This is a genomic window from Streptomyces sp. F001 (genome assembly GCF_004187715.1).
Lineage (GTDB): Bacteria > Actinomycetota > Actinomycetes > Streptomycetales > Streptomycetaceae > Streptomyces > Streptomyces flavusporus.
In genome coordinates this window covers 506,853-832,028 of record NZ_QZWF01000003.1, presented here as the reverse complement: position 1 = coordinate 832,028, position 325,176 = coordinate 506,853, and the positions used below count along the sequence as shown (strand labels likewise).

General features: G+C 70.0%; 277 protein-coding genes, 3 tRNA genes and 24 pseudogenes (1 of these 304 cut by a window edge). 155 read left to right on the top strand and 149 right to left on the bottom strand.

The genetic code is table 11. From position 1 onward, the window contains the following. Positions 1–552 (top strand): annotated as a pseudogene (locus tag StrepF001_RS17130) (diacylglycerol kinase); the annotation flags it as partial. 24 nt (positions 553–576) lie between these two features. Here the strand turns inward: StrepF001_RS17130 and StrepF001_RS17125 are convergent. Next, on the bottom strand, positions 577–1,077 hold the full coding sequence (locus StrepF001_RS17125) for a MarR family transcriptional regulator (protein ID WP_129799079.1): 501 nt from the start codon (positions 1,075–1,077) through the stop codon (positions 577–579). Positions 1,078–1,150: 73 nt separating this feature from the next. On the opposite strand from StrepF001_RS17125, the gene StrepF001_RS17120 reads away from it, so the two are divergent. The 3 genes from StrepF001_RS17120 to StrepF001_RS17110 are packed head-to-tail and all read left to right on the top strand — an operon-like array spanning position 1,151 to position 3,948. Next, entirely contained in the window at positions 1,151–2,059 is a 909-nt protein-coding gene (locus StrepF001_RS17120; RefSeq protein WP_129799078.1) for an ABC transporter ATP-binding protein, read from the top strand. Then, positions 2,056–3,663 (top strand): ABC transporter permease, encoded by a 1,608-nt coding sequence (locus StrepF001_RS17115; RefSeq protein WP_129799077.1) that lies wholly within the window; start codon positions 2,056–2,058, stop codon positions 3,661–3,663. Before StrepF001_RS17120 ends, StrepF001_RS17115 begins: the two co-directional genes overlap by 4 nt. A 42-nt stretch (positions 3,664–3,705) precedes the next feature. Beyond that, entirely contained in the window at positions 3,706–3,948 is a 243-nt protein-coding gene (locus StrepF001_RS17110) for a hypothetical protein (RefSeq protein ID WP_129799076.1), read from the top strand. On the opposite strand, the gene StrepF001_RS17105 is transcribed toward StrepF001_RS17110, so the two are convergent. From StrepF001_RS17105 to StrepF001_RS17035, 15 genes and pseudogenes are all read right to left on the bottom strand, one after another. Then, positions 3,914–5,131, bottom strand: coding sequence for a cytochrome P450 (locus StrepF001_RS17105; RefSeq protein ID WP_129799075.1), 1,218 nt, complete (start codon positions 5,129–5,131; stop codon positions 3,914–3,916). The genes StrepF001_RS17110 and StrepF001_RS17105 overlap by 35 nt on opposite strands. 62 nt (positions 5,132–5,193) lie before the next feature. Further along, positions 5,194–5,859 (bottom strand): response regulator transcription factor, encoded by a 666-nt coding sequence (locus StrepF001_RS17100; RefSeq protein WP_129799074.1) that lies wholly within the window; start codon positions 5,857–5,859, stop codon positions 5,194–5,196. Continuing rightward, on the bottom strand, positions 5,856–7,196 hold the full coding sequence (locus tag StrepF001_RS17095) for a histidine kinase (protein WP_129799073.1): 1,341 nt from the start codon (positions 7,194–7,196) through the stop codon (positions 5,856–5,858). The genes StrepF001_RS17100 and StrepF001_RS17095 overlap by 4 nt, the downstream gene beginning before the upstream one ends. Before the next feature lie 74 nt (positions 7,197–7,270). Beyond that, positions 7,271–8,163: pseudogene (locus StrepF001_RS17090) on the bottom strand (alpha/beta hydrolase). Positions 8,164–8,422: 259 nt separating this feature from the next. Beyond that, the gene (gene kynU, locus StrepF001_RS17085; RefSeq protein ID WP_129799072.1) at positions 8,423–9,643 is read right to left on the bottom strand and encodes a kynureninase; all 1,221 of its coding nucleotides are present in this window, start codon (positions 9,641–9,643) and stop codon (positions 8,423–8,425) included. Continuing rightward, positions 9,636–10,466 (bottom strand): tryptophan 2,3-dioxygenase family protein, encoded by an 831-nt coding sequence (locus tag StrepF001_RS17080; protein ID WP_129799071.1) that lies wholly within the window; start codon positions 10,464–10,466, stop codon positions 9,636–9,638. The genes kynU and StrepF001_RS17080 overlap by 8 nt, the downstream gene beginning before the upstream one ends. A gap of 149 nt (positions 10,467–10,615) precedes the next feature. Further along, positions 10,616–11,029 carry a DUF3151 domain-containing protein gene (locus StrepF001_RS17075; RefSeq protein WP_129799070.1) on the bottom strand — a complete coding sequence of 138 codons (414 nt, stop codon included), beginning with the start codon at positions 11,027–11,029 and terminating at the stop codon, positions 10,616–10,618. A gap of 58 nt (positions 11,030–11,087) precedes the next feature. After that, a pseudogene (locus StrepF001_RS17070) lies at positions 11,088–12,493 on the bottom strand (MFS transporter). A gap of 225 nt (positions 12,494–12,718) precedes the next feature. Further along, positions 12,719–13,750 carry a class II fructose-bisphosphate aldolase gene (fbaA, locus tag StrepF001_RS17065; protein ID WP_129799069.1) on the bottom strand — a complete coding sequence of 344 codons (1,032 nt, stop codon included), beginning with the start codon at positions 13,748–13,750 and terminating at the stop codon, positions 12,719–12,721. Positions 13,751–13,872: 122 nt separating this feature from the next. Beyond that, positions 13,873–14,424: an orotate phosphoribosyltransferase gene (pyrE, locus tag StrepF001_RS17060; RefSeq protein WP_129799068.1), complete on the bottom strand. Its 552-nt coding sequence runs from the start codon at positions 14,422–14,424 to the stop codon at positions 13,873–13,875. Positions 14,425–14,434: 10 nt separating this feature from the next. Continuing rightward, positions 14,435–15,223 carry an aldose 1-epimerase gene (locus StrepF001_RS17055; RefSeq protein WP_129799067.1) on the bottom strand — a complete coding sequence of 263 codons (789 nt, stop codon included), beginning with the start codon at positions 15,221–15,223 and terminating at the stop codon, positions 14,435–14,437. A gap of 41 nt (positions 15,224–15,264) precedes the next feature. After that, positions 15,265–16,098 (bottom strand): SRPBCC family protein, encoded by an 834-nt coding sequence (locus StrepF001_RS17050; RefSeq protein WP_129799066.1) that lies wholly within the window; start codon positions 16,096–16,098, stop codon positions 15,265–15,267. A gap of 87 nt (positions 16,099–16,185) precedes the next feature. Continuing rightward, positions 16,186–17,726 (bottom strand): annotated as a pseudogene (locus StrepF001_RS17045) (polyamine aminopropyltransferase). Between the two features lie 112 nt (positions 17,727–17,838). After that, positions 17,839–18,375: a DUF2617 family protein gene (locus tag StrepF001_RS17040; RefSeq protein ID WP_129799065.1), complete on the bottom strand. Its 537-nt coding sequence runs from the start codon at positions 18,373–18,375 to the stop codon at positions 17,839–17,841. A 362-nt stretch (positions 18,376–18,737) separates the two neighbouring features. Next, a complete protein-coding gene (locus tag StrepF001_RS17035) occupies positions 18,738–18,989 on the bottom strand; it encodes a hypothetical protein (protein ID WP_129799064.1) in 252 nt (83 codons plus the stop codon). A 129-nt stretch (positions 18,990–19,118) separates the two neighbouring features. Between StrepF001_RS17035 and StrepF001_RS17030 the strand changes: the two genes are divergently transcribed. After that, entirely contained in the window at positions 19,119–20,312 is a 1,194-nt protein-coding gene (locus StrepF001_RS17030) for a pyridoxal phosphate-dependent aminotransferase (protein WP_129799063.1), read from the top strand. A gap of 275 nt (positions 20,313–20,587) precedes the next feature. Here the strand turns inward: StrepF001_RS17030 and StrepF001_RS17025 are convergent, their stop codons facing one another. The 3 genes from StrepF001_RS17025 to StrepF001_RS17015 form a co-directional block, all read right to left on the bottom strand. Continuing rightward, the gene (locus StrepF001_RS17025; RefSeq protein ID WP_129799062.1) at positions 20,588–21,115 is read right to left on the bottom strand and encodes a YbjN domain-containing protein; all 528 of its coding nucleotides are present in this window, start codon (positions 21,113–21,115) and stop codon (positions 20,588–20,590) included. 118 nt (positions 21,116–21,233) lie between these two features. Continuing rightward, positions 21,234–23,834, bottom strand: a complete 2,601-nt coding sequence (gene clpB, locus StrepF001_RS17020) for an ATP-dependent chaperone ClpB (protein WP_129799061.1) — start codon at positions 23,832–23,834, stop codon at positions 21,234–21,236. Between the two features lie 243 nt (positions 23,835–24,077). Next, positions 24,078–24,413 (bottom strand): hypothetical protein, encoded by a 336-nt coding sequence (locus tag StrepF001_RS17015; protein WP_129799060.1) that lies wholly within the window; start codon positions 24,411–24,413, stop codon positions 24,078–24,080. Positions 24,414–24,780: 367 nt separating this feature from the next. Here StrepF001_RS17015 and StrepF001_RS17005 point away from each other — a divergent pair, with 367 nt between their 5' ends. Both StrepF001_RS17005 and StrepF001_RS17000 read left to right on the top strand, forming a co-directional pair. Next, positions 24,781–25,716 carry a helix-turn-helix transcriptional regulator gene (locus tag StrepF001_RS17005; RefSeq protein WP_240797536.1) on the top strand — a complete coding sequence of 312 codons (936 nt, stop codon included), beginning with the start codon at positions 24,781–24,783 and terminating at the stop codon, positions 25,714–25,716. A 20-nt stretch (positions 25,717–25,736) separates the two neighbouring features. Then, positions 25,737–26,718 (top strand): annotated as a pseudogene (locus StrepF001_RS17000) (helix-turn-helix transcriptional regulator). Here the strand turns inward: StrepF001_RS17000 and StrepF001_RS16995 are convergent. Together StrepF001_RS16995 and StrepF001_RS16990 are read right to left on the bottom strand one after the other, a co-directional pair. Continuing rightward, on the bottom strand, positions 26,681–27,721 hold the full coding sequence (locus StrepF001_RS16995) for a helix-turn-helix transcriptional regulator (protein WP_129799058.1): 1,041 nt from the start codon (positions 27,719–27,721) through the stop codon (positions 26,681–26,683). The pseudogene StrepF001_RS17000 and the gene StrepF001_RS16995 sit on opposite strands and share 38 nt — an antisense overlap. 216 nt (positions 27,722–27,937) lie before the next feature. Beyond that, the gene (locus StrepF001_RS16990; RefSeq protein WP_240797535.1) at positions 27,938–29,029 is read right to left on the bottom strand and encodes a substrate-binding domain-containing protein; all 1,092 of its coding nucleotides are present in this window, start codon (positions 29,027–29,029) and stop codon (positions 27,938–27,940) included. Between the two features lie 314 nt (positions 29,030–29,343). Here StrepF001_RS16990 and StrepF001_RS16985 point away from each other — a divergent pair, with 314 nt between their 5' ends. Continuing rightward, the gene (locus StrepF001_RS16985; RefSeq protein ID WP_346656945.1) at positions 29,344–29,817 is read left to right on the top strand and encodes a PA14 domain-containing protein; all 474 of its coding nucleotides are present in this window, start codon (positions 29,344–29,346) and stop codon (positions 29,815–29,817) included. Here StrepF001_RS16985 and StrepF001_RS16980 read toward each other — a convergent pair. Then, positions 29,814–30,443, bottom strand: coding sequence for a TIGR03086 family metal-binding protein (locus StrepF001_RS16980; RefSeq protein WP_129799056.1), 630 nt, complete (start codon positions 30,441–30,443; stop codon positions 29,814–29,816). The two genes, StrepF001_RS16985 and StrepF001_RS16980, sit on opposite strands and share 4 nt — an antisense overlap. Before the next feature lie 62 nt (positions 30,444–30,505). On the opposite strand from StrepF001_RS16980, the gene StrepF001_RS16975 reads away from it, so the two are divergent. Then, positions 30,506–31,339: a helix-turn-helix domain-containing protein gene (locus StrepF001_RS16975; RefSeq protein WP_129799055.1), complete on the top strand. Its 834-nt coding sequence runs from the start codon at positions 30,506–30,508 to the stop codon at positions 31,337–31,339. Between the two features lie 122 nt (positions 31,340–31,461). Here the strand turns inward: StrepF001_RS16975 and StrepF001_RS16970 are convergent, their stop codons facing one another. Genes StrepF001_RS16970 through dnaK form a run of 4 tightly spaced genes read right to left on the bottom strand, consistent with a single transcriptional unit; the run spans position 31,462 to position 35,632 of the window. Further along, a complete protein-coding gene (locus tag StrepF001_RS16970) occupies positions 31,462–31,914 on the bottom strand; it encodes a helix-turn-helix domain-containing protein (protein WP_129799145.1) in 453 nt (150 codons plus the stop codon). Between the two features lie 5 nt (positions 31,915–31,919). Next, on the bottom strand, positions 31,920–33,098 hold the full coding sequence (dnaJ, locus tag StrepF001_RS16965; protein WP_129799054.1) for a molecular chaperone DnaJ: 1,179 nt from the start codon (positions 33,096–33,098) through the stop codon (positions 31,920–31,922). Between the two features lie 42 nt (positions 33,099–33,140). Continuing rightward, positions 33,141–33,785 (bottom strand): nucleotide exchange factor GrpE, encoded by a 645-nt coding sequence (grpE, locus tag StrepF001_RS16960; RefSeq protein ID WP_129799053.1) that lies wholly within the window; start codon positions 33,783–33,785, stop codon positions 33,141–33,143. Continuing rightward, positions 33,782–35,632 carry a molecular chaperone DnaK gene (gene dnaK / locus StrepF001_RS16955; RefSeq protein ID WP_129799052.1) on the bottom strand — a complete coding sequence of 617 codons (1,851 nt, stop codon included), beginning with the start codon at positions 35,630–35,632 and terminating at the stop codon, positions 33,782–33,784. The genes grpE and dnaK overlap by 4 nt, the downstream gene beginning before the upstream one ends. Positions 35,633–36,047: 415 nt before the next feature. Here dnaK and StrepF001_RS16950 point away from each other — a divergent pair, with 415 nt between their 5' ends. From StrepF001_RS16950 to StrepF001_RS16925, 6 genes are all read left to right on the top strand, one after another. Then, a complete protein-coding gene (locus StrepF001_RS16950; RefSeq protein WP_129799051.1) occupies positions 36,048–38,315 on the top strand; it encodes a (Fe-S)-binding protein in 2,268 nt (755 codons plus the stop codon). Between the two features lie 240 nt (positions 38,316–38,555). Further along, entirely contained in the window at positions 38,556–40,064 is a 1,509-nt protein-coding gene (locus StrepF001_RS16945) for a VCBS repeat-containing protein (RefSeq protein WP_129799050.1), read from the top strand. A 34-nt stretch (positions 40,065–40,098) separates the two neighbouring features. Then, positions 40,099–41,547, top strand: a complete 1,449-nt coding sequence (locus StrepF001_RS16940) for an FG-GAP-like repeat-containing protein (protein WP_240797534.1) — start codon at positions 40,099–40,101, stop codon at positions 41,545–41,547. Positions 41,548–41,575: 28 nt separating this feature from the next. Beyond that, positions 41,576–42,907, top strand: a complete 1,332-nt coding sequence (locus StrepF001_RS16935) for an FG-GAP and VCBS repeat-containing protein (RefSeq protein ID WP_129799049.1) — start codon at positions 41,576–41,578, stop codon at positions 42,905–42,907. Positions 42,908–43,010: 103 nt separating this feature from the next. Beyond that, positions 43,011–44,447 (top strand): FG-GAP-like repeat-containing protein, encoded by a 1,437-nt coding sequence (locus tag StrepF001_RS16930; protein ID WP_129799048.1) that lies wholly within the window; start codon positions 43,011–43,013, stop codon positions 44,445–44,447. 70 nt (positions 44,448–44,517) lie between these two features. After that, complete coding sequence (locus StrepF001_RS16925) at positions 44,518–45,507, top strand: Yip1 family protein (protein ID WP_129799047.1); 990 nt, start codon at positions 44,518–44,520, stop codon at positions 45,505–45,507. Between the two features lie 65 nt (positions 45,508–45,572). On the opposite strand, the gene StrepF001_RS16920 is transcribed toward StrepF001_RS16925, so the two are convergent. Together StrepF001_RS16920 and dcd are read right to left on the bottom strand one after the other, a co-directional pair. Further along, positions 45,573–46,076 carry a phosphoribosyltransferase gene (locus tag StrepF001_RS16920; protein ID WP_129799046.1) on the bottom strand — a complete coding sequence of 168 codons (504 nt, stop codon included), beginning with the start codon at positions 46,074–46,076 and terminating at the stop codon, positions 45,573–45,575. Between the two features lie 7 nt (positions 46,077–46,083). Further along, a complete protein-coding gene (dcd, locus tag StrepF001_RS16915; RefSeq protein ID WP_129799045.1) occupies positions 46,084–46,659 on the bottom strand; it encodes a dCTP deaminase in 576 nt (191 codons plus the stop codon). Between the two features lie 507 nt (positions 46,660–47,166). Between dcd and StrepF001_RS16905 the strand changes: the two genes are divergently transcribed. Both StrepF001_RS16905 and StrepF001_RS16900 read left to right on the top strand, forming a co-directional pair. After that, positions 47,167–47,237 (top strand) — tRNA-Gly (locus tag StrepF001_RS16905). Between the two features lie 678 nt (positions 47,238–47,915). Beyond that, complete coding sequence (locus StrepF001_RS16900; RefSeq protein WP_129799043.1) at positions 47,916–48,401, top strand: CBS domain-containing protein; 486 nt, start codon at positions 47,916–47,918, stop codon at positions 48,399–48,401. Positions 48,402–48,410: 9 nt separating this feature from the next. Here StrepF001_RS16900 and StrepF001_RS16895 read toward each other — a convergent pair whose 3' ends face one another. The 8 genes from StrepF001_RS16895 to StrepF001_RS45655 all read right to left on the bottom strand — a co-directional run bounded on the left by StrepF001_RS16895 (position 48,411) and on the right by StrepF001_RS45655 (position 57,558). Then, positions 48,411–49,160 carry a DUF4118 domain-containing protein gene (locus tag StrepF001_RS16895; protein WP_129799042.1) on the bottom strand — a complete coding sequence of 250 codons (750 nt, stop codon included), beginning with the start codon at positions 49,158–49,160 and terminating at the stop codon, positions 48,411–48,413. 283 nt (positions 49,161–49,443) lie between these two features. Further along, a complete protein-coding gene (locus StrepF001_RS16890) occupies positions 49,444–51,999 on the bottom strand; it encodes a sensor histidine kinase KdpD (RefSeq protein ID WP_129799041.1) in 2,556 nt (851 codons plus the stop codon). Between the two features lie 71 nt (positions 52,000–52,070). Then, entirely contained in the window at positions 52,071–52,754 is a 684-nt protein-coding gene (locus StrepF001_RS16885; RefSeq protein ID WP_129799040.1) for a response regulator, read from the bottom strand. 121 nt (positions 52,755–52,875) lie between these two features. Continuing rightward, positions 52,876–53,487 carry a potassium-transporting ATPase subunit KdpC gene (gene kdpC, locus StrepF001_RS16880; protein WP_165396286.1) on the bottom strand — a complete coding sequence of 204 codons (612 nt, stop codon included), beginning with the start codon at positions 53,485–53,487 and terminating at the stop codon, positions 52,876–52,878. A 5-nt stretch (positions 53,488–53,492) separates the two neighbouring features. After that, positions 53,493–55,634, bottom strand: coding sequence for a potassium-transporting ATPase subunit KdpB (gene kdpB, locus StrepF001_RS16875; RefSeq protein WP_129799038.1), 2,142 nt, complete (start codon positions 55,632–55,634; stop codon positions 53,493–53,495). Next, positions 55,631–57,295 (bottom strand): potassium-transporting ATPase subunit KdpA, encoded by a 1,665-nt coding sequence (kdpA, locus tag StrepF001_RS16870; protein WP_206306874.1) that lies wholly within the window; start codon positions 57,293–57,295, stop codon positions 55,631–55,633. The genes kdpB (StrepF001_RS16875) and kdpA overlap by 4 nt, the downstream gene beginning before the upstream one ends. Positions 57,296–57,298: 3 nt before the next feature. After that, positions 57,299–57,388 carry a K(+)-transporting ATPase subunit F gene (kdpF, locus tag StrepF001_RS16865; protein ID WP_037770757.1) on the bottom strand — a complete coding sequence of 30 codons (90 nt, stop codon included), beginning with the start codon at positions 57,386–57,388 and terminating at the stop codon, positions 57,299–57,301. Beyond that, positions 57,385–57,558, bottom strand: coding sequence for a hypothetical protein (locus tag StrepF001_RS45655; RefSeq protein WP_165396257.1), 174 nt, complete (start codon positions 57,556–57,558; stop codon positions 57,385–57,387). The genes kdpF and StrepF001_RS45655 overlap by 4 nt, the downstream gene beginning before the upstream one ends. Positions 57,559–57,757: 199 nt before the next feature. Between StrepF001_RS45655 and StrepF001_RS16860 the strand changes: the two genes are divergently transcribed. The 5 genes from StrepF001_RS16860 (at position 57,758) to StrepF001_RS16835 (ending at position 65,571) form a co-directional block, all read left to right on the top strand. Beyond that, a complete protein-coding gene (locus StrepF001_RS16860) occupies positions 57,758–58,342 on the top strand; it encodes a hypothetical protein (RefSeq protein WP_346656944.1) in 585 nt (194 codons plus the stop codon). Between the two features lie 129 nt (positions 58,343–58,471). Then, the gene (locus tag StrepF001_RS16855) at positions 58,472–60,499 is read left to right on the top strand and encodes an APC family permease (RefSeq protein WP_129799037.1); all 2,028 of its coding nucleotides are present in this window, start codon (positions 58,472–58,474) and stop codon (positions 60,497–60,499) included. A 711-nt stretch (positions 60,500–61,210) separates the two neighbouring features. Next, on the top strand, positions 61,211–63,265 hold the full coding sequence (kdpB, locus tag StrepF001_RS16850; RefSeq protein WP_240797542.1) for a potassium-transporting ATPase subunit KdpB: 2,055 nt from the start codon (positions 61,211–61,213) through the stop codon (positions 63,263–63,265). Positions 63,266–63,601: 336 nt separating this feature from the next. Next, positions 63,602–64,414: an SDR family NAD(P)-dependent oxidoreductase gene (locus StrepF001_RS16845; protein ID WP_129799036.1), complete on the top strand. Its 813-nt coding sequence runs from the start codon at positions 63,602–63,604 to the stop codon at positions 64,412–64,414. 380 nt (positions 64,415–64,794) lie between these two features. Next, positions 64,795–65,571, top strand: coding sequence for a GNAT family N-acetyltransferase (locus tag StrepF001_RS16835; protein ID WP_129799141.1), 777 nt, complete (start codon positions 64,795–64,797; stop codon positions 65,569–65,571). 4 nt (positions 65,572–65,575) lie between these two features. Here the strand turns inward: StrepF001_RS16835 and StrepF001_RS16830 are convergent, their stop codons facing one another. The 7 genes from StrepF001_RS16830 to StrepF001_RS16805 all read right to left on the bottom strand — a co-directional run bounded on the left by StrepF001_RS16830 (position 65,576) and on the right by StrepF001_RS16805 (position 71,508). Further along, entirely contained in the window at positions 65,576–66,946 is a 1,371-nt protein-coding gene (locus StrepF001_RS16830) for a potassium transporter TrkG (RefSeq protein WP_129799140.1), read from the bottom strand. A 185-nt stretch (positions 66,947–67,131) separates the two neighbouring features. Then, complete coding sequence (locus StrepF001_RS16825; protein ID WP_129799035.1) at positions 67,132–68,241, bottom strand: universal stress protein; 1,110 nt, start codon at positions 68,239–68,241, stop codon at positions 67,132–67,134. A 171-nt stretch (positions 68,242–68,412) separates the two neighbouring features. After that, positions 68,413–69,135 (bottom strand): TrkA family potassium uptake protein, encoded by a 723-nt coding sequence (locus StrepF001_RS16820; protein WP_129799034.1) that lies wholly within the window; start codon positions 69,133–69,135, stop codon positions 68,413–68,415. 13 nt (positions 69,136–69,148) lie between these two features. Beyond that, positions 69,149–69,289 (bottom strand): hypothetical protein, encoded by a 141-nt coding sequence (locus StrepF001_RS45650; RefSeq protein ID WP_165396285.1) that lies wholly within the window; start codon positions 69,287–69,289, stop codon positions 69,149–69,151. A gap of 457 nt (positions 69,290–69,746) precedes the next feature. Continuing rightward, positions 69,747–70,898: a site-specific integrase gene (locus StrepF001_RS16815; protein WP_129799033.1), complete on the bottom strand. Its 1,152-nt coding sequence runs from the start codon at positions 70,896–70,898 to the stop codon at positions 69,747–69,749. After that, positions 70,898–71,110 carry a helix-turn-helix domain-containing protein gene (locus StrepF001_RS16810; protein ID WP_129799032.1) on the bottom strand — a complete coding sequence of 71 codons (213 nt, stop codon included), beginning with the start codon at positions 71,108–71,110 and terminating at the stop codon, positions 70,898–70,900. Before StrepF001_RS16810 ends, StrepF001_RS16815 begins: the two co-directional genes overlap by 1 nt. Positions 71,111–71,250: 140 nt before the next feature. Continuing rightward, positions 71,251–71,508 (bottom strand): helix-turn-helix transcriptional regulator, encoded by a 258-nt coding sequence (locus StrepF001_RS16805; RefSeq protein ID WP_129799031.1) that lies wholly within the window; start codon positions 71,506–71,508, stop codon positions 71,251–71,253. Positions 71,509–71,986: 478 nt separating this feature from the next. On the opposite strand from StrepF001_RS16805, the gene StrepF001_RS16800 reads away from it, so the two are divergent. The 5 genes and pseudogenes from StrepF001_RS16800 (at position 71,987) to StrepF001_RS16780 (ending at position 77,193) form a co-directional block, all read left to right on the top strand. Beyond that, positions 71,987–72,805, top strand: a complete 819-nt coding sequence (locus StrepF001_RS16800; RefSeq protein WP_129799030.1) for a helix-turn-helix domain-containing protein — start codon at positions 71,987–71,989, stop codon at positions 72,803–72,805. Positions 72,806–72,815: 10 nt separating this feature from the next. Continuing rightward, positions 72,816–73,505, top strand: a complete 690-nt coding sequence (locus tag StrepF001_RS16795) for a hypothetical protein (RefSeq protein ID WP_129799029.1) — start codon at positions 72,816–72,818, stop codon at positions 73,503–73,505. A gap of 345 nt (positions 73,506–73,850) precedes the next feature. Then, positions 73,851–74,791, top strand: a pseudogene (locus tag StrepF001_RS16790) (DUF2637 domain-containing protein). A gap of 123 nt (positions 74,792–74,914) precedes the next feature. Then, on the top strand, positions 74,915–75,523 hold the full coding sequence (gene mobC / locus StrepF001_RS16785; RefSeq protein WP_346656943.1) for a plasmid mobilization relaxosome protein MobC: 609 nt from the start codon (positions 74,915–74,917) through the stop codon (positions 75,521–75,523). Next, a complete protein-coding gene (locus StrepF001_RS16780) occupies positions 75,520–77,193 on the top strand; it encodes a mobilization protein (protein ID WP_129799028.1) in 1,674 nt (557 codons plus the stop codon). The genes mobC and StrepF001_RS16780 overlap by 4 nt, the downstream gene beginning before the upstream one ends. On the opposite strand, the pseudogene StrepF001_RS47960 reads toward StrepF001_RS16780, so the two are convergent. The 4 genes and pseudogenes from StrepF001_RS47960 to StrepF001_RS16760 all read right to left on the bottom strand — a co-directional run. Beyond that, a pseudogene (locus tag StrepF001_RS47960) lies at positions 77,194–77,444 on the bottom strand (flavoprotein); the annotation flags it as partial. It lies immediately after the preceding gene. Between the two features lie 2 nt (positions 77,445–77,446). Beyond that, on the bottom strand, positions 77,447–78,154 hold the full coding sequence (locus tag StrepF001_RS16770; protein WP_129799138.1) for a WbqC family protein: 708 nt from the start codon (positions 78,152–78,154) through the stop codon (positions 77,447–77,449). A 28-nt stretch (positions 78,155–78,182) separates the two neighbouring features. Next, the gene (locus tag StrepF001_RS16765; protein WP_129799027.1) at positions 78,183–78,872 is read right to left on the bottom strand and encodes a YdcF family protein; all 690 of its coding nucleotides are present in this window, start codon (positions 78,870–78,872) and stop codon (positions 78,183–78,185) included. Then, positions 78,869–79,912, bottom strand: a complete 1,044-nt coding sequence (locus StrepF001_RS16760) for a hypothetical protein (RefSeq protein ID WP_129799026.1) — start codon at positions 79,910–79,912, stop codon at positions 78,869–78,871. The genes StrepF001_RS16765 and StrepF001_RS16760 overlap by 4 nt, the downstream gene beginning before the upstream one ends. Positions 79,913–80,031: 119 nt before the next feature. On the opposite strand from StrepF001_RS16760, the gene StrepF001_RS16755 reads away from it, so the two are divergent. The 9 genes and pseudogenes from StrepF001_RS16755 to StrepF001_RS47955 all read left to right on the top strand — a co-directional run. Next, on the top strand, positions 80,032–80,451 hold the full coding sequence (locus tag StrepF001_RS16755; protein ID WP_240797533.1) for a hypothetical protein: 420 nt from the start codon (positions 80,032–80,034) through the stop codon (positions 80,449–80,451). Beyond that, positions 80,451–80,867 carry a hypothetical protein gene (locus tag StrepF001_RS16750; protein ID WP_129799024.1) on the top strand — a complete coding sequence of 139 codons (417 nt, stop codon included), beginning with the start codon at positions 80,451–80,453 and terminating at the stop codon, positions 80,865–80,867. The genes StrepF001_RS16755 and StrepF001_RS16750 overlap by 1 nt, the downstream gene beginning before the upstream one ends. A gap of 356 nt (positions 80,868–81,223) precedes the next feature. Continuing rightward, positions 81,224–81,370 carry a hypothetical protein gene (locus tag StrepF001_RS45645; RefSeq protein ID WP_165396283.1) on the top strand — a complete coding sequence of 49 codons (147 nt, stop codon included), beginning with the start codon at positions 81,224–81,226 and terminating at the stop codon, positions 81,368–81,370. 16 nt (positions 81,371–81,386) lie between these two features. Further along, positions 81,387–82,579 (top strand): annotated as a pseudogene (locus StrepF001_RS16745) (cupin domain-containing protein). Further along, positions 82,576–83,325 (top strand): aldo/keto reductase, encoded by a 750-nt coding sequence (locus StrepF001_RS16740; protein WP_129799023.1) that lies wholly within the window; start codon positions 82,576–82,578, stop codon positions 83,323–83,325. Before StrepF001_RS16745 ends, StrepF001_RS16740 begins: the two are co-directional and overlap by 4 nt. A 139-nt stretch (positions 83,326–83,464) precedes the next feature. Beyond that, positions 83,465–84,289 carry a phosphotransferase gene (locus tag StrepF001_RS16735; RefSeq protein ID WP_129799022.1) on the top strand — a complete coding sequence of 275 codons (825 nt, stop codon included), beginning with the start codon at positions 83,465–83,467 and terminating at the stop codon, positions 84,287–84,289. A 136-nt stretch (positions 84,290–84,425) separates the two neighbouring features. Then, a complete protein-coding gene (locus StrepF001_RS16730; RefSeq protein ID WP_129799021.1) occupies positions 84,426–84,929 on the top strand; it encodes a DUF4365 domain-containing protein in 504 nt (167 codons plus the stop codon). A gap of 1 nt (position 84,930) precedes the next feature. Beyond that, positions 84,931–86,073: a hypothetical protein gene (locus StrepF001_RS16725; protein WP_129799020.1), complete on the top strand. Its 1,143-nt coding sequence runs from the start codon at positions 84,931–84,933 to the stop codon at positions 86,071–86,073. Between the two features lie 27 nt (positions 86,074–86,100). Beyond that, a pseudogene (locus StrepF001_RS47955) lies at positions 86,101–86,310 on the top strand (serine hydrolase); the annotation flags it as partial. 36 nt (positions 86,311–86,346) lie between these two features. Here the strand turns inward: StrepF001_RS47955 and StrepF001_RS16715 are convergent. The 3 genes from StrepF001_RS16715 to StrepF001_RS16705 are packed head-to-tail and all read right to left on the bottom strand — an operon-like array spanning position 86,347 to position 88,244. Continuing rightward, positions 86,347–87,177 (bottom strand): hypothetical protein, encoded by an 831-nt coding sequence (locus StrepF001_RS16715; protein ID WP_129799019.1) that lies wholly within the window; start codon positions 87,175–87,177, stop codon positions 86,347–86,349. Between the two features lie 33 nt (positions 87,178–87,210). Further along, positions 87,211–87,906, bottom strand: a complete 696-nt coding sequence (locus StrepF001_RS16710) for a cation transporter (RefSeq protein ID WP_129799018.1) — start codon at positions 87,904–87,906, stop codon at positions 87,211–87,213. Between the two features lie 2 nt (positions 87,907–87,908). Then, positions 87,909–88,244 (bottom strand): metalloregulator ArsR/SmtB family transcription factor, encoded by a 336-nt coding sequence (locus tag StrepF001_RS16705; RefSeq protein ID WP_129799017.1) that lies wholly within the window; start codon positions 88,242–88,244, stop codon positions 87,909–87,911. Positions 88,245–88,304: 60 nt separating this feature from the next. Between StrepF001_RS16705 and StrepF001_RS16700 the strand changes: the two are divergent. Continuing rightward, positions 88,305–88,535, top strand: a pseudogene (locus StrepF001_RS16700) (DUF305 domain-containing protein); the annotation flags it as partial. Between the two features lie 711 nt (positions 88,536–89,246). Here the strand turns inward: StrepF001_RS16700 and StrepF001_RS16695 are convergent. Together StrepF001_RS16695 and StrepF001_RS16690 are read right to left on the bottom strand one after the other, a co-directional pair. Then, positions 89,247–89,690, bottom strand: a complete 444-nt coding sequence (locus StrepF001_RS16695; RefSeq protein ID WP_129799015.1) for a PIN domain-containing protein — start codon at positions 89,688–89,690, stop codon at positions 89,247–89,249. Then, positions 89,687–89,953 carry a CopG family transcriptional regulator gene (locus StrepF001_RS16690; RefSeq protein WP_129799014.1) on the bottom strand — a complete coding sequence of 89 codons (267 nt, stop codon included), beginning with the start codon at positions 89,951–89,953 and terminating at the stop codon, positions 89,687–89,689. Before StrepF001_RS16690 ends, StrepF001_RS16695 begins: the two co-directional genes overlap by 4 nt. 635 nt (positions 89,954–90,588) lie before the next feature. Here StrepF001_RS16690 and StrepF001_RS16685 point away from each other — a divergent pair. The 4 genes from StrepF001_RS16685 (at position 90,589) to StrepF001_RS47945 (ending at position 92,430) form a co-directional block, all read left to right on the top strand. Further along, on the top strand, positions 90,589–91,080 hold the full coding sequence (locus tag StrepF001_RS16685; RefSeq protein WP_129799013.1) for a DUF2975 domain-containing protein: 492 nt from the start codon (positions 90,589–90,591) through the stop codon (positions 91,078–91,080). Continuing rightward, positions 91,080–91,301: a helix-turn-helix transcriptional regulator gene (locus StrepF001_RS16680; protein WP_129799012.1), complete on the top strand. Its 222-nt coding sequence runs from the start codon at positions 91,080–91,082 to the stop codon at positions 91,299–91,301. Before StrepF001_RS16685 ends, StrepF001_RS16680 begins: the two co-directional genes overlap by 1 nt. A gap of 428 nt (positions 91,302–91,729) precedes the next feature. Then, the gene (locus tag StrepF001_RS47950; RefSeq protein ID WP_240797532.1) at positions 91,730–92,056 is read left to right on the top strand and encodes a transposase family protein; all 327 of its coding nucleotides are present in this window, start codon (positions 91,730–91,732) and stop codon (positions 92,054–92,056) included. Next, positions 92,053–92,430, top strand: coding sequence for a transposase (locus StrepF001_RS47945; RefSeq protein WP_240797531.1), 378 nt, complete (start codon positions 92,053–92,055; stop codon positions 92,428–92,430). The genes StrepF001_RS47950 and StrepF001_RS47945 overlap by 4 nt, the downstream gene beginning before the upstream one ends. A 189-nt stretch (positions 92,431–92,619) precedes the next feature. Here StrepF001_RS47945 and StrepF001_RS16670 read toward each other — a convergent pair whose 3' ends face one another. The 6 genes from StrepF001_RS16670 to StrepF001_RS16645 form a co-directional block, all read right to left on the bottom strand. Beyond that, positions 92,620–93,906 carry a hypothetical protein gene (locus StrepF001_RS16670; RefSeq protein ID WP_129799011.1) on the bottom strand — a complete coding sequence of 429 codons (1,287 nt, stop codon included), beginning with the start codon at positions 93,904–93,906 and terminating at the stop codon, positions 92,620–92,622. Positions 93,907–94,286: 380 nt separating this feature from the next. Further along, a complete protein-coding gene (locus tag StrepF001_RS16665) occupies positions 94,287–95,597 on the bottom strand; it encodes a hypothetical protein (protein ID WP_129799010.1) in 1,311 nt (436 codons plus the stop codon). A gap of 174 nt (positions 95,598–95,771) precedes the next feature. Further along, the gene (locus StrepF001_RS16660; protein WP_129799009.1) at positions 95,772–96,794 is read right to left on the bottom strand and encodes an ADP-ribosylglycohydrolase family protein; all 1,023 of its coding nucleotides are present in this window, start codon (positions 96,792–96,794) and stop codon (positions 95,772–95,774) included. A gap of 119 nt (positions 96,795–96,913) precedes the next feature. Continuing rightward, on the bottom strand, positions 96,914–97,348 hold the full coding sequence (locus tag StrepF001_RS16655; protein WP_129799008.1) for a hypothetical protein: 435 nt from the start codon (positions 97,346–97,348) through the stop codon (positions 96,914–96,916). Between the two features lie 598 nt (positions 97,349–97,946). Beyond that, complete coding sequence (locus StrepF001_RS16650) at positions 97,947–98,438, bottom strand: hypothetical protein (RefSeq protein ID WP_129799007.1); 492 nt, start codon at positions 98,436–98,438, stop codon at positions 97,947–97,949. A gap of 18 nt (positions 98,439–98,456) precedes the next feature. Then, the gene (locus tag StrepF001_RS16645) at positions 98,457–99,908 is read right to left on the bottom strand and encodes a helix-turn-helix domain-containing protein (protein WP_129799006.1); all 1,452 of its coding nucleotides are present in this window, start codon (positions 99,906–99,908) and stop codon (positions 98,457–98,459) included. A gap of 198 nt (positions 99,909–100,106) precedes the next feature. Between StrepF001_RS16645 and StrepF001_RS16640 the strand changes: the two genes are divergently transcribed. The 7 genes from StrepF001_RS16640 (at position 100,107) to StrepF001_RS16610 (ending at position 105,874) form a co-directional block, all read left to right on the top strand. Next, positions 100,107–100,520: a hypothetical protein gene (locus StrepF001_RS16640; RefSeq protein WP_129799005.1), complete on the top strand. Its 414-nt coding sequence runs from the start codon at positions 100,107–100,109 to the stop codon at positions 100,518–100,520. Positions 100,521–100,804: 284 nt separating this feature from the next. Next, positions 100,805–101,692 (top strand): glycosyltransferase, encoded by an 888-nt coding sequence (locus tag StrepF001_RS16635; protein ID WP_129799004.1) that lies wholly within the window; start codon positions 100,805–100,807, stop codon positions 101,690–101,692. Beyond that, the gene (locus StrepF001_RS16630; RefSeq protein WP_276322826.1) at positions 101,689–102,570 is read left to right on the top strand and encodes an aminoglycoside phosphotransferase family protein; all 882 of its coding nucleotides are present in this window, start codon (positions 101,689–101,691) and stop codon (positions 102,568–102,570) included. The genes StrepF001_RS16635 and StrepF001_RS16630 overlap by 4 nt, the downstream gene beginning before the upstream one ends. After that, positions 102,567–103,298, top strand: coding sequence for a glycosyltransferase (locus tag StrepF001_RS16625; RefSeq protein WP_129799003.1), 732 nt, complete (start codon positions 102,567–102,569; stop codon positions 103,296–103,298). The genes StrepF001_RS16630 and StrepF001_RS16625 overlap by 4 nt, the downstream gene beginning before the upstream one ends. Positions 103,299–103,312: 14 nt before the next feature. After that, positions 103,313–104,191, top strand: coding sequence for a PIG-L family deacetylase (locus StrepF001_RS16620; RefSeq protein ID WP_206306873.1), 879 nt, complete (start codon positions 103,313–103,315; stop codon positions 104,189–104,191). Beyond that, on the top strand, positions 104,188–104,808 hold the full coding sequence (locus StrepF001_RS16615) for a hypothetical protein (protein ID WP_129799002.1): 621 nt from the start codon (positions 104,188–104,190) through the stop codon (positions 104,806–104,808). The genes StrepF001_RS16620 and StrepF001_RS16615 overlap by 4 nt, the downstream gene beginning before the upstream one ends. 7 nt (positions 104,809–104,815) lie before the next feature. Continuing rightward, positions 104,816–105,874 carry a glycosyltransferase gene (locus tag StrepF001_RS16610; protein WP_129799001.1) on the top strand — a complete coding sequence of 353 codons (1,059 nt, stop codon included), beginning with the start codon at positions 104,816–104,818 and terminating at the stop codon, positions 105,872–105,874. Here StrepF001_RS16610 and StrepF001_RS16605 read toward each other — a convergent pair. Further along, a complete protein-coding gene (locus StrepF001_RS16605; RefSeq protein WP_240797529.1) occupies positions 105,844–106,887 on the bottom strand; it encodes a phosphotransferase in 1,044 nt (347 codons plus the stop codon). The genes StrepF001_RS16610 and StrepF001_RS16605 overlap by 31 nt on opposite strands. 394 nt (positions 106,888–107,281) lie before the next feature. On the opposite strand from StrepF001_RS16605, the gene StrepF001_RS16600 reads away from it, so the two are divergent. Then, a complete protein-coding gene (locus StrepF001_RS16600) occupies positions 107,282–107,653 on the top strand; it encodes a hypothetical protein (RefSeq protein ID WP_129799000.1) in 372 nt (123 codons plus the stop codon). A gap of 372 nt (positions 107,654–108,025) precedes the next feature. Here the strand turns inward: StrepF001_RS16600 and StrepF001_RS16595 are convergent, their stop codons facing one another. Next, the gene (locus StrepF001_RS16595) at positions 108,026–108,562 is read right to left on the bottom strand and encodes a hypothetical protein (protein WP_129798999.1); all 537 of its coding nucleotides are present in this window, start codon (positions 108,560–108,562) and stop codon (positions 108,026–108,028) included. A gap of 107 nt (positions 108,563–108,669) precedes the next feature. Here StrepF001_RS16595 and StrepF001_RS16590 point away from each other — a divergent pair, with 107 nt between their 5' ends. From StrepF001_RS16590 to StrepF001_RS16545, 10 genes are all read left to right on the top strand, one after another. After that, a complete protein-coding gene (locus StrepF001_RS16590) occupies positions 108,670–109,026 on the top strand; it encodes a hypothetical protein (RefSeq protein ID WP_129798998.1) in 357 nt (118 codons plus the stop codon). An 831-nt stretch (positions 109,027–109,857) separates the two neighbouring features. Beyond that, positions 109,858–110,307: a hypothetical protein gene (locus StrepF001_RS16585; protein WP_129798997.1), complete on the top strand. Its 450-nt coding sequence runs from the start codon at positions 109,858–109,860 to the stop codon at positions 110,305–110,307. A 74-nt stretch (positions 110,308–110,381) separates the two neighbouring features. Continuing rightward, positions 110,382–111,287: a hypothetical protein gene (locus StrepF001_RS47940; protein WP_240797528.1), complete on the top strand. Its 906-nt coding sequence runs from the start codon at positions 110,382–110,384 to the stop codon at positions 111,285–111,287. A gap of 95 nt (positions 111,288–111,382) precedes the next feature. Beyond that, the gene (locus tag StrepF001_RS16575) at positions 111,383–112,600 is read left to right on the top strand and encodes a peptidoglycan-binding protein (RefSeq protein WP_240797527.1); all 1,218 of its coding nucleotides are present in this window, start codon (positions 111,383–111,385) and stop codon (positions 112,598–112,600) included. A gap of 2 nt (positions 112,601–112,602) precedes the next feature. Continuing rightward, entirely contained in the window at positions 112,603–113,316 is a 714-nt protein-coding gene (locus StrepF001_RS16570; protein WP_129798995.1) for an ABC transporter ATP-binding protein, read from the top strand. Next, positions 113,310–114,581 carry an ABC transporter permease gene (locus StrepF001_RS16565; RefSeq protein WP_129798994.1) on the top strand — a complete coding sequence of 424 codons (1,272 nt, stop codon included), beginning with the start codon at positions 113,310–113,312 and terminating at the stop codon, positions 114,579–114,581. The genes StrepF001_RS16570 and StrepF001_RS16565 overlap by 7 nt, the downstream gene beginning before the upstream one ends. Positions 114,582–114,656: 75 nt before the next feature. Then, positions 114,657–117,047, top strand: a complete 2,391-nt coding sequence (locus StrepF001_RS16560) for a glycoside hydrolase domain-containing protein (RefSeq protein ID WP_129798993.1) — start codon at positions 114,657–114,659, stop codon at positions 117,045–117,047. A gap of 371 nt (positions 117,048–117,418) precedes the next feature. Next, complete coding sequence (locus StrepF001_RS16555) at positions 117,419–118,093, top strand: hypothetical protein (RefSeq protein ID WP_129798992.1); 675 nt, start codon at positions 117,419–117,421, stop codon at positions 118,091–118,093. A 354-nt stretch (positions 118,094–118,447) separates the two neighbouring features. Beyond that, the gene (locus StrepF001_RS16550) at positions 118,448–118,699 is read left to right on the top strand and encodes a hypothetical protein (protein ID WP_129798991.1); all 252 of its coding nucleotides are present in this window, start codon (positions 118,448–118,450) and stop codon (positions 118,697–118,699) included. A gap of 346 nt (positions 118,700–119,045) precedes the next feature. Then, positions 119,046–119,594 (top strand): DUF1062 domain-containing protein, encoded by a 549-nt coding sequence (locus tag StrepF001_RS16545; RefSeq protein ID WP_129798990.1) that lies wholly within the window; start codon positions 119,046–119,048, stop codon positions 119,592–119,594. Between the two features lie 772 nt (positions 119,595–120,366). On the opposite strand, the gene StrepF001_RS16540 is transcribed toward StrepF001_RS16545, so the two are convergent. Then, positions 120,367–121,110, bottom strand: a complete 744-nt coding sequence (locus tag StrepF001_RS16540; protein ID WP_129798989.1) for a DUF4232 domain-containing protein — start codon at positions 121,108–121,110, stop codon at positions 120,367–120,369. Positions 121,111–121,337: 227 nt separating this feature from the next. Here StrepF001_RS16540 and StrepF001_RS16535 point away from each other — a divergent pair, with 227 nt between their 5' ends. Next, positions 121,338–122,678, top strand: coding sequence for a helix-turn-helix transcriptional regulator (locus StrepF001_RS16535; RefSeq protein ID WP_240797526.1), 1,341 nt, complete (start codon positions 121,338–121,340; stop codon positions 122,676–122,678). A gap of 395 nt (positions 122,679–123,073) precedes the next feature. Here the strand turns inward: StrepF001_RS16535 and StrepF001_RS16530 are convergent, their stop codons facing one another. From StrepF001_RS16530 to StrepF001_RS16520, 3 genes are all read right to left on the bottom strand, one after another. Further along, positions 123,074–124,381, bottom strand: coding sequence for a phosphatase PAP2 family protein (locus tag StrepF001_RS16530; protein ID WP_240797525.1), 1,308 nt, complete (start codon positions 124,379–124,381; stop codon positions 123,074–123,076). Positions 124,382–125,494: 1,113 nt separating this feature from the next. Continuing rightward, positions 125,495–126,142 carry a response regulator transcription factor gene (locus StrepF001_RS16525; RefSeq protein ID WP_129798987.1) on the bottom strand — a complete coding sequence of 216 codons (648 nt, stop codon included), beginning with the start codon at positions 126,140–126,142 and terminating at the stop codon, positions 125,495–125,497. Continuing rightward, positions 126,133–127,353: a sensor histidine kinase gene (locus tag StrepF001_RS16520; protein ID WP_129798986.1), complete on the bottom strand. Its 1,221-nt coding sequence runs from the start codon at positions 127,351–127,353 to the stop codon at positions 126,133–126,135. The genes StrepF001_RS16525 and StrepF001_RS16520 overlap by 10 nt, the downstream gene beginning before the upstream one ends. 109 nt (positions 127,354–127,462) lie before the next feature. Here StrepF001_RS16520 and StrepF001_RS16515 point away from each other — a divergent pair, with 109 nt between their 5' ends. Continuing rightward, complete coding sequence (locus StrepF001_RS16515; protein ID WP_129798985.1) at positions 127,463–129,037, top strand: serine hydrolase domain-containing protein; 1,575 nt, start codon at positions 127,463–127,465, stop codon at positions 129,035–129,037. A 301-nt stretch (positions 129,038–129,338) separates the two neighbouring features. Here StrepF001_RS16515 and StrepF001_RS47935 read toward each other — a convergent pair whose 3' ends face one another. Then, positions 129,339–129,905, bottom strand: a complete 567-nt coding sequence (locus StrepF001_RS47935; RefSeq protein ID WP_240797524.1) for a DUF6415 family natural product biosynthesis protein — start codon at positions 129,903–129,905, stop codon at positions 129,339–129,341. Next, on the bottom strand, positions 129,902–130,393 hold the full coding sequence (locus StrepF001_RS16505; protein WP_240797523.1) for a hypothetical protein: 492 nt from the start codon (positions 130,391–130,393) through the stop codon (positions 129,902–129,904). The genes StrepF001_RS47935 and StrepF001_RS16505 overlap by 4 nt, the downstream gene beginning before the upstream one ends. 210 nt (positions 130,394–130,603) lie before the next feature. On the opposite strand from StrepF001_RS16505, the gene StrepF001_RS16500 reads away from it, so the two are divergent. Both StrepF001_RS16500 and cyaB read left to right on the top strand, forming a co-directional pair. Further along, positions 130,604–131,455 carry a helix-turn-helix transcriptional regulator gene (locus StrepF001_RS16500; protein ID WP_129798984.1) on the top strand — a complete coding sequence of 284 codons (852 nt, stop codon included), beginning with the start codon at positions 130,604–130,606 and terminating at the stop codon, positions 131,453–131,455. A gap of 18 nt (positions 131,456–131,473) precedes the next feature. After that, positions 131,474–132,028, top strand: a complete 555-nt coding sequence (gene cyaB, locus StrepF001_RS16495) for a class IV adenylate cyclase (RefSeq protein WP_129798983.1) — start codon at positions 131,474–131,476, stop codon at positions 132,026–132,028. 168 nt (positions 132,029–132,196) lie between these two features. Here cyaB and StrepF001_RS16490 read toward each other — a convergent pair whose 3' ends face one another. Further along, positions 132,197–133,003 carry a DUF1963 domain-containing protein gene (locus tag StrepF001_RS16490; RefSeq protein ID WP_129798982.1) on the bottom strand — a complete coding sequence of 269 codons (807 nt, stop codon included), beginning with the start codon at positions 133,001–133,003 and terminating at the stop codon, positions 132,197–132,199. Positions 133,004–133,299: 296 nt separating this feature from the next. On the opposite strand from StrepF001_RS16490, the gene StrepF001_RS16485 reads away from it, so the two are divergent. From StrepF001_RS16485 to StrepF001_RS16465, 5 genes are all read left to right on the top strand, one after another. Continuing rightward, entirely contained in the window at positions 133,300–136,389 is a 3,090-nt protein-coding gene (locus StrepF001_RS16485) for a VCBS repeat-containing protein (protein WP_129798981.1), read from the top strand. 297 nt (positions 136,390–136,686) lie between these two features. Then, positions 136,687–137,658: an iron ABC transporter permease gene (locus StrepF001_RS16480; RefSeq protein ID WP_129798980.1), complete on the top strand. Its 972-nt coding sequence runs from the start codon at positions 136,687–136,689 to the stop codon at positions 137,656–137,658. Beyond that, complete coding sequence (locus StrepF001_RS16475; protein ID WP_129798979.1) at positions 137,655–138,716, top strand: iron chelate uptake ABC transporter family permease subunit; 1,062 nt, start codon at positions 137,655–137,657, stop codon at positions 138,714–138,716. The genes StrepF001_RS16480 and StrepF001_RS16475 overlap by 4 nt, the downstream gene beginning before the upstream one ends. Then, the gene (locus StrepF001_RS16470; RefSeq protein ID WP_129798978.1) at positions 138,713–139,543 is read left to right on the top strand and encodes an ABC transporter ATP-binding protein; all 831 of its coding nucleotides are present in this window, start codon (positions 138,713–138,715) and stop codon (positions 139,541–139,543) included. Before StrepF001_RS16475 ends, StrepF001_RS16470 begins: the two co-directional genes overlap by 4 nt. Positions 139,544–139,634: 91 nt before the next feature. Further along, on the top strand, positions 139,635–140,684 hold the full coding sequence (locus StrepF001_RS16465; RefSeq protein WP_129798977.1) for an iron-siderophore ABC transporter substrate-binding protein: 1,050 nt from the start codon (positions 139,635–139,637) through the stop codon (positions 140,682–140,684). An 88-nt stretch (positions 140,685–140,772) separates the two neighbouring features. On the opposite strand, the gene StrepF001_RS16460 is transcribed toward StrepF001_RS16465, so the two are convergent. Both StrepF001_RS16460 and StrepF001_RS16455 read right to left on the bottom strand, forming a co-directional pair. Further along, entirely contained in the window at positions 140,773–141,042 is a 270-nt protein-coding gene (locus StrepF001_RS16460; RefSeq protein ID WP_129798976.1) for a hypothetical protein, read from the bottom strand. Between the two features lie 565 nt (positions 141,043–141,607). Then, complete coding sequence (locus StrepF001_RS16455) at positions 141,608–143,566, bottom strand: nitrate- and nitrite sensing domain-containing protein (RefSeq protein ID WP_129798975.1); 1,959 nt, start codon at positions 143,564–143,566, stop codon at positions 141,608–141,610. 859 nt (positions 143,567–144,425) lie between these two features. Here StrepF001_RS16455 and StrepF001_RS16450 point away from each other — a divergent pair. From StrepF001_RS16450 to StrepF001_RS16430, 5 genes and pseudogenes are all read left to right on the top strand, one after another. Continuing rightward, positions 144,426–145,391 (top strand): CPBP family intramembrane glutamic endopeptidase, encoded by a 966-nt coding sequence (locus tag StrepF001_RS16450; protein ID WP_129798974.1) that lies wholly within the window; start codon positions 144,426–144,428, stop codon positions 145,389–145,391. A gap of 33 nt (positions 145,392–145,424) precedes the next feature. Further along, positions 145,425–145,688: a hypothetical protein gene (locus StrepF001_RS16445; RefSeq protein WP_129798973.1), complete on the top strand. Its 264-nt coding sequence runs from the start codon at positions 145,425–145,427 to the stop codon at positions 145,686–145,688. An 89-nt stretch (positions 145,689–145,777) separates the two neighbouring features. Further along, entirely contained in the window at positions 145,778–147,346 is a 1,569-nt protein-coding gene (locus StrepF001_RS16440; protein WP_129798972.1) for a hypothetical protein, read from the top strand. 208 nt (positions 147,347–147,554) lie between these two features. Beyond that, positions 147,555–148,747 (top strand): annotated as a pseudogene (locus tag StrepF001_RS16435) (MoxR family ATPase). 131 nt (positions 148,748–148,878) lie between these two features. Then, a complete protein-coding gene (locus StrepF001_RS16430; protein ID WP_129799131.1) occupies positions 148,879–150,123 on the top strand; it encodes a VWA-like domain-containing protein in 1,245 nt (414 codons plus the stop codon). Between the two features lie 297 nt (positions 150,124–150,420). Here StrepF001_RS16430 and StrepF001_RS16425 read toward each other — a convergent pair whose 3' ends face one another. From StrepF001_RS16425 to StrepF001_RS16405, 5 genes are all read right to left on the bottom strand, one after another. Beyond that, positions 150,421–151,983, bottom strand: a complete 1,563-nt coding sequence (locus StrepF001_RS16425) for a glycosyltransferase family 39 protein (RefSeq protein WP_129798971.1) — start codon at positions 151,981–151,983, stop codon at positions 150,421–150,423. A 17-nt stretch (positions 151,984–152,000) separates the two neighbouring features. Beyond that, on the bottom strand, positions 152,001–152,804 hold the full coding sequence (locus StrepF001_RS16420) for a class I SAM-dependent methyltransferase (protein ID WP_129798970.1): 804 nt from the start codon (positions 152,802–152,804) through the stop codon (positions 152,001–152,003). A 71-nt stretch (positions 152,805–152,875) separates the two neighbouring features. Then, positions 152,876–153,847, bottom strand: coding sequence for a transporter (locus StrepF001_RS16415; RefSeq protein ID WP_129798969.1), 972 nt, complete (start codon positions 153,845–153,847; stop codon positions 152,876–152,878). Then, positions 153,844–154,764 carry an ABC transporter ATP-binding protein gene (locus StrepF001_RS16410; RefSeq protein WP_129798968.1) on the bottom strand — a complete coding sequence of 307 codons (921 nt, stop codon included), beginning with the start codon at positions 154,762–154,764 and terminating at the stop codon, positions 153,844–153,846. The genes StrepF001_RS16415 and StrepF001_RS16410 overlap by 4 nt, the downstream gene beginning before the upstream one ends. Next, positions 154,761–155,213 (bottom strand): GntR family transcriptional regulator, encoded by a 453-nt coding sequence (locus StrepF001_RS16405; RefSeq protein WP_129798967.1) that lies wholly within the window; start codon positions 155,211–155,213, stop codon positions 154,761–154,763. The genes StrepF001_RS16410 and StrepF001_RS16405 overlap by 4 nt, the downstream gene beginning before the upstream one ends. A 198-nt stretch (positions 155,214–155,411) precedes the next feature. Here StrepF001_RS16405 and StrepF001_RS49535 point away from each other — a divergent pair, with 198 nt between their 5' ends. Together StrepF001_RS49535 and StrepF001_RS16395 are read left to right on the top strand one after the other, a co-directional pair. Then, positions 155,412–155,888, top strand: a complete 477-nt coding sequence (locus StrepF001_RS49535; RefSeq protein ID WP_276322825.1) for a sigma factor — start codon at positions 155,412–155,414, stop codon at positions 155,886–155,888. Then, positions 155,876–157,096: an RNA-guided endonuclease TnpB family protein gene (locus tag StrepF001_RS16395; protein ID WP_129798966.1), complete on the top strand. Its 1,221-nt coding sequence runs from the start codon at positions 155,876–155,878 to the stop codon at positions 157,094–157,096. Before StrepF001_RS49535 ends, StrepF001_RS16395 begins: the two co-directional genes overlap by 13 nt. 68 nt (positions 157,097–157,164) lie before the next feature. On the opposite strand, the gene StrepF001_RS16390 is transcribed toward StrepF001_RS16395, so the two are convergent. The 5 genes from StrepF001_RS16390 to StrepF001_RS16365 all read right to left on the bottom strand — a co-directional run bounded on the left by StrepF001_RS16390 (position 157,165) and on the right by StrepF001_RS16365 (position 159,346). Further along, entirely contained in the window at positions 157,165–157,566 is a 402-nt protein-coding gene (locus StrepF001_RS16390; protein ID WP_240797521.1) for a PIN domain-containing protein, read from the bottom strand. Between the two features lie 183 nt (positions 157,567–157,749). Beyond that, positions 157,750–157,962, bottom strand: coding sequence for a DUF4287 domain-containing protein (locus tag StrepF001_RS16380; RefSeq protein ID WP_129798965.1), 213 nt, complete (start codon positions 157,960–157,962; stop codon positions 157,750–157,752). A 114-nt stretch (positions 157,963–158,076) separates the two neighbouring features. Further along, positions 158,077–158,370 (bottom strand): SCO5918 family protein, encoded by a 294-nt coding sequence (locus tag StrepF001_RS16375; RefSeq protein ID WP_129798964.1) that lies wholly within the window; start codon positions 158,368–158,370, stop codon positions 158,077–158,079. A 168-nt stretch (positions 158,371–158,538) separates the two neighbouring features. Then, on the bottom strand, positions 158,539–158,742 hold the full coding sequence (locus StrepF001_RS16370) for a cold-shock protein (protein WP_010986199.1): 204 nt from the start codon (positions 158,740–158,742) through the stop codon (positions 158,539–158,541). 250 nt (positions 158,743–158,992) lie between these two features. Continuing rightward, positions 158,993–159,346, bottom strand: a complete 354-nt coding sequence (locus tag StrepF001_RS16365; RefSeq protein WP_129798963.1) for a MerR family transcriptional regulator — start codon at positions 159,344–159,346, stop codon at positions 158,993–158,995. 571 nt (positions 159,347–159,917) lie between these two features. Between StrepF001_RS16365 and StrepF001_RS16360 the strand changes: the two genes are divergently transcribed. Both StrepF001_RS16360 and StrepF001_RS16355 read left to right on the top strand, forming a co-directional pair. Beyond that, on the top strand, positions 159,918–160,121 hold the full coding sequence (locus StrepF001_RS16360; protein ID WP_129798962.1) for a cold-shock protein: 204 nt from the start codon (positions 159,918–159,920) through the stop codon (positions 160,119–160,121). A gap of 203 nt (positions 160,122–160,324) precedes the next feature. Further along, the gene (locus StrepF001_RS16355) at positions 160,325–161,836 is read left to right on the top strand and encodes a DEAD/DEAH box helicase (RefSeq protein WP_129798961.1); all 1,512 of its coding nucleotides are present in this window, start codon (positions 160,325–160,327) and stop codon (positions 161,834–161,836) included. Between the two features lie 78 nt (positions 161,837–161,914). On the opposite strand, the gene StrepF001_RS16350 is transcribed toward StrepF001_RS16355, so the two are convergent. Together StrepF001_RS16350 and StrepF001_RS16345 are read right to left on the bottom strand one after the other, a co-directional pair. Then, a complete protein-coding gene (locus StrepF001_RS16350) occupies positions 161,915–162,277 on the bottom strand; it encodes a DUF952 domain-containing protein (RefSeq protein ID WP_129798960.1) in 363 nt (120 codons plus the stop codon). A gap of 92 nt (positions 162,278–162,369) precedes the next feature. After that, positions 162,370–166,866 (bottom strand): CHAT domain-containing protein, encoded by a 4,497-nt coding sequence (locus StrepF001_RS16345; protein WP_129798959.1) that lies wholly within the window; start codon positions 166,864–166,866, stop codon positions 162,370–162,372. A 67-nt stretch (positions 166,867–166,933) separates the two neighbouring features. On the opposite strand from StrepF001_RS16345, the gene StrepF001_RS16340 reads away from it, so the two are divergent. The 4 genes from StrepF001_RS16340 (at position 166,934) to StrepF001_RS16330 (ending at position 169,158) form a co-directional block, all read left to right on the top strand. Then, a complete protein-coding gene (locus tag StrepF001_RS16340) occupies positions 166,934–167,344 on the top strand; it encodes a hypothetical protein (protein ID WP_129798958.1) in 411 nt (136 codons plus the stop codon). 5 nt (positions 167,345–167,349) lie between these two features. After that, entirely contained in the window at positions 167,350–168,195 is an 846-nt protein-coding gene (locus tag StrepF001_RS16335; protein ID WP_129798957.1) for a hypothetical protein, read from the top strand. 146 nt (positions 168,196–168,341) lie between these two features. Further along, complete coding sequence (locus tag StrepF001_RS45640) at positions 168,342–168,509, top strand: hypothetical protein (protein ID WP_165396282.1); 168 nt, start codon at positions 168,342–168,344, stop codon at positions 168,507–168,509. Continuing rightward, on the top strand, positions 168,490–169,158 hold the full coding sequence (locus StrepF001_RS16330; RefSeq protein ID WP_240797520.1) for a DUF2637 domain-containing protein: 669 nt from the start codon (positions 168,490–168,492) through the stop codon (positions 169,156–169,158). The genes StrepF001_RS45640 and StrepF001_RS16330 overlap by 20 nt, the downstream gene beginning before the upstream one ends. 14 nt (positions 169,159–169,172) lie before the next feature. On the opposite strand, the gene StrepF001_RS16325 is transcribed toward StrepF001_RS16330, so the two are convergent. The 5 genes and pseudogenes from StrepF001_RS16325 to StrepF001_RS16305 all read right to left on the bottom strand — a co-directional run. Beyond that, the gene (locus StrepF001_RS16325; protein WP_240797519.1) at positions 169,173–170,573 is read right to left on the bottom strand and encodes a serine/threonine-protein kinase; all 1,401 of its coding nucleotides are present in this window, start codon (positions 170,571–170,573) and stop codon (positions 169,173–169,175) included. 223 nt (positions 170,574–170,796) lie between these two features. Continuing rightward, positions 170,797–171,810, bottom strand: a complete 1,014-nt coding sequence (locus tag StrepF001_RS16320) for an ABC transporter (protein ID WP_129798956.1) — start codon at positions 171,808–171,810, stop codon at positions 170,797–170,799. Then, positions 171,807–172,754 (bottom strand): ABC transporter ATP-binding protein, encoded by a 948-nt coding sequence (locus StrepF001_RS16315; RefSeq protein ID WP_129798955.1) that lies wholly within the window; start codon positions 172,752–172,754, stop codon positions 171,807–171,809. Before StrepF001_RS16315 ends, StrepF001_RS16320 begins: the two co-directional genes overlap by 4 nt. Next, complete coding sequence (locus StrepF001_RS16310) at positions 172,747–173,169, bottom strand: GntR family transcriptional regulator (protein WP_129798954.1); 423 nt, start codon at positions 173,167–173,169, stop codon at positions 172,747–172,749. The genes StrepF001_RS16315 and StrepF001_RS16310 overlap by 8 nt, the downstream gene beginning before the upstream one ends. A gap of 79 nt (positions 173,170–173,248) precedes the next feature. Further along, positions 173,249–173,872 (bottom strand): annotated as a pseudogene (locus tag StrepF001_RS16305) (FtsX-like permease family protein); the annotation flags it as partial. Position 173,873: 1 nt separating this feature from the next. On the opposite strand from StrepF001_RS16305, the pseudogene StrepF001_RS47930 reads away from it, so the two are divergent. From StrepF001_RS47930 to StrepF001_RS16275, 7 genes and pseudogenes are all read left to right on the top strand, one after another. After that, a pseudogene (locus StrepF001_RS47930) lies at positions 173,874–174,166 on the top strand (serine hydrolase domain-containing protein); the annotation flags it as partial. Positions 174,167–174,169: 3 nt separating this feature from the next. Then, positions 174,170–174,934, top strand: a complete 765-nt coding sequence (locus StrepF001_RS16300; RefSeq protein WP_240797541.1) for an LLM class flavin-dependent oxidoreductase — start codon at positions 174,170–174,172, stop codon at positions 174,932–174,934. A 130-nt stretch (positions 174,935–175,064) separates the two neighbouring features. After that, on the top strand, positions 175,065–176,765 hold the full coding sequence (locus tag StrepF001_RS16295; protein WP_206306871.1) for a hypothetical protein: 1,701 nt from the start codon (positions 175,065–175,067) through the stop codon (positions 176,763–176,765). Positions 176,766–176,775: 10 nt separating this feature from the next. Further along, positions 176,776–176,964 (top strand): annotated as a pseudogene (locus StrepF001_RS16290) (5,10-methylene tetrahydromethanopterin reductase); the annotation flags it as partial. Between the two features lie 142 nt (positions 176,965–177,106). Next, a complete protein-coding gene (locus tag StrepF001_RS16285) occupies positions 177,107–177,658 on the top strand; it encodes a tellurite resistance TerB family protein (protein WP_206306870.1) in 552 nt (183 codons plus the stop codon). A 153-nt stretch (positions 177,659–177,811) separates the two neighbouring features. After that, positions 177,812–179,803, top strand: coding sequence for an NAD(P)/FAD-dependent oxidoreductase (locus tag StrepF001_RS16280; protein ID WP_129798952.1), 1,992 nt, complete (start codon positions 177,812–177,814; stop codon positions 179,801–179,803). Positions 179,804–179,997: 194 nt separating this feature from the next. Next, positions 179,998–180,783, top strand: coding sequence for a hypothetical protein (locus StrepF001_RS16275; protein ID WP_129798951.1), 786 nt, complete (start codon positions 179,998–180,000; stop codon positions 180,781–180,783). Positions 180,784–180,817: 34 nt separating this feature from the next. Here StrepF001_RS16275 and StrepF001_RS16270 read toward each other — a convergent pair whose 3' ends face one another. After that, on the bottom strand, positions 180,818–181,285 hold the full coding sequence (locus StrepF001_RS16270; RefSeq protein ID WP_129798950.1) for a hypothetical protein: 468 nt from the start codon (positions 181,283–181,285) through the stop codon (positions 180,818–180,820). 171 nt (positions 181,286–181,456) lie between these two features. Between StrepF001_RS16270 and StrepF001_RS16265 the strand changes: the two genes are divergently transcribed. Beyond that, positions 181,457–181,939 carry a hypothetical protein gene (locus StrepF001_RS16265; RefSeq protein ID WP_129798949.1) on the top strand — a complete coding sequence of 161 codons (483 nt, stop codon included), beginning with the start codon at positions 181,457–181,459 and terminating at the stop codon, positions 181,937–181,939. A 2-nt stretch (positions 181,940–181,941) separates the two neighbouring features. Next, entirely contained in the window at positions 181,942–183,093 is a 1,152-nt protein-coding gene (locus StrepF001_RS16260; RefSeq protein ID WP_129798948.1) for an aminopeptidase P family protein, read from the top strand. A gap of 18 nt (positions 183,094–183,111) precedes the next feature. On the opposite strand, the gene StrepF001_RS16255 is transcribed toward StrepF001_RS16260, so the two are convergent. Beyond that, on the bottom strand, positions 183,112–184,767 hold the full coding sequence (locus StrepF001_RS16255; RefSeq protein ID WP_129798947.1) for a glycoside hydrolase family 13 protein: 1,656 nt from the start codon (positions 184,765–184,767) through the stop codon (positions 183,112–183,114). Between the two features lie 294 nt (positions 184,768–185,061). On the opposite strand from StrepF001_RS16255, the gene StrepF001_RS16250 reads away from it, so the two are divergent. Next, a complete protein-coding gene (locus StrepF001_RS16250; RefSeq protein ID WP_129798946.1) occupies positions 185,062–185,994 on the top strand; it encodes an LAETG motif-containing sortase-dependent surface protein in 933 nt (310 codons plus the stop codon). Positions 185,995–186,065: 71 nt separating this feature from the next. Here StrepF001_RS16250 and StrepF001_RS16245 read toward each other — a convergent pair whose 3' ends face one another. Next, positions 186,066–187,019 (bottom strand): nucleoside hydrolase, encoded by a 954-nt coding sequence (locus tag StrepF001_RS16245; RefSeq protein ID WP_129798945.1) that lies wholly within the window; start codon positions 187,017–187,019, stop codon positions 186,066–186,068. A 46-nt stretch (positions 187,020–187,065) separates the two neighbouring features. Next, positions 187,066–188,286, bottom strand: coding sequence for a threonine--tRNA ligase (thrS, locus tag StrepF001_RS16240; protein WP_129798944.1), 1,221 nt, complete (start codon positions 188,284–188,286; stop codon positions 187,066–187,068). 333 nt (positions 188,287–188,619) lie between these two features. Between thrS and StrepF001_RS16235 the strand changes: the two genes are divergently transcribed. Beyond that, positions 188,620–189,168, top strand: a complete 549-nt coding sequence (locus StrepF001_RS16235; RefSeq protein WP_129798943.1) for a DUF2269 domain-containing protein — start codon at positions 188,620–188,622, stop codon at positions 189,166–189,168. A 47-nt stretch (positions 189,169–189,215) separates the two neighbouring features. On the opposite strand, the gene StrepF001_RS16230 is transcribed toward StrepF001_RS16235, so the two are convergent. Beyond that, positions 189,216–189,902 (bottom strand): DUF899 domain-containing protein, encoded by a 687-nt coding sequence (locus StrepF001_RS16230; protein WP_165396281.1) that lies wholly within the window; start codon positions 189,900–189,902, stop codon positions 189,216–189,218. A 212-nt stretch (positions 189,903–190,114) separates the two neighbouring features. Between StrepF001_RS16230 and StrepF001_RS16225 the strand changes: the two genes are divergently transcribed. Continuing rightward, positions 190,115–190,891: a hypothetical protein gene (locus StrepF001_RS16225; protein WP_129798941.1), complete on the top strand. Its 777-nt coding sequence runs from the start codon at positions 190,115–190,117 to the stop codon at positions 190,889–190,891. Between the two features lie 13 nt (positions 190,892–190,904). Here the strand turns inward: StrepF001_RS16225 and StrepF001_RS16220 are convergent, their stop codons facing one another. Further along, positions 190,905–191,558, bottom strand: a complete 654-nt coding sequence (locus StrepF001_RS16220) for a dihydrofolate reductase family protein (protein ID WP_129798940.1) — start codon at positions 191,556–191,558, stop codon at positions 190,905–190,907. 70 nt (positions 191,559–191,628) lie between these two features. Here StrepF001_RS16220 and StrepF001_RS16215 point away from each other — a divergent pair, with 70 nt between their 5' ends. Beyond that, a complete protein-coding gene (locus StrepF001_RS16215; protein ID WP_129798939.1) occupies positions 191,629–192,207 on the top strand; it encodes a TetR/AcrR family transcriptional regulator in 579 nt (192 codons plus the stop codon). A gap of 110 nt (positions 192,208–192,317) precedes the next feature. Here the strand turns inward: StrepF001_RS16215 and StrepF001_RS16210 are convergent, their stop codons facing one another. Then, entirely contained in the window at positions 192,318–193,046 is a 729-nt protein-coding gene (locus StrepF001_RS16210; RefSeq protein WP_240797518.1) for a GAF and ANTAR domain-containing protein, read from the bottom strand. Between the two features lie 494 nt (positions 193,047–193,540). Here StrepF001_RS16210 and StrepF001_RS16205 point away from each other — a divergent pair, with 494 nt between their 5' ends. From StrepF001_RS16205 to StrepF001_RS16175, 7 genes and pseudogenes are all read left to right on the top strand, one after another. Beyond that, positions 193,541–194,890 carry a tetratricopeptide repeat protein gene (locus StrepF001_RS16205; protein WP_129798937.1) on the top strand — a complete coding sequence of 450 codons (1,350 nt, stop codon included), beginning with the start codon at positions 193,541–193,543 and terminating at the stop codon, positions 194,888–194,890. 68 nt (positions 194,891–194,958) lie between these two features. After that, complete coding sequence (locus tag StrepF001_RS16200; protein WP_129798936.1) at positions 194,959–195,960, top strand: permease; 1,002 nt, start codon at positions 194,959–194,961, stop codon at positions 195,958–195,960. Further along, a pseudogene (locus StrepF001_RS16195) lies at positions 195,957–196,675 on the top strand (TIGR03943 family protein). The gene StrepF001_RS16200 and the pseudogene StrepF001_RS16195 overlap by 4 nt, the downstream one beginning before the upstream one ends. A gap of 121 nt (positions 196,676–196,796) precedes the next feature. Continuing rightward, complete coding sequence (locus tag StrepF001_RS16190) at positions 196,797–197,858, top strand: hypothetical protein (RefSeq protein WP_129798935.1); 1,062 nt, start codon at positions 196,797–196,799, stop codon at positions 197,856–197,858. A gap of 96 nt (positions 197,859–197,954) precedes the next feature. Further along, positions 197,955–198,296 (top strand): hypothetical protein, encoded by a 342-nt coding sequence (locus StrepF001_RS16185; protein ID WP_240797517.1) that lies wholly within the window; start codon positions 197,955–197,957, stop codon positions 198,294–198,296. A gap of 4 nt (positions 198,297–198,300) precedes the next feature. Further along, complete coding sequence (locus StrepF001_RS16180) at positions 198,301–200,922, top strand: caspase family protein (protein WP_129798933.1); 2,622 nt, start codon at positions 198,301–198,303, stop codon at positions 200,920–200,922. Further along, positions 200,922–202,277 carry an extracellular solute-binding protein gene (locus tag StrepF001_RS16175; protein WP_129798932.1) on the top strand — a complete coding sequence of 452 codons (1,356 nt, stop codon included), beginning with the start codon at positions 200,922–200,924 and terminating at the stop codon, positions 202,275–202,277. The genes StrepF001_RS16180 and StrepF001_RS16175 overlap by 1 nt, the downstream gene beginning before the upstream one ends. A 93-nt stretch (positions 202,278–202,370) precedes the next feature. On the opposite strand, the gene StrepF001_RS16170 is transcribed toward StrepF001_RS16175, so the two are convergent. Further along, complete coding sequence (locus tag StrepF001_RS16170) at positions 202,371–203,027, bottom strand: maleylpyruvate isomerase N-terminal domain-containing protein (protein ID WP_129799127.1); 657 nt, start codon at positions 203,025–203,027, stop codon at positions 202,371–202,373. Between the two features lie 45 nt (positions 203,028–203,072). Next, a complete protein-coding gene (locus StrepF001_RS16165; RefSeq protein ID WP_240797516.1) occupies positions 203,073–204,296 on the bottom strand; it encodes a PP2C family protein-serine/threonine phosphatase in 1,224 nt (407 codons plus the stop codon). 125 nt (positions 204,297–204,421) lie between these two features. Between StrepF001_RS16165 and StrepF001_RS16160 the strand changes: the two genes are divergently transcribed. After that, positions 204,422–204,862, top strand: coding sequence for a hypothetical protein (locus StrepF001_RS16160; RefSeq protein WP_129798930.1), 441 nt, complete (start codon positions 204,422–204,424; stop codon positions 204,860–204,862). Between the two features lie 226 nt (positions 204,863–205,088). Further along, entirely contained in the window at positions 205,089–206,078 is a 990-nt protein-coding gene (locus StrepF001_RS16155; RefSeq protein ID WP_240797515.1) for a hypothetical protein, read from the top strand. On the opposite strand, the gene StrepF001_RS16150 is transcribed toward StrepF001_RS16155, so the two are convergent. After that, entirely contained in the window at positions 205,984–207,303 is a 1,320-nt protein-coding gene (locus tag StrepF001_RS16150) for a PLP-dependent aminotransferase family protein (protein ID WP_129798929.1), read from the bottom strand. The genes StrepF001_RS16155 and StrepF001_RS16150 overlap by 95 nt on opposite strands. 76 nt (positions 207,304–207,379) lie before the next feature. Between StrepF001_RS16150 and StrepF001_RS16145 the strand changes: the two genes are divergently transcribed. Together StrepF001_RS16145 and StrepF001_RS16140 are read left to right on the top strand one after the other, a co-directional pair. Continuing rightward, the gene (locus StrepF001_RS16145; RefSeq protein ID WP_129798928.1) at positions 207,380–208,180 is read left to right on the top strand and encodes an alpha/beta hydrolase; all 801 of its coding nucleotides are present in this window, start codon (positions 207,380–207,382) and stop codon (positions 208,178–208,180) included. Between the two features lie 21 nt (positions 208,181–208,201). Then, positions 208,202–210,145: an FUSC family protein gene (locus tag StrepF001_RS16140; RefSeq protein WP_129798927.1), complete on the top strand. Its 1,944-nt coding sequence runs from the start codon at positions 208,202–208,204 to the stop codon at positions 210,143–210,145. Between the two features lie 206 nt (positions 210,146–210,351). On the opposite strand, the gene StrepF001_RS16135 is transcribed toward StrepF001_RS16140, so the two are convergent. Beyond that, the gene (locus StrepF001_RS16135) at positions 210,352–212,418 is read right to left on the bottom strand and encodes a PhoX family protein (protein ID WP_129798926.1); all 2,067 of its coding nucleotides are present in this window, start codon (positions 212,416–212,418) and stop codon (positions 210,352–210,354) included. A gap of 281 nt (positions 212,419–212,699) precedes the next feature. Here StrepF001_RS16135 and StrepF001_RS47925 point away from each other — a divergent pair. The 5 genes and pseudogenes from StrepF001_RS47925 (at position 212,700) to StrepF001_RS16105 (ending at position 220,427) form a co-directional block, all read left to right on the top strand. Then, positions 212,700–214,483, top strand: a pseudogene (locus StrepF001_RS47925) (VWA domain-containing protein). Between the two features lie 155 nt (positions 214,484–214,638). After that, positions 214,639–216,354 (top strand): methionine--tRNA ligase, encoded by a 1,716-nt coding sequence (gene metG, locus StrepF001_RS16120; RefSeq protein ID WP_129798924.1) that lies wholly within the window; start codon positions 214,639–214,641, stop codon positions 216,352–216,354. A gap of 406 nt (positions 216,355–216,760) precedes the next feature. Further along, the gene (locus StrepF001_RS16115; RefSeq protein ID WP_206306869.1) at positions 216,761–217,717 is read left to right on the top strand and encodes a hypothetical protein; all 957 of its coding nucleotides are present in this window, start codon (positions 216,761–216,763) and stop codon (positions 217,715–217,717) included. A 216-nt stretch (positions 217,718–217,933) separates the two neighbouring features. Beyond that, positions 217,934–218,299 (top strand): PH domain-containing protein, encoded by a 366-nt coding sequence (locus tag StrepF001_RS16110; protein WP_129798923.1) that lies wholly within the window; start codon positions 217,934–217,936, stop codon positions 218,297–218,299. A gap of 112 nt (positions 218,300–218,411) precedes the next feature. Beyond that, a complete protein-coding gene (locus StrepF001_RS16105; RefSeq protein ID WP_129798922.1) occupies positions 218,412–220,427 on the top strand; it encodes a pentapeptide repeat-containing protein in 2,016 nt (671 codons plus the stop codon). Between the two features lie 99 nt (positions 220,428–220,526). Here StrepF001_RS16105 and StrepF001_RS16100 read toward each other — a convergent pair whose 3' ends face one another. Both StrepF001_RS16100 and aspS read right to left on the bottom strand, forming a co-directional pair. Then, positions 220,527–221,486 carry an intradiol ring-cleavage dioxygenase gene (locus tag StrepF001_RS16100; protein WP_129798921.1) on the bottom strand — a complete coding sequence of 320 codons (960 nt, stop codon included), beginning with the start codon at positions 221,484–221,486 and terminating at the stop codon, positions 220,527–220,529. A 117-nt stretch (positions 221,487–221,603) separates the two neighbouring features. Beyond that, positions 221,604–223,367, bottom strand: coding sequence for an aspartate--tRNA ligase (aspS, locus tag StrepF001_RS16095; protein ID WP_129798920.1), 1,764 nt, complete (start codon positions 223,365–223,367; stop codon positions 221,604–221,606). Positions 223,368–223,513: 146 nt separating this feature from the next. On the opposite strand from aspS, the gene StrepF001_RS16090 reads away from it, so the two are divergent. Continuing rightward, on the top strand, positions 223,514–225,640 hold the full coding sequence (locus StrepF001_RS16090) for a SpoIIE family protein phosphatase (protein WP_129798919.1): 2,127 nt from the start codon (positions 223,514–223,516) through the stop codon (positions 225,638–225,640). Position 225,641: 1 nt separating this feature from the next. On the opposite strand, the gene StrepF001_RS16085 is transcribed toward StrepF001_RS16090, so the two are convergent. The 5 genes from StrepF001_RS16085 to StrepF001_RS16065 all read right to left on the bottom strand — a co-directional run bounded on the left by StrepF001_RS16085 (position 225,642) and on the right by StrepF001_RS16065 (position 229,152). Continuing rightward, complete coding sequence (locus tag StrepF001_RS16085; protein WP_129798918.1) at positions 225,642–225,992, bottom strand: nuclear transport factor 2 family protein; 351 nt, start codon at positions 225,990–225,992, stop codon at positions 225,642–225,644. A 1-nt stretch (position 225,993) separates the two neighbouring features. After that, positions 225,994–227,049, bottom strand: coding sequence for an AI-2E family transporter (locus StrepF001_RS16080; protein WP_129798917.1), 1,056 nt, complete (start codon positions 227,047–227,049; stop codon positions 225,994–225,996). Positions 227,050–227,132: 83 nt separating this feature from the next. Next, a complete protein-coding gene (locus StrepF001_RS16075; RefSeq protein ID WP_129798916.1) occupies positions 227,133–228,110 on the bottom strand; it encodes a pirin family protein in 978 nt (325 codons plus the stop codon). Between the two features lie 146 nt (positions 228,111–228,256). After that, the gene (locus StrepF001_RS16070) at positions 228,257–228,646 is read right to left on the bottom strand and encodes a VOC family protein (RefSeq protein ID WP_129798915.1); all 390 of its coding nucleotides are present in this window, start codon (positions 228,644–228,646) and stop codon (positions 228,257–228,259) included. A 32-nt stretch (positions 228,647–228,678) separates the two neighbouring features. Next, positions 228,679–229,152, bottom strand: a complete 474-nt coding sequence (locus StrepF001_RS16065; RefSeq protein WP_129798914.1) for an SseB family protein — start codon at positions 229,150–229,152, stop codon at positions 228,679–228,681. A gap of 120 nt (positions 229,153–229,272) precedes the next feature. Between StrepF001_RS16065 and StrepF001_RS16060 the strand changes: the two genes are divergently transcribed. The 4 genes from StrepF001_RS16060 to StrepF001_RS16045 all read left to right on the top strand — a co-directional run bounded on the left by StrepF001_RS16060 (position 229,273) and on the right by StrepF001_RS16045 (position 233,761). Next, positions 229,273–230,091, top strand: a complete 819-nt coding sequence (locus StrepF001_RS16060) for an intradiol ring-cleavage dioxygenase (protein ID WP_129798913.1) — start codon at positions 229,273–229,275, stop codon at positions 230,089–230,091. A 128-nt stretch (positions 230,092–230,219) separates the two neighbouring features. Continuing rightward, positions 230,220–232,046 carry an acyl-CoA dehydrogenase gene (locus StrepF001_RS16055; protein ID WP_129798912.1) on the top strand — a complete coding sequence of 609 codons (1,827 nt, stop codon included), beginning with the start codon at positions 230,220–230,222 and terminating at the stop codon, positions 232,044–232,046. Between the two features lie 78 nt (positions 232,047–232,124). Further along, positions 232,125–233,447 carry a M18 family aminopeptidase gene (locus StrepF001_RS16050; RefSeq protein ID WP_129798911.1) on the top strand — a complete coding sequence of 441 codons (1,323 nt, stop codon included), beginning with the start codon at positions 232,125–232,127 and terminating at the stop codon, positions 233,445–233,447. A gap of 65 nt (positions 233,448–233,512) precedes the next feature. Continuing rightward, positions 233,513–233,761: a DUF6458 family protein gene (locus StrepF001_RS16045; RefSeq protein WP_129798910.1), complete on the top strand. Its 249-nt coding sequence runs from the start codon at positions 233,513–233,515 to the stop codon at positions 233,759–233,761. A gap of 21 nt (positions 233,762–233,782) precedes the next feature. Here the strand turns inward: StrepF001_RS16045 and StrepF001_RS16040 are convergent, their stop codons facing one another. Next, positions 233,783–235,612, bottom strand: coding sequence for an NHL domain-containing thioredoxin family protein (locus StrepF001_RS16040; RefSeq protein ID WP_129798909.1), 1,830 nt, complete (start codon positions 235,610–235,612; stop codon positions 233,783–233,785). 115 nt (positions 235,613–235,727) lie between these two features. Between StrepF001_RS16040 and StrepF001_RS16035 the strand changes: the two genes are divergently transcribed. Beyond that, positions 235,728–236,225, top strand: coding sequence for an LURP-one-related family protein (locus StrepF001_RS16035; protein WP_129798908.1), 498 nt, complete (start codon positions 235,728–235,730; stop codon positions 236,223–236,225). Here the strand turns inward: StrepF001_RS16035 and StrepF001_RS16030 are convergent. Further along, positions 236,222–237,049 carry a carbon-nitrogen family hydrolase gene (locus tag StrepF001_RS16030; protein ID WP_129798907.1) on the bottom strand — a complete coding sequence of 276 codons (828 nt, stop codon included), beginning with the start codon at positions 237,047–237,049 and terminating at the stop codon, positions 236,222–236,224. The genes StrepF001_RS16035 and StrepF001_RS16030 overlap by 4 nt on opposite strands. Before the next feature lie 219 nt (positions 237,050–237,268). Between StrepF001_RS16030 and StrepF001_RS16025 the strand changes: the two genes are divergently transcribed. Then, positions 237,269–238,093 (top strand): maleylpyruvate isomerase family mycothiol-dependent enzyme, encoded by an 825-nt coding sequence (locus StrepF001_RS16025; protein ID WP_129798906.1) that lies wholly within the window; start codon positions 237,269–237,271, stop codon positions 238,091–238,093. A gap of 67 nt (positions 238,094–238,160) precedes the next feature. On the opposite strand, the gene StrepF001_RS16020 is transcribed toward StrepF001_RS16025, so the two are convergent. Together StrepF001_RS16020 and StrepF001_RS16015 are read right to left on the bottom strand one after the other, a co-directional pair. After that, positions 238,161–239,456: an MFS transporter gene (locus tag StrepF001_RS16020; protein WP_129798905.1), complete on the bottom strand. Its 1,296-nt coding sequence runs from the start codon at positions 239,454–239,456 to the stop codon at positions 238,161–238,163. Continuing rightward, positions 239,453–240,103 (bottom strand): GntR family transcriptional regulator, encoded by a 651-nt coding sequence (locus tag StrepF001_RS16015; protein WP_129798904.1) that lies wholly within the window; start codon positions 240,101–240,103, stop codon positions 239,453–239,455. Before StrepF001_RS16015 ends, StrepF001_RS16020 begins: the two co-directional genes overlap by 4 nt. A 194-nt stretch (positions 240,104–240,297) precedes the next feature. Here StrepF001_RS16015 and StrepF001_RS16010 point away from each other — a divergent pair, with 194 nt between their 5' ends. Both StrepF001_RS16010 and StrepF001_RS16005 read left to right on the top strand, forming a co-directional pair. Further along, a complete protein-coding gene (locus StrepF001_RS16010) occupies positions 240,298–241,203 on the top strand; it encodes a D-alanyl-D-alanine carboxypeptidase (protein WP_129798903.1) in 906 nt (301 codons plus the stop codon). A 245-nt stretch (positions 241,204–241,448) separates the two neighbouring features. After that, entirely contained in the window at positions 241,449–242,387 is a 939-nt protein-coding gene (locus StrepF001_RS16005) for a serine hydrolase (RefSeq protein ID WP_206306868.1), read from the top strand. A 79-nt stretch (positions 242,388–242,466) separates the two neighbouring features. Here the strand turns inward: StrepF001_RS16005 and StrepF001_RS16000 are convergent, their stop codons facing one another. Genes StrepF001_RS16000 through pdhA (StrepF001_RS15990) form a run of 3 tightly spaced genes read right to left on the bottom strand, consistent with a single transcriptional unit; the run spans position 242,467 to position 246,171 of the window. Beyond that, positions 242,467–243,882, bottom strand: a complete 1,416-nt coding sequence (locus tag StrepF001_RS16000; protein WP_129798902.1) for a dihydrolipoamide acetyltransferase family protein — start codon at positions 243,880–243,882, stop codon at positions 242,467–242,469. A 10-nt stretch (positions 243,883–243,892) separates the two neighbouring features. Then, entirely contained in the window at positions 243,893–244,888 is a 996-nt protein-coding gene (locus StrepF001_RS15995; protein ID WP_129798901.1) for an alpha-ketoacid dehydrogenase subunit beta, read from the bottom strand. Positions 244,889–244,890: 2 nt separating this feature from the next. Then, on the bottom strand, positions 244,891–246,171 hold the full coding sequence (gene pdhA / locus StrepF001_RS15990) for a pyruvate dehydrogenase (acetyl-transferring) E1 component subunit alpha (protein ID WP_129798900.1): 1,281 nt from the start codon (positions 246,169–246,171) through the stop codon (positions 244,891–244,893). Between the two features lie 474 nt (positions 246,172–246,645). Between pdhA (StrepF001_RS15990) and StrepF001_RS15985 the strand changes: the two genes are divergently transcribed. After that, positions 246,646–247,689 (top strand): phosphotransferase, encoded by a 1,044-nt coding sequence (locus StrepF001_RS15985; protein WP_206306867.1) that lies wholly within the window; start codon positions 246,646–246,648, stop codon positions 247,687–247,689. Positions 247,690–247,716: 27 nt separating this feature from the next. Here the strand turns inward: StrepF001_RS15985 and StrepF001_RS15980 are convergent, their stop codons facing one another. Further along, the gene (locus tag StrepF001_RS15980; RefSeq protein ID WP_129798899.1) at positions 247,717–249,294 is read right to left on the bottom strand and encodes a protein kinase; all 1,578 of its coding nucleotides are present in this window, start codon (positions 249,292–249,294) and stop codon (positions 247,717–247,719) included. 370 nt (positions 249,295–249,664) lie between these two features. Here StrepF001_RS15980 and StrepF001_RS15975 point away from each other — a divergent pair, with 370 nt between their 5' ends. Next, positions 249,665–251,299, top strand: coding sequence for a protein kinase (locus StrepF001_RS15975; RefSeq protein WP_129798898.1), 1,635 nt, complete (start codon positions 249,665–249,667; stop codon positions 251,297–251,299). 98 nt (positions 251,300–251,397) lie between these two features. Here the strand turns inward: StrepF001_RS15975 and StrepF001_RS15970 are convergent, their stop codons facing one another. Beyond that, positions 251,398–251,937, bottom strand: a complete 540-nt coding sequence (locus tag StrepF001_RS15970) for a bacterial proteasome activator family protein (RefSeq protein WP_129798897.1) — start codon at positions 251,935–251,937, stop codon at positions 251,398–251,400. A 565-nt stretch (positions 251,938–252,502) separates the two neighbouring features. Here StrepF001_RS15970 and StrepF001_RS45630 point away from each other — a divergent pair. Beyond that, on the top strand, positions 252,503–252,643 hold the full coding sequence (locus StrepF001_RS45630; protein WP_165396256.1) for a hypothetical protein: 141 nt from the start codon (positions 252,503–252,505) through the stop codon (positions 252,641–252,643). 3 nt (positions 252,644–252,646) lie between these two features. Here the strand turns inward: StrepF001_RS45630 and StrepF001_RS15965 are convergent, their stop codons facing one another. Next, positions 252,647–253,627 carry an NAD(P)H-quinone oxidoreductase gene (locus StrepF001_RS15965; RefSeq protein WP_129798896.1) on the bottom strand — a complete coding sequence of 327 codons (981 nt, stop codon included), beginning with the start codon at positions 253,625–253,627 and terminating at the stop codon, positions 252,647–252,649. 203 nt (positions 253,628–253,830) lie between these two features. On the opposite strand from StrepF001_RS15965, the gene StrepF001_RS15960 reads away from it, so the two are divergent. Together StrepF001_RS15960 and StrepF001_RS15955 are read left to right on the top strand one after the other, a co-directional pair. Beyond that, entirely contained in the window at positions 253,831–254,853 is a 1,023-nt protein-coding gene (locus StrepF001_RS15960) for an ATP-binding cassette domain-containing protein (RefSeq protein WP_129798895.1), read from the top strand. Then, positions 254,850–255,695 (top strand): ABC transporter permease, encoded by an 846-nt coding sequence (locus StrepF001_RS15955; protein WP_129798894.1) that lies wholly within the window; start codon positions 254,850–254,852, stop codon positions 255,693–255,695. The genes StrepF001_RS15960 and StrepF001_RS15955 overlap by 4 nt, the downstream gene beginning before the upstream one ends. Positions 255,696–255,702: 7 nt before the next feature. Here the strand turns inward: StrepF001_RS15955 and StrepF001_RS15950 are convergent. Next, positions 255,703–256,395, bottom strand: a pseudogene (locus StrepF001_RS15950) (NAD(P)-binding protein); the annotation flags it as partial. A 150-nt stretch (positions 256,396–256,545) separates the two neighbouring features. On the opposite strand from StrepF001_RS15950, the gene StrepF001_RS15945 reads away from it, so the two are divergent. Continuing rightward, a complete protein-coding gene (locus tag StrepF001_RS15945) occupies positions 256,546–257,661 on the top strand; it encodes a potassium channel family protein (protein WP_206306866.1) in 1,116 nt (371 codons plus the stop codon). A gap of 16 nt (positions 257,662–257,677) precedes the next feature. Here the strand turns inward: StrepF001_RS15945 and StrepF001_RS15940 are convergent, their stop codons facing one another. From StrepF001_RS15940 to pdhA (StrepF001_RS15920), 5 genes and pseudogenes are all read right to left on the bottom strand, one after another. After that, a complete protein-coding gene (locus StrepF001_RS15940) occupies positions 257,678–259,063 on the bottom strand; it encodes a molybdopterin molybdotransferase MoeA (RefSeq protein ID WP_129798892.1) in 1,386 nt (461 codons plus the stop codon). Between the two features lie 55 nt (positions 259,064–259,118). Next, a pseudogene (locus StrepF001_RS47920) lies at positions 259,119–260,003 on the bottom strand (NTP transferase domain-containing protein); the annotation flags it as partial. A gap of 53 nt (positions 260,004–260,056) precedes the next feature. Further along, positions 260,057–261,517, bottom strand: a complete 1,461-nt coding sequence (locus tag StrepF001_RS15930) for a dihydrolipoamide acetyltransferase family protein (RefSeq protein WP_129798891.1) — start codon at positions 261,515–261,517, stop codon at positions 260,057–260,059. Then, entirely contained in the window at positions 261,517–262,521 is a 1,005-nt protein-coding gene (locus StrepF001_RS15925) for an alpha-ketoacid dehydrogenase subunit beta (protein WP_129798890.1), read from the bottom strand. Before StrepF001_RS15925 ends, StrepF001_RS15930 begins: the two co-directional genes overlap by 1 nt. After that, on the bottom strand, positions 262,518–263,654 hold the full coding sequence (gene pdhA / locus StrepF001_RS15920; RefSeq protein ID WP_129798889.1) for a pyruvate dehydrogenase (acetyl-transferring) E1 component subunit alpha: 1,137 nt from the start codon (positions 263,652–263,654) through the stop codon (positions 262,518–262,520). The genes StrepF001_RS15925 and pdhA (StrepF001_RS15920) overlap by 4 nt, the downstream gene beginning before the upstream one ends. Before the next feature lie 190 nt (positions 263,655–263,844). Between pdhA (StrepF001_RS15920) and StrepF001_RS15915 the strand changes: the two genes are divergently transcribed. Beyond that, positions 263,845–264,330, top strand: a complete 486-nt coding sequence (locus StrepF001_RS15915) for an Lrp/AsnC family transcriptional regulator (protein WP_129799121.1) — start codon at positions 263,845–263,847, stop codon at positions 264,328–264,330. A 3-nt stretch (positions 264,331–264,333) separates the two neighbouring features. Here StrepF001_RS15915 and StrepF001_RS15910 read toward each other — a convergent pair whose 3' ends face one another. Together StrepF001_RS15910 and StrepF001_RS15905 are read right to left on the bottom strand one after the other, a co-directional pair. Next, on the bottom strand, positions 264,334–264,924 hold the full coding sequence (locus StrepF001_RS15910) for a TetR/AcrR family transcriptional regulator (RefSeq protein WP_129798888.1): 591 nt from the start codon (positions 264,922–264,924) through the stop codon (positions 264,334–264,336). Beyond that, a complete protein-coding gene (locus StrepF001_RS15905; RefSeq protein ID WP_129798887.1) occupies positions 264,921–266,438 on the bottom strand; it encodes a 3-hydroxyacyl-CoA dehydrogenase in 1,518 nt (505 codons plus the stop codon). The genes StrepF001_RS15910 and StrepF001_RS15905 overlap by 4 nt, the downstream gene beginning before the upstream one ends. A 159-nt stretch (positions 266,439–266,597) precedes the next feature. On the opposite strand from StrepF001_RS15905, the gene paaN reads away from it, so the two are divergent. Continuing rightward, complete coding sequence (gene paaN / locus StrepF001_RS15900; protein ID WP_129798886.1) at positions 266,598–268,289, top strand: phenylacetic acid degradation protein PaaN; 1,692 nt, start codon at positions 266,598–266,600, stop codon at positions 268,287–268,289. Here paaN and StrepF001_RS15895 read toward each other — a convergent pair. The 3 genes from StrepF001_RS15895 to StrepF001_RS15885 are packed head-to-tail and all read right to left on the bottom strand — an operon-like array spanning position 268,286 to position 271,184. Then, entirely contained in the window at positions 268,286–269,209 is a 924-nt protein-coding gene (locus StrepF001_RS15895; RefSeq protein ID WP_129798885.1) for a TrmH family RNA methyltransferase, read from the bottom strand. The genes paaN and StrepF001_RS15895 overlap by 4 nt on opposite strands. Continuing rightward, on the bottom strand, positions 269,206–270,435 hold the full coding sequence (locus StrepF001_RS15890) for an HTTM domain-containing protein (RefSeq protein ID WP_129798884.1): 1,230 nt from the start codon (positions 270,433–270,435) through the stop codon (positions 269,206–269,208). The genes StrepF001_RS15895 and StrepF001_RS15890 overlap by 4 nt, the downstream gene beginning before the upstream one ends. Beyond that, positions 270,432–271,184, bottom strand: a complete 753-nt coding sequence (locus tag StrepF001_RS15885; protein WP_240797514.1) for a DUF5819 family protein — start codon at positions 271,182–271,184, stop codon at positions 270,432–270,434. Before StrepF001_RS15885 ends, StrepF001_RS15890 begins: the two co-directional genes overlap by 4 nt. Before the next feature lie 215 nt (positions 271,185–271,399). Between StrepF001_RS15885 and paaA the strand changes: the two genes are divergently transcribed. The 6 genes from paaA to StrepF001_RS15855 all read left to right on the top strand — a co-directional run bounded on the left by paaA (position 271,400) and on the right by StrepF001_RS15855 (position 276,270). Next, a complete protein-coding gene (gene paaA, locus StrepF001_RS15880) occupies positions 271,400–272,425 on the top strand; it encodes a 1,2-phenylacetyl-CoA epoxidase subunit PaaA (RefSeq protein WP_129798883.1) in 1,026 nt (341 codons plus the stop codon). Next, positions 272,422–272,709 carry a 1,2-phenylacetyl-CoA epoxidase subunit PaaB gene (paaB, locus tag StrepF001_RS15875; RefSeq protein WP_054242083.1) on the top strand — a complete coding sequence of 96 codons (288 nt, stop codon included), beginning with the start codon at positions 272,422–272,424 and terminating at the stop codon, positions 272,707–272,709. Before paaA ends, paaB begins: the two co-directional genes overlap by 4 nt. After that, positions 272,706–273,425, top strand: a complete 720-nt coding sequence (gene paaC, locus StrepF001_RS15870) for a 1,2-phenylacetyl-CoA epoxidase subunit PaaC (protein ID WP_129798882.1) — start codon at positions 272,706–272,708, stop codon at positions 273,423–273,425. The genes paaB and paaC overlap by 4 nt, the downstream gene beginning before the upstream one ends. Next, on the top strand, positions 273,419–273,949 hold the full coding sequence (gene paaD, locus StrepF001_RS15865; RefSeq protein ID WP_129798881.1) for a 1,2-phenylacetyl-CoA epoxidase subunit PaaD: 531 nt from the start codon (positions 273,419–273,421) through the stop codon (positions 273,947–273,949). Before paaC ends, paaD begins: the two co-directional genes overlap by 7 nt. Next, a complete protein-coding gene (locus StrepF001_RS15860) occupies positions 273,949–275,010 on the top strand; it encodes a 2Fe-2S iron-sulfur cluster-binding protein (RefSeq protein WP_129798880.1) in 1,062 nt (353 codons plus the stop codon). The genes paaD and StrepF001_RS15860 overlap by 1 nt, the downstream gene beginning before the upstream one ends. A 114-nt stretch (positions 275,011–275,124) precedes the next feature. After that, complete coding sequence (locus StrepF001_RS15855; protein WP_129798879.1) at positions 275,125–276,270, top strand: acyl-CoA dehydrogenase family protein; 1,146 nt, start codon at positions 275,125–275,127, stop codon at positions 276,268–276,270. Between the two features lie 22 nt (positions 276,271–276,292). On the opposite strand, the gene StrepF001_RS15850 is transcribed toward StrepF001_RS15855, so the two are convergent. The 4 genes from StrepF001_RS15850 to StrepF001_RS15835 all read right to left on the bottom strand — a co-directional run bounded on the left by StrepF001_RS15850 (position 276,293) and on the right by StrepF001_RS15835 (position 279,441). Next, positions 276,293–276,640, bottom strand: coding sequence for a rhodanese-like domain-containing protein (locus StrepF001_RS15850; RefSeq protein ID WP_129798878.1), 348 nt, complete (start codon positions 276,638–276,640; stop codon positions 276,293–276,295). A gap of 128 nt (positions 276,641–276,768) precedes the next feature. Next, complete coding sequence (locus StrepF001_RS15845; protein WP_129798877.1) at positions 276,769–277,617, bottom strand: hypothetical protein; 849 nt, start codon at positions 277,615–277,617, stop codon at positions 276,769–276,771. 45 nt (positions 277,618–277,662) lie between these two features. Then, positions 277,663–279,144, bottom strand: a complete 1,482-nt coding sequence (locus tag StrepF001_RS15840; protein WP_165396280.1) for a DUF2252 domain-containing protein — start codon at positions 279,142–279,144, stop codon at positions 277,663–277,665. 210 nt (positions 279,145–279,354) lie between these two features. Next, positions 279,355–279,441: transfer RNA gene (locus tag StrepF001_RS15835), tRNA-Leu, on the bottom strand. 466 nt (positions 279,442–279,907) lie between these two features. Between StrepF001_RS15835 and StrepF001_RS15830 the strand changes: the two are divergent. The 7 genes and pseudogenes from StrepF001_RS15830 (at position 279,908) to StrepF001_RS15795 (ending at position 289,294) form a co-directional block, all read left to right on the top strand. Next, positions 279,908–280,770, top strand: a pseudogene (locus StrepF001_RS15830) (DUF3662 and FHA domain-containing protein). Positions 280,771–280,780: 10 nt separating this feature from the next. After that, positions 280,781–281,290 carry an FHA domain-containing protein gene (locus tag StrepF001_RS15825; protein WP_129798875.1) on the top strand — a complete coding sequence of 170 codons (510 nt, stop codon included), beginning with the start codon at positions 280,781–280,783 and terminating at the stop codon, positions 281,288–281,290. Positions 281,291–281,422: 132 nt separating this feature from the next. Continuing rightward, on the top strand, positions 281,423–282,961 hold the full coding sequence (locus tag StrepF001_RS15820; protein ID WP_129798874.1) for a Stp1/IreP family PP2C-type Ser/Thr phosphatase: 1,539 nt from the start codon (positions 281,423–281,425) through the stop codon (positions 282,959–282,961). Between the two features lie 27 nt (positions 282,962–282,988). Continuing rightward, the gene (locus tag StrepF001_RS15815) at positions 282,989–284,425 is read left to right on the top strand and encodes an FtsW/RodA/SpoVE family cell cycle protein (protein WP_129798873.1); all 1,437 of its coding nucleotides are present in this window, start codon (positions 282,989–282,991) and stop codon (positions 284,423–284,425) included. After that, entirely contained in the window at positions 284,422–285,897 is a 1,476-nt protein-coding gene (locus tag StrepF001_RS15810) for a penicillin-binding protein 2 (protein WP_129798872.1), read from the top strand. Before StrepF001_RS15815 ends, StrepF001_RS15810 begins: the two co-directional genes overlap by 4 nt. A gap of 171 nt (positions 285,898–286,068) precedes the next feature. After that, a complete protein-coding gene (gene pknB / locus StrepF001_RS15800; RefSeq protein WP_129798871.1) occupies positions 286,069–288,069 on the top strand; it encodes a Stk1 family PASTA domain-containing Ser/Thr kinase in 2,001 nt (666 codons plus the stop codon). A gap of 184 nt (positions 288,070–288,253) precedes the next feature. Further along, entirely contained in the window at positions 288,254–289,294 is a 1,041-nt protein-coding gene (locus StrepF001_RS15795; protein ID WP_129798870.1) for a restriction endonuclease, read from the top strand. Positions 289,295–289,390: 96 nt separating this feature from the next. Here the strand turns inward: StrepF001_RS15795 and StrepF001_RS15790 are convergent, their stop codons facing one another. From StrepF001_RS15790 to StrepF001_RS15765, 6 genes and pseudogenes are all read right to left on the bottom strand, one after another. Next, a complete protein-coding gene (locus StrepF001_RS15790; protein ID WP_129798869.1) occupies positions 289,391–290,143 on the bottom strand; it encodes a class E sortase in 753 nt (250 codons plus the stop codon). A gap of 19 nt (positions 290,144–290,162) precedes the next feature. Continuing rightward, positions 290,163–291,188 (bottom strand): class E sortase, encoded by a 1,026-nt coding sequence (locus StrepF001_RS15785; RefSeq protein WP_129798868.1) that lies wholly within the window; start codon positions 291,186–291,188, stop codon positions 290,163–290,165. After that, positions 291,185–291,814 carry an aminodeoxychorismate/anthranilate synthase component II gene (locus StrepF001_RS15780; RefSeq protein WP_129798867.1) on the bottom strand — a complete coding sequence of 210 codons (630 nt, stop codon included), beginning with the start codon at positions 291,812–291,814 and terminating at the stop codon, positions 291,185–291,187. The genes StrepF001_RS15785 and StrepF001_RS15780 overlap by 4 nt, the downstream gene beginning before the upstream one ends. Beyond that, positions 291,811–292,008 carry a hypothetical protein gene (locus tag StrepF001_RS15775; protein ID WP_206306887.1) on the bottom strand — a complete coding sequence of 66 codons (198 nt, stop codon included), beginning with the start codon at positions 292,006–292,008 and terminating at the stop codon, positions 291,811–291,813. Before StrepF001_RS15775 ends, StrepF001_RS15780 begins: the two co-directional genes overlap by 4 nt. A gap of 16 nt (positions 292,009–292,024) precedes the next feature. Further along, positions 292,025–292,711 (bottom strand): class E sortase, encoded by a 687-nt coding sequence (locus StrepF001_RS15770; RefSeq protein WP_129798865.1) that lies wholly within the window; start codon positions 292,709–292,711, stop codon positions 292,025–292,027. Between the two features lie 20 nt (positions 292,712–292,731). Next, positions 292,732–293,501 (bottom strand): annotated as a pseudogene (locus StrepF001_RS15765) (DUF881 domain-containing protein). Positions 293,502–293,653: 152 nt separating this feature from the next. Between StrepF001_RS15765 and crgA the strand changes: the two are divergent. Beyond that, positions 293,654–293,908, top strand: a complete 255-nt coding sequence (gene crgA, locus StrepF001_RS15760; protein WP_129798863.1) for a cell division protein CrgA — start codon at positions 293,654–293,656, stop codon at positions 293,906–293,908. Between the two features lie 303 nt (positions 293,909–294,211). Here crgA and StrepF001_RS15755 read toward each other — a convergent pair whose 3' ends face one another. After that, positions 294,212–295,138 carry a rhomboid family intramembrane serine protease gene (locus StrepF001_RS15755; RefSeq protein ID WP_129798862.1) on the bottom strand — a complete coding sequence of 309 codons (927 nt, stop codon included), beginning with the start codon at positions 295,136–295,138 and terminating at the stop codon, positions 294,212–294,214. A 135-nt stretch (positions 295,139–295,273) separates the two neighbouring features. Continuing rightward, on the bottom strand, positions 295,274–295,807 hold the full coding sequence (locus StrepF001_RS15750) for a peptidylprolyl isomerase (protein WP_129798860.1): 534 nt from the start codon (positions 295,805–295,807) through the stop codon (positions 295,274–295,276). Positions 295,808–296,122: 315 nt separating this feature from the next. On the opposite strand from StrepF001_RS15750, the pseudogene StrepF001_RS15745 reads away from it, so the two are divergent. The 3 pseudogenes from StrepF001_RS15745 to StrepF001_RS47915 form a co-directional block, all read left to right on the top strand. Beyond that, positions 296,123–296,823: pseudogene (locus tag StrepF001_RS15745) on the top strand (DUF5324 family protein). Between the two features lie 882 nt (positions 296,824–297,705). After that, a pseudogene (locus StrepF001_RS15735) lies at positions 297,706–298,250 on the top strand (DNA-binding protein). Positions 298,251–298,411: 161 nt separating this feature from the next. Further along, a pseudogene (locus StrepF001_RS47915) lies at positions 298,412–299,095 on the top strand (serine/threonine-protein kinase); the annotation flags it as partial. Positions 299,096–300,069: 974 nt separating this feature from the next. Here StrepF001_RS47915 and StrepF001_RS15725 read toward each other — a convergent pair. Beyond that, positions 300,070–301,389 carry a hypothetical protein gene (locus StrepF001_RS15725; RefSeq protein ID WP_240797513.1) on the bottom strand — a complete coding sequence of 440 codons (1,320 nt, stop codon included), beginning with the start codon at positions 301,387–301,389 and terminating at the stop codon, positions 300,070–300,072. Positions 301,390–301,612: 223 nt separating this feature from the next. Beyond that, positions 301,613–301,741: a DLW-39 family protein gene (locus StrepF001_RS47910; RefSeq protein ID WP_003999697.1), complete on the bottom strand. Its 129-nt coding sequence runs from the start codon at positions 301,739–301,741 to the stop codon at positions 301,613–301,615. A 300-nt stretch (positions 301,742–302,041) separates the two neighbouring features. On the opposite strand from StrepF001_RS47910, the gene StrepF001_RS15715 reads away from it, so the two are divergent. Next, the gene (locus StrepF001_RS15715; RefSeq protein ID WP_129798856.1) at positions 302,042–302,425 is read left to right on the top strand and encodes a DUF6344 domain-containing protein; all 384 of its coding nucleotides are present in this window, start codon (positions 302,042–302,044) and stop codon (positions 302,423–302,425) included. Positions 302,426–302,555: 130 nt separating this feature from the next. Here StrepF001_RS15715 and StrepF001_RS15710 read toward each other — a convergent pair whose 3' ends face one another. Then, positions 302,556–303,305, bottom strand: coding sequence for a TetR/AcrR family transcriptional regulator C-terminal domain-containing protein (locus StrepF001_RS15710; protein WP_129798855.1), 750 nt, complete (start codon positions 303,303–303,305; stop codon positions 302,556–302,558). 155 nt (positions 303,306–303,460) lie between these two features. Between StrepF001_RS15710 and StrepF001_RS15705 the strand changes: the two genes are divergently transcribed. Then, positions 303,461–304,960: an MFS transporter gene (locus StrepF001_RS15705; protein ID WP_129798854.1), complete on the top strand. Its 1,500-nt coding sequence runs from the start codon at positions 303,461–303,463 to the stop codon at positions 304,958–304,960. Positions 304,961–305,116: 156 nt separating this feature from the next. Here StrepF001_RS15705 and StrepF001_RS15700 read toward each other — a convergent pair. The 9 genes and pseudogenes from StrepF001_RS15700 to dnaA form a co-directional block, all read right to left on the bottom strand. Continuing rightward, positions 305,117–305,190 (bottom strand) — tRNA-Ile (locus tag StrepF001_RS15700). 125 nt (positions 305,191–305,315) lie between these two features. Continuing rightward, complete coding sequence (locus StrepF001_RS15695; RefSeq protein WP_129798853.1) at positions 305,316–306,110, bottom strand: DUF3566 domain-containing protein; 795 nt, start codon at positions 306,108–306,110, stop codon at positions 305,316–305,318. A gap of 18 nt (positions 306,111–306,128) precedes the next feature. Beyond that, positions 306,129–308,720: a DNA gyrase subunit A gene (gyrA, locus tag StrepF001_RS15690; RefSeq protein WP_129798852.1), complete on the bottom strand. Its 2,592-nt coding sequence runs from the start codon at positions 308,718–308,720 to the stop codon at positions 306,129–306,131. 42 nt (positions 308,721–308,762) lie between these two features. Next, complete coding sequence (gyrB, locus tag StrepF001_RS15685; protein ID WP_129798850.1) at positions 308,763–310,847, bottom strand: DNA topoisomerase (ATP-hydrolyzing) subunit B; 2,085 nt, start codon at positions 310,845–310,847, stop codon at positions 308,763–308,765. Between the two features lie 401 nt (positions 310,848–311,248). Then, positions 311,249–311,776 carry a DciA family protein gene (locus StrepF001_RS15680; protein ID WP_129798849.1) on the bottom strand — a complete coding sequence of 176 codons (528 nt, stop codon included), beginning with the start codon at positions 311,774–311,776 and terminating at the stop codon, positions 311,249–311,251. Next, on the bottom strand, positions 311,773–312,894 hold the full coding sequence (recF, locus tag StrepF001_RS15675) for a DNA replication/repair protein RecF (protein WP_129798848.1): 1,122 nt from the start codon (positions 312,892–312,894) through the stop codon (positions 311,773–311,775). The genes StrepF001_RS15680 and recF overlap by 4 nt, the downstream gene beginning before the upstream one ends. Before the next feature lie 39 nt (positions 312,895–312,933). Then, complete coding sequence (gene gnd / locus StrepF001_RS15670; RefSeq protein ID WP_129798846.1) at positions 312,934–313,809, bottom strand: phosphogluconate dehydrogenase (NAD(+)-dependent, decarboxylating); 876 nt, start codon at positions 313,807–313,809, stop codon at positions 312,934–312,936. 189 nt (positions 313,810–313,998) lie between these two features. After that, positions 313,999–315,129, bottom strand: a complete 1,131-nt coding sequence (gene dnaN, locus StrepF001_RS15665) for a DNA polymerase III subunit beta (protein ID WP_129798845.1) — start codon at positions 315,127–315,129, stop codon at positions 313,999–314,001. Positions 315,130–315,985: 856 nt separating this feature from the next. Then, positions 315,986–317,925: pseudogene (gene dnaA, locus StrepF001_RS15655) on the bottom strand (chromosomal replication initiator protein DnaA). A gap of 375 nt (positions 317,926–318,300) precedes the next feature. Here dnaA and rpmH point away from each other — a divergent pair. From rpmH to StrepF001_RS15610, 9 genes are all read left to right on the top strand, one after another. Then, complete coding sequence (gene rpmH, locus StrepF001_RS15650; protein ID WP_003956500.1) at positions 318,301–318,438, top strand: 50S ribosomal protein L34; 138 nt, start codon at positions 318,301–318,303, stop codon at positions 318,436–318,438. Positions 318,439–318,459: 21 nt separating this feature from the next. After that, positions 318,460–318,831 carry a ribonuclease P protein component gene (rnpA, locus tag StrepF001_RS15645; protein ID WP_129798843.1) on the top strand — a complete coding sequence of 124 codons (372 nt, stop codon included), beginning with the start codon at positions 318,460–318,462 and terminating at the stop codon, positions 318,829–318,831. Continuing rightward, positions 318,828–319,181: a membrane protein insertion efficiency factor YidD gene (yidD, locus tag StrepF001_RS15640; protein ID WP_129798842.1), complete on the top strand. Its 354-nt coding sequence runs from the start codon at positions 318,828–318,830 to the stop codon at positions 319,179–319,181. The genes rnpA and yidD overlap by 4 nt, the downstream gene beginning before the upstream one ends. Positions 319,182–319,184: 3 nt before the next feature. Further along, positions 319,185–320,471 carry a membrane protein insertase YidC gene (gene yidC / locus StrepF001_RS15635; RefSeq protein ID WP_129798841.1) on the top strand — a complete coding sequence of 429 codons (1,287 nt, stop codon included), beginning with the start codon at positions 319,185–319,187 and terminating at the stop codon, positions 320,469–320,471. 15 nt (positions 320,472–320,486) lie between these two features. Beyond that, entirely contained in the window at positions 320,487–320,999 is a 513-nt protein-coding gene (locus StrepF001_RS15630) for a R3H domain-containing nucleic acid-binding protein (protein ID WP_129798840.1), read from the top strand. Positions 321,000–321,107: 108 nt separating this feature from the next. Then, a complete protein-coding gene (gene rsmG, locus StrepF001_RS15625; protein WP_129798839.1) occupies positions 321,108–321,824 on the top strand; it encodes a 16S rRNA (guanine(527)-N(7))-methyltransferase RsmG in 717 nt (238 codons plus the stop codon). A 356-nt stretch (positions 321,825–322,180) separates the two neighbouring features. Then, positions 322,181–323,254 carry a ParA family protein gene (locus tag StrepF001_RS15620; protein ID WP_129799119.1) on the top strand — a complete coding sequence of 358 codons (1,074 nt, stop codon included), beginning with the start codon at positions 322,181–322,183 and terminating at the stop codon, positions 323,252–323,254. Continuing rightward, positions 323,251–324,351: a ParB/RepB/Spo0J family partition protein gene (locus tag StrepF001_RS15615; protein WP_129798838.1), complete on the top strand. Its 1,101-nt coding sequence runs from the start codon at positions 323,251–323,253 to the stop codon at positions 324,349–324,351. Before StrepF001_RS15620 ends, StrepF001_RS15615 begins: the two co-directional genes overlap by 4 nt. A gap of 324 nt (positions 324,352–324,675) precedes the next feature. Further along, positions 324,676–325,176, top strand: partial view of a GNAT family N-acetyltransferase gene (locus StrepF001_RS15610; protein ID WP_129798837.1) — the 5' portion only. It continues 117 nt past the right edge of the window; only the first 501 of its 618 coding nucleotides appear in the window; it begins with the start codon at positions 324,676–324,678; the stop codon falls past the right edge of the window.

The following is a 325,176-nucleotide window of genomic DNA, read 5'->3' as shown; positions in this document are numbered from 1 at the left end:
GGGGCACTGGGCGTACCGACGGGGGCGGTGGCGGCGGCACGGGCCGTGCTGGAGGGGGTCGAGCGGCGGCTGGATCTGCTCGTCGACGACAGTGACGGGGTGGTGCTGGGCACGCTGCGGATTCCGCCGGTTCCCATGCGTGAGGCGGACGATCGGCCGGGTGCGGCGGCTGCGCGGCCGTGGCTGCGGACGTGTCAGTCGCTGGTACGGACGCTGGTGCCGGCGCGGTCCTCCCGAGGGGCGGCGCCGGAGGCGGGAACCGTTGCCCGGCCCTCCCGGCTGCGGGTCGAGGTCGACGGCGTGACGCTGGTGGACGTCGGCCAGCCACTGGAAGCGGTGTCCGTGGCGCCGGACGGCTCGGGCGCTGCGGACGTGGAGGTGCGGCCGGCGTCGGTCGGTGCGGAGGCAGCACCTCTGAGGGCGGCCGGGCGGAGCGTGACGGTGTCCGGGGCCGACTTCCGGTACCGCGCGGACGCGGCGGTGGCAGGACCGGTGCGGAGGCGGACGTGGACGGTGTGGGAGGGAGCGCTGGGCCTGACGGTGCCGGGGTGAGGGCCTTGTTCCTGCGCCTGTCGTCTATGAACTGCTGCCGAACTCCTTGTCCCGATGCTCCCGCCAGCGTTCCATCAGCTTGCCGAGCTCGCCCTCCAGGTACTCGAAGAAGGCGAGCGTCTCGGCGATCCGCTGCCCACCGGGGGTCGCGGCGCCGAGGCTGTCGACGCCCTCGCGCAGGGTCTGCTCCCAGCGTTTGAGCACGGCGTCGCGGTTGGTCAGTGCCTCGTACCACTGATCGCTGTGCACCCGGTACCGCTCGCGCCGCGAGCCGGGTTCCCGTTCACGGGAGACCATGTGCACCTGGGCGAGATAGCGCACCGCGCCGGAAACGGCGGCAGGGCTGACCTGGAGCTGTGCGCCGAGTTCGGCGGAGGTCATGGCGCCGGAGTCGGACGCGAGCAGCGCGGCGAACACGCGAGCGGCCATGCGCTGCATCCCGGCCTCGACGAGCTGGGCCGCGAAGCCCTCCACGAACTTCGACACGGCCTCCGCGTCCCGTCCGACCTCCGCTGATTCCGTCATGCGCTCATCCTATCGGGGATTTATACGCTTCCTTAACTTCACAAGTTTCTGAAAGAAGCGTACGTTCTGAAGAATGACGAAGGCAATCACCGTCTCCGGACTGCACAAGTCGTTCGGCAAGACCCATGCGCTCGACGGCCTGGACCTGGACGTCGAGACCGGCGAGGTCCACGGCTTCCTCGGCCCCAACGGCGCCGGCAAGTCCACCACCATCCGTGTCCTGCTCGGTCTGCTGCACGCCGACTCCGGCGCCGCCCAGGTGCTCGGCCGCGATCCCTGGACGGACGCGGTGGAGGTGCACCGCCGCATCGCCTACGTCCCCGGCGACGTCACCCTGTGGCGCAACCTCTCCGGCGGCGAGGTCATCGACCTGTACGGCCGTCTGCGCGGAGGCCTGGACAAGCGGCGCCGCACGGAACTCATCGAGCGGTTCGAGCTGGACCCGACGAAGAAGGGCCGGACGTACTCCAAGGGCAACCGGCAGAAGGTCGCCCTCGTCGCCGCGTTCGCCTCGGACGTGGACCTGCTGATCCTCGACGAGCCGACCTCGGGCCTGGACCCGCTGATGGAGGAGGTCTTCCAGCGCTGCGTCGAGGAGGAGCGCGAGCGCGGCCGTACGGTCCTGCTCTCCTCGCACATCCTCAGCGAGGTCGAGGAGCTCTGCGACCGGGTCAGCATCATCCGCAAGGGCCGTACGGTCGAGAGCGGCTCGCTTGCCGACCTGCGCCATCTGACGCGGACCAGCGTGACCGCCGAGCTGGCCGGTCCGCCCAACGGGCTCTCCCGCCTGCCCGGCGTGTACGACCTCGACATCCAGGACCGGCGGGTCCGCCTCCAGGTCGACACCGACAAGCTGAACGACGTACTGAAGTCGCTCAGCGAGTCCGGCGTGCGGTCCCTGACGTCGACGCCGCCCACTCTGGAGGAGCTGTTCCTGCGGCACTACCAGGACGAGATCGGTGACGAGGTGGCTGCGCGATGACCGCCGCGGCCTTCGCCGTACGGGCCGGTGGCTCGCGCCAACTGGCCGGTACCGGCACGCTGTTGCGCTTCGCGCTGCGCCGCGACCGGGCCATGATCCCGATCTGGGTCGGCGTCAACGCGCTCATGGTGCTGTCCATGCCGAACACGCTCAAGAGCCTGTACGGCACCGCCGCCGAACGCGCCGACCTGCTGCAGCAGATGGAGACCAACGCCTCGCTGCGCGCCATGCTCGGCCCGGTCTTCGACGACTCGTTCGGCGCGCTGACCGCCTGGCGGATCGGCGTGTACGCAGGGCTGCTCGCCGCCGTGATGAGCCTGCTCATCGTCGTACGGCACACCCGCGACGAGGAGGAGAGCGGCCGGCAGGAGATGATCTCCTCGGCCATGGTGGGCCGACGCGCCCCGCTGACCGCGGCCCTGCTCGCGGCGGCGGTCGCCAATGCGGTGCTCGCGCTGCTGATCGCCGGGGGTCTGGCCGGTCAGGGAGCCTCGGGGGCGCTGGCTCTCGGGCTCGGCATCGCCGGCGTCGGGATGGTGTTCGCGACGATGGCCGCGATCGTCGCCCAGTTCACGGAGAGCGCGCGACTGGCACGCGGGCTGACGGCCGCGGTGCTCGGCGCCGCGTTCGTGCTGCGCGCGGCGGGCGACTCGGCGACGGACGACGGTTCGTCCCTCCTGACCTGGGTCTCGCCGCTCGGCTGGCTGGAGAACCTGCGGCCCTTCGCGAACGAACGGTGGTGGGTGCTGCTGCTGTTCGCGGCCGCCGCGGTCGTCCAGGGGGCGGCGGCCTACGAGCTCGCCGGGCGCCGCGACGTCGGCATGAGCTTCCTGCCGAGCCGCCCGGGGCCGGCGGACGGTCGGCTGGGTACCGCGGGGGCACTGGCCTGGCGGTTGCAGCGGGGCAGCGTGCTCGGCTGGAGCATCGGCTTCCTGCTCGCCGGGATCGTCTACGGCGCGATGACCGAGGGCGCGGCCGACCTGGTCGGCGACAACGAGCAGGCCCGCGAGATCTTCCAGCGTATGGGCGGTGAGTCGGCCTTCACGGACACCTTCCTGGCGTCGATGCTCGGCATACTCGGACTGGTCGCCGCCCTGTACATCGTCGCGTCCGTCCTGCGGCTGCACGGCGAGGAGACGTCCGGACGGGCGGAACCGGTGCTGGCCGGTGCGGTCGGACGGCTGCGCTGGGCCTGCGGCCACCTGCTGATCGCCTTCGGCGGCACCGTCCTGATCATGCTGCTCGCCGGGCTCGGCCTCGCCGCCGGGTACGGCAAGGAGTTCTGGCCGATCCTGGGCGCCTGCCTGATCCAGCTGCCGGCGATCTGGGTGATCGGCGGGCTCGCGGTACTGCTCTACGGGGTGTCGCCGCAGCTGGCTGTGGCCGCCTGGGGCGTTGCCGGGGCGGTGCTGCTCATCGGGTGGATCGGGCCCGCGCTGGATGTTCCGCAGGCGGTGCTGGACGTGTCGCCGTTCGGGCATCTGCCCAAGCTGCCGGGCGGGGAGATGGAGTGGGGCGCGGTGTCCGTCCTGACCGGGATCGCGGTGGTGCTGGTGGCCGGTGGACTGGCGGGACTGCGGCGGCGGGACGTGACCAGCAGCTGACCGTGGGAACCTTCGGGCGGCCTGTGCGCGTCCCTCCCGGGCATGGGGGAACGTACGCAGGCCGCTCTGGGGTGTCTGACCGTGGCCGCCGGGGCCGGTGCGGGGCTCGCCGTGTGGACGGTCGGTGTGCGGGGGCGGCTGTGGCGGTTCGAGCAGAGCCCGGACTGGAAGGTCCTCTACGCCGAACTGCCGCTCGCGATCCTCGGCGGGATCGCGGTCGGCCTCGCCGTCTGGGCCCTGGCCCAGCGCGTCAGGTCGCGACGCTCAGCCCGTCGAGGCCCCTGATCACGAAGTTCGGCTTGCGCTCCGGCTCCGCCGCCAGGGTGAGCGTCGGGGCCTTCTCCAGCAGGGCCCGCATCGAGGCCGCCAGCTCGATACGGGCCAGCGGGGCGCCGATGCAGTAGTGGATACCGGCGCTGAAGGAGATGTGCGGGTTGTCGTTGCGGGTGAGGTCGAGGCGCTCCGGGTTCCGGAAGACCTCGGGGTCGTGGTTGGCGGAACCGAAGAGCATGGCGATCTCCGCGCCGCGCGGGATCACCGTGCCGTCGATCTCGATCTCGTCCAGTACCCAGCGTTCGAAGAGCTGGAGCGGGGTGTCGTAGCGCATCAGCTCCTCGACCGCCGACGGGATCAGGGAGTGGTCCGCGCGCAGGGCGGCCAGCTGGTCCGGGTTGCGGAACAACGCCCACCAGCCGTTGACCGTGGCGTTCACGGTGGCCTCGTGGCCCGCGTTCAGCAGCAGGACGCAGGTCGAGATCATCTCCTGCTCGGTGAGGCGGTCACCCTCGTCGTGCGCCGCGATCAGGCCGGAGACGAGGTCCTCGCCGGGTTCCTTGCGGCGCTGGGCGATCAGCTCCCTCAGGTACTGCGAGAACTCGACCGACGCCCGCACCGCCTTCGTCGCCGCCGCCTCGGACGGGTTCAGCTCGTACATCCCGCAGATGTCCGCCGACCAGGGGCGCAGCGGGGCACGGTCGGACTCCGGGATGCCGAGCATCTCGGCGATCACCGCCACCGGCAGCGGCTCCGCCACCTCCGTCAGCAGGTCCCCGCCGCCCGCCTCGACCAGGCGGGAGACCAGGTCGCCGGCCAGGCCGTCCACATACGGCTTCAGCCGCTCGACCGTCCGCGGTGTGAACGCCTTCGACACCAGGCGCCGGATCCGCGTGTGGTCCGGCGGCTCCAGGTCCAGCATTCCGTGGTCGTTGAGCGTGTGGAACGGTTCGTGCTCCGGCGGGGGCGGCGTGCGCCCGAAGTCCTCGTGACTGAACCGGTGCTGGTACGTCCGGCCCAGGCGCCGGTCGCGCAGCAGCGCCGAGACGTCCGCGTGGTGCGGGACCAGCCACTGGTCGGTGGGCTCGAAGTAGAGCACGCGGCCTCGAGCCCGCAGCTCCGCGTAGGCGGGGTAGGGATCGGCGACGAACGCCGGGTCCCACGGGTCGAAGGCGAGGTCAAAAGCAGCTGCCATGAACGGACGCTAGCCCGGGACCCCGCCGTCTGACCAGGGGTGTCCGACGGCCGGGCGTTCGCTCAGCCCGGCGTCACCAGCCGCGCCTCGTACGCGAACACCGCCGCCTGTGTACGGTCCCTGAGGCCCAGCTTCACCAGGATCCGGCTGACGTGGGTCTTGATCGTCGACTCGGCGACCACCAGCCGCTCGGCCATCTCCGCGTTCGACAGGCCCTGCGCGATCAGCACCAGCACCTCCGTCTCCCGCTCGGTGAGGTCCCCGTACGCCGTGTGCGCGGAGGACATCAGGCGCGGGGCGTCGGACAGCTTCGAGAACTCCGTGATCAGCCGCCTGGTGACGGAGGGCGCAAGGAGGGCCTCCCCGGCCGCCACCACTCTTACCCCGTCGGCGAGTTGGCGTGCCGAGGCGTCCTTCAGCAGGAAGCCGGAGGCTCCCGCGCGCAGCGCCTGGTACACGTACTCGTCGAGGTCGAAGGTGGTCAGTACCAGCACCTTCGCCGAACCGTCCGCGGCGACGATCTCCCGGGTCGCCTCGATGCCGTTCAGCTCCGGCATGCGGATGTCCATCAGCACGACGTCGGGGGCCAGCTCCCGCACCCGCTCCACCGCCTCGCGCCCGTTGACGGCCTCGCCGACGACCTCGATGTCCGGCATCGCGTTCAACAGGACCGAGAAGCCCTCGCGGACCATCATCTGGTCGTCCGCGACCAGTACACGGATGGTCATGCGTCACCTTCACCCAGGCTGGTCACCGGCAGGAACACCGCCACCTCATAGCCTCCGTCGTCCGTCCGGCCCGCCGTCATCTCGCCGTTCAGCATGGAGACGCGCTCCCGCATACCCGTGATGCCGTGTCCGGCACCCGGCGAGGGCTTGATCAGGGCCGGCGCGGGCGGCGGGCCGTTGACTATGCGCAGGCCGAGGCCGCCGAGGACGTACCCGATCTCGACACGGGCGTCCGCACCGGGCGCGTGCCGCAAGGTGTTGCTCAGGGCCTCCTGGACTATTCGGTACGCCGACAGCTCCACGCCCTGCGGGAGTTCGCGCACCGCTCCGGTCACCGCCTTGTCCACGGTCAGGCCCGCATCCCGCACATTGGCGAGCAGTGCGTCCAGGTCGGCGAGCGTGGGCTGCGGTGCGTCGGGGGCCTCGTAGTCCTCGGCGCGGACGACGCCCAGGACGCGGCGCAGTTCGGTGAGGGCCGCCACCGCGTTCTCCCGGATGGTGGCGAAGGCCCGCTCCAGCTCCGGCGGCGGGTTCTCCACCCGGTAGGGCGCGGCCTCCGCCTGGATGGCGACCACCGACATGTGGTGGGCGACGACGTCGTGCAGCTCGCGGGCGATCGTCGTGCGCTCCTCCAGGAGGGCGCGCCGGGAGCGCTCGTGGGCGGTCTCGGTCTGTTGGGCGGTGACCTCCTGCTTGGCCTCGCGGCGGATGTGCCAGACGGCGACGCAGAGCAGGACCATCGCGGAGACGACCAGCATGGGGCCGACGTTCGTGCCGTAGTAGTAGCTCGGGCCGAAACCGGCCTCGGCCACGAGGCCGTAGGCCGCTGTCAGCGCCCACATCCACGCGGCCGTGCGCGGCCTGGTGCGCATGGCCACGACCGTCAGCACCGTCAGATGGCAGGCGAAGGCGCCGGCCATCCACGGCCACTCGCCCCAGCTGCCGCCCAGGACCCCGGCGACCGGAGTGGCGGCCATCGACAGCCAGAACGCTCCGACGGGCCGCACCATGGTCAGCAGAATGGGGAGCACGCAGAGCGGACCGAGCAGCAGTGCCGGGCCGCCGGTGTCGATGGTGGAAACGGGCAGCGTGAACAGGGCCGCCGCGATGATCACGGCGTGCGGGGTCCAGGCCGCGTACTCCCGCAGGCGGCCGGGCAGCCGCCGGGTCAGCGGGCCGTCGACGCTCATCCGGGGCAGCGGACGGTAGGCGAAGGCGTTGTGAAACAGGTCCTGGCGCAGCCCGCTCAGGGCGCCCATGGCCAGCCGGTACTCGGGGCTGCGCGACGCGCCTGCGCCTCCGGGTGGCGGCGTCTGCGTCTGGGTCGTCTCGGTCACGTTGAGAACGGTAGGCGGAGGCGGGGCTCACGTCGTCCCCAGTGAGAAGGGTCCTTCAGGATCCGTCTCAGGTACTACCAGGCCAACTGCGCGATCTCCTCCGCCACCACCGCACACGCGTCCGCCGCCGGATCGATCAGCGGAAAGTGACCGACGTCCTCCAGCAGCGTCAGACCGACCACCTCCCCCGCCTTCGCCGCCGCGTCCGCGTACGACTCGCCGACCGCCTGCGGGACGACGATGTCCGTGCGGCCCTGGACGAGCGTCGTGGCGATGCCGGTCGGGAGCAGGAGCGTGGGGTCGGCGTAGGGCCGGCGCTCCGCGAACTCCACTCCTCCGCCCAGGAGTTGTCGCGCAGCACCCCCGCAGACGTCCAGCTTGTCGGCGACCGCGAAGTCGGCGATCGGGGCGAGGGCGACCACACCCCGCAGGGCAGCGGGGCGGTCGGTGCGCCAGGGGGCGTCCGCCGGGAGGACATGGCGCGCTGCCGCCCAGAGGGCCAGGTGGCCGCCGGCCGAGTGGCCGGTGAGCACGGTCCGGCGCGGATCGGCCTGCGGGAGCGCCTCCCGTACGAGCGCCGGCAGTGCGTCCAGCGCGGCGGCGACGTCGTCGAAGGTCTCCGGCCAGCGTCCGGCGACCGGGCCGCCCCCACCAGAACCGCCGAGCTGTCCGCCCCTCCGCCCCGCGCCGGTACTCCACATTGGCCACGGCGTACCCCCGCCGCGCCAGAAAATCCGCGAACGGCGTCACATGCCGCCGGTCGTACGGAGCCCGCCACGCCCCGCCGTGCAGGACGACGACCAGCGGCGCCGGCCCGCCCGGGCCGGCCTCGCCACGCGGCGCGTAGAAGTCGATCACCTGGTCGGGGTGGTCGCCGTACGCGGCGACGGGTCGGGTCGACGGGCGGGTGCGAGAAGGCCGACTCCTCCTCGGCGGCGGCCCGGGCTGCTGGGACGTTGTCCGGCATGCTCCAACCTCTCAGCGGTGAAACGGGTTTGGACGAAAGCGGGGGTGGCGGACCAGGTGGATGACGGCCGTTGGCGGGGACGGTATCAGGCGGGTGACGTGGGCTGACACGGGCCGGGGGCGCAGCGGTAGCCCGGCGTGGCGGGGTGCCTCCCCACTCTCGGCTTCGCTCGAGCGGGGGGACCCCCATCGCCCACCCGTGCCGCCCTGGGGGTCCCCCCAGGCCCTCAAGGCGCTGGGGGAGGCACGACTGCCCGCAGCTACGCCGGCTTCCCCACCACCTCCCCCAAAACGCGCGCCGCCCGTTCCACGTCCGCGAACCCGACGTACAGCGGCGTGAAGCCGAAGCGCAGTACGTCCGGGTGGCGGAAGTCGCCGACCACGCCCCGTTCGATGAGCGCCTTCATCACATCCCCGGCGTCCTCACACCGCAGCGCCACCTGGCTGCCGCGCTCCTCGTGCGCCACCGGTGTCAGTGATGCGACGCGGCCCTCGGGGACGTACTCCCCGACGCATTCCAGGAAGAAGTCCGTCAGCGCGAGGGACTTCGCCCGCACGGCATCGACAGAAACGTCGTCCCACACCTCCAGCGCCGCCTCCAGGGCGAGCATGGAGAGGATGTCCGGCGTGCCCACCCGGCCCCGTACGGCGCCCGCGCCGGGCTCGTAGGCGGTGCGCATGCCGAAGGGGTCCGCGTGCGAGTTCCAGCCCGGCAGGGGGGAGTCGAAGCGGTCCTGAAGATCGGCACGGACATAGAGGTACGCCGGTGAGCCCGGGCCCCCGTTGAGGTACTTGTACGTGCACCCGACCGCCAGATCCACCCCGTGCTCGTCCAGCCCCACCGGCAGCGCGCCCGCGCTGTGGCACAGGTCCCAGACCACCACCGCGCCCGCCTCGTGCACGGCGGCCGTCAGGCCGGGGAGGTCGTGCAGGCGGCCCGTCCGGTAGTCCACGTGGTTCAGCAGCACCGCGGCCGTACGGCCGGACAGCACACCGGGCACCTCGCCCGGCAGCACCGGTCGCAGCGTGCAGCCCGTCATCCGGGCCGCCGACTCGGCGATGTACCCGTCCGTCGGGAAGGTCGTCGCGTCGACGACGATCTCGTCCCGCCCGGCCCCCGCCATCCGCACCGCCGCCACCAGGGCCTTGAACACGTTCACGCTCGTGGAGTCACCCACCACGATCTGCCCCGGCGCCGCCCCCACCAGCGGAGCGATCCGGTCGCCGATCCGTTCGGGCGCCGTCCACCAGCCGCTCTCCTCCCAGGACCGGATGCGCAGCTCACCCCACTGGCGGCGGACCACGTCGTCGACCCGGCCCGGCACGGACACCGGAAGCGCGCCCAGCGAGTTGCCGTCCAGGTAGACACCCGCGGCGTCAGTCGCATGATCGGACACGGTGTCGAGCACGAACCGCTCACGCAGAACGGCCAGTTCGTCCGCCGCGTCCAGTTTCTCCGCCTTGACGGCCAGTTCAGACATGGGACCTCGCCGTCCACAGCTCGGGGAAAACGTTCTTCTGCGCGCGCTTCTCCAGCCAGGCCACCCCGGCGGAACCGCCCGTCCCGGGCTTCGCGCCCATCGCCCTGCGCGTGGCGACCAGGTGGTCGTTCCGCCAGCGCCACACCAGCTCGGCGACATCGGTCAACGCCTCGCCCAGCCGGGCGACTTCGTCACCGGGATCCCCCGAGTAGACGGCCGTCCAGGCCGCCTCGACCTCGGGCGACGCCTCGTACCGCTGCGCCACGTCACGCATCACGACGGCATCCGGGATCGCGTGGCCGCGCCGCGCGAGCAGGCGCAGCACCTCGTCGTACAGGCTGGGCTCGTGCAGCGCCTTCTCCAGTTCGGCGTGCACGCGCGGGGCACCCCGGTGCGGGACCAGCATGGACGCGGACTTCTCACCGAGCAGGAACTCCATGCGGCGGTACATCGCCGACTGGAAGCCGGAGCCCTCGCCGAGCGCGGAGCGGTACGAGTTGAACTGGGCCGGCGTGAGGTGCGCGAGCGGCTGCCATGAGGCGTTCAGCGCCTGAAGCTCCCGTACGGAACGCTTCAGCGCGTCCACCGCCACCGGCACCCGGTCCTCGCGCAGCGCCTTCGCGGCGGTCTCCCACTCATGGACGATGACGGTGAACCACAGCTCCATCACCTGGGTCGTGACCAGGAAGACCATCTCTCCGGGATCGTCGGAGAGGGTGTGCTGGAGGTGGGTGAGCACGTCCGCCTTGACGTAGTCCTCGTACGGCGTCGTGCCGGCGAAATCGAGATGCGGGGTCTCGGGCTCGTGAGCCTCGTGGGACATCGCTGTCTCCTGTTGTAACTCCGGGTAGCGGTCCGCCCCTGCCGTTATCGACACGGGGGCCCCGGTCCCCACCCGCATCCTCAGGGATCGCCCGGGGGCCTCGCAAGGCCCGCCTGGTCACACCGGGCGGGCCTCACGTACTCGAAAAATCAGCCCAGCGTCTGCGCCGCCGTCGGTGAGGAGTCCTTCAGGAACTGCGTGCAGCGCTCGTACTCCTCCTGCTCACCGATCGCCCCCGCCGCCCGGGCGAGCGCGTGCAGGGCGCGCAGGAAGCCGCGGTTCGGCTCGTGCTCCCAGGGCACGGGGCCGTGGCCCTTCCAGCCGCTGCGGCGCAGCGCGTCCAGGCCCCGGTGGTAGCCCGTACGGGCATAGGCGTACGACTCCACGACGCTGCCCCGCTCGAACGCCTCGTCGGCCAGCTGGGCCCAGGCCAGCGAGGACGTCGGGTACTGCGCCGCGACGTCGGCGGGCGCGGCACCGTTCGCGAGCAGCTCGCGCGGCTCCGGGTCGTCGGGGAGGTGGGTCGGGGGCGGTCCCCCGAGGAGGTTCTCGTGAATCGTCATGGGTCCAGTCTGGTGCATCCCGGTCGACCGGGAACCGTGACGGTGGGCCCTAGGGGTTCTACGGGGCGATCGACCCGGGTTCCGGCTGCGGCGGCCGTTCCAGCGGGGGGCTCACCACATGGCCGTGCGTACGGCACTCGGGGCGCTTGCAGTCCGGGGCGGGCCGACGTACGAACGCGAAGGCCAGCACCGCACCCACCACCAGTACCACCGCGCACAGCGGCATCGCGCGCCGGAACGCGGCGTTGAAGGCGTCCGCCGAGCGGTACGCCTCCGGTCCCATCCCTGCGAGCAGCGGCAGCGCGGCGACCGCGAGCAGGCCCGCCGCCCGTGCGGCGGCGTTGTTGATGCCGCTGGCCAGGCCCGCGCGTGCGGCGTCGACGGAGCCCATGACGGTGGCGGTCAGCGGGGCGACCAGGGTGACCATGCCGAGGCCCAGCACCAGCAGCGCGGGCAGGACGTCCGTCACGTACGAGGCGTCGGGGCCCACCCTCAGCATCAGCAGCACCCCGGCCGCGCACAGCAGCGGGCCGACGGTGAGCGGGATGCGCGGGCCGATGAGCTCGCCCAGCTGGCCGGAGCGGGCGGAGAACAGCAGCATCAGGACGGTCGTCGGCAGCAGGGCCGTACCGGCGGCGAGGGCCGAGTAGCCGGACACGACCTGGAGCTGGAGCGCGGCGAGGAAGAAGAAGCCGCCGAAGGCCGCGTACACACACAGGGTGACCAGGTTGACCGCCGTGAACTGGCGGGACCGGAAGATGTCCAGCGGCATCATCGGGTCCGGGCGGCGCTTCTCGACGTAGCCGAAGGCGATGCCGGCCGCGACGCCTCCGACAGCCGTCACAGCGACGGCCACGGAGCCCTCCTGGGCCTCGATCAGCGCGTACGTCACCAGGGCGAGCGCCAGAGCTCCCAGCACCGCGCCGAGCACGTCGAAGCGGCCGTGGCTCTTGCCGTCGGCCGACTCGGGGACGTGCCGCAGGGCGATGGGGACACAGACCAGCGCGAGCGGGACGTTGAGCAGGAAGACCCACCGCCAGCCCGGCCCGTCCACCAGCCAGCCGCCGACGAACGGCCCGACGGCCGCCCCGATGCCCCGAACCCCGACCACAGCCCGACGGCCCGGCCCCGGTCGTCGGGATGGAAGGAGGCCTGGATGAGGGCGAGCGACCCCGGTGTGAGCAGCGCGCCGCCCATGCCCTGGAGGGCGCGGGCGGCGATGAGGACCTCGGCGCTCGGCGCGAGGCCGCACAACAGGGAGGCCGCCGCGAACCACACCACACCGACGACGAAGACCTTGCGGCGGCCGTAGTGGTCGCCGAGCGAACCGCCCAGCAGGATCAGCCCGGCCAGCGTCAGCATGTACGCGTTGACCGTCCACTGGAGCGCGGCGAGGTCGGCGTCCAGGTCACGGCCGATGCGGGGCAGGGCGACGTTGACGACGGTCGAGTCCAGCATGGCCATGCTGGAGCCGAGCACCGTGGTGAGCAGAATCCACTTCCCCTGCGGGGAAGCGAGCCGCACAGTCACTGGGGATACCCCCGTTCCGCCCAACCGCGGGCAGTCGTGCCTCCCCCAGAGGGGGGACCCCCAGGGGCGGCACGGGTGGGCGCGGGCGGCACCTCGTCAGCGCCGAGTCCTGCGGCCCACCCGTGCACTACAGCGCCGGGTTCAGTGGGAAACCGGCGGTTACTTCAGCCTGTTGCCGGCCGACCGCAGGTTCTGGCAGGCCTCGACGACCCGCTTGGCCATCGACGCCTCGGCCACCTTGCCCCAGGTCCGCGGGTCGTAGGTCTTCTTGGAGCCGACCTCGCCGTCGACCTTCAGGACGCCGTCGTAGTTCTTGAACATGTGGTCGGCGACGGGACGCGTGAAGGCGTACTGCGTGTCCGTGTCGATGTTCATCTTCACGACGCCGTTCTCCAGCGCGGTGAGGATCTCCTGCTCGGTGGAGCCGGAACCGCCGTGGAAGACGAAGTCGAACGGCTTGCTGTCGGCCGGGCGGCCGTACTTGGCGGCGACGCCCTCGTTGAGCTCCTTCAGCAGCTCGGGACGCAGGACGACGTTGCCCGGCTTGTACACGCCGTGCACATTGCCGAAGGACGCGGCGAGCAGGTAGCGGCCCTTCTCGCCCAGGCCCAGCGCCTCGGCCGTACGGATGGCGTCGTCGACGGTCGTGTACAGCTCGTCGTTGATCTCGTGGGTGACGCCGTCCTCCTCACCGCCGGTGGGGGTGATCTCCACCTCGAGGATGATCTTCGCGGCGGCGGCGCGGGCCAGCAGCTCCTGGCCGATGGCCAGGTTGTCGGCGAGGGTCTCCGCGGAGCCGTCCCACATGTGGGACTGGAAGAGGGGGTTCTCGCCGCGCGCGACCCGCTCCTCCGAGACGGCGAGCAGCGGACGGACGTATCCGTCGAGCTTGTCCTTCGGGCAGTGGTCCGTGTGCAGGGCGACCGTCACGTCGTACTTCTTGGCGACGATGTGCGCGAACTCGGCCAGGGCGACCGCGCCGGTGACCATGTCCTTGTTGTGCTGGCCGCCCAGGAACTCGGCGCCGCCGGTCGAGATCTGGATGATGCCGTCGCTCTCGGCTTCGGCGAAGCCGCGCAGTGCCGCGTGCAGGGTCTGGGACGAGGTGACGTTGATGGCCGGGTAGGCGAACTTGCCTGCCTTCGCCCGGTCGAGCATCTCGTTGTAGACCTCGGGGGTTGCGATGGGCATCTGTCCGCTCCTTGTATGTGCGGGTTGGCGTTCTGCGTGCTTACGGCCCTGACCTAGACCTTGGGTGCGACGTCATCGTCGGCCCCATCTTTCCAGACCTGGCCGAATGGTCGACCCCGCGGTCAGTCGAGTCCCAGCTCGTCCTTCGAGTACGCGAAGAGGTACGGCACCCCCGCGCCCTCCTGGATCTTCTCCGCGGCGCCGGTGGCCCGGTCGACGATCGTCGCGACGGCCACGACCTCGGCGCCGGCCTCGCGCACCGCCTCCACGGCGGTGAGCGGCGAACCGCCGGTGGTGGAGGTGTCCTCGACGACGAGCACCCGGCGGCCCTTGATCTCGGGGCCCTCGACACGCCGCTGCAGCCCGTGCGCCTTGGCGGCCTTGCGCACGACGAACGCGTCGAGCCGCTTCCCGCGCGCCGCGGCGGCGTGCAGCATGGCGGCGGCCACCGGGTCGGCGCCCATGGTCAGACCGCCCACCGCGTCGAACTCCAGGTCGGCGGTCAGATCCAGCAGCACCTGCCCGACCAGCGGCGCGGCCTCCCCGTCGAGGGTGATGCGACGCAGGTCGACGTAGTAGTCGGCCTCCAGACCCGAGGAGAGGGTCACCTTGCCGTGCACCACGGCCTTGTCCTTGATCTGCTGCAGCAGCGCGCCACGTACGTCCGTCGTCATACCGGCCAGCTTAAAGGCGGCGCCAGCTCCAGGTGGTCGTCGCCTCCAGTGGCTCCAGGGGCGTGACCAGGCGCGGGAGGGTGTTGAGGCCGTCGGGGGGACCGGTCTGCGGCTCGACGCAGACGGCGGCCTCCTGCTCGTCGTAGACGACGACCCACTCCTCGGGGCTGGTGACCTTCAGTTCCAGCAGCCCCGGCCAGGTGAGCGTGACGTCGACCCCGCCGGGCATGCCGAAGCAGTCGTCCCAGGGGCCGGGCCGGCGGTCGGTCCGCTTGCCGGTGGGCAGGTGGTCGTCGCCGCGCTCCTCCTGCCAGGCGGGGGCGAAGTCCAGCTGTACGTCGCTGCCCCGGAGGGTGCGGTTGAACCACGGGTGCCAGCCGATCTGGGCCGGGAAGGAGGACTCGTACGTCTCGACGGACATGGTGAGCGTCAGGGAGTCCGGAGTGAGGGCGACCACCTGGGTGACGCGGCCGGAGTACGGCCACGGCTCGACCAGGTCGTACGTCAGCACCGCCTCGTCGGCGGTGAGGCGGGCGGTGCGCCAGGCGCCGTCGCGGGCGGTGCCGTGGATGGCGTGCGGCGGGGCGTTGAGGGGCATCTGCTGCAGGGTGGCCCCGTCCCGGAAGCGGCCGTCCCGGATCCGGCCGCACCAGGGGACCATCGGGAAGCACCCGAACCTCTCGCCCTGCCGCAGCAGCTCGACCCCACCGACACGCAGCCCTGAGACCCGGCCGCCGTTCCCCGGCTGCAGCGCCACCTCCGCGTCGCCCGCGGTCAGCGTGATGTCTTCGTTACTCACGGGACGACCCTACTGGGCCGATCAAGGGCGGGTGGTCGGGATCAGTGACGGCGGCGGAGGGCTCGGCCCAGGATGATCGCCGAGGCCAGGGCCAGGGCCGCTGCCGGGGCCGCCCAGCGCAGGGTGCTGTTCGAGGCGACGGTCTGCGGGGCCGGTACGGGGGCGTAACGGCCGCGCGGCGGGGCGTGGTCCACTTCCTCGGCGCTGCGGCCGATCATCGTCCGGCGTGCGTGGGCCGCTTCGGCGGGCGGTTCGGAGGCATCCTCGAAGTCACGGGTGGGGTCCGATTCCTCCTCGGCGCCGGTGTCGTCGGCGTCCGGCTCGTCGGCGACGTCCGGCTCGTCATCGGCGTCCGGGGCGAGGGAGGGGGGCGGGACCTCGGCGTCGAAGACGGAGGTGTGCTCCTGAGGAGGTGCGGAAGCGGCGGTCTCCGGGGCCTGAGCTTCCGGCGTCTGCGCCTCCGTGCCCAGCCGCTCCGCCGTGCGGTTCAGGAGCCGGGTCACGGCGGAGGCGACCGCCTGAGCCGACAGTTCGGTGACGCGGCCGTCCGCCGACGCGGTGCCGTCGAAGGTGAGGGTGGAGCCGCCGTCGGTGTCGCGGACGCGGAGCGTGAGCGCGAGTTTGACCGAGCCGGTGCCGCGGGTCTCGGTGGCGTCGCCCTCGACGGCGTACGTACCGTCCTCCTGTGCGCAGACGCGCACGGTGCCCCGGTAGGTGATGGTGGTGTTCCCGACCCGGACCTTGAGCCGCCCGGCGACGGGTTCCGCGCCCGCCTCCTGCTGGAGCCCGGGGACCGCCCGGGCGACCCGCGCGGGGTCGGCCAGCACCGCGCTCAGTCGGTCTGCGGGAACCGGAACGAACACCTCATGCTCCATGTCTGCGGAGCCTACTCGTGGTGGGCGGGTCTTATCCCCCCTCGTCGGTAACTCGTCCGGTGTCGGTGTGGACGTGATGACGGCGCTTCAGTACCTCGGGTGCACCAGCGTCGACGGTGGCAGTCCCGTGAGCCGAGGGGTGGGGGCGCGTCGGCCGGGGCCCAGGGCGGGGTGGATCCGGGGGCGGCCAGGACGAAGCCCCAGTCCGATGCGGAGTCGCGGCCCGCGACGCGGTACGGGGCGGTGTGCAGGCCGGCGGCGCGGACGGTCGTGTCGACCGTCCAGAAGACGCGGGGCCGGGAGGTGACCGGGCCGGCGTGGACGGTGAGCCGGCCGCCGTCGGCCAGGGTGCGTCGCGCCAGGCCGTAGAACTCCTGCGAGTACAGCTTCGTGCCAGCCGTGATGCCCGGGTCGGGCAGATCCGAGATCACCACGTCGTACGCCGCCGTCGGCGCCCCGCGCAGCCAGCGGAAGGCGTCGGCCGTGGTCACGTGCACGCGCGGGTCGTCGTACGCATGCCCGTTGAGGGCGGAGAGCGCCGGATCCCGGCCGGCCAACCGCACCATCTCGGCGTCGAGTTCGACGACGTCGACCCGCCGCACGTCCGGATGCCGCAGCACCTCCCGGGCGGCCAGGCCGTCGCCACCGCCGAGGATCAGCACGCGCGCGTGGGGGCCGTTCATCGCGGGGTGGACCAGCGCTTCGTGGTAGCGCCGCTCGTCGTCGCCGCTGACCCGGAGCCGGCCGTCGAGGAAGAGGTCGAGGGGCCGGCCGTCCGTGTCGCCGGTGAGGACCACTTCCTGGACGTCGGTCTGCAGCGCCACCCGCACGTCCCTGCCGTACACCGCCTGCCGGGCCGCCCGTTCGAAGTCGTCGACGAGGACGGCGGCCCCGGCCAGGATCCCGAGGACGGCGAGGTTGGCAACCAGCATCAGCCGACGGGCGCGCCGGGTCAGATCGCGGTGGAACAGGCCGAGGACGAGGGCACCGCCGGCGACGACGTTGACCGCGCCGGTGAGCAGGACGCCGGTCAACTGGCCCAGGAAGGGCAGGAGAAGGAAGGGGAAGGCCAGGCCGCCGACCAGGGCGCCCACGTAGTCCGCGGCGAACAGGTCGGCCACCGCTCCGCCCGCGTCCTGGCGGCGGATGCGCTGGATCAGCTCCATCAGCAGGGGAATCTCCGCGCCGATCAGCAGGCCGATGGCGAGCGAGAAGGCGACCAGCAGCCAGCGCGGGCCGCCCGCGCACAGGCCGCCGCCCCAGTCGCCGGTCCAGGCGAAGACGGCGTACAGGGCCATCGCGCTGCAGCCGCCGACGAGGGCGAGCGTGGCCTCGACGGCGCCGAAGGCGGCGGCCGCGTGCCGGCGCAGCCGCTTCGCGGCGAGGGAGCCGATGCCCATCGCGAACACCATGACGGACAGGACTACGGAGGCCTGGGTGACGGAGTCACCGGTCAAGTACGAGGCGAGGGCGACGAGTTCGAGTTCGTACACGAGCCCGCAGGCCGCGCAGACGAAGACGCCCGCGAGGACCAGCAACCGTCCGGTCGCCTGCCGCACGGGGATCCGCGCGGGCGCGCGCCAGGAGGGCGGCGTGCCGGGCGGGGCCGGTGCGTGCGGGTCAATCACGGCTGCGACGTTACGTCACAGGAATGGCACGCTTCGTCACCCACACGTGTGGAACCAACGTTCGTACAGGCACTCCGGGTTTGCCCGGGCGCCCCACCGGACGGGCCGGGCATCACACACCGGTCGGGTCGGCGCCCCGCGCCCCCGCCCTGACGCCCACTCTCGTCCGGGTCGCCACCAGCTGTCCGTCCTGTGGGTAGGCGTGCCAGGTGCGCCAGTGGACCTGGCCCTCGTGGCGCTGGGCGAGCAGGGCCGTGAACGCGTGCGGGCTGCCAGGGAAGACGCCGGCGAGACCGTGCGGGTGGTCGGAGACGAGGGCCAGCAGTTCCTGGGCGCGGCCGGCGAAGGAGCCGGGCGAGAGGACCTCGACGCGGGCCGCGAACTCGTACTCCCAGTCACCGACCCGCTTGGCGACGCCCAGCGGCAGGGGCGTGCTGCTGCCGGGAATGCACGCCACCGTCTCCGAGCAACTGACCTGCTCCTCCTGCAGGAGCACCTGGTGGGATGCGCCGAGCAGTCTCAACTGGAGCTTTGCCCCGGCCAGTTCGAGGTCAAGGGTGGCAAGGGCGGGCAGCGGTTCACGGCCCAGCGCCCAGGCGAGGTCGGCCGCGCGCGTATCGGTGTAGGAAGTGTTCAGGGTCGTGAGCATGGGTCGGCTCCGCTAGCACGCAAAAGAAAGGCGGGGTGGTCCGGCGCGCCCCGGTCGACACCGGGCGATCGGCCCGTCAGCCCGGTCAGGAAGGGTGTCCGCAGGACGTCCGAGGGCTGCGTCGGGATTTAGAGGGAATCATGAACTGTGGCGCCGCCACAGTGTTTTTACCCAACTTCGTAGGGTTTCCATCCCTCAGAGGGCTCCACAGCTCAACTGTTCAACCGCGACGTACGCCTGAGCGATACGGCGTACGCCGGATTGGGGGCGCGAAGTGGCGACAAGGGCGCCCGCCGGGAGCGAAGTCCCGGCGGGCGCCGGCGTGGATGCGCTTCCCCGTTCAGGAGCTCAGCTGCCCCGTGTCAGCTGCCTCCACCGCATCCACCCCCGCCGCCTCCGCAGGACGAGCCGCCCCCGCAGGAGTGCCCGCCCCGGAGTCGCCCGACGAGCCGGCGTCTCCCGCCGCCGACCCACCAGCTGCCGCCGGAGTCCGAACCACTCCGGCTGCGCCCCCGCGCCGCCGGGCGCCGTGAACGGGTCGCGCTGCCCCGTACGCCTGCCACCACCAGTGCCAGCACGACCGCGATCACGGCCAGGATGATGCCGATGACCATGGCGTCACCCTCCTTCCAGTTCCCCCGAAGCGGCCCCCCGTGGGCGCCTCGTGTGGTGCGTGACCGGGAAATGCCCACCCCTCACGCGCCCCAAAGCAGAGTTGAGGAAGTCCAGAGCTTGGGCGCAGGATGACCGCCATGACCGACACCTCGCGCCCCTTCCTGAACCGCCGCCTCACCGAGTTCGGGACGACGATCTTCGCGGAGATGTCCGCGCTGGCCCTGCGCACCGGTTCGATCAACCTGGGCCAGGGCTTCCCGGACACCGACGGCCCTCAGGAGGTCCGCGAGGCGGCCGTACGGGCACTGCGCGACGGCCGCGGCAACCAGTACCCGCCGGGCCCGGGCATCCCCGAACTGCGCACCGCCGTCGCCGCGCACCAGCAGCGGCGCTACGGGCTCACCTACGACCCCGACACCGAGGTCCTGGTCACGGCCGGCGCCACGGAGGCGATCGCCGCGGCACTGCTGGCGCTGGTCGAGCCCGGCGACGAGGTCATCGCCCTCGAGCCGTACTACGACTCCTACGCGGCCTGCATCGCCCTGGCGGGCGGCACGCGGGTGCCGGTCACCCTGCGGCCGCACATCGGGGAAAGCGCCTCGTTCCGGCTGGACCTCGACGAGCTGCGCGACGCGGTCACCGACCGCACCCGGCTGCTGCTGATCAACACCCCGCACAACCCGACCGGCACCGTACTGACCCGTGCGGAGCTGGCCGCGGTCGCCGAACTGGCCGTGGAGCGGGACCTGCTGGTCGTGACCGACGAGGTGTACGAGCATCTGGTCTTCGACGACGCCGGGCATGTCCCACTGGCCACCTTCCCGGGCATGCGGGAGCGGACGGTGACGATCGGCTCCGCCGGCAAGACGTTCTCCTTCACCGGCTGGAAGGTCGGCTGGATCACCTCCGCGCCCGGTCTCGTCACGGCCGTCCGTTCGGCCAAGCAGTTCCTGACGTACGTGGCGTCGGGGCCCTTCCAGTACGCGGTGGCCGAGGCCCTCGCCCTTCCCGACAGCTACTTCACGGCATTCCGGGACGACCTGGAGGCGAAGCGGGATCTGCTGGTGGCGGGGCTGACGGAGGCCGGCTTCGGGGTCTTCAGGCCCACGGGCACGTACTTCGTCACCACCGACATCCGGCCCCTCGGCGAGAGGGACGGCTTCGCCTTCTGCCGGGGCCTGCCGGAACGCGCCGGCGTCGTCGCCATCCCGAACGCCGTGTTCTACGACCACCGCGAGGCGGGCGCACCGTTCGTGCGGTTCGCGTTCTGCAAGCGGACGGAGGTGCTTCAGGAGGCGGTGAAGCGGCTCGGGGCGCTGTAGGGGCGGCAGGGGGGAAGAAGCCCGGGGCGGAATGAAATCCGCGGCGCTCTTTTCGCGCGGGCCGGCGTACTCGGAATCGTGAATGCCCTCGAGTTTATTTACCGGGCCTTTATTTACCGGGCCGTACAGGGATGGGCAATGCGCTTGTCTGCAATCGGGGCAACCGAAGCAATCGGAGCAATCGGTCAGCGCGCAAAATGGCAAGAGCCCGACCGGGGCACGTGACCTGGTGGTCCGTGCCCTGGCCGGGCTCCGGCCGGGTTCCGGCCGTTCGCCTACTCGCCGTCCTCGGGCTTCTCCGCGTCGTTGATCTCCTTCTCCAGGCCGAGCTGCTCGACCAGCCAGCGGTCGAACTCGATGGCCGCGCGCACCCAGCTCACCGTCGACGAGACGAAGAACTCCAGGTTCACGCCGGTGCCGATCAGCATCTGGGCCTCGCCGATGAGGCGGACGGTGCCGTCATCGTGGGTGTGGCTGTAGACCTTGGGCCACAGGGTCCGCCGGTTCCAGTCGTCGATGGACTCCAGAAGCTGCGACTTCTCGTCGATGGGGTGGGGGCGGTCGTAGAACGTCCGCACCGAGAAGACCTGCTGGTCACCCTCGCCACGGAACATGAAGTACGTACGGAACTGCTCCCACGGCGCCGCGAGGTCACCCTCTTCGTCGACGACGTACTTCAGCTCCATCTGGTCGAGGAGCTGCTTCACAAGGTCCTGATCCGGGACGACGGGGCCCGCCGGTCCTTGGGGCTGCGGCTGGGGCTGGCCCCCGAAGTTCGGAATCGAGGACGGGTCGATGGTCACCGTGAATTTCCCTTCGTACGGATTCCGCCATCCTCCCTCATGCGGGGAGGGGGGTGGCAACCCCCGACGGAACCTGTCAGCCGTTGGCTGAGATCATCCGGCCGGTCGGCGGAGAGATTCACTTCAGCGACTTGCCCGTCGCCGGTCCCACGATCAGCCCCTCCCCGAAGGTGTCCACCCGGACCGTGTCGCCGTCCTTGATCTCGCCGGAGAGGATCTCCTTGGCGAGCCGGTCGCCGATGGCGGTCTGGACGAGGCGACGCAGCGGGCGGGCACCGTACGCCGGGTCCATGCCCTCGTCGGCGAGCCAGGCCAGCGCCTCGTCCGTGACCTCCAGGGTGAGCCGGCGTTCGGCCAGCCGCCTGGCGAGGCGGTCGATCTGGAGGCGGGCGATCCGGCTCAGCTCGTCCTTGGACAGGGCCGAGAAGACGACCAGGTCGTCGAGCCGGTTGAGGAACTCCGGCTTGAAGGACGTCCTCACCACCTCCAGGACCTGCTCCTTCTTCTCCTCCTCACTCGTCAGCGGATCGATCAGGAACTGACTGCCCAGGTTCGAGGTCAGCACCAGGATGGTGTTGCGGAAGTCGACGGTCCGCCCCTGCCCGTCGGTGAGCCGCCCGTCGTCCAGCACCTGGAGCAGGATGTCGAAGACCTCCGGGTGGGCCTTCTCCACCTCGTCGAGGAGTACGACGCTGTACGGCCTGCGCCGCACCGCTTCGGTCAGCTGGCCGCCCTCCTCGTAGCCGACGTAGCCGGGCGGGGCGCCGACCAGGCGGGCGACGCTGTGCTTCTCGCTGTACTCCGACATGTCGATCCGGACCATCGCCCGCTCGTCGTCGAAGAGGAAGTCCGCCAGGGCCTTGGCCAGCTCCGTCTTGCCGACGCCCGTCGGGCCCAGGAAGAGGAAGGAGCCGGTGGGCCGGTCCGGGTCGGCGATCCCGGCGCGGGACCGCCGTACGGCGTCGGAGACCGCCCGCACGGCCTCGGTCTGGCCGATCAGCCGCCTGCCGATCTCGTCCTCCATGCGCAGCAGCTTCTGCGTCTCGCCCTCCAGGAGCCGGCCTGCCGGGATCCCGGTCCAGGAGGCGACGACGTCGGCGATGTCGTCGGAGCCGACCTCCTCCTTGACCATGGTGTCCCGGGAGACCTCCTCCTCGGCCTCCGAGGCGGCCTCCAGATCGCGCTCCAGGGCCGGGATCTCCCCGTACAGCAGCTTGGACGCGGTGTCGAAGTCGCCGTCGCGCTGGGCGCGTTCGGCCTGTCCGCGCAGTTCGTCGAGCTTCTCCTTCAGCTCACCGACCCGGTTGAGGGACTGCTTCTCCTTCTCCCAGCGGGCGGTCAGGCCGCGCAGCTCCTCCTCCTTGTCGGCGAGGTCGCGGCGCAGCTTCTCCAGGCGCTCCCGGGAGGCGGGGTCGGTCTCCTTGGCGAGCGCCAGCTCCTCCATCTTCAACCGGTCGACGGCACGCTGGAGTTCATCGATCTCGACGGGCGAGGAGTCGATCTCCATACGCAGCCGGGAGGCCGCCTCGTCGACCAGGTCGATGGCCTTGTCGGGCAGGAAGCGGGAGGTGATGTACCGGTCGGACAGGGTCGCGGCGGCGACCAGCGCGCTGTCCGCGATCTGGACCTTGTGGTGGGCCTCGTAGCGCCCCTTGAGTCCGCGCAGGATGGCGATGGTGTCCTCGACGGTCGGCTCGGCGACCAGCACCTGCTGGAAGCGCCGCTCCAGGGCCGCGTCCTTCTCGATCCGCTCACGGTACTCGTCGAGGGTGGTGGCGCCGACCATGCGCAGCTCACCGCGGGCGAGCATGGGCTTGAGCATGTTGCCCGCGTCCATGGCGGAGTCGCCGCCGGCGCCCGCGCCGACCACGGTGTGCAGCTCGTCGATGAAGGTGATGATCTGCCCGTCGGAGTCCTTGATCTCGGCGAGCACGGTCTTCAGCCGTTCCTCGAACTCACCGCGGTACTTGGCCCCGGCGACCATGGCGCCGAGGTCGAGCGCGACGAGCCGCTTGTCACGGAGGGACTCGGGGACGTCGCCCTTGACGATCCGCTGGGCGAGTCCTTCGACGACGGCGGTCTTGCCGACGCCGGGCTCACCGATGAGGACGGGGTTGTTCTTGGTGCGGCGGCTGAGCACCTGCACGACCCGCCGGATCTCCTGGTCCCGCCCGATGACGGGGTCGAGCTTGCCGTCGCGGGCGGCGGCGGTGAAGTCGGTCCCGAACTTCTCCAGGGCCTTGTACGACCCCTCGGGATCGGCCGTGGTCACCCGGCGCCCGCCGCGGGCCTTGCGGAAGGCCTCCAGCAGCTTCTTCACGTCGGCGCCCTGCCGGGTCAGCACCTCACCGGCCGCGCCACCCTTCGCGGCGATGCCGATGAGGAGGTGTTCGGTGGAGACGTACTCGTCGCCGAGGTCCTGCGCCCTGGCCTGGGCGTCGGCGATCACGGCGAGCAGTTCCCGGTTCGGCTGCGGTGGCGCGACCGTGGACCCGGTCACGCTGGGCAGCTGGGCGAGGGCCTTCTCCGCACCGGCGCGTACGGCGGCCTGATCGGCGTCGACGGCGGCCAGCAGGTCGGTGATGTTCTCGTTGTCCTGCCCCTGGAGCAGAGCAAGAAGCAGGTGAGCGGGGGTGAGGTCAGGGTGCCCCTCGGTCACGGCCCGGTTGCCGGCGGCGTTGATCGCGTCCCGGCTCCGGTTGGTCAGCTCGGCGTCCACGGTATCCGTTCTCCTCCTTGCGTGAGCCTGCGTGACTCAGGCAACGTACACAAAGTTGAGTCTATTCCACTCAAGGAGAGGACGCGGCGGGATCGCGGGAACGGTCACTTCCAGCCACCGTCGAAAATGCTTCGATACCGGAAATATCCGGGAAAAACTGCAGCGGCGTCACCGTGTTCAGGTCACGGTGACGCCGCTGCGGGGGGAAGCACCTGAGCGATCTGTTACGACGGGGGAATCGCGTCAGGCACTGCGGGGGGTGGCCGAGATGGTCATCGAATCGGAGGGCTCCGGCTCCGCCAGCCGATGGTCACGCTGGTCCAGGTTCACAAAGATCATTCCGTACCGAATGGCACATCGCACGGGCTGCGGCGCCCCGCGGGGCCGTCGCAGACACCGGTACGCCCGCACGTCGCCGTCATCATCCCTGGTCACCACCACGGGCTCACCGAAGACGGTCACCATCAGCGAGTCACCGTTGTGGGGGATGGCGGTGGCCAGGTCGATGAAGTGCCAGCCGGAGCGGTAGGCGGTGGCCATTTCCCGGCGGAAGGAGCGGTCGTCAGGAGGAGTCGTCACTTCGGCTCCTCGGGACCGACCACCGGCCAACTGGTGTCGTTCGCAGCGTCGGGGGACGCCACGACAGCCGGCCAACTGGTGTCCGCTCGAGCATCCACCTGTCCACCGGAGAAGCCTTCCAGCGCGCCCAAGGCCACAACGGCGGAGAAGGTGGCTACAAGCACCGAGCGAAGCATTCTCTTGCTCATAGTCGGCTTCGTCCTCACTTGAAGGTCCCCTCTTCCCCCGTCCGGTACGACGATGGCTCATTCGGGCACGTCATGGCCACATAATCGATGCATCATGTTCCTGCACGTTCAGGACCCTGGGGGGTGGAGATTTGGCAACGAATCAGAGTAAACCTGCACATCCCCATGCGGTGACTGAGATGTGCGAGCAAGGTGGCCGCCTCTACGCGGCTGCTCTGCGCGCGGGACGTATCGCCCGGGCGGAGGCAGAACCCGCACCGTGCCTCATGGAGTTCGCGCTCCTGCACCCTGATCCGGATGACCCGAACTGGCTGCGCCCCGTGCCGGCGCCGGTGGCTCTGGCCCAGCGACTCAACCCCATAGAGCGCGAGATATCCGAGCGCAGGAGGATGTCGGTGGAGCTGGCCGACGCCTTCGAACCGTTCATGGCCCTCAGTGCGCACGCGACGAACGCGAGCGACGCCATCACGGTGCTGGAGGGGGGCGAACGCATAAACGCCGCCCTCAACCTTGCCACGTCCCAATGTCAGGCCGAAGTGCTCACGGTCCAGCCGAGCGATCGCTACTCCGAGCGCAGCCTCCTGCGCGGACTGGAGCGCGACCGGCCCTTGATCGAACGTGGTGTGCGGATTCGGACCCTGTACCAGCACACAGCCAGGTACAACCCGGAGAAGCTGGCCTACGTGGCCCAGCTGTCCAACGGCAAGGTGGAGTACCGCACCATCGACGAACTGGTCGAGCGCCTCATCATCTGCGACGAGACCGTCGCATTCATCCCCACGCGGGACGACCAGCAAGTCGCGCTGGAGCTCCGGCAACCGGGTCTGGTGCGCTATCTGATCAAGGTGTTCGAGTTCATGTGGGACCGGGCGGTGCCGCTCAGCGCCGGCGCCCCCTACGAAACCGCCCCCGGGGGCATCACCAACATCCAGCACTCCATCGCCAAGCTCCTCGTGGAGGGCCACGTCGACGAGGCGATAGCCCGCCGTCTGGGCATGAACGTCCGCACCTGCCGGGCCCACATAGCCAAGCTGGCGTCGTCCCTGGGCAGCGGAAGCCGCGCGCAGCTCGGCTACCTGATCGCGCAGTCGGGAATCCTGAACAATGATCACTGAACTCCGAGGGGGAGCGGCGCGTGCCGGCAGAGGCTCACGACCACAGGGCGAACGAGCCGTGTGATGCGGGCCTCGAGCTGTATGCGCGTGCCCTGCGGCAGGGATCCGTACCTGAGGCCGAGGCGGCGCCGGTGGCGTGCGTCGTACGTACGGGGCTGCTCGAGCCGGACCTGGAGGACTCCGGTCGGCTACGTCCCGTCACACCGGCCTTCGCACTCTCCCGCCTGTTGCGCGCCACGGCGGAACGCATCGCCGGCGAGAGGCGCCGCGAGGAGCGGCTGACCAAGGCGTTCGAGCCGCTGCTGCGGATCAACGGCCACCGTACGCCACTGGAGAGCCCCGAGGTCGGCGTCCTCGGCGGCACACAGGACATCAACCGGGCCATCACAGAGGCGATGACCGAAGCATGCCGGGAAGTCCTCTGCGTCCAGCCCAACACCGACTACGCCAACCAGCGCGGTGCGGCGGCTCAGGTCATGCCCTGGACCGCGATCAGGCCCTGCTCGACCGCGGCGGCCGTATCCGCGCCCTTTATCAGCACACGCAACGCCACCTGCCCCTCGTGTTCGCCCGTTACGAGCAGCTCAGAGGCGACGCCGAGGCACGCTCGCTCGACGAGCTCACCGACCGCCTGATCATCGTCGACCGGACCGTCGCCTTCATCCCCGCCGACAAGGACGGAACCCCCGCGCTGGAGGTCCGCCACCCGGCCCTGATCGCCTACTTGGCCACGGTCTTCGACCGCCTCTGGCGCTTGGCGACCCCCATGTACCCCCAAGCCGTCGAACCCCCGCCCTGAACGGCATCACGCCCCGCCAACGCGCCATCGCCGCCCTCCTCGTCGAAGGCCACACCGACGCCGTCACAGCCGAACGCCTCGGCATGAACATCCGCACCGCCCGCGTCCACATCGCCAAACTCGCCGCCACCCTCGGGAGCGAGAGCAGAGCCCAGCTCGGCTACCTCATCGGACAGTCGGGGATCCTTGATCAGGGAGGGTGAGTTCGGCGGGGGACAAAGGGCGGGCAGGGCCGTCGAGGCCCACCTGGGCGATGCGGACGCCGAGTTGGGTGCGGCTGGCGGCGCCCAGAGTCTCCGAGAGCCTCGCAATGTGCGCCCGGCACGTACGGACGCTGATCCCGAGCCGTTCCGCGATCACCGCGTCCTGGTGGCCCTCCGCCAGGAGTGCCGCGATGGACTGCTCGCGGTGGGAGATGCCCTCGATGCCGGTGTCGGGGAGGGGGGCCGTCAGGGGGATCGCGAGGCGCCACAGGCGGTCGAAGACCGTCACCAGGTACTCGACCAGCGCGGGGTGACGCAGCTCCAGCGCCATCGTGCGGTCGGCGTTCGCGGGGATGAAGGCGACCGTGCGGTCGAAGAGGATCAGCCGGTCGATGACCTCGTCCAGGGTGCGCGCCTGAACCGCGTCGCCCATCAGGTCGAGGTAGTTCAGCAGGCCCTGTCCGTGCCGGGCCACGTGGTTGTACAGGTCGCGCATGCGCACGCCCCGCCCGCGCAGGGCGAGGGCCCGGTGCAGCCCCTCGGAGAGCTCGTGCTCGCGCCGAATGCCGCCGGGCTGGACGGTGAGGACCTCCGTCGTGCACTCCTCGGTCGCCTTGTCCAGGGCCGCCTGGATGCGGGAGGAGCCGTCCAGGACCCGGATGGCGGTGCCCTCGCCGGCTCCCGCCGTGGACGTGCGCCCGCCGAGACCGGCGTACCACTCGAAGGCCGTGACCGCCGAGCCCATCCGCCGCTGGCTGGCGCTGATCTCGTCGTACACCCCGCGCAGCAGCCGGGTCATGACCTCCTGCGGCGAGGTCGGCACCAGCCAGTCCATGTCGTCGGGGTCGGGGTGCAGGAGGGCGAGTTCCAGCAAGCAGGGCACCGCGTCGGCATCGTGGCGCGACACGCGTCCCCGCCGCACGGCCCGGGAATACACACGATCCCCGGCCTCGCACAGTCGGTCAGCACCATGTGGATGCTCGTCCGTCCCGTGCCCGGCCATGGCCCATCCCACCCCCGGTTCCAGCGTCTCCCGCAGCGCAACTATGCGCGGACGGGACCTGCTCCGCAACACGGCTCATTCCCCGATGACCGAGGGAAACCACCGGTATGGCCGGATTCGCTCCCACCCCAGGCTGTTCCGTTGCAACAACCTGCAACCGCCGAAGGGGGCTCGCGCCGACGACGCGAGCCCCCTCCTGTGCAGGACTGTGCAGGGCTACTTGAGCCCGATGGCCGTGCACGCCGCCTTGTACTCGGCGGTGCAGATCTCCGAGACCTTGTAGATGCCGTCCGCGACGACCGTGTCCTTGATGTTCTTCTGGGTCAGGGCGGTGACGGTGACGAGCTGGGCGGGGATGTCCTTGTCCGTGGGGCTGTCGACCCTGTCGCGGGCGAGGGCGTCGAACTGGATGTCCTTGCCCTGGACCTTGGCCACGGCCATCTCGGCGGCGGCCTCGGCCTCCTGCGGGTAGGACTTGTACACGCTCATGTACTGCTCGCCGGTGACGATCCGCTGCACGGCGATGAGTTCGGCGTCCTGCCCGGTGATCGGCGGCAGCTCGGTCACGCCGACGGCCTCCAGGGCATCGATGACGCCGCCGGCCATGCCGTCGTTGGCGGCGTAGACGGCGGCGATGTTGTCCTTGCCGATCGCCTCGATGGCCTCCGCCATGTTGGCCTGGGCGTTCTCCGGCTTCCAGTCCTTGGTGTCGAAGGACTGGGCGATGGTCACATTGCCGTTCAGCTCGGACAGCGCGCCCTGCTTGAACTGCTTGGCGTTGGGGTCGGTGGGCGAGCCGTTCATCATGACGATCTTGTCGGAGGTGTCGATGTCGCTGCCGAGCGCCTCGAGGAGAGAGCGGCCCTGGACCTCGCCGACGAGTTCGTTGTCGAAGGAGATGTACGCGTCGATGGGACCCTCGGCGAGCCGGTCGTAGGCGATGACCGGAATACCCGCTTCCTTGGCCTTTTCGACGCTGCCCGCAATGGCGTGCGCATCGACGGCGTCCAGCAGGATGACGTCGACCTGGTCGTCGATCATCTGCTGGAGCTGTTCCGCCTGCCTGGTCGCGCTCGCGTCGGCGTTGGCGTACTCGACCTTGCCCTGCTTCTTGGTGAGGGAAGCGACCCGCTCCTTGATGATCGGGTAGTCGAACTTGTCGTACCGCGTGTTGGCCTTCTCCGGCAGCAGCAGGCCCACCGTGACGTCGTTGCCCTTGGTCGGGCTCGCGTCGGCACTGTCGCCCGTCGCGCCCAGCACGCCACAGCCTGCCAGCGACAGAGTCAACGACGATGCGACCACGGACATGGCGATACGACGACGCATACGGGAGCTCACTTCTACTGCCTTCCGGACATGGCCGCGACACTGCGACCCGGATGACTGGAAAGCCAACGCGTCGGCGGCCCCCAGCGTCAAGGGAAACTACTTAACGAGATGACAACATCACGTTCCGCTTAGCCCGTGAACACGCCGCGAAACCTCGTCCCGACGTCCTTCACACGCCCTCCATCCACGGGGAGTTGGAGCGTGGACGAAGATCCGTACAACCAACAGCTTTCCGCGCGAGTCGTGATCGCGAGGGCTGTTTTCCGCCATCCCTGATCCGACCAGAGGACCGAATGACCCCAGCCAGACACACGACCGCCGCGGCAGCAACCGCGGTCGTGCTCGCCACCGCGGGCGGCCTGCTCACCGCCGTCGCCGTACCCGCATCCGCCGCGACCACCTGCACCTCGCCCGTGTTCAAGCGGCAGTTCTTCGCGAACATCAGCTTCTCGGGCACACCGAAGAAAACGGACTGCGACTCCGCGATCGACCAGAACTGGGGCACGGGCGCCCCCGCTTCGGGCCTGCCGACCAACAACTTCGGTGTCCGCTGGACCGTCACCCGCGACTTCGGCTCGGGCGGCCCGTTCACCTTCACCGGCTCCGCGCAGGACGGCATCCGCGTTTACCTCGACGGCGAGCTCAAGGTCGACCTCTGGAAGAACGTGTCGACGACCTCGGCGGCGCACCCTCCCCGGCGGGCAGCTCAGGCTGCTGCTCTTGACCGTTCGTGGGACTGGCGCCGGGACAACCCGGACCAGGACTAGTCCCCCTTCCGCTCCGGCCCGGAGGGCGTCCAGTGTGGATCCCGCCCGGTCTGCGCAAGCAGCCGCTCGAATGCCGAAGCGGTCTCCGTCACCGCCACCGGGTCCGCGAACACCCCCGTCGCCCGGGCGGTCGGCGCCAGTTCGGCGACCGTGCCGGTGAGCTGCTCCACCACCGCCTCCGCCGCTTCGTCCACCGGGTACTCCCGGCCGATGGCTTGCGCCAGGTCCCACACATGCACGGTCAGATCGAGCAGCGCCATCGAGCCGACGAGCCGCGCGGGCATCTGCCATGCCCCAGCCGTGCCGTCCTCCGCGCCGGGCGCGGCCCAGGCCGCCACCAGCTCGTCCGTCTCGTCCGCGAATCGCTCACGCCAGTCCGGACCCGCGCCGACCCGGTCGGGCGTCGAGGAGAAATCCGACTCACCCTTGGCGGCCAGTTTCTGGAACTCGACGACCACGTGGAACAGGTGGTTGACCAGGGACTTCACGTCGTAGTCGGCACATGGCGTGGGAGCGGCGAGCAGCTCGTCGGGAACCGCCCGGACCACCGGAACGGCCCGCTCCCGCGCCCTCGCCAGCAGATCACCCAGGGTGTGGCTCTTCGCTTCACCGTGTTTCGTGTCCATCCCCAGACCGTAGGGACGCCCGGGACTGCCCTTCTTGAAGAAACGCGACGTACGATCCGGCCATGGCCGCACCCCGCCACGACACCCGCGGGATCGTCGACCCGTCCGGGCTGCTGAACCGCGTGCGGTTCCGCCGCCACGAGCCCGCCGAGCCGCTGCGCCGGTACGTCGAGTGGTACTGGCTCATCGAGTGGGACCTGCCCGAGCCCTATGCCTCCCACGTCGTCCCGCACCCGGCCGTCAACCTCACCTTCCAGTGGGACGAGGACGAGGGTCCGCCGTACGGTGAGCTGACCGGCGTTGCGCTCAGCCTGTACACCAGGAAGCTGACCGGGCGGGGACGGGTGTGCGGGGCCAAGTTCCGGCCCGGTGGCTTCCGGCCGTACGCACCCGGCGAACCGGTGTCGCACTGGACCGGCCGCGCGTTGCCCACCCAGGAGGTGTTCCAGCAGGCCACAGAGGACATCGCCCGGTCGGTCGTCACGCCCGCCGACGACCGCGCCCGGGTGGCCGCCCTCGACGCCTTCCTGCTCTCCCTCCCTCACGCGCCCGATCCGCAGGCCGACCTCGCCATGGACCTCGTCCAGCGCATCCGCGCCGACCGCGCCGTGCGCCGCGTAGGCGACTTCGCCCGCGGCCAGGGACTGTCGGTGCGGGCGCTGCAACGGCTCTTCTCGGCGTACGTCGGGGTCAGCCCCAAGTGGGTGATCCTCCGCTACCGCATCCACGAGGCCCTGGAACTCGCCGGCACCCGGCGCGACGTCGACTGGGCCACGCTCGCCGCCGACCTCGGCTACGCCGACCAGGCCCATCTCGTACGGGACTTCACCACGACGGTGGGCGTGCCGCCGACGGCGTACGCGGCGGCCGCCTCGCCCCGTCGCGCTTCGGCCTGAACGTCTGCCCCTCCCTTCCGGTCGGCCTCACCCCGGTCGATCCGAAGGAGGCCGAGCAGGGCTCGGAGGACAGCGAAGGGGCCCGGAGGATCCTCCGGGCCCCTTTCACGTACGCACACGCCTCAGTCGGACGACTGCTGCCGCTTCGGCCGCCACACCACCAACGCGCTGGTCTGCTGCACCTCCTGGTACGGCACCAGGTCGCGCCGGTACGAGGCGTGCACCGCGGCCTCGCGCTGCTGCATCGCCGCGGCGGCACCGTCGAGGGCGGCCTCCAGCTCGGCCACCCGGGACTGGAGGGCCGCGACCTGGTTCTCCAGTTCGATGATGCGCTTGATGCCGGCCAGATTGATGCCCTCGTCCTGCGACAACTGCTGGACGGTGCGCAGCAGTTCGATGTCGCGGGCCGAGTAGCGGCGGCCCCGGCCGGCCGTGCGGTCCGGAGACACCAGGCCCAGGCGGTCGTACTGGCGCAGTGTCTGCGGGTGCAGGCCGGACAGCTGGGCCGCCACCGAGATGACGTAGACCGGGGTCTCCTCGGTCAGTTCATACGGGTTGCGTCGACGGCCGTCCATCTGACTCATGCTCCCTTCGCGGCCTGGAACAGCTCCGCCCGCGGATCCTCGCCCGCGGTCGCCTCGCGATACGCCTCGAGTGCGTCACGAGCCTTCCCCGTCAGGTCCTTCGGGACACTTACCTCGACGGTGACCAGGAGGTCGCCGCGGGTGCCGTCCGTGCGGACCGCGCCCTTGCCCCGGGCCCGCATGGTGCGGCCGTTGGGCGTGCCCGGAGGCAGCTTCAGGGTGACCGGCGGGCCGCCCAGGGTGGGGACCCTGACCTCACCGCCGAGGGCCGCCTCGGCGAACGTCACCGGGACGGTCACCGTCAGGTTGTCGCCCTTGCGGCCGAACACCGGGTGGGCGTCGACGTGCACGACGACATACAGGTCGCCCGCCGGACCGCCCCGCTCGCCCGGTGCGCCCTTGCCCCGCAGGCGGATGCGCTGGCCGTCCGACACCCCGGCGGGGATGCGGACCTGCATGGTGCGGGACGACTTCGCGCGGCCGCTGCCCTTGCAGACCTCGCAGGGGTTCTCCGCGATCAGGCCGCGGCCCTTGCAGTCCGGGCACGGGTCGGTCAGGGAGAAGCCGCCGCCCGAGCCGCGCGCCACCTGGCCGGTGCCGACGCAGGTCGGGCACACGCGCGGTGTGCCGTTCGCGTCGCCGGTGCCCGAGCAGGCCTTGCACGGTGACTGGGAGGACATCCTGAGCGGCACCGTCGCGCCCTCGATCGCCTCGGTGAAGCTGAGGGTGACCTCGGACTCGATGTCCTGGCCGCGGCGCGGCTGCGTCCGCGTACCCGTAGTGCCGCCCCGGTTGAACAGGCCCCCGAAGACGTCACCGAGTCCGCCGCCGAAGCCGCCGGCCGCGCCCCCGCCCTGGGTACCGCCCCCGAAGAGGTCGCCCAGGTCGAAGTTGAACGAGCCGCCGCCCGCGCCGGGGCCCGGGCGGAAGCCGCCGTTGCCGAACAGGGCGCGGGCCTCGTCGTACTCCTTGCGCTTCTTGGGGTCGCCGAGGATGTCGTTCGCCTCGGAGATCTCCTTGAAGCGCTCCTCGGCCTTGGCGTTGCCCTTGTTGGCGTCCGGGTGGTACTCGCGGGCGAGCTTGCGGTACGCCTTCTTGATCTCGGCCTCGGTGGCGTCCTTGGGGACGCCGAGGACCTTGTAGTAGTCCTTCTCGATGAAGTCCTTGGTGCTCATCCCCGACGTACCCCCTTCCCGTGGTTCCTCGTCAGTTCAACGTCAGCCCTCGTCCGGGCCACCGTTCTCCTTGTCGTCGCCCTCGGCCGATTCCTCGGCCTTTACCGTCTGCGCGCCCGGCTGCGGCTCGGCGACGGCCACCCGCGCGGGGCGGATGGTGCGCTCGCCGATGCGATACCCCGGCTGGAGGATCGCGACGCAGGTCGTCTCCGTGACGTCCGGCGCGTACGAGTGCATCAGGGCCTCGTGGATCGTCGGGTCGAAGGGCTCGCCCTCCTTGCCGAACTGCTGCAGGCCCATCTTGGCCGCCACGGTCTCCAGCGACTCGGCGACGGACTTGAAGCCGCCGACCAGCTCGCCGTGTTCCCGCGCACGTCCGATGTCGTCGAGCACGGGCAGGAGCTCGGTCAGGAGGTTCGCGACGGCGATCTCCTTGACCGTGATCCGGTCGCGCTCGACCCGGCGGCGGTAGTTCTGGTACTCGGCCTGAAGCCGCTGGAGGTCCACGGTGCGCTCGTTGAGCGCGGTGCGCACCTGGTCCAGCTGGGCCAGCAGACCGGCATCTGCGCTTGCGTCCCCGGCCGGGGCCGCCCCCTCTGCGGGAGCGGCCTGCGGCTCGGCGTCGTCAGGAGTGGCGCCGGAGGGGACGTCGGGCTTCTCTTCAAAGCCCGGGGTCTCCTCCGTCACGCGGCACCGTCCTTACGCTCGTCGTCCACGATCTCGGCGTCCACGACGTCGTCGTCGGCCGGCTTGGCCCCACCGGCGGTGGCACCCTCGGGGCCACCCGCGGCCTGTGCGGCATTGGCGTCGGCGTACATGGCCTGGCCCACCTTCTGGGAGACCGCGGCGACCTTCTCGGTGGCCGTGCGGATCTCGGCGGTGTCCTCGCCCTTCAGCGCGGTCTTCAGCTCCTCGACGGCGGCCTCGACCTCGGTCTTGACGTCGCCCGGGACCTTGTCCTCGTTGTCCTTGAGGAACTTCTCGGTCTGGTAGACGAGCTGCTCGCCCTGGTTGCGGGACTCGGCGGCCTCGCGGCGGCGGTGGTCCTCCTCCGCGTACTGCTCGGCCTCCTGGCGCATCCGGTCGACCTCGTCCTTCGGGAGCGAGGAGCCGCCGGTGACGGTCATCTTCTGCTCCTTGCCGGTGCCGAGGTCCTTCGCCGTGACGTGCATGATGCCGTTGGCGTCGATGTCGAAGGAGACCTCGATCTGCGGGACGCCGCGCGGCGCCGGGGGCAGACCGGTCAGCTCGAACATGCCGAGCTTCTTGTTGTACGCCGCGATCTCGCGCTCGCCCTGGTAGACCTGGATCTGCACCGACGGCTGGTTGTCCTCGGCCGTGGTGAAGATCTCCGAACGCTTCGTCGGGATCGTGGTGTTGCGCTCGATCAGCTTGGTCATGATGCCGCCCTTGGTCTCGATACCGAGGGACAGCGGGGTCACGTCGAGGAGCAGGACGTCCTTGACCTCGCCCTTGAGCACACCGGCCTGGAGCGAGGCGCCGATGGCGACGACCTCGTCCGGGTTCACACCCTTGTTGGCCTCCTTGCCGCCGGTCAGCTCCTTGACGAGCTCGGCGACGGCGGGCATACGGGTGGAGCCACCGACGAGGACGACGTGGTCGATCTCGCTCAGCTGGATGCCGGCGTCCTTGATGACATTGTGGAACGGCGTCTTGCAGCGCTCCAGCAGGTCCGCGGTCAGCTGCTGGAACTGGGCGCGGGTCAGCTTCTCGTCGAGGTGCAGCGGGCCCTCGGCGGAGGCGGTGATGTAGGGCAGGTTGATCGAGGTCTCGGTGGACGAGGACAGCTCGATCTTGGCCTTCTCCGCAGCCTCACGCAGGCGCTGCAGCGCCATCTTGTCCTTGGACAGGTCGACGCCGTGGCCAGACTGGAACTGCTTGACCAGGTAGTCGACGACGCGCTGGTCCCAGTCGTCACCACCGAGGTGGTTGTCACCGTTGGTGGCCTTCACCTCGACGACGCCGTCGCCGATCTCCAGGAGGGACACGTCGAAGGTGCCGCCACCGAGGTCGAAGACGAGGATGGTCTGGTCGTCCTTGTCGAGGCCGTACGCCAGGGCTGCGGCCGTCGGCTCGTTGACGATGCGCAGCACGTTCAGACCGGCGATCTCGCCGGCCTCCTTGGTGGCCTGGCGCTCGGCGTCGTTGAAGTAGGCCGGGACGGTGATGACCGCGTCGGTCACCTTCTCGCCCAGGTAGGCCTCGGCGTCCCGCTTCAGCTTCTGCAGCACGAAGGCGCTGATCTGCTGCGGGTTGAAGTCCTTGCCGTCGAGGTTGATCTTCCAGTCGGTGCCCATGTGGCGCTTGACCGACCGGATGGTCCTGTCGACGTTGGTGACCGCCTGGCGCTTGGCGACCTCGCCGACGAGCACCTCACCGTTCTTGGCGAAGGCGACGACGGACGGCGTGGTCCTGGCGCCCTCGGCGTTGGTGATGACGGTGGGCTCGCCGCCCTCCAGAACGCTGACGACGGAGTTAGTCGTGCCCAGGTCGATGCCGACCGCACGTGCCATGGTTGATTCCTCCAGCTGACTTGAGTGGAACGGACTCAAGTGTGCATGACGCCTGCCGCTGGGTCAACAGACCTGAGTCAGGCAGACTCAACTCTTATCCGTTCCTTACGCGCAACTGCCCGGTGACCTGCAGAGACGCAGCGGGGCGGACCGAGGTTGCGTTCACCCGTCCGGCGACTCTGACCCGCAGCCGCACAGAGCACAGCCCCAAGCTAAGCGGAATGTCACGATGTGTGAGAAATACTGGGATCAGCCCGGCACGCCATGCCCCCTACGGTCAGGTACGCCTCAGCGACGCAGATCACCGAGCCCCTGGCTACAGTGCGACCGAGGAAATGGGTAGTCTCAGACGGACTGCATAAGTTACCGCTTAGTAATCAACAGATCTCCCCCTCGCAGGCCCGAGGAGCCCCCAATGCAACTCGCCGCGATCATCGTGTCGCTGGTCCTGATCGTGGTCGGCGTGGCGCTGTTCGGCCGCGCCCTCCTCCAGATCTTCAACTTCATGCGGCTCGGCCAGCCCGTGCCCGCCGGGTCCCGGACCAACGACCCCTACCAGCGCACCGTCACCCTGGTGAAGGAGTTCCTGGGGCACACCCGGATGAACCGCTGGGGCATCGTCGGTATCGCGCACTGGTTCGTCGCGATCGGCTTCTACACGCTGCTGCTGACGATCGTCAACGCCTTCGGCCAGCTCTTCAAGGCCGACTGGATCCTGCCGATCATCGGCGACTGGGCGCCGTACAACGTCTATGTCGAGTTCATCGGCACCATGACAGTGGTCGGCATCGCGACGCTGGTCGTCATCCGGCAGCTGTCCCGGCCGGGCAAGGCGGGCCGCAAGTCCCGCTTCGCGGGCTCCAACACCGGCCAGGCCTACTTCGTCGAGACGATCATCCTCATCGTCGGTGTCTGCATCTTCATGCTGCACGCGCTGGAGGGCGCGCAGCACCACGTGGACAGCTACGAGGCCTCGTTCTTCATCTCGTACCCGGTGGTGCACTGGCTGGAGGGCATGGACGTCTCCACGCTCCAGAATCTCACCTACTTCTTCGCCGGCCTGAAGATCGCGGCCTCCTTCACCTGGATGATCGTGGTCTCACTGAAGACCGACATGGGTGTGGCCTGGCACCGCTTCCTGGGCTTCCCGAACATCTGGTTCAAGCGCAACGCCACCGGTGAGACCTCACTCGGCGCGCTGCTGCCGATGACCTCCGGCGGCAAGCCGATCGACTTCACCGACCCCGGCGAGGACGACGTCTTCGGTGTCAGCCAGGTCGAGCAGTTCTCCTGGAAGGGCCTGCTGGACTTCTCCACCTGCACCGAGTGCGGCCGCTGCCAGTCGCAGTGCCCGGCCTGGAACACCGGCAAGCCGCTCTCCCCGAAGCTGCTGATCATGTCGCTGCGGGACCACGCGCACGCCAAGGCGCCGTACCTGCTGGCCGGCGGCGGCAAGACGATGGAGGGCGAGGAGAAGGCGTCCGAGGAGCAGCTGAAGGACGTCCCGGCCGCCGCTCTCGCCGAGGCCGAGCGTCCGCTGATCGGCACCGTCGAGGAGAACGGCGTCATCGACCCGGACGTGCTGTGGTCCTGCACCACCTGCGGCGCCTGCGTCGAGCAGTGCCCGGTCGACATCGAGCACATCGACCACATCGTCGACATGCGCCGCTACCAGGTGATGATCGAGAGCGCGTTCCCGTCCGAGGCGGGCACGATGCTCAAGAACCTGGAGAAGAAGGGCAACCCCTGGGGCCTGGCCAAGAAGCAGCGCCTGGAGTGGACGAAGGAAGTCGACTTCGAGGTGCCGGTCGTCGGCAAGGACATCGAGGACCTGTCCGAGGTCGAGTACCTGTACTGGGTCGGCTGCGCGGGCGCCCTCGAGGACCGCGCCAAGAAGACCACGAAGGCCTTCGCGGAACTCCTCCACATGGCGGGCGTGAAGTTCGCGATCATGGGCGGGGACGAGAAGTGCACGGGTGACTCGGCACGGCGCCTCGGCAACGAGCCGCTGTTCCAGGAGCTCGGCATGGAGAACGTGGCGGCGCTGAACATGGCGTTCGGCGAGGACGACGAGGACGAGTCGACCCGGAAGCCGAAGTCGGCGAAGAAGATCGTCGCGACGTGCCCCCACTGCCTCAACACCCTCGGCAACGAGTACCCGCAGCTCGGCGGCGACTACGAGGTGATCCACCACACCCAGCTGCTCCAGCACCTCATCGACGAGGGCAAGCTGATCCCGGTCACCCCGGTCGAGGGCCTCATCACGTACCACGACCCCTGCTACCTGGGCCGCCACAACAAGATCTACACGCCCCCGCGCGAGATCATGACCGCCGTTCCCGGCCTGCGCCAGCAGGAGATGCACCGCCACAAGGAGCGCGGCTTCTGCTGCGGCGCCGGTGGTGCACGGATGTGGATGGAGGAGCGGATCGGCAAGCGCATCAACAACGAGCGTGTCGACGAGGCCCTGTCGCTCAGCCCCGACATCGTGTCGACGGCGTGCCCGTTCTGCCTGGTGATGCTGACCGACTCGGTCAACGGCAAGAAGAACGACGGCCAGGCGAAGGAGTCCATCCAGGTCGTCGACGTCGCCCAGCTGCTGCTGGACTCCGTGAAGACGCCGGCCGCCCCGGAGGGTTCGTCGGACGCGGAGACGGAATCGGAACCGGAGCCGGTGAAGTAACCGACCCGATCCCCACGGCCGACGCTCCCACGCCGCTCCCGGCGTGGGAGCGTCGCCGTTCACGGGCCCCGTTCCCCAAGAGTTACCGAACTCACGTACAACCCTTGCCCGCCCACACCGGTCTCTTGATCGCCGACCGTCATGTGAACCCGACGAGAACTCCCGGCAAACACGGACGGTCCGCACCCCATTGACTGCGGATGCCCGCCAGGCATCCCCGCATGCAGCAGGAGACCCCGCATGCAGCACACCCTGCGACTCGCCCTCGCGACGGCCACCGCCGCTGCTCTGACGGGCGGACTGCTCACCTTCACGGCCGCCACCGCGACGGCCGCGGACTCCACCGCCGTCGCCAAGGCCGACTTCAACGGCGACGGGGTCGGCGACGTCGCCTTCTCCGCCGACGGCGCCTATGTGAACGCCAAGAAGAACGCCGGCCAGATCGTCGCCCTCTACGGCACCCCCGCCGGCGTGTCGGACGGCACCCACTCCGGCGACCTGGAGCCCGCCACTCCGAACTCCACCATCAGCCAGAACTCCAACGGCATCCCCGGCGGCGCCGAGGCCGGCGACTCCTTCGGCCGGGACTCCGCCTACGCCGACTTCAACGGCGACGGCTACGACGACCTCGCCGTCAGCGCCCCGGGCGAGGACATCGACGGCGACACCGACGGCGGCATGGTCACCATCCTGTGGGGCTCGGCCTCCGGCCTCCAAGGCGGCTCCGTCGTCGCCGACCCGGCCCGGTCCGCGCACGACTTCTGGGGCAAGACCCTCGCCGCCGGCGACTTCGACGGCGACGGCAAGGCCGACCTGGCCGTCGGCAGCAACACCGGCACCATCCACGTCCTCAAGGGCGGCTTCGACTCCTCCGGCGCGCCGGGCGGCCGGTACACGATCAAGCCCCCGATCATGGACGGCAGCGAGGTGGGCGGCCCCATGAACCTGACCGCCGGCAACATCAACGGCGGCCCGGAGACCGACCTGGTGGTCGACGGCTACGAAACCGAGACCGACTACGGCTGGAACCGCAACTACTTCATCCCCGGCGGCTCGGGCGGCCTGAACGTCTCCGGTGCCGAGCCCCTCAAGCCCGGCGTGATCACCGCGATCGGCGACATCGACCACGACGGCTACGGCGATGTCGTCAGCGGCGCCTACTGGAACACCAAGGCCAGCGACGGCACCTCGTTCCCGGACTCCGGCCACGGCGGCAAGGTCTGGGTCACCTACGGCTCGGACGGCGGCCCCCTCACCACCGCCGCCACCGGCATCACCCAGGACACCAACAACGTCCCCGGCACCGCCGAGGGCAACGACTACTTCGGCTACGAGCTCGACCTCGGCGACGTCAACGGCGACGGCTTCCTCGACCTCGCGATCGGCGTCGCCGGAGAGAACATCGGCGACGACGTCGACACCGGTGCGGTCACGATCCTCTACGGCACGGCGAACGGCCTGAACACCGCCTCGGGCGCCCAGTCCTTCTCCCAGGACACCGCGGACGTGCCCGGCACCAACGAGGACAACGACATGTTCGGCATCGACGTCAAGCTCGACGACGTCACCGGCGACGGCAAGGCCGACCTCCTCGCGGGCTCCGCCGAGAACGACGGCAACGGGCTGGTCACCTTCCTGCCGTCCAACGGCTCGAAGATCACCACGACCGGCGCCGACTCCGTCGCCCCGCACTGGACGGGCGTCGTGACGACCGGCAAGCCGTACTTCGGCGCGAACTTCGCCGACTGATCAGCCGTAACACCGCACCGGGCCCGCACACACCGTGCGGGCCCCCCTACTGGAGTCACGTCTTGCGCACTCTCGTGATCGCCGCCGCCCTCACCACCGGCGTGCTCACCGCCCTGCCCACCACCCCCGCCGTCGCAGCCCCTCCGGGCTGGCGAGCGACTTCAACGGCGACGGCTACCGGGACATCGCCATCGGCGCGATGGGCGCCGACGTCGGCTCCGCGAGCGGCGCCGGTGCCGTGGTCGTGTTGTACGGCTCGGCCTCGGGTGTGCCGTCCGCCAAGAAGACCGTGATCACCCAGAACTCCACCGGCGTCCCCGGCACCGCCGAGTCCGACGACCGTTTCGGCGCGAGCCTCGCCGCCGGTGACCTGAACGCCGACGGCTACGCCGACCTGGTCGTGGGCGCCGAGTTCGAGAGCATCGGCGACCGCCAGGGCGTCGGCAGCGCCACCGTCCTCTGGGGCGGCGCGTCCGGCCTGACCGGCGGCTCGGCCCTGCCACAGCCCTCGGCGGAGGAGCTCGCCGAGTGGGGCGGCTACTCCCGTGGCATCGCCACCGGCGACTTCGACGGCGACGGCAGGACGGACGTGACCGTCACCGGCCAGACCCACACCCACCTCTACCGCGGCCCCTTCACCCGCACCGGCACCCCGCTCAGCCACACCGGCGTCTACGAGCTGGGCACGACGTACGAGGTCATCGCGGGCGATCTGACCGGTGACCGGGCGGCCGAGCGCGTGTACCCGTTCGCGCACGACAACGACCCGGGCGGGGACATCCGTTACTTCCGGCACGACCCCGGCGGCTGGGACGACCACCCCGAGTCCGACTACGCCATGGTCGGCCTCCCGAACGCCGACGGCGCCCTCGGCGCCACCGGCGACATCAACGGCGACGGCTACGGCGACCTCGTCCTCGGCGACTACGCCGGCCCGCACAGCCTCAAGGGCGGCCGCATCACCGTCTGGTACGGCGGCCCCGACGGCCCCGACCCCCAGCAGACGCCGACCGTCGTCCACCAGGACACCCCGGGCGTGCCCGGCGCGGACGAGGAGGCCGACCTGTTCGGCTCCGCCGTCGACGTCGGCGACATCAACGGCGACAAGTACGCCGATGTCGTGGTGGGCGCCTGGGGCGAGGACCTCGGCTCGGCCCGTGACGCCGGCTCGGTGACCGTCCTGTTCGGCTCGGCCACCGGTCTGACCACGACCGGCGCCAAGTCGTACACCCAGGACACCGCGGGCGTGCCCGGCACCGCCGAGAGCGGCGACGCCTTCGGCATGTCCGTCCGGCTGCTCGACCTCGACAAGACCGGCAAGGCCGACCTGGTCACCGGCGCGGGCTACGAGAACCAGAACGGTTCCGTCACCTACCTGCGCGGCACCGCCTCCGGCCTGACCACCACCGGCGCCAAGTCCCTCACCGCCGCCGGCGCCGGCCTCAAGGGCGGCGCCACTTTCGGCTGGGACCTCGCCAAGTGACGTACCGACACCGTCAGGAGACTCCGTCATGACCCGACGCACCGCCGCCGCACTCGCCGCGACCCTCCTCGCGACCGGGGTCACCCCGCTGTTCCTCACCGCCCCCGCCTCAGCGGCCGTGGCCAAGCACTACGACGACTTCAACGGCGACGGCCACCGCGACCTGGCGTACGGCGGCCACAACGACGTCGACCGCACCGGCGGTACCGTCACCGTCGTCTACGGCACCGCGAGCGGCCCCGGCACGCGCACCCAGTTCATCCACCAGGACAGCGCCGGCATCCCCGGCACCGGCGAGGAGGACGACCAGTTCGGCGAGTCCCTGGCCAGCGCCGACCTCAACAAGGACGGCTACGCGGACCTGGTCGTCGGCAACCCGACCGAGCACGTCGGCAGCCAGCAGTACCGCGGCTCGGTGACCATCGTCTGGGGCTCGGCGTCCGGCCTGTCCGGCGGCACCAACGTGGCCCCGAAGTCGGGCGCGCAGAGCCACTTCGGCGGCGACCTCGCCACCGGCGACTTCACCGGGGACGGCTCGCCCGACCTCGCGGTGGTCGGCGGCGACGAGACCTGGCTGTACCGCGGCTCGTTCAGCAAGTCCGGTACGACCGGCAGCGTCAGCGAGATCGACAAGGAGGGCGCGGGCTGGTACTCGTACGGCCTCGCGGCCGGCAAGGTCAACGGCGACGGGAAGACCGACCTCGTCATCCTCGGCGAGCAGTTCATCGACAACCAGCCGGTCGAGCGGGTCTGGTTCCTCAAGGGCGCCTCGGGCGGCCTGACGTCGGGCGCTTCCAAGACGGTCGCCGCCGGGAGCGCGGCGATCGGCGACTTCGACAAGGACGGCTACGGCGACATCGCCCTCGGCAGGCCCGACGCCAACGACGGCATCGGTTCGCTCACCGTCTGGCGCGGCACGTCCGCGGGCCCGAGCGGCTCGCACACCTACAACCAGGCCAGCTCCGGTGTCTCCGGCAGCCGCGAGAAGGGCGACAACTTCGGCTACGCCGTCTCGGCCGGTGACGCCAACGGCGACGGCTACGCGGACCTCGCGGTCGGCGTCCCGCACGAGGACGTCAGCGGCAACGAGGACCAGGGCGGGGTGCACCTCTTCCGCGGCGGCTCCGGCGGCCTGTCCGGCCTGCGCTCCTCCTGGATCCCGCAGACCGTGACCGGCCCCGCCGACGCTTACATGTCCTTCGGCTACACCCTGCGCCTGCGCGATGTGACCAAGGACGGCAAGGCCGACCTCGGCATCGGCGCGGCCGGCACCTCCCTGGTACTGCGCGGCGCTTCGGGCGGCACGACGACGACCGGCGCCTTCGTCCTCCCGGAGTTCGGCGGCTCCTTCGCCGACTGAGCGCCTCTCCCCGACTTCTCGGAACGGACCCCGACGGCGGCAGCCTTCGTCCTGCTGGAGTCCGGTCCGACTTCTCTGTTCCGACCTTCCCGAACGGACCCCGATGCGCAAGCGCACCCTCCTCCTGGCCGCCACCCTCACCACCGGCCTGCTCACCGCCCTGCCCACCACCCCGCCTCCGCCGCACCCGCCCGGCACGCACGACTTCAACGGCGACGGCTACCGCGACCTGGTGACCGCCGCGCCGTACGCCACCGTCGGCGGCGTGACCCGCGCCGGCGCCGTCGTCGTCCAGTACGGCTCGTCCTCCGGCCTCAGCACCACCCGCCGCACGGTGATCTCGCAGAACACCGCGGGCATCCCCGGCTCCGCCGAGACGGAGGACAACTTCGGCAAGCGGCTCACCTCCGGCGACCTCAACAACGACGGCTACGCCGACCTGGTGATCGGCACCGAGGACGAGGACGTCGACGGCGACAAGGACGGCGGCGCGGTCGTGGTCGTCTGGGGCGGCCGCAGCGGTCTGTCGGGCGGCCAGTCGATCGCCGACCCGGCCCGCTCCGCGCACGACTCCTACGGCATGTCCCTGGCCGTCGGCGACTTCGACGGGGACGGCCGGCCCGAGCTCGCCGTCGGCAGCGACGGCAAGGACATCTGGATCCACCGGGGCATCGGCAAGAACGTCGCCCCCGCCTCCCGCGACAAGCTCACCGCCGACCTCTACCCGGGCATCGTGCACGGCGCCGAGGCACTCACCTCCGGTGACGTCAACGGCGACGGCACCGACGACCTCGTCCTCACCGGCACGTACCTGCGCGAGGAGCCGTACACCTACTACGACGCCACCCACATCTACCTCGGCGCCGCGTCCGGCCTCACCCGCCAGACCGTGCTGGCCAGCGACAGCTGGCAGACGGCCGCCGCCGTGGGCGACCTCAACGGCGACGGCTACGACGACGTCGTCACCGGCGCGCCCCCCGGCTCCGTCCAGGAGGGCGACGGCGGCTCCGTCAACGTGTACCTCGGCAGCAGCAGCGGCACCCGCACCCAGCCCGCCCAGACCATCACCCAGGACACGCCGGGAGTGCCGGGCGCCGACGAGCCGGACGACTGGTTCGGGCACTGGCTCTCCGTCGACGACATCAACGGCGACGGCTACGCCGACCTGGCGGTCTCCGCCAACTTCGAGACCATCGGCACCGCGAAGCTCGCCGGCAGCGTCACCGTGCTGCGGGGCGCGCCGGGCGGCCTGACCACGACCGGCGCCCAGTCCATCACCCAGAACACCGCCGGTGTCCCCGGCACCGCAGAGGCCTCCGACCGCTTCGGCTGGACGGTCCGCCTCACCGACGTCAACGGCGACGGCCGCGCGGACCTGTTCGCCGGCGCCGACGGCGAGAACGACGCGGACGGCGGCATATGGAGCCTGCGCGGGTCGTCGTCGGGCGTGACGACGAAGGGCGCCACGAGCTGGGGACCGGCGTCGGTGGGCGTGCCGGCGACCGGCTACCCGCGACTGGGCCAGGGCATTCTGCAGTGACCGGCCAACTGCCCCTGAGGGACGCCCCTTAGGGGCCGGCCCCGGTATCCCGCGGTGCTCCCCGTAAGGGATGTCACAGCTCGGCCGCAAAGCCGGGCCCGCAACCCCGGGCCCGGCACGCGGACCTCCGAGACCAGGTACGTTCGATGACGTGGCTGGATTCAGGATCGGACGCGGCGGCCGGGACAACCGCGCCCCGCACACGCGACCGCAACACCCCCCGTACGGACAGCAGGCGCCGCAGGGACCGTCGTACGGCTATCCCCCGGCGCCGCAGCGGCACCCCCACCCGGGGCAGCAGAGCTACGGCGGCGGCCAGTGGCCGCAGTCGAACGGCGGCTACGGCCCTCAGGGCGGCGGCGAACCGGAGTACTTCGGCGACGACGGCCACCGGCACGGCGCCCCGGACCCGTACGCCGCCAACAACCCCGGCCACACCCAGGCGTTCTCCATCGGCGAGGACCCCTACAACCAGGGCGACACCTACCGCGCCGGCTCGGCCCCGGCCGCCCCCATCGGCCCGCGTCTGCACTGGAAGGACCTGCTGAGGGGCATCGTCCTCGCCCCCAACCAGACCTTCCTCCGGATGCGCGACTACACGATGTGGGTTCCCGCCCTCGTCGTGACCTTCCTCTACGGCCTGCTCGCGGTCTTCGGCTTCGACGGCGCCCGCGAGGAAGTGATCAACGCCACACTCTCCACTGCGATACCGATCGTCCTGACGACGGCCGTGGCGATGGTGCTCAGCGCCTTCGTCCTGGGCGTGGTCACGCACACCCTGGCCCGCCAGCTCGGCGGCGACGGCGCCTGGCAGCCGACGGTCGGCCTCTCCATGCTCATCATGTCCCTCTCGGACGCCCCCCGCCTGGTCGTCGCGATGTTCCTGGGCGGCGACGCCCCCTTCGTCCAGATCCTGGGCTGGGCCACCTGGGTCGCCGGCGGCGCCCTTCTCACCCTCATGGTCAGCCGCTCCCACGACCTGCCGTGGCCGAAGGCCCTGGGCGCGTCCGCGATCCAGCTGATCGCACTGCTGTCGATCGTGAAGCTGGGCACTTTCTGAGGGTCGGCACGACATGACAGGGCCCCCGGCGCGCAGCCGGGGGCCCTGTCATGTGAGGTCCCTGATCAGGAGTCCAGCACCTGCCCCATCCGCTTCACCACGGGCTGCTGAACGGACCACGGGAAGTTGATCCACTCGTCGGTCCGCTTCCACACGTACTCGCACTGCACCAGCGAGTGGGACTTCTCATAGATGACGGCGGACCGCACCTCGGCGACCGCGTCGAGACAGAAGTCCCGCACCAGCTTGAGCGTCTTGCCGGTGTCGGCGACATCGTCGGCGATGAGGACCTTCTTGTCGGAGAAGTCGACGACGTTGGGAACGGGCGCGAGCATGACGGGCATCTCGAGCGTGGTCCCCACCCCCGTGTAGAACTCGACGTTCACGAGGTGAATGTTCTTGCAGTCGAGGGCGTAGGCGAGCCCGCCGGCGACGAACACGCCACCCCGCGCGATCGACAGCACCACGTCGGGCTCGTACCCGTCATCGGCGATGGCCTGCGCAAGCTCGCGCACGGCAACCCCGAACTGCTCGTAGCTGAGGTTCTCTCGTACGTCCACGCCGCTCATGCCGGGCTCACACCTGCGTCCGATGGAAATTGACGAAGGACCGCGAGGCAGTGGGCCCCCGCTGCCCCTGATACCGCGACCCGTACCGCTCACTCCCGTACGGGAACTCGGCCGGCGAGCTGAGCCGGAACAGGCACAGCTGCCCGATCTTCATGCCCGGCCACAGCTTGATGGGCAGCGTCGCGAGATTGGACAGTTCCAGCGTCACATGCCCGGAGAACCCCGGATCGATGAAACCGGCGGTGGAGTGCGTCACGAGCCCGAGCCGCCCGAGCGAGCTCTTCCCCTCCAGCCGGGAGGCAAGATCATCAGGCAGCGTGATCACCTCGAACGTCGAGGCGAGTACGAACTCCCCGGGATGGAGAATGAACGGCTCGTCCCCCTCCGGCTCCACGAGCCGCGTCAGATCGGCCTGCTCGACGGAGGGGTCGATGTGGGGGTACCGGTGATTCTCGAACACCCGGAAGTACCGGTCCAGCCGCACATCGACGCTCGACGGCTGCACCATGGATTCGTCATAGGGATCGATCCGCACCCGCCCGGCGTCGATCTCGGCCCGGATGTCCTTGTCTGAGAGAAGCACGTCCCGAGGATACGCAAGGCGCGCGGAGCCACGACAATCGTGACGACTCCGCGCGCCCACTGCTGATCGGATACCGCTACTGCTTCTCGAAGCTCACCGGCACGACACTGCGCAACCGCGCACATCGCGGACAGCGGACGAGCCGCCGCGGGCCGAGGCGCTCGGCCTGCTGCATCGGGAGTGAAGCGGTGGTGAACACGTGCCCATCGGCACAACGGACGACGGTGCGCTCCATCAAGTCCTGAAGTCCCTTCCCCAAAGAGCCGCGTCTGGCTTGATGCCCTGACGAGAAAGGCCACATTACGGGACGAAAGGGATGCCCCTCCAGGCGGCACTCCGGACCCGCCCAACCCCTCTCCCACTCCCCCACCGTACGCCCCAACTCCGTTCCCCCGCAGCCACATCCCTCCCCCGGAACAAGCCACAGGCCCCACGGTTTGAGCACCGGGGGCCAGCGATGAGGTACAGTGGGCGAGCATTCCGACGCCGACACGGTCGTCGTCTTACGCGGGTGTAGTTTAATGGTAGAACATCAGCTTCCCAAGCTGAGAGCGCGAGTTCGATTCTCGTCACCCGCTTCATGATGAAACCCCAGGTCAGCGGCCTGGGGTTTGTTTGTTGTCTAGGCCAATTTGGGGGTGGCGTGCCCTCCGCGTGCCCTAAGTCGCGCGAATGTGCCCACCGGAGGGGTGCCGGAGGGCGCTTCCTGATGGCGCGTCAGTCAATCGTCTCGCATTGCGAGACGCATTTTCTGTGACCTGCGCCACTTGCGGGCGTCGGGGTGGTGAAGTCGCATACGCAAAGCGGCAGTTCGCGTGGCTGTCGGCAGGGCTCCTGCCGACCTGCGGATCAGGCGGGGCCGACCTTGGAGGCGAGGGCACGGATCGGGTCCGCGTTGGCAGGTCGTCGATGCGACAGGACAGCCGGGCAAGGCTCTGGTCGTCGGGGCACTCGCTCGGCGCTGCCGGCCGAGCGACGGACTGGGCCGTGCCTGGTGGCCACCGGGCGGCATGACGTCTTCCTGCCGCCGCGGCGCAGCGGCTCCTGGGCACCCGGCTGCACGTTCTCGACGGTTCCGGTCACCTGCTGTTGGACGAGGCGCCCGATGAGATCGTCGCGCTCGTGGGGCGGGCTCTGGCCGCGTCGCCCGGGGATGCCGCATAGGTTGCGTATGTTTCCGTTCGATGACCTGGCGCGCGGGGCAGGAGCCGTACGACGCTGAGCCCAGGGACGTATCAGCAGATGAGGAGCCGACCGTGCGCGCACGTGATCTGGCGGTGGAATACGAGTCGGTGAGCGTCGACAGCGCTGCCCTGGACGCGGCCCGGCTGATGGCCGAGCACAAGCTGCCCGGGCTGCTCGTCCTCGATGAGCGCGGTGAGCCGAAGGCCATCCTGCCCGCCTCACAGATGATCAAGGTGCTGGTCCCCGCCTATGTCGTCGAGGACCCCACGCTCGCCGCCGTGGTCGACGAGCAGCACGCCGACCGGCTGTGCCAGGCGCTGGCAGGCCGCACCGTCGGCGAGTGCCTGCCCGGCACCGTGGCTGCGCCACCGATCGCCGACCCGGACGACACCGCACTGGAGGTCGCCGCCCTGATGGCGCAGGTGCGCAGTCCCCTGGTCGCGGTCGCCAAGAAGGACAAGGCCGGCACACATCTGCTCGGGGTCATCACGGCCTCCCACCTGCTGCATGAACTCCTGGGGAAGACCGGCGCGTTGAGCGGCAAGCCGGGTGCCTGACCCACTCGGTCAGCGGTCGAGAACCGGCCCCGCGGTGTCCAGCGCCGCCCCGACGTGGTCGGCCAGGCTCACGGCGACCAGCCGCGTCTGCAAGGGCGGCACCACGGCGCCGGGCTCCGGTTGCAGCATGAAGCGGCCGAGGTAACGGCCGCCCACCGAGGCGCGCAGCTCGATCTCCTCGCCGGGCCAGCCGTCCTTGTCCAGGTCCCAGTGGGCCCGGCCGACGATCAGGGAGCCGTCCTGTTCCAGGCGGGGGTGCCGGCCGAGCAGGGTGCCGTGCTCGAAGCGGCAGCCGCGTAGGCCCAGGATCTCGACGAGCTGTTGGCGTACCTGGTCCACCACGTCGTAGGGAGAGGCTCCGGCCTGGACCAGACAGGCGGTTTCGTGGATGCGTGCCAGGTGTGCCGCGTCGGTGACGGTGACCAGCTTCAGTGTGCGGGCGTGTGCGGCGAGTTGGGAGACCGCCACGCCCACCGCGAGCAGCAGGATCGTGGTGACGATGTCGTCTCCGTCGGAGATGGTGAAGCGCTGGTACGGGCGGGTGAGAAAGAAGTCGAACCACGCCGCCGCCGACAGCGCGGCCAGCACGCCGGCGAGGCGGCTGCCCAGGGCGGCGACCGCCACGACGACCACGACCAGGATGAGCGCCAGGTTCGCCGACGACACGTGCGGGCGGATGGGCACCAGGGCGAGTGCCACCAGCAGCGGGGCGAGCAGGGCCGACGTCAGGGCGATCCGGTCACGTGGCGCGTTCGGCATGGTCCACACCTCACAGGAGCGGTGAGCGAGCGGCCCCTTGCCCAGGAGACCACTCGTACTGGGTCGACCGGCACTGTGACCGATGGTCGACAGCGCCAGAATCCCGCTGCCGCCCTCGCTCGGCCACATCCGTTGCGCCGTCTTGATGTATTCCTGATGCCGGATGGCGTCGGAGAACTCCGCCTCAGGCGAGGACGAAGTAGCGCAGCCACAGGTACAGCGCGCTGACGGCGACCGTGGCGAGCATGACGACGAGACCGTACTTGGCAGACCGACCGCAGTGCTATGTCGTGGTCGTCGTCGACAGGTCGGCCGTCGGCGCGGGCGCGTGGCTGGGGGCCACCGGGAGGGTGAGAACCATGGTGAGGCCGCCGCCGGGAGTGTCCTCGGCGGTGAGGGTGCCGCCCATCGCCTCGGCGAAGCCGCGCGCGACCGCCAGTCCGAGACCGACTCCGTCGCCGCGGGGTGCGTCACCGTAGCGCTGGAAGGGTTCGAAGATGCGGGTCTTGCCGTCGTCCGGGACGCCGGGTCCGCGGTCGACGATGCGCACTTCGACCCGGCCGGCGTGGGCGCTGGCCTTCACCACGACCGGCTCGCCGTCGGGGCTGTACTTCACCGCGTTCTCGACGACGTTGGCGACGGAGCGCTCCAGCAGGCCCTTGTCGACGGCGACCATCGGCAGGGTTTCCGGGATGTCCAGGACGACGGCCGCCTCGGGGTCGGGGATGCCGACGAGTGCCATGGGGACCACCTCGTCGACGTCGACCTCACGGATGAGCGGGGCGACCGTGCCGGTCTGCAGGCGGGACATGTCGAGGAGGTTGCCCACGAGGTGGTCGAGGCGGTCGGCGCCCTCCTCGATCGCGGCGAGCAGCTCGGCCTGGTCCTCCTCCGACCATTCGACGTCGTCCGAACGCAGGGACGACACGGACGCCTTGATGCCGGCCAGGGGCGTGCGCAGGTCGTGGCTGACCGCGGCGAGCAGGGCGGTTCGGATGCGGTTGCCCTCGGCCAGTTCCTTGGCCTGGTCGGCTTCGGACTGCAGGCGCTGGCGGTCCAGGACGACGGCTGCCTGGGCGGCGAAGGCTGCCAGAACCCTGCGGTCCTCGGCGGGCAGGACGCGGCCGGTCATGGCGAGCGCCATGTGGTCGCCGACCGGCATGTCCACATCCCCGTCCTCCGGTCGCTCCACCGGCCGCCCGGTACCGGCCCGGCCGGCGCAGGTCCAGGGGTCGACGTCGCTCTCCCGCTCCAGCAGCGCCACGGATTCCATCCCGAAGGTCTCGCGGACCCGTTCCAGCAGTTCCTCCAGGCCGGTCTCGCCGCGCAGCACGTTGCCCGCGAGGAAGGACAGGATCTCCGACTCGGCGCGCAGCCGGGCCGCCTGGTGGGTGCGGCGGGCGGCGAGGTCCACGACGGAGGCGACCGATACGGCCACGGCGAAGAAGACCGCGATGGCGACGATGTTCTTCGGGTCGGCGATCGTCCAGGTGTGAACGGGCGGGGTGAAGTACCAATTGAGGAGCGCGGATCCGAAGGCCGCCGAGGCGAGTGCCGGGTAGAGCCCGCCGAGCAGGGCTGCCGCCACAGTGAGGGTCAGGAACAGCAGCATGTCGTTGGCGAGGCCGAGGTCCGTGCTGATGTTGGTGAGCAGCAGCGTCAGCAGTACCGGGCCGGCCACGCCCATCAGCCAGCCCGAGATGATGCGGGAGCGGCCGAGGCGTGCTCCCCGGGCCACGGGCAGTCCGCGTCCCTTGCCCGCCTCGTCATGGGTGATCAGGTGGACGTCGAGGTCGGGGCCCGACTCCCTGGCGACCGTGGCGCCGACGCCGGGCCCGAAGACGTACTGCCAGCTCTTGCGCCGCGAGACGCCGAGGACGATCTGGGTGGCGTTCACGCCGCGCGCGAAGTCCAGCAGTGCCACCGGTATGTCGTCGCCGACCACGTGGTGGAAGGTGCCGCCGAGATCCTCGACCAGCGTCCGCTGGACGGCCAGTTCCTTCGGGGAGGCGGAGGTCAGGCCGTCGCTGCGGGCTATGTAGACGGCCAGGACCTCGCCGCCGGCGCCCTTCTCCGCCAGCCGGGCCGCCCGGCGGATCAAGGTCCGCCCCTCCGGGCCGCCGGTCAGGCCGACCACGATCCGCTCGCGCGAGCCCCAGATCTTCGACACCTGGTGCTCGCCCCGGTACTGGTTCAGGTACTCGTCGACCCGGTCGGCCACCCAGAGCAGAGCCAGTTCGCGCAGGGCGGTGAGGTTGCCGGGACGGAAGTAGTTCGACAGCGCCGCGTCGACCTTGTCCGGCTTGTAGATGTTGCCGTGCGCCATGCGGCGCCGCAGCGCCTGCGGTGACATGTCGACCAGCTCGACCTGGTCGGCGCGGCGCACCACCTCGTCGGGGACGGTCTCCTGCTGGCGTATGCCGGTGATCGACTCCACGACGTCGCCCAGCGACTCCAGGTGCTGGATGTTCACGGTCGAGATCACGTCGATCCCGGCCTCCAGCAGCTCCTGCACGTCCTGCCAGCGCTTGGTGTTACGGGAGCCGGGGATGTTGGTGTGGGCGAGTTCGTCGACCAGTGCGACCTGGGGGCGGCGGGCGAGGACGGCGTCGACGTCCATTTCCGTGAAGACGCTGCCGCGGTACTCCAGATCCTTGCGCGGGATCTGTTCGAGGCCGTGCAGCATCACCTCGGTGCGCGGCCGGTGGTGGTGCTCCACGAACGCGACCACGCAGTCGGTGCCGCGCTCGATGCGGCGGTGTGCCTCGGACAGCATCGCGTAGGTCTTGCCGACGCCCGGTGCCGCGCCGAGGTAGATCCGAAGTTTGCCGCGTCCCATGGTCTCGTCTCTGCGTTCGTTGCCGGCGGTCGGCGTGGGCGATGGGCGATGGGTGGAGGCCCGGGGAACCGTCAGGGCTCGAAGCGGTATCCCATGCCGGGCTCGGTGATCAGGTAGCGCGGGTGTGCCGGGTCGGTTTCGAGTTTGCGCCTGAGCTGGGCCATGTACACCCGAAGGTAATTGGTCTTGTTGCCGTACGAGGCCCCCCAGACCTCCTGCAGCAGTTGCTTCTGTGTGATCAGGCGGCCCGGGTTGCAGACAAGGATCTCCAGCAGGTGCCACTCGGTGGGGGTGAGCCGGATGTCGCGGCCGTCCCGGGCGGCCTTCTTGGCCAGCAGGTCGATGGTGAAGTCGTCCGTCTTCACCAGGGTCGTCTCGGGGGCGAGCGGGGCCTCCTCGGTACGGCGGACCGCGGCCCGCAGCCGCGCCATCAGCTCGTCCATGCTGAAGGGTTTGGTGATGTAGTCGTCGGCGCCGGCGTCGAGGGCGGCGACCTTCTCCTCGGAGGCGCGGCGGGCGGACAGGACGAGGATGGGCGTGCGGGTCCAGCCGCGCAGCGCCTTGATCACGTCGACGCCGTCCATGTCGGGCAGACCGAGGTCGAGTACGACCACGTCGGGCTGGCGCGCGGCGGCGAGCCGGAGGGCCGTGGTGCCGTCGGGCGCCGCGTCGACGCCGTACTTCCGGGCCTGCATGTTGATCACAAGGGCTCGTACGAGTTGTGGATCGTCCTCCACCACCAGCACCCGGGTCATCGGTGTGCGGCCTTCCTGTCGTCGGTGGACGGGGATGGGTGTGCGGGACGGCGGCGGGAGCCGACGGGTCCGGGGCTCCCGGTCCGTCGGCTCCCGGCCGCTGTCCTTGCGCGTAAGGCCATCAGCTCTTGGCCAGTTCCTTCAGCGCGATGTTGAGTTCGAGGACGTTGACGCGCGGCTGGTCGAGGAAGCCGAGCGTGCGGCCCTGGGTGTTGTCCTTCACGAGCTTCTCGACCTGGGCGGCGGTCAGGCCGTTGGCCTCGGCGACCCGCTTGACCTGGATGTCCGCGTACTCGGGGGAGATGTCCGGGTCGATCGCGGAGGCCGAGCCGGTGACCGCGTCCTTGGGCACCTCGGACTCGGGTACGCCGTTGAACTCGGCGACCTGCTTCTTGGCCGCCTCGATGTTCTTGACCAGGGTCGGGTCGTCGGCGCCGAGCTGGCTGGAGCCGGTGGTCAACGGGTCGTAGCCGCTGTTGGACGGCCGCCCCTGGAACCACTTCGGGTCCGGCTTGTCGGTGCCCTCGATGTTCCAGCTCTGCCCGATCAGGCTCGAGCCGACCTCCTTGCCGTCGACCTTCACCATCGACCCGTTCGCCTTGTCGTTGAAGGCGAGCTGGCCGATGCCGGTGACGACGAGCGGGTAGACGACGCCGGTCACCACGGTGAGGACGAGCAGCATGCGCAGCGCCGCCCACAGCATCCGCGCGTTGTTCACTACAGAAGTGTTCATGTCCTTCACCCGATCCCGGGGATCAACGAGATGAGCAGGTCGATGAGCTTGATACCGATGAACGGCGCGATCAGGCCGCCCAGGCCGTAGATGCCGAGGTTGCGGCGCAGCATCCTGTCGGCGCTCATGGGCCGGTACTGCACGCCGCGCAGGGCGAGCGGCACCAGCGCGATGATGATCAGCGCGTTGAAGATGACCGCGGACAGGATCGCCGACTCCGCCGAGGCCAGGCCCATGATGTTGAGCTTGTCCAGCGACGGGTAGGCGACGGCGAACATCGCCGGGATGATCGCGAAGTACTTCGCGACGTCGTTGGCGATGGAGAACGTCGTCAACGCACCCCGGGTGATGAGCAGCTGCTTGCCGATCTCGACGATCTCGATCAGCTTGGTCGGGTTCGAGTCGAGGTCGACCATGTTGCCGGCCTCCTTGGCGGCCGACGTACCGGTGTTCATCGCCACGCCGACGTCCGCCTGAGCCAGCGCGGGCGCGTCGTTCGTACCGTCACCGGTCATCGCGACCAGCTTGCCGCCGGCCTGCTCCCGCTTGATCAGCGCCATCTTGTCCTCGGGAGTCGCCTCCGCGAGGAAGTCGTCGACACCGGCCTCGTCCGCGATCGCCTTGGCGGTCAGCGGGTTGTCACCCGTGATCATGACGGTCTTGATGCCCATGCGGCGCAGCTCCTCGAACCGCTCCCGCATGCCCTCCTTGACGACGTCCTTGAGGTGGATGACACCGAGGACGCGAGCGCCCTGGGCGTCCTGGACGGCGACGAGGAGGGGGGTGCCGCCCGCCTCGGAGATCTTGTTGGCGATCTCGTCGGCGTCGTCGGCGACCGTGCCGCCCTGCTCCTGCACCCAGGCGATGACCGAACCGGCCGCGCCCTTGCGGACCTTGCGGCCGTCGACGTCCACACCCGACATGCGGGTCTGGGCGGTGAAGGCGATCCACTCTGCGTGGTCCAGCTCGCCCTGGTGGCGTTCACGCAGGCCGTACTTCTCCTTGGCGAGTACGACGATGGAGCGGCCTTCCGGAGTCTCGTCGGCCAGCGACGACAGCTGGGCGGCATCCGCCACCTCGGCCTCCGTCGTCCCGCGCACCGGCACGAACTCCGACGCCTGACGGTTGCCGAGCGTGATGGTGCCGGTCTTGTCGAGCAGCAGCGTCGAGACGTCACCGGCGGCCTCGACCGCACGGCCCGACATGGCGAGCACGTTGCGCTGCACGAGCCGGTCCATGCCCGCGATACCGATCGCGGAGAGCAGCGCGCCGATCGTCGTCGGGATGAGGCAGACCAGCAGCGCGGTGAGCACGATCAGCGAGGTCTGGTCGTCGGCGCCCGCGTAGATCGCGAACGGCTTCAGGGTGACGGTCGCGAGCAGGAAGACGATCGTGAGCGAGGCGAGCAGGATGTTGAGCGCGATCTCGTTCGGCGTCTTCTGCCGGGCCGCGCCCTCGACCAGGTTGATCATCCGGTCGATGAAGGTCTCGCCCGGCTTCGTCGTGATCTTGATGACGATGCGGTCGGAGAGGACCTTCGTGCCACCGGTGACCGCGGACCGGTCGCCGCCGGACTCGCGGATGACCGGGGCCGACTCACCGGTGATCGCCGACTCGTCGACGGACGCGACACCCTCGACGACATCGCCGTCGCCGGGAATGATGTCGCCCGCCTCGCAGACGACCAGGTCGCCGACCTTCAGCTCGGTGCCCGGGATCTGCTCCTCGGAGCCGTCCTTGAGCAGGCGACGAGCCACGGTGTCGGTCTTGGCCTTGCGCAGCGTGTCGGCCTGCGCCTTGCCGCGGCCCTCGGCGACGGCCTCCGCCAGGTTGGCGAAGACCACGGTCAGCCACAGCCAGGCGGCGATCACCCAGCCGAACCAGCCGCCCGGGTCCTTGACGGCCAGCACGGTGGTGACGACCGAGCCGATGAGCACGACGAACATCACGGGCGACTTGACCATCACCCGCGGATCGAGCTTGCGCACGGCGTCCGGCATGGACTTGAGGAGCTGCTTGGGGTCGAACAGGCCCGCGCCGACGCGGCCCTCGGGAGCCTTGTGTCCGGTCGGTACGTCCTGGTGCGGTGCCCGCGTCGGGGTAACCGTGGACATCGGGTCCTCTTGCTTGTCGATACGAGTGGTCATGCCGCCAGCCCCTCGGCCAGCGGACCCAGCGCCAGGGCCGGGAAGAACGTCAGACCGGTGATGATCAGGATTGCGCCGACCAGCAGGCCGGTGAACAGCGGCTTCTCGGTGCGCAGGGTGCCTGCCGTCTCCGGGATGGGCTTCTGCTCGGCGAGCGAGCCCGCGAGAGCCAGCACGAACACCATGGGCAGGAAGCGGCCCAGCGCCATGCACAGGCCCAGCATCGTGTTGTGGTACTCGGTGTTCGCTGCGAACCCGGCGAAGGCGGAGCCGTTGTTGTTCGACGCCGAGGTGTAGGCGTACAGGACCTCGGAGAAGCCGTGCGCGCCGACGTTCGTCATCGACGACTCGCCCTTGCCCAGCGCCATCGCCAGCGCGGTGCCGATCAGCACCAGTGCCGGGGTGATGAGGATGTAGCAGGCGGCCAGCTTGATCTCGCGGGTGCCGATCTTCTTGCCCAGGTACTCGGGCGTACGGCCGACCATCAGACCGGCGATGAACACCGCGATGATCGCCATGATCAGCATGCCGTAGAGGCCGGAGCCGGTGCCGCCGGGGGCGATCTCGCCGAGCATCATGCCCAGCAGCAGGACACCTCCGGACAGACCGCTGAAGGAGTCGTGGAAGGAGTTGACCGACCCGGTCGAGGTCATCGTCGTGGAGACCGCGAACAGGGAGGACGGGCCCTCGCCGAAGCGCTGCTCCTTGCCCTCCATCGCGCCGCCGGCGAGCTGCGAGGCGGTGCCCGGGTGGGCGTACTCGATCCAGGTCACCGTGACCACGCCGAGGAACCAGATGACGCCCATGGCGGCGAGAATGGCGTAGCCCTGACGGACGTTGCCGACCATCTTGCCGAAGGTGCGCGGCAGCGCGAACGGGATCACCAGGAGCAGGAAGATCTCCAGCAGGTTGGTGAAGCCGCCCGGGTTCTCGAACGGGTGCGAGCTGTTGGCGTTGAAGAAGCCGCCGCCGTTGGTGCCCAGGTCCTTGATGGCCTCCTGGGACGCGACCGCACCGGGGCTGATGGCCTGCTTGTCGCCGGTCAGCGTGGTGATGGTGTGGATGTCGCCGAAGTTCTGGATGGCACCGGCCGCGATCAGCAGCACCGCCGCGACCACGGAGATCGGCAGCAGGATGCGGACGATGCCGCGCACAAGGTCTGCCCAGAAGTTGCCCAGGTCCCCGGTGCGGGAGCGGGCGAAGCCGCGTACGAGCGCCACGGCCACGGCGATGCCTACGGCCGCGGAGACGAAGTTCTGCACCGCGAGGCCGGCGGTCTGGGTGACGTGGCTCATGGCCGCCTCACCCGAGTACGACTGCCAGTTGGTGTTCGACACGAACGACACAGCCGTGTTGAACGCCTGGTCCGGGGTGATCGGCTTGAAGCCGAGGGACAGCGGCAGCTTGTCCTGCACCCGCTGGAGCAGGTACAGGAACAGCACGCCGACCGCCGAGAAGACCAGTACACCGCGCAGGTAGGCGGGCCAGCGCATCTCGGCGTCCGGGTTGGCGCCCACCGCGCGGTAGATCCACTTCTCGACGCGCAGGTGCTTCTTGGAGGAGTAGACGGCGGCCATGTAGTCGCCGAGGGGACGGTGCACCAGAGCGAGCGCGCCGATCAGCGCGGTCACCAGGAGCACGTCAGCAAGTACGGGGCCCACGTCTCAGAACCTCTCCGGGAAGATCAGGGCGAGGACGAGGTAACCGAGCAGGGCAACGGCCACGACCAGGCCGACTACGTTCTCGACGGTCACAGCTTCGCCACCCCCTTGGCGATGAGAGCCACGAGCGCGAACACCGCGATCGTGCCGATGACGAAGGCCACGTCGGCCATCGCAAGCTCCTGGGTGAGGTTCGGGTAAGAACGGACCCGTACAGAGAACCGGCTCGGTGGCCGGATTCGGCCGTCCTTAACGGAACCCATACGGCTGCCTGTCCGTCTTTGACGCACCTCATACGACCATCACCGACGGCCGGCCGCAGCACCGCAGCGCCGCCCGGATGACGCCCGCGACAGGAGGAACCCCGCCCTGCGATCCAGGGGCGTCAAGGACGGATCGCCGGCGCGTCAGCGTCGCATCAAGAACCGCGATCGGCCGTCCTCACAGGCTTACGGTCGGCCTATGGGACGCCGTACCGACGGTACCGACGAGCAGGGATCCGGCGGCATCAAGGGCCTGCCCGGACCACCCTCGCTGTCGGCCCGAGGCTCGCTGCACGACCGACACTGGGCGGGCGAGCTGCGCAGTGCGGTCAGGTGTGCCGGAGCGCTCCTCGCCCTGCTTCTGCTGGTGGACGCGGCGGCCGGGACACTCACTCCCGCCCGAGCCGCACTGTGGAGCGGGCTCGCGCTGCTGCTCTTCCTTGTCCTGTTCCCGCCACGGGTCACGGCGGGAGAGGGCTGGCTGACGGTACGGGGACCATGGCGCAGCCACCGGGTGCGCACGGACCGCCTGGTCTCGGTGCGCACGACGGGAAGTGTGGGCCAAAGCCTGGTCCTGCGAGACGCCTGGGGCGGCCGGGTCCAGCTCGATCCACGCATTCTGATCGCCAACCCGTCGCTCTGGCTCCGCCTCGACACCGATGCCCGTGTCGCGCAGACCAACGGCTCCATGCACGAGGGCCGGGCAGCACTGGACCACTTGTCCGCACGTGTCGACCGCGAGACCGCCCTGGCGGTCTTCAAGGTCTCCGGCATGGAGGACTAGACCGGCGCCCGCTCTCCGATCCTTTTTGCTCCGTTTGTACGCAGCTCGCGAAATCCTAACGGCTCCTTAACGCCCGATCGGCGGACCGGCCACCCCTCACCGCGCCCCTCCCGGCCTACCCTCGCGCACGTGTTCAACGTGACGGGGATTCTGAAGCGGCTGGTGATCGGCCGGGCGATGCGCAGCGAGGAATTGCACGAGACGCTGCTGCCCAAGCGCCTCGCTTTGCCGATCTTCGCCTCCGACCCGCTGTCGTCGGTGGCGTACGCGACCCAGGAGATCCTGCTCGTCCTCACGGTCGGCGGGCTGGCCTACCTCCACTTCACCCCGTGGATCGCGGCGGCGGTGGTGGTGCTGCTGGCGGTCGTCGTCCTCTCCTACCGGCAGGTGGTGCAGGCGTATCCGAGCGGCGGCGGCTCCTACGAGGTTGTCTCCACCAACCTCGGCCCGTCGTCCGGACTGGTGGTGGCCGCCTCCCTCCTCGTCGACTACGTCATGACGGTCGCCGTCTCGGTCGCCTCCGGCGTCGACAACATCATCTCCGCCGTCCCCGAACTGGCCGACTACCGCGTGCCCATGGCACTCGGCTTCGTCGCCCTGCTGACCGCCATGAACCTGCGCGGCGTACGCGAGTCGGGGCGGGCCTTCGCCACACCGACGTACCTGTTCATCGGCGGCGTCCTGATCATGATCGCCACCGGTCTCTTCCGCTACCTGGTCGGGGACGCGCCGGTCGCCGAGTCGGCGAAGTACGGCATCGCCGCCGAGCCCCACGAGGCGCACTTGACCGGCCTGGCCCTGGTAATGCTCACCCTGCGCGCCTTCTCCCAGGGCTGCACGGCGCTTACGGGTGTCGAGGCCATCTCCAACGGCGTGCCCGCCTTCCGCAAGCCCAAGCCGAAGAACGCCGCCACCACCATGGCCGTCATGGGCGCCATCTCGATCACCATGTTCGCCGGCGTCACCACGCTCGCCATCGTCTCCAAGGTCCACATCGCCGAGGACGCCTGCCGACTGACCGGCCTGGACGGCAGCTGCGACACCTACACCCAGCGCACGGTGATCGCCCAGATCGCGGCCGCGGTCTTCGGCGGCGAGCACTCGATCGGCTTCTACTACATCCAGGCCGCCACCGCGCTCATCCTCATCCTGGCCGCGAACACCGCCTTCAACGGATTCCCGCTGCTCGGCTCGATCCTCGCCCGCGACCGCTACCTACCCCGCCAGCTGCACAACCGCGGCGACCGGCTCGCCTTCTCCAACGGCATCCTGGCCCTGGCGATCGTCGCCGGACTGCTGCTGTGGGGCTACCAGGCCAACGTCACCAACCTCATCCACCTCTACATCCTGGGCGTGTTCACCTCCTTCACGCTCTCCCAGCTCGGCATGGTCCGGCACTGGAACCGCGAACTGCGCACCGAGACCGACCCGCAGACCCGCCGCCACCACAAGCTCACCCGGATCATCAACGGCACCGGCGCCGTGGTCACCGGTCTGGTCCTGCTGATCGTGCTGGCCACCAAGTTCACCCAGGGCGCCTGGCTGGCGGTGCTCGCCGCGCTCGTGCTGTGGCTGATGATGCGCGGTATCCGCCGGCACTACGACGCCACCGCGGCCGAACTGGCGGTGACCGATCCCCGAAGTGAACTCGCCCTGTCCAGCCGGGTGTTCGCGATCGTCCTGGTCTCCACCATCCACAAGCCGACGCTGCGCGCCCTGTCCTACGCCCGCGCCTTCCGCCCCACCCACCTGGAAGCGCTGACAGTCTCGGTCGACCGCGAGGAGGCGGCGGCACTGCGCGAGCGCTGGGAGGACTACGGCATCGAGGTCCCGCTGAAGATCGTCGACTCGCCGTACCGCGAGGTGACCCGTCCGGTCGTGGAGTACGTACGCTCCATCCGCCGCGAGAGCCCCCGCGACATCGTGGCCGTCTTCATCCCCGAGTACGTCGTCGGCCACTGGTGGGAGAACCTGCTGCACAACCAGTCCGCCCTCTGGCTCAAGAGCCGCCTGCTCTTCACCCCCGGGGTGATGGTCACCAGCGTCCCCTGGCAGCTCACCTCCTCCGCCCGCGCCGACCATCCGGCCGCCCGCGCCCCTGGATCCGTTCGCCGCGGGGAGCCCCCGACCGTGGCCAAGCAGCCTGGCCGCGGTTGATGGCGATCAGTTTGTCGAGGGCGTCCATGTACGCGCCGAAGTGCGCGTTGGACATGCCCGCGCGGATCGTCCGGTCGTCGCGCTGGTAGACGGCGTACGCCTCGATCGTCTTCTCCGCCGCGGCTGCTCGCTGTCGTACGAGGAGAGGGTCGCCGCTGCGGGTCGAGACGGCCCGGTACCTCGATCGGCCGGGTTTCGCGTCAGGATTCCGTATGCGTTCTGCCGGCGCCTACCACCTGGGCGCTGACGGCCTGTTGACGCTCCCTCAGGTCTCTTTGACACGACCTTGACCGCTGCGCAGGCCGGCCCGTTAGAGGGGCGCAAATTCCGTGCCGAGCAGGGCTGTCGGCGCAGAGGGCGGGGATACATTCGGTGCGGGCCGCCGGAGGCCGCGGACGTCAGTCGCGTGACGGCTCTCCTGAGAGAAGCACCTTCCAACACGCCTCAGGGCGGCCGAGCGCGCGGCGTTCCCGTCGTCCCATGCCAGGCGTCCGCGCGCCCGTGCGGTGCCGGGGCCCCGGCACCGCACGGCCCCGCCGCTCCCCCGTCAGTCCGACCGGTCGTCGGCGTGCCCCGGTGCGCGGCGCCGGTCCCCGTCGAGCCCGAAGGACCCATGTCTTACGCCGCCCCCCAGCAGGCTCCGCCGTCCCCTCCCCAGCGCCCTCCCGGCCGGGACCGAAGGGAGGAGCGAAGCGCCGGGCGTCGAGCGGGCTGTTCGAACCGGCCCAGCTCGCCCGGTCCTTCCCCGACGCGCTGCGCAAGCTGCACCCGCGCGCCTTGGTCAGGAACCCGGTGCTGTTCGTGGTGTCGGTCGGAGCCGTCCTGACCACGCTCTCGGCGCTGTTGCACCCCGCCGTGTTCACCTGGGTCATCAGCGTCTGGCTGTGGCTGACGGTGATCTTCGCCAATCTCGCCGAGGCCGTCGCCGAGGGCCGGGGCAAGGCGCAGGCCGAGTCGCTGCGCAGGGCGCGTACGGACACGGTGGCGCTGCGCCTGCTCGACTGGCGCTGGGGTACCGACCTGCGCACCGCCCGCAGCGAGGCCGTCGCCGCGACCGACCTCAAGCCGCTCGACGTCGTATTGGTCGAGGCGGGCGAGATGATCCCGGCGGACGGGGACGTCATCGACGGCGTCGCGGCCGTCGACGAGTCGGCCGTCACGGGCGAGTCGGCGCCGGTCATCCGGGAGGCGGGCGGCGACCGCAGCGGGGTCACCGGCGGTACGACGGTGCTGTCCGACCGGATCGTGGTGCGCGTGAGCGCCCGCCCCGGGCACAGCTTCCTGGACCGGATGATCGCCCTGGTCGAGGGCGCCACGCGGCAGAAGACCCCGAATGAGATCGCCCTGAACATCCTGCTGGCCGCGCTCACGATCGTCTTCGTCCTGGTCGTGATCACGCTCCAGCCGATGGCCGACTACGCGGACGCGGCCCAGTCGACGACCGTGCTCGTCGCGCTCCTCGTCACGCTGATCCCCACCACGATCGGGGCGCTGCTGTCGGCGATCGGCATCGCGGGCATGGACCGGCTGGTGCAGCGCAACGTGCTGGCCATGTCCGGCCGGGCCGTCGAGGCGGCGGGCGACGTGAACACCCTGCTGCTGGACAAGACCGGCACCATCACGCTCGGCAACCGCGAGGCCACCGCCTTCGTGCCGCTGCCCGGCATCGACGAACGGCAGCTCGCGGATGTCGCGCAGCTGTCCTCGCTGGCCGACGAGACGCCGGAGGGCCGCTCGGTCGTCGTACTGGCCAAGGAGCGGTACGGGCTGCGGGCCCCTGCTGAGGGCGAGCTGGCCAACGCGCGCTGGGTCTCCTTCAGCGCCCAGACCCGGATGAGCGGCGTCGACCTGCGCTGGGCGGGCGGCGCCGTGTGCGCCATCCGCAAGGGCGCCGCCCAGCAGGTGATCGAGTGGGTGGCGATGTACGGCGGCCAAGTCCCGTCCGAGGCACGGTACTTCGCCGACGCGGTGGCCGCCTCGGGCGGCACCCCGCTGCTGGTGGCCGTACACGACTGGAACGGCCCCCGGGTGCTGGGCCTGATCCACCTCAAGGACGTGGTCAAGGACGGCATCCGCGAACGCTTCGCGGAACTGCGCCGCATGGGCATCCGCACGGTGATGATCACCGGCGACAACCCGCTGACCGCCAAGGCCATCGCCCAAGAGGCAGGCGTGGACGACTACTTGGCCGAGGCGACACCGGAGGACAAGCTCGCGCTGATCCAGCGTGAGCAGGCGGGCGGCAAGCTGGTCGCGATGACCGGGGACGGTACGAACGACGCCCCGGCGCTCGCGCAGGCGGACGTCGGCGTGGCGATGAACACGGGGACGTCGGCCGCCAAGGAGGCCGGCAACATGGTGGATCTGGACTCCAATCCGACGAAGCTCATCGAGATCGTCGAGATCGGGAAGCAGCTGCTGATCACACGCGGCGCGTTGACGACCTTCTCCATCACCAACGACGTGGCCAAGTACTTCGCCATCATCCCAGCGATGTTCGCGGGCGCCTACCCGGGCCTGGAGGCGCTCAACATCATGGGTCTGCACAGCCCGACCTCCGCGATCACCTCGGCGATCATCTTCAACGCGCTGATCATCGTGGCGCTGATCCCGCTCGCGTTGCGCGGCGTGCGCTACACGCCCGCGTCGGCGCACGACCTGCTGCGCCGCAACCTGCTGCTGTACGGCCTGGGCGGCCTGGTCCTGCCCTTCGTCGGCATCAAACTGATCGACCTGCTCGTCTCGATGGTGCCCGGCCTCGGCTGAACCCCGCGCGCCGTACCCGGTAGGTCCGTCAAGGACACGTATACGCACGTCAGAGCGGCGTCAGAGAACGGGCACCGCGCTTGCCCCGGGTCTGCGCAACGGCTTCCATGGATGACGTGAACAGCGCCTGGCTCCTCTTCGACCGGCCGCCGAGTCCCCCTCGGCGACCCCGTCGTGCGCCGCGCTGCCCGGAAACGCACGCGTCCCGCTGACGCGCTTTCCCTGATCCGAGGGGCGCCGTAGTCACGTCCGGCGCCCCTCCCCTCCTTTCTGTTCCCGCACGTCCGCCGCCCCGACCGGGGGCCGCTTCACGTGCCCGCAACCCCGGATTGGACCATGCCCGACTCCACCCTTTCCTCCCGTACCGTCCTCGTCACCGGCGCCACCTCCGGCATCGGCTACGAGACCGCCCGCCAACTCGCCGAGCGCGGCGTCACCGTGCTGCTGCACGGACGTACGGCCGATGAGGCCCACGCCGCCGCCGACCGCCTCGTCGCCACCGCGGGCATCGACGCCGCCCGACTGTGCGCCTTCGCCGCCGACTTCGCGCACCTGCACGAGGTCGAGGCCATGGCGGACCGCGTCATCGCCGAGCACCCGCTTCTGGACGTGCTCGTCAACAACGCGGCGATGGCCGCCCCCGAACGCCACACGGTGACCGCCGACGGCAACGAGATCGCCTTCCAGGTCAACTTCCTCGCCCACTACCTGCTGACCTGCCTGCTGGAACCGGCGCTGACCAGCGACCCCGGCGGCCGCGTCGTCAACGTCTCGTCGACCCTGCACCGCACCGCCTCCATCCAGTGGTCCGACCCCAACCGCGCCCGCCGCTACTCCCGGCTCGCCGCCTACGCCCAGTCCCAGCTGGCGCTCACCGTCTTCGCCGCCGACCCGCGTGTCACCGCCGTCTCCGTCCACCCCGGCGTCTGCGACACGACGCTCCTCCCGCTGTACGCCCACGAGGGCGTCACCCCCGCCGAGGGCGCCGCGCACGTGATCCGGCTGTGCGACCCGGCCGTCGAGATCGTCAACGGCGCCTACTACGACCGCTCCGAGCGCGTCGACCCGGCCCCGGCCGCCACCGAGGAGCGCACGGTCAAGCGTCTGAACAAGCTCGCCGACCTCCTCGTCGGCCGCAGCGCCGCCTGAACTCCCGCCAGCTGAAAGGAAGTCGACGTACATGTCGAAGCGAGCCCGCAAGAAGAAGGCCCGCCGCAAGAAGAAGGCCAACCACGGCAGCAAGGCCGGCCAGCGCTAAGCGCTCCGCGGGAAGTGCCGAGGCGGGTCGTCATTCGCCTGCGGCGCCAGCGTGGCTGGTCGCTCCCCCACTCTCGGGTGCGCTCGAGCGGGGGGACCCCCATCGCGGCGGAGCCGCACATCGATACAGCCCCGCGCCCCTTGGCGGCGCTGCCGAGCCGCGCGGACTTCGCCCGACCTACTCAGACCGGCCGCCATCCCCACGGGCGGGCGATGACGAGCCGCACTGCGCTCGCACGCCCGCCCACCCATGTCACCACCACGAGGCGTCGATGATCGAACTCGTTCCTCCCCACGTACCCTCTCTCACCCGCTGGCTCCCGGCCGGCGCCCCCGGCCCCGCCCCGATCGGCGAGCACATCATGGCCACCGGCATCGGCAGCTGGTGGGCCGACCGCACGGTAGAACCGCGCGTGCTCGCGGCGTCCTGTGCCGGATACGTCGTCCTGCGCGGCGCCCCCGAAGACCTCACACCCGACGTCCTCGCACCGCTGGCAGGAACCCGCATCGATGCCCCCGCGCGTTTCCTGCCGTCCCTGGGCGCGGCCTTCGAGCGGCTCACCCCGTGGGACCGCATGGTGTGGACCCTGCAGGCCGAACCCCAGCACGCCACCGTCCCGTTCGGGGTGACCGTACGCCGTCTGGAACCGGCCGACACCGACGCGCTTGAGGCCCTCGGCCCGGACGTCTCCTGGATCTCCGCCAGTTGGGGTGGCCCGCTCGGCCTGGCCTCCTCCGGACACGCCTGGGCGGCCGTCGGCCGCAGCGGCCGCATCCTGGCCCTCGCCTGCACCTTCTTCCTCGGCACCCGCTACGAGGACGTGGCCGTCTACACGGTCCCCGACCGCCGCCGGGACCGCCTCGGCCTCACCTGTGTCACCGCCCTGTGCAAGGACATCACCGCCCGCGGCCGCGTCCCCAGCTGGAACTGCTCCCTCCACAACCGCCCCAGCCGTCTGCTCGCCTGGACCGCAGGCTTCCGGCTGGTGCGCGAGTACGTCCACTACGCCGTCGGCAGCCCCGTTTCGCAGGACCGGCTCAGCGCATGAGTTGTCAGCCGATGACAGGCCGCTCCTCGGGCAGGGTGTAGCGGCGGTCACGCCGACGCAGCGCAAGCGCGCTCGCCAGGGTGATCGGACCCACGCGTCCGGCGAACATCAGGGCGATGATGGTGAGCTGACCCACCGCGGGGAGATCGCCGGTGATGCCGGTGCTCAGGCCGACCGTACCGAACGCGGAGACGACCTCGAACAGAGCCGCCTCGGCCCTCACCTCGGCGACCACGAGCAGCACCAGCGTGCCGGACATGACGAGCCCCACCCCCAGCAGCGCCACGGCCAGTGCCTGGCGCAGGGTGGCTGAGGAGATCCGGCGGCCCATGACGTCCACGTCGGCGCGGCCACGGATCTCCGCCCAGATCGCCGCTCCCAGGACCGCGAACGTGGTGACCTTGATGCCACCGGTCGTGCCCGCGCTGCCGCCGCCGATGAACATGAGCACACAGATGCCCAGCAGCGTGGCCGGCTCCATGGCACCGGTGTCGACGGTGTTGAAGCCCGCGGTGCGCGCACTGGCAGCGGTGAAGAACCCGTTGAGCAGTTTGTCGCCCCACTCCAGCGAGCCGAGAGTCCCCGGGTTGCTCCACTCCAGCGCGCAGGTCAGCAGGGTGCCGACGGCGAGCAGGACCGCGGAGGTGACCAGAGTGAGCCGGGTGTGCAGGGACCAGAGGTGCCGGGCCCTGCCCCGAACGGCCGCCCGGCGGCTGCGCAGCAGTTCCAGCAGCACGGGGAAGCCGAGCGCGCCGAGCACGCACGCGGCAGCGATCGGCACGACGATCCAGGGGTCTGTGGCATATCCGACGAGGTTGTCGTCCCGCAGCCCGAATCCGGCGTTGTTGAAGGCAGAGATCCCGTAGAAGATCCCGTGGTAGGCGGCGTCGCCGGCCCCCAGGCCGTAGCCGAATCGGAAGCGGAGCGCGAGCGCCGCCGCGGTGGCGAGCTCGATGGCGGCAGTGGTACCGGCGACACCCAGGACCACCCGGCGAATGTCACCGACGCCCAGGCTTCCCCGCTCCGCCTGCGTGGTGAGCTGCGTCCGCATCCGCAGCCGCCCGGAGACGAGCAGAGCCAGCAGCGAGGCGAGCGTCATGATGCCGAACCCGCCGATCTGGATCAGGGCCAGGACGACGCCCTCACCGAACGGGCTCCAGTGGCTGCCGGTGCCCACGATGGACAGGCCGCCGCTGACGGCTCCCGTCGAGGTGAACAGGGCGGTCAGCACGCCGGTGTTCCTGCCGGGCTCCGTGGCGGCGGGCAGCATCAGCAGCGCCGTACCCAGAACGACGACGAACGCGAAGGCCAGGGCGACGCCGCGGGTGGGGTGGACGGCCAGTCGGGCCCATCGGGTCCACGTCGTCGTACGCACCGCCAACAGTCGCCTCCCATTTCCGTGACACCGCGTGTCAACTACGGCCTTCGCACAGCATCGCGGTCCGGACGGGCCCCGGGGAACGCGGCACGGCGTCAAGGCGGCGTAGAGATCGTGACCGGCGACCGCGACCGGCAGAGCGGCTCTCGGGCGCTGGCCGGGGCCCGGAGCTGCGGCAGCACTCAGCGGCGGTGCAGGAGCCGGCCGTGGGCGGCCTCGGAGTGAGTGACGACGTAGACGTCGATGTCGTCGCCGGATCCTTCGATGATGGTCTCGCCCACGCCCCGGGAGAACAGCTCCTTCAGGCGGCTGCGCCGGGTGGCGCCGATGACGATCTGGGTGGCGTTGACTTCCCGGGCCAGGTCCAGAACGGCCCCGGCGGTGTCGTCGCCGGTCATGGTGTGGAAGGTGCCGCCGAGCTCCTCCACGAGGGCCTGCTGGCGGGCAAGGAGCTTCGGGGATGCGGTGGCGAGGCCGTCGCCCCGCTCGACGTGGACGGCGAGGAACTCGCCGCCCGCCCCGCGCGAAGCGGTCCGCTTGGCGCGCCGGATGAGTGTCTCGCCCTCGGGGCCGCCCGACAGCGCGACCAGCACCCGCTCCCGGGTGCTCCACGGCTGCTGGATACCGTGATCGTTGCGGTAGCGCAGTAGAGCTTCCTCGACGCGGTCGGCCGCCCAGAGCATGGCCAGCTCGCGCAGGGCGGTGAGATTGCCCAGGCGGAAGTAGTGGGCCAGCGCCGTGTCGATCTTGTCCGAGGGATAGATGTTGCCGTGCGCCATCCGGCGGCGCAGCGCCTCACCGGACATGTCGACCAGTTCGATCTGGTCGGCCCGGCGGACCACGTCGTCGGGGACGGTCTCCCGCTGCCGCACGCCGGTGATCTGCTCGACGACGTCGACCAGCGACTCCAGGTGCTGGATGTTGACGGTGGAGATCACATCGATGCCCGCGTCCAGCAGCTCTTCGACGTCCTGCCAGCGCTTCTCGTGGCGGCACCCGGGGATGTTGGTGTGGGCGAGCTCGTCGACCAGGGCGACCTGGGGGCGGCGGGCCAGGACGGCGTCGAGATCCATCTCGGCGAAGGACGCACCCCGGTACGGCATGGTCCTGCGAGGCACGGTCTCCAGCCCTTCGGCCATCTGCCGGGTCAGCGGCCGGCCGTAGTCCTCCATGAACCCGATGACCACGTCGGTGCCCCGCCCGGCGCGCCGCCGCCCCTCACCGAGCATGTCGTAGGTCTTGCCCACCCCGGGAGCCGCCCCGAGGTAGACCCGCAGCTTGCCCCGTGGCATGCGCCCTCCTTCCGGGCGAGCCCGTCATGCACCCGGGCGGCACCTCGGCACCGTGGCTCACCGGGCCGCCGAGCGCCCTCCCACCATGGTCGCTCATCAGGCACCCGACATCGCCGTCTGCCCCGGCAACCTCGCTCGCCCTGACCGGACGGGGAAGGCACGCAGCGCGGCTCAGCTGAGTTCGGCGAAGCCCTCCACGGCGTGGGTCTTGCCGGTGACCACGAGAACGTCGCTCTTCTCAACGACCGTGTCGGCGGTGGCGTACGTGAAGTCCTCGCCCGGGCGTTTGATGCCGACGACCGTGATGCCGTACTTGCTGCGGACCTGGCTCCGGCCGAGCGGCAGTCCGGTGATGACGTCCGGGGCGACGGTCTTGACCAGGGCGTAGTCGTCGTCGAACTCGATGAAGTCCAGCATCCGCCCGGTGACCAGGTGAGCGACGCGTTCGCCCATCTCGTGCTCGGGCAGTACGACGTGGTGGACGCCGAGGCGCTCAAGGATCTGGCCGTGCTGGCGGCTGACGGCCTTGGCCCAGATGTTCGGCACCTCGGCCGCCAGCAGGTTGGAGCTGACCAGGATGCTCGCCTCCAGGGAGTCGCCGATGGCGACGACGACGCTGGTGAACTCATGGACTCCGAGCTGGCGCAGCACCTCGGCGTCGGTGCAGTCACCGACCGCCGCATGAGTGAGGGCGTCGCTGTACTTCTGCACGAGCCGGGCGTCGGTGTCGATACCGAGGACGTCCCAGCCGCGGTGCATCAGCTCATTGGCCAGCGAGATGCCGAAGCGGCCGAGGCCGATGACCGCGACCCGCTGGTCACGGGGGCGCAGGGGGTGCTGGTCGGCCAGACGCTTGCGGCGGCGCCGGTGCAGGGAGTGCAGGTAGTTGACCAATTGCGGGTCGCTCCTAGGGCAGTTCGTGGCGGCGGGCGCCGTCGCGCAGGGGCGGGCCGAACCGACCGATGAACATCAGCAGGACGAGGACCATCTGCCGTGCGTCGCGAACATCGTCGCTCACGGTGGTGGACAGATCGACGTTACCGAACACGTAGATGCCCTCGAAGGGCGCCGAGGTCTCAAACGCCGATACGGCGAATGGTCTCCGTCACCAGACGGTTGCCTTGGGCGCGTACCGCGAGGTGTACGACGACAGCTCGGCAACCACCGCACCCAGCCACTCGGGATCACCGAGCAGGTCCACCGCCTTCGCCTCGGTGCAGGGAGCAGCCGGCAGACGAGTCGGGTACCCGCGCCTGCCCAATCGTCGACACCGCCGCCGACGACGTCATCCGCCTACGCAAGTCCGGCGGCCTTCCCTCCGCCGCCACGCCCCCGACTCCCCGGCGCCCCTGGACGCGTACGAGCTGATCAAGGAGAGCGAGGCAGCGCGTGTCCCGGACATCAACCCCGGCGAGGTGCACGCCGGATTCACCGGCCAGACCGGCCGACGTGAAGCACGGGACCCCGGCCGGAAGTCGGCCGGGGTCACGTGGACTGTCGTCGGTTTACGCCTCACGGGCCTGCTGACGCCCACCGTCGGCTTCACGCAGTTGCTGCCGCACCTCGGCGTCGATGCTCTGGGCGAGCTTGCGCTGGTGCTTCGCCGTCGAGTGCTGGTAGATCAGCTGGGCCCGCTCCGAGGACTGGCCGGCGCGGACCATGAGATCCTTCAGCTTGGCGCCGGTGTCGGCGGCGAGGGTGTTGCCGGTGTGCCGCAGGTCGTAGAAACGGAAGTTGTCCGGCATCCCGACCTTGGTGCGCGCCTTGCGCCACTTGCGGCCGAAGGTGGAGCGGCGGAAGGGCGCTCCCTTCTCTCCCACGAAGAGAAGGCCGTCCGGCTCTTTCTCGGCGAACCACTGCAGATGCCGACGCAGCTCGGGCTGCAGGAAGTCGGGGAGATAGACGGTGCGTCTGCCGGCGCGGGACTTGGGGTCGCCAGTGACCCGCCTGCCGTTGGTCAGCTCCGGCGAAGCCTGAATGATGCGCAGGGAACACTCGTCCAGGTCCACGCTGCGGCGCCGGAGTTCGGCCAGCTCCTCGGGGCGGAGGGAGGCGAAGGCGCCGAGCAGGACCATCAGACGCCAGCGCGGGCCCATGGCCTCGGCAAGTTCGAAGACCTGCTCAACGGTGGCGGTGGGACGTTCGTCGGCCTCCTCCTTGCCCGCGCCCTTGATGCGACACGGGTTGTTGGGCAGCAGGTCGTCGTCGACCGCGGTCTGCAGGATGGCCTTCAGCAGCCGGTACGACTTGGCGACCGTGGTGGCGCCGGTCGCCTTGAGGCGCTCGGCCCGCCAAGTGCGGACGGTGGGCGGGGTGATCTCATCCAGGTCCTTGCCGCCGAAGGCGGGCAGGATGTGCAGGCGCAGCAGGCCGTCGTAGCGATCGACCGTGGTCGGGGCCAGGCCGCGCTCCTCCATCCAACGGAGTGCGTACTTCTCGAAGTTGACCGCGCCGGCGTCCGGGTCGCGCCAGTGGTTGCGCTCGATGTCGGCCCGGGTGAGGTTGAGCCAGTCCTGGGCGTCGGACTTGGTCTCGAACGTCTCCGGTGCGGTGTACCGCTGCCCGTCCGGTCCGATATAGCGGGCCTGCCATCGGCCGGATGGGAGCTTGCGTGTCGTGCCGAACTCGCGCCGCCGCTGGGGTTTGCGTCCTGCCATCAGGCCGCCTTCCCGTAGCGGGCACGGATGCGGCGGACCGGCTCGACGGTACGCGCGTCGATGTACTCGGCGACCGCGCTCTCGGGGATGCGGACCGGGCGGCCGAGCTTGACGTGGCGGATACGGCGCTCGGCGACCAAGCGGCGGACGAAGCGCTCGCCGGTCCCCAGCATCTCGCCTGCCTCGGCCACGGTCAGGAGGCGGTCAGCCATTGGTGATCACCTCCTTCGGGGCCGAGCGCTGGATGCGAGCACGGGCAGAGGCAGGGGGGTATTGCGGGACGGTGCAAGGGCGGTGGGTCCTCACTCTGGGGTGACAGGGAAAGCCGAGCCTCGGTGTGGCGAGCGGTGCTTCAGGCAGCAGGCGAACCGCGCAGGAGCACGGGGGCGGAGACGTGCAGTGCCTCGGCGATCGCGATGAGGTCGTCGATGTCGCATCGGCGCTGGGCGCGTTCGATGCGGGACAGCATGGTGTTGGACATCGGGTGGCCGAGGGCGGTCACGCGGCCGGCGAGCTGGCGTTGCGACAAGCCGCGTTCGGTACGGAGGATTTCGATGGTGCGGGCGGCCCGTATCCCTGCGGGCCCTATTTCCAATGAGCGTGCTGCCATGACTCCATTTGTAGCGTCCATTCGCCGGTTTGGTTAACCAGCGATCGTCGTCTATGTTGCGCTCCGCAGTTCCGCGCGGAGGGGCTTCATGAGGGGCGGGAGGTATCGAAAACCGGCACATCGATCGACACTCTGAGTGCGCTCTGAAGTGGGGTGTTGTGTTGTAACTTGCGTCCGTAGCAAGGGTCAACGGGTTTCCGATGTGATGCTTCTGGCTTTATCTGACGGTGCATCATTTCGGCAACCGGCGATCCGGGTTTATGGTTTTGAGGATGCCTTGCAGAACGCGTTCGCCGTCAGCTGTCTGATTTCCCGGTGGAATGCTGGACTTGTGCGGCATCGATGTGGCTGTCTTGGCTATACGACGCCACCAGCCCTCCCTCATGCCCCGGACCGGGGCTGGAGCAGATTCCTCCCCGTGCACCGCCCTACAAGGGGCGACCGCACTTCCCCGCCCTGACCTAGGAGCCGCCGCCCGATGAGCTACGACGCCCGCGAATGGGTGTGGGACCACAGCCTCAGCAAGGGCACCGCCCGCATGGTCCTCGCCCTGATCGCCGACCGGTGCCTCGACCGACACTGCGTCGCGTACGCGTCCGTGCCCACCCTCATGAAACGCGCCAACGCCTCCCGCACCGCCGTGCGCGACGCCTTGAGGACTCTGATCGCCAGCGGCGAGCTGGTGCAGCTCGCCGACCGCAAAGGTCCACGGGGAGAGACCTACTACCAGCTCCCGGTCGCCGCCCGATCCCTCGCCGAACAGGACACGGAGGGGGATCAGATTCTGACCCTCGGGGGGTCGGAATCTGGCCCTGCCGAGGGCTTCGAGGGGGGATCGGAATCGAACCCTGGGGGTCGGAATCCGACCCTCAGGGGGTACGGATTCCGACCTGAGGGGGGCGCAGATTCCGACCCCCAGAACAGAAGAGAACCGAAGGTGAACGGTAAGAGCAGCAGCAGCTCTGCCCCGCTCATCTCCGCCACCGAGTGGCAGATCGACCATGACGCCCGTGACTGGCTGCGGCATCACGGCCACCTTGACCGACTCGGCGAGCATGCCCTGCACGCTGCCGACGAGAAGTGGCGCTCGTACCGGGCGATGTCGGCACCGCGCTCCGCCACCGCCTGGGCTGCCGACTGGCGCGCGTGGATCGCCCGGGAGCGCACCCCCGCCGCTGACCGCCCGAACCTCTACGCCTTGCCCGGCGGCACCCCCGCACCGCAGGCCGGCATGACCCGCGCCGAGGCGCACATGGCCGCCCTGCGCGCCGCCCTCGACGAACCGACCGGAACGTAAGGAGTCACCCCTGGAACGAAACGAAGTCGCCGCCGTCCTGGCCTACATCGGCCGCCTCGACCCCCGCACCATCCGCCCCGGCACGGGCGAGGCCCGTGACCAGATCGCCCAGTGGCACGAGCTGCTCGGCGAGGTGCCCTTCGCCACCGCCCATGGCTGGGACGTTCGCGAGGCGATACGAGCTCACGTCCTCGCGTCCCCGTACGCGATCCTGCCCGTGGACGTCGCCCGCAAGTGGCACGCCTACCGGCGCGACCGCCTCAACCGCCACACCGACCCCACGCCGACCGCCGACCCGGACGACTGGGCAGCCTGGCGGGCTGAACTGGTCGCCAGCCGACAGGCGGTCGCCACCGGCACCGCTGAGCCTTCGACGCATCGGCAGATCGTCGGCGGCAGCCCGCACCCCGACGTCGAAGCCCGCCTCGCCGCCGTCGGATCGTGCATCCCGCCGACCGTCCGAGCCGAACTCGCCCGCTACCGGCCAGCTCGTGCTGCCCGCGAGGCCGCCGTCGCTGCTGGACATGCCGACGCTCTCGGCGTCCCGTGCCGGTGGTGTCATGCCGACGCGGGTGAGCCCTGCCGCAGCCGGCGCCTGGGGCTCGACGGCAGCGCCCGAGGCAACGCACCCCGCACGAGGCCGCACCCCACCCGCGTGGACCTCGCTGTGGCGGAGCTAGCCCGGCAGGAAGCCGTGTGACCCGCAGCTGCCGTATCGCGCTGACGCCTGACCAGCGGCCACCTCCGCCACCCCCGCTTCCCACCGCCGCCCGTCGCAGCGCCCACGTCCCACCACGCCGTGCACGCGACACCGCGATCACACACCCGCCCCTCGCTGCGCTGGAGACTGGCTGCCGCCCACCCAATCGCGGCCAGTCCCAGCTCTCTGCTCTCCCCCCCACCCCTGGAGATATCTGACTTGCCCTCCCCCATCGCCCTGCTCCGCGCTCGCCTCGGCCGCCGAGCACCCGCACCCGCCAGGGGCCGTCACGTGAAGCGCAATGCACGCATCACCCTCGTCGTCGGCCTGGTGGCCGTCGTCCTCATGGCCTTCCGAGTCTCATGGAACGCGCTGTCCGACGTGGCCCGCGAATCGGCGCCGACCCCACCGCCGCCCTGCTCTACCCGATCGTTGTCGACGGGCTGATGGCCCTCGCGCTGACCGCCACACTCGTGCTGACCGGCAACGACCGGAAGTTCGCACTGCGCGTCCTGGCGACCTACACGATCGCCAGCCTCCTGCTGAACTACGTGCACGGCCTCGTGCCGGCCCTGCACACTGGGTCGATCCGGTGGGACCGACTGGTCGACTGGGACCCCGCGAACTGGGCCCTCGTACTGCTGGCGACCTCGCTCCCGGTCGGGTCGATCTACTTCGGGTCGGACCTGGTGGCGAAGGTGCTGCACCACAACCCCGAGTCGGCTGACCCTGCCGAGGCGGCCTCGGCCCAGTCGGTTGGTCAGCAAACTGACGGGTCGGCAAGCGAGCAGGCCGCACGGTCGGCTCCTGACCGGGTCGAATCGGCCCCCGAGCAGCCGACCGAGTCGCCCCGTGCGAAGGTCGCCGAGGCACCCGTAACGAGCCCGACCGAGGCCGACAAGTCGGCCCCCGCTACCCGACCGCCCCGGCCGGCCACCGAGGTCGAGTCGGCCGGAGCCACCCCGCGTCGGGCGACCGGCCGGCTCCACACCATCGCCAAGCCGACCCCCGACCGCACCCGCACCGACACCGAAGTCCTCGATGAGGCCCGACTCCTGACCGCCGGCTGGAGCGACGACCGGCTGACCGCAGAGCGACTGCGCAGCGAACTACGCATCGGCCAGAAGCGGGCCCGCACTCTGCGCGACCAGCTGCAGGCCGAGCGCACCAGCCCGGCCGAGCCCATCGTGTCCGACGGCTTCGAGACCGAGCCTCTCGACGGACTCGACGAAGCCTCCTCCCCGCCGCAGAGGCAACTCGACACGGCCCCCGCCAGCGCAGCCTGACGCCTGCGTTCACCCTGATCGCCCCAACCTTCCGGCTCACCTCGCGTCCCGTGCAGCCAAGCGCGCAGCCACGAGGGCTGCGTACAGCGAAGCCCCCCACCAACACCCCACGGAGAACTACCCATGCACGACCCGCACCACGAACTCCCCACCTCCCAGCAGGAGATGGCCACTCCCGCCTCAGACGGCACAGCAAGTTGTCGGGTAAGGAGTCCTTACCCGACCTCCGCCCCTGGGGTGGCGGAGGCATCCGGCGCCGAGGGTGCACCGGGATCGGCTGGCCCAGGGGAGCCGACCGAGACGGGAGCCACCAGACCTTCGCCGTCCGCCGCGCAGACGCCGCACCGCCGTCTGCGTCAGCCACGCCTGCGCGAGCGCCGCGTCCACCCCCGTTACAGCGACAGCGAGTTCACCGACCTCGCCCACGTCGCCGCGCTCAGCCGCATGCAGATCGGCGGCTACGTCGCCGAGGCGTCCCTCGCCGCGGCCCGCGCCGAGGACCCCACCGCCGCGATCGCCGACTACCGCGCCATGGTCAAGGCGCTGATGGCCGCCAACCGTCAGCTCGGCGGCCTCGGCAACAACCTCAACCAGCTCACCTGGCACCTCAACAAGGACGGCGCCTGGCCCGAGCCCGACGTCGTCCACCGGCTCCTGGCCCGCGTCGAAGCGTCGATCGCCGACGTGGACTCCGCCGTCGCCCAGGTCACCGAGGGAAGGCAGGGCCGGTGATACCGAAGATCATCACCGGCAAGGGCAGCACCCGCCGTCTGATCGCCTACCTCTTCGGCAAGGGCGACGCCAACGAGCACGTCGACCCGCACCTGGTCGCGTCCTGGAACGACTTCGCCCCCGACCCCGGCCGCAGCCCGCACCGCGACCCGAAGCAGGTGCAGAAACAGCTCTACACGCAGCTCGACCAACCGGTGTCCATGCTCGGCCGCCAGGCCCCCCAGACCACGGTCTGGCACTGCCCGGTCCGCGCCGCCCCCGAGGACCCCATCCTCTCCGACGCCCAGTGGGCGGAGATCGCCCGCCGGATCGTGGCCGCCGCCCGCATCGCCCCCACCGGGGACAACGAAGCCTGCCGCTGGGTGGCCGTACGGCATGCCGACGACCACATCCACATCGCCGCCACCCTCGTCCGCCAGGACGGCCGCCGCCCCAAGCGCGACTACGACATCCGGGCTGTCCAGCGCGAGGCCCGCCAGATCGAAGTCGACTACGGGCTGAGGCGGTTGAAGCCTGGCGACGGTACCGCCGCCAAGCGCCCCACCAGCAAGGAGCACTTCAAGGCCAAGCGCCTGGGCCAGGACGCCACCTCTCGCGAGATCCTGCGCCGCCGTGTCCGCCGCGCGATCGCCGCCGCCTCCACGGAGACCGAGTTCTTCGCCCTCCTGGAGGCATCGGGTGTGGCGGTGCGGCCCAAGACCGAACCGTCCGGGGACGTGACCGGCTACAGCGTCAGCCTCCCCGGCGACGTCAACAAGCAGGGCGAACCCATCTGGTACGCCGGTTCGACACTCTCCGGCGACCTGTCCCTCCCCCAGGTCCGCAAACGGCTCACGACGACCGCTCCCGAACCGGTCACCATCCCGCCGGGCAACCCATGGCACCAAGCCACCGCCGCCGCCGAACGGATCCTCCACCACCTCACTCGCAGCGAGGACGGCGTGGCCCAGGGCCAGCTGGCCGCACTCGGCGGAGTGCTCGACCTGCTGCCCGTCACGACCCAGACCGCAGCTCGGGCGGAGCTGGAACGGGCCGCCATGGCGTTCGAGCGGGCAACTCGGTCCCGCATCACCGCCGACCACTCCAGCGCCCGCGCCCTGCGGCGAAGTGTCCAGATGATCTGGAACGACCCCTCGCGACACGGCGACGGTGCCGGACTGGCGATGCTGATCGACGTGGCGCTCACCGCGGTCGCCTACGCCGTGCACTGGCACCGCACCCGCCGGCACGCCCAGCAGGAGGCCGCAGCCGAACAGGCCCTGGTCCACCTGATGGCGGCTCACGCGCAGATCACCGAGCCGGTCCTGGCCCGCCTCGCCGCCCGAACGCCGGGGTCGCAGACCAAGCGCCGCTACGCCTACCACCTCCAGCAGGCGGTCCCCGAACAAGCCGAACGCATCCTCAACGACCGAGCCTGGGATGCTCTGGCCACCGTGCTCGCCGAGGCAGAGGCCGCGGGTCACAACGTGTCCGCGCTTCTCGACCAGGCCGTCGGTCAACGCACGTTGGACGACGCCCGCAGTCCCGCTCGCGCCTTGACCTGGCGGATCCGACGCCTCGGCGAGCGCCACGTGCCGGGTCCCCAGGCCCAGGCAGTCAGAGCTCGCCACTCCGCGCAACACCCGACCACGCCCCCACTCGCTCCGGAGGCCAAGGGGCGACACCGCTGATCACGTCGCTGCGGACACCATAGGAGCGAGAAGCTCCAGTGCCTCCCAGCGGTATCGATCAGCACCACCGCCGGCCTTGGGCCGGTGAGGCTCGTACGAGCCGATCAGCACGCCCATTTCGCGCAGCTCGCCCAGGTTCCGGCGGTACGCGGGGTGGGCGACCTGGCAGGTACGGCAGGACGGCGGTGGGAATGCCCATGCCCGTACGCCTCGTACAGGATGCCCCGGGCGAGGGTGTCGGAGATGCCGGCGGTCACGCGTGGGCTTCAGGATGGTGAGCTTCTCGTTGGGCAGCCAGGTGGTCCGCAAGCGCATCGGGCCCGATCTTGCTCAGGGCGTACAGGCTGCTGGATCGGCGGGCCCACCGCCAGAGCGGGTCATCCACAGGGGTGTGGAAAGGCAGCACAGGAATGCCGTGAGCGTCGAAAGGGCTGGCGTCGAGGTAACGCAGACCACCGGTGCCGCACAGATAGTGGGTGCTGCCGGTGGCTGCCGCGAGGTCAGCGAGGCGCTCGGAGCGGCCTTGCCGGGTCGGGATCTCGCTGCTGTCCCGCACCTTCCCCGACCAGCCGACAACCCTGAGCAGAGCAATCGTCGATGCTCTCGCAAGGTCGGCCACACGGTCTGAGTCATCGAGCGCGTCCAGGACCTCGGACACAGCGCTCCAGTAGGGGCTGCGGCCGTAGTACTGGCGGACGAGCAGCTGAACCGTCCGGCGCGATCGACGCGGATCAACGAGCCGCGCCTGGCTGATCAGCGTCGGGCGCCCGTGGGGAAGGTGCGTCGGGAGCGTGAGCCACTGCTGCCGGGCGGGATCGTCCAAGGCGGCGAGACGGGCACGGTGCTGGTAGTCGCGCCGGGCGAACTGCACGTCGTCCAGGACGATCCACTGGTCGGCTGAGAACAGCTTGGCCAGCGTGGACAGCCGGGGGAGCAGGTTCGGTTGGTGGATCGCGCACAGCCCGCCCGACGCATCGGCGCTGGGTGGTTCAGGTGCTGATGAGGCGGCTGTCGAAGCCGGCGCCCAAGAGGCGCTCGTAAGCGTCATGCACATCCCCCGGTACGTCCTGCTCGACGGCGAAACCGAGCTTCGGGTACTCGATCACCCGCTGCAGGTCGCCGACGAGCATGTCGACGACGAGCTTCTCGTCGCCGATCGACTTGATGTAGTCGTCCAACTGCAGCGGCTCGGAAGCGCACACGACCTCAGCCTCGGGCCACAGCTTGCGGCAGGTCGCATACGAGCGGCGTTCCATGTACGGCTTGGAGATGAGCAGCAGCGACTCGACCGCGATGCCGGCCTCGGCCAGCAGCTCGCGGGAGAAGGTGATGTTCTGGCCGGTGTTCGCGGCCTTCGGCTCCACGAGGATCGCCTCGTCCGGCACCCCCAGGCTCAGCGCGTGCTCGCGGTAGTGCACGGCCTCGCCGCGCGGGAAGCGGGCGCGGGTAGTGGGGCTGTTGCCGCCGCTGAAGACCACGACCGGGAAGAGGCCGGCGCGGTAGAGGTCGACCGCCGTGGTCGCGACCCCGAGGTCGTGGCTGCCCAGGCCGATCGCCGCCGAGCAGGGCCGGTGCTCGTGGCCCATCTGGTGGTAGTTCCAGATCAGCGTCGCGTCGTGGAACTGCTCGTCGGTGATCTGGCGCTGCTCGTGCTCCGGCACTGGCACTCCCTGGCTCATCCCTGCTGGTCCTTTCGGATGCCCTCAATGCTGCGCAGCTGGTGGCTCAGCCCGTACTGGCGGGCCACCTGTGCCGCCTGATCGAGGACGGACAGCCCATCATTCCGGGTCGCCGCATCCGACAGAAGGATGTGCCCGTACGCGGTGTCCAACCGCACCCGCTGCATCGGGGAGTCGACCGTGCCGGTGGTACGCGCGATGTCGATGTAGTGCAGGGCCTGTTTCAGGTCGCCGGCACCGCGATGGGCCAGAGCCAGCTTCTGGTGGGCGACCGACCAGTCCTCCGGCTCGCCCAGGTCCTCGAAGGCACGAGTGGCGGCCGTCATCGCGTTGGTGGCGTACTCGTTGTTGCCCTCCTTGCTCAGGGCCGTTCCCACCCAGAGTCGAGCCCTGGCTCGGTCGCGCGGGCTCAAGCGCTCGTCCGCGGCGAGGAGTTCGTACTGACGGGCCGAGACCTCCAGCTGGCCGGACATCTCCAGGACCACGGCGAGTGAGAGCTCGATCTGGGCCACCCGTCGTGGGATGTCGAGCTCGGAGAACATGCCGCGGGCGGTCAGGTACGAGTGCCGGGCGGAGAGCGGGCCAAGGATCGCGCCCTGGTCACGCTGAAGGTCGCCGAGAAGGACGAGGGAACGGCCGTAGAGGTAGAGGCCCTTGTCGTCCAGGCGATGCGGGTCGTGGCTCCCCAGCCAGCGGTTCAACAGCGTGGCGGCGAAGGGGAAGTTCTGGCGGCTGACGCAGACGACAGCGCGCTCGATGTCCTCGGTCCAGGTCTCGTAGTCCGCCGGCCGCGCGCTCCTCCGCTCGGGGAACAACAGCGCCTCGAACCTGGAATGGGCGGCAGAGTCCGCACGGGCGAGGGCGGTATCGAGGATGGCCTGCGTGTCCGGCCGGGGCTGGGTCTCGGCCCCGAGGCTCTCCCACTTGGCCACCGTGCGCAGCGCGACACCGAGGTGCTCGGCGAAAGCGCGCGTGCTCATGCGCAGCGCGGAGCGCAAGGCGCTCGCCTCCCGGCCCGTCCATTGCTGCACGCTGACCACGGATGACCTCCCTCCGTCACGTATGGAAGCACTCTCGGTGACGACATGGGGCGGGAAGTGCAACGGAAGTACAACAGCAGGTCATTTCAAGGCCGTTCGCAGCAATCGAAGCTGTGGGCATGGACGACGAACTCATCACCGAACGCCGCTCCGTCACCTTCCCCCACGTCTTCGGCTACGTGCGTCACGTGACCGGCGGTCCGGCCCGCCATGCGGCGCTCGTCGGCTGCCTCACCGAGTACTGCCGACAGCATGAGCTGACCTTGTGCGGCGTGTTCACCGACCGCGACGCGGCGGTGGCCGTCCGTTCCCCCGCCTTCGTCGGCCTCCTGGACGCGCTCGAACTGCCCGAGACCTATGGCGCCGTGGTTCCCGCCCTCAGCCACCTCGGCCCGAAGCGCGTTGCCGGCGAGCGGAAGCGGCAGATAACGGTGTCGAGCGCCCGTCTGATCGTGGTCCGCTCCACCACCAGGCCGACGACGGCATCCGCGCCCTCCCTCGAAGCGAGTGCCGGCCCCCAGCGCCTGGGAGATACCTGATGTCCGTTCGCGAGGCGTTGCGCAGCGCCCCCATGGTCAACGACGTGCCCGGACTGCGCCTGCTCCGAGTCGGCGACGACTGGGACCTCGTACGAACCCCCGCAGAACTGGGTTTCCTGGCCCTGGCCCACCTGCGGGCCACTGGAGCGGCAATCGGCCCCGTGCTGTACGACGGGCCCAACGAACGCCTCTACTACGCCATCCAGACCGGCGCCTCCGACAGCTGGGGCGACCTGCCGGTACGGCACCTCTCCATCAACTCATGGCTCGTCGCGCCCAGCCTGGAGTTGATCGACGACTGGTTCGGCGGCTGGTGCGAACTCCCCGACGACGAGACCCTCACCGACGCCGACGCCCTCCACGCCGCACTCCAGCACCCGTATATCGGCGCCTCTCTGGAAGAGGCGAGCCGGTGAACACCCACGCAGTCGTGTCGGAGGCCATCACCCGGACACGGCAGGCGTGGTGGAAGCCGTGATGGGCCGCGCAGTGAACCGGCTGGCCCGCTACACAGGCCCGCTGCTGATCGTGCTGATCTCCGCCTCGTGCGGCTTCGTGATCGGCGTCGCGGTCTCCACCGCCCAGACCGGCCCCTGAGTTCCCGTCCCTGCCGGACGTAGCCGATCGGAAGGCTCCCCACCCCGAGAAGCCCCGGCAGGGTCGGGCCGCAAACCCCCGCCCCGGGCTGATCAACCGCCCGCGCCCTTGGACAGGTCGAGCGCCGTCCGGGGCGGGCCCGCAAGGCCACTTCAACCCAACCACAGGAGGAGCAATGCAGAACAACACCGCCAACGCCCCGACGACCGGGCCGACCCAGGCCGGGCTGGTCAAGGCACGCCGCCGGATCCAGGCCGCCCGCGAGCGCGGCGTCACTCCGTCCGACGGCGGCAGCACCGGCCGCACCGACGGCAACGACTGATCCGGGAGGACACGCGTTGTCGCCGCTGAATCTGGCGGCTCACCTGGGCCAGGACGAGTTCCTGGCCCAGGTGCTCCACCGCCGCTACCGCCACATCCCCGCAGCCATCCAGGACCCGGACAAGCTGATCACCTGGGACGACGTCAACACCATCCTGGCCACCCACCGCCTGGAGCCACCTCGTTTCCGCCTGTCCGCGGACGGCGAGATGCTGCCGGCCCACCGCTACACCGCACCGGTCACCACCCGCCGGCACACCATCTGGCAGCGCCTGCACCCCGCGGAGCTGCACGCCCGGCTCGCCGAGGGCGCCTCCCTGGTCATCGATGCCGTCGACGAACTGCACCCCCCCCCGTCGCCCGCGCGGCCATGGAGCTCGAACGGTGGCTGCGCACGGGGGTGCAGGCCAACCTGTACGCCTCGTGGACCGCACGCGAGGGCTTCGGCGTGCACTGGGACGACCACGACGTCGTCGTCACCCAGATCGACGGCGCCAAACGCTGGAAGCTGTACGGCCCTACGCGCACCGCCCCTATGTACAAGGACACCGACGAGCCCGAACCTCCGCCGGAGAAGCCGGTCGCTGAACTCGTGCTTCGGCCTGGGGACATGCTGTATCTTCCGCGCGGCTGGTGGCACTCGGTGGCCGCTTCCGAGGGCGAGCACTCGCTCCACCTCACTTTCGGCGTCCAGACCACCACCGGTGCCCAACTCCTGTCCTGGCTCGCTGACGACCTGCGCCGACACGACTTCCTCCGCGAAGACCTGCCCCTACACGCGACCGCCGCCGCGCAGGTGATCTATCTGGAGCGGCTGCGCAAGGAAGTCACCACCGCCCTGGAAGACGCAGACCTCATCGGCCGGTATGCGGCGATGCGCGACGGAACCGACCTCACCCGCCTCAGGCCGAGTCTCCCCCACCTCACCAGCGTCCCCGCAGTCCCGAACGTCCGCGTCAGGCTCACGACCGCCCGAGCACTCTTGGAGCCCAACGGAGGCGGGGTGGTCTTCCGGGCCTGCGACAAGGAGTGGGAGATGGCGAAGGAGGCCATGCCGCTGCTCCAACGGCTGATGTCAGCAGCGCCTGCCGCCGTCTCCCTCGGCGAGCTGGCCGAGTCAGCCGGAATCTCGGTCGCGGATGCGGCAGCCGTCGTCTCCGAACTCATGGTCGGCCAAGCGATCACGGTGGAGAGGAAGAACGAGCCATGACGAAGGCAGCCCTGGGCCTGGGTACCTACCGCATCCGGCCCTCCGCGCTGAGCGACGCCGTGACCCGCGTAGCCACGGAACCAGCGACAGCATGGATCGACACCGCGCCCAACTACCTCAACGGGCAAGCCCAGCCACTGCTCGCGCCGGCCCTCGCTCGGCACCCGATCCCGGTATCCACGAAGATCGGATTCCTCACCACTCAGACCGCTGAGGACGCCGTTGACGACGGAGCCATCACATCCGGTGAAGCGGAACGAGGACATTGCCTGAGCCCGCCGTACATCCACTGGCAGTGCGCCCGCAACCGAACCCAACTCGGCCGCGACCGCCTCGATCTCGTCTTCGCACACAACCCCGAACGCACCGACGGCGACCCGCACGCAGCCCTGCTCCACGCCTTCACCGCCCTCGAAGCGGAAGCGGCAGCCGGCGCCCTGACCGCATACGGCGTCGCCACCTGGGATGGTTTCGACACCGATGCTCTGAGCATCCCCGCCCTGCACCAACTGGCCGCCGAGGCGGCCGGCACGGAGCAACACCACCTACGAGCGGTCCAACTACCCGTATCGCTTGTCACCGCCACCGCCTTCGTCCAAGCACTGGACGGTGAAGGCCCCATTGCGCAGGCCGCCGAACTCGGATGGCAGGTGTACGCCTCAGCACCCCTGTTCGGCGGCGAACTGCCGAACCTGGCCACGCGCGAACTCGCCGCGCTGCTGAACCCCGAACTCACCACCGCCTAGGCATGCATCCTCGCGACAGCCTCCTGCCCGGGGGTGACACGAGTTCTGCTCTCCGCCTCCACCCCGGCACACTGGGCCGAGGCACAAGAAGCTCTGCGGACACCTGCCATCCCGGCCCCCACGCTGCGAAAGGTGCTGGATGTACTCGCCACCGCCTGACCCCGCGGACCAGCAGCGCATGCGCCGGGCTTTCGCTCGGTCAGCGGAGACGCTGGGCGCCACGGTCACGGGCCCCGAAGTCTGGGGCTGGCACGGACGAACCCTCAGCGCCCGCGCCCAATACCCCGACCTGAGAGCCTGCTGGCTCCGGCTGCTCTCGGCCCCGGAGGACAAGGCTGCTGGAAAGATCTGGGAGGGCAACCGCGAGGCCGCCGCGCTCTTCGACGGGCGTATCCGCAAACCGCTGCTGTACGACACCACGCAGTCGAGCAGCGACGGCTATGCGTACCGGGCTGAGCTACACCAGTACATCGCCGAGCCCGTCTTCTCCGCCGGCCCAGTCCTGCGCACGGATCCGAATCCCCCGGCCAAGTGGTGGGAGTCGCTGTGCACAGACCTGGAGTACGTCAGCGGCATCCCCACCGACCGCGTGGCCGTACGGCAGGAGTGGGTAGATCGCACCGTCCCCCGCTTCCTCCATATGCCCGGCCCACGGATCACGGACTGGAAGACAGCCCACGGCGACCTGCACACCGCCAACCTCACCAGCCTCACCCCCTACCTCCTCGACTGGGAGGGCTTCGGGCTGGCACCAGCCGCCTACGACGCCGCCATGCTGCTGGCGTACTCCCTTCTCGTCCCGGCATTCGCCCACCGCGTCCGCGACGCATTTCCTGTACTCAAGACGGAGTCCGGCCGCGTCGCACAGGTCATCGTCATCACCGAGCTGCTGCAGTCGGCATCGCGGGGTGATCACCTCGAACTCGTTCCGGGCCTGCGTACCTTGGCGTCTGAACTGTCTTGATCCGGCCGTTTGGGCCGTATGGGGAACCAACTCGGCTGTAGGGCAAGGTGGTTGCGCATCGGTTCTCATCGAGAGGCCCTGTTCCGTAGCCCCCTTCGTCGTCCTATCCTCGCGATCAGCCGAGGGAGGGGGACCAGTGGCGACAGAGGCGACGAGTTGGCAGAAGGAACAAGTCAGTCGTGCCTACGTGCACGTCCTCGCCACACAGGGCGGCTACACGATCTGCGACTGGAACGTCGACAAAGACGGCGTTGACGTGACTCTGCGCTCACGAGGCTTAATGGTCGACATTCAGCTCAAGTGCACGCAGAGCCCTCGCATCATCCGAGGTGGATACAGCTTCGACCTTGATGTGGAGACGTACGACAAGCTACGCGACCCGGAACGCTCGGCACCCGGTCACCTGGCTTTACTGATAGTCCCTCCGGACATCGGTCGGTGGGTCACACATGAACCGGAGTCGATCGTCCTAGCCTGTCACGGGTACTGGGCCTCGTTGCACGGCATGGGAGAAGCCAACGGGAACGTAACGACCGCGATCAAACTGCCTGAGCACCAATCGCTCACCGTGAAGGCCATGGGCGCCATGTTCGACACGGCGCGTCGGCTGATCAGCACCGCAGGTCAGGGGGTGAACTGAGGTGGTGCACGCTGAGCCCGAATTCGGCCCCGACGAAATGCGTAGCTACCTGAAGGTCACCGGATGGACCCCGGTCTCGGGTGGTGATGTCGCGGAACTGTGGAGCCTGCCCGGACCGGCAGATGAGGTTGTGCTCGTCCCCATGAAGGCCGGGGCTCCGGACTTCACCAAGCGCACCCAGATACTTCTCGCGGACCTGGCACGCGTGGAGGCCAGGGACTTGAGGGCAGTCCATGACGCTGTCACCACGGTCTTCAATGACGTGACCGACCTTCGGGCCTCCCACCCGTCCCTGAGCGACGGATCGATTCCGTTGGAGGCCGGCTACGAGCTGTTCATTTCGGCCAAGCGCCTCCGGGTGGCATCCGCGGCAGCCACCATCCGAAGGCAAGGGCACTTCCGTAATTTCCCTACCCGGGCCCGCGAACAGGCCCGCGAGGTGCGGCTGGGCCAAACCCGCCGAGGCTCGTACATCGTCCCCATCATCAGCCAGGCGCGCTCCCCGGAAGACGTGTACTCGCCTGGGCAGGAATACATCGACATCGGTGTGGAGGAGACGCTCTTCGACCGCCGCGTCACCGCCACCATGTCCCGAGCCCTGGGCGTCCTGGAAGACATGGCGGGCGCGGAGCGGGAGCCCACGCCCAGCGAGATCAGCGACTCGATCGGTGAAGGCGTCTCATACGAACTGTGCACCGCGCTCAGCAAGGTCGTGAACGCCGACTCCGTAGGTTCTCTGGACGTCTCCTTCAACTGGTCGCGCGTGGCAGCGCCACCACCGGGCACCCCGCCTCACGTGGAGTTCAACCGTGCCGCGATCGACATCGTGGACCGCGTATCGGCCCAACTGAAGACGCGCGTCTACACCAGCCGGCACCTGATCTACGGCATCGTCACCGACCTCAGCCGTCACCCCGAGGACGAGACCGGCCGCGTAGGTGTGCAAACGTTGATCAAGCGACGCAGCAGGACTGTCTGGATGGACCTCCACGACAGCGACTACCACACGGCCGTCCAGTGCCACGACGCGGGCATTCCCGTCCGCGTCCAGGGCTCACTGACCAGCCCGCCCGGTGGGCACGCCACGATGGAGGTCGACGACTTCGGCCCCGACCCCTCTCTCCCGGCCGCCCAGGCCCAGTAGGGGGCGCCGGCATCAAGACTCGCGACTCCACCCCGTGGGCTGTTCTGGCACCCGTCCCCCGGCACCGCGCCCGAAACCGACGACGTCTGGTTCCACTACGGCTTCACCGGCACAGGCGTCTGGGTCTCACCCGGCAAGGACCGATGGGCGGCCCTGCTCACCAACAAGCTCTACTACACCCGTGACCGCGAGCCGCTGACCCACCGCAACGCATTCCGCTCACTCGCCTCCGCGTGAGCCGAGCCCGTTCCTGAGGCCACAGACACGTCAGCCCTACGCCCCGAAGACCCGGTCGAATGCGCGGGTGAACTCCTCTTCCTCACGCAGGAACGCGTCGATGTCCGCCTTGTACTTCAGCCCGATCCGATCGAACAACCACTTGTCGAACTCCCCGGCCATGCGGGCGTAGGCGTCGACGACGTCCACGACCTCGACAGCCTCTCCCCACTCGGCAATCCACGTTCTCATGGGGCCGTTCCAGCGGTCCCATGCGAGCAGCGGCTCGCAGGGAAGGAGGAACGTGAGGGCGCAGGACTCGCGTCCGAGGGTCTGCCTGCTCTGCGCCACGGGGAGCTGGGCGTGCGTTATGTAGTTGCGCAGGCCCTTCAAAAAGTTCGCCTGGGGGTCGGATCGGAACGTGGCAGCAGCCTTCTCGCGGTACTCCTGCGTGAGCACAGGGTCATCCTGAAATTGCTTCTCGACGAAGCGGCGTTGCTGGTCCACGCGTGTGCTCATCGCGGTCAGGACGTTGTGCAGGAGACGCTCAGCCTCCGAAAGCAGGTCATCGTGCACGTCCGGATTCCGCACGTCCATGATCGGAGTCGATACTGTCGGGTCCTGCAGGCCGGCCACGAAGGACTTGTACTGCGCGACGTTGCCCTGGAACACGTACCCGATGCGCTTGACCCGGTTCTTGAGTGCGATGGCGCGAAAGCCCGGCGAGGCTTGGAGCCGCCTCTGCCACTCCACGAGTGAAGACCGGTCGGCTCCCTCGGCGGTCGGCTGCTCGTCAGCCGCCTCGGACTGGATACCAGGGTTGTTCACGCCTGATGACAGTACCGGGCACGCCGATACGGCGCGGAGGTATTTCAGCCTGAACGGCATCCCCCGCTGCCGCATACCCCGCGCGTGCGCCTCTCAGCAGGCGCATCCCGCCTTGCACCCGCATTCGTCCTGAGCTTCGGCGGCATCCGGGACAGGCACCGCGCAGCACCCGTCACCGCGCCAGGCTTCCCGGCCCTCCTTGACCGCCACCGCCGCGATGGCCAGGGCCGCGATCGGGTCGGCCCACGACCAACCGAGAACGGCGTTGGCGGCCAGCCCGACGAGCAGAACGGCGGACAGGTACGTGCACAGCAGGGTCTGCTTGGAGTCAGCCACGGCGGAAGCGGAGCCCAATTCGCGTCCCGCACGCCGCTGGGCCGCGGAGAGGAAGGGCATGACGGCCAGCGACAGGGCTGCGAGGACGATCCCCGGGACGGAGCGCTCCGCCTCTCCCGCCCCAGTGAGGGCGCGGACGGCATCCACGGTGACGTACACCGCGAGGGCGAAGAAGGAGATCGCGATGATGCGGAGGGTCCTCCGCTCGCGCGCCTCGCGCACGGCGTGGTCGCGGGCGGAGAACTGCCAGGCGACCGCGGCGGCCGAGGAGACCTCGATGACCGAGTCGAGGCCGAAGCCGATCAGGGCGGTGGAGGAGGCGAGCGTGCCGGCGGTGATGGCGACGATCGCCTCGATGACGTTGTAGGTGATGGTGGCGGCCACGAGTAGGCGTATCCGGCGGGCGAGCGCCTCGCGCCGGGCGGGTGAGGGGCCGAGGGATATCGCGGTCATGGTCAGCAGCAGCCCTGCTCATCCGCGTCGGGGCAGGTGCGGTCTGCTTCCACGGCTACGACGGCGGTGCGCAGGTCGTCCAGGGCGTGTCCGAGGCGGGGGTCTGCGAGCTCGTAGCGGGTGCGGCGGCCGACGGGTACGGCTACGACCAGGCCGCAGTCGCGTAGGCAGGCGAGGTGGTTGGAAAGGCGGGTGCGGGAGATGCCCAGCCGGTCGGCCAGGTCGGAGGGGTGTGCCGGGGCCCCGCGCAGGGCGAGCAGCAATCGGCAGCGGATGGGGTCGGCGAGCGCGCGGCCGAAGCGGGAGAGCACCTCGACCTCGGAAGCGAGTGTCAGCACACAGACAACGATACAGAGATTCCTGAATTCAGGAAGTCATGTACTCGCCCGCAGGCAGGTGCCGGGCTCGCCAAGCTCGGTTAGCTCAACGGCGGACAGGCGGAGATCCTCTACCTCCAGCTCATGTACGACCATCACGTGGGCGGCGTCGACATGGCCCGCGCCTGCGCCCAGCAGTGCGAGGTCGAGCCGGAAAAGCAGCTCGCTCAGGGCATGGTCGAAGCCCAGCAGTCGGAGATGCAGCTGATGACCGATCTGCTGAAGGAACGCGGCGCCGCGCGCCGGAAGTGACCACTCCCTGGTCGGGCACCGCCCAGTGGCGGTGCCCGATCGTCTGCATGATCACTCCGCACGGTGCCCACTGCCCACCGCCGGCCCGCTTCCGCCGACCCTCTGCACGAAGCAGGTGACTTCGAAGAGCCGACGGGGACTCGGCATGTGCAGCCGCAACAGCGCGCCCAGGCCAACCTTCGAGTCGAGGTAGGCCGAGCGAGACAAGGGCCACGTGCACGCCACATTCCCGCTCGCTGCGGCGCCGTGCCCTCCGCGTGCCCGTAAGAGCGGAAAACCACGGTCAGCAGCGGTGCAATCCGACCCCTACGACCACCCCGAGGAGAAGGTATCTGTGCAGGTCAGAGCCACAGAGCCCCTGGAAGCGCCGTCGCTTCCCAAGCTGAGAGCGCGAGTTCGATTCTCGTCACCCGCTCTTCTTGAAGCCCCAGGTCAGCGACCTGGGGCTTGTTTCATTGGGGAGCCATTGCTGCGTTTACGAGTACTCCTGTACCTCGAGATTGGGCACGCAGAGGGCACGCGCGCCTTGAGAGGGCACCCCCAATCACGTCACAGCATGGCGCTGACCTGCACTTTCACGTAGATGAGCCGGAGGCGAGTCCTCAGCCCGCTGTTCCCGGGCGAGGGCGATGACCGTCCTGCACGTGCTTCGTCGCGGGCGGTGCACAAGCCCCTTGTGGGAGCGGGCACTTGACCCTCGAGGGTCCTGCGTCACAGCGGGAGGTCGTCGGGGAGTACCCGGAACGCCTTGTAGCGGCCCAACGGGCGTACGGCCCGGAAGTCTCGTCGGTCGAGGGTGAGAATCGCGTCCGTGTCGTAGTCGGCGGCAAGCGCCACGTTCACCGCGTCGGCGAGGTCGAGGTCCAGCGCGCGGTAGCGGACACGGACGGACTGGGCGGCGCCCAGGTGGCCCTCCGTGATCTCCGGCATGACGACACGACCCCGGCTCATCCAGCGCCGCAGATCGTCGACCGCGCTGAGGGCAGCCTCCCTGCAGAGCTCACGCGTCGCCACGTGATCCAGTTCGGCCAGCAGGAGCGGGGACATGACCAGCAGGCCCGCCGCCATGATCGCCTCGTTCGCCGCCCGGTGTTCCGGATGAGCCGAGTCCAGAGCTGCCAGAAGGCCGGACGTATCGGCGATGACAATGATCACGCGGCGGATCCGGAACCCGAGCCGGTCTCACGCCGGACGGCATCGGCGACCGTGTCGCGGACCTCCGACTTGGACAGCGTGCGCCCCGGCCCCTCGAAGGTGCGTGAGAACAGCGGCTCGTCCCAGACCCGGTTCGCCATGGCTGCAAGGTGGATGCCCTGGCGGATGATCTCGGCCTCGCTTATACCTCGGCGCTTGGCGGCCTCCTTGATGATGGCCAGGTCCTCGGGGTCGGCGTAGACGTTGGTGCGCTTCATGGACATGTACCAAGAGTAGTCCATGTACCGGATTGATGTATCCGGCACTTCCACATGTCCCATTGCCGAGGATCAGCCGAGCCGACCTCACAGGCCCCATCCGGGTGCCGGACTGTTCCTGGGAGAGGGGTATGTCGTGGGGTTCGGTTTCCGTGTCGGGGTGCCCGGGATGAGTGTGCGTGTCTCCACTCGTGGAGTGCGCACCTCGAATCGGGCCACGTGCGGCGAGGCTCAGCGTGGGCAGTGGCGGCGCCAGGATGTCGACCGGACTCGGCCCACGGGCCCTCGGCCAGGGATGGGCGGACGGCCTCGCCCGCGCCTACGGAGTCGATGTCGAATGACAGCCGGAAGCCGACCCCCCTACGCATCCGCAACCACACATGTCCTGGGCACGAGACACCTGGACGCGGAATCCTCCCAAGGCCCCGTCGCCCCATCCCCCAGGGCTTCGGCGTAGTCGGGTGGCATCCGATTTGTGCCCAAGCGAGGTCGACCTCCACAAGATCAAGACGGTGCGCGCAACCGCCCTGCCAGGGGAGGGGTCGGCGGCGTCCCGACACGGTGCGAACCCGCCGCTCCACCCTTGCTTCACCTATCGAAAATCGATAGATTCTCATCGTAACTCGATGGAAGGATGGGTTGTGGGGAAGCTGACAGTGCGTGCGCTGCGCGCCGTGCTCGCGGTGGTGCTCGCCGGCACCGTGTTCGTGCAGGCATTGATGGTGTGGGTGTTGGTCAGCGGGAGCGACCCGGAGGACGGGTCGCTCCCGCTGACCCCGCTGCGCGTGATCACGATCCTGGGCATGGTGTCGGCCCAGGCAGCCCTGGTCAGCGTATGGCGGCTGGTGACGATGGTGCGACGCGGGACCGTGTTCTCCCACGCGGCCTTCCGGTACGTGGACGCCGTGATCGGCGCGATCGTGGCGGCTGCCCTGTTGTGGTTCGCGGTCACGGCCCTCAATGCGCCGGGCCAGCGGGCCGACCCGGGCGTCACCGTCATCATGGGCGGGGTTGGCGTGGCCATCCTGGGGGTCGCGCTCATCGTGCTCGTGCTGCGGATGCTGCTCGCCCAGGCCGTCGCGCGCGACATCGAGGCGGCACAGATGCAGGCCGAGCTGGCTGAGGTGATCTGATGCCGATCACCGTCGACATCGACGTGATGCTGGCCAAGCGGAAGATGTCCGTGGGCGAGCTCGCGGGCCGGGTAGGGATCACGCCCGCCAACCTGGCGGTACTCAAGAACGGCCGCGCCAAGGCGGTACGCTTCGCGACGCTCGCTGCGCTCTGCGAGGTGCTCAAATGCCAGCCGGGCGACCTGCTGCGCTGGGAGGCCGAGGACGCCGCCGGCGGCTGACGTGCCCCAGGGCTGGCGTGAAAACGCCTGGGACCAACGGCCCGTGACACGGCACGTGGACCGCATGGACGTGGATCGCCAGTCACCCGCAAACCCGTCCTACCCCGTTGGGTAGGTACAGGTTGACCTGCACCGCGCCGTCCTGGTCGACGAGCGCGACCTGCGAACGTGCCCCCACCGCAAACCCCGTCCTTCCAGCGCGGAAGGGCGGGGGTCGTCGTTGTGTGGGCAGCAAGGGCTTCGCCGTAGTCGCTTGACGCCCGCGTGACGATCTGTCAGTTCTGCGTGGTTCTGGGAGCGTGACAGGCACGGGCTTCCAAGATCATGGAGTTCTCGACGCCCCGTGATCCGAGTGGAAGACCGTGCCTGCCGACGCATCATCGCCGATCCCGCCTGCCTTTGACCAACTCCGCGAGCATCCTGGGCCCGTGCCCGAGGAGATCCCGGGCCTGCTGGAGCGACTGGCCGAGGTGCCCGACCCTCGCGATCCGCGCGGCGTACGGCACGCTCTGGTCGTCGTGCTCGCGCTGACCGCGTGCGCGGTTCCGGCCGGAGCGACCTCCCTGCTGGCTGTGGGTGAGTGGATCGACGACGCCCCGCCGTCCGTCGCGGAGCGCCTTGGCGTACGGCCCGATCCGCTGCCCCCGAAGCGGTGCCTGCCGGCGGAGGCGACGGTGCGGCGGCTGCTGGGCCGCATCGACGGCGACGCGCTGGACCGGGCGGCGAGATCCGCCGCATCAAGGTGTGCACGGTGAACAGCCTGCTCTTTCCCGGCGCCCGCCAGGCCGTCCAGCTCAAGCGCCGCCGAGTGGACCGCAAGACCGGCAAGGCCAGCATCAAGACTGTCTACGCGGTCACCAGCCTCACCGCCGAACAGGCCACACCCGCCGAACTCGCCCGGCTGATCCGCAGCCACTGGAAGATCGAAGCCCTGCACCACGTCCGAGACGTGACATTCACCGAGGACGCCTCCCAACTGCGAACCGGCTCCGCACCCCGCGCCATGGCGACCTGGCGCAACCTTGCCATCGGCGCCCTTCGCCTCGCCGGGAAGAGCAGCATCGCCGCCGGCCTCCGGCACAACGCCCGCGACGCCAGCCGACCGCTCGCCCTCCTCGGACTCACATGATCAGGAAACGGACGTCACGCGACTACGCCGAAGCCCTGCCCCATCCCCCAGACCAATTACTCCGGAGCCGTGCCCACAGCATGCCCGTAAGGACGGAAAACCACGGTCAACAGCGGTGCAATCCGGCCCACACGGGCATGCAATGAGATGAGAGTGCCTCGGCTGGCCCACACGTGGCCCACAGTGGCTCTAAGCGGCCGACGGCGCCGATGCTCCGTCGACGTCCTGGAGGAAGGAGTTCCAGCCGCCCGTGGGTGCCTGTCCGACCCCAAGCGTACGGAGCTTCTCGAGGATCTTCGGATCCTGGACGTCCAGCCAGTCGCAGAACTGACGGAACGACACCAGCCGTACGTCCTTCTTGCCCGCCATGACTTTCAGCGCCTCTTCCACGGCGTCCATGTAGATGCCGCCGTTCCACTGCTCGAAGTGGTTACCGACGAAGAAGGGTGCGCGATTGGACTCGTACGCGCGCTGGAATCCGCTGAGATAGGCCTCGGTGGCCTGCTCGCGCCAGCCCGGATAGCGGGACGGCATTCCCTTCGTCGAATTTCCCGATTGGTTTGCCAGTATGTTGTAGTCCATCGAGAGCACCTCAAAGGAGTGCCCGGGGAAGGGGACAGCCTGCAGCGGAAGGTCCCACACCCCTCCCCGCTTCACGGGCCAGATCTGACGGCCGCCGGGCGAACTCGCGTCATAGCGCCAGCCGAGTTTCCTCGCGGTCGGCAGCAGATTGTCCTGGCCGAGCAGGCAGGGGGTGCGTGCACCGACGAGTTCCTTGCGGTAGTCGAAAGGCAGCGGGTCCATGTCGGTCCAGCCGCTGTTCGTTTTCCATTCGGTGACGAAGGAGACGGCCTGGTCGATCTCGTTCTCCCACTGCGCGGGAGTCCAGTTCCCGACGGAGCCCGACCCTCCGCAGAAATGCCCGTTGAAATGGGTTCCTATCTCGTGGCCTTCGAGCCACGCCCGGCGCAGGTACGTCAGCGTATCTTTGATGTGGTCATCGCTGAGATATTCGATGTCGGACGCACCGACGGGGTTGTTCGGCGGCCGGTACAGCGTCTTCTTCGACTCGGGGAGCACATAGACGCCGGAGAGGAAGAAGGTCATCGCCGCGCCATGGTTCTCGGCGAGTTCCAGAAAACGCGGGAAGAGCCCGTTGCCGACCTCGCCCGCGCCGTCCCAGGAGAAAACCACGAACTGCGGCGGGATGTCCCCCGGCTCCAGCGGCTCGGGATCCTCCGGCTGGTGCGGCTGCTTCCCGGTGTCGGCGGTCGAGCCGTCGCCTATCAGCCGGACGGGGGGCTCGGTGGGCCGGGGCGTCCTACCGCCCCCGGTGCCGCCGGCACCGCCCCGGCCGGGCTCCTGCCCCGGCGGGTCGGAACCGATAGCGAGACCCGTACCGCACCCGGCGACAGCCATCGTCGCCGCGGCCCCGAGTCCCGCCCCCAGCAGGCTCCTTCGGCTGATTTCCCGCATGCCTGCCGCCTTTCTTCATCGCCGCGTCTCTGTGCTGCCAAGGGAGAGACCGCATTCGGGGCGGGAATGTGACAGGCATCTCCGGCGCGACGACCTTCGGGGCGTTCTGCGAGCGCACCTGGCACAGTCCGCGAACGGCCTTCCTACGGCGGGAGTATCAAGTGCAGGTGAGAACAGCCTCCCGAGGGGGCTCTGAGCTCGATCCGCACGGTGTGCAGCATGTTCAGCGGGTTGAGTTCCAGCGGCGGGTGTCCGGCCTGGGCGCGGATCCGGTTCCGTCGGCCCTACGACATCCGGTACGCCAGCGCGGTGTGGGCCGGTGTCTCCGGGACACCGGCCCCACACCGTTGTGACGGGCTCGGGCAAACTGCCCGGCCTGGTCAGCCGACGAACTCGACCATGACGGTCGCCGTGCCGGGCACATGCCGGGCGTCGCCCGCGTAGGTGACCGTGTACTGGGGATACGTGTTCCAGTCGGGCGGGGTGTCACTGAAGCTGAAGGTGCCGTCCCGTCCGACCTTCACATCCGGCAGCTCCACGCCGTCGCGCGTCACCGTGACCGCTCTGCGCTTAGGGAAGGGAACCAGCGAGGTCAGTTTCCCCGTCACGGTGACCGGCGTGCCGACGGGGTTCGTCGGCGGGGCGGACAGAGTGATCGTGCTGGATGCCTTGGCGACGTCGGTGACGATGTCGAGAACGACCTCGCCCGAGTAGGGGAAGCGGGTGGTGAACAGCCTGTTGCCGTCGGGCGCCCAGGCCACGCCTCGGTCGAGCAGATTCGCGTACCCCGGCGACAACGCGACCGTGCGGTACGCGGCGGTCTCTCCCGGGCGGTAGACATGGACGTCCCACTCCCCTCCCGCCACGATCCCCGCGGCGACCGTGCCGTGGGAGTCGACAGCAACGGAGTTGGGGTAGGGGCCGGTGTCGTACTGGGCCTCCTCCGTCAGGTCCGACAGGCGCCACCGCTGGTGGTAGTAGTTGGAGCCGTTCGCGGTGATCACACTGCTGCCGTCCGGCGTCACCGCCACGTCCTCGACATCGCCGACGGCGTCGCTGTAGGCGGTCTCCTGAAGCGTGCCGGAGCCCACGTCGTACACGCGCATGCCCAGCGCGCCCTGGCTCTCCGCGGCGACGAGCCGGTCGGGCGCGCCCGGCGACGAGGCGAGTCGCGGCTTGCCGTACCAGACGGGGTTGTCGTCCAGGCTGACGGTCGGGGTCGCCTCGGCGATGGCGACCGACCCGATGCCGGCGTCGAAGACGGTGGCCTGGTAGCCGAAGAACAGTCGGCCGCCGGCGAGGGCGAGGCTCTCCGGTTCGGTGTCGGCCCCGGTTGAGATGCGTCGCGTTTCAGTCAAGGTCGCGGTGTCGATGACGGAGATCGCGTCAGCGTCCGGGAGCGCCACGTACAGGGTGGACTCGTCGGCCGACTCGGCCATACCCCGCGCCCCGTCGAGACCCTCCACCTTCTTCACGACCTGCCCGTCGTGGTCGGTGGCCAGCACCGCGTCGTCGCCGGGCGCGCTGACGTACACATGGCGGCTGTCGGCGAGGGTCTGCCAGTGCGACCGCACGGGCAGGACGATGCCGCCCTGGGGCTGTGCCGCTGCCGTGCCGGGGGCACCGAGCAGATTGAACGACGCGACCGCCAGGACCAGTGCGACACCCGCCGCACGTCTTCGTATACGCACCTTAGGAGCTCCTTCGAGAACGGATCCGGCCGCACGGGCGCGGCCGGCGGAGCAACTGTATTGATCCGCACTGACATTGGGCCCGCAGGATGATCGCGTGCGGAGCGCATATCAGGCCACGGACTCACTGCAGCCCTCGTCATCTGGCTCCGCACATGATCGACCGGACAAGTCTCAGGCGTCCCAGAGCGCTCCCAGGGCAAGCAGCTCGCCCCGGTACTCGATTCGGTCCGCCCACTGAGCGGGCCAGGCTTCCGCGCCCAGCCAGGCGCCCGCGAAGGCACCGGTGAGGCAGGCGATCGAGTCGGAGTCGCCGGAGGAGCAGGCGGCTCGGCGCAGGGCGGTGACGGGCTCGTCGGGGAAGAGCAGGAAGCACAGCAGGCCGGTGGCGAAGGCCTCTTCGGCGACCCAGCCCGCACCGGTGGCCAGGCACGGGTCGGTCTCCGGCGAGACGGTGCGCACGGCCTCCTGGAGCCGGCCGAGGATCTCCAGGCACTCGTCCCAGCCGCGCGCGATGAAGCGTTCGGGGGTGGGGTCCTGGGAGCGGGTCCAGAGGTCACCGAGCCAGGTGTGGTGGTAGCGGGTGCGGTTGTCGCAGGCGTACGACCGCAGTTGGCCGACGAGTCCGGCGGGGTCGGCGCCCTGGGCAAGCAGGTGCACGGCGCGGGCGGTGAGGTCCGAGGCTGCCAGGGCCGTCGGGTGGCCGTGGGTGAGCGCGGACTGCAACTGGGCGGCACCGGCGCGCTGTGCGTCGCTGAGCCCGGGGGCGAGCCCGACGGGGGCCACGCGCATGTTGGCGCCGCAGCCCTTGGAGCCGAGCTGGCTGGCCTCCTGCCAGACCCGTCCGTCCGCCTTCAGCAGATTGCAGGCGGTCAGGCAGGTGTTGCCCGGGGCCCGGTTGTTCTCCGGCGACTGGTACCAGTCGACGAACTCCTCGCGCAGCGGCCGCTCCAGCCGCTTCGGGACGAGCACGCCCCGGCCCAGGGCGGTCCTGAGTGCGCGTCCGAGGGCCAGGGTCATCTGCGTGTCGTCGGAGACGAACGCGCGCTTCGGCAGCTCCATCTCCCGCCAGGGACCGCACTTGGCGAGGATCGAGGGCACGTCATTGAACTCGGTCGGGAAGCCGAGGGCGTCCCCGAGGGCGAGCCCGATCAGTGCTCCGGTCGCGGCGCGCTTGCTCACCGTCGTCGTGGTCATGCAGGAAGCCCCTTCCCCCACTTATCGTCAAGGCGACCATAATCGGGGGAAGGGGCTCCTCACAACCTCCGGAGCCCGCCCTGATCCAGCCTGATCCAGCCTGATCCAGACCAAAGACCTCAGGCCCGCTCCGCGCCGTCTTCGTCGGTGTCGTGCCCTGCTGTCGTCCGGACTGTCGGATCGAGGGGCTGGCCAGCCGAAACTGTCTGATGGGAAGTCATGTCCGTGTGAGCTCCGGCCAGTTCGACGAGTGGGTCGGAGAGTCTGTGCACAGGCGCCACCACGATCGGCAGGTCGCCGCCGCCCGCCAGACCCTCATCCACCTGCAGGCCGCCTACGACCAAACCGCCCCCACCGCCCTGGCTGCCCTCGCCCGACACGAACCGCAGCCACACACGGTCAACCGCTACGCCCACACAGTCCGCGAGATCGCGCCCGCCCACGCCGAGCAGATTCTCACCGAGCCCGCCTGGGACGCCCTGACCGCAGTCCTGGCTGCCGCCGAAGCCGCGGGCCACGACCACGCCACCGTCCTCCAACGTGCCCTCACGCAACGCTCCTTGGACGACGCACAGTCCCCGGCGGAGGTCTTGACCTGGCGCATCAAACGCCTCGGCGAACGCCACGCCCCCAGCCATCAAGCCCGCGCCCACGCCGCACAAGCCGCCAGCACACGCCTCCCTCACAGCCGGCCCACCCGCAGGCCACAGCAGATACCCCTCCCGCCCACACACCACAGCCGCCTCGACCACACCGGTCACGGTAGACACCCGGCCCCATCGAGCAGAGGGACACATGAACTGAACGTCCCCGGTGTTCCGTTTCGGAACGCGCCCTCTGTTCCGCCTCGGAACAACCTCCTTGTTCCGAGGCGGAACACCTCGCCTTCCCGGAACGGGATACGCCTCAATAGCGATCACCACGTGCAGCCCCTCAGCCAGGCTGCTCAGCCCGCCTGGCGGGCCTTGTCGACAGCCCCCGCCAGGTGGGCGTCGACCAGGGAGGGGCTGCCGGAAACCACGACGACCACCGTCCCAATGCGCACGGCCGACTGCTTGACGACAAGCGTCCCCCACGGCCTGGTCGCGGCGTTTGAGAAAAGCCCGATCTCCTACGGTGAGAGGGCTGGTGCAGGTGCAGTGTGGACACTGCTCAGCCCTTGCGAGCTGCCCCATCCGGCCAGACCACGTCTACTGGGATACCGGCCGCCTGCGCTTCGAGGACGGTGTCGGCGGTGCCGCCGCCCTTGCCGGTGGGCGGTTCGCCGTTCCATACGGCGACGAGGCGGTCGGCGCGTTCGATGAGGACGGCATTGGCGGCTTCGTAGGCTTGCCGGTTGGCCGTTTCGTGGGAGAGGACGAGGACTTCCTCTGCGGCCTCGACGAGGTGGTCGAAGAGTGGGGCGTGGTCGGGCTTAACCTTGTTCTCTCGGTAGTCCTCGGAGGGGATGACGACGGTCAGGCGTCCGCCGGCGGCGAGGACGGCTTCGGCGAAGAGTGAGTCGGATCCCTTGGCGATGCAGGAGACGCCGACGAGATCGCCGTCCTCGGCGTACTGCTTGAGCAGGTCGTCCAGGGCGGTGCGGACCAGAGGGATGGTGTCCTCGGTCAGGTCCATGTGCCCGGTCACCGCGATGGTCGTCACGGTCCTCGTTCTCCTCTTTCAGGCCGACAGCAGGTCGCGGATCCTATCGCGGGCCTCGCGCACGGGTCGGGCCGTGCTGTTGCCCACGGTGTACGGGTAGAGCTCGCCGAGCTGGGCGCGCACGCGGCTGGAGCGTGTGGCGCGCGCTGCGTCCACGGCGCGGTGGGTTTCCTTCACCGCCGCGTTCACGTCGCCGAGCAGGAAGTGGCACTGGGCCAGGCCGATGCGGTCCAGGGCATGGCTGCGGCTGGCTTCGGGGCCGCGTCGGTCGAGGGCCTGGCGGATTTCCGTGGCTGCGGCTTCGGCGTGTTGTTTGGGGTCCTGGCGGGCCAGGTCCAGGAGTCGGCCGCCAGTGGTGCCGGCGAGCTCGGCCTCGTTGAAGTAGGCGATCCAGTACGGCTCTTCGCCCCGCTTGGCAGCCACCAACGCCTCGGCTGCCTGGGCGGTGGCTCGTTGGAAGGCTGCGGTGCGGCCCATCGCCGCGTACGCCCACGCCTCGCGGGTGTGGAGCATGGACCGCACTCGGGGCCCGGCAACGTGCCGAGCACCGTCCTGGGCGAGGCGGATGAGTTCCAGGGCGTCCTGGGGTTGGTCGCAGTAGAGCATCTGGCGGGCCATGCCCGCCAGGACATTGGCTCCGAAGACCAGGTCACCGCCGGCGTGGGCGGCGCGCAGGGCGAGAAGGTAGTACTTCTGGGCGCGGCGCTGGAGACCCGTATCCCAGGCCATGGTGGCTGCCGTACCGGCGAGCCGGGCCATGACCTGGTAGAGGCGCTGTTCGACCCGGGGTGCCTGGTGTTCGTCGAGGTGGGCGGCCACTTCGCTGAGCTGGCCGAGCACGGCCTTGCGGCGCAGCCCTCCGCCGCACTTGTGGTCCCAGGCGCGGAACGCGCGGGCAGTGGACTCCAGCTCCTCGATCTCCCGTGCGCCGAGTCGGCCGCGCCGTCGTGGTCGTGCGGCGGAGGCCGCTGGCTGGAGCCACCCCTCCAGCGGGTCGAGCAGGGCGGCGCCGGTGATGGCGGCCCCGGCCAGTGCGCGGGTCGCCGCGCGTCGGTCCATCACGAGATCGCTCCTCGTCAGGTTCGCGGCCAGGTCCACGGTGGCATCGGGCCGCCAGGGGACCTCATCGGTGCTGGGCCGCTCGCCCTCAGGCTCCGGCGACGGGTCTTCCTGGACCGGCCGGGTTTCCCAAGCACGCGGAGCGAGTCCAAGGAGATGGCCCGGGATCCGGAGCCCGTCGGCGATACGGCAAATGACCTCGAAGCTCGTGACCTGCTGCTGACCGCTGATGATCGTCGAGACCTTGCCGGGGGTGAGGTGGCAGGCGGAGGCGATGCGGTTCTGCGACAGGCCGCCGTACTTCTTGATCAGGGCGAAAGCGGCTGCGAAGTCGTGCTCTGCCAGGGCTCGGCGGACATCCTCGCGTTCGAGGAGGTCGGGAGCGAGCGGGCCGGGGGTGGTGGCGTCCATGGGCCAACTTCCGGGTTCGATCGTAGGCGCGATCAAGCTTCGTACGAAGCCGGAAACGAGTGTATTCCCGCCTCGGTAACACCCACTGGTCATACCGCAGTTGCCGATGGCCGATGACGCTTGGTGAGCGCCTGAACCTCGTCGGTGACGGACTCCGGGGGTTTGGGCGCACCAGACCCCAGCGGACGGAGGAGAGCCATGGCCCTGCACTCACATCAGTCCCGCCTGCCGCGGGCAACCTGGGCGAGGCGTCTGAGCCAGCCGACACTCGTCGCGGCCGGTCAAGAGTGGGACGCCATCCGCGTCGAGGCCGATATCGGCGTACGGGCGGTGCGCTTCCTCGAAGCCTCCGGCACCCCGGTGGGACCGGTGCTGCACGACCAGGGCAGCGGCCAGGCGTACTTCCTCACCCCGCCCGGCACCGCACAGAGATGGCAGCAGGACCAGACCCACGCGCTCGGCGAGGGTTCGTGGGTCGTGCTGGCTCCGTCGGGCTGGGAGGGAGGGCTGCTGCGCTGGGTGAGCGACCCGGCTGACGGCCCCGCATACACGGCAGCAGGTGACCTCACCATCGCGTTGACCGTCGCCGCGGGTGGGGAGATCAGCCGATGATCCCGTGGATCGGGGATGCCGAGAGGCGGCTGTGATGCGGCGCGCCGTGGACTGGCTAGCCCGCTTCACAGGACCGCTCGTGATCGTGCTGATCTCCGCGTCCTGCGGCTTCGTGATCGGCGTCGCAGTCGCCACCGCCCCGTCGCCCCCCTGAACTCCCGCTCTCTGCCAGTGACCGCAATCCCCTCAAACGGCACCCCAGCCGCATGGCCAGGCAGAGACCGGGCCACCGGCCCGGCTATGTGCAACACGTATCCACTCCACGAGCGGAAGGTGGACCCGCCGTGTACGCGTTCGGTCTCTGTATAGACCGGCACTACCTCACCCCCGGCCTCGCTGTGATCGCTGGCCTGGCGGACAGCCTCACCGTCAGCGCCCGCGGAGACGCGGCGCTGCGCGTCCTCACCCTTGACCTCACTCCGGCCAACGCGCTGCTCCTCTCCGATCTCGCCAAGCGGGCTGGCTTCGGCTCCTTCGACCTTGCGCATCGTTCTCCGCTGCGCGTCTCGCGGATGGCTGACGTCTCGTACATCACCGTCACCACCTACCTGCGATTCGAGTTCACGGCGGCGTTCGTCCGCCGCCCGTACCTGATCTACGTGGACGCAGACACCCTCGTTCGCGGCGACCTGACCATCCCGCTCAACACCCTCGAACCAGGTGAACTCGGTGCAGTACCCGACGAGTTCAACCCGGCCGTCGGCGAATGCCCAGCCCTCCCCGGCGTCGCGGAACGCTGGCCGCACCTCAAGGGCCGCCCCTACTACAACGCCGGTCTGCTGTGGGCCCACACCACCGACCTCCCCGACATACGGCGCGGCGTCGGTCGTGCCCTGGTCCGGCAGCGTCGGCACATTTTCTACAACGACCAGGACGCCCTGAACCTGTGGCTCCTTCACACCGGCCGCGTCCGCCCGGTCGGCGCCGGCTACAACCGATTCGAAATCGGCCGGTACCTCGAACGCGGCAACTGGGTGCGTCGCGTGGTTACTCGCCCCCTGCGCCCCGACACGGCCGCAGCACTCGTTCACTTCGTAGGCCCCGAGAAGCCGTGGCAGACGGAATGCCCGCGTACGGACGAGGTCCGTGAGTACCGCATGCTCCTGCGGCGCACCCTGCGGCACGTCCGTGCGCTGGGCGCTGCCCACCCCGAGCCCGTGGGGCTTCGATGAGCACGCCCCCTCCGATGATCTCCCGCGCCTGCGCGACGCTTCTCGGCACGCCTGCCCGGACTGCGGAGCGTCTGAAGACGGGTTCCCGCACGGCCGTGTACCGGGCCCGCCTTCGCGACGGTCGGAGCGTGATCGTGAAGCTGTACGCGCATACCGCCCGCCGCAATGCGCTCACCGAAGCGACGGCGATCCGTGCGGCGGCGGCCTCCGTGCCTGTCCCGGAGATTCTCGGCTGCGGCACCGCCTCCGATGAAGGCGCCACGGCGCTCATCATGTCCGACCTCGGCACCTGCACCCTGGGCACCTCCGTACGCGCCGACCGCATCCCGCGCTCCGAGGCACTCAAGGACCTTGGCGGCCTCCTCGGCCGTCTGCACCGGGCGCCGGTCGCGCGGTCGGTTCCGCGACGCCCGTTCTTCGACGTCGTCTCCTCACTGACCGGCCGCTGCCCGTCCGAACTGCTCGACCAGATCGCCCCCGCGCTCTCCCTCATCGCCGACACCCCCGACACGGCACCGACCGTGTGGCGCCACGGCGACCTCCACTTCGACAACGTCGTCCTCTCCGGTGCCCAGGACACGCGCTATCTGGTCGACTTCACCGACGCCACCCCCGGCCAGCGGGAGTCGGACGTCGCCCACGCCCTCGTTATGACCGCCGCTCATACGCCGTGGGATCGCGAAGCGCTCACCAGCAGATACCCGCTCGCCCTGGACAACGCCCGTCTGTCGGCCTGGGTGGTCTTGATCACCGTCCGCTGCTGGGCTCATTCCGCCCCTGGCGAGGACCAGGCGCTGTGGTCGCGCCGACTGACCGGCCTCACCCACCAGACACCCCACCTGTTCCGCACTCGGCGCACGGAAAGGACTTCCCGATGACCGGCCCCGGCCTGGCAGTCGTCATCCCCGCCCACAACGAAGTCGCATATCTGCCGCGCTACCTCCCCACTGTCCTCGCCTCCCTTTCCCGATGGGAGGAGACCAGCGGCGAGCAGGGGGAGGTGATCGTGGTCGACAACGCCTCCACTGACGCCACCGCCGACATGGCCGCTTCCTTCGGCGTTCGCGTGATCAGCGAGAGCGTCCGCAGCATCGGCCGGGTCCGCAACAGCGGCGCGGCCGCTACCAACAGCCGGCGGCTGTTCTTCACGGACGCCGACGTCGCCCTGCCAATGGAAGCCATCAGCGCCGCAGCTGCCGCGATGGACGCGGGGGCTGTCGGCGGCGCCATCCCGCCCCTCTACACCCCCAAGCGGCTCGGGGCGCGGCTGCTGTGCGCGTACTGGGACCACTACCGCGCCGCCCACGGCGGCGCGCAGGGCGTCGCCCAGTTCGTCACCGCCGCGGCCTTCAAGGAGGTGGGCGGATACCGCGACGACCTGTTCATGAGCGAGGACATCGACTTCTTCACGCGCCTGACCACCCATGGCCGCGCCACCACCGCCCCGGTCGCGATCCTGGACGACCTGCGCGTACGCCCCTCCACTCGCCGTTACGACCAGTGGTCCAGCCTCCGGATGCTGTGGTGGCAGAACCCCGTGACCGCCCGTCTGCGGCTGGGCTCCGCGCGCATGTGGCGCCACTGGTACGAGACGACCGTCCGATGAACCAGGAGCCTCCCATGACCTTGTCCCTGCCGGTGCCGGACGCGGAAGGGATCTACACATTCCCCGACGACCTCGTCCGCGCCCATGAGGAGTGGACCGACCACCTCGTCAAACGGCACCGCTCCCACGACCATCACGTCATCGAGCTGATGGCCCCGCACAACGGCCGCCCCCACTTCATCGAGCTGCGCCACCCGGCCGGCCGCCCCGTCCTCGCCATCGAACCGCACCATGACGACTTCGCGCTGTCGGCCTCCGGAACCTTCCTCGCCCACCCCCGCCCGCTCACCGTGGCCACGGTGTTCACCCGTTCCACCAGCGTCCACCCGGCCCTGGAGGACGCCTACACCACCGAGGACGTCGTATCCGACCTACGCAACAGGGAAGGCGCCGCCGCGCTCGCTCCGCTCGGCGCCACCCGGGTCCTCCTCGGCCACAAGGACGCCAACCCGCCGTACCGGCCCTACAGCCAGGCCAGCCTGGAACAGATCACCGACGAACTCCGAGAGGTCGTCGACGCCCACCCCGACGCCGAACTCCTCGCCCCGGCCGCCGTCACCCGGCACCCCGATCACCTCCTCGTGCACGAGGCCGCGGTCCGTCTCGGATGCCGATGGTTCTGGGAAGACCTCGCGTTCTGGTCCACCTATGCGCTCGCCGGATGCGACCAACACCTCTTCCGCGCCCGCACCGGCCCGACCATGACCACCGAACTGGTCGACATCACCGAGGTGATCCTCGACAAGGCCACCGTCTTGCGGATGCACGGCTCCCAGATGCATCCGGCCCGAAAGATGTACCGGCCGATCCGGCACGCCTGGACCATCACCGCCGACCTCCCAACCGGCACCGGAACCTACGCGGAACGCTTCTACCGGACGGAGTCCCCGTGAAGATCATCGCCCTCGAAGGGCCCTCGTACGCGGGGAAATCCACCGCGATACAGCACCTGCGCAACCGCGGCATCGAGGAACGGGCATACGTGTCCGACTGCTACGTCCAGCACATCGCCCACCGCGACGATATCCCCCCGGCCCGCACCGACTCCGCAGCCGCACAGCTCGCCGCCTTCGAGACGTTCATGGACATCGAGAACGCCCGTGTCCGCGCAGCACTCGCCAGCGCCGGCCCCGTAGCGATCCTCGACCGTTCCGTCGACACCCTCCTTGCCCACGCCCACGCCCACGCCCTCGACGCCCTGTTCGGCTACGACGTCCACCACCAGCTCCGCGACCGACTCCAGCAGCTCCCGTTCCTCCGCCCCCATCACACCCTCTACCTCGACGTACCCGCCGAAGTACTGAGCCTGCGCCGCAAAACGGCCGGGCACACGGCTGCGGAGTCCGACTACTTCCTCCACGATCCGGCGTTCCTCGCCCATGCGCGGGACTACTTCGTCTCCGGAGCGCGACCACCGGTCTCGCGGAGGGTAACAGTCATCCCCGTCGACACCGGCCCGGCCGACATCGCGCACGCGGTGGAGTCCCTCGTCACGTTCTGGACGAGGTGACCGGCCGATGCCCACAGCCCTCTTCGCGTGGCGGCGCACCCCACCCCCGCTCCTCATCGGCGGGGCCGAGGTCACCCAGCAACTCCTCGCCGAGGAACTCGCCGCAGCCGGCTGGCAGACCGTCTATCTGGGCTCCCACCAAGCCCCGTGGGACCAAGCCGAACAGCTCCCCCAGCTACGCGCTTTCCTCGCCGCCCACCACAGCCACTACGAGGAGACACAGGGCGAACTGCGCTACCGGTGGAATGGCGTGGACTGCATCGCCGTACCGCAGCACCGGACCATGTCAGTCCTCAGCGGCCTGCTGTCTGGGCTGCGGCCCGACGTCTTGTTCACCTCACAGGAAGGTGCGGCCGACCTCGCCGCACAAGCCCGGTCGGCCACACTTGTCGCGGGCATCCTGCACTCCGTATCGAAGACCGGACTCGGCGTCCTCGCCGGCCACCCGCACTACGGCCTGGCCGTCTCCGAATTCGTCCTCCGACGGGCACCACGGACCGACGGCACCCGACTCGCCGTCTTCCGTCCGCCGTTCGCACCGCCTCAGCCGAGCAGCCACGTGTCGCGCACCGGGTCAGTGCTCATGGTCAACCCGATCCCCGCAAAGGGCGCCGACCTCCTGCACCAGCTCATCCGCGTCATGCCGGAACAGCACTTCACCCTGGTCGAAGGCTGGTGGAACACCGCCGCCCAATTCGCCGCCTACCCCAACGTGGCCTTCGTCCCGCGGGTCTACGACATGGCCCCCCTCTACCGCAGCCACCGACTGCTGCTGGTGCCGTCCATGGTGGAGGACGCGTTCCCCCGGGTGATCATCGAAGCCGCGCTGCACGGGACGCCGAGCATCGGCACGGACCGGGGCGGTATTCCCGAAGCCATCGGCACCACGGGGATCGTCCTGCCTCACACGGCTGGATCACAGGTGTGGGCGGACGCCATCCGCGCCGCCGACTACGAGACTCTGGGGGAGCAAGCCCGTCAGCAGGCGGCGCATCTGGCCCGGCCGCGACTGCCGGACCTCGAAACTCTCGGGATCTACCCGGCGGCGAACGCGTCCTCGACCTGATCGAGCCGGTCGGTCCACCAGTGCAGCAGCGCCTCGTCCGCGGTGAACAGCTCATCGCAGGAGAAGTCACCGCGGTCGTAGTGGAACTCCAGCTGCCAGAAGTCCGTCATCCGCTTCCACCACAGCCTGCGGACACCGTCCACGAGCGCGGTAGCTTCCAACGGCACCACGGTCCGGTAGCCGCCGACGAACGCCGAGACACGGTCGAGGTCGAACACCCCGTCCACCCCGAACTGCACCTGCGCCGTCCGGGCGACCTCTTCGGCGTAGGGGCGCACGCCAACGCGATCCCAGTCCAGGACGGCGGCAAGCTCCTCGCCCTCCCACAGCAGGTTCCGGTACTGGAAGTCACCGTGCGTCCACCCATGGGTGCCTTCAGCGGTCGCGTGCCGCGGACGGAGATCAGCGTGCTTGGTGATCAGTGCCCGACGGTGATCGAGAGCGACGGAGGTCGCCGCGTCGAAGGCACTGCCGATCCCTTTGGCGGCTACTGCCTCGGACAGCCGATGGGACTTCTCGACGGCCCTCTCCGGCAGCGTGACGTCCGCCGAAACCGCATCGGGCACGACAGGCAGCAGCCCCCGACCGCAGACCCGGCCCAGGCTCACATGCAGGCGCCCCAGGTGGGTGCCCAGCGAGGCCGCCTGACTCAGGCTGAGGTCGATACCCCGGACGTGGGCACCTGCCGCCCACGGGAACAGGCACCACACGCCGCCGGCAACCTCAGCGACCAGGGAGCCGGCCGTGGTCATGACCGGAGCACTGACAGGAATGCCGTCTTCGGCAAGCGGGGCAAGGATGCCAAGGTTGCGGCTCAGCCGGTCCCGGGGCACGTCGGTGACCCGCTTGAGGGCGAACGCCCCGGCCGGAGTGTCCACCTTCCAGTTCACGTTCATCAGCCCGTCCGCGAGGTAGCGGGGCCCCCGTACCTCTCCAACACCGAAGGCGTCGGCCAGCCGGGCGAGAACTCTGCCCGGAATGTCAGTCCGGTCAGCCACGGTCGCGTCAGTCACCCGAGGGACGATACGCGAGCACAGCACACCCAGGCATGGGGATCACGCACGTCACCCCCGTGGTCTCCCACTGGGGCGTTGAACAGGCAGAACACGCTGCTCCGTGGTTGCAGTTCTGGTTGCATTCACCGGCGTTCACCCCCGTTCAGAAACCCCGCCCGTCCATGCCGCACCGCAGGTCAGGACGCTCCCGCACATCCTCGTACCCCCAGACGAACATTTGGGAAGCGTGTTTGGGGCAACCAGTCACGAACCCTTCGCCCACAAACCGGGCGTGCCTGACGCCTTGAGCCGGTCTCCCCCGCGACCTGCGCGGATTTGGACAAACGTGGCTGTCCAGGTTTCCACGCTGTGTCTGCGCGGACATGGCAAGCACGTTGGGGTGCTATCGGGGGTGAGCGTGTTCCATCACTTAGGGCCGGAACAGTCGCGGTGGACGTGGGACCACGACGGCGACGAGAAGCTGTATGGCATCGCGGTGCGCGCCTGCATGGCAGCGCCGGAGATCAGCAAGCACTACGGGGCACGGGAGCCGGTAACGCGAGACGCCGTGCGAGCAGCCGCATACCAGCCGGAGTTCATAGCGGAAGCATTCGACTTCACCCGCACGCTGTACGTCGCCTATCGCCGTGCAGCACGCATAGCCGAGCAGGTAGAGGCGGAATACGAGGCGGCCCGAGCTCAGCTGGTAATCGACTGGCCGTTAGAGCCGCACTACCGCGGCTCCGCTTCCTTCCCCGACTCCGTGCCCTCCACGTGCCCTTAAGAGCGGAGAACCACGGTCAACAGCAGTATCTCCCGGCACACACGGCCTCCGCTGGGAGAAGGCATCCCCACAGGTCAGAGCTGCAGGGCTCGCCCAAGCGCCGTCGCTTCCCAAGAGGAACCATGGCCTGCGGTGCCCGGTCGCGTCCGGCGTGTCCTGGGACAGCATGACGATGCCCACAGCGAATCCGACCGCCCAGGGGAACTTCACGACCAGGAAATACTGAGGCGCGCCGGTGTCCCAGAACCCCGCGTATACCTTCGAGTTCAGGCTCGCGAACAGCGCGGTCAGCACGATCCACGCGCCGAGAACAGAGACCAGGGCTGGAATGAGCACCCGTACGGCCCGGAGGGCTGCGGCTTCCAGGCGCCACTAGGCAATGACGCCGTCGCCCTCGTCCCAGGTGTGCCGGGCCAGGCGGCTCAGCCACTTCTGCGCTTGCCCAGCGGTCCAGCCGGAGCCGGAGGCGGGGCCGTAGACGGCTGGAATGTAGGCGTCGAGCAGATGCTGTTCGATCTGCCCCTGTGTACGGAACCGCTCGTCGAACAGGTGGTTCGGGTGTCGCCGCGGGTCGTCGCGCGAGCCGTCGCACACCGCACGCGCCATGGCCACCATCAGAGGCGAGCTGAGCACGGAGCGCAATGCGGCGGCCGGTGTGCCTTCGGGATCGCAGCGCAGTCGGTCCAGCACCGGCGCCCACACGGTGGCCAGTTCACCCTCGGCAGTGCGCAACGGCGGTGCCGCGGTGGCCAGATAAGCGCAGGCGGTGTCGAGTGCGACGGGCAGCAGCTCCACGACGGTGGATCCGGTTAGCGCGTCGGTCGAATCGACGACGTCGGCGTACTCCTCGGTCCGGCTGGTGAGCAGCAGCGGGGTGCTCTGGTCGAGCTCCGCGTTGAGACGGCGCATCGCCAGGGGGCGAACGGACTCAGGGAGTTCATCGAACCCATCCAGCACGGGCAGGATGCGCTCGCGGGTGAGCAGCTCTTGCGCGAGAGCGCGGCTGGTGGCACTCAGTGGCCGCCTCCGAAGGCGGACACTCGCTCCACCTCACCTTCGGCGTCCAGACCGCCACCGGTGCCCAGCTCCTGTCCTGGCTCGCTGACGACCTGCGTCGACACGAAGTCCTGCGCGAAGACCTGCCCGTAAACGCGACCGGCGCCGCGCAGGTGATCTATCTGGAGCGGCTGCGCAACGAGGTCACCACCGCCCTGGAAGACCCAGAGCTCATCGGCCGGTATGCGGCGATGCGCGACGAACCGACCTCACCCGCCTGCGGCCGAGTCTCCGGGCATGTTCACAAGCCTCTCTGCAGTTGCAATCGCCGCCAAGCACCATCGCAACGGCACCACCCACCCAGAATCCCAAGATGACGGACCCCGGGTGGCCCAGCCGGCGGACCACCGACCGCCATGTCGACGACGTGGCGACGATGTTCGAGATCCGGCGACGCCACGCCGCTTCCTTGGCGGGCTCCAAGCCCCACTGAGACTCAGGGCCCGAATCTGCTGAACCGTGCCGGAGTTGCGCGATGCACCTCCCTGTCGTCACTGTTCAGCCCGCCAACGGCACCTGTCCTGTGCCCCGAATCGGGCCACTTCCCGTTGACAGCGTTGCGCCCGCACCTCCCGGCACGGGGACGATCAGGAATCCGGCCCTCCCGTCGGGCCGCGTGTCAACGCGTGGCGCCTTGGTGTGCCGTGACTGGCCATCGGCCCCGCACGGTGCGCCGGCGAAGCGGCCTTCGCAGCCGCGGGAGCGATGCCGGCGCCCATTCTCAGGCGGATTCACCCAGCCAAGGCCACGTCACTCATCGTTTCCTAATCGTAACCTCCGAGCCGCACGGGGCGCTCGCCTCGTGCAACGCCCGTGAATCGCTCCACCCGTTGACCTGCCTTGCCCCCAGAAGCGGCAAGATCCACCTGATGCCCGATTCAAAATCCTTGAGGTCTCTTTCTTGGGCTTTGCATTCACCGTCCACGTGACGTCGCGTCAGCAACTCACCAAAGGTTGTACGACACTGCGTAACGATCTCGAAACGTTCGTCAACGGTGGGTGATTTATTACCTCTTGAAAAACATCGAACCTGTGTGTGTACTACGGTCTGTATCAGTAATCACAGGCGCATTCTGGGTCTGCGGTTTCTAGATCCAGGGTGGGGACCCGCACATCCCTGTATGCGCAAAAACCAAGGGGAGGGCAAAGTGCGTCACCTCAAGAAGTCGGTAATGGCCATTGCGATGGCAGCAGCTATGGGGGCTGGCATGACAACGCCGGCGTCGGCAGCGAGCGGGGACTACAACAACTATTGGTTCGGCTGCAACTACGAATCGTCGAACACGTTCAAGTTCCGCATCTTCTACAACTCGAACCTTGCTGGCGACTACCGGAATATCGGCTACGCCGTTTACGACTTCGACTCCGTCCAGGACGGCACGGGCTACAGCCCGCTCACGTACTGCGGATTCAGAAGCAGCGGCAGTGGCCAGCGCGTGAAGAACAATGCCGCGTCCGCGCGTAACAGCCACGCCACTTACACCGGGGTTCTCTACTACAACAGCGGTTACAAGGGTGCGGCCGACTACATCTGGGGCACGGTGAACCAGCTGGAAGCCACGTACAACGAAAACGCTTCGTTCAACTGGCAGAGCTGACCGACAGGGGCGCTCGCGATTGACGAGCGGGCGCCCCGGCTGGCTCTTTTTCTACCGACCACGGAAAGCCCCCCATGCCGTCTCTTCGCAAGTTTCGCTCATCAGGCTCGACTGCTGTTGCCATGGCGGCAGCCGCAGCGACCTTCATGCTCGCCGGGTGTTCCTCGACACCGGATAATGAGGGTCAATCCGAGTCGTTCGACTCGAAGGACCCGCAGAGCTGGGTTCTGCCTATCCAGACGTACCTGCCGACGGATCAGGAACAGGGTCAGCTGTCGCAGGCAAAGAAGATTTTGATCAGCGACTGCATGAAAGGTTTTGGGTTCGAATGGACTCCCGCGCCTGATCTACCCAGGGTCGGGCCGAAGACTCTGACCGATTGGCGTTATGGCATTCATGACATGGCGCTGGCCGAGCAGCGGGGGTACAAGGCTGACGCCAAGGAGCAGGAAGCCTATGACGCTGCGGTCGACAAGGGCGCTGTCGATGGCACGACGGCCGATGGACCGGACGCACAGGCCCTGAACGGCGGAATTCAAGAGGTCGACGGCAAGAAGGTTCCCGAGGACGGCTGCGTGGGCGCGGCGAACAGGGAGATCGACGCTGACGCGATACAGGCACGCGCGGCCCTTGAGCTGGCGAATGCGGCATTTGTGAAGTCCAAGGAAGATCCCAAGGTCGTCAAGGCGTTCGCGGACTGGTCGGCGTGCATGAAGCGCAGCGGATACAACTACAAGCAGCCGTTGGATGCGAGCGACGACTCCAAGTTCAGTGGCACCGAGGTGAGTTCAGAGGAGATCTCGACTGCCACAGCGGACATCACGTGCCGTCAGAAGACCAATGTGGCGTGGATCTGGTTCCAGGCCGAGTCGGCGTTGCAGAAGAGTGCCATCGAGGATCACGCCGAGGAGCTCTCGGCGGAGCGGAAGAAGATCGACGCCGCGGTGCGGAGCGCCTCGAAGATCGTCAAGGGCGAGTAGGGCGTCTCATGACTGAAGAGAACCTCTCGGTCGAGGGGGCCAGGACGCGTCGGCGGCAGGGCGGGCTGAAGCGTCGGCGGCAGGCCCTGATCCTCGTGGTCGTCGGCTCGGTGGTCCTGACGGGGGCGGGCGTGGCTGCTGCGTCCTTCATCAAGTCCCCGGCTCAGGCGGCCGCCGACACGCGCCCCCCGCCGACCAGCGTTCTGACTGCTGCGGTCCAGAAGAAGGTCCTCTCCGAGACGGTCATCACCCGTGGCAAGGTCGCTGCCTCGCAGCAGATCGACGTGTCGGGAGAGGGCATGGGGGAGAAGGACGCCGGCCGTTCGATCGTGACCAAGGTGGCCGTCAAAACAGGTAGTCCCCTGCGCATGGGGCAGCTGTTGCTGGAGGTCTCCGGCCGCCCGGTGTTTGTCCTCAAGGGGGAGGTTCCGGCCTATCGGGATCTCAAGCCCGGCAGCACCGGAGAGGACGTAGCCCAGCTGCAGAAGGCCCTGGGCGAACTCGGCTATACCTCGGGCAGCGACCCCGCCGGAGCCTTCGGCTCAGGAACCGAGCGTGCGGTCGAACTCTTCTACCAGGCCCATGAGTTCACTCCCGCAACGGAACAGGGTGACCCTGTAGCGACGCCGAAGGAGAGCGCCCCGACAGGTGAGACGGAAACGGGCGATGTCCCGGATGAGACGTCAACAGCCCAGTCTCACACGATAGTTCCGATGTCGGAGATCACCTACGTCCGTGCCGAGCCGGCGTACGTGGAACAGGTATCGGCTCACGTGGGGGACGAGGCGTCGGGTGACCTCGTCTCCATCTTGGCTGGGGACCTCATCGTCAACGGCTCGGTGAGCGCGGACGCCAAGGGGCTGGTGAAGCCGGGGCAGAAGGTGTCCATAGCCTCCGAGGTGACCGGCGACCGTGCCACCGGCACGGTCGAATCGGTAGCGGCCAAGCCCTCCGAGCCGCAGAAGGATGCCGAGTCTGCCGCCCAGTCCGGCAGCGACACCTACGCGGTGAAGATCAAGCCTTCCGGCGGGCTGCCTGCCGCCCTGGCAGGCGAGGATGTCCGGCTCACCATCACCGCCGCGTCCTCCGGGAAGGCGGTCCTGGCGGTCCCGGCCTCAGCGGTCTCCGCCGGAGAGGACGGGCAGACCACCGTCACGGTGCGTCGGGGAGAGCAAGAGCGCCGGGTAGTGGTCGACACCGGGATGACGGCGGATGGCTACGTGCAGGTCACTCCGGCAGAACGCGATGGCCTGGCTGTGGGTGACCGCGTCATAGTCGGGGTGGACGCGTCAGGTTCGACGGGGGGCAGTTGACCATGGCGCACCCCGCTCGCCCCGCGGTCATCACTCTGGAGGATCTCGGGCTCACCTACCCCGGCCCGCCGCCGCTCACCGCGCTGCATCCCTGCGATATGCGGATCGAGCACGGCGAGTTCGTCACCATCGTGGGCCCCTCGGGCTCGGGCAAGTCCAGTCTGCTCAATGTCCTAGGCCTGCTCGACAACCCGACGCGGGGCCGCTATCTGCTCAACGGCATCGACACGTCCACGGTGAACGACAGTCGGCGGGCGGCTCTGCGGGGACAGCAGATCGGCTTCGTGTTCCAGTCCTTCCACCTTCTGCCTCACCGCACCGCCCAGGAGAACGTCGAACTCGCGATGGTCTACCAGCGGACGCCACGCCGCGTCCGGCGGCAGAAGGCCGCCCAGGTCCTGACACGTGTGGGGCTGGCCCATCGCGCCCACGCTCTTCCGACCCATCTGTCCGGTGGCGAGCGCCAGCGCGTGGCGATCGCCCGAGCCTTGGTCGCCGAACCCGCGCTGCTGCTGTGCGACGAGCCCACGGGCAACCTTGACAGCGACACCGCGGCCGCCATTCTCGACCTTCTCGACCAGCTGCACAGGGACGGCATGACCATCCTGGTCATCACGCACGACGGCAACGTTGCCCAGCGGGGCCAGCGCATCATCACCATCCGCGACGGAGTGCTCTCCGAGGCGCTCAACACCGAGGCGGCAGTGCCATGTTGAGCCGCCATCGCCGCAAGGACGTGCCTGGTGCGGTGGCCCGTCACCACGCCTCCGTCCGCTCACGGTTCTCGCTGAGTGACCTTGCGTCCGAGGCCGTGGCAGGCATCCTGCAACGCCCTGCGCGCTCAGCCCTGACGTCCCTGGGGACCATCCTGGGGGTCGGCGCGTTCATCGCAGTACTCGGCCTCACGGGCACCGCCGCAGCCCAGATCGACACCCGCTTCAACCGGCTCACCGCGACCGAGGTGACCGTGGAGGACACGGGCGGACGCGACGCGGATCGCGTACCGCTGGCCTTCCCCAAGGACGCCGACCGCAAGATGGCCCATGTGAACGGGGTCGAGGCCGCCGGCGTGTACTGGAAGGTCCGCCTCGCCCCCGGCGAGTCGGTCCACTCCTCCCCGGTCGGCGACGGCAACGGTGCCGTGTCCCAGACTCCTGTCATCGCAGCCTCCTCCGGTGTGCTCTCCGCAGCCAAGCCGCACTTCGTCCAAGGCCGCGGCTACGACACATTTCACGACGCACACAACCAGTCCGTAGCCGTGATCGGGTCCTCAACGGCTGCCCGTCTGGGCATCAGCACGCTCCGGACACAACCCGCCCTCTTCATCGGCGACACCGCTTTCACGGTGATCGGCATCTTCGACGACACCAAACGCATGCCGGACTTGCTCCTGTCCATCATCGTCCCCAGAACCACCGCGGAACAGGTCTGGGGGCCGCCGCAGGACGAGCGCGCCAAGATGCTCATCTCCACGAAACTGGGCGCCGCATCCCAGGTCGCGCACGAGGCCGCCCTGGCCCTGCGACCCGACCACCCCGAGTACCTGCGCGCCATTCCGCCGCCGAACCCCAAAGCTCTCCGCAACGCCGTTAGTAGCGACCTGGGACAGCTGTTTCTCCTGTTGTCGATCGTCTGTCTCGTCATCGGGGCAGTCGGCATCGCCAACACCACCCTGGTCGCGGTCATGGAACGCATCAGCGAGATCGGACTCCGTCGCGCGCTCGGGGCCCGCGCCTGCCACATCACCTGGCAGTTCCTGACCGAATCCGCCGCCCTCGGCCTCGTCGGAGGGATCGCCGGAACGTCACTCGGCACAGCAGCCGTCGTCGGCGTCTCGCTCCACAACGAATGGACCCCCGTCCTCGACCCCGCAACCCTCGCCTCAGCCCCCGCCATCGGACTCGCCACCGGCCTGCTCGCCGGCCTGTACCCGTCCTGGCGCGCAAGCCGCATCCAGCCCGTCGAAGCGCTGCGGCGCTGACGCCGCCCCTCACCACCCGCAGGTGCCCCAGTCCGCAGGGACATTCCTGCCCACTCAAACGAGAGGAATCCAGATATGGCAGACGAGAAGGTTCTTGAGGCTCAAAAGTGGGTCAACGCTACATACGGCGGCGTAACCGGCTACACCAAATGCCCTGAAGACGGCCAAACGGGTTGGGCCACGATGTACAGCCTGACAATGGGCCTACAGCATGAATTGGGCATCAGCCCCGTCGTCGCCAACTTCGGCGACGGAACCCTCTCCAAGGTCGCCGCCCTCGGCACCATCGGGATCGGATGGAACAAGAACGATAACATCGTCAAGATCCTTCGCCATGGGCTCTTCTGCAAAGGTTACTGGGGCGGCGACACGGGCGTTTCCAGCTTCGATCCGGTCGCGGCATCATCCGTAGACCAGATGAAGGAAAACATGGGACTTGCCAAAGATGGCGGCGTCGTCCAGCCCAAGGTTTTCAAGGCCATCTTGAACATGGACGCCTACGTAGTCCTCGCCGGCGGCACGGAAAAGGTGCACGAGATCCAGCAGTGGCTAAATGGACGCTACTGGGGAAAGAGCACCTTCTACATCGGCCCCACCGACGGTCACTACTCACGGGATGTCCAGCAGGCCCTGATGAAGGCTATCCAGATTGAAATCGGAATACCGGAGAACCAAGCAACCGGAAACTTCGGAGCAGGCACCCAAGCCGGCCTGAAGGCAAACACTGTCGGGCCTGGATCGTCGGGGATCTTCATGCAACTGTTCTCCGCCGCCTGCGTTTTCAATGAACCGGTACCCGGCGCGGCTGAAGACGACCAGAGGACGCACTTCACCGACTCCTGGGATTCCGACATCGACGGCTGGGTGCGCGAATTCCAGTACTTCTCCGCACTCGAAGTCACCGGCAGGGGCGACTACAGGACGTGGGCGCAGCTCTTGGTCTCCATGGGAGACCCGGACCGGCCTGCAACCGGGTCGGACACCGCGTACACCATCACCCCGTCACGCGCCCAGAAGATGGTTGCGGACGGGTACATGTACGTGGGCCGGTACCTGAACGAGGCATCTGCCGGCGGCGGCTCGAAGATGCTCGAAGAAGGCGAGCTGGATGACATATTCGCTGCCGGTCTGCGGGTATTCCCCATCTTCCAGGACAATGGAAGATCACTCGACGAGTACAATTGGCCCAATGGCTACGCTCACGGCCGATGGGCTCACGACCAAGCTGTGCACTTCGGATTCAACCGGGGCACCGTCATCTACTTCGCCGTCGACTACGACGCCACAGTCGCAGACATGCCGAAGATCATCGACTATTTCCGCGGGGTGAGCTCCGGCCTGTCCTCCAAGGGTAAGCGTTACCTGTTCGGCGTCTATGGCTCACGAAATGTGTGTACGCAGGTGACCCAAGAGACCTATGCCACCTATTCGTTCGTCTCTGGCATGTCATGGGGATTCTCCGGAAATCTCGGCTTCCCGTTGCCCGCGAACTGGTCCTTCAACCAGATCAAGGAATACCAGGTCACCAACGGCAGTGACACCTTCTGGCTGGACCGCGACGTACGCCGCCCCAAGTCCGACAACGGCCAAAACAGCGTCAACCGCCCGGTTTCCCCTGCGGCAGAGTTCATCGCGAACATCGACAAGCTGTACGGCCTGGCTCAGAGTTACGGCAAGGGCGACCCGAACCGCCTGGCCACGGACTACTACCGACAACTGCGGTATTCCGGTACACAGTGGCAAGCACTCATCGCCGGCGTCGACTGGTCGTTCATCGACTATGCGAACGATAATGGCGCCGAGTTGCTGTCCGACCTCAATGACCCGTTCACCGGCTTGACTGTCGGACCCCAGCACCTCCTTGCCACCGCGGCCGGACAGCTCATCAAGCCTGCCTCGTCCGATCGGCATACGGCCAATGAAGGGGACGTAGCCGGATGGGCCGGCGACTTGATGACGTTCTATGGGGAATGGCGCCGTGACAGCGACTCCTACGCCTCCGGCTACACCTACTGCACGGAACGCATGGCGAAGATCGGTGTGGAATCCTCCTTCGCGATCGGCGATCTGATCGAGGATGCCGACGGATTCTTGCTGGCAGAGAAGATGAGAGCCGGCACGCCCATCAACAAGGCTGTCCGGGACCACTACGAAGGCACGGGCGGAGCCACGCGGTTCCAGGACTATGTGGCTCAGCGGTTCGGCAGCTCCGCAAGCACTGCGTCCGACGCGGCCTACGCCATCCTCACCAACACCACGAACCTCATCATCTCCGGAGGCCGTGCCTACCTCGTCCTGAGCACTGCCGGCGAGGGCGTGATCCTCCCGCACCTGCTTCCCTCGGACAAGCTGCGGGAGTACTGCAACGGCTTCGCGGACTCGCTCATGGCCCGCGCTGGTCTGGAGGCGCGCAGCCAGGCAAAGTACCTCGCAAACCATGCGGAGTCGTTCAGCAAGGAATCGTAAATGGGTAGTTGGGTCATCGCGGTAGCCATCGTTGCGATTGGTTCGTCGTGCCTCCGCTTCCGCGAGGGGAAGCGTCTACGTGGAGCTGCGACCGCCAGCCTCATCATTGCCTTCTTCTGCTACCTCATGGGAGCAGGCCAGGTCCTGTTCGCTGACCCCGCTCGCATGTGCGAACCAACCGTATCCATACCTGACTGGGACCGATACGAAGAAGCGTTCTTTCCCCCACATGCAGCCTGCCAATGGGACGACGGCCGCACTTACGACCTCGTCTCGTCCTGGGTGAACCCCCTCCTGTTCACCGCCCTGGGGACAGCCACCATGTGCATCGTCGCACTCGTGGCCTCCCGCTACCGGAAAGGATCACTACGTTGAACGACACCGCCCCCGTACTCAGCCGTCGCCAAGCTCTGGGAATCGGCGCCGGCGTTGCCGCCGGAGCCGTGTTCGCCGCTCTTCCCTCCACTGCAGTTGCTGCCCCGGCAGGCCGGGAGTGGAAGGGCAGACGGTCACAGAACGGCTGGACTGTCATTGCCAGCGACCAAGCCAAGAAGTTCCGGATCGAGGGCACCAACGTCAACGTGACGCTGCGGGACGGTGATGTTGCCACGGTGCTGCTCTACGTGGCTCGACGGTTCTCCTACGAGATCGACATGCTCCGCTCCGGTGACGTGGAGGGCCACACCACGGATCGGCACGTCGGCGCCGAGTTCGAGTCCAACTACCTCTCGGGGACGGCGTTCGCGATCCGTCCGCTCCTGTACCCCCTCGGGGCTTCGAAGAGCACGGGCATGTCGTCCGCGGAGCGTACGGTGATCGCCGACATCCTTGCCGACTGCTCGGGGGTTGTCGCGTGGGGTGGCGAGATGGACCCGCTGAAGGAGTCCCACTTCCAGATCGACGTACCGCCCAGCGACGCACGACTGAGCCAGCTCGCCCGGCGCATCCAGGAATGGAACGACACTCCGGGCCGGGGTGCGGGAGCCATCGACGCGTTCGCCCCGGCACGGATCCGGCGGGCCAAGAAGGCTGCGCAGGCGCGGTAAACCAGTCCCCGACGTCGACGGTACTCATATTCCTTCCGCGCTACAGTCCGTCAGGGCCTGTAACGCGCCCCCTCGATGTCGATCGAAGCGGTCAGGGGAGCAGGTCGATCCGCTCCCCGTACTCGCCTTCAAGCGAGTAACACGACCCACATAGCGGCTGTACAGCCGAAGCCTCTCCGGCCAGATCCTCCCTCGCCTGAGAGGCTTCGTCGTACATGCTGCGTCGGCGAAGACATCATTAAGAAGGCATTCCCAAACCGGATGCAGCGTCAAGTCTTCCCAGTTAAAGGGTATGTTGCTCGCTGTTTAGGCATGCTCGGGCCGTCGGTTCTGGTTCGGGTGTGGAGGTGGCGGATGCCGTCGGTGATCGCGGTGCTGGAGAAGCGTGAACGGCTGGCGCTTGTCCGGGCCGAGGAGTTGCGGGCGGAGCTGGAGCGGGTCCAGGTGGCGGTGGCTGCTGCGGAGGAGGCCGCTCGGCGTGCGGTGATCGCTCGTGAGGAGCTCGTTGACGCGTTGACGGAGACGGCCGTTGCGGCGGTGACGCGGCCGACTACCGGTGGCCTCTGCTTGTGGTGCGCGCTCGTGTGGAAGGTATCGCGGCGGTAGAAGTTCGTTCCGTAAGAGGGCGGGGGAGCGGGCGGGCGGAATCGGCGAGACCTGGGGCGAGGACGGAGACGAGGAACTGCCGCGCTGCTGCGCCAGGGCCCCGCGATGCCGGCGTCGAGCGGACGATCAACAGGCTCAAGAACTTCCGGGCCGTGGGTGAGGCGCTCGAAAACCAGTGGAGCAGCGCCGCTGTGCGCCATTACCGTGCTGCCGAACCAAGTCGTCTGGTCAAGGACGTGCCGTTGTACACCGTGTGAGACCCCCCGAGCGCTGAATCGTCGCGCGTCGCGCATGTGCGCCGCGCTCCTTTTTGCTGCGGACTTCTCACTGAAACCGGTGTACTTCTGTGCTCAAAAACTGGGTGGTCGTGCCCACCTGCCTGCCGCTCGTTCGCCGCTGTTGCCACGCGTGCGCGTCCGAGCACTTCCGGGCAAGCGGTAAATTTCGCGTCAACGCAAACCACAAGCTCATCGACGCCTGGCTCCTCGCGCTCTGTACCGCTTGCGGGGAAACTGCAAAGCTCACGGTCCTGGAGCGGATGAATGTGCGCTCCGTACGACCTGAGCTGCTGGACCGGCTGCATGACAACGACCCTGGTCTGACAGCTGAGCTGCTCCAGGATCCGGTCGTGCAGCGCCGTAATCGCATCGCCCTCGACTGGGCGGGCGCCTGGCGCCTCGACACCGGCGGATCGGATCACCTGGACCGCGAGGTGATCGACGTCTCGGTCCGCTTTGCGGCGCGGATCCCTGTCCGGCCGGTGCGACTGATCGCTGAAGGTTGCCGTCTTTCGCGGGCCGAGGTCGAGAGACTGATCACGGAGGGCAAACTCGTTTCGGCAGTCCGGCTGAGCGGCAAGCTCTCCGGCGACTTCACCTTCACGCTCAAGCGCTGAGCCCTCCTCGGGACCACGGGCCTGTCCGGCGAGATCCGCCGGACAGGCCCTGGCCCAGCGACGCCGCTGCCAAGGAGCATCGCGTTGGAGATGACCTGCTCCTCGGCTCTCATCCCTGCGGCCGGAAGAGCCCTACGCGCCTGTGGAACTTCACCAGCAGCAAAGCTCAGCTTGGAGAAGGGAACTCCGGCCAGCGACGCGAAGTGGGCAAGGACGGTCGGCCAGTTCCGCGACCACCTCGTCGAGATCGCGGGTGGACAGGTCGATCACCGCCAGGCGGCGGCCTGCTCGGCCGGGTCGCGACGGTCCGTCCCGGTCGGTCAGGGGGCGGTAGCGGCGTCTGCGGTGGTACGGGCCCGGTGCCGGCGAATCTCGTCGTGGTGTTCGCCTATGAGGACCACTACCTGCGGGTCACCGTCCGCCCCCACGTGATGAACCCTCTCCCCCCGATCTGCGAGCCTCCGACGACGATGCCGCGCGCTCTGGTTGGTCTTGGCACCGCCGCACCTGGCTCGCCTCAGCTGTGGACGCAGTGCTGGTGTTCGTCCGGCTGTTCAACCCCGGCAAAGGCCGTCACTTCCCAAGCTGAGAGCGCGAGTTCGGTTCTCGTCACCCGCTCCACGACCAAGGCCCAGGTCATCCGACCCGGGCCTTCTTGCTGTCCGCTGTGATCAGTAGTCGCGTGCCGGATTCGCGCCAGGAGCTTTGTCGGGTGCCTTCGTCGCGGCTGTGGCCCTGCTCTTCCGAACCGTGGCGGCAGTGAGCCGGTGTATCACCAGGCCAGGGCGTCAGCCATGGTCGACTGCCAGTACGACACTCGGATCGAGTCGTCGACGTGCACACCCTTCGCGGGGAGTGACGGGTGGGCGGCGGCGCTCGCGCTCTTGTCGAAGTAGACCGCGAGGGACTTGGCCGTGTAGCCGCCCGAGCCACTGCCGTCGGCGGCCGAGAGAAGGACGCTCGCATAGCCCGACTCGCCAGGGGCCAGCGTGACCACCGCCTGCGGCTTGGAGTCCTCGAAGGCCGGCGGGACGGACTGGGCCTCGCCGAATCGGACCGCCGGATAGCCGGTGAGGTTGCAGTTCTTCGAGCCGGTGTTGGTGACGGTGAGGAGAAGGTGGTTCAGGGGGCGGGAGACCTCCGTGGCGGTCGTCCGGGTGGAGGTGGGAGAGCAGGGGGTCCTGGTGGGCTCCGAGTCCTTGGAGCCCGTCGAGCCTGTGGAACCAGACGAGCCCGTGGAACCCGACGAGCCCGTGGAACCCGTTGTGCCGTTCGAACCGGCCGCGCCGCCGGTCGAGCCTTCGGAGGTCAAGCCCGCCGAGTCCGTCTGCCCCGTCCCGGTGGAGGTTCCCCCGCTCGCCTTGGGCGAGGGCGTGGTGGAGGCCGTGGGCATCGATCCTGCCGATGCCCCCTCGTCCTGGACGCCCTCTCCGCTGTTGCATGCCGTCAGCATCAGCGTGGCGGCCGTGAGCGCGGCGGCGACGAGCATGCGGGTGCGGTGGGTGCGTGTGGACATGTGATCCCCCTTGTGCGGTACGGGTGTTGGCATGGCCGCTCGACCGGGTGCCGGAAACGGCGTGCCGGGAGCGGCGTGCTTGGATGGCCCAAGCTTGTGCGGTGATCCGTCCCGGCTGCCACGGCTGCCGGGGTATCCGGGACGCTGGAACGCTTGCGATGGCTCTGACCTGGGGGAATGACCTCCCCCTGGAATGGGGGTCCGGGACGTGGGGAGAGGGAGGAACGGTGGCGGGGGACGAGTTCTCGGAGCTGTTGGGCCGGTTGAAGGAGCGGTCCGGGCTCAGTTACGGGGTGCTCGGGAAGCGGCTGCACACGAGTGCGTCCACGCTTCACCGGTACGTCAACGGGGATGCCGTACCGACGGACTACGCGCCCGTGGAACGGTTCGCGCGGGTGTGCAAGGCGACGCCCGAGGAACTGGTGGAGCTGCATCGGCGGTGGGTGCTCGCAGATGCCCGGCGAAGGCAGAAGTCCGGCGGAGCCGCCGCGGAGGAGGAACGGCAGGCGCGTACGGCGGAGGAGGCGGCGGGGTCCGAAGCGGAGGCCGGGGCCGGGGCCGCCGGGTCCGAAACAGCCGGGTCCGAAACGGTGGCCGAGGCTGTTCCCGAGGTCGAGCGGCGGCCCCTGACGGAGGCTCCCGTGGCGCGGCGGCGGCGTACCGTCGTCCTCGCCGGGGCCACCGTGGCCGCCGCCCTCGTGTCGGTCGCGCTCGTGGTGAATCTTGTGCCCGGCGGGCGCGAAGGCCATGACGACCAGGGTGGGAAGGGGCCCGTCGGGGTCGCCTCCCCGTCCGTCGACGAACATCCCCGCGGCTCCAAGCCGTCCGATGCGAAGGCCAGTTCGGCCTCGCCGTCCACCTCGCGCAGCAGCAGTCCTACGGTTTCCCCGTCGGCCTCCGCTTCCCGGAGCGGTGGGTCCGGGGCAGCCCAGGGCAACGGTGTCGAGGACGGGGCCACCGCGCCCGACGTCGCCGTCGATCCGTACAAGTGGGAAGACCCGTGCAGCCAGCACTACCTGGTCGACCGGCAGCCCGAGCAGGTGCCTCCGCCGCCGAGCGAGCCGGACGCGCGGGGGTGGGTCACCGCGCTCGGCGGGGTCGCCGGCGGGCAGCAGATGCTCGCGCTGACCGTGCAGGGCACCGGGAAGGCCACCGTCGTCCTGGACGACCTGCATGTGCGGGTGGTCGAGAAGAGCGCGCCGCTCCCCTGGAACGACTTCGAGATGGGCGTCGGGTGCGGTGGCGGCGTGGAGACGACGTCATTCGGGGTGGACCTCGATGCCGGGCGGCCTGCCCTCTCCCCCAAGGCCGGTCAGCGCGACTTCCCGTACAAGGTGAGTGAGTCCGATCCCGAGGTCTTCTACATCTTCGCGGACGCGCGGGCGCACAACGTGAGCTGGTACCTGGAGCTGGACTGGTCCAGCGGGGACCAGCGGGGCACCGTACGCGTCGACGACAACGGCAAGCCCTTCCGGACGAGCGGGAACGTGGGACGGCCCGCGTACAACTATCCGCTCGGTTCCTCCGAGTGGGGGCGGAACGAATACACCCCCGACATTCCCGGCTGAGCGCCCGGCAGGCACGGGGGACTTCACACCACGGTCAACAGGGTGCGACCAGGCCCGCGCAACGGCGTCGGACCACCACGTCCACGCAGGTCAGCGGCCATCCGGCCGTACAAGCACCGTCGCTTCCCAAGCTGAGAGCGCGAGTTCGGTTCCCGTCATCCGCTCCATGTGAAACCCCCGGGTCAACGGCCCGGGGGTTTTGTCTTTGTCGGCGGGTTCCGGGCGCGCTGGTGCGTGGGGGCGTCCATGTGGTGCCTCGCGCGCGACCGCTTCCGGCCGAAGGAGATGCGCGCCGGGGGCCGCACCCTTCTCACCGACGCAGAGCAGTCCATCGCCCCCCTTCGCCCCGGTCTCGCTCGGGCAGTGCCCAGCCGACAACCTGATGCAGCAGCGATTCAGATCAGTTCGGGTTGGGGTTCCGGTTGCCGGGCTGGGGCGGGGCTCGGCTCCCACAGGGCGGTGGTCCGTACGTAGCCGTAGATCACTGAGGTCATCGCCAGTATGAGAAGCGGTCCGGACACCCAGGGATGCTCGGCCATCTCCAACGGCAGATGGCGGTAGGACACCAAGAGCGCAGCGAAGACCGTTGCGCCGTAAGCGACCAGTCGGATGCCGGAGCGATCCCAGCCGCGGTCGTGTGAGCGCAGAGCTGCCTCGATCGTGAGCGTGAAGACCACGCCGGCTATGAGATCCGCGCCGTAGTGGTAGCCGAATCCCAGCGTTGCGGTGAGCGTGGCGATCAGCCAGAACGTGCCTGCGTAGCGCAGGATCCGTGGGCCCTTGCGGGAATGGATGAAGATCGCGGTTGCCCACGCCGTGTGCAGACTGGGCATGCAGTTCCTCGGGGTGATCTCGTCGAACGGCATGTGGTGCGGCGCATTGATCGGCGGCGGCGTTTGCGGCCACAGGTTGGCCACCGCCCAGCGCGCGCTGGAAGGCATTTCCTCCGCCCACAGGCTGACCGGCGCCCAGTGATCGGTGCCGGTGCCGTAGGCGAAGACCGGTCCGACCACCGGGTAGATCATGTAGAAGGCCGGCCCGAGAAGGCCTATCACCAGAAAGGTGCGCACCAGGTGGTGGCGCGGGAAGCGGCGCTCGACCGCCACGTTACGCAGTTGGTAGAGCGCGGCTATGACCGCGGCCACCGCGAGCTGGCCGTAGACGGTGTCGAGAAAATTGAAGCCGATGGGGCCGGTGGCCGTGACGATCCGGCCCACCAGCCACGACGGGTTGCCCAGCGCATGATCGGCGGTTGCCACGTACTGGTCGAGCACCGCCGGGCGGGTCTTCGAGGTGATGAGCAGCCAGGTGTCGCCCGTCTTGCGGCCGGCCACCAGCAGCAGGCCCAGCCCGACGCCCTTCAGCAGCAGGACACGTTCCCGGCCGGTGCGGCGAGTGACAGCGATGACCGCACAGCCGAGCATCACCCACAACGCGCCATTGCCGAAGGAGTGGCCGTCGGTCACCTTGTAGTCGATCGCCCACCGGACCGCCAGGAACGCGACATCGACGCCGATCGCCGCAGCCGCCGCGATGAATCGTTGCCGCCAGGTGAGTACCACCATCATCAACGCCATAGCGGCGTACAACAGACCGCCCGACTTGGGGGCGAATATCACCTCTCGTACCTGGTTGGTGATCGGCCCTGGCAGGCCGTAGCGACGCGCGGCGAATTCCAGCGCAATGAGGAATCCGAGAGCCACGACACCCGCTACGGCCCAGAGTCTCGCCCGTGGTCGGCGCCACACGGAGAACGCGATTCTTCGGTTTATTCGTGGAAAGTTCTGCGGTGGTATGTATCTCAATTTTTGACTGCTTTGCTCGATGTTGGTCTTTGTAGGGCTGGTTCGTTCGTCATCGCTAGACGGAAAGGTCACGGTCCGGGTTCCGTCGGCGTATCCGCACAGCCCGCTCCGCCGGGTGACAGCCCGGCTGATGCTGTTCTTCGCCCTGTTGGTCGCCCACGGGCCACTGAGGCAGCCGTCACGTCAGTTCATCGCGCACCCGCCATGCCGTGATGCCATGTCCGGCAGGCCGCCGGAGACGACGCCGGCAACGTCACCGGCGAGCGGCAGTACGGGCATCGTCGCGGGCTACGTCCGTGGAAACCCGCCTCGCAACAGCGGTGACGTCAGGGGGTTCGTTCGGCGAGCGTACGAAGATCGCTACAGGCCGGCAGAGGCAGGGAGTGCAGGCCTTGTCCCTAGGGAGTACAAGGCCGTCCTATAAGGAGCATCGGCCTCGTGGCGCCCCCTGCCGGGGCAGGACCGGTCGAGGTGTGCGCATGTGCGATGCGGTCGCTTCGCCCGCGAATCCGATGAGTCTCCCCACGCCCCGAGACACTTCATGCCCCCTTGATCCGCCCCTGCACGCCACCCGTGCCCTTGGTGTGCCCTTCAGGGCGGACAACCACAGTCAACAGCGGTGCCACCAGGCCTCTCGCCGAGCGAAGCACAGCGAATCTACGCGGGTCAATAGCCATGTGGGCGCGCAAGCGCCGCCGCTTCCCGAGCTGAGAGCGCGAGTTCGGTTCTCGTCACCCGCTCCACGACCAAGGCCCAGGTCATCCGACCCGGGCCTTCTTGTTGTCCGCTGTGATCAGTAGTCCAGTGCGTCGGGCATGGTCGACTGCCAGTACGAGACGCGGATCGAGTCGTCGACGTACACGCCCTTCGCGGGGAGTGACGGGTGGGCGGCGGCGCTCGCGCTCTTGTCCGCTCGGTTCCTCCGAGTGGGGGCGGAACGAGTACACCCCCGACATTCCCGGCTGAACGCCCGGCAGGCACAGGGGACTTCACGCGCCGGCTGTCCTCCGGTCATCCGCGGAGGTAGGTGAGGACGGCGAGGACGCGGCGGTGTCCGTGGCCGTCGAGGTGGAGCTCGAGTTTCTGCAGGATGTTGCTGACGTGCTTGTTGACCGCTGCCTCGGTGACGTACAGCTCGCGGGCGATGGCGGCGTTGGTGCGCCCCTCGGCCATCAGGGCGAGGACCTCGCGCTCTCGGGGGGTGAGGCGTTGCAGGGGATCGCGGCGGCGGTTGAGGAGTTGGCGGACCACCTCGGGATCCACGACCGTCGCGCCCGCGGCGACCTGGGCGACCGCGTCGACGAACTCGCTGACGGCGCTGACGCGGTCCTTGAGGAGGTAGCCGACGCCGGTGTCGCTGCCCAGGTCGAGCAGATGGGCGGCGTAGGACTGCTCGATGTACTGGCTGAGCACCAGGACCGGGAGGCTGGGGCGCTCCTGGCGCAGGGCGACGGCGGCGCGCAGGCCGTCGTCGGTGTTGTCCGGTGGCATGCGGACGTCGGTGACGACGATGTCGGGAGCGTGTTCCCGGACCGCCGCGATCAGGGCGTCCGCGTCGCCGACGGCGGCGAGCACCTGGTGGCCGAAGCGGGTGAGCACGCCGACGAGGCCGTCCCGCATCAGCGGGGAGTCCTCGGCGAGTACGACGGTCAGTGGCATGGCAGCTCCACGTGCATCAAGGTGGGCCCGCCCTGAGGGCTGGAGATGCGGAGTCTGCCGTCCGCCACGGCGACGCGGTCGGCCAGGCCGACGAGGCCGGTGCCCGCCTCCGGTGCGGCGCCGCCGATGCCGTCGTCGCTGACCGAGAGAGCCAGCACGTCGGTGTACAGGCGGGCGTGCACCTCGACCCGGGTTGCCTTGCTGTGCTTGACGGCGTTGGTCAGAGCCTCGGCGATCACGAAGTACGCCGCGGTCTCCACGGAGAGCGGCAGACGACGAGGCAGGCGGATGTCGACCGTGACGGGCAGTGCGGAGCGCCCGGCCAGGTTCTCGACCGCGGCGGCCAGACCGTGGTCGGTGAGGGCCTTCGGGTGGACGCCGCGGCTGAGCTCACGCAGTTCGTCGACGGCGAGCGCGACCTGTTCCTGTGCCTTGGCGAGCCGGCCGGCCAGCGGTGAGTCCGGCTCGGTGTCGAGGGCGGCCAGGCCGAGCATCACATTGAGGGAGACCAGCCGCTGCTGCGCCCCGTCGTGGAGATCCCGCTCGATCCGGCGTCGCTCCGCGTCGAAGGCATCGACCAGCCGCGCCCTGGAGGCCCGTACGTCGGTGAGCTCACGGCCCAGTTCGCTGTCGCGCGGCGCCAGCATGAGACGGGTGACGGCCGCCCTGGCGCCGGCCCAGGCAGTGATGGTGTACGGCGCGGCGGCGAGCAGGCAGAGACCGACGATCACCAGCGGCCAGGCCCCGGGGTCGTCGAGGGGCGACATGATCACCAGCACGGGGACGACCAGGGCGAAGCCCAGGACGAGGAAGTCCATCCACCACAGAGCGGTCGCCGACACCGCGGTGAAGCCCAGCTCACGCCAGGTCGCAGGCTCTCGCAGCCGGGTTCGTACCCATCCGAGGAGTCCCGCGCGTTCGGGGGCCCGGTGCGGGTCCGGCACCGGGTCGAGGTCCACCAGACGCAGGCGCCACCGCTCGAAGCGGGTGACGGCGACACCGGACAGTGCCACACCGAGCAGGATCGGCACCCCCACCAACACCACCAGCGAGACGGCCCCTGCGACCAGCGCGACCACGAGGACCGCGCCGGCGACGGCGCCGAAGACCACACCGGACAGCAGATAGGCGAAGGACCGCCAGGGCCAGCCGGAGCCGAGCACCTTCAGCGGGTTCTGACCGAGCGCCTGCCAGGCGGTCCGATGTCGCATCCCTCGAACCTACCGAGCCGGGGATCTTGGGGCAGTAGTGCGTGCACTACCTCTGAACTCGCGTGTGCGCCAGTGCGCCGGGCGGGGAGGGACCGGTGCACTGGGCTCCATGAAGCTGATCACCGCCCCAACCGGCATGCGTCGCAGACTCGGCACCGTGCTGGCCGCGCTCGGTATCGCGGTCGCGGCCACCGCCGTACCGGCCTCCTCGGCGCCGCGGTCCACCGCCGCCCTGGATCCGGCCTCGGTCGACCGATTCGTACGCGACTACCTGGAGCGGACCCGTCTGCCGGGCGCGGTGGTCGCCGTGACCAAGGGCGACCGGGTCGTCCACACCGCGGGGTACGGGCACACCGCGTCCGGGCAGGCCATGACGGAGCGGACGCGCCTGCCCGTGGCGTCGCTGTCGAAGTCCATGACCGCACTCGCCGTCATGCAACTGGTCGAGGCGGGCAGAGTCGACCTGGACCAGCCCGTGCACCGGTACCTGCCCGAGTTCACCCTGGCCGACCGGCGTTCCCGGGAGATCACCGTCCGGCAGGTCCTGACCCAGACCTCCGGTATGGCCGACTCCGCCTACCCCGATCTGACCCGCGCCCAACCGCACACCCTCGAAGAGGCCGTCGCCGCGATGCGCGAGGCGTCCCTCGCCACCGCGCCGGGAACCCGGTACCGCTACCACAACCCCAACTACTTCGTCGCGGCACGCCTGGTCGAGGTGGTCAGCGGACAGCCCTTCGCCGACTACCTGTCCGCCGAGCTCTTCGGTCCGCTGCGCATGACGCACACCGCATCCGTCGACTCGACCACCGAGATGCCCGACCGGGCCCGCGGCTACGTCCGCGCCTACGGCACGGTGTTCTCCCGTCCGCACCCCCGCTGGTTCGCCGCGGGCGGCCACGGTGTCGTCACCACGGCCGACGACCTCTCCCAGTGGCTCATCGCCCAGAACAACCAGGGCGTGTCCGCCGACGGCCGCCGTATCGCCACCGCACGCACCATCGAGCTCACGCACACCCCGCCGGAAACGCCGAAGGACACGGACTACGCGATGGGCTGGTGGCGGAACCGGCAGGGTGACGGGCCCGAGCAGATCCAGCACAACGGCCAGCTCCTCACGCACAACTCCACGGCCACGCTGCTGCCCGACAGCGGGATCGGCATCGCGGTCGTCACCAACACCGGCCTGATCGCCGGAGACGACGCCGCCCAGATCTCGATGGGCCTCGTCGATCTCGCGCGGGGCAAGAACCCCGAGGTGGCGAAGCCCTTCTCGATGACGGCCGACTGGGTCCTGGCGGCACTGACCCTCCTCGCGACGGGCCTCGGCATCCGCGGTGTCCTGCGTGCGCGCCGATGGGCGCGGCACACCGCACGGCAAGCATGGTGGCGAACGGCCCTGCGGTTGCTGCCCCAGACGCTCCCGATCCTCCTCCTCACCCAACTCGCCTCGCTGCTCGGCCTGCTGATGAACCGCTCCGGAACCCTGGCACAGACCACCTACGCCTGGCCGGCCCTCGTCGTATGCGCGGCAGCCGGGGGCCTCGCCTCCACCGCGGTCATCATCGCCCGGGCCCTTGCTCTGGCCCGTTACCGCCGACGCGCCCGGCATGGAGCCGGGGGCAACGGGGGTGACGAGCCACTCGGCACACGAGACGGGCATCGAGCCCTCCGCCCCGCCTGACGGAGCCGAGGGCCGTGCCCCAGCCGTGCCCATAAGACCAGGCAACCACGGTCAACAGCGGCGTGATCAGGCCCACGCAACCATGCCAGTACGACGAATCCGCGCAGGTCATCGGCCATCCGGCCGTGCAAGCGCCGTCGCTTCTCAAGCTGAGAGCGCGAGTTCGATTCTCGTCACCCGCTCCAGTGTGAAGGCCCAGGTCCGAGACCTGGGCCCTTTTGTTGTGTGCAGATGATCAGTTGCCGCATGCCAGAAGCGCCAGATCCGCACCACCGGCCCGTCGGTGGTCGCCTATGGATCTTCAAGGCAGAGTCCGGGCCTCTGCACGGGGTGCCGTTTCGGGCGCTTTCACGGGGAAGGGACCGCGGCGCGCCTGCCGATATTCCTCGTAGAGCCGGTCGACGGTCGTGCAGATCCCGGTGGCCTCGCCGTTGTCGTCCACGGTCCGGCAGGCCGAGCATGCGGGACAGTGCTGCAGCATACGCAGGTACGCGGCTCGCTCGGGGCCGTTCGGGCACCAATGGTTCCCATTCTCGTAGTGGTCGCACAGAGCATGAACGGACCGGGCGAGGCGTCGCGCGTGCGCGACGCGGGCGGGAAGGCTGCAGCCGGGCTCAACGCTCAGCCGCAGGCGGGCCTCGCCGATGCAGAAGAGCGCACAGGCCCGCGGCACTCCGTCCTCGGGCAAGGCCAGCGCAGCCGTCTCCACCTCGGGAACGGCCACCATGATGTGACCGCGCAGCTGGAGCGTGAGCGTCTCCAAGTCCTCGGGGTATGGCGCCTCGACGTCTTCCGCGAGCAGGCGGTCCGCGCAGGCGCGCATCGTTTGGAGGTCCACCGGCGCAGCCTTGGTCCTGAACGCGCTCATGACTCGTCCTCATCGGTCGGACTGCCGCCCGACATCACGAACGCCAGCACGTCGGCCGCTGCGCACAGGCGGCCTGGACGGGTCATGGGCACAACCCAATACGAGCCTTGCGTCCACTCGTCCAGCTCGGTGCAGTCGGCACGCGGCACGCCCAGGTAGGTGCCCTCGCCCAGGCAATCGGCGAGCGGCGTGAGCCACGTCTGTGAAGTGCCGACCGGTACAAGGGCGTAGTACCGCCGGAATCCGGGGTCGTGGATGACCGGACCACCCCCCAGGCACTGCGCGAGCCGATCACTCGCCACGGCCGGGTCCTCGCTGCCGACGGCACCGTGCACGATGCGGTCGGGAAGACGGACCGCTTCGAACGCCCGCCCCAGCGGGATCAGCACGAGCTTCGCGGCACTGCTCCACTCGCGGCGGACTGTGTCCGGTGACGGGTGGGCGGATGCCAGCCACCCCTCAACCGTCCCGCTAGGAGATGGGCTCACCAGGGATGTCCGGCCCGCTGCACGGACCGTAGCCTCTGCCATGTCGACCTGCTCTCTCAGGTTGGCCATGCCCCGGGACCGTTCGCGCGGCCGCCGGGGCTTTCCAGGACTCGACCAGGATCTTGTGACACTCCGTGTCGGATCGATCCCTCACCGGTAATCTCACGGTGGGATGACTTTCCATCCCGCCGTGCAGACCGGGGGCCGTGCATGAGGACCGCGCTGGAGACGATCGAACTGCCTGACTGGTCATGGGAGCGCGCCGAGGTGCGTCAGGCCCTACGTGCGCGCGACATGGGCGCGGTGTTCCGGTACGTACAGCAGTACGCCGGAGCAAGCCAGGCCCGCATTGCCACTGCGGCGGGGATGACGCAGGCGCGCGTCAACGAGATCATCAACAGGCGCCGAGAAGTCTCAAAGCTGGACGTGTACGAACGGATCGCCGACGGCCTTCACATGCCTGACGACGCCCGTCACCTGCTCGGATTGGCAGCCAGCCGTGAAAGGCGATCAGGCGGTGCGGCATTTGACCTGACGGCCTTCCCCGAAGTCGTTCGCGTCTACGCGACGCAGCACTCCGCGGCCCAGGAAATCCAGCAGCTGGCACGTGAGGCGCAGGAGTTGGACGTCCTCGCAGTGCGGGGACTGGGCCTGATCGGGCTGAACGACAGCCTTCTGCGTGCCTGCTTGCCACGTGAGCAGGGTGGCAAGGGACTCCGCGTGCGGGTGGCTCTCCTCGACCCGGACAGCCATGCCCTGGCTCAGCGTGCGGCCGAGATCGGCGAGTCCGCCGAGTCCCTCGCCGGCGGCGTGCAACTTGCGGAGGCACGGCTGCGGGAACTGGTGGGCACGTGTGACATCGCCGTATGGCGTTACCGCATGCTGCCCACCTGGCGGCTCATCCGCACAGACTCGGCCCTGTTCGTCGGCGCGTTCGACGCAGGGTGGGAAGGCCACGAGTCGGCAACGTACAAGGTGATGGAAACCCCGCACGGCCCCCTGTTCCGGGGCTTCCGCAGGATGTTCGAGGCTGTCATCGACGGCGCGCAGCGCACGGTGTAAAGAAAAGGGGAACCGCTCGTGATCGAGGCAGAGTTGAAGGCCCGTGTGCACTCGCCGGAGGCGGTCGTGCGGCAGCTCGACAAGCTGGCGACGGCCCGCGTGGAGGTGTACCAAGACACCTACTACGACCGGCCTGACGGCTGTTTGGACAAGGCCGGCGAAGAGCTACGGGTACGCACGGTGCATGGCGCGGACGGAACCCGCACAGTCCTCACGTACAAGGGCGTCGCAGTCGACGAGGACTCCGGGTCCAAACCCGAGTACGAGACCCGCGTCGATGACACGGAGGCGACGCACGCCATTCTGCGCGGCCTCGGGCACGTGCCGTTCATCGCCTTCGAAAAGCAGTGCCGGAACTACGACTTCGAGGCACACGGCCGGAAGATGCTGGCGACCCTCGTTCGCGTTCCCGAGATCGACGGTACTTTCCTTGAAGTTGAGACGCTCGTCGATGAGACCGAGCTGAGCGAAGCCCTGGACGACATCCGCGCCGTCCTCACTGACCTCGGCATCGGTCCTGAGGACCTGACACGCGAGACGTACACCGGCGCCATAGCCGCACAACGCCACTGACGGCGCACCGCCTCCGTCGGCACAGCTCGCGCCGCACCCATGCACTGCCTGCTGCCGCTCCATACCCACTGCTATTTGGGCACGGCCCTGGCCCCTTACCACTTGGCCGAGGAGAAGAAAGGCCGGCGGGGGTGCCGGACGGCTCCGCTGCTTCACCCACCTCGGCTGTCAGTGGCAGTCGAAGCGCCAGTCCCATGGAAGGCCGGGGCACTGGCGGCAATGGAAGAAGTAGACGCCGCCGCAGTCGCCCAGCTGTATGTCGCCGGTGATGGTCAGAAGGTGCTCCATGCGGTGTCCGCTCTCGCAGTTCGGCCAGTCGGCAGGCTGCGTCCAGGCGGGCCAGCCGCCGACCTTCGTCCCGATGACGTTGGAGTCGGGTGGCCACATGGAGCCACCTGTCGGCACCCGGAGACGAGGTTCCCAGGTCTCCCACATGTCCTTGGGCAGATCAAGCCACCTCGGGAAGTCCTCCGCGGTCATCGGGGACAACGTGGACGGTTCCGGCATGTTGTCCTCGTCGTACTCCCCCTCGCTCACCCCGGGGATCTCGGACAGCAGCCCTCCAGCCACGACCTCCGCCTCGTTGCGCCAGTACAGCTGCGGCATCACCGGCCCGGGATCCTGCTCATGCATCAGCGCGCACCACACCAGCTGCAGCAGATCCTTCCCCTCCGGGAACTCCAGCCCCGGCACATCCCGGGCGAACAGCTGGAGGATCGGCACCATCGGCACCGCGCCCGGGACAATCTCGGTGCGGTTGCGCCAGTCGGACCCGAACGTCCAGTGGTCTTCCTGCGCGCAGTACGGCCACGGCTCGTCCGCGGGCCACAGCAGCTCGCCTCCCAGCGAGCTCTCCCGCACGCCGGGGTCGCCGGGCTCCGGGTTGAGGAGGGTGGTTTCCCGGGCAAGGCCCGCGTACTCCGGTATCAGGGTGCGCAGATCCTTCGCGGGCAGCTCGGGTGTGTCTCCGGGCATCGTGGCTCCTCAAGGCGTACGAAGATCGACGGGACGCTGCCGGCACGCTAGTACGTGCCACCGACAACCCCATGCAGCAACGGCGGCCTCATCACACTCCTGGATCTTGAGCGGTCCTGGTGACGAGGCAACTGTGGCCGATGCCGAGACGGTGGCTCCGTCGCTCCCCAGGCCGGGGCCAAAGCCCTGCCCACCCCCTTTCACCTGCGCGAGCACCCCCTTGCCACCACCACCCCGCTGATAAGATCCGGCCACTTGTGCGAGGGCACGGGCCCTCGTAGGGGAGGGAACCTCACGTGGGCAGACACGCCCTGAGACGGGGCGGGCTGGCCGCCGCCGTCTTCTCGCTCGCGGTCGCCGTCGCGGCCGCGTCCGTCGTCGTCCTGTCGGAGGGCGGCGGCTCCGCGGAAGCGGCCGAAGCCGACACCACCGCGATCACGCTGGCCGACCCCAGCTCCACCACACCACGTACCGACCGTCCGTACGTCGACGGCGACAGCGGCTTCCTGCACTGGCAGACCGGCCGCACCGGGCTGCTGTGGACCGACCACGCCACCGGCAGGACGGTGACGGTCGAGAACGCCGACGGCGTCTACACCCCGGTCTCGAACTGCAAGTACATCGGCTGGGACTGCTACACCGCCTGGTACGGCACGGACAGCGACCTGGTCGCTCTGCCGACCTCCACGTCCGACGAGTTCGCCACCTTGTGGGACCCGGCGACGGCCACCTCCAAGAAGGTGAGCTGGAGCAGCACCCACGGCGACTACGCGGCACTGGTCGGGAACACGATCGTCACCACCTACTCCCTGATCGACAAGGTCGACGGCGCGTGGCGCGTCCGCAGGGTGACCGGGGACACGGCGAACGCGCAGGCCGGCAACGTCCTCGCGGCGGACTCCTCCGGTGTGTTCGTGAAGAACAGCACCTTCGGCTCGCTCCACTACATCGACATCGCGTCGGCCGTGAGCACCGAGGTCTTCACGGGCGCCGACAACAGCCCGAGGTACGTGATGAGCGCGGACCGCATCGGCTGGTACGACGACGGCCTCGCCGAGCTGCACCTGAAGTCCCGCACCGACCTCACCGCCGCCGAGCAGGTCGTCACCCTGCCCGCGCACCCGGGTGCACTCGACGGCCCCCCGGTCCTGGTCGGCGACTGGCTGCTGCTGCCGCTGTCCTCCAGCTCGCCGGGCTCGAAGCTGCTCGCGGTCGGCGTCGACGACCCGTCCGTGCAGCAGACCCTGCTGACGAGCGCCGGTGAGTACACCCTGGCGGCCGGTGACGGCACCGCGCTGGTCACCGGCGGCACCGGCGCCACCGACTGGTGGGTGCAGCGGGTGAGTCAGGCCGAGGACGGCACGCTGAAGCTGGAGAAGGTGTACCAGTCCCCGGCGGTGGAGAACGCCAAGACGGGCCTCGCGCTCAGCCGTGGCCGACTGCGCGTCGCCGAAGCCGGCACCACCGCGACCTCCCTGCGCACCCTCACCACGAACGGTTCAACCGAGCTGAGCGCGTCCGACGCCACCGACAGCGGCTCGGTGTACTCCCCCGTCTGCCCGTACGAGGGCACCACCTGCTCGACGATGTGGGGGAACCTCGACGGCCAGGACGCCTACCTCACCAAGTCCAACGACGGCACCGAGCGGTACTGGGACCGGATCGTCGCCGTCGGCGGCCACGAGCTGGAGTTCGGCACCCAGGACGGCACGATCGTCGACGCCGGCGACGACTACGCCGTCTACAACTCGGGCGGTACGACACCGGCGCAGTACGTCGGCGAGTTCGGCCAGGGCCAGAAGCTGAAGCGGTCCGTCCGCGCCGCCGCCCTGAACGGCCCCACCCTCTGGAGCGCCACCACCACCGCCGGCAATCTCACCTCGTACAGCATCCCGCTGGCGAAGACGCTCGCCACGGTGACCGTCCCGGGCCTGGCCTGCGTGCCGAGCGAACTCCAGGCGGCGGGCCGCTGGGTGTACTGGGCGTGCGGTACCGACTCGGCCGGCGTGTACGACACCAAGGCCGGTACGTCGACGGCGGTCACCCCCGGTGATGTGCTGCTCGGCGACGGCTTCACCGTCCGCCACGACCACACCGCAGGAACGCTGGTCCTCACCGAGGCGGCCACCGGCACCACCCGGGTGATTGCCTCCGGCCTGCCCGACAAGGGCCTGACCGCGGACCGCCGTTACCGCTGGACGGTCGACGAGTACACCGGCCTGGTCGCCTGGTTCGACGACTACGAGCGCACCCGGGTCACCACCACCGGCATCACGCCGTCCGCGGTGACGGCCTTCAAGTCGTCGGCTACGAGCTATGTGGACCCGGCGACCCTCTTCCAGGGCAACTGGGTGCTGTCCCGCCCGGTCACCTCCTGGTCGCTCACCTTCACCTCCGTCCAGAGCGGCGCGACCGGCAAGGCCACCCGCACCTTCACCGGCGGCGCTACCCCGGAACGGGTGGGCGTGAGCTGGAACGGCAAGACGGCGAGCGGGACCTACTTCCCCAACGGCGCGTTCAAGTGGGCCCTCAGAGCCACGGGCCTGGGCACCACCACCCCGGTCACGGTGACGTCCGGCGACGGCTTCCTGACCCGTGGCTCCGCGGTCCGCCACGACCACGTCAGCCCCGACGGCGTCGACGGCCGCGGCGACCTCCTCACCCTCAACTCCTCCGGCGGCCTGACCTTCCACAGCGGCACCGGCACGGGCAAGTTCGGCGACAAGAACACGGGCAGCGGCTGGGCGGCGACGATCAAGGCCGTCCCCTTCGGCGACCTGAGCGGCGACCGCTGCAACGACGTGCTGGTCCGCTACAGCTCCGGCGCACTGCGGCTGTACAAGCCGGGCTGCGGAGCGGCGGTCAAGCCGTCGACGTCGTACACGACTCTCGCGACCAGCGGCTGGACGCAGTACGACGCCCTGACGTCGCCCGGCGACGTGAGCGGCGACGGCCGCCCGGACCTGATCGCGAGGAACTCGTCCACCGGCACGGTCTACCTCTACAAGGGCACGAGCGACGGCAAGCTCTCCTCCCGCGTCAAGCTCTACGACAACTGGAAGGGCTACAAGAAGATCGTCGGCACCGGCGACTTCACCGGCGACGGCAAGGCGGACCTCCTGGCCCAGGACACGTCCAACAACCTCTACCGCTACAACGGCAAGGGCGACGGCACGTTCGCGGCCCGCGTCAAGGTGCTGTCCGACTGGGGCGGCTCGTACAACGTGGTCGTCGGGGTCGGCGACATCACGGACGACGGCAGGCCGGACCTGGTCTCCCGCGACACCAGCGGCAACGTGTGGCGCAACAGCGGGGACGGAAAGGGCTCGTTCGGTCCGCGGGCGCGGATCGCGAGCGGCTGGAGCGGCTACAAGTTCCTCTCGTAGGCAGTGAGTCGACCCTCCGAAGGCGCCCGGTGACTTGATGTCACCGGGCGTCTTTACGCTTCCCGCGTGATGTCGGCGCGCTGCGCGAGGCGCTTTATCCGTTCGGCGCGTGCGCAGGCATCGCCGCTGTCGCCGCGCACCATCCGCAGGAGCGGTGCGCCCCGGTGTGGTGGGCCCCACCAGCAGTCGGCCGAGGACGCGCTCTCCTCACCACGTACGCTTAGGCAATCCTTAGCTGAGTGGTAGTGGATCCGGGAAGGGCGCGTGTCAGGAGTCGGGAGCCGACGTGTCGGCTGGATGGCCGTCGCCCTTCTTCTCTTGCTGCTGGCCGTGGTGCTGAGCCTCGCGGTCGGCAGCCGCGCGATCGCCCCCACGGCGGTCTGGGACGCGCTGCTGTACGGCGGCACGAGCGACGACGCCCAGGTCGTACGGGCACTGCGGGTGCCGCGGACGGTCGTCGGTGTGCTGGTCGGGGTCGCCCTCGGCGTTGCCGGAACGGTTCTGCAGGGCATCACCCGCAACCCCATCGCCGAGCCCGGCATCCTCGGCATCAGCCAGGGCGCCTCGCTCGGCGTCGTCTGTGCCATCACCTTCTTCGGGGTCCACACGCTGAACGGATACGTCTGGTACGCCTTCGCGGGCGCGGCCGTCGCCGCGGTGTGCATCTACGTCGTCGCCAGCAGCGGACGCGGGGGCGCCTCGCCGGTCAAGCTCGCGCTCGCGGGCGCCGCGATGAACGCCTTCCTCGCCTCCGTCGTCACCGGCATCCTCACCACCGACGCCCGTGCCCTGGACGAGTTCCGGTTCTGGGACGTCGGCTCGATCGCCGGCCGGGACGCCTCGATCGTCGGGCAGACCTGGCCCTTCCTGGTCGCGGGGCTGCTGCTGGTGCTGGCCATGGCCCGCGGGCTGGACGCGCTCGCGCTCGGCGAGGACATCGCGCGGGGGCTGGGCCGCAACGTGGCGCTGCTGCGCGCGACCGGCGCCCTCGGCGCGACCGTGCTCACCGGCGTGGCGGTGGCCGCCGCGGGCCCGATCGCCTTCACCGGCCTCGCCGTGCCGCACATCGCCCGGGCGCTCGTCGGCCCCGGGCACCGCTGGCTGCTGCCCATGGCCGCCGTGCTGGGGCCGGTGATGCTGCTCCTCGCGGACGTCCTCGGGCGGGTCGTCGTACGGCCCTCGGAGGTGCCGGTGGCCGTGATGACCGCGTTGGCCGGGGTGCCGTTCCTGGTGGTGCTGGTACGGCGGAGGAAGCTGGTGACGGCATGACCCAGGACACTCTCCGGCCGCCGGGGCATACCGTCCTGCGCGCCAGGAAGAGCAGCTTCCTGCTCCACCGCAGGAGCTTCCTCGTCGCCGCCGTCCTCACCGCGCTGCTCGCGGCCACCGTCGTCGCGTCCCTGTGCGTCGGAGAGTCGTTCGTCGCGCCGGGCGAGGTCGTCCGTGTGCTGCTGGGTCTGCCCAGCCCCGACCAGCTGGTCGTCGGCACGCTGAGGTTGCCGCGGCTGGTGACCGGACTGCTGGTGGGCGCTGCGTTCGGGGTCTCCGGCGCACTGATCCAGAGCGTCGCCCGCAATCCGCTGGCCAGCCCCGACGTCATCGGCGTGACGCACGGGGCGGGCGCGGCGACGGTCGCGGCGATGACGTTCGGCGTCACCTCGTACGCCGTACTCCCCTACGTCTCCGTCGCCGGCGGTCTCACGGCGGCACTGCTCGTCTATCTGCTCGCCTGGCGGCGCGGACTGCACGCCGCCCGGTTCGTGCTCGTCGGCATCGGCATCTCGGTGGCCCTCGGCTCCCTGACCCGGCTGTTCGTGACCAAGGGCGACTACCTGGTCGCCCAGCAGGCCAAGGTCTGGCTCACCGGCTCCCTCAACGGCCGTGGCTACGACCAGGCCGCACCGCTGGCGACCGTACTGCTGCTGCTCGTACCGTTCCTGCTGTGGGCGGCTCGCGTCCAGCGTGGCACGGGCCTCGACGACGACACCGCCACCGCCCTCGGCACCCGGCTCGACCGGGACCGGCTCGGACTCGGTGCGCTCGGTGTGGTGCTGGCGTCCGTGGCCACCGCCGCCGCCGGACCGGTGGACTTCGTGGCGCTGCTCGCCCCGCAGATCGCCCGCCGGCTCACCCGCACCCCGCACATCCCGCTGCTGTGCTCGGCGCTCATGGGTGCGCTGATCGTGACCGTCGCCGACCTGCTGGCCCGCAGCCTCTTCTCCCCGACCGAGCTGCCGGTCGGCGTGTTCACCGCCCTGGTGGGCGCCCCGTATCTGATGTGGCTGATCGTCAGCTCCCGTAGCAGCCGTTCCGGAGGAACCGCGTGACCGGCAACCGTCTCACCGCCCAAGGGCTCACCCTCGCCTACGAGGACCGTACGGTCGTGGACGGCCTGGACCTTCAGGTCCCGGACGGGAAGGTCACCGTCATCGTCGGGCCCAACGCCTGCGGAAAGTCCACCCTGCTGCGCGCCCTGGGACGGCTGCTCAAGCCGCAGCGCGGCGCGGTGCTGCTCGACGGTACCGAGCTGTCCCGCATCCCGACCCGGCGGATCGCCCGGGCCGTCGGCCTGCTGCCGCAGACGCCCGTGCCGCCGGAGGGCATCACCGTCGCCGACCTGGTCTCGCGCGGCCGGCAGCCGCACCAGAAGTGGTGGCAGCAGTGGTCGGAGGCGGACGAGACGGCCGTCGCCGAGGCGATGAAGCGCACCGGGACCGCCGAGCTCGCCGAACGGCCGGTCGACGAGCTGTCGGGCGGTCAGCGTCAGCGCGTGTGGATCGCGATGGCCCTCGCCCAGGACACCGACGTCCTGCTGCTCGACGAGCCGACCACCTATCTCGACATCGCCCACCAGGTGGAAGTCCTGGACCTGGTACGACAGTTGAACCGGGAGCGGAGCCGGACCGTGGTCGCCGTGCTGCACGACCTGAACCAGGCGGCCCGCTACGCCGACCACATCGTCGCCATGAAGGCGGGCCGGATCGTGGCGCAGGGCGCACCGGCCGACGTCGTCACCGCCGAGCTGGTCGAGGAGGTCTTCGGACTCGCGTCGGTCGTCGTACCGGATCCGGTGACGGGCGATCCGCTGGTGGTGCCGGGGCCGCCGCGTTCGACGCATCCGGCCGTGCCCGAGCAGGCCGTACCGGGAACGTGACCGGAGCCACATGCTCCGGATGTTCCGGATGCACAGACCTCTCATAAAGTAAGGCTCGCCTAAGTTTCATTCGTACGACGGGAGCCTTCCCATGTCTGCCAGCCGCCGCGGTACCGCCGCCGCAGCCCTCGTCCTCGCCGCCGCACTCTCGCTGACGGCCTGCGGCGGTTCCTCCGGAAGCGGGGAGGAGACGTCCGCGGGCGCCTCCGCCGGATCCGGCGACAAGAAGGCGGTCGCCCAGGGCGGCGAGGACTTCTCGAAGGCGGCGGAGCAGACCGCGGCGATGGGCACCGACGCCAAGGCGGGCGAGTGGCCGCGGACCGTCGAGCACGCCCTGGGCGAGACCGAGATCAAGGCCCAGCCCAAGCGCGTCGTCGTCCTGGACGTCGGCGAGCTCGACAACGTGGTGTCGCTCGGCATCAAGCCGGTCGGCCTCGCCCCCACCGAGGGCTCCCCCGAGCTGCCGTCGTACCTGAAGAAGGACGCGGGCAGCCCGGAGAACGTCGGCACGATCAACAACCTCAACCTCGAGGCCATCGCCGCGCTCAAGCCCGACCTGATCCTCGGCAGCCAGCTGCGCGCCGCCGACAAGTACGACGAGCTGTCGCAGATCGCGCCGACCGTCTTCTCCCTGCGCCCGGGCTTCACATGGAAGGAGAACTACCTCCTCAACGCGGCCGCCCTGGACAAGACCGCCGAGGCCAAGGCGCAGCTCGCCGAATACGACGAGAAGGTGGCGGCGCTGAAGGCGAAGCTGGGCGCCGACAAGCCGGCCGTCTCGATGGTCCGTTACCTGCCCGACGGCGTGATCCGCCTCTACGCGAACGCCTCGTTCATCGGCACGATCCTCAAGGACCTCGAGATCCCCCGCCCGAAGAACCAGGACATCGAGGACCTCGCCGCCGAGATCAGCGCCGAGAACATCGACCAGGCCGACGCCGACTACATCTTCACCGGCGTCTACGGCGACCCGAAGGCCACGGACAAGTCCACGGCGCAGGGCAACCCGCTGTGGAAGAACCTCGACGCCGTCAAGGCCGGGCACGCGTACGACGTCCCGGACGAGACCTGGTACCTCGGCCTCGGCGTGATGGCCGCCGACGAGGTCCTCGCCGACCTGGAGGAGCACCTCACCCGGTAGGCACGCGGGCGTACGGCAGCCGGCATCCGGCTGCCGTACGCCGCACAACACGGCAGCCGTAGTTCTTGACCTGGTGTGTCAAGAACACCTACAGCTCCGCTTCGCGACTGGGCTCTCCGAGGCTTGCCGTGTAACGGTTGGCGTCGATGCAACGCTGAGCCTGCTTCCTGAGCAGGGCGCACCAGGGACAAACGAGCAGTCCTCCCAGCGCGCCCCCGACCAGCGCGCCGCCCAATCGGTAGGTGAACCAGCCGGCTGCTCCGCCGATCAGAGCCAGACACAACCCCAGCAGAGAAAGCACGGCGAATCCGAGCCCGAACCATCGCGTGGTGCTGCCGGGGCGGATCGAGCTGTCCATCCATGCGTGGTAACGCTCTGCGCGCTCCACGGCCGGCGCCGCCAGCCGTGGATCCGAGACCGCACGCAGGTGGCACGTACAGCTCCGGTAGCCTTCGCGGTCCGGCACCACTCGGTCCACCCGCTCTCGATTTTCTTCTGCTGGTCGATGAGCACCCAGAGAACGAAAAATGCGGCCAGAAGGGCGAGTGTGACATAAAGGAGAGCTGTCGCCGACGAATCAGACATGGGATTTTCTCACCTCGCGAAATCGGAAATCATCAGCGAGGCAAGAACACCACGCCCCTCCACCGCATAGCGCTTCACCGGCCTCGCCTCGACATTCAGGGTGCCTGGCACCGGGAAAAGGGGCTCGTCCCGAATATTCGTTTCTTGACGGCAAAGTCCCCACGCGGTATAAGGCTCTTCTCCTGGGAAGATCGATGGCCGGTGAGCCGCTCGGGAAGCGAAGTCAGATGTTGTGAACTACGGGCCGATGGGGAACGTCCAGAACCAGCGGCCGCCAACTCCCACCAGAGCGGACGACGGCCGGCTTGGCCTCGCCGTCCCGGGCCCCCGGTGTGCACTCACGTGGCTGCTGCGGTGGTCGAGGCGTCGGGCTGTTGGACGAGTGTGGTGGGCAGGGCGACGTACGCCGTGACGCCCGAGCCCTCCGTGGGGCGCAGCTCGACATGGGCGCCGAGGCGGTTCGCGAGCGCGCCGACAACGTGGTGGCCGAGGAACCGGGTGGGCGCAGCGAGCAGGGAGCCTCCCTTGCCGGACAGCAGGGCGTTGGCCTGCGCCATCCGCTGCGCGGTCATCCCGATTCCCCGGTCGACCACGGCGAGGCAGTACTCGCCGCCGTCCCGCCAGCCGTACACCGCGACGGGTTGCTGGGGCGAGCTGAACATGAGCGCGTTCTCGATCAACTCGGCGAGCAGGTGGGAGAGTTCGGCGACACAGTGGCCACGGACGCGGCACTGCTCGATGTCGGTGACTGCGACGCGCTGGTAATGCTCGACCTCGGAGACGGCCGACTGCACCACCTCGGTGACGGTGACCGCGCTGGGCCAGCGGCGAGCCGGGGGCTCCTCGCCGGCGAGGACGAGCAGGGACTCGGCGTTGCGGCGCATGCGTGTCGCCAGATGGTCGAGCTCGAAGAGCTCGGCGAGGGCGTCCGGGTCGAGTTCCTGGCTCTCCAGGGTGGTGATCAGCCCGAGCTGGCGGCGGAGGAGCGTCTGGTTGCGGCGGCCGAGACTGGCCAGGGACTCGGTGCTGTTGCGGCGCAGGACGGCCTGTTCGACGGCGAGGCCCACGGCTGTGCGCTCGACATTGCGCAGAGCGGCGGCCAGCCGGTTGATCTCCCGTGCGGTGCCGGGGACTTCGGCCGCCTCGCGCTCCGCGGGCAACGGGGTGTCGGGGTCGGTCTCCTGGATGTACCTGACCACGTCCGGCAGCCTGGTGCCCGCGACTGCGTCGGCCTCGTCGGCCAGGGCGCCCAGGGGGCGGGTGATGGAGCGGGCCGAGAACACCGCGAGCGCGCAGGCCACGGCGAGGATCAGCGCGCCCAGCGCCAGGAAGCCGATGAGTTCCCGGGTGGCCGCGCCGCCGACCTGGTCCGCTCGTGCCCGTACGTCGTCACCGACCTGTTTCTGCACACCGTGCAGATCATCGACGAGCGTCGTCATGTCGGCCCACCAGCGGGCGGGGTCGACGTCGAGTGACGAGCCGTCGGCGCCCGCCTCGGCCTTGGCTTCGTACCCGGTGACGCGGCGGGCGGCAGCCGTCCCGAAGGCCTGGTCGAGGGATGACTTCTGGGCGCTGTCGGCAAGTTGGCGGAACTGGCCGAGAGCGGCGACCCGCGTGGCGCGGACATCGGTGAAGTCGAGGTACTCGCCGGAGCGGAACCGCTGTGCCGCGAACACGCCGTTCAGGGAGCCGCGTTCGAGGGCCACGGCCTCCGTGGCACGCGCCAGGGCCTGCAGCGCCTGCACGCCTTGCGCGATACGGCGGTCGCCGTCGGGCACGCCGGCCCCTTCGGCATCGATCAGGGCGGTGACGGCCCGGGTGTAGAAGCGGAGTGTGACAGCGCGGTCGGCTGTGCCGGTGTCGACGGCGGTACGGGTTGCGGTGAGGTCGACGAGCGGGAGCTGGGCCCGGCGTAAGGCGGAGGCCGCGGCCTCGGGCAGATCACCGCTCTCCTCCGAGAGCGCCGCCCTCAAGGACGCACGCGCGTCGTCGGTGCGCGCCCGTTGCCTGCGGACATCGTCCCGGTACTGCTCCGCGCCGCTCAACAGGCCGTTGGTGAGGCCGCGTTCACGCTGGAGCTCACGGACGAGGTCCTGCTCCCGCAGCAGGATGCCGACCTGGGACTCCGTGGCCCGCGCGGCGGACCAGTCGTGGGCGCGGTCGGCAACGCCCAGGCCGGTCAGGGCGAGGAGCAGACAGGTGGGCACGGCAAGGACGATCGCCATACGGCCGCGGATGGAGCCCCAGCCGGGAATGCGGACGGACTGGTCAGGTCGGCGGATTCGGTTCCCCCTCATGCTCCGCGAGGCTAGGGGCGGCCCGGCAGGTGCCTCGTTTCCCGCTCGTAAGACATCGATTCACAGGTGCTCACCCGGCGCGCGCAACAGCTGTGAGAGGGGTCACGGCGATGGATCAGTGGGACTTCGGGCAGGGCCGGTACCGCCGCCCGGCGCCTCACCGGGCCGGCGGCGGGGCTTGTGGCTGCATGGGCACCGCCCCCGGCTGTACGGTCACCGGCCGGGCAACTGGCTGCCTGGTCAGCGCATCCGGTCGCACATTGCCCGAGAGGGTACCGCTGGGGCGGTGGCGCCCGACTGTGCAGCCAGGAACGCTGCGGTCGCACTCGACTCGGCCGAGTGGAGTTACTCCGACGGGACTGCACGGTACGGCTGGTGCTACCGCCGGAGCGTTCGCGGGGGTCTGGGTGACTCCGTGCTGCGGGCCGCCGATGCGGCCGTCGCGGTCGTCGGCAGCGCCAGGCCGCCACCGGCCAGCACCATACGACGATTCAAGGAAAGCTTGGTCATCGGAATCCTCTATTCGGTATTGCAGGGATTTTCCATCCAGCCCGCGCAGTACGCCGGGATATTTTTGAGCCTCCTGTTGTCCGGGGATTTCCTCGGCGAAGACCTGCCTCCGATGAACCCGGCCGGAGGGACTCCGCCATGTCACTGCAATGCGTGGCTTGACACCCGAAACCGATCGCGACAGGCAATCGCCACCACTCGCCTAGCAAAGGCACACCGTCGCGTCAAGTCACGTGCTTCGGGGGCATGACGGACATCTTCACGGTCGTGTCTGCTGACCTCGGGTCCGCGTCAAAGGACGAAGACCTCAGTCAAGTCTCAGCGAGCCTGTGAGATCAAGGTGGAATCCATGAGTACCCACACTCATGCACCGGCGGCCGGAACGCCCTATCACCGGTTGGCGCGGACCATGCCGCACCGCTGGTGGCTTCCGCCGGCGGCCACGCTGGTCGCCGTGGTCGGCTGGTTGCTGCTTACGCTCAACGCGGGATTCGGGCTGGGTGTGGCGGCCTCGCTGGCCGGAGTCGAGCTGGGCACGGGCGACCTGCTGTTCGCCGATCCCCTGTGGGACAACGCCGCCTGGTTGCTCATGCTCGCGCTCCTGCTCCCGGCGGTGCTGCTTGCCGCGCGCCTGGTGCAACGCCGACCGGTCGGCACCCTGTCCTCGGTGACCGGACGGCTGCGCTGGCGTTGGCTGCTGGTCTGCCTGGGGGTGGCCGTGGCCGCGACACTGCTCCTGTTCGGCCTGACGACCGTCTTCACCGCTGGGTCCGGGTCCGGAGCCTTCGAGTCGACGTCCGCTGCCTGGGTGGGCTGGCCGACGTTCCTGGCCGCCGCCGCGATGCTCGTCCTGCTGGTGCCGCTCCAGGCCGCCGCCGAGGAGTACGTCTTCCGCGGCTGGATCCCCCAGGTCTTCGGCTGCTACCTGCGCACCCCTTGGGTCGGCATCACCGCGGGAGGTCTGCTGTTCGCCCTGTCCCACGGGCTGGGCACGCCGTGGGGCTTCGCCGACCTGGTCCTGGTCGGCCTCGTCCTGGGCGTGCTGGTGATCCGTACCGGTGGCCTGGAGGCGGCCATCGCCCTCCATGTGGTCAACAACCTCTTCTTCTTCCTCCTCTCCGCCACCGTCGTGGACGGGCTCAGCGATACCACCACCAACGCCGGGGACGCCCCCTGGGCACTGCTGGCGGCCGAGGCGATCGTGCTGCCGCTGTACGCGTGGGTGGTCCTGCGCCTGAGCCACCGGTTCCGCATCGCACGCACCGCCCCCGACCCCACTCGCCGCCTGGCGGAGCCTGCGGCCACCACAGCTTGAAAGATCCACACCTCACCTGAGAACGGAGCAGGCATGAACCATGAAGTCACGGACGTCACAGCGTCCGAGGAGCAGAAGTTGTCCAAGGGTGTGGCGATCGTCGCCACGATCACGGCAGCGGTGTGCGGGGCGGCAATTGTGCTGGCGGTGTTCTCCTGGCTGGGCTGGGTCCCCTATCCATGGTTGGGGTGGCTCGTCGCCAAGGGGGCGTGGAAGCTCGCGGTGATCGGGTCGGTCGGTTTCGTGGGTCTGCCCGCCTTGCTGCGGCAGGGCCGTACGAAGAAGAAAGGGCACTGACAGATCGTTATCGGGGTGGTTACGATGCTGCAGATGAAGAACCTCTCCTCGTACGGATTGGGGGAATCGTTCGCGCAAGGTGAGTGCTGATGGCACATCACTTCGCGAACGTGATTCCGTCCCGCTTGTTGATGTGGCAGCGCGTGCGTGAGTACGCCGTGCCACCGTCCATGATCGAGACTGCGACCGCCCGGCGTGCGGTCGGCGACTGGGCGGGGGCCTGCGCCGCCGCCCGGATCGACGTCGATCTCGATCTGCGCGCCGTGCGCGACCGCCACGGCACCGATCTCGTCACCCGCCTCCGTGCAGATCTGCGTCTGCTGGCGCCGGATCTGCTCCGCTGGCACATGCCCAGGATCGCCCCCGACGGGCGGCTCCGGCCCGGCCTGACCATCTCCCTGGCCCGTTACCGGAGTTCCGGCGCCACGCCGCTGCACTTGGTGGTGCGGACACCGCCGGCCTGGGCGGACGCCGGACAGCGGATGTCCCTGGCCCTGTGGGAGGGGCCCGGGAGCGGTGCCCCCGGGCATCATCCGCACCCGCACCCGCATCCCGACCGGCGTTTCCGGCTCGACCTGCACCGGCATCTCTGGGACTCCGGGCGGAGCGGCGAACTGGCGCGGCGGTGCGGTGCGGGCGGGGTACCGCCCGTGCCGCCCGACCGGATCCACCTATCCGGTCGACCAGGCCCGCCAGATCGTCCCGATCGGCCTGCCCTCCACGATTCCGCGTGGGCGGTGGCACGTTGGGCCGCCGAGGCAGAGTTGCTGTTGCGGGCCGAGGGGCGCCCTCGCGGGGCCTTCACCGTGCGGCTCGGTGCGCGGAGCCGCGCCGTGCTCGAACTCGTCGCCCCCGACGACAGCCATGCCCCGACGTTCCGGCCGCTGCGGGAGGCGCTGCCGCCGCAGGAGGTCGCGGCGCTTCCGGTGCTGCCGGAGGCGGCGGCCCGGGTCCTTCCGGATCTGGAACTGTTGCAGGCCGGGCTGATCGCGGCCGAGCGGCTGCATCCGCTCGTCGGCGCAGCACTGGCGGCGTCCGGCACGGGGGCGGCGTCCGACACGGGGGCGACGTCCAGCACGGGGGCGACGTCCAGCACGGGGGCGACGTCCGGCACGGCACCGGTGGCCGGCCCCGCGCCCGGGCCCGGCGATCCGCACCGGGTGGAGTGCCGGGGCGAGGTCCACCGGATCGCGCTGCGGGACGGGGTGCTGACGGCGATCGACCACGACCCGGCCCAACTGCACCGGGAGGAGCTGCTGGTGGCGCTCGGCGGGCCGGCGCTGCCGTGCCTGCGGGCGATCGACGCGGTGCACCGCAACCCGGAGGCACTGCCTGCGGTCCGGGAGCGGCTCGCCCACGGTGACGTCGCCGGGGCGCTGGACGTGGTCGAGGGGCTGCTCGGTCCCGGTGCGGTCCTGCGCGACGGGCCGCTCCGGGAGGCACTGGAGTCGGCTGCGGCCCGCCGTATCGACCACGGGCTCTTCCGCTCCGGGCTGGTCGCCGTGCACCCCGGTGCCGGTGCGGTCGGGGGCGGGGACGCCTCGGGCGTGGGGCAGGCGAAGGCGGGCCGCCGTCCCCGGATCGACCGCCGTACGCCGCTCGTACTGCGCCGCAAGCGGACCAGCCGGGCCCGGCCCCGCACCGGCCTGTTCAGCTGATCCGCCCAACTCCCCTGCTCTCTCGCGCATTCCGCGCCGCACTCCACACGACATCCGGGACGGGCCGCCCCGTCCCCTTATCCCACCCCCAGGTGATGACCATGACTTCCAGCACCCTTCTGCAGCCCCGTTCCCGGCCGCCGACAAACCCGCACCCACCCCCGCCGCCTCCGGAACCGGCACCCAACTCGCCCTCGCCGGCGACCTCCTGTCCCTCCTGCGGACGACCACCACCGAGCCGCGCCCCGACGAGCAGCTCGAAGCGCTCACCCTGGCCGTCGCGGCCGACCTGCCCGTGCTGCTCTGGGGCGAGCCGGGCATCGGCAAGACCGCGGCCCTGACACAGCTCGCCACCTCCCTCGATCTGCCGCTGACGACCGTGATCGCCAGCGTCCACGAACCGTCCGACTTCTCCGGACTGCCCATCGTGGGCGAAGACCCGGCGGTGCAGGGGGTGCCGATGGCGCCGCCGCAGTGGGCGGTGGAGCTCGTGCGGGCCGGGCGGGGGCTGCTCTTCCTGGACGAACTCTCCACCGCCACCCCGGCCGTCCAGGCCGCACTGCTCCGGGTCGTCCTGGAGCGGAAGGTAGGTGCGCTTCAACTGCCGCCGGGCGTACGGATCGTGGCCGCCGCCAATCCGCGCGCGTCGGCGGCGGACGGGTGGGAGCTGAGCCCGCCGCTGGCCAACCGGTTCGTGCATCTGTACTGGGTGCACGACCGGGAGGTGGTGGTCCGCGGGCTGGGCGGGGTCTGGCCCCGGGCGGAGCTGCCCCGGCTGGTGCCGGAGCGGCTGCCGGAGGCGGTGGCTTTCGCCCGGCGCGCGGTCTGCGGCTTCCTTCAGGCCCGGCCGACGCTGATCCACCGGCTGCCGAACACCGAGACACGGCGCGGCGGTGCCTGGCCCTCGCCCCGGAGCTGGGAGGCCGCGTTGACCCTGCTGGCCTTCGGCACGGCGGCCTCCGTCTCCCGGGAGGTGCTGGCGCTGCTGGTGCGGGGCGCGGTGGGGGACGGGCCGGGGCTCGAACTCCTCGCCCATGTGGACCGGATGGACCTGCCGGATCCGGAGTCGCTGCTGGCCGATCCGGCCTCCGCCGAGCTGCCGGTGCGAGGCGATCTGCGTCAGGCGACGCTGGAGGCGGTGGTGGCCGCCGTCGGGCGCGGCCGGAGCGGGAGCGGTGGGAGGCGGGCTGGGCGGTGCTGGTCCGGGCGCTGGAGACCGGCGCCCCGGACCTGCTGGTCGCCCCGGCGACGGCGCTGGCCGCGCTGCGGCGCGACGACTGGGAGGTGCCGGAGGCGGTGGAGCGGCTGGCCGGGGTCGGTCTCGCCCGGCGGGCGGACCGGTCGGTGGGGCGGGCCGCGGCGGCGGCCGACGCCGGGCGGGCTACGGGGGCACGCCGATGACGGGGGCCGCGAAGCGCCCGCTGCCGCGCCCGATGTCCCGGCCCGCGCCGCCGCGCCCGGTGCGGGCCACCGTGCCGAGGCCGCCGGCCGGCTCCGGCGGGCCGTACGACCGGCCCGGACTCCCGCTGGACATGGAGAAGTTGCTGGCCGCCCGGTTGCACGCGGTGAAGGTCCGCCCCTACCTTGCCGCCGCGCTCTTCGCACTGCACGTGGTGGAGGACCGGTCGGTACCGACGATGGCGGTGGACGCGCACTGGCGCGCTTACGTCTCCCCCGGCTTCGTGGCGCGCACCCCGGTGGAGGAACTGGCGGGCGTCTGGGTGCACGAGGTCTCCCATCTGCTCCGGGACCACCACGGGCGGGGCGAGCGGTATGCGCGGGAGCACGAGCAGCACGGGCCGGGCGGGCGAAGCGAGAGGGGGGTCCGCTCGGCCGAAGGCTGGGAGAGGCTGCGGCGGAACATCGCCGCCGACTTCGAGATCAACGACGACATCTACGGTGACGGTCTGCCCCTGCCTACGGGGGCCGTGCTGCCGTCCCTGCTGCGGCTGCCCGACGGGCTGCTGATGGAGGAGTACCTGCGGACGGCGTCGATGTCCGGGCTCGCCGCGGACCTGGCCTGGCTGGACTGCGGCAGTGGTGCCGACGGGCAGGAACGGCCGTGGGAGCTGGGGCCCGACGGGGCCCACGGGCTGAGCAGGCAGCAGCGGGACGCGGTTCGCTTCCGGGTCGCCGAGGGGATCAAGGGCCGGCCGGGCGACGCGCCGGAGGGATGGCGCCGGTGGGCGGACGAGGCGTTCCATCCGCCGCAGCCGTGGCGGCAGTTGCTGGGGGCGGCGGTTCGCTCGGCGGCGGGCGCGCCGGGCGTGGGCGAGGACCACAGCTACCGGCGTCCGTCCCGGCGCTCGGCGAGCGTCCCCGGGGTGGTGCTGCCGAGCCTGCGCCGTACGCCACCCCGGGTCTGCGTCGTGATCGACACCTCCGGGTCGGTGAGCGACGCCGAGCTGGGCAGCGCCCTGCTGGAGGTGGCGGCGATCTCGCGAGCGGTGGGCGGGCGGCGCGACCTGGTCTCGGTGATCTCCTGCGACGCGGCGGCCGGGGTCGCCGTCCCGCTCTGCCGCGCCGAGAACATCGCACTGGTCGGCGGCGGGGGAACGGATCTGCGCTCCGGCTTCGCCCGGGCGCTCCGCTCCCGGCCCCGCCCGGACGTGATCGTCGCCCTGACGGACGGTCAGACGCCGTGGCCCTCCGCGCAGCCACCCTGCCGCACCGTCGTCGGTCTCTTCCCCCGTCCCACCCGTGCCGTGGACGAGGAGAACCCCGACTACGTCCCGGATGCCCCGCCGCCTTGGGCGCGGTTCGTCACCATCGGCTGAGAAAGCGCGGTGGCGCGGCATCGCCGTTCGTCTACGAGCGCTGACGCTCTTCGACCTGCACAACAGACTGCCGTCCAGCGGCAGTTACACGGACCTGCCGGTCGGCTGACGAGTCGAAGGGCCGGCCCCGTCCGACCCCGGACGATCGTCGTGCCTGACACCGCCGCGTCGTGAGCCCGGCATCGAAGCGGGCGCCCTCGCATCGAGGGCGCCCGTTTTGATGTGCGAGTCAGGCCGGCGTCCTGACCGCCGAGCCCGCGCGGGCCGGCTCCCGCAGTAAGCGCAGGTGGCGCCGATTCACGGCCTGTTGGCAGCAGGCTGGTTGTGATCCGGGCGGTCGATTCGTTCGTAGAGGGTGATGCTGCGGCCGCGTTGGATCGTGGTGGAGCGTTTGGTGAAGTGCTCGCGGAGGATGCGTTGTTTGGCACGGTCGCGGGCGTTGCGGGCGGGGCGGGACTCTGCGTCGCTGATGAGGATGATGTGCCGTTCGCGCAGCATTGCTCGGGCTGTGGTGCCGGGGTCTGTTTCGATGCCGTGCAGGGTGGCGGACTCGACGGGGTGCTGGGCGAGCGCGATGTCGCGCAGGCCGTGGAACGCGGCTGGGGTGACCAGGGCGGTGTCGCGTCGGGCCGAGGGAAGGAAGACGACCGCGGCGCCCTGTCCACGCGCTGCGTCCACCAGGGTGGCCGCAGCCAGTACGTCGTCGACGCGGCTGTGTGGACTGCGTATGTGCTGTTCCACGGGGAGCAGGGCGAGGAACGCGAGTGCCGTGACGGCGGCGAGCGGAACTCCGGGGTGGGTGGGCAGGCGCGTGGCGAGTGTGGCGATCGCTGCCCCGAGGAGGAGGGCGAGGCCGATGTGGGCGAACAGGACGTAGCGGCCGACGTAGAGGGGCTGCCAGGTGAGCGAGACGGCGAGGAGCAGCAGCTGCGGGACGGCGCACAGGGGGACGGCCACGGCGGCCAGGCTCACTTGCCCGCCGGCAGATCGGTGTGCGCGGCGCAGGAGTGCGCAGCCGCCGGCCGCAAGGATGGTGGCTGCGACGGTGTACAGAGTGCCGGGGCTGGTGGGCTGTATCCAGGAGACCTGCCTGGACTGGCCCCGGCTGGCCAGGACGAGGGGCAGGGCGCCGAGTACGGCGGTGCTTGCGGCGAGCAGCCAGCGCACCCGGACGATGCGGTGGGGCCGGGCGAGGGCGAGCGTGGCGGCGTGGGCGGGCAGCACGAGCAGGGAGAACCAGTTGAGCAGCGCGCCGAGCAGGACGACGACGGCGTACGCGCTCCAGGTGCGGGCGCGCGGGCGGTGCATGGCCGCCACCAGCAGCCAGGAGGCGAGCGCGACGGTGGCGGTCACCATCGCGTACGGGCGGCCTTCCTGTGCGTACGTCTGGAGGGTGGGCAGCAGCGCGAAGGCGAGCCCCGCGCCGAGCCCGCTCCACCGGCCCGCGAGCCGGGCGCCGAGGTCGGCGGCGAGGGAGGCCGCCACGGCCATGGCGAGGACGGAGGGCAGCCGCAGCGTCAGGAGACTGTCGCCGAAGGCCCCGAACACGACGTGCATGAGGGCGTAGTACAGGCCGTGGACGACGTCTGCGTGCCCGAGCAGTTGCCAGATCTCGGGCAGGCTGCGGTGGGCGACCTGCCAGGTGGCGGCCTCGTCGCGCCACATGCTGTCCTGGCGGGTGATCCCCCACAGGCCCAGGGAGATCACGAGGCCCGCGGGCACGGCTGCCGTGAGTGCGCGGCTCGGGCCGGGCCGTGGGGTGGCCGGCGGCACGGGCGGGCGCGGGACGACGGGTGGCCGGGACGTGGCGACGGTGGGCGGGTCGAGCAGGGTGCCCGGGTGCCCTGTGGGGGACGGCATGTCGGATTCCGGCCGTCTCAGGTGGTGGGCAGGGCCGAGCGGCTGACCCGTATCTTCGACTGGCCGTGCGGGCGCTGCTCCCAGTCCTCCATGAAGCGCGCGTGCAGGCCGTGCTTGCGGGCCAGGGCCAGGAGGGTCTCGGTGCGGTAGTAGAAGTCCTCGCGCAGCACCTGGTGTTCGGTGCCCTCGGTGCGGTCGAAGGTGAAGTCGAAGAACCCGGTGTCGGTCAGCACACGGCCGACGTGGGCGAGGCATTCCTCGATGACGTGCAGCGGCGAGTGGGAGAAGACGCTGTGCGCGTGGATGACGTCGAAGTGGTTGCTGGGCAGGAAGTCCAGGGTGAGGTCGCCGGTGATGGTCAGGTGCGGCAGCTTGTCCTGGAGACTGCGCTCGACGAGCGTCTTCTTGGCGGCGATCAGGATGTCGGGCGAGATGTCGATGCCGTAGTAGTTGCCGGTGTCGAGGTGGTCGATGAAGCGCCAGCCGCCGCGCAGGTTGCCGCAGCCGATGTCGAGCATGCGGTGCTCGGGGCGCAGCTCGTGCTCGATGAGGTAGTCGAACTGCATCTGCCCGAGCGCCAGCCAGCGTTCGTGGGTCTGGCTGCCGACCGCGGCCTCCGGGTTGCGGCGGGTGTCCGAGGCCATCACGGCCCGGTAGTAGCCGACGTGGTCGGGGTGCTTCAGGCGCAGCCAGGCGTCCCGGCCGGCCCGGCGCAGGTACGGGGTGACGCGGCCGGGGTGGCGCAGGGCATAGCCGATCTTGTGGGTGAGGGCGGCGCGGTTGTTGCGGAGCTTCTTCGGTGACTTGGCGTCTGCGGGCATGGTGAAGCGACCTCCGTACAAAGGGGACCCCGGGTGAGGGGCTGAAGGGCAGATGCGTTGGTTCGGCGCGGTCAGATGCGGCGGCGCAGAAGCAGCACGGTGACGGCCGTGAGCAGGAGGGCGAGGCCGCCGAGGACGGCGGTGTCGGTCCACTGGAAGGCCCAGTAGTCGCCGGCCGGGTTGGCCTCGTAGAAGCGGGCGACGTACCCGTTCCGGTCCATGCAGTCCTTGAGCTGGGCACCTGACGGGAAGGGGCAGTTCATCACGTCGTCGCGGCGGCCGGAGGCGGTGATCAGGCCGTAGTGGCCGGCCGACCACTTCTCGCCCATGGGCAGTTTGGGGACGCTGCCGGCGCTGGTGTAGATGTGCGGCGGGACCAGCAGGCGCGTCTTGTGCGTCCACTCCAGTACGAGTGTCATCGCCCCGGTGACCAGGAGGGTCAGGCCCATCGCGGCCAGGACCCGGCGGGCCAGCAGACCCAGCAGTGTGCCGGCCGCCAGGCCGAACAGGGCGGCTGCGACGACCCGCGGGCCCGAGCCGCTCAGGGCCGTGGTCTCGTACCAGAACAGGCCGTAGCTCCGGTCGGCGGCCGGTCGCCACCACCACGCGAACACTCCCGCGAGCAGGCCGGAGAGGGTCACCGCGGTCGCCGCGGCGAGGGCGAACCGGGAGGCGAACCACTGGCCGCGGCTCACGCCCTGGGTCAGAACCATGCGGTGCGTGCCCAGTTCCCGGTCGCGGCCCAGCAGCGGGGCGCCCCAGAAGACGCCGATGATGACGGGCAGGGCGATGTTGAGCGCCCCGAGGTACTGCAGCGGCTGGATGTCCAGCAGCAGGGGCACACCGGTGTCGGAACGCGTGCAGGAGACGGGCCCGGGGTCGCAGTGGTCGAACAGCCCGCTGCGCAGGGCGTCCAGCATGCCCGAGCGGTAGTACGCGGCGATCGCCGCGGCGGCGGCCAGAACGGCCGCGCCGACGCCGGCCAGCACCCGCTGCTGGCGCCAGGCGAGCCAGAGGGAGCCGTGCCAGAGGGAGCTGTTCATGCCGCCGCCTCCGTCCGCTCGGCGGGGGCGGGGCGCACCATGTCATCGGCGCCATCGGCCTGGAGGTGGCCGACCAGGATGTCCTCCAGCCTGGGCCGCTCGACGTGCCAGTCGCCGTGCAGCGGTCCGTGCTGCCGTACGAGGGCGGTCAGTTGTCTGCCGGCGGTCCGGCGGTGGACGACGGTGTGGCATCCGGCCAGGGTGTCGGCCTGGTCGGCCTGTCCGGTGAGGATGACGTGGCTCTCGCGCAGTGCGTCGGCGTCCTCGCTCAGCTCGATGCGGCCGTTGCGCAGCAGCAGCACCCAGTCGCAGGTCTGCTCCAGTTCGGGCAGGACGTGCGAGGACAGCACGATGCTCATGCCGCGGTCGGCGGCCTGGGCCATCAGCGCCGCCATGATCTCGCCTCGCGCCACGGGGTCGAGGTCGGCCATCGGCTCGTCGAGCAGCAGCAGTTCGGGCCGCTTGCCGAGCGCCAGGGCGAGTGCGACACGGGTGCGCTGTCCGGGGGACAGCTCGCCGACGCGGGCGGTGAGCGGGATGCTGCCCTCACGGACGGTCTGCTCGGCGGCTGCCCGGTCCCACGAGGAGTTCAGCTTCTCGCCCATCCGCAGGGTGTCCGCCACGGTGAAGCGGAGGTAGAGCGGCTTGTCCTGGGTGAGCAGAGCGACCCGGGCGCGGGCTTCGGGTGCGCCCGGTACGGCGTCCAGTACGCGTATCTCCCCGGCGTCGGCGTGCAGCAGGCCGCCGGCCAGGTGCAGCAGGGTGCTCTTGCCGGCGCCGTTGCGTCCGACGAGGGCGGTGATACGTCCGCTGGGCACGGTGAACTCGCAGTCCCGCAGGGCCCAGCCGCTCCGCGCCCGGTACCGGAACCCGAGTCCCGTGGCGCGCAGTGCGGCCGGTGCGTCAGGCCCGGTCATGCGTCCTCCTCCTTGCGCTCCCGGTCGCCCGGGGTGTGCTGGTGTTGCTCGTGTTGCTCTTTGTCGTGTGCGTCCAGGGCGGCGGTGACCATGGCGAGGATGTCGGCCCGTTCCAGTCCCGCCGCACGCGCGCGTGCCGTCCAGTCGGTGAGGTCCGTGCGCAGGGGCGAGTCGTTCTCCGCGCCGGGCCGCGCGAGCGACCGCGTCACGAAGGTCCCCAGCCCACGGCGCAGCTCGACCAGGCCGGCCTGCTCCATGTCGCGGTAGGCCCGCAGCACGGTGTTGGGGTTGATGGCGGTCGCCGCCACCACCTCCCTCGCCGTGGGCAGCTTGTCCCCGACCTTCAACGTGCCCATCCGGAGCGCCCGTTCGGTCTGCTCGACGATCTGCACGTAGGCGGGTACGCCGCTGCCACGGTCGATCCGGTACTCGACCACGTCACCTTCCATGGTTTCAGTGGGCTTCCATTAATGAATTAACACAAGCATGGTGGAAGGGTTGCAGGGATGTCAACGTGAGGGTGTCGGCGGTGGTGTCGATCGCCGTTGCGGCGCCGGCCCGAACGTCGCGGTGTGGCGCAGGCCATAGGAACCCGGGTGGGACGGCGGAGCGTACAGAGTGTGAGGCAGACAGAACCAGCGGAGTCGATGCGTGCACGCATACGGGCAGGGGACCGTGCGGCGTTCGCCGACCTGTACGACGAGCATGCGAGGGCGGTCTACAACCATGCCCTGCGCCTGACCGGCAACTGGTCGGAGGCGGAGGAGGCCATGTCCGAGACCTTCCTCGCCGCCTGGCGTACCCGGGAGACGGTGGAGCGGAGGGCGGTTCACCTGTTTCTTGCGAGGACGCCCCGGCGTTCACGCCGGGAGGATCGCATCCGGGCGTTGCGACGCGGAGCGTCGCCGCATCCGGTTCAGGGCGCGGAGCGCCCGTACTTGCCGGCAGACCGGGGTGATGCGAACGGTGATGCAAACGCGTGTGCCTGTGATCGCTGGTTGGGGTGGTGGCTGCGCGATCGGGGTACGGGTGTGCGGCGGTCGTACATACGGTCCTCTCGTAGGGCTCGGGATGCCACGGCATCCCGTCCGGGGACCGTGAGGGGGAAGACATGGCGCAGGTGAGGGCGGCTGCGGAAGCCGGGCATGCCCGCTACACCTACCGGCTGCGCGTGTCGTCCACCGCCCGCTCCGCCCTGATGGACGAGTGGGACCGGTGCCGCTGGGTGTGGAACGAGTGCGTGGCCAAGTCCAAGGCCGTGCACCTGCACAACAAGGCGACCGGGGCGAAACAGACGTGCGGCCCGGCTCAACTCGACAGGATGCTGACCCAAGCCCGCACCCGTACGCCGTGGCTGCGCGAGGGCTCGTCGGTTCCCCAGCAGCAGATCATCCGTGACTTCGGCCGCTCCCGGGCCAAGGCGCACAAGGACATCAAAGAGCGCCTGCCGATGCGGCAGCGGGCCGGGATGCCGAAGTGGAAGACCAAGCGTGAGGCGCTGCCGACGCTGAACTACACCCGGCGCGGCTTCCGCATCAAGGACGGCCGCCTGCACCTGGCCGGGGGCATCGTCGTGACGGTGGTGTGGTCGCGCGAACTGCTGACTGAGCCGTCCTCGGTGCGCGTGTACCAGGACAGCCGGGGGCACTGGTACTGCTCGTTCGTCGTGCCCGCCCAGGTGCAGCCGCTGCCGGAGACCGGCCGCGTGATCGGTATCGACTGGGGCGTGAAGGAGACCGCCACCACCACATCCGACGCCCACGACCTCCCCCACGCCGAGCACGGCAGGAAGGCGAAGCAGAAGCTGACCCGGTACGACCGGATGATGGCCCGCCGCAAACCGGCGAAGGGCCAGGCCGGATCGAACGGCTACCGCGCGGCGAAGAAACTGCGGGCGAAGGCGCACCAGAAGGTCGCCCGGCAGCGCGCGGACACCGGCCGCAAGTGGGCCAAGCAGGTCGTCCGCGACCACGACGCCCTCGCGGTGGAGGACTTCCGCCCGAAATTCCTCGCCAGGACATCGATGGCCCGCAAGGCCGCCGACGCCGCCATCGGCGCCACCAAGGCCGCTCTGATCGAGATGGGCCGCAAGCACGGGCGGGACGTCCGCCTCGTCCACCCCGCGCACACCACGATGGACTGCGCGCACTGCGATGCGAGAGCCAAGCACGCACTGCCGCTGGGTGAGCGCACCTTCACCTGCACCGCGTGCGGAGTCTCCTCCCCGAGGGACAAGAACTCCGCCCGCGTGATGCTCGTCCGGGCTGGTCTCAACCCGGCTGGTGCTGATGGCGGAAGACCTCCTGGAGCGCTGCTCCAGGAGGCGGCCTGAGCCAGGAATCCCCTCCCCTTCAGGGAGGGGAGAATTCAATTCCGACACACTGTTCGGAACCAGCGCGATCATGAAGCGCACGGTCGTCGACCAGTACGGCAAGGCACCCGCCAAGACCAACAGCTGACCTGCATCACGTCGGGCGTCAGGCCGTGGTGGGCCGCCGTGGCGGCGATGATGAGGTCCACGGCCGAGGCACTGCGATGCTCTCCGGCTTGGGCCGTACGGTGGTGCACCGCGCTGATCCAGCGGCCTGCGTTCTTCGGCACCGAGGCGTCGGGGTAGAGGTCGGTGAACATCTCCGCGATCTCGTCGTACTCGCGACTGTTTCGCGCGCTGTACAGGAACTCGGCGCGCTGCGCGTAGCAGGATGCGATGGCCCCGGCATCGATCGCGTCGGACCAGGCCGACTGCAGTTTTGGATCGCGGAGCAGCCGGACCAGGCCGGAAGGGTCGAGCAGGTAGATCACTGGCTGCGCTTCTCCACCCGGTGCAGGCGTTCCGCGTCCTCGACGGCACCCCACTCGCGCGCGCTCGAACAATCGCGCCCGCCCAAGTCGCTCCCCGAGCTGAGAGCGTGAGTTCGGTTCTCGTCACTTGCTCCAGTTGAAGGCCCAGTTCAGAGACCTGGGCCTTGTCCGTTGTCGGCAGGTTCAGTTGCCGACACGCTCGGCAAGCGTGTGCGCCACGAGCGCGTTGGCGTGGCCGTGCCCCAGGCCGTGCTCGCTCTTGAGCCAGGAGACGAGTTCCATGTGCCTGGTCAGCGGTGAAGTGCGGATCAGGGCTTTCCACTCCGCTATCGGACGGCCGTACTTCTTCTCGATCGAAGGGAAGTAGCTGGCCGGGCCCTTCACAGGTGCGGTCATGTCAGTCGCGTCCTTTCCTTCAGTCGGTCGAACGACTTCGTGTCGCGGTCATGACCGGCGGGGACAGGAGAAGTAGTCGACCTACGGAAGTGATCTGAGTCACTCGACCCTCCGTCAGTCGTCCCACTGGGCCGGCGCTCCGTACGCCGGGGCGACGGCGGACGGGAGGTGCGGGGGCGCGGCGTGGCAGGTGAAGCCGAGACGGGTCAGGGCCCTGGTCATCTCCCCGACGGTGAAGTCACGGCGGTCCTGGCCCGTGATCACCTCGCCCACCTGCTTGACCGGATACATGCGGCCGCCGATGTCGACGCAGACCGCGGTGACGGGCTCGGGTCGGACGCTCTCCATCGATGTCTCCACCTCGCTCTTGAAGAGGTCGAAGGGATAACGGGCGATCACACAGCGCATAGTGCCTCACCAGGAGTCGGGATGGCGGGATGGCGTGATGGGGTGGAACAGCGGCGGGTGTCTTCGGAGGGTCCGGATCCGGGAAACGGAAAAGGGGCCCGCACCCAAGGCGCGGGCCCCTTTCCGTCGTATCTGCGTACGAAATTCAGACGCGTTCGAACGCGAGTGTCAGGCGGGAACGATGTTCTCCGCCTGCGGGCCCTTCTGGCCCTGCGTCACGTCGAAGGTCACCTTCTGGCCTTCCTGCAGCTCGCGGAAGCCCTGGGTGGCGATGTTCGAGTAGTGGGCGAAGACGTCGGCACCGCCGCCGTCCTGCTCGATGAAGCCGAAGCCCTTTTCCGCGTTGAACCACTTAACGGTACCGGTGGCCATGTCAATTCTCCTGAGGCAGTGCTGGAGGCCCGCACCTCGCGGGCTCCCTCATCGCTGCGATGATCACCTGCCCGGGAATCCCGAAAAACGGCAACCATAACTGCAATTCGCGTCGAGTCTAGCACGGAGGGAATCGGCGGCAAGGAAGCTACGAGAGGCAGGAGGAGAAAATTCCGGAATACGGCGGCTGGACGCAGGGAAAAGCCTCTTCCAGTACCGGTCGAATTTCTTCTCCGGCGCCGTCAGGTTTTCACTCGCCGCCGTCGGGCCCCTCGCCCGGACGGCCTTCCGGACGGCGCAGTTCCTCGTTGGCGCGCAGGGCCTCCTCCAGTCGGTCCTCGAGACCGATGATCCGGCAGGCGGCCTCGATCGGGGTCCCCTGGTCGACCATCTCGCGGGCGCGGGCAGCGAGGCGCAACTGGTGGCGGGAGTAGCGGCGGTGGCCGCCCTCCGACCTCGTCGGCGTGATCAGTCCCGCCTCGCCGACGGCCCGCAGGAAACCGGGCGTGGCACCGATCACCTCGGCGGCACGACCCATGGTGTACGCCGGGTGGTGGTCGTCTTCCAGCCGGTGGGCGGTGTGCGGCTGGTCTTGCGAGGGCATGGGCGCCTTCCTGCGGACCACCGAAGTCGCGGCCCGCATCAGGGGAGCGGTTCCCCGTAGGGGAACTCTAGTCGCCCGGGCGGAATTCCTGCCGTCGCGGGCGCAGATGTCCTCGGCCGGGCACGCACAGCCACTGTGCCGGCACAGCGCTCGTGACCCGCGGCAACCAGGCCCCCGCTTCTTCCTGCCCGCAGCCGTGGATGTGACCTTCATCACAGCGCGGGTCTCGGCGCGTTCCCCGGCGTCTCATCCGCCGGCGCCGACGGCAGCCGAACGCGGGCCCATCGAAGGAGGTCAGGGCGCTGTGGCCGGAGGGGCCTGGCCGCAACGGCGTGGGCCGGGCAGGGCGATATCTGCGGCCGTGAAGTGAGAAATCGCCGCGGCGTGCGAGGAATATTCCCCAGCCGACAGCCGGAGCCGAATTATTTTCCACGCATGAACGATGACGCCATGATATTGTCCATATCAGTTGCAGTTGTGGTTGCCAGAAGGTTTTTCCGACGGGCCGATCATTAACGGCGACCGGAGTCCGCACAGGGCGAACTCCGAACACCGTCCCGAAGGAGAAAAAATGGCTACCGGTACCGTGAAGTGGTTCAACGCGGAAAAGGGATTCGGCTTCATCGCGCAGGACGGCGGCGGCGCCGACGTCTTCGCCCACTACTCGAACATCGCCACCCAGGGCTTCCGTGAGCTGCAGGAAGGCCAGAAGGTGACCTTCGATGTCGCGCAGGGCCAGAAGGGCCCGACGGCCGAGAACATCGTTCCCGCCTGACACCAGAACTGACGCTTACTTCGCAGCTGGGGCCCGCACCTTGGGGTGCGGGCCCCAGCTCGCTGTGTTTCAGGGCGCCGCAGAAGAGGATTCTCGGTTCGCCCCCCATCATTTTCGGCTCGTTCTCGCGATTCTCGGCGCTGTTCCATGGCTGCGCCATTTCCTTGATACGTGCCGCATCAAGGAAAGTGTGAAGGTTCCGCATGAGCCGTGCCCGCACAAAGCGCACATACGACCGCTTCGGTGGCTCCGCCACCAACCGCTCCTCCGCCTCCAACCGCTCCTCCGGCGCCCCGCGCCGTGCCAAGGGCTCCAAGGGCTCCGGAGGCCGACAGTCCGCGCCACAGGGCGACTTCGCGCTGCCGGTGACGACGACGCCCGCGTTGCCCGCCGTCGAGTCGTTCACCGATCTCGCCCTGCCGGCGCCGTTGCTGGCCGCGCTGGGCCGTGAGGGTGTGACCGTACCGTTCCCGATCCAGGCGGCGACCCTGCCGAACTCCCTGGCCGGTCGTGACGTACTCGGCCGTGGCCGCACCGGTTCGGGCAAGACCCTCGCCTTCGGTCTCGCGGCGCTGGCCCGTACGGCGGGTCGGCGCGCCGAGCCACGGCAGCCGCTCGCCCTCGTCCTCGTACCCACCCGCGAGCTGGCACAGCAGGTCACCGACGCGCTCACCCCGTACGCCCGCGCTGTGAAGCTGCGGGCGGCCACCGTGGTCGGCGGGATGTCGATCGGCAAGCAGGCCGCTGCGCTGCGGACCGGGGCGGAGGTCGTCGTCGCGACGCCGGGACGGCTCAAGGACCTCATCGAGCGGGGCGACTGCCGGTTGGACGACGTCCGCATCACCGTCCTCGACGAGGCCGACCAGATGGCCGACATGGGGTTCATGCCCCAAGTCACCGCGCTGCTCGACCAGGTGCGCACGGACGGACAGCGGATGCTCTTCTCGGCCACCCTGGACCGCAACGTCGACCTGCTGGTCCGCCGCTATCTGACCGACCCGGTGGTCCACTCCGTCGATCCGTCCGCAGGAGCGGTCACCACGATGGAACACCACGTGCTCCACGTACACGACACGGACAAGCAGCGGACGACCACCGAGATCGCGGCGCGAGACGGCCGGGTGATCATGTTCCTGGACACCAAGCACGCGGTGGACCGGCTGACCAAGCACCTGCTGAAGAGCGGCGTCCGCGCCGCGGCCCTGCACGGCGGCAGGTCTCAGCCGCAGCGCACGCGGACCCTCGCCCAGTTCAAGAGCGGGGAGGTGACGGTACTGGTGGCGACCAATGTCGCCGCGCGTGGAATTCACGTCGACAACCTCGACCTGGTCGTCAATGTGGATCCGCCCATCGACCACAAGGACTACCTGCACCGGGGCGGTCGTACGGCCCGCGCGGGCGAGTCCGGCAGTGTCGTCACGCTCGTGACCCCCGGCCAGCGCCGCGGCATGACCCGGCTGATGGCCTCGGCCGGCATCACCCCGCGGATCGCGTCGGTACGTTCGGGTGAGGCGGAACTGAGCCGTATCACCGGGGCTCAGGCGCCTTCCGGTGTCCCCGTCGTGATCACCGCGCCCGTGGCGGAACGTCCCCGCCGCGCTGCGTCTTCCAGGTCTTCCAGGTCTTCCAGGTCTTCCAGGTCTTCTTCGTCTGCTTCGTCTGCTTCGGCTTCTTCGTCCCGTGGCCGCCGCGGCAGTCCTCGCTCGACTCGGTGACAACCGGCAGCGGCGCAGCCTGCCGAACGCAGAAAGGGCCCCGTACCGGTGGGGTGCCGGTACGGGGCCCTTGGGGTGTCAGCCGGCGTCCACCAGCCCCGTGGCTCGGCCTTCGTCGTCCCAGCGAACCTCCAGGACGCGCTCGACGGCATCGCGGTTGACGGGGCCGTACACATGCGGGAACAAGGTGCTCTCGGCGACGCCGGGAGGCGGTGCGGGAGCGGCCGCCTCCCACGCGCAGTTCGCGGTGAGCCGGTCCTCGTCGAGGACCAGCGCCAGCAGAGGCCGGGGGCTGGTGCGGTAGAACGCGTTGACGATGGTGAGCGTGGTCTCCTCGTCGGGAGAGCAGTGGACGAAACCCTCCTCGGCGAGGGAAGCGGGTGTGTACGGCCGGTCGGGATCGGCGTTCCACTCGTCACGCGACACGACGTGATACATCATGATCCGGTTATACAGCAGCGGTTGCACGGACTCCCCCTGGACCACATTCTCCCCGTAGACCACATCGCCGCGATCCCCGGCCGCGGCCGGGACTACGTCCCCGCGTGGACGTACGCCGCCCAGATGTGCGGACGGTCGGGTATGCGGCGTCGTAGCTGTCGGACGGTGTCGTGCAGGGCATGGGCTGCGGTGGCGGCGCCGTCGCCTGTCATACGGCGGTAGAAATCGCGGGTGACGTGGTCGGCGTGCGCGCTGTCGATCTCCCAGAGGGTGCCGACCGCCGTGGGGAAACCGGCGAGGAGGAACGAGCTGGTGATGTGGATGGCCTCGTCCGTCAGCCGCTCCGCCGTGCGTGCGGTGCCGCAGGCCGCGAGGAAGGCGAGCTGCGCCGAGTGCGGCCGGGCCCGGCAGATCTCGAGGACGGACACGGTCTCGCCGCTCGGCAGGTGGAGCAGCGCGCCGGAGGGTTCCGCCGGGTCGGTGGCCGCGTGGCAGCCGAAGTGCGCCCACGAGGTGCTGCCGAGCGCGGCCAGCACGGCCTCACGGGTCGCCGCGGTACCCACCAACGGCTCGCGCGCACCGAGGAGTTCCGCCGCGTAGCCGGCCGCCGCGGCGACGCCGGGCAGCTCGTCCTCCGGCGCGGCGACCAGCAGGGCGCCGCCGTGGTCGGCAGTGCCGCGGTCCCTGGCCCTGGTGCGGGCGTACGCCAGGGTCTGCAGACCGGGAACGTACGACGACACCACGGCGTCGAGCGCGGCGCCGCAGCCGTCGAGTTCGCAGTCGCGCGAGGTGCACTGGGCCGCGTGCAGCGGCAGGGCGCTGAAGGCACCGGTCGGGACCCACCACACCCGCGGCCACACGCCCTGGCGGGGAACCGGGTCCGCCGCCCCGACCAGCTCCAGCACCGGCCGCACGATCTTGTGCCACGTCCACGCCAGCGTCTCGCGGACCGTCGCCCCGGCGGCGACGAGCTGCGCCAGGGACGGCCTCGACATGCCGTGCGCATTGATGGCGCCGACGGCGTCCCGAAGCCGTCGGGCCGCGTCGGCGATCTCGTCGGCCCCGGGTTCGAGATGCAGGGCGGTGATCGACCGGTGGGTGACGACGAGGGCAAGGCAGAAGCTTTTGCCGTGGTTGAGGACGACGACAGGGCCGTCGGCCGCGAGCGTGCGCAGCTCCTCGGCGGTCAGCGGGCGCAGGAAGCCGTCGAAGCCCGGCCGGCTACGGATCCGCTTGACCAGTTCGTCGAGCTCGCGGGAGGCGCGGAGCCGAGCCAGCCGGGCCCACTCGGCGTGCCCGGGGGGTGCGGGGTCGGGCACCTCGGGCTCGTCGGCGAGCTGGTCGGTCAGCCGCTCGAACTCGGCCGCCAGCGCGGGGTGCGCCGACCGCAGGTCGCCGATGTCCGCGCGGGCCTCGATCCGCCGGGCCAGCAGCAGGCCGCGGCCGCGTTCGAGCAGTTCGGCGGCGCGGTCCACGTCGGGGCCTTCGACGGTGCGGAAGAGCGCACGCAGATCGGGCAGGCCGTCGGGCGCGCGCTGCTCCGCCGCGGCCGCCTCGATGCTCTGCATCATCCGCTCCAGCTGGGCGGGCAGCCGGGCGGCGCCCTCGCGGCCGAGGATCTGCATGAGGACCAGCTCGACGACCGCCCGGATGTCCCCTTCGAACGTCACCAGACCGTGCTCGGCGGACTGCTGGTCGCTGCCCCGGTCGGTGACGTCCGCCATGGCCTCGACGGCCGCTTCGAGATGGGACAGGGCCAGGTCGATACGGGGCTGCGGCCTGCCCAGCGCGCCGGCCGCGGCGCCGATCTCACCGCTGGCCCGCATCCACACCGGGATCGCGGGGTCGCGCCACATGCCGGGGTCCGCGACGCCGGACAGGCGGGCCAGCATGGGCGCCATCAAGGACGCGAGGGGGTTCTCCTGTGAAAGTGCCGGATGTGCCGGGGTCTGCGGTGTCCGGGGAGACGGAGTGTTCGAGGGGGACACCTCAGGGAGGCGGCCACGGCCGATGAGGTCGACGAAGGTTCGCGTCATCGCGGCGAGGTCGATCGGGGACCCCTGTGGCGTCTCCGCCTCGAGGATGTCGCTCAGATCGTCGGCCTCGGCCATGAGGCGTGCCGCACGCTCCGGTTCGGTGCCGCGAAGCGCGACGGCACGCTGCATCAGCGCCCGCGCGAGCGTCATCGTGATCATGGGCCGCATCGGGTGTCCGGCAGGGCATGCGGCGAACGTCCTGCGGCACTGGTCGACCACCTCGTCGGTGAGGTCGGGCCGCGGCCCGCCGGCCGGTCCCACGGTCTCGACCAGGTCGACGTACGCGTCGCCCATGAGGTCGTACCAGTGCGGCCCGGCACCCGCCGCCCCGGCAGGCGCGTCACCTGCGAGCTCCTTCATCCGCCGGGCGACCTCCCGGGCCCGTTCGAGCTGGGCCGGTTCGTGGCCGAACAGGTAGTTCTGCAGGGCGTTGTGGAGCTCGGTGTGGGACGCCATCAGCGCCCGGTCGGTGTCGGTGAGCACCAGATGGCCGTCCGCCCGTTCCTCCTCGTCCGCCGGCAGGCCGGGGGCGGCCGCCGACGAGGCGAGGAGTGCCGCGGCCTCGCGCGCCCCTTCCGCGTCGAAACGGCCGATGGACAGGGTCGTGAGCGCCTCGGCGAGAATCCGGTCCACCTGTCCGGACATGTCCGGCGCGTGCGCGCGCGCAAAGCGCAGCAGTTCCACGACCTCCTCGAGGGCGGAGGGGTCGCCGCGGCCGGCCGCCCGGGCGAACAGCGCGCTGCCGAGCGCGGCGGACAGCTGTGCCCGTCCGGAGAGGTCTTCCCCGTCCGTGTCCGCGAGCATCTCCCGGATGACCTCGATGTCGGCGTCGAGGTTCTCGGGGTCGTCCAGGCGGAGATCGTTCATGCGGGACAGGTACGAGGTCATCCTGGCCAGGTCCTTGGCCAGGTCTTCGTCCGCTCCGTCGACCGGTTCGCCGTTCGAGCCGATCGAGCCGATGAGACCCTCGGGATACGCGGTGCCCATGGGGACCGACATGACCGCGACGGACAGTGCGGCGTCGAAAACGCCCCGCTGCAGCAGTCCCGACGCCAGGAAGTCGGCCGGCGCCCCGGACAGCGCCTCCTCGGTCAGCTGCCGGGCCTGAGCGGCGAGCAGTTCCGCCCGGTCCGGCGCCGTCCGCCGCAGGGCCTGCCCCCGCAGCCCGGTGAGCGCGGCCAGTACGGCGACGTAGGCGTGGCGCTGCGGCTGGTCGGCGGGAAGTGCGGCAAGGGCGGTGCCGTACCGGGTGATCCGCTCGTCGGAGACGGCGTCGGGGTCGATCTCGCCCGTCCGGTCGTCGACCCGGGTGAGCAGGTCGAGGATTTCGAGGTGAATGTCCGGGGTGTCGCCCTGGCGCGCGGCGCGCTGTCGAAGCTGCTCGACGAGGCGGGCGAGCGCCGGCCCGGCACGGCGCGGATCGTCACCGCCGCTCAGTTCCTCCAACTCCAGGTAGGCGGCGGCAAGTTCCTGATCCTCCTCGCTCACCACGCCGAGCCCGTCGAGCAGTTCGGCCGCCTCGCGGGTCGCCTCCTCGTCACCGCGCTCCCTGCCCAGGGCCGCGAGCGCCTGACCGAGGACGGCAGTGACCTCGGAGTGCGCCGGATGGCCGGCGGGGGTCTCGGCCAGGGCCGCGCGCAGCCGTCGTACGGCGCAGGCGATCCGGCCCGCGTCGTGCTCGCGGATGCCCGCGTCGGCGATGGCCGCGCCGATGTGCAGGTCCCGTTCGCCGGGCCAGGTGACGGGGTGGGCGTACAGCTCTCGCAGGAAGCGCAGCCCTTCGGCCGCCTCCGGGGCGAGTGCGCCGTCCGGGGCCGCCGCCACCAGCCGCTCGACCAGGGCGAGCGGGGGCGCGCCGAGCAGCCGCGCGGCGTCCATCAGCGTACTCAGGGCGACAGCGGCGACCTCCTGGGCCCGGGCGGGGTCGAGGAAACCGGGCGGGACGGAGGCCAGCCGCCGGCACACCGCCCGGGCGTACCGCGCCGCCGCGGCCAGCCCGTCCGGGTCGGCGGTGACATGAAAGCGGGTCACGTTGAGCTGGAGGGCATGGAACGCCAACTCCACGAATCCCGCATGGTCATTCGCCAGTACGTACTCGATCGCCGAGTCCGACCAGGCGAGCGCCCGTTCCAGCGCGGCCCGCGGCTCGGGCGCTGCCGGATCCGGCGCCTTGACCGCGGCATCGGCGTGCGCCGAACTCACGAGGTGGGCGAACCGGGCCTCGTGCGACGGATCGGCGGGGCCGAAGCCCTCCCGCAGGTCCTCGGGAAGCCGGCTCTCGGGCAGACGCGTGCACAGAAAGCCGTAGGTGCCCAACGTGACGAACAGGTTCTGCTGTGCCTCCGGGTCGCCGGTGCCCTGATGGCGAGACCAGAAGGTCCAGAAGACGTCGGCGACAGAGTCGAGGTCGACCGCTTCCTCCGGCGACGGCGCGGCCTCCCGCAGCAGAGCCAGCGCATCGTCCACCGCGTCCTGGCCGCGCAGCGGCGCCGGATCGCGGGCGTTCTGAGCTGTGACGAGGCGTGCGGCCACTCGGTCCCGAAGCTCAGTCATCACCTCTTACATTAGTCTGACCGCCTGTCAGAGAGCAGTGGTTCTCGGGACTTTCAGGGAGGCCTCCGTGGGGGACGGGGCGAAAGCGCGCCGGGTGTACGAGGATGCCGTCGAATACCTGTGCCGCAACGTGGACGCGGTACGCGAACTGATCGGCCCCGCCCTCTGGGACGCGCACTTCGCGGTCGTACGGGACGCCGAACCGGCCACCACCGAGTGGCGGGACTCCGTACGCGCGCTGCACGACGCCGTCGAGGCGGCCGGCATCCCCGGCGGGCTCGGGCTGCGCCCCACGATGGGTGTGGGCAACTGGCCTGGCGTCCCCATGCCGCAGTGGCCGGGCGCCCCCACACCGCAGTCGACCGGCTGGGTCTGTCCCACGCGCCGCTGCGCCCGGGTCGACCTGCGGGACGGCGCCTTGCCGGACACGCCGACCTGCGCCCTGGCCGACCGGCCGATGCGCCTGGTGGACGGCTGACGGCGGTGGGACTGGGCCTGCTCATAGAGCTGCAGAAACGCATCCCGGACAGGTGGTTCCTGCGGCGGCTGCTGCCCGCCGCGCTGTTCGTCGTGGTCGCGCTCGTGGGCGGCGGGCAGCTGGGCCAGCGCCACTGGAACGACATCGCGCTCGCCCGCGAGCGGATCGCCGACGCGCTCAGGCTGGGCGGCGGCCCGACCGCCGACGGCATCGCGTCGCTCGTGCTCGTCGCGGTGCCGGTGGTGGGGGCCGCGTTCGCGGTGCCGTACGCCGCGGCCGCGATCGGGGCGCTTGCGTCGGGAGCCTGGCCGTGGTGGCTGATGCCGCTGGGCCGGCGGCTGACCGCATGGCGGGTACGACGCTGGGTGCCGCCGGCGGAACTCGGACGGCAGGCCGTACGGGCGCGCGACGACGGCAAAGAGCTGCGCGCCGACCGGCTCGACGCGCGCCGGGCCCGCACCGAGGAGGCCGAGCCCGGCTCCCCCACCTGGTCGAGCGACCGGTTCCGCACCACCGAGACACGCGTCAGAGCGGAGAGCGGCGACGACATCGCGAACGGGTGGACCACGCTCCTGCTCGCGGCACCCGACACGTCCCGCGCCGCGCTGGCCGATGCCCGCGACGCCTATGACGCGGCCTGCGAGGGTCTCGCCTGGAGCACGGCGTTCACGCTGCTCGGCATCTGGTGGTGGCCCGCGGCTCCGGTCGGCATCGTGCTCGGCCTGGCCTCCTGGCGGGGACTGCGCCACGCGGTCGAGGCGCTGTGCCGGACCACGGAAGCGGCGCTGATCCTGCAGCACACGGAACAGCGCACGAACCCGCACACCGACGACGGTAATCCCGGAATATAATTTCCTTCGGCGCTTAAAGTACCGCCGATTGCGTGCTGTTATTCACACTCCGCGCACCCCTTTCGAGTGACCTGCATCCCCCGAATGCCCGACATCTCACCCGCTGTTGGGCTCGTTAGGTGATCGTGACTTGGAAGGAAGGGCCCGTGGCCAAGACGCTTTTCGGGCACGACACCGGCGACCTCGAGACAGATATCGATGCGCGCCTCATGTACTGCTCGGATCTGCTTGATGATTTCCATAAAAAGATCAGACAGATGGAAAGCGAATACCTCCGGGCGATGATGGGGCTGTATGACCACGATGCGCGATGAGTCCGGGCTCTACGATTTTCAGACCTCGGTCGATACCCAGCAGCTGTGGAGCGTGGCCCCGGAACCGGACATCCCGCCGAACGACTGGGACCCGGTCGAGGAACTGGCCCAGATGCTGTCCACCGCGTCCGCCGAGCCCGCTCCGGACCGGCTGGCCGGACGACCGCACCGCAGGAGCAACCGGCGGCGGCCCCACCCGGAATCCCATTTCCTTGACGGCGGTCAGCGTGTCACTCACGTCACGCTCCTGATCGCGGCGATCACGTTGAGCGCGGTGTGCATGCTGGGATGGTCGCTCTCCTATTCCTATGACCAACTGCGCGCCATCGCCTCGTCCGTGCTGCCCATGAGATTTGCGCAGTGGTGGCCGATGACGGTGTTCGGGCCGTGGCTGGTGGCGGCGCTGTCCATCGTGCGGGCCACCGTTCAGCAGCGGAGCGCACGGCGGTCCTGGTGCGTCATCCTCGCCGCGTCCGCCCTGGCTGTGGCGCTGTCGGTCGGCCACTCGTCGCGCTCGATCCTGTCGTTAGTGATCTTCGGAATTCCGCCGGTCACCGCTCTGGTGTGTTTCTGGGAGCTCGTCGGCCAGGTCTCGACAAAGCGCCGGCCTCGGCACGCCGTGGGCAGTCAGGGGAAGTCCAAGCCCTGAGGGCTGCGGCCGGTTCAGCTGGTCCGGAGGGTGTCGACGGCGCCGTTGAAGAGCTCGTCGGCGCCGGTGTCCAGCTCGTTGGTCACGGCCGAGTCGACGATGATCTTCCACAGCTCACCGCCCGCGTTGTGGAACAGCTCGCTCTTGCGCCAGAGCCGGCCTCCGACCGGGCGGTAGGTCATGGTGAGGGCCGTGCTCCTGCGGCCTTCCACCTCCACCTCGAAGAGCACGATCCGAACGTCGGTGAATGCCTTGTTCGCCGTGTACTCCCGGTAGAAGTACTCCGCCCGCTCCTTCGCGGACCCCTGCGGCACATCCCAGCGGAGCAGCACCACCTGCCGGTGCACCTGGCCCTCGTGCTCCTGGAAGGCCACGGCGTCAGGGGAGACATGGGCTTCGTAGTCGTCCGGGACGGCGAGCGATGCGCCGAGCTTGTGCTGCAGCTTCCAGCCCTCGGGGATCTCGGACGCGCCGCTGCCTGGACGCCCGGCGCCCGGCCACATCAGCGCGGCCACGGTGGCACCGGTCACGACCGAGGCGGTCAACGCCGCGGGGCCGGTCCGCAGCCGGCGTCGTCCCCGGGCGCCCTTGCCGGACGGCGGCGGCCCCACCGGGACGGGGTCCGGGCCCGCGGCCCTCTCCAGCACGGAGACGATCTCCCCTATGTCCGGCCTCGCCTGGGGCTTCTTGCTCAGCAACCGCATGACCAGGCCGGCGAGTTCACCCGCCTGCGCGGGGGCGGGCGGGTCGGCGTGGAGTACGGCCTGGAACGTCGCCGGCGCCGTCGGGCGCCGGAACGGAGAGAAACCCTCGAGAGCCGTGTAGAGCAGCACCCCGAGCGAGAAGAAGTCCGACTCCGGCCCCGGCGCCCTGCCCAGGACCCGCTCCGGCGCCATGTACTCGGGGCTGCCGACCACCGCCCCCGGCTCCGTCAGCGGTGTCTCGCCCTCGACCTGGGCGATGCCGAAGTCGGTGAGCAGGACGTGGCCGGACCGGGCGAGCATGACGTTGCCCGGTTTCACGTCCCTGTGCAGCACCTTGATCTCATGGGCCGCGGCGAGCGCGCCGGCCACGGGCAGCGCGATACGAGCGGCCCGGGCCGGCGTCAGTGTGCCCTCCGCCAGCACGTCGGCGAGCGATCTGCCCCGGATGAACTCCATGACGATCCACGGCCGCCGCTCCACTGTCACGACGTCGTGGATGGCCACCACCGACGGGTGGTCGACCTGCGCCGCGGCACGTGCCTCACGCTCGAGCCGGGCGAACAGCACCTCCCGGTCCCCGTCGGGCACCCGCTCGACCCGGGGCTCCTTGACGGCCACCTCGCGGCCGATCACCTCGTCGTACGCCTTCCACACGGTGCCCATGCCGCCCGCGCCCAGCCGCCCGGCCAGCCGGTAACGGCCCCCGATCAACTCCCCCAGTCCGGGCGGGCCTTGACGCCCGTCTCCGGCGTCTGCTTCCGGTGAACCTGCCCCGTACACCTGTCCCCCGGTTGCTCTCGCCCGGCGTTCCTCAGAGCCTCATGATTCAGATCCCGAGAGCGCCCAGGGGTAGGTTTTCCTCGTTTTCCCGGATCTTTCCGGCGCAGGTGGTGCCGTACCGGCGCACACTCAAGCGTGCGCCGGGGCAGTGCGCTCAGACGAGCCGCTTACGACCCCACACGAACAGGAACGCCGTGACGGCGGCCGTCAGGGCCAGGAGGATCGACGCACCGAACCACTGCATGCCGGACATCTGGGAGATCGGGAGATAGTCCACCGACCAGCCCACGACGTCGGCCTGCTTCAGGCAGAGCTCGCGCGCCTGCTCGGTCTCCTCGTGCGCGCAGGTGCTCCAGCCGAGGAGCTCTCCGCTGCCGGTGAGGTACGACTGGTCGATCTGGTAGGCGGCGTCGGGCAGCGTCGGGAAGGCGTTCTCGGCGAGGACGCCCTTGTCGGTGGTGACGGTGACCGTGTCACCGAGGGCCAGCCGGAAGTGACTCCAGACGAGTTGGACGACGACGGCGAAGCCGAAGGTGACCACCATGGCCGCCAGCGTGCGGCGCAGCACCACGCCGATGGCCACACCGCTCACGACGGTGAACAGGGTGAGGGCGACGGGCACGGGGCCCGTGGTGTCGAACGCGGCGCCGGAGGTCCAGTACATGACCGTGTTCTGTTCCTTGACCGGGCTCCACCACCAGCCGAACACGACGGACAGCGCGACCGTGCTCACCACGATCAGCAGCGCGGTCAGGCCGAGCTTGATGGCCAGCCAGCGGAGGCGGCCGGTGGACTGGGTGGTGACGAGCTTGGCGGTGCCGTGCTCCAGGTCGCCCGCGAGGAGGGGGGCGCCGACGAAGACGCCGAGAAGGATGGGGATCAGGCCCAGCGCGGTGGAGGCGCGGACGAAGGCCTCGGTGTACGGCTCGAGTTCCGGGCCCAGGCTCTCGATGCTGTTGGCGGGCCAGCCGTAGCCGGTGAGGAAGTCCATCAACTGGGCGCGCTGGTAGACCATCCAGGCCAGGGCGATCGCGGTGGCGGCGAGGACGGTCCAGTAGGCGGCCCGGTGCTGCCGCCAGACCAGCCAGGTCATTCCGCCGAGCCGGGGGCCGCGGGCGGGGCGGGTGGCCGACGAGGTCGAGGCCGGGGTGTCGGTCAGGGTGCTCATGCCGCCACCGCCCGGATGCCGTGCGCCTGGCCGGGGACCTGGGCACTGGGCGTGATCAGGGGTGGTGCCTCGGAGGAGCGCAGGTAGGCGAGCAGGAGTTCCTCCAGGTTCGGGGTGTCGGTCTCCCAGGGGCCGCTGATCGGTCCGTCGGGGCGCAGCAGGGCGGTGTACTGCCGTCCGCTGGGGCGGGATTCGACGACGGTGTGGTGCGCGAGGTCCCTCGGTGTGCCCTCGCCGTCCCGGACTCCGGTGACCAGGGTGTGAGCCTCGCGCAGTTCGTCCACGTCGCCAGCGAGACGGACTCCGCCGGAGGCGATGACGACGAGGTAGTCGCAGACGCTCTCCAGCTCGGCGAGCATGTGGGAGGACATCAGCACGGTCGTGCCGTGCTCGGCGGCCTCGGCCATGAGGGTGCCCATCAGTTCGTGGCGCACCAGCGGGTCGAGGTCGGACATCGGCTCGTCGAGCAGCAGCAGGTCGGGGCGCTTGCCGAAGGCGAGGGCGAAGGCGACACGGGTGCGCTGTCCGCCGGAGAGGGTGCCGATCCTGGCGTCCAGGGGCACGTTCCCCGCGCGGACGATGTGCTCGGCGGCCCCCTGGTCCCAGGATCCAGGGTTCAACTCACGTCCCAGGCGCAGGGTTTCGGCCACGGTGAAGCGGCGGAAGAGCGGCTTCTCCTGGGCGAGGAACGCCGTGCGCCGGCCGGCCTCGGCGGATCCCGGGCCGGCACCGAAGATGCGCAGGTCACCCGCTGTCGGCTCCAGCACATGGGCCGCTATGCCCAGCAGCGTGGTCTTGCCCGCCCCGTTGGGTCCGACGAGCCCGCAGATCCGTCCCGTCGGCAGCCGGAAGGAGCAGTCCCGCAGGGCCCAGCCCCGCCGGTACCGCTTGCCGAGCCCGACCGCCTCCAACGCCGGCCCGCCGGCGTACGTACCGTCACTCACCTGTGCTCCTCGCCTCTGTCATTGCGCCGTACTGCTTCTCCATGGCCGACGCGACCAGCGCGGCCACGTCCTCCCGCTCCAGGCCCGCCTCGCGCGCCCGCGCCATCCACGCCTCCAGCTCCCCGTGCAACGGTGAGTCCGCGCCCGTCTGGGGGCGGGCCAGCGAGCGACGCACGAAGGTGCCGAGACCCGGCCGTGGCTCGACCAGGCCCTCGCGCTCCAGCTCCCGGTACGCCTTGAGCGTGGTGTTCGGGTTGACCGCGCTGGTCTCGGCGACCTCCTTGGCGGTCGGCAGCCGGTCCCCCGGTTCCAGAACGCCGAGCCGCAGCGCCTGCTTCGTCTGCTGGACGATCTGCTGATAGGCGGGGACCCCGCTCCGCCTGTCGATGCGGAACTCCAAGCCCTCCACCACCATTTCACTACTTGATTAGTGGAATGATGATGGAGGGCGGGGAGCGGGCTTGTCAACGCCGCTCTCGCTCACCGCGTCCTGCCTACTCCCTCGCCGCGAGCGCATGCGCCGGTGCGGTCCGCAGCGCCTGCCGGGTGGGGAGTTCGACGGTGAGGAAGACCGTGCAGACGACCAGGGCCGCGAGGGCGGGCAGCAGCCACGCCGGGCCGGCGGGCCAGGGCCGCTCCAGGAAGCCGACTCCGAGCAGGGCCAGCGGAATCGCCGACAGCAGCACGCCCGTGGTGACGGCCGCCGCGCCGATCACCGCGGCCTCGCGGCGCATCATCGCCAGGATCTGCCTGGGCGTGGTGCCGTTCAGGCGGAGCGTGGCGATCTCGTTGCGGCGCTGGGCGGTGGTCGCGACGAGCTTGTTGGCGATGCTCAGCAGCAGATAGCCGAGGAGTACGACGATGACAGCCAGGTTGATCCAGACCTCGGGCGGCGCCTCGCTCAGGCTGTCGGCGACGCCGGTGTCGGTGGGTTCGAGCACCAGGCCGGGGTACGAGGCGGCCGTGGCGGCGAGGTTGCGCTCCGCCGCGCCGGTGCCGTCGGTGCGGACGAGGACGCTCTGGTCGAGCCCGGCGGTGGTGTGCCCCTTCGCGAGGTCGTGGGACAGGACGACCGAATCGAAGCCGAGGCCGCGGTCGTAGACGGCGACGACCCGGGCCACGGGCGAGGCGGTGCGCCCCGGCGACCGGTTCCGGATCATCAGCACCAGCAAGACGTTCGTCGCCACAGTGGTGCTGCAACTGGCCGGCGAGGGGCGGCTGTCGCTGAACGACACCGTCGAGGACTGGCTGCCGGGAGTGGTGTCCGGCAACGGCAACGAAGGCGGCACCATCACCGTACGGCAGCTGCTCCAGCACACCAGCGGGCTGTTCAACTACAGGCGGACTTCCCCGCACTGGGCAGCGTGGACGGCTTCCAGGCGGACCGGTACAGGACCTGGACCGACGAGCAGGACCTGTGGCTGCTGTTCGCCGCGGCCGCCTGGCAGACCCGTCGGATCCGGCTGGGCCCGAGCGTGTCCCCCGTGACGCTGCGGGAGCCGACGCTGATCGCGCAGGCCCTGGCCACGCTCTACGAACTGTCCGGCGGGCGAGCCGAGGGTGTGCTGTCCAGCGGCAACTTCGGGCTGCTGGCGCAGTACCGCATCGACTGGGCCCGGACGCGACCGCTGTCCCGGGTGAAGGAGGCACTCCATGTGGTGCGCACCCTGCTGGACGAGGGCAGCATCACCCACGACGGCGAGTTCTTCTCCTACGACGGGCTGTTCACCTTCGCCCGGCCGGTGCAGAGCCGGGTGCCGCTGAAGCTGGGGGCGATGCGCGGGCCGAAGTCCTTCGAGGCGGCGGGTGAGCTGTCGGACGGCTGCCACCACGCGCTGAGCTACACCCGCGAGGCCTACGACTACGCGGTGCGGCACATACGCGCCGGGGCGGAGCGCGCGGGCCGGGACTGGCGGTCGCTCGACATCGGGGCGTGGGGCGTCTTCGCGACCGGACCCGACTCCGCGGCCGCCAAGGACGCCGCCCGCAGCATGGTCGGTATCTACGCCTCCTCGATGCCGGAGGAGCAACTGCGCCGCAACGGGGTGGACCCGGGCGAGCTCAAACCGGTCATCGACGCCATCGCCGCCGGTGATCTGGCCCGGGGCATCGAGCTGACCACTCCGGAGATCGCCGAACGCCTCTCCATCGCGGGTGAGCAGCTGTTGGTTGGGCTGTAGGTCACAGTTGGCCGATGTGTCCCTCGTGCGGGTGAACGGGGCTGGTTCTTCGGATCATGCGATCACTGGGAACGCATGATCGGTGGTGGTGGCTGAGTTCGGGGCGGCCAGGAGAGGGGGGAAAGGGCCGGTGGCACGCAGGCGAGGGAGAAGGCGTGAACTGCGTGTTCTGGCGGCTCCGTTCACGGTGGCTGCGCCGTCTGGGGCGCGGATCAGGGACCGGCTGCGGCTGGAGTCGGCCGATGAGAAGGTGCTGCGTCTGGTGGGCGAGCATCTGGGCCGTCATCAGCGGGCCGATCTGGCCGAGCGGGTCAGGATCGGCCAGGTCGCGGCGAAGGACACGCGGCGGGCGGAGCGGAAGAGGAAGCTGACGATGGTGTCCTCGTCGCGCTGGGCGGGGGCGATGACCCGTGCCAGCGAGGACCAGTATCAGCTGTCGATGCGCTGCCTGTATGACGAGCGCGCGGGCCTGCGCCGGGCGGTTGGCGCCATCGGCCGTCGTCTGGCCGTCCCGTGCGGGATGCGGTCCGGCAATGGTGTGCGTGGCTATGCCGATCAGAACGAGCGGGCCCAGAAGCAGCGGCGGATGCAGGTGCTTCAGGCCCGGCTCGCTGTGGTGGAACGGAAGACCGCTGCTGGGCGGCCGTCGGTCACGGTCGGCGGGCGGCGCCTGGCACGCGTGCGGCACCATCTCGCCGACGCGCAGCTGACCGAGGCCGAGTGGCGTGAGCGGTGGGAGGCGACACGGCTGTTCCTCACCGCCGACGGCGAGTCCGGCGCCCCGCACGGCAACTACACCATCACCGTCAACCCGGGCGACGGCACGGTGAGCCTCGTGCTGCCCGAGCCGCTGCGGCACCTGGCCAACGCACACCGGGGCCGCTACCGGCTCTCCTGCACCGTCCGGTTCTCACACGGGCGTGGCGAGTGGCTGGACCGCGTCAGCGCTGACCGGGCCGTGCGCTACGACATCGTCCGCGACCCGGCTCGCGGCCGCTGGTACCTGGACGCCTCCTGGACCGTCGAGACCGCCGTACCGCCCACCCCGGATGAGATCAAGACGCGCGGTGCCCGGCTGCTCGGAGTCGACCTGAACGCCGATCACCTGGCCGCCTGCGTGCTCGACACGCACGGCAACCCCATCGGCGAACCGGTCACCGTCCCGCTCGATCTGACCGGGCCTGCGGCCACGCGGGACGGACGGCTGCGCGCCGCGATCAGCCAGCTGATCACCCTCGCCCGGCAACGCGGCTGCGCGGGGATCGCGATCGAGGATCTGGGCTTCGCCGAAGCCCGCGCCACCGGCCGGGAGACCATGGGCCGTGGCAGACGCGGTAAGAGGTTCCGCCGCACGGTGGCGGGCATCCCCACCGCCCGCTTCCGCGAACGCCTGCGAGGCATGGCCTACCACGCCGGTCTGGTCGTCCTCGCCGTCGACCCGGCCTACACCAGCCGCTGGGGCGCACAGCACTGGACCCAGCCCTTCCAACACCAGTCCACGAAGAAGAAGACCAGGGCCACCCGGCATCACGCAGCCGCTGTGGCCATCGGCAGGCGCGCCCTCGGGCACGGGATCAGGCGTCGGCCAGGTGTGACCGCCCACCACCGGAGGATGGTGGAGTGGAGAGCTACCGGCCAGGCCGTACCCCTGCCGAGGGCGCGCGGGACCGCGAGCCCACCCAGGACATCGGGCACACCCGTGAGGGATGGCAAGACCCGACCGTGCCGAGGTGACCAACTCGCGCTGTTCCCCGACCCTCAAGACCGTTTGGAGGGTCACTGGACTATCACCGGCCCGGTTTATGGGTTATTGGCCAGCGCTGGCCAATAACCCTAGGAACGGTACGCCCGAGGAGTGCCGGGACAAGATCCTGCGGGAGATCGCTCCCAGCGGGGTGAACCACATGATCTGTGCCGTCACCGACCGCGCGCTCGTCCGGGCGTTCACCGGCCGGGACCTTGCGGAGGTGGCGGACGTGAACACCCAGCTCCGCCTGGTCCACGACCGGATCATGCCCGCGTTCGCCTGAGGCGGTGACGCAGACATGGCAGGACAGCCCGGTCGCTGAGCCGTTCGAGGAACTTCGGGGGCCCGGGAGGCGTTGCCAGTGGGAGGCCCGGGAATGCTCGCGGGCGACCGGAACGACATGGGCTCAAGCCGAGGTGGCACGGATGGCGATGTGGGATCGGATCAAGGACCAGGCCAAGAGTCTGCAGCAGCAGTCGCAGGGAATGCGGGGCTCCGGCGGGCACGGGCGGCCGGGTACCGGGTCCTCCGGAGGATCGAAGGCCCAGCTGGTGAGCACGCTCAAGTCCCAGCTCACCTCGCTCAAGACGGAGCTGAAGAGCGGCGCCTACCGGGACGCCAGCATGGCGATGTGCGCCCTGGTCGCGGCGGCGGACGGACATGTCGACCCGACCGAGCGCCAGCATGTGGAGTCGCTGATCCTGCACAACGACGTCCTGCAGAACTTCCCGCCGGAGCAGCTGCGCCAGCGGTTCAACAAGCATGTCGACCAGCTGGCGTTCGACTTCCCGCAGGGCAAGAGGGACGTCATGCAGGAGATCGCCAAGGCCGCGAAGAAGCCGACGGAGGCCAGAGCGGTCGTGCAGACCGGCTTCGTCATCGCCGGTGCGGACGGATATGTCGCACCGGCCGAGGAGCAGGTCCTGCGCGAGGCGTGCTCGGTGCTCGGGGTGTCCCCCCAGGAGTTCGGCCTCTAAACCCGGGGCGGCTACGGCTGGGGGGCGTGTGGGCGTGACGGGTGTGCTCGGGTGGTCGGCGCGGCTGCCCGACTGAGCTCTCGCGCTCGCACGTTCCGGTGGTCGGCGTTGATCGTGCTGCCGGGGTAAGGCGGCGCACCCTATCCAGGACGTATGGATGAAGTGCGCATCGCTGACCGTCATTCTCCTTTCACCAGGCGGAAGTTCACCGCCGCGACCACCGCGGCCGTCGGGATCGGCGCGGCGGGACCGGCCGTCGCCGCACCCGCCCGTCCCCGGGAGGCCTCCTGTCCGCCGAGATCCACCGCGGACCGGGCCACCTGTCTCGCGGTCGCCCGGGCGCTGCTGGTCGTCGACGAGGACAACCGGCCGCTCGTGCCGACGTACCAGGAGATCCTCGACTCCGGCCTGCCCCGGCCGAGGACCGGGAACGCCAAGAAGATCCTGGTCGTCGGTGCGGGGCCGGCGGGTCTTGTGGCGGCCTGGCTGCTGAAGCGGGCCGGGCATCGCGTGACGCTGCTGGAGGCCAACGGCAACCGGGTCGGCGGCCGGATCAAGACCTTCCGCACCGGCGGACACGAGCAGGCGGCGCAGCCGTTCGCCGATCCGCGGCAGTACGCGGAAGCCGGGGCCATGCGCATCCCCGGGAGCCATCCGCTGGTGATGTCCCTGATCGACCAACTCGGCGTCGAACGGCGGCCGTTCCATCTCGTGGACGTCGACGGCGAGGGGAAGCCGGTCAACCGGGCGTGGCTCCACGTCAACGGCGTCCGGGTGCGCCGCGCCGCCTACGCGCGGGCGCCGCGCAAGGTCAACCGGTCCTTCGGAGTACCGCGCAAGTACTGGGACACGCCGTCCGCGACCATCCTGCGGACCGCCCTGGACCCCGTACGCGACGAGTTCAGCACCGTCGGGCCGGACGGCAGGCGCGTCGACAAGCCCCTGCCCGAACGGGTCGAGGGCTGGGCGCGGGTGATCCAGCGGTACGGGGACTGGTCCATGTACCGGTTCCTGACCGAGCAGGCCGGCTTCGACGAGCGCACGGTCGATCTCGTCGGCACGCTGGAGAACCTGACCTCGCGGCTGCCGCTGTCGTTCATCCACAGCTTCATCAGCCAGTCGCTGATCAGCCCGGACACCGCGTTCTGGGAGCTGGTGGGCGGTACGGCGACGCTGCCGGACGCGCTGCTGAGGCAGGTGGGGGACGTCGTGCGGATGGACCGGCGGGTGACGCACATCGAGTACTGGGATCCGGATCGGCACCGCGACGCCTCCCACGTCCGGTCCGGCGGGCCGCACGTGTGGGTGGACACGGTGTCCGAGGGACGGGACGGCAAGGTCGTACGGGAGGAGTTCACCGGGGACCTCGCAATCGTGACGGTGCCGTTCTCCGGGCTGCGGCAGGTGCAGGTCAGGCCGCTGATGTCGTACCGCAAACGGCGTGCCGTCGCCGAGCTGCACTACGACAGCGCGACCAAGGTGCTGCTCGAATTCAGCCGCCGGTGGTGGGAGTTCGGGGAGGGCGAGTGGAAGCGGGAGCTGGATGCCGTACGGCCCGGCCTGTACGAGGAGTACCGGCAGGGGAAGGCGCCCGCCGACGGGAGTCTGCTCGGCGCGCATCCCTCCGTGCCGGCCGGGCACATCACCCCGGCGCAGCGCGTGCACTACGCCGCCAACCGCTGGGCCACGCGTGAGCAGCCCGAGGCGGCGGACATCATCGGCGGCGGCTCGGTCTCCGACAACTCCAACCGCTTCATGATCAACCCGTCCCATCCGGTGGCCGGCAGTCGGGGCGGGGTCGTTCTCGCGTCCTACAGCTGGGCCGACGACGCCTCCCGCTGGGACTCCCTCGAGGACGACGCCCGCTACCCGCACGCCCTCAGGGGGCTGCAACAGGTCTACGGGCAGCGCATCGAGGTCTTCTACACCGGCGCCGGCCGCACCCAGAGCTGGCTGCGCGACCCGTACGCGTACGGCGAGGCGTCGGTCCTGCTCCCGGGCCAGCACACGGAGCTCCTGGCAGCCATCCGCGCCCCCGAGGGACCGCTGCGTTTCGCCGGGGACCACACCTCGGTCAAGCCGTCCTGGATCGAGGGCGCCGTGGAGTCGGGGGTACGGGCCGCACTGGAAGTTCACCTGGCATAGAAGCCACCCCGGACAGCAGTACAAGAACTGGGCCCGCCGCCTCCCACGCGGTGGGCCCGCCGCATGGCGTGGGCGTATGCCCAAGGGCGGGAAATCTGTGCAGGAGCGTCACACAGGCTGCACACAGCCGCGGGAATCCCTCGTTAGCGTTGCTGGCCGTTCGGGGGCTCGCTGTCAACTCAGGAAGACCGCAGATGGACTACTGGCGGATGGACTACTGCTCCTCGTGCCGTCGGCATCTCAACGGCGCCCTGGTGTGCCCCGGTTGCGGCGCCTACGCCCCGGACATCGCTCCGGACCCGGCCGACACCGCTCCCACGGACCCGCCCCCGGAGACCGTCCCGCCCGCCGAGACCGACGGCGCGATACCCGCGCCGCAGGGCCGGGCGGCGCGGCGGCGCCAACGGGCCCGTTGGAAGAAGAGCCGGCGCAAGGCCGTGATCGCGACCGCCGTCGCACTCGTCGGCGGTGGGCTGACCCTCGCCGCGATGGAGCGGCACTCCGGCGGCGGGGCGCAGGCGGCGACGGCGCAGGACGAGGTGAGCCTGGGCGCCGCGGAGCGGCCCACGGCCGAGCGCGACCGCCCGTCGATCGCCCTGCCCGAGACACCGCGTTCCTCCCCGACGGTTCCCGCATCCGACCCGGCGCGGCAGCGGCCCGACGCGTCCCGCAGCACGCCGGAGAGCACCCGGCCGGACGCCCCCGTCACGCCCTACCCGACAGGTCCGACGACGCAGACGGAGTCCGTCGTCCCGTCCCTGCCGTTGGTTCCGCAGCAGCGCACCGACTCCCCGGTCTCCGGCGCGACGACCCCCGCCACGACCGCTCCGACGTCCGGCCCCGTGGACAGCGGCGGTACGGACCCGGGCACCACCCCGTCGACTCCCGCACCGGCACCGACCTCGCCGTCGTCACCGGACTCGCCGGACTCGCCATCGCGGCCGGAGCTCTGCCTGCTCGTCATCTGCCTCGGCGGCTGACCGCGCCGGGCGGCGTCAGCAGCCGAACCTTGCGTCACACCCGCTGGTGCTGCGGGTACTGCGTCGCCAGTGCCCAGATGACGAAGAAGTCGACGGCGATCAGGATCAGCGCCCACAGGGGGGCGTACGGCAGGAAGAGGAACTGGGCGATCAGGCTCAGCGAGGCCAGGGCGATACCGGCGACGCGGGCCCAGCCGGCGCCCTTGAGGATGCCCCAGCCGGTGAAGAGGGCCACGACGCCGAGGACCAGCATGATCACGCCCCAGCCGGTGAGGTTGATCTCGTAGACGTAGGAGCCGATCCGGGCGTACACGTCGTCCTCCGCGATCGCGGCGATGCCCTGGAAGATCGCCAGAATGCCGTTCAGTGTCATCAGGACGCCGGCGAAGTGGATGCCGCCGGTGAGTGCGCCGGGGGTGCCGGGCGGAGGAGGAGTCGGGGCGGCCCTGCGGTGCGCGGTGTCCCAGACCGGCGGCTCGTTCGCGTGCGGCTGGTCGGTCATGGCCGGGCTCCGTCTCTGTCCTGCGCTGCCCTGAAAGGCTCGTGCTTCGAGGATCCGGGTCGGTCCCGGCCGCCCACCACGGGACGTACGCCATCCGGGTGACCGCCATGCGGATGCGGGGTCGCGCGGGTGGGCCTTCACTGGAGTGGAGGACGCATTCAGGGAGGCGATATGGCCGGTTACCGGATCCGGTGGGCGGTCGCAGCGGCGCTGGTGGTGGCCGTGGGCGCCGGGCTGACCGGCTGCACGGACGGGAACGACTCCGAGCCGCGCCCCACCGGCGCCGCCTCGGCCGTGGAGTCGGCCGCCTCGCGGGCCTCGGACCTCTGGGCGTCGGCGACCGCGGAGGCCGAGCGCAGGATCGACGAGATCACCAAGGGCATCGACGTCAGGGACGACGTGATCCTCGGCAGGCCGACGACCGCCGGCGACGGCCGGACCACCGTCGAGATCACCGCCCGGAACACCGCCGGCTCGCAGAAGTCCTTCGTCGTACAGGTCGACTTCAAGAACCGTCAGGGCGACTTCCTCGACACCGTCGTCGTCACCGTCTCCGACGTCCCGGCCGGCCGGAGCGGCGAGGCCACCGCCCGCAGCACCCACAGGCTGTCCGGCGACGTAGAGGTGGAGGTCGCACGGGCCGTGCGGTACTGACCATGGGCGAGACGGCGACCACGGTGGCCTTCACCGAGCAGGACTACGCCGCGCGCATGCACCGGGCGGCGCGCGACGCGGCCGCCACCGGGCTGTCCGGGCTGCTGGCCACGCCCGGCCCGGACCTGGAGTGGCTGTGCGGCTACCGGCCTCCCGCGATCACCGAACGCCTCACCCTGCTCGTCGTCACTCCGGACTCCGAGCCCCGTCTGCTGGTCCCCGCACGGGAACGCCCGGACGCGACCGCGGCCCCCGGCGCCGGTGCCCTGCGGATCACGGAGTGGCAGGACGGCCAGGACCCGTACGCCGCGGCGGCCGGGCTGCTGCGTCCCAACGGGCGGTACGGCGTCGGCGACGCGACCTGGGCGATGCACCTGCTCGGCCTTCAGGAGACGCTGCCGCTGACCACGTACCGCGCGCTGAGCGTCGCGCTGCCGATGCTGCGGGCGGTGAAGGACGCGCACGAGGTGGAGCGGCTGGCCGCGGCGGGGGCGGCCGCGGACGCGGCGTACCGGGACATCCTGTCGGTACGGTTCGCCGGGCGCCGGGAGCGGGACGTGGCTGCCGACCTGGCCCGGCGCTTGCGCGCACACGGGCACAGCCGGGTCGACTTCACCGTCGTCGGCTCCGGCCCGAACGGCGCGAACCCGCACCACGAGGCGGGCGACCGGATGATCCAGGACGGCGACATGGTCGTCCTGGACTTCGGCGGCCTGAAGGACGGCTACGGCTCCGACACCACCCGCACCGTGCATGTCGGCGAGCCCACCGCCGAGGAGCGCAGGGTGCACGACATCGTGCGGGCCGCGCAGCAGGCCGCGGTCGACGCGGTACGGCCGGGCGTGGCCTGTCAGGACATCGACCGGGTGGCCCGGTCGGTGATCGAGGACGCCGGGTACGGCGAGTACGTCGTCCACCGCACCGGGCACGGCATCGGCGTCACCACCCACGAGCCGCCGTACCTGGTGGCGGGCGAGGAGCAGCCGCTCGTGCCGGGCATGTGCTTCTCCGTCGAACCCGGCATCTGTCTGCCGGGCCGGTTCGGCGTCCGGATCGAGGACATCGTGACCTGCACGGAGCACGGCGGCCGCCGGCTGAACGACACCCCGCACGAGCTGGCCGTCGTCGACGGAGCGGCTGCTGCGGGCCGGTGAAGGCGGGGCAGACCCGAGTCACAGTCCGAGCCACGCCGTGGTGTCCGGGCCCAGGCATCCGTCGGGCTCCAGGGGCGCGCTGGTCAGCAGCGGCTCCCCCGGCGGCATCGGTACGGGCGTGCCGGACAGGTTGGCCACACAGCGCCAGCGGTCGGAACGGGTGAACTGCAGAACGCCGGCCGGGGTGTCCCCCGCCCAGGTCAGCGTCTCGCCCTCGACCAGCTTGCGGCGCAGCCGCAGGGCCCTGCGGTACAGCTCCAGGGTGGAGCCCTCCACTCCGTCCTGAGCCTGGACGGCGTACGACGCGAAACTCGCCGGCTGCGGCAGCCAGGCGCCGCCCGCGCCGAAGCCGTAACTGGGACCGGTCGTCGTCCACGGCAGCGGCACCCGGCAGCCGTCGCGGCCCTTGCGGACCCGGCCCGTCTGCTCCCAGATCGGGTCCTTCAGGACCGCGGTGGGCAGGTCGGCGACCTCGGGCAGGCCCAGCTCCTCCCCCTGGTAGACGTACGACGACCCGGGCAGCGCCAGCATCAGCAGGGTCGCCGCCCGCGCGCGCCGCAGCCCGGCCACCGCGTCGATCGCGGGCGCGGTGCCGCCGGACAGCAGCCAGGCGTTGTCGTCCGTGCCGGGCGGGAACATGAGGCGGGAGGTGTGGCGTACGACGTCGTGGTTGGACAGCACCCAGGTGGCCGACGCGCCGGCCGCGTGGGCGTCCGCCAGCGAGTCGGTGATGACCCGGCGGATTTCTTCGGCGTCCCAACCCGCCTGCAGATACTCGAAGTTGAAGGCCTGGCCGAGTTCGTCCGGGCGGGCGTACCGGGCGCGGCGGGCGCCCGGTACCCAGGCCTCGGCGACCGCCGTACGGGGCGGGGAGTAGGCGTCCAGGATCTTGCGCCAGTCGCGGTAGATCTCGTGGACCTCGTCGCGGTCGTAGAAGGGGTGGGTGCCGGGGGCGAAGTCGCCCAGCGCCTTCTCGTCGCTCAGTTCGGGCGCACCGAGGTCGCGCAGCGGCTCACTCAGGTCCTTGGCGAGGGCGTGGGCGACGTCGATACGGAAGCCGTCGACGCCGCGGTCGGACCAGAACCGCAGGGTGGTGCGGAAGTCGGCGCGGACCTCCTCGTTCTCCCAGTTGAGGTCGGGCTGCTGGGGTGCGAAGAGATGCAGGTACCACTGGCCGTCCGGTACGCGCCGCCATGCGCTGCCGCCGAAGACGGACTGCCAGTCGGTGGGCGGGAGTTCGCCGTGTGCGCCTCGGCCGTCCCGGAAGACATAGCGTTCGCGGGCGCCGGAGCCGGGGCCGGCGCGCAACGCCTCCTGGAACCAGACGTGCTGGTGGGAGGTGTGGTTGGGGACGATGTCGACGATGACCTTCAGGCCCAGGCGGTGCGCCTCGGCGACCATCGCGTCGAAGTCGTCGAGCGTACCGAGGCGCGGGTCGACGTCGCGGTGGTCGGCGACGTCGTAGCCCCCGTCGGCGAGTTCCGAGGGGTAGAAGGGGCTCAGCCACAGGGCGTCCACGCCGAGGGCGGCGAGGTGGGTCAGGCGCTGGGTGATGCCCTTCAGGTCGCCGAGCCCGTCGCCGTCCGCGTCGGCGAAGCTGCGCGGATACACCTGGTAGATCACGGCCTGGCGCCACCAGTCGGGGTTCTTCGGGGAGAGGTCGGGCGTGGGCACTCGGTCTCCTCTGCTGTGCGGGCGGCTCTGCTTGCGGGCAACAGAAGGACTCTGTCCGGTCGGCCGGAGAAGCGAACATCGGCACGCGGCGGAGCGACGGATTCCCCCTGTGACGGATCAGTGAGGACGATCGGGAGGACCGTTGAACTCCGCTTCCGTTCCCGCAGGTTGACAGCGTTCTGCCGGTCGACCCACCATGTGCTCACACTGTGGCCCATGTGACCAATGAGCCCAGTGTTCCTACGACGACCACTCACTCTGTGTACACCCATGTACACACATGATGGGATACGCATGTCCATAGCGAGACGTGTCACCATGCGCCGCCTGCTGGGGACGGGCGCCGCGTCGCTCGCCCTCTGCGCGGCCTCCGCCTCCGGTGCCTGGGCCACCGGTTCGCCCGGCGGCGGCGACGGCTGGGAGGCCGGCGGCCAGTACAAGCCCGGAACGGGCGCGGGAACGGTCACGGAGACCGACCGCTGCCAGTTCTCGCTCGACGGCACGAACTTCCACGACTCCGTCAAGGTCGACGACGTGAGCCTGCGGCCCAGCGACGACGGCAAGGTCCACATCCAGGTCCGTACCGCCGGTGACGCCACCACCTGCACGGCCTCCCTCGCCTCGTACCTCGCCCACGGCGCCACCTTCGCGACCTCCGGCGAGCAGGTGTTCGTCGACTTCGACACCGTGACCGTGAAGCCGGGACAGACCGACTCGCTCGACATCGCGGTCCCGGACGCGGGCTGCTTCGCGCAGGTCGACCTCTACCGCGGCGCGGTGAAGTACGACGGCGTCTTCGACGTGAACGACGGCTTCGAGCACGGCGACCTGCCCAAGGGCCCGGACCGCCCGGTCATCAAGGACAAGCTGATCGCGGCGTGGAACGGCGGTACGAAGGACTGCACGGCGACCGAGACGGAGCCGCCGTCGACGCCGACTGCTCCTCCGTCCACGCCGGAGTCTCCCGAACCGTCGGCTCCGGCTGAGACGACACCGGAGGCGACGGAGCCGGAGGAGTCGACGCCGGTGGAGACCGAGACGCCGTCCGCTGAGGAGTCGACGACAGCTCCGGCGAGCGAGCCCTCCCCTGCGGGCGGCGGCGGGGACCTCGCCGAGACCGGCGCGGACGGCAACACGATGCCGATCGCGATCGGCGCGGCGGTACTGCTGGCGGGCGGCGCGGGAATCGTGCTCGCCACGCGTCGCCGGCGGGCTGCCCGCTCCTGACGTTCCCTTGGCCCACCCGCCGACCCGACCCGGCCGGTTGGAGGGGTAGGGCGTGACCTGGCGGACACGCCCTACCCCTCCACCACCGACAGCCAAAGCTTCACGTACCGCTCCTCGTCGACGTCCAACGCGACGTCGACGAGGGGCTGTTCGCGTGTGCCGTCGTGGATTTCGGACTCGCCGGGGCGGGGGCGGCGGTCGACGACGGTCTGGCCTCGGGTCGGGCCCGGGGCGAGGGAGACCTCCACCGGCAGCGGCTGTGTGGTGAGTCCGGCGGGGTCGGCGACCGCGCACACCGCGCCTGCGTCGCCGAGGCCGCCCGCCGGGTCCTCTTCGGTGCCGGGCCCCCGGTGGGCGAGCAGCTCACCGCCGAGGCGGGCGCCCGGTTCGGGGCTTGCGCGCAGTCGCCGTACGTCCGAGGCGGGGACGACCACGCGCATGAAGACGTCCAGGCCGTACATCGTGATCGGCACGCCGGCGGTGAGGAGGACCGCCGCGGCCTCCGGGTCGTGCCAGACGTTGAACTCGGCGACCGGCGTGGCGTTCCCCGTGGTCACCGCGCCGCCCATGAAGACGATCCGTTCGATGTTGCGGGTCACCTCCGGGTGGGTGCGCAGGAGCAGGGCGATGTTCGTCAGGGGCGCGGTGGGAATGAGGGTGACCGGGCGGGGGGACGCGAGGATCTCCCGGCGCAGGAGGGTCACCGCGTCGACGTCCACCGGCCTGCGGGTGGGGGCCGGCAGGCCGAGGTCGCCCATGCCGTCGTGGCCGTGGACGTGCCGGGCGGAGCGCGGTGCCTCGATCAGCGGGCGTTCGGCGCCCCGGGCGACGGGGATGCCGGGGGCGCCGGCCTGTTCCAGCACGGTGAGGGTGTTGCGGACCACGCCGTCGACGTCGGTGTTCCCGGCGACACAGGTGACCGCGCGCAGGTCCAGACCCGGGTGCCGTACGGCGAACAGCAGGGCCAGGGCGTCGTCGACGCCGGTGTCGCAGTCGATGATCACCGGGATGGGCTGACCGGTCACGTCCAGACTCCTCTCGCCCGGGCCTTGTCGCCCTACGGCAGTGACCCTACGCGGATTCCCACAGCTCGGAGCGCCGGTCCCGGACGCGGGCGGCGATCAGCCGCAGCAGCTCAGCGGCGGGTACCGCCGCTGGCCGGCGGCCGTCCCGCAGCCGTACCGCCACCAGGTCACCGTCGGCCTCCCGCGCCCCGATCACCGCCTGGTACGGCACCAGCCGCGCCGCCCGGATCCGGGCCCCCAGGCTGCCCTCCCCCGGACCGTGCAGCTCCGCGCGGACGCCCTGCGCGGTGGCCTGGTTCAGGACGGACGCGGCTCGTTCCTCCTGCGCCTCGGACACCGGCAGGATCGCCAGCTGCACCGGCGCCAGCCAGGGCGGGAACGCGCCGCCGTGCTGCTCGATGAGGTGCGCGACCGCCCTTTCCACGCTGCCGATGATGCTGCGGTGGACCATGACCGGCCGGTGTTTCGCGCCGTCGGGGCCGGTGTAGTGCAGGTCGAAGCGGGCGGGCTGGTGGAAGTCGATCTGCACGGTGGAGAGGGTGGTCTCACGGCCGGCCGGGTCCGCGATCTGTACGTCGATCTTCGGGCCGTAGAAGGCCGCCTCGCCCGGCGCGGACTCGTAGGGGAGGCCGGAGGCGTCGAGGGCCTCCTCGAGCAGGGCGGTCGCCCGGCGCCACAGGGCCGGGTCGGCCACGTACTTGCCGCCCTCGGCGGGCAGGGACAGGCGGTGGCGGGCTGCGCGGATGCCCAGGTCGGCGTAGGCGCGGCGGATCAGCTCCAGGGCGGCGCGGGCCTCGTCCACGGCCTGCTCCAGGGTGCAGAAGATGTGCGCGTCGTTGAGGTGGATCGCCCGGACCCGGGTGAGGCCGCCGAGCACGCCGGACAGCTCGGAGCGGTACATGCCGCCCAACTCGGCTAGACGGAGGGGGAGTTCGCGGTAACTGTGGGAGCGGGAGCGGTAGATCAGGGCGTGGTGGGGGCAGAGGCTGGGGCGCAGGACGACCTCCTCGGCGCCCAGTTCCATCGGCGGGAACATGTCGTCGCTGTAGTGGGACCAGTGGCCGGAGATCTCGTACAGCTCCCGTTTACCGAGGACGGGCGAGTACACGTGCCGGTAGCCGGCGGCGCGTTCGGCCTCGTGGATGTACTCCTCCAGGGTGTGGCGTACGACGGCTCCGTCGGGCAGCCAGTACGGCAGCCCGGCGCCCATCAGGGGATCGGTGTCGAACAGGTCGAGATCACGGCCGAGGCGGCGGTGGTCGTGCACGGGGTTCTCCCTCGCTCGGGGGGGGCGAGGAACCGCCAGGGGACGACGAAGCCCCGGGGCACTCGCCCCGGGGCTTCGACTTTTACGTCGTCAGTGGTCAGCGCGCCGGGACACTCTCCGGCGTCGTCGTGAGAGACGGGTGGGCGCGCTTCATGGGGTGACGGTAACGGGGGCTCGGCGATACGCGCGACGGATTTTCGGTGGGCGCTCGGCTCTCCTCCGCGCGTCCGCACGCCGATGTACGTCCGCCCGCCGTCCGTACGCCGAGGCCAGTACGCGCGGTTACTCCCGCTGTCAGACGTCGTCGCCGCTCCCGCCCGGCACGGTGTTGGCATGAAACTGAACCGGCCCGCACGGCGGGCTTCCCTCGTCGTCCATGTGGCTGCCTCCGCGAGCTGGCTCGGGCTCACGCTCGGGCTGCTCGCGCTCGGGGTCACCGCGACCACCACGGGGTCCGCGGTGACCGTGGAGGCCTCCGTCCGGGCCATGAAGCTCTTCGCCGACTGGCTGCTGCTCCCCGTCGCGTTCCTCACCCTCCTCAGCGGCCTGCTCCTGTCGCTGGGCACGGTGTGGGGGCTGGCGCGGCACCGATGGGTGTACACCAAGTTCTGGCTGACCCTGGCCACGACCACCGCCACGGTCTTCGCGCTGCGCCCCGGTGTGAACTCGGCGGTCACCGCCGTTGCCGGGGGCGGCCCGCTGCCCGACGCCGGCGACGTGCTGTTCGGGCCGGTCGTCTCCCTGTCCGCCTACGTCTTCATGACGGTGATCTCGATCCTCAAGCCGTGGGGATTGACCCGGCGTGGCCGGCGTCTGCGTGCGGCCGCCCGCACTCCGGCAGGACCTGCGCCGCGGATGGTGCGTACCCCAACTCTTCCGTGAAGTGCTCAGTCCTGCGGGCCTCGGGGGCCTCGGCGCGTCGTGTCCACCTACTCCTGCGCCGGCTCGGCGGCCGTCCCGTATTCGTCGTGCCAGTTCCACCATTCGTACGGCGGGGTCTGGGGATAGCCCTCGGGCGAGTCCTCCCAGTTCTCCTGCCGCCCGAGTGCCGTCATGTCGAGGTAGCTCCAGAGGCTCCCCATGGCCTCGTCGCCGCGGGCGTTGATGAAGTAGGTGCGGAACACCCGGTCGTCCTCGCGGATGAAGGCGTTCGTACCGTGCCACTCGTCCACCCCGAAGTCGATGTCGAAATCGTCGATGATCGTGTACCAGGGCATCACCCAGCCCATCCGCGCCTTCACCCGCTCGATCTCAGGCTGCGATGCACGGGAGACGAAGGCGAGCGTGGTGTCGCGGGCGTTCAGATGGGCGAGGTGGCCGACTTGGTCGGCCAGCATGGAGCAGCCGACGCAAGCGTGGTCGGGCCAGCCGGATACGCCGGGCTCGAAGAAGGCTCGGTAGACGATCAGCTGGCGGCGGCCCTCGAACAGGTCGAGCAGACTCACCCTGCCCTGGGGTCCGTCGAACTCGTACTTCTTCTCCACCGCCTGCCACGGCATCCTGCGCCGCCTGGCGGCCAGTGCGTCACGGGCGCGGGTCAGCTTCTTCTCCTCCTCCAGCAGCTCCTGGCGCGCGGACTCCCACTCCTGCGGCGAAACGATCGGGGGCGTCTTCATGGTGACGTTCACCTTCCGGGTCGGTGCGAGCTCACCTGTCCAGGGTCGGCCGCCGCCGACACGGGCGCACGCCGGTGCACACGCGGTCAGGCGTGCTTTTCCGGTGCACCCACAGCGCCGCTCACCCGTACGGTCCGGCACCGCTGGCGCCCGGCCGGAGCCGGTGGTGCCGTGGACATACGACTGTCGGAAAGCCCCTTGGAGGCACCTCGATGACCCGACCCCCGGCCGCCCGCGCCTTCCTCGCCTCCGCCCTTTCGGCGGGGGCGCTGCTGACGGTGGGCGGCTGCTCCGGTGCGCAACCCTGGGCGGCCCGGCAGGCCGCCGTCTCCGCATCGCCCGTCGCCTCCGCCACGCCGCCGTCCGCCACCGGGGTGCCCGCCCTCACCGAGGCACAGGCCCGGTCCGCGCTGATCACGGAGGCCGACCTGGGTGAGCCATGGGCGCCGACGCAGGGCACGGCGACCTGGCGGGACGCGTTCCTCAAGGCCTCCGCTCCCGCCGACCGGCGCGACTGCGGGCGTCTCCTCGACGGGCTCTACGCCGACGAACTGCTCGGCGCCCCGGCCCGCGCGGTGACCGCCCTGGACGACGGGGACGAGGGGGCCCAGCTGCGCCACCAGGTGACCACTCAGCGCGCGGCGGAAGTGGACCGCACGCTGGCCTGGCTGGAGACGCTGCCGGAGAAGTGCGGGGAGTTCACGGCGACGACCGCGGGCGGGGTGGAGCGGAGGGTGGAGGTTTTCGACGCGGAGCTTCCGGAGGCCGGGGACGCGCGGCAGGGCCTGCGGATCACCGTCACCGACGACACCGACTACGAGCCCGTCACCCTCACCCTGGACGTCGCCGCGGTACGGGTGGGCGAGGACGCGTTCACCCTCACCCACGGCGGCCTCGGGGAGGTGTACATGGAGGTCACCCATGAGGTGGCCGAACTGGGCGCCGAACGGCTCGCGGAGGTCAGGAAGCAGGGCCGGGCACTGGTGTGAGGTCCGTGCGCCCCTACGCCGTCGTGGAATCCGGGCAGTCATCCCGCCACCCGCCGACCGGATCGCCGACGGACCGGCGGCGGGTGAGGCGGGTGAGAGTGACACCGTTGGGGAAGGCCGTGCGCTCGGCGACGTCGAAGACGGTGGGGTCGAAGGCACCGTCGACCACCGGGATTCCGGTACCGGCAATGACCGGATAGGTCTTGATCAGCAGCTCGTCGATCTCGGGCAGCAGGGTGCCCGCGAGCCGGCCGCCCCCGCAGAGCCAGATGTCCAGGCCGGCGCCCACCTCGCCCTTGAGCTCACGGACGAGGGCGAGCGGGTCGCTCGGCACGACGGTGACGGCTGCGTCGGTGTCCGGCTTGAGGGTGCTGGACACGACGTACTGGCGCAGGTGTGCGTACGGGCTGGTGATCCCGTTGTCGAGGGCGGGGCGGTAGGTGCCGAGACCCATGACCACGGTGTCGAAACGCCGGTTGGGCGCATCGGCGACGCCTACGGCCGCGCGGTAAGCGGTCGGGAGGGTGTCCGGGTACAGCGCGTTCATCCAGGTCGAGTAGGCGGCGGCCTGCTGCTCGTCGCCCTGCGGAAAGAAGTCGAACTCGCCGCCGGGGCCGGCGATGCGGCCGTCGAGCGAGACCCCGATGTAGTACACGAGCTTTCGCACAGTGATCCCCCAACACGTAGTACTCTACTTGAAGTGGTTTGAACGTAGTACTACATCTGGAGTGGTGTCAATGGTGAGGCGGAACGACCAGCGGCGCGCGGCCCTCGTTGACGCGGCGATCGAGGTGCTGGCCCGAGAAGGCGCACGCGGCCTGACCTTCCGAGCCGTGGATACCGAGGCCGCCGTACCCACCGGCACGGCGTCCAACTACTTCGCCAGCCGCGACGACCTCTTCACCCAGGCCGGCGCCCGGGTTTACGAGCGACTCCAGCCCGACGAGGCCACGATCGCCCGCCAGCGGGCGGCCGGCCGCGACCGGGAGACCTACGCCGAGCTGATGCGCGAACTCGTCGGCCGCATCGCCTCCTTCCGCACCGGTTACCTCGCGCTGCTGGAACTCCGCCTTGAGGCCACCCGCCGCCCCGAACTGCGCAAGGTCCTCACCGAGCGAGTCCGGGCCGACGTCGACGCCAACGTCGCCTATCACGAGGCCTCCGGCCTCCCCGGCGACGCCATGGCCGTCAAGCTGCTCATCCTGGCTCTGAACTGGCTGATCGTTGAGCAGCTCACCCTGCCGGACGTCTTCACGGAGGCAGAGCGTGAACAACTGGTGACGGCCGCAGTGGAGCGCATCGTGGCGGCGGAGTAACCGGCTGGGACCCAGAAGCGGCCCCAGCCGGCTGCAGTGGGAGTGGGCCGGACCGGGCCGGCCTCGGCAGGCGCCCGCCTCGGCCCGTCCGCTCATCCAGAAGAAACGGCCTAGTCCCGCTCGAACCGCTCACGATGGGTCACCACGTCGTGCGCCACGTCGAGAACGGTCCTGCCCCGTGCGAACGCATGCCCCCGCAGTCGGGCCAGTGCCTCGTCGGAGCCGACGCCGAGCTGGGCCATGATCATGCCGACGGCCTGGTAGACCTCGTCGTGCTCGGTGGCCAGTTCGCTCAGCCAGGGTCCGTCCGCCCGCCGGCTGCCGTTCTCCTCGCCGGTCGGCAGGGCCGTCATCAGGGCGACCGTCATGACGCCGGCCATGAGATACGCCGTGTGCAGTTCGCGGGTGCTGAGGCCACCGGGGCTGTCGCGGTAGAGGTCGAGCGTGCCCACACACCCCGAGTCGTCGCCGAGCGGCAGTGCGTACACGGCCCGTACGCCGGCCGCGGTCGCCTGCTGGGCGAACACCGGCCAGCGGTCGGCGTCCCGGCCCGCCAGGTCGGCGGCGATGACAGGGGCGCCGGTGCGGGCGGCATGCAGGCAGGGGCCCTCGCCGAGGGTGGCCTGGACCTCCATCAGGTAGGCGGCCCGCGCGTCGCTGGCGCTGAGCGGCACGGGCATGCCGTCGCTGCACAGCGACACGCCCGCGCAGGTCACGGGCAGCAGCCGGACCGCGACACGGCACACCCTTCCCGGGATCTCTCCGGGATCGTCGCCCCGGACCCCGTCGGCGATCGCGTCGGCGGCCCACGCCGGCTCCGGTTCGTCCCTGGGCCGCACGGTGACTCCCTCCTCCGACGCCGCGGCGGGCCCCACCATCACCCGCCCGGAAGCGAGGCCCGACTACCCGCACGAGCCCGTCCGAAACCGACGCTTCCCGGCCCCAGAGCGAGACCGGTGCGCTGCCGCGCTACCGCGTTGAGGGACACAGGCGCCTACGGTGCGAAGGACATGCGCAGCCGCTAACCGTGCCGACTGTCCCCGACCGATTGCGCAGGTGCCGATTCCGCCGCCCGGGCCGGCCCGGCGTTCGCCGCGGTGATCAGCGCCGCGGCCGCGATGACGGCTGCGACGGCTGCCCTGGCGTAACGGGAGGAAGGGCGTCCGTGGGGGGCGGATGTGGGTCCGGGCACGGGAACCTCGCAACGACAGCGACGGATTAAGCGGCCTTAATCTCATTCATAACCTAGGGGGTTGAGGCCCTCGATCGGAAGAGGGGCATGGAGAGTTGAACAACTACTTGTGTAAGTCGGCTTACTGGCATGATGAAACGCATGGCGAACCGGGACGACCCCGAGACCATCGGGCGCAGAGTGCAGCAGCTGCGGCATGAACGCGGGCTGACGCAGAGGCAGTTGGCCGAGCCTGCCTACACCCCGGCATACATCTCCACCCTCGAGGCTGGCCGGGTCCGTCCCTCCGACGAGGCGCTGCGGCATCTCGCCGACCGGCTCGGTGTCGCCTTCGACGAGCTGGCCACCGGACGCCCGGCCCGGCTCGCCACCGATCTGCGGCTGCGGCTGACCGAGGCGCAGCGCACCCTCGCCACGGGGGCCGCGGAGGAGGCGGCCGAGCAGTACGCCGCGCTGCTCGTGGAGGCGGAGCGGTACGGGCTGGTGGAGGAGCAGGCCACCGCGTTGCTGGGGCTCGGCGAGTGCGGCTTGGACACCGGCGATCTGATCGCCGCCCGCCGCCACTTCGAGCGCGCCGAGAAGTCCCTCGCCGAAGCCGACGCTCCGCTCCCGGCCCGGGTGCCGGCGATCCGCGGCCGGGCGGTTTCCCACTACCTGGCCGGAGAGCTCCGTTACGCCGTCTATCTCCTGGAGTCGACTCTCGATGAGCTGAACCGCGGTGGACTGCACGATCCGGACGCGCTGCTTCTGCTCTACGCCGGGGTCATAGGCCCGTACATGGACATGGGCGCCCACGCGCGCGCCGCGCAGGCCGCCGAGTTCGCGCTCGCCCTCGCGCCACAGGCGGGCGACCCCGCGCTGGTCGCCCGGATGCACCGCCAGGTCGCCCGCACCCTGGTCGCCGAGGGCCGGCTCGCCGAGGCCGACGCCTCGCTGGCCAAGGCCGCCGACATGTACCGCCAGCTCCAGATCCGTACGGAACTCGCCAACTGCCACTGGATGCGCGGCTACGTCTACGCCCAGAACGGCCGGCTGGAGCGCGCCGAGGAGGAGCTGCGGGCCGCCCAGACGATGCTGTCCGCCAAGCGCGCCGCCCTCTACAGCAGCCAGGTCGCCGTCGAACTCGCCGACGTACTGCACCGGCGCGGCAAGTCCGACGAGGCCGCCGCCCTGCTGAACGACGTCCTCGGCGACCTCTCCTCCGAGCGCGGCGCCGTGCACGCCGCCGCCGCGCACCGCCTGCTCGGCCGGATCGCCGAGGACGCCCACGACACGGACGCGGCCGAGGAGCACTACGTACGCGCCCTCAGCCTGCTGGAACGCGCGGGCGCCGCCGGTGACCTGGCCGACCTGTGCCGGCTGCTGGGCGATCTGCTGCGCCGCACCGGCCGGGTGGAGGCGGCTCTGGACGCGTACCGCACGGGGCTGGGCCACCGTACGGCCCCCGGCACCACCACCCTCGGGCCCGCCCCCGCACAGCCGCCTCTTTGACGAAGCCGGGCCGGCGCACAGCGCCGCCGGTTAGCCTGCCCCCGGAGTCGAGCAGCGGGGCGAGGCGCGTGGAAAACCAACGGACACTGGCCGACGGCCTGCGCCTCGGCGTGCGCGCGCTCGTCCACGCGGTCGTCGGCGGCGCGGCCCTGATCGCCATCGCGACGGTCGCCTCGGTGCTCGGCCCACTCCTCGCGCTGGACCTGTACACGCCGCCGGTGGCGGCCTGGTGGACGGTGTTCACGGCGATCGCGGTGCAGGGCGTGCCGTTTCTGCTGCTGGGCACGGTGGTGTCGGCGGCGATCGGCGCGTTCGTGCCCGAGCGGGTGTTCAGCCGGCTGCTCCCTCGCAACCAGGCGCTGGCCGTGCCGGTGGCGGGCGCGGCGGGGGTGGTGCTGCCCGGCTGTGAGTGCGCGTCCGTACCGGTGGCGGGCAGCCTGATGCGCCGGGGAGTGGCCCCGGCGGCGGCCCTGGCGTTTCTGCTGTCCGCGCCCGCGATCAACCCGGTGGTGCTGGTGGCGACGTCGATCGCGTTCCCGGGGCAGCCGGAGATGGTGGCGGCCCGGCTGGTCGCCTCACTGGCGGCGGCGGTGGTCATGGGCTGGCTGTGGGCCCGCTTCGGCAAGGAGCGGTGGCTGCGGCTGCCGGGAGCCGGCAGACCGCCGGCGACCGGCCTGCGGGGGTTCGCGAGCGGCCTCCAGCACGACTTCCTGCACGCGGGCGGCTTCCTGGTCCTCGGCGCGGCAGCCGCGGCGACCTTCAACATCGCCGTACCGCGCGCGGTCCTCGACGTGTTCACCGGCTCCGCGTGGCTGTCGGTCCTGCTGCTGGCGGTCCTGGCGGCCGTGCTGTGCGTGTGCAGCGAGGCGGACGCGTTCGTCGCGGCGTCCCTGTCCGGTTTCTCGCCGACCGCGCGGCTGGCGTTCATGGTGGTCGGCCCGATGGTCGACCTCAAGCTCATCGCGTTGCAGACGGGCACGTTCGGGCGGGCCTTCGCGGTGCGGTTCGCCTCGGCGACATGGGTGGTGGCGGTGGCGTCCAGTGTGCTGGTCGGGTGGTGGCTGCTGTGAGGCGCTACGGACCGGCGGTGCTGCTCCTGCTGACCGGCGGGGCGGTGCTGCGCATCTCGGCGTTCAGCGAGCTGTACCTGCGGTACGTGCAGGCGGGGCTGCGGCCGTACCTGATCGTGTCGGGGGTGGCGCTGGTGCTGCTGGGTGTGGTGTCGGCGGTACTGCTCAGGCGGCACGAGGAGTACGACGATGACGACGGCCACGGGCACCAGCACGGCCCCGCCGGTCCGCGCGTCGCCTGGCTCCTGACCCTGCCCGCCCTCGCCCTGCTGCTCTTCCCGCCGCCCGCCCTGGGCTCGTACAGCGCGCAGAGGGAGGCGGCGGAGCGGGCGGCCCAGGGGGTGGGACGTTCCCGGCACTGCCCTCCAAGAGGGTGCTCGACCTCACGCTCGCCGAGTTCGGCTCCCGGGCGGTCTATGACAGCGAGCGGTCACTGAAGGGCCGTACGGTCCGCCTGACCGGCTTCGTCACGCGGGACGACGACGGCACGTGGTACGTCACACGGCTCCTGGTGTCCTGCTGCGCCGCCGACGCGACGACCGGCAAGGTCGAGGTGCGGGGCGCGGAAGCGCCGGCGACGGACACATGGGTGACGGTGACCGGTACGTGGTACCCCGAGGGCACCCTGGGCACGGACACGGCGTGGCCGCCCGTCCTCGACGCGGGCAGCGTGCGGACGGTGGAGGAGCCGGCGAATCCTTACGAGAAGCGTTAGCCGAGGGTGCGTACGAAGGCGGCGAAAGCCCGAGGGGTGGGCGAGTGCCTGCGGACGGACGGCATGGTTGCGGTCAGCGACAGCGGTTACCGTGCTGGGTACTGATCGACTGGGAGGGACCATGCCGGGGACCGTGTTGTTGGTGGCCGGTTCGCCTGTGGGCAAGGGGCGGCTGGTGGACGCGGCGGGGGTGCTTCCTGTGCTGGCGGCTGTGGCGCCGGGTGTGCTGGCGGGTGCGGAGACCGCGAACGTCGTCGAGCTGGCCGACCCGTTGGAGCCGCAGGCCGTGCTGACGCGGTTGCGGGCGGCCGCGGCGGCGCCGGGGCCGTTGACCGTGTACGTGACCGGGCAGATCCAGCTGGACCGGCGGCAGCGGTTGCCGCATCTGGCGTTGGCGCGTACGACGCCGGCCACCGTGCGGTACACGGGGTTTCCCTGGCACTGGTTCCGGGAGGAGCTGCGGCTGCGGGCGCCGGGGACGACGACGCTGTTCCTCGATCTGCACGCGGACGCGGAGAGCTGGGAGCTGTTGCGCTCGGTGCCGCTGGACTGTGGGCGGGAGAGCGCCGTGTACGGCAGGATCGCGCCCCCGCCGCACCGGCGGTCGCTGGGCGGACCCTCGTACATGAAGGCCGTCGCGACGATCCTGCGCAGCGGGCACCGGCCGCCGCTGGACCAGCTGCACCAGCAGGCACTGAGCCGGATCACCGGTGAGGACGTCGGCATCGTGCTGGCCGCGCAGCCGCCGGCCGTGAGCGATCCGCACGCCGCCGTCTCCGCCGCGGTCCGGGCCGGCCGGCACGCGGATGCGGACGGGCTGGCCGCGCGGTGGGAGCAGGCGGCCGTACGGGCACACGGTGCCGCCTCCGAGGAGGCGCTGCACTGGACGGAGGTGCGGGCGGATCTGGCGATGCTGGCGGGGGACGCAGCCCGCAGTTGCCGTACATGGCTCGAGGTGGCCGCCGCGCGGCTGGCCGCCGGACAGGCCGAGGACGCGCCCGCCGTGGAGGCGGCCGTGGACCGGGCCCACCACCAGTGGGGCGAGGTCCGTGATCCGGCGCGGGCCCGTGAACTCGGCGCGGCGCTGGCTCAGTTGCGCGGCCGGGTGCCCGGCCGGCGGGCCGGCGCCCTGGACCACGTACAGCAGCAGCTGCGGCGGCTTCAGCCGCAGGCACAGCACTGAGCGCCCGCGCGAACTGCCTGCGGAAGCCGCCGTCCGGACCCTCCCCGGTTCGCAACCACGGTGCCATGATGGTGAGTTATGGCTGAGGGGGATGGAGTGGCCGACCGAGTCATCCGGGTCCGCTTGGACGAGACCGCGACCGAGAGCGATGTCGGCGCGCTGCGCAAGTGGCTGGAACGGGAGCAACGGCTCGACGAGAAGGTGCGGGCGGGCGAGCTCCGGATCCATGAGCGGCGCCGTACGGACGAGTCCGGGGCCCCGATGGGCATCGCCATGGAGATCATCGTGGCGATGATCGGGGGATCCGCATCGGTCGCGCTGAACCAGTTGGTGGTGCAGGTCGCGCATGCCGTGGAGGCGTGGCGGGAGAACCGCCGCGAGGTCGAGGACGGTGATCCGCCCGAGGCCAGCGTGGACCCCGTGGACCTCGACGGGTAGGCCGGTGACCCGTTTCGATCCGCGCGGGCGGGTGAACCGGGCACTGCTGGTGGGTGTCTCCACGTACGACTTCACGGAGCCGCCGCACGGTGTGCCGGGTGATCTGCCGGCCGTCGAGGAGAACCTGAACCGGCTGCGCGAGGTGCTGTCCCGGGGCGGGGTCTTCGGCGAGCACCAGATCACCGTCGCCCGGTCGCCGTCCCTGGACGACTTCGAGCGTGAACTGCGTACGGCCGCCGAGGAGGCCGAGGGGCTGCTCCTGCTGTACTTCGCCGGGCACGGCGCGATTCCCAGCGCGGGCGACGAGCTGTTCCTGCAGATGCGCAACGCGAGCGTGATCCCGGGCGGGCATGCCGTCTTCCCCGGCGCGGAGATGTTCACGACCATGCTGACCTGGCTCGCCAGCAGCCCGGCCGAGCGGATCGTGGTGATCCTCGACTGCTGCTTCGCGGGCAACGCGGCCTGGATCTGGGAGACCTTCCGGGACAAACGCCGTGTGCTGCTGCTGATGAGCGTGCAGGCCAACCACCGTATCGACGCGGGCGACGCGGTCACGCCCACGCCGTTCACCGGGGAGCTGCTGCAACTCCTGGGCAGAAAGGGCGAGTTGGGTTTCCGTCAGGTCTCGGACGCGCTCCGGGCCCGGATGGCCGCGGGCCGCCACGAGACGCTGCGCGGCGAGCCGTGGACCCCGCAGAGCCGGGCGGAACCCGAGGAGGACGTGCTGCTGTCGGCCCGCGGGGACGGGGTCGATCAGGGGGCCTGGAGCGTCTGGGCGGCCTGGCGGGCCGGTGACGACGGGGAGCACGGTTCGCAGCGACCCCTGCTGCTGCGGCTGCTCCCCGCCCGGGCCGTCCGCCTGCGGTGGCCCCGGCCGGCCCGCATCCCGGTGCGCCCGGGTCGGCGCCGCGCGCGCGGCCTGGCCCGGCGGGCCCGTGTCTGGCTCGGCGTCCTGGCCGCCCTCGCCGCCCTGGGCCTCGGCTCGTACCGCCTCCTCGGTCTGGTCGGCGGACCCGGCGACTGTGCGCCGCCCCTCGAGTTACGCGTCCTGACCGACCCGGACCTGGAGGCGACCGTCGGTGCCGCGGCCGACGCGTATCTGACGTCGGACGCGAACACCACCGGCGACGGCTGCCGGCGCAGCGGCATCACCGTCTACAGCGCGGGCTCCGCCGACGCGGTCACCGCGCTGCGCCGCGATTCCGGCGCCTGGCACGAACCGCGCGAGAACCTCAACCCGCAGCGTGACATCGGCCCGCAGCCGGACATCTGGATCCCCGCCACACCGGCGGACGTCGCCCGGGTCACCACCGGCCAGGACACGGACGCGCTCGCCCTTCTGGAGCCGGACAACCGGGCGTTCGCGTACTCCCCCATCGTGCTGGCCGTGCCCCGCCGGCTCGGCGTCCTCTCCCTGGACGAGCGGGCAGGACCCACGCTCTCCGAGATGATCGGCGCCCTGCGCGAGCGGGACGACCGTGCCGAAGTGCGCCGCCCCGACCCGGAGTTCGCGGACAGTGCGCTGCTCGCCACGACGGCCCTGTACGGCACGCCCGGTGCCGATCCGAGCCGCGTCGAGCAGGAGATCGCCCCGGCGGGACCGCCCGCCCGCACGGCCGCCGACCTGCTGTGCGCGCTGCCGGACGACAAGGCCGTGGACAACCGCACCGCGGCCCTGGTGCCGGAGTTCCTGATGAAGAGCGGCGTCGGCTGCGACCGTACGACCCGCACTCCGCGGCTCGCCCAGTACCCCGGCGACGTACCGGGCCTGGAGCCCGTGTTCGTCCGGGTCCGCTGGCAGGGCGCCGACCTCGACCGGGACGTGCGCGACACCGCGGCCGACGACTTCCGGGAGTGGTTCACCGGGGAGGGCGGACGCGCCGCCTTCGCCGAGCACGGTTTCCGCGCCGCTGCCACCGGTGACCGCGCCCTGCTGGACACGGGCGGCACGGTCCCCGAGGGAGTGCTGCGGGCTCCCTCCCCGCTCGTCGAGTCCGCGGGGCGGGACGCGATGGAGACGGCGCTGAGGAAGTACCGCGACGCCCGCGGGCCGGGCCGCGTCCTGTTCCTGCTCGACAGCTCCGGTTCGATGGCGTCGCTGTGGAAGGGGGCCAGCGGCGGCCCCGGCCTGCTGAAGCAGTCGCTGGGCGGACTCGGCGAGCAGGACGAGTACGGCGTGTGGGCGGTGGCGGACACCGACGGCAACACGCCGTACGACACCCTGCTGCCCTTCGGCCACCACACCCGCAAGGACGCCGAGCGCTCCATCGACGGCCGGGCCCGGGTACGGGACGCCGAGGCCGACCCGTACGCCGCCCTGCTCGCCGCCCTCGACGACATGGCCGGGCGGGGCGCCGACGACGACCGTCCCCAGCTGATCGTCCACATCACCGACGACGAGGACGCCGACCGGCTGACCGGCGCCCGCCTCGACGACCTGCTGAACAGAGCAGAGTCGGCGAAGGTGCCGATCGCCGTGGTGTCGCTGGCCGGCGGCGGCTGCGCCGCGGGCGAGCCGGGCGCCCGGATCTCCGCCGTGAGCGGCGGCCGCTGTCTGGACGCCGACGACGAACTCGGCGCGGGCCTGAGCGACGAGGTCGCGCGCACCGGAACGGGGGAGGACTGATGGCCCGACGGCTCGCCGCCCTGCTGGCCCTCCTGCTGCTCGCCGCGTGCACCGGCGGCGGGAACGGCACCGACGCCGCGCCCTCCCCCGAGGTGCCCGGCGACATCGTGGTGGCCAGCGGCCGGGACGTCACCGGCAAGAACGGCATCCGCCAGCAGCTGATCGACGTGTGGAACCGGCAGCAGGAGCAGGACAACACCGGCTTCCGCGCCCGCCTGGTGGAACTCCCCGGCAGCGCCGACGAACAGCGCAGCCAGCTCCTCGGCGCCCTCCAGTCCGGCAGCGCCACCTACGACGTGGTCAACCTCGACGTGACCTGGGTGCCGGAGTTCGCCGCCGCCGGCCTGGTCCGCCCGCTGCCCGACAAGGTGATCGACCCCGACGTCATCGAGTCCGTCGCCGGCACCGCCCGCTGGGACGACAAGGTGTACGCGGCCCCGTTCAACAGCGACGTCGGACTGCTCTACTACCGCCGCGACCACCTCAAGGACGGCGGCGTACAGCGCACCGACCTGAGTGGCGGCCTGGACTGGCGGGAGCTGGAGGAGCTGGTCGACACCCTGGACGAGCATCCGCCCGAGGGCTACGAGAAGGGCTGGACCACCCAGCTCGCCGCGTACGAGGGCCGGACCGTCAACGCCGTCGAGGCTTTCGCGTCCGCCGTGCCGGACCTCACGCTCACCGACGACGACGGCCACTACAACGCCACCGTCGCCCAGCTGACGCAGGGCATCGGGGAGCTGCGCCTGCGCACCCAGACGCCGTACCTGCTCCAGGACGCCGTCCACTCCGACGAGGCGGCGACGCTCGGCGACTTCGCCGACGGCCGCACCACGTTCCTGCGGCACTGGCCGTACGCGTACCGCACCCTGCACCAGTCGTTCACCGACGAGCAGCTCGGGGTGGCCCCGCTGCCCGACCGGGCGGTGCTCGGCGGCCAGAACCTCGCGGTGACCGCGGCCTCGCAGCGGTCGGCGAAGGCGGTCGAGCTGATCAGGTTCCTCACCGGCAAGGAAAGCGAACGCTGCCTGCTGGACGCGGGGTTCGCGGCGACACGGGAGTCGGCGTACACGGACGACGCCGTACGGTGCACCGCCGCACCCACGTCTGTCTCCCCGTCCGGCGAGAGCGCCGACCGCATGCCCCGCGACCCGGCCGGCCGCCCCGCCTATGCCCGCCGCATCCTGCTCCCGGCCCTGCAGAGCGCCGTACAGCGGCCGCGCACCGCGCTGTACGGAGCGTTCACACAGACGTTCACCGCGCAGCTGGGCGCGCTGTTCGGCGACAACCCGCCGAGCGACACGGCGCTGGCGACGAGCCTGGACGAGGCGCTGAAGAAGGCGCTGCCGGACTGAGCTCGGGCATGCACGAGGCCGCCGGCGGCACCCCGCCGGCGCCGGGCTGCGCGCCCCACCCCGCGCCGGCTCCAACGCCGGTCAGCCAGACACTCACCCAAGGACGAGCGGGATCCTGACAGCCAGCTCACCCAGCTCCGCCTCCTCCGCCTCACTCGGCGCACGCCGCCCCGTACCGACCAGCAACGCATCCTCATCGGAGAACGACACGGGGAACGGGCCCCCGGCGATCTTCTCCAGCATCGCGCGCGACCGAGCCAGCCCCTCCACGGAGGGTCCCGCCACATGCGAAAGGTGCGCGACCAGGTCGAGGTGGTGCAGCGTCCACTCCAGGACGTACGCGGAGAGGTAGTCGCCCGCGGTGAGGACCACGTCGCGGGTGCCGACCCGCAGCTCCGGGTCGGCGAGCTCGGCGGCCCGCCCGGCGGCGGAGCCGACGTCGTCGAGGTGGAACTTCAGCAGCCACAGCTCCTCGTACGCCGCGGCCAGCCGGACGATCAGCGCGTCGAGCGGGTCGTCACCGGTCGGCGGCGTTTCGGCAACCTCCCAGTAGGTCACAGCGTCGCGGGTCGGTTCCGTTTCGGCGGGGGTCACGAGGGTGATCAGGACGTCCTGCGCGTCGATGATCAGGTGGCACACCAGGTCCCGTACGAGCCAGCCGGTACAGCCGGACGGCCGTGCGAAGTCCTCGTCCGCGAGCCCGGCGACCGCCGCGCGCAACGCTGTCCACGAGCGGGAGAAGAGATCCACATCGGCAAGGTAGTGCGGCGCCGGAACGGCGAACAAGCGCTTCCCCTACAGCCGCCGCACCGCAAACACCGTCGTGTCGTCCGCCAGATGCCCACCGCTGTGCCGCAGCACGCCGTCCCGCACGAACACCACCAACCTCCGCGGCCGAACCCCCCGCGCGTCCGCCGCAAGCATCCGTGTCACCTCCTCGGCCAGCGGATAGAACTCCCCGCCGGCGTTCCGAGCCTCCGTCACCCCGTCCGTCGTCACCAGCAATGTCTCCCCGCCCGCCAGCGGAAACCGCCGCACGGAGGGCAGCAAGTCGCCATCCGACGCACCAGACGCCCCCGACCTTCCCGGCGCCCCCGACGACACGAGCTCACCGAGCCCCAGCGGCAACCCGTCCCCCACCGGCAGCACCCGCACCCCACCCGGCCCGGCAACCAACGGCGGCTCATGCCCGAAGTTCATGACATCCACCGCATCCCCCACCTCCGCCGGAAACCCCAGCAGCACCGCCGTGGCGAACCGGTCCCCGTCCGTGCGCCCCAGCGCGGACATGTGCTCCCGATGCCGTCGCATCCGCACCTCCAGCCGCTCGGCGACCGTCCGCAGCTCCCGCTCGTGATACCCGGCCTCCCGGAACGTGCCGAGCAGCGCCGCCGCCGCCTCCACCGCCCCCAGCCCTTTGCCCTGCACGTCCCCGACCAGGACCCGCGTGCCGTGGAGCCCGGGCTGGATGTCGTAGAAGTCGCCCCCGACCCGCGCGTCGACGTCCGCGGCGAGATACACCGCCGCATGGTCGAGCCCGCCCCACGGCACCGGCAGCGGACGCAGCACGGTCCGCCGGGTCGTCTCGGCGATGTCCCGCATCCGCCCCATGTGCGCCTCCCCGCGCACCCGCACCGCACACGCCAGCACGGCCAGCACACCGCCGATCGCGACCAGGATGAAGTCGGGCAGCCCGGCCAGGAACTCGTCCGGCCAGGCGCTGTCCAGGACGAGGTACGTCACGAGCGCCAGCGCCCCGAACATCGCCGTGGTCCACACCCCGCAGATCGCGGCGGCGATCCCGGGCACCAGCACACTCCAGGAAATGATCCGGAACTCCTCGCTGATGTAGTCGACCACCGCGATCCCGGCGAGCAGCAGCAGCGGCGGCACCCAGGCAACGCTGCGTCCCCGCACTCGTAGCATCTGCTGCCGGTGCAGCACATCTCGGCGCCGGGCCCGGGGATACCGGTCGAGCAGCCGCTCACCCCCGCCGCCGACCACGCTCACGGGGTCCATGGGCCCCAGCGAAACACGGCCCCGCGCCCCTCGCATCCCCTCCCAGCCGCGTCGACCGGCCGACTTGCCAGGGGTCGGCCCGAGGTGTGCCCTGGAAGGCGGGGCGAGGAGAGAGGAGTGCTCTCATGGCTCATGCGGCACCCGCGTCCGGCGTCACGACCCAAGCCGCCGGTACACCCGACATCTTCAGCGCGCGCACCCACAGGACCACCAAATGGGCCGTGCCCGTCGTGCTCGGGCTCGTCTACGGCTACTGGGCCGCGGCCAACCAGCGCGACGGCGGACCCATCACCGGCTGGAACCTGCTGCTCGGTTTCGTCGCCGCGCTCGTGTTCGCCGTGGTGTACTTCGCGCTGCTCCAACTGGGGCCGCGTATGAAGCGGGAAGTGCACGCGCTGGCGTGGACGTCCTTCGCCGGTATCGCGTTCGGCTTCCTGTACAGCCAGACCGGCGCGACCGTGCTGCGCTCGACGGGGATGGCGCTGGCGGTCGCGGCGACCGTGTTCGTCATCCTGTTCTACCGCTACTACACGCGTGAGGACGCCGAGGGCCACCGGGTCTCCTGAACGGAGCCCCGGACGTCTCCTGACGGCACCCCGGACATGACGCGTGGACCCCGGCACGGTGGCCGGGGTCCACGCTTCTCCCTCATCCCTCCACTCACCGGACGGCGCGGAGCCAGACCCAGCCGCCCGGAGAGGTTCCGGAAGTGTTCCCCACCACCAGGAAACACCCGTTCGGGTGAGCCCTCCACCGGAGAGCGGAATCCCCAGCTCCGCGAAGGGGTCGGAGATGCACCCGATTGCAGTTGCCCCGCTCGCCCCGCCCGCGCCCAGGCCGTTGCCTGAAAGGGTGTCGTCCCGGTCCGTACGTTTCCTCCGCCTCCGCAGCGCCCTGTCGGCGGCGCTGATCGCGTTGTGCTGCCTGGTGGTCCCGTGCGCGGCGCTGGCGGCCTGGGCTGCGTACGGGCTGGCCGACACCGGCCGCTACGCCCGCACGATGGCGCCACTGGCCACCGATCCGGCGGTCCGGGAAGCGGTCGCGGACACCGTCGGGGACGAGGTGCTGCACGAGGTCGGTGTGGGCGCGCAGGCGGGCGCCATGGGGCCGTTCGTGCAGGACGCGGTGCGCTCGTTCACCCAGACCGAGGCCTTCCGGGCCGGCTGGGACGCGGCGATGCGGGCCACCCACACCGCCGTGCTCCGCGCCCTGCGCGAGGACGACGGCCGCACCGGCGCGGTCACGGTCGACCTGGCGCCCGTCACGACCCGGATCAAACACGAACTCGCCGCCGACAACGTGCTGCTGGCCCGCCACATCCCGGTCCGGCACACCCAGGTCGCCATCCTCCCGGCAAAGGAGCTGGACGGGCTCCGGAAGGGTTACCACGTGCTGGAAGTCGCCGCCCTCTGGCTGCCGGTCGGCGCGGTCGTGTTCGCCGTCGCCGGTATCGCCCTCGCGACCTGTCGCCGCCGCGCGGTCACCGCGACCGGCCTCGGCACGGCCCTCGGCGGCGCGCTGCTCGGCGTGGCCGTCGCGATCGGCCGGCACATCACGCTGGCCGGCCTGCCCGCCGAGGTCTCCCGGCCGGCCGCGGGGGCGGTCTACGACGCGCTCACCGGGACCCTGCGCACGGTCTCCTGGCTGCTGCTCGCGCTGGGCCTGACGGTGGCCCTCGGCGCCTGGCTCACCGGCCGGGACGGCCCCGTGCGGCAACGCCGGCGAGCGTCCGCAGCGCCCGGTCGAGCTCCGGCTCAGCCGCCGAGGCGAGCCCGAGCCTGACGGCGTCCGGCGTACGGCCGGGGTCGACGGCGAAGGCGGGGCCCGGGGTGACGGCGACGCCTTGTGCCGCGGCAGCCGCGGTGAAGGTGTCCGCCCGCCACGGCGGGGGCAGCTCCCACCAGGCGTAGTAGGCGTGCGGGTCGGTGCGTACGGCGAAGTCCCGCAGGTGCCGGCGTACGAGGTGCTGCCGCCGTTCGGCGTCCGCGCGTTTCGCCGCGACCAGCCGCTCGACGGTCCCGTCCCCGATCCACCGCACGGCCGCCTCCAGCGCGAACCGCCCCGCACTCCACCCGCCGGAGCGGATGGCGCCCGCCACCGCGTCCACCCGGTCCGGCGGCACGACGAGGAAGCCGACGGTGAGCCCGGGGGCGACCCGCTTGGAGAGACCGTCGACGACGTGGGTGAGACGGGGGGCGTGGACGGACAGGGGTGGCTCGGGGCGCAGGAAGGACCAGATGCGGTCCTCGACGATCGGTATCTCCAGGTCGGCGGCGGTGCGGGCGAGTTGGCGTCTCCTCTGGTCGCTCATGGTGACCGAGGTCGGGTTGTGCAGCGTCGGCTGGACGTAGAGGGCGGACAGGGGTGCGCTGTGGTGGGCGGCGGCCAGCGCGTCCGGGCGCAGCCCGTCGTCGTCCGTGGCGAGCGGGACGAGGGTGAGGCCGAGCCGGGCGGCGATCTCCTTCACCAGCGGGTACGTCAGCGCCTCGACGCCGACGCGGCCGCCCGGCCGGACCAGGGAGGCGAGGGCGGCGGCGATCGACTGGCGGGCGTTGCCGGTGAAGAGCAGCCGGGCGGGGTCGGGGCAGCCGAGGAGAGCGGCGGCCGCTTCGCGGGCGGCGGCGTTGCCGGTGGCGGCAGCCGGACGGAGGGCTTCCGTCAGGGCGTCCGGGCGGAGGAGAGGGGTGAGGGCGGGGGTGAGAAGTTCGGACTGGCCGGGCGCGGACGGGTAGTTGAGCTCCAGGTTGACGGGCGCGGTGGTCGCGGGCTCGGCGAGGGCCCGTCCGCCCGGTGCGGGCGGGGCGGCGCGGACGAAGGTGCCACGCCCGACCTCGCCCACGACCAGTCCCCGGCGCACCAGTTCGCCGTACACCCGCCCCGCGGTCGACGGGGCGATCCCGCGCCGTCGTGCGAACGCCCGCTGCGGGGGCAGCCGTTGCCCCGGCCGGAGCCGGCCGGCGGCGATGTCGTCGGCGATGCGGTCGGCGAGCCGCACGTAGTCGTCCACAAGTCCCCCTGTCGGATTGCACCGAGGGCAAAGATCTTATTGCACCGAGGAGTTGGGGCGGCCTAGGGTCGAGCACATGGCACCCTTCCTTGCATACGAGGACAAAGGCACCGATTCCTCCTTGGTTCCGCTTGTTCTCGTCCACGGCCATCCCTTCGACCGCACGATGTGGGCCCCGCAGATCGAGGCGTTCGCCCCCGCCCGCCGGGTCGTCGCCCCCGACCTGCGCGGCTACGGCGCATCGCCGGTGACCCCGGGCAGCACGCTCCTGTCGGAGTTCGCGCAGGACATCGGGGCGCTGCTGGACGAGCTGAAGGTGGAGTCCTGCGTGCTGGCCGGCCTGTCGATGGGCGGCCAGATCGCGATGGAGTGCTACCGCCAGTGGGGACCGGACCGCATCCGGGGCCTGGTCCTGGCGGACACCTTCCCCGCGGCGGAGACCCCTGAGGGCAGGCGCGCCCGCAACGCCATGGCGGACCGCCTCCTGCGCGAGGGCATGCGCGGCTACGCCGACGAGGTCCTGGAGAAGATGGTCGCCCCGTACGCGTCCGCCGAGGTCAAGGCCCACGTCCACCGCATGATGACCGGCACCCCGCCCGAGGGTGCCGCCGCGGCCCTGCGCGGGCGCGCCGAGCGCCCCGACTACCGCGAGCTGCTGACCCGCGTCACCGTCCCGGCCCTGGTCGTCGTCGGCGCGGACGACACGTACACGCCGGTCTCCGACGCCCGGGCCATGCACGCGGCTCTCCCCGACGCGACCCTCCACGTGATCGACTCGGCGGCCCACATGCCCAACCTGGAACGCCCCGAGGAGTTCGACAGAGCGCTGTCCGGGCTCCTGGCCCGCGTCGACCGTCGTCGGCTCGGGCACACCTGACCGGCGTGGCCATAATGGGCCATGCCCCGTGAGTTCCCCATCGGCCTCACACCCCCCGACTGGCTGGTACGGAACCTCCAACCGCAGCAGGCCCCCGTCAACTGGCCGGCCGTGGTCCGCGCCGCTGTCGCGATGGCGCTCCCCCTGGCCCTCGGGCTCGCAGTCGGCCGGCCCGCCTACGGCGCCCTCGCCTCCATGGGCGCCCTGTCCGGCGTCATCAGCGACACCGCGGACGCCTACCGCATGCGGATCCTCAACATCGCCGTACCGCAGCTCTTCGGCGCCCTCGGCGTGACCCTGGGCTCCCTCGTGTACGGCCACGGCTGGGTCGCCGTCGTCGTCGTCACCGGCGTGGCCCTCGTGTCCGGGATGATCTCGACGATCGGCGCGGTCGCCTCCGTGTCCGGGCTGCTCCTGCTGCTCAACGCCGTGATCGGGGCCGGGCTGCCGCTGCCGGGCGAATGGTGGCTGCCACCACTGCTGGTGTCCGGCGGCGGACTGCTCGTCCTCTTCCTCGCCCTGCTGTCCTGGCCCCTGCGCTCGGGGGTGCCGGAACGCACCGCCGTCGCGGACACCTACCGGGCCGTCGCCGACCTGCTCGCCACCTGCGGCGGCGACTCGGAGGTCACGTACGACGACGCACGGCACGACGCCACCCGGGCGCTCAACGAGTCGTACGACCTCGTCCTCGGCCACCGCACCCGCCACCACGGCCGCAGCCAGGATCTGACCCGGCTGGTCGCCCGGTTGAACGCCGTCACCCCGGTCATCGAGGCCGCCCCCGCCGCCCACCTGAGCGGCCGCCCGCTGCCACCGGAAGTACCGGACGCGGTACGCCGTCTCGCCGACGCCGTGGAGACGGGCTCGACCACGCCGGTGGAACTGCGCCTGCCCGTGCCGACCACCGAGACCGGCCGCGCCGTCGACCACGCCGTGCGGCACGCCGCCGATGTCGTCACGGCCCCGGACGTCGACCCCCACGGCATCGACGACCGCCTGGGCCGCCCGGCTGCCGTACGCATCCGCACTGCCCGGGCCGCCCGCACCGTCCTGCTGTCCGCCGGCTCCTGGCGCTACGGCCTGCGCCTCGCCCTGTGCATCGGCCTCGCCCAGACCCTCGTCTCGATCGTCCCGGTCCCGCGCTCCTACTGGGTCGCCCTGACCATCACCTTCGTCCTCAAGCCCGACTTCGGCTCGGTGTTCTCGCGGGCCCTGCTGCGTGCGCTCGGCACCGTCGCCGGGCTGGTCGTCGCGGCGGCGGTCCTGGCGGAGGTGCCCCGGGGCTGGTGGGACGTACCGGTGCTGCTCCTGCTCGCCCCGCTGATCCCGGCGCTCACCCCGCGCGGCTACGGCTACCAGACGGCCGCCATCACCCCGGTGATCCTTCTCCTGTCCGACGTCCTCAACCGCGAGGGCACGGACCTGCTCCTGCCCCGCCTGGTGGACTCCCTCATGGGCTGCACCATCGCGCTGGTCGTCGGCTACCTGCTCTGGCCGGAGAGCTGGCGCACCCGCGTCGGCGACCGCCTGGCCGACGCGGTGGCCGACACCGCCCGCTACGTGGAGGCCGCCTTCGGAGACACCACGGACCCCGCGGCCAGCGCCCGGATGCGCCGCCGCCTCTACCGCGACCTGTCCGGCATCCGTACGGAATTCCAGCGCGCGCTGACCGAACCGCCACCCATCGGCCGCCGGGCCGCCGCCTGGTGGCCGCTGGTCGTCGCCGTGGAGCGCATCGTGGACGCGACAACGGCGGCGCGGGTCCGCGTCGGCCACGGAGCCACGCCGCCGTCCCAGGCGGAGATCTGCCAGGTCGCCCTGCAACTGCGCGAGCTGTCCCAGGGCGTCCGCGAGGCCGAGGTCCTCCTACCGGTCCGCACCGACCTCACAGGCCCCTCGGGCAGCGTCCTGGAACCACTGCGCCAGGAGGTAGCAGCAGCAAGAGCCATCGCATCCCCACGCTGACAGCCTCAGCTGCGGGCAAGTCGTGCCTCCCCCAGTGCCTTAAGGGCCTGGGAGGTGCCCCCAGGGCGGCACGGGTGGGCGATGGGGGTCCCCCCGCTCATGGGGTCCCCCCCCCCGCGCGAGCGAAGCCGAGCATGGGGGAGGAGCCGAGAGTGGGGGAGGCACCCCGCCAGCGCCGGGCTGCGCACCCACCCCCGGCCACCAGGTCAGACGCCGATGTCGCACCCGTCCTCACGCCAAACCGCCACCACCGCCGGCCGCACGATCTTGCCCGGCCCGTCAGGCCACGCACTCGCCGGCTTCTCCACGGACGCCCCGTCCTTCTCCCCCGGATGCTGCACAGCAACCAGCACACGCCGCTCCTGAACCAGCGGCCCACAGGTCTCTGCCCCTATCGGCACGGTCAGGAACTGCTTCAGCTCGCCCCGCCGATCACCGCGCGTAGCCACACCGAACAGCCCGTCGTGCGACCCCAGCTGGTTGCCGTCGGTGGAGATCCACAGGTTGCCGTACCGGTCGAAGGCCACGTTGTCCGGGCAGGAGATCGGGCTGACCTGGTCCTTCGGGAACCCGGCGAAGTAGGTGGCCGGGTCGTTCGGGTCACCGGCGACGAGGAAGAGGCTCCAGGCGAACCTGGTGCTGTCGGCCCGGTTCCAGCGCTCGGTCAGCTCCAGGATCTGCCCGTGCTTGTTGGCGTTGCGCGGGTTGGCCTCGTCGGCCTTGGCGTTCGTACCGACACCGCGGTTGGTGTTGTTGGTGAGGGCGACATACACCTTGCCGGTGTGCGGGTTGGGCTCGACGTCCTCGGGCCGGTCCATCTTGGTCGCGCCGACCTTGTCACCGGCGAGCCGTGTGAAGACGAACACCTCCTCGGCGGTCATGCCCTCGACGTGGCTGACGGCACCGTCCGCGGTGGCGGTGGCCAGCGGAATCCACTCGCCGGAGCCGTCGAACTCGCCGTCGCCCGGAAGCTTGCCGGTGCCGTCGATCTCGATGGCCGGGGAGTCACCGGTCAGCTTGGCGACGTACAGCGTGCCCTCGTCGAGCAGCGAGAGATTGTGCTCCCGCACGGCCCGGCCCGACCCCTTCTTCATCCGCTTGCTGCCGACGAACTTGTAGAAGTAGTCGAAGCGCTCGTCGTCACCCGAGTAGACGACCGGCCGGCCGTCCTCCGTGAGCCGCACGGTCGCGCCCTCGTGCTTGAAGCGGCCCAGCGCGGTGCGCTTGCGGGGCGTGGAGTGGGGGTCGTACGGGTCGAGCTCGACGACGTAGCCGTGGCGGTGCACCTCGTTGGGCTCCTGCGCGACGTCGAAGCGCTTGTCGAAACGCTCCCACTTGCGCTCGGTGGCGCCGGTGCCGATGCCGTACCGCTTGTCCGTGGCACGGGACGCGTTGGCGAAGTACTGGTTGAAGTTCTCCTCGCCGTGCAGCGTGGTGCCCCACGGGGTGGTGCCGCCGGCGCAGTTGTTGAGGGTGCCGAGCACCTTGGTGCCGGTCGGGTCGGCGGAGGTCTTGAGAAGGTCGGAACCGGCGGCGGGCCCGGTGACCCGGAATTCCGTCGTGGCGGTGACCCGCCGGTTCAGCGGGTGCCGCGGTACGGGGGTGAGCTTGCCGGTACGGCGGTCGCCCTCGACGACGACGGCGGACAGGCCGTGCGCGGCCCAGGCGATCTCGACCTGCTCACGGGTCGGGTTGGCGGCGTCGTAGCCGCGGAACATCAGTACCTCGTCGGTGTACTCGTGGTTGGCGACGAGGATCTGCCGGTTCCACTCACCCGGGAGGGGGAGCAGCGCGAGGAAGTCGTTGTTGTATCCGAACTGACCGGCCTGTGCCTTCGCGGTCTGGTTCTCCGGGTCGAAGGCGGGCGCGCCGCGCAGGATGGGCTCGCCCCAGCGGATGACGACGTTCTGGTCGTAGCCCTCGGGGACGGTCACGACGTCGTCGGTGTTCGGCGCGACGGGCGTGAAGCGCAGGCCACGGGCGCCCTTGCTGCTCGGGCGGTGCCGACCGTCGGCGGTCGCGGCCTCGGCCTGCGGGGCGGCGGCGACGGTGGCCGCGGTGCCCGCGGCGGTGGCCGCGGTGACGACAGCGGCGGCACGCATCACGGTACGGCGGCTGAGGGCGCCGGCGATGACATCGCCTACGTACGGGTTGGCGGTGGTGTTCGGCACCTCGTGGAAACAGGCGTCACCACAGCGGAAACGGCACGTCAGGGCGGACCGGCCGCCAGGGTGTGAGTCGTTCGTTCTGATGATCGGCAGCAGATTGCGCACTTTTACTCCCCTTGCTTCCCCTTGAATCCAGCGTGACGGACGGTAGGAGCACGTTTGTGCGGGAGCGGGGCGACCGAATGAACGGAGCGTGAACTGGAGGTATCTGTAAGGAAGTTGCCGTGCTCGGGTGGACGTAACCCGCGAAAGTCTGGATGAAGACCTTGACCAGGGAGGGCACCGTCCGTCGCCCCTCCTCAAGATCCCCATCCGGGGCCGCTAACCTTACGTGTCCGTCCTGGCCAGGAATTAACGGGCATCAACTCACGCGAAGGGTTGCGAATATGGGCATTCTCACTCTCCTGCGGAACGCATTCGGCCGGTCACGCAAGGGGCGTCCCGCCGAGGCAGAGGGTGCGGAACAGGTACCCACGCAGCCCCGGACCGCCACCCCACAGCTCCCCGAACCCCGCCACGAACACGACCTGGTCTCGGCCGCCTTCGACAAGGTAACGGTCCCGGGTCCCGCGCGCCCGGCGAAGCCGGGGGATGCGGCGGCGGCCGACGAGCCGTCGGTGGCGGTCGAGCCGACCAAGCCGGTCGAGGCGGCGGAGGAGGCCGCGCCGGTTACCGCTGCGGAAGCACCGGCAGTGACTGAAGACGCGCCGGCGGCCGCTGCCGAGACCCCGGCGGTGGCTGAGAACGAACCCGTGACCGCTGCGGAGACCCCGGCGGCCGAGCAGGAGGCGACGGCGGACGCCGCCGAGGTGACTCCGGGGCTCGAGGAGCCGCCGGTTTCAGACGTTCCGGACCCGGCGGAGCCCCCGGTCGCCGAGCAGCCGACGGCAAAGGAAGAGCCGCCGGCAGAGGAAGCACCCGCGACCGAACCGCAGCCCGAGACAGAGCCGACGGCAGAGGAAGCACCGGCGACCGAGCCCGAGCCCGTGGCGGAGTCGGCCCCGGAGCCCGAGGCGGTCCTCGACACCGAAGCGACGCCGACCCCGGAAACCGAGCCCGAGGCCATCGTGCCCGAGCCGGACCCCACCCCGAACCCGGAGCCGGAGGCAGCAACCCAGGCCTCGGAGCCGAAGCCGGAAGCGACCCAGGAACCGGAGCCCACCCAGGCCCCGGAAGCAACCCAGGAACCGGAACCCACCCAGGCCCCGGAACCCACCCAGGCCCCGGAAGCAACCCAGGAACCGGAACCCACCCAGGCCCCGGAACCCACCCAGGCCCCGGAAGCAACCCAGGAACCGGAACCCACCCAGGCCCCGGAAGCAACCAGCAGCCCGAGCCGGCCCAGGAGCCGGAACCGCAGCCGGAACCGGACCCGACCCCGGAATCGAGCCCCCAGGCCGAGCAGCCCGCCTCCACCCCCGAACCCGCGGCCGCCGACGGCGAGGACGCCCCGCTGGGGCCACCCACCCGACAACGAAAGCCGCACGGGTGGTGCGGGTGGGAACGAAGACCCGGCCGAAGGCCGGGCGCCCGTCCCGCAACCCTCCGCATCGCCCACACCGCAGCCGCAACCACCCTCAAGGCCCACAACCTCACCCACACCACCGCCAGGATCTACCTCGTCCTCGACCGCTCCGCCTCCATGCGCCCGTACTACAAGGACGGCTCCGCCCAGGCCCTCGGCGAACAGACCCTCGCCCTCGCCGCCCACCTCGACCCGGAAGCCCCCGAGGCCAAGGTCCACGTCGTCTTCTTCTCCACGGAAGTGGACGGCACCGGCGAGCTCACCCTCACCGACCACGAGAACAAGATCGACACCCTCCACGCCGGCCTCGGCCGCATGGGCCGTACCAGCTACCACGCCGCCGTGGAAGAAGTCCTCACCCACTACGAAAAGTCCGGCACCGGCGACCCGGCCCTGGTGATCTTCCAGACGGACGGCGCCCCCGACGCCAAGACCCCCGCGACCCAGTCCCTCACGGCCGCCGCGAAGAGCCACCCGACCGTCTTCTTCTCCTTCGTCGCCTTCGGTGAGCACGACAACAAGGCCTTCGACTACCTCCGCAAGCTGAAGACCGACAACACGTCGTTCTTCCACGCGGGCCCCACCCCGAAGGAACTCACCGATACGGAGCTCTACGAGGGCGTCCTCGCAAACTGGCGCCCGTAAAGCCCCCCGTAACCGCGCAGCGAACCGGCCGCCCGCTTCCACCCCGTAAAACAGGAAGCGGGCGGCCCGCCCATGTCGGCTACGATTTCAAGGTTCCGAGACGACCAGAGAAACGACGATCGTCACCCCCTGTAAAAACCTGGGAGCAGCCCGCGATGGCTCGACACCTCATCACCAGCGCCCTTCCGTACATCAACGGGATCAAGCACCTGGGCAACATGGTGGGGTCCATGCTCCCGGCGGACGTGTACTCCCGCTACCTCCGCCAGCGCGGCCACGACGTCCTCTACATCTGCGCCACCGACGAGCACGGCACCCCCGCGGAACTGGCGGCCAAGGAGCAGGGCCTGCCGGTCGACGAGTTCTGCGCCCAGGCGCACGACGCCCAGAAGGCGGTCTACGACGGCTTCAACCTGGCCTTCGACTACTTCGGCCGCAGCTCCTCCCTCCAGAACCGTGAGATCACCCAGGAGATCGCCCGCGAGCTGAAGGCGAACGGCTTCATCGAGGAGCGGGCCATCCGCCAGGTGTACTCCAACGCCGACGGCCGTTTCCTCCCGGACCGCTACATCATCGGCACCTGCCCCCACTGCGGCTACGACAAGGCCCGCGGTGACCAGTGCGAGAACTGCACCCGCGTCCTGGACCCCACCGACCTCATCGACCCGCGCTCCGCGATCAGCGGCAGCAGCGACCTGGAGGTCCGCGAGACCAAGCACCTCTTCCTCCTGCAGTCGGCACTCGCCGGCGAGGTCGAGGCCTGGGTCGACGAGCGAGCCGACAACTGGCCCGTCCTCGCCTCCTCCATCGCCCGCAAGTGGCTCACCGAGGGCCTGCACGACCGCGCCATCACCCGCGACCTCGACTGGGGCGTCCCGGTCCCCGCGGACACCTGGCCGGACCTCGCGGCCGAGGGCAAGGTCTTCTACGTCTGGTTCGACGCCCCGATCGAGTACATCGGCGCGACGAAGGAGTGGGCGGACCAGGACCCGGAGAACCGCGACTGGCGCTCCTGGTGGTGGAAGTCGGACGCCGACGTCCGCTACACGCAGTTCATGGGCAAGGACAACGTCCCCTTCCACAGCGTGATGTTCCCGGCGACCCTGCTGGGCACCCGCGCCCCGTGGAAGAAGGTCGACGTCATCAAGGCCTTCAACTGGCTGAACTACTACGGCGGCAAGTTCTCCACCTCGCAGCAGCGAGGCGTCTTCACCCACGACGCCCTCGAAATCCTCCCCGCCGACTACTGGCGCTACTTCATGATGGCCAACGCCCCCGAGTCGGACGACGCGTCCTTCACCTGGGAGCACTTCACGGCCACGGTGAACAAGGACCTGGCGGACACCCTCGGCAACTTCGTCAACCGCGTCCTGTCCTTCTCGAAGAAGCGCTTCGGCGAAGAAGTCCCGGCGGGCGCGGAGCCCGGCGAGGCGGAGACGAAGCTCGGCGAGGAGATCGCACGCCTGCTCACCGAGTACGAGGAGCAGATGGAGGCCATCCAGTTCCGCAAGGCCGCGGCTGCGCTGCGCGCCCTGTGGTCGGCCGGCAACTCCTACCTGGAGGAGAAGGCCCCCTGGCTGGAGATCAAGACCAACCCGGAGGGCGCCGCCCTGACCCTCCGTACGGCGATGAACCTCATCCACCTCTACGCGGTGGTCTCGGAGCCCTTCATCCCGACCTCCTCGGCGGCCATGCGCTCGGCGTTCGACCTCAAGGACGACACAGCGGCCTGGGTCACCAAGGAGGAGGCGAAGTCCCTGACCTCCGTCCCCGCCGGCACCCCCTTCACCGTCCCGCCGGTCCTCTTCGCCAAGCTCACGGACGACGACCTGGCGGCGTACAAGGAGCGCTTCGGCGGCGAAGCCGAGTAAGACCGACCGAGCCGTAAACGACCTCCCGGGTGGCCTTGACCGCGGTGCTCACACACCGCGGCCAAGGCCACCAGTTTCTGTTTTCCACCCGGCGTCCGGAGAGTCATCCGGGCCAGGATTGGCGTCTCAGCGACCTGCCACCGAGGCGCTACGCCGCCCGGCCTCCTTCCCAGCCCACCGCCTCACCGCCCAGCCCCGGCTCTCCGCACCCACGGCTGCCTGAGAACCGGCCAGGCCTCGGCGTCCACTGGAGATCGACGAACGGCCGCGCTCACCCCTCCGGGTGAACATCGCCAACTGGGCTCCTCCCAAGCCGCGTTGCACTCCTACGCTCGACGGAGAACACACATGTGCATGTGCCAGAGGCAATGCCTTCCCGCGCCACCTCACCCTCACAGGAACCCGTATGGTCAGCTCGCCCCACGAGGCGATGCACCGCATCTTCCAGGAACACCCGGAGCTCTTCTCCCGGGTCTCCGAGGTGCTCGGCGTCGACTTCGCTCCGCCCACCTCGTTCACCGTCCTGCCCAACGACCTCACCGAGACCCGGCCGCTCGAACGCCGTGTCGACACCCTGCTGCGGTTCGACACGGAGGACGACGGGTCCTTCCTCCTCGCCGTCGAGTCCCAGGGCAAGAAGGACCCGGACAAGCCCGCCAGCTGGGCGTACGACGCCTCATACCTGCTCACCAAGTACCGGCTGCAGCCGATGCTGCTGGTCGTCTGCCAGGACCGCGCGACCGCCGAATGGGCAGCGCGACCGGTCTCCTTCGGCCCTCGCCAGTGGCCCCTGCTCACCCTGCGCCCGCTGGTCGCGGGACCGCACAACATGCCAGTGATCACCGACCCGGCCGAGGTCCGCAAGGACTTCGCGCTCGCCACACTGTCCGCGATCACCCACGCCACGGATCCGGACATCGGGGCCATACTCAAAGCAATGACCAACGCGCTGCGGGACACACCCGCAGACCTCGCCAACCCAATCATCGAACTCATCGCCCAAGGCATGGGCAAGTACCCAGCCGCTGCTCTCTGGAGGAAACTGGTGGCCGTGGACCTCTCTTTCTACAAGTCGTACCTCGCCGAAGAAGTCCGCGACGAAGTCCGGGCCGAAGTCCGCGACGAAGTCCAGGCCGAAGTCCGCGACGAAGTCCGGGCCGAAGTCCAGGCCGAAGTCCAGGCCAAGGGTCGGGCCGAGGCCCGGACCGAGGACATCCTGTTCATCTTGGAGCGGCGCGGCCTCGACGTCCCCGACGAGGCACGTGAACGCATCACCGCCTGCGACGACCTCGACATCCTGCGCCGCTGGCTCGAGCGAGCCCTCATCGCCTCCTCCGCCGACGAAATCTTCGCGGGTGAGTAGTCCCAGCACGCCAAGTCACAGTTCCGGAGAAGACACGGTCAGCTCTGACTCGCTCCCACTCCGGCCTGACCACGACATGCACGACACCTGACGCCCGCCCCACCACGTCCGAATGACCTGTTCCCGGCCTGTTACGGGCGACATCTGGACAAGCCGCGCCGAAGGTGAAGATCATGAGCCACTGCCAACAAGGCACACCATGTGGGGGGTCCACCAATGGCACTGTTCGGAAACGCACACAGCATCGACCCGGGGACGGCGCAGCAGGACTACGCGCGTCTGCTGGGCCAGGGGGAGCAGGTGCACGCCGCGTACCTGCTGATCCGTGACACCATCCTGTTCACCGACCGCCGTCTCATCCTGGTCGACAAGCAGGGCATCACCGGCAAGAAGGTGGAGTACCACTCCGTCCCGTACCGCAGCATCACCCACTTCGCGGTCGAGACCGCCGGCACCTTCGACCTCGACGCCGAACTGAAGATCTGGCTCTCCGGCTCGGCCACGCCGATCCAGAAGACCTTCACCAAGGGCGTCGACATCTACGAGGTCCAGGCGATACTCACGCAGTTCGTGGCCAAGTAGTCCCACTTCTGCCCGCCCGTCCGCGAAAAGCCACGCCTCGAGCGGGAGGCCACAGGCATACTCCACGTGGCACCGGTTCGAGGGCAGTGGTCGCGGGGGGCGGGCAAGCACGGTGGATTTCACGTCGTGGGCCGACTGGGTACGCGCCTTCCTGGGCGCGGTGTCGGCTTATGCCATGTCGATGCTGGCATGGCACCTGGCCGCGAAGGCTGCCGCCTTCAGCGATCCGCACCGTCTCACAGGGCGCCGCATCGTCCTCGTTCCGCGTCGCGCCGTCCGGCCGCGAACGGAGCAGATCCGTCGCCGGTTGCGCCCCACGCTGGCCCTGCGGCGGCATCAGGGGGTGGCCGGCGCGACACCGGCCGACCAGCTCCTACGCCGACTGGTGGAGGCGGACCGCTCCGAACGCATCCTGTGGGCAGGCCGTCAGGTGTGGTGCCGGGCAGTTCCGTTCACGCTGCTGTTGAGCGGTGTCATGCTCGGGACGTGGCTCGTCGTCCACGACTACGTCTACGACGGTCCGCTGGCGGCGATTCCCAGTCCCTCCGTCTACCTCGAACTGATCCTCGGCACGGACGGCTGGTACATCGAGGGCAACGACGGCTGCGCCTCATGGTCCCTGCTGGTGGGTTGCGAATCGGATCCCGAGCCATGGTGGAGCGGTGCCGGGGACGGGTTGCTCTTCGGGATCGCCTTGGCGTTACCCGTCGCCGCGTGGCGCATACGGCGGGCGGCGCTGCGGAGTTTCGACGCCTGGGCACGCCAGGAGCCTCCCCTGCTCGTCTGCCTGGGCGCGCTGACGGCCTGCCGTGACGCGCTGCGCCTGCCACCCCCGGAGGCGACTGTCCTCGACCTGCGCGTGGCCGAACTGCGCGCCGCGTTGACGGACTTCGCCCGGGAAGGCCTTCCGCTCGCTGCGGACCGGCGTACCGAGCTGGAGGAACACACCGCGCAGGTGGCCGAGAAGCTGGGGGAGGCCATGGGGCAGGTCCTGCGCGACGGGACCACGGCACTGCCCGCCCTCATTGCCCTGTTGGCCACCGTCCAGGACGGGCTGCACACCTCGCGGTGGTTCGTCCTGCTCGACCCCGCCCAACTCGGCTCCGCTCACCCGCCCCCCGGTCCGGCTCCCGCCCCCGCGCAGCCGGCTGCGGCCGCACCCGCCACCGATGCCGGTCGTTGGCAGCGCTACATGTGGATCGCCACCGCGATGCCGGCCATTCCGGCCCTGCTGGCACTCGGCTTCACCGCTGTGACGATCAGCCAGGCCAGCGAGAACCTCGGCCTCACCGAGCGTAGTCAAGTGGCCTCCACCTACAACGAGGCTGTCGACGGTCTGGGGGACGACTCCATGAACGTCAGGCTCAGCAGCGTCTACGCGCTGCAGCGCATCATGCGGGAGTCACCGAGTGAACAGTCGGCGATCGTCAAGATATTGACCGCCTACGTCAGGGAACACGCGAAGATGCCCAAGAAGGAGACGGCCGAGCGGCTGCGCAAGGATCCCAAGACACGCCCCGCCGAAGACGTGCAGGCAGCTCTCGACGTGCTGGGGTCACGGACGCAGAGTGTCGAGGGGGAGATGCCCATTGACCTGCGCGACACCTTCTTGGTGGGGGCCAATTTTTACGACATGAACTTCACCGACGCCGATCTGCGCGGCGCCGATCTGAGCCAGGCCGATCTGACGGAGGGCCAGTTCGACTACGTCTGGTTCAACAACGCACGCATGGAAGGAGCCCTTCTGAGCAACGGGAACTTCTACGATGCCGAATTCATCGAGACCGATCTCACCGGTGCTTGGCTGGACGGTGCGCATCTCGACTCCGCGGACCTGACGAGCGCCACCCTCGCCGACGCCATCGCCACGTACGAGGGCGCGGTCGCTGTGCTCGGTGAGGCCGACTTGACCGGCGCGAACCTGGCCGGTGCTGATATGTCGGGGGTTTACCTCGGGGGCGCCGACCTCGGCCAGGACGACGCCAAGGATCTCCCGGCGGCGACGGTCACCGACACCAACTTCACCGCCGCCGACCTCACCGGCGCCCGGCTCGACGGCGTCGACCGGAGGCCGGCCATCTGGACGGGAGCGGTTCTGCCGGAAGCGGTGTCGTCCCGGGCCGGCTGACAGGGGGCTCGCCTGCCATGACGGGGTGATCCGCTCCGGCCCAGCCCACGTGCGGGGCGGATGTGTCCGCACACATCCGCCCCGCACCTCGTACGTCCGTCAGCTCGCCGACGCCGACGCGCCCGGCTGGGCGGAGTCCTCCGTGCCGGTGTGTGTCGCCTCGGGGTCCACGCCGACCGTGATCGAGGCCTGGACGCCCTTCGCGATGTTCTTCTTGTTGTACTCCAGCTTCAGGAGACCGCCGGTGGTGCCGGACTGGTCGTAGATCGTGTCCTCGGTGAGCGTCGTGCGCTCGGTGGTCGACGTCGAGTACGGCTCGACCTCGGCCGAGGCGAGCACCGACTCCTCGTCGAAGAAGAACTGGCCGGTGTGGCAGGTGTTGCCGCCCTCGTAACCGGAGTCGGTCCACTCGCCGCTCACATGCACCTTGGTGTGGATGTGCACGCAACGGCCCCGGTACCAGCCCGGGAAGATCGTCTTGAAGGTGACGCAGCCCTGCTTGTCCGTCCGCCAGGTGCCGCGCAGATAGCGCTCGTCGTCGGTGGGCTCCTCGTGCACCCCGCCGCCGGTACCGCCGCTCGGCGCGCCGGACGGGGGCTCGCCGGTCGGCGTGCCGGAGGGGGCGCCGGACGGGGCGCCCGGCGGGGGCGTGCCACCGCCGCCGCCCGTGGACAGGCTCTCGTAGCCCGAGTAGATGCCCAGCGCGTCGCAGTGCCAGATGTCCACGGCCGCGTTCCGCAGCGGCTTGCAGGTCTCGGAGTCGATCACCTTGATGCGGAGGGTGAGCGGGATGCCCTCCTTGTCCTCGGTGATGTCCTGGCGGATCTTGTCCGCGTCGATGTAGTAGGGGCCCTCGGTGGTCTCCGAGGTGAGCCGGTAGCAGGCCTCGCCGGTGGCCGCCGTGTCCTGCTTCTTCTCGTCGGCGAAGGCGCCCGCCGCGAGCGTGCCGCCGGCACCCGCCGCCACGACCGCTCCGACCCCCGCGATCATGACCTTACGGCGGGTCAAGTCCCGTTTGTGGCGCGGGGAATGGCTCTTGGATTCCGTGTTCTCCGTCATGGGCGGGACGCTAGGGAGCGCACCTGTCAGCACCCTGAGTAAGAGCTGGGGGAGAGCCCTGCAGACGAAAGTGGCCCGGAACCGACGTCGGTTCCGGGCCACCCGCGCTCAGCAGAACTACTTGGGCTGCGGCTTGCGCACCGACAGGTGCAGCTCCTTCAGCCGCGCCTCCTCCAGCTCCGTCGGCGCGCCCATCATCAGGTCCTGGGCGTTGCCGTTGAGCGGGAAGGCGATCGTCTCGCGGATGTTCGGCTCGTCGGCGAGCAGCATGACGATGCGGTCGACGCCGGGCGCGATGCCACCGTGCGGCGGGGCGCCGAAGCGGAACGCGCGCAGCATGCCGGCGAACTTCTCCTCGACGGTCTCCCGGTCGTAGCCCGCGATCTCGAAGGCCTTCAGCATGATCTCGGGCTCGTGGTTCCGGATCGCGCCGGAGGACAGCTCGACGCCGTTGCAGACGATGTCGTACTGCCAGCCCAGGATGTCCAGCGGGTCCTGGGTCTGAAGGGCCTCCAGGCCGCCCTGCGGCATCGAGAAGGGGTTGTGCGAGAAGTCGATCGCGCCGGTTTCCTCGTCCTTCTCGTACATCGGGAAGTCGACGATCCAGCAGAACCGGAAGACGCCCTCCTCGAAGTGCCCGGCCCGCTTGGCGGCCTCGACCCGCACCGCGCCCATGATCTTGGAGACCTCGTCGAACTCGCCCGCGCCGAAGAACACGGCGTGGCCGGCCTCCAGGCCGAGGCGCTCGGTGAGGACCTTGACGTTCTCCTCGGTGAGGAACTTGGCGATCGGGCCGGACAGCGAGCCGTCCTCAGCTACGCGGACCCAGGCCAGGCCCTTCGCGCCGAGCGAGACGGCGAAGTCACCGAGCTGGTCGAAGAACTTGCGGGGCTGCGCGGAGACGTCCGGCACCGGCAGCGCGCGCACGTGCTTGCCCGCGAACGCCTTGAAGTCGGAGCCCTCGAAGATGTCGGTGATGTCCACCAGCTCGAGCTGGGCGCGCAGGTCAGGCTTGTCGGAGCCGTATTTCAGCATCGCCTCGCGGAACGGGATCCGCGGGAACGGGGACGTCACGTGACGGCCGTCGCCGAACTCCTCGAACAGCTCCGTCATCAGCTTCTCGACGGGCTGGAAGACGTCCTCCTGCTCGACGAAGGACATCTCGATGTCGAGCTGGTAGAACTCGCCCGGCGAGCGGTCGGCGCGGGCGTCCTCGTCGCGGAAGCAGGGCGCGATCTGGAAGTAACGGTCGAAGCCGGAGATCATCAGCAGCTGCTTGAACTGCTGCGGGGCCTGCGGCAGCGCGTAGAACTTGCCCGGGTGGAGGCGGGAGGGCACGACGAAGTCGCGGGCGCCCTCCGGGGAGGTGGCGCTGAGGATCGGGGTCGCCATCTCGTTGAAGCCCAGCGCCGTCATCTTGTGCCGGATCGCCGAGATGACCGCCGTACGCAGCATGATGTTGCGGTGCATGCGCTCGCGGCGCAGGTCCAGGAAGCGGTACTCCAGGCGCCGCTCCTCGTTGACCCCGTCCTCGGTGTTGATCGTGAAGGGGAGCGGGGCGGCGGCGCCGAGCAGCTCGACCTCGGAGACCTCGACCTCGATCTCGCCGGTCGGCAGGTCGGGGTTGATGTTCTCGGCACCGCGGGAGACGACCTGGCCGTCGACGCGGACGGTGGACTCCTTGGAGAGCTTGTCCAGGGCCTCGTACGCGTCCGTGCCGGGACGGGCGACCAGCTGCGTGATGCCGTAGTGGTCACGCAGATCGATGAAGAGGATGCCGCCCAGGTCGCGCCGATTGTGCAGCCAGCCACTCAGCCGGACGTCGGTGCCGACGTCAGAGGCGCGGAGCTCGCCGCAGGTGTGGGACCTGTACCGATGCATCGTCGTTCATCCAGTCTTCGCGGATCGGGGCGTGTTTCACGTGAAACTTCTCCCCAGGGTACCGGCCGCCCGCGACGGCCTCCCCACCATAAGAGTGCGTGCGACACCAGTGGCACCCCTCGATCACCTCTTCTTAGAGTGGGCCAATGCGTATTGGTGCGCCCCTTCCCGCAGTGGGGCAGGTCCTCGCCGCCCTCGCGACCGGCATGTGGCACTGGGACACGGCCACGAAGCTGGTCACCGTGGACGCCGAGGCCGCTCGGCTGCTCGGGCTGCCCGCCGAACAGTCGACCCTGACCGAATCCCAGGCCCGGGCGCGCCTCCACCCGGTCGACTGGAACGAGATCGTCAGCGTCATCGGTCTCGCCGTCGCCGAGCGGACGCTCGCCGAGGTGCGGGTACGGATCATGGACGAGCGGGGCCGGGTGATCCGCACCGTGCGCAGCCGCTCCAAACCGAGCTTCGACCCCGAGCGCCGGGCGTACCAGCTGATCGGCACCCTCCAGGAGGTCACCGACCCGTCGCCGGGCACACCTGCGGGGCGCCGTGCGGTCACCGGCGACTGGCGGCGCTCCCGGGAGGCGTTCCTGCTGGACGCGGGCCGGGCACTGGCCGAGGCGCGGTCCACGGAGGAGGTGCTGCGGGTCGCGGGCGGGCTGTCGATGCCCGGTTTCTCACCGGACGGGCTCGCGGTGTTCGGTGTGGAGGCCGACCGGCTGACGGTCATCGGCCACCACGGCTACCGGCCCGGCGACGAGAAACGCTTCACGCACATGCCGGTGGAGACCGACTATCCGGCGGCCGAGGTGGTGCGCACCGGCCGGGCGGTCTACCTCTCCTCCCCCGAGCAGTACAAGTCCCGCTATCCGCTCACCTGGCCGCTCGCCGAGCAGTTCGGCCGCCAGTCCTGGGCGTTCCTGCCCCTGACCCTCGCCGGACGCACCATGGGCGCGTGGATGGCGGCCTTCGCCTATCCGGTGGCGTTCACCCCGGACGAACGATCCGTGCTGACGACGGTCGCCCGCATGCTGGCCCAGGCCCTCAGCCGGGCCGGCGCCGCCGAGTCGGAGCGGGAGCTCACCGACGGCCTGCAGCGCTCCATGCTGCCCACCCTGGGCCCCGAGATCCCCGGCATGAGCGTCGCCGCCCGCTACATCCCCACCGGCGGCGGGCTCCAGGTCGGTGGTGACTGGTACGACATGATCCCGCTGCCCAACGGACGCTTCGCCCTCGTCATCGGCGACGTGCAGGGACATGACGTACGGGCGGCCGGTCTGATGGGCCAGCTGCGGATAGCACTACGGGCGTACGCGGCCGAGGGCCACCGCCCGGACGCCGTGCTCTCGCGCGCCTCCCGCTTCCTGCACGGCATCTCCACCGTCGACGAGGACCCCGCCGACCTGCGCTTCGCGACCTGCCTCTACGTCGAGGCCGACCCCGCGACCGGCGTCCTGGACATCGCCCGCGCCGGACATCCGGACCCGGCGATCCGGCTGGCGGACGGCACGGTGCTGAAACGTCCGACGGACGGCGGGCTGCCGCTCGGCATCGACCCGGACGCCGACTACCCCACCACGCGGTTCCTCCTGGAACCGGGCGAGACCATGATGATCTGCACCGACGGCCTCATCGAGACCGGCGGGCACGATCTGGAGTCGGGCTGGCTGCGCATCCGGACGGTCCTCGAGGAGCACCAGGGCGACAAGCTGGAGGAACTCGCCGATGCCCTGGTCCAGGCCGTGCACGGGCCGTCCTCCCACCACACCACCGGTCCGCTCGCCGACCGGCGCGAGGACGACATCGCCGTGCTGCTGCTGTCCCGGCAGGGCGAGGACCACAGCTACGGCGACACCGTGACCGGCCGGCCGACCGTGCGCCGCACGATGCTCACCGTCGCCCAGGACGAGCCGGAACGCGTCGCCGTGGCCCGGCAGGAACTGCGGGACCTTCTGCACGACTGGTCCTCGGCCGACCAGGTCGACACCGCGGTGCTGCTGCTGTCCGAGATGCTCACCAACGTCCTCGTGCACACCGACGCCGACGCGCTCCTGGTCGCCGAGGTCACCGGGGAGCCGGCCGGGCGGCGGATGCGGGTGGAGGTCACCGACGCGAGCGACGACCTGCCGCACAAGCGCCGGCCCGGGGAGCTGGCGTCCTCCGGGCGGGGGCTGATGCTGATCGAGATGCTGGCGGACGCGTGGGGAGTGGACCCGCGGGGCGAGGGCAAGAGCACCTGGTTCGAGGTGTACGAGTCCGACGGACACCCCGCCTGAGTCATTCCCGGCCGCCGAAGAAGACCCGCACGTCCCGGATGAGCCCGTCGCGTACGGTGATCGCCTCCACGTTGCGGTACCTCTCGCCCGTGGGGAGCTCGTACTCGTAGTACGCGAACACGAGTTCCGGATCCGCGGGTGTCACCTTCAGCAGCCGCTGCTCCCTGACCCGGTCGGCGGTGGGAAAGCACCGCTCGAAGAACGCGTCCTTGTCGATGTGGTCGTCCTGCGGGCTGGTGAAGGTGAAGTCGTCGGCGTAGAGCAGAACGGCCGCCTCGCGGTCCTGCGCCCGGTAGTACCGGAACGCGGCCTCCACGACGGCGGCCGGTGAGCCGCCCGTGTGATCGTGCATGCTAGGCCTCCAACTGCTCCGGTTCGGGCGGCGTTCCGTAACGCGCCCGCAGCTCGTGCAGTACCCCGAAGACGGCGGCGGTGAGCGGTACGGCCAGCAGCATCCCGAGGATTCCGGCGACGGCCGCGCCCGCGGTGATGGCCAGCATCACGACCGCCGGGTGCATCTGCACCGTACGGCTCTGGATCATCGGCTGGAGCACATGCCCTTCCAGCACCTGCACGGCGAGCACCACCCCGAGCACCCACAGCGCGATGACGAAGCCCCGGTCGGCGAGCGCGACCAGCACGGCGACCGCCCCGGAGAGGAAGGCGCCGAGGTAGGGGATGTAGGCGCCGACGAAGACCAGCGCCCCCAGCCCCACGGCGCCCGGCACGTCCAGGATCAGCAGTCCGACGGTGATGCACACGGCGTCGATGAAGGCGATGAAGGTGGTCCCGCGCATGAACCCTTCGACGGCCCGGTAGGCGCGCCGTGCCATGGCCTCCAGGGTGTCGGCGGTCCCGTGCGGGGCGAGCGCGCGCAGGGTGCCGGTGGCCCGGTCGGAGTCCCGCAGGAAGAAGAAGACGAGCAGCAGCGCCAGTACGGCAATGGCGATGGTCTCGCCGACGACGCTGACCCCGCTGATGACCCCGGAGGCGGCCGTCCCGCCGAACCTGCCCAGCAGCTCCCGCGCGTTGGACGCTATGTCGTCCAGCGAGGTCCCGGCCGCCCCGAAGTGCTCGGCGAGCCCCCGCGCCGCGTCCCTGAGCGAGGCGACGATCTGGTCCCCGCTGTCGATCAGCGCCGCGACGACGATGTACACGGCCCCGCCGACCACCGCCACGACGGCGACACAGGTGAGCCCGGCGGCGACCGACCGGTTGACCCGGGCCTTGACGAGCCGCCGGTGAAAGGGCCCGAGCAGCGCGGTGCCGAGCAGCGCCAGCAGCACCGGCACCACGGCCGCCCGCAGATGGGCGCACAGCAGGATCCCGACGTACACCACCCCGGCGACAAGCAGGATGACGGCACACCAGGCGGCCAGCCGTCGCACGGAGTCGGGAAGCAGATGCACCCGTCCAGGGGATCACGCACCGGGCGGGCTGTCCTGCGCGGACAGCCCGCCCGGGTGACACGGCGTCAGCCGGCGGCAGAGGCTCAGCCCTTCGGTCCGCTCTCCGTCATGCCGTGCACGGCGGGGATGGTCCCCAGCCGGCCCTTCTGGAAGTCCTCGAAGGCCTGCTGGAGCTCGTCGCGGGTGTTCATCACGAACGGGCCGTAGTGCGCCATCGGCTCGCGGATCGGCTGACCGCCCAGCAGGACGATCTCGAGGTCCGGCGTGTTCGAGTCCTGCTGCTCGTCCGCGCGGACGGTCAGCGAGGAGCCGGCGCCGAAGACCGCCGTCTGCCCCAGGTGGACCGGGCGGCGCTCCGCACCGACCGCGCCCTTGCCCGCCATCACGTACGCCAGGCCGTTGAAGTCCTCGCGCCACGGCAGGGTGATCTCCGCGCCCGGCGCCAGCGTCGCGTGGATCATCGTGATCGGCGTGTGCGTGGCACCGGGGCCCTGGTGGCCGTCGAGCTCACCGGCGATGACCCGGAGCAGTGCGCCGCCGTCGGGGGAGGTGAGCAGCTGAACGTTGCCGCCGCGGATGTCCTGGTACTTGGGCGGCATCATCTTGTCCTTGGCCGGGAGGTTCACCCACAGCTGCAGGCCGTGGAAGAGACCGCCGGACATGACCAGTTGCTCCGGCGGGGCCTCGATGTGGAGGAGCCCCGAGCCCGCGGTCATCCACTGGGTGTCGCCGTTGGTGATGGTGCCGCCACCGCCGTGGGAGTCCTGGTGGTCGAAGATCCCGTCGATGATGTAGGTGACGGTCTCGAAGCCGCGGTGCGGGTGCCAGGGGGTGCCCTTGGGCTCACCCGGCGCGTAGTCCACCTCTCCCATCTGGTCCATCATGATGAACGGGTCCAGGTGGCGGTAGTTGATCCCGGCGAACGCCCGGCGCACCGGGAAGCCCTCACCTTCGAAACCGCTCGGCGCGGTCGTGACGGTGAGCACGGGGCGTGCCACGGCGTCGGCCGGTGCGGTCACGCGGGGCAGCGTCAGCGGGTTCTCGACGGTCACTGCAGGCATGTCGGTACCTCCTTGGGCGACGTACGCCCCACTTTAGTTGAGCATTGAACTTTCTGCCACCTCAAACAGAGAAAGCCCGGAGGGGATTCCCTCCGGGCTCCTCCGCCCGTACGACGGCCGCGGACGGCCCTGCACCGTTGCAGTACTCAGGGGCGAACGTACGGCCGGGTCATGATCTCCATGTTGTGCCCGTCCGGATCGTCGAAGTACGCACCCCGCCCACCGAAAAGATCGTTGACCCGTCCGGGCTCGGTGTGGCCGGGGTCGGCGTAATACGTGCTCCCGGCCGCCGCCGGCCGGCGGATCATGACGTCGAACTCCTCGTCGGACACGAGGAACGCGTAGTGCTGTGCCTGGACGGGCTCGTCGCGCAGCTCGTAGGAGTCGAGCGTCACACTGTTGCCGAGCTCCACAGGCAGGAACGGTCCGAACGGGGCGCCGGCCTCCAGCCCCGGAATCCCGGCGAGGAGATCGGCCGATCGCCGACGGTCACTCGCATACACGACGGTGTGGTTCAGCTGAACGGCATTCGGCATGCCTGGTCTCCCCCCTGGTCCGCGTCCGGCGCCTAGCCGTACATCCGCCGCATCGCGAAATCGACCATCTCCTCGACCGCCTTCGCATCGAAGACCATCCGGTGCTCGCCCTCCATGTCGAGGACGAAGCCGTAGCCGGTCGGCAGCAGGTCGATCACCTCTGCGCCGGTGATCACGAAGTACTTGGACTCCTTGCCCGCGTACCGGCGCAGCTCCTTCAGCGAGCTGAACATCGGGATCACCGGCTGCTGGGTGTTGTGCAGGGCGAGGAAGCCGGGGTTGTCACCGCGCGGGCAGTAGACCTTCGACGTCGCGAAGACCTGCTGGAAGTCCTCCGCGGACATCTGCCCGGTGGTGAAGGCGCGCACCGCGTCCGCGAGTGAGGGCGGGGACGGCTCGGGGTACAGCGGCGGCTGCTGCTGTCCGTACCCGCCGGGCATCTGCTGCGGGGGGACGTAGCCCTGCTGGGCAGCACCGCCGTCCATGGGCTGGCCGTATCCGTACATGGGCGCAAGCGTACCGAGGGCAGTCGGGCAGGCGGGCCGGTATGGGCGCCCTGGCAAACCGACAGCGACTTGACAGCCACCGCCCTGGCTTCCCACAGGTGCCGCTCATAGCGTCTGCCCATGAGCAGACGCCACCACGACGAAACACATGAGCACGACAGAGGCCTCTCCTACGACCTTCCCGTCCTCGCCCGCCGCCGGATGATCCGGCTGATGGCGGGGGCGAGCCTGATCCCCCTGGTGGGCTGCTCCACCGACGACACCTCCGCCGGCAGCAGCTCGCCGAGCTCGGCCTCCTCGCCCACCGAGTGCGCCACGATCCCGGACGAGACCGCCGGTCCCTACCCCGGCGACGGCTCCAACGGCGTGAACGTCCTCAAGGAGAGCGGCGTCGTCCGCAGCGACATCACCTCCAGCTTCGGCGACTCGGCCGGCGGCACCGCCGAGGGCGTGCCCCTGGCCATCACGCTCACCGTCGTCGACGCCGCCTCCGGCTGCGATACCCCGAAGCAGGGCGCCGCCGTCTACCTCTGGCACTGCGACCGGGACGGCAACTACTCCCTGTACTCCGAGGGCGTCACCGACGAGAACTATCTGCGCGGCGTCCAGGAGACCGACGACAAGGGCCAGGTCACCTTCAGGAGCATCTTCCCGGCCTGCTACGCGGGCCGCTGGCCGCACATCCACTTCGAGGTCTACGGCAGCCTGGACGACGCCACCGCCGCCACCTCGATCACGAACACCTCCCAGCTCGCGCTGCCGAAGGACGTCTGCGACGCGGTGTACGCCACGGACGGCTACAGCCAGAGCGTGCAGAACCTGGGCCGGCTGTCCCTGGAGACGGACAACATCTTCAGCGACGGCCACGACCAGCAGCTGGCTGCGGTGACGGGCAGCGCCGAGAAGGGCTACACGGCGACGCTCACGGTGCCGGTGTGACCCGTCACAGATGACGGGATCGGGGTTGCGTCTTATTACTGACGGGTAGCATCATCGTAGCTACTTGTTGGTACGTGAACTAGCGCGAGGATCCAGTGCCTCGCCGATCTCTCTACGGAGCTGTCGCCATGGGGCACTACAAGTCGAATCTCCGCGACATCGAGTTCAACCTCTTCGAAGTACTCGGGCGCGACAAGCTGTACGGCACCGGCCCGTTCGAGGAGATGGACGTCGACACCGCCAAGAGCATCCTCGACGAGCTCACCCGGCTCGCGGAGAACGAGCTGGCCGAGTCCTTCGCGGACGCCGACCGCAACCCGCCGGTCTTCGACCCGGAGACCAACACCGCTCCGGTCCCGGAGACGTTCAAGAAGAGCTACCAGGCCTTCATGGACTCCGAGTACTGGCGCCTCGGCCTGCCCGAGGCCATCGGCGGTACGACGGCTCCCCCGTCGCTGATCTGGTCGTACGCGGAGCTGATCCTGGGCGCCAACCCGGCCGTGTGGATGTACTCCTCGGGCCCGGCATTCGCCGGGATCCTCTTCGACGAGGGCAACGAGGTCCAGAAGCAGATCGCGCAGATCGCCGTCGAGAAGCAGTGGGGCTCGACGATGGTCCTCACCGAGCCCGACGCGGGTTCCGACGTGGGCGCCGGGCGCACCAAGGCGGTCCAGCAGGAGGACGGCTCCTGGCACATCGAGGGCGTGAAGCGCTTCATCACGTCCGGTGAGCACGACATGTCGGAGAACATCCTCCACTACGTGCTCGCGCGGCCGGAAGGTGCCGGTCCGGGCACCAAGGGCCTGTCCCTCTTCCTCGTCCCGAAGTACCTCTTCGACTTCGAGACCGGCGAGCTGGGCGAGCGCAACGGCGTCTACGCCACCAACGTCGAGCACAAGATGGGCCTGAAGGCCTCCAACACCTGCGAGATGACGTTCGGCGACCAGCACCCCGCCAAGGGCTGGCTGATCGGCGACAAGCACGACGGCATCCGCCAGATGTTCCGCATCATCGAGTTCGCCCGCATGATGGTCGGCACGAAGGCGATCTCCACGCTCTCGACGGGCTACCTCAACGCCCTCGAGTACGCCAAGGAGCGCGTCCAGGGCCCCGACCTGGCGAACTTCATGGACAAGACCGCGCCCAAGGTCACCATCACGCACCACCCCGACGTGCGCCGCTCGCTGATGACGCAGAAGGCGTACGCCGAGGGCATGCGCGCCCTCGTCCTCTACACGGCCTCTGTCCAGGACGCGATCGCGGTCAAGGAGGCGGCGGGCGAGGACGCGTCGACGGAGCACGCGCTCAACGACCTCCTCCTGCCGATCGTCAAGGGCTACGGCTCCGAGAAGGGCTACGAGCAGCTCGCCCAGTCGCTGCAGACCTTCGGCGGCTCCGGCTTCCTGCAGGAGTACCCGATCGAGCAGTACATCCGCGACTCCAAGATCGACACCCTGTACGAGGGCACCACGGCCATCCAGGGCCAGGACTTCTTCTTCCGGAAGATCGTCCGCAACCAGGGCGCCGCGCTGAACTCCCTCGCCGAGGACATCAAGAAGTTCCTCGCCGTCGGCACCGGTGGCGAGGAGCTGGCCGGCGCCCGCGAGCAGCTGGCCAAGGCGGCCGTCGAGCTGGAGGCGATCGTCGGTCTGATGCTGACCGACCTCGCCGCCACCGAGCAGGACGTCAAGAACATCTACAAGGTGGGCCTGAACACCACCCGCCTGCTGATGGCCTCCGGCGACGTGATCGTCGGCTACCTGCTGCTGAAGGGCGCCGCGGTCGCCGCCGAGAAGCTTCCGTCGGCCTCCGCCAAGGACAAGACGTTCTACACCGGCAAGATCGCGGCGGCGAAGTTCTTCGCGGCCACCGTGCTGCCCGGCGTGACGCTGACCCGCAAGCTGTCGGAGAACGTCGACCTGGACCTGATGGAGCTGGACGAGGCCGCGTTCTAATCGCCGTCCACACCTTCCTCACGAGGGCCCGCTCCCCTTTGCCGGGAGCGGGCCCTCGCACGTCGTTAAGGTGAACCCATGAGCGAACCCTCCCGCTTCGATCGCGGTCACACCGACGACCTCATGTCCTTCCTGGCGGCGAGCCCCTCGCCGTACCACGCCGTGGCGAACACCGCCGAGCGGCTGGAGAAGGCCGGCTTCCGGCAGGTCGCGGAGACGGACGCCTGGGACGCGGTGACATCAGCGGCTTCCGCCGCGGGGAGCGGCGGCAGGTTCGTGCTGCGCGGTGGCGCGATCGTGGCGTGGTACGTCCCCGAGAGTGCGGCCCCGCACACGCCGTTCCGCATCGTCGGCGCGCACACCGACTCGCCCAACCTGCGGGTCAAGCCGCTGCCCGACACGGGGGCGCACGGCTGGCGTCAGGTGGCGGTCGAGATCTACGGCGGCCCGCTCCTGAACTCCTGGCTGGACCGCGACCTGGGCCTGGCCGGCCGCCTCACCCTGCGCGACGGCACGACCCGCCTGGTGAACATCGACCGCCCGCTGCTGCGCGTCCCCCAGCTCGCGATCCACCTGGACCGCTCGGTGTCGTCAGAGGGACTCAAGCTCGACAAGCAGCGCCACCTCCAGCCGATCTGGGGTCTCGGCAACGACGTCCGCGACGGCGACCTCATCGCCTTCCTGGAGTCCGAGTCCGGGATCCCGGCGGGCGAGGTCACCGGCTGGGACCTGATGGTGCACTCCGTGGAGCCGCCGGCATACCTGGGCCGGGACAAGGAGCTGGTGGCGGGCCCGCGCATGGACAACCTGCTGTCGGTGCACGCGGGCGTCGCGGCACTGACCGCGGTGGCCACCGGCGGTGAGGGGCTGCCGTACATCCCGGTCCTCGCCGCCTTCGACCACGAGGAGAACGGCTCCCAGTCGGACACCGGCGCGGACGGGCCGCTGCTCGGCGGCGTGCTGGAGCGTTCGGTGTTCGCGCGAGGAGGGTCGTACGAGGACCGGGCGAGGGCGTTCGCGGGAACGGTCTGCCTGTCCTCCGACACGGGCCACGCGGTCCACCCCAACTACGCGGAGCGCCACGACCCGACGCACCACCCGCGCGTCAACGGCGGGCCGATCCTGAAGGTCAACGTCAACAACCGCTATGCGACCGACGGTTCGGGCCGTGCGGTCTGGGCTGCGGCCTGCGAGAAGGCGAACGTCCCGTTCCAGTCCTTCGTCTCCAACAACTCCATGCCCTGCGGCACGACGATCGGCCCGATCACGGCGGCGCGGCATGGCATCAGGACGGTGGACATCGGGGTGGCGATCCTGTCGATGCACAGCGCGCGCGAACTGTGCGGGGTGGATGATCCGTTCCTCCTCGCCAACGCGCTGGTGGCCTTCCTGGAGGGGTAACGCCCGTCGGGCCGGGTACCCGCCCCCGACCGGAACGACTGGACCGGACAGGGAGGCGACAACTCATGGGCCTCGGCGGGTGCATCATCCTCATCGCCGTGGGAGCCATCCTCACGTTCGCTACCGACTGGGACATGCAGGGGGTCAACCTCGACCTGGTCGGCGTGATCCTGATGATCGTGGGCCTGATCGGCGTGACGACCTTCAGCAGCATCGCCCGGCGCAGGCGAGTGGTGGTGCCACCCGCGACACCGGTCGTGGAGGAGCGGCACCACCATCGGCGGGACGGGTACAGCGACGGATACGGGGTGTGAGCCCCGCAGGGCCCCGCAGGGTCAGGCATCCAGGCCGGCCAGGACCAGCGGCAGACGGTCCTGACCGGCCTCGGTGAGACGGACCGGGACGCCCCAGTCCTGCTGGTGGACATGGCAGGCGGGGTACTCGTTGGAAGGGTCGTCGTCGCAGGACGCCGCCATCGCGGAGACGTGCAGGACGCCCTCAGGGACCGCGGGGTTGAGCTCCAGGGCGCGGGAGAGATCGGTCCCCGCGCCCTCACCGTCCACCAGCAGCTCGGGAGGCGTGGACGAGACCAGCAGGCGGGTCGAGGGGCCGTACCGGGTGTCGAGCTTCTGGCCCGCCGGGGCCTGGAAGATCACGTCCAACTGCAGGCGTCCGGGGGCGACTTCGGTGGCCGCGCGCTGCGTGTGGTGCGCGACCGCCTCGACACGGATCGCCTCCTCGGGGAGGCGAAGGCGGGTGAGCCGATGCCGGGCGGACTCGACTACGACGATGTCGTCGCCGACCAGCACGGCGTCGCTCGGTTCGCGCAGATCCGTGGCCAGGGTGGTCACTTCGCCGGTGGCGGGGTCGTAGCGGCGCAGGGCGTGGTTGTAGGTGTCGCTGACGGCTACCGAGCCGTCGGGGAGCGCGGTCACGCCCAACGGGTGCTGGAGCAGGGCCTGTTCGGCGGCGCCGTCGCGGTGACCGAAGTCGAACAGGCCGGTGCCGACGGCGGTGTGGACGGCGCCGTCGGGGGCGACCCAGCGCAGCGCCGACGTCTCGGAGTCGGCGAGCCACAGCCGGTCGGGGGTGGCCGCGAGGCCGGACGGCTGCGCGAACCAGGCCTCTGTGTCCGGGCCGTCGACCAGGCCCTCGTTGGTGGTGCCGGCAGCGACGGAGACGGTGCCGGCAGCGGGGTCGTACGTCCACAGCTGGTGGATGCCGGCCATGGCGATCCAGACCTTGCCCTGCCACCAGGCGACGTCCCAGGGGGAGGAGAGGTTCACCTCGCGCCCCGGGCCGGACGTGTGGTCGCCCTGCATCCACTGCCTGCCGGTGCCCGCGAAGGTCGTGACCTCACCGGACGTGAGGTCCAGCCGCCGGAGGGCGTGGTTCACGGTGTCGGCGACAACGACCGAGCCGTCGTCGAGGAGGGCGAGACCCTGCGGCTCGTTGAAGGTGGCCGTGTCCGCCGTGCCGTCGGAGAGGCCGCGGACACCGGACCCGATGCGCCCTACAACGGACTCACCATCGGCCTCCAGCTCCACCAGCTGATGCCGTGTCGTGTCGCTGACCAGGAAGTTCCCGCTCGGCAGCAGCAGCGCCTTCCCCGGGAACCGCAACACCGTCGGCTCCGGCTCCGGCGCCACGTACGGCCCGTCCCCGCGCCGCAGCGTGCCCTTCGCGGCGTGCTCCGCCTCCAGCTCGGTCACCAGCCGCTCGATGGCGTGCGCATGCCCCTCACCGGCGTGCTGTGCAACGACATATCCCTCGGGGTCGATCACCACGAGCGTCGGCCAGGCCCGCACCGCGTACTGCTTCCAGGTCGCGAGCTCGGGGTCGTCCAGGACGGGATGCTCGACGCCGTACCGCTCGACGGCGTCGATCACCGCCTGGTGCTCCGCCTCGTGCACGAACTTCGGCGAGTGCACCCCGATGACCACGACCGTGTCCCGGTGCTTGTCCTCCAGCTCCCGCAGCTCGTCCACGACGTGCAGGCAGTTCACGCAGCAAAATGTCCAAAAATCAAGGATGACGATACGTCCGCGCAGGTCGGCGAGCCGGTACTGCTTCCCGCCGGTGTTCAGCCAGCCACCCTTGCCGGTCAGCTCGGGGGCACGGACACGGGCGCGGCGGCGAGTCGGGCCCGGGGAGGAATCGGTCATGGATCAAGAGTGCCACCCGCCACCGACAAACACCCCGGCGCGAACGTCGTACCGCGCTGAGCCCGTCGGCCTACCGGCGGCGTTTCGGGCCGGCCGGCGGGGAACCGGTCATGTCATGAGATTCCTCGTACGCGACCGGATCCTCTCCTTCGGTGACGACTACTGGATCGAGGACGACCACGGCAACAAGGTGTTCCTCGTCGACGGCAAGGCGATCCGGCTGCGGGACACCTTCGAGCTGAAGGACACCCAGGGACAGGTGCTGATCGACATCCGTCAGAAGATGTTCGCCCTGCGGGACACGATGCTCATCGAGCGGGACGGCGAGCCGCTCGCGCGGATCAGGCGGAAGCGGCTGTCGTTGCTGCGCAACCACTATCGGGTGACGTTGGTGGACGGCACGGAGCTCGACGTCAGCGGCAAGATCGCCGACCGCGAGTTCGCCGTCGAGTACGACGGCGAGCTGCTCGCCGTCATCTCCCGGCGGTGGCTGCACGTCCGGGACACCTACGGCGTGGACGTCGTCCGGGACGACGCGGATCCGGCGCTGCTGATCGCGGTGACGGTGTGCGTGATCCACCTGGCGGAGAAGGAACGGGAGGAGGACCGCTAAGGACGGGAGCGCGGCGCCCCCAGGCCGAGCACGCGGTCCTTCAGGGCCGGGAACTGCTCCCGGGTCTGGGCCACCTTGCCGTGGTCGAGCTCCACGGTGAGGACCTCCTCGCCGCGGCCGGCCTCCGCCAGGACCGTTCCCCATGGATCCACCACGATCGAGTGACCGGCCTGCGGAACTCCCGCATGTGTCCCGGCCGTTCCACACGCGAGGACGAACGCCTGGTTCTCCACCGCCCGCGCCTGAGCCAGCAGCGTCCAGTGGGAGCGCCTGCGCTCCGGCCAGCCCGCCGGGATCACAAAGGTCTCGGCACCGGCGTCGACGAGCCCACGGAAGAGTTCGGGGAAACGGAGGTCGTAGCAGGTCGCCAGACCGAGCGTCGTCACGCCCGGCATGCGGACCGTCACCAGCTCGTCGCCCGCCCCCATCAGCACGGCCTCGCCCTTGTCGAAGCCGAAGCGGTGGATCTTGCGGTAGGCGGCGACCAGATCACCGGAAGGAGAGAAGACGAGCGACGTGTTGTACAGCGGCCCCTCGCCCGCGGCCGGGGTGCCGTCGGATTCACCCCGCTCCGGAATCGAGCCCGCGTGCAGCCACACGCCCGCGTCGCTCGCGGCCTTCGCCATGGCCTCGTGCGTCGGCCCCTCGAGCGGCTCGGCCTCCCGGGCGAACCCCTCGTAGGCGAACGCCCCGGTGGTCCACAGCTCCGGCAGCACGACGAGATCGGCACCGGCCTGGTCCCGTACGAGCGAGGCGACCCGACGCCGACGCGAATCGACCGATTCACCCTCATTTACGGAGATCTGGAGCAGAGAGGCGCGCACACTACCACCGTCCTGGCATTCGAGCCGTCCACACGGGCCTACGATCGTCACACGAAAGCACTGCCGGGGTGCCTCACAGCAGCGTAACTTTGGGGGTCCCCTCGGTTCGAGCGCAGCCGAGAACCGGGGGAGTCTCGAGACGCCGCCGACCGCAGCCACCTCCCACTGGCAATGCCGCCACAACCTGCCCGTGTTCCGACCGCCGAGGGGTCCCGTTCCGTGAGTCTGCATCCCACCCTCCAGCCCTACGCCGACGCCTGGACCCACTCCATCGAAGCGATATCCGAGCTGGTGCAGCCGCTTGTGGAGGCCGACTGGAACCGGCGGACCCCGTGCCCGGGCTGGTCCGTGCGTGACGTCGTCTCGCACGTCATCGGCCTCGACTGCGAGATGCTCGGCGACCCGCGCCCCATCCACACGCTGCCGCGCGACCTGTTCCACGTCACGAACGACCACCAGCGCTACATGGAGATGCAGGTCGACGTCCGCCGGCACCACACGGCGCCCGAGATGACCTCCGAGCTGGAGTACACGATCATTCGCCGCAACCGGCAGCTGCGGGGCGAGTCGCGCGACCCCGGCACGAAGGTGCGCGGGCCGCTGGGCACCGAGCTCACCCTCGAGGAGGCCATGCGAGGCCACGCCTTCGACGTGTGGGTGCACGAGCAGGACCTGCGCGTCGCCGTCGGCCGGCCCGGCAACCTCGACTCCCCCGGCGCGCAGGTCACCCGTGACGTCCTGCTGGCCGCCCTCCCGGACGTCGTCGCGAACAAGGCCGGGGCTCCCCGCAGTTCGGCGGTCGTCTTCGACGTTCACGGCCCCGTGGAGTTCCTGCGCACGATCCGCGTCGACATCCAGGGTCGCGGCACCCTGGAGACGGCTCCCGCCCTCGGGCCCGCCGCCACCCTCACCCTCGACTGGGAGACGTACGTCCGCCTGGCCTGCGGCCGGGTGACGCCGGAGGCGGTCCGGGACCGGGTGAAGACGGAGGGCGACCCGGACCTGACGGCGGCGATCCTGCGGAACTTCACGGTGACGCCGTAGGGCCGCAGGCGCGGCCCCCTGAGAGGTGTGGGACGAGTGACGAGTCGGGCCACTGGCAGACGTCAGCTCACGCCGGCACGTGCACCGTCTCCACCCGGCTCGCCACCAGCCGTTCCCGCTCCCGGCGGGCCGCTCGCCTGCGCAGGCGCAGGATCTGGGTGACGCCCAGCGCCTGGAGCACGAACACGGACGAGAAGGCGACCGTGTAGTCGTCGTCCGTGGCATCGAGCAGCGCGCCGATCGCGAACAGCGTCGTCATCGAGGCCACGAAACCACCCATGTTGGTGATCCCGGACGCCGTCCCCTGACGCTCCGCCGGATTCGCCGGCCGCGCGAAGTCGAACCCGATCATCGAGGCCGGCCCGCACGCCCCGAGCACCGTGCAGAGCACGATCAGCAGCCACATCGGGGCGTGCTCACCGGGATACACGAGCGTCGCCGCCCACAGCAGCGAGGTCGCCGCGATCGTGCCCAGCGCGAGCGGCAGCCGCGCCCCGTGGTGCCGGGCGATGATCTGGCCGTACACCAGTCCGACCGCCATGTTCGACAGCACGACCAGGGTCAGCAGCTCTCCGGCCGTGGCCCGGGACAGCCCCTGCGCCTCGACCAGGAACGGCAGCCCCCACAGCAGCAGGAACACCATCGCCGGGAACTGGGTCGTGAAGTGCACCCACAGCCCGAGCCGAGTCCCCGGCTCCCGCCAGGACGCGGCGATCTGCCGCCGTACGTACGCCGCTCCCTGATGCGGTACCGGCTCCGGCTCGTGTCCTTCGGGGTGGTCCTTCAGGAACAGCAGCAGGAGGACGAGGACCACGATCCCGGCGAGCGCGCTGCCCGCGAACGCGGCCGTCCAGCCGATGCCGTGCAGCAGCCGGGCGAGGACGAGCGTCGAGACGAGGTTGCCTGCCATGCCGACCAGCCCGGCGAGCTGCGCGATCAGCGGTCCGCGCCGGGCCGGGAACCATCGGCTGCCCAGCCGCAGCACGCTGATGAACGTCATCGCGTCGCCGCAGCCCAGCAGCGCCCGCGACGCGAGGGCCATCCCGTACGTGGGGGAGAACGCGAAGCCCAGCTGGCCCGCCGTGAACAGCACGACACCCATCCCCAGCACCTTCTTGGTGCCGAGCCGGTCGACCAGCAGGCCGACGGGTATCTGCATGCCGGCGTAGACGAGGAGCTGGAGGATCGAGAACGTCGACAGTGCGGAGGCGCCCACGTCGAAGCGGTCGGCGGCGTCGAGGCCGGCGACCCCCAGGGACGTACGGAAGATGACGGCGACGAAGTAGACGGCGACGCCTGTGCTCCAGACGGCGACGGCGCGCCGGCCGCCGGGCGGATCGCCCGGGAGGGTGGCCCCGCTCATCGGACCTCACCCCGGGCGAGGTGCGAGAACCAGCCGACGTGCCGGTGGACGATTCCGACGGCCGCCTCGGCGTCCCCCGAGCGCAGCGCGTCCAGGATCTCCTCGTGCTCGGTGAGGGTCTTGGCGATCCGGTCGGGGTGAGAGTGCATGACGGCGACTCCCATCCTCAGCTGCCGGTCGCGGAGTTGGTCGTAGAGCCGGGAGAGGATCTCGTTGCCGCCGCTGCGGACGATCTCGGCGTGGAAGCAGCGGTCGGTGACGGCGGCGGCGGCCAGGTCCCCGGCGGCGGCCTGTTCCTTCTGCAGTGCGAGCAGTTCCTCGAGCCGCTCGATGAGGCCGGGCGGTGCGGGTACGGCCTTGCGGGCCGCGTGCTCCTCCACCAGCAGCCGGGTCTCGACGACGTCCGCGATCTCCTGCGCGGAGACGGGCAGTACGAGGGCGCCCTTCTTCGGGTACAGCTTGATCAGGCCCTCGACCTCCAGCCGGAGCAGTGCCTCGCGCACCGGAGTGCGAGAGACCCCGACGGCATCGGCCAGCTCGCCCTCGGTGAGCAGGGTTCCGCCCTCGTAACGGCGGTCCAGGACGCCCTGTTTGACGTGGTGGTAGACGCGGTCGGCGGCGGGCGGTTGCTTCACGACCAGGGGCATGCCCACAGGATAGATACATCACGTACGCATACGGAGTCCCGTCCATCATGCGGACGTGACGGGGCCCGCCTCACCTGCCGCACAACCTTCTGTGGTACTTACGCGTCACACACGTGCGGCCCCTTTCGCCTTCGGGCCCCTGACCTCAATTCGGCCGCATATCAGAGGAATTCAAAGCAATCGGGGTACTTCACTTGAAAACCGGCATTCAGGGCACCCGTATCCGCAGAGCCACTGCCGTCGCCGTGACCACCGGCGCCGTGCTCGCGGCCGGTGCCTTCTCCGCTGCGCCCGCGCAGGCCGCCGCCGCCCCCTCGATCGTGGCCAAGGGCGGCTACGTCATGAACAACGCGAACGGCAAGACGCTGTACACGAAGGCAGCGGACACCAGGCGCTCCACCGGCTCCACCACCAAGATCATGACCGCGAAGGTCGTGCTCTCGCAGCCGAACCTCAACCTCGACGCCAAAGTCACGATCCAGAAGGCCTACAGCGACTACATCGTCGACAACAACTGGGCCTCCAACGCCAAGCTGATCGTCGGCGACAAGGTCACCGTGCGCCAGCTGCTGTACGGCCTGATGCTGCCGTCGGGCTGCGACGCCGCCTACGCGCTCGCCGACAAGTTCGGCACGGGCTCGACGCGGGCCGCGCGCGTGAAGTCGTTCATCGGCAAGATGAACACCACCGCGAGGAACCTCGGCCTGACGAACACCCACTTCGACTCCTTCGACGGCATCGGTAACGGGGCGAACTACTCGACGCCGCGCGACCTGACGAAACTCGCCGGCAGCGCGATGAAGAGCTCCACGTTCCGCACGATCGTCAAGACGAAGCAGTACACGGCGAAGACGATCACCAAGACCGGCAGCGTCCGCACCATGGCGCCGTGGAAGAACACCAACGGCCTGCTCGGCACCTACAGCGGTGCGATCGGCGTGAAGACCGGTTCCGGCCCGGAGGCCAAGTACTGTCTCGTCTTCGCCGCCACCCGCAACGGCAAGACGGTCATCGGCACGGTGCTCGCCTCCTCCTCGATCGCCCAGCGCGAGGCGGACGCGAAGAAGCTCATGAACTACGGCTTCACCAGCCTGGGCTGACGCCCAGGACGACCGGCTCACCGGGTCACCGGCTCACCGGGTCACCGGGTCACCGGGTCACCGGGTCACCGGCAAGGGGGCGGACCGCTCGACGGCGGCCGCCCCCTTGGACGTTCCTCGCCCTCTTGGTGATTTCGTTATGCCAGGCCGTACATCCCCGAACGCTCCTGGCGAGTCTCACCAGAGCCTGCCCCCTCACAACGCAGATGCCTTACCGGGCATTTCGCACACTCGGAGCGTTCATAGTGATAACCGGCATCAAGGGTGTACGTTTCCGCAGAGCCGCAGCCGTCGTCGCCACCACCGGCGCGCTGGTCGCGGGCGGCGCCCTGACGGCACCCGCCCAGGCGGCGACCGCGCCCACGGTCAGCGCCAAGGGCGCGTTCATGCTCAACAGTGCGACGGGCTCCACGCTCTACAGCAAGTACGCCGACACCAAGCGGCCGATGGCGAGCACCACGAAGATCATGACGGCTCGGGTCGTGCTGGCCATCCCGGACGTGAACCTGGACACCAAGGTCACCATCAAGCAGTCCTACCGGGACTACGTCGCAGCCAAGGGCGCGAGCACCGCGGACCTGAAGACCGGCGACAAGGTCACCGTCCGCCAGCTGCTGCACGCGATGATGCTGCCGTCCGGCTGCGACGCCGCGATGGCCCTCGCGGACAAGTTCGGCACCGGCACGACGGTCGCGGCCCGCACCAAGAACTTCATCGCCAAGATGAACAAGAAGGCCGATGCCCTGGGCCTGACCAACACGCACTTCGACTCGTTCGACGGCAACTCGACGCAGAACACGAACTACACGACGCCGCGCGACCTCGCCAGGCTCACACGCAGCGCGATGACGTTCTCGACGTTCTCGGGCATCGTGAAGAAGACGAAGACCGTGCAGTACGCCACGACGAGCACCGGCGGCACCCGCACGTACACCTGGTACAACACCAACCAGCTGCTGGGTTCCTACAGCGGTGCGATCGGCGTGAAGACCGGTACCAACACCCCGGCCGGCCCCTGCCTCGTCTTCGCCGGAACCCGCAACGGCAAGACCGTCATCGGCGTACTCCTCAACGACCAGTACCGCTTCACGGACGCCGCGAAGCTGATGGACTACGCCTTCGGCAGCAGCACAGCGAGCACGATGCAACTGCGCACGCTGCCGTCGGGCGCCCAGCGGGACTGACCCCGGCTGGACACCGGTACGCAGTAGGGGCCCACTGCTGACAAGCAGTGGGCCCCTTGCCGCCTCCGAACCGGACGCGTCAGGCCCAGGTGATCAGCCTCTTCGGCTGTTCCAGGATCGCCGCCACGTCGGCAAGGACCTTCGACCCCAACTCCCCGTCCACCAACCGGTGGTCGAAGCTGAGCGCCAGTGTCGTCACCTGACGTGGCTTCACCTTGCCCTTGTGGACCCACGGCTGGAGCTTGATCGCGCCGACCGCGAGGATCGCGGACTCGCCGGGGTTGAGGATCGGCGTGCCGGTGTCGACGCCGAAGACTCCGACGTTGGTGATGGTGACCGTGCCGCCCTGCATGGCCGAGGGGGACGTCTTGCCCTCGCGGGCTGTCGACACCAGCTCGCCCAGTGCCTCGGCGAGTTGCGGCAGGGTCTTGTCCTGCGCGTCCTTGATGTTCGGGACGATCAGACCGCGCGGGGTGGCCGCGGCGATACCCAGGTTGACGTAGTGCTTGACCACGATCTCCTGGTTGGCCTCGTCCCAGGACGCGTTGATGTCCGGGTTGCGCTTGATCGCGACCAGGAGGGCCTTGGAGATGAGCAGCAGGGGGTTCACGCGCAGGCCCGTGAACTCCTTGTCCTCCTTCAGCTCCTCGACCAGCTTCATCGTGCGCGTCACGTCGACCGTCACGAACTCCGTGACGTGCGGCGCGGTGAAGGCCGAGCCGACCATGGCGGCGGCCGTGGCCTTGCGGACGCCGCGGACGGGGATGCGGGTCTCGCGGGTCGTGTCGTACGAGGCCGGCGCCGGGGCCGATGCCGGGGTCGGCGCCACGACCGGCGTCGGCGTGGGCTCGAGGGTCTGCGGGGCCGCCGCCGCGTGGACGTCCTCGCGGGTGATGATGCCCTCCGGGCCGGTCGGAGTGACCGTCGCGAGGTCGACGCCGAGGTCCTTGGCCAGCTTGCGCACCGGCGGCTTGGCGAGGGGGCGCTGCTGCGGGGGCGCGGTGGGCGGCGGGACCGGGGTGGCGGTCTGCGCCGTCCCGTGGCCGTTCAGCTCGGACTGGATCGCGGCCGAGGCCTGCTGGGCCGGGGCCTCGGGTCCCTTGCGGGGGCGGCGCTTGGTGGAGGACGTGGCCACGCCGTACCCCACGAGGACCGGCTGGCGGCCCTCCGGCTTCGGCTCCTCCTGCGCCGGCGCCTGCTGCGGCTCGGCGGGCGCCTGCGGTGCCGGTGCCCCGCCGCTCACGTCCACCGCGATGATCGACGTGCCGACGTCCACCGTCGTGCCCTCGGGGAAGTGCAGCTCGCGGACGACTCCGTCATAGGGGATGGGGAGTTCGACGGCCGCCTTCGCGGTCTCGACCTCGCACACCACCTGGCCGTCTGTGACCTTGTCGCCGGGCTGGACGTACCACTTGAGGATCTCGGCCTCGGTCAGGCCCTCGCCCACGTCGGGCATCTTGAACTCGCGTACGGAAGCTTCCGTCATCGTCGTCACGACCCTCTCCTCAGTACGCCAGCGAGCGGTCGACGGCGTCCAGCACCCGGTCCAGGCCGGGCAGGTACTCCTCCTCCAGGCGGGCCGGCGGATACGGGGCGTGGTAGCCGCCGACCCTGAGCACCGGGGCCTCCAGGTGGTAGAAGCAGCGCTCCGTGATCCGGGCGGCGATCTCCGCACCGGAACCGAAGAACACCGGCGCCTCGTGGACGACCACCAGGCGGCGGGTCTTCTCCACCGAGGCCTGGATCGAGTCGAAGTCGAGCGGGGAGACCGAGCGCAGGTCCAGCACCTCCAGGGAGCGGCCCTCCTCGGCGGCCGCGTCCGCGACCTCCTGGCAGAGCTTCACCATCGGGCCGTACGCGACGAGAGTGAGGTCGGTGCCCTCGCGGACGACCCGTGCCTTGTGCAGCGGGCCGGGGATCGCCTCCGTGCTGACCTCGGCCTTGTCCCAGTAGCGCCGCTTGGGCTCGAAGAAGATCACCGGGTCGTCGCTCTGGATGGCCTGCTGCATCATCCAGTAGGCGTCCGAGGCGTTGGACGGCGACACGATCTTCAGGCCCGCCACATGCGCGAACAGCGCCTCCGGGGACTCGGAGTGGTGTTCGACCGCGCCGATGCCGCCGCCGTAGGGGATGCGGACGACGACCGGGAGCTTGACCTTGCCCAGCGAGCGGGCGTGCATCTTCGCGAGCTGGGTGACGATCTGGTCGTACGCCGGGAAGACGAAGCCGTCGAACTGGATCTCCACGACCGGGCGGTAGCCGCGCAGGGCCAGGCCGATCGCCGTACCGACGATGCCCGACTCGGCGAGGGGGGTGTCGATGACGCGGCTCTCGCCGAAGTCCTTCTGCAGTCCGTCGGTCACGCGGAACACACCGCCGAGCTTGCCGACGTCCTCGCCCATGATGACGACCTTGGGGTCGGTCTCCAGGGCGCGGCGCAGCGACTCGTTGATCGCCTTGGCCAGGGCCATGTTCTTGAATGTCACAGTCTCCACGGCCATGTTCAGACCCCCTCTACGTCCGCGAACGACGCCTGGTAGGCGGCGAACTGGGCTCGCTCCTCGTCGACGAGCGCATGCCCGTCCGCGTACACGTTCTCGAAGATGGCGAAGTGGTCCGGGTCCGGCATGGCACGGACCGCTTCGCGCACTCGCCTGCCCAACGCCTCGCTCTCCGCCTCGAGTTCCGCGAAGAATCCCTCGTCCGCGTGGTTTGAGGACTCCAGGTGGCGGCGAAGGCGCAGGATCGGGTCCTTCGCCTCCCATGACTGCCGCTCCTCGTCGCCCCGGTAGCGGGTGGGGTCGTCGGAGGTGGTGTGGGCGCCCATCCGGTACGTGTACGCCTCGACCAGCGTCGGGCCCTCGCCGTTGCGGGCGCGCTCCAGCGCCCACTTGGTGACGGCGAGGCAGGCCAGCACGTCGTTGCCGTCGACGCGGACGCCGGGGAAGCCGTAGCCCTGCGCGCGCTGGTAGAGCGGGACGCGGGTCTGCTTCTCGGTCGGCTCGGAGATCGCCCACTGGTTGTTCTGGCAGAAGAACACCACGGGGGCGTTGTAGACCGCGGAGAACGTGAACGACTCCGCGACGTCGCCCTGGCTGGAGGCGCCGTCGCCGAAGTACGCGATGACCGCCGAGTCGGCGCCGTCCTTGGCGACGCCCATCGCGTAGCCGGTGGCGTGCAGCGTCTGGGAGCCGATGACGATCGTGTAGAGGTGGAAGTTGTTGCCGTTCGGGTCCCAGCCGCCGTTGTTCACGCCGCGGAACATGCCGAGCAGGTTGGTCGGGTCCACACCGCGGCACCAGGCGACGCCGTGCTCGCGGTAGGTCGGGAAGACGTAGTCGTCCTCGCGGGTGGCCCGGCCGGAGCCGATCTGGGCGGCCTCCTGGCCGAGCAGCGAGGCCCACAGGCCCAGCTCGCCCTGGCGCTGCAGGGAGGTGGCCTCGGCGTCGAAGCGGCGGGTGAGCACCATGTCGCGGTACAGGCCGCGCAGCTCTTCGGGGGTGATGTCGGCGACGTAGCCGTCGTACTCGGCGTTCTTGACGCGCTCGCCCTCGGGCGTCAGCAGCTGCACCAGCTCGGGGCCGGCAGTCTGCGCGGCGCCCGTGGCCTTGCCAGCGCCGGCGGCCCGCTTGGCGGGCGTGGCCTTCTTGGCGGTGGTCTTCTTGGCGGTCGTGCGGGTGGTGCGCTGGGTGCCGGTGGCGTCGGTTGCTTCGGCGCCGGTGGACCCGGCCTTGCTTCCGGCGCTGCGTCGCGGCTTGCGCGGGGCAGTGCTCTCCACGGTCACGTGTGCTCCTCCGTCGGTCCGGCCCCCGGGGTTGCCGGTAGGCCAGTGCGGCTCACCTGTTCCGACCCTCGGGCACGGGGTGGGTGCCACTCGGCCGGGAACAGGCGTGACAGGTGCCCCGGCGAGCGCCCTGCAAGAGGCACGTTACCCAGTGCTCCACATTTCTGTGTAACCCCTCCTGACCTGCGTTTTTGCTTGGAAATCCAAGTAAATCGCAAAGTCGGGAAGGGGCCCAGGTCACAGCCTTGCAGGGGGCCGGAACACCGGCACGTTATCCCGCGCACCCAGTTCACGGGAAGAGTTCGTGTCCGACACCGACTCAATGCCCGAAAAAGGGTAAATAAGGCTATTCATCCTCGGCGATCACGAGGGTGCGCGAACGGGATCACTCACTTGCGACCGAAAGTGACCGTCGACGACTTCCTGTGACAACGCCCAGCTCACAGGCTCGCCAGGTGCCCTAGCATCTGGCGCGTGCCGCGCCCATGTGTACCACCCCCTGCGCTCCACGCGCCCCCGCTGAGCGCCCTTCTGCGCCAGTACTCCGCCGGATCCGCCCTCACCTGCGACCCCGTCGACCAGGGGCTGCTCAACCGCGGCTACCGGCTGTGCACGACCCGCGGCCGCTACTTCCTCAAGCACCACTTCGACCCCGACACCGCCGACCCCGCCGCGATCGAACGCCGGCACCGGGCGACCCAGCGCCTGGCCGACCTCGGCGTCCCGGTGGCCCCGCCGCTGGCAGGCCGGGACGGGCGCACGGTCGCGGTCGTCGGCGGCCACGCGTACGCCCTGCACCCGTGGATCGACGGCCGGCACCGGCACGGCGGCCAGCTCAGCACCGGCCAGTGCGCACGGCTCGGCGCGCTGCTGGGGGCGGTCCACGCAAGCCTGGAGCGCGTGATGCCGCCCAAGGGGCGCACGCCCCCGGCCACAAGCCCCCACCCTGTGGAGAGCGCCGACCCCGCCGACACGTTCGACCTCATCGACGACCTCCTCGCGCGCGTACGCCGGCACCGCCCCGCCGACTCCTTCGACGAACTCGCCCGGCACCGGCTCCTGGAACGGCGCACGCTGCTGGAGCGGCACGCGGACCGGCGCCCCCCGCGCGGTGGCTCGGTGGGCTGGGTGCACGGCGACTTCCACCCGTTCAACCTGCTCTATCAGGGGGACGCCCCGGCCGCGATCGTCGACTGGGACCGGCTCGGCGTCCAACCCCGCGCGGAAGAGGCCGTACGGGCCGCCGCGATCTTCTTCGTACGCCCGGCGGGCACCCTCGACCTGCCCAAGGTGCGGGCGTACGCGCGCGCGTACCGGCGTGCCGCCGGAGCGGCGCCCTCGGAGCTCGCGGCGGCCGTGCACCGCGTGTGGTGGGAACGCCTGAACGACTTCTGGATGCTGCGCTGGCACTACGAACGCGGCGACACCCGTGCGGACTCCCAGTTCCCGGCCGCTTCGGCGCTCGCGGTGTGGTGGACGCGGAAGTACGAGGCGGTGTGCGGGGCGTTCGTGCAGTGACGTACGCCCCACGTCACCGGCTGCGGCTCAGAGGCCGCCGCCCTCGGTGCCGCCGTTGACGGTGCCCGCGGTGTTGTCCGTCGGCTCCACGTCCGTCGGCTCCACGTCCGTCGGCTCGGTGTCCGTCGGCTCGGTGTCCGTCGGTTCCGTGTCCGTCGGCTCGGTGTCCGTCGGCTGGGTCTCCGACGGCTCACCACTCGGGGTAGCGGACGGCGTGTACGAAGGCGTGGGTTCCGGTGTGTAGTCCCAGTCGCCGCCCGTGCCCGTGTCCTCCTCCGTCGAGGTGTCCGTGGGCTGGTCGGACTCGTCCTCGCTCGGCGACTTGCTGGTCTTGTCCTCCTCGGTGGTCTGCGAGGTGGTCGGCGACTGCGTGGTGCCGCCACCGCCCTTCCCACCGCCGGTGTTCTGCAGCGCCAGCGCGACACCGGCCACGACGGCGATCACGGCGAGGGCGGCGAGAATCCACAGCTTGCCGCGGCCACTGCCCTTGTTGCCGTGCCCCTCGAAACCGCCGTCGTCGCCACCGCCGTAGGGCGGCAGGATCGGCTGCGGGATCTGCGTGGTGCCCTCGGCCGAGTGCGGCAGCACGGTCGTGCCCGCCATGCCCCTCGCCGGGGTCTGACCGCCCTCGTGCAGGTTCACCGGTCCGGTGTTCCAGGTGCCGGTGTGGCCGCCCTGGTCGTACAGCATCTGCAGGCCGTACTGGACCAGCCCGCGCATCTCCTCGGCGGTCTGGAAGCGGTCGTCGGGGTCCTTGGCGAGCGAGCGCATGACGAGGCCGTCGAGCTCCGGCGGCGAGACGTCGGAGGCCTCGGACGGCGGCGTCGGGATGTCCTGAACGTGCTGGTAGACCACCGACAGCGGGGTCTCGCCGACGAACGGCGGGCGCAGCGCGAGGAGTTCGTACAGCAGACAGCCGGTCGCATACAGGTCGGAGCGGTGGTCGACGGCCTTGCCGAGGGCCTGCTCCGGGGAGAGGTACTGCGGGGTGCCCATGACCATGCCGGTCTGCGTCATGGTTGTGGACGCGCCGTGCAACGCGCGCGCGATGCCGAAGTCCATCACCTTGACGGCGCCGTTGTGGGTGATGATGACGTTCGCCGGCTTGATGTCGCGGTGCACGATGCCGTGCTGGTGCGAGTAGGCGAGCGCCTCAAGGACACCGGAGACGATGATCAGAGCCTGCTCCGGGCCGGGCGCCTCGGCGTTGAGCAGCAGATCGCGGATGGTACGGCCCTCGACCAGCTCCATCACGATGTACGGCACCGACTGGCCGCCCACGAAGTCCTCGCCGGAGTCGTACACGGCGACGATCGCGTGGTGGTTGAGGCCCGCCACGGACTGGGCCTCGCGCGTGAAGCGGGCCTTGGACACCGGGTCCTCGGCGAGATCGGAGCGCAGCAGCTTGACCGCCACGGTGCGCCCGAGGCGCACGTCCTCGGCCGCGAACACCTCGGCCATGCCGCCCCGGCCGAGTCTGCGGGTCAGCCGATACCGGCCGTCCCCGACGAGCCCTCCGTTACCCCACATTTCCGGCGCATCTGACATCCCGCCGCCAGTCGCCTCGGGGTCGGACGGGCCCTGAGCGCGCTGCTGCTGTGCCATCAGTCCTCGCCGTCGTTTCTGCCCGCGGTGCGCGCGGTGTTGTTACGGTCTCCGTCGGCCACGCTACAGCCTCCGCGCAAGCCGCCGGTCCCAGATGGATACCGGGACCGGCCCGGGACGGACCGCCCGTCGAACCGGTCATGAAACCCTCGCGCCGTGGTGTCATGCAAATCCTGTGTACCGGCCGTACGGCCGCTGTAACGCTTCCGCGACGCTTCTTTCGCGTACGGTCACGGAACGGGCACCGAGCTTGACGTGTCAGTGCCCTGGGGCAGACTTGGCCGGGAATAACACATTCGATCAACGACATTCGATCAACGCGGGAGCACAGCGGCACCGCTGCCGCGGCGCCTATGGGGGACGCAGAAAGATGAGCCAGGACGGCGCACAGGGCCGGTACGTGGGACGGGCGCTCGCCGGCGGCCGCTATCAACTGCGTGATCTGCTCGGCCAGGGCGGCATGGCCTCGGTGCACCTCGCATACGACTCGGTGCTCGACCGCCAGGTCGCGATCAAGACGCTGCACACCGAACTGGGCCGCGAACAGGCCTTCCGCGAGCGCTTCCGCCGCGAGGCGCAGGCGGTGGCGAAGCTCACGCACACAAACATCGTCTCGGTCTTCGACACCGGCGAGGACGAGCTCGACTCCATGACAACGCCGTACATCGTCATGGAGTACGTCGAGGGCCGCCCGCTGGGGTCGGTCCTCGACGAGGACGTACGGCAGTACGGCGCGATGCCCGCCGACAAGGCTCTGAAGATCACCGCGGACGTGCTCGCGGCGCTGGAGATCAGCCACGAGATGGGCCTGGTCCACCGGGACATCAAGCCGGGCAACGTGATGATGACCAAGCGCGGCGTCGTCAAGGTCATGGACTTCGGCATCGCCCGTGCCATGCAGTCCGGCGTGACCTCGATGACACAGACCGGCATGGTCGTCGGCACCCCGCAGTACCTCTCGCCGGAACAGGCACTGGGCCGCGGGGTGGATGCCCGGTCCGACCTGTACTCGGTCGGCATCATGCTGTTCCAACTGGTCACCGGGCGGCTGCCGTTCGACGCGGACTCACCGCTGGCCATCGCGTACGCGCACGTGCAGGAGGAGCCGGTCGCGCCCTCCTCGATCAACCGTTCCCTGCCGCCGGCCGTCGACGCGCTGGTCACCCGCGCGCTGAAGAAGAACCCGAACGAGCGCTTCCCGACCGCCGCGTCCATGCGCGACGAGTGCCTGCGCGTGGCCGCGTCCTTCCAGGCGACCCCGCCGAGCATCGTGCCGGGCACCCAGACGCAGAGCGGTGCGGGCGTCGGCTCCGCGGTGTTCCCGCCGGTAGACCAGTCCACCCCGGCGCCCACGGGGGGCGTCCAGACGCCGTACCAGCCGACGCCGACTCCGAACCCGTACGGCACTCCGACGCCTTCCCCGGCGTACGGCTATCCGCAGCAGGGCGGCTACCAGACGCCGAACCCGTCCGCGTACTCGCCGCAGCCGGCCCCGTCCACGCCGCCGCCGTACAACATCACGCCGCAGCCCCAGGCGACTTCGGGCGGAGGCAAGAGCAACAAGCCAGTGATCATCGGCTCGATCATCGTCGCGGTGATCGCGGTCGGCGGCCTGATCGCGGCACTGACGCTGAACGGCGGCGACAGCAGCAACGAGGGCGGGGGCGGCGACGCCAGCGCGTCCGCCTCGGCCACCAAGGCGGCGGGCTACCGCGGGCCGGACACGTCGAAGACCATCGACAAGGAGGAGTGCACGGAACCGGAGGAGTCGTACAACGACCCCGAGAAGATCCAGGTTCCGGACTTCACCTTCAAGTACATCAAGTCGGTCAAGGAGTGCCTCCAGGCCGCCGGCTGGCAGGTGAAGGAAGTGAAGGTCGACGAGAACACGTACGGCGAAGGCTCGGTCAGGGAGCAGTTCCCGCCGGCCGGCACGGACGTCGACCCCGAGGACATGCCCGAGATCACCCTCAAGGTCTCGACGGGCAACCCGCCGTCGGCCTGACGGGACGGGTACTCAAGGCGCTTGAAGGCGCTTGAAGGAAAAGGCCCGGCACGTGCCGGGCCTTTCGGCTGTGGGGCTGTCTGCCGGACCCGGCGGGCCTACAGGTAGGGCCCGCCCGAGCGGCCACCCGCGCGCGGGTCGTCGTTGCCCTCGTGGGCGACGCCCGGCGGGAGGGCGCGGCGCATCTGCTCCAGCTGGGCACGCGCGGCCATCTGCTGGGCGAACAGCGTCGTCTGGATCCCGTGGAAGAGGCCTTCCAGCCAACCGACCAACTGGGCCTGCGCGATCCGCAGTTCTGCGTCGCTGGGGGTCGCCTCGTCCGTGAACGGCAGGGAGAGCCGCTCCAGTTCCTCGACGAGCTCCGGTGCCAGGCCGTCCTCCAGCTCCTTCACCGAGCTGGCGTGGATCTCCTTGAGCCGGACCCGGCTGGCCTCGTCCAGAGGAGCAGCACGCACCTCCTCGAGCAGCTGCTTGATCATGCTGCCGATCCGCATGACCTTGGCCGGCTGCTCGACCTGCTCGGTCACCGGGATCTCGTGGGAGTCCTCGTCCGTGCCGCCGAGAGCCATACCGTCCTGGCCCACGACCAGGATCTTCTGGGCGTTCTCCGGCGACCTGTCGTTCCTCGGCATCTCCATGCCGCCATTCTCTCGCACCGGTACACCTCATCATCGCGGTGCCCCCTGTGGTGGGTGATCCACCGACTTACCACCACTCGGAGGCATCCGGAATGCCGGGATCGATGGCGAATGTGAGGCTTGTTCCGTTGATCGTTCCGATTGTGACGAACCTGGCTCCGGGAGGGGGTCACCGACGTGACTCCATGGCTGCGCATATGGCGTGCGACGGGGGTGTCTGTGGGGGTTGGGATGGGGGTGGGGGTGGCCGTGGTCTCGTGCGGGGCCGTTTCGTCGTACGGCAGCGTTTCGACGTGCGGGGCCGTATCGACGTACGGGGCCGTATCGACGTACGACGCGAAACCGCCCTCGCCGAGCGGCACCCCCCCGGCTCCGCATCCGCCGGTGAGCCGACGCGGGCCGGGAGCCGGGCGGTGAGGGGCGGGCGCGGCCGGGGCGGCAGGAGCCGGCAGCGACCGGAGCCGCGACGGCACCGCCGACAGGGGACGGCGCCGACGACGTATCCGCATCACCGCCGGCGTCCGACGAGCCCGCGCCCACCGCGCCGCCGGGGCAGGAAGAACCGGTGCGGCAGGCCGTCGCGGAGTCCGAGGCCACCGGCGAACCGGTGCTGAAGATCCTGCCGCTGGGCAGCGGTCTGGTGCTGATCGGACTCGGGCTCGGGCTCGCCTTCGTCGCCCTTCGGGTGCGCCGGAGCCAGGGCTGACGATCAGGACGTGGTGAGCAGGACCTTTCCGACGTGGCCGCTCTCCTCCACCAGACGGTGGGCCGCAGAGGCCTCACGCATCGGGAGTTCGCGGTCGACGACCGGGCGGACGTGGCCGGCCGCGAGCAGGGGCCAGACGTGCTCGCGTACGGCCGCGACGATCGCCGCCTTCTCGTCGAGCGGGCGGGCGCGCAGCGAGGTCGCGCTGATCGCAGCCCGCTTGTTCAGGAGCGCGCCGATGTTCAGCTCGCCCTTGACGCCGCCCTGCAGGCCGATGATCGCGAGCCGGCCGTTGACGGCGAGGGTGCGGACGTTGCGGTCCAGGTACTTGGCGCCCATGTTGTCGAGGATGACGTCGGCCCCGGCGCCGTCGGTGGCCTTCCTGACCTCCTCGACGAAGTCCTGGTCCCGGTAGTTGATCAGGATGTCGGCGCCCAGCTCGGCACAGCGCTCCAGCTTCTCCCCGGTTCCGGCCGTGACGGCGACCTTGACGCCGACGGCCTTGGCGAGCTGGATCGCCATGGTGCCGATGCCGCTGGACCCGCCGTGCACGAGGAGGGTCTCGCCGGGGCGGAGGTGGGAGACCATGAAGACGTTCGACCAGACCGTGCAGGTCACCTCGGGCAGCGCTGCGGCCTGCTGCAGGCCCACACCTGCGGGAACGGGCAGCAGCTGGCCGGCCGGGACGGCGACCTTCTCGGCGTAGCCGCCTCCGGAGAGCAGCGCGCAGACCTCGTCGCCGACGGCCCACCCGGCGACGCCCGCTCCGAGTGCGGCAATGCGCCCGGAGCACTCCAGGCCGGGGTAGGGGGACGCACCGGGCGGCGGATTGTAGAAGCCCTGCCGTTGCAGGATGTCGGCCCGGTTGACGGCGCTGGCCGCCACCTCGACCAGGACCTCGCCCTCAGCGGGCACCGGATCCGGGACCTCGCCCCACACCAGCGCCTCGGGCCCACCAGGTTCGGGAATCGTGATCGCATGCATGAGGGGGACGCTACTGGACCGAACCTTCCCCGTCGCCGGACCGAGTCTCCTCAGCCGCCGGACCGAGTCTTCTCAGTCGTCCGGCCGAACCCCCCTCCGTCGCTGGGCCGAACCCATGAGAAATCCCTGTGCGCGACCGATGAGTTTGCGCGACCGTGGAGGTCTCCCATGCGTAACCGGAGTACGCGGAAGGACACCCCCATATGAGCCAGCAGACGCCCGGTCTGGCCGTTGAGACAGCGGGCTTGGTGAAGACGTTCGGCGAGACCAGGGCCGTCGACGGCGTCGACCTGGCCGTGCCCACCGGCACGGTGTACGGCGTTCTCGGTCCGAACGGCGCCGGCAAGACGACCACCGTGAAGATGCTCGCCACCCTGCTCAGGCCGGACGGCGGAGAAGCGCATGTCTTCGGGCACGATGTCGTCCGGGAGGCGGACGAGGTGCGCAGCCGGGTCAGCCTGACCGGTCAGTACGCGTCCGTCGACGAGGACCTGACCGGCGCGGAGAACCTGGTCCTGCTCGGCCGGCTCCTCGGCCACGGCAAGAAGGCCGCACGTGAGCGCGCCGCCCAGCTGCTGGAGGCCTTCGGACTGACGGACGCGGCCGGCAAGCAGGTCAAGAACTACTCCGGCGGCATGCGGCGTCGTATCGACATCGCCGCGTCCATCCTGAACACGCCCGACCTGCTCTTCCTCGACGAGCCGACCACCGGTCTGGACCCGCGCAGCCGCAACCAGGTGTGGGACATCGTGCGCGCGGTCGTCGCCCAGGGCACGACCGTGCTGTTGACCACGCAGTATCTGGACGAGGCCGACCAGCTGGCCTCGCGGATCGCCGTCATCGACCGCGGCAAGGTGATCGCCGAGGGGACGAAGGGCGAGTTGAAGTCGTCGGTCGGAGCCGGGTCGGTACATCTACGGCTGCGGGATCCGGAGCAGCGGCCGGAGGCCTCGCGGGTGCTGCGGCTGGTGCTGCAGGCGGACGTACAGCTGGAACCGGATCCCGTGGCGCTGACGGCCCGGGTCGGCGCCGGTGCGGCGAACGGTCAGGGCGCGGCTGAGCAGGCCGCCCAGGCGCTCGCCGAGCTGGCCCGCGGCGGCATCGTCGTCGACAACTTCTCGCTGGGCCAGCCCAGCCTGGACGAGGTGTTCCTCGCCCTCACCGGACATGACACCAAGGTGCACGACCAGGCCGACGACGACGTGAAGGACGGGGCAGCCGCATGAGTACCGTGACCACCACCGAGGCCAAGGAACTGGCCCCCGTCAGCACCGAGTCGCTGGCCGGGCTGCTCGTCGCCAAGGAGCGGCCGCCGCGCTCGAGCGCGCTGTCGGCGTCGCTGACCTTCGGCTGGCGGGCGATGCTCAAGATCAAGCACGTGCCGGAGCAGCTGTTCGACGTCACGGCGTTCCCGATCATGATGGTGCTGATGTACACGTACCTGTTCGGCGGGGCGTTGGCCGGTTCGCCAGAGGAGTACATCCAGTTCCTGCTGCCGGGCATCCTGGTGATGTCCGTCGTGATGATCACGATGTACACCGGTGTCTCGGTCAACACCGACATCGAGAAGGGTGTGTTCGACCGGTTCCGCAGCCTGCCCATCTGGCGGCCGTCGACGATGGTCGGCTACCTGCTGGGCGATGCGCTGCGCTACACCATCGCGTCCGTGGTGATGCTCACCGTCGGCATGATCCTCGGCTACCGGCCGGACGGCGTCGGCGGGGTGATCGCCGGGATCGCGCTGCTGATCGTCTTCTCGTTCGCTTTCTCGTGGATCTGGACGATGTTCGGGCTGCTGCTGCGCACCGAGAAGTCGGTCATGGGCGTCAGCATGATGGTGATCTTCCCGCTCACCTTCCTGTCCAACGTCTTCGTCGACCCGGGCACGATGCCGGGCTGGCTGCAGGCGTTCGTCAACAACAGCCCGGTCACACATCTGTCCTCGGCGGTGCGGGGGCTGATGGGGGGCGACTGGCCGGCCGACGAGATCGCCTGGTCGCTGGGCTGGGCCGGGCTGTTCGTGCTCGTCTTCGGGCCGATCACGATGCGGCTGTACAACCGCAAGTAGGCATCGCTCAGATCCTCGGGCCGCGCCGGTTGTCCGGTGCGGCCCGAGGCATGATGGTGATCACCCGGTCCGTCAGCTCCAGGGCACCCACGGCCGGATCGTCGTAGTGCAGGACCCGGTGCCCGCGTACGACGCTGATCACCAGGTCGTCCATGTCGCGCGGGCTCCTGCCCACCTCGGCCTTGGTGACCGGCCGGTCGACGACGTCCAGGCGACTGCCCTGCCGGATGAGGTCCTCCATGACCAGGCCGGCGGCGGGGCTGAGCACGGACAGGCCCAGCAGACGGCCGGCCGCTCCGGCGCTGGTGATGACCTCGTCGGCGCCGGACTGCTTCAGCAGCGGCGCGTTCTCCTCTTCCCGCACCGCGGCCACGATCTTCGCGCCCGAGTTGAGCTGCCGGGCAGTCAGCGCCACGAGGACGGCCGTGTCGTCGCGCTCGGTCGCGATGACGATCTGCCCCGCCCGCTGCACCTCGGCCCGTTTCAGCACATCGCTGCGGGTGGCGTCCCCGACCACGCCGGCGTAGCCCTCGTCCGTCGCGGCGGCGATCGCCTTGCTGCTGGGGTCGATCACGACGACCTGTTCCTTCTTCAGCCCCTTGGCGCAGACGGCCTGGATCGCTGCCCGCCCCTTCGTGCCAAAACCGACGACGACGGTGTGGTCGCGCAAGGGAGACCTCCAGCGGTGTCAGAGAAGTCGGGTGCCCGTCCGGCACCGGGCCCGACGCTACCGCGCCCCGGAGACTGCCCGGCCGGGCGGCGTGTCGGGCCGGGGGGCTCGGTGACTGCTGCGGATGCTGTGCGGAACCATGGGGGCCACTGTCAGGATCACGGCCGCAGGGGGCAGACGATGAGGGACGACGAGCAGCCATCTTCCCGGAGGGTGACCCGCTCCATCCTGCGGTCCCTCTGGAGCCGCTCGCGCAAGGAGGCACGCGACGACGCGGAGGCGGGCCGTTCGATCGCGATGCCCGTGCAGGGTGTCGTACCGCCGCTCCAGCAGGTCATCAAGCGCCTGTTCATGGCCATACTGGTGCTGTTCATCACCATCTTGATCGTCTACGTCGACCGTGAGGGCTACACCGACAACTCCGACGGCTCCCTCGACCTGCTGGACGCCGCGTACTACGCCACCGTCACGCTCTCCACCACCGGATACGGCGACATCACCCCGGTCGGCGACGCCGCCCGGCTCACCAACATCTTCGTCATCACGCCGCTGCGCGTGCTGTTCCTGATCATCCTGGTCGGCACGACCCTGGAGGTGCTCACCGAGCGCACCCGCCAGCAGGTCCGTATCCACCGGTGGCGGGCCCGCACCCGGGATCACGTCGTGGTCATCGGCTACGGCACCAAGGGCCGGCACGCCGTGCAGACGCTGATCGGACAGGGCGTAGGCAAGGAGCGGATCGTCATCGTGGACACGCAGGGCAAGGCGGTCGAGGCCGCCGGCGACGACGGCCTGGTGGCGGTCACCGGCGACGCCACGCGCTCCGAGACCCTGCTGAAGGCGGAGCTCCACCGCGCCACCCGCGTGATCATCGCCCCGCAGCGCGACGAGACGGCCACTCTGGTCACGCTCACCGCACGCCAGCTGAACCGCCACGCCACAATCGTCGCCGCCGTCCGGGAGGACGAGAACGTACCGCTGCTCAAGCAGAGCGGCGCGGACACCGTCGTCACCAGTTCCAGCTCGGCCGGGCGGCTGCTGGGGACGTTCATGGCCAGCCCGCCCGTGGCCCGGACCCTGGAGGACCTGATGACCCTCGGCAGCGGGCTGGACCTCATCGAGCGGGCGGTCACCCAGGACGAGGTGGGCCAAACGCCCCGCGAGTGTGCGGACCTGGTCGTGGCGGTCGTACGCGACAAGAAGGTGCTGGACTACGACGAAGGCCGGCGCGCCCAACTCCGGCCGGGAGACCGGGTCATCACCATCAGCCGACCCGTGTCCGCGGCGGCCGAGTAGGGCCCGGCGCGACGTTTCACGTGAAACACACCCCGATCCCGGCCGCCGCCCATGGCAGATCCAGGAGCTCCACCTCCTGACCGGGCCGAGCACCGCCCGGCGGTACGACCGCGAGAGCATCGGCGGCCGCGACCCCGCGCAGCATGGCCGGACCGTTGTAGTGCAGCGGCACCGCACGGTCGCCGCGCAGAACGACGGGGATGAGCCGGGTGTCGTACGGATGGCCGTGCACCGCGTCCGTCACCGGCAGCGCGTACGGCTCCTGCGCCGGGCGGGCGGCCAGCGTCCGCAGGACGGGCTCGGCGAGCGTGAGCAGGCCGGAGACTGCGGCGAGGGGGTTGCCGGGCAGGCCGACGAGGTGCTGGTTCTCCTTGGTGCGAGCCAGCAGCATGGGGTGGCCGGGGCGCACCTTGACCCCGTTCACCAGGAGCTCTGCGCCCATGCGGCGCAGGGTGGGGTGGACGTGGTCGACGGGGCCCGCCGCGGTGCCGCCCGTGGTGACGACGAGGTCGGCGTCACTTCCGGTGATCGCCCGGTACAGGGCTTCGGCGTCGTCGCCGAGTCGGCGCACCGCGGTGACCTCGGCGCCGAGCGCGCGCAGCCAGGGCGGCAGCATGGGGCCGAGCGCGTCCCGGATGAGTCCGTCGTGCGGCCGGCCCTCGGTGAGCAGTTCGTCGCCGAGTACGAGGACGTCGACGCGGGGGCGGGGAACGGCGGTGAGGGTGTCGTATCCGGCGGCTGCGGCAAGGCCGAGCACGGCGGGGGTCACGAGGGTTCCGGGGGCCAGGAGGTGGTCGCCGCTACGGCACTCCTGTCCGCGGGGGCGGATGTCCTGACCGTGCGGCAGCTCGCGACTGGCGTGCAGTCGGCCCTTGTCGTCCGTGCGGCCGTGCTCGCTGCGCAGCACCGCGGTCGTGTCCAGGGGGATACGGGCGCCGGTGGCGATCCGGACGGCCTCACCGTCCGCGAGGGGCTCATGCTCCGCGTGCCCGGCCAGCACACCCTCGTCCCGTACCGCCCAAGGGCCGGGTCCGGCGACCGCCCACCCGTCCATCGCGGAGGTGTCGAAGGAGGGGAGGTCGGTGAGCGCGGTGAGGGGAGCGGCCAGCACGAGGCCCAGGGCTGCGTCGAGGGGCACGGAGACGGGAGTGCGACGGACGCCGGCGCGAGCGGCGCGGGCTGCGGTCTCGCGGGCCTCGGGCCATGGGGTGGCCTTGTGACGCCCGTCCGCTGCGCGCGGGGCGGCCTGGTGCCGGAGCGGGGCGGGGCTGTCGTGCGCTCCGGTGCCGTCCTGCGGGGAGGGCACGGCCGCGGTGTCCCTGTCCTCCTTCACGAGAGCCAGTACCTCCTCGACGCCGAGATCCTCGTCGTCCTCGCTGTGGCGGATACCGCGGGCGGTCATCCGGCGTCCGGGCGGGGGTCGGTCGCGGGGCGGACTTCGCGTCGTCGTCGGCGGCGTCCTCCTCCGCCCAGCGCTGCGCCAGGGCAGCCGCCTTGCGGGAGGCCTCGGCGACGGCTTCTGGGCTGCCGCCGGCGCGGGCCGCGGCGTAGCCGACGAGGAAGGTGGTCAGCGGTGCCGCGGGCCGCGCCACGCCGTGGGCGGCGTCGCGGGCGAGGTCGAGCAGCACACCGGTGTCGACCTCGAGGTCGATGCCCAGTTCGTCCTTGACTGCGGAAATCCATTCATCCAGCACGTGACCATGCTCCCTGATGCGTGCCCTGGCGGTGGCGATGTCGTCCCAGGTGTCGCAGTCGAAGGACGCGACGGGGTCGGAGATACGCGTGAGATTCAGTGCGGCGGTGAGGAGCCGCAGAGGCAGCCCGGTGAGGCCGCCGTGTTCGGTCCCGAGGGACGCGAGCGTCCGGTGCAGGTGCCGGGCGTGGTAGGCGGCCACGAGCGGCTGGTCCCGGCCGGTGGGGTCGGTGAGGACGACACCGTCGGCCCCGTCCTCGTCTTCCTCACCCGCCGTGTCCAGGGTGGACAGCAGGCGGTCCACGGTCCGTCCGTCGAGGAAGGGCAGGTCCGCGGAGAGCACGAGCACCCGGTCGGCGGCAGTGTGCTGCAGGCCCGCTGCGAGGGCGGCGAGCGGACCGCCGCCGGGCGGCTCCTCGCGCGCCCAGGTCACGGGCCGAGCCGTCGGACGGGGATCGGCGACGACGACCGTGGTCCGTGCGTCGGCGCAGGCGGCGAGTACCCGGTCGAGCAGCGCCCGCCCGCCCACGCGTACGCCGGGCTTGTCCGCACCGCCGAGCCGCCGCGCGGCACCGCCGGCGAGTACGACGGCGTCGTAACCGTCGGCGTCACCGGCTGCGGGGCTCGTGGGCGGCTGGTTCTCTGTCACCCCCTGAGTATGCGTGCCTCCGCGACCTCAGGGAACGCGGGCGAACCGGCCGATCACAGGGTCCGCAGCAGCACCGCCGGCTGTTCCACACAGTCCGCGACATACCGCAGGAAGCCACCCGCCGTGCCGCCGTCGCACACCCGGTGGTCGAAGGTGAGCGACAGCTGGACGACCTGCCGCACCGCCAGCTCGCCCTCGTGCACCCAGGGCTTGGGGACGATACGGCCGACGCCGAGCATGGCCGCCTCGGGGTGGTTGATGATCGGTGTGGAGCCGTCGACGCCGAACACGCCGTAGTTGTTCAGTGTGAAGGTGCCGCCGGTGAGTTCCGCGGGCGTGAGCGTCCCGGCCCGGGCCGCCTCGGTCAGCCGGGCGAACTCCGCGGTCAGCCCCTCGGCGTCGCGCGCGTGGGCGTCCCGTACGACGGGCACGACGAGCCCCCGCTCGGTCTGTGCGGCGAAGCCGAGGTGCACATGGTCGAGCTGGACGACTTCCCGGGCGTCCATGTCGACCGTGGAGTTGAGCTCGGGGAACCGGGCGAGCGCCGCCGTGCAGATCCGGGCCAGCAGGGCGAGCAGGGAGATCTTCGGTCCCCCGGCCGCGTTCATGGCGGTGCGGGCCCGCATCAGCTCCGTGGCGTCGGCGTCCACCCAGCAGGTCGCGTCCGGTATCTCGCGCCGGCTGCGGGAGAGCTTGTCGGCAACCGCGCCCCGGACGCCCTTGAGGGGCACGCGGGTGCCGCCAGGGGCGTGAGGCTCGGTGGCTGCGGCCGGAACGGCCGACACGCGCGCGTGCGGCTCGGTCGGCTGAGCTGTACGTCCCTGTGCGGCGGCGGCCCGCAGCGCGTACTCCACGTCCGCCCGCAGGATCAGCCCGTCGGGGCCGGAGCCCGTCAGCTCCCGCAGGTCCAGCCCGTTCTCGCGGGCGAGGCGCCGGACGAGGGGTGAGATCACCGGTACAGGACCGTCACCGCGGCTGCCGTCGTGGTGGGCTGCACCGTTGGCGTGGCCTTCCGCGGGCCTGACCGGCGACTTCGGAGCCGATGGAGCCGTTTGAGCCGCGGGAGCCTCCCGCGAGGCCCCTGCCCGCGCGGGAGCCGTCTCAGACGCGGGACGCACCCTCCGGCGCCGCGCCGGAGGCGCACCCGTGCCATAGCCCACGAGGACGTTGCCGGAGCCCACGTCCGAGCCCTCGGCATCCCGCTCGCCCAAGCCTCCGGCCGCCCGCTCGCCCAGGCCCTCGCCGTCGGTCGCACCGCCGGCGGCCGACGCGCCCACCGCGACCGTCAGCAGCGGGGCCCCGACGGGCAGTTCCGTGCCCTCCTCGCCGAAGCGGGCCGTGACCACGCCGCCGTAGGGGCAGGGCACCTCGACCATCGCCTTGGCCGTCTCGACCTCGACGACTGGCTGGTCAACGGCGACGACGTCGCCGACCTGCACCAGCCAGCGCACGATCTCCGCCTCGGTGAGCCCCTCACCGAGGTCGGGGAGCTTGAACTCCAGCACCTGTGCCATCAGCTCTCGGCCTCCCATTGCAGACGCGCCACGGCGTCCAGGATCCGGTCGACGCCGGGCAGGTGGTGCTTCTCCAGCATCGGCGGCGGATAGGGGATGTCGAACCCGGCCACGCGCAGCACCGGTGCCTCCAGGTGGTGGAAGCAGCGCTCCGTGACTCGGGCCGCGATCTCCCCGCCCGGCCCACCGAACCCGCCCGACTCGTGTACGACGACCGCTCGCCCGGTCCGCCGTACCGAGGCGCAGACCGTCTCGTCGTCGAACGGCACCAGGGAGCGCAGGTCGACGACTTCGAGGTCCCACCCTTCGGCCCGTGCCGCCTCGGCGGCTTCGAGGCAGACGGGTACGGACGGCCCGTACGTGATGAGCGTGGCGCTCCGGCCGGAGCGCCGCACCACCGCGCGGCCAATGGGTTCAACGGTCTGCGGGTCGTCCGGGTTCCAGGCGTCCTTCGACCAGTACAGCCGCTTGGGTTCCAGGAAGACGACCGGGTCGTCGGAGGCGATGGCGGCCCGCAGCAGCCCGTAGGCGTCGGCGACGGTCGCGGGCGTGACGACATGGAGCCCCGGAGTCGCCATGTAGTACGCCTCGGAGGAGTCGCTGTGGTGTTCGACGCCGCCGATGCCGCCGCCGTACGGCACACGGATGGTGATCGGCAGCGGCATCGTCCCGCGGGTGCGATTGCGCATACGGGACACGTGGCTGATGAGCTGCTCGAACGCGGGATACGCGAAGGCGTCGAACTGCATCTCGACGACCGGGCGCAGTCCGTACATGGCCATGCCGACGGCCGTCCCGAGGATGCCCGCCTCGGCGAGCGGCGTGTCCGTGCAGCGGTCGTCGCCGAACTCCTTGGCCAGCCCGTCGGTGACGCGGAAGACGCCGCCGAGCGTGCCGACGTCCTCGCCCATGACGTGCACGGCCGGGTCGGCGGCCATCGCGTCGCGGAGCGCGCGCGTGAGGGCCTGCGCCATGGTGGCGGGCTTCACGGCGACCGTGGTCATCGGTGCGTCCCTTCCTGCTCGGCCTGGAGCTCCGCGTTCAACTGGTCCTGCTGCTCGCGCAGTTGTGGCGTGGGTTCGGCGTAGACATGGGCGAACAGGTCCCTGGGGTCGAGGACCGGGTCCTGGTTCATGCGCGCGCGCAGGTCGGCGGCGAGGGCCTCGGCGTCCTCGCGCGCGCGGACGATGCCGGACTCGTCGATGAGGCCGCGCTCGGTCAACTCCCGCTCCAGGAGCGCGATCGGATCATGATCCCGCCAGGCCTCGACCTCGGAGTCGGGTCGGTAGCGCTTGTCGTCGTCCGCGTTCGTGTGGGCCTCCATGCGGTACGTCACCGCCTCCACGAGCGTCGGACCACCCCCCGCGCGCGCGTGCCGTACGGCGTCGGCGAGGACCTCGTGCACGGCCGCGGCGTCGTTGCCGTCGACCAGGCGGCCCGGCATGCCGTACCCGACGGCCTTGTGGGCCAGGGAGGGGGCGGCGGTCTGCTTGGCGAGCGGGACGGAGATCGCGAAGCCGTTGTTCTGGACCAGGAAGACGACCGGGGCCTGCCACACGGCGGCGAAGTTCAGCGCCTCGTGGAAGTCGCCTTCGCTGGTGCCGCCGTCACCGACCAGGGCGAGCGCGACCACGTCGTCGCCCTTGAGGCGGGCGGCGTGCGCGAGGCCGACGGCGTGCGGGAGCTGGGTGGCGAGCGGGGTGCACAGGGGGGCGACGCGGTGGGCGTAGGGGTCGTAGCCGGTGTGCCAGTCGCCGCGCAGCAGGGTGAGAGCCTGGACGGGGTCCACGCCGCGTACGACGGCGGCGAGGGTGTCTCGGTAGCTGGGGAAGAGCCAGTCGCGGTCCTGCAGGGCCAGGGCGGCGGCGACCTCGCAGGCCTCCTGGCCGGTGCTGGAGGGGTAGACGGCGAGGCGGCCCTGCTTGGTAAGGGCGGTGGCCTGCGCGTTGTAACGGCGGCCGCGCACCAGCTGCGTGTACAGCCGGCGCAGCAGCTCGGGGTCGGCCTTGGCGGCCGCCTCGGTGCCGAGGACGCGGTACGGAGCCGCGTCGGGCAGCAGCGGCGCGGGGTCGGTACGGGGCTGCCAGGCGGGCGGCGGCGACGGCCGATACGCGCCACGCTGCTCCATGACCGTCATAACGGCACCTCCTCGTGGGAGCGGCTACGAGAGGCGCGTCGGCTGTGATGCGCCTCACCTACCGATTGTTCGGTCGACGGCACATTTTGGCTACAGGCCCCCACGGGCTGTGGACAAACGGTTCTCCACAACCTGAGATGGACGCATTACGTCCATGGTAGGGAGGCGGGGGGACATGGCATCTGAACAAATGGCCGAGGGCCCGGAGGCCGGTTCCGCCGTGCCGCCGCCGCGTCCGCTCGACGCCATAGATCAGGACATCCTCCGGATGCTCCAGGCCGACGGCCGCGCGTCGGTGCGGTCCGTCGCCGAACGGGTCCATGTCTCGCGCGCGAACGCCTACGCGCGGATCAATCGCCTCGTCGAGGACGGCGTCATTCGTGGCTTCGGTGCCCGCGTGAACCATGAACGGGCCGGCCAGGGGACGTCGGCGTACATCACCCTGAAGATCGTCCAGAACTCCTGGCGCACGGTGCGCGAGCAGCTCAGACAGTTGCCCGGCGCCTCTCACATCGCCCTCGTCGGGGGCGATTTCGATGTGCTGCTCCTGGTGCACACCTCCGACAACCGGGCGCTGCGCGAGCTGGTGCTCACCCGGCTCCAGGCGATCCCGGAGGTGCTCAGCACGCGCACACTGCTGGTGTTCGAGGAAGAGGACCTGGAGCCGCAGGGCTGAACGTCAGAAGTCCTGCCTGAGCCCGCCGAACACCAACCGCACCACCGCATCGGCCACTTCACGCTCACTCATGCCCCGGCCGTCGGGCCGGTACCACTCGACGATCGAGTTGATCATCCCGAAGACCAGCCGGGTGGCGAGCCGCACCTCCACGTCGCCGCGCACGTCCCCGTCCGCGGCGGCCGCCTTCAGCAGTTCGGCGACCCGGTGATCGAAGTCGCGACGCCGTTCCAGGGCCCACCGCTCGGTGTCCGTGTTGCCGCGCACGCGCAGCAGCAGCGTCACGTACGGCAGCTCGGCTATGAGCACCTCGACCATGCGCCGTACGACGTACTCGAGGCGCCCGGCGGCCCGCCCCACGCGCGCGTGCTCCTCGTCGAGGATCCCGAAGAGCCCGTCCAGCGCCCGGCTCACGGCCCGGCGCAGCAGCTCCTCCTTGCCCGTGACGTGGTGGTAGATCGACGACTTGGAGATGCCGGCCGCCTTGGACAGGTGCTCCATGGAGGTGCCGTCGTAGCCGCGCTCGTTGAAGACCTGGACGGCGACCGACAGCAGCGTCTCCGGCGTGTACGTGTCGCGCTTGGCGGTGGTCATGAGGTGCTGCCCTCCCGCTTGTCGGTGGCGTACGCATGGCGGTACAGCGCGAGGGACGGCGCATAGCGCCCGGACGGGTCGCGCAGGTGCAGGTCGTCGAGGAGGGCGTACGCCCAGTTGCGTCCGAGGCGGCGGCTCCATTCGAAGGGGCCGAGGGGGTAGTTGACGCCCAGGCGCATGGCGGTGTCGATGTCCTCTTCCGTGGCGACGCCCTTGGCGACGGCGTCGTGCGCCAGATCGACGATCCGCGCGACCGTGCGGGCGACGATCATGCCGGGCACGTCGCCGATGACGCTGACCTTCTTGCCGAGCGCCTGGAACAGGCCGGTGGCCTCTGCGAGGGTCTGCGGGGCGCTGTCCTGGGAGGCGGACAGGGCGATGCGGGTGGCCTTGCGGTAGTCGAGCGCGAGGTCGAAGTAGACGACGTCCCGGAACTCCACGGAGGTCTGGCCGTCGGCGAGGGCCAGCTGGCCGCCGCCGGGCAGGACCAGCCGAGTGCCGTGGTCCTCTTCCTCCTCCCGGACCGGGATGCCCGCCTCGCGGATCAGCGCGAGCAGCTCGGAGGCCGGGCCCAGATCGCCCTCGGCGACGACGTACGCGGGCGGCCGGGCCGGCTCCGCGGTGTGCGGCTCGGACTGCTCGGCGCCCTCGCGGTAGTCGTACCAGCCCTGCCCGCTCTTGCGGCCCAGCCGGCCGGACTCGACCAGCCGCCGCTGGGCGAGCGACGGCGTGAAGCGCACGTCCTGGAAGAAGGACTGCCACACGGAGTGCGTGACGGACTCGTTGACGTCCTGCCCGATGAGGTCGGTCAGCTCGAAGGCGCCCATCCGGAAGCCGCCCGACTCGCGCAGGACTGCGTCGATGGTGGCGGGGTCGGCGCCCTGCGCCTCGTACACCGCGAAAGCCTCCGCGTAGAACGGCCGGGCGATGCGGTTGACGATGAAGCCGGGGGTGTCGGCGCAGGCGACCGGGGACTTGCCCCAGGCGCGTGCCGTCTCGTACGCGCGCGTGGCCGAGGTGACGTCGGTGGCGAACCCGGAGACGACCTCGACGAGCGGCAGCAGGGGGGCGGGGTTGAAGAAGTGCAGGCCCACGAAGCGGCCCGGGGAGCGCAGGGCGCCGCCGATGGCGGTCACCGACAGCGACGAGGTGTTGGTGGCGAGCAGACAGTCCTCGGCGACGACGTCCTCCAGCGCGCGCAGCAGCTCCTGCTTCACGTCCAGCCGCTCCAGAACGGCCTCGACGACCAGCGCGCAGTCGGCGAGCTCGGCGAGGCTCTCGGCGGGCAGCAGCCGGGCACGCGCGGCGTCCCGGTCGGCGCCGGTGAGCCGGTCCTTCTCGACGAGCCGGTCGAGCCGGGCGGCGATCGCATCGGCCGCTTCCCGGGCCCGCCCGGGGACGGCGTCGTACAGCCGTACGGAGTGGCCCGCGACCAGCGCCACCTGGGCGATGCCCTGGCCCATGGTGCCGGCGCCGACGACGGCCACGGGGCTGCTGAGGTCGAGTGCTGTCATGTGCGCGATCCTCCCGCACGGGGTTTTCCACAGATGCGGCGGACCCCCTTGTCCCGACCGATCGTTCGGTTACTCTAACTCTGACTGCCTGTTTCTGCCCATGTCTCTGCCCAGGTCATGAGCTCGACGAAGAGTTCTGAGACAAGGAGTTGGTCCCGCATGGCCGCCGCACTCACCGCCCACGAGCTGATCGCCCAGCACCGGCCCACCCTCGACCAGGCGCTGGAAGCGATCCGCACGCGCGCGTACTGGTCCCCGCACCCCGAACACCCCAAGGCCTACGGGGAGAACGGCAGCCTGGACGCGGCAGCGGGCAAGGCCGCCTTCGACGCCCTCCTGGGAACCCGCCTAGACCTCGGCCAGCCCGGCACGGACGACTGGACGGGCGGCGAGATCTCGCCGTACGGCATCGAGCTGGGCGTCACCTACCCGCACGCGGACCTCGACGTCCTGCTGCCCGCCATGAAGGCCGGACAGCGCTCGTGGCGCGACGCGGGCGCGGAGATCCGGGCGATGGTGTGTCTGGAGATCCTCAAGCGGATCAGCGACCGGACGCACGAGTTCGCGCACGCGGTGATGCACACCAGCGGCCAGGCCTTCATGATGGCGTTCCAGGCGGGCGGCCCGCACGCGCAGGACCGCGGCCTGGAGGCGGTGGCGTACGCGTACGTGGAGCAGGTCCGCACGCCCGACACCGCGGAGTGGACCAAGCCCCAGGGCAAGCGGGAGCCGCTCGCGCTGACCAAGCGGTTCACGCCGGTGCCGCGCGGGATCGCGCTGGTCATCGGCTGCAACACCTTCCCGACGTGGAACGGCTACCCGGGCCTGTTCGCCTCCCTCGCCACCGGAAATGCCGTCCTGGTCAAGCCCCATCCGCGCGCGGTGCTGCCGCTGGCGCTGACCGTGCAGGTCGCGCGCCAGGTGCTCGCCGAAGCGGGCTTCGATGCGAACCTGGTCGCACTGGCCGCCGAGCGGCCCGGCGAGGGCATCGCCAAGACGCTCGCCACCCGCCCCGAGATCCGGATCATCGACTACACCGGTTCGACGGCGTTCGGCGACTGGCTGGAGGCCAACGCCCGCCAGGCGCAGGTCTTCACGGAGAAGGCCGGTGTCAACACGGTGGTCGTGGAGTCCACCGACGACTACAAGGGCATGCTCGCCAACCTGGCGTTCTCCCTGTCCCTGTACAGCGGCCAGATGTGCACCACGCCGCAGAACCTCCTCGTCCCCCGGGACGGCATCCGCACCGACCAGGGCCCCCGGTCCTTCGACGAGGTGGTCGCCGACCTGGCGAAGGGGGTCGACGGGCTCCTCGGTGACGACGCGCGCGCGAACGCCCTGCTCGGCGCCATCGTCAACCCGGACGTCAAGGCCCGCCTCGAGGCCGCGGCCGGCCTCGGCGAGGTCGCTCTCGCCTCGCGGGAGGTCGTCAACCCGGAGTTCCCGGGCGCGGTGGTCCGTACGCCTGTGATCGTGAAGCTGGACGGCGCCAAGCCGGACGACGAGGCCGCGTACATGAGCGAGTGCTTCGGGCCCGTCTCCTTCGCCGTCGCCGTCGACTCCGCGGCCGACGCGGTGGAGCTGCTGCGGCGGACCGTCAGGGAGAAGGGCGCGATGACGGTGGGCGCGTACACGACCGACGAGGAGGTCGAGCGTGCGGTCGAGGAGGCCTGCCTGGAGGAGGCCGCGCAGCTGTCCCTGAACCTCACCGGCGGGGTGTACGTCAACCAGACGGCCGCGTTCTCCGACTTCCACGGCTCGGGCGGCAACCCGGCGGCCAACGCGGCCCTCACCGACGGCGCGTTCGTGGCGAACCGGTTCCGGATGGTGGAGGTGCGGCGCGAGGCCTAGGCCTTGATCGGTGCGCCCCCGGTGGCGCTCCAGTGGTACAGCGTCATGGCCACGCTGGTCGCGAGGTTGTAGCTGGAGACCTGGGGGCGCATCGGCAGCGCCACCAGATGGTCGGCCCGCGCGCGCAGGTCCGTGGACAGGCCGCTGCGCTCCGAGCCGAAGGCGAGCAGCGCGTCGTCCGGCAGCTTCAGGCCCCGGATGTCCTCGCCCTCCGGGTCGAGGGCGAACACCGGCCCCGACGGGAGCTCGTCGACGGCCAGCCGCTCCACCGCGGTGGCGAAGTGCAGCCCGGCTCCGCCGCGTACCACCGTGGGATGCCAGGGGTCGAGCGTGCCGGTCGTGACCACGCCGGTCGCCCCGAAGCCGGCGGCCAGCCGGATGACCGCGCCGGCGTTGCCCAGGTTGCGCGGCTGGTCGAGTACGACGACGGGCGCGCTGCGGGGCGTGCGGGCCAGCGTCCGCAGGTTGGCCTCGCGGGACGGCCGTACAGCCAGGGCGGCCACGGCCGTGGGATGGGGGCGCGGCACGAGGGACGTGTACGTCGACTCCGTGACCTGCGTGAGCAGCACGTCCAGCGTCTCCCGTACGTCCGGAGCCAGCTCGTCGGCGAGTGCAAGCGCGGCCGCCCGGTCGACGGTGACCGCGAGGGGCACCTCGGCCCCGAAACGCACGGCGTGCTTGAGCGCGTGGAAACCGTCGAGCAGCACAGAGCCGCCGACGAGCCGCCGCCAGACGCCGACGGGGTCGACGGCCTGCCGATGTGCGGGACCGGCGGCACCCAGGCTTGCCGGACCGGGCGGAGCTTGGTTCACGGCGCCGGTCGGGCCGCGGCCGGCCGATCCGGTCGCGTGGTGTTTCGCGGGGCCAGTCGCGCCACGGCTCGCCGAGCCGTTCGTGCCGTGGCTCGCGGACTCCGTCATGCCCTGAAGCCTACGTGGGTCTGCTCGGGTTTCCCGGTGTGCTCGGGGGCGTCGTCCATGTCCCGCTGAGCGGGCACCGTTCCGCCTGCGCGCGGGAACAGGCGAGCACGCGCGCGTGCGGCACCGTCGCCGAGCCGGCGCAGGAACGGCGTCGGCAGGAAGACCGCGTCCGCCGCGATCATCGCCAGTGAGAAGAACGGCAGCCCGAGGACCACGGCGATCACCGCATGCTCGGTGATCATGATGGCCAGGAGGACGTTCTTGACCCGCCGGTGGAACAGCGTGAACGGGAAGGCGACCTGCACGATCACCGTCCCGTACGTCACGAGCATGACCAAGGTGCCGCTGGCCGACAGCAGATCGGCGAGCGCGGGCCAGGGCGAGAAGTAGTCGAGGTGGAGGGGGTAGTAGACCGCGGTGCCGTCCTGCCAGCGCGAGCCCTGGATCTTGTACCAGCCGGCCGTGGCGTAGATCAGACAGGCCTCGGTCATGATCACCAACAGGGCACCGTTGTGCAGGATGTTGCCGATCACGTCGAGCATGATCCGGGGCTGAGCCGTCCGCGCAAGGCGCCCGACGATCCACCACAGGGCCTGCGCCACCCACACGGCCCACAGCAGCGCCGGTACGAACCAGTCGCCGTCCAGCCGCCCCACCACGGTCACCGCGAACAGCGCCAGACCGAGCACGCCCCACAGCACCGGGCCGGTCCGGTCGGTGACCCGCTCGCCACGCGCGCGTGCCGCCCGCGCGAGCCGGGCACGCCGCGCGTCCAGCGACCACACCTGGCCGCACCGCGTGAACACCAAGTAGATGCACATCAGGTGCAGGACGTTGTCGCCGCCGTCCCCCATGAAGACGCTGCGGTTCTGCAGCGAGAGCACGCCGACCATGAACAGCACGGACATGGTGCGGGTGCGCCAGCCCACGATCAGCAGCAGGCTCGACAGAGCGGCGAGCACGTAGACGGCCTCGAACCAGAACTGCCCGTCGGACCACATCAGGGCGGTGAACGCGCCGTTGGCCCCGATCAACTGCTCGGCGAGGTCCCAGCCCCACGGGCCGTCGGGGCCGTACAGCTCCTGCCGATGGGGAAACTCGCGCAACAGGAACAGCAGCCAGGTCGCGGCGAATCCGATGCGGATCACCGCGGTCTGGTACGGGCCGAGGGCGGACTCGGTGACGCGGCCGATCCCGCGGGAGACGGCCAGGGCGAGACGGCTCACCGGACATCTCCCTCGGCCTCGTTCTGCGGCACCGACCACCAGGGCAGCACCCGGTACGTCGGCTTGAGGGATATCTGCTCCTCGCTCCAGTCGGGCGGGCGGACGTTGGTGGTCTGCGAGCAGACCTGCACCCGCTCGACGACATCACCGGGCCCGGCCGCGTCCGCACGGTCCAGGCGTAGCACCACGATGTGGCGCAGATAGGTCTCGCTCAGCGCGCCGCGCAGGCCGGAGGGGCGGTTGTCGCCGTCGTGCGTGGAGACGTAGAAGTCCCAGGCGCGGCGCAGTTCGTTCTGCTGGGTGTGGCTGGGCAGCAGGTTGCCGTCGATGGCCCGGCCGTCCTGCGCGGACAGGTCGTACCAGCCGGTGGTACGTATCTCGCCGCCCGCCGTGTGGATCTCGGCGCGCACCTGCACGGCGATGTTCTGCTGGAGCGGGTTCGGGGCGAACAGCTTCCAGTTCTGCTCGAACTCCGGGTAGATCCACTCGTCGATCGCCTCGCCGTGCTTCTTGGTGACCGTGTTCGACGGCGCGACGTGCAGGAAGACCATCCCGATGTGAACACAGACAGCGACCGCGACGACCGCGAGGGCGAGCGCGACCCCGATCCGGTAGCGGAGCGAGAGGGCGGCGACGCCGGTGCGGAGCTCCTGCGGCGCACTCACCACGTCGGGTCCGTCCTGTTCAGCCGGCCCGTGCGGAACGCTCGCAGCTCCGCCGTACGCGTCCTTCGCGCGATGCGCGTCCATTCCGCCCCGATCCCTGTCCGTCTCCGCCGCCCGGCAGCCCCCTTGCACGCGAACGGTACTCAGGCCGACCCGCCCGGCACAGCCCGTTCCCTCGGCCGTCCGCAGGTTATCCACAGCGGTTGACACCTTACGGCGCTCGACCGACCATGGAATCGCACGAACCGAACGATCGGTCGGGAGTAGCTCCGGGCAGAGCCCAAGGTCGAGGGGGCCTCATGGCGACAGCAGCCGCGCACGAGACGGACCGCACAGCGGCATACGGCACCGACGACGGCGCCACCGATGCGTACGAGCGCGCCTTCGACGCCGCCGTGGCCGCCGACGAGCGCATCGAGCCGCGTGACTGGATGCCCGACGCGTACCGCGCGACACTGGTCCGGCAGATCGCCCAGCACGCCCACTCCGAGATCATCGGCATGCAGCCGGAGGCGAACTGGATCACGCGCGCGCCCTCGCTGCGCCGCAAGGCCATCCTGATGGCCAAGGTCCAGGACGAGGCGGGCCACGGGCTGTACCTGTACAGCGCGGCCGAAACGCTCGGCACCAGCCGCGAGGAACTGCTGGACAAGCTGCACAGCGGCCGCCAGAAGTACTCCTCGATCTTCAACTACCCCACGCTGACCTGGGCGGACGTCGGCGCGATCGGCTGGCTGGTGGACGGCGCCGCGATCACCAACCAGGTACCGCTGTGCCGCTGCTCCTACGGCCCGTACGCCCGCGCGATGGTCCGCATCTGCAAGGAGGAGTCCTTCCACCAGCGCCAGGGCTACGAGCTGCTGCTCGCCCTCAGCCGCGGCACCCCCGAGCAGCACGCGATGGCGCAGGACGCGGTGGACCGCTGGTGGTGGCCGTCCTTGATGATGTTCGGCCCGCCCGACGACGAGTCCCAGCACTCGGCCCAGTCGATGGCCTGGAAGATCAAGCGCCACTCGAACGACGAGCTGCGCCAGCGCTTCGTCGACATCTGTGTCCCGCAGGCCGAGTCCCTGGGCCTCACCCTCCCGGACCCGGACCTGAGGTGGAACGAGGAGCGCGGGCACCACGACTTCGGCCCGATCGACTGGACGGAGTTCTGGGAGGTCCTCAAGGGCAACGGCCCGTGCAACGAGCAGCGGATAACTCAGCGCAGGCAGGCACACGACGAGGGCGCCTGGGTGCGGGAGGCGGCCGCGGCCCACGCGGCCAAGCGCGCCGCCCGGGGCCCGCTTACCACGGAGACGACGGGAGCGACGCGAGCATGACGAACACCGACTGGCCGCTGTGGGAGGTCTTCGTGCGCTCACGCCGCGGCCTGTCCCACACCCATGCCGGCAGCCTGCACGCCCCGGACGCGGAGTTCGCCCTGCGCAACGCGCGCGACCTGTACACCCGGCGCGGCGAGGGCGTCTCGATCTGGGTCGTCCCCTCGTCCGCCATCACGGCGTCCTCGCCCGACGAGAAGGACCCCTTCTTCGAACCGTCGGCCGACAAGCCCTACCGGCACCCGACGTTCTACGAGATCCCGGAGGGGGTGAAGCACCTGTGACGACCACCGTCCCCACCACCGCCGCCCTCGCTCTGGGCGACGACGCGCTGGTGCTCTCCCACCGCCTGGGCGAGTGGGCCGGCCGCGCCCCCGTGCTGGAGGAGGAAGTCGCCCTGGCCAACATCGCGCTGGACCTGCTCGGCCAGGCCCGTGTGCTGCTCTCCCTGGCCGGCGACGAGGACGAGCTGGCGTACCTGCGCGAGGAGCGCGCCTTCCGCAACCTCCAGCTGGTGGAACAGCCGAACGGCGACTTCGCCCACACCATCGCCCGCCAGCTGTTCTTCTCCACCTACCAGCACCTGCTGTACGCCCGGCTGGCCGCCGGAGACGGCCCTTTCGCCCCCCTCGCCGCGAAGGCCGTCAAAGAGGTCGCCTACCACCGCGACCACGCCGAGCAGTGGACCGTGCGCCTCGGCGACGGCACTGAGGTGAGCCATGAGCGGATGCAGCGGGCGTGCGCGGCGCTGTGGCGGTACACCGGCGAGATGTTCCAGCCGGTGGAAGGCCTGGACGTCGAGGGGGAGAAGTTGCGGGCGGACTGGCTGGAGTCGGTCGGAGACGTCCTGCGCCGCGCGACCCTCACGCTCCCCGAGGGACCGCAGTCCGGGGCCTGGACGGCAGGCGCCGGCCGGCAGGGCCTGCACACCGAGCCGTTCGGGCGCATGCTCGCCGAGATGCAGCATCTGCACCGCAGCCACCCGGGGGCGACATGGTGACCGGTACGACGACTCTGGAGGCGGAGCTGCTGCGGGTGGCGGGCTCGGTGCCCGACCCCGAGCTGCCCGTGCTCACCCTGCAGGAACTGGGCGTACTGCGCGCGGTGCACCTGCGCGACGCAGACGCGGTCGAGGTCGAGCTGACCCCGACGTACACCGGCTGCCCCGCCCTCGAGGCGATGAGCGTGGACATAGAACGGGCGCTGCACGAGCACGGCATACGGGACGTGACCGTCCGCACGGTGCTCACACCGGCCTGGTCCACGGACGACATCACTCCCGAAGGGCGCCGCAAACTCAGGGAGTTCGGGATCGCGCCGCCGCGCGTGCGGCGGGATTCCGGGCCGGTGGCGCTGGAGTTGGGGCCGACGCGCACGCTCACCGAGGAGACGGAGCCCGTCCGCTGCCCGCACTGCGGATCCGCCGACACCGAGCTGCTCAGCCGTTTCTCCTCCACAGCGTGCAAGGCGCTGCGGCGCTGTCTGGCCTGCCGTGAACCGTTCGACCACTTCAAGGAGTTGTGATGGCCCGCTTCCACACACTCCCGGTGACCGCGGTCGACCGGCTCACCGACGACTCCGTCGCCGTCACGCTCGCGGTCCCCGAGGAACTGCGCACGGAGTACCGGCACGCCGCCGGACAGCACCTCGCCCTGCGGCGCATGGTCGACGGGGTCGAGACCCGGCGGACGTACTCGATCTGCTCCCCGGCTCCGGAGAACGGCGAGGGGCCGCGCACCCTGCGGGTGGGGGTGCGGCTCGTCGAGGGCGGGGCCTTCTCGACGTACGCGCTGAAGGAGATCAACGTCGGTGACGAGCTGGAGGTGATGACACCGGCAGGGCGCTTCACCCTCGATCCCGCGCCCGGTCTGTACGCCGCGATCGTCGGCGGCAGCGGGATCACACCGGTGCTGTCGATCGTCTCGACGCTGCTGGCACGCGAGCCGCAGGCCCGCTTCTGCCTCCTACGCAGCGACCGGACGTCCGCCTCGACGATGTTCCTGGAGGAGGTCGCCGACCTCAAGGACCGCTACCCGGAACGCCTCCAGCTGGTGACGGTGCTCTCGCGGGAGGAACAGCAGGCCGGACTGCCCTCCGGGCGGCTCGACCGGGAGCGGCTGACGGGTCTGCTTCCGGCGCTGCTGCCGGTGACGGAGGTCGCCGGATGGTTCCTGTGCGGGCCGTTCGGGCTGGTGCAGGAGGCCGAGCGGGCACTGCGCGGGCTGGACGTACCGCGCAGCAGGATCCACGAGGAGATCTTCCACGTGGACGCCGGAGCGCCCGCCCTGCCGAGTGTCCCCGCGCCCGCGCACAGCACGGTGACCGCTCGGCTCGACGGCCGCGGCGGGACCTGGCCCGTGCAGGACGGCGAGTCGCTCCTGGAGGCGGTGCTGCGCAACCGGCCCGACGCTCCCTACGCCTGCAAGGGCGGGGTGTGCGGCACCTGCCGGGCGTTTTTGGTCTCCGGCGAGGTGCGCATGGACCGCAACTTCGCGCTGGAGAGGGAGGAGACGGAAGCCGGGTATGTGCTGGCCTGCCAGTCGCATCCGGTGACGGAGCGGGTGGAGCTGGACTTCGACCGTTGAGAGCGCCGGGCGCACGGTGAGCGGTACCGGCGTCCCCGTCATTCCCTTCTTCTAGAACCTGTTCTATCTTGACGCTCCGTCAGATCAGCGGAGCCGCCCGGGAGGACAGGGACCGTGGACTTCACCTTCACCGAGGAGCAGCAGGCGGCAGCCGAGGCGGCGCGGGGCGTCTTCGCCGACGTCGCGCCGGACGCCGTGCCGAGCCCGGCGCTCACCACCGGCGCCGTGGCCGACGACTTCGACCGGGCGCTGTGGGCCAGGCTCGCCGACGCCGACCTGCTGGGCCTGCTCCTCGACCCGGAGTACGGCGGGGCGGGCCTCGACGCCATCGCATTGTGCCTGGTGCTGCGCGAGTCGGCGAAGGTGCTGGCGCGGGTGCCGCTGCTGGAGAGCAGCGCGGCCCTGGCGGCCGTACAGGCCTACGGCGGCGAGGAGTTGAAGTCGGCCGTGCTCGCGAGGGCGGGGCGCGGTGAGATCGTGCTGACCGTCGCCGGCGAGGGCCGTACCGGGGGCCATGATCCCGCCGAACGTGCCGTCAGCGCACGGCAGGACGGGCCGGACGGGGCCGACTGGATCCTCGACGGGGTGCAGACGGCGGTGCCCTGGGCGTACGACGCCGACTTCACGCTCGTCCCGGCGCACACCGGTGCCGACCGCAGCATCCTCGCCGTGGTGCCCCGCGGTCACGAAGGGGCGGTTCTCGCCGAGCAGGTCTCCACCACCGGCGAGCGGCTCGGCGAGCTGCGGCTGGAGTCCGTGCGGATTCCGGACCGGTACGTCATCACAGCCGACGACGCCTGGGAGTGGCTGCGTGAGCTGCTGGCCACCGGGACGTGCGCGCTGGCGCTCGGGCTCGGGGAGCGGGTGCTGAGGATGACCAGCGAGTACGCGAGCAAGCGGGAGCAGTTCGGGTTCCCGATCGCCACCTTCCAGGCCGTCGCCGTGCAGGCCGCCGACCGGTACATCGATCTGCGCGCCATGGAGGCCACCCTGTGGCAGGCCGCGTGGCGCATCACCTCGGGTGCCCAGGGTGCGCTGCCCGCCTCCGGGGACGTCGCGGTCGCCAAGATCTGGGCGGCGGACGGCGTACGCCGGGTCGTGCAGACGGCGCAGCACCTGCACGGGGGGTTCGGCGCCGACGTCGACTACCCGTTGCACCGGTACCACGCCTGGGCCAAGCACCTGGAGCTGTCGCTCGGCCCGGCCGCGGCGCACGAAGAAGCACTGGGCGACCTGCTGGCAGCCCATCCGCCGGCCTGACGCCCCGGGACCCGCGGGGCTGCTAGAGGACGTGCCCCGGTTCACCCGCGTCGGTCACCACGGGACGGCCGGCGGCCGCCCACACCTGCATACCGCCGTCGACGTTCACGGCGTCGATGCCCTGCTGGACGAGGTACATCGTGACCTGGGCCGAACGCCCGCCGGAGCGGCAGATCACATGCACCCGGCCGTCCTGCGGGGCGGCCTCGGTCAGCTCGCCGTAGCGCGCCACGAACTCGCTGATGGGAATGTGCAGCGCCCCTTCGGCGTGACCCGCCTGCCACTCGTCGTCCTCGCGGACGTCCAGCAGGAAGTCGTCATCCTTGAGGTCCGTGACCTCGACCGTGGGAACACCGGCTCCGAAATTCATACTCCCGACGCTACCCGACGCAACCCCGGGCGTTCAGGCCCGACAGGTCGGCACCGCTCAGGCCCGACAGGTCGGACGCCTCACGCCCGCCGGGCACGCACCGCTCAAGGCCGCTCAGTATGCACCGCTCAAGCCTGCCCGGTCAGCGCCGCCAGCTCCGCCTCGCGTGCCGCGACGTCCGCCAGCAGTTGCTCGGCGATCTCCTCGAGGAGACGGTCCGGGTCGTCCGGCGCCAACCGGAGCATGGAACCGATGGCGCCCTCCTCCAGTTCCCGGGCGACGACGCTGAGCAGTTCCTTGCGCTGGGCCAGCCACTCCAGGCGGGCGTACAACTCCTCGCTGGGGCTCGGACGCCGCTCCTCGGGCACCGGCCCGGCGGCCCACTCCTCGGACAGCTCCCGCAGCAGCGCCTCGTCGCCACGGGCGTAGGCGGTGTTGACGCGGGTGATGAACTCCTCACGCCGCTTGCGCTCACCCTCCTCCTGCGCCAGGTCGGGGTGGGCCTTGCGAGCCAGCTCACGGTAGAGCTTGCGGGCCTCCTCGCTGGGCCGCACCCGCTGCGGGGGCCGCACGGGCTGGTCCGTGAGCATCGCCACGGCCTCCGGGAACAGGCCGTCGCTGTCCATCCAGCCGTGGAACAGCTCCTCCACGGAGGGCATCGGCAGCACCCGGGCCCGCAGCTCCTGCGCACGGCGCAGGTCCTCAGGGTCACCGCTCTGTGCGGCTCTGGCCTCGGCGATCTGCGCGTCCAGCTCCTCGAGGCGGGCGTACATCGGGCCGAGCCTCTGGTGGTGCAGCCGGGAGAAGTTCTCGATCTCGACCCGGAAGGTCTCGACCGCGATCTCGTACTCGATCAGCGCCTGCTCGGCCGCCCGCACCGCCCGCTCCAGCCGCTCCTCGGGCCGGGGCGCGCCGTCCTCGGGCGTCGCCTGCGCCTCACCGGCGACACCACTCTGCTCAGCATCCGGGGTCGTCACCCGACCAGCGTAGGCCACGGGCGGACCGGCCCCGCCAGGCTCACCTCATACGCCCAGCTCAGCCGCGACCCGCCCGGCCCGCACCGCCGACACCAGCGCCGCGTGGTCCGCCTCCGTACGGTCGGCGTAGGCGACGGCGAACGTGGCCATCGCCTCGTCGAGCTCCTCGTTCTTGCCGCAGTAGCCGGCGACCAGGCGGGGGTCGGCACTGTGGGAGTGGGCGCGGGCGAGAAGCGCGCCCGTCATGCGGGCGTAGTCGTCGAGCTGGTCGGTGGACAGGGCGGCAGGGTCGACGCTGCCCTTGCGGTTACGGAACTGGCGGACCTGGAACGGGCGGCCGTCGACGGTCGTCCAGCCGAGCAGGATGTCGCTGACGACCTGCATGCGCTTCTGGCCGAGGACGACCCGGCGGCCCTCGTGGTCGACGGGCGGGGCGTCGAAGCCGGCGGTCAGCAGATGGGGCAGCAGAGCCGAGGCGCGGGCCTCCTTCACCTGGAGTATCAGCGCCTCGCCCCGGTGGTCCAGCAGCAGCACGACGTACGACCGCATGCCCACACTGCCCGTGCCGACGACGCGGAACGCCACGTCGTGCACCGCATGGCGGGCCAGCAGCGGGAGGCGGTCCTCGGAGAGGGTCGTCAGGTACTGCTCCAAAGAGGCCGCCACGGTCGCCGCCTCCGCGTCCGGGACGCGACGCAGCACCGGCGGGGCGTCGACGAAGCGGCGGCCGCCGTCCTGGGTCGGCTCCGTCGATCTGGCGGCGAAGCGTCCGCTGGTGTTGGCCCGCGCCTTCTCGCTGACCCGCTCCAGGGTGCCGAGCAGGTCATGGGCGTCGGTGTGGGAGACGAGCTCCTCGTCCGCGATGGCGTTCCACGCGTCCAGCGCCGGGAGCCTGGCGAGCAGCCGCATGGTGCGGCGGTACGCGCCCACCGTGTCGTGCGCCGCCGCCCGGCACGTGTCCTCGTCGGCACCCGCTTCCCGGCCCGCGAGCACCAGGGAGGCGGCCAGCCGCTTGAGGTCCCATTCCCAGGGGCCGTCGACCGTCTCGTCGAAGTCGTTCAGGTCGATGACCAGGCCACCGCGGGCGTCGCCGTACAGGCCGAAGTTCGCCGCGTGCGCGTCGCCGCAGATCTGGGCGCGGATCCTGGTCATGGGGGTACGGGCCAGGTCGTACGCCATGAGGCCCGCCGAACCGCGCAGGAAGGCGAAGGGGGTGGCCGCCATCCTGCCGATCCGTATCGGCGTGAGCTCGGGGATGCGGCCACGGCTCGACTCCTCGACCGCGGTCACCGCGTCGGGCCGGGAGCCGTCGGCATCGAGGGAGGCGTGCGTACGCCGCGGAACCCGCTCCCGCAGGGCCTTGCCCTCCTCCTTGGGCGACGCCTTGGCCGGCCCGGAGACCGAAGCCCTCCCGAGCGGCCACTCGGCAAAGCCCCGCACTCGCGGAATCCGCACCGTCCCCGAACCCGCCTCCTGCGCCCCGACCTCGGCCACCACGACCGCCTCCCCCGCGACTCGCACGAACATCAACTCGTGCCGACCGTACAACCGGCCGCCGAATCCCGTCAGACCCTGTGGACAACTCCTCACCTGTGGACACACCCCGCCCGTGAGATAGCTCACGGGCGGAGCCCACCGCATGCGTCCCCGGGCTGTGCATCGCCTCACACCGCACGGCACAACGATAAACGGGCCCCTGCGGTGACTTCCGTCACTACAGAGACCCGTTCCTCGGTCTGGTGCGCGAGGGGGGAGTTGAACCCCCACGCCCTTGCGGGCACTGGAACCTGAATCCAGCGCGTCTGCCTATTCCGCCACCCGCGCATTGGGTGTGTCCTCGGGCTGCTTTCCCTTGGGTTCGGCGCCCTCCGACACCCAGAACATTAGCACGCTGGACGGGGTGGGTTCACATCCCTTTGTTCGGGGCAGGGGCAGTCCCCGTCAGCCCCCGTGAGCCCTCCGTCAGCACCGACGGCCCTCCGTCCGTATCAACCTCGTACCGGTCCGGCCCGTCTGCCCAGGAGAGGGGCGAAGTCCACAGTCCGGTGCGGGACACTTGTTTGCGGCCCCCTCTACGATCCATGGAGTTCGAAGGGGAGCGCCGAAGGGAACTTCGTCAGGCGTCGACACCCGTCGACCAGGCTGACAGGGGGAACCACCCGATTCACCGGCGCGTGGATACGATCAGTAAGCAGTACCGGGTCAGCAGCACGGACGGCAGTACCGCCGGTACCAGCAGTACCGGCAGTACCTGCAGTACACAAGACAGCAACAACGGAGGAGGTGCCCCATGGGAGTCCTGAAGAAGTTCGAGCAGCGTCTCGAAGGTCTGGTCAACGGCACCTTCGCCAAGGTGTTCAAGTCCGAGGTCCAGCCCGTGGAGATCGCCGGCGCGCTCCAGCGCGAGTGCGACAACAACGCGACCATCTGGAACCGCGACCGGACGGTCGTCCCCAACGACTTCATCGTGGAGCTGAGCGCCCCCGACTTCGAGCGCCTCAGCCCGTACTCCGGCCAGCTCGGCGACGAACTCGCCGGCATGGTCCGCGACTACGCCAAGCAGCAGCGCTACACCTTCATGGGACCGATCAAGGTCCACCTGGAGAAGGCGGACGACCTCGACACCGGCCTGTACCGGGTGCGCAGCCGTACGCTTGCCTCCTCCAGCAGCCAGGAGGCCCCGAACCGCGGCCCCGCCGCCGGCGGCGCCCGCCCCGGCGGCTACGGCTACCCGCAGCCGGGCAGCCCCGCGCAGCCCGCCGGCGCTCCCCCATGCCCGCCGCGCCACCACCCGGCGCCCGCCCCGGCGGCTACGGTTACCCGCAGCCGACCCAGCCCGCCGCACAGCGCCCCGGCGCCGCGCCGGGCGCGCGCACCAGGTACTGGATCGAGATCAACGGCACCCGCCATCAGATCTCCCGGCCGACCCTGGTGATGGGCCGCAGCACCGAAGCCGACGTGCGGATCGACGACCCCGGCGTATCGCGCCGGCACTGTGAGATCCGAACCGGAACGCCCTCGACGATCCAGGATCTCGGGTCCACCAACGGCATCGTGGTGGACGGGCAGCACACCACCCGCGCTACGCTCCGCGACGGCTCGCGAATCGTCGTGGGCAGCACCACCGTTATCTATAGGCAAGCCGAAGGGTGATCCGGGGGCAATGTCAGAGCTGACCCTCACGGTCATGCGGCTGGGTTTCCTGGCCGTACTGTGGCTGTTCGTGATCATGGCCGTGCAGGTCATCCGCAGCGACCTGTTCGGGACGCGGGTCACCCAGCGCGGGTCCCGCCGGGAGGCCGGCCGGCCACAGCCGGCCGGCCGCCAGGCACCCCCGCAACAACGCCAGCAGCCCGCCCAGGGCCGCCAGCGTCGTAACGCCCCGACGAAACTGGTCGTGACCGAAGGCACACTCACCGGCACGACCGTCGCGCTCCAGGGACAGACCATCACCCTGGGCCGGGCACACGACAGCACGATCGTGCTGGACGACGACTACGCCTCCAGCCGGCATGCCAGGATCTACCCGGACCGGGACGGCCAGTGGATCGTGGAGGACCTCGGGTCCACCAACGGCACGTATCTCGACCGGAGCCGCCTCACGACCCCCACGCCGATCGCGCCCGGCGCACCGATCCGCATCGGCAAGACCGTCATCGAGCTGCGGAAGTAGTACGACAATGAGCGAGCGGAGCGAGCACGCAGCGGCGGTCCACACCCGGGGCCCCGGCGCGCTCCCGACCGGAGGGTGGGCAGTGTGGCTCGACACGATCGGCTGTACCCGGAGCCGACGGGCGAGGTGCGCATGAGTCTGTCACTGCGCTTCGCCGCCGGTTCGCACAAAGGCATGATCCGGGAAGGCAACGAGGACTCCGGATACGCCGGCCCACGCCTGCTCGCCATCGCCGACGGCATGGGCGGCGCCGCGGCCGGCGAGGTCGCCTCCTCCGAGGCGATCTCCACCATCGTCCAGCTCGACGACGACGTCCCCGGCTCCGATGTGCTCACCTCCCTCGGCGCCGCCGTCCAGCGGGCCAACGACCAGCTGCGGCAGATGGTCGAGGAAGACCCGTCCCTGGAAGGCATGGGCACCACGCTCACCGCCCTGCTGTGGACCGGCCAGCGCCTCGGCCTCGTCCACGTCGGCGACTCACGCGCGTACCTGCTCCGCGACGGTGTCCTCACCCAGATCACCCAGGACCACACCTGGGTGCAGCGACTCGTCGACGAAGGCCGCATCACGGAGGAGGAGGCGACCACGCACCCGCAGCGCTCGCTCCTGATGCGCGCGCTCGGCAGCGGCGACCACGTCGAACCCGACCTGTCCATCCGTGAGGTCCGGGCCGGCGACCGCTACCTGATCTGCTCCGACGGACTGTCCGGAGTCGTCTCCCACCAGACGATGGAAGACACCCTCGCCAGCTACCAGGGCCCCCAGGAGACCGTCCAGCAGCTGATCGAGCTGGCCCTGCGCGGCGGCGGCCCCGACAACATCACCGTCATCATCGCCGACGTCCTCGACCTCGACACCGGCGACACCCTCGCCGGGCAGCTGTCCGACACCCCGGTCGTGGTCGGCGCCGTCGCCGAGAACCAGAACCACCTGAACGACAACGGCATCATGCAGACCCCGGCCGGCCGCGCCTCCGGCCTCGGCCGCCAGATCCCCGGACAGGGCGGCGGTGGCGGCGAGTTCGGCCCGCCCGGCTCCGGCGACACCACCGGCTACATCCCGACCAGCGGCTTCGGCGCCTACGGCGACGACGACTTCGTCAAACCCCGGTCCGGCCGTAAATGGCTGAAGAGATCCGTCTACGGGGCACTCGCCCTGGCCGTGCTCGGCGGCGGACTCTACGGCGGCTACCGCTGGACACAGACGCAGTACTACGTCGGCACCAACGGCGAACACGTCGCCCTCTACCGGGGCATCAGCCAGGACCTCGCCTGGGTCTCGTTGTCGAAGGTCGAGAAGGACCACCCCGAGATCGAACTCAAGTACCTGCCGCCGTACCAGCAGAAGCTGGTCAAGGCGACCATGGCCGAAGGCGGCCTGAAGAACGCCCAGGCCAAGATCGACGAGCTGGCCGTGCAGGCCTCCGCATGCAAGAAGGAAGCGGACCGGCGCACCGCCGAGGCCGAGAACAACGCGCAGACCGGCCAGGGCGAGGCCGGCGGTACCACGGGAACCACTCGTACCTCCCTCACGTCCAAGGCCACGCCGAGTCCCTCGGTTTCCGGAACACCGACCCAGACCCCGACCCCGTCCGCGACCGCCACTCCCAGCCCCGGCCCCAGCCTCTCGGAGGAAGAGCAGAAGGTCGTCTCGCTGTGCGGTAAGCAGTAGGCAAGCCGTGAGAGGCCCCGTCACACGATGAGCAGTACTACCAACACGTCGACACAGCACACCTCCACGATCGGCTCGATCGGCACACCGAGCCGGCGCAACACCGAGCTCGGACTCCTGGTGTTCGCCGTCCTCATCCCGGTCTTCGCCTACGCCAACGTGGGACTCGCCATCGACGGCACCCTGCCCGCCGGCCTGCTCGGCTACGGCCTGGGGGTCGGCCTGCTCGCGGGCGTCGGCCACCTGGTCGTCCGGAAGTTCGCGCCCTACGCCGACCCACTGCTGCTGCCGCTCGCGACACTGCTGAACGGGCTGGGCCTGGTCGTGATCTGGCGCCTCGACCAGTCGGATCGGCTGCAGAACCTGGCCGAGCTCCAGTACGGGGCCTTCAGCCCGTCGGCGCCCAAGCAGCTGCTGTACTCGGCGATCGGAGTGGCGCTGTTCGTCGCGGTGCTCGTCTTCCTCAAGGACCACCGCATCCTGCAGCGCTACACCTACATCTCCATGGTCGCCGCCCTGGTCCTCCTCCTGCTGCCGCTCGTACCCGGCCTCGGCGCCGACGTGTTCGGCGCCAAGATCTGGATCAGCGTCGCCGGATTCTCCATCCAGCCAGGTGAGTTCGCGAAGATCGTCATCGCGGTCTTCTTCTCCGGCTACCTCATGGTCAAGCGCGACGCGCTGGCGCTCGCCAGCCGCCGCTTCATGGGCCTGTACCTGCCGCGCGGCCGCGACCTCGGCCCCATCATCACGATCTGGGCCGTCAGCCTGCTCGTCCTGATCTTCGAGAACGACCTCGGTACGTCGCTGCTGTTCTTCGGCATGTTCGTGATCATGCTGTACGTCGCCACCGAGCGGACCAGCTGGATCGTGATCGGCCTGCTGATGTCGGCCGCTGGCGCGGTGGGCGTCGCCTCGTTCGCCAGCCATGTGCAGGCCCGTGTCGACGCCTGGCTCGATCCCTTCGGCTGCTACCAGACGTCCGGCGCCTGCGAGCAGATCGGCCAGTCGATCATGTCGTTCGGCTCCGGCGGAGTCCTCGGCACCGGGCTGGGCCAGGGCCACTCCGACCTGATCGGCTTCGCCGCCAACTCCGACTTCATCTTCTCCACCTTCGGCGAGGAGCTGGGCCTGGCGGGCGTCATGGCGATGCTCCTGCTCTACGCACTGATCATCGAACGCGGTGTACGGACCTCGCTGGCCGCCCGCGACCCCTTCGGCAAGCTGTTCGCGGTCGGCCTGTCCGGCGCCTTCGCCCTCCAGGTCTTCGTGGTCGCCGGCGGTGTGATGGGGCTCATCCCCCTGACCGGTATGACCATGCCGTTCCTGGCCTCCGGCGGCTCCGCCGTGATCGCCAACTGGGCCCTCATCGGCATCCTGCTGCGCATCAGCGACACCGCGCGCCGCCCGGCCCCGACCCCGCCGACCAACCCCGACGCCGAGATGACCCAGGTGGTCCGCCCGTGAACAAGCCCCTGCGCCGGATCGCAATCTTCTGCGGCCTCCTCATCCTGACCCTGCTGATCCGCGACAACTGGCTCCAGTACGTCGAGGCCGACGCGCTGCAGAACAACGAACGCAACCGCCGTATCGCCATCGAGCGCTACGCCCAGCCGCGCGGCGACATCATCGTCGACGGAAAGCCGATCACCGGGTCGAAGGAGACCTCGGGCAGCGATTTCCAGTACAAGCGCACCTACACGGACGGCCCGATGTGGGCGCCGGTGACCGGATACGCCTCCCAGGCCTTCGGCGCCAACCAGTTGGAGAGCGTCGAGGACGACATCCTCACCGGCAACGACGACCGGCTCTTCTTCCGCAACACCCTCGACATGATCACCGGCAAGGAACAGCAGGGCGGCAACGTCGTCACCACCCTCAACACCGCCGCGCAGAAGGCCGCGTACGAGGGGCTGGCCGAGCGCGGCAAGGGCGCCGTCGCCGCCATCGAGCCGTCCACGGGCAAGATTCTGGCGCTGGCCTCCTACCCGTCGTACGACCCGTCGACCTTCGCGGGCAACTCCACGACGACGGACACCAAGGCCTGGCAGAAGCTCCAGAAGAAGAACAACCCCGACGACCCGATGCTCAACCGGGCGCTGCGCGAGACCTATCCGCCGGGCTCCACCTTCAAGGTCGTCACCGCCGCCGCGGCCCTGGAACACGGCCTGTACACGGACGCCGACGCCGCCACCAAGACCCCGCTGCCGTGGACCATGCCCGGCACCGACACCGAGCTGAAGAACGAGGGGAACATCCCCTGCGAGAACGCGACCCTGCGGGTCGCCCTGCAGTACTCCTGCAACACCGTCTTCGGCAAGGTCGGCTCCGACCTCGGCAACGACAAGATGCTCGAGACGGCGAAGAAGTTCGGCTTCACCTCCGAGCAGTTCACGCCGGTCCGCTCCACCGCGTCCGTCTTCTCCGACGACATGAACGAGTCGCAGACCGCGCTGTCGTCGATCGGCCAGTTCAACACCGCCGCGACCCCCCTGCAGATGGCCATGGTCGCCTCGGCCGTCGCCAACGACGGCACGCTGATGAAGCCGTACATGGTCGACAGGCTCCAGGCGTCCAGCGTCGACACCATCGAGCAGACCGACCCCGAGGAGCTGAGCAAGCCCATGTCCTCGGAGAACGCCCAGGTCCTGCAGTCGATGATGGAGACGGTCGTCAGCAAGGGCACGGGAACCAACGCACAGATCGACGGCGTCACCGTGGGCGGCAAGACCGGTACCGCCCAGCACGGCGTCGACAACAGTGAGAAGCCGTACGCCTGGTTCATCTCGTACGCCAAGCTCGACGACGGCAGCTCGCCGGTCGCCGTCGCCGTGGTCGTCGAGGACGAGGCAGCGGACCGCGGTGACATCTCCGGCGGCGGCCTCGCGGCGCCCATCGCCAAGAGCGTGATGGAGGCGGTCATCAAGAGCAAGCAGTGAGAGACCCGTCACGTCACCTTCACATCGGTGCACGTTGCGATACCGGTCCTGTATCGGCTGACGGGCTTGGCCAGGTCACACAAATCGAGCCGGGTACGGTAGGCCCGGACGGCAGCCTCCGGCCGCACGACGTGCCGGTCGGGACCGACGGAGAGGGCTGGTAGGTAGCTTATGGAAGAGCCGCGTCGCCTCGGCGGCCGGTACGAGCTGGGCCAGGTGCTCGGCCGTGGTGGCATGGCGGAGGTATACCTCGCGCATGACACCCGCCTCGGCCGCACCGTGGCGGTGAAGACGCTGCGCGCGGACCTCGCACGCGACCCGTCGTTCCAGGCCCGCTTCCGCCGGGAGGCCCAGTCGGCCGCCTCGCTCAACCACCCCGCAATCGTGGCGGTCTACGACACGGGCGAGGACTACATCGACGGGGTCTCGATCCCGTACATCGTCATGGAGTACGTCGACGGCTCCACTCTCCGTGAGCTCCTCCACAGCGGCCGCAAGCTGCTGCCGGAGCGCGCCATGGAAATGACCATCGGCATCCTCCAAGGCCTGGAGTACGCCCACCGCAACGGCATCGTCCACCGCGACATCAAGCCGGCCAACGTCATGCTGACGCGCAACGGCCAGGTCAAGGTGATGGACTTCGGCATCGCCCGCGCCATGGGCGACTCCGGTATGACGATGACCCAGACCGCGGCCGTCATCGGCACCGCCCAGTACCTCTCCCCGGAGCAGGCAAAGGGCGAGCAGGTCGACGCGCGATCCGACCTGTACTCGACCGGCTGTCTGCTCTACGAGCTGCTGACCGTCCGCCCGCCTTTCGTCGGCGACTCCCCGGTCGCGGTGGCCTACCAGCACGTCCGCGAGGAGGCCCAGTCCCCCTCGGTCTTCGACCCCGAGATCACGCCCGAGATGGACGCCATCGTCCTGAAGGCGCTGGTCAAGGACCCGAACTACCGCTACCAGTCCGCCGACGAGATGCGCGCCGACATCGAGGCCTGCCTCGACGGCCAACCGGTCGCGGCCACGGCAGCCATGGGCTCGGTCGGCTACGGCGGCTACCCCGACGACCAGCCCACCACCGCCCTGCGCTCCGACGGCCACGCCGGCGCCACCACCCTGCTCCCCCCGGCCAACCCGGACGACGGCAGCTTCGGCTACGACGACCGCCCCGACCGGCGCCGCCAGAAGAAGTCCAACACCTCCACGATCCTGTTGGTCGTCGCGGCTGTGCTGGTCCTGGTCGGCGCGATCATGATCGGGCGGTGGGCGTTCGGTGGCGGGGGGGTCGGGAACGACACGGTGCCTGTGCCGAACTTCGTGGGGCTGACGCAGGAGGACGCGCAGAGGCAGGCGACCAACTCCGATCTGGAGCTGTCGGTCAGCAACAAGCCCTGTGAGAACCAGAAGAAGGGCAACGTCTGCTCCCAGGACCCGAAGCCGGACGCGACGGTCGACAAGGGCACCTCGATCAACGTCGTGGTGTCGACGGGGGCGCCGAAGGTGGCGGTGCCGAATGTCGTGGGCGACAGCCTTGAGGACGCGACGGCGAAGCTCGAGGGCGACAAGTACGAGTTCGTCGTCAAGACGAAGGAGGAAGAGTCCACGGCGGAGGAGCCGGGCACAGTCCTTGAACAGGACCCGGACCTCGGTGAGGAAGTGGAGAAGGGCTCCACGATCACCCTCACCATCGCCAAGGCCGAGGAGAAGTCCACCGTCCCGGCCGTCATCGGCCAGACCTGTGACGCCGCCAAGGCACAGATGCAGGCCAACGACCTCACGGGCACCTGCGAGGACACGCCGACCACCGACCCCAACCAGGACGGCAAGGTCATCGAGACCTCAGTGCCGGTCGGCTCGCCGGTCGACAAGGGCTCGACCGTGACGATGAAGGTCGGCAAGCTGCAGCAGAAGACGCCGGTGCCGGACGTCCGCAACAAGACGGTCGCCCAGGCCAAGCAGGAACTTACGGCGGCCGGCTTCACGAACATCCAGTTCGCGGGCGGCAGCGACCAGAGCGACACGGCGTTCGTCATCAACCAGGATCCGGCCGGCGGCAACCAGGTCGACGACCCGGCGAGTACGACGATCACCCTGCAGACCGTGAACTTCGGCGGGGGCAACAACGGAGGCAACGGCAACGGAGGCATCATCGGAGGCAACGACTCCGACTGACCTCGCCGTAACGTGAGTGGGCCCTGCCGGAATTTTCCGGCAGGGCCCACTCGGTTGTGCGGCTCCGCATAGCCGTGCACACCTCGATCGTGTCTTCGTATTTCACGACTCGTTGATCGGGTGGGGTGGGGCATCAGGCTCTGCCTCGGCCATACGGCCAGGACAACTGGTGAAGGGGCAGAGCGTGATCAACGAATCGGCGTTGCTGGAATCGAAGACCCTGCGCAGCAGCGTGCTGGAGCGCACGGACGTGCTCGACAGGGTGAAGGCCCTGTCACTGCTGCCGGACGGGATGCACGTGACGACGGCGATGGTTGCTGCCTACTTTCAAGTGGGCATCAAGGCCATCCGCTCTCTCGTCGTCGACCACCGTGAGGAGCTGGAAGCCAGCGGCTACCGGGTTCTGACAGGTTCAGAACTGAGCTCCTTCAAGGAGCTCAGTGGCATCCAGTCACGCACACGCTCCCTGGCGCTCTTCTCCCGCCGAGCCGTCCTCAACGTCGCCATGCTGCTCCGGGACAGCGAAGTCGCACGTCAGGTGCGTGTGTACCTCCTCGACATGGAGTACCTGGCGCGCACACAGCCTGTGGAAAACCCAGCCCCCACTGACCCCACTGACGTGGTCTCCCTCGACGACCGCATCGACCAGCGCATCACCCACATCCTCGGCAAGACCGTCGTCCCCATGTTCAACGCCCTGATCGAAACGTCAGGCGAGCACCGCAGGGAGCTGATGGCGCTCCGCGCAGGCGTCCAGCGCATCGAGCAACGGCTCCACCAACACCACGCGCGGCTGAAGCGGCTCGAAGGGGTGCGTGACGACCGCCCCGCCGTCGGAGTCATGGCCGCTATGGACGCCATGAACGGCCGCACGTTCGAGCGCCACATCGCCAAACTGCTGCAACGCGACGGCTGCACGAACGTCGTCGTACAAGGCGGTCACGGCGACCGGGGCGTCGACATCATCGCGCTCACGGCCGACGGCCGACGCCTGGTCGCCCAGTGCAAGAGGTTCGCGCCGTATCTCTCCATCACCAGCCCGGACGTCCAGAAGTTCATCGGGTCGGCGAAGGTTCTGTACGGCGCGGACGTGGCGCTCTATGTGGCGACGTGCCCCTTCACTCCTGAGGCCTTGAGCATCGCCGCCGAGGCGGGGATCACGGCCGTACACCGCGGGGTGCTGGAGGAGTGGAGCGCCGGTGAACCACTGAAGATTCTGGAGTAGGTATGGCATGACGCAAAGAGGCCCGAAGCCGCAAGACGAAGTTGCGGCTTCGGGCCTCCGCCATGCTAGGGGACAGAGGTCCCCGAAGAACCTCAGTCAGCCGCGCAACTCCTCCGGCACCGTCCGCTCCCCGTCCACCTTCTCGACCCGCTCCAGCTCCCCCCACACCACATACCGGTACCGGCTGGTGAAAACCGGCGTGCACGTCGTCAGGGTGATGTACTTGCCGGCCTTGTTCCTGCCGGACTCCTTGGGGATCGCGTCGAGGACCTTGACGTTGTACTTCGAGGTCTCGGGAAGGACGGCGTAGACCTTGTAGACGTACCACTTGTCCTTCGTCTCGAAGACGATCGGGTCGCCCTTCTTCAGCTTGTCGATGTCGTGGAACTTCGCGCCGTGGCCGTCGCGGTGGGCGGCGAGGGAGAAGTTGCCGTTCTTGCCGCTGGTGGGGAGGGCCGCCTTGACGGGGTCGGTGTAGTAGCCGGCGACGCCGTCGTTGAGGAGCTCCGTGGACGTGCCCTTCTTGATCAGGATCTCGTCCTTGTCCATCGCGGGTACGTGCAGGAAGCCGATGCCGTCCTTGGTGTCCAGCGCGCCGGGCCCGGAGGGCGCGGAGCTGGCCCAGTTGTCGCGGACCTTGTCGCCCTCCTGGTCCGCCTTGCGGTCCGCGAGGACGTTCGTCCACCACAGCGAGTAGACGACGAACAGGCCGAGAACGAGACCTGCGGTGATGAGGAGCTCACCGAAGACGCTGACCGCCGTGGCGATCGGGCCGGGGCCGCGGCGCCGCGGCCCGGGCGCAGCGGGGCCGGTGTCGGTGTGCTCTTCGCGATCGGTGGTCGCTGCCACTGTTCCTCTGCCCCTGCCCTTAACTGACGAGCGCATCCGGCTTGCCCTTGCTGCGCGGCCGTTCCTCGACCATCTTGCCCCAGACGATCATCCGGTACTTGCTCGTGAACTCCGGCGTGCAGGTCGTCAGGGTGATGTACCGGCCGGGCTCCTTGAAACCGGAGTCCTTGGGGACCGGGTCCAGGACGCTGACGTTGCTCGGCGAGGTCACCGGAAGGATCGACGCCATCGAGTAGACGAAGTACGTGTCCTGCGTCTCCACAACGATCGGATCGCCCGGATCGAGACGGTTGATGTACCGGAACGGCTCGCCGTGCGTGTTGCGGTGGCCGGCCAGCCCGAAGTTACCGGTCTTCGCTTCCGGCATCGCCGTCTTCAACGCGCCCTCGGCATAGTGGCCGACCATGCCCCGGTCCAGCACCCCCTTGTTGCTGGTGCCCTCGGCGATCGGCACGACCACGTCCAGCTTGGGAATGTGCAGCAGCGCAAAGCCCTGGCCCGGCTCGAAGGTGCCCGGGTTGCGCTTGCCGCTCGCCCAGTCGTCCTGGAGCTGGCTCGCCTCGTTGCCGGCCTGCGCGTGCGCCCGCACGTTCGTCCACCACAGCTGGTAGGTGACGAACAGCAGCATCAGCACGCCGGTGGTGATGAACACCTCACCGATCACCCGGCTGGCGACCACTGCCGGGCTCGGTCTGCTCGCCCGCGCCTGTCGTCGCGCCTCCACCCGGGACAAGGGACGCTGCGGAGCCGTCGTGGCGTCGGTGTCGGCGGGCCTACGGGAGCCTCCATGCCGCCCGTGACGCCGCTTGGCGGCCTTCCTGCGGGCCGCGCGGCCACCGGGGGCGGGTCCGACAGCGGAAGGAGCCAACGGGGCGGGAGAACCCGATATGGGCTCGCCGACGGAACGCACCTCACCCGGCGGCTCGGGTATCCGCAGCGCGACGGTCTCCTCGTCGACGGGAGGCTCGTACGACGCCTGATACGGCTCCTGGGACGGGGGATACCCCTCCGTGCCGTACCAGTCCGTACCAGGCGCCGCGGTCACGCCGAGGCCCTGCCCACCACCGGGGCGAGCCCCGCCGACCTCGCCACCGCTCCGTGGTCGCCGCACTCCACCAGCCAGTTGGCCAGCATCCGGTGACCGTGCTCGGTCAGCACCGACTCGGGGTGGAACTGCACACCCTCGACCGGGAGTTCACGGTGTCTCAGGCCCATGATGATGCCGTCGTGCGTCCGCGCGGTGACCTCCAACTCGGCCGGCACGGTGACCGGCTCGGCGGCGAGAGAGTGGTAGCGAGTCGCCGTGAACGGAGAGGGCAGGCCCGCGAAGACGCCCTTGCCCTCGTGCTCGACCAGCGACGTCTTGCCGTGCAGCAACTCCGGCGCACGATCCACGACACCGCGTACGCCACTGCTCGACTGCATACCGAGGCAGACACCGAGACGGGCACCCGCCGGCGCACAGTGCCGGACATGTCGATACAGACCCGGCCTGTTCAGGGCGCCGGGACCGGGCGACAGCAGCACACCGTCGAAACCGTCATCGGCGTGCGCGGTCGAGACCTCGTCGTTGCGCAGGACCTCGCACTCGGCACCCAGCTGGTACAGGTACTGCACCAGGTTGAAGACGAAGCTGTCGTAGTTGTCGACGACGAGAATGCGCGCGCTCACTGGTTGTCCACCGTCACATCGTTGAAGGGAAGCAGCGGTTCGGCCCACGGAAACACGTACTGGAACAGGACGTAGACCACGGCCAGGATCAGTGCCAGTGAGATCAGCGCCCTGACCCACGCGTTCCCCGGCAGATGCCGCCAGATCCAGCCGTACATGCCGTCCCTTCCGTCGCACCACGGCACCAGACTCACGCCGTACTGCACCAGACTAACGGCGCAGGGCCGCTGGTTTCCCGGCCTCCACAGGCTGGGTGGAATCCAGATGCGCCCAGACGATCAGCCGGTGGCTGTGTCCCCACTCCGGTTCGCAGGTGGTGAGCGTGAGATAGCGGCCCGCACTCGTGTACCCGGATTTACGTGGCACGGGGTCGATCACCTCAACGTCCGTCGGCACAGTTTTGTACGGCCCCTTGCCGATCCGGTACGTGAACCAGGTCGCCCCATCGGTCAGCACCACCGCGTCGCCGCGACGCAGCCGGGGGAAATCCTTGAAGGGATCACCGTACGTGCGCCGGTGACCCGCCACCGAAAAGTTCCCCTTCTGACCGAGCTGCGCGGTGCCGGCGTAGTGGCCGAGGCCCTTCTTGAGGGTGTCGGTGGCGGTGCCCTCGAGCACGGGCTTGTTCCACGTGAAACCAAGGCGCGGGATGTACATGATCGCGAACGGTTTCCCGTTCTCGTACGCCGCCGGCTTCGGGGGGCTCGCAGAGGCACCGGGGGCTGCGCCGGGCTGCACGGCCCCCTGCGACCACTGCTCCTGGAGCCGGTCGACCTCGTCGTCCATGACGTTGTCGGCCTTCACGCCGGTCCAGAACAGCACATAGACGACAAAGAGCACGATCACAGTGCCGACGGTGATGCACAGTTCGCTGACGGTCCTGACGATCACGCGCACCGGCGGCTCCTGAGCGGCGCTTACTCCACGGGCTTCGCGTAGTGCAGGTCCACTGTGCCCGAGTAGCCGGGCAGAGTCACCGTCCCGTTCTCCTCCACTTTCCAGCCCAGGCCGTAGACATTGACGTACACCATGTAGTTCTGGATCGCCGGCGACGCCGAAAGCGCCTGCTGCAGCTTCTCCGGATCGCCAACCGCCGTGATCTTGTACGGCGGTGAGTAGACCCGGCCCTGGAGGATCAGGGTGTTGCCCACACAGCGCACCGCACTGGTGGAGATCAGCCGCTGGTCCATGACCTTGATCCCTCGCCCCCCAGGGCGTTCACACCAGCCTGCAGGTCCTGCTGATGGATGACCAGGTAGTCGGGCTGCGGCTCCGGATAGCCGGGGAGCTTGGCGGTGGCGTTCGGCGGAGCGTCGTCGAGTGTCACCGTCAGCGCCTCACCGGTGAGCTTCTGAGTACCCGCGTCCTTCTCCAAGGCGGCGAGCTTGTCGTCCTCCGCCTTGGTGCTGCCGTCGTCGCGCTCGGCGAGGGACTCGACGTCCTCACGCAGGGCCGCGTTGGACTCGTCCAGTTCGCCGTTGTTCCGGCTGCGCTCCTCAATCAGGTCGGAGAGCTTCAACAAAGACGCATCCGTACGGATATTGGTGCCTTTGGCCGTATGGAAACTGGTGAAGAAAATGAGCCCCGCGAGAGCGAAGACGCCCACCGTGAGCAGCCGCACGGGCCGGAAAGCCCACCGGCGGGCAGGGCTGGATCCCGTCCCGGGGGAGTCGGCAGAATTGCTCAACGTACCCTTATCTCCTTCGGCGCCACGGAAGCACTACGCTAACGGACGCCCGGGGGAGCGCTCTGAGCTCCTTGCACACGCCCCCGAACGTTGCCCCGAGCCCGACCCAGTTCCCTGCGCGGCCACGCAGCGCATCGACAGGAGAGACCCTCGTGCCGAAGTCACGTATCCGCAAGAAGGCCGACTACACGCCGCCGCCGTCGAAGCAGGCGACCAGCATCAAGCTGAACAGCCGCGCCTGGGTCGCCCCGGTCATGCTCGCCATGTTCCTCATCGGGCTGGCCTGGATCGTCGTCTTCTATGTGACCGACGGTTCGCTGCCGATCGACTCGCTGGGCAACTGGAACATCGTGGTGGGCTTCGGCTTCATCGCGGCCGGATTCGGTGTCTCCACCCAGTGGAAGTAGGCCGGTCGAAGACCAGGCGAGCGGGCGGTGAACACAGCTCTGCCCACGGCTATCCGCTGAGTTATCCACAGCAGTGAGAATTTCCACAGCCGACCTGGGGAAAAGACCGACGATCTGTGGATAACGCATCGGACGTTGACACCGATACGACAGCCACACTATCCCCAGAAACCTTGTTCGCCCCCTGTCTGACCTGCAGAAACGCCGGTCATCGACAGGGGGCACGCCTGTTCCCGCACAGCGTGCACAAGATCCACCACGCACTGTGGACAACTTGAACAGCTCAGTGGATAACCACCCGGCTCAGCTGAGCTGAGCGGTCCGCAGCAGCGTCATCCCCACGACGACCGCCAGGACCAGCACGCTGGTGCCGTACTGGACCAGTCCCCGGCGTTCGCGCGGGGCGTGGACCATGGCGTAGCCGATGACCAGGCCGGCGGCGAGTCCGCCGATGTGGGCCTGCCAGGCGATGTCGAAGCCCGGGCTGAACGTGAAGATCAGGTTGATCGCGAGCAGGGCGATGACCGGGCGCATGTCGTAGTTGAGCCGACGCATGAGCACGGCTGTCGCGCCGAAGAGGCCGAAGATCGCTCCCGAGGCGCCCAGCGAGGCTGTCGTCGGGGCTTCCAGCAGATAGGTCAGGGCGCTGCCTGCGAGGCCTGAGACGAGGTAGAGCGTGAGGTAGCGGGTGCGGCCGAGGGCGGCTTCGAGGGGGCCGCCGAGCCACCAGAGGCTGAGCATGTTGAAGCCGATGTGCCAGATGGCTTCGTGGGTGAACATCGAGGTGAACAGGCGGTACCACTCGCCCTCTGCGACGCCCTCTGTCGGTCCCCAGGGCGCTGGTGGCCATTCGCCGATGAGGAGGATGTGGTTGAGGAGGGACGGTTCGGCCCGGCCGGCGATGAATACCGCGAGGTTGATTCCGATGAGGATCTTGGTGAGGAGTCTGGGGTCGGCGACGACGGTGCCGCCTGCGATGGTGCGGGGGCGGGAGGCGCCCGGTGCGTGTCCGGTGCCGGAGGCGTCGCGGACGCATGCGGGGCACTGGAAGCCGACGGAGGCGCTGACCATGCAGTCGGGGCAGATCGGGCGTTCGCAGCGAGTGCAGCGTACGCCGGTCTCGCGGCCGGGGTGGCGGTAGCAGACGGGCGTGCCGGCGGCGTCCTGCGGGCCCGGGTTGTCCGGGCCGTGGTTGTGCGGGCCGTTCGGGCTGCCTGGCGCCTGGTCCATGAGGTCCCCTCATCGTCGAGTCCGACAGAAACGCCCCGCTCTCTTTACGGACGAGCGGGGCGTTTGGTTCCCTACGGGAGGTCTCGGACTCGGCTTTTGCGGGTCCTCCGACTTGGTCCTCGTGGGCCTTCCGGCTCAGCCTTCGCGGGTCTCCACGACGACCGACTCGATGACGACGTCGTTGAGGGGGCGGTCGGTGCGCGGGTTGGTCTGGGTGCTCGCGATCGAGTCGATGACCTTCTGGCTGGCCGCGTCCGTGACTTCGCCGAAGATGGTGTGCTTGCGGTTCAGCCAGGCCGTCGGGGAGACGGTGATGAAGAACTGCGAGCCGTTGGTTCCCGGGCCGGCGTTGGCCATCGCCAGCAGGTAGGGCTTGTCGAACTGCAGGTCCGGGTGGAACTCGTCGGCGAACTGGTAACCGGGGCCGCCCGTGCCGTTGCCCAGCGGGTCGCCGCCCTGGATCATGAAGCCGCTGATGACCCGGTGGAAGACCGTGCCGTCGTACAGCTTGTCCGTGGACTTCTGGCCGGTGGCCGGGTGGGTCCACTCACGCTCGCCCTTGGCGAGCTCGACGAAGTTCTTGACCGTGATCGGCGCATGGTTCGGGAAGAGCCGAACTTGGATGTCGCCGTGGTTGGTCTTCAGGGTGGCGTAAAGCTGCTCAGCCACGATCTGCCTTCCGTTGTCTTCCTGTGACCCCACGATCCTCGCACGGCCTGCGCCGTACGTCGCCCGACGTGCTGTTTCGGGCGGGAATCCGGGCGGAGGGCTTGCAGATTTTCCGATGAGTCGTTCCGTGGCGGGAGCGCGGAGCGGCGATCCGTGGCATTGTCGACGACAAGCTCCTGTTGCCGTATTCATCCGCTATTGCGCGGCGACCATGACCCGGATGCCCGTCCTCACATGCCACGTCATGCTTGGGCAGGCATGATCCCTAAAAGGGTGGAAAGTCGAAATACGTACGCCACCGAGGAGGAGGAACCCGTGACCCGCATCGACAGCGTGCGCGCCGCGACCGGCTCGGCGAAGGACAGCGTGCTGCACGCCGCGGAAGTGGTGGCGCCGTACGCCGACACGGCGAAGGACCGGACCGCGCACTATGCACACGAGGCACGCGTACGGCTTGCGCCCAGGGTGTCGCAGGCCGCCGGGCAGGCCCGCGTCCAGTACGAGTCGCATCTCGCGCCGCGCCTGGAACAGGCCCGTTCGCATGTGCCGCCGAGGGTGGACCACGCCGCCCATGAGGCCGCTTTCCGTACCCGTATGGCTGCCCGGCAGGCTGCCGACTACTCCCGGCCGAAGATCGAGCAGGCGGTGGCCGCGGCCGGGCCCGTCAAGGACGAGGCGGCGTCGCGTGGTGCCGCCGCGCTGGCCGCGCTGCGTGGCCAGGTCTCGGCCGAGGAGATTCACAAGCTGGTCCGCAAGCATGAACGGCGGGCCAAGGCCGGCCGGGCCGTGAAGGTACTGGCGGTTCTCGGCGTTCTCGCGGGCGGCGCTTTCGCCGCCTGGAAGTGGTGGGACAAGCAGGCCAACCTGACTGGCTGGTCGAGCCGCCCGCCGCGACCGAGGTCTCCGAGTCGGGCCGGCTCACGTCGGTGGACGGCAGCGGACAGTCCGTGCTCGATCCCGAGGTGCAGGCCAAGGAGGCCGAGGAGGAGGCTGCGGACCGCGAGGACCGCGGCTGAGCCGTCTGACCGTGGGGCGGGAGACTTGTGGGTCTCTCGCCCGCATGATGATTCACGCGGATGCCCGGGTGGAACGGGTTTCACGTGAAACCGGCGAGCGGCGCGCGCTTGCGTCGTACGGCCGTAACTTGCTTGCTATTGCACTGGTTGACGATTGCGCGGCACAGCCGTACCTCAACTGTCAATGCGCGAGCTGCGGTGCTGATTGCCAAGAACGGCACCGTGCGTCAGGAGCTTGGGGGCACCGTTCATCTCTGCGCACGAGGGTGAGTCCGGTTGCGCCTGCAATGAGCTGTCGCAGGTGCACCGGCCGTCAACAGGTGAGCTGGGAACATCCACCGAAGCACCGATCCTCCGGTGTGAGTGGCTCAGGTGGGTCCGCCGCGCGGATCCGTGATCCGGCGGCGTAGCGCGTGGGCCGGGTCGGGCGGTCGACGTCCCACAGACTGGCAGAGTCCACGATGTCGAGGGCGGGGTGCGTCCGCCTGGGCTGAAGCGGGACGCGCGGAAGCCTGACCGATCGGTCGGCGTGCCTCGAGGAGGCTGCCGCTCCCGTGCGCATACGTGTGTTCTGCGTGTACCGAGACACGAAAATACCTCCGAACGCGTTTCCGCAGGCCAGAGGGCATTTACCGGTGGAGCTAGGGGAGTCGCCCTGACATCTGCCATGCAAAGACAGCGTCTACCAACTGAGCTAAGGCCCCGGAAGGGAGACGTCGGCCGGAAGAACCGCGTACCGGCGGGCGCCGCAGACCAGAGTAGCGGGTGACCCGGTATCTCGCAAAAAGATTGGGGGGTCCCCGTGAACGACCATCTCCGTAAGATGCTCGGCGTGGTTCGCTACAGCGAACCGGGTTTTGGGGAAAGCGATGGGGAGACGCAATGGACGCCGCACAGCAGGAAGCCACCGCAAGAGCGCGGGAACTGCAGCGGAACTGGTACGGGGAGCCGCTGGGGGCGCTCTTCCGTAAGCTCATAGACGATCTTGGACTCAACCAGGCTCGTCTCGCGGGGGTGCTGGACTGTCCGCGCCGATGCTGTCCCAGCTGATGAGCGGTCAGCGGCGAAGAATCGGAAACCCTGCCGTGGTCCAGCGGGTGCAGTTGCTGCAGGACCTGGCTGCACAGGTGGCGGACGGCAGTGTGAGCGCGGCGGAGGCCACCGATCGGATGGAGGAGATCAAGAAGTCGCAGGGGGGCTCGGTGCTCAGCAACAGCACACAGACGACGAGCAGCTCGGGAGCGCCCACGGTCAAGCGGGTGGTCCGCGAGATCCAGTCGCTGCTGCGTTCGGTGGCGGCCGCGGGAGACATCATCGAGGCCGCGGACACTCTCGCCCGACCCATCCGGAGCTGGCAGAGTTCCTCCGGGTGTACGGCGCGGCCGCACCTCGACGCCGTCGCGCACTACCAGGCCCACCAGAGCTGACCGCACGGCCGTTCGCCGCGTGGGGGTGCGGCAGTCGGGCCTGTTGCACGGCGGCGGTGAGAGCGGCGCGAGGAGAGGCCGCGAGAGGGGTCGTATCACTCGTCGAGGGGCAGGCAAGGGGGGAAGCCCTGGGATCGTAGGGGGAGGAGCGGCGCACAGCGATGGGTGAGGTCTTCGCCGGACGGTACGAACTGGTCGATCCGATCGGGCGTGGAGGAGTCGGCGCCGTCTGGCGTGCCTGGGACCATCGCCGACGTCGCTATGTGGCCGCCAAGGTCCTGCAGCAGAGCGACGCGCACTCGCTGTTGCGCTTCGTACGCGAACAGGCGCTGAGGATCGATCACCCTCATGTTCTCGCGCCGGCCAGCTGGGCCGCCGACGACGACAAGGTCCTGTTCACCATGGATCTGGTCGCCGGCGGTTCGCTGGTCCATCTCGTCGGGGACTACGGTCCTCTGCCGCCGTCCTTCGTCTGCACTCTCCTCGACCAGCTGTTGTCGGGGCTGGCCGCGGTGCACGCCGAGAACGTCGTGCACCGGGACATCAAGCCCGCCAACGTGCTGCTGGAAGCCACCGGTACGGGCAGGCCCAAGCTGCGCCTGTCCGACTTTGGCATCGCGATGCGGCTGGGCGAGCCCCGGCTGACCGAAACCAACCTCGTGGTGGGTACGCCGGGGTATCTGGCGCCGGAGCAGATGATGGGCGCCGAGCCGGACTTTCCGGCGGATCTGTTCGCCGTGGGACTGGTCGCGCTGTATCTGCTGGAGGGCGCCAAGCCGGACGCCAAGGCGCTCGTGGAGTACTTCGCAGCGCACGGGACTCCCAGTGCGCCCGCGGGCATCCCGGAGCCGTTGTGGCAGGTCGTGGCGACACTGCTGCAGCCGGATCCGCAGGCCCGCTTCCGCACCGCCACAGGTGCGCGCAAGGCGCTCGCTTCGGCGGCCGAGCTCCTGCCCGACCCCGGCCCCGACGACGAGCAGATCGAGATCTTCGACCAACTCGGGCCGCTTCCCTCGGGGTTCGGGCCCGTGGGGCCGCTTGCTTCGGCGGCCGGGACGCGCACGGCGGCGGGTGCGGGGTCCGGAATCGGGGCAGTCCCTCCGAGAGCCGGGGACGCAGCCGACTCGCTGTCCTCGCGGCCCGGCACGGGCTCCGTACGTTCTGGGGCGCGCAGGGAGGACGTGGTCGCGGATCCCCGTCAGCAGCCCACCGCTCACCCCGGCGTCGTCACCCCGGCCCAGCCCTCCGCTCCTTCGCAGCCGGCCAGTATGTCGGACACCGGCAGCTTCCACCTGCCGCCTCCGCAGCCCACCGTCAGTTCCCCTCGGGCGGCCGCCCCCGAGGCCGGGTCCGCAGAGGCACCCGCACCGGCACAGCAGGGCCCACCGCAGCCACAGCACCATCGGCATCCACAAGCACAGCAACAGCTGCCCCCACAGCAACCGTTCCTCACCTCCCCTCACGAGACCACGCACGTGCTGTCCTCCCCCCAGCAGCAAGCACCGCTGTACCCGCTCCGGCGCCGCCCCGGCGATGCCCGGCGCGCTGACGCTCTACTGCTTCGTACACGCTCAGGACGCGCAGGTTCCACTCTCCGCACCACCGATTTCGCGGCACCCTGCCGACCAGCCGGCTCACCAGCCGCTCACCGGCAGCCCGAGCGCCCCCCAGCCGAGCGTCCCTCACTCCAGCCGCCGCTACCGCCGCACCGCACCCCGGCCGACGTCGCCCCGGCCCGCCGCGAAGGTGGCGGTCCCGCTGGTCCTGCTGGCCCTGGCCTGCTACGCCGTGGGTTTCTGGGCGTTGACCCAGGTCTGAACTACCCGGCGAGGCCGGCCCTCCGCCGTGCCACCGCCGTCCAGACCCCGAGCCCCACCAGAATCACCGTGCCGGCGCCGATCCCGCCCGCCGCGAGCGCCGTCATCGCGGCGTCCTCCTCCGCCGCACCGCCGGAGCCGGCAGCTCCCCGATCCTGGCGCGTGACCTCGAAGACGTCGTCCGGCACGGACTGCCCGGCATAGGCGGGCGCTTCCTGCGCCGTCCCCGCCACCCGTACGCGCAACGTCAGCCCGAACGGACCGTCGCCGAAGTCCTCGGCCACCTTCGCGGAGAGATGCACCACGAGGTAATACGAACCGGCGAACCGCATCCCGGCCACCCGGTCCGTGAAGGAGTGGCGGTTGGCGTGTGCGACCGGCGGAAGCGGATCGAGTGCGGCCGACCGCTGTTTCCCGTCGTAGCCGATGCCTGCGTCCTCGACCGGCCCGCGTGCGGGGTTGTAGAGGGACACGTCGAGCGCTCCGACCACGTAACCGGAACCGGAACCGGCGGTGCCGAGTTCGGCGGTGGCGTACAGCTGCCGGCCCCAGTCGACCGGAACCTCGTAGAAGAGGGTCTGTCCGGGTTCGATGTCGTCGGTCCAGACGCCCTGGTCCAGCGAGGTCGCCGTGGCGAAGCCGGCGCCGCCCGGCCGCTTTTCGGGCTCGTCGGTGGGCGGCGCGGGCGTGGCGGAGTCCCAGGCCTGCGGCGCCCTGGTGGCACCGGGCTGCGCAAGGCCCGGCTCCTCGATCACGGCCAGCTCCAGGTCCCAGGCAGCCGGCGCGGAGTCCTTCGCACCGACGTGCTCGACGACCACGTAGTACATGCCCTCGGCCTTGCACCGGCTGGTGCCGGACTCGCGCGCGCCCCAGGCGGCGATCGGGTGCGGGCTGCGGCCGGCGCCGAAGGTCGTCGTATCGAAGGAGCAGGAGCTGCCGTCCGTCTCCTGCACCGTCACCTTGATCCCCTCCACGGCGGAGACGGTGGCGTCCGGGGCGGGTACGGCGGTGGCGGAGACGTACGTGTTCGAGGTGGCGTCGAGGGCGAGGCGGTAGTAGGCCTTTCCGCTGCTCGGCAGGGTGCTCTTGTACGTCCTGCCGGGCTGGAGGCGTACGGCGTCCGTGGTGCCCGTGGCGCCCGGTACGGACCGGGCGTCCTCGGCGAAGGCGTAGGCGGTGCCGCTCGCCGTACCGTCAGCCATCGCCGTGGGACCGGGCAGGGCGGCCGCCGTCACCACCGTCGCCGCGAGGAGGGCGGCACGCGCGCGTGCCGACGGAAAACGGCCCCGGTGCGCCTTGGACCCTGCCGTACGTCGCCCCATCACGCGCCACCTCTGGAAGTGCCGAATCATCGAACCGTCCGTACCCTGGCCCATCCTGCCCTCGCAAGGCCACGACTCACGGCGCAATCCGTACGAGCGTCCGAAACGCCCACCACGGAACCGCCCGTGCCGGAGAGCGCCCGTACCAGAGACCGTCCACGGACACGCAAAACCCCGACCGCAAAGGCGGCCGGGGTCTGTTTTCAGTATCGGATGTCGGTACTCACGAACCCGTGGGCACGGAGTCGGTCGCCTCCGTCCACAGATCCTGCTCGGCGCGATCCGCCTGGATCTGGCGGTACACGAGGAGCCCGCCGATGGCGGCCAGTGCGACCAGGAGAAGCTTCTTCACCGCGCGACCTCGTCTTTCCTTGACGTAGGGGACCTCTGGCGCCCGACTATACACACCGCCCGATATCGATCGGTGACCTGCGCCGGGCCCCAACTCCCCGGCGGCGCAGCCCACTCCGCGCGGACGGCGCCGCTCCGATCTGACGGTGCTCACAGCCCCGCATTTTTCGGGCCTCTTGCGACCATCCGGGTGGTGTTGATCTGAAGATCGCTGCGTCACGGGCGTCGGTCCACCACTTCCCGAGCCTCATACACATGATGAGCAAAGTACGCAAATCGCCCAACCCGAAAGTGAGGGGCCATGGCCCGGAACAAGGTCATGAAGCTGTGGAACGTCATCATCACCGCCTTCCTCGCGCTGTGCACGGCGCTCGGACTCGCCACGACCACCGCCGGCGCGGCGGTACCGCAGACCGAGACTTCGCGCAACAGCACCGCACGACCCAACACGGCGCCGACGATGTCCCGCTGGGCTCGGCCCCACGCCACGGCCCTGCCCCCCACGATGAAACAGCGCATCCAGGCCGAGGCACACGGCAAGGCCCCGACCTGCCGCCACCGCCCGCTCACCAAGACGGACACGGACCAGACCGGCACTGATCCGGCGGCCGACGACTGCGGCTCCCGAACGGCGGCCCCGGACGATCCCGTCACGCTCCCGCTCTCATCGGTCCCCTTCACCTGAGTTCCTCCGGATTCCGTCAACCCTGTCGTCACGGCGAACCTGCGTACACCGCCCTCATGACGAGGCCCGGCCACTGGCTCAGTGGCCGGGCCTTCACGCGTTCCGCGCCCGCCTCGGGCGGATCCACCGGTCAGGCATCCGGCAGCCGTAGCGCCAGCCCGTCGAGGACGACCTCCAGGCCGTACGAGAACTTGGCGTCGCGCAGGGCGACGGGATCGGTGGTGGCGGCGACGGCGTCGTCCTGCGCGGCCGCCAAGTGGTCGTGGCCGGCGGCGGCCTGCTGCGCGGCGGGCATCAGGCGGGCGATGAGGTCGGCCTCGGTGGTGCCGGAGCGGGCGACGGTGATGAGCCAGGCGGCCTCGGTGGTGCTCATGCCGATGACGTACGACAGCACGGTGTCGATCGCCCGGTGCGGCTCCGGGAAGCCCGCGGCCGTGAACAGGGCGGCGAGACGCTCGGAGAACGACATCAGGTTGGGGCCGAGGTAGGCGAGGCCTGCCTGGCCCAGGACCGAGGACAGCCAGGGGTGGCGCAGGGCGGTCGCACGGAAGGAGTGCGCGGCCTCGGTGACGGCTGCGCGCCAGTCGGGGCTGTCGGCGGGCGGTACGTGGATCTCGGCGGCGACCTCGTCCACGGCCAGCTCCATCAGCTCGTCCTTTGTCGCGACGTGCCGGTAGAGGGAGGTCGCGCCGGCGTTCAGGCGGGCGCCGAGCTTGCGCATGCTCAGCGCGTCGATGCCTTCGGCGTCGAGTACGGCGACGGCCGCGCGGACGATCGCGTCCCGGCTGAGGGCGGGCTGGTCGGGCTCGCGCTGCTGCCGGGCCCAGACGGACGGGATCGGGTTGGGCTCCGGCTTCGACTTGCTCGTCCTGGCGGCCATGGCGCTCCTCGCGACTCCTGTGCGTACGTCGTTCGCATCTAGCGTACGAGAAACAAGGATTGCGCACACTGCTCCCTCGTGCGTACAGTGTTCGCATCGAAGGAACAGTGTGCGCACCGTGCAGGCGCAGACCCGTATCCCTGAAAGGAACGGCCATGGAAAACCGCAATCCACGTCGCTGGTGGATCCTCGTCGTGCTGTGCCTGAGCACGCTGGTCCTGGTGGTCGACAACATGGCACTGACCGTCGCGGTGCCCTCGATGACCGAGGACATCGGTGCGAGCACCCAGGACATCCAGTGGATCCTCGACTCCTACATCCTGGTTTTCGCGGGTCTCCTGCTGATCTCGGGCAGCCTGGGTGACCGGTTCGGCCGCCGGAAGGTGATGCTGATCGGCCTGTTGCTCTTCGGAGCGGCCTCACTGGGGGCGACCTTCTGCTCCAGCCCCGGGGAGATGATCGCCATACGGATCGCGATGGGCGTCGGCGGAGCGCTGATCATGCCCTCCACCCTGTCGATCCTCATCACGGTTTTCGACGAGGAGGAGCGCGGCAAGGCGATGGCGGCGTGGGGTTCGGTGTCGATGCTGGGCCTGGTCGGCAGCCCGGTGCTCGGCGGCGTACTGATCGACCACTTCTCCTGGCACTCGATCTTCCTCATCAACGTCCCGGTCGTCGCTCTCGCCGTCGTCGCCGGTCTCACCCTCATGCCGGAGTCCAGGGCGCCGTGGCAGAAGCCCGACCCGCTGGGCGCGGTGCTGTCCGCCGTCGGTATGACCGCCCTGGTCTGGTGGATCATCGAGATTCCGCAGCACGGCGCCTTCGAGGGCCGCTCGGTGGTCACCCTGGCCGTCGCGGTCGTTGCCCTGCTCGGCTTCGTGATCTGGGAGAACGTCACCCCCGCCCCGATGGTCCCGCTGGTCCTCTTCAAGCACCGCAACTTCAGCGGCGGTTCGCTCTCCCTGGCGTTGGTCCAGATCGGCAACGGCGGTCTGCTGCTCGTCCTGACCCAGTACCTGCAGTTCGTGCTCGGCTACTCGCCGGTCAAAGCGGGCGTGGCCTTCCTGCCGATGGCGGTCGCGGCCCTGCTCGGCAACGGCTCCGGCGTCAAGCTCGCCGAGAAGATCGGCAACCGCTACGTGATCCTGTCCGGCATGCTCGTGATGGCTGCCTCGTTCGGCCTCCTCACCACGGTCTCGGCCGACTCCGGCTTCACGGTCCCGGCGGTGGCCCTCGCCCTGCTGGGCCTCGGCGCCGGTCTCGCGATGCCCGCCGCGGTCGCCGCGCTGATGGGCACCATCCCGGCCGACAAGGCGGGCGTCGGCTCGGCCCTCAACGACACCATCCAGCAGGCCGGCACCGCCCTCGGCATCGCCATCCTCGGCTCCCTCCTCACCAGCGGCTATGCCGCCGAGATGCCGACCGACGCCCCCGAGCAGGCCAGGCAGTCCATCACCGGCGCCCTGGCCACCACCGACAGCGCCCTGATCGGCACCGCCCGCGAGGCCTTCACCGCCTCGATGACCACCACTTTCACACTCAGCGCGATCGGCGTCCTGGCCGCCGCCGTCCTGGCCACGCTGGTGATGCGCGACCGCAAGCCGCAGCAACCGACGGAGGCCACCGCCCCGCAGGAACCCCAGCTGGTCGCCTGACCCTCGTCGGCCAAGAGCGGGCGCTTCCCCTTCAGGCGCCCGCTCTTCGCGTCGCCGAGCGCGGGCGCATCACGGACGACCCCGTGACGACCGGCCAAAACACGGAGAGGGCGCCTCCCACCTGGGGAGACACCCTCTGCCTTCGTTCTGCATCTGTGGGGCTAACAGGATTTGAACCTGTGGCCTCATCCTTATCAGGGATGCGCTCTAACCAACTGAGCTATAGCCCCGCCGCGCTGTGCGGTGTGTGTCCCGCGCGCTGACTCCTGAAGATTAGCGCACGACCGGGGCAGTCCCAAAATCGATAATCGGTGGAGGTTTGAAGCGGCCCGTCAGCGAACCGGCTCGTCCGGCCTCACTCGTCCTCTGCCAGTGTCAGTTCCACGCCGCCGACGAAACCCGCGGAGAGGTTGTAGATGAACGCGCCGAGTGTCGCGAGGGCCGTCGCCAGGACGACGTCGATGACCGCGATGATCGTGGCGAACAGCAGGACGTTGGGCAGCGACAGGAACGCCTGCAGGTCGAAGCCGTTGGACTCGTTCGAGCCGGTCGCCTCGGAGATCGTGCCGCCGACGGTCGAGAACACGCCCATCGCGTCCATGACCATCCACAGCACGGCGGACGCGACGATCGTGCAGATGCCCAGCGCGATGGAGAGCAGGAAGCTGACCTTCATCACGGACCACGGGTCGGCCTTGGCCACCCGCAGCCGGGCTTTGCGGACCCGGGGTGTGGTGCGTGCGCCGGTGCGCGGGCGTCGTACCGCGCCGGCGGGAGCGGACGTCTGGTACGCCTGCGGCGGGTGGTAGGGCCCGGTGGGTTGCTGAGGCTGGCGCTCCCCGGGGAGCGGGGACGCCGCCTGCTGCGCCTCGGCCGACTGGGCCGACGGCTGGGCGCCCGGAGCGGCCGGGCCCGCTCCAGCCGCGTACTGCTGGGTCTGCGGGCCTCGGGTGTCCGTCACAGTTCCCCCCTGGGATCCATGAGTGTCAGGCGAGTGCGAGTCGGTCGCGTGGGGTTTGATCGCCTGCAAGTTGGTCGTGTGGGAGTCCGTCACAGGCGCGGCGGAGCCGCGACCGCCGCCGTCCGTTTCCGTACCGGTCGAGGTACCGGCAGGGATACCGGCAGATCCGGCGCCCGTGGCTCCGCTCACGCTGACTCACTCCTCGTGCTACTCGGCCGAGGGCGCCTCACCCTCGTCCGTGCCGGTGGTCGCGGCACCTTCGACGGTCTCGTCGACGGCAATGACGCCGTCAACCTCCTCCGCCTCACGTCCCGCCTCGGCGTTACGTGCGATACCGACCACGGCATCGCGCTTGCCCAGATTGATCAGTTGGACGCCCATGGTGTCACGGCCCGTCTCCCTGACCTCGTTGACTCGCGTGCGAATCACACCGCCGGACAGCGTGATGGCGAGGATCTCGTCGGTCTCCTCGACCACCAGCGCGCCGACGAGCGATCCACGGTCCTCGACGATCTTGGCGGCCTTGATGCCGAGACCGCCGCGACCCTGGACGCGGTACTCGTCGACAGCGGTCCGCTTCGCGTACCCGCCGTCGGTGGCAGTGAACACGAACGTACCGGGTCGAACAACATTCATCGAGAGGAGTTCGTCTCCCGCACGGAAACTCATGCCCTTGACGCCCGAGGTCGCTCGACCCATGGGGCGCAGCGACTCGTCCGTCGCGGTGAACCTGATCGACTGCGCCTTCTTGCTGATCAGCAGCAGATCGTCGTCGGGCGACACGAGTTCGGCTCCGATCAGTTCGTCATCGGAACCGTCCTCCCTTTCACGGAGATTGATCGCGATCACGCCGCCGGAGCGGGGCGAATCGTAATCCTTCAGCGGCGTCTTCTTGACCAGACCGGCCTTCGTGGCCAGGACCAGATACGGCGCCGCCTCGTAGTCACGGATCGCGAGGATCTCGGCGATCGCCTCGTCCGGCTGGAAAGCCAGCAGGTTGGCGACATGCTGGCCGCGCGCGTCCCGGCCGGCGTCCGGCAGCTCGTAGGCCTTGGCCCGGTACACCCGGCCCTTGTTGGTGAAGAACAGCAGCCAGTGGTGGGTCGTCGAAACGAAGAAGTGGTCGACGATGTCGTCTTCCTTCAGCTTCGTACCGCGTACGCCCTTGCCGCCGCGCTTCTGCGCCCGGTAGTCGTCCGTCTTGGTCCGCTTGACGTAACCGCCGCGCGTGACCGTGACGACGATGTCCTCCTCGGCGATGAGGTCCTCGATGGACATGTCACCGTCGTAGGGGATCAGCTGGGTCTTGCGGTCGTCGCCGTACTTCTCGACGATCGCGGCGAGTTCCTCGCTGACGATTCCGCGCTGGCGGATCGGCGAGGCGAGGATCTCGTTGTACTCGGTGATCTTCGCCTGGAGCTCGTCGTGCTCCTGAACGATCTTCTGGCGCTCCAGGGCGGCCAGTCGGCGCAGCTGCATCTCGAGGATGGCGTTGGCCTGGATCTCGTCGATCTCCAGGAGCTCCATCAGGCCGGTACGCGCGATCTCGACCGTGTCACTGGCCCGGATCAGCGCAATGACCTCGTCGATGGCATCCAGCGCCTTCAGCAGACCGCGCAGGATGTGCGCCCGCTCCTCGGCCTTGCGCAGCCTGAAGCGCGTACGGCGGACGATGACCTCGATCTGGTGCGTCACCCAGTGGCGGATGAACGCGTCCAGGGACAGCGTGCGCGGCACACCGTCGACCAGCGCCAGCATGTTGGCGCCGAAGTTCGTCTGCAGGTCGGTGTGCTTGTAGAGGTTGTTCAGTACGACCTTGGCGACCGCGTCCCGCTTCAGGACGATGACAAGGCGCTGGCCCGTGCGGGAGCTCGTCTCGTCGCGGACGTCCGCGATGCCGCCGATCTTGCCGTCCTTCACCAGGTCGGCGATCTTCTGTGCGAGGTTGTCGGGGTTGACCTGATACGGCAGCTCCGTGACCACCAGGCACTGGCGGCCCTGGATCTCCTCGACCTCGACGACCGCGCGCATGGTGATCGAGCCGCGGCCGGTGCGGTAGGCCTCCTCGATGCCCTTACGGCCCACCACAAGGGCACCGGTCGGGAAATCGGGGCCCTTGATGCGCTCGATGAGCGCGTCCAGCAGCTCCTCGTGGCTGGCCTCCGGGTGCTCCAGGTACCACTGGGCGCCGGCCGCGACCTCACGCAGGTTGTGCGGGGGGATGTTGGTGGCCATGCCGACCGCGATACCGGCGGAGCCGTTGATCAGCAGGTTCGGGAAGCGGGCGGGCAGGACGGTCGGCTCCTGGGAGCGGCCGTCGTAGTTGTCCGTGAAGTCGACGGTCTCCTCGTCGATGTCGCGGACCATCTCCATCGACAGCGGCGCCATCTTGCACTCGGTGTAGCGCATGGCCGCCGCCGGGTCGTTGCCCGGGGAGCCGAAGTTGCCGTTGGAGTCGACGAGCGGCATGCGCATCGCCCACGGCTGGGCCAGGCGGACCAGCGCGTCGTAGATGGAGCTGTCGCCGTGGGGGTGGTAGTTGCCCATGACGTCGCCCACGACACGCGCGCACTTGTAGAAGCCGCGCTCGGGGCGGTAGCCGCCGTCGTACATCGCGTACAGGACGCGGCGGTGGACGGGCTTGAGGCCGTCCCGGACGTCCGGCAGCGCGCGGGAGACGATGACGGACATCGCGTAGTCGAGGTAGGAGCGCTGCATCTCCGTCTCGAGCCCGACGGGCTCGACACGGAGGGCCGGGCCCTCTTCTTCAGGCGTGACGGGGGTGTTCTCGTCGGCCATAGCTGGTGAAGATCCTTCCTGGTGCGGTCAGCTGAGACCGACTCAGATGTCGAGGAAGCGGACGTCCTTGGCGTTGCGCTGGATGAACTGGCGGCGCGCCTCGACGTCCTCGCCCATCAGGACCGAGAACAGCTCGTCGGCCTGGGCGGCGTCGTCCAGGGTGACCTGGCCGAGGACGCGGTGCTCCTGGTCCATCGTGGTGATGCGCAGTTCCTCGGCGTTCATCTCGCCGAGACCCTTGAAGCGCTGGATCGAGTCCTCCCTGATCCGCTTGCCACGCTGGCGGCCCATCTCCAGCAGCGCGTCGCGCTCGCGGTCGGAGTACGCGTACTCGATGTCCTCCCGACCCCACTTGATCTTGTAGAGCGGGGGACGGGACAGGAACACATGGCCCGCCTCGACCAGCGGCCGCATGAAGCGGAACAGGAAGGTCAGCAGCAGGGTGTTGATGTGCTGGCCGTCGACGTCGGCGTCCGCCATGAGGATGATCTTGTGGTAGCGGAGCTTCTCGATGTCGAAGTCCTCGTGGACCCCGGTGCCGAAGGCGGAGATCAACGCCTGGATCTCCTGGTTCTGCAGGATCTTGTCGATCCGCGCCTTCTCGACGTTGAGGATCTTGCCTCGGATCGGGAGGATCGCCTGGTACTCCGGGTTGCGGCCGGATTTGGCCGAGCCGCCGGCGGAGTCACCCTCGACGATGAAGATCTCGCACTTGGTGGGGTCGTTCGACTGGCAGTCGGACAGCTTGCCCGGCAGCGACGCGCTCTCCAGCAGCCCCTTGCGGCGGGTCAGGTCACGGGCCTTGCGGGCCGCCACGCGCGCGGTGGCCGCCTGGATGCCCTTGCGGACGATGTCCGCGCCCTCGTTCGGGTTGCGGTCCAACCAGTCGTTGAGGTGCTCGTAGACCACCTTCTGGACGAAGGTCTTCGCCTCCGTGTTGCCCAGCTTGGTCTTGGTCTGGCCCTCGAACTGGGGCTCGCTCAGCTTGACCGAGATGATCGCCGTCAGACCCTCGCGGATGTCGTCACCCGTGAGGTTGTCGTCCTTCTCCCGCAGCAGCTTCTTGTCGCGCGCGTACTTGTTGATGAGCGAGGTCAGCGCGGCGCGGAAGCCCTCTTCGTGGGTACCGCCCTCGTGGGTGTGGATGATGTTGGCGAACGAGTACACGCCCTCGGTGTAGCCGTTGTTCCACTGCATCGCGACCTCGACGGACAGGTTCTTCTCCTTGTCCTCCGCCTCGAGGTCGATGACCGACGGGTGCACCACATCTCCCTTGCGGGAGTTGAGGTACGTCACGAAGTCGACGATGCCGCCCTCGTAGTGGTAGGAGACTGTCTTGGGCTCGGCCTTCTCGTCCGCGCCCGCCTCGTCCGCACCGGCCGTGGCCTTGGCCGACTCGCGCTCGTCAGTGAGTTTGATCGTCAAACCCTTGTTGAGGAACGCCATCTCCTGGAAGCGCCGCGAGAGCGTCTCGAAGGAGTAGTCGGTGGTCTCGAAGATGTCCGGGTCGGCCCAGAAGGTCACCGACGTGCCGGTCTCCTCCGTGGCCTCGTGCTGGGCGAGCGGGGCGGTCGGGACGCCCATCTTGTAGTCCTGCGTCCAGCGGTGGCCGTCGGTCTTGATCTCGACGGAGACCTTGGTGGACAGGGCGTTCACGACCGAGACGCCGACGCCGTGCAGACCGCCGGAGACCGCGTAGCCGCCGCCGCCGAACTTGCCGCCCGCGTGCAGCACGGTCAGCACGACCTCGACGGCCGGCTTGTTCTCCGAGGGGACGATGCCCACCGGGATGCCACGGCCGTTGTCGACGACCCGGACCCCGCCGTCGGCGAGGATCGTGACGTCGATGGTGTCCGCGTGCCCGGCCAGCGCCTCGTCGACGGAGTTGTCGACGACCTCCTGCACAAGGTGGTGCAGTCCGCGCTCACCGGTCGAGCCGATGTACATACCGGGTCGCTTGCGAACCGCGTCCAGACCCTCGAGGACGGTGATGGCGCTGGCGTCGTACGAAGCTGTGACCTCGCCGTTCAAGGCGATGGCCGCGGCGTTCACGTCGGCGTCGGTGGACGGGATGTTCTCGTTGGGGTTGCCGGAATCGGCCACGAAGCGCCCTTTCTGGCACAGCACGAGCCAGGCTCGTCGGCGGGTTGCCGGAGCGGCTGCGGCATGTTGCGTTGGTAAGCCTTGATCAGCGTTGCTCAGCTTTTCCCGGACGTCCCCACGACTGGGGCGGGATTGTCCTCCAGTCTACCGGTAGCGCCGACAGTGATGGGGGTTTGCGGGCACCTGAGTCCTCATGTGGCGCCCTGAACCATCCTCGGCCGGGTCCCGATATGCGGATGGGGGCTCCAAGAGGCTCACAGAGGCACTCAGCGCTTCCGGATGTCAACCCTTTGCTACTCCGGGGGCAGACCGATATTCGCAACTGTGTCCGGTCATGCGGCAGTAGGCGTCCCGCGGTCACACCGACGCCCGTTCGACAACACCAACGTGATGTCAGTCACTCCCGACAGAACCGGTCGGCCGGATCACCCGTAGGTGTCGCCGGAGCCCGTGCTGCCGGGCGCACGCAAGGGGCCGTAGCGGCGGGCAGGGCCGCCGGGCCCGTACACCTTGATCTGCTTCACCGCGCCGTGCCCGAGGTCCTCGTTGAGGCGGGCGACCAGCGTGGGCGCGAGCAGCCGCAGGTTCGTCGCCCAGGCCGTGGAGTCGCAGCGCACGACCAGCACCCGCTCGTCCTCGTCGTACTTCTCCGGAACGCAGTGCTTGGCCACGTCCTCGCCGACGATCTGCGGCCATCGGCCCATCACGCCGCCCACCGCGGCCGGGGCCTCCCAGCCCCGCTCACTGATCAGCCGGTTGATCGCCGCACCGAGCGCCATCGGGTCGCGGCCGTCGGCGCGCGCCCCGGAGCGCAGGCCGCCACGCCGCGCCTGCTTCTTCTGCTGCGCCGCATCCCCACGCGCGCGTGCCTGCTCCTTCGCCGCCCGCAGCGCGACCCGCGCGAGGTCGACGCCGGAAGGGGTCCCCTTGGGTGCCGGTTCATCGGTGCTCATACGCGCTCCACCGTCCCGTCCGACACCGTGTACCGCGCCCCCGCCAGCACATGCGGTACGTCGTCGTCGACCGCTGCCGTCACCAGCACCTGCTCGCCGGGCGCAACCAGCTCGGCCAGGCGCTCGCGCCGACGGGTGTCCAGCTCCGCGAAGACGTCGTCGAGGATCAGCACAGGCTCGTTGCCCTCGGCGCGCAGCAGGTCGTACGACGCGAGGCGCAGCGCCAGCGCGTAGGACCAGGACTCCCCATGGGAGGCGTACCCCTTGGCAGGCAGCTCACCGAGTTTGAGAATCACATCGTCCCGATGGGGCCCTACGAGGGTGACGCCCCGCTCGATCTCCTGCTTCCGGGCCTCGGCCAGCGCGGCAATCAGCTGCTCGAAAAGGGCCTCGCGGGTGTGCGCGTCGCCCGGAGACGACGCCTTGTACTCCAGAGCGACCGGGCCGCCGCCGGGGGCCAGCTGCTCGTACGCCTTGTCGGCGAGCGGCTGAAGCGCGGCGATCAGGTCGAGGCGCTGGGCGAGCAGCTCGGCACCCGCGCGCGCGAGATGCTGATCCCATACGTCGAGGGTGGACAGGTCCATCGAGCGGCCCCCGTGCCGACGGGCCAGCGCGGCCGACTTCAGCAGCGTGTTCCGCTGCCTGAGGACACGCTCGTAGTCGGAGCGCACTCCGGCCATGCGCGGCGAACGGGCGGTGATCAGCTCGTCGAGGAAGCGGCGCCGCTCCCCCGGGTCGCCCTTCACCAGGGCGAGGTCCTCGGGCGCGAACATCACGGTGCGCACGATGCCCAGCACATCACGGGGCCTGACCTGTGAGGACCTGTTGATGCGGGCGCGGTTGGCCTTGCCAGGGTTCAGCTCCAGCTCCACCAGCTGCTGCCGGTCGCCCTGGCGGACCTGCGCGCGGATGATCGCGCGGTCGGCACCCATGCGGACGAGGGGGGCGTCGGAGGCGACCCGGTGGCTGCCGAGAGTGGCGAGGTAACCGACGGCCTCGACAAGATTCGTCTTGCCCTGCCCATTGGGCCCGACGAAGGCGGTGACGCCCGGGTCGAGCGGGACCTCGACCCGGGCATACGAGCGGAAGTCGGCCAGCGACAGATGCGTGACGTGCATGGTGGTGCGCCGACCTCCCCCGGTGTCCTGTGTTACTCGCTACTTCTTCTCGACCGCGTGGCCGCCGAACTGGTTCCGCAGCGCCGCGATCATCTTCATCTGCGGAGAGTCCTCCTGGCGCGACGCGAACCGCGCGAAGAGGGAAGCCGTGATCGCGGGCAGCGGCACGGCGTTGTCGATCGCGGCCTCCACAGTCCAGCGGCCCTCGCCGGAGTCCTGTGCATAACCCTTGAGCTGCTCCAGGTGCTCGTCCTCGTCGAGGGCGTTGACCGCAAGGTCGAGCAGCCAGGAGCGGATGACAGTGCCCTCCTGCCAGGACCGGAAGACCTCCCGGACGTCGGTCACGGAGTCGACCTTCTCCAGCAGCTCCCAGCCCTCGGCGTAGGCCTGCATCATCGCGTACTCGATGCCGTTGTGGACCATCTTCGCGAAGTGGCCCGCGCCGACCTTGCCGGCATGCACAGAGCCGGAGTCGCCCTTGGGCTTGAGCGCGTCGAAGATCGGCTGCACCTTGGCGACGTTCTCCGCGTCGCCGCCGTACATCAGCGCGTAGCCGTTTTCCAGGCCCCAGACGCCGCCGGAGACGCCGCAGTCGACAAAGCCTATGCCCTTGGCGGCCAGCTCCTCGGCGTGCTTCTCGTCGTCCGTCCAGCGCGAGTTCCCGCCGTCCACGACGACGTCACCAGGCTCCAGCAGCTCGGCGAGTTCGTCGATGGTCGACTGGGTGGGTGCACCGGCCGGGACCATCACCCACACGACCCGCGGGCCCTGCAGCTTGCCCACAAGCTCTTCGAGGCTGTGGACATCCGCGAGGTCCGGGTTGCGGTCGTATCCGATGACGGTGTGGCCCGCGCGGCGGATCCGCTCGCGCATGTTGCCGCCCATCTTGCCGAGGCCGACGAGACCGAGCTCCATCAGTTGTGTTCCTTAGGTTGCTGTGGCGTGTGAGGCACCTTCGTACCCGCGTCCGAGCCTAAACCCGGACGGTCACGCACACCTGTGGGCATACGCGCTCATACGTAGCCCCTCACCTGCGGCTTCGAGGGATCGACGGGCACGGTTGTCCACTCGGACCGCACCGCCTGTGGACAACCGTCGGCAGCGTCAGCCGCTCAGGCGCACCGGCATGATCAGGTACTTGTAGGCCTCGTCCGCCTCGGCATCCAGCGCCGGCTTGCCGCTGAGCAGCGCGGGCTTCGTGGACGTCGTGAACGACAGCTGGGCCACCGGGGAGTCGATGGCGCTCAGTCCGTCCAGCAGGAACGTCGGGTTGAAGGCGATCGAGATGTCATCGCCCTCCAGCTGGGCGTCCACCCGTTCCACAGCCTGTGCGTCGTCGCTGGAGCCGGCCTCCAGGATGAGCACGCCCTGCTCGAAGCTGAGCCGCACCGGAGTGTTCCGCTCGGCGACCAGGGCCACACGCTTGACGGCTTCCACGAAAGGCGCGGTCTCGATCACGGCGACGGAGTTGAACTCGGTCGGGAACAGCGTGCGGTACTTCGGGAGGTCGCCCTCCAGGAGGCGGGTCGTCGTACGGCGACCGGCGCCCTCGAAGCCGATCAGACCCTCGCCCGCGCCCGAGCCGGACAGCGCCAGGATCACGGTGTCGCCGCTGGTCAGCGCCTTGGCCGTGTCCAGGAGCGTCTTGGCGGGCACCAGGGCGACCGCAGAGGCGTCCGGGTTCTCCGGCTTCCAGAGGAACTCGCGGACCGCGAAGCGGTAGCGGTCCGTCGAGGCCAGGGTGACCCGGTCGCCCTCGATCTCGATGCGCACACCGGTGAGGACGGGCAGCGTGTCGTCACGACCGGCGGCGATGGCGACCTGGGCGGCCGCGGCGGCGAAGACCTCGCCGGGGACCGTGCCCGTGGCGTTCGGCATCTGCGGCAGCGCCGGGTACTCCTCCACAGGCAGGGTGTGGAGTGTGAAGCGCGAGGAGCCGCAGACCACCGTTGCCCGTACACCGTCTGTGGAAATCTCCACCGGTCGGTTGGGGAGGGCGCGGGAGATGTCGGCGAGCAGTCGGCCCGAGACCAGGACCGTGCCCTCCTCCTCGACCTCCGCCTCCACCGACACGCGCGCGGAGACCTCGTAGTCGAAGCTGGACAGGCTCAGCTGGCCGTCCTCGGCCTTCAGCAGCAGGCCGGCGAGGACAGGCGCCGGCGGACGGGCCGGGAGGCTGCGCGCCGCCCAGGCCACTGCCTCCGCGAGTACGTCGCGTTCCACCCGGATCTTCACTGTTGCCGCCTCCTGCTGTTGCCGGCGCTTCTCGCCCTGCCTGGCTTCGTCGTCTGTCTCGGTGTCGCGGGCCCTGGGACGGGAAGGACACCGGGGAACAGTCTGACGCACCGCACTGACAGTAGGTGCCTCTCGGGGTCAAGTCGTGACGAGGGGCAGCAGGACGCCGAAGAGCGAGTTGTGCACAGGGCCCTCTTCGAAACGGATTCCCAGCTCTCTCTAGTTGGGAGTAGTAGTAGGGCCTGTGGATACCGTGGATAACTACGTTATCCCAGCTCAGGGCGGAAATTTTGTCCACGGGGCCTGTGGGCCGAGACGGTGGACAACTGAACACTTCTGTGGAGAACGGAAAGTTCTGCACACCCCATGCACAGGGTGGGGCGAGTTCTCCCCAGCGCCGTCCCCAGCTTTACCCATGTTTCCCACAGCCCAACCCGGCAGCTTTGTGTGACGCCTTTCACTCGGCCCGGTGAGCAGGCGCGTCGTGTTGCCGAACAGTGGACAGAGCTGTGGAGAAGGTAGGCACCACTGGGGACAACCTGCCCCGGCCTGTGGGTGGCCGGTGGACAACTCCGTGCACAGTCTGTGGATCACCTGCCTGTCCACAGTCTGTGGAGATCCTTCGTCCACCGATCCACAACCACTTGACCTGGTCTGATGGTCCTTCAACAAGCCGGGCTGTGGACACGATCTGGACAACTTCGCAGTCCCCAGGATGTGGACGGCAGAAAGTCACCGAATCTGTGGAGAGTGGCCGTAACCCGGCTCGTAATCGAACCGCGGGTGGCCGGCGAACGACGAAGGGCGCCCCGGGGACCTCGTCCCGGGGCGCCCTCAGAGGCGTAGGACGGCTGTGTCAGCCGTTCTTGATGCGGTTCGTCAGCTCGGTGACCTGGTTGTAGATGGAGCGCCGCTCGGCCATCAGATTGCGGATTTTGCGGTCGGCGTGCATCACCGTCGTGTGGTCGCGGCCGCCGAACAGCGCGCCGATCTTCGGCAGGGACAGGTCCGTCAGCTCGCGGCACAGGTACATGGCGATCTGCCGGGCCGTCACCAGCGCGCGCCCGCGCGAGGTTCCGCACAGGTCCTCGACCGTGAGGCCGAAGTAGTCGGCGGTCGCGCTCATGATGGCCGTCGAGGTGATCTCGGGGGCGGAGTCCTCGCCGCCGGGGATCAGATCCTTCAGGACGATCTCCGTCAGGCCCAGGTCCACCGGCTGCCGGTTGAGCGACGCGAACGCCGTCACCCGGATCAGCGCGCCCTCCAGCTCGCGGATGTTGCGCGAGATCCGCGAGGCGATGAACTCCAGTACCTCTGGCGGGGCGTTGAGCTGCTCCTGCACCGCCTTCTTGCGCAGAATCGCGATCCGCGTCTCCAGCTCGGGCGGCTGGACGTCGGTGATCAGGCCCCACTCGAAACGGTTCCGCAGCCGGTCCTCCAGCGTCACCAGCTGCTTGGGCGGCCGGTCGCTGGAGAGCACGATCTGCTTGTTGTCGTTGTGGAGCGTGTTGAAGGTGTGGAAGAACTCCTCCTGCGTCGACTCCTTGTCCGCCAGGAACTGGATGTCGTCGACGAGCAGGATGTCCATCTCGCGGTACCGCTTGCGGAAACTGTCGCCCTTGCCGTCGCGGATGGAGTTGATGAACTCGTTGGTGAACTCCTCCGAGCTCACGTACCGCACACGCGTGCCCGGGTAGAGGCTCCGCGCGTAGTGTCCGATCGCGTGCAGCAGGTGCGTCTTGCCGAGCCCCGACTCCCCATAGATGAACAGGGGGTTGTACGCCTTGGCCGGCGCTTCGGCGACGGCCACCGCAGCTGCGTGCGCGAAGCGGTTCGAGGCGCCGATGACGAACGTGTCGAAGAGGTACTTCGGGTTCAGTCGCGCGGTCGGCTCACCGGGGCCGGTCGCCGGTGCGGGCTGCGCCGCCAGCGGGCCTGGCGCGCCACTGGACGCGGGCAGCGAGGTGCCCGCCGGGCCACGGTGTGGGGGCCCGGCGCTGCCCTGCTGCTCGGGCAGTTCCCGTCGGGCGTCGCGCTGGTCGTAGTCGCCGCGTGACGGGTCGTAGTCGGAGCGCTGCTGGTCGTACGACGGGCGCTCCATGCCCTGCTGGCGGTACTCCTGCGAGGGTGATCCGTACGAGTCCTGCGCCGGGGAGCCATAGGAGTCGCGGGACGGTGAGCCGTACGCGTCCTGCGAGGGTGAGCCGTACGCGTCCTGCGGCGGTGAGCCGTACGCGTCCTGTGACGGCGTTGCATAGGGGTCCCGTTCCGGGAAGCCGAGCCGCGGCTGCTGCCAGCTGTACTCGTCCTGCGCCGACCGTGGCCAGGCGCCCGGCTCGGGGCGCTGGTACTCCGCCGGGTAGGCGGGGCGGGCCGTGGGGAGCTGGTCGCCGGACGCTCCGGGGCGCCGTTCGGAGCGGTGCCGGCCGTAGCCCTCGTACTGGCTGGACGGAGCGGGGAGTTCCGGCTCCTCGTAGCGCGGCTGGGCTGGGTGGGGGCGCCGACGGGCGGGGTCTCGCCGGCGGAGTCGTCGACGGTGATCGCGATGCGGATCGGGCGGCCGCACTCACGGCTCAGCGTCTCGCTCACGATCGGGGCGAGGCGGCCCTCGAGTACGCCCTTCGCAAACTCGTTCGGTACGGCCAGCAGGGCGGTGTCGGCGACCAGTGCGAGGGGCTGGCAGCGCCGGATCCAGTGCTCGTCCTTGGCCTCGACGCCCTGCCCGCGGCCCTCACCGAGAAGCTGCTCGAGAACTCGTGGCCACACTGCGGCAAGATCGGCAGGTACGTCAGCCACAGGGCACGCTCTCTCATGGGTCCCACGAACGTGTGGTTGTGGGACGGGTCGGGATGTAAGTCGGGTTCCGCAGGGATAAGGGAACGAATCGAAGTCCAGCCACGGTAGTCAGGGCGACCGCTGTGGTTCAAGTTATTGTCCCCAGCCTGTGGATAGTGTCTCCCGGCGGCTGTCGGTTTGACCGGATGGCGTAGCCCCACGTACCGTAACCAGGTCGAGTTGTCGATGGCTGCTGCCGCCTGCCTCCGATGGGCACAGATCGCGTCAAGGTGATCGGAAAGCGGTGCACTCGGGCGTAACGCGAGCTACTCGTGGGCGCACGGTGACAGCCAGGACGGCACCCCGCCACCACCGATTTCTTTCTGGAGCCCCCGAGTGAGCAAGCGCACCTTCCAGCCGAACAACCGTCGTCGCGCGAAGACCCACGGCTTCCGGCTGCGTATGCGCACCCGTGCCGGCCGCGCGATTCTCGCGTCCCGCCGTAGCAAGGGTCGCGCCCGTCTGTCCGCCTGATCCCGGTCAGGTCATGACGTCGTGCTGCCCACCGAGAACCGGCTGAGGCGGCGCGAGGACTTCGCGACCGCGGTTCGACGAGGACGCCGGGCTGGACGCCCACTTCTCGTCGTCCACCTTCGTAGCGGTGCCACGGACCCGCACGCGCCTGGGGAGAGCGCTCCCCCGACGCGTGCGGGTTTCGTCGTGAGCAAGGCCGTGGGTGGCGCTGTCGTGCGCAACAAAGTCAAGCGCAGACTTCGCCATCTGATGCGTGAGCGAGTCGACCAGCTGCCCCCCGGTAGCCTGGTAGTCGTACGAGCGCTGCCCGGTGCGGGTGACGCTGAACATGCACAGCTGGCCCGAGACCTGGATGCCGCTCTTCAGCGGTTGCTGGGAGGGGGCGCGCGATGAAGTACCCGCTGCTGGCGCTGATCAAGCTGTACCAGTGGACTATCAGCCCGCTGCTCGGGCCGGTGTGCAAGTACTACCCGTCGTGTTCCCACTACGGCTACACGGCTATTGACCGGCACGGTGCCCTCAAGGGCACCGCACTCACGGCCTGGCGCATCCTGCGCTGCAATCCGTGGTCGCTGGGTGGTGTGGACCATGTCCCGCCGCGCAAGCGCCCGCGGTGGCACGAACTGCTGCGCAACGCATGGCGCGCACGCAAGGGCGGGCCCTCCGCCGCCGAAACGGCCACCGAAGAGAATGTTCTTTCGAGCCCGGCCGCAGAGACCCCGTCCCATGCCCAAGGAGCATGATTAGTGGACACGATTGCCAGCCTCTTCAGCTTCATCACCACACCCGTTTCGTGGGTCATCGTTCAGTTCCACTCGCTGTACGGTGCGATCTTCGGCCCTGACACGGGCTGGGCCTGGGGCCTGTCCATCGTGTCTCTGGTGGTGCTGATCCGTATCTGCCTGATCCCGCTCTTCGTGAAGCAGATCAAGGCGACCCGGGCCATGCAGACGCTCCAGCCCGAGATGAAGAAGATCCAGGAGCGCTACAAGAGCGACAAGCAGCGTCAGTCCGAAGAGATGATGAAGCTGTACAAGGAGACGGGCACCAACCCGCTCTCCTCGTGCCTTCCCATCCTGGCGCAGTCGCCGTTCTTCTTCGCCCTGTACCACGTGCTGAACAGCATCGCGTCGGGCGACACCATCGGCGTGATCAACGAGCGGCTGCTGGAGAGTGCGCAGAAGGCGCACATCGTCGGTGCCCCGCTGGCTGCGAAGTTCACGGACAGCTCGAGCACGGTCGAGGCGCTCGGCTCCTCGATCACCGACGTGCGGGTCGTCACCGCCATCATGATCATCCTGATGTCGCTGTCGCAGTTCTACACGCAGCGCCAGCTGATGACGAAGAACGTCGACACTTCGGTGAAGACGCCGTTCATGCAGCAGCAGAAGATGCTGATGTACATCTTCCCGGTGATCTTCGCGGTCTTCGGCATCAACTTCCCGGTCGGTGTCCTCGTCTACTGGCTGACCACCAACGTGTGGACCATGGGCCAGCAGATGTACGTCATCCGCAACAACCCGACCCCTGGTTCCAAGGCGCAGGCCGCCTACCTGGACCGCCTGTACAAGCACGTCACGCACCACGGCAAGGCCCGCAACCGGCGTGAGCGTGCCATCGTGAAGGCCATCGTGGCCAAGGGGCGCGACCGCAACGACTACGAGCGCAAGTTCATCAACGGCCTGAGCAAGGCGGGCCTCGCGGCCCAGGTTGACGGCTCCGTTGTGAAGAGCGAGGTCCCCGTGGCCACCGTGACCGAAGACGGTACGCCGGCCACCACCGCTCCCAAGCGTCAGCAGCCCAAGCGGCAGCCCAAGTCCAAGCGCCAGTCCGGCGGACCGAAGCCTGCCGGAGGTGCCGAGAAGACGTCCTCGCCGTCGACCTCGCTGAGCAAGTCGGGCGATCCGGAAGACGCCAAGCCGGCGGGGTCCGCCGGGAAGGCGAATCCCAAGTCCGGAGCCGGTTCCCGCAGCCGGGCCCAGTCCGGCCAGCGCAAGGGTCCGCAGCGGCCCAAGTCCTCGTCCAAGAAGTAAGAAGGAGTCCATCCCGTGACGGAAGGCACCACCCCCGCCGCTGCCGAGGGTGCAGACACCCTGACCCGCCTGGAGCAGGAGGGTGACATCGCGGCGGACTACCTCGAGGCTCTGCTGGACATCGCCGACCTCGACGGCGATATCGACATGGACGTCGAGGGTGACCGTGCTGCTGTCTCGATCATCAGCGACACGGGGAGCCGTGACCTGCAGAAGCTGGTCGGCCGGGACGGTGAGGTGCTGGAGGCGCTTCAGGAGCTCACGCGCCTGGCCGTGCACCGGGAAACCGGCGACCGCAGCCGACTGATGCTGGACATCGCCGGTTACCGTGCCAAGAAGCGCTCCGAGCTCTCCGAGCTGGGCGCCAAGGCTGCTGCCGAGGCCAAGAGCAGCGGCTCGCCTGTGAAGCTCAAGCCGATGACGCCGTTCGAGCGCAAGGTTGTCCACGACGCGGTCAAGGCCGCAGGTCTGCGCAGCGAGTCCGAGGGCGAGGAGCCGGAGCGCTTCGTCGTCGTGCTGCCTGCCTGAGCGGTTCCTACGCTCCACCGGCCCCGTCTGTTGCGCAGGCGGGGCCGAACTTTGTCAGCCTGGTGGTCAGCGCCCAGTGCGCTTTTGCGGTACGGAAGGACGGTCCCCGTGACGGAGGCAGCGGAGCTCCCCCCTGCGCCCGAGCAGGCACGCGACGTATTCGGTGATCGCTTCGCGGATGCGGTGAGGTACGCCGAGCTCCTGGCCGAGGCCGGGGTGCAGCGTGGGCTCATCGGCCCGCGTGAGGTGCCCCGTCTCTGGGAGCGGCATCTGCTGAACTGCGCCGTGCTCTCGGAGGTCGTTCCCGAGGGTGTGACGGTGTGCGACGTGGGTTCCGGTGCCGGTCTGCCCGGGATTCCCCTGGCGCTGGTGCGGGACGACCTGAAGATCACGCTGCTCGAGCCACTGCTCAGGCGAACGAACTTCCTGACCGAGGTCGTGGAACTGCTGGGCCTCGATCATGTGACCGTCGTGCGCGGCCGTGCCGAGGAGGTCATGGGCAAGCTGCCGCCGGTCCATGTGGTGACGGCGCGGGCCGTGGCACCGCTGGATCGGCTGGCCACCTGGGGGATTCCGTTGTTGCGCCCGTACGGCGAGATGCTTGCACTCAAGGGCGACACCGCGGAGGAGGAGCTGAAGAGCGCGGCCACTGCTCTGAGCAAGCTTGGTGCGGTTCAGACGTCCATCCTGCATGTCGGCGGGGGTGTGGTGGATCCGATGTCCACAGTCGTGCGTGTGGAGGTCGGGGAGAGCCCGGGCGGTGTGCGGTTCGCGGCGAAGCGTGCGAAGGCGGCACGTACGGGGCGGGCGCGGCGGCGGCGCTGAGATCGGTGGGTGCTGGGCCGTGGTGCCGTTCTCCTGAGGCGCCTGCTGATCCGTCCTGAGGGCGAGACGTACTCCACACAAGCTGCCAAACCTATGCATGACGGAGTGTCGCGACGGTCAGGCCCCGGCTGCTGTGCATCGTGTTTCACGTGAAACGTCGCTCACTGCTCCACGGCATCATCGGCCGCGGCCGCGCCGCGGCCGAACCTCGTGACCGCAAGCCCCTCGGTTCCCTGGGTGGGGAGGCTCCTGCCGATTCAGGTGACACTCCGTCCCTCACCAGAGGCACGGAGTTGTCCACAGAGGTGGATTTCTCCACAGAACACCAGGCCTCACTGGTTCGCGACCCCGAAGACATGGGAGGCTCTGTTCATTGCGAGCCTGAAGTCGAGGAGAGTGAATCCTTGCGGTCCGACGCCAACATCGCGGGACCGATGACCGATCCGGTCCCCGGTCCCCGTACCGAGTCGCCGGGGGAGGATGTTTCACGTGAAACACCGCCCCCGATGGACGACACTCCCATCGGTCGTGCTGCCCAACTGGCGGTCGAGGCTCTGGGCCGGGCCGGTGAGGGTCTGCCGCGACCCGAACAGACCCGTGTCATCGTCGTCGCCAACCAGAAGGGTGGAGTGGGCAAGACGACGACGACCGTCAACCTGGCCGCTTCGCTGGCTCTGCACGGTGGCCGTGTCCTGGTGATCGACCTCGACCCGCAGGGCAATGCGTCCACCGCTCTGGGGATCGACCATCACGCCGAAGTCCCTTCCATCTACGACGTGTTGATCGAGAGCAAGCCGCTCTCGGAGGTCGTTCAGCCGGTCCCCGATGTCGAGGGTCTCTTCTGCGCGCCCGCCACGATCGATCTCGCCGGTGCGGAGATCGAGCTGGTGTCCCTGGTGGCGCGGGAGAGCCGTCTCCAGCGTGCGATCCAGTCCTACGAGCAGCCACTGGACTACGTCCTTATCGACTGCCCACCGTCGCTCGGTCTGCTCACGGTCAACGCGCTGGTGGCCGGCCAGGAGGTCCTCATCCCGATCCAGTGCGAGTACTACGCGCTGGAGGGGCTGGGTCAGCTGCTACGCAACGTCGACCTGGTCCGGGGACACCTCAACCCTTCGCTGCATGTATCGACGATCCTGCTCACCATGTACGACGGTCGGACGCGGCTTGCGTCACAGGTCGCGGACGAGGTGCGCAACCACTTCGGCGACGAGGTGCTGCGGACGAGCATTCCCCGCTCGGTCCGTATCTCCGAGGCGCCGAGCTACGGGCAGACGGTGCTGACTTACGATCCAGGATCGAGCGGTGCCCTCTCCTATCTTGAGGCGGCACGAGAAATCGCGTTGAAGGGTGTCGGCGTCAGCTATGACGGGACGCACGCCCATATCGGCGCTCAGAGCGACCAGAGCATGGTGGAGGGGATCCAGTGAGCGAGCGACGGAGGGGGCTGGGACGTGGTCTCGGCGCGCTGATCCCTGCGGCCCCGACCGAGAGGACACCGGCGCAGACTGCGGTGGGGGGCGCTGCTTCCACGTCCCCCACGGCGGTGCCGGTGCTGAACAATGAGCGCGGGGTGGCCGCGGCGAAGGTGGCCACGCTGCCGCCTGTTTCACGTGAAACCGAGGAGCCATCGGTGAGCGGCGCCGTGGAGACGCCTGCACCTCCCATGGGCGCCCACTTCGCCGAGATCCCCCTCGGCTTCATCACGCCGAACCCGCGGCAGCCGCGTGAGGTCTTCGACGAGGATGCGCTGCACGAGCTCGTCACCTCCATCAAGGAGGTCGGTCTCCTCCAGCCGGTCGTCGTGCGGCAGCTGGGCATCGACCGCTACGAGCTCATCATGGGTGAGCGGCGTTGGCGGGCCTGCCGTGAGGCGGGACTTGAGGCGATCCCGGCGATTGTGCGGGCCACGGAGGACGAGAAGCTCCTCCTGGACGCCCTGCTGGAGAATCTGCATCGGGCCCAGCTGAACCCCCTCGAAGAGGCGGCCGCCTACGACCAGTTGCTGAAGGACTTCAACTGCACGCATGACCAGTTGGCGGACCGTATCGGTCGGTCCCGCCCGCAGGTCTCCAACACGCTGCGTCTGCTGAAGTTGTCGCCGGCGGTTCAGCGCCGGGTGGCCGCCGGAGTGCTCTCCGCCGGGCATGCGCGGGCCCTTCTCTCGGTCGAGGACTCGGAGGAGCAGGACCGGCTGGCGCACCGGATCGTGGCCGAGGGGCTCTCGGTGCGTGCCGTCGAGGAGATCGTGACCCTGATGGGATCGCGGCCCAAGGCTGCTCAGCGCTCCAAGGGCCCCCGGGCCGGGACCCGGGTCTCTCCGGCACTGACCGACCTCGCCACCCGTCTTTCGGACCGCTTCGAGACACGGGTGAAGGTCGACCTGGGCCAGAAGAAGGGCAAGATCACCGTGGAGTTCGCCTCCATGGAGGACCTCGAGCGGATCCTCAGCTCGCTCGCGCCCGGTGAGGGGCCGGTCCTGCAGAAGAGCCTTCTGGAGGGCGACTCCGAGGAGGCAGAAGACTGAGCCTCGGGCGGCGGGGTGGTTCCGCCCAGCAGGGCCGTCAGTGCGGGCCGTGTCCGGTGTGTACCGGAACGCGGCCCGCACTTTGCTTTTTGGCGGTATCGATGGAATCGCATCGTGGATACGATGCGTTCGGATATGGCGCATCCACCTGGGAGTAGGCTCTAAGGGGAGGCGGGTCATGCGACCGATGAGCCGGACCGGACTGGTGAGCGCGGGACTGGGGCTGGGCGCGGTCGGCGGGTTCGTCGGCAGCCTGCTCAGAGAACGGAGCGCACTGACTGACGCCCGCGATGCGGCGGGCGAAGGAAGCGAGGAACAGCCTTCATGGGGCGTCGGCTCGTACCGCTCACGCTGGACAACCTTCCGGACCTTCCCAAGCGCTGTCGCACGTGCGTCTTCTGGGAGTTGGATCCAGTCAGCGGTGAGGCCGCGGTAAAGGCGGGTACGTCCGCGCTGGAGAAGGAGGCCTGGATCTCCGCCGTGCTGTTGGACTGGGGATCCTGCGGGCGGGTCGTCTATGTCGATGAGGTACCGGTGGGCTTTGTGCTCTACGCGCCTCCGGCATACGTTCCCCGCTCCACGGCGTTCCCCACGAGCCCCGTCTCGCCCGACGCCGTGCAGTTGATGACTGGGTTCATCGTGCCGGGTTACCAGGGGCAGGGGCTGGGCCGAGTGATGGTCCAGACAGTCGCCAAGGATCTTCTGCGGCGCGGCTTCAAAGCGATCGAGGCGTTCGGGGACGCCCGGTGGAAGGAACCCGCCTGTGTGCTGCCCGCTGATCATTTGCTCGCGGTCGGCTTCAAGACCGTCCGCTCCCACCCCACG

What these genes read in the sequence shown, in the direction of transcription:
- StrepF001_RS17125 (WP_129799079.1), bottom strand. Translation starts at nt 1,077, where the DNA reads ATGACGGAATCAGCGGAGGTCGGACGGGACGCGGAGGCCGTGTCGAAG.
- StrepF001_RS17120 (WP_129799078.1), top strand. Translation starts at nt 1,151, where the DNA reads ATGACGAAGGCAATCACCGTCTCCGGACTGCACAAGTCGTTCGGCAAG.
- StrepF001_RS17115 (WP_129799077.1), top strand. Translation starts at nt 2,056, where the DNA reads ATGACCGCCGCGGCCTTCGCCGTACGGGCCGGTGGCTCGCGCCAACTG.
- StrepF001_RS17110 (WP_129799076.1), top strand. Translation starts at nt 3,706, where the DNA reads ATGGGGGAACGTACGCAGGCCGCTCTGGGGTGTCTGACCGTGGCCGCC.
- StrepF001_RS17105 (WP_129799075.1), bottom strand. Translation starts at nt 5,131, where the DNA reads ATGGCAGCTGCTTTTGACCTCGCCTTCGACCCGTGGGACCCGGCGTTC.
- StrepF001_RS17100 (WP_129799074.1), bottom strand. Translation starts at nt 5,859, where the DNA reads ATGACCATCCGTGTACTGGTCGCGGACGACCAGATGATGGTCCGCGAG.
- kynU (WP_129799072.1), bottom strand. Translation starts at nt 9,643, where the DNA reads ATGTCTGAACTGGCCGTCAAGGCGGAGAAACTGGACGCGGCGGACGAA.
- StrepF001_RS17080 (WP_129799071.1), bottom strand. Translation starts at nt 10,466, where the DNA reads ATGTCCCACGAGGCTCACGAGCCCGAGACCCCGCATCTCGATTTCGCC.
- StrepF001_RS17075 (WP_129799070.1), bottom strand. Translation starts at nt 11,029, where the DNA reads ATGACGATTCACGAGAACCTCCTCGGGGGACCGCCCCCGACCCACCTC.
- fbaA (WP_129799069.1), bottom strand. Translation starts at nt 13,750, where the DNA reads ATGCCCATCGCAACCCCCGAGGTCTACAACGAGATGCTCGACCGGGCG.
- pyrE (WP_129799068.1), bottom strand. Translation starts at nt 14,424, where the DNA reads ATGACGACGGACGTACGTGGCGCGCTGCTGCAGCAGATCAAGGACAAG.
- StrepF001_RS17050 (WP_129799066.1), bottom strand. Translation starts at nt 16,098, where the DNA reads ATGGAGCATGAGGTGTTCGTTCCGGTTCCCGCAGACCGACTGAGCGCG.
- StrepF001_RS17040 (WP_129799065.1), bottom strand. Translation starts at nt 18,375, where the DNA reads ATGCTCACGACCCTGAACACTTCCTACACCGATACGCGCGCGGCCGAC.
- StrepF001_RS17035 (WP_129799064.1), bottom strand. Translation starts at nt 18,989, where the DNA reads ATGGTCATCGGCATCATCCTGGCCGTGATCGCGGTCGTGCTGGCACTG.
- StrepF001_RS17030 (WP_129799063.1), top strand. Translation starts at nt 19,119, where the DNA reads ATGACCGCCATGACCGACACCTCGCGCCCCTTCCTGAACCGCCGCCTC.
- StrepF001_RS17005 (WP_240797536.1), top strand. Translation starts at nt 24,781, where the DNA reads ATGTGCGAGCAAGGTGGCCGCCTCTACGCGGCTGCTCTGCGCGCGGGA.
- StrepF001_RS16995 (WP_129799058.1), bottom strand. Translation starts at nt 27,721, where the DNA reads ATGGCCGGGCACGGGACGGACGAGCATCCACATGGTGCTGACCGACTG.
- StrepF001_RS16990 (WP_240797535.1), bottom strand. Translation starts at nt 29,029, where the DNA reads ATGTCCGTGGTCGCATCGTCGTTGACTCTGTCGCTGGCAGGCTGTGGC.
- StrepF001_RS16985 (WP_346656945.1), top strand. Translation starts at nt 29,344, where the DNA reads ATGACCCCAGCCAGACACACGACCGCCGCGGCAGCAACCGCGGTCGTG.
- StrepF001_RS16980 (WP_129799056.1), bottom strand. Translation starts at nt 30,443, where the DNA reads ATGGACACGAAACACGGTGAAGCGAAGAGCCACACCCTGGGTGATCTG.
- StrepF001_RS16975 (WP_129799055.1), top strand. Translation starts at nt 30,506, where the DNA reads ATGGCCGCACCCCGCCACGACACCCGCGGGATCGTCGACCCGTCCGGG.
- StrepF001_RS16970 (WP_129799145.1), bottom strand. Translation starts at nt 31,914, where the DNA reads ATGGACGGCCGTCGACGCAACCCGTATGAACTGACCGAGGAGACCCCG.
- dnaJ (WP_129799054.1), bottom strand. Translation starts at nt 33,098, where the DNA reads ATGAGCACCAAGGACTTCATCGAGAAGGACTACTACAAGGTCCTCGGC.
- dnaK (WP_129799052.1), bottom strand. Translation starts at nt 35,632, where the DNA reads ATGGCACGTGCGGTCGGCATCGACCTGGGCACGACTAACTCCGTCGTC.
- StrepF001_RS16950 (WP_129799051.1), top strand. Translation starts at nt 36,048, where the DNA reads ATGCAACTCGCCGCGATCATCGTGTCGCTGGTCCTGATCGTGGTCGGC.
- StrepF001_RS16945 (WP_129799050.1), top strand. Translation starts at nt 38,556, where the DNA reads ATGCAGCACACCCTGCGACTCGCCCTCGCGACGGCCACCGCCGCTGCT.
- StrepF001_RS16935 (WP_129799049.1), top strand. Translation starts at nt 41,576, where the DNA reads ATGACCCGACGCACCGCCGCCGCACTCGCCGCGACCCTCCTCGCGACC.
- StrepF001_RS16930 (WP_129799048.1), top strand. Translation starts at nt 43,011, where the DNA reads ATGCGCAAGCGCACCCTCCTCCTGGCCGCCACCCTCACCACCGGCCTG.
- StrepF001_RS16925 (WP_129799047.1), top strand. Translation starts at nt 44,518, where the DNA reads ATGTCACAGCTCGGCCGCAAAGCCGGGCCCGCAACCCCGGGCCCGGCA.
- StrepF001_RS16920 (WP_129799046.1), bottom strand. Translation starts at nt 46,076, where the DNA reads ATGAGCGGCGTGGACGTACGAGAGAACCTCAGCTACGAGCAGTTCGGG.
- StrepF001_RS16895 (WP_129799042.1), bottom strand. Translation starts at nt 49,160, where the DNA reads ATGCCGAACGCGCCACGTGACCGGATCGCCCTGACGTCGGCCCTGCTC.
- StrepF001_RS16890 (WP_129799041.1), bottom strand. Translation starts at nt 51,999, where the DNA reads ATGGGACGCGGCAAACTTCGGATCTACCTCGGCGCGGCACCGGGCGTC.
- StrepF001_RS16885 (WP_129799040.1), bottom strand. Translation starts at nt 52,754, where the DNA reads ATGACCCGGGTGCTGGTGGTGGAGGACGATCCACAACTCGTACGAGCC.
- kdpC (WP_165396286.1), bottom strand. Translation starts at nt 53,487, where the DNA reads ATGAACACTTCTGTAGTGAACAACGCGCGGATGCTGTGGGCGGCGCTG.
- kdpB (WP_129799038.1), bottom strand. Translation starts at nt 55,634, where the DNA reads ATGACCACTCGTATCGACAAGCAAGAGGACCCGATGTCCACGGTTACC.
- StrepF001_RS45655 (WP_165396257.1), bottom strand. Translation starts at nt 57,558, where the DNA reads ATGGGTTCCGTTAAGGACGGCCGAATCCGGCCACCGAGCCGGTTCTCT.
- StrepF001_RS16860 (WP_346656944.1), top strand. Translation starts at nt 57,758, where the DNA reads ATGGGACGCCGTACCGACGGTACCGACGAGCAGGGATCCGGCGGCATC.
- StrepF001_RS16845 (WP_129799036.1), top strand. Translation starts at nt 63,602, where the DNA reads ATGCCCGACTCCACCCTTTCCTCCCGTACCGTCCTCGTCACCGGCGCC.
- StrepF001_RS16835 (WP_129799141.1), top strand. Translation starts at nt 64,795, where the DNA reads ATGATCGAACTCGTTCCTCCCCACGTACCCTCTCTCACCCGCTGGCTC.
- StrepF001_RS16825 (WP_129799035.1), bottom strand. Translation starts at nt 68,241, where the DNA reads ATGCCACGGGGCAAGCTGCGGGTCTACCTCGGGGCGGCTCCCGGGGTG.
- StrepF001_RS16815 (WP_129799033.1), bottom strand. Translation starts at nt 70,898, where the DNA reads ATGGCAGGACGCAAACCCCAGCGGCGGCGCGAGTTCGGCACGACACGC.
- StrepF001_RS16810 (WP_129799032.1), bottom strand. Translation starts at nt 71,110, where the DNA reads ATGGCTGACCGCCTCCTGACCGTGGCCGAGGCAGGCGAGATGCTGGGG.
- StrepF001_RS16805 (WP_129799031.1), bottom strand. Translation starts at nt 71,508, where the DNA reads ATGGCAGCACGCTCATTGGAAATAGGGCCCGCAGGGATACGGGCCGCC.
- StrepF001_RS16800 (WP_129799030.1), top strand. Translation starts at nt 71,987, where the DNA reads ATGAGCTACGACGCCCGCGAATGGGTGTGGGACCACAGCCTCAGCAAG.
- mobC (WP_346656943.1), top strand. Translation starts at nt 74,915, where the DNA reads ATGCACGACCCGCACCACGAACTCCCCACCTCCCAGCAGGAGATGGCC.
- StrepF001_RS16765 (WP_129799027.1), bottom strand. Translation starts at nt 78,872, where the DNA reads ATGAGCCAGGGAGTGCCAGTGCCGGAGCACGAGCAGCGCCAGATCACC.
- StrepF001_RS16755 (WP_240797533.1), top strand. Translation starts at nt 80,032, where the DNA reads ATGGACGACGAACTCATCACCGAACGCCGCTCCGTCACCTTCCCCCAC.
- StrepF001_RS16750 (WP_129799024.1), top strand. Translation starts at nt 80,451, where the DNA reads ATGTCCGTTCGCGAGGCGTTGCGCAGCGCCCCCATGGTCAACGACGTG.
- StrepF001_RS45645 (WP_165396283.1), top strand. Translation starts at nt 81,224, where the DNA reads ATGCAGAACAACACCGCCAACGCCCCGACGACCGGGCCGACCCAGGCC.
- StrepF001_RS16740 (WP_129799023.1), top strand. Translation starts at nt 82,576, where the DNA reads ATGACGAAGGCAGCCCTGGGCCTGGGTACCTACCGCATCCGGCCCTCC.
- StrepF001_RS16735 (WP_129799022.1), top strand. Translation starts at nt 83,465, where the DNA reads ATGTACTCGCCACCGCCTGACCCCGCGGACCAGCAGCGCATGCGCCGG.
- StrepF001_RS16715 (WP_129799019.1), bottom strand. Translation starts at nt 87,177, where the DNA reads ATGCCGTTCAGGCTGAAATACCTCCGCGCCGTATCGGCGTGCCCGGTA.
- StrepF001_RS16710 (WP_129799018.1), bottom strand. Translation starts at nt 87,906, where the DNA reads ATGACCGCGATATCCCTCGGCCCCTCACCCGCCCGGCGCGAGGCGCTC.
- StrepF001_RS16690 (WP_129799014.1), bottom strand. Translation starts at nt 89,953, where the DNA reads ATGTCCATGAAGCGCACCAACGTCTACGCCGACCCCGAGGACCTGGCC.
- StrepF001_RS16680 (WP_129799012.1), top strand. Translation starts at nt 91,080, where the DNA reads ATGCCGATCACCGTCGACATCGACGTGATGCTGGCCAAGCGGAAGATG.
- StrepF001_RS16670 (WP_129799011.1), bottom strand. Translation starts at nt 93,906, where the DNA reads ATGCGGGAAATCAGCCGAAGGAGCCTGCTGGGGGCGGGACTCGGGGCC.
- StrepF001_RS16660 (WP_129799009.1), bottom strand. Translation starts at nt 96,794, where the DNA reads ATGACCACGACGACGGTGAGCAAGCGCGCCGCGACCGGAGCACTGATC.
- StrepF001_RS16645 (WP_129799006.1), bottom strand. Translation starts at nt 99,908, where the DNA reads ATGGACGCCACCACCCCCGGCCCGCTCGCTCCCGACCTCCTCGAACGC.
- StrepF001_RS16640 (WP_129799005.1), top strand. Translation starts at nt 100,107, where the DNA reads ATGGCCCTGCACTCACATCAGTCCCGCCTGCCGCGGGCAACCTGGGCG.
- StrepF001_RS16630 (WP_276322826.1), top strand. Translation starts at nt 101,689, where the DNA reads ATGAGCACGCCCCCTCCGATGATCTCCCGCGCCTGCGCGACGCTTCTC.
- StrepF001_RS16625 (WP_129799003.1), top strand. Translation starts at nt 102,567, where the DNA reads ATGACCGGCCCCGGCCTGGCAGTCGTCATCCCCGCCCACAACGAAGTC.
- StrepF001_RS16620 (WP_206306873.1), top strand. Translation starts at nt 103,313, where the DNA reads ATGACCTTGTCCCTGCCGGTGCCGGACGCGGAAGGGATCTACACATTC.
- StrepF001_RS16610 (WP_129799001.1), top strand. Translation starts at nt 104,816, where the DNA reads ATGCCCACAGCCCTCTTCGCGTGGCGGCGCACCCCACCCCCGCTCCTC.
- StrepF001_RS16595 (WP_129798999.1), bottom strand. Translation starts at nt 108,562, where the DNA reads ATGCGCCGTCTCAACGCGGAGCTCGACCAGAGCACCCCGCTGCTGCTC.
- StrepF001_RS47940 (WP_240797528.1), top strand. Translation starts at nt 110,382, where the DNA reads ATGCCGTCTCTTCGCAAGTTTCGCTCATCAGGCTCGACTGCTGTTGCC.
- StrepF001_RS16570 (WP_129798995.1), top strand. Translation starts at nt 112,603, where the DNA reads ATGGCGCACCCCGCTCGCCCCGCGGTCATCACTCTGGAGGATCTCGGG.
- StrepF001_RS16565 (WP_129798994.1), top strand. Translation starts at nt 113,310, where the DNA reads ATGTTGAGCCGCCATCGCCGCAAGGACGTGCCTGGTGCGGTGGCCCGT.
- StrepF001_RS16560 (WP_129798993.1), top strand. Translation starts at nt 114,657, where the DNA reads ATGGCAGACGAGAAGGTTCTTGAGGCTCAAAAGTGGGTCAACGCTACA.
- StrepF001_RS16550 (WP_129798991.1), top strand. Translation starts at nt 118,448, where the DNA reads ATGCCGTCGGTGATCGCGGTGCTGGAGAAGCGTGAACGGCTGGCGCTT.
- StrepF001_RS16540 (WP_129798989.1), bottom strand. Translation starts at nt 121,110, where the DNA reads ATGTCCACACGCACCCACCGCACCCGCATGCTCGTCGCCGCCGCGCTC.
- StrepF001_RS16525 (WP_129798987.1), bottom strand. Translation starts at nt 126,142, where the DNA reads ATGCCACTGACCGTCGTACTCGCCGAGGACTCCCCGCTGATGCGGGAC.
- StrepF001_RS16520 (WP_129798986.1), bottom strand. Translation starts at nt 127,353, where the DNA reads ATGCGACATCGGACCGCCTGGCAGGCGCTCGGTCAGAACCCGCTGAAG.
- StrepF001_RS16515 (WP_129798985.1), top strand. Translation starts at nt 127,463, where the DNA reads ATGAAGCTGATCACCGCCCCAACCGGCATGCGTCGCAGACTCGGCACC.
- StrepF001_RS47935 (WP_240797524.1), bottom strand. Translation starts at nt 129,905, where the DNA reads ATGAGCGCGTTCAGGACCAAGGCTGCGCCGGTGGACCTCCAAACGATG.
- StrepF001_RS16500 (WP_129798984.1), top strand. Translation starts at nt 130,604, where the DNA reads ATGAGGACCGCGCTGGAGACGATCGAACTGCCTGACTGGTCATGGGAG.
- StrepF001_RS16490 (WP_129798982.1), bottom strand. Translation starts at nt 133,003, where the DNA reads ATGCCCGGAGACACACCCGAGCTGCCCGCGAAGGATCTGCGCACCCTG.
- StrepF001_RS16480 (WP_129798980.1), top strand. Translation starts at nt 136,687, where the DNA reads ATGGCCGTCGCCCTTCTTCTCTTGCTGCTGGCCGTGGTGCTGAGCCTC.
- StrepF001_RS16475 (WP_129798979.1), top strand. Translation starts at nt 137,655, where the DNA reads ATGACCCAGGACACTCTCCGGCCGCCGGGGCATACCGTCCTGCGCGCC.
- StrepF001_RS16465 (WP_129798977.1), top strand. Translation starts at nt 139,635, where the DNA reads ATGTCTGCCAGCCGCCGCGGTACCGCCGCCGCAGCCCTCGTCCTCGCC.
- StrepF001_RS16460 (WP_129798976.1), bottom strand. Translation starts at nt 141,042, where the DNA reads ATGGACAGCTCGATCCGCCCCGGCAGCACCACGCGATGGTTCGGGCTC.
- StrepF001_RS16455 (WP_129798975.1), bottom strand. Translation starts at nt 143,566, where the DNA reads ATGAGGGGGAACCGAATCCGCCGACCTGACCAGTCCGTCCGCATTCCC.
- StrepF001_RS16450 (WP_129798974.1), top strand. Translation starts at nt 144,426, where the DNA reads ATGAGTACCCACACTCATGCACCGGCGGCCGGAACGCCCTATCACCGG.
- StrepF001_RS16445 (WP_129798973.1), top strand. Translation starts at nt 145,425, where the DNA reads ATGAACCATGAAGTCACGGACGTCACAGCGTCCGAGGAGCAGAAGTTG.
- StrepF001_RS16440 (WP_129798972.1), top strand. Translation starts at nt 145,778, where the DNA reads ATGGCACATCACTTCGCGAACGTGATTCCGTCCCGCTTGTTGATGTGG.
- StrepF001_RS16430 (WP_129799131.1), top strand. Translation starts at nt 148,879, where the DNA reads ATGGAGAAGTTGCTGGCCGCCCGGTTGCACGCGGTGAAGGTCCGCCCC.
- StrepF001_RS16425 (WP_129798971.1), bottom strand. Translation starts at nt 151,983, where the DNA reads ATGCCGTCCCCCACAGGGCACCCGGGCACCCTGCTCGACCCGCCCACC.
- StrepF001_RS16420 (WP_129798970.1), bottom strand. Translation starts at nt 152,804, where the DNA reads ATGCCCGCAGACGCCAAGTCACCGAAGAAGCTCCGCAACAACCGCGCC.
- StrepF001_RS16415 (WP_129798969.1), bottom strand. Translation starts at nt 153,847, where the DNA reads ATGAACAGCTCCCTCTGGCACGGCTCCCTCTGGCTCGCCTGGCGCCAG.
- StrepF001_RS16410 (WP_129798968.1), bottom strand. Translation starts at nt 154,764, where the DNA reads ATGACCGGGCCTGACGCACCGGCCGCACTGCGCGCCACGGGACTCGGG.
- StrepF001_RS16405 (WP_129798967.1), bottom strand. Translation starts at nt 155,213, where the DNA reads ATGGAAGGTGACGTGGTCGAGTACCGGATCGACCGTGGCAGCGGCGTA.
- StrepF001_RS49535 (WP_276322825.1), top strand. Translation starts at nt 155,412, where the DNA reads ATGCGTGCACGCATACGGGCAGGGGACCGTGCGGCGTTCGCCGACCTG.
- StrepF001_RS16395 (WP_129798966.1), top strand. Translation starts at nt 155,876, where the DNA reads ATGGCGCAGGTGAGGGCGGCTGCGGAAGCCGGGCATGCCCGCTACACC.
- StrepF001_RS16380 (WP_129798965.1), bottom strand. Translation starts at nt 157,962, where the DNA reads ATGACCGCACCTGTGAAGGGCCCGGCCAGCTACTTCCCTTCGATCGAG.
- StrepF001_RS16375 (WP_129798964.1), bottom strand. Translation starts at nt 158,370, where the DNA reads ATGCGCTGTGTGATCGCCCGTTATCCCTTCGACCTCTTCAAGAGCGAG.
- StrepF001_RS16370 (WP_010986199.1), bottom strand. Translation starts at nt 158,742, where the DNA reads ATGGCCACCGGTACCGTTAAGTGGTTCAACGCGGAAAAGGGCTTCGGC.
- StrepF001_RS16365 (WP_129798963.1), bottom strand. Translation starts at nt 159,346, where the DNA reads ATGCCCTCGCAAGACCAGCCGCACACCGCCCACCGGCTGGAAGACGAC.
- StrepF001_RS16360 (WP_129798962.1), top strand. Translation starts at nt 159,918, where the DNA reads ATGGCTACCGGTACCGTGAAGTGGTTCAACGCGGAAAAGGGATTCGGC.
- StrepF001_RS16355 (WP_129798961.1), top strand. Translation starts at nt 160,325, where the DNA reads ATGAGCCGTGCCCGCACAAAGCGCACATACGACCGCTTCGGTGGCTCC.
- StrepF001_RS16350 (WP_129798960.1), bottom strand. Translation starts at nt 162,277, where the DNA reads ATGATGTATCACGTCGTGTCGCGTGACGAGTGGAACGCCGATCCCGAC.
- StrepF001_RS16345 (WP_129798959.1), bottom strand. Translation starts at nt 166,866, where the DNA reads ATGACTGAGCTTCGGGACCGAGTGGCCGCACGCCTCGTCACAGCTCAG.
- StrepF001_RS16330 (WP_240797520.1), top strand. Translation starts at nt 168,490, where the DNA reads ATGACCACGATGCGCGATGAGTCCGGGCTCTACGATTTTCAGACCTCG.
- StrepF001_RS16320 (WP_129798956.1), bottom strand. Translation starts at nt 171,810, where the DNA reads ATGAGCACCCTGACCGACACCCCGGCCTCGACCTCGTCGGCCACCCGC.
- StrepF001_RS16310 (WP_129798954.1), bottom strand. Translation starts at nt 173,169, where the DNA reads ATGGTGGTGGAGGGCTTGGAGTTCCGCATCGACAGGCGGAGCGGGGTC.
- StrepF001_RS16285 (WP_206306870.1), top strand. Translation starts at nt 177,107, where the DNA reads ATGGCGATGTGGGATCGGATCAAGGACCAGGCCAAGAGTCTGCAGCAG.
- StrepF001_RS16280 (WP_129798952.1), top strand. Translation starts at nt 177,812, where the DNA reads ATGGATGAAGTGCGCATCGCTGACCGTCATTCTCCTTTCACCAGGCGG.
- StrepF001_RS16275 (WP_129798951.1), top strand. Translation starts at nt 179,998, where the DNA reads ATGGACTACTGGCGGATGGACTACTGCTCCTCGTGCCGTCGGCATCTC.
- StrepF001_RS16270 (WP_129798950.1), bottom strand. Translation starts at nt 181,285, where the DNA reads ATGACCGACCAGCCGCACGCGAACGAGCCGCCGGTCTGGGACACCGCG.
- StrepF001_RS16265 (WP_129798949.1), top strand. Translation starts at nt 181,457, where the DNA reads ATGGCCGGTTACCGGATCCGGTGGGCGGTCGCAGCGGCGCTGGTGGTG.
- StrepF001_RS16260 (WP_129798948.1), top strand. Translation starts at nt 181,942, where the DNA reads ATGGGCGAGACGGCGACCACGGTGGCCTTCACCGAGCAGGACTACGCC.
- StrepF001_RS16250 (WP_129798946.1), top strand. Translation starts at nt 185,062, where the DNA reads ATGTCCATAGCGAGACGTGTCACCATGCGCCGCCTGCTGGGGACGGGC.
- StrepF001_RS16235 (WP_129798943.1), top strand. Translation starts at nt 188,620, where the DNA reads ATGAAACTGAACCGGCCCGCACGGCGGGCTTCCCTCGTCGTCCATGTG.
- StrepF001_RS16230 (WP_165396281.1), bottom strand. Translation starts at nt 189,902, where the DNA reads ATGAAGACGCCCCCGATCGTTTCGCCGCAGGAGTGGGAGTCCGCGCGC.
- StrepF001_RS16225 (WP_129798941.1), top strand. Translation starts at nt 190,115, where the DNA reads ATGACCCGACCCCCGGCCGCCCGCGCCTTCCTCGCCTCCGCCCTTTCG.
- StrepF001_RS16215 (WP_129798939.1), top strand. Translation starts at nt 191,629, where the DNA reads ATGGTGAGGCGGAACGACCAGCGGCGCGCGGCCCTCGTTGACGCGGCG.
- StrepF001_RS16205 (WP_129798937.1), top strand. Translation starts at nt 193,541, where the DNA reads ATGGCGAACCGGGACGACCCCGAGACCATCGGGCGCAGAGTGCAGCAG.
- StrepF001_RS16190 (WP_129798935.1), top strand. Translation starts at nt 196,797, where the DNA reads ATGCCGGGGACCGTGTTGTTGGTGGCCGGTTCGCCTGTGGGCAAGGGG.
- StrepF001_RS16175 (WP_129798932.1), top strand. Translation starts at nt 200,922, where the DNA reads ATGGCCCGACGGCTCGCCGCCCTGCTGGCCCTCCTGCTGCTCGCCGCG.
- StrepF001_RS16165 (WP_240797516.1), bottom strand. Translation starts at nt 204,296, where the DNA reads ATGGACCCCGTGAGCGTGGTCGGCGGCGGGGGTGAGCGGCTGCTCGAC.
- StrepF001_RS16160 (WP_129798930.1), top strand. Translation starts at nt 204,422, where the DNA reads ATGGCTCATGCGGCACCCGCGTCCGGCGTCACGACCCAAGCCGCCGGT.
- StrepF001_RS16155 (WP_240797515.1), top strand. Translation starts at nt 205,089, where the DNA reads ATGCACCCGATTGCAGTTGCCCCGCTCGCCCCGCCCGCGCCCAGGCCG.
- StrepF001_RS16145 (WP_129798928.1), top strand. Translation starts at nt 207,380, where the DNA reads ATGGCACCCTTCCTTGCATACGAGGACAAAGGCACCGATTCCTCCTTG.
- StrepF001_RS16140 (WP_129798927.1), top strand. Translation starts at nt 208,202, where the DNA reads ATGCCCCGTGAGTTCCCCATCGGCCTCACACCCCCCGACTGGCTGGTA.
- metG (WP_129798924.1), top strand. Translation starts at nt 214,639, where the DNA reads ATGGCTCGACACCTCATCACCAGCGCCCTTCCGTACATCAACGGGATC.
- StrepF001_RS16115 (WP_206306869.1), top strand. Translation starts at nt 216,761, where the DNA reads ATGGTCAGCTCGCCCCACGAGGCGATGCACCGCATCTTCCAGGAACAC.
- StrepF001_RS16110 (WP_129798923.1), top strand. Translation starts at nt 217,934, where the DNA reads ATGGCACTGTTCGGAAACGCACACAGCATCGACCCGGGGACGGCGCAG.
- StrepF001_RS16100 (WP_129798921.1), bottom strand. Translation starts at nt 221,486, where the DNA reads ATGACGGAGAACACGGAATCCAAGAGCCATTCCCCGCGCCACAAACGG.
- aspS (WP_129798920.1), bottom strand. Translation starts at nt 223,367, where the DNA reads ATGCATCGGTACAGGTCCCACACCTGCGGCGAGCTCCGCGCCTCTGAC.
- StrepF001_RS16090 (WP_129798919.1), top strand. Translation starts at nt 223,514, where the DNA reads ATGCGTATTGGTGCGCCCCTTCCCGCAGTGGGGCAGGTCCTCGCCGCC.
- StrepF001_RS16085 (WP_129798918.1), bottom strand. Translation starts at nt 225,992, where the DNA reads ATGCACGATCACACGGGCGGCTCACCGGCCGCCGTCGTGGAGGCCGCG.
- StrepF001_RS16075 (WP_129798916.1), bottom strand. Translation starts at nt 228,110, where the DNA reads ATGCCTGCAGTGACCGTCGAGAACCCGCTGACGCTGCCCCGCGTGACC.
- StrepF001_RS16070 (WP_129798915.1), bottom strand. Translation starts at nt 228,646, where the DNA reads ATGCCGAATGCCGTTCAGCTGAACCACACCGTCGTGTATGCGAGTGAC.
- StrepF001_RS16065 (WP_129798914.1), bottom strand. Translation starts at nt 229,152, where the DNA reads ATGTACGGATACGGCCAGCCCATGGACGGCGGTGCTGCCCAGCAGGGC.
- StrepF001_RS16060 (WP_129798913.1), top strand. Translation starts at nt 229,273, where the DNA reads ATGAGCAGACGCCACCACGACGAAACACATGAGCACGACAGAGGCCTC.
- StrepF001_RS16055 (WP_129798912.1), top strand. Translation starts at nt 230,220, where the DNA reads ATGGGGCACTACAAGTCGAATCTCCGCGACATCGAGTTCAACCTCTTC.
- StrepF001_RS16050 (WP_129798911.1), top strand. Translation starts at nt 232,125, where the DNA reads ATGAGCGAACCCTCCCGCTTCGATCGCGGTCACACCGACGACCTCATG.
- StrepF001_RS16045 (WP_129798910.1), top strand. Translation starts at nt 233,513, where the DNA reads ATGGGCCTCGGCGGGTGCATCATCCTCATCGCCGTGGGAGCCATCCTC.
- StrepF001_RS16040 (WP_129798909.1), bottom strand. Translation starts at nt 235,612, where the DNA reads ATGACCGATTCCTCCCCGGGCCCGACTCGCCGCCGCGCCCGTGTCCGT.
- StrepF001_RS16035 (WP_129798908.1), top strand. Translation starts at nt 235,728, where the DNA reads ATGAGATTCCTCGTACGCGACCGGATCCTCTCCTTCGGTGACGACTAC.
- StrepF001_RS16020 (WP_129798905.1), bottom strand. Translation starts at nt 239,456, where the DNA reads ATGAGCGGGGCCACCCTCCCGGGCGATCCGCCCGGCGGCCGGCGCGCC.
- StrepF001_RS16015 (WP_129798904.1), bottom strand. Translation starts at nt 240,103, where the DNA reads ATGCCCCTGGTCGTGAAGCAACCGCCCGCCGCCGACCGCGTCTACCAC.
- StrepF001_RS15995 (WP_129798901.1), bottom strand. Translation starts at nt 244,888, where the DNA reads ATGGCCGTGGAGACTGTGACATTCAAGAACATGGCCCTGGCCAAGGCG.
- StrepF001_RS15980 (WP_129798899.1), bottom strand. Translation starts at nt 249,294, where the DNA reads ATGGCACAGCAGCAGCGCGCTCAGGGCCCGTCCGACCCCGAGGCGACT.
- StrepF001_RS15975 (WP_129798898.1), top strand. Translation starts at nt 249,665, where the DNA reads ATGAGCCAGGACGGCGCACAGGGCCGGTACGTGGGACGGGCGCTCGCC.
- StrepF001_RS15970 (WP_129798897.1), bottom strand. Translation starts at nt 251,937, where the DNA reads ATGGAGATGCCGAGGAACGACAGGTCGCCGGAGAACGCCCAGAAGATC.
- StrepF001_RS15965 (WP_129798896.1), bottom strand. Translation starts at nt 253,627, where the DNA reads ATGCATGCGATCACGATTCCCGAACCTGGTGGGCCCGAGGCGCTGGTG.
- StrepF001_RS15960 (WP_129798895.1), top strand. Translation starts at nt 253,831, where the DNA reads ATGAGCCAGCAGACGCCCGGTCTGGCCGTTGAGACAGCGGGCTTGGTG.
- StrepF001_RS15955 (WP_129798894.1), top strand. Translation starts at nt 254,850, where the DNA reads ATGAGTACCGTGACCACCACCGAGGCCAAGGAACTGGCCCCCGTCAGC.
- StrepF001_RS15945 (WP_206306866.1), top strand. Translation starts at nt 256,546, where the DNA reads ATGAGGGACGACGAGCAGCCATCTTCCCGGAGGGTGACCCGCTCCATC.
- StrepF001_RS15940 (WP_129798892.1), bottom strand. Translation starts at nt 259,063, where the DNA reads ATGACCGCCCGCGGTATCCGCCACAGCGAGGACGACGAGGATCTCGGC.
- StrepF001_RS15930 (WP_129798891.1), bottom strand. Translation starts at nt 261,517, where the DNA reads ATGGCACAGGTGCTGGAGTTCAAGCTCCCCGACCTCGGTGAGGGGCTC.
- StrepF001_RS15925 (WP_129798890.1), bottom strand. Translation starts at nt 262,521, where the DNA reads ATGACCACGGTCGCCGTGAAGCCCGCCACCATGGCGCAGGCCCTCACG.
- pdhA (WP_129798889.1), bottom strand. Translation starts at nt 263,654, where the DNA reads ATGACGGTCATGGAGCAGCGTGGCGCGTATCGGCCGTCGCCGCCGCCC.
- StrepF001_RS15915 (WP_129799121.1), top strand. Translation starts at nt 263,845, where the DNA reads ATGGCCGAGGGCCCGGAGGCCGGTTCCGCCGTGCCGCCGCCGCGTCCG.
- StrepF001_RS15910 (WP_129798888.1), bottom strand. Translation starts at nt 264,924, where the DNA reads ATGACCACCGCCAAGCGCGACACGTACACGCCGGAGACGCTGCTGTCG.
- StrepF001_RS15905 (WP_129798887.1), bottom strand. Translation starts at nt 266,438, where the DNA reads ATGACAGCACTCGACCTCAGCAGCCCCGTGGCCGTCGTCGGCGCCGGC.
- paaN (WP_129798886.1), top strand. Translation starts at nt 266,598, where the DNA reads ATGGCCGCCGCACTCACCGCCCACGAGCTGATCGCCCAGCACCGGCCC.
- StrepF001_RS15895 (WP_129798885.1), bottom strand. Translation starts at nt 269,209, where the DNA reads ATGACGGAGTCCGCGAGCCACGGCACGAACGGCTCGGCGAGCCGTGGC.
- StrepF001_RS15885 (WP_240797514.1), bottom strand. Translation starts at nt 271,184, where the DNA reads ATGGACGCGCATCGCGCGAAGGACGCGTACGGCGGAGCTGCGAGCGTT.
- paaA (WP_129798883.1), top strand. Translation starts at nt 271,400, where the DNA reads ATGGCGACAGCAGCCGCGCACGAGACGGACCGCACAGCGGCATACGGC.
- paaB (WP_054242083.1), top strand. Translation starts at nt 272,422, where the DNA reads ATGACGAACACCGACTGGCCGCTGTGGGAGGTCTTCGTGCGCTCACGC.
- paaD (WP_129798881.1), top strand. Translation starts at nt 273,419, where the DNA reads ATGGTGACCGGTACGACGACTCTGGAGGCGGAGCTGCTGCGGGTGGCG.
- StrepF001_RS15860 (WP_129798880.1), top strand. Translation starts at nt 273,949, where the DNA reads ATGGCCCGCTTCCACACACTCCCGGTGACCGCGGTCGACCGGCTCACC.
- StrepF001_RS15850 (WP_129798878.1), bottom strand. Translation starts at nt 276,640, where the DNA reads ATGAATTTCGGAGCCGGTGTTCCCACGGTCGAGGTCACGGACCTCAAG.
- StrepF001_RS15840 (WP_165396280.1), bottom strand. Translation starts at nt 279,144, where the DNA reads ATGTTCGTGCGAGTCGCGGGGGAGGCGGTCGTGGTGGCCGAGGTCGGG.
- StrepF001_RS15825 (WP_129798875.1), top strand. Translation starts at nt 280,781, where the DNA reads ATGTCAGAGCTGACCCTCACGGTCATGCGGCTGGGTTTCCTGGCCGTA.
- StrepF001_RS15820 (WP_129798874.1), top strand. Translation starts at nt 281,423, where the DNA reads ATGAGTCTGTCACTGCGCTTCGCCGCCGGTTCGCACAAAGGCATGATC.
- StrepF001_RS15815 (WP_129798873.1), top strand. Translation starts at nt 282,989, where the DNA reads ATGAGCAGTACTACCAACACGTCGACACAGCACACCTCCACGATCGGC.
- pknB (WP_129798871.1), top strand. Translation starts at nt 286,069, where the DNA reads ATGGAAGAGCCGCGTCGCCTCGGCGGCCGGTACGAGCTGGGCCAGGTG.
- StrepF001_RS15755 (WP_129798862.1), bottom strand. Translation starts at nt 295,138, where the DNA reads ATGGACCAGGCGCCAGGCAGCCCGAACGGCCCGCACAACCACGGCCCG.
- StrepF001_RS15725 (WP_240797513.1), bottom strand. Translation starts at nt 301,389, where the DNA reads ATGGGGCGACGTACGGCAGGGTCCAAGGCGCACCGGGGCCGTTTTCCG.
- StrepF001_RS15715 (WP_129798856.1), top strand. Translation starts at nt 302,042, where the DNA reads ATGGCCCGGAACAAGGTCATGAAGCTGTGGAACGTCATCATCACCGCC.
- StrepF001_RS15710 (WP_129798855.1), bottom strand. Translation starts at nt 303,305, where the DNA reads ATGGCCGCCAGGACGAGCAAGTCGAAGCCGGAGCCCAACCCGATCCCG.
- StrepF001_RS15705 (WP_129798854.1), top strand. Translation starts at nt 303,461, where the DNA reads ATGGAAAACCGCAATCCACGTCGCTGGTGGATCCTCGTCGTGCTGTGC.
- gyrA (WP_129798852.1), bottom strand. Translation starts at nt 308,720, where the DNA reads ATGGCCGACGAGAACACCCCCGTCACGCCTGAAGAAGAGGGCCCGGCC.
- StrepF001_RS15680 (WP_129798849.1), bottom strand. Translation starts at nt 311,776, where the DNA reads ATGAGCACCGATGAACCGGCACCCAAGGGGACCCCTTCCGGCGTCGAC.
- recF (WP_129798848.1), bottom strand. Translation starts at nt 312,894, where the DNA reads ATGCACGTCACGCATCTGTCGCTGGCCGACTTCCGCTCGTATGCCCGG.
- gnd (WP_129798846.1), bottom strand. Translation starts at nt 313,809, where the DNA reads ATGGAGCTCGGTCTCGTCGGCCTCGGCAAGATGGGCGGCAACATGCGC.
- yidD (WP_129798842.1), top strand. Translation starts at nt 318,828, where the DNA reads ATGAAGTACCCGCTGCTGGCGCTGATCAAGCTGTACCAGTGGACTATC.
- StrepF001_RS15620 (WP_129799119.1), top strand. Translation starts at nt 322,181, where the DNA reads ATGGGAGGCTCTGTTCATTGCGAGCCTGAAGTCGAGGAGAGTGAATCC.